Genomic DNA, 445,839 nt, shown 5'->3' on the forward strand with positions numbered 1-445,839 from the left:
GGCGGCACTTCACCAACGTGGTGCCCCCGATGGTCTCCAACAGCCCGTGCGTGCCGTTCAAGTGGCTGAAGCGGGCGCACTACCGCGACTTCCCGCGCGACGTCCGCCCGTCCGGGGTCGCGGGGTTCATGGCCCACGTCGGCGGCACCACCGTGGAGGTCATCACCCCGCTGGTCCTGCTGTTCTCCACCAACCACTGGGTGACCCTGGCCGGGGTGGCGGTGATGGTCGTGTTCCACCTGTTCATCACCTCGACCTTCCCGCTGGCCGTGCCGCTGGAGTGGAACATCCTGTTCGGCTACCTGGCCGTGTTCCTGTTCCTCGGCTTCCCGGCCTCGGCGGGCTACGGCGTGACCGACATGAGCCCGGCCTGGCTCGCGATCGTCGTCGCCGCGGCGCTGCTGTTCTTCCCGGTGCTGGGCAACCTGCGCCCGGACCTGGTGTCGTTCCTGCCCTCGATGCGGCAGTACGCGGGCAACTGGGCGTCCGCGCTCTGGGCGTTCGCACCGGGCGCCGAGGAGAAGCTCAACGACCTTCCCCACCGGCCGACCCAGAACCAGGTCGACCAGCTGCAGGCCGTCGGCTACCCCGCCCAGGTCGCGGAGATCACCATGCAGCAGACCATCGCCTGGCGTTCCATGCACAGCCAGGGCCGCGGCTTGTTCTCCGTGCTGGCCACCCACCTGCCGGACCTGGAACAGCGCACGATCCGCGAAGCCGAGTTCGGCTGCAACTCCCTGATCGGCTTCAACTTCGGCGACGGCCATCTGCACGACGAGGACTTGATCGCCGCCGTGCAGAAGCGGGTCGGGTTCGCCCCCGGTGAATGGATCGTCGTCTGGGTCGAGTCCCAGGCCATCCATTCCCCGGTGCAGCACTACAAGGTCATCGACGCCGCCCTCGGCGTGGTCGAACGCGGCACCTGGAACGTCGCCGACGCCGTCCGCGAGCAGCCCTGGCTGCCCAACGGCCCGATCCCCCTGCGGGTCACCTGGCAGCGCTCCACTTCGGTCACCGAAACCGTCTGAGCCGAGAAGGAGTACGAGATGAGCACCGCGATCGTGGTCGGCAGCGGACCCAACGGGCTCGCCGCCGCGGTGAAACTGGCCAAGGCCGGCGTGCAGGTGACCGTGCTGGAAGCTGCCGACCAGATCGGCGGTGGCACCCGCTCCGGGGAGGCGATCGTCCCCGGCCTGCTGCACGACCACTGCTCGGCGGTGCACCCGATGGCCGTCGGCTCCCCGTTCCTGGGCGAACTCGGGCTCGAACGGTACGGCCTGCGCTGGCGGCTGCCCGAGATCGACTGCGTCCACCCGCTCGACGACGGCAGCGCCGGTGTCCTGCGCCGGTCGGTCGCCGAGACCGCCGCCGGGCTCGGCGCCGACGGCCGCCGCTGGGCCCGGCTGTTCGGCCGGCCCACCGAGGACTACGACCGGCTCACCGACGACATCCTGGGGCCGCTGCTGCGCTTCCCGCACCACCCGCTGCGCCTGGCCCGCTTCGGCCTGCCCGCCCTCGCTCCGGCGTCGCTGCTGGCCCGCGTGTTCGCCACCGAGCAGGCCAAGGCCCTCTTCGGCGGGGTCGCCGCGCACGCCTTCCAGCCCCTCGAAAACCTGCTCGGCTCCAGCATCGGGCTCGGCATCATCACCGCCGGGCACCGGCACGGCTGGGCCGTCGCCGAAGGCGGTTCGCAGCGCATCACGGACGCTCTCGCCGCTTTGCTGTCCGACCTCGGCGGCAAGATCGAGACCGGGGTGTGCGTCCGGTCGGCCGGTGACCTCCCGCCCGCCGACGTCACCCTCTACGACCTCACCCCGACCGCCGTCGCCGACATCCTCGGCGACCGGCTCCCGCCCCGGGTGGCGCGCGCGTACCGCCGGTTCGAGTACGGGCCGGGGGCGTTCAAGGTGGACTTCGCCGTCGAGGGCGGCGTCCCCTGGACCGCCGAAGCCGCGCGCCGGGCCGGCACCGTCCACTTGGGTGGGTCGTTCGCGGAAATCGCCGCCACCGAACGGGAAATCCAGCGCGGCCGGCTGCCGGAGCGGCCGTTCGTGCTGGTCGGTCAGCAGTACCTCGCCGACCCCGGCCGCTCGGCCGGCGACGTCCATCCCGTGTGGACCTACGCCCACGTCCCGAACGGCTACACCGGTGACGCCACCGAAGCGATCATCGCCCAGGTGGAACGGTTCGCCCCCGGCTTCCGCGACCGCGTCGTCGGCACCGCCACCCGCACCACGACGGGATTCGCCCAGTACAACCCGAACTACGTCGGCGGCAACATCCTGACCGGCGCCAAGACCGTTCCCCAGCTCGTCTTCGGCCCTCGCCCGACGCTGCACCCGTACGACGCCGGCCTGCCCGGCCACTTCATCTGCTCGGCGGCCACTCCGCCGGGCCCGGGCGCCCACGGCATGTGCGGCGCCAACTCGGCGGCTCGCGCCTTGCGGCACCTGCAACGCTGACCGCCCACGCCGTGAGCACCCGTCGGCCGGACCAGACCTCAGCCCAGCTTGATGGGCTGCGGCTGGGTGCGGACCACGATCACCGTCGGGCCGTCCGCCTCGGTCGCCAGCTTGAACTGGGTTCTGATGTCGTCCGGCGTGTCCGCGTGCACGGCCCGGCAGCCCAACCCCGTCGCGAGTGAGGCGATGTCGAGATCCGGGAGATCCATGCCCGGGACGCCGGGTGCGCCCTCGAGTTCGGCGAACGACTTGAGGATGGAGTACTCGCCGTTGCGCAGGACGACGAAGACGATGGGCAGCTTGTGCTGTGCCGCCGTCCAGATCGCCTGCACGGAGTACTGGAACGAGCCGTCACCGATGACCGCGATGACCGTGCGCCGGGTTCCCTTCGCACGGTCGCCGAGGGCGACGCCGACGGCGCCGGGCACGCCCCACCCGATCCCGCCGCTGCCGGTCGCGAAGAACGACCCGGAGCGCACGGTCGGCAGCCATTCCGCCTGTTCGACCAGGGTGGACGTGGACTCGTTGACGACGACCGCGTCCGCCGGCCGCACGTCGCGCAAGGCGGCGTAGGCCTCGGCCGGGGTCAGCGGACTGCTCGGGGTGCTCGGCGACTGGTGCGGCCACACCAGCGGCTTCGGCGCCGCCCGGTCCGGTCGCGGTTCCACCGCGTCGATCAGCAGGTCGATCGTGAGCCGGGCGTCGCCGAGCAGGCTGTCTCCCGCCGCGGCGTAGGCGGCCGTGTCGGGATCGCAGGTCACGTGCAGGAGTTCGGTTCCCTCCGGGAGGTACGGGCCGGGCACGTACGGGTAGTAGCGGAACACCGGCCCTCCGACGACCACGACCAGGTCGTGGCCGGCGAGCCGTTCGCTGACCCCGGCGATGGTCATCGGCAGGGTGCCCTGGTAGAGCGGGTGGTCCTCGGGGAAGGAAACGCGGTCGGTGAGCGGCGAGAACCCGTACACCGTCGCGGTCAGCTTCTCGGCCAGCGCGACCGCGGAGTCCCAGCCGCCGCTGCGATCGACCTCCGGTCCGAACACCAGCGCGGGGCGCGTGCCGGCGTTGATCCGCTCCGCGAACCGCGCGAGAGCCCCCACGTCGGGCGCGACCCGGTGGCTGAACTGACGCACCTTCGCCGGCCCGAGTGCCGGTTTCGCCCAGTCGTCGAGGGGAATGGACAGGAACACCGGGCCGGCCGGGGGTTGCAGCGCGATCGCGTAGGCCCGCATGAACGCGGCCGGCACGTCCTGCGCGCGCGCCGGTTGGTAGGCCCACTTCACCCACGGCCTGGGCAGCGTGGTCGCGTCCCGGTTGGTCAGGTACGGCTCGGTGATCACCATGTCCCGGTGCTGCTGCCCGGCGGTGACGACCAGGGGTGTCTTGGCGTCGTAGGCCGCGATCAGGCTGCCCATGGCGTTTCCCGTGCCGGCGGCGGTGTGCACGTTCACCAGGGCCGGCTTGCCGGTGATCTGCGCGTACGCGTCGGCCATCGCCATGACGGACGCTTCCTGGAGCGCCAGGACGTAGGTGAAATCGTCCGGGAAGTCGCTCAGGAATGTTTGTTCCGTCGAGCCCGGATTTCCGAATACCGTGGTCATGCCGAGCTTGCGGAGCAGTTCGTAGGTCGCATCGTGCACGTTCATCTGCTCTCCTTCGACGGAAATGCGGTGATTTCGACCCTAGGAACGCCGAAACGAACCGCCCTCGTGCTCCGGAGACGAAAACGCCGGGATCTCTGGGCCCTGAGCCGTCGTAGGCTGAGCGGATGCAGCCCAGCATCGACGCGGTGGACCGCGCGCTGTCGTCCGTGGGCGCGGCCGCCGGTCAACGCCTGCGTGAGCTGACGCAGGAGATCTGGCGGTTGCTCACCGAGGACATCCCCGAATTGCGCGACGACGACGTGCTCGCGCACCTCCTCGACGCGAGCATCGAAGAGAACGTGATGACTCTGCTGCACGCGTTCGAGCACGGGATCGCGCCCGACCGGGTCGACCCGCCGGCCGCCGCCGTGGAGTACGCGCGCCGCCTTGCGCAGCGCGGGTGCCGATCGTCGCGTTGATCCGGTCCTACCGCATGGGCCACGGCCGGTTCCTGGCGCAATGCGTGCAGGAGCTCACCGGCCGGTACCAGGACACGGAGCTGGTCAACGCGATCATGGCGCGGGTGATCGAGGTGAGCTTCCGGTACATCGACCGCGTCTCCGAGCACGTGATCGCCGTCTACCAGCAGGAGCGGGACCGCTGGCTGCTCAGCTGGACCACCGTCCGCTCGGCGCGGGTGCGGGCCGTGCTGCGTGACGAACCGGTCGACGTCGGAGCCACGGAGGCGGCACTCGGGTACCACCTGCGCCAGCACCACCTCGGCGTGGTCGCCTGGGTGGCCGGACGGCGCGATCCCGGCGAGGGACTGGCCCGCCTCGACCGGCTGACCGGGGCCGCCGCCGGCTTGCTCGGCTGCCCGGCCCGTCCGCTGTTCGTGCCCCAGGACGAGACCCTGGCCTGGATCTGGCTGCCCCTCGGCGCCCGCGTCTCCCCGGAAATGCCGGCCGAGGCATTCGACGACGGCGACACCCGCGTCGCGGTCGGCGAACCGGCGCACGGCCTGCCGGGATTCCGCGGCACGCTCCGGCAGGCACTGCGCACCCGGGACGTCGCCTTGGCCGCCGATCCCGGGACCCGGGTGACGACCTTCGCCGACGTCGGCTCGCTCGCGCTGATGTGCGCGGACCTGACGGCCACCCGCGAGTGGGTGCGGGACACGCTGGGCGACCTGGCCGTCGACGACGAGCCGCAGGCCCGGCTGCGGGAAACCCTGTGGATCTTCCTGTCCACCGGCGCCAGCTACACGGCCACCGCCGAACGCATGATCCTGCACAAGAACTCCGTGCAGTACCGCGTCCGCAAGGCGGAGGAAGCGCTGCCGGCGTCGATCCAGGACCGGCGCGCGGAGCTCGAGCTGGCGCTGCGTGCCTGCCGGTACCTCGGCCGTACGGTGCTGCGCGAGCCCTGATCGTCGTGCTCCGGCACCAAAGCCCGGCGCGGGAGTTGGTCCGCTGACCGTCGCTTCGTCACGACACGGGGTACGACGATTGCGCTATGTCATTCTCATCGGCTTTGTTGTGGCGCGGATTGTCGGCGATCGTGATCGGGATCGTCTCGGTGGCCTGGCCGGACGTCACGGTCGGCGCGCTGGCGCTGGTGTTCGCCGTCTACGCCTTCATCGCGGCGGCCGCGGACACGATGCGGGCGTTCGGCAGCGACCGCGCCGGCCCGGTCGTGGGCTCCCTGCTGCTGGCGGTGCTCTCAGTCGTCGCCGGGGTCATGGCCATCGCGTGGCCCGGCATCACGGCGCTGGTCCTGACGATCTGGATCGCCGCATGGGCGCTCATCACCGGCGGCGCCGAGGTCGCCATGGCTTTCCGGCACCACGAAACCGCCGGCCAACGCGCGATGTGGGGCCTGACCGGCCTGGTGTCGCTCGCCCTCGGCGTGGCGTTGTTCGTCCGCTCCGACATCGGCGCACTTTCGCTGGCCACCGTTTTCGGGCTCTTCAGCCTGTTCTACGGCATCTCGGCACTGGTCCTGTACGTCCAGCTCCGCCAGGCCACGACACCTACCTCGAGCCCGTCATCCAGCGGTGCCGGAGTCGGCGGCTGAGCAGGTCGAGTATCAGACCCTGGTGGGAGCCAATGCGAGGCGCCGCTTCCGGAGGTGAGCTCAGGCCGGGTTCCGCTGGGCGTTCCCGCTGATCGCCTTCGCCGGTCTCCCGGCCTTGACCACCCGAGGCGACTGCGACGACCCTCACGTCGTCGTCGCCGCACGGTCGGTGCTCGGCTTCGGCTGCGTCGTGAGCAGGCTCGTCCCGGCGCGGCGAGGAGCATCGGGCACCGCGTCCGGGATGCTCAACGTGAACGTCGCTCCGGCACCGGGGGAGCTGACGACGGACACCTTTCCGCCGCGGGCTTCGACGGCGGCACGGACGATCGCCAGCCCGAGTCCGGTGCCGCCGTGGGCGTCTCCGTGCCGGGTCGACCAGGATTGCTCGAAGATGTGCGCCAGGTCGTCCTCGGCGATGCCCCGGCCGGTGTCGGCGACCTCGATGTGGAATCCGGGTGGTGCGGTCCACGCCCGCACCGCGATCCGGTCGCCGTTCTGGGTGAAGGCGATCGCGTTTTCGAGCAGGCTGTCCATCGCGGCCTGCAGCCGTTCCGGGTTGGCGAGCACCGTCCCCACCCCGCTTTCGCACGACCACTGCCGGTCGGCCACGGGTATCCAGCGGCGGACCAGCCGCTCGAGGAAGGCGTCGAAGTCGAGCGGGACCGTGCTGACCGGGGAGTCGAGTCGCATCAGGGTGGTCAGGCCGCCGGTGAGGCGGTCGAGCTTGCCCAGCTCGTCGAGCACGATGCCGGCGTCCTCGTCGGTCTGCTGGTCCTCGTGTGCCGAGCGGATCAGCTCGACGTAACCACGGGCGACGGTGATCGAGGTCCGCAGCTCGTGTGAGCCCAAGCGCACGAACAGGTCCTGGGTCTCGGCGCGTTGCCGCTCGAGGGCGGCCACCCGGCGCAGCTCGTCCAGAGCGCGCTGGCGTCCTCGCACGTGCCACACCATCACGAGGAACACCGCGGCCATCAGCGGTACCTCGGTCGTCTCCTCGAACCGGATCTCCCCGCGGGTGGCCTGGTCGAGCATCAGGAAACCGGTCGTCGCCGTGACCGCACCCAGCGCGGTGAGCATCCCGGCCAGCGGCCACGAGTTGACGCCGAACACCAGCGCGATGCTGATCCACACGAAGTGGAACGGGATCGTCTCGGCCTCGGGGAACCGCCACATCGCGACGAGGTTCACCACGGCGAAGGCGATCCAGCAGAAAAGGACTGTCCGCTTAGCCCGCGGAGAGGCAGTAACCCACATTGCGCACCGTTTCGATCCGGCGGAGCCCGTCGAGCTTCGAACGCAACCGCCGGACGTAGACGTCGACGACGTTGCTCCCGGGGTCGAACTGGTAGCCCCAGACGTCGGCGAGCAGCTCCTCGCGGCTGCACACCTGGTCGGCCCGGTGCATGAGGTGGCTCAGCAGGACGAATTCACGCTGCGACAACGCGGTCTGTTGGTTGCCGACGGAAACGATCCGGCGCTGCGTGTCGAGCCGCAGATCGCCGACCTGGAGGAACCGCGAACCCGCGGTGTTCCCCGGTTGCTGTTCGCGGAGCCGGACCCGGACGCGGGCCAGGAGTTCCGCGGTGACGAAGGGTTTCGGGAGGAAGTCGAGCGCGCCGGCGTCGAGCACGTGGACGCGCGTTCCGATCTCGGGCACCGCCGACAGCACGACCACCCGCGACCCCGGGAGCCGGTCGAGGAGTTCGGCGAGCACGGTGGCGCCCGAGACGTCGGGGAGCATGAGGTCCAGCACGATCAGGTCGTAGCTGCGTTCGGTAGCGGCGGTGAGCCCTTCGGCGCCCGTCGCGGCCAAGTCCACCGCGTAGCCCTCGGCTTGCAGCACGCGCTGCAGCAGACGCCGGATCCGTTCTTCGTCATCGACAACGAGCAGGCGGCTCAACGACTTCACCTCACTCACCGGTGGAGTGGGAGCGGCCGACGTCCGCTTCCGGATGTCTTGTCGTCCCTGCACGTTGTCGACCGGCCCGCCCGGTTCGTTACATCGGGTCATAACGATTGGAACACCGTGACAACCAGATGACGGACCTTTCATCTTCGGCTGCGCGGCTCGCCGGGCGTCCGACGATCGGGTCATCCGCAGCGCCCCACTGGAGGCTGGCCATGGCTCGTCCGACCTTCCGCTCCGCGGCCATCGTCGTGGCCGTGCTCACCGGAATCGCGCTCGCGCTGCCGGTGGTGCTGCAGCACGGCACCCCGCAAGCCCGTGCCGCGCAACCGGGTTCGATCACCCTGCACGCGGAAAGCGCGCGCACCGTGGGAACCGCACCGGGGCAGGTCCGCAAAGGGGACGCGATCACCGGGTACAAGTGGCTGATCGCCGCCGAAGACGTCGGGAATCCCCGTGACAGCCTGCAGAACTGCCTCCCCACCCGCGCCGGGGGTTCCGCGGACTTCGCCACGAAGTGCCAGTGGCCGTCCGTCCGCTACACGCCGGGCAGCGTGCCGATCGTCGCGCAGGGCGACCAGAACGACCTCAACGACACCAAGGCGCTCGACGCCCTGCCACCCGGGAAGTACCTGATTTCCCTCACCGCCGACGGCTACAAGATCGACGGCGCGCACTTCACCGTGGACGGCGGCACCCAGCGGGTGACCGTCGCCATGCAGCCGTACCCGCTGCCTCTGGGCAACGTCCGGATCCGCGTGTTCAACGACTCCGTGCCGGTCGACGCGACCTACGAGGTCGGTGCCGAGTCCGGCCTCGCGGGGTTCACCGCGCACCTGTCCGATGTGCTCGGTGAGGTTTCCACCGACTACTACGGAAACCCGTTGTGCACCAAGTACGTCCACGACGGCGCCGGCCAGATCGTCTTCACCGGCGGCAAGCCGCAGATCGATCCGGCCTCGACCGGCAAGTGCGTCAGCGACGCGCAGGGCGACATCCTCATCCCCAACATGGGACCGGACCGCTACGCCGCCACCGTCATCCCGCCGGTCGGCACCGACTGGGCCCAGACCACGACCCTGGAAGGCGCGCACGACTGGGACATCTGGACGCAGGAAGGCGACACCGGGTTCGACACCGAACAGACCATCGGCGCCGAGCCGGTGCCCGCGGTCGACTTCGGGTTCGTCCGGCCCAAGGCGCTGCCCGCCGGGCCGACCGGGGAGATCAAGGGCGTCGCGGTGCAGATCGACACCTACGTCGGCGGCACCGGGGGAGTGGGCGTGCCCAACGCCGGTATCGCCGGGGCCAGCGTCCGCGGTCCGGTCGACCGGCCGTTCGTCGCGCTGTCCGCGCTGGGCAACAACGACCAGGTGGCCTACATGGCTCGCGCGGGCAGTGACGGGAAGTTCGACATCAAGAACGTCCCCAACGGCGATTACCAGCTGACGCTGTGGGACTACCCGCAAGAAGTGATCCTCGACAGCTTCAACGTCACGGTCAACAACGGCGGCGTGGTCGACGTCGGGCAGAAAGGGCTCGTCGGCTGGCACGCGGCCATCGAAGGCACGATCTTCGTCGACACCAACGGAAACGGCAAGCGCGACCCTGGGGAGGCGGGCGTGCCGCAGTTCCCGGTGTCGGTGAAGGAACGCGACAACTCCACGATGGACCAGGGCATCGCCGGTGTCACGACCGACGCCACCGGGCACTACTCCATCCCCGAGGTCTACCCGCTGAGCAAGTTCCTGGTGCTGGAGGCGTTCAACACCCGGTACAAGACCACCGGGATCACCTACCAGGCCGACAACCAGCCGACGCCGACGACGATGCTCGGTGCCGCCGTGGACGTGTCCATCCTGCCGATCATCGGGCTCAAGGGCCGGGTCGACTGGGGCGTGCAGCCCTACACCGGCGCGGAGAACGGCGGGATCGTCGGCACCGTCACCTACGACACCACCCGCAACGAACTCGACCCGCGCTACGCGGTGACCGAGTCCTACCAGCCGGGTATCCCGAACGTCCCGGTGCACCTCTACGCCGTGCAACGCGACGCGAACGGCGATCCCGTCCGCAACCCGGACGGCTCGACCGCCCGTGGGCCCGAGCTGGCGGACACCTACACGTCGGAAACCTGGCAGCAGCCGACCGGCTGCACGCCCCGGCTGTACGACGGGAACGTCCTGACCGGGCAGCAGGCGGTCGGGATCCCGGGGCAGGATCCGCCGTCCTGTGTGGAGTCCCCGATGAGCGGGATCCAGGTGCAGCCGAGCGACCCCACCCCGGGCAACTTCGGCCAGACCGTGAACGGCAACTACGGCTTCGGCACCTCGAAGCTCAACCTGTACCCGCCGGGTGACGAGAACAACCCGGCGCCGGGCAAGGATCTGCCGCTCTACGCGAACCTGGCCGACAACCACTACGACGACCAGCCCCTGGTCCCCGACGACTACCTCGTGTCGGTCGACGTCCCGCAGAACCCGGTCGGCGGCAAGCCGATGTACCAGGTGACGAAGGAAGAAGACGTCAACATCTTCAACGGCGACGGATACCTGCCGCAGGAGAACTTCCCGCCGGCGCCCGAGCTGTCGAGCGACCCGCCGAACCCGGCGCAGCCGCAGCCGGATCCCGGGGCACCGCCGTCGGGCGGCGCGGGCATCGTGGCGCCCTGCGCGGGCGCGAACCACACCGTGCACGTCGCGAACCAGGCGTTCGTCGACGGCGGCGGCAGCCCGTTCGAGGGCCAGGCGAAGCCGCTGTGCGACCAGAAGCTCGTGACCGTCCGAGGTGGACAGTCGACCGCACCGAACTTCACCCTCTTCACCGACGTGCCGCTGCCGACCCACTTCTACGGCCTGACCATCAACGACCTCGGCCTGTCCAACGACCAGCGGTCCATCCAGTACGGCGAGGCCCAGCCGCTGCCGAACGTCCCGATGGGCGTCTACGACTGGAGCGGCCGGCTCGTCGACACCGTCACCACCGACTTCAACGGCTACTACGAAGCCCTGGAGCCCTCGACGTCGACGTACAACTGCCCGCTCCCGGCCGGGCCGTGTCCCGGGATGTACCGGTTCGTCGGCAACGACCCCGGCCAGCCCGGTCACGTCAACCGCGACTACAACCCCCGGTTCCGCACCATCGCGACGAACTTCCAGGCCTGGCCCGGGCTTTACACGGTGACCGACACCGCACCGACCCAGGTGGGCGTCGTGGCCGTGGCCCCAGGCTCGACCCAGGTCAACCCGGTGGACTGCACCCCACCGGCGTCCGCGCCGCAGATCTTCGCGCTCGACCGGCCGGTCCTGCGGCTGACCGACGTGCTGAACCGCACGGTCACCCTCGACGGCGCCGGGTTCGGAGCCACGAAGGGCACCGGGCAGGTCGTCCTCACCCGCGCCGACGGCTCGACGGTGAACCTGGGGACCACGGCCTGGAGCGACACGCAGATCAAGTTCACCGTCCCGCTCACCCTGGCTGGGGGACCGGTGAAGATCTCCGTCCGCAAGTCCGACGGGCAGACGACCGTCAACGGCGTCGGGCTGCAGGTCCTCGGTCTCGCCTACAACCCGCGGATCCTGCAGGTCGACCCGCCGACACCGGCGCCGGCCGGTACGGGATTCACGACTGTCCAGGCCGCGCTCGAGGCGGCGGCCCGGGGAACCGGGCAGCAGGTCGTCGTCGTGTGGCCGGGCCCGCAGGGCCAGGACAACCCGCAGGGCGCGTACTTCGAGAACGTCGTGGTCCACTCGCAGGTGCGCCTGCAGGGCGTCGGTCCGGGCGGCTTCCGGCCGGACGGCAGCTACGTGCGCGGGTCCGTCCTCAACGGACTGGGCTTCAACCCGGACAACCCTTCGGGCACGGCGTGGTTCGCCCTCGTCGGCGGCCTGGCCCACCAGGGGCCCGCGAACGTCCCCGACTCCGCGGTCGTCACCGTGCTCGCCCCGCCCGCCGGCAACACCGGCTCCGCCATCGACGGGTTCACCATCACCGGCGGCGCGCAGGCGGACTTCGCCACCAACCTCAACGACGTCTACGGCGGCACCAAGACGCCCGCCGGGGCACCGGGCGCGGCGATCACCCAGGGCGGTGGCGTGTACGTCCACGCCGGAGTCACCGGCCTCGGGCTGTCGGACAACGTCATCGTCGGCAACGGCGGCTCGTACGGCGGTGGCGTGCGCGTCGGGACGCCGTACGACCCGACGATCCACAACCGGAACCTGACCATCGACCACAACCAGATCCGCGACAACGGCGGCACCAACCTGGCCGGCGGGATCGGGCTGTTCGACGGCACCGACAACTACTCCGTGCACCACAACGACCTGTGCGGCAACTTCTCCGCCGAGTACGGCGGCGGCATCAGCCACTACGGCCGCGGCACGGGCGGCGACATCGGCAGCAACCGGCTGTGGTTCAACCAGTCCTACGACGAGGCGGGCGGCATCATGATCGCCGGCGAGCTGAACGCCAACCTGAACCAGCCGTCCGCGGGCTCGGGACCGGTGACCGTGCACGAGAACCTCGTGCAGGACAACCTCGCCAACGACGACGGCGGCGGCATCCGGCTGCTGCAGGCCGGGACCTTCCCGATCTCGATCGTCAACAACATGATCACCGACAACATCTCCACCCACGAAGGCGGCGGCCTGGCGCTCGACGACGCGACGAACGTCCGGATCGTCAACAACACGGTGATGAAGAACGTCACCACCGCCACCGCGATCACCAGCACCGGCGAAGCGGCCCCGGCCGGCCTGTCCACCGCGCTGAACAGCGCGCAACTGCAGGCGACCCTGCCCGCGACCGCGCCGAAGTACAGCAAGCCCCTGCTGTTCAACAACATCTTCTACGACAACCGGGCCGGCAACTGGAACGGGCTCTACGTCTCCGGCATCGCCTCGCCGCAGGCCCCGGCGGGTGACCCGGTCCGGCACTGGGACCTGGGTTCGGTGGACGCGGGCGTCACGCTGACCCCGACGTACTCGGTGCTGCAGCAGTACGACCCCGGCGTGACGCCGAGCGCGACGAACAAGATCGGCGCCGACCCGCAGGTGCGGAGCCCGTTCGACGTCTCGGCCACGATCCTCACGTCCCGGACCTTCCCGTCCTTCCGGGAAGCGGTGATCGTCGCCAAGGACGTGCCGCCGCAGCTGCAGGGTGACTACCACCTGAGCGGCCCGGTGCCACCGGCCAACGGCGGCGGCACGGGCTCGCAGCCCAACCCGGGCGGCGCGGTCCTGGCCCCCGCGATCGACTACGACGGGCAGCGCCGGGCGACCCCGCCGGACATCGGCGCCGACGAAGCGTTCTGACCCACCTCGGATTCCGGTCCGGCCGCACTCACCCCCCCGGGGTGCGGCCGGATCGGTTCCACCCCCACCAGCATCGGCAACCGGCTCGCCGGGAGGACACCGTGACCAGCGACAACCAGCAGCGGCCGCCGAGGCCGATGAGCCGCCGGACCCTGCTCTACGGCGGCGCCGCGACCGTGGCGGCCGTCGCGGGCGGGCGGCTGCTCGGCTCCCGCCTCGACGCGCCGGCGCCGACCACCGTGCGCCCGGCCGCCGCGGTCGTCCCGCCGGTGACCGAAGTGCACTTCGCGGCAACCGACGGCTGGGTCTCGATGCCGGCCGGGGCTCGCCAGAACCCGCCGTTCTGGCCGGACTCCCTGGCGCCGAGCCCGTTCGACCTCTACGTGTTCGGCTTCCGCGACGTGACCGGGCTGGACGACGCGACGGTGAAGGCCCAGCGCGGCAAGGCGCAGATCTCCGCGCCGCTGCTGGCGTTCGACCAGGGCACCGACATCAAGCTCACGCTGACCAACCTCGGCCTGTCCCAGCGTCCCGACCTCGTCGACGGCCACACCGTGCACTGGCACGGGTTCCAGAACGCCATCCCGCTGTTCGACGGCGTGCCGGAGCTGTCGATCTCGGTGCCGATCGGCCGGGACTTCACCTACTTCTACCGCCCGCGCGAGGCCGGGACGTACATGTACCACTGCCACTTCGAAGACGTCGAACACGTGCAGATGGGCATGACCGGCGTGGTGTTCGTCCGCCCCGCGCAGAACCGGGCCCCGGTCGGCGGCGACCCGCTCGGCACCAAGTACGCCTACAACGACGGCGACGGCTCCACCCGCTACCAGCGCGAGTTCGCCTTCATGCTGACCGAGATCTGGGCCGAGGCGCACTACCGCGACGCGCACATCCAGACCACCGACTGGACCGACTTCTCGCCCAGCTTCTGGACGATGAACGGCCGCTGCTACCCGGACACCCTGGTCCCGAACGGCAACCCGATGAGCGCCGCCGCGGGCCGGTTGCAGTACCAGCCGAACAGCTCGCTGATCACCGCCAACGAAGGTGACCGCGTCCTGCTGCGGCTGGCCAACTTGGGCTACCAGAACCACTCGCTGACCGCCGACGGGATCACGCTGACCACCGTCGCCAAGGACGCCGCCCCGCTCGTCGGCCGCGACGGCACCCAGCACTACCTGACCGGCAACAGCGTCGAGATCGGCCCGGGGGAGAGCCGGGACGTGCTGTTCACTGCACCGGCGCCGGGCACGTACCTGCTCTACGACCGCGACTACGGCTACCTGAACAACGGCGGGGGCGGCGGGTACGGCGGCCAGCTGACCGAGATCCGGGTCAGCCCCGCCGGCACGCTCGGCCCGCAGACCACCCCCAACACCTGAGCAGGACACGCCATGAACCCGACGCGCTCGCCCCGCTTCACCACCGCGGCCCCGGTCGTCCTGGCCGTCGCCATCGTCGTCGCGCTCACCATGCCGATGCCCTCGGCGGCCGCGGCGACCACCGACGGACTGCCCTGCGAAGCCAACTCCGCCAACACGTTCTCCCTCGACGCCAAGGCGGGGTACGTCTCCACTCCGGACGGCAACTCGATCTACATGTGGAGCTACTCGTCGAGCACCAAGGCGTTCCAGCTGCCCGGTCCGATGCTCTGCGTGGACTCCGGGGTGACCGTCACCGTCGTCCTGCACAACACGCTGCCGGAGGCCACCTCGATCCTCTTCCCCGGCCAGCATCACCAACGGGCCGACGGCCACCCCGCGCAGCCGCAGGCCGACCCCACCGGCCTGACTTCGCTGACCGATGCGGCCGCGCCGCTCACGGGCTCGGTGACCTACACCTTCACGGCGGGCTCGCCGGGCACCTACCTCTACGAGAGCGGCACCGACGTCGCCAAGCAGCGCGAGATGGGGTTGTCCGGCGCGCTCGTCGTCCGGCCGCCGGGCCGGCCGGACCACGCCAACGGCCGCGCCGACTCGGCGTTCGACCTCAACCGGGAGTACGTCTACCTGCTGTCCGAAGTGGACCCCGACCTGCACCTCGCGGTGGAGCGCAAGCGGGCCTTCGACGTCACGAAGACCAAGGCGCGGTACTTCTTCATCAACGGCCGCAGCATGCCCGACACGATCGCGCCCACCGGCGCGGCCTGGCTGCCCAACCAGCCCTACGGCTCGCTGGTGCACCTCCAGCCGTTCGTGCCCGGTGATCCGAACAGCAGGCCGGCGCTCGTGCGCTACCTCAACGCCGGCTCGGTGAACTACCCGTTCCACCCGCACGGCAACGACCAGCGCGTGATCACCGAGGACGGTCAGCCGGTGCAGGGCGCCGGGGGCAGTGACGCCTCCTACGACAAGTTCCTCATCGACATCGGGCCCGGCCAGAGCGCCGACACCCTCGACCAGTGGGTCGACGCCGAGCACTGGAACGGCGAGACCAACCCGATCCCGGTCCCGCTGCCGCAGCTGCAGGACCAGATCGTCGGGCCGGGCACCGAGACCTGGTTCAGCGAGAACCCCTACCTGGGCGGCCAGCCCGGCGAGGTGCCCGCGGGCGTCGTCCGCAACAACCAGTGCGGCGAGTACTACATGGTCGCCCACAGCCACGCACTCGAGCAGGCCACCAACTACGGCGCGAGCTTCGGCGGGATGATGACGCTCGTCCGCATCGACCCGGCCGCCGGGTGCCCGTCATGACGACCCCGGGCCGAGAGGACAGGACCATGCGCAGCAGCACACGCCGCACGGCCGGGAGAACGGCGCTCGCCTTCGCGGTCGCCGGACTCACCGTCGTCGTCCCGCACCCCGCCGCGGCGGCGGTCGCCGCTCCGGCGGCGATCCCCCTCGCCCACGCGGCGACTCCGCAGGGCACGCTGCCCGCGACCGGCTGCACGACCGTCGGCGTCGCGGCGACGTGCGAACTGTACGCCAAGCCCGGCACGCTCACGGTGTCCAGCATCGCCATCCCCATCTGGGGACTGTCCTCGACGGACACCGGCGTACCCGGCACGCCGGGGCCGGTGCTCGTGGTCACCGAAGGCAGTACTGTGACGGTCAACGTCCACAACGGACTGCCGGGCGCGCTGAGCCTGGCCGTACCGGGCCTCCTGGGCGGCGCGGACGACCGGATCGGTGCCGCGCCCGGCGCCACCAAGTCGTACACCTTCACGGCGAACCGTGCCGGTACCTATCTGTACGAGGCGGGGCACGCGCCCGATGGCGCCCGGCAGGCCGCGATGGGCGCCGTCGGCGCGATGATCGTGCGTCCCGCCGCCGGCCCGGGCACCGCGTACGGAGCCGCGTTCGACGACGAGACCGCGCTCGTGCTGTCCGAAGTGGACCCCGCGTTCAACGCCGACCCGGCGGGCTACGACCTGCGGAAGTTCCAGCCGGTCTACCGGCTGATCAACGGCCGGGCCTACCCGGAGACGGACCCGATCGCGACCGCCGCCGGGCGCCGCGTCCTGCTCCGCTACGTCAACGCCGGGCTGTCCACCCACGCGATGGGCACCCTGGGCACCGAACAGTCGGTGCTGGCCAAGGACGCCCGGCCGAGCGAGGCGCCGTACCTCAAGGTCTCCGACAGCATCGCGGCCGGGAGCACCGAGGACACCCTGGTCACCGTGCCCCCGGCCGAGGATGGCCCGAAGTTCGCGGTGTACGAAACGGCCGGTCGGCTGGACACCGCCGGCCACCGCGTCGGCACCACCAACACCGTGGCCTTCGGCGGCATGATGACCTTCCTGGACACCGGCGCCGCGCCGTCCGGCACCGACACGGCCGGCCCGGTGACGCAGAAGCTCGCCGCCGCGCCCGCGACGGCGACCGCGCTCCAGACCGTGACATTTACCGCCGACTTCACCGACGTGCCCAACGGCGGCTCGAACGTCACCCGCGCCGAGTACGTGGTCGACGACCCGGCGATCGCGGTCGGCACCGGAACGCCGTTCACCGGCAGCTTCGGCGGCCCCACGGTCACCGGCGCGCAGGCGACGCTGAACCTGGCCACCCTGGCGCCCGCGCTCGCGGCGGGCAAGCACGTTGTCTACGTCCGCGCCCTCGACTCGCAGGGCAACTGGGGCGTGGTGAACTCCGTGGTCCTGACGGTCAGCAGTTCGGGCCCGGTCACCACCGGCGGGTCCCTGACGCCGGCCACCGGGAACGGCTCGGCCGCGGTCGTCCTGTCCGCCACCGGCGACGACTCCCTGCTCGGCGGCACCGTCGACCAGGCCGAATACTTCGTCGGCACCCAGGGCGCCAACGGCTCCGGCACTCCGATGACGCTGACCCCCGGGACAGTCGTCGCGGAGTCGGCGACCATCCCGGCGCTGAGCTTCTCGGCGCTACCCGAAGGCCCGGTCACGGTGTACGCGCACAGCCACGACTCCTTCGGGCTGTGGGGACCCGCCCAGACGCTGCAGTTCACCCTCGACCGGACCCCGCCCGCGATGACCAGCGGCATCGTCGAACCGAGCCCGAACAACGGCACCGCCGGGTCGCCGGTCGACCCGACGTCGATCAAGGTCACCGCCGCGTTCGCCGACCCGGTCACCAACGGCGTCGCCACGCCGATCACCGCCGCCGAGGGCTTCCTCGACAACCCGAACGGCGTCCTGGGCACCGGGCTCACGTTCGTCGCGTCGGACGGCTCCTTCAACGCCACGGCGGAAAGCGCGTACGGTCTCATTCCGCTCAGCCAGCTGACCGGGATGACCGAAGGCCCGCACCAGGTCTACGTCCATGCCAAGGACGCGGCCGGGAACTGGGGCCCGTACGCCCCGCTCACTCTGGTGGTCGACCGCAGTGGTCCGCTCCTCAGCGCCGCGAGCGCGACCCCGAACACGGTCAACCGGACCACCACGGGCGTCACCCTGGCCGCGACCGCGACCGACAACCTGACCGCGGTCGCCGGGGCCGAGTGGTTCGACGGCGCCGACCCGGGCAAGGGCCTCGGCCACCCGATGACGGTCACGGCCACCGGCCCGAAGACCGCGAACGTCGGGGTGGTCGCCGGACCGGGCGGGTTCGGCGTCGGTACGCACGTCCTGTCGCTCCGCGCCCGCGATGCTGCCGGCAACTGGGGCGCTCCGGTGACCGTGACCCTCACCGTCACGGCCCTGAGCAACCTCGTGTTCTCCGACGGCTTCGAGTCCGGGAACACGGGCGCCTGGGCCGCGGCCACCGGCCCGGTCGCCGTGCTCCCCGGGTCCGCGCTCAGCGGCACCCAGGGCCTGCAGGTCACGGCCGGGGGAGCGGCGCCGGCGTACCTCACCGACCCCACCCCGCTGAACGAGTCCGCCTACCACCTCCAGTTCCAGTTCCGGCCCGACACCCTGGCCACCGGGACCGGCACGGTGAACCTGGCGGCCGGGCTGTCCGCGACCGGCCAGCAGCTGTTCGTGGTGCAGTACCGCAAGTCCACCGGCGCGGCCCAGGTGCGGCTCGGCGTGCGGCGCAGCACCGGCGTCGTGGCCTACACGCCCTACCTGACGCTGGGCACCGGGGTCCAGACCATCCGGGTCGACTGGGCGGCCGGGACGTCGACGACGCACAAGCTGACCGTCGGCACCGCGAGCCAGCAGCTCACCGGCGTCAACACCGGCACCGTCCGGCTGGACGCGCTCTGGCTCGGCCTGTCCGGCGGCGGTACCGCCACCACCGGGGCGGCGTCGTTCGACGCGGTCCTCTCCACCCGGTTCACGCTGCCCTGACCCGCCCGACGCGAGGAGAACGACGATGTTGCAGAGGAAACTGGGCGAGTGGTGGCGGCGCGGCGCGGTCCGGATCGCGGTCCTCGTGGTGCTGGTGCTGACCTTCGCGGCGGTGCTGACCTGGCGGGTCCAGTCGACCGCCGGCGCCGGGAAGCCCTACCAGGTGCCGCAGGACCGGCAGCTGGAGAGCAGCCTCGGGATCCGGATCGCCCAGGCGGCGGTGGTCGCCGACGGCGGCATCGTCGAGCTGCGCTACACCGTGCTCGACGGCCAGAAGGCGTCGAAGTTCCAGAACGACGTCCACCACCCGCCGGTCCTGCACAGTGAGCGGCGCAAGGGCGACGTCTACCGGGCCGCGCTGATGAAGCAGGGCCACGAGCTGCGGCCCGGCCAGACCTACTACATCCTCTACCTCAACAACGGCAACGCGATCCGCAGCGGCGAGACCCTCGAGGTCGAAGCCGGCGGCGCCAAGCTGCAGCACGTCCCGGTGCGGTGACCCGGTGGCCGGACGGATGCGGGTGCGGGCGGCGGTGCTCGCCGGGTCGGTGGTCGCGGCGGCGGGGTTCGCCCTCTTGTCGGCGGCACCGGCCTGGGCGCACGCCGAGCCGCTCGGCACGGTGCCCGCCGACGGCTCCACTGTGGACAGTTCGCCGTCGTCGATCGAGATCCGGTTGAGCGAGCCGGTGGAGACCGCGGCGACGAAGGTGTCCCTCGTGGACGGTGGCGGGCGCACGCTGCCCACCTCACCCGCCACTCTGCTGCGTACCGCCGGGGCCGGCCCGGAGGAACCGGTCACCCTGCGGATCCCGCTGCCGGTGCTGGCCCCGGACGCCTACCGGCTGTCCTGGACGACGGTGTCGAGCGACGACCTCCACACGACCGCCGGGACCATGGTCTTCGGCGTGCAGCGCGCGGTGGCACCGGCCACGGCAGGGCCGCCCGCCGACCCGCTCCCGGCCCTCGGTGAGGTGCTCGCCCAGGCGGCGATCTACCTCGGGTTCGGCGGCTGGATCGGCTCGATGGTCCTGCTGTTCTTGCGCAGGCCGCAGGATGGCCCTGCTCGTCCCGTGCGGGCGCGGTTGCTGCGGACCGGAGCGATCGCGGCCGTCGTCGGGTTCCTCGGTGGCATCGCCCTGATGCTGGTGCGGGCGGCCGCGTTCGGGCCCGACGTCGTGCCGGTGGCGTGGCAGCTGGTCAGCGGAACCACCGCCGGACCGCCATGGGTGATCCGCGAAGCCGTCGCGCTGGGCATGGCGGCCCTGTCGGTCAGCGCATTGCGCCGCGGCTCGCTGCCGAGACGGCCGGTGGCCGCCGTGGCGCTGGGGCTCGCCGTGGCCGGCGCGGCCACCACAGCACTGCTCGGGCACCTCGCCCGGTCGGGACCGCTGCTGCTGGTCACCGACATCCTGCACATCCTCGCGACCATGACGTGGGCCGGAACCGTGATCGTCGCCGGCGTCGTCCTGGTCGGCCTGCGGGGGCACCGCGAGCAAGCCAGAGCGGTTCTCCGCCGCTTCGGCCTCGTCGCGACCGGCGCGCTGGCCGTGCTGGTGGCGACCGGCTTGCTGCTGGCCGGCGACCGGGTGGCTTCGCTGGACGCCCTCCTGCTGTCCACCTACGGCAGGATCCTGGTGGTCAAGGCGGCCCTCGTCGCGGTTGCCGCGCTGACCGGTCTCGCGACCACCCGGAGCCTGCACGGGCGCAAGCAGGATCCCGCGCGGACCGGCCCCGCCGTGCGGACCGAGATGGCGGTGCTCGCCGGAGTGCTCGTCGTGACCGCGGGACTGGTGTCGACCCACCAGGCGACCGGGCCCCAGTGGCATCCCCCGGACGCCGTGGCCACGCAGACCTCACTGGCGGCCGACGACCTCGTCGGCACGGTCGACGTGCGGCCCAACCTGCCCGGGCGCAACTTCGTCACGGTGAACCTGTTCGACACCCGCCGTCCGGCACCCGCGCCGATCCAGGCCGTCGACGTGCTCCTGCGCGGACCGGGCGGCGCGGCGGTGACCCGCACGGCAAGCCCGGCCGGTCCCGGCTCCTACCTCCTGGCCACCGACGACCTGGCCGACAGCGGGCCCTGGACGATCACCGTCATCGCCCACCGGCCCGACCTGGCACCGGCTTCGGCCAGTCTGCAGTGGACGGTGCCACCGGCGACGGCTTTCACGCGGCCGACCGTCTTTTCCGATGCGCCGTTGACCGCCTACACCCAGTGGGCGGCCGCGCTGGCGCTGCTGGCCGGCGTCGCGGCGGCGCGGCTGCTGCCGGGCCGGCGACCGCGCCGCATCCGCGACACCGAACAGGCATCGGTGTCATGACGAGGGCTGACACCGGCTTCTCGATCTCGGTGACCGAGGGCGACGACCGGGTGCTGGTGCGCCTCGCCGGCGACCTGGACGAAAACGGCAGCGGCCTGGTCGCCCTGTGGCTTACGCCGTACGTGATCCTGACGCCGGGGCGTCCGGTGGTGCTCGACCTGACGGAGCTGACCGCCGTGCACCACACCGGATGGGAGACCCTCGCCGATCTGGTCGAGCTCGCCGCGTACCGCCGCTGCTCCCTCGAGCTCGTCGCGGACGAGTCAGGCGACGGACGGCCGTCGCACCTCGACGGTTTCGCGTCGCTCATTCCGTTACCGGCTGGTCGGCGTGCGCGTGGGTGATGGCCGCGAACCGCAGCGAGTTGCGGCCGGCGGCGGCTGTGGCGCGAGGAGGACGTCACCTGGAAGGGCAAGTTCCGCGGACCCCTGCACGGGGTGACCAGCCTGCCGCGCCCGTTCGCCGGCGCGCCCCGGATCTGGCACGGCTCGGCGACCACCGTGACTTCGGCCGAGCTGGCCGCGAAGTGGGGTGACCCGCTGTTCTCGGCCAACGCGATCCAGCCACGGGACAACTACACCGTCCTGATCGAGCACTACCGGAAGGAGCACGCCGAACACGGTCACGACCCGCGGTTCGCCTTCGTCGGCGCCGGAGCGGGGATTCCTGTACCTGGCCGACACGACGCAGGAGGCGCGTGAGGCCTTCGGCCCGGCCCACGAGAAGATCGTGGCGTTCTTCAACCAGCCGGGGAACCACACCCAGGGCAACGCGATGGAGTTCCCGACCATCGACGACGCGATCGCACGCGGGCCGGTCCTGGTCGGCAGCCCGCGGCAGATCGCCGAGAAGATCCTGTGGTGGCACGAGGCGTTCGGGCACGACCTGCAGTCCTTCAGCCTGCCCACGATGATCCCGCACGAGCAGCAGCTGGCCATGCTCGAACGCTTCGCCGCCGAAGTCGTGCCCGTGGTGCGCGCGGCGGCGCCGACGGCACTGTGGACCGAGCACGACCCCTACGGCGGCCGTCCCGCCGTCCACGGCCGCACCGCCACCGATGCGGCCGGCGCCATCGAAGGAGCGACCACGCGGTCGAGCCCACGGCCTGCCGGACCGCGAACCGTGGCCCGACAACTGCGCTAAGGCAGCTCCAGGTGCTCGCGCAACGTCGTGCCTTCGTACTCGGTGCGGTAGACACCGCGGTCCTGCAGCTCGGGCACCAGCCGGTCGACGATGTCGTCGAGCGCCGCCGGGACCAGGTGTGGGCTGACGTTGAACCCGTCCACCGCGCGGGTGTGGACATAGCGCGCCCACTCGTCGGCGACCTGCCCCGGCGTGCCGACGAAACCGTGCTGGCGCGGCTGGACCTCCAGCACGAGCTGGTGGATGGACAGCTTCTTCGCCTCCGCCAGCTGCCGCCACTGCCGGATCCGGTCGAGCTTCCCGGTCCGGTCGGCGATCGAGATCGTTCCGCGCGACGGGTCGAGTTCGCCTTCCACCGGTTCGACGTCCGGTAGCGGGCCGTGCGGGTCGTAGGCCGACAGGTCCTGGCCCCAGTACTGTTCGAGGAACGCCAGCGCGCGCTGCGGCGTGATCTGGCGCCGCCGGATGTCCTGCGCGCGCTCGGCCGCGTCGGCGGGGGTGTCGCCGAGCACGACGGTCGCACCGGGCAGGATCCGGACGGCGTCGGCGGGCCGGCCGTGGCGGGCGAGGCGGGCGCGCAGGTCTTCGGCGTAGGCGAGAGCCTGGTCGTAGGCGGTGTTGGCCGAGAAGGCGACGTCCGCGTACTTCGCCGCCAGTTCGCGGCCACCGGGGGAGTCGCCGGCCTGGAACAGCACCGGCCGGCCCTGCGGGCTGGGCGGCACGGTCGGGGCCGCCCGCACGTTGACCAGATCGGTGTGCCGATCGACCAGCCCGCCGCCGGACCAGAGCGCGAGGGCCGCTTCGACGAACTGCTCGGCGCGTTCGTACCGGCGTTCGTGGGCCAGCCAGCCGCCGTGGCGGAAGTTGGCGCCGGTCCAGGCGTTGTCGGTGGTGACGATGTTCCAGCCCGCCCGGCCGCCGGACAGGAAGTCCAAAGAGGACAGTCGGCGGGCGAGGTCGGCGGGGAAGTTGTAGGTGGTGTTCTGGGTGGCGACCAGCCCGATGCGCGTGGTGGCGGCGGCCAGTGCGCTCAGCTGGGTGATCACGTCCGGGCGGCCGGCGACGTCGAGGGCGTGCACGCGGCCGCGGTTCTCCCGCACCCGCAGCCCTTCGCCCAGGAAGAACGCGTCGAACAGCCCGCGCTCGAGGGTCCGCGCCACCGACACGTAGGTCTCGATCTCGGTGTGCGGCGCGTTCGACGGGTCGTCCCACAGGAACTGCGGGCCGACGCCGGTGTAGAACACGCCGAGGTGCAGCCGCGCGGTCATGCCGCACCCCCGACCGCGAACAGGCTCACCGGGCGGGCGAGGCCGAGCGACTCGCGCAGGGTGGCGCCCGGGGCCGGCGAGTGAGCAGACCTTCGGTGCGCAGCGCCGGCAGGACTTCACCGGCCAGCACCGGCAGGTCGGTCGCCGCGGCGGGGTGCAGCCGGACGCCGTCGACTGAAGTCGACGTGGTGCACCTTGCCGGGGTCGAGGTACCGCCCGTTGGCGACGTCTTTGACGACGGCGTCGTCGTCCCAGGAGTCCCACAGCCTGCGCACGACTTCGACGACGTCGGCGACTTCGTGGTGCAGCGCGTCTGGGTCGAGCCGGGAGCCGCCGGCGGTGGCGACGACACCGGCCACCGCGCCGGGGGACAGCCGATCGGGCGAGGCGCCGTCCAGCTCCACGGCGACGTGCAGACTGCGAAAAGTCATGCTTTCACAGCTATCCGGTGCACGGCCTCGGCGCACGCACGTTCAGGATGTGGACCGCGCCGCCGGATGCCTCGTCCAGGATCTGGAATCGGCCGGTGGCTCGTTGACCGGGCTCGACGCGCTTCCTAAGGTTCGTCAGTGTCAGCGGAAAGCGCCCGCGCTTTTCTTCCCTTTCCTTTCCGGAACAGGTACCCCCATGCCCGAATCCGTCTGGGTCGCCCAGTCTGATCCGCGGGTGCGGCCCTTGCTCGCCGACCTGGCCCGCGAGTATTCGTCCCGCTACCACCGCGTGCTCAACGACGTCCACTTCGAACTCCGTGAGTACCCGCCCGAGCGGTTCGCTCCGCCGCACGGTGGATTGCTGCTGCTCCTCACGGACGGTGTCGCGGTCGCGGGTGGGGCGTTCCAGCGCTACGACGCAGAAACCGCCGAACTCAAGCGCATCTGGACTCATCGCGCGCACCGCGGCCACGGACTCGGCCGCCGGGTCGTCGCCGAACTGGAGGCCGAAGCCGTCCGCCGCTACTCCCGGCTCCACCTGACCACCGGCCCGAACCAGCCCGAGGCACGCGGGCTCTACCTGGCGACCGGCTACACACCGCACTTCGACGTCGAGGCCGTCCCCGCCACGCGGTTGCGGTTCTCGAAAGCGCTTCCGGTCGTGGTGGCCGCGCGATGACCAGCGACCTTGGAACCCGGCCCGCGTCCGCCGCGGCGCCGGATGAAGCACTGAAGATCGTTCCCGCGCGGCACCCGTGGACCTGGATCGCGGCCGCCGTGGTGGCGGTCCTCGTCGCGATGGCCGGGCACGCCCTGGTGACCAACACCGCGTTCGACTGGCCGACGTTCTCGCGGTTCGTCTTCCAGAAATCGATCTTGGAAGCGGTCGCGCTGACGCTCGAACTGACGTTGTTCGGCGTCGTCGCGGGATTCCTGCTCGGCACCGTCCTGGCGGTGCTGCGCATTTCCCGCAATCCGTTGCTGCGGGCGGTCAGCTGAACCTACACGTGGATCTTCCGGTCCGTGCCGCTCATCCTGCAACTGCTGTTCTGGTACAACCTCGCGATCCTCTACAACGAGATCTCCTTCGGCGTCCCGTTCGGCCCGTCGTTCGTGTCGGTGGGGACGATGAGCCTGATCCCGCCGTTCCTCGCCGCCGGCCTCGGGCTGGCCCTGCACCAGGGCGCTTACGCCGCCGAAATCGTGCGCGCCGGGTTCCTCTCCGTGGACGCCGGGCAACGCGAGGCCGCCGCCGCGCTGGGCATCCCGGCCGGGCGCCAGTTCCGCCGGATCGTGCTGCCGCAGGCGATGCGCACCATCGTGCCGACCGCCGCGAACGAAATCGTGGGCCTGCTGAAGGCGACGTCCCAGGTGTACGTCATGGCCCTGCCGGAGTTGTTCTACCAGGTCCAGGTGATCTACACGCGCAGCGGCCGGGTGATCCCGCTGCTGCTGGTGGCCACCGCCTGGTACCTCGCGCTGACCACCGTGCTGTCGGTCGCGCAGTACTACGTCGAGCGCCACTTCGGCCGCGGTGCCCAGCGCACCTTGCCGCCGACGCCCCTGCAGCGCCTGCGCACGGCCTGGAGGCGGGCATGACCGCGGACTTCATGGTGGACGTCCGGGGCGTCCACAAGAGCTTCGGGGCGCTGACCGTGCTGGACGGCGTCGATCTCCAGGTGCGCCAGGGTGAGGTGACTGTGCTCCTGGGACCGTCCGGGTCCGGGAAGTCGACGCTGCTGCGGCTGATCAACCACCTCGAACGTGCCGACCGCGGCTTCATCAGCGTCGGCGGGGAGCTGATGGGCTACCGGCGGTCCGGCGACCGCCTGCACGAACTGAAGGAGCGCGAGATCCTCAAGCAGCGCACCAGGATCGGGTTCGTGTTCCAGAACTTCAACCTGTTCGGGCACCTGACGGTGCTGGAGAACGTCGTCGAGGCGCCGGTTTCCGCGCAACGCCGTCCGCGCGCCGAAGCCGAGGCGAAGGCGCGAGAGCTGCTCGTCCGCGTCGGGCTCGCGGAGAAGACAGCCGAGTACCCGCGGCGGTTGTCCGGCGGGCAGCAGCAGCGGGTCGCGATCGCGCGGGCGCTGGCGCTCGAACCGGACGTCCTGCTGTTCGACGAACCCACCTCGGCGCTCGATCCGGAGTTGGTCGGCGAGGTCCTGGAAGTCATCCGCGACCTGGCGAAGGCGGGCACGACCATGGTCGTCGTCACCCACGAGCTGGGCTTCGCGCGCGAAGTCGCCGACACCGTCGTGTTCCTCGACGAGGGCCGCGTGGTCGAACACGGCCCGCCTGCTCAGGTGCTCGACCACCCCCGTCACGCCCGGACCCGGGCCTTCGTCGACAAAGTCCTTTGAGGAGAGTCATGAAGCTGAGAACCCTGTTGCTCGCATCGGTGTTCGCGCTCACCGCGTGCGGCAGCCCCGAAGCGGCGACCGCTCCGGCGGCCGGCCGGCCCGGTGGCGTCAACGTCACCGCCGACCAGAACCGCGTCCGGGCGCAGAAGGTCGACGCGATCGCCGCGCTCGTCCCGGCCGACATCCGGAACCGCGGCACCCTGGTCGTCGGGACCACCGGCAACGGCACTCCGCCGCTGTCCTTCCGTGCCGACGACGACAAGACGGTCATCGGCGTCGAACCCGACCTCGCGCAGCTGGTCGCCGACGTCCTCGGGCTCAAGCTCGACCTGCAGGCGTCGTCGTGGGAGAACCTGTTCCTGTCGGTGGAGAACCGCCAGTTCGACGCCGGGTTCTCGAACATCACGGTGACCGAGGAGCGCAAGGACAAGTACGACTTCGCCACTTACCGCAAGGACACGATCGCGTTCGAGGTCAAGAACGAGAAGAACATCTCGGTACGCGAGCCGAAGGACATCGCCGGACTCACCGTGGGCGTCGGCGCCGGGACGAACCAGGAGCAGATCCTGCTGCGCTGGGACCAGCAGAACAAGGCCGCCGGGCTGGCGCCGGTGAAGTTCCAGTACTACCAGGCGACCTCGGACTACTACCTCGCGCTGCAGTCCGGCCGCATCGACGCCTACGTCGGCCCGAACCCGACCTCGGCCTACCACGTGGCCGTCGACGGGAAGACCAAGATCGTCGGCACGGTTTCCGGTGGCGGGGCGATCCCCGCGGACATCGCGGCGATGACCAAGAAGGACGACGGCCTGGTGAAGGCGCTGCAGCAGGCTCTGGACACGGTCATCAAGAACGGCCAGTACGCGGCGGTCCTCAAGCGCTGGAACCTCGCTTCCGAGGCGTTGCCCGCGTCGGAGGTCAACCCGCAGGGCCTGCCCCGCACGTGACGCGACCGCGGCGACGAACCGGCTCGCCAGGCTTGGGGGAGCAGCTGCGGTAGTGTCCGCCGAGTGCGTGGTGGCGGCTTCGACGACTTGGACCGCGCTCTGCTGCACGCGTTGCAGGTGGACGGCCGTGCGCCGTTCCGGCTGCTGGGGTCGGTGCTGGGCGTGTCGGACCAGACGGTGGCCCGCCGGTACGCCCGGCTGCGCGGCGCGGGGTCGCTGCGGGTGGTGGGGCTCAGCGATCCCGCTGTGGTGGGCGACGCGCAGTGGGTGGTGCGGGTACGGGCGACACCGGAGGCGGCCGGGCAGGTCGCCGACGCACTGGCGCGGCGTGCGGACACGAGCTGGATCAGCGTGTGCTCGGGTGGGACGGAGATCGTCGCCGCTGCCTACGGCGTCACCGCGGGACCGCTGCTGCTGGACACGCTTCCGCGCACGCCGCAGGTCGTCGACGTCGAAGCGCACCAGGTGCTGAAGGTCTTCTACGGCGGTGCCGGCAAGCCGTTCACCAAACACGGTCCGCTCGACGAAGCCCAGCTCGCCCGGCTGACGGCGGAGCTTCCGGTCGTGGGCACGGCGTCGCCGTCGGTCGACGAGGTCGATCGGCGGTTGCTGGACGTCCTGCGCGTCGATGGCCGGACCTCGGTGGAGGAGCTGGCGGTCGCGGCGTCGGTTTCGGCCGCGACGGCCCGGCGTCGGCTGCACGACTTGCGTGCCGGCGGGGTGCTCCGCCTGGATGTCGACGCCGATCTGGCGTTGTTCGGGCTGCCGGTCCGCACGGTGCTGTGGCTGACCGTCGCCGCGGCGCAGCTCGATGTCGCCGGTCAGGCGCTGGCCGCACACCGCGAGGTCGCCTACGCCGCGGCGACGACCGGTGAAGCGAACGTTTTCGCCACGGTGTCCACCCGCGACACCGCGGCGCTCTACCGGTATCTGACGTCGGAGATCGGGGAACTGCCGGGTGTCGGGCCGGTGCGGTCGGCGCCGGTGCTGCGCCACGTCAAGGCGGCGACCGTCCACTACGGACCCGGCTGAGGTCGTGTCGAGATCCGTCGGCGGAGGGCGGCCGAACGTCGATTGTGCGCGGACAACCCCCGGATCCGGGCGTTCCGCGAGGCCCGGTAGTTGTCTCGTGGCTCAGCAGCAGTCGTGGGTTGGGGAGGGCTGAGATGACGGACATCGTGCTGGTGCACGGAGCATGGAGTGACTCGTCGGTCTGGGAGGGAGTGGGAGAAGCCTTGAAGCGCGAGGGCCATCGCGTGCTGGCGGTGTCGCTTCCGCTCACCTCGCTCGCCGACGACGTCGTCGCGACCCGGAGGTCCGTCGAGGCGTGTGACGGCGGCGTGGTGCTGGTCGGCCATTCGTACGGCGGCGCCGTGATCTCCGAGGCCGCGAGAGGCGAAGGCCGGGTGCGGGCGTTGGTGTTCGTGGCGGCTTACGCGCCTGATGAGGGTGAGTCGATCGCCGAGCTGAGCGGTCGAGGTGCGACGACGCCCGGCCGCGACGCAATCCGGTTCGGTTCGGACGGGTGGACCAGTCTCGACCCGGCGCGGTTCCGCGACGCGCTCGCGGCCGACGTCCCGCCGGAGCGGGTGCGTGAGCTGGCGCGGACGCAGAAGGCGACGCACAGCGCGTGCCTGGGAGCACCCGCCGGGCGCGGTGCGTGGCACGACCTTCCCAGCAGCTACGTCCTGTCGGCCGAGGACCGGATCCTCGATCCGGGACTGCAGCGCTGGTTCGCCCAGCGGGCCGGTGCCACCGTCGTCGAGCTGGCGGCGAGTCACCTCTCACCCGTTTCCCGTCCCGAACCCGTCGCTGCGGCGATCAGCGCCGCTGCGCGGGGTTCCGGACTAGGCTGAACGGGTGGACGAGCCGACCGCCCCGCGCATCCTCGTGATCGAGGACGCCGAAGCGATCCGCGTGGCCGTGGAGGCCGCGCTGACCACCGCCGGGTTCTCGGTACGGGCGTGCGCGGACGGCACCGGGCTCGAGGCCGAATTCGCCCGCGCCCGGCCGGACCTCGTCGTGCTGGACGTCATGCTGCCCGGTCGCGACGGCTTCGAGCTGCTGCGCCTCATCCGGCGGCACTCGGCCGCCGGGGTGGTCATGCTGACCGCCCGCGACGGCGTCGAGGACCGCCTGCGCGGCCTGGGCGAAGGCGCCGACGACTACGTGGTGAAGCCGTTCGTGCTGGCCGAGCTGGTCGCGCGGGTGACAGCCGTGCTGCGCCGGACCGGCCGCACCCGGCCCACCGTCGAGATCGGCGACCTGGTGGTCGACGTCGAGGGCGGGCGGGTCCGCTACGGCGCCGCCGACGTCGAGCTGACCACGACCGAGTGGAAGCTGCTCGTGCACCTCGCCGAGCACCGCGACCGGGTCGTGTCCAAGACGCAGGTCCTCACCGCGGTGTGGGGCTACGGCGACTACGCGGAAAACCTCGTCGAGGTCAACGTGAGCACGTTGCGCCGCAAGCTCGAAGCGTACGGCCCGCGCGTGGTGCACACGGTCCGCGGCCAGGGGTACGTCCTGCGCGGCGACCCGTGACCGGCCTGCGGACGACGTCGCTGCGCCGCCGGGTCACCGTCACCGTGCTGGTGGTCCTGGCGGTGGTGCTGGTCGCCGTCGGGCTCGTCGTCGACACGGTGTTCCGCGCGCAGGCCGAGCGGGACGTCAACGCCGTGCTGACCGCGCGGGTCCAGCTGGCCCAGCAGCTGGCGAAGCAGAACGTGGCCCCGCAGAACCTGCTGCGGCGCCTGGAAACGCGCGGCGTGCGGGCGTCGCTGGCGCTGCCCGACGGGACGTTCTTCGGCGCGGCGGATCCGCCGGCGGACGACCGGATCCGCCAGGTGCGGGCGACCCTGTCCGGTCCCGCGCGGATCGACGGCGCGAAGCTGACCCTGACCGCCGACGAGTCGCTGGTGGCGACGGCCGAGCAGAACCTGCGCTGGGTGCTGCTCGGCACCGGCCTGGTGGCCCTGCTCGTCGCCGCGGTCGCGTTGCTGCTGGCCGTCCGGTTCGCGCTGGCGCCGCTCGACGCGATGACGCGGCTGGCGCGCACGATCGTCTCCGGCGGGCGCGGCGGCCGGCTGGCACCCGAGCGCACCGGCACCGAGCTGGGGCGGGCGGCAGCCGCGTTCGACTCCGCGCTCGACGCCCTCGAAGGCGCGGAGCGGGCGGCGCGGGCGTCGGAAGCGCGCACGCGCCAGTTCGTCGCGGATGCGGCCCACGAGCTGCGCACCCCGCTGGCCGGGGTCCAGGCGGCGGCCGAGGCGTTGCTGCAGCAGCCGTCCGACGCACCCGCCGAGCAGCGGGAGCGGTTGCAGCTGCTGGTGGTCCGCGAGTCGCGGCGGGCCGGGCAGCTCGTGGCGGACCTGCTCGACCTCGCCCGGCTCGACGCGGGCGCGCAGCTGGACCGGGTGCCGGTTCCGTTGCTCGAAATCGTGCGGGCCCAGGCCGAGCAGGTGCGGCTGACCGCGCCGGACGTCGTGGTCGAGGTGTCCGGGCCGGACACCCGCGTGCTCGGCGACCGCGCGCGGCTCACGCAGATCGTGGCGAACCTGACCGGCAACGCGGTGCGCGCGATGGACGGCCGCGGGACGCTGTCGCTCGAGGTCACCGGAGACGGGATCACGGTGACCGACACCGGACCCGGCGTGCCGGGACCGGACCGTGAGCGGATCTTCGACCGCTTGGTGCGTCTCGACGCGGCTCGCGGCGGCGAAGGCGGATCCGGCCTGGGGCTGCCGATCGCCCGCGGGTTCGCCCGCGCCCACGGCGGCGACCTGTGGTGCGAGGCGGCCCCGGGCGGCGGCGCGCGGTTCCGGCTGGCCGGCCTCCCGCAGCTCGACGGTCGTGAGTGAGAAACAGTGTTAGAACACTGTTTCTCACTCACGACCGTCAGGCGAAGAGGCCGTCCATCCGTCCACTGTGGCCGGGGAGGATCTGGCCCGCGTCCGTGCCCAGCACGTCCTCGACCAGGCTCGCGTAGACGTCGCGGAAGTCCGTGGTCAGCTTGAGGTCGCCGTCGTCCAGGTCGGTCAGGCTCGGCTCCGCGCCGTGGAAGCCGCCCTTCACCTTGGAGCCCAGGACGAACACCGGGCCCGCCGTGCCGTGGTCGGTGCCCTGGCTCGCGTTGGCCGTCACCCGCCTGCCGAACTCCGAGTACACCAGCACCGTCGCCTGCTTGCCGCGGTCGGACTTCGCCAGGCGCTGGGCGAACGGCGTCAACGCGCCGTCCAGTTCGGTCAGCAGGCGCTGCTGGGTGCCGCGTTCGTCGGCGTGCGTGTCGAATCCGCCCAGCGACACCGAATACACCCGCGACGGCACGCCCGCTTCGACCAGCCCGGCCACGACGTCCAGCTGCGCGGCCAGCTCTCCCTTGCGGGGCTGGGTCTTCCCTTTGTCCGTTGTGGACGGTCCGAGCGTCCGGACGGCCCGGTGCAGGTCGTTCACCGAACGTGCCGCCCGTGCCTGCCAGAACCCCTCGCCGGCCTGCGCGGTGCCCAGGCCCTCGAACGCCTTGCCCAGCGCGCCGTCCGGCAGCTTCAGCCCGCCGACCGGCAGGGACGCGGCGGCCGTCCGCTCGCCGGCCAGCATCGGCGGCAGCACCGGGTCGACGGACACCGCGCGCAGCGGGTCGTCGCCCGTGGCGTCCAGCCAGCGGCCGAGCCAGCCGGTCGGCACCGCTGTCTCCGGCGACGCCGTCTGCCAGATCGCCATCGACCGGAAGTGGCTGTGGTCGGGCTTCGGGTAGCCCACGCCGCGCAGCACGGCGAGCTGCCCGCCGTCCCAGAGGCTCTTGAAACCCTTCATGCCCGGGTTGAGTCCGAGGCCTTCGCCGAGGTCGAGCACTTCTTCGGGCTGGTACGCGAGTTCGGAGCGCGCGTTCCGGTACGCCGGGTCGCCCGCCGGGACGACCGTGTTGAGCCCGTCGTTGCCGCCGTAGAGCGTGACGACGACGAGGACGCCGGCGCCCGGGTCGAGCGGGTTCTCGCCGGCGGCCGTCATGAGGTGGCCCCAGTCGACCTGGGTGGCGCCGGCGGCGAGCGCCGCCGCGGCCGTCACGCCGGTCGCGGTCAGGAACCGGCGTCGGTTCACCTGCTGCACGATCGTCACCCGCTCACTGCGTATTCGGGGGCACAAGCGGCCACTGTGGACAGTTGACGCACGGTGCCGGCGACACCGGCGAGCGCGGCGCGGGTCCGGTCGGACCAGGCGTCGACGCCGAGGAGGTCGCCGATCGCGGCGACCTTGTCCCGCGCCTTCGTCACCGCGCCGAGGTCGGCGTGCGTGGCGACGAGCTGCGCCACGTGCAGCCGCGCGACGCCCGCGGATGTCGTCAGCCAGGCGCCGCCGGCCGCCCAGCCGCCGACGCTGGGTGGTTCGAACGGCACCTGGCCCATCCCGCGCAGCCCGGCCAGCAGCTGCGCACGGGTCTTGTCGTCGAGCTTCGCCGGCCGGACGCCGAGCGCGCGCAGCAGCCCGGCCAGCCATTCGACCGGCTGCTTGACCAGCGACGTCGCGCTGTCGCGGAACGCCGGTTCGTCGGTGACCGCGCGCAGCAGCGCCCGGACATCGCGGCGGCTCCCGTAGGCGGCGACCAGCCGGGCGAGCGCGTCGGCGGGCGGCGGGGTCGCGGAGACGAGCCGGAACCACACGCGCCCGGCCACGAACGCCGCCGATTCGGGCCGGCCGAGGACGAGATCGGTGAAGGACTGCGCGTCGAAGTCGCCGCTCGCGCCGAGGATCTTCTTGACGCCGTCGTCGTGCCGCTTGGGGACCATCTGCGCGCCGTCGGTGTCGCGCTTCGCGGACCAGCCGGTGAGCGCCCGCGCGGCTTCGCGGACGTCGTCCTCGGTGTAGTGCCCGACGCCGAGGGTGAACAACTCCATGAACTCGCGGGCGAGGTTCTCGTTGGGCTTGCCCGCCTTGTTGCCGGTGCCGTCGAGCCACAGGAGCATCGCCGGGTCGACGACCATCGCGTGGGCCAGGTCGGTGAAGCTGCCGAGGGCGTGGTCGCGCTGGGTCCGGTTCTGCGCGAGCATCAACCGCGGGCTGCGGACCTTCTGCTCACTGGTCGCGAAGTGCCCGTGCCAGAACCAGGTGAGCCGCTCCACCGACGCGACGTCGGCGGCGGCCATCCGGTCCAGCCACCAGCCGACGGCTTGGGCCGCCTGGGCCTGTACCTGCTTGTTCGCCTGCTGTTTCGCGGCCTGGTCGGCGTTCTTGCCGGGCTTGTCCGGCGGCGGGCCGAGGTCGGGCATCGGCGTCGCGGCCGCCCCGGCGTCCGGGCCGGTGCCGAGCAGCCGGTCGCGGGTCTCGGCGAAGCCCCGGTCGAGATCGCCGGGCCGGGGCCCGAAGCCGAGCCGGTCGTGCAGCCGCCGGACGGCCGCGCGTTCGGAGAGGACCACCATGCCGCCGATCCTGCGGCGCGCGACCGCGTCGCGGCGAGCGGCAGACGGGTTTCTTAAGCCGATCCACAGCCGCGCCGGGCGGTAAGGTCGGCGACGTGACGACGCCCCCGGACCCGCCGCTCGCGGCCGGGTTCGCGCTCGACGGCACCACCGGCTTCGCCGGGTGACTTCCAGGGGGAGCGCGAGTGCGGATCAGTGACGAGGACTACCTGTGGTTCACCGGGCGCGCCCTCGACGGGATGGCCGCGATCCTCGCGGAGCTGGGCGACGACCGGGCCAACCGGCGGCCGCCGCTGCCCGCGGCGAACACGCCCTACGCGATCGTCACGCACTGCCTCGGCGTGCTCGAATTCTGGGTGGGCTCACTGGTCGCCGGCCGCACGGTGGTCCGCGACCGGGCCGCCGAGTTCACCGCGTCCGGCCCGGTGGGCGCGCTGGTCGAGCGGGTCGCCGCGGCCAAGGAGCGGCTGCGCGCGGACCTGGCGGTGGCCGATCCCGCCGCACCGCTGCGCGCCCCGGTGCCCGTCAAGTACGCGGACACGCCGGCCGGGCGGTCCCAGGGCGGCGCGCTGCAGCACGTGTACGAGGAGCTGGCGCAGCACCACGGCCAGCTCGAGCTGACCCGCGACCTCCTGCGTTAGAGCCGGTCGGCGAGCATCCGCGCCAGCGCGGTGTAGACCTCGGCGCGGTGCTTGCGCAGGTAGATGTTCGTGGTCCGGTTCTGGCCGTGGCTCCGCTTGCCGGTCATGACCAGCTCTTCGTCGTCGGCCACGTCGCAGAAGAAAGCACCGTCACCGAGCCCGGGCAGCGACGTCACGGGTCCGGTGCAGTCCTTCCGGTCGTTCCCCATCGCCTTGGCCGGGCGGTAGGCCGTGGCCGAGGCGACGATCCACAAGTCGAGCACCCACGGGGTCACGTACTTGCCCTCGTAGCGGCACTCGAACTGGGTGCCGGGCACGAACGTCGGGTCCGGCGGGCGCTCGGCCGCGACGAGGCCCTCGCTCGTCCCGAGGACCTGTTGCAGCTCTCCGGTGCCCAGGAACGGGCAGGCCCCGGTGACCTTCGCGGGCGACACCGCGGGCGTGAACGGCTTGGTGGTGGTCGGCACCGCGGTCGTGGCCGGGCGGGCGGTCGTGGCCGCGGTCGTGGCTGTGGCTGGGGCGGACGGCGGTGCCGGAGTCGTGCAGGCGGTGCACACCAGTGCGAGCACGGCCGCGAAGGCGGCCCTGGATCTCCCCATTTCGCCACGATAGCCCGAAAACGCGCGTCACTGAGCGCCGGACCGCAGCGGGACCTCCCGGATGCGCCACGCCGCGACGGCCGCCAGGCCGGCGGCGAGCGCCGCGACGGTGAAGATGTGCGACGTCCCCGTCACCAGCGGGCCGGTGGCCAGCAACGCGCCGAACACCGAGGTGCCGATCGCGCCGCCGATCGTGCGGAACATCGTCGTGTTCGCCGTCGCCACGCCGATTTCCGCGGCCGGGACCGTGTTCTGGGCGATCAGCGTCATCAGCTGCGTGCTCAGGCCGAGCCCGGCGCCGACGAGCACGAGCGCGCCGCTGGTCAGCCAGACCGGGGTGCCGGCGTGGGCGGTGGCGAGCACCGCGCACCCCGCCGACATCGCGAGCGTGCCGATGATCGGGAAGATCCGGTACCGGCCGGTCCGGCTGCTCACCCGCCCGGCCACCTGCGACGCCACGACGACGGCCAGGGTCATCGGCAGCAGGAGCGTTCCGGAGCCGGACGCCGACGCGCCCTGCACGGTCTGCTGGAACAGCGGGACGAACGTGATCGTGCCGAAGCTGACCACGCCGACGACGAAGATGACCGCGGTCGTCAGCCGGATGTTGCGCTCGGCGAACAAGCTCAGCGGCAGGACCGGTTCGCTGCTTCGCCGTTCCACCACCACGAAAGCGCCGAAGGCGACGACGGTGACGGGCAGCAGCACCACCAGCGGTCCGGTGCCGGTGGTCAGCAGGAGCAGGCCGGTGACGGCGGTCGTGAGCAGGAGCGCGCCCGCGACGTCCAGGTGGACCCGGCGCCGGGGTGCCGGCGGCACCACGAGGACGAACGCCGTGGCCGCGAGCACCACCAGGCCGAGCGGGAGGTTGAGGTAGAAGTTCCAGCGCCAGCCCAGGAAGCTCGTCACCAGGCCGCCGAAGAGCGGGCCCCCGATCTGGCCCGCGGCCATCACGCTCGCCGTCAGGCCCTGGTAGCGGCCGCGCTCGCGCGGCGGGACCAGGACGCCGATCAGGGACAGCGCGCCGACGGCCAGCCCGCCGCCGCCCAGGCCCTGCACCGCGCGGAACGCGATCAGCTGCGTCATGTCCTGGGCGAACCCGCACGCGACCGACGCGACCGTGAACAGCGCGATCGCGCTCAGGTGGACGCCTTTGCGCCCGTAGAGGTCACCGAGCTTGCCCCAGATCGGGGTGGAGGCGGCCGTCGTCAGGGTGTAGGCGGTGACCACCCACGACAGCTGGTCGAGGCCGCCGAGCTGGGCGACGATCGTGGGCATCGCGGTGCCGACGACGGTGGTGTCGAGCATCGCGAGCAGCATGCCGAGCAGCAGGACGGCGAACGCCGCGCGCAGCCGCGCCGGGCTCATCGGCGGCGCGGCGCCGGGCAGCGGTGGGGCGACGACCATGACGGTTCCCTAAGGTTGTCGTGTCTGGGGTTGACGCCCTGGATGCCCAGAGCGGTGGGGTGTAGCTGATGACGGTTTGCCTCTGTTGAGGCTCGAAAGGACTGGCTGCCCCACCGCGGCGGGACGCTCCGGCCGCTGATTGAGAGCTTGTTGCGGGTAGTCGCTGTTTAGGGATCTGTCGGCGGGGTGGTCCACGGGCGCAACGACTTCGACGGTCAGGAGCAGGTGAGTGAAGACTCGCCCGGTGGTTTGGGTCGGGATCGACGTCGGCAAGGCCACGCATCACGCGTGCGCCGTCGACGAGACCGGCAAGACGGTGTTCAGCCAGAAACTCGGCAACGACCAGGCCGCGATCGAGGCGTTGATCGCTCGCGCCGGCCAAGCCGGCGAACGGGTGCAGTGGGCGGTCGATCTGACCAGTCCGCTGGCGTTGCTGCTGATCACCGTTCTGCTGGCCGCCGAACAGGCCGTGACCTATGTGCCGGGCCGGGTGGTCAACACGATGACTCATGGATTCCGGGGCGAAGCCAAGACCGACGCCAAGGATGCGAAGGTGATCGCCGAAACCGCCCGCATGCGCCGTGACCTGACCCAGATCACGATGCCAGACGAACTGGTGGCCGGCCTGACCCAGCTGACCCGCTACCGCGCCGACCTGATGTCGGACCGGGTGGCCGGGATCAATCGGTTGCGCGACCTGCTCGGATCGATCTTCCCCGTGTTGGAAGCCGCGTTCGACTACTCGAGCCGGACCCCGTTGATCCTGGTCGCCGGGATGTGCACTCCCGGCGAGATCCGCAAGGCCGGAATCGATGGTGTTGCAACGCATTTGACCGAGAACGGGGCGTGGAAGCCGGGCATTGCCAAGACCGCGGCCGCGGCGATCGGCGCCGCTGAACGTCAAAGCCTGGCTCTGCCCGGCGAAGCTGACACTGCGATGCTGGTCAAGCGCATCGCGGCCAAGCTGCTCGACCTCGATCGCGAGATCAAGGACACTGACAAACTCATCACCTCCCGATTCCGGCAACACCCGTGGGCGGCCATCATCGAGTCCCTGCCCGGCATGGGCCCCGGCCTGGGCGCGGAGTTCCTCGTCGAAACCGGCGGTGACCTGTCTGGTTTCGCCAGCTCGGGCCGGTTGGCGTCCTATGCCGGCTTGGTTCCCGTTCCGCGTGACTCCGGCCGGGTCTCGGGCAACCTGCATCGACCTCGGCGCTACAACCGGCGCCTGCGCAGGGTGTTCTACATGGCCGCACTCTCGAGCCTCAGCTATTCCGAGGGGCCTTCGCGACGCTTCTATGACCGAAAACGCAGCGAACGCCAAGTCCATGCCCAGGCCTTGTTGGCCCTGGCCAGGCGGCTGGTCGACGTGCTGTGGGCTCTGCTGCGAGACGGACGCACATTCACCCCCACGCCGGTGCCGACGGCCGCCGCGGCTTGACACGGTCATTGAGAGTCCCTTCAGGCGTTCAGGACGAGGTCGGCGACGCGGTCCGGCTGCTCGAGCTGCGGCTGGTGGCCCGCTTCGCGCACGACGGTGAACTCGGCGCCTTCGTCGTTCTCGCCGGCGAAAGCCGCCGCGTAGGCGCGTCCGTAGGACAGGTCGGCGATGCCGTCGCTTTCCCCCCAGACGACCCGCACCGGCAGCCGCACCGATTCGAGCCGGTCCCGCAGCGCCGGGTCGTGCATGTACGGGTCGCCGGCGTAGCGGGTCAAGGCGGCGGCGTTGCCCTGCATCGCCGCGAGGCGCTCCGGCGGCAGCAGCGACGGGTCGAGCCGGAAGCGGTCGGGGGTGTGGAAGACGAAGTCGGCGAGCTTGTCCGGCGGGATCGTCGACAGGTCGGTGATCGGGTGCCCTTCCACGGTGATCCCGACGGCGTCCAGCAACACCAGCCGCTCGACGAGGGGCGCGTCCCCGGCGTCGCGGGCGGCCTGCTCGTCGACGCCCAGCTGCGCCGCGATCCAGCCGCCGACCGAGTTGCCCGCCACGACTACGCCGCTCAGGCCGAGTTCGCCCAGCAGCCGCCGGAAGACCCGGGCGAGCGCGGGAACGCCGTCGACCGCGTCCGCGGCCAGGGTGCCGTCGAAGCCGGGGATGACCGGCGTCAGCACCCGCGCGCCGCGCGCCGCGAGCAGGGCCGCCAGGCCGGCCACCGAAGCCGGGCCGGCACCGCCGTGCAGCAGCAGGACCGGGCGGCCGGCACCGCGCTCCTCGACCCGGACGACCAGGTCGTCGTCGAGCCGGACGTCGGTGGTCACCGGCGACTCGCTCGCGTACGTCGTCGCCGGTTCCGTGTGGTAGCGCGCCATGATCTCGGTGATCTCGTGGCCCTGCGCGGGCCGGCCGGCCTCGGCGGCGAACGCACGCAGGTCGCGGAAGTACTGGACGTAGAGGTCCGGGGTGAACGTGTTGAGGATGACGGCAGGCTCGTCGCCCGGGTTCGCGAAGGTGTGCGGCGCGCCCGGCGGCACCATGACGAGGGTCCCGGCGGGGGCGTCGTGGGTCTCTTCGCCCACGGTGAAGCGGACTGTGCCGCGGACGACGTAGAAGCCTTCGTCGTGCTGGGCGTGCCGGTGCTGCGGCGGGCCGTCGGTGTGCGGGGCGACGACGATCTCGCCCAGGCCCAGCCGGTGGCCGGTGGTGCTGCCGTCCTCCAGGATCCGCAACTGGATCGGGCCGGTCAGGGTGGTCTCGCCGGCTTCGGGCCCGACGATCGCGATGCGCGTCATACCGCTCCTCGTGAGAGTTGACTTCCATGAAGAAGGTAAGCCCTCACCTAGCATTCGTGCAAGTGAACTCTTACGATGAGAGCCGGCTCGAGTACGAAAGGCGGCGGCGATGGACGGCGGACGGGTCAACCAGAAGCGGCGGACGCGCAACGCGATCTTGGCGGCGGCGACCGAGCTCGTCCGGGGCGGCCGCACGGTGACGATGCCCGAGGTCGCCAAGGCGGCGGAGGTGTCCGAGGCGACGGCCTACCGTTACTTCCCGGATCTGGCGAGCCTCCTGCGGGAAGCCGTCGCGGGCACGCTGTTCGACCCGGCCGAGGCACTCGCGCCGCTGGCGGGCTGCGCGGACCCGGTCGCCCGCGTCGCCGCCGCGACCGAGCACCTGCTGCGGCACATCCTGACCCACGAGAGCGCGGTCCGCGCCATGATCGCGGCGACGATCACCCGCCCCGCGGACACCGCCGCCCGGCCCGGGCTGCGCTTCGGGCTCATCGACTCGGCGCTGGCGCCGCCGGCCGACCTGGGCGGGCTCGGCGCGCCGGCGCTGGCTCAGCTGAAGCGGGATCTCGCGGTCGTCATGAGTGCCGAGGCGCTCTTCGGGCTCACCGATCTGCACGGACTGCCCGCCGGAGAAGCCGTGGAGAGCATCGTCCACACCGCGAGCGCGCTGACGCGGTTCGCGCTCGAAGGGTGAGGGCAGAGGGATACCATCGGCCCGTCGCGGGAGTGGGGGAAACGATGCGCCGCAAGAAGCTGTGGTGGTCGGCCGGGATACTCGGCCTGGCCACCGTGTTCTGGTTCACCGGGGACCGGCAGCTCGCCGTCTTCGGCTGGAGCACGGGCCTGCTCGGCCTGGGTGTCGCGTACTGGGAAACGAAGGAGAAGACGCCGCCGCCCGAGCCGGTGCCCGGCGGCCCCGGGACGCCGGCGCTCCCGCCGGACCAGGACCCCGTGGTCGTCGCGGCCGCCGCCCGCCGGGTGCGGGACGCCCGGCGGATCGCCGTCTTCGCGACCGCCTTCGCCGTCGCGTCGGCCGGGGTGGCCCTGCTGCCGCTCGGGCCGTGGCGGAATCCGTTCATCGGCTGGGCGATCCTGGGCGCGGTCGGTGCGGTGACCGCGGTGACCGACTCGGTGCGGTTCCGGAAGCGGCTGCCGTCCACCTGGACGGAGCTGGAGGTCCTCGGCCCGGCCGCGGCCGGGCCGTGGCGCCTCGCCCGGACCCCGGACGGCGGTGAGCTCGCGTTCAAGCTGAGCGACACCGACGACGTGCTCCAACGCCACATCGAGGAGACCGGAGTGCTGCGGGTCCTCGGCGAGCCCCGCGTCGGCGGCCCGGTCCGGATCGCCATCCCCGGGGAGCGACGGCTCGGGCTCGCGACCTTCAGCCTGCCGTGACCGCAGCCGCGTCGGGTTGATCCCGGGCCACAGCACAGCGGCGTATTCTCCGACCGTGCTGCCGTCGGCGGCCCGGCGGGCGGTCCTGGACGTCGCCAAGACCGACCTGCCCGCCGCCGAGATCGACGACCTCGTGCTGGCGGTCAGCGAGCTCGTCGACAACGCGCTGCGCCACGGCCGCCCGCCGGTCGGCCTGAAGATCTGGGCGGACGTCGACCACGTGGTCGTGACGGTGCACGACACCGGCGACGGCCCCGGCGACCCGTTCGCCGGGCTGCTGCCCGCCGACCGCCACATCGGCGGCCGCGGGCTGTGGATCGCGCACCAGATCTGCAGCCAGGTGACGCTGCACCGCGACGAGACGGGTTTCACCGCCCGCCTCACCGCGGGGAACGTCCCGCCGGGCCGCTGAACGCACGCCGCGGCATCGTTCTTCGGGAGCGTCTTCGGCTAGTCCCGTGAAGCGCCGCCGGCACTGTCCGGGGTCTTGAGCAACGGCGCGTCCCGGGACAGCTCCCGGAAGCCGACGCCGTAGTACAGCCCTCGCGCATGGGGGTGCCCCGGCGCGCCCAGGCAGGCGACGGTCGCGTGCCGCGCGCCCGCGTCGCGGGCGCGGTGCAGTCCGTGCAGCAGCATCGCGTGGCCCAGGCCGAGGCGCCGGTAGCCCGGGTGCGTGCCGACCGGCTCGAACTCGACGCTCTCGTTCACCTCGTCGAGCCAGAGGATCGCCGAGGCCGCCATCGTGCCGTCCGGCGCCTCGACCAGCAGGTGCAGGTCGCCGCGATACGCCGGGGTCTGCCGGACGCCCTCGTAGCTCGACGCCGTGTACGACGTCGGAGCCCATGCGGCCACGTGGGCCTCGACCGCGGCCTCCGGCCCGGCTTCGGCCGCGGTCCGGAACCGGAATCCCTTCGGCAGCACCGGCTCTTCCACGTCGACGAGGTCGCGTTCGTTGAGCTGCGTCCAGGAGCCCTGGTCGCCGAGGGCGGCCGGGTCGGTCTGGTAACCGTGGGCCGCCCAGCGCTTCAGCGCGAACTCGTCGCCCGCGCACGGCAGGACCGTGCGCTCGATGTCGCCCGCTGCCGCGTCGAACCAGGCGATCACCTCGTCGACCAGGCCGGCGTGCTCCGGGTGGACTTGGTGAGCCAGGTACGCGCTGGTGATGTCCTTGACCGACCCGTCGGTGCGCCGCACCCGGCGGGGGAGCTGCGCCCAGCCCCACGCGACGAGTTCGCCGCCGGAGAACCACAGGCGACGCGGCCAGGTCGCGCCGTCCTCGGCGTGCCCGCGGCCCCAGTTCCAGGCGAGTTCGCCGTAGGACGCGTCGCTGTTCACCAGGTCGGGCCGGGTGGCGGTGATCCGCTGCGCCAGGCCCTGCATGAGTCCGACGTCCTCGGCGGTCAGCAACTCGGCGGTCCCCATGGTCCGCCACTGTGTCAGGACCGCGGGAAGCCGTCGAACGGATTTCCCGGTCGGGTCAAGGGCGTTCGGGGATGCCCGCGAGGACGGCGGTCAGGCTCGGCAGCCACCGCTCCCGCGGGTCGGGCGCCGAGAGCCATTCCGTCGCCACGTCCACCCGGCGCGTCCCGACCGGGAGGGGGAGCAGCGTGCCCCACGCGAGCACTTCGACGGTGCGGGGCAGCGCCGAGCGCGGCGGGATCAGGCCGTCGGTCTCCGCGAGGAGGGCCACTCGCGGGCCGTGCTGGGTGGGCAGGTGCAGGGCCGGGCCGCCGCAGCCCCTCGCCGCCAGGCGCGTCAGGACCGGGCCCGCGCTGAGCTTGGGCAGCGTCACCGCGCAGATCCCGTTCTCCAGCGCCAGGAAGGGGTGGGCGCCGCGCCATTTCACCGGCCAGCCGAACAGGCGGCCGTAAAAGGCGTCGACCCGGTCGCCCGCCGGGTCGCGGGGCGCGGGGTTGCTCGTCGGCACCTGCTGGTCGAGCGACATCGGCGGCGCCTTTCCACGGTGGGGTGAGGTCCGTCAGCCTAACGGCACTCAGTGCCGTTAGCAAGTGCGGCTGCTACCGTCCGGGCCATGACGGATTCGCCGCGCCGCGCGCCGGCCACCCGGGCCGGGGCGACCCCCGCCGGCCGGCGGCAGCTGCGCCGCGCGCTCGCCGCTGCGGCCGTGGACCTGTTCGCGGCCAACGGCTACGAGGCCACCACCGTGGACGACATCGCGGCCGCCGCCGGCATCGGGCGCCGCACGTTCTTCCGGTACTTCGACGCCAAGGACGACGTCCTCTTCGCCAACCACGACGAGATCGTGGCGGAGATGGAAGAAGCCTTCGCCGCCGCCGACCCGGGCCGCGACCCGGTCGAGGTGGCGTGCGGCGCGGTCGGCCTGGTGCTCGACTCCTACGCCGCCGACCTCGACGTCTCGCTCAAGCGGTTCGCACTGACCCGCGCGGTCCCGTCGGTGCGGGACAAGGAGGTCGCGACCGTCGACCGCTACCAGCGCGTGCTCGCCCGCTACCTGCAGGGGCGCTACGAAGCGCAGGGCGACGAGACGGCGAGCCTGCGCGCGGCCGTCGCCGCCGCGGCGATCGCGGCCGCCAACAACCACGTCCTGCGGCGCTGGCTGCGCACCGGCGGCACCGGGGACATCAAGGCCAGCGCGGCCGCGGCGTTCGCGCTGGTCGTCGACGCGTTCCGGACCCCGGCCGGCGAGCAGGCCACGGTGGTCGCGGTGCTGACCACGGCCACCCCGCTGCACGAGGTCGTCGCCCGCGTGGGCGAAGTGCTGCGCGGCTGAGCTGGCACTGAGTGCCATCCTGCTTTCAGCTCGGTTCGCCGGGCCGGTGGGCGGCCGTGATGCCGGCGAGGATGAGGTCCACCCCGGCGAGGAACTGCTCGCGGTCGTCGTGCCCGCGCAGCTCGGCCGCCATCGACCGGGTGACCGGGTACTCCTCCGGGTCGAGGTCCTCCCAGGCGCTCGCCACCGCGTCGAGGAACTCGGTGCGGTTCGCGTGCGGTATCGCGATCCGGGCGTTCGCCGCGTTTTGCCCGGCCGCCCCGAGGATGTAGCTGACGAGGGCCGACGTCGTCGTGAAGCGGTGGCCTTCGGGCACGCCCAGCGCGTGGACCGGACGGCCGACGGCTTCGAAGATCCGCGGGGTCACCGATCCGCGCGAGAGCTGCAGCGCCAGCTGCGTGGCCAGCCACGGGTGGTGGTCGATCGCGTCGAACAGCCCGAGCGCGACCGCGCGGACTTCGTCGCGCGGGGAATCGGCCGAGCCGACCGTCAGCGCGGCGGCCAGTACGCCGTCGGTGGCGGCGTTGAGCAGCTCGCCCTTGTTCGCCACGTGCCAGTAGATCGCCCCCGCCCCGGTGGCGAGGTGCTCGGTCAGCGTCCGGAACGTCAGCCCGGCCTCGCCGCTCGTGTCGAGCAGCTCGATCGCCGCTTCGATGATGCGTTCGCGGCTGAGGGCTTCGGTGCGGCGGCGGGTGCGGGGCGGCATGCCTCATCTTGACATGCCTGGAACGCTGTTCCAACATGGAATGACATTCCACAACGCGAAGGAGCCATCATGAACGTCACGATCATCGGCGCCGGGCTCGGCGGCCTCGTCCTCGCTCGCGTCCTGCACGGCCACGGCGTCCCGGTCACGGTGTACGAAGCCGAACCGTCCCCGGCCGCCCGCAAGCAGGGGGGCCTGCTCGACATCCACACCCACACCGGCCAGGTCGCCATCGAGGCGGCCGGCCTGACGGACGAGTTCCGGGCGCTCGTCCTGGAGGGGCACCAGGCCACCCGGGTCCTCGACCGCGACGGTTCGGTCATCCACGACGAACCCGACGACGGCACCGGAGGCCGTCCCGAAGTGCCACGCGGCGAGTTGCGCCAGCTCCTGCTCGACTCGCTTCCCGACGACATCGTCCACTGGGGACACCAGGTCACCGGCGTCCGCACGCCGGCCGGCGGCCGCCACGAGGTGACCTTCGCCGACGGCACGACCGTCACCACCAGCCTGCTGGTCGGGGCGGACGGCGCCTGGTCGAAGGTCCGGCCGCTGCTCTCCGACGCCGTCCCCGAGTACCTCGGCCGCTCGTACGTCGAGACCTTCCTGTACGACGGCGACACCCGGCACCCGGCCGCCGCGAAGGCGGTCGGCGACGGGGCCCTGCTGGCGCTCGCGCCGGGCAAGGGGATCCAGGCCCACCGCGAAAAGGCCGGCACCCTGCACACCTACGTCGCGCTGACCGAGCCGGTGGAGTGGTTCGGCGACTTCACCGACGCCGCCGCCGCGATCGAGCGGACCGCGCGGGAGTTCGAGGGCTGGGCCCCGGAACTCACCGCGCTGATCACCGAGGGCGACACCCCGCCGGTGCTCCGGCCGCTTTACACGCTGCCGGTCACGCACCGGTGGGACCGCGTGCCGGGGGTGACGCTCGTCGGCGACGCCGTCCACCTGGCGGCCCCGAACGGCGAAGGCGCGAACCTGGCCATGCTCGACGGCGCCGAACTCGGCCGGGCCCTCACCACGGACGACGACGTCGAGGCCGCCTTGGCCGAGTTCGAGCAGGCGATGTTCACCCGGGGCGCCGAGGCGGCCGCCGACGGCAACGAACTCCACGAACTGCTCTTCGGCGACGACGCACCGCACGGCCTGGTCGCCCTGTTCCAGGGGCGGTGACGGGGTCCGAAGTCAGGCGCCGTCGTGGGCGTCGGTCATCAGGTCGGCCAGGTCCTCCGGCGCGAGGAACGACGGCGGGGGCGGCGGGCCCCACGCGTAGAGGCTCTTCTCGCCGGCGACGACGCGGGGTTCCCAGAGCTGGTCCTCGAGGATGCAGTCGATGTCGGAGTAGTACTCGGAGAAGTTGCCGGCGGGGTCGCGCAGGTACCAGAAGAAGTTCGAGCCGATGTAGTGCCGGCCCAGGCCCCAGGTGTGGCGCTCCGGGTGGCCTTCGAGCATGGCGGTGGCGCCGCGGCCGACCTCGTCGACGTCGTCGACCTCCCACGACGTGTGGTGCAGGAAGGTGACCGGCGCCTGCTGCACCAGCACGTTGTGGTGGTCGGTGGAGCAGCGCATGAAGGCGGCCAGGCCCGGCGCCTCGTCGCTGACCTTGAACCCGAGGCCCTCGGTGAAGAACCGCTGGGTCGCGGCCTGGTCGGTCGAGCCGAACACGACGTGCCCGAGCTTGCGCGGCCGCACCGGCGGCTCGCGGTCGATGCCGGGCGCGCGGGTGTTCGCGCGCGTGATCGAGCCGGGACCGTTGTAGGCCACCGGTTCCGGCGGTTCCTGCCGCAACCGCGGCGCGACCGAGACGACGACGTCCAGCCCGGTCACCGGGTCCTGGGTGTACAGCGAATCGCCGTCGATGCGGCTTTCGACGTCGAGCCGGGCCAGCGACGCGGTGATGCGGCCGAGGTCGTCCGGGTCGTCGGCGCCGACGCCGAGGGTGAGCAACCGGCGCTGCGCGGCCTGCCGGAGCTCGAGCTGCTCGCCACCGTCGGCGGTGGCGAAGCCGGACGCGGTCGGCGTCAGGCCGAACTCGGTGTAGTACTTGGCGGTCTCGTCGACGTCCGGGACGCCGATGGCGATCTTGGTGAGGCGGTGCAGGCTCATGACGGGTGCCTCCGGGTCAGATGAGCGGGGTGATCTGGTCGTCGCGCCCGAGCAGCGCCTTGCCGTAGATCTCGTAGTTGACCGCAGGCAGCACGATCGCGTGCCGGGCGGCCACCGCGGAATCGCGCCAGATCCGTTGCAGCGGGTTGACCTCGGCGAAGCTGCCCGCGCCGTGCGCCGAGAGCAGGATGTCGATCGCGCGGGTGATGTTCTCGACGGCCCAGCCGGTGTCGGCGCGGGTGCGCGCGCGGGCTTCGACGCCGGGATACGTGCCTGACGCCGACGCCGCGTCGATGTCGTCGGCCGCGCGGTAGGCGTGCAGGTGGGCGGTGTCGACGCGCATCGCGGCTTCGGCGAGCTGGAGCTGGAAGGCGACGGAGTCCGCCTGCGTCGCGTAGCTCGTGTAGGAGATCGGCTTGCGGGCGGCCTTCTCCTTGACCAGCTTGAGGGCCTTGCGGCCGAGACCGAGCTGCGGGCCGGCCAGGACCAGCGTCAGCACCGGGACGAGCGCGGCGCGGAAGAGGTCTTCCTCGGGGTCGCCGTTCGCGTACTGGCCGCCGATCGCCGGCGGCACGGACAGCACGCGGTGTTCCGGCACGAAGACGTCGTCGGCGATCAGGCAGTTCGAGCCCGACGAGCGCATCCCGGCGACGAACCACGTGTCCTCGAAGCCGAGGTCGGTGCGGGGGAGCAGGGCCATGCCCTGGTCGACGACCTCGCCGCGCTCGTCGGTCAGCGGGATGCCCAGACCGGCCCAGTCGGCGTGCCACGAGCCGGAGTTGTAGTACCAGCGCCCGGTGACGCGCCTGCCACCGTCCACTTTGGTCGTCTCGGCGGTCGGGGCGAGCACGCCGGACACCTTCGCGTCCGGGTTCGTGCCCCAGATGTCGTCCTGGGCCTCGACGCTGAAGAGCCCCGCGAGCCACGCGCAGACGTTGCTCAGCGCGACGACCCACGCGGTGCCGCCGTCCGCTTCGCCGACCGCGGCCGAGACGTCGAGCATCGCGCGGACCGGCAGGCCGTAGCCGCCGTACCGGCGCGGCTGGGCGATCTTGAACGCGCCGGCCTCGGTCAGCGCGGCGATGCTCTCTTCGGCGACCCGCCGGTCGGCCTCGCCCTGGGCGGCGTTGCGCTCCAGCAGCGGCTGGACGTCGGCGATGCGGGTGAGGATCTGCTCGAGGGTGGGGGCGGGTTGTGCGGTCGCGAGGGTCATGACGTCGTTGTCCTTCCGGGCGGGTCAGCGGGCGCAGGCGGCGATCTGGTCGGCGATGAGCGGGCGCGGCCGCTCGGCGAAGCGGGAGTGGGTGCCGAACGTGCGGTGGGCGTAGACGAGCGGGGGCAGGTCGGTGCGGCCCAGGTCGGTGACCAGGCCGAACAGCAGGAGGTGGTCGCCGGCCTCGACGACGCGGTCCAGGTCGCAGGCCACCCAGCCGGCGGCGTCGCGCAGCCGGGGCAGCCCGCGGTCGGCGAACCACGCCGTCTCGCCGCCGAACCGGTCGGCGCCGCGGGTGGCGAACCGGACGGCGAGGTCGTCCTGGCCGTGGCCGAGCAGGTTCACGCCGAACTTCCGCGCGTCGAGCACCTCGGCCAGCAGCGTCGATCGCCGGTCGAACGCGACGCTCACCAGCGGCGGGTCGAGCGAGAGCGAGGTGAACGAGCTGACGGTCGCTCCTCGCGGCGCACCCCCGGCGCGGGTCGTGGTGACGACCGTGACCGGCGCGCAGACCGCCGCCAGCACCGCGCGGAGCCGGTCCCCGTCCACTGTGGTCATGACGGCTCCGTGAACCGGTGGCGCAGCACGCCGATGCCCTCGATCGTGGTGACCAGCTCGTCCCCGGCGGTCAGGAACCGCTGCGGGCTCCGGGCCATGCCGACGCCGGCGGGGGTGCCGGTGAAGATCAGGTCGCCGGGCCAAAGCGGCAGGATCGCCGACAGCCGCGCGACGAGCTGGGGCACGGAGAAGATCAGGTCGCTGGTGCGGCCCTTCTGCACCGACTCGCCGTTGACCGCACAGCTCAGCTCGAGGTTGTCGCGGTCGGCGAACTCGTCCGGGGTGACCAGCCACGGGCCGGTGGGCCCGAACCCGGGTGCCGACTTGCCGAGGCTGAACTGCGGGGCGGGGCCGGCCAGCTGGACGCTCCGGTCGGAGAGGTCCTGGCCCGCGGTCAGCCCCGCGACGTGGTCCCAGCCGTGCTCGGCGGAGACGTTCCGCGCCTCCCGGCCGATCACGGCGACCAGCTCGACCTCCCAGTCCACTGTGGACCCGGTGAGCGCGATGTCGCCGGACGGCCCGGTGAGGCAGCTGGGGAACTTGGTGAACACGGCGGGGGAGTCCGGCAGGCCGAGCCCGGCCTCCGCGGCGTGGTCGCGGTAGTTCAGGCCGACGCCGAAGACCTGGGCCGGGGTGGGCGAGGGGGCCCGGAGGCCGGCCTCGTCGAACGCTTCGGCTTCGGTGACCGGCACGCCGGCCGCCCAGGTCGTGAACTCCTCCCAGCGGGCGTAGACGGCGTGGGGGTCGGCGGAGAAGCGCTGCCCGCTGGCGCGCTCGACGTCGACGGCGCCGGCTCCGGTGAGGAGGACGAGCCGGCCGGCGAGGTTGGCGATCCGCATCGAGATGCCTTTCGGTGGGTGAGCCCCGGCGCCGTGATCCCACTCGGTCGCGCCCCCGGCCGAGCCGGGGCGGCGAGGTGCGCCGGTCCGCTCATACTCTGCCCTCGGTATCCGACTGTCAAGACAAGAATCGATTCTGGAGTGAAGAGTGTGTTATCGTCTCGGCATGGTGAAGAGAGCGGGTGGCGAGAGCCTGGCCGTGTCGGTGTACCACCGGCTGCGCTTGGCGATCCTCAACGGTGAACTGGCCCCGGGCGAGCGCGTCAAGCCCGCGGAGCTGAGCGCGGAGTTCGAGGTCAGCCTCAGTGTCGTGCGGGAGGCTCTCGGGTTGCTCGCCGCCAAGGATCTCGTCCAGGTCGACCGCAACCGCGGCTTCCGGGTGACGCCGTTGTCCATGCAGGCGCTGACGGACCTGACCGAAGCCCGCGTCGTCAACGAGGGCTCGGCGCTGCGGCTGTCGGTGCAACGTGGCGGCGTCACGTGGGAGTCGGAGGTGCTGGCCGCGCACCACCGGCTCGCCGGGCAGCCGATGATCCTCCCCGGGCCGCCGATGCGGCGCAACGAGGAGTGGGCCCGCGCGCACCTGGAGTTCCACCACACGCTGATCAAGGCGTGCGGCAACGTCGTGCTGCTCGACATCTGCACCCGCCTGTCCGACGCGGCCGAGCTCTACCGCGCCTGGTCCGGCCCCAGCGGCGAAAAGCACCACCGCGACGTCGCGGGCGAGCACCAGGGCCTGGTGGACGCCGCGCTGGCGCACGACGCCGACCTGGCCGCGGCGCGGTTCGAGGCGCACGTCAACCGCACCAAGGAGATCCTGATGGAGGCCAGCTTCAGCGCCGAGCCCGCGTCGTGACCCCGGCCGAACCGGTCCAGCGCGAGCGGCAGGGCCGCGACCGCCCCACCGAGGTCGCCGACCTCTGCGACTTCCTCTTCACCTGGCTCCCCGGAAAGGCATCATGACCAAGACCGTCCTCACCGGCGTCCGCGTCTTCGACGGCGCCGCGCTGACCGGACCCACGACCGTGGTCGTCGACGGCCCGCTGATCGGCGCCGACGCGACCGGCGCGGAGATCGTCGACGCCGCCGGCGCCACGCTGCTGCCGGGACTCTTCGACGCCCACGTCCACCTGCTCACCCCGGACGACCTGCGCGCGCTCTACGTCCACGGCGTCACCACCGCGCTGGACATGGCGTGCTGGCCGCGTGAGCGCGTCGACTCCTTCCGCGGGCAGGTGCCGGACGTCCGCAGCGCGGGCCTGCCGGCCATCGGGCCCGGCGGCAACCACGCGAAGATGCCCGGCATGCCCGGGGAGGCGATCCTCACCGCGCCCGGTCAGGCCGCCGAGTTCGTCGCCCGCCGGGTGGCCGAGGGGTCGGACTACGTCAAGGTCGTCGTCGAAGGCGATCTGCTCGACCAGGCCACGATCGACGCGGTCGTCGCTTCGGGCAAGGCGCACGGCAAGCTGACGGTCGCGCACGCGTCGTCCGTCGATGCCTATCAGCGGGCGGTGCGGGCGGGGGCGGACGTGATCACGCACGTACCGCGCGACGGCGTTCTCGACGCCTCGACGGTGGCGAACATGGCCGAGCGGGGGCAGCTCGCCGTGCCCACGCTGACGATGATGGCGGCGCTGACGACCAAGATCGGGGCGGCGGGCTACGCGTTCAGCCGGGACTCGGTCGCGGCGCTGCACGCGGCCGGTGTGCCGATCCTCGCGGGCACCGACGCGTTCTCCGCACCGATGCTGCCCGTGCCCGTCGTCCAGGGCGCGAGCCTGCACGAGGAACTGGTGTTGCTGGTCGAAGCGGGACTGTCCGAATCGGACGCTCTGCGGGCGGCGACCGCCCTGCCCGCCCGGTACTTCGGCTTCGCCGACCGCGGCGCGGTGCGCGAAGGGCTGCGGGCGGACCTGGTGCTCGTCGACGGTGACCCGACCGTCGACATCGCGGCGACCGCCAAGATCCGCCGCGTCTGGGCGGCCGGGGAGGTGGTCGTGTGAGCGGGCTCGTCGACGTCCACGCGCACTTCCTCACCCCGGAGTACGTCGAGGCCGCGATCGCGGCCGGGCACGGCTCGCCGGACGGCATGCCGGGTTGGCCGACCTGGGACGCGGCACGGCATCTGTCCTTGATGGACCGCTGGGGTGTTGCGGTCTCCCTGCTGTCGATTTCGTCGCCGGGCGTCCACTTCGGTGACGACGCCGCCGCGCGACGGCTCGCCCGGCACGTCAACGAGGCCGGTGCCGACGCCCGCCGGGCGCACCCGGACCGGTTCGGGCACTTCGCGTCGCTGCCACTGCCCGATGTGGACGGTGCGCTCGCCGAGTTGGCGTATGCGGTCGACGAACTGGGCTGCGACGGCGTGACGATCGAGACCAACGCCGGTGGCCGCTACCTCGGCGATCCGGCGTTCGCTCCCTTGTGGACGGAGCTGGCCCGCCGCCGGACCCCGGTGTTCGTCCACCCGACGTCGCCACCGCACGCCGAGGCGATCGCGCTCGGCAGGCCGCGGCCGATGCTGGAGTTGCTGTTCGACACCGGCCGGGCGGTGAGCGACCTGGTCTTCGCCGGGGTGCTGTCCCGGTACCCGGGCATCCCGTGGATCTTCACCCACGGCGGGGGAGTGCTGCCGCTGCTGGCCGAGCGCATGGAACTGTTCCGCACCGCGTTCGGCGGGGAGCGCGGCGGCGCGACGGTTCCCGACCAGGTCGGCGAGCTGTGGTTCGACCTGGCGGGAACGCCGTTCCCGCACCAGGTCCCGGCGGTCGAGCGCGCGTTCGGCACCGAACGCCTCCTGTACGGAAGCGACTTCTGCTGGACCCCGCCGCCCGCGGTCGACGCCCAGCTGGCGACCATCGACGCGGCCACCCAGCCGGCGGGCACGACGTGGCGCGAGCTGACGACGCACAACTGCGCCCGGCTGTTCCCCCGCCTGGCGGCGCACGACGGAACGGCCGCCGCGCCCGAACGGTGACCGGTGGCGGGGGTGTTTCGAGCTGAACGGGGTCACCGGCTCAGCCCAGGAGGTCGCGGCCGGTGCGGAAGAACGCCGTCACCGCTCCGCCGAGTTCGCGCAGCGGGCGCGCGGCCCCGAACGGCGCGTTCCAGAACTCGCCCTCCCGCGGCTCGAACGGACCGACGTACGCGTACGGCTCGCCCAGGTAGCCGTCGCCGGGGGAGACGCCGTAATTGACCTCGCCGTGGACGATCGCGACGTCGAAGTGCTCGGGCCACAGCACCGGCGTGGCGTCCGGGACGAACTCGCGCAGCGCGCGGTCCCCGTCGGCGAACGCCGCCAGCAGGGCCTTCAGCGCGTCCGCGGCGAAGGTGATCGTCTCGCCGGGACGGACGCCGGGACCGCCGGCGTAGACGCCCGCGGGCTCGCCGGCCTCGAGCCCGGCTTCGGCCGCGACGTCGGCGTAGGTGCGCCCGGCCAGCGGCACGCGCGCGGAGCCCGTCAGGAGTTCGTCACCTTCGACCCGCAGCGCGGGCTCGGCGACGGTCGCGAAACCGCCCTCGGCCACCCGGAGGTCGATGCGCCCGGTCGCGCGGTGCTGCGGGCCCGCCAGCAGCAGCTCCGCGACGCCGTGCAGCGACCGTCTCGTCGGTTCCCAGTCCATCCGAACTCCTCGTGTAACGCCCGGGAGGGTTCCGGGCACTGAGCCTGCCGTCGGGAGCAGTGTCCCCGAACCAGGGAGGCGTTACATGGCGGAGGACGGCTGGCACCGGGTCGACCCGGCCGACGTGCCCGCGGACGGCCGGGTCCGCAGCGTCACCGTGGACGGGCGCAGCGTCGCGCTGTCGCGCTGCGGCGCGCGGCTCGGCGCGCTGGAGAACCACTGCCCGCACCAGGGCGGCCCGCTCGGCGAAGGCTCGATCGAGAAGGGCTGGCTGCGCTGCCCGTGGCACGGCTACGACTACGACCCGGTCACCGGCGAATCACCAGGGGGGTTCGGCGACGCCGTCACGACCTATCCGGTCGAAGAGCGTGCGGACGGCGTCTTCGTCCGGCTGCCGGAGCCGGCGCCGCCGGTGCGGACGGTCGCTGACGTCCTGGTCGAGACGCTCGTCGCGTGGGGCGTGCGGCACGTGTTCGGCATGGTCGGGCACTCGAACCTCGGGTTCGCCGAGGCACTGCGGCGAGCCGAGGACCGCGGCGAGCTGACCTGCTTCGGGATCCGGCACGAGGGTGCGGCGGCGTTCGCGGCGAGCGCGTACGGCAAGCTCACCGGACGCCCGGCGGCGTGCTTCGCGATCGCGGGGCCGGGTTCGACGAACCTGCTCACCGGGCTCTACGACGCGAAGCTCGACGAGGCGCCGGTGCTCGCGATCTCCGGGCAGGTGCCGTCGAAGGTGCTCGGTCGGGGCGCGTTCCAGGACGTCGACCTCTCGGCGGTCTTCCGCGACGTCGCCGTGTCGACCACGACCGTCCACAGTGGAAGCGACCACGGCGAGCTGGCCGCACTCGCCGTCAAGCACGCCCTCGACCGGCGGGGCGTCGCCCACCTGGTGCTGCCCGACGAGGTGCAGGTGCAGCCGAGCGACGCGCCACCGTCCACTCCGGACGGCCGGCGCGCGGGCCGGGCCGGGCGCCCGGACGCCGCCGCCGTCACCGCGGCGGCCGCCCTCGTGCGCGGCGCGCGGCGGCCGGTGTTCGTGGTGGGCCACGGCGCCCGGGGTGCCGCCGCCGAGGTCACCGCGCTCGCCGACCGCCTCGGCGCCCCGGTCCTCACCACGTTCAAGGCCAAGGGCCTGGTGCCCGACACGCACCCGCTGGGCGCGGGCGTGCTCGGCCGCAGCGGGACGCCGGTGGCCAGCTGGCTGATGAACGAGGCCGACGTGCTGGTCGCCGTCGGCGCGTCCTTCAGCAACCACACCGGCATCGCGGCCTCCAAGCCGATCCTGCAGATCGACGACGACCCGGCCGCGATCGGCCGGTTCGACGCGGTCACCACGGCGCTGCTCGGCGACGCCCGGCTCGCCCTCGCCGCGCTCACCGCCGAGCTGGGGGAGCCGAAGGCCGAGGACCAACGCCCCGACGTCGCCGCCCGCTGGGCGATCTGGCGCGCCGAGAAGGCCCGCCGGGTCGCCGACGACCGCGGCCGCGGCGTGTCGGCCGCCGCGGTGTTCGACGCGCTGTCCCGGCACCTGCCCGAAGACGCGGTGGTCACCGTCGACGTCGGCAACCACGCCTACTCGCTGGGCCGCTACCTGGAGTCGAAGGGCCAGCCGGTGCTGATGTCGGGCTACCTCGGCTCGATCGGGTTCGGCTACCCGGCGGCGCTCGGCGCGTGGGCGGCCGCCCCGGACCGCCCGATCGTGGCGGTCACCGGCGACGGCGGGTTCGGGCAGTACGCGACCGAGCTGACCACCGCCGTCAAGTACGGCATCCCGGTCAAGCACGTGCTGCTGAACAACAACGCGCTGGGCAAGATCAGCAAGGAGCAGCTCGCCGTCGACTACCCGGTGTGGCAGACGTCCCTGGTCAACCCGGACTGGGCGGCCTACGCGGAGCTCTGCGGCGCCACCGGGATCGCCGTCACCGCGCGCGACCAGCTGGACGAGGCGATGACCGCGCTCTTCGCCGCTGACGGACCCACCCTGCTCTGCGTCGACCAGGACGCCGAACTCCTCTGAAAGGGCAAGACCATGCCGAGCTACGACGACCTGCGTGCCCTGTTCGTGAACTGCACGCTGAAGCGCTCACCCGAACGCAGCAACACCGGCGGCCTGATCGACGTCAGCCGCCGGATCATGGAGAAGAACGGCGTCGAGGTCGAGGTCCTGCGGGCCATCGACCACGACATCGCCACCGGCGTCTGGCCGGACATGACCGAGCACGGCTGGGCGAGCGACGCGTGGCCGTCGATCTACGAAAAGGTGCTGGCGGCGGACATCCTGGTGATCGCCGGGCCGATCTGGCTGGGGGACAACAGCTCCGTCACCAAGCTGGTCATCGAGCGGCTCTACGCCTGCTCGCACCTGCTCAACGACGCCGGCCAGTACGCCTACTACGGCCGGGTCGGCGGCTGCCTGATCACCGGCAACGAGGACGGCGTCAAGCACTGCGCGATGAACGTCCTCTACAGCCTCCAGCACCTCGGCTACGCGATCCCGCCGCAGGCGGACTCGGGCTGGATCGGCGAGGCGGGCCCGGGACCGTCCTACCTGGACCCGGGCTCCGGCGGCCCGGAGAACGACTTCACCAACCGCAACACCACGTTCATGACGTGGAACCTGCTGCACCTGGCGCGGATGCTCAAGGATGCGGGCGGCATGCCGGCGCACGGCAACCAGCGCAGCGAATGGGACGCGGGCTGCCGGTTCGACTTCGCCAACCCCGAGTACCGCTGAGCCCGCGCCCGGCGCCGGGCCGTAAGGTCGCCGTCATCCTTTTGCGCCTCCGCAACGGATACGCTCGGGCCGTGACCAAGCTGCCCCCGGACGACGAGCTCGTCGCGGCCCTGCGATCCGGCGACGGCGCGGCGTTCGCGGATGTGCTCGACGCGTGGTCGTCGTCGATGCTGCGGCTGGCCCGTTCCTTCGTTTCGACGCACGCCACCGCCGAAGAGGTCGTGCAGGACACCTGGCTCGCCGTCGTGAAGGGCCTGGCCGCCTTCGAAGGGCGGTCGTCGTTCAAGACGTGGGTGTACCGGATCCTGGTCAACACGGCGAAGAAGCGCGGCGTGCACGAGAAGCGCAGCGTCCCCTGGGCGAGCCTGCTGCCCGGCGACGGGGACCACGGCCCGCACGGGGACGTCGGCCGCGGCGTCCACTCCGGACCGTGGCGGGAGGTCCCCGAACCGTGGGCTTCGCCGGAGAAAACCGCACTGGCGCTGGAGATCCGCGAGGTGATCACCGGCGTGCTCGGCGAGCTGCCCGCGCGGCAGCGCGCGGTGATCAGCCTGCGCGACGTCGCCGACCACACCGCCGAGGAGGTCTGCGAGATCCTGCAGATCACGGCGGCGAACCAGCGGGTGCTGCTGCACCGCGCCCGCGCGGTCGTCCGGGAACGCCTGGCCTGCTACCTGGGTGCGGCGAGCTGACCTGCGAGCAGTTCGCCGGCGGTCACCCGCGGTGCGCGCGGACCTCGGGCACGCCTTCCGCGACCGGCACCGCGGGCGAGCCCGGCAGGGTCGGGCGGAGCGCGAGGACGACCGCCGTCGTGACCATCAGGTGCATCAGCATCAGCCCGATGACGTTGGCGGCGGTGGCGCCCGCGGCCAGGAGCAGCAGATCCGGGACCCAGGTCAGGACGAGGACGGCCGGGACGACGATGCGCAGCGCCTTCGGGTTCCGCCGGGCGATCAGCAGCCAGCCGAGCGAGCCGGCGAGCAGCCCGAGGACCGTCGCGGGCAGGAAGGACGCGGCGTTGAGGCCCATCCCGATCCCGCCGTCGTCGAGGGAGGACGCCGCGAGGGCGAGGACGGTGTTCACGGCGGCGGCCGCCACGACGGCGACCCCCAGGCGCAGAGCCGTGCCGGACGTCCGGGTGGCGGTGGGGGTCATCGCTCCTCCTTGGGTTGCGTGTTCAACTCAAACGGTAGGTTGAGTTGCGTGTTAAAGTCAAGCGTGGGCGAGCAGGAAGCGGAGGAGCCGGTGCGCTGGCTCGGCGAAGACGAACGGCACGTGTGGATCAACCTGGCGAAGGTGCTGCTCACGCTGCCGGGGGCGCTGGAGAGCCAGCTGCTGCGGGACGCCGACCTGACGCTGCTGGGGTACATGATCCTGGCGCGGCTTTCGGTGGTGCCGCAGGAAAGCCTGCGGATGAGCGAGATCGCGGAGATGGCCAACGGCTCGCTGCCGCGGATCTCGCACGCGGTGGCGCGCCTGGAGGACCGCGGGTGGGTGACGCGGAAGGTGTGCACCGGCCAGGGCCGGCGCTTCACGATCGCCACCCTGACCGACGCCGGCCGCGCGCACCTGGCGGCCGCGGCCCCCGCGCACGTCGCGAACGTGCGGCGCCTGGTCGTCGACCCGCTGGGCGACGACTTCGTGCGGCTCGGCGGCGCCGTCGAGCGGATCGTCGAGACCCTCGGGCTGCCCACCGAAGTCCTCGACGAGCCGCGGGAACCCTGACCGGCGGCCGGTCCGGCCGTCGGTCACCATGGAGCCGTGTCCCAGCCTGTTCCCGCCTCCGGTGCCGCCGGGCCCGGCCTGCTGTACCTGGTGAAGCAGCTCGAGCTCGCCGTGCGGGCCCGGCTCGACGACGTCCTGCGCCCGGTCGCGCTCACGCCGTTGCAGTACACCGCGCTCACCGTGCTGGAGCGGCGGTCCGGGCTCACCACCGCGGAGCTGGCGCGCAACTCGTTCGTCACCGACCAGGCGATGGCCGACATGGTGGTCGCGCTCGAACGGCGGGGCTTCATCGCGCGCGACGGCGACCCGCGGGACCGGCGGCGGCGCGTGATCAGCCTGACCGGACCCGGTGAGGCGGTCCTCGACCGGGTCCGTGACGACGTCTTCGCGCTCGAGCAGCGGATGGTTTCCCTGCTGAACCCGCCGGACGCGGCGCGGTTCCGCGAGTACGTCGTGGCGTGCCACGCGGCGCTTGCGGACCGGCCGTCACACTGACGTCCGGGCGAATAAAGAGCAGGAAACCTGTACATCGCCGTGGGTGCGTGGCACTCTGCTCGCCAGCGGTTGCACGGCGAGCCGGGCGAAACGACCCGGGGTGAGGGGCACGAGCATGCGCGTCCTGGCGCTGATCGGCACGATCCTGCTGGCCCTCGGCCTGACCTCGGGGGTCGCGGCCGGGGCCGCGAGCGGGCACCACACGGGCCTGCTGCCGGACGGGGCCACCTGGGTGGCGGACGTGCCGGCGTCCTGGAACGGCACGACCATCCTGTACAGCCACGGCTTCGGCCCGCTCGCCGCCCAGGACGCGCCGGACGACGAGACCCGGACGGCGCTGCTCGGCAGCGGGTACGCCCTGGTCGGCTCGTCCTACAGCGGACCGTCGTGGTGGGCGCTCGCCTCCGCCGTCGACGACCAGTTCGGTGCCCTGGCCGCGGCCGGGCGGCTGACCGGGCGGCCGCGCCGCACGATCGCGTGGGGCACGTCGATGGGCGGGCTGGTCAGCGCCCGCGAAGCCGAAGACGCCGGCCACCGGCTCGACGGCGTGCTGAGCACCTGCGGACTCGTCGCGGGCGCCCTGAACCTGAACAACTACCAGCTGGACGGCGAATACGCGCTCGCCCACCTGCTCGCACCCGGGCAGGACGTCAAGCTGGTCCGGTTCGCGAGCCCGGACGAAGCGAGCGCGTCGGCCGCGGCGTTGACGAAGATCGCCACCGACGCGCAGGGCACCCCGGCCGGCCGGGCGCGCATCGCGCTCGCCGCCGCGCTGATGAACGAGCCCGGCTGGTTCACCGGCCCGACACCCCCGGCCGACTACGCGGGCCAGGAAGTCCAGCAGCAGCAAGAGCTTTCCCAGTTCGTGCTCGGGTTCGTCGTCACCGGCCGGTACCAGGTGGAGCTGGCGGCGGGCGGCAACAGCGCGTTCACGGCGGGCGTCGACTACCGCGCGCTGCTGACCGGCAGCAGCCACGCCCGCCAGGTCCGGTCGCTCTACCGGAGCGCCGGCCTCGACCTCGACGCCGACCTCGCGACCCTCACCCGCGACGCCGGCATCCGGCCGGACCCCCAGGCGGTGCGCACCCTGGCGCGCACGTCGACGGCGACCGGCCGGCTGCGCGTCCCGGCGCTGGACGTCCACACCACGGCCGACCAGCTCGTGCCGGTGGAGCAGGAGGACTGGTACGGCGAGCAGGTGCGCCGGGCAGGCGCCGGCGCGTTGCTGCGCCAGGCGTACGTCGGCGCGACCGGGCACTGCGCCTTCCACCCGGCCGAGACGATCGCGGCGCTGCACGCGCTGGAGTCCCGGATCGGGACCGGGCGGTGGGGTGACGCCGCCGAGCCGGGGCGCCTGAACGAAGCCGCCGGGGGCACCGGCCGGTTCGTGCGGTTCGACCCGCCGTCGCTGACCGGTGCCCGTCGCTGACGCGTCAGGCCCGCAGGACGAAGGCGGCGACGTCGAGGCCGAGCTGCCGCCCGGCGTCGTGGTCGAGCCGGGTGTGGACACCCGCGACGATGCGGCTCGACCCCGCTTCGTCGGCCACGTCCTGGAACGTGGCGAACCGGCGCGTCACCCCCGGCAGCGCTTCGGAAGTGACGGCGAGAGACCACCGCGGCCCGTACTCCTGGCGCAGCACCAGGGCGCCCGCCTGCGAGACGACGCTGTGCGCGCCCGGGTACGCCGGGTCGGCCGGGGTGGTCGCGAGGCTCGACCAGTCCGGGACGCCGTCCGTCGCCGGGTTGCCGTCGTCACCGGCGAGGCGGATCGCGGTGATCGGCCGCCAGATCCGGTAGTGGTACTTCGCTTCGTAGAACGCGATCACCGCGTCGGCGAAGGGTCAGGTTCAGCCGCGCGAACACCCGGGCCGCGACCAGCAGGCCGCTCCGGGAGCCACCGACCACGGACTGCGCGATTTCGTTCCAGTAGTTCCAGATCGGCGCCGCCCAGAACCGCGCCTGCAGCGTCTCGTCGGCCGTGCGGGTGGTGCTCGTGTCCCGTCCCGCCGCGGCGACTTCACGCAGCGCCTTCGCATACCGGGCACTGCCCAGCGCGGGGTAGGCGCCGGGCCGGAACTGGTTCGCGCGGTCGAGCACGAACGGCGTCACGGCGGCCCAGTGGGTGAACGCGGCGGGCGCGAACGCGGGCGGCGCCGGCCGGTACTGCCCGGGGGCGGTGCCTGGCGGCAGCACCGGCGGAACCGCTGCCGAGCCGTCGTTCGCGCGCAGGCCGAGCAGCAGCCGCGCGAGCAGCCGCCCGGCCCGCACGCCGGCGTCGCGCCCGGCCGGGGGCAGCCCGGCCAGCTGCCCGGCCAGCAGGCTCCCGAACTCGCCGGCCCGGGTGGGGTAGAGCGCGGCCAGGACGTCGTGGGCGGCCTGCGCGGCCGCCGCTTCCGGGTCCGCCGCGCCCGGGACGTCGACGGTGAACAGGGAGGGCCGTCCGGTCCCGGCCGTCGCGACGACGGCGTCGTGCATCGCCGCGTGCAGCAGGGCGAAGCCGCGGGTCGGGTGCACGGTCGCGGGCTGCAGGCCGGGCGTGCGGACGGTGGCCAGCAGCTCGCGGTTCCAGGCGAGGACGACGTCCGCGCCACCCCGCCGGACCGGAGCGGGCGCCGCGGTGGCGGGTGCGGGCAGGCCGGTGGCTAGCACGGCGGCGGCCGCCCCGCCGGTGACGAGCAGGCGCCGGCGCGACATCGATGTGGTCATTTCTCTCCCCGGGTCGTCGGAAGCTCCCCTGCCGATACGGTCACCGGTTACGCGTAACCCGGTCCCGTATCCCTCAGGTGGTGGGAAGAATCGGCAGGGGAGAAGGCGGGCGGTGCCGGTGGCACAGCGGTTCCGGCGCAGGCGCGCCGAAGAGGACGACGCGGGCGCGGCGCCGCCCGCGCGGCTGCACGCGGTCGGCAAGGACGTCTACCCGGACTGGGAGGCGGTGTACCGCGACAACGTCGACCGCCTCTACCGGCTGATGTTCTCGAAGGTGGGCAACCGGCCCGACGCCGAGGACCTCACCACCGAGGTCTTCCTGACCGCGTTGCGGCCGCTGCGCGTCTCGGCGAGCGTCGGCGAGGTCCGGGCGTACCTGCTCGCCACCGCGCGGACCGTGCTGGCCGGGCACTGGCGGCGCACGCTCGGCCGGGAGATCACCACCCTGGACGAGGAGCGGGACATCGCGGCCTTCGAAGCCGACACGATCGACCCGCGGACGCCGGCGCGGGCCGAAGCGATCCTCGGGCAGCTGCCCGAACGGTACGGCCGCATCCTGCGGCTGCGGTTCCTGCAGGCGTGCTCGCTCAAGGAGGCGGCGGCGGAGCTGGGCATCACCGTCGGCAACGCGAAGGTGCTGCAGCACCGCGCGCTGCGGCAGGCGGCCCAGCTGGCGGAAGGGATGGAGACGTGACCACTCGAGGCGTCCGCCGGTTCGTCAAGGACCTCCTGCACCGGCGCCGGCCGCGCCCGTTCTCGGCCGGTCCCGGCGACGAGGCCGAGCTGCGGACCGCGGTGCTGCTGCGCGCCGCCCGGCCGGGAGCCGGGGCGGCGAGCGAGGAGTTCGTCGCCGGGCTGCACCGGCGGCTGGCCCAGGAGCTGGATGAGCAAGAACCCCCTGAGCGGGGCGGCAACCGACGGCGGTTCATCCAGGTGTCCTCGGCCGCCGCGGTGGCGGCCGCGGGGGGCGCGGGCGTCGAGTACCTGGTGACGGCGGGCGGCGAGCAGGCCGCCGCGCCACCACCGCCATCGCCGGAGGACACACTGCGGCCCGACAACGGTGAGTGGCGGGCCGTCGTCGCCGCGCACGACCTGCCCGAGGGCGGCGTGCTGCCGTTCGACTTCGGGGCGGTGGCGGGGTTCGTGCAGCGCACCGGCGGGCAGGTGCGGGCGGTCTCGGCGACCTGCACGCACCTGGGCTGCCGGCTGAACCTGGACGCCCCGGCGCGGCGGCTGAATTGCCCGTGCCACCGGACGTCGTTCGCCGTCGACGGCGTGGTCCTGACCCACCAGCTGCCGGTGACCCCGCCGCCGCTGCCGCACCTGGTGGTGCGCGAAGCCGGGGGAGTGGTCGAGGTACTGGTGCCGCCGGCGCGGGCGTAACCCCCGCGCATATTCCTGAGCATGAGGAATTCCGTTGGGGTGAAACACTTTCTGCTCGTGACGGCGGCGGCGCTGGCACTCTCCGCCTGTGCCGCGTCGCCGCCCGCCGCACCCGCCGCGCCCCCGTCGTCGATGCCCGGCATGACCGGCACGGCCCCGCCGAGCGCGGCCGCGAACTCCACGGCGAACGCCGTCGCCATCAAGGACTTCGCGTTCGCGCCCGCGGCGACGACCGTGAAGAAGGGCACCACCGTCACCTGGACCAACCAGGACCAGGACGCGCACACCGTCACCAGTACCGGATCCGGCGGCCCGCTGCGATCCCCGACCCTCCAAACCGGACAGTCCTACCGGTACACGTTCACGACGGCGGGCACCTTCGAGTACCTGTGCACGATCCACCCGTTCATGACCGCCACCGTGACGGTGACGCCGTGACCGAAGAAGACCCCGGTCCCGGGGGCATGACCCGGCGCCAGCTGCTGCGCCACACCGCGTGGTTCGGCGCGGCGGTGGTGCTGACGGTCAGCGGCGGCGAGGTGCTCAGCCGGATCGCCGCACCGGGTGCAGCCGTCGCCGGCGACGACCCGAACGCGCTGCGGTTCGTCCAGGTCAGCGACAGCCACCTCGGGTTCACCGGACCCGCCAACACCGCCGTCGAGTCGTCGTTCTCCGAGGCGCTGACGCAGATCAACGGCCTCGGGTACCGCCCGGACTTCGTCATGCACACCGGCGACCTGACCCACCTCGCCACCCCGGCCCAGTTCGACCAGGTCAAGCAGATGCTGGGCACGCTCGACACCGGGCACGTCTCCACGGTGCCCGGCGAGCACGACTCGATCGACGACGCGGGGCAGAAGTACCGCCGGGCGTTCGGCGCCGGCACGGCCGGCGACGGCTGGTACAGCTTCGACGTCAAGGGCGTCCACTTCATCGCGCTGGTGAACACGCTCAGCCTGGAGAAGCTCGGGCACCTGGGGCCGGACCAGCTGGACTTCGTGCGCAAGGACGTCGCGAACCTCGGTTCGGACACGCCGATCGTGGTGTTCAGCCACATCCCGCTCTTCGCGATGTACCCGGCGTGGGGCTGGGGCACCGACGACGCGGTCCAGGCGCTGTCCTACCTGCGCCGGTTCTCGTCGGTGACGTGCCTCAACGGGCACGTCCACCAGCTGTTCACCAAGACCGAGGGGAACATCACCTTCCACAGCGCGACGACGACGGCCTATCCCTTGCCGCAGCCGGGATCCCGGCCGGCACCGACCCCGGTGACGCTGCCCGCGGGCAAGCTCAAGGACGCGCTCGGCATCCGCGAAGTGGCGTACCGGCCCGGACAGCCGGGCCTGGCCGTGAAGGACGTGAAGCTGGCATGAACGCCTTCCTGCGGATCGCGACGGCGGTGTGCCTCGCGGCGAGTGGCTACCTCCACGCCGAACTGTACGTCGGCGGGTACCGGGTGATCCCGGTGATCGGGCCGTCGTTCCTGGCCCAGGCTTCGGCGGCGTTCGCGGTGGCGGTGCTGGTCGCCGCGGGCGGCCCGCTCCTGCTGCGGCCGGCGGCCGCCGCGCTGGCGGCGGGTGCCTTGGCGGGCTTCGTGCTGTCGCGGACGACCGGGTTGTTCGGCTTCTCCGAACGGGGTTTCGAGCCCGCGCCGGAAGCCTTGCTGAGCGTCCTGGCCGAGGTGGCGGTGCTGGTCCTGGTCGCGGTCACGCTCGTGCGCGCCCGCGGCTCAGCGCAGGTACGAGGCGCCGTTGACGTCGAGGACGGCGCCGGAGCTCCAGGCCGCCTCGGGTGAGGCGAGGTGGACGATCGCCGCGGCCACCTCCTCGGCGGTGCCCACCCGGCCGAACGGGCTCTGCTCTCGCAGCGCTTCACCGCGCGGGCCGGCCAGGGCGGACTCCTGGCGCTCGGTCGCGACGAACCCCGGCGCCACCGACGTCACCGAAATCCCGTGTGGTGCCAGGGCGATCGCCATCGACTGGCCGAACGCCTGCAGGGCCGCCTTGCTCGCGCCGTACGCCGGGTGCTCGGGTTCGCCGCGGAACGCGCCGCGCGAGCCGACGTTGACGACGCTGCCCGGGCGGCCGTGCTCGATCAGGTGCCGCGCGACCGCCCACGTGACGTTCGCGGCACCGAGCAGGTTGACCTCGACCGTGCGCCGCCAGACCGCCACCCACTGGTCGTAGCCGACTTCGGCGACGGCGTGGCGGGACCGGTCGGTCGGGGCCTGGGCGGCGTTGTTGACCAGGACGTCGACCCGGCCGAGCGCTGCGACGGCCTCGTCGACGACCTGGCGTGCCACGGCCGGGTCACCGAGGTCGCCCCCGATGCAGGTGTGCCCGGACCCGGTCAGCTCGCGCATCGTCGTCTCGGCGTCGTCGCGCCGGGTCGCGTAGTGGACGGCCACGCGGTACCCGCGGGCCGCGAACGCCGCGGCGGTCGCCCGGCCGATGCCGCGCGAACCGCCCGTGACCAGGACGCCTTTGGTCATCGCTCGTCTCCTGGAGGTGCGGACAGGGCCCGCAGGTCGTCGAACGCCCGGGAGAGGTGGACGTCCAGGCTCCGCGCCGGGTCGTCGAGCCAGGCCTGGGCCGCGTGGTGGAAGGTGGCCCAGCCGGTGTGCGCGGCCAGGGCCGCCGGCCCGGCTGGGACGCCGCGTCGTCGCAGCGCCTCGGCGAGCGCGTCGGTGAGCGAGGCGTGCTTGGCCAGCTCGCGTTCCCGCAGCGCCGGGGTCGCGGCGATGATCGCCAGCCGGGGCTCGGAGAACGGGCGGTGGGCTTCGAGGATCCGTGCGGCTTTCCGGAAGGCGCGCAGCAGGACTTCGTACGGCGTCAGGCCGTCGGGTGCTTCGGCGACTTCGTGCGTCATCGTGTCGCGCAGGTCGGCTTCGCCGTCGAAGAGGACTTCGCGCTTGTCCGGGAAGTGCCGGAAGTACGTGCGCTCGTTGAGTCCGGCCCGCGCGGCGATCTCGGCGGTGGTCGTCCGGTCGAACCCGTGTTCTGCGTACAGCTCGAGCGCCGCCTGCTGAAGGCGGCGCCGCGCGTCCGCTCCGCTCCGTGGCACCGGCCGAGGCTACCGCATTCCGCCAGTGACTGGCGTCACCTTGTGCTCGCGGGTGGCGCGCAGCGTAAGGTCAGCGACTGGCGCTAAGTAGTGCCAGTCACTGGCGTTAAGCAGGAGAACCCATGCATGTCTTCGTCACCGGTGGCTCCGGCCAGACCGGGCCCGCCGTCGTCGCCGAACTCCTTTCCGCGGGTCACACCGTCACCGGCCTCGCGCGGTCGGACGCCGCTGCCGCCCGGCTGGAGTCGCTCGGCGCCACCGCACACCCCGGCTCCCTCGAGGACCTCGACGCCCTGCGTCGCGGAGCCGAGGCCGCCGACGGCGTCCTGCACATGGCGTTCGGCGGCGACTTCGCCGACCCGGACGCCATGACCCGGCGCGACACGGCCGCGATCGACGCGCTCGGCCGGGCGCTGGCGGGCAAGCCGTTCGTCAGCACGTCGGGCACGCTGGTCCTGCCCGCCGGGCGGGAGACCACCGAGCGGGACGAACCCGACCACGACGGGATGGCCGCCTTCCGCATCCCGGGCGAACGGGCCTGCCTGGACTTCGGCGGTAGCGTGGTCCGGCTCGCGCCGACCGTCCACGGCCCGCGCGACCACGGCTTCGTCCCGATGCTGATCGCCACGGCGCGCCGGACGGGCCGGTCGGCTCACGTCGGCGACGGCGGCAACCGCTGGCCCGCGGTGCACCGGCGCGACGCGGCGGTCCTGTTCCGCCTGGCCCTCGAGCAGGCCCCCACCGGCAGCGTGCTGCACGGCGTGGCCGAGACCGTGACGCTGAAGAGCGTCGCGGAGACGATCGCCCGGAAGCTCGGCGTGCCCACGGTGTCGCTCACGCCGGAGGCGGCGGCGACGCACTTTCCCAGCCCGTTCATGGCCCGGGTGTTCGGCTTCGACGGGCCGGTTTCCGGCGCCGGAACGCGGCGGCTGCTCGGCTGGGAGCCCACGCACCCGGGTCTGCTCGAAGACCTGGAAACCGGCGACTACTTCACCGTGCCGGCTTAGCTGTCGAGCGGGTCGATACGCGGGGTTTCGTCCGGCCCCACCGGGAAGTGGGCGATGAACGTGACGCCGTCCTCCTGCGCGTCGAAGCGCGCGATCCGCACCGCTTCCGGCTCGTAGAACACGTCGCCGGGGCGCAGCAGCGACTCGGGTTCGCCCTCGATCTGGTAGACCGCCGAACCGGTCTCGACGCTGCCGAACACCGGTCCATTGTGGACGTGCAGGCCGGAGCCGTGGCCGGGCGCGATGGTGATGCGGCGGATCTCGACGTGGTCGACCACGCGGGGGGCCGGAAGGTGCTGCGCCAGCACCAAAGTCCGGGTCACCGGAGCTTCGGGGACGGCCGCGGGTTCGCCGCCCGCGACCGGGTCGCCGATCTCCGTGACAGCGCCGTCGTCCGGGATCTCTTCGATGGCCAGGTGCGTCATCGGCGAGGTGTCCGTCGCGCCGTGCCAGTGCCACTCGCCGGCGGCGACGCGGACCGTGTCGCCGGGCCGGACCAGCTGGGCCGGCCCGCCGCGCCGCTGCACGTACCCCGTGCCCTCGGTGACGACGAGGACCTGGCCGAGCGGGTGCCGGTGCCAGCGCGTGCGGGCGCCGGGCGCGAACTGCACGCGGTCGACCTGGGTCCGCGACGGGCCTTCGGGGACGGCGAGCGACGTGACCCAGGCGCTGCCGGTGATCGCGTCGGCGGGCGCGGCGATGCCGGCCGCGGGAACGGGACGGACGTGCACGAAAGACTCCCTCAGTAGGCGGAAAGCAAGGCCAGGACGCCGGAAACGGCCTGGTCGAACGGTTCGGGCGCGTTCGCGGCACGCGCCAGCACGTAGCCGCCCTGCAGGACGGCGACGACGGTGGCGGCCAGGGCGGCGGTGTCCAGCTCGGCGGGCAGTTCACCCGCGGCGCGGCCTTCGTCGAGGACTTCGGCCAGCCGCGCCCGCAGGCGCGTCAGGGTCCGGTCGACCGGGGCACGCAGCTCCGGGTCGGCGACGATCTCGGGGTCCTGCGTCAGCCGTCCGATCGGGCACCCCTTGAGCACTTCGCGCTCACGACGCAGGTAAGCCGTGATCCGCTCGACGGCCGTCCCGGGCGCGCGCAGCTGCGCCTCGGCGGCGGCCAGCAGCTCGTCCGCGCTGCGGCGCACGGCTTCCAGCGCCAGCTCCCGCTTGCCGGAAAAGTGGTGGTACATGCTGCCCTGGCCGGCGCCGGCGTGCTGCTGGATGGCCTTGGGGCTGGTGCCCACGTAGCCGCGTTCCCACAGCAGCGCCCGCGTGCTGTCGATGAGCTGGTCCCTGGTGTCCACGCCGAGCACTGTACATACTAGTAGGTACAGCCGCCAGGGACTTTCGCCTGTGACGGCTCCGCGTACGGGCGGTCGCTCAGGCGTCGAGCAGGGGGACGAGGTAGCGGCGGGCCAGCGCGGCCAGCTGCGCCTCGTCGTCGAGGTCGATGACGTGGCTGGGGATGGCGAGGAAGGAGCCGGACACCCGGACCATCAGCTCGGCCACGACGTCGGCGTCCAGCTCGGCGCGCACGTTCCCCGCGTGCTGCTCGTGCCGGAGCTGGCCGGCCACGAACTCCCGCACGGTGGCCAGCGTCCGCCCGTCGTCGGTGATCATCGACGACGCGAGCAGCCCCGGCTCGGCGGCAATCAGGCCGCCGATCAGCGGGTTGGCCCGGATGGCGCGCAGCGAGCTGACGAAGCCGAGCACGACCCGGTCGGCGACCGTCTCGGCCTGCTTGATCTCGATCAGGAAGCGGTCGAAGTAGCGGCGGTACTCGCGGCGCACGACGTGCTCGACGAGCGTGTCCTTCGTCGCGAACCGCCGGTAGACCGTGATGCGCGAGAGCCCGGCGCGCTTGGCGACGTCCTCCATCGTGGACCGCTGGATGCCCATCCGGCAGAACTGCTCGTAGGCCGCGTCGAGGAGGCGGACGCGGATTTCGTCGGCGTCGCCGACCTGCTCGACGGCGTCGACGTACGCGCGCTCCAGCAACGACTCCGCGCCCGGCGCGGCGGTGAACGGCGACGCCACGGGTTCCACAGGCATCTTCTGATCCTTCCAGCCCAGGTCTTGCGGGGGTCAGCACATCATGCTCTGATACAAAGAGGCAAGTCGCGTATCACCGTATCCACATTGTCAGAGCATCAGTGTTGATCTCGGCTCCGGAGGAGAAGCGATGGCCAAGGACGAAGTCAGCCGGCGGCTCGCGTTGAAGCGCGGCGGGGCGCTGGGCGCGCTGGGCGCGGTGACCGTGGCGTCGCCGGCGTTGTGGACGTGGCCGGCGGCGGCGTCGGTCGCCCGCACCGGGGCCGGCGCGGATCCCCGGTGGGTGTGGGACCCGGAGGCCGACGCGCTGCTCGCGTCGGTCATCGACCGCGGGGACGTGCCCACGGTGAACGCGCTGCTGCGGACGTGGCAGAAGAACGGCCAGGCCCTGCCGGACGGCCTGCCCGCCGACGTGCGGGACTTCGTCGAGCGGGCGCGGCAGCTGCCGTCCTGGATGGACCGGGGCAAGCTCGCGTCGTCGTTCGCGTTCACCGAGAAGCGCGGGCTCTACCTCGGCGTGCTGTACGGCCTGGCCAGCGGGATGATGAGCACGGTCATCCCGCACGAGGCGCGCGCGGTGTACTGGTCCAAGGGCGGCGCAGCCATGAAGGACCGCATCTCCAAGACCGCCAAGCTCGGCTACGACGTCATGACGCGCACCGCCTTCGAACCCGACGGCGAGATGATCGTGACGTGCGTGAAGACCCGGCTGGTGCACGCCGCCGTCCGCCACCTCCTGCCGCGGTCGCCGCAGTGGACCGGCACCGCCGACCAGACGGCGCCGATCAGCCAGCGCGACCTGCTCGTCACGTGGCACAGCCTGCCGACGACGGTGCTGGGGAAGCTGACCTCGTGGGAGGTGCCGATCCCGGCGGCGGAGTCCGCCGGGTTCCTGCACTCCTGGCAGCTGACCGCGCACCTGCTCGGCATCATGGACGAGTACATCCCGGCGTCGTGGGCGGAAGCGAACGTCCAGGCCGAGCAGATCCTGACGCCGGTGCTGGCGCCGACGGACGAGGGCATCGCCCTGGCCGACATCCTGCTCAACCTGGGGTCCACTGTGGACGGTGGCGTGCTCAGCACCCACGTCCTGGGCGCGTTCACCCGGTTCATGCTGGGCGACCGGGTCGCGGACTGGCTGCGCATCCCCCGCGAGCCGGTCTGGGACCCGCTGCTGGACGCAGGGTGGGGCCCGTTCATCGCCGTCCGCGAGGGGCTGCTGCCGTTCCCGCTGGCCCCGGCGGCGTACTGGACCTTCGACGAGCTCCTCCGCCAGGCGGCGTTGCTGTTCCTGTCCGAGGGCAAGCCGATCAGCATCGAGATCCCCGAGGCGAACCGCCCGTCCTGAGTCCCGGGGCCGCCGGTCCGGCGGCCCCGGGTTCGTCAGTCCAGCATCGAGTTCTTCGTCTCCGGGGCCCACTTCACCGACACCACGAGCCCCACGACGAGGACGAGCGTCAGGATCAGCATCGTCGGGGAAAACCCGATCCCGTCCAACGCGAGTGGCAGCAGGAACGTGCCGATTGCCGAGCCGATGCGGCTCAACCCGTTCAGCAGCCCCACGCCCGAGCTGCGCAGGTCCGTGGGGAACAGCTCCGGCGGGTACACCTGGTCGAGGTTGACCGCCGCCGACATGGTGAACGTGAAGACCAGGAACAGCGGGAACAACAGGGCCGTCGGGGCGTCCGGCCAGACCGCCATCGGGGCCATCGACGCGATCAGCACCGCGAACGACCAGATCGTCAGGCCGCGGCGGGTCATCTTCGCCACCAGCCACAGGCCGCCGAGGCTGCCCAGCAGCAGGAACAGGTTCAGCAGGCCGTCGCTGGTGGTGTCCTCCTCGCCGATGCCGATCTTGAGCAGCACCAGCGGCAGGAACGTGTAGATCGCGAAGTAGGGGATGACCTGGGCGTTGTAGAAGATGGCGCCGAACGCCGTGGCGCGGCGGTACTGCTTGCCGAACAGCTCGCGGTACCTCGCGCGCCGCTCCGGGCGGTGAGTGGCCACCAGCTGGTCGAACGCCGCTTCGTCGCCGCGCAGCCGGCGCACCACCGCGCGGGCCTGGTCGAGGCGGCCCTGCGTGAGCAGCCAGCGCGGGGACTCCGGGACGCCGATGCGCAGCAGCACCACGGCGATCGCCGGGACGCAGCTCGTCGCCAGCAGCCAGCGCCACGAGTCGCCACCCAGCGAAACCAGGTAGTTGCCGAGGAAGAACGCCGCGACGTACCCGACGGTCCACAACACGGTCAGCGAAGCCAGCAACCCGCCGCGGTACTTGCGGGGCACGAACTCCGCGACGAGCGTCGGCCCGAGCGCGTAGTCGGCGCCGATGCCGATGCCGATCAAGAGCCGCAAGACGAACAACTGCACGGGATCCTGGACGAAGAACTCGGCGGCCGACGCGACGGCGATCAGCAGGAAGTCCACAGTGTACAGTCGCTGCCGGCCGATCTTGTCCGCCGCCCAGCCGACCAGCACGCTGCCGAGGAAGATCCCGATCAGCGCCGACGCGCCGAGCAGGCCCTCCCACACCGCGCCGAAACCCAGCGAGGAGGCGATCACCGGCAGGGCGATGCTGATGATGCCCAGCTCGTAGCCGTCGGAGTAGTTGGCGCAGAACGTCAGCGCCGTGATGCGCAGGTGGAACCGGTTGAGGGGGACGTCGTCGAACGCGGTGTTTTCCGAAGAAGAGACCGCCTCTTGGTCACTCGGGGAGGAAGAGGTCTTGCTCTGCGGCATAGTCTTCGAAGCCTTCCAGTCGTTGCCGGGCCGTGGCGCCGGCCGCGTCGGCCATCGCCTCGACCAGCGCCACGGTCAGCGAGACGACCGCGGCGTGGGAGTCGAACACGAACTCCGACGCGACACCCGCGCTCAGCACGTCGTCGGCGAGCGGGGTGAGCGCCGTGACGGGCCGGTCCGTGATCAGGAGGGTGCGCAGGCCCAGCGCGCGGGCCTGCGCGAGCGCGGCGGCGCTTTCCCGCGGGTAGCGGGGGAGCGCGACCAGGACCAGCGTCCGCGCGCCACACCGGTGGGCGTGGCGCAGGGAATCGCCGAAGACGCTGCCGGAGTCGGTCAGCAGCCGGACGTCCGGGTGGATCTTCGTGGCCAGGTAGGCGAAAGCGGCGGCCTGGGCCGCGGAGACGCGGTAGCCCGTCACGACGAGCGGGACGGACTCCATCAGGCCCGCCGCGAGCGTCCGCAGCCGGGTGTCGTCGGCCAGCTGCGTCCGCAACGCCGTGAGGTTCCGGACGTCCGCGTCGATGGCGTCCTGGAACTTGTTGCCGCCGCGGTCGGGCTCCGGCTCGGCCGCGGCCTCGCGCAGGTAGCGTCGGAACCCGGCGTAGCCGTCGAACCCGAGCAAGGCGACGAACCGGGTGACCGACGGCTGGCTGGCCTGCGCGTACTCGGCGAGCTCGGCGCTGGTGAGCGCCACGGCCTCGGCCGCGTGGTCGGCGAGGTAGCTGGCGATGCGCCGCTGTGCTGGGGTCAGCCGGTGCGCGGTGAGCAGCTCGTGCAGCGACCGGGACACGCTGTCTCCGTCCTTGTGCGAATGAATAGTTTCATGTCACCTTAGGAATGAATGAAAACTTGTCAAGAGGGGTGGCGATGACCGACACCAACCGCATCGAGATCAGCGGGACCGGCCTCCGCTGCGCCGACGTGGTGCGCGTGGCCCGGCGCAGCGCCTGGACGGAGCTGGCTCCCGACGCCGTGACCAGGGCGGAGGCGAGCTACCGGCTGGCCGTCGAGCTGGGCGCCAAGCGCGCGGTCTACGGCCGCACGACCGGGGTCGGCGCGAACCGGCACACCGTCGTCGACCCGGAGTCGGCCGACCACCACGGCCTGCGCCTGCTGCGCAGCCACGCGGGCGGCACCGGCGAGCCGCTGCCCGACGACGCCGTGCGCGCCGTGATGGCCATCCGCCTCAACCAGCTCGCCGCCGGCGGCAGCGGCGTGCACCCGCGGCTGCTGGACGCGCTGCAGACGGCGTTGCGCGTCGGCGCGCTCCCGCACGTCCACTCGCGCGGCGCCATCGGCACCGGCGACCTCGCCCAGCTCGCGGAGATCGCACTGACGCTCGCGGGGGAGCTGCCGTGGGCGGCCGGCGACCTCGACCCGGTCGCGATCAGCCCGGGCGACGCGCTCGCGTTCATCTCCAGCAACGCCGCCACGCTCGGCGAGGCCGTGCTGGCCTGGCACGACCTGAGCCGGCTGCTCGCCGCGAGTCACGTCGTCACGGCGCTGACGTTCTGCGCGCTCGGCGGCTCGGCCGAGGCGTACTCGGAACGCGTCCACGCCGCGCGTCCGCACCCGGGTGCCGTCCGGTGCGCCGCCGAGATGCGGCGCCTGCTCACCGCGGCCGACGACCTGCCCGAGGGGCGCCGGCTGCAGGACCCGTTCGGGTTGCGCGCGTTCCCGCAGGTGCAGGGCCCGGCGCTGGACGCCGCGGCCGCCGTCGAACGCGTGCTGGCCATCGACCTCAACGCCGCGGCGGAGAACCCGCTGATCGACGTCGAGACCGAGCAGGCCTACCACCACGGCCAGTTCTCCACCGCGCACGTCGCGCTGGCGTTCGACCACCTGCGCGCGGCGCTGCACCACGTCGCCGAGCTGTCGACCGCGCGGCTGGGCGACCTGGTGGAGCCGGACCTGAGCGGCCTGCCGCCGTTCCTCGCCGAGGGGCCGGCGGGCAGCTCGGGGATCATGATCCTGGAGTACGTCGCCCACGATGCGCTGGGCACGCTGCGGCACGCGGCGTCGCCGGTCACGCTCGGGACCGCCGTGATCTCCCGCGGGCTGGAGGACCACGCGAGCTTCTCGACGCACGCCGTCCGCAGCACGGTCGCCGCGACCGCCGCGTACCGGACGGTGCTGGCGTGCGAGCTGCTCGGCGCGGTCCGCGCGCTGCGGCTGTCGGGGATGCGGCTGCCGGAAACGCCGCTGCGGGAAGCGTTCCGCCTCGCCGACGGCGGCCTCCCGCACATCCCGGAAGATCACCCGCTCAGCGCCGAGATCAAGCAGGCGGAGCGCCTGCTGGACCGGCTGGCGGTGCTCTGAGACCTGTTACGAGGAGCGGACGGCGGTGCGCGTCCGCAGCAGGCTGGCGACGACCGAAGTCGCGAGGACCAGGCCGGCCACGCCCAGGGACAGGCCCGTCGGGATCTTCCAGATCTCCAGCAGCAGCATCTTCACACCGACCCAGACGAGGACCAGCGCCAGGCCGAGCTTTCCGGCCGCGTCCACAAGAGACAGTCGCTTCGGTACTGGCCGGCTACCGCGTGGCCGTTGCCGAAGCGAACGAGGTCATCGACGCGTGCACCGACCTGACCGAGCCGGTGGCCCGCCCGGACGGCACGCCGCCGTTGATGCGCTGGGCGCTGGTCCACCTGATCGAGGAGACCGGACGCCGGCCACGCCGACATCCTGCGCGAGCTGATCGACGGCAGCACGGGCCGGTAGGAAACGCCGGGCGCGGGGTATGCCGCCGGTATGACGATCCGGGCCCTGATCACGAACGACGACGGCATCGGCTCCCCGGGGCTGGCGGCGCTCGCCCGCGGCGTGGTCGCGCACGGCTGGACGGTCGTCGTCGCCGCGCCCGCCGAGGAGGCCAGCGGGACGAGCGCGGGCCTGTCGGCGGCCGGAAGCGACGGCCGGGTGGCGGTCGAGCGGCGGGAGCTGCCGGGCCTGCGCGGCGTGCCCGGGTACGCCGTCGCCGCGCACCCCGCGCTCATCGTGCTGGCCGCCGCGCAGGGAGCGTTCGGCGAGCCGCCGGACGTCGTGCTGTCCGGGGTGAACCTCGGGGCGAACGTCGGGCGCGCGGTGCTGCATTCGGGCACCGTCGGAGCGGCGTTGACCGCGTCACTCCACGGCGTTCGCGCGCTCGCCGTGTCGCTCGACGTCGGGCTGCAGGCGCGGCCGGAGCCGCACTGGGACACGGCGGTCGCGGTCGCGGCGACGGTGTTCGACCGGCTCGCCGCGCTGCCCGCCGGGACGGTGCTGAACCTGAACGTCCCCGACCGGGCCGACGCCGGACCGCCACGCCGCGCCGGCCTGGCCGAGTTCGGCGCGGTCCGCACCCGCGTCGAGGACGACGGCGACGGCGCGATCACCCTCGCCGCCGCCGTCGTCGAGGGCGAGCTTCCCCCGGGCAGTGACGCGCGCCTGCTCGCCGAGGGGTACTCGACGGTGACGGCGCTGCGCTCGGTGGCCGAGGACTCCGGTGTCGAGTTGTGACGTCCCGGCTCCGGCGGCCCCGCCGTGCGACAGTGACGGCATGAACGTCCGGAACGGGAGCGGGGCGAGTTCGGTCGCGGAGCTCGCCCGGATGTCGGCGTGGACGGTGACCGGCTCGCGCGGGCGGTGGATCACCGCCGAACGCGCTCTCACGCTCGGCGGCCGGCGGTGGGTGGTCGGGCTGACCCCGACCGCCGCCGACGCCACGGCGTTGATGCTCTGGTGCGACGACGACATGGTCGCCCACCGGCGCGGCGCCGAGGCGGCGCTCTGCGGGATCGCGCTGCGCTGGGTGGCCAACTTGCTGGCCGGCCGGCCGTGGGACACCCGCTGAGCCGAAGGGCACCGGGCCGTCTTCCCCGAAGAAAGCGGAAGACGACCCGGGCCCGCCGGTGGTGAGGCGGGCCCGGGTTCGGTGCTAGCGGATGCCCTTGGCCGCTGCGAAGTAGGCGTTCGACGGCGCCAGGAACGACATCACCACGCCGGCGATGGCGGCCAGCACGCCGACGTAGCCGACGATCGTGCTCTGCCCGATCAGCAGCGACAGCAGCTGCAGGGCGGTGAGCACCGTGAGCACGATGCGCGCCCAGTTCCGGCCGGCGCGCAGCTTGAACGCGAACAGCAGGTACAGCGCGGCGATGACCACGGCGATCACGACCGCGGTGATCATCGCGATGGTCACCGCCTGGTCGATTTGCGCGTCGGTCAGGCCGCCGCCGTTTTGTCTGTTCGAATTGCGCAGCGCGTCGGTGATCGAGCCGCGGTTTCCGAAGATCAGCAAGCCGCCGACGAGCCCGATGACGGTCGAAGCGATGAACGCCCAGAAAGCGCCTTCAACGGTGCTGGGCCGTGCCGGAGCGGCGGCAGGGTGGCCCGTGGCCGCGGAGTCGGGATAGTTCGGGTAGTTCGGTGATTCGGTCATGGAGACCGAATAGCACGTTTCCGCGTCATCCGCCGATCAAGTCGCCATTTCCGGCGCCCAACCGTGATGTCACCTCCGGCTGATCGCCTCCCGCTTGACGAATCCGATCACGGCGGTCGCGACGAACAGCACCGCGCCGACGATGATCAGCCAGAACAGGCCCTTGATGACGATGCCGAGCACGGCGAGGACAGCCCAGATCACCAGCAGGCCGATGAGCAGACCCATGACAGCTCCCTCCGACGATGTTGGCGGGAGAGATACCCGGTGCACGCCCCGGCTACACCTGGCGGGTGCGGCGCCAGTACGCCCAGGTCACCGCCGGCGCCACGGCTCCGGCGCCCGCCGGGACGATCGCCGCGGTGTCAGCCGTCCCCGCCCGACGGGGGAGTGCGCGCGTGCAGGGTCGCCTCCAGCTTGGCGAGCAGGCCGGTGAGCGTCGTGCGCTCGTCTCCCGTCAGCCCGCCGATCAGGTCCGCTTCGTGCTCGAGCAGCCGGCGCACGGTCGCCTCGATCAGCGCGTGCCCGGCGTCGGTCAGCTTGACCGCGACCGCGCGGCGCGACACCCGAGACGGCGACCGCGCGACCAGCCCGGCCTGCTCGGCGCGGGCGATCCGCTGGGAGACCGCGCCCGCGGTGACCAGGGTCCGGCGCGTGATTTCGCGGGTCGTCAGCTCGTACGGCGGCCCTGCCCGCCGGAGCACGCTGAGCAGGTCCAGTGTGGACGGGTCGATCCCCAGCTCCGCCAGCGTCCGGCGCCGGTCGTCGGCGAGGAGCTTGGCGATGCGCCAGGCGGGCGTGATGACCTGGATGGACTCCGTGCGCACGCCGGGGAGCTCGCGCTGCCACGCCTCGGCGATGTCCGCGGCGGGCCAGCGCAGGATCGCTTCCAGCGGATAGCTGTCGTTGGACACCCTCGACCCCTCGTTGCTACGTTTAGAGCTAAACATAGCAGAGGAGGACCTTCTCGTGAGTCGCATCGTGCTGGTCACCGGCGGGGGGAGCGGGCTCGGCAAGGCGGTCGCCGCGCGGTTCCGCGCGAGCGGGGACACCGTGGTCGTCACCGGCCGGAACGCCGACCGGCTCGCGCGCACGGCCGGCGAGCTCGACGTCCGGCCGATCCCGTGCGACGCCACCGATCCCGCGCAGGTCGCCCGGCTGGCCGACGAGCTGGGCCCGGACCTCGACGTCGTCGTCAACACCGCGGGCGGCAACACCGACTTCGGCGCGGACCGGGAGCCGGGACTCGAGGGCGTGCTCGCGGCGTGGCGCGCGAACCTGGACGCCAACCTGCTCAGCGCGGTGCTGACGACGACCGCGGTGCTCGGCAAGCTGCGGCCCGGCGGCACGATCGTCACCGTCGGGTCCATCGGCGCCGAATACGCGTCCTCGTCCTACGGTGCGGCGAAGGCGGCACTGGCGGCGTGGACCGCCGGGCTGTCCGCGGAAGCCGGCCCGAAAGGGCTTACCGCGAACCTGATTTCGCCGGGCTACATCGCCGAGACGGAGTTTTTCCGCGGCAGGCTCACCGAACGGCGGCGGGAAGCGTTGATCGCCGCGACCCACAACGGCCGGGCCGGGCACCCCCGCGACGTCGCGGAGACCGCTTTCTTCCTCGCTTCCGAGGGGGCGCGGCACATCACCGGCCAGACGCTGCACGTCAACGGCGGTGCGCACACCACCCGCTGACCGTCCACTGTGGAGTAACCGGGTACGCCTGTGCATCCGCACCTGCAGATGACGCGGAGATGAACTTCGCGCATCCGTCAGGTGACCGATGTCTGACGTCCGCGTGACGCGGAGCATTGCTCCCGGAGCCCAGGGGCTCCGGAGCCTCGAGTCCGAGGAGGAGCGATGTCCCGTGGTACCGCCGTTTCCGCGATCGTGGTGTTCGCGCTGGCCCTGAACCTGCGGCCGGCCGTGACGAGCCTGGGGGCCGCCCTGCCGGACGTCTCGGTCGCCCGCGGCCTGACCGCCGCCGTGCTCGTCGCGCTGCCGCTCTGGGCGATCGGGGTCGGCGGCTGGGCGGCGCCGTGGCTGTACGGCCGCGTCGGCACGCACCGGACCGTCACCGTGTCGCTGGTCGGGCTGGCGTCGTCACTGGCCGGGCGGGTGCTGGGCGGTTCGGCGCTCCTGCTGGTCGGGACGGTGCTGGCGTGCCTGTCCCTCGCGGTGCTCGGCACCGTGCTGCCGCTGCTGGCCCGGGGCTCCGCCGCCTACCCCCTCGGGCTCGGGCTGGGCAGCACGGTGGGCGCCTTGGTGACCCCGGCCGCGGTGACGTCGTCGTCGTGGCGGGTCGGCCTGGGCCTGTGGGCGGTCGCGGCGGTGCTCGCCCAGCAGCTGTGGCGGCGCACCCCGGGCGAGCTGCGGCCGCCGCGCGCGGCGGCCGTGAAGGTCCGCCCGTACGCGCTGACTGTCTACTTCGGACTCGTCTCGACGGTGACGTTCCTGGTCATGGGCCGGTTACCCGGGATCCTCCGCGACGCCGGCGTCCCCCCGGCGACCGCGGGCGCGTGCCTCGCGCTGTCGATGGCGCTCGGCCTCCCGATGATGTGGCTGGTCCCGGGCTGGACGCGGCGCTGGCGGGAGCAGACCCTGCTCGTCGTCGTCCTGGCCGTGCCCAACGTCGTCGGGGTGGCCGGCCTGCTGCTGGCCCCCGCGGCCGCGCCCTGGGTGTGGTCCGGGGCCACCGGGCTGGGCATGGGGTCGCTCGCGTTCGCCCTGACGACGATCTCGGTCCGCAGCGCGGACGACTCGCCCGCGTTGTCCGCCGTCGTCCAGGGCGCGGGCTACCTGGTCGCCGGCTTCGGCGTGCTGACCTGCGGCTGGCTCTACACGCGCACCGGTTCGTGGGAGGTGCCGCTGCTGCTGGTCCTGGCGATCCTGGTCGGCCAGGTCGTCAGCGGGCACGTCACGGTGGCGCACCGGAGCACGCCACCGCTCGCCGTGGCCGCCGCGCTACCGAGTCCCCGGCTGCCGGGCGACGCGGGCGACCTGGCCGAGGCCGGCGATCCGGCTCATCGCGGTGGCGAAGCCGGCACCGGTGCTGCGGACAGCCGTCGGGAACCCGATCAGTGCCGGCGCGGCGGCGGTCATGAGCAGCTTCCGGCGCTCGAACCGCTCGAGCAGGCAGCCGGTGGCGACGCCGAGCACCGCGAAGCCGTCGCCGGCCGGCGAACCCAGTGCGTTGTCGCCGAGGCGCAGCGCGGCGCGGACCTGCGGCGAGAACGTGCCGGCGAAGACCGTGCGCAGGCCGCGGTTCTCGGTGTCGGCCAGCTCGACGTCGAGGTCGTCGCGCCCGATCGGCTCGTCGGCTTCGGCGCGGCGGCCCTTGCTCAGCAGCCGGCGGGCGGACTCCGGGACCCCGCCGCGTAACCGGTCCGGCGCTCAGGTGAGCCGGGCAGTGGTCGGCGGTTTCGGCCGCGTTTCCCAGCCGAGGTGCGCCGAGACCTGCGCGGCGGCCTCGGCGGTGACGCGGCCGGCGGCGTCGAGGCGCTCGCCGAGCCGGAGGGCGGGCGCGGAGACGTTCAGCGCGGCGACGACCCGGCCCCGGAAGTCCCGGATCGGCGCGGAGACCCCGACGAGGCCCTCTTCGAACTCTTCGCGGACGCGGGCGTAGCCGTCGCGACGGGCTTGCTGGATCTTCGCCCACAGCTCGGGCAACGTGTGCACTTCGGACAGTGGATGGCTCGAGGCGAGCGCGGGGAACCGGACGTACAGGTCGTCCGGGGAGGCGTCGAGCAGCAGGACGCGCCCGGCCGACGTGCAGTGGGCAGGCACGCCGCGGCCTTCCCAGCCGTGCACGCGGAAGGAGTGCCCGGACACCGAGAGCAGGGTGAGGACCTCCTGGTCGCGCAGGACGCAGAGGTGGTTGGTCTCTTCCAGCTCGGCGGACAGCGCCCGCATCACGGGCTCGGCGGCCCGGACGAGCCGGTCTTCGACCGTCCGGGCGACGAGCGAGAACAGCCGCCACCCGAGCCGGTAGCCGAGCGTGTCCGGATCCCGTTCGACGACGCCTTCTTCGGCGAGCGCCTTGAGCGCCCGCGAGACCTGGCTCTTCTCCCGCCCGGTGAGCTGAGCGAGCCGCACGACGCCGAGTTCGCCGGCCCGCTGTGCTTCCGGCGAGGCGAGCGCTTCCAGCAGGTCCAGGTCGCGGCGGAGGCCGTGCCCCGGATGCCTGCTGTCGTCCGGGAGTGCCATGGCGCCGAAGTTAACAGCCGGTGTCTCGGCCCGGCGAGACCGAGTTCGGTGGCGGTGGCGGCCCGGGTCCGGCCCGGCGCTGGGAGATCGCCGCTGCCTGGGCCCGTGCCCGCGCCGCCTGCCCAGGTGGTTGCGTCGCCCGATCCGGTGAGGTGGCCCGATCGCCAGGGCCGCCCCGCGAGGCCGCGCCGATCGCACCACCGCTCCCCAGCCTCGCGCGACCCGCCCGGCCGGGGAATCTCCGGAGCGCACCTCGAGGACCGCGTGTGGTTGGCGCGAGCGCAACCCGCGTTGCAATGTCCCGCCGGGCCTTGCCCGTCATTTCCGGCCGCTCCTACCGTCGATGCCGCCGCACCTCCCACCGACCTGGAGCACCCATGACTTTCGCGTCCACCACGCTCATCGGCGAGGCCTTCGTCGGCGAGGGTGCCAACGCCGCCCACACCAACGTCGTGCTGGGGCGGCGGGGTGGACCGGTGGAAGCCGCCTGGGCCACCGCGCTCGCCACGCCCAGTGCGGGGCACGTGCCGTTCGTGACGGTGCTGCGGCCGTCCGTGCCCGTGCAGCCGCCGACGCTGTTCGTGCCCAAGGCCGCCGCGCACACCGAGGTGCACCGGCGGGCCACCTGGGGCGCCGCGCAGGCCGGGCTCGCCCAGGGCGTCACCGATGCCGTCGAGGCGGGGGACCTGCCCGCCGACGAGACCGGTGCCCTCCTGCTCATCGCCGCCATCTGGGTCGACGCGGGCGTCGACGACCTCGACGAGGCCTTCGCCAACCAGCGCGCAGCCGCCGCCCGGGCGATCCGCGCCGCCGTCGAAGGCACCCCCACCGCCGCCGACGTGCTCGAAGCCGCGCGTCAAGGCGCCGCCAACCCCTTCTACACGCCGCCTCCCGAGGCGGTCGCCCGATGAAGATCACCGCCATCACCCTCGACCGGCTCCGGCTCGAGCTGGACCCGCCGCTGCGCGCCGCCTGGGACCCGGACCCGCGCCGGCACTTCGACGCCACGATCGTGCGCGTCCGCACCGACGACGGCCTCGTCGGCATCGGCTCCGGCGACACCATGGCCGGCTTCGAGGCCGTCGAGCACCTGTTCCTCGGCGAAAACCCGCTCGACATCGTCCGGCACGTCAAGGCCATCGAGACGGCCAACTTCCACGGCGGCTGCTTCTGGCCCCTCGAAGTCGCCCTCTGGGACATCATCGGGCAGGTCGCGGGCCTGCCGGTCGCCACGCTGTTCGGCAACGCCACCCGCTCGCTGCCCGCGTACGCCTCGTCGGCCGAGCTGAAGTCCCCCGAGGAGCGCGTCGAGACGGCGTTGCGGGCCCGCGAAGCCGGGTTCCGCGCCATGAAGATCCGCATCGACCGCGACCACGTGCACCGGGGTATCGCCGCGGTGACCGCCGTCCGCGACGCGCTCGGCCCGGACTTCGAGATCATGGTCGACCTCAACCAGTCCTGGCGGATGGCGGGCGACACGAGCGCCGCGTCGGACCTCGCGAAGACCCGCAAGCTGGTGCGCCGGCTCGCCGAGCTGGACGTCTTCTGGGTCGAGGAACCCCTGCCGTACCACGACCTCGACGGCTTCAAGGCGCTCCGCGCGGAGAACCCGGGCGTCCGGATCGCGGCGGGGGAGATGCACCACTCGGTGCCGGAACTGCTGCGGTACCTCGAGCACGACGTCCTCGACGTCTACCAGATGGACGTCGTGCTCGCGGTCGGCATGCACCGCGCGCGGACGCTGGCCGAGCTCGCGCAGCTCAAGCACCGCGCGTTCACCCCGCACAGCTGGACCAACGGCATCGGCGTGCTGGCCAACCTGCACGTCTCGGCCGGCGTCGGCGGCGGCCCGTACTTCGAGTTCCCCTGGGACCCGCCCGGCTGGACGCCCGAACGCCGCGACTTCATGCTGGGCGAACCCCTGATGATCACCGCGGCGGGCGAGCTGGAAGTCCCCCAACGCCCCGGCCTGGGCATCGAACTGGACGAGGAGGCGGTGGACCGGTGGCGGATCTGACCCACCAGGACTGGCTGGCGGCGGCCGGGCGGCTGACGCCCGAGACGAGGCCGTTCATCGGCGGCCGGCACGTGGAGTCCACTTCGGACACGACGTTCCCGAGCGTGTCGCCCCGCGACGGCCGGGAGATCGCCCGCATTCCCGCGGGCAGTGAACAGGACGTCGACCGCGCGGTGCACGCGGCCCGCGAGTCCTTCGAGGACGGACGCTGGCGTGACCTGCCGCCCCGCGAGCGCAAGCGGATCCTGCTGCGCTGGGCCGAACTCGTCACGGAACACGCCCGAGAACTGGCCCTGCTCGACACGCTCGAGATGGGCAAGCCGATCAGCGAGTCGCAGCGCGTCGACGTCGCCAAGACGGCCGAGACGATCGCCTGGTACGCCGAGACGATCGACAAGACCTACGACGAGGTCGCGCCCACCCCCGGTGCCGCACTCGCCTGGATCACCCGCGAACCGCTCGGCGTCGTCGGCGCGGTCGTGCCGTGGAACTACGCCCTGCTCATCGCGTCGTGGAAGCTCGGCCCGGCCCTGGCCACCGGCAACTCCGTCGTGCTCAAGCCCGCCGAGCAGACGTCGCTGGCCACGCTGCTGCTGGCGCGGCTGGCGACCGAAGCCGGGCTGCCGGACGGCGTGCTCAACGTGGTGCCCGGGCGCGGCGAGGTCGTCGGGCAGGCGCTCGGGCGCCACCGGGACGTGGACAAGATCGCCTTCACCGGCTCCGCCGAGGTCGCGCGGCTGTTCCAGGTCTACGCGGGGGAGTCCAACGGCAAGCAGGTCGCCGTGGAGGCGGGCGGCAAGTCGCCGCAGCTGATCCTGCCCGACGCCGACCTGCCGGCCGCGGCGTCCGCGGTGGCGTGGGGCATCTTCTACAACGCCGGCCAGACGTGCAACGCCGGTTCCCGGGTGATCGTGCCCGCCGCGCTGAAGGACGAACTCCTCGCCGAGGTCGTCAAGATCACCGAAGAGACGTTCCGGTCCGGCGACCCGCTCGACCCGGCGACGGTGTTCGGCCCGCTCGTCGACCACGGCCAGCTCGAGCGCGTCCTCGGCTACCTCGACGCCGCGCGGGCCGAAGGCGCGACGATCGTGCACGGCGGCGGCCACGACGGGCTGTGGCTGGAACCGACCATTGTGGACGGTGTCCGGCCCGGCACGACGATCGAGCGCGAAGAGGTCTTCGGGCCGGTGCTGTCGGTGCTCACCTACGACGGCTCGCCCGAAGAAGGCCTCCGCTTGGCGAACGACACCGACTACGGCCTGGTCGCCTCGGTCTGGACCCGCGACGTCACGACCGCCCACCGCGTCGCGAAACGGCTGCGCGCCGGCACGGTCTGGATCAACACCTTCGACGCCAGCGACGTCATCACTCCCTTCGGCGGCTTCAAGGCCACCGGCGCGGGTCGTGACAAGTCGCTGCACGCCCTCGACGCCTACACCGCCCTCAAGACCACCTGGCTCAACCTTCCGGAGATCTAGCATGAAGATCGGTTTCATCGGCCTGGGCAACATGGGCCGCCCGATGGCCCGGCACCTGATCCTCGCCGGCCACGACGTCACCGTCCACGACGCCCGCTCCGAAGCGGCGCTGGAGCACCTCGGCCTCGGCGCCCGCTGGGTCGACGACCCCGCCACCTGCGCCGACGGTGCCGACGTGCTCATCACCATGCTGCCGACGCCTCGCGTGGTCGAGGACGTCCTCCTGTGCGGCGGCGCGGCCGAAGCGCTGCAGCCGGGCGCGCTCTGGATCGACATGTCCACTTCGACGCCCGCGGTCGCCCGCCGCGTCGCCGGAGAGGTCCTCGACGGCCGCGGGGTCCGGCGGCTCGACGCCCCGGTCAGCGGCATGGCACGCGGCGCCGAAGCGGGCACGCTGCAGATCTTCGCCGGCGGCGACGCGGACGACTTCCGCGAGGCGCTGCCGCTGCTGGAAGTGCTCGGCGACCCCGAGAAGATCCTGCACGTCGGCGCGGCGGGGCACGGCTACACCGTCAAGCTGATGATCAACCTGCTCTGGTTCTGCCACGTCGTCGCCACCTCCGAGGTCCTCGCGATGGGCGTCAAGGCGGGCGTCGACCTCGGGGTGCTGCGCTCGGCGCTGCTGGCCGGCCCGGCCGCGTCGCACTTCCTCGAACACGACGTGCTCTCGATCCTGGTGGACGGCGACTACGACGACTCGTTCGCGCTGGTGCTGGCGTGCAAGGACCTCGGGCTCGCCGTCGACCTCGGCCGGGACGTCGGGGTGCCGGCCGAGCTGTCGGCGCTGGTCGAGCAGATCTTCCGCCGCGCGAAGGCGGCCTACGGCGACCTAGCCGGGGAGATGAGCCCGGTCCGGCTGTACGAAACGTGGGCGGCCCAGGACTTCCGGCTGCCGTTCCCCGCCGTCCGGGCCGTCTGAAGGAGGCCGGCATGCGCCTGTCCGTCGAACCGGCCGGCCGCACCGAATACGGTCCCGGCGTGGTGGCCGAGCTGCCCGCATTCGTCTCGTTTCTGGGGCACGCCAGGGTCTTCGTGGTCACCGACCGCGGCCTGCGGGCCACCGGGATCGTCGAGCGCGTCGAGAAGATCCTGACCGCGGCCGGGATCGAGCACGCCGTCCACGAGGACGTCGGCCCGAACCCGTCGACGGCCGAGCTGGACCGTGGCGCCGCCCGCCTGCGTGAGTTCGGCGCCGCGGCCGTGGTCGCGCTCGGCGGCGGGTCGGCCCTGGACGCGGCGAAGGGCATCTCGCTGCTCGCCGGGAACCCGGGATCGGCCGCCGCGGACGCGGACTTGCTGTGGGACGCGGGCGACGGGCTGCCCCTGATCGCCGTGCCCACCACGGCCGGTACGGGTGCCGAGACCAACGGCTTCGGCGTCACCGAGGACACCTGCGCCCGCCGGAAGGTCTACATCGGACACTCGTCGGTGAAGCCGCGGATCGCCGTCCTGGACCCGGAACTGACACTCGGCCTGCCCGCCCGCGGCACCGCCGCGACCGGCTTGGACGCGCTGGTCCACGGCATCGAGTCCCTGGCCGCACGCGGGGCGACGCCGTTTTCCGCGGCGTACGCGACGCAGGCGGTGAGCCTGGTCGGCCGCTGGCTCCCGGCGGCGTACCGCGACGGCGGCGACCTGGAGGCGCGCTCCGGGCTGATGCTCGGCGCGCACCTGGCCGGGCACGCGCTGACGTTGTCCGGCCTCGGGCTGGTCCACGGCATCGGCCACGCGCTGACCGCGCACACGGGCACCCCGCACGGCGTCGCGCTGGCCGCGGTGCTGGAGGAGGTGATGGCATTCAGCGCCGACGCAGCCACTCCGGCCTACGAGACGGCGGCCCGCGCGCTGCGCCTGCCACCGACAGAAGACTGGGCGGGCGCGGCGATCGAGGCGGTGCGCGAGATTTCGGGAGCGATCGAGATCAAGCGGCCCCTGCGCGAGCTCGGCGTCCTCCGGGCGGACATCCCGGCGATCGCGGCGGACGCGGTCGCCGACGCCGTCACCAAGAACGCGCCGCGGCTGCCGTCGGAAGCGGAGGTGGTGGAGCTGCTACAGGGGGTCTACTGACCCGGAGCTACGCGGCGAGGTCGGCCGCCACGGCCAGCACGTGGGGCGCCAGGGCGTCGGCGATCACCGCGTACCCCGCCGACGACGGGTGGAACCGGTCGGCCGAGAACAGCGCGGCGTCGGCGGCGAAGCGGGCCGTGAGCTGGGGCCCGGCGGTCGCGACGGCGCCGCCGGCCCGGATGGCCGCTTCGGCCTGGGCCTGCGCGTACTGGCCGCTCGCCGCCGAGACCAGGTGCCGGTACGCCGACGGCACGCGCGAGACGATCCCCAGGTCGGGGGCGGGAACCACGATGACGCGGGCGCCGGCGCGGACCAGCCGGGCCACGGCGTCGTGCAGCTGCCCGGCGGCGACCGCGGGCGGGACGAACCGCGCGAGGTCGTTCGCGCCGATCACGATCAGCGCCAGGTCGACGCCGGTGCGCAGCGCGGCGCCGGCTTGGCGTGCCAGGTCGTCGGAGCGGGCACCGGGCACCCCGAAGCCGTGCAGGTCCACGCCGTGGCCCGCGGCCCGCAGCCGCCGGGAGAGCCGCTGCCCCAGCGTGTCCTCCTGGCGGGTGCTGCCCACGCCGGCCGCCAGCGAGTCGCCGAGGACGCAGAATCGGAGAGTGGTCATCGAGCGGTACAACGTCCGGGCTGGCGGCGTTGTTTCCCGTCACGGGTTCGCGGTCACCCAGGTCGCGATCCGGGCACGGTTCGTGAAGCCGAGCTTCGTGAGGATGTGCTGGACGTGGCTTTCCGCCGTCCGCTCGGAAATGTGCAGCAGCGCGGCGATCTGCTTGTTCGTCAGGCCGTCGGCCACGTGCGCGGCGACCTCCCGTTCGCGGCGGGTCAGCGGGCCCGGTGTGTCCCCGTGCAAGGTGGCCGCCAGCGCTTCGGTGTCGCGCCGCAGCGGAGCCATGCCGAGCCGCTCCGCCGTCGCCGACACCGATGCGGCCATCCCGAGCGCCTCGGCCACGTCACCCGGGCGGCCGCGCCGGGCCAGGACCTTGGCCAGCTCGAAGCGCGCCAGCGCGGCGTAGGGCGGGGTGCCGGCTTCGTCGTTGGCCGCGATCGCGAGCCTGAACTCCCGGACCGCTTCGTCGAGCCGGCCGGCCGATGCGGCCGCGAGGCCGAGGTACCGGTGGACCGAACCGGTGACGAGGACCGCGCCCGCGCCGCCGGTGACGAACAGGCCGGCGTGCGGGCGCAGGAGCGCCGCCGCCTCCTCGAGCGTCTCGGGTGGCCCGAACTCCGCGCTCAGCTCCACGGTCACGGCGGCGACGGGCAGCGTCGCGGGCACCGGCGCCGGCTCGCCGGCCGAAGCCCGCCGGTAGAGCTCGGCCGCCCCGGCCCGGTCGCCGGTCTGCAGCAGCCACCCGGCGTGCAGCAGCGCCACGAACGGCGGGGCGTTCTCGGTGAAGATGCGCTCCATCGCGGGCGTCACCAGGTCGGTCCGGCCGGTGAGCCCGGCGACGTTGGCCAGCACGGAGATCGGCACGCCCCGCAGGGACAGGTGCGCTTCGTCGGCGACGAGCGCAAAACTGCACCGCAGCACCTCGACGGCTTCGTCGAACCGGCCGCGGGCGATCGCGATCGTGGCGGTGCTGCGCAGGTGGTGCCACCGCGCGAGCGGACGGCGGAGCCGCTCGGCCAGCACCCCGATCAAGGCGAGCTCGTGCTCGGCCTCGCCGAGCCTGCCGAGCATGAGCAGCGCGTCCAGCCGCCACAACCGGCCCCACTGCAGCGCATCGGCGTCGGCGCGGTCCTCGCCGAGCGCGATCATGCGGTGCGCGAGGGCGAGCCGCTCGTGCACCCCCTCGGGTGCCGAGCGCACCATCTGCCGGGCCCGCACGGCCGAGCGGAGCACGTCCGGGTCGCCGAGCCGGTCGGCGATCGCCAGCGCTTCGGCGGACTCCGCTTCGGCCTCCTCGCCCCCGAGGAACCCGGCTTCGCCCGCGTGCAGGGCGAGCAGCCGGGCCCGCAGCGAATCGTTCCCGGGCGGCAGGCCCGCGAGCGCCTCCCGGGCGACCTTGGCGCCGTTGAAGCTGCCCCACGGGTCGGACAGGCCTTCCATCGCCAGCGCCACCTCGCCCAGCGCCGCCGGGTCCCCGGCCTCCCGCGCCGCGTCGGCGGCCGCGGTCAGGGCCCGGGAACCGCGCTCGATCCCACCGCCGCGCAGGTGCGCGATCCCTTCCCGGAGCCGTAGCCGTGCGCGGTCGGCGGCGGGAGCGGGTGCCGCGTCGAGCGCCCGCCGGTAGAGCTCGGCCGCCCGTTCCCAGGCGAGCTGGCCCAGCGCCTGGTCCCCGGCCCGTTCGGCCCACAGCGCGGCGCGCGCCGCGTCGCCGACGGGCAGCGACTCCAGCCAGTGGTGGGCGATCTCCGACCTCCGGGCCGGGTCCCGCCGCTCGAGCCACGCCGCCAGCCGGGCGTGCGCGGCCAGCCGCGCCGCTGTCGGCAGCCCGGCCGCCGCGGACTCGCGGATCAGGTCGTGCTGGAAGCTGCCCGCGGTCACGATGCCGGCGTCCGCGGCCTCGTCGAGGTCGGTCAGGACGTCGGCGGCCGGCCGATCGAGGACGTCGGCGAGCGCGGCCGCGTCGACGTCCCGGCCGAGCACGGCCGCGGTCGCGACGAGCCGGCGGCACGATGCGCCCAGCCGGGCCAGCCGCGCCCGGACGGTGTCCACGACGCCGTCCGGCAGCGCGTCCCCGGCGGAGCCGACCAGCTGGGCCAGCTCGGCGACGAAGAACGGGTTGCCGCCCGAGCGGCGGCTGACCAGCGTCGCGATCTGAGGCGGGACCCCGCCGCGGCCGAGCTGCTCGGCGACCTCGGCCTCGGTCAGCCCGGTCAGGCGCACCCGAGTCAGCACCGGCTCGCGCGCCAGCGCCGCCAAGGCCGCGGTGAGGGCCGCCCGGCCGGTCGTCTCGGTGTCGCGGTAGGTCACCACGAGCAGCACGGGCGCCCGCTCGAGGTCGCGGGCGAGGTGGACGAGCAGGGCGAGCGACGCCGCGTCGGCCCACTGCAGGTCGTCGAGCACCGCGAGCAGCCCGTGCGGTGCGGCCGCCTCCCGCAGGCCGTCGGCGAAGGCTTCGAACGCGGCGAACCGCGCCTCGGCCGAGCCGCCGGTGTCCCCGGTCGGGAACGGACGGTCCAGCGAGCGGGCCAGCTGCCGGAAGACCCAGTAGGGCGGGCTGCCCTCGTCGTCGCTCGCGCGTCCCCAGCCGACCGGCACGCCCTCCCGCTCGGCGTGCCGGGCCAGCTCGCGGGCCAGGCTGGTCTTGCCGATGCCCGGCTCGCCGACGACCAGCACCAGCCGGCCGCGCCCGGCCCGCGCTTCGGCGAGGCCGGCGCGCAGCAGGTCCAGCTCGCCGGCCCGGCCGACGAAGCCGCGGCCGAGCTCCATGCGCCCGTACGATACGGCGCGCGAGCCGGATCAGCGCGGTTCGCCGGGCCAGCGGAACTTCGGCCCGGCCGGCCAGATCGGCGCCGGGAACCACGCGGCCCGCGCCAGGCCGGCGACCAGGGCCTTCAGGAACTTCCTCATGCGATCCACGTCCCTCGCGCGCACACCGCGCGGACCCGGAGCAGGGCTCGCGGGTCGGCCAGCGGATCGCCGTCGACGGCCAGCAGGTCGGCGTCGAACCCCGGCGCGACGCGGCCCTTGCGGTGCGCGAGCCCGCACACGCCGGCCGCGACCGACGTGATCGCCCGCAGCGTCTCGGCCGGCGAGAGGCCGACCTGGCGCAGCATCAGCGGCGCCCACGGCAGCACGCCGTGCGGCTTCACCGGCGCGATGCCGGCGTCGGTGCCCGCGACCACCCGCGCGCCGAGTTCGTGGAGGCGTCGGTAGTTCGCGACGACGCCGGGCATGCGCTGGGCGATTTCCGCGGGCGGGGCCAGGCCCTCGACCGGCACCATGCCGACCGTCGCCCCGACGGCCACCCCCTGGTCGACGACGGCGCGCAGCAGCTCTTCGGAGTGGTCGACGCCGGTGGCCGACCAGAACGTCAGGTGTTCCATGCCGTCGACGCCCGCGGCGAGCGCGTCGGCGATGGCCGAGGTGCCGTGCGCGTGCGCGGTGACCGGCAGCCCGTGCCGATGCGCTTCGTCGACGGCGGCACGCAGGACGTCGCGGTCGAACTGCGCGCACTCCTGCCGCGTCCCCGGCGTCATCGTCCCGCCGCTGGCCATGATCTTGACGACGTCGGCACCGCGTTCGACGTGCTCGCGCACCGCCGCCCGCACCCCGGCCTCGGTCGCGTCCGCGACGCCGCCGAGGAAGTGGCAGTGCCCGCCCGGACTGGTGATCGGCGGCCCGGCGGCGACGAGCGTCGGCTGGTCGGCGCGGTCCCGCAGGGCGAACGAGAGGTAGCCGCGGTCCCCGAGGTCCCGCACGGTGGTGACCCCGGCCCGCAGCGACGCCCGCCCGGCCGCGGCCATCGCGGCGATCGCCTGGTCGTCGTCGCGCGCGGCGAGCCGGGCGACGGGCTCGGAACTGGCGTCGAAGGCGAGGTGGACGTGCGTGTCGACCAGCCCGGGCAGCAGCGTCGCCCCGCCAAGGTCGACGACGTCGGCCCCGTCGGGCGCGGCCCCGCCGGACTCGACGCCGAGGATCGTGGTGCCGTCGAGCACCACCAGCGGGTCGGCGACCAGCGCCGAGCTCACACCGTCGAACAACCGAGCCGCCCGGATGGCGGTGAGCCTGCGCCGCTCGGTCACCACAAGCTGTTTCGTCATGCGGGCCACGATGACCCGGCTTCGCGGCGGGCGCGTCGGGGCAACTACGGAGACGCGGTACGGAGATGCTGCCGATCGGGCGAACCCGTGACCACCGGGGCGCACTCCTGCTCGGTCACTCGCTGAGCATACGTCCGGTGACGTAGTCGCGAAGCCGCTTCCGCGCCGACGCGGACATGGGTGCTCCTGCGGGAAGGTCGGGCGGTCATCCGTCCGACCCTCAGGAGCACCCGTGTCCACCTCTCGCACCCCGCCGATCGCCGGGGCCGCCGTCTTCCTGGGCGCCTTCCTCGCAGCGAGCTTCGCCGGCGGCGCGCTCGGCGACCGCGGCCTGCCGCTGCCCGACGCCCCGGCCGCCGACGTCGCGGCTTACTACGGCGCCAACCCCGCCGCCGCGCTCGTCGTCGCCGGCCTCCAGGTCGTGTCCGTCCTCGGCTTCGCCGCCTTCGCCCGTGCCGTCTCCCGAAGGCCGGTGACGGCGGTCGCCGCGATCTCCGTGCTGGCCATGCTGGTTTCGAGCGCGCTCACCGTCGTCCTCACGATCGTCGCCGGCTCGGCGTCCCTGGCGACCGTCCAGGCGTTGCGGCTCGGCAGCTTCTACTCCGGCGGGGTCGGCGCCGTCGTCACCTTGGGCGTCTTCGTGATCATCACCGCGAAGGGGCTGCCCGCCCGCTGGTTCGGCTACGTCGCGGGCAGCCTGGCGATACTTTCCGTGCTGTCCCTGGCTTTCCCTGTCGTGAGCGTCCTGCTGCCGGTGGGCCGGGTGCTGTCGATGGCGTGGACGGTCGTCGCCGCGATCCTGCTCGCCCGGGACCGGCGGACCGGCCTACCCTCGGGCCATGGGGGAAATCGGGCTCCGGTCACCGGCCGGTGACGCCACGGGTCCGGAGGTGACGGCGCCGGGGCTGCGCCGCCTCCGCGCCGGCCGCCGCCGCTGGACGTTCGCGCTGATCGCCGCCGCCGTACTGCTGGGCGGGGCATCGCGGTCACGGTCTTCCTGGACCGGGCCGCGGACCAGCTCCTGCACACCGCTGCCGATCACGGTCCTCCGCCGGATCCGGTGGGTGCGCCGGCTGCGTGCCGCCCGCCGCACCGGGTGGCGCCCCGCCGTGGTCACCGTCGCCCCGCACCGGGCCCTCGCCGCGAAGGACCACCACGCGCCGGACCTCGAGATCGGCTACCGGGACGGCACCACCGCCACCGCCCGGAGCGCCCACGCCTTCCGCGTGGCGGCACTGAGCGACCGGCCGCGCCGGCCCGCGTGGGTCGCCGGGACCGGCAAGGACCTCAGCGTCCTGTTCCGCGACGGTCCCGGCGGCGGGCCCTTCCTGGTCCCGGCGGCCGAGCGCGTCAGCGGTCGCGGTTCAGGGCGCTGACCTCGTCGCGGAGCCGCGTGCGCGACGCCATCGCGTCGGACAGTCGCGTTTGGACGGACGGCGCCGCGCTCCGCACCGGCCCGGCGACCGGGTACACCCGGTCCTCGCCGGGCAGCGGGACACCCGGGCACGTCGTGGCGGCGGGCCGGGAGTTCTTGGTGAGGAAGACGTTCACGAGACCGTCGACGCACGGGTTGCCCGCCAGCGCGTACTGGCCGTGGAACGGCGAGTCGTCCACCGACACCAGCGGGACCCGCGCCGACCGCGCCGCGGCGGAGGCCTGCTCGTAGCCGGTCTGCGGGTCGAATTCGCCTTGCACCACCAGGATGTTCGCCGCCACCGAGGCGGGCACGTCCGGCAGGTCGTGCTGCGGCCGGTCGGACCAGAAGCCGCAGGTCTCACCGAGGCCGTACGCCCAGCCGAACAACGGGTACCGCGGGCCCTGCCGGTCGCTGAGCCGCCGGTACCAGGCCGCCGAGCGGGTCGGCTGGTCGCCGCACGCGACGGCGAACCGGGTGCCCGGCCGCTGCGTGTAGTCCGGCGCCGCCGCGGCCACCCGGTCCGGCGTCAGCGACGCGGCGGGAACGCCGAACGCCTTGCGCGACACCGCATCCAGCGAGTCGGCGAACTTGGCCGGGGGAGCCGCGGAAGTCCCGTCGAGCGCGGCGGCGCCCTGGAGGAAGACCAGAGCGCCGATGAGCCACTGGATCTCGCTGCCGTTGCCGACGAAGATGCTGTCGAACGCGTCGGGGGAGACGCCGTGGCTGCCGTAGTAGGCGCGGACGCGTTCCCACTTCGCCTTGACCTCGGCGGCTGTCCCGCCGAGCTGCGCGGCGAAGTTCCGGGCCAGCCACGGCAGGTAGACGTCGTCGAACTGCCGCTGGTCGATCACCGGGAACGCCTCGAAGTCGGCCTGCAGCCGCCCTTCGAAGTTCACGCTGGAGTCCAGCACCGTCTTGCCGGTGTGCTCCGGGAACAGCGACGCGTACTTCGCGCCCAGCCACGTGCCGTAGGAGTAGCCGAGGTAGTTCAGCTTCTCGTCGCCCAGGAGCGTGCGCACCAGGTCCATGTCGTGCGCGGTCTGCCACGTCGTGACGTACGGCGCGACGGCGTCGCTCTGGCACGCCTCGGCGGTGGCCCGCGGGAGCTGCTGGTGCGCTGCGACGCTCGCCGCCGACCGGTCGCGCGCGTCGAGGGGGCCCTGCGGCAGGCGGCCGACCGGGACCTGGCACTGGAAGCCCTTGTCGTCGGTGCCCGCGTGGCCGGTGCCGCGCGGGTCCATGCCGACGAAGTCGTAGAGCCGGTGCACCGACGGCTCGAGCGCGGCGAGCGCGCCCGCCAGCGGCGTGCCTTGGCCGCCCGGGCCGCCGGGGTTCACCAGGATCGCGCCCTTGCGCTCGCCGGTCGCGGCGGCGCGGCTGACCGACACCTGGAGATCGGTGCCCGCAGCCGGGGCGGCCCAGTCCCGCGGCACGGTGACGAGCGCGCACTGCACGGGCGCGTCGCCCGCGGCGGGCTTGAACGGGCAGTCGCCCCACTGGAGCTGCTGCGTCGTGTACGGCGTGAGCGGGTCCGCGGCCGCGGCGGGCACCGCCGCCGCGAAGAGGGCGGCCGTGGCGGCCGCCAGTCCAGTCCGGGAGATGCGCACCGGGGGGTCCTTCCGTCGCCGGGTGGGGTGCGCCCGAGCCTGGCCCGGCCGCTGCCGCCGGTGATCAGCCCGGAGGACGAAGTCCCGGCCGGCGGCTCGGTCCCGGGTATGAGACGGCTCAGCGCGCGCGGCGGCGCCGGGACCGAGATCATGGGCTCATGACCCGTCCGGGACTCGGCGTCGTCGGCCGCCGCCTGGTGCAGTTCCTGCTGGACGAGATGCTCGTCTTCGTGCCCATGCTGCTGCTCGCGATCGCGGTGGTCTGGCTCTTCCACCCGCACGGCCTGGCGCTGCTGACGTTCCTCAAAGTCGTGCTGTACACGATGCTGGCGCTGGATTTCGTCGGCCTGGTGTTCGTGATGGTGTGGTGGCCGTACAAGCACGGCGGCCAGACGCCGGCGATGCGCTGGCTGCGCCTGCGCGTCCAGACGCTCGAAGGCGGCCACCCGTCGCTGGGCGCGTTCGTCGTCCGCGACCTGCTGATGCTGGTCGACGGGTTCGCGTGGGGACTCGCGGGCATCGTCGTGATGCTGGTGACGCGCCGCCGTCAGCGGTTCGGCGACGTCGTGGCGCGCACGGTCGTCGTGCGCGTCCCGCGGCGCCGCAACGGCGTCGGCGACTCAGCGGACCAGGCCGCTTTCCCAGGCCCAGATGGCGATCTCGGTGCGGTTGCGGGCGCTCAGCTTGCGCTTGACCGCGCCGATGTGGGTCTTGACCGTCGGCAGCGAAACCACCAGTGAGCGGCAGATCTCGTCGTTCGTCTCGCCGCGGGCCACGGCCTTCACGACGTCCAGCTCGCGGGGGGTGAGCGGGTTCGCGGGCTCCGTCGCGTTCGGGGAACCGCCGCGCGTGAAGTGCTCCAGCAGCCGCGTCGTGATCGCGGGGGAGACCAGGGCCTCGCCGTGGGCGGCCGCGTGGACGGCCTCGATGAGCAGGTTCGGCCCGGCGTCCTTGAGCAGGAACCCGCACGCGCCGGCGCGCAGGGCGGCGTGCACGTTCTCGTCCAGCCCGAACGTCGTGACCATCACGACGTGCAGCGGCTCCGGGACGTCCGGGCCGGCCAGCAGCTCGGTGGCCCGCAGCCCGTCGACGCCGGGCATCCGGATGTCCATCAGCGTGACGTCCGGACGCAGCTCACGCGCCAGCCGCACGGCCTGGTCGCCGTCGGCGGCCTCGCCGACGACCTCGATGTCCGGCTCGCCTTCGAGGATCAGCCGGAACCCCGCGCGGACCATCGCCTGGTCGTCGGCGATCAGCACTCGCGTCGGCAACCCCGGTCTCCCCTCGCCTCGCCTCAGCCGGGTTCGAGCGGCAGCCGCGCGACGACGCGCCAGCGCCGGCCTTCCGCCGGTCCCGCGTGCACCGTACCGCCCACCGCCGCGACCCGCTCCGCCATCCCGAGCAGGCCGTAGCCGCCGCGGCGGGCGGGCCGGGCGGCGCCGTCGTTGACCACCTCGACCCGCAGCTCGCCGGGGGGTTCGTGGTGGACGAGCACCCGGACCTCGGCGGCGTCGGGCGCGTGCCGGCGGACGTTGGTGAGCGACTCGGTGAGGAGGCGATGCGCGGTCGTCACGACTTCCGGCGCGACGGCGAGGGTGGCGAGATCGGGGCTGACGTCGAGGTGGATGCGGTCGTCGTCGGGCACCGCGCGGTCCACGGCGGTGGCGAGGTCCGCGGGCGGCACGAAGAGGTCCTCGTCGCCGGTCCGCAGCGCGCCGACGAGCCGGCGCATCGCGGAAAGCGCTGTCGCGCCCGCGGTTTCGAGCTCGGCGAAGGTCGCGGTGTCGCCGCCGGTGCGTTCGGCGACGCGGTGCGCGGCCTGCACGCGCACGACGATGCCGGTGATCTGGTGGGCGACGAGATCGTGCAGTTCGCGGGCCAGCCGAAGCCGTTCCGCGGAGCGGAGTTCGAGGACGTCGACGCGGTGGCGGACCTCGGCGTCGCGCAGGACCAGGCCGCCGGCCAGCGCGCCGCCCCAGACGACCGCGGCCCCGGCGGCGTAGAGCGCGGCGGGGGAGCCGGTGCCGTAGCGCAGGATCGGCGCGAGCGTCGCGGCGGCGCCCCCGAGCACCGCCTGGATCGTGGCCGCCCGGGGCGGCAGCCGGTGGCAGCAGGCGCCGACCAGCAGCGCGATCGCGAGGGCTTCGGCCGCGCCGGGCTGCGGCGGCAGCCGCGTCCCGGCCGCCGCGAGGAGAGCCGCGATCGTCGAGCCCAGCAGCGAAAGCCCCGACACGGCGGTGGCCAGGCCGCCGATGTGGTCGGGGAACCGGCGGCGCAGCACGGCCAGCAGCGCCAGGACCGGGCCGACACCCGGCGCGAACTCGACGGCGATGGTGACGAGCTGGCCCTGGCCCGGGAAGACCCGGGCGGCGAAGACCATGTCGAGCACCACCAGCAGCCCGAGGACGACCGCTTCGGCCACCAGCGGGCCGCGGCGGCCGGTCCACGGGATCCCCGGCCGGCTGGCGAAGGTCATCTGCCGATGGTGCCCCACATCGCGTCCCGGTGCTTCGCTCCCGTCGAGAGTTCGTACCTGGGTAGGAGCCGGCGGCGGAATCTCGTACCGCCGGTTGATCGCTCCCGCCGTCGCTCCCGGAAGGCTGGGCGCATGAACCGATTCCTGATGCGAGAGGCCGAAGTGGAGACCGGAAGCCGGCGCGGGAAGATCGAAGGCCTGCCGGGCTGGTACTTCGTGCTCGTCGGGCTGCTGGTGGCGAGCAACGACCTCAGCCTGCAGTTCAGCGACCGGTACGAGTGGGTGGCGTTCCTGCCGCTCGTGCTCGTGGCGGTGCACCTGACGCTGTGGTTCACGCTGCTGTCGCGGCGCCGCAAGTACCTGCGCGCGGTGTGGCGCAGCAAGCAGGCGCTCGGGCTCGTCGCCGTGCTCTTCGCGCTGCGGTTGGGGCTGCAGGTCGGGCTGACCAAGCTGACCGACAGCGCGGCGCCGTTGCACAGCTACACCCACCTGATCCTCGGCCTCGTCATGCTGGTCGTCACGACGGCCGGCGCCTGGTTCGACCAGTGGCTGATCCTGCGCGTGGTGAACCGGGACGCCTGAGCGTCAGCTGGTCCCGCGCACCACGAGCCGGTGCGGCGCGACGATCGACCGCGGTGGCCCCGGTTCGGCGGCCAGGCAGTCGAGGGCCAGCTCGGCGATGCGGTCCTTGTCCGGGGACACGGTCGTCAGGGCCGGGACGCTGAACCGGCCGTCCTCGATGTCGTCGAACCCCACCAGCGCCAGGTCGTCCGGCACGGCCACGCCACGGTCGGCCGCGGCCCGCAGCGCGCCCAGGGCGAGTTCGTCGGTGAAGCAGAAGACGGCGTCCGGCGGTTCGGCGCGGTCCAGCAGCGCCAGCATCGCGCGGTGGCCGTCGGCCCGGTGCAGGCGCCGGACCGGGATCTCCAGCCAGGGCCGGTCCGCCTGGGCTTCGCGGTAGCCGGCGAGCCGCTGGCGGGCGGTCGCGTTGAGCGACTCCGGCTGGATGCCCAGCGCGGCGATGCGCCGGCGGCCGGTCGCCAGCAGGTGTTCGGTGGCCTCGCGCGCGGCGGCGACGTTGTCGATCGCGACGTGGTCCACCCCGGTCGTGCCGTCGTGCTCGCCGAGCAGCACCAGCGGGACGGTGTCCGTGCGCGCGGCCAGCTCCGCGGGGGCCACCGCCCACGGGCTGAACAGGACGCCGTCGACGAGCTGGCTGCGCCGGCCGTGCAGCAGCTCCTTCTCCCGTTCGGCGTCGCCGTCGGTCTGGTCGATGAGCACGGTCAGGCCGCGGCGTTCGGCGATCCGGACGGTCCGCGCGGCGAGTTCGGCGAAGTACGGCGAATCGATCTCCGGGACGACCAGGGCCACCAGCCCGGTCCGGCCGCGCCGCAGCGTCCGGGCGGCCAGGTTCGGCCGGTAGCCGAGCGCGTCGATGCTCGCCTGCACCCGCTCCCGGGTCGCCGGCGCGACGTAGCGGAAGCCGTTGACCACGTTGGACACCGTCCGCACCGACACCCCGGCGTGCTCGGCCACGTCCCGCAGTTTCGGGTTCACGTCGGCCAGCCTACCTCTTGCAACGTGGCATGCCACGTTGCAAACTGAGGTGGCACGCCGTCTCATCGCCTCGGAGGTTCCGGATGACCGCGCTCTTCCCGCTGAGTCCCGTCGACGTCGAGTCCCTGACCGGCCGGCTGTACGAGGACGGCATCATCGGCCTGCCCCAGGCGTTCCCGCGCGAGTGGGTGGCCCGCCTCGGCGAGGACATCGACGCGGCGTTCGCCGAGGCCCGAGCCCGGCCGGACGGCGCCGTCGGCCGCGGTCCGAACCGCTACTACGTCGAGATCCACCCGGAACAGCTGCGCGGGTTCGCCGACCTGGCCGGGCACCCGTGGATCACCGCGGTCGCCGAAGCCGTGCTGGGGCCGGAGTACCGGATCGTCGAGGTCGGGTTCGACGTCCCGCTCGCCGGCGCGGTCGACCAGCCGTGGCACCGCGACTTCCCGATGCCCGAGGAGACGGCCCGCCACCGCAGGCTGAACTCACTCGCCGTCAACGTGACCGCCGTCGACACCGAGCCGGACATGGGCCCGTTCGAGATCGCCCCCGGCACCCACTGGGACGACGGCAGCGCGTTCGACCACGGCATGTTCCCGCCGCGCTCGGCCTACCCGCGCTACCACTCGCTCGCGGTGCGCAAGTTCCCGCGGAGGGGCGACATCTCGATCCGCTCGGCGCTGACCGTGCACCGCGGCACGGCGAACCAGTCGGCGAAGTCCCGGCCGGTGCTGGTGCTGGGCCTCGACGCGCCGGGCGCGGGCAACGACGAGCGGCACGACACCGCCGTGACGCACGGCTTCTGGGCGTCCCTGCCGGACTCGGTGCGCGCCCACCTGCACTGCCCGATCGTCGACACCCTGGAGCCGATCACCCAGAAGCACACCATCGAGGGGCTGGTGATGGGCGAGGAGGAACCCGGTTCCTGATCCGGAGGTTTGCCCGCCCGGCTCGGGGGCACCTCAGTGTCATGGTTGAAGCAGGGATCACCGAGGTGTCGGGGCGGGCCGGGGTCGTCGCGGGGTTGCGCCGGGTACTGCTGGCGTTCGGCGTCGGAGGTGCGCTGGCGTGCCTCGCCTGGATGGCGTTGTGGCTGGCGATGCACCTGTAGCAGCTAGAACTCGTCCGAATCCGTCAGTTCGTGCTCGAGCGAGTCCGCCCGGGCGACGACCGCCTTGAGCGGACGCTCGAACTCGTGGCCGATGCTGAGGTCCTCCAGCGGCACGGTGTGCTTGAGCAGCGCGACCCCGTCGACCACCGCGGCACCGCCGACGGCCGACGTGCCGGCCAGCTCGAGCAGGCGGCGCAGGTCGAGCTTGTCGGCCCAGCCGACCGGTGAGGAGATCTCCACCCACGCGCCGCCGTGCAACTCCTCCACGTGGTGCACGGTCACCTGCTGCGTCCGGCCGTCGGGGCCCTGCAAGCGGAACCGGAGCCAGCCGTCGGTGTCCTCCAGGACCTCGAACCGCGTCCGGACAAAGTTGATCACATCGGTCCAGGTGGTCACCCGCTCCGCCTCTCCCTCGGGCCTGTTGCGCGACCGCAGCATCTCAGATGATTCCGGCTTCGATCAGCTGGGGCCAGATTTCACTCTGGTCCGCGACGGTGACGCCGTGCTTCTCCGCCTTCGTCAGCTTCGCGGCGCCGACGTCGGCGCCGGTGATGAGCAGGTCCGTGCTCGCCGACACCGACGACGCGATGGTGGCGCCGGCCTTCTCGCAGAGCCGCTGGAACGTCGGCCGGGGAACCTTTTCGCCCGAGCGCGGGTCGTTGATCGAGCCGGTGACCACGACGGTCTTGCCGGCCAGGGGAGCGCCGGCCGCGACGACCGGCGGCAGGTCTTCTTCACGCACGTCCAGCGAAACGCCACGTTCGCGAAGCCGCTCGAGTTCGGGTCGTAGCCGAGTGAGGTGCTCGATCAGTGACGCGGCGACCTTCGGCCCGATGTCCTCGACGGCGACGAGCCCGTCCACTCCGGCCTCGGCGACGTCCTCCAGGGACGCGAAACCCGCCCGGCACAGGCGGGCGGCCGTGCCTTCGGAGGCCATCGGGATGGCGAGCCCGATCAGCGCCCGCCGCAGCCCGACCGACCGGCTCCCGTCGATCGACTCGATCATCCGCGTGGCCGAGACCTCGCCGATCCGGTCGAACTCCAGCAGCCGTTCCTTGGTCAGCCGGTAGAAGTCGGAGGGGTGCTCGAGGTCGCCGGACTCGGCCAGCCGTTCGATCCAGACGCCGCCGATGGCGTCGATGTCCGCCGCGGCCCGCGACGCCCAGTGGATCAGCCGCCGCACGGTCTGGGCCGGGCAGGAGACGTTGGTGCAGAACAGCTCCCGGCTGTTGCCCTGCTCGGTCAGCGGCTGCCCGCACGACGGGCACGCGGAGGGCGGAACGATCTCCCGCTCCGCACCGGTGCGCTGGGACGCGTCGAGCACGCCGGCCACGAACGGGATGACGTCGCCGGCGCGGCGCACCAGGACGGTGTCGCCGATCTTGATGCCGCGGGCCTTGATCACCTCCTGGTTGGCCAGCGTGGCGCGGGTGACGGTGGTGCCGCCGACGAAGACGGGTTCCAGCCAGGCGACCGGGGCGATCTTGCCGGTCTTGCCGACGTCCCAGACGACGTCGGCCAGGATGGTGGTCTTCTCCTCGGCGGCGAACTTGAAGGCGAGCGCCCCGCGCGGCGAGCTGGACCGCGTGCCGGCGGCGGCGTAGGCGTCCCGGTCGGCGAGCCGCAGGACGGCGCCGTCGAGGTCGTAGTCGAGGTCGTTGCGCTGCTGTTCGATCTCGCCGATGACCTGTTGCGCGCTGCTCGCGTCCCCGCAGCGGCGCATGTCGGCGGCGGTGAAGCCGAGGGTCTGCAGCGCGCTGCCGAGGTCGGTCTCGGCGCTGTCGGGGTCGGTGTCGAGGTCGAAGGCGAAGAACCGCAGCCGCCGTTCGGCGACGGTGGCGGGGTCCTTGGCCCGCAACGTGCCGGCGGCCGCGTTGCGCGGGTTGATCAGCGGCTTGTCCGGGTGCGCGACGTTGTAGGCGGCGAAGGTGGAGCGCAGCATCACCGCCTCGCCCCGGACCTCGACGCGGCCGGGGGCGGCCAGCCGGTCCGGGATCCCGTCGGTGAGCGCCCGGACCAGCGGGGTGACGTCGTCCCCGGTGGTCCCGTCGCCGCGGGTGACGGCTCTCTTCAGGCGCCCGTCTTCGTAGACGACGGCCAGCGAGAGGCCGTCCAGCTTGGGCATGACCACGACCGGCTGGCCCGGGAAGCGGTCGAAGAAGGCCTCGACCTGTTCGGGTTTGGTGGCTTTTTCCAGGGAGAGCATGGGCCGCGAGTGCCGGATCGGAGCGTGCAGGACCGCCGGCGCGCCGACCTGGTCGAGAGGGTTCGGATCCGGGGTCAGCTCCGGGTTCGCGTCGACGAGCTGCCGCAGCTCGTCCTCGATCGCGTCGTACTCCGCGTCCGCCACCACCGGCGAACCCCGGTAGTAGGCGTCGCGGAGGACCATGATGCGGTCGGCCAGTTCCGGTATGCGCTCCCGTGCTTCCACGGGGAAGAACTTACCGGGCGGGTCCGACAGTTCCGGTGTCTGCGGGGCACGTCGGGCATTCCGCGAGGTGCGGCCGCGGGCGGGGTTCCGCGTGTTCACCCGTCCGGGAACCGCGCGCCGACCTCCTCGACCTCCGGCAATCCCACCAGCTCCGCGAAATCCCTCAACCCCGGCAGCTCGCGAACCGCCTCGGCCGGCGTCCCGTCGCGCGCGATCCGGCCCAGCACCTTCCGCATCGCCTCGGTCGCCGCGAGCAGTGTCGAGATCGGACAGATCACCAGCCGGAACCCGAGCTCGCGCAGGCGGTCCCGGCCGAGCGGCGGGGTCTTGCCGCCCTCGGCCCAGTTGAACAGCAACGGCACGTCGGCGAACGTCGAGGCCACTCGTTCGATCTCGGCTTCGGACTGCAGGGCCTCCACGAACAGCAGGTCCGCCCCGGCGTCGCGGTAGCGGCGGGCACGGTCGATCGCCGCGTCGAGACCCTCCACCGCCCGGGCGTCCGTGCGGGCGATCAGCAGGAAGTCGGGGTCGCTCCGGGCGGCCACCGCGGCGCGGAGCCGGTCGGCCATCGTCGCGGCCGGGACGACGCGCTTGCCTTCGAGGTGGCCGCAGCGCTTCGGGGCCACCTGGTCCTCCAGGTGGATCGCCGCGACGCCGGCCGCCTCGTACTCGCGGACCGTGCGGATCACGTTCAGCGCGTTGCCGTAGCCGGTGTCCGCGTCGGCGATCACCGGGACCTCCACCACCGAGCGGATGCGGGCCGCCGCCTGGACCATCTCGGTCATCGTCAGGAGGCCGACGTCCGGGCGGCCGAGCAGCGCCGCCGTCGTGCCGAAGCCCGTCATGTAGACCGCCGGGAAGCCGGCCGCTTCGACCAGGCGGGCGCTCAACGCGTCGTACGCGCCCGGCGCGACCACGAGGTCGTCGCCGGCCAGCAGCACGCGCAACCGCGCCGGTCCCGGGACCCGCGGACCCAGCAGGTCGGCCACGGCGATCACCTCCTCGCGGGGGCGTTCCCGAGCTGTCCCGGCGCCAAACCCACCCGCTGGAACACGATCTTCTCGTACGGACCGGCCGTGCCCGTCTCGTACAGGATCCCGGCCGTCGCCGGGTCGGCCTGCACCAGGTCGGAGTAGGCCGCCGGCCCGCTCGTCAGCGTGGGTCCCGCGCGCCACGTGCGCCCGCGGTCGCCGCTCAGCCGCAGCTGCATCACCGCGCGCGTGGCCGGGTCGGCCGGCCCCGAGTACAGCAGCAGCCACGGCACCGTCGTCTGCAGCACGCTGCCCTCGACCTTCGTCCCGGACAGCGACGGCTGCACCTGGTACGGCCGGACCAGCGTCTGCCCGCCGTCCACGCTGTAGCCGTCGACGCGGTGCCCGGCGGCCGAGCCCTGGTTGCGGCTGGAGAAGTAGAGGGTGCCGTCGGGCAGCTCGGTCGCCGACGTCTCGTTCGCGGCGACGACGCCGTCGGTGCGGTCGTCGGTGAAGCCGATGTGCCAGGTGCGGCCGTCGTCGTCGCTGTAGAGATCGTGGCCGCCGTAGTACTTCGGTTCGGTGCCGACGTCGGGTGAGCCGGCCGGCGGGGAGCTGGAGTGGTTGGCGGGCACCACGATCCGGCCTGCGTGCGGGCCGTGCCGCAGCAGCGTCGCGTGCCCGGGACCGGTGGCGTACCACCGCCAGTCCGGCCGCTTCGCGTCGGCGGTGATGTCGCGCGCGGGAGACCAGGTGCGGCCGTTGTCGCGGCTGCGCAGCACGAAGACGCGCCGGGTGTCCTGATCGGCGGCCTGCCCGGACATGATCTGCTTCTCCGAGACGAGTCCGTTGTGGACGGTCAGCAGCACGAGCTCGCCGTCGCGCGCGAGCACCGGCGTCGGGTTGCCGGCGGTGGCGTCGCCGTTGCTGTCGACCACGGACAACGGGCCCCAGGTGCAGCCGCCGTCGCGCGAGGTGCGGGACACCGTCCGGATGGCCCCGGAGTCCCCGGCCGAGTCGCGCCGTCCCTCGGCGAACGCGACGAGCGCGCCGTTCGCGGCCCGGACCACCGCGGGGATGCGGAAGGTGTCGTAGCCCTCGGTGCCGGAGGTGAAGGGCACGGACGACCCGCACCCGTGCACCGGGCCGGCCGTGGCCGCCGGGGCCGCCGGCAGTCCCAAAGCGGTCGCTGCCAGGAGAATCGTGCTGAACCTGCGAATCGGGGACACCGGTTCGACCTCCTCGTCGAGGTAGGACATGGGATGTCTGACGTCCTATGTCCCGACAACCTAAGGAGGCAAGCGGCGTCCGTCAAGGAGAACGCTGGGTCACCGGCCGGGCACAGAACCCAGGCGCCGGTCGATCAGCGACCGCGGGTCCGATTGGCCGCACACGGCCCGAAGTACCGGCACTCCACCAGCGCGCGGACGTCGTGGGCCCGCGCCCGCGGCTCCAGCTCGTCCAGCACCGCCGTCAGCGTGCCGAGGTCGACCCGGCCGTCCCCGGTGAGCGGGAACTGGCGTTCGGCGGTGTCGTGCTCCGCGCACCCGCTGCCGCGCAGGTTGCCCGCCGGGACGACCGCGAACACCACCTCGCCCTCGTCGCCGAAGGTGAAGTAGCACTGCAGGACGACCGGGGCCGTGTCGCCGACCGGGTTCGTCCGCTCGCCGCCGAAGCTGGCCGGGTACGACCAGCCCGCCGTGCAGTCGTCGAGGAACTTGACGTCCGCCGGGCCGGTGTCGCCGTCGAGCCGCCAGCCGCGGCTCAGCACGTGGTCGTGCACCTCCAACTGGCGGGCGATGAGCTGCGGCGCGGTCATGCTCCCAGTGTGGCCCAGCCCGTCCGCCACGATCGGGTGACCTACCGAAGGGGGTGGCCCGCGGACGCGAAGCCTGATAAGCCTCTGCGCGTGACGATGGACCTGCACAGCATCAACCCGTGGGAAGTGTCCTTTCTCCGCGAAGAGGTCGGCGGGTACTTCGCCCACGGCGTCGAGCTCGCGCCCGGCGCGACCGTGCTCGACGTCGGCGCGAACGTCGGCGTCTTTTCGGCGGCGGTGTACGAACGGCTCGGCGGCGACGTGCGGATCTACGCGTTCGAGCCGTTGCCGCCGCTCTACGAGAAGCTGGACCGCAACGGCCGGGACTTCTTCGCGGGCCGCCTGAAAGCGCTGCCCTTCGGGCTCGCGGCCGGCGAGGACGAGCTCGACTTCAGCTACTTCCCGGGCGCGACGATCTTCTCGTCGTCGTGGCGGGACGAGGGCAACGTCGAGGCCGAGCGGCGGCGGGTCACCGCCAGCATCGTCGAGATGATCCGCCAGGGTGGGCTCGGTCCGGCGGCGCGCCGCGTGCCGGCGCCCGTCCTGCGTGGCCTCGTCGGCCGCAAGCTGCGGGTGCTGCGGCAGCTCGAGACGCACCGCGTCCGCGTGCGGCCGCTGTCCCCGGTGCTCGACGAGGAGGGGATCGACCGCGTCGACCTGCTCAAGGTCGACGTCGAAGGTGCGGAGCTCGAGGTGCTCCGGGGGATCGAAGACCGGCACTGGCCGCTGGTCCGGCAGGCCGTCGTCGAGGTCGAGCGGTGGACGGAGAACCGCGACCGCGTCCGCGAAGTCTTCGCCACGCGCGGGTTCACGGTCGAGGCGGTGCAGGACCCGGTCCAGCGGGCGGCCGACATCGGGATGGTTTTCGCGCTGCGGTGACGCCGGGACCCGGATGCCTTGCCGGGCAAGGGGTTCCGCCTCACGCGTCGACCAGGTGGTCCCGCAGCAGTTCCCGACGCCGGCGGTCCTTGGCCCACCACCTGCGGGCGCCGGGCTTGCGGGCCTCGTACGCCAGCTGCTTGACGGTGCCGCGGCAGATCAGCTCCTTGACCTTCGCTCCGAGGCGGCCGCCCAGGTGGAGCCGGATCGCCGTGTCGTCGCGGCGGGAGAACTGGAAGATCCCGGTGCGGCGCCCGAGGCTCAGGCACAGGCCGGCGAACCCGACGTCCGCCGCGGCCGGCCGGTTCCCCGCGAGCCGGCTGAGCACCGTCTCGGCCGCCTGCGGGCCCAGCTGGACCGCCGACTGGCAGCCCATCCGGTACGGCAGGTCCGACGGCGCCGCCGCGTCGCCGGCCGCGACGATCCGGTCGTCGTCCACGCTCGTGAGCGTCTCGTCCGTGCGCAGGCGGCCCAGGGCGTCGGTGCTCAACCCGCTGCGCGCGGCCAGGTCCGGCACGCCGAACCCGGCGGTCCAGACGGTGAGCGCGCTCGGCAGCTCGCGGCCGTCGGCGAGCCGCACGGCATCGCGGGTCACCTCGGCCACCACCGCGTCGGCGAGCACGGTCACGCCCAGCTTCGCCAGCCGCCCGGCCACCGCGCGCCGGCCACGGGGGTGCAGGGACGGCCCGAGCTCGCCGCCGCAGGCCAGCGTCACCACGTGGCCCGCTTCCGCGAGCTCGGCCGCGGTCTCGATCCCGGCCGGCCCGCCGCCGACCACGGTCACCGTGGACGCCGTTCCGGCGACCGCTCGCAGTCGCCGAGCCTCCTCGAAAGTCGTGACGGGGTAAGCGAAATCGGGTGCCTGCGCGCCGGCGCTGCCGACCGCGTAGATCAGATAGCCGTAGCCGAGCTTGCCGCCGTCCGCCAGCGTCACGGTGCGCGCGGCCGCGTCGATCCGGGTCACGCTGTCCACGACCAGCCGGACGTGCGCGGCCAGGACGTCGCGGTAGGCCACGACCGCGTCGCCGGAGCCGCCGGCCAGCTGGTGCAGCCGGATCCGTTCGACGAAGTGCGGGCGCGGGTTGACCAGGGTGACGGTGACGTCTTCGCGCCGGGTGAGGCGGTTGGCGGCCATGACGCCGGCGTAACCGCCGCCGATCACGACGACCTCGGTGGGCTCGCTCATGGTGTCTCCTTCTGTGCCGGGTTCGGCATGGAGACACCGCTTTCGAGCGTGGTGTGACAGGTGTGGGCCAGCTCACGCGCCGGTGGCGGACTTCGTCCACTGCAGCGCCGCGTGCCAGGCCGCGATCAGCGCTTCGTCGTCGGCGTAGCTGGGGCACGTCCCGATCGGGATCCACGCGTGCTCGACGGGGTCGCCGTCCTCGACGCGCAGGACGCTCACCCCGGCGTACTCGACGACTTCCCGGCCGTGCCCGGCGGGGATCGAGACCGCACGGGTCCCCAGCCGCAGCCGCACCTGTCGTTCGCCCGTCATCGACCCCGCTCTCCCCGTGATGCTCGACGGTGGTGTCGCGCACCGGCCGTGATCTGTAACAGCCCGGCGGCCCCGGCTGCGGTGAGCGGCAGGTATGGCCCGGTCAATGGCACGCGGGTGCCGAGCGGGTGCGTCCGTTCGTGCTAATCCACGTGTGAAGGGACCCCCGGCCGGTCATCCGGGGTGCGGGAAGACCTTTCCGGGGGAGGTGCCGAAGACGTGACGCGGGAGAGTTTCGAGTTCGAGGCGGAGCCGGCGCAGATCAGGCTGGTGCGGTCGTGGGTGCGTGCACAGCTGGCCGCCGGGGACGTGCCGGAGCAGGTGACGGCGGACGCCGTGCTGATCACCGGCGAGCTGGCGACGAACGCCGTCCGGCACGCCGCCGGGCCGCTGCGCGCCCGGCTGATCTGCGCCGACGCCGCGATCTGGATCGGCGTCGAGGACGCCGGCGGGTCCGCGTGGTTCGACCCGGTCGTGCCCGGCACGGCCCCGGCGGGCACCGGGCTCACCCTGGTCGCCGCCGCTTCCGGCCGGCGCGGGCACTTCCACCGCGACGACGGCGGCAAGACCGTGTGGGCGGAGATTCCGCTCGTCTCGTGACGTTTCCGCCGCTCAGGTGCGGCGGAGGACGATGAGCTCGGCCCGCACGGCGAGCACTACGGCGACCGCGAGCCGACGCGACGCCGCCGTGACGGTGCGCCGTGCGGTGCGGGCTGCGGTCAGCCGGTCTGCGCGCGGATCCAGGCCGCGACGACGTCGACCCTGGCGATCGTCTCCGGCCCCGCCTGCGGGCACGGCGGCCCGGTGTTCACGATGGCCACCAGGCGGCCGGTGTGGTCGTCGTCGTCCGAGACGAAGAACGGGCCGCCCGAGTCCTCCGGGCACGGGCCGTTGTCCACCGTCCGCGTGCCGATCGGCAGCGCCTCGAGGGTCGACCCGGCGATCGCCGAAACCCGGAAGTGGCCGCGTTTGAGGTGGTCGGACGGGCCGAGCACGGTCGCCGAGTGCGAGCCCCAGCCCGCGAACTGCAGCTCCTCGCCGACCGACGGGCGCGTCGAGGCCAGCTGCACCGGGGCGATGTCGTCGACCGGTGCGCTGAGCTTCGCCACCGCCAGGTCGTTGACCGGCGACTGGCGGACGTCGACGACGACCGCGGTGTGCCCGCCGGGGTCGCTGTCCTTGAGCCGTCCGATCGTCACGGTCATCGTGTACGGCGGCCGGCCGCCGATCCGGTTCTCGTTCAGGTCGTGGAAGCAGTGCCCGGCCGTGACGACCCACTGCCGCGCCACGAGCGAGCCGCTGCAGGCGCCGTCGCGCACGCCGCCGCCCGGGACCGGGATGTCGTCCGACGTCAGCTTCGCGTTGAACGGCAGGATCGGCGCCGGCGCGGGCGTCGAGGGTGCGGGTGGCGGCGGTGCGGGTGCCGGGTCGCGGCCCAGGGCACTGGTGTCGGGCAGGCTGTGCCCGGCGAGAGCCGCGGCCAGGGCGGGTCCCGCGGGCGCGCCGGTGGCGGCGTTGGCGAACGCGATACCGGCCCCCACCAGCACCGCGACGGCCACGGCCCGCGCGCGGAAGCGGCGCCGTCGATCCGAAATCGTCCTCACACCCTTAATGCACGGATGAAAGCGCGGAATGGTTGCGCGAGGATCTCAGTTGCGCCCGCGGGACGCCGTCGACGCGCGAGCCGGTCTCGGCGTTCGTGACCTTCCACGACCGCCGAGACCCGGCCTGAGCAGCGGCTCAGGGACGCTGCCCCGCTTCGTCCACGAAGGTCTTCACCGTCACCGCGCTGTCTTCCGTACCGAGGAACTGGTGCGTCTTGGCGTCGAAGACCAGCACGATCCCCTTGAAGCCGGGCGGGTCGGCGGGGTTCGTCCAGGTGATCCCGACGCCCGGGCGCCCGGCGCCGTCGGTGACGTGGTCGAGCGCCTCGAGCCCGGGCACCTTCGCGGCCGCCTGGAACAACGCCGCGTAGGTCTCGGGCGGGAGAGCCTGCTCGTCGGCCAGCACGAGGACGTCCTTGCCCATCGCGTTGGTGTCGCCCTTTTCGCCGCTGTGGTGGGTGTTCAGGTAGGCCAGCATCGCGTCGGCGGTCGTCGGCAGGTCCGTCCGGTAGGCGGGCGAAGGCGTGCAGTCCTCCAGGCTGCCTTCCTTCTTCGGGTCGTTCGTGCCGTACATCGCCGCCTTGCCGTCGCGGCAGCCGGGGAACTTGGTGTCCTTGCCCAGCAGGCCGTCGCGGGTGCCGTCGACCGACAGCCAGATCTCGCGCGTGTGGTGGCCGGGGTACTCCGTCTTCACGTAGAGGAACTGGTCCGGCCGCGGGGCCTTGGCCGGTACCTGGAGCGCCGCGCTCGCCGCTTCGGTCAGCACGCGCACCGGGTCGGCGTTCGCGACGCCGACGCCGAGGCCCACCTGCTCGGCCGGGGCGAGCGCCACGACCGCGGTGATCGCCGCGGCAAGGCCGATCGAGGCGCCGGCGGCCCAGAACCAGCGGCGGGACCGCTGCGGTCGTTCGCCGCGCGCCGCGGCGAGCAGGCGTTCCCTGGCCGGGGCGAGCCGCTCCGGCGGCGCGAAGCCGACGGTTCCCGCGCGGTCGCGGATCAGGTCGAGGTCATCCATGACGGGAGGTCTCCTTCACGAGGTCGAGGGGGCCGAGTTCGGCGCGGAGGCGGCCGCGGGCGCGGTTGAGCCGGGATTTCACGGTGCCGACGGGGATGGCGAGGGCTTCGGCGACTTCCTGGTAGCCGAGCCCTTCCGCGGCGACGAGCAGCAGGACGTCCCGCTCGCGGGGGCGCAGCGTGGCCAGGGCCCGGTCGAGGTCCGCGCCCAGCGCCTGCGCGCTGACCTGGTCGGCGACCCGGTCGGCGTGGCCGTCGTCCACGGCGGGCGGCCCGACGGCCAGGCGGAGCTTCAGCTCGCGCACCTCCGCCCGCCACTGCCGCGAGACGAGGTTCGTGGCGATGCCGTAGAGCCACGGCCGGGCGTCCGGCCGGGACAGGTCGAACTTCGCCCGCTTGGCGAACGCGATGAGGAACGTGTCCGCGAGGACGTCGTCGGCCGCGCCCTGGCCCAGGCGCCGGACCAGGTAGCGGTGGATGTGCCGGGCGTGGCGGTCGAAGATGACCGCGAACAGGCTCGGCTCCGCCCGCGACCGCGCGATCACGCTCGCGTCGTCGTCGGCTTCGGTGTCTTCCGGGGTCATCGCCCGCCTTTCTGCGCACAGTGTCAGCTGTTGTTCTCCCCGGCCGCGGAACGGGTTCCCGGATCGGCCGGGGCAAGTGACCCACGTCACGGCCGGACGGCGGTACGGTCGGGGAAGATCACGAAGGGGGCGGTGACCGTGGTGCCGAAGATCGCGCTGGAAGAGGCGTACGAGCACCCTGAGCGCGTCGCCCGGCTCCTGGCCGACGGGGAAGCGCTCGCCGACGCGTCCGACCGCGGCGGGGTGACACCGGAGTTCTACCGGCCGGTGATGGAAAAGCTGCGGGAGTTCGACGACGTCCGGCTGGGCAGCATGGACCGGGCGGGGATCGCGCACACGATCCTGTCGCTCACCGCACCCGGCATCCAGAGCATCGTCGACCCGGTGGCCGCGACCGCGGAAGCCCGCCGGCAGAACGACTTCCTCGCCGAGCAGGTCGCCCGGCACCCCGACCGCTACTCCGGCTTCGCCGCGGTCGCGCTGCAGGAGCCGGAGAACGCGGCGGCCGAACTGCGCCGCGCGGTCACCGAGCTGGGCTTCAAGGGCGTGCTCGTCAACGGCTACACGAACGTCGGCGACCCCGAGCACGGCAGCTACCTCGACGAACCGCGCTACCACGGGTTCTGGGAGACCCTCGCCGAGCTCGACGTGCCGCTGTACCTGCACCCGCGGCCGTCACTGCCGGGTGGGCAGGCGCTCTACGCCGGGCACCCGGAGATGAAGGGCGCGACCTGGGGCTTCGGCACCGAGACGGCGTCGCACGCCGTGCGGCTGCTGCTGAGCGGGCACTTCGACCGGTTCCCGACGGCGAAGCTGATTCTCGGGCACTTGGGCGAGGCGCTGCCCGCGCTGCTGTGGCGCACGCAGAACATGTTCGAGGCCAACCCGTTCGGGCAGCGGCCGCGCAAGACGCTGCCCGAGTACGTCGCCGACAACGTCTGGATCACCACCAGCGGTGGCTTCTCCGACCACGCGCTGATCAACGCCGTGCTGACCGTCGGCGCCGACCACATCATGTTCTCCGTCGACTACCCGTACTCGGAGAACGCCGGGGCCGCCGAGTGGATCGAGCGCGCGCCGATCAGCGAGCTGGACCGCCGCAAGATCGCGTACGGCAACGCCGCCGCGCTGTTCGGGATCGAGGTCGCGCGCTAGCGGACGCTCCGTGTTGGGAAGGTTACTTTACTATCGGTCGCCCGGGTTGTATGTTCGTCGCACCGCCGCCTTCAAGCAGTCCTGGTGCAGACCAGTCAGCTACGGAGGACCTTTGACCAGACAGGCGAGCGCCTCGGGCACCGCCGCCGGGACGCGCACTTCCCCGGCGCCGCAGCGCATCCCCGCATCCACGGCCCTCGCTCGGCCGTAACTTCCCCGGACGGGGTCGGGCCGGCGGTCCGCCGCACCCGCCGGCCACCCGTCCCGGACGAACTCCCGCACGCCGTAGCCGAGCGCGCCCGGCGTGTCCGCCACGGGTCTCGTCGACCTGTTTTCGGAGGTTTCCTTGTCACGCAAGACAACCGTCCGCGCAACGTGTTCTTCCTCAACACGATGACCAAGCAGGTCACCGCCGGCGCCGCGGACACGCCGTACTACGCCGACCACACGAAGACCAGCACCGCGAAGTCCCTGTTCCTCGAGAATCTCGGCTGAAAGGACCGGACCGATGCTCAAAGCACTCGCGGCGCTGTCCCTGATCGGGCAGCTCGTGCACCCCGCGGCGACGACGATCGACGTCGCCACCGCCGCCCAGCTCTCGGCGGCGCTGTCCGCGGCGAAGGCGGGCGACACGATCAAGCTGGCCGACGGCGACTACAGCGGCCAGTTCGTGGCGACCAGGCCCGGCACCGCGTCGGCGCCGATCACCCTCGTCGGCAGCGCGAAGGCCGTGCTGCACGACCCGCTGGTCAACCCCGGTGACACCGACTGCCCGTCCGGCCAGACCGGCTACGGCCTGTGGCTGCAGGGCGCGAGCTACTGGAACCTCACCGGCTTCACCGTCACCTCCTCGAAGAAGGGCATCGTCCTCGACGGCGCCACGCACGTCACCATCGACGGCGTGAACGTGCACGACATCGGCTACGAAGGAGTGCACTTCCGCAAGGGCAGCGCGTACGGCGTGATCAAGAACTCGACCGTCACCGACACCGGCAAGGAGGAGCCCGGCTACGGCGAGGGCGTGTACCTCGGCTCGGCCACCAGCAACTGGGAGTGCTACGGCGCGAACGGCGGCAAGGACCCCGACGCGAGCGACTACGTCCAGGTGCTCGACAACAAGATCGGCCCGAACGTGGCGGCCGAGGGCGTCGACATCAAGGAAGGCACCCACGACGGCGTCGTGTCCGGCAACACCCTTGACGGGACGGGGGAGAAGAACCAGAACTCCGGCGACTCGACCATCGACGTCAAGGGCGACAAGTACCTCATCACGGGAAACAAGGTGACCCACCCGTACCTCGACGGCTTCCAGACGCACAACGTGTGGGGCCAGACCGGCTGCGGGAACACCTTCACCAAGAACACGTTCACGCTGACGAACGCGCAGGGCTACGGGATCAACTCGACGAACCAGAGCAGCTGCGTCTCGCGGAAGTCGCCGAACGTCATCGGCGCGTCCAACACGGCCACCGGCGGGAAGGGCGTGTCGAAGACGCCCGTCACCCCGGGCAGCTGACCCGCTGCACCGCGAGGCGTTCAGCAGGTGGGACGCGGGAATAGCCTCGCGGCCGTCCGGTTGACCAGGGACGGACCCCACGCCGCCGCCGACGCGGGCACCATCGAAGGAGCCGTGCTGTGACCGCAGACTCTCTGCACTTCAACGCCTTCATCTGGCCGAACGGCTACCACGAGTCCGCGTGGCGGGTCGTCGACGACGACGTCCGCGGGGTGCTCGGGCTGCCGTACTACGCCGGGATCGCGCGGACCGCCGAGCGTGGCCTGATGGACTCGATCTTCCTGGCCGACAACATCGCGATCGCCGAGTACCGCGTCACGCACCTGCCGCAGACGCAGTTCGACCCGATCTCGGTGCTGTCGGCGCTGGCCGCGGTCACCGAGCGGATCGGCCTGATCGGGACGGGCTCGACGACCTACAACAAGCCGTGGGAGCTGGCTCGCCGGTTCGCCACGCTGGACCACCTCAGCGGCGGCCGCGCGGGCTGGAACATCGTCACGACCATCACCCCGCTGGCCGCGGCCAACTTCGGCGAAAAGGCGCACCCCGACCACGCCGACCGGTACGAGCGGGCCCACGAGTTCGTCGACGTCGTCACCCGCGCGTGGGACAGCTGGGCCGAGGACGCGATCGTCGGCGACCGCGAAAACGGCGTCTGGGCCGACCGCGCCAAGCTGCACGCGCCGCGCTTCCACGGCAGGTTCTACGACGTCGAAGGCGTGCTGCCGTTCCCGCGGTCGCCGCAGGGGCGGCCGGTGCTGGTCCAGGCGGGACAGTCCGCCGCCGGGATCGGGCTCGCCGCCCGGTACGCGGAGCTGGTGTTCTCCGGGCCGCCGTCGCTGGAAGCCGCCGTGAAGTTCCGCGCCGAGCTGGACGCGCAGGTCGTCGCGGCGGGCCGGGATCCCTCGCACGTGCGGGTCCTGCCCGCGCTGATGGTGACCCTCGGCGGCACCGAGGCCGAGGCGAAGGCCCGTGCGGCGCGGCTCGAAGAGCTGGCCAGCCCGGAGTTCCGCTGGCAGAACGCGTTGTACACCGCGGGCCTCGACCCGGACGCGTTCGACCCGGACGCCCCGCTGCCCGCCGAGCTGCGGGCCGAGGGCGGCTCTTCTCGTCTGCAGCAACTCGCGGCGGCGGCGCGGGAGCGTCCGGACGCCCCGCTGCGCGAGATCGCGGGCAAGATCACCGGGGGAGCGGGGCAGGTCCACTTCGTCGGCACGCCCGAGCAACTCGCCGACCATGTGCTCACCTGGCAGGACGCCGGCGCCGTCGACGGGTTCACCATCATGGGATCGACGCTGCCCTACGAGCTGGCCGCGTTCGTCGACCACGTCGTGCCGATCCTGCAGCGCAAGGGCCGGTACCGCACCGAGTACCGCGGCTCGACGCTGCGTGAGCACCTCGCCGGGTGATTCCCACTATGTGGTTTCTGTCGGTGGGGCTGGTTAGGGTCCTGACCGTCCGATCTTGACGACAGGAGTGTGGGACGTGGGCTGGACCCGGAACATCCGAGTGGCCGCGCTGGTGGCGGTGGCCGCTCTGGGCCTGACGGCGTGCGGCGGCGGGGACAACAAGCCCGCCGCGGCGGGCAAGGGCGGGACGCCGATCGTCGTCGCGTCCTTCAACTTCACCGACAGCCAGATCCTGGCGGAGATCTACGCGCAGGCGCTGGAGGGCAAGGGCTACCCGGTGACGCGCAAGCTGAACCTGGGGTCGCGGGAGCTGATCTACCCGTCGCTCAAGTCCGGTGAGCTGCAGTTCATCCCGGAGTACCAGGGCTCGGCGATCGCCGCCGGGTTCGGCAAGGACCCGGTGAAGGACGCCAAGGGCGAACACGATCAGCTGGCCAAGCTGCTCGAGCCGAGCGGCGTCTCGCTGCTGAACTACGCGGCGGCCGAGGACAAGAACACCTACATCGTCAAGTCGGACCTGGCGAAGTCGAAGGGCCTCGCGTCGATCAGCGACCTGAAGAAGCTCGACAAGGTCGTGCTGGCCGGCGGCCCGGAGTGCGAGAAGCGGCTGACGTGCTTCAAGGGCTTCACGGACGTCTACAAGCTGACGAACGCGACGTTCCAGACCGTCCAGGAGCTCGGGCCGCGGGTGCAGCAGCTCGACTCCGGCGGCGTCACGGTCATCCCGGTCGACTCGGTGAGCCCGCAGGCCGGTGACCCGAAGTACGTCGCGCTGAAGGACGACCTGGGCATGGTACCGACCGAGAACGTGGTCCCGGCGGTGACCAAGAAGGTGCTCGAGGAGCGCGGCGCGGACTTCGCGGCCGCGGTGAACGCGGTGAGCGCCAAGCTGACGACGGAGGGGATGCGCGACCTGAACAAGCGCGTCGACTCCGACGGCGAGAAGGCCGCGGACGTGGCGAAGGACTGGCTGTCGCAGCAGGGCCTCGTCTGACGCAGTGCCGGGGCCCGCAGCCGGACGCCCGGCGGCTGAGGGCGCCGGCCCGGCTCAGGCGGTCCGGTAGCGGCTCGCGAGTTCCGGGCGCTGGCCCCCGAAAGCCGCCAGCTCGGCCCGGAACACCGTCTCCAGCAGGCTCGCGTCCTCGACGCCGGGCGCGCAGACGACCTCGCCGAGGTCCAGGCCGCGCAGGGACGCGGACACGACGTCGGCCGCGCTCATCCGCGGGACCGCGCTCAGGTCCAGGCCCTGGCGCTCGTGGAACTCCGTCGCGACCACCCCGGGGCACACGACCTGGACGCGGACGCCGGTGCCTTCGAGCTCGGCGCTCAACGTCTGGGACAGCGTGACCAGGTGGGCGAGGGTGCCCGCGTAGACCGCGCGCCGGGGCAGCTGCGAGTGGGGCGCCGGTCCGCTGAAGGCGATCATGCCGGCCACGTTGACGATGGCGCCGCGGCCGCGGTCCTGCATGCCCGCCACGGCGGCGCGGGCGAGCATCGTCGGGGCCAGCACCTTGACCTTGACCAGTTCGCGCGCCTTGCCGGCGGGCAGCTCGGCCAGCGGCATGTAGTGCGCGACGCCCGCGTTGTTCACCAGCAGGTCGAGGGGCTCGGCGGCGGCGATCTCCGCGACGGTGTCGATGCCTTCGTCGGTGGCCAGGTCGGCCGCCACGGTCCGGACCTTGACGTCGGTGTGAGTGGCGGCGAACTCGTCGAGGCGGTCCTGGCGACGTCCGACGACCACCAGGTCGTGGCCGTCGGCGGCGAGGCGGTCGGCGAACGCCCGGCCGATGCCGGACGTGGCGCCGGTGACGAGGGCGAGCTTGCTCATGCGTGGTTGTCCTGTTCGGTCGTCGTGCGGGTGGTGGCCGGAGGCAGGGCCGCGGAGCCCAGGAGGGCGAGCTTGTCCGCGGCATCCGTGCCGGGACCGGGGTGGTAGACGGCGAGCGCGAGGCCCGGGGTCTCGCTGAGGAGGAGCTTTTCCCGGTTCAGCACCAGTTCTCCGACGAGCGGGTGGTCGAACCGCACGGTCGCGCCGCGCCGGTTCGCGACGTCGTGGCGGGCCCACAGCTCCCGGAACCGGGGACTGGCCAGGGAAAGCTCGCCGACCAGCTCGATGAACCGGGGGTCGTCGGTCTCGGTGCCGACGGACTGGCGGAAGCCGGCGACCAGGTCGCGGGTGGCGAGCTCCCAGTCGGGGAAGAGCTCTCGCTCGGCCGGGTCGAGGAAGACGTCCCGCAGCCGGTTGGCGCCCGCGACCAGCCGCGGCGACAGGGCCGCGGCGAGCGGGTTGGCCGCCAGCACGTCGAAGTAGCGGCCCTCGACGAACGCCGGCAGCGACAGCGCGGCCAGGAACTTGACCGTGCTCGGCGGGACGGTCTCCTTGCGCCGCCGTCGCGGGCGGCGCGGCTTCGGGTCGGCGAGGCCGATCAGGTACGTCGTCGTGTCCTCGTCGAGCTGCAGCACGCGGGCCAGGGATTCGAGGACCGGCCTCGACGGGTTGCGGTCGCGGCCCTGTTCGAGGCGCAGGTAGTAGTCGGCACTGATGCCGGCCAGCATCGCGACCTCTTCCCGGCGCAGGCCCGGCACCCGCCGGACGCCGGTGACGGGGATCCCCGCCTGCGCGGGGGTGAGCAGCTCACGACGGGCGCGGAGGTGATCGCCCAGCAGGTTCGGCTCGTCGGTCATACCCCCGACTGTAGGTCGCGCCGCGCGCCCGTGCCTGGTCCTGTCACTCCCAGGAGCGCGAGGGCCGCCGTGTCCTCGCGCGATGCGCGCCGCACCCGGGATCGCCGCCGCCTTCCTGCAGCGGGCGGGGGCTCCGGTCCACTGTGTACGAACAGGCGCGGGAGCAGGGATCGTCGCCGGACTGTCCACACTGGACGCTGAGCTGTTCGTCGTCGTCGAGCAGGATCGCTGCCCCTGCGCCGCGGAGATGCTGCTGCCGATCGCGGTGCGCTGACCCGCGCCGCGAATCAGCCGTCCTCGGCCGCCTGCATGCGGCGGTTCGCCTCGCCGAGCCCGTCGGCGAGGGCACGCAGCTGCTCCGGAGTCAGGACGTCCATCAGCAGCTCACGCACCAAGGCGACCTGCCCCGGCGCCGCCGCCGCCAAGCGGGCCGCGCCCGACTCCGTGAGCACCGCGTAGACCGCCCGGACGTCACTCTCGCACCTGCGCCGGCCGACCAGGCCCGCCTGCGCCAGCCGGCCGACCTGGTACGTCAGCCCGCTCTTGGAATTGGCCACCGCGCACGCCAGCTCGGCCATCCGCAGCTCGCGCCCGGGAGCCGCAGCCAGCCGGGCCAGGATCTCGTACTGCAGGTGGGACAGGCCGGCGTCCCGCTTGAGCTGGTGGTCCATGCGCTGGTGCAGGAGGGCGTACGTCGTGCGCAGCGCTGTCCACGCCCGCTGCTCCTCGGTGCTCAGCCCCCGCGCGCGACCCATGTCGGCCAGCCTACCGACGGTTCAAATTCGAACAAGCTCGCCGGCGGCTGTTAGGGTCGATCCGTGTCCGAGGCGTTGACGTTCGATCCGGGGACCGCTGCCCGCGTGCGGCTGTGCAGCCGCCGCGACAACGGCTGGTCCGCCCTGCTCGTGCGGCTGCTGGACAACGCCGAAGAAGCCGAGCGCGTCCTGCCGCCCGTCGACGGCCAGACGATCGTGGTGATGAGCGAGGGCACCAAGACCATCGAGTCGCGGCACGGCGCGCACTGGCGGCGCGCCGAGTACCGGCCGGGCTCGATCGGGATGACCGCGCCCGGGCAGCCGACGCGGATCCGCTGGCGCGGCACGGATCGGACCCTCACGACGCATCTGCACCTTCCAGGCGCGCTGATCGACCGCACCGCGCTCGATCTCTGGGGCCGGGATGCCACGCGGCTCGGGCGGCCCGACGCGCTTTCCGTGGAAGATCCCGTGCTGGCTTCCGTTGCCGAGGCCCTCAAAGCGGCCGCGCTCGCCGGGGCCGACGAGCTCTACGCCGAGTCCGCGGCCACGTTCCTCGCCGTCCACCTGCTGACCCGCCACGCCGAAGCGCCGAGACCGCGTGAGCTGGGCCGCGAAGAGCTGCGGACGCGCCGGGCCGTGCAGTTCATCCGGGAGAACCACCACCTTCCGCTCTCGCTCGCGGACATGGCGGCTGCGGCGGAGCTGAGCCCGTTTCACTTCCTGCGCGTCTTCAAGACGGCGACCGGGCAGACGCCGTACCGGTTCCTGACCCGGATCCGGGTCGAACGGGCCTGTCGCCACCTCGAGCGCGGCGGGCTTTCCGTCACCGAAATCGCGCAGGCGTGCGGATTCGCGACGCCGTCCCGGTTCGCTTCGGCGTTTCGCGCCCAAATCGGGCTTTCGCCCTCCGCGTACCGGGCCGCGGTGCGGCACCAGCAATAAACGGCGGCTCCGCAGCAATCACGGGACGGCGGCCGCCCCGGCGCGCGAGCTAGCGTCGCGGAGTATCCACAACGGAAATCACCGTCAACGGCGAAAGCGTCCGGCTCGAGCTGGATCCCCGCGAGTCGCTGCTCGACGTGCTGCGGGAACGGCTCGGCCTGACCGGCACCAAGAAGGGCTGCGACCAGGGCCACTGCGGTGCCTGCACCGTGCACCTCGGCGGCCGGCGCGTGGTCTCCTGCCTGACGCCTGCCGTGCAGGCCGCCGGGCAGGACGTCACGACCATCGAAGGCGTCGCCGGCCCCGGCGGGGCGCTGCACCCGCTGCAGCAGGCCTTCGTCGACCACGACGCGCTGCAGTGCGGCTACTGCACCCCCGGCCAGATCATGTCCGGACTCGCCTGCATCGCCGAGGGCCACACGGCCGACGACGACCAGATCCGCGAGTACCTCAGCGGCAACCTCTGCCGCTGCGGCGCCTACGTCGGCATCGTCGCCGCCGTCCGCCAGGCCGCCGACGCGACCAAGGAAAGCTGATGCGTCCCTTCGCCTACGTCGCGCCCGGCAGCCTCGGCGAGGCCGTCGACGTCCTCCGTGACGCCGTGCCCGGCACGAAGGTCCTCGCCGGCGGCACGACGCTCTACGACCTGATGAAGCTCGGCATCGAGACCCCGCCCGTCGTCGTCGACGTGCACCGGCTGCCCGAGCTGACCGTCATCGAGGCCGGACCGGCCGAGCTGTCCTTCGGCGCTGGTGCCCGGATGGCCGACGTCGCCGACCACCCGGTCGTCCGCGACGAGTACCCCGCCCTGTCCGAGTCGCTCTGGCGCGCGGCGTCCCAGCAGCTGCGCACCATGGCCACCGTCGGCGGGAACCTGTTGCAGCGCACGAGGTGTGGCTACTTCCGCGGCGGCCCGGAGTTCCCCTGCAACAAGCGCGAACCCGGCAGCGGCTGCGCGGCGCTCGAAGGCCACGACCGGACCCACGCGCTGCTCGGCGCGAGTGACGCGTGCATCGCGACCTACCCCGGTGACTGGGCCGTCGCGCTGCTCGCCTTCGACGCGGTCGTCGACGTCGCCGGCCCACGCGGCGAACGCCCGGTTCCCCTCGAGGACCTGCACGTCGAACCCGGTGCCGACCCGGCCCGCGAGCACACCCTGGACGCCGACGAGCTGATCGTGCGCATCCGCGTCCCGGCGACGCCCGCCGGCCGCGGCTCCACCTACCTCAAGATCCGCGACCGCGAGTCCTACGCCTTCGCGCTCGCCTCCGCCGCGGTCGCACTGACCGTCGAGGACGGCGTGATCGGGGACTGCCGGATCGCACTCGGCGGCGTCGCCACCCGGCCATGGCGGGCCGAGGAGGCCGAACACGTTCTCCGCGGCGCCCCGCTGACGGCCGGGAACGCCCGGCACGCCGGGGAAATCGCCTTCGCCGGCGCGCGTCCCGGCATCCACAACGGATTCCGGGTCGAGCTGGGCATCCGCACCGTTGCCGACGCGGTGCGCATCGCCGCGGAGAGGGCCACCCGATGACCGACACGCGCCGTGTGGACGCCTACGAGAAGGTCACCGGCCGGGCCGCATATGGCACCGACCGCGTTCCCGAGGGCGTCGCCTACGCGACGCTCGCCCTGGCCAGGATCGGCCGCGGCCGGGTGTCCCGGGTGGACACCGCCGCGGCGGAAGCGGTGCCGGGCGTCCTGCTCGCCGTCACCCGCTTCGACGCCGGCGAGCTGCGCGGCCCCGGGTTCATCATGGGCGGCGGGTTCTCCTTCCAGAGCCTGCAGCCGCTGCTGGACGACCACATCGCCTACCGCGGCCAGCCGATCGCGCTGGTCGTCGCGGAGACCCTGGTCGCCGCGACCGAGGCGGCCGAGCTCGTCACCGCCGAGTACGACACCGAGCCCTTCGCCGTCCACCTCGACGCCGAGGGCGCGACCACCCTGGTCCAGGAGGAGGCGATCCCGCTGCCCTTGCTCGCCGACATCAAGGTCGGCGACGCGGACGCGGCGATCGACGCGAGCCCGGTCCGGATCGACCGCACCTACGAGTACGCGGCGCAGCACGCGGTGCCGATGGAGCTCAACGGCGCCGTCGTCGAGTGGCGGGACGGCACGCTCATCGTGCACGAGGGCACGCAGAACGCGGCCGCGCTCCGGCACGGGCTCGCCGAGCAGCTCGGCCTCGACCCCGCGGACATCGAGGTGCGCTCGCCGTACGTCGGCGGCGGCTTCGGCCAGAAGAACTCGCTGCAGCCGCACCTCGGCCCGCTCGCCCTGGTGGCGCGGCGGCTCGGCCGGCCGGTCAAGCTCGTGCTCGCCCGCAGCCAGACCTTCCACAACGGCAGCTTCCGCCCGGCGACCCGCCACCGCGTCCGCCTCGGCGCGGACGCGGCCGGCAAGATCCTCGCCGCCGTGCACGAGGTCGACCAGCAGACGTCCCGGCACGACCTGTTCCCGGCGATGCACACGGAGATCACGTCGCGGCTGTACGGCTTCCCGGCGTTCCGCGGCCGGCACCGCCTCGTCCAGACCGACGTGCAGACCCCGGGCTACATGCGGGCGCCGTTCGAGAGTTCGGCGACGTTCGCCTTCGAGTCGGCCGTCGACGAGCTGGCCTACGCCACCGGCCAGGACCCGGTCGCGCTGCGGCTGGCCAACGACACGATGACCGACCCGGTGACCGGACGGCCGTTCTCCACCCGCTTCCTCGCCGAGTGCCTGCGCCGCGGCGCCGAGCGGTTCGGCTGGGCGCACCGGAACCCGGAGCCCGGCTCGATGCGCGCCGACGACGGCTCGCTCGTCGGCTGGGGGGTCGCCGCGGGCACCTACCCGGGCAGCATCGTGCCCGCCGTCGCCCACCTGACCGCCGGGGCCGACGGCCGCGTGACGGTCGGCGTCGACGGCCACGAGATGGGCCAGGGCATCCGCTCGGCGGTCGCGCTGCTCGTGTCCGGGGACCTCGGTATCCCGGCGAGCGACGTCGAAGTCCGGGTCGGCGACACCCGGTTCGCGGCGCAGCACCTCACCGCGGGTTCGTGGGGGACGGCGTCCGCGTTGCCGGCCGTCCACTCCGGACTGCGGGAGCTGCGCAAGCACCTGAACGCGGCCGACACCGGCGAGGTCGACGTCGCCGCGGCGGTCGAGCGCGCCGGGCACCCGGTCGAGGTCGAGGCGAGCACGCTCGGCCCCGGGCAGGCTCCGGAGGCGCTCGACCAGGCGAAGGCCGGTCATCTGGCGATCTCCGGGCCGGTGTTCCCCGAGTTCTGCACGTTCAGCTGGGTCGCCCACTTCGTCGAGGTCCGGGTGGAGCCGACGACGTGCCGGATCCGCGTGCCGCGCGTGGTCAGCGTCGTCGACTGCGGCCGGGTGGCCAGCCCGGTGACCGCGGCGAGCCAGGTGCGCGGCGGCGTGGTGTGGGGCATCGGCGGGGCGCTGCGCGAGGAGAGCCTGGCCGACGCCCGGTTCGGGGGCTTCCTCAACGCGACGCTCGAGGAGTACCCGATCATGGTCAACGCCGACGTCCACCGCATCGACGTCGACTTCGTGGACGAGCCGGACCTGCTGTTCAACCCGGTCGGGGTGAAGGGGCTCGGCGAGGTCGCGATGGTCGGCGTCGCGGCGGCCGTGGCGAACGCCGTCCACCACGCGACGGGCAAGCGGCACCACCGCCTGCCGATCCGGCTCGACAGTGTTCTTCCCACCCCCCTGCCCTTCGGGCCCACCCCCCGTGTCATCTAGGCAGCGGGAAGGCGATCGTCCGGCGCTCGCCAAGCCGGACGCGCTCACCTCGGAGGCACTGGCCGGCGCGCGGCGAAACCAGCCCCGGCGCGGACTGCTCGGGCTGGCCGTCGTCCTGCCGGTGACCGTTCTGCTCGCGGCGGGCGCGGGCGGCCCGGCGAACACCCTCGAGGTGCTCGGGCCGCCGGTGACGTTCGCGCTGCCGATCGTCGCGATGATCGCGTTCTGGTGGGCGGACTGGCCGGGCACCCTGCTGCGCGGCGGCTGGTCCGGCCTGTCCGACACGGCGCTCGTGGTGGCCGGGGGAGCGGCGCTGACGCTGCTCGGCCGGGCCGTCACCGGGACGCCGTCGGTGCCGCTCGCGGCGGGCATCTTCACGCTGATGCTGCAGCTGACGTTGGTCGGCGAAGGCTGGCCGCTGCGAGGCCGTGGCACGCGCTGGCCAGGCGTCGCGGCGTTGGCGGTGTGCTGGGCCGCCGGGCTGGCGGTGTACCTCGGCCTGGTGCGCACCGGGGCGGTGCCGGCCGAGGACTACGGCGCGTGGTTCGCCGGGCTCGGCGCGTGGCAGATGGTCTGGTACGTAGCATTGCGCGGCTGGCCGTTCGCGCGGGTCCGGCGGCGCGCGGTCCGGCTGGTGACGGCCCACGCCACGGTCTTCGCCTGCGCCTGGGGCACGTACGCGGTGGTGCCGCCGGACCGGCTCGTGCCGGTCGCGGGCGCGGCCATCGCGTCGGTGCTCGTGGTCGCGATGCTGTTCGAGGCGTGGCCGGCGATCCGGCTCACGCCGCTACCCGGCCGCGGCCTGGTGCTGGTGCTGGTGGCGTTGCTGACGGCCGGGCTGTCGTGGGTGTTGCCGCGGATCGCGCACGGCGTCGGGGTACCGGACCGGCTGGTCGCCGCCTGGACGGCCCACGTGACGCTCAACGCGCTGAGCCTCGCGGTGATCCTGCACGTGGCGGTCTGGCGCCGCTGGCCCGCGTCAGCGTCGTGACGCCGCGGTCGCCAGCTCCTCGGTGATCTGCCGGAGCAGCTCGGTTGCCGCGTCGCCGAGTGCTTCCAGCTCCGCCAGCGTCGTCTCTTGGGTCGTCACAGCTGGTCCTCGAAGGCTTCGTGGCGGGCGATGAGAGATTCGGCGAAGGCGGCGTGCACGCGGAGGTACTCGTCGAGACCGACCGCGGTCTCCGCCCACGCGTGCCACCGGACGTGCGCCTGGGCGACATCGATGTTCGCCGCGGCAGCCACCGTCGCGGGGCCGGTGCCGGCGAGGATCGCGTGGTGCATCAGCGACGGCGACGAGGTCCGGGCGAGCTCCGCCAGCGCGGCCAGCCGGGTGAGTTCGGCGAGCGCGTCCGGGGCGACCGGCCGGCGGCGCGGGACGGGCACGGGGTGGGCGTTCTCGAGAACGCTGGTCATCAAACGACTCCTGCACGGAAGAAGCTGAAGATCCTGAACGGCGGTCGGTTACCCCGCTTCACCATGGGTAAACGCGCGCGGTCGTGATCTCCATCTCGACGTTCGGGTGGCAGGATTGTGAGCCTGATGACAGAAGACGCCCTCGCGGCCCATGCCCGCGCCCTGATCTCGGCGAACGCGTACCTGACCCTGGGCACCACCGACGACGACGGCGGCCCGTGGACGTGCCCGGTCTACTTCGCCCCGGCCGGCGACGACACGTTCGTCTGGGTTTCGGAGGCCGACGCCCGCCACTCGCGCAACCTCGCCCGGCGCCCGCGGGTGAGCCTGGTCGTCTTCGACTCGACGGTCGCGCCGTATCACGGGCGAGCCGTGTATGCGGTTGGCGAGGCGTGGGAGCTGGCGGGCGAAGCGCTCGACCGCGCGCTGGAGAGCTATCCCCGTGGCACCGGCGACGGTGCTACGCCGCTGACTCTCGAGGACGTGTCCGGAGCGTCGCCGTACCGGCTCTACTCGGCGGTCGCGGCGGAGATGTGGGTGCTGTGCCCGCGCGATCCCGGGCAGCCGTGTCCGGTGCACGGCGTTGCCCGGGACCACCGGGTTCAGTTGTAGCGGACCTTCCCCCGGCACTGCGGGACGCGCTCCGGCCGCACGCTCTCCAGCGTCGGCGTCACCGGGACGATCGTGCCGTCACGGCGGAAGGTCAGCTTGTCGATCGTCGTCTCGCGGTGGGTGCCGTCGCCGCCCGGGATGCCGAAGCGGTGGTAGGCCAGGTACCAGTCGTCGGTGCCCGGGACCTGCAGCATCGAGCTGTGGCCGGTGCCGAGGATGCCGAGGTGCGCGTCCTTGCTCAGGATCACGCCGTGGTTGGTGAACGGCCCGGCCGGGGACGGCGCCGTCGCGTAGCCGACGCGGTAGTCCTCGCTGCGGGTGTCGTCGATCGACCAGCTCAGGTAGTACGTGCCCTTCCGCTCCACCATGAACAGGCCCTCGCGGAAGTCGTCGAGCCCGGTCAGGCGGGTGATCTTCGCCGGGTCGTAGGACACCATGTCGTCGTTCAGCGGGACGACGTAGGCGTTGCCGTTGCCCCAGTACAGGTACGGCTGCCCGGAGGAGTCGACGAACACCGCGGGGTCGATCGCCTGGCCGCCGTCGGGGTTCGCCGCGATCAACGGCTTGCCCGAGTCGACGAACGGGCCGGTCGGCGAGTCGCTCACCGCCACGCCGATCTTGGCCTCGGCACAGAAGTAGAAGTAGTACTTCCCGTTGCGCTGCGCGATCGTCGGCGCCCAGGCGTTCTTGTCCGCCCAGCTCACGTCCGGTCCGAGGTCCAGGATGACGCCGTCGTCCGTCCAGTTCACCAGGTCCTTCGAGGACCACGCGGAGAACTTGGTGCCGCTCCAGCCGTCGAATCCGTCGGTCGTCGGGTACAGGTAGTACGTGTCGCCGAACGCGACGATGTTCGGGTCGGCGTGGTAGCCCGGTAGCACCGGGCTGCGCGTCTCGTGCGCCTCGACCGTCCACACGCGACGGTCACCGCCCGCGCCGGTCACCGTGAACTGCCGGGGCCGGCTCAGGTCCACCGTGCGGGTGTCCGGCTTGATCGTCGCGCCGGGCGCGAGGCCGAACTTCGGCGACAGCCGGTGCAGGTCCGTGCCGGGCTTGACCGGCAGCACGACGGTCGAAGCACCCGAATCGATGACGGCGGGCGTCTTGAGCGAGGCCAGTTCCACCGATCGGATCGTGGTGCTGTTCGACGGCAGCGACGCCACCTCGAGGCCGGACAGCGCCCGGTCGTAGAGCCGGACGTCCTTCATCTTGCCCTTGAAGTACTTGTCGCCCGCGTACACCGACCGGCCGAGGTAGTTCGCCGCCGTGACGCCACCGCCGAGGTCCGAGGGCTTGATCGTGGCGTTCGCGTTGCGGCCCACCTCGACGCCGTCGAGGTACAGCACCGCCACGCCGTCGCCGACGGTCAGCGTCAGGTTCTTCCAGACCCCGCGTGGCAGCCCGCCGGTGGCGGCCACCTGCTGCTCGGTCGTCCAGTTGCCGGTCGCGATCGCGCCGCGCAGGCCACCGCTCGCGGTGCCGCCGGTGGTGAACAGGTAGCCGTCGCCGGTCCCGTCCTTCGCGGTGTTGCCCAGGCCCCACAGGAAGTACGGCGTCTGCTGGGCCGGGTCGACCAGGACATCGGCCGACACGGTCGCCGCGTCCGCGCCGGTCAGCAGGTTGTTCGGCAGCTGGACGTGCCCGTTCGCGCCGCCGAACGCCAGCGAGCCGTCGGCCCAGGAGACGTCACCCGCGAGGGCGCCGTCGTAGCCGTGGCCGGTGGTGTCGGCCGCGACCTGCCCGGACTTCGCGTTCAGCGGCCAGTGCGCGACGAGGCCGTTCGCGTCGGCCCGCACCGGCGCCGGAGGAGCGCTCAGCCGGTTCATCTCGGCCTGCGTGACCGGCAGGACGGTGCCGTGCCGCGGTGACGCGGGCAGGTGCGCGCCGGCGGACATCGTCCACTGGCCGGAGTTCAGGTCGGTGCTCTCGAACGGGACGTAGCCGCGGCCGCCGAACTCGTCGATGAACAGGTACCACTTGTTCTCGGTGTTCGACTTGAAGCCGGTGGGCCCTTCGCCCGCCGAGAGGCCGGGGCTGGTCGCCGTCGCCTTGCCGATGCAGTCGGCGACGAAGCCGTAGTGCGGGTCGAGCAGGTCGGTGGACTTCTCCTCGGTGATGAACTTGCTGCACGGCGTCGAGGACGTGTTGTTGCGTTCGTCCTTGGTGAAGCGGTAGTAGGTGCCCTGGTCCTTGACGACCGTCGAGTCGATCACCGAGTAGCCGGGGTCGTTCCAGACCTGCGGCGCGCTGAAGGTGACGAAGTCGCGCGTGGTCGCGTACATCATCCGGTTGTAGCTGTCGCCGGTGTGGTTCGGGTCGTTCTCCGCGTACAGCTTCGAAGCCCAGTACACGACGTACGTCCCGCGCTGGGCGTCCCACGAAGCCTCGGGCGCCCACGTGTTGCCCGCGGTCGGCGGGGACACCTGGACGCTGCGCTGGCGCGACCAGTGCGCGAGATCGGTGGACTCCCAGACCATGATCGACCGGCTGCCGGTGCGCTGGGCGGCGTCCCAGCCGCGTCCGGCGTAGATCCGCAGGTCGGTGGCGAGCAGGTAGAACTTGTCGCCGTCGGGCGAGCGCAGGATGAACGGGTCGCGCACGCCCAGTTCGCCCAGGCTGGACTTGAGCACCGGCCGCCCGTGGTTCAGCTCGGTCCAGTTCAGCGGATCGTTGCCCTTGCTCAGCGCCGAGTAGATCTGCTCGCCGTCGGAGGTGCCTTCGCCGGTGAAGTAGAAGAAGCTGTAGCCCGCCAAGGGTTCCTGGGCCGGCTTCGGCACGACGGTGGCGGTGAACCGCCGCGTGGTGCTCTCCCGGCCGAGGCTGACCTTCGCGGTCAGCACGACCTTCGCGGGCTGGGCGCCGGTCGGCGGCCGGGTGACCTCGCCGGTCGGGGTGATGACGGCCGGAGCGGACGACGTCCAGGCGACGCTGGTCCCGCCCGCGCCGGCGGTCGGCAGCGTGAGGTTTCCGCGGACGTCGTCGATGCCGGGCACCGCCAGGGTGCTCGCGGCTTCTCGTACGGGCGACGAGGTGCCGGCCGGGGGAGCGGCACCGGCACCGGCGGTGCCCAGGGGGACGAGTGCGGCCACGACGGCCAGCACGACGCCGAAACGGCGCGGGGAGAACAACTTCATCGTTGTCGGTTCCTTCGGGGCGCGTCGGGACCAGGTGATGTTAACGTTAACATCGAGCGGGGCACGCTGACCTTAGAGTCCGGCGTGTCCGGTGGTCAAGGGCCGGCCGGGTGCCGGCGCCCGTCAGCCGAGGCCGTCGAACGCCGGGGCCAGCTCCGCCAGCACCGCGACGTCGGCGCCGAAGTCGTCCGTCGTCGGGGGCATGAGCAGGACGTGGTCCGCGCCCGCGGCCAGGTGCTCGCGGACCTTGGTCGCGAGGGCGTCCGGGCCGCCGTGGGCCACGACCGCGTCGGCGATCCCGGCCACGTCGTCGAGGTCGAAACCCAGGCGGCGCAAGGCGTTCGAGAACGTCGGGCGGTTCAGCGTCTGCGCCACCCGTTCGACCGCCGCCGCCTTCGCCCGGTCGGCGTCGGAGCCGGGAACCACGGCCACGCCGACGACCAGCAGCTTGTCCGGGCCGAGCGTCGACCGCGCCTCGGCGGTGAAGGACGGCGGCAGGTTGGCCGGCAGCGCGCCGTCCGCGATCTCCCCCGCCAGGGCGAGCATCTTCGGCCCGTTCGCGCCGAGGATCCGCGGGTACTCCGCCTGCGGTGCCGGCGGCCAGGTCTCCGCGTCCATCCGCCCGACGTAGTCGCGCATCGTGGCCAGCGGGCTGCCGAAGTCCCGGCCGGTGCCCTCGGCCTGCTGCGGGTAGCCGACGCCCACGCCGAGCACCAGCCGGTCCGGGTAGGCGTCGGCGAGCTGGGCCGCCCCGGCGTGCAGGGTCTGCGGTTCGCGGGCCCAGACGTTCGCGATGCCGGTGCCGAACGTCAGCCGTTCGGTCGCGGCCAGCAGCACGGCCAGCTGGACGAGCGCGTCCTTGCCGCCGACGACCTCGTTCGTCCAGACGGTCCGGTACCCGGCGCGCTCCAGCCGTCGGACGGCCTCGCGCTGGCTCTCGGCCGGGGGCGTGCGGGTGAACGAAATCGGCAGGTAGACGCCGACGGGCCCCAAGGTCGCCATGGAACTCCCTCTCGAACGGTGTGGTCCTTCCACCGTGGCTCCGCCGGGCGCGCCGAGTCCAATGATCGTTTCGGGAAGCGCACCGCGGTTTGCGCATCACCGCAGTTCAGCGCGCTAGGCTGGGAGCATGGCCGACCTCGATCTGCGCCTGGTGCGCGGCTTCGCCGCCGTCGCGGAGCACCGGCACTTCGGCCGCGCGGCCGCCGGACTGCACCTCACGCAGTCGTCCCTGAGCCGCCAGATCGTCCGGCTGGAGCAGCAGGTCGGCGCCCGCCTGCTGGACCGCACGCCGCAGGGCACCCGGCTCACCGAGGCCGGCGAGGCGTTCCTCCCGCTCGCCGTGGACCTGCTGCGGGCGGCGGCGCACGCGACGGCCCACGCGCGGGCCGTCGCGCGGCCCAGCCGGATCACCGTCGGCTACACCGGGAACCTGATCGTCACGCCGGCGGTGCGCGACCTGCGCCGCCGCCACCCCGACGCCGAGGTGCGCACGCAGCACCTCGCCTGGGACGACGCCCGCGCGGCGCTGCTGGAGCACCGCGTCGACGTGGCGGTCGTCCGGCTGCCGCTGCGGGCGGCCGGGCTGCACGTGACGGTCCTCTACGACGAGCCCCGCGTCCTCCTGCTGCCCGTCGATCACCGGCTGGCGGGCAAGGAATCCGTGACGCTCGGCGACATCGCCGACGAGCCGCTGCCGCGCGCGCTCGACCCGGAGTGGGACGCGTTCTGGCGCGTCGACCCGCGCCCGGACGGCCGCCCGGCACCCGGCGGTCCGCTCATCGACGCGATCGAGGACAAGATCGAGCTCGTGGCGAGCGGCCAGGCGGTGGCGATCATCCCGGCGGCGCCGGGGAACGTCACCGGCCTCCGCCCGGACCTGACGACGGTGCCGCTGACGGACGTCGAGCCGAGCCAGGTGGCGGTGGCGACCCGCGCGGGCGAGCGCAACCGGCTCGTCGCGGCGTTCCGCAGGTGCGCGGAAGCATTGCCGGCCCCACCGGAATGACGAATGCCGCGGCGCCCGGCCCGGGGCACCGCGGCATCCTTTGTGGACGGTCGGATCAGCGGGGCGCGGCGGACGTCCCGGCCGGCGTTCGCGAGGCCTGTTGCGCCCGCTTGCGCTGGATCGCTTCCTGTTCGCGCTGCAGTTTGGCGTGCCATGCTCCTGAGTCGTTGGTCATGGTGCTCTCCGGTGGACGAAAATGTGCGTGTGTCGGTGCCGTGCCGCGGGCGAACCCGGTCACGGGCGGAGGGTGCGCCCCGGTGCGAGGAGGACCTGGGATCCGGGTGCCGGTGCCGTATCGCCGAAGTACCCAGGCGTTCCGGCGGTCAATCGGATTTCTGGGGTCCGACCTGCGGATCTTCGGCCCGGGGAAGCGTATTCACACGTTCGGAGCAAGCCAGGCCGTCGAGGAACACCCGCACCAGATCCGGGGTTCCAGATCGGCGCGCACGCTGCCGTCCCGTTGCGCCTCCTCGAAAGCGGGGCGCAGCAACGAAACCAGCGCGTGAGTGCACTGGCGCCGGCTGCGCTCGGGCAGCTCGCGGCACAGCCGGACGAGCGGACGCCGCCGGGCCTGCATCGCCGGCACCGCCCGCAGCAGCTCGCGGAAGGACTCGTTGCCGCGCACCCGGTTCTTGAACGCCGCCAGGCGGTGGGCCGCGACGGCGAGCGCCAGTGCCGTGCGGTCCGGGAAGTGCCGGCAGATCGTCGCCCGCCCCAGGCCGGCGCGCCGGGGCACGGCCGCGGACGGTCGTACGGCGCGCATGGCCGGGAACGCTACTCATGAGTAGTGAGACCGGCAATCCGGTCCATCTCTAGGTTCGGGTCCCTACCTGGCCGGCCGGTTCGCGGGCAAGCCGGCGCGCTCCAGCTGCTGAGCGATTTCCCCGGCGGGGTAGGGCGTCCGGCGGTCTTCGGCGTGCAACGCGTAGTAGAAGTCGTTGACGACCGCGGCGAGCGGGGCGTACCGGCGGAGGAGCGGGGCCGGGTGCTCCGCTGCGCGTTCGCGGACGAAGTCGTTGCGAGTGCGGGCATCCGGCCACGCGCGCAGGCCCCGGACGACCCGGTTGACCAGCTGGGTCAGGACGTAGGCCCGGTCGTGGTCGGCGTGGCGGGCGAGGAACTCCGCCTCCGCGTCCGACAGCTCGAACCGCGAGGACACCGTGAGGCCGAAGTCCGTGAGGTAGAGCCGTTCGCCGTCGGTGACGATGTTGGCGAAGTGGGCGTCGAAGTGCTGGAGACCTTGCCCGGCCAGGAACTCCGTGATGTGCCGCAGGTCCCGCTCGAGCGGCAGGTCGTCGTCGTCCCACTCGGCGAGGCTGTGCGGCAGGTGCTCGAGGAACAGCACGAGGTCGGTGGTGGACGCGGCGAGGGCTTCGAGGCGCCGCCGGACGCCCGGGTCGCCGTGCCAGAACGCGACGTCCCGCTCGATGTCGGCGCGGGGCCGGGGGAGCCCGTCGTGGATCCGCCAGTGGTGCAGGAGCGGGAAGTTCCCGCACTCGCCGCCGCGGACCCACGCGGTCGTCATGAGGTGCGCTTCCAGCTCGCGCCAGGCCCCGCCGCCCGCGGAACCGACCCCGTAGTGCGACCACGGCGGCAGCCCGTACAGGTCGGCGGTGGAGCGGGGGTTCGCCAGTTCGACGTCCGTCAGGGCGACCCGCTTGACGAAGACGGGCTCGCCCGCCACCCGCAGCAGCCAGGTCGACCCGCCGATCCCGGCGCCGAGCGGGCGCGCTCCGGCGAGCACGTCGCCGGGCGCGCCGGCCAGGGCCGCGGCGATCTTCTCGTGGCGGTCGAGTCGGGTCATGCTTCGAAGTTACTCAAGGGCGGATCACCGTGAGGGCGAATCGTGTCCGGCCGCTCGCCGCGTGGGCGACGGCGTCGGCGACGTCGTCGAGGCGGAACTCGGTGACGCTGAACCGGTCCAGGTCGAGCAGCCCGGCGCGGGCGAGCGCGATCAGGCTCGCGTTCGCCTTCCGCGGGCAGAGCCACTGGCCGCGCACGGTGATGTTGTTGCGCATGAGCCACGGGTACGGCAGGGCGAGGTCGTCGCCGCCGAGCATGCCGACGCCGCCCATCAGCACCACCCGGCCGTGCTCGCGGACCGTCATCGCGGCCGCGCGCACGGGCGCGGTGCCCGCCGACGGCGGCAGCAGGTCGAGGACGACGTCGATCGGGCCGGGCGCCGCGCGGCGCAGGCGGTCCGTGTCGCCGTCGCCGGTCAGCCGGACCGTGCGGACGCGGGCGCCGAACCGGCGTTCCAGGTCCGCCAGCGCGGCTTCGTCGCGGCCCGGGGCCACCACGCACGCCGCGCCCATGGCCAGCGCGACGGCGACCCCGGCGCTCCCGAAGTTCCCGGTGGCCCCGCTGACCAGCACGGTCTCGCCCGGCCGCAGATCCGCCGCGAGCAGCCCGCCGTAGGGCACGAGGCAGAGGCTGAGCGCGGTCCACCGCCCGGCTTCGGCGGGGTCCACCCGGCCGAGCGGGATCGCGTTCTCGGTCGGCACGAGAAGCTGCTCGGCGTACGAACCGTGGCCGAAGTGGCGCTGGAGGACCACGCCGCCTTCGCCGCGGGCGCTGAGGCCCTGGAGCGTGATGTCCGGGGTGAGCGCGTCGTCGCGGGAGCGGATCACCGGGTCGCACAGCACCCAGTCGCCCGCGGCCAGGCGGGTCGCGTCCGGGCCGGTCGCGCGGACCCGGCCGACCGCGCCGGCACCGGGCACGACCGGCAGCGTCAGCAGGTAGTTCCGCTCGCCGCGGAACACCTCGGCCGCGTAGGGCAGCACGGGTGCCGCGACGACGTCGACGAGCACTTCGCCGGTGCCGAGCACCGGTGCGGGAACGTCGCGCACAGCCAGCGGTTTGCCGAATTCTTCGAGGACAGCAGCCTTCATGCCTTGATCGTCGATCGCGGCGGAGCGGCTATCCAGGCCTGGTATCATCCTGGGACTGTCGAATCCCAGGCGGAGGTCGTCATGCCGGACGCGGCCCGGGCCGGGCTGGGGGAGTTCCTGCGGTCCCGGCGCGAGCGGCTGAGCCCGGCCGCGCTCGGGCTGCCGGACCGCCGTCGGCGCCGCACGCCCGGGCTGCGCCGCGAAGAGGTCGCGGAGCTGGCCGGCATCGGCGTCGACTGGTACATCCGGCTCGAGCAGGGCCGCACGGTCAGCCCGTCGTCCGCGACCGTCGAGGCGCTCGCCCGCGCCTTGAGGCTGGACGACGGCGAGCGCGCCCACCTGCGGGCCCTGGCCCGGAACCCGGCTCGGACGCCGTTCACCCGCGAGCGGGTGCCCGAGGCCACCCGGCGGCTGGTCGAGGGCCTGAGCGAACCCGCGTACGTGACGGGCCGCCGCTGGGACCTGCTGGCCTGGAACCGCGCGGCGGCCGGGTTGTTCACCGACTTCGGGGCACTGCCGGAGGCGGACCGGAACGTCCTGGTCTTCCTGCTGCTCGACGAGCGGGCGCGACGGTTGTTCGGCGACGGCTGGGCCGCGCAGGCCGAGCACACGGTGGCGCAGTTCCACGCCGCGCACGACCTGTGGGCGCCGGATCCGGCGTTCACCGGGCTGGCCGACCGGCTGCGCGCGGGCTGCCCGGAGTTCGCGACGTGGTGGGGCCGCCACGACGTCGGCCGGAGCGGACCCGGCCGGAAGACGCTGTACCGGCCGGAAGCGGCGGACTACGACTACGCGACGTTCCAGGCCGACGGCGACCTGCGGCTGACGATCTACGCGCCCGCCGGTGGCCGGTAGACGCCGTCGAGCACGGCGTCCACTGTGGTCGGTGCGCTACGCCTGAGCCAGGAAATTCACCATCGCGGCCGTGAGTTCCGGGCTCGACATCGCCGTGAAGTGGTTGCCCGGCACCCGCTCGAAGCGGCCGTTCGGCAACGCGGCGGCCAGCGCGTCCGCCGTCGTGTGGCCGTCGTCCTCGGTGCCGATCAGCACCAAGGTCGGCGTCGTGATCCGGTCCAGATCGGGAGTCGGGACGTGTGTTCCCAGCACGTGCCGCAATGCGACCGGATCGCCGCCCGCCTGCCGGATCCAGTGCGACGGCGAGCCCGGCTCGACGGGCTCGCCGTCGATCAGCGCGGTCAGCGCGCGGTGGTAGACGCCCGTGCGGGACGTCGCGCGCTGCACGGCGTCGAGGCCCTGGCCTGCGACGACCGCGCGGCCCGGACGCGCGCCGCGGGCCAGGAGACGCAGCACGACCCGGCCGCCGTAGGAATAGCCGCCGAGGTCGTAGTCGTCGTGGCCGAGGTGGGCGAGCAGGGCGAGCCCGTCGTCGGCGACGACGTCGGGCGGGTACGCCGCCGGGTCGTGGGGAGCGGCGCTCGCCCCGTGGCCGCGCAGGTCCGGCAGGATCACCCGGTGCCCGTGGCCGGCGAGCGCCTCGGCCGTGCCGAGCCAGTCGCGGCCGGAGCCGGTGAAGCCGTGGAACAGCACCAGCGGCCGGCCCGCGCCGACGTCGCGATAGGCGAGCTCCAGGCCGTCGTGACTTCGGAAGTGTGGCATCGGGCCAGCCTATCCATCAGATGAATCGTCGACCAATCAGCCGGGCAACTCGCGAACCGTTGACAGAATGCCCGGCCCCTTCTAACTTCATAGCGCCAGACATCGGATGTCCAGCCCGGTTCGCCGGGTCCGTCCGCCGACCGATGTGCACCCCTGCCGAACTGTCGTCAGGAAGGACACACCGACGATGCCCGAATTCTCCCGCAGGACCGCCCTCGCCGTCGCCGCCCTCACCGTCCCGATCGTCCTGGGCACGGCCGCGCCCGCCCTGGCGGCGCCGCTGTGGCACCCCGACCCCGCCACCGACGGCCTCAAGGCCTTCGAGGGCATCGAGGCCGACCGCGGCAACCAGCACCCCGACCGCAAGTACGTCGTGGTCGAAGGCGATCACTACCGCTTCAACATCTGGAAGGACGACCGCGACACCACCGGCGGCGGCGACCGCCAGCGCACCGAGTCCAAGGGCATGGTCCAGAGCGGCACCACGCTCAAGATGCACGACGGCGAGACCTGGACGCTCTCCTACGAGATGTACATCCCCGGCACCCTGCACGGCACCAGCAAGTTCACCCACATCTTCCAGACCAAGACGCCCGCCACCAACGCCGGCCCGTGGGTGACGCTGGACCTGACCCGCAGCGGCAGCAAGGAAATGCTCAACGCGCGCGCCTACGCCAACTCGGGTTCGCCCAGCATCGCGGCCACCGACCTCGCGCCGCTGCGGAACAAGTGGATCACCATCGAATGGACGTTCACGCCGGGTTCGAAGGGCAAGGCGTCCTGCGTCATCCGCAACGGCACCGGCTCCGGCGCGCCGGTCGCCGCACAGGGCAGCATGTCGAGCGTGAACATCCCCGACCAGGGTGACTACGTGCGCCCGAAGTGGGGGATCTACCGCTCGGTCGCAAGCGCGTCGTCCGACATCCTGGACACCTACCTGCTGTTCCGGAACTACTCGGCCTCGCGCAAGTAGCCGGAGCGTCCTGGCGCACGCCGCGATCCACGCCCCGGTCGAGGTGCGTCCGCTCGCCGGGTTCGCCTGATCCGTGGCGGCGGACCCGGCACCGGGGTGACACTGGCGCTATGGAGGTCGTCGACGGGTACCCCGGCACACGCCGCCCGTCGGCGACCGCGCGGTACGCGGCGCCGCCGCCGCTGCGACGTGGTCCGGTGCTGGTCACGGCCGCTTTCGCCGCCCTCGGCGGTGCCCTGATCCCGGCCGCTTCGCTGCCCGCGCTCTGGCGGATCTGGCAGTTCTACGCGATGTTGTTCGGCCTGTTCGCCGCGGTCGAGATCGTCGCCTTCTTCGTGGTGCTCGGGTGGCCGACCCGCAAGACGGCCCGGGCAGGCGCGCTCGTCGCGACCGCGAGCCTCGCGCTGTGGGTGGCGAGCCGGCCGCTCGGGCTGCTGACGCGGTTCGACCCCTGGCAGCCCGCGGACACCGTCGTCGGCTTCACCGACTACGTCGCGGCCGCGTTGCAGGTCATCGCCGTCTTCGGCTTCCTCGTCGTGGCTCGGCGGCGGGCGCACCCGAGGCCGTCGACGCTGCGGCGCGTGTCGGCGTGGATCGTGCTGTTTCCCGTGCTGCTGCTGGTACTCGCGGCCGGCGCCGCGGGGACGGTCGCGGCCGGCGACGGCATCACCGGCACGGCCGCCTCGACGCTGCTCGACACCGGCACGGTCGAATACTGCCGTCCGGACGGCATCCCGCTGGCCATGGACATCGCCCGCCCGCGCCCGGACGGCCGGGCCGCCCCGGTGGCGCTCTTCCTCCACGGCGGTGGCCTCGTCTTCGGCAACCGCAAGCCGTCCGGCCCGGGCGCGCTCCTGGCCGGGTCGCGGCTGGTCCCGCTGCGCGACGCCCTGACGGCCCGCGGGTTCGCCGTCGCCTCGATCGACTACCGCCTGGCGCCCGCGGCGCGCTGGCCGGCGCCGCTGACCGACGTGCGGTGCGCGGTGCGGTTCCTCAAGGCCAACGCGGCGGAGCTGAACCTCGACCCGGCGCGGATCACGGCCGTGGGCACCGGAACGGGCGGCACGCTGGCGTCCCTGCTCGGCGTGGCCAGGGATCCGGACAGCGCGGTCCGCGCGGTGGTGGCCCTGGACGCCCCGGCCGACTTCGACCTGACGGGCCTGGACCCGCTCACCAGGGCATCGATCCTGACGGCGCTGGGCCGTTCCCCGGCGACCCTGCGCGAGGCGAGCCCGCTGGCCTATCCGGGCGCGGGCGCACCGCCGTTCCTGATCGGGCCGGGCGGCCGGAAGTCCGCCGAGTTCGCGGACCACCTGCGCGCGGCCGGTGTCCCGGTGACGACCGGCGGCGCCGAACCGGCCGCGGTGGCGGACTTCCTCGCCGCGGCCGCCGGCGGACCGGGGGCGTGACGGCGTCGCGGCCCTCGTGGCGCGGCTTGACCTGGAGCGCGCTCCAGGGCCTAGCGTGAGAACCACGCCGACCGCACGTCAGGAGAACGCTTCATGGAGCTCGGTTTCCACCTTCCCATCTTCGACATCGACGGCGGGACCACCGCCATCGCCGGCGAGCTCGCCCGGGTGGGCAGCGCGGCGGAGGAGGCCGGGGCGACCTGGCTGTCCTTCATGGACCACTACTTCCAGATCGAGCCGACCGGCCGGCCCGCCGAGTCGAACATGCTGGAGGGCTACACCACCCTCGGCTTCCTCGCCGCGCACACGTCCCGGATCGAGCTCGGCCTGCTCGTCACCGGCGTGACGTACCGGCACCCCGGCCTGCTCGCGAAGATCGTCACCACCCTCGACGTCCTCTCGGGCGGCCGGGCGGTGCTCGGCGCGGGGGCCGCCTGGTTCGAGCGCGAGCACCGGGGGATGGGCGTGCCGTTCCCGCCGATCGCCGAGCGGTTCGAGCGGCTCGAGGAGACGCTGCGCATCTGCGGGCAGATGTGGGACCCGGAGAACAACGGCCCGTTCGAGGGCAAGCACTACCAGCTGGCCGAGACGCTCTGTTCGCCCCAGCCGATCCACCGGCCGAAGGTGCTGATCGGCGGCGGGGGAGAGCGCAAGACGCTCCGGCTCGTCGCGCAGTACGGCGACGCGTGCAACCTGTTCGCGTCCTCGCCCGAGGACGTCGCGCACAAGCTGGACGTGCTGCGCGGCCACTGCGACGACGTCGGCCGCGACTACGACGAGATCCGCAAGACGGTCCTGGCCAACAACCCCCGCCCGACACCCGAAACCCGCGACGACTTCGTCCGGGCCATGGCGGACTACGCGAAGCTCGGCATCCGCACGGCGATCGTCACGCCGACGACGGGCTCGCCCGCCGCGTGGATCGAGGGCATGGCGCCGGCCGTGCCGCAGCTGGCCGACCTCGGCTAACCGCACAGGCCGGCGGTCAGGATCCGCGCGGTGACCAGGTCCGGGCGCTGCAGCGGCAGCGCGTGGATCACGCTGCGTCCGGCGAGCAGCAGCCGGACCGGGACGGTCACCGCGCGCACGTCGGCCCGGACCTGGACGCGGTGCTGGAGGCCGACGCCCTCGCCACGATGGCCGCCGGTCTCGTCACCGGGATCCTCGTCGGAGAGAGTACACGGCCGAGCAGGCTTTCGCTCTCGTCGAATACCGCCTCGGCCACCTGTTCGCGGCTTGTTTCGGTGTCCATAGTGGACGTTCCGGTGATTTCGTTCCGGTGATCGGTGAACCGTTCACGGCGTGGCGCCGTGTGCCGGGGTGAGGTGGCGACCAGAGAGGAGGGGCTGATGCCCCACGGACGCAGTACCGGACGACACCGCAAACAGGCCACGATCGGGCTGGCGGCGCTGCTGGGAGTCGCGGGGGCGACAGCGACGGCGATCGCCCTCAGCAGCCCGGCGAGCAACGCGGCGACCGAAAGCTGCGGCGGCCTGGACACGGCGCTGCAGAACAACCTCACGTTCATCGCGGGCCAGCAGGCGGCCCCCAACGCCCAGTCGGCGGCCCGGATCGCCAACCGCCAGGCGGTGGTCGACCAGATCCAGCAGCGCCGCGCGGCGGCGGGCTGCGGCGGAGCCGTGGCGGCGAACGCGGTCGCCACCCAGTGCGCGGCCATCGCCGGCGCGGCCCAGAAGGACGCGGCCGCCGCGAAGGACGCCCAGGCCGGCGCCAACGGCATGGCCAAGGGCAAGGCCAAGAACGGCAAGGCCGCGAAGCAGGGCAAGGCCGAAGCCGACGGCGCGGCCGACCAGAACGGCATGGCCGGGCAGGGCGCCGGAGCCGCGGACCAGAACGGCATGGCCGCGGCCGGCAAGGCGAAGCAGAAGGGCAAGGCGGCCGAGAAGAGCAAGGCGGCCGACGAGAACGCCGCGGCGGGCCAGCAGGACGCGGCCGCCCAGGACGACGCGGCCGCCCAGGCCTGCGACGTGGTCCAGAAGTGCGTGGCCCAGGCCGCCGGAGCCGACGCCAACGGCATGGCCGCCCAGAACGGCGCGGCCGCCGAGAACGGCATGGCAGGCGGCAACGGCATGGCGAACCAGAACGGCATGGCCAGCGGGAACGGTGCCGCTGACAGCAACGGCATGGCCAACCAGAACGGTATGGCCAACGGTATGGCTGACCAGAACGGCATGGCGAACCAGAACGGCGCCGCCGACAGCAACGGCATGGCCAACGGCAACAGCGCGGCCAGCCAGAACGGCATGGCCGACCAGAACAGCATGGCCAACGGCAACGGCATGGCCGACCAGCAAGGCATGGCAGCCCAGAACAACGCGGCCCAGAACAACGCGGCCCAGAACAACGCGGCCCAGAACAACGCGGCCCAGAACAACGCGGCCCAGAACAACGCGGCCCAGAACAACGCGGCCCAGAACAACGCGGCCCAGAACAACGCGGCCCAGAACAACGCGGCCCAGAACAACGCGGCCCAGAACAACGCGGCCCAGAACAACGCGGCCCAGAACAACGCGGCCCAGAACAACGCGGCCAACCAGGACTGCACCGCCATCCTCGACTGCGTTTCCCAAGCGACCGCCGACTCCGGCGCGGCCGCGGATCAGCAGGGCATGGCCGCCGACCAGCAGGGCACGGCCACCGCCCAGAACGGCAACGGCCAGCAGAAAGCCAAGGCCAAGGCCAAGAACAAGGCAGCGGGCAACGCGGCCGAGCAGGCGGCCGCGGCCGCCGTCGCGGAGAAGTGCGTAGCCGACAGCGCGGCCGCGACCGACACCACCGCGACCGACACCACCGGCAACACCGCGACCGACACGACGGGCAACACCGCGACCGACACGACGGGCAACTCCGCAGCCGCAACCGCGAAACAGGGCAACTGAGACCAGGAGGGTGTGCACCGGCGGCGGGCCGGTGCGCACCCTCCGCTGCGGCACGTGGCCCCGAGAAGCACCCGATCCGGTGACCGGCGGGAACTCCGGCCCGCCGGTGCTCGTTGACCGGAGGGAGCGCAGTAACCTGGTGCGCGCCCTTGACCGACGACAGCACGAGGCTTCAGTGACCACCGATCCGGCGGCCGAGGACCTGCGGGAGGCGGCCGACGAGCTCGCCGTCGCCGGGCAGCTCCCGCGATTCCTGCTGATGTACAAGTTCGCCATCGAAGAGCTGATGACGAAGCTGCGGATCCTCAGCGAGGAGTTCGACTTCGTCCACCGCCACGACCCGATCGAGCACATCACGAGCCGGGTCAAGCGGCCGGAGGCGATCAAGGAAAAGGTCCGCCGCCGCGGTCTGGGCGATGACTGGGTCGCCGCCGCGCACGTCCTCGACGACATCGCCGGCATCCGCGTGGTCTGCCCGTTCGTCTCCGACGTCCACGAAGTCGCCCGGATGCTCACCGCACAGGACGACGTCGAACTGTTGCGCACCAAGGACTACATCGCGCGCCCGAAGGCGAACGGCTACCGCAGCCTGCACCTGATCGTGCGGATCCCGGTGTTCCTGTCCGACCGGGTCGAGAAGGTCAAGGTCGAGGTGCAGCTGCGCACCATCGCGATGGACTTCTGGGCCGCTGTCGAGCACAAGCTGTCCTACAAGTACGCCGATCGCGTCCCGGACGACTTCGCGGGCGAACTCGCCGCCGCGGCCCGGACGGCCGCCGACCTCGACGCCCGGATGGCCGCCCTGCACGAACGGATCCGCTGAGTCACGGCGCGAGCGCGTCGAGCAGGATGCCGAGTCCGAACTCGAACTCCGCTTCGTGGTCGCACACCGCGAGGTACGGCGCTGCCGCCGAGACGGCCGGCAGCCCGGACGCCGAGAGGTCCGCGAGCCGGCCCCGATCGCCCGTATCGCTGAACGTCGGCGCCGCGTCGACCTCGCGCATCAACGTCCCGATCAGGAACGCCAGCACCGCGCGCAGCCCGTGCACCGCGCGGTCCGGCGGGTAGCCCGCCGCGAGCAGCGGGCCGAGCACGGCCTCCACCGGGGCGAGCGCCGTCATCGACGCGAGCTGCCGGGTCAGCACGAGCGGCGCCGCGCGCGGGTGATCGAGCATCGCGGCCCGGAACCCGTGCGCCAGCGCGGACATCGTCTCCCGCAGGCCCGTTCCCGGTGCGGGTGCGGGAATCGCGGCCAGCAGGACCTCGGCGACGCCGTCCAGCAGGGCGTCCTTGCCGTCGACGTGGTTGTACAGGCTCATCGGGTCGACGCCGAGCCGCCGCGCGAGCTTGCGCATGCTCACCGCCGCCAGGCCTTCTTCGTCGACGAGCGCGAGTGCTTCCTTCAGGATCCGCGCGCGCGACAGGACGTCCGCGTCCCGGGGCGGACGGCCGCGCCGGCCCGTCACGCGGCGAGCACCGCGGGCAGGCTTTCGTAGCCGCGCAGGATCCGCGTCTCCCGGCGGCGGCCCCCGGGCAGCACGCGCAGGCCGGGGAACCGGTCGAAGATCGTGCGCAGGCCGATCTCGCCCTCCATGCGCGCCAGCGAAGCGCCCAGGCAGTGGTGCCGCCCGGCGCCGAACGCCACGTGGTCGCGCGCCCCGGCCCGGGTGACGTCGAAGACCGCCGGGTCGGCGAACACCGCGGGGTCGCGGTTCGCGCCGGCCAGCACCGTCGTCACCAGCGCCCCGCGCGGCAGGGAAACCCCGGCCACTTCCGTGGCGCGCGTCGCGAGCCGGCCGGTCAGCAGGACCGGCGGGTCGTAGCGCAGCACCTCCTCGACGGCGTTGCCCCACAGCTCCGGCCGCTCGCGCAGCACGGCGAGCTGCCCGGGATCGCCGGCCAGCAGGGCGATCCCGCTGCCGAGGAGGTTGACGGTCGTCTCGAACCCGGCCGCCAGCACCAGGCCCGCGGTGGACTTCAGCTCCGTCTCGGTGAGGCCGACGCCGCCGTCGCGGGCCGCGACGAGCTTGCTGAACAGGTCGGTGCCGGGGCGCCGGCGCAGGTGCTCGAGGTGCTCGCCGAGCCAGGCGTCGAACTCGCCCAGCGCGGTCTCGACGTGGCGGAACGTGCGCCAGCCCAGGCCGAGGTCGAGGCTGGGCGCGGCGGCCGCGCCCAGCGACAGCACCTTGCCGAGGTCGGACGGCGGCACGCCGAGGATCTCGCTGATGACCGTCACCGGGAGCAGGCCGCAGTAGGACTCTACGAGGTCGAGCGGCCGGCCCGGCTCGAGCTTGTCGAGCAGCCCGTCGGCGATCTCCTGGACGCGGCCGCGCAGCTGCTCGACCGCACGCGCGGTGAACACGCCGGTGACCAGCTTGCGGTAGCGCGTGTGCTTGGGCGGGTTGACGGCGAGCAGCGACGGCGGCCGCACCGGGTGCAGGTGCTCGCCTGCCGACCACTCGACGAGCCGGCCGAGCGGCGAGCCGTCGGACCCGACGACGCCGACGCGGAAGTCGTCGCCGGCCAGCACTTCCCGGACCGCGGCGTGCGTGGTGGTCATCCAGCCGAAGCGGGTGCGGGCGAGCGGCCCGGCGGCGCGGATCTCCTCGAACAGTCCGGTCAGGTCACGCCCGTCGGCGGCCGCCACGACCATCCGCCCCTGGAGGTCCCCGCGCCGGGCTTCGCGGCGCAGCACGGCCCGGGGGAGCGCGTGGCCGAGGCCCCACCGGATGGCGGGCTTGGCCCGGGCCAGAGCTGAGTCGAGCACCGTCACGGCGTCCCCTTCCCTCGGCGTGCCTACAATGTAGGTTATCGGGCATTACCTACGGCGTAGATCAAGGAGCGCCGATGAGCGAGTTCGACATCCCCGGCCCGGAGGTCCTCGCGGCCCGGCAGAAGCTGGTGCTCGACCACTTCCGCGACGAGGTCGCCCAGGACTGGGACGCCACGCTCGCGACGTTCCCGCACCCGCACTACGAGGTCGTCGCGACGATGACCGTCCACGACGGCGACGGCGCCGTCCGCGGCTACTACCGCGACACCCGCACCGCGTTCCCCGACCAGCACCACGAGCTGATCGCGCTGCGGCACAGCGCCGACGCGGTCGTCGTCGAGTTCTGGCTGCTGGGCACGCACCTCGGCCCGCTCGGCCCGATCCCGGCGACCGGGTCCCGCTTCCGCGTCCGCATGACGGCGTACTTCGTGTTCGACGCCGGGGAAAAGCTGGTGTGCGAGCGCATCTACTTCGACACGCTCTCGCTGCTCAAGCAGCTGATCGGCGGGGTGGCCAAGAAGAACCCGAAGAACTGGCCGTTGCTGCTCCGGGTGGCACGGGGCTTCCTGGCGATGTCGGGGGAGCGGCCGGACCCGCGGCTGACGGAGACGACGGAACCGGTGCTGCGGCCGGTCTGACCCGCCACATCGCGTCGAGGCGCCGGCCGAGGACCACCCAGCCGACCTTGCCGCCAGGACCGGGTTCACATGACGTGGACCGGGTGGCGGTCCGGCCGATCTGGCGCCACCGCGACGCGCGCCCGGCGACGCACCTCGCCGCCGCCCTGCTGACGGAGCCCTACCGCGGCTGACTTCGCGCCGGAGCGAGCAGGACGCCCAGCGCCACCAGCTCTGTCAGCGCCATCCCGCGTTCGACGAGGCCGAGCGGGATGAGCGTCCACCAGCGGCCGCCGTCGACGGCGGCGACCACCACCGCCCCGAGGATCACCGCGAACCAGCCCAGCGACGCGATCGCGAGCACCTGGGCGAGCCACCGGCGTGCGGGCGAGTCCGGGAGCGCCGCGTGCGCCGCGATCAGCACCGCCAGCGGGAGCGCCACGAAGGCCACCACGCTCGCGACGCGGTGCAGCGTGCCGCCGAAGTCCGAGCGCGAGACCGTCGCCCAGTCCGGCTTCGGGAAGGCCACGATGACCAGCAGCCCGACCGTCCACAGTGCACCCAGTACGGCCGCGGCCGCGGGCAGCCGCCGCTGGCTGTGCAGGACGGCGAAGCCCGCCGCCGAGCCGAGCGCCACCAGGACCACCGCGAGGTCGAACAGCCCCTTGTGCTCCGACAGCCCGTATTCGCTGATCGTGCGGCGCGTCGCGCTGATCTCGTCGGTCGGCGGGATGACCTGCAGCAGCAGCACCAGCGCGGCACCGAGCGCGAGCGCGGCGACCCCGCTCAGCGAGATCGCGAACGACGTGCGTCGCGCAGGGACCGTGACCATGAACCGACCGTAGCCGATGGGCGGTGGCACTCCGGTGAAACGTCCTTTTGGGCGGCCATCGGTGTGAAAGCAAGGTGAAGACTCTACGACTTACGGCGGTTACCGTAGCCGGTTTTCGTCCATTACGGTCACTCCCTACCGGTACGTCCGTGCTGTGCCGGCCTCGGTCAAGGAGGGCTTTGCCTGTGGGGAATTCACCAAGAAGACTGGTGCTGATGGCTTCGGCCGTGGCGTTGGCGGGGGCGTTCCTGGCGTTACCGGCCGGTACCGCCGGCGCCGCTCAGAACATCCTGCGTGCCGACAAGTCGGTCGCGCGCTCGTGCTTCGCGAAAGTGCTGCCCAAGGGCACGTCGGGCACCGATCGCCGCGAGCTCACGTCCACTGTGGACGGACTCGTCCAGGCCCGGCTGAAGCCGACCTCGGGTGCCGAGGGCGACTGGGACATCGCCGTGTTCGACAAGGCGACGGGCGCGATCGTCGCCGCTTCGGCGGCGTTGCGCACCCACGAACTCGCCGAAAGCTTCGTGAAGAAGGGCCAGGAGCTCGTCGTCCAGGGCTGCCGCTACGGCGGCTCGGCCGGCCAGGCCCAGCTCGGCGTCGACTTCCTCGCGCTGACGCCGCAGGGCACGCCGACGACCGCGCAGAAGGCGCAGCTGGTCCGCGTCCAGACGCCGACCCGCGCCGACAAGACCGAGCTGACCTCCCTCGGCCTCGACGTCACGGAGAAGGGCGACGCGACCGGGGTCGAGGTCGTCCTCGCCAACGACGCCGACCGCCAGACGCTCAAGAACAGCGGCTTCAAGTCCCAGGTGATCGAGGCCGACCTCTCGGCCAAGTCGGTCGCCGACGCGAAGACCGACCGCCAGTACGCCGCGACGACCGCCGCCTCGGCGCTGCCGTCCGGGCGCACGAGCTACCGGCACCTCTACGACTACAACTACGAGATGAAGGAGCTGGCCCGCAAGAACCCCGGCCTCGTCTCGGCGTTCACCATGCCGGAGTCGACCTGGGAAGGCCGGGACGTCGTCGGCATCGAAATCGCCTCGGACGTCAAGAACGTCACGGACGGCAAGCCGGTGAACTTCACCATGGGGGTGCACCACGCCCGGGAGTGGCCGGCGGGCGAGCACGTCATGGAGTGGGCCTACGAGCTGGTCAACGGCTATGCCCACGACGCGGCGATCCGTGCCATGGTCGGCAAGACCCGCAACATCGTCGTGCCGATCATCAACCCGGACGGGTTCGAGATCTCCCGCGAGGCCGAACCCAAGGGCGACTTCACGCGCTTCGACTACGAGATGAAGCGCAAGAACTGCAACGTCAACGACTCGCCGCCGCAGTACGCCACCGGCGTCTGCAAAGCGAACCCGGGCGGCCGTGTCCGCGGCACCGACCCCAACCGCAACTACGCGGGCTTCTGGGGCGGCAACGGCGCCGAACTGGCTTGGAGCGGCGACACCTTCCGCGGGTCCGGGCCGTTCAGCGAGCCCGAGGTCCGCAACGTGCGCTCGATCGTGTCCTCGCGCCAGGTGACCAACCTGCTGACGATGCACACCGTCGCCGCGCTGGTGCTGCGCCCGCCGGGCGTGGCCGACGTCCGGGCGCCGTTGGAGGAGCCGGCCTACAAGGCCCTCGGTGACAAGCTGGCCTCGCGCAACGGCTACACCAGCGAGCCGAGCTGGGCGCTCTACGACACCACCGGCACCACCGAGGACTGGTCGTACTGGGCCACGGGTGGCTGGGGCTTCACCATCGAGGTCGGCGGCAACGGCTTCCACGGGCCCTTCGCCGACAGCGTCGTGGCGGAGTACGAAGGCCTGGCCCCGGCGGCCGGTGCCGGCAAGGGCGGCAACCGGCAGGCGTTCCTGGACATGCTGGGCAACGCGGCCGACCCGCAGCAGCACTCGACGCTGATCGGCTCGGCGCCGAAGGGCTACCAGCTCAAGCTGCACAAGACGTTCCAGACGCCGACGTCGCCGGTGATCCAGCCCGACGGCTCCACCAAGCCGCCGATCTACGTCACCGACGACCTGAACTCGAGTTTCACGACGACCGGTGGGCGGTTCGCCTGGTCGGTCAACCCGTCGACCCGGCCGTACGTGGCGGGCCGCTACGGGCGCGACCCGCAGGGCCCGGCGCAGCAGGGCTTCGCGGTGACCAACCCGGCCGGCGTGCCGCCGATCAACCAGAACTACCCGGTCGACCCCTCGGGTGACTCGTTCACCTTCCACGTGAACGGCCTGCCCCAGGTCGACAACGGGAAGTTCAGCGTGAACATCAACTGGAAGAGCTCGGTCACCGACTGGGACCTGTTCATCTACGACGCGGCGGGCAACCTGGTCAGCTCGTCGGCCAACGGCGGCACGACGTCCGAGCACGCCGTGCTGTTCGACCCGCCGGCCGGCGACTACAAGGCGGTGGTGGTCAACTACGACCAGGCCGACCCCAACGCCGTCGACGACTGGACCGGAGACGTCTCGTTCGCGTCGCCGATCCCGCCGACGTACGGGCCGAAGGAGGCCTACCAGCTGACGTGCACGTCGCCGAAGGGCCAGCTCGTGGGCGTGGCGGACGTGTACGCCGACCGCGGCCAGACGGTCGACGTCGGCGAGGTCTGCACCCGGTCCGCGCACGCCCAGAAGCAGCGCGCTTCGGGTGGAGTCCGGTAGTCCGTTTCTCGTTCGTGAAGGCCTCTTCGCTGCGGCGGGGAGGCCTTCACGGCGTTACGGCGAGGGTCATGCCCAGGGCCACGAGGATCGTGCCGACGACGCGGTTGAGGGTGGGTTCCGCGTGGGCGTACCAGCGTCGGGTGGCGGGCGCGGAGAAGAGCAGAGCGACGGACAGGTGCCAGGCGGTCGAGGTCGCGAGGATCAGCACGACCGCCGCCGCCTTGACAGCGGTGGGCTGGGTCGGGGGAAGGGTGGCGGTGAGGACGCTGCCGAAGAACGCGGCGGCTTTCGGGTTGGTGAGGTTGCTGACCACGCCCTGGCGGAAGTGGTGGGGGTTGCCGCCGCGACCCGGCGGCTGGGTGTCGGGCTCGGCCTGGCTTGGCTGTGGTGCGGGCTCCTCGCCGCAGCTCGGCGGGGGCACGACTTCTCCGTCCCGGCTTGGCGGCGATGGAGCCTCAGCGCGGTTCACCGGCGCTTTCGGCGCACCGGCACGCACCCACAGGCGCACGCCGAGCCAGGCCAGGTAGCCGCCGCAGACCACGCGCAGCCCGGTGGCCAGCCACGGCGCTCTGGCCAGCACGCTCCCCAGCCCGAAGACGGCGACGGCGGCCAGCACCCCACCCGCGGCGACGACACCGAGCGCCACCGCCACCGCGGCCCGCCGGCTGCCGGCCGCGGCGGTGTGCGCGATGAGCACGAAGTTCGGGCCGGGCGAGACGGCCGCCGGGAGGTAGGCCAGCAGCACGGTCCCCAGCGTGGCGGCGGGATTCACACGGCTCAGCCTGACATGCCGGCGGGCGCGTGGGCCGCCGGGATCAGCTCTCGCCGCGCGGCCACGCGGTTTCGCGGCGGGCTCACCCTGCACAAGCAGGCGGACCTCACGCCGCCCGTCCACCCCCGCCGACCACCTGGTCACGCATCGTCCGCAGCGCCTGGTGGTCCACAGTGGACGGATCGGCCGCGAGCCATTCGCCGATCTCGTGCAGGAACTCCTCCGGCGTCATCGGGGCGGCGGGCAGGTCGCCCGGGTCGGCCGTGGTCAGGTCGCCGCTGCGGCTCGGGTACACGATCATCGCGCCGCGCAGCGCCACTCCCGGCAGCAGGTCGCGGTACGCCGCCAGACTCTCCGCCAGCCTGCTGCCGCCGCCGCGGAACGGCCGTCCGTTGCGCAGCAGCCTGCCGTCCTCCGCCGTCTCGTAGTGGCCGGGCAGCCACAGCTTCGACTCGATGAGCACCAGGCGCTTCCCGCACAGCACCGCGTGGTCGACGTCGGCGAACACCGAGCCCGGCCACGCGAGCCCGTGGAAGATCCGGGCGCCGGGCAGCCGGGTCAGGTACGCCTCGAGCAGGTCGGCGGTGAGCCGCTCGGCCAGCTCGTCGCGCTCGGTGCCGGGCGCGCCGAACACGGTGCGGCCGCCGAACTCCTCGGCGTACGCCTCGCGCGCCCGGCTCGCCCGCAGGTAGCCGCGGGCCAGGCGCTGGACGAGCAGCGCGGTGCCGGCGGTCAGCAGCAGCCAGACGATGAGCACCGGTGTGCTGAACCCGACCCCGGTGACCAGCGGCAGCAGCACCAGCACCATCCCGCCCACCGCGGCGACCACCGGCGCGTGCCCGGGCCCGCGGCGGCGGCCGTGGCGCGTCCGGGTGTCCTGCCCGGCGAAGTGCCACCAGCTCAGGTCCTCGGCGTCCAGCTCGGGCAGGTCGGGGACGAACCCGGGCTCGTCCCCGAAGCGCCGCCGGGGCCGCGGCCGGACCGGGACGGGCACCACGGTCGCGACGCCCGAGTCGTACCGCGCGCGGGCGACGGGGTCGCCGAGGACGTCGTAGGCCTCGCGGAGCAGGCGGAACGTGCCGACCGTGCCGCCGCCGTCGGGGTGCATGGTCTTCGCCAGCCGGCGGTAGGCCGTCTTGACGTCGGCCGCCGTGGCGTCCCGGCGGACGCCGAGCACCTCGTAGTAGTCGACCTCGGGCACGCGGGCGTTCACCTCCGGATGGCTGCGCGAAGACTTTATGGGGTCGGGCCGACGGGTTCTCCACCGCCTCCGCGGCGCGTCGGGGTGATGGTCCTCCGGCGCAGGTCAGTGCGTGTCAGGAGTTTTACCGCTGAGGGCGCGGGGTTCGGGCCCGTGGCCCGCCGGCGCCGGAGGATTGCGTGACGGCGCCCCGCGCGGGGTGTCCGGCGCGTTTACCGTGGTCCGTGAATGTCCATTGAGGACTCGCTGTCACTCGGAAGTGTTGTCGCGGCGCGAATCGTCGGCACGCTGGTGACGTTTCGTAGCCGGAAATCACCCGAAGGGACGGGAACAGGTGTTCGAATCCGCGGTTAGGATAGAGGCATGTCCACGGCACTCCACAGACGTGACGGGCCCACCGCCACCCCACCTCGGCAGCGGGCCCGTCACCCCCGTCAGCGCTCGCGCAGCAGGAAGCGCTGGAGCTTTCCGCTCGCGTTGCGCGGCAGCGCGTCGATGAACCGCACCCGGCGCGGGTACTTGTACGGCGCGGCAACGGCTTTGGCGTGCTCCTGCAGGGCTTGCACGAGGTCCGGGCCGGGGGTGACGCCGGGGCGGAGCACGACGAAGGCGGTCACGAGCGCGCCCCGGTCCGGGTCCGGCGTGCCGACGACAGCGCATTCGCCGACGTCCGGGTGGCTGAGCAGCACCTCTTCGACCTCGGGAGCGGCGATGTTGTAACCGGAGGAGACGATCATGTCGTCGCTGCGCGCCACGAACCGGAAGTAGCCATCGGGTTCGCGGACGTAGGTGTCGCCGGTGATGTTCCAGCCGTCGCGGACGTAGTCGGCCTGTCGCGGGTCCTCGAGGTAGCGGCAGCCGGTGGGGCCCCGCACGGCGAGCAGTCCCGGCGTGCCGTCGGGCACCGGCGTGCCGTCGATGTCCAGGACGGCGGCGCGGAACCCGGGCACCACGGTGCCGGTCGTGCCGGGCCGGGCGGCTTCATCGGCGGCGGAGATGAAGACGTGCAGCATCTCCGTGCTGCCGATGCCGTCGATGAGCGGGTGACCGACGACGTCGCGGTACTGCTCGGCCACGGCTGCGGGGAGGGCTTCGCCGGCGGAGACGGCGCGGCGCACGCCTTTGAGGAGCGGGCCGTCCCCGGAGCCGAGGATCGCGCGGTAGGCGGTCGGCGCGGTGAACAGCACGGTCACCGACCGCTCGGCGACGGTCGAGGCCAGCTCCTGGGGAGTGGCGCGCTCCAGGAGGAGCACGGACGCGCCGGCGTGCAGCGGGAAGATCAGCAGGCCGCCGAGGCCGAAGGTGAACGCGAGGGGAGGGGTGCCGCAGAAGAGGTCGTCCGCGGTGGGCTTCAGGACGTGCCGGGAGAAGGTGTCGGCGATGGCGAGCAGGTCGCGGTGGAAGTGCATGGTGGCCTTGGGTGTCCCGGTGGTACCGGAGGTGAAGGCGAGCAGCGCGACGTCGTCGGCGGCGGTCGGCACGTCGGCGAACGTCGCCGGGTGCTTCGCGCAACGTTCGGCGAGTTCGGCGCCGTAGGAGACAACAGGCAGTCCGGGCGGCAGCTCGTCGAGCAGGCGCTCGTCGCACAGCGCGACGGACGGCCGCGCTCGGTCGACGATCTTGTCGAGCTCGTGCCGGCGCAGCATGGGCATCGTCGAAACGGCGACAGCGCCGGCCTTGAGGACGCCCAGCCAGCAGGCGGCCAGCCACGGCGTGTTGGTGCCGCGCAGCAGCACGCGGTTCCCGAGGACGACCCCGAGCTCGGCGGTGAGGACGTGCGCGATCCGGTTGGCGCGCGCGAGAACCTCGCCGTACGTCCACGTTTCGCCGAGCGAGCGCAGGCAGGGCCGGTCCGCGCCGAGACGGCCGATGGTGCCGTCGAGCAGTGTCGTGGCGGCGTTGAGCCGATCGGGGTAGTGCAGCTCGGGCAGATCGAAGACGAGCCGGGGCCACTGGTCCGCGGGCGGCAGCCGGTCGCGGCAGAACGAGTCGGCGTGCGCGCTGGGAGTAAGCCTCATGGCAGCTCCTCGGGTCGACCTGGACCTCGAGAAACCTAGCACTCGTTGCGACCGTCGAGAAGACGCAATGCTGCACGCTTGACGGCGGCGACGGACAGGCAATACCGCTCCGTCGACCGGGGGCAGCGCACAGTGACGGCCCGCGCGGGTGGAGAGCGCGTCCGTGGGTTTACCGCTGGACCGTCCTTAAAGGACAAAGGTCACTCCGCGGCGGGCGCGACCGTGGCGTCGGCCTGGCCGGCTCGGCGCAGGGAGTCCGCTACGAACCCGCTGCCTTTCAGCTCCTCGACGAGGTCGTGCAGGAAGGCGATCGTGACAGGTCGGCGGGTCGGCGTGGTCCCGACGGCCTGCTGGATCTGCATGAACCGCTCGGGAATCACCCGCGTCCCCGGATGCGAAGCGACGTAGGCGGTCATCGGCTGCCGGATCCCGGCCGCCACCTCCAGGCCCTGCTCCTCGAACACGGCAACGCCGTCTGCGCCGCGGACGATCGTCGCGTGCTCCAGCATCCGCGTGAGGAACAGGTCGTACGCCGACCCCTGCTTCACGCCGATCCGGACGCCCGCCCGGTCGACGTCGGCGGGCGAGCCGAACGGCGAGTCCGCAGGCACCACGTACACGCCTTCGATGACGACGTACGGCGCGGTGAAGGCGACCGAAGCCGCGCGCGCCGGCTCGATCGCCAGGAAGCACAGGTCGGCCGCCCCCGAGGTCAGCGCCTGGAACGACTTCCGGGCCGCGTCGAAGCACGCGAACTCCACGGGCACGTCCAACCGCGCCGCCACCTCGCGCGCGAGGTCGACCGTGACGCCCCCGGGTGCGTCCGGCGTCCCGTGGGCGAGCACCGGATTGCCGAGGTTGATGGCCGCGCGCAGAACACCGGTGGGCGCGAGGTCGGCGGAAAGATCTCCCATGACCGCCGAGAGTAACCGCGACGACAGCCCCGGGCGGCCCGAATGTTGCTCACACCACCGGCGGCCGGTCCCGCTCACTCCACCGGCATCCGGTCCGCGGTTGTCAGCTCGAAGACCGTCTCCTGCTCGTAGACCTCGCCCGGCCGCAGGACCGTGCTCGGGAAGTCCGGCCGGTTCGGCGAGTCCGGGAAGTGCTGGGCCTCCAGCGCGAACCCCGCGCCCGGACTGCCGAGGTGGTTACCCGAATAGAACTGCACGCCCGGTTCGGTCGTCCACATCGTCAACAGCCGCCCGGACGTCGGGTCCCAGGCTCGGGCGGCGAACGGCGATCCCTTGTCGAGGACCCAGTTGTGGTCGTAGCCGCCGCCGATTGCCAGCTGGGGGTCCGGGTCGGCGAGGCGGGCGCCGATCGGGGCCGGGTGGCGGAAGTCGAACGGTGTGCCGAAGACCGGTGCCGGGGCGCCGACCGGGATCAGGTCCTCGTCGACCGGGCAGTACGCGCGCGCGGCGATCGCCAGCGAATGGTCGTACACGGAACCGGCGCCGGCCAGGTTCCAGTACGTGTGGTTGGTCAGGTTGACGACCGTCGGCGCGTCCGTGGTCGCGCGGTAGCCGATGCGCAGCCGGGAGCCGAGGCGGTAGGTCACCTCGACCGCGAGGCGGCCGGGGTAGCCCTGGTCGCCGTCCGGGCTGACCAGCGTGAGCCGCACGCCGTCCGGGACCGGGGTTGCCGACCACACCCGCGTGTCGAACCCCGCCGGGCCGCCGTGCAGGCTGTTCTTCCCGTCGTTGACCGGCACCCGGTGCAGGACGCCGTCGAGGGCGAACGCGCCGCCCGCGATGCGGTTGGCGAACCGGCCGATCACCGCGCCGAGGAACACCCGCGGGGCGCCGGGCCGGTTGTTCGCGACGTAGCCGTCGAGGTCGGGGTGGCCCAGGACGACGTCGGCCGGCCGGCCGGAACGGTCCGGCGCCGACACGGACTGGATGACCCCGCCGTAGTCGAGCACGCGCACGGTGAGCCCGCCGGGCCGGGACAGCGTGAACCGGTGGACGTCGGTGCCGTCGACGCGCCCGAACACCTCCCGGGTGACTTCGGTAAGCGTCATCGGCGAACCCTCCGCAAGCGCTGTTAGCGCTAACAGCATGCGTGAGGCGGCGCCGTGCGGTCAAGGGTCCGTACCGGCGGCATCATCCGCCGCGGCGCCAAGCTGATCTACCCCTACGCCGAAGCCACCGTGCCGAAGGTGACCGTGGTCGTCCGCAAGGCCTATGGCGGCGGCTACGCGGTGATGGGCTCGAAGCACCTCGGCGCAGACGTCACCCTCGCCTGGCCCACCGCGGAGATCGCGGCGATGGGCGCAGAAGGCGCGGTGCAGGTGCTCTACCGGCGCGAGCTGGCCGAGCTGCCGCCGGAGCGCCGGGCCACGGCTCGAAGACGGCGGAAGCGCTGCACCGGGCCTACTGCGCGGCGGGTGTTCGCGAGCAGTGGCAGACGTACGTTGCGGATCACGCCACCGGAATCCTCGCCGGAAACGCCGACGCGCACCAGTGGATCGTCAAGCGCTTCACCGGAGAGCAGGCGCCGTCCAACTGCTGAGCACGGTGGACCGGCCCGGTCCCCGGCGTCAGACCTTGCTCGCGGCGAAGGCGGCAGCGTCGGAGGCGTCGCCGCCGTAGCTCAGGTGGGCCAGGAAGTTGGCGCCGCCCGGCTGGCAGACCGGATCGCCGTTGGCGCAGTAGTCCATGGTGCGGCTCTGGTAGGTCCCGGTCACCTGACGGCCGACCGCGCGGATCGGGTTGCCGAACAGCAGCACCGCCGCGATCCGCGGGGCCAGCTCGGGCGGGATGGTCGCGACGATCGGGCCGCCGACGACCGCGCCGTCGCTGCTGACGCCGAGCGAGTTGTCGACGACGTTGGCGCCCTGGGAGTAGCCGACCAGGACGAACCGCTGCTGCGGACAGGCGGCGGCCTGCGCCCTGACGTGGTTCACCAGGTCGGTGTTGCCCTTCTGCACCGACGCGGGCTCACCCAGGTCGGCCGGGTAGTTCACGGGGTAGCTGCTCAGCGAGCGCGGCCGCAGCGAACTCTGCACGGCCTGGTAGACGGGGTCGCCGACGACGAGGCCGAGCGTGCCCGGCTCGAACGTGCCGCGGGCGACCGGCACGTCGACGTCGGTGCAGGACGCGGCCGAGGCGGCCGGGGCGGTGGCGATGGCGAGGCCGGCGGCGGCGAGGCCGGCCGTGGTGACGGCGGAGAGCAGGACACGACTCATGGATGATCACACCTCTGGTGGCCGGAAACCGAATTCCCGCAAGCGCTTTCCCGAAAGGGATTCGTGCGGGTCACGGCAGCGTCGCAGTGACCGCCGATCGGAGGCAAGAAAAGATTTCCGGCCGCACCGGGAATTGTCTGGCGGGTGACAATCGGTCCGCTGTGGACGCTCAGGTGGCGTGCTGCCCGGCGTCGACGTGGTCCAGCAGAGCGGGGTCGAGACCGCGCAGGGCGGCCATCACGAACCCGGTGGCCAGTTCGCCCGCCGCGATCGGGTCGACGCCGGGGGAGTGGGAGACGTGCATCGCGGCCTGGCCGACCAAGCCGACCATCATCGCGGCGAGGAGGTCCGCACCGGGGCCGGGCGTGCGGCCGTGGGCGCGCAGGTGCGCCCGGACCCGGTCGACGACGTGGGTGGTGACGGTGTCGGCCAGCGCGCGGCGCTCGTTCGACATCTCGTCGACGGCGGAGTCGAACACCATGCGGAAGCTGTCCGGGTGGGCGCTCGCGTAGCTGAACATGGCCATCACGGCGAGCCGGACGCGTTCTTCGAGCGGAGTCGCGGCCGCCGTTTCGTAGGCGGTGAGCACCCAATTCCGCACCGCGGCGACCTCGCGCGTCACGGTGGCGCGGAAAAGCGCCGCCTTGTCGCCGAAATGCGCGTACAGGGTCGGCTTGGTGGTGTCGGCGCGTTCGGCGATCAGGCCCATGGTCGCCTGCGCGTAGCCGCGTTCGGCGAACACCGCGCGGGCGGCGTCGAGCAGTTCGCCGTCGGTCGGCCGGGCGGCCGTGCTCCGGCGGGTGCTGGATCGATCAGGGGAACTCGGCCGGCTCATGGCGGTGTACTGTACGGTCTCGCTGCTTTACCGCTCGGTAAAGCACACCCGCCCCCGTGGAGGGAACCTGGTGTCCGGCGACGGTGCTCGGCAGCAAGTCCCGGTGACGCAAGAGGTGTTCGGGCGCACGGAGCTGGCCGCGCTGATGCGGCCGGCGGTCCCGGCGCTGGTGGACTGGATCGTCCGGGAGGTGTGGCAGGCCGTCCCGGTGTACGCCCGCCACGGCCAGGTGACCCGGCACGGCGTCGAGTGCGCCGTGGTCCTCTTCGTCGACCTGGTCGAGGATCCGTTCGCGCCGCGGGACCGGCTGTACGAGACGTGCCGCCGCCTCGGCGCGGGCGAGGCCTACGAAGGCCGGACCCTCGACGACCTCCAGGCGGCGTACCGCCTCGGCACGCGCGCGGGCTGGCGCTGGATCATGCGCCTGGGCCGCCGGCACCGGCTGTCGTCGGCGGTGATGGCGCGCCTGGCGGAGATGTTGTTCGGCTACGCGGACGAGCTGGCCCGGATGTCGATCCGCGGGCACCGCGAGGCGCAGGCCGAGCTCGACGGCACGCAGGCGGGCCTGCGCCGCCGCCTGCTGCGGCTGGTGACCGGCCCGGTGGCGGTGACGGACGCGGTCCTCGCCGAGCTCGCGGCGGCGGCCGGGTGGCCGCTCCCGTCCGAAGTGGCGGCGGTGGCCCTGAAGTCCACAGTGGACCCGTCGTGGGGTCCCGAGGTGCTGGCCGACCTCGAGCCGCCGCAGCCGTACCTGCTGGTGCCGGCCCCGGTGGACGCACGGTTCTGCGCGTCCCTCGGCGTCCGGGCCGTGGTGGGGCCGCCGGTGTCCCCGGCGGCGTCGGCGCATTCCCTGCGCTGGGCGCGGGCGACGCTGCGGCTGGTGGGCGACGGCGCGCTGCCGGACGCCCCGGTGACGTGGTGCGCGGAGCACCTGACGACGCTGTGGCTGCTCGGTGACGCGCCGCTGGCGGACCAGGTGGCCCGCCAGGAGCTGGCGCCGCTGGCCCAGTTCCCGGAGCGCAGCCGGCGGCGGCTCGGCGAGACTTTGCTGTCGTGGCTGGAGAACGGCGGCAACTCGGAGAAGATCGCGGTGGATCTCTCGGTGCACCCGCAGACGGTCCGCTACCGCGTCCGGCAGCTGAAGCAGGCTTTCGGCGAGCGGCTGGAGGACCCGGAGGCGCGGTTCGCGATGCAGGCGGCGCTACGGGCGTCGGCGTTGCGGTCCCGGGGCGCGTGAAGGCCCTCCCGGCCGGGGACGCCGGCGAGGAGGGCCGTCACTTCAGTTCTTCACCAGCGCGGTCACGGCTTCGGCGAGCGGGGTGGTCGGGCGGCCGATGAGGCGGCGCAGGTCGCCGGACGCCGTCGCCAGCTCGCCCTCGGCGATCCCGCGGTCGGCGTCGGCCAGCATCGCCGCGACCGGGTCGGGCAGGCCGGCGTCGACGAGTGCCTGCCGGTACTGCTCGACCGGCAGGTTCTCGTACGTGACCGGAGTGCCCGCGGCGGCCGTCACCGCGGCGGCGAGGTCGGCGTAGCTCCACAGGTCGTCGCCCGCCAGCTCGTACACCTGGCCCTCGTGGCCTTCGCCGGTCAGGACCTCGACGGCTGCTTCCGCGAAGTCGATCCGCGGGACGCCGCCGAGCCTGCCTTCGCCCGCGGTTCCGGCGAAGGACCCGGATGCCAGCGCTTGGGCGACCGTCTGCGCGTAGTTCTCGGTGTACCAGCCGTTGCGCAGGAACGTGAACGGCACGCCCGACGCCCGGATGGCCTCTTCGGTGGCCTTGTGGTCCGGCGCGAGCGACAGCTTCGTCGTGTCGGCGGCCAGAATGCTCGTGTACGCGAGGTGGCCGACGCCGGCCTCGCGGGCGGCCGCGACGACGGCTTCGTGCTGGGCCAGCCGTCCGCCGGGGGTGCTGCTCGAGATCAGCAGCACCTTGTCCGCTCCGGCGAACGCCGTGGCGAGGCTCGCCGGATCGTCGTAGTCGGCGCGGCGCACCTGCACGCCGCGCGCGGCGAACTCGGCGGCCTTCTCCGGGTCGCGCACGGCCGCGACGACGTCGGCGGCCGGGACCTTCTTCAGCAGGCCTTCCACGACCAGGCGGCCGAGCTGGCCGGTGGCTCCGGTGACCACGATCATCTGCTTCTCCTCGCTCCTGGGTTGCTTACCGACAGAGTGTACTAACTCTGAGAAAGTGCAAACTGTTGGTGAGCATCCTCACCTGGGCGTCCCCGTTCGGCGAGGTACCGTTGACGGCATGACCGAGGCGCCGGAGTGGCTGGACGAGCACGGACAGGTGGTGTTCGACGTGTTCGCGCAGGCGTGCACGTCCCGGGCGACGCTCGAGCACATCACCGGCCGCTGGGGGATCCTGGCGATGGCCGCGCTCCACGACGGCACCCTCCGGTTCAACGCCCTGCGCCGCCGCGTGTCGGGCGTCAGCGAGAAGATGCTCGCCCAGACGCTGCAGGCCCTCGAGCGCGACGGCTTCGTGCACCGCGAGGCCCAGCCGACGATCCCGCCGAAGGTCGAGTACAGCCTGACCCCGCGCGGCCGCCGGACCGCGGCGCTGCTGCTGGCGCTCATCCAGGACGTCGAGGGTCAGATGCCCGAGGTCATGGAGTCCAACGCGACGTACGACGCGGCGAAGCGCGACTCGTAACCGGTTCTGGCCGTTCCACCCGGGCTCAGGCTCGCACACCTTGCCCAAAGTTGGAACGTGTTCTAGTTTTGTGACGTGCAGACCGATCTGGGCTTGTCCGGCGCCGTCGTGCTCGTCACCGGCGGCGTCCGCGGCGTGGGCCGGGGCATCAGCGACGTGTTCCTCGCCCACGGCGCCCACGTCGTCACCTGCGCCCGCCGCGAAACCGCCACGAACGCGGAGTTCCACGCCTGCGATGTCCGGGACGAATCGCAGGTCGAAGCCTTGATCAAGCGGATCGTCGCCGATCACGGCCGCTTGGACGTCGTAGTGAACAACGCGGGCGGCGCCCCCTACGCTCCGGCAGCCACCGCGTCGCCGCGGCTGCACGAGAAGATCGTCCAGCTGAACCTGCTGGCCCCGCTGCTGGTCTCGCAGCACGCCAACGCCGTCATGCAGCGCCAGGACAGCGGCGGCGCCATCGTGATGATCTCCAGCGTCAGCGGCACCCGCGCGTCACCCGGGACCGCCGCCTACGGCGCCGCGAAGGCCGGGCTCGACAACCTCACCGCCAGCCTCGCCGTCGAGTGGGCGCCGAAGGTGCGCGTCAACGCGCTCGACGTCGGCATGGTGCGCACCGAGCAGGCCCACCTGCACTACGGCAGCGAGGCCGCGATCGAGGCCGTCGGCAAGACCGTGCCGCTCGGACGGCTCGCCGAGCCCGAGGAGGTCGGCGCGTGCGCCGCGTTCCTCGCCTCCGGCCTGGCTTCCTACGTCTCCGGCGCGACCCTGCGCGTCCACGGCGGCGGTGAGGTCCCGGCGTTCCTCGCCGCGGCCGACGTCAACCAACGGGAGGATTCGTGAGCGGGTTGTGCCAGGACCGGGTGGTCGTGGTGACCGGCGCCGGCCGCGGCATCGGACGGGCCCACGCGCTCGCCTTCGCCGCCGAGGGCGCGCCGGTGGTGGTGAACGACGTGGACGGCGACGCGACCGCCGGAGTCGTCGCCGAGATCGAGGCCCTGGGCGGGCAGGCGGTGGCGAACACCTCCGACGTCGCCGACTGGGCCGGGGCGAGGGACCTGATCGGGACGGCGCTGGCGCACTTCGGCCGCCTGGACGTGCTGGTCAACAACGCGGGGTTCGTGCGGGACCGGATGCTGGTCAATCTCGGCGAGGACGAGTGGGACGCGGTGGTCCGCGTGCACCTGAAGGGACATTTCGCGCCCTTGCGCCACGCCGCGGACCATTGGCGGGCCGAGGCGAAGGCCGGGCGGGTGCCGAGTGCCCGGGTGATCAACACGAGTTCGGGTGCCGGGCTGCTCGGCAGCGTCGGCCAGGGCAACTATTCGGCGGCGAAGGCAGGGATCGCCGGCCTGACCGTCGTGGCGGCGGCCGAGCTGGCGCGCTACGGGGTGACGGTGAACGCGATCGCGCCGGCCGCGCGGACCCGGATGACCGAGGCGGTGTTCGCGTCGATGGCGCGTCCGGACGCCGGCTTCGACGCGATGGCGCCGGAAAACGTGTCGCCGCTGGTGGTCTGGCTGGGCAGCGAGGAGTCCTCGCAGGTGACCGGGCGGGTGTTCGAGGTCGAGGGCGGCAAGGTCTCCGTGGCGCAGGCCTGGCGGCACGGCCCGGCCGTGGACAAGGGCGACCGGTGGGATCCGGCCGAACTCGGCCCGGTGGTGAAGGACCTGCTCGAGCGCGCGCCCGAGCCCGAACCCGTCTACGGAGCGAGCTGATGGGCATCCTCACCCAACGCGACGCGCACATCGAGACCGTCACGGTCGACTTCCCGCCGGTGAACGCGCTGCCCGTGCGGGGCTGGTTCGACCTGGCCGACGCGATCACGCAGGCGGGCCGTGACCCCGACGTGCACGTCGTGATCCTTCGCGCGGAAGGCCGCGGGTTCAACGCGGGCGTGGACATCAAGGAGATCCAGCGCAGCGCGGGCTACGACGCGCTGGTCGGCGCGAATCGCGGCTGCTACGCAGCTTTCGGGGCCGTCTACGACTGTGAGGTCCCGGTCGTCGTCGCGGTGCACGGGTTCTGTCTCGGTGGCGGGATCGGGTTGGCCGGCAATGCGGACGTGATCGTGGCGTCCGAAGACGCGACCTTCGGTGTCCCCGAAGTGGAACGCGGCGCCCTCGGCGCGGCGACCCACCTCGCCCGGCTCGTGCCGCAGCACCTCATGCGCACCCTCTACTTCACCGCCCGCACCATCACCGCCGCCGAGCTGCACGCGCACGGCTCGGTCTACCAGGTCGTGCCGCGCGCGGAGCTGGACGAGGCCGCGCTGGCCGTCGCCCGCGACATCGCGAAGAAGGACCCGCGGGTCATCCGGGCGGCGAAGGAAGCGCTGAACGGCATCGACACCCAGCAGGTGCACCGCAGCTACCGGTTCGAGCAGGGCTTCACCTTCGAGCTGAACCTGCTCGGCGCGTCCGACGAAGCCCGCGAGGAGTTCTTGAATGGCCGATAAGCGCACGACCGCCGACGACGTCGCGGCGGAAATCCGCGACGGCATGACGCTCGGCATCGGCGGGTGGGGCTCCCGGCGCAAGCCGATGGCGCTGGTCCGCGCGATCCTCCGCACGCCCGTACGCGAGTTGACCGTGGTGTCCTACGGCGGCCCGGACGTCGGCCTGCTCTGCGCGGCGGGCAAGGTGAAGCGAGTCGTGTTCGGGTTCGTCACGCTCGACTCGATCCCGTTCGACCCGTGGTTCGGCCGGGCTCGCGAGACCGGCGCGATCGCCGTCACCGAGTACGACGAGGGCATGTTCGGCGCGGCGCTTTCGGCGGCGGCGCAACGGCTTCCGTTCCTGCCGACGCGCGCCGGGCTCGGTTCGGAGGTGATGCGCGCCAACCCGGACCTGCGGACCGTGCGCTCGCCCTACGCCGACGGCGAGGAGCTGGTTGCGGTGCCCGCGCAGCACCTGGACGTCGCGCTCGTGCACCTCAACCGCGCCGACGCCCGCGGCAACGCCCAGTACCTCGGCCCGGACCCCTACTTCGACGACCTGTTCTGCCTGGCCGCGGACAGGCGGTTCGTGTCGGTCGAGAAGGTCGTCGACACGCCCGAGCTGATGGCGGGCGGGCCGGTGCAGTCGCTGCTGCTCAACCGGGGCGCGGTCGACGGCGTCGTCGAGGCGCCGCGGGGTGCGCACTTCACGACGGCGGTGCCGGACTACGGGCGCGACGAACGGTTCCAGCGGCACTACGCCGCCTGCGCGAAGGATCCCGACGCGTGGCCGGGGTTCGTGGACCGGTTCCTGTCCGGCGACGAGCGCAGCTATCTGTCCGAAGTGGACAAATTCGAGGCGGAGGCGGCATGAACGTGACCCGGGCCGAGATCGCCGTGGTGGCGGTGGCCGAGCTGTTCCGCGGCGATGGCGAGATCGTGGTCAGCCCGATGGGCCTGATTCCGCAGCTCGGCGCGAAGCTCGCACGGCTGACGTTCGAACCGGACCTGCTGATGTCGGACGGCGAGGCGTACCTCGTCACCACCGACGGCGTCGTCGAGGGCTGGCAACCGTTCCGCAAGATGCTCGACACGATCGTTCCGCACGGGCGGCGGCACGTCGTCATGGGCGCCAACCAGATCGACCGGTACGGCAACCAGAACATCTCCGCCATCGGCGACCACGCCCGTCCGGCGAAGCAGCTGCTGGGCGTGCGGGGTGCGCCGGGCAACACGGTCAACCACCGCACCAGCTACTGGGTGCCGCGGCACGGCAAGCGGATCTTCGTGGACACGGTGGACGTCGTTTCCGGGGTCGGCTACGACAACGCGGCGAAAGCCGGGCCGTCGGCGGAGAAGTACCACGACGTCCACCGGGTCGTCACCAACCTCGGCGTGTTCGACTTCGCCACCCCCGACCACTCGATGCGGGCGGTGTCACTCCATCCCGGCGTCACTCGCGACGAGGTCGCGGCGGCCACGACGTTCGAGATCGACTTCTCGAGCGCCGAGACCAGCCGCGAGCCGACCGACGAAGAGCTGCGGCTCATTCGTGCGGTCGTCGACCCGAAGAGCTTGCGCGACAAGGAAGTCCCGGCGTGAAGACGGCGCTCACCGAGTTGGTCGGAGTCGAGCACCCGGTCGTGCAGACCGGGATGGGCTGGGTCGCCGGCCCGCGGCTCGTCTCGGCGACCGCCGACGCGGGCGCGCTCGGCATCCTCGCCTCGGCCACGATGACCTTCGGCGAGCTGGAAGCGGCCATCGCCGAAGTGAAGAAGCGCACGGGCAAACCGTTCGGCGTGAACCTCCGCGCGGACGCGGCCGACGCCGCCGACCGCGTCGACCTGCTGATCCGCGAAGGCGTCAAGGTGGCGTCGTTCGCGCTCGCGCCGCGCAAGGAGATGATCGCGAAGCTGCGGGACCACGGGATCGTCGTGATCCCGTCGATCGGTGCCGCGCGGCACGCCGAGAAAGTCGCCGCCTGGGGCGCCGACGCCGTCATCGTCCAAGGTGGCGAGGGCGGCGGGCACACCGGGGGAGTGGCGACCACGCTGCTGCTGCCGTCAGTGCTGGACGCCGTCGACATCCCGGTCGTCGCCGCCGGTGGCTTCTTCGACGGCCGCGGGCTCGCCGCGGCCCTCGCGTACGGCGCGGCGGGCGTGGCGATGGGCACCCGGTTCCTGCTGAGCAAGGAGAGCACGGTCCCCGACGAGGTCAAGCGCGTCTACCTCGAGCAGGGGCTCACCGGGACGGTCGTCACCCGGCGCGTCGACGGCCTGCCGCACCGCGTGCTGCGGACCGACCTCGTCGAGAAACTCGAGCACACCGGCCGGCTGCGCAGCCTGGCGCAGGCCGCGCGCAACGCCCTCCGGTTCCGGAATATCACCGGACTGTCCCCGGTTGCGATGGTCAGGGAAGGCCTCGCGATGAAACACGGCCAGGACCTGACGTGGAGTCAGCTGGTCATGGCGGCCAACACTCCCATGCTGTTGCGCGCCGGGCTCGTCGACGGCCGCACGGACGCGGGAGTGCTAGCGTCGGGGCAGGTGGTGGGCATGATCCACGACCTGCCCACGGTGGCCGAGATCGTCGGGGGCACAGTGGTCGAGGCGGGTGAGATCCTGCGCCGTCTCGGCCGGCCAACGGGAGGATGAGTAAGCGTGGCGCTGAAGGTCGGTTACAAGGCGTCGGCGGAGCAGTTCGGACCGCGGGACCTGGTCGAGTACGCGGTGCGTGCCGAAGAGGTCGGCCTCGACTCGGTGTGGGTGTCGGACCACTTCCTGCCGTGGCGGCACGAAGGCGGGCACGCCCCCTGGGCGCTGGCGTGGATGCCGGCGGTGGCCGAGCGCACGAAGCGGGTGCAGATCGGCACGAGCGTGCTGACCCCGACGTTCCGGTACAACCCGGCGGTGATCGCGCAGGCGTTCGCGACGATGTCGCTGCTGTCGAACGGTCGCGTGATCCTCGGCGTCGGGTCCGGCGAGGCGCTGAACGAGATCGCCGTCTCGGGGCGCGAGTGGCCGGAGTTCAAGGAGCGCTTCGCGCGGCTGCGTGAGTCGATCAAGCTGATCCGCGAGCTGTGGACCAGCGACAACGTGAACTTCAAGGGCGAGTACTACGAGCTGGTGGACGCCAAGATCTACGACCGGCCGGAGCAGCCGGTCCCGGTGTACATCGCCGCCGGCGGCCCGGTGGTGGCCAAGTACGCGGGCCGGTCCGGGGACGGGTTCATCTGCACCTCGGGCAAGGGCATGGACCTCTACACCGAGAAGCTGATGCCCGCGGTCAAGGAGGGCGCCGAGGCGGCCGGGAAGACCGTCGAGGACGTCGACCGGACGATCGAGATCAAGCTGTCCTACGACCGCGACCACGAGAAGGCGCTGGAGAACACGCGGTTCTGGGCGCCGCTGTCGCTGTCGGCGGAGCAGAAGCACAGCGTGTCCTCGGCGGAGGAGATGGAGCGGCTGGCCGACGAGCTGCCGATCGAGCAGGTCGCCAAGCGGTGGATCGTGGCGTCGGACCCGGACGAAGCCGTCGCGCAGATCAAGCCGTACCTGGACGCGGGCCTCAACCACCTCGTCTTCCACGGCCCGGGTCACGACCAGGAGCGCTTCCTGGCCCAGTTCTCCGAGGACGTGCTGCCAAAGCTGCGCGCCCTCGCCTGATCCCGGCGCCGCCGGTCGTGAGTGAGAAACAGGGTTAGAACACTGTTTCTCACTCACGACCGGCCGCGGCAGACTGCTTACAGGCGTTCGATGATGGTGACGTTGGCGGTGCCGCCGCCTTCGCACATCGTCTGCAGCCCGTAGCGGCCGCCGCGGCGCTCCAGCTCGTGCAGGAGCGTTGCGAGGAGCTTCGTCCCGGTTGCCCCGATGGGGTGACCGAGGGCGATGCCGCCGCCGTTCACGTTGACCCGCGCCGGGTCCGCGCCCGTTTCGTCCAGCCACGCCAGGACGACGCTCGCGAACGCCTCGTTGACCTCGAACAGGTCGATGTCCTCGATCGCGAGCCCGGTCTTGCGGAGCGCCTGCGCCGTCGCCGGAATCGGGCCGGTCAGCATCCACACCGGGTCCGCCGCGCGGACCGTCAGGTGGTGTATGCGGGCGCGCGGCGTCAGGCCGTTTTCCCGCACGAACGCTTCCGACGCCACCAGCGCCGCGCTCGCGCCGTCGGAGATCTGGCTGGCCACCGCCGCTGTCAGGCGCGAGCCTTCGCTCAACGGCTTGAGGCCGCGCATCCGCTCCAACGACGTGTCCCGACGCGGGCCTTCGTCCTGCTTGAACCCGTCGACCGGCGCGATCTCGGCGTCGAACCGCCCGGAATCGATGGCGGCGAGCGCCCGCTGGTGACTGCGGAAGGCGTACTCCTCCATGGCTTCCCGGCTGATGTCCCAGTGCTCGGCGATCATGTCGGCGCTGCGGAACTGCGACACCTCGGCACTGCCGTAGCGCTCCTGCCAGCCCTTCGAACCGGAGAAGGGGTCGTCGAAGCCGTACTCGCGCCCGGCCAGCATCGCCGCGCTGATCGGGATGCGGCTCATGTTCTGCACGCCGCCGGCCAGCACGAGGTCCTGCATGCCCGACATGACCGCCTGCGCGGCGAAGTGCACGGCCTGCTGGCTCGACCCGCACTGCCGGTCGATCGTCACGCCGGGCACGTGGTCCGGGAACCCCGTGGCCAGCCACGCCGTGCGCGCGATGTTGCCCGACTGCGGGCCAAGCGTGTCGGTGCAGCCGAGGATGACGTCGTCGACGAGGTCCGGGTCGACGCCCGCGCGCTCGACGACCGCCCGGATGACGTGCGCGCCGAGGTCGGCGGAGTGCCACCCGGACAGCGCGCCGCCGCGCCGCCCGACCGGCGTGCGGACCGCGTCGAGGAGGAAGGCTTCGGGCACGGGAGCTCCTAGGGGTGCTGGCTGCTGACGGAGACGACTTCGCCGGTGAGGTAGCTCGCGTAGTCGCTGGCGAGGAAGACCATGACGTTGGCGACCTCCCACGGCTCGGCGGCGCGGCCGAACGCCTCCCGCTTCGTGAGGTCGTCGAGGAGTTCGTCGCTGGTCACCTTGGCGAGGAAGGGATGCATGGCCAGGCTCGGCGCGACGGCGTTGATCCGGACGCCGTGCTCGGCGGCGTCGAGGGCCGAACACCGGGTCAGCGCCATCACGCCGGCTTTCGCGGCCGCATAGTGCGCCTGGCCGGCTTGGGCGCGCCAGCCGATCACCGACGCGTTGTTGACGATCGCCCCGCCGCCGCCCTGGGCGACGAACTGCCGCAACGCCGCTCGCGTGCAGCGGAAAGTGCCGGTGAGCGTGATGTCGAGGACGCGTGACCACTCGTCGTCGGCCATGTCCAGCACGGACTTCGTGCCGCCCAGCCCGGCGTTGTTGACCAGGACGTCGAGGCGTCCGAAGTGGTCGACCGCGCCGTCGATCAGCGCCTGGACCTGGTCTTCCTTCGTGACGTCGCAGGGGAGCGCGTGCACCTTCCCCAGTTCGGCCAGCTCCGCCGCCTTCTCGCCGAGCCGCCGTTCGTGCCAGTCGGAGATCACGACGCTCGCGCCTTCCTCCAGGCACCGGCGAGCGACGGCCGAGCCGATGCCGGTGCCGGCCGCGGCGGTGACCACGACGACCTTCCCGGAGAGCAGGTCGTGGCCGGGTGGGTAGGGCGGGATCTTGGCCGGCATCACGGGCGTGCCTCCCTCGGCAGGCCGAGCACGCGCTCGGCGATGATGTTCCGCTCGATCTCGTCCGAACCGCCGTAGATCGTGTCCGCGCGGGTGAACAGGTACAGCCGCTGGGCGTCGTCCAGCTCCGCACCGGCGGCGACCAGCGACCGCGCGCCGCGGGCACGCATCGCCAGCTCGCCGAGCCCGCGGTGCCACTGCGCCCACAGCAGCTTCCCGACGGCGACCTCCGGCCCGGCCGGCCGCCCGAGCGTCCGCAACGCGTGCGCGCGCAAGACGCGCAGCCCGATCCGGGCGCGGGTGAGGTCGGCGCGCAGCAGTGGGTCGTCGTAGGTACCGGTGCGCTTCGCCTCGGCGACGATGTCGTCGAGTTCGCGGCGGAAGCCGATCTGCTGGCCGAGGGTGGAGACGCCGCGTTCGAAGCCGAGGGTGGCCATCGCGATCTGCCAGCCGTCGCCGGGTTCGCCGACGACGAGCTCGGCGGGCGTGCGGGCGTCGTCGAAGAAGACTTCGTTGAACTCCGAGGTGCCGGTGAGCTGCTGGATCGGCCGCACGGTGACGCCGTCCTGGCGCAGCGGCACGAGCAGGTAGGACAGGCCGTGGTGGCGTTGGGAGCCGGGTTCGGTGCGGGCCACGACGAAGCACCAGTCGGCCACGTGCGCCAGCGACGTCCAGATCTTCTGGCCGTTGATCACCCAGTCGCCGTCGCGCCGGACCGCCGACGTCGAGACGGCGGCCAGGTCGGAGCCGGCGCCGGGCTCGGAGTAGCCCTGGCACCAGAGTTCTTCGACGGCGACGATCTTCGGCAGGAACCGTTTTCGCTGCTCGGGCGTGCCGAAGGCGATGAGGGTCGGGCCGAGCAGCTGCTCGCCGATGTGGTTGACGCGCGCGGGTGCACCGGACGCGGCGTACTCCTCGTGGAAGGCGACCTGCTCGTCGAGCGACAGGCCGCGGCCGCCGTGTTCGACGGGCCAGCCGACGCAGGTCCAGCCCGCCGCGGCCAGGTGCCGTTCCCAGGCCAGGCGCAGGTCGAACGCCTCGTGCTCGCGGCCGGGTCCGCCCAGGCCGCGTAGTTGAGCGAACTCGCCGGTCAGGTGGTCCGCGAGCCAGCCCGCGACCTCGCGGCGGAATCGCGTCGGTTCCACGCTCGCCTCCTTGCTGCCGGGCCGGTCCGGGACCTAGGGTAATGAGAACACGTTCTAGTTTGCCGGTCCAGAGGAGGGTGCGGTGGGACAGACCACGATCCCGGCCGTCGTGCGCGCTGCCGCCGCGAAGTTCGGCTCGGCGGAGGCGCTGGTCGACGGCGGCGTCCGGCTCGGTTTCGACGATCTTCTGGAACGTGTTCAGTCGGTCGCACGGGCGTTCCTCGCCCGCGGGGTCCGGCCCGGCGACCGCGTCGCGATCACCCTCCCGAACACCCACCACTGGGTGCTCACGGCGCTGGGCGCGCTCTACGCGGGCGCGTCGCTGGTGCCGGTCAACACCCGGTTCACCGCCTCCGAGACCGTCGACCTGCTGGTCCGCAGCCGGGCGCGGGCGCTCGTCGTGGCCGCGGACTTCCTCGGCACCGACCGCCACGCCGCGATCCTCGCGACCGGCGCGGACCTGCCCGACCTCGGCACCGTCGTCCGGGTCCCGCTCGACCAGCCGCACCGGCCGGTCGGGGACGCGCTCGGCTGGGACGAGTTCCTCTCGCTGGCCGACGAGGTCCCGGCGGCCGACGCCGAAGCGCGCGCCGACGCGGTCCAGCCGGACGACGTGAGCGACATCCTGTTCACCTCGGGCACCACCGGCCGTTCGAAGGGCGTGCTGTCCGCGCACCGCCAGGTCGTCGGGGTCGCCGCGGCCTGGGCGGAGTGCGGCCGGGTCACCGCCGACGACCGGTACCTGGTGATCAACCCGTTCTTCCACAGCTTCGGCTACAAGGCCGGGATCGTCGTGGGCCTGCTGACCGGGGCGACGCTCGTCCCGCAGGCGGTGTTCGACGTGCGCGGCGCGCTGGACGTGATCGAGCGCGAGCGGATCTCGGTGCTGCCGGGCGCGCCGACGATCTTCCAGTCCCTGCTGCACGAGTCCGACCGCGGCGACCTGTCGTCGCTGCGGCTGGCGGTCACCGGCGCCGCCGACGTCCCGGCGTCGCTCGTCCGGCGCATGCGCTCCGAGCTGGGCTTCGACACCGTCCTCACCGCCTACGGCCTGACCGAAGCCGTGGTCGTCACGATGTGCCGCCCGGGCGACGACGCGGAGCTGGTCGCGAAGACGTCCGGCCGGGCGACCGCCGGGTTCGAGGTCGCGATCCAGGGCTCGCCCGGCGAGGTCGTCGTGCGCGGGCCGAACGTGATGCTCGGTTACCTCGACGACCCCGAGGCCACCGCGAAGGCCGTCGACGAGCAGGGCTGGCTGCACACCGGCGACGTCGGCGAGCTGGACGCCGACGGCAACCTCACGCTGACCGGGCGCCTGAAGGACATGTACATCTGCGGCGGCTTCAACGTCTACCCGGCCGAGGTCGAGCACGCACTGACCGAGCTGGCCGGCGTCCGCGACGTCGCCGTGATCGGCGTCCCGGACGAGCGGCTCGGCGAGGTCGGCAAGGCCTTCGTCGTCGGCACCGGCCTGACCGAGGCCGACGTGCTCGCGTTCTGCCGCGGACGGCTCGCCAACTACAAGACCCCGCGGTCGGTCGCGTTCCTGGACGCGCTGCCCCGCAACGCTTCCGGCAAGGTGCTGAAGCGGCTGCTCAGTGAGGAGAAGGCATGAGCGACGTCGTTCGCTACGAACGCCGCGGGCCGGTCGCGGTGGTCACGATGAACCGCCCGGACTACCGCAACGCCCAGAACTCGGCGATGACGTACGCACTCGACGACGCCTTCACGAAGGCGGTGAACGACGCCGACGTCAAGGTGATCGTGCTGGCCGGAGAAGGCAAGCACTTCTCCGCCGGGCACGACATCGGCACCCCGGGCCGCGATGTGGACGTCACCTTCGACCGGCGGGCGGTGCTGTGGTGGGACCACACCGACCGCGCGGGTGGTGACCAGCGGTTCGCCCGCGAGTCCGAGGTCTACCTCGGGATGTGCCGCCGGTGGCGGGAGATCCCGAAGCCGATGATCGCGAGTGTCCAGGGCGCGTGCATCGCCGGTGGGCTGATGCTCGCGTGGGTGTGCGACCTGATCGTGGCCTCCGACGACGCGTTCTTCGCCGATCCGGTGGTACGCATGGGAATCCCGGGTGTCGAGTACTTCGCGCACCCGTGGGTGCTGGGTCCGCGCGCGGCGAAGGAAGTCCTGTTCACCGGCGAACGCTTCACCGTCCAGCAGGCGAAGGAGTGGGGCATGATCAACCGGATCGTGCCGCGCGCGGAGCTGGCACAGCACACGCTGGAGCTGGCGGAAAAGATCAGCGGGATGCCGCCGTTCGGGCTGGCGCTGGCGAAGAAGGCTGTCAACCAGGCCGAAGACCTGATGGGGCTGCGGTCCGGAATGGACTCGGTGTTCGGGCTGCATCACCTGGCGCACGCGCACAATGCGGAGACCTCGGACGACTCGCTCGGCGGGCAGTCCGCACGGTCGATGCGCGACGCGAACAAGGGGGCGTGATGGACCTCGACATCGACGAGGCGTCCGCGGCCTTCCGCGACGAAGCCCGGGAATGGCTCGCCACGCACGTCCGCTCGTTGCCGTCGATGGACACCGCCGAAGGGTTCGCGGCCCACCGCGAGTGGGAAGCCGAACTCGCCGAGGCGCGGTGGTCGGTCGTCTCGTGGCCGCGCGAGTACCACGGCCGGGACGCGTCGATGCTGCAGTGGCTGCTGTTCGAGGAGGAGTACTACGCGTCGGGCGCGCCGCGGCGGGTGAGCCAGAACGGCATCTTCATGCTGGGCCCGACGCTCTTCGCGCACGGGACCCAGGAACAGCGTGACCGGATCCTCCCGCCGATGGCGCGGGGCGAGCAGGTGTGGGCGCAGGCGTGGTCGGAACCCGAAGCGGGCAGCGACATCGCCGCGTTGCGCAGCGCCGCCGTCCGCACCGACGGTGGCTGGCTGCTGTCGGGGCAGAAGACGTGGAGTTCCCGGGCGGCGTTCGCGGACCGTGCGTTCGGCCTGTTCCGCACCGACCCGGAAGCTCAGCGCCACCACGGCCTGACGTACTTCATGGCCGACCTGCGCGCCGACGGCGTCACGGTCCGGCCGATCCCGCAGCTGGACGGCGAACCCGGATTCGCGGAGATCTTCTTCGACGAGGTGTTCGTGCCCGACGAAGACGTGATCGGGGAAGTGGGACAAGGCTGGCGCGTCGCGATGACGACCGCGAACAACGAGCGCGGCCTGTCGTTGCGCAGCCCCGGCCGGTTCCTCGCCGCGGCCGACCGGCTGGTCGACCTGTGGCGTTCACGGGGCGCGAAAGAGTCCACAAAGGACCGCGTCGCCGACGCGTGGATCGGGGCCCGCGCCTACCAGCTCTACACGTTCGGCACCGTGAGCCGCCTCGCCGACGGCGGTGAGCTGGGTCCGGAATCCAGCGTGAACAAGCTGTTCTGGTCCCACCTCGACGTGGAACTCCACGAAACCGCTCTCGACGTGCTCGGCCCCGACGCGGAGACCGACCGGGCGTGGGTGAACGGCTACCTGTTCTCCCTCGCCGGGCCGATCTACGGCGGCACCGACCAGATCCAGCGCAACACGATCGCCGAACGGCTGCTCGAGCTGCCCCGGGAGGCCCGCCGATGAGGTTCCAGCTGTCCTCGGAGCAACGCCAGTTCTCCGCGTCCCTGCACGACCTCCTGGCGGGGGCCGACACCGCCGCGGCCGCGCGAGCGTGGGCGGCGGGCGAGCACGACCGCGGCCTCAAGCTCTGGCGCACGCTCGCCGACCTGGGGGTCTTCGCCCTGCTCGTGGCCGAGGACCACGGCGGCCTCGGCGGTTCCGCGGTCGACCTGGTGGTCGCCTTCGAAGCGCTCGGCTACCACGCCGTGCCGGGCCCGCTCGTCGAATCGGCGGCGGTCGCCCCGGCCCTGCTGACCGGCGACCGGCTCGCCGCCCTCGCCGGCGGGGACCTGCTGGCCACCGTCGTCGCGCCGCCGGAAGTCCCCTTGGCGCTGGACGCCGACGTCGCGGGAGTCGTGCTGGACCTCACCGGTGCGGAGATCACCGTCGCCGAAAGCGAGGTGGTCCGCTCGATCGATCCGGCCCGGCGGCTGTTCCGGGCTTCCGGCGCACCGAAGGCCGGCGCGGCCGCGTTCGACCGGGGTGTCCTGGCGGTGTCCGCGCAGCTGCTCGGGGCGGGCCAATGGCTCCTCGACGCCTCCGTCGCGTACGCGAAGCAACGCAGCCAGTACGGCCGGGCCATCGGCGAGTACCAGGCGGTCAAGCACCTGCTGGCCGACGTCGTCACGCAGCTCGAACTCGCCCGCCCGCTGCTCTATGGCGCGGCCGTCGCCGGGGACACCTTCGCCCGCGACGTCTCGGCGGCGAAGGTCATGGCGGGCGACGCCGCTTACCTGGCCGCGCGCACGGCCCTGCAGGTGCACGGCGCCATCGGCTACACCGCCGAACACGACCTCGGCCTGCGGCTGACGAAGGTCCGTGCCCTGGCCGGCGCTTGGGGGACCGGGTCGTTCCACCGTTCGCGGGTGCTCCGATGACCGATCCGCTCGAAACCGAGGAAGCCCAGGCCCTGCGAGACGCGGTCCGGTCGCTGCTGGCCCGCAGGTCGGGACCGGAGGCGGTGCGGGCCGCGATGGCGTCTCCGCTCGGCTACGACGACAAGCTGTGGTCGACGCTGTGCGAGCAGATCGGCGTCGCCGCCCTGGCGATCCCCGAGCACTACGGCGGTGTGGGCGCCGGCCTGGCCGAGGCGTGCGTGGTCCTCGGAGAACTCGGCCGCACGCTCACCCCCGCCCCGATGCTCGGCTCCGCGGTACTGTGCAGCGAAGCCCTGCTGCGCACCGGAAACGACGAAGCGTGCGAACGGCTGCTGCCCAGGATCGCCGCGGGCACGACCATCGCCGCGCTGGCGTGGTCCGATGTGGACGGTCAGTGGACACCGGCGCTGATCGCGTCCGGCACCGGACTCGACGGGCAGGTCCACTACGTCCTCGACGGCGACGTCGCGGACGTCCTCCTGGCCGTGGCCCGCACCGCGGACGGCGTCGGCCTGTTCGAGGTGCCGCTCGACGGCGTCCGCCGGGATCGCGTGACCACCCTCGATCCGACCCGCAGGCTGGCCGTCGTGACGTGCGAAGGAACTCCGGCCCGGCGCCTGGATGCCGACGGCTTCGAGCAGCACCTGCGGAAGCTGCGCGACACGGCGGTGGTCGCGGTCGCGGCCGAGCAGGTCGGCGCGGCGGCCCGCGCGCTGGAACGCACGGTGGAGTACACGAAGCAACGCCGTCAGTTCGGCCGGGCCATCGGGTCGTTCCAGGCGGTGAAGCACCGGCTGGCCGACGTGCACGTCCACGTCGAAGCGGCCCGCTCGGCGCTGTACGCGGCCCTGGTGGACGGCGACGCCGAAGCCGTGACGACCGCGAAAGCCGTGTGCGGCGAAGCCTTTTCCCACGCGGCGGCGGAGATGATCCAGCTCCACGGCGGCATCGCGATCACCTGGGAGCACGACGCCCACCTGTACTTCAAGCGCGCCCACGGCACGGCCCTGCTGTTCGGCCCGTAACCGCCCCGCCTATCCCCGGTTGTCCTCGAGTCTCCGACGAGAAGGAGTTCGAACGTGGCAACGAGAATCCCCCGGGTGCTGGGCCTGACGACGGTCGCGCTGGCCTTCGCGGTCACACCTCCGGCGCAGGCGGCTACCCCCGTGCACTACACCGTCACCTTCATCGGCGCGAAGAGCCTGCCCTTCGGCAACGAGCCCTTCGCCCTCAACGCGGCCGGCCACACCGCCGGCCTGGGGACGTTCCGCGGCAGCAGCGGCGAAACGGGCTACCTCGCCACCGGCCCCACCCAGCTCGCCGGCCTGCCCGGCCTGGTCACCAGCGACCCCGGCCTGGCCACCGCGACCGAGGCCTTCGGCATCAACGACAACGACACCGTCGTCGGCGCCGCCCAGCTGAACTTCCCCATCCGGCAGGACGCCGTCGTGTGGCGGGACGGCAAGCCGGCCGACCTGGCCATCCCGCTGCCCGGCGACGAAGAAGTGCGCGCCGTGGCGATCAACGACGCGGGCCAGATCGCCGGGAGCGGCCTGGACACCGGCAAGGCGTGGCTGTACCAGAACGGCACCACCACGATCCTGCCCGCCCTGCCCGGCGGCCAGGTCGCCGAAGCGTTCGGCATCACGCAGGACGGCCAGGTGCTGGGCGTCGCGTCCGCGACGGCCGACACCAGCCACGCCGAGGCCGTCGCGTGGCGGGGCGGCGCCGTCGTCCCGCTGGGCAGCCTGCCCGGCAGCACCTGGTCGGAAGCGCACGCCATGAACCAGGCGGGCGTCGCCGTCGGTGCCGCCGGCTTCAACGGCGACGAGTTCGCTCCCCACCACCCGGTGCTGTTCGCGCACGGCCAGGTCACCGACCTGTGGCCGGACCTGGGCGGCAGCACCTCCGGCACGGCGTTCGCCGTCAACGCCACCGGCACGGTCGTCGGCGACGGCCGCGACGGCTGGGTCTACCGCGACGGCGTCCGGACGGACCTGGACCGGCTGATCCCGGCGGACGCCGGCGTCACCATCACCGCGGCCTGGGCGATCAACGACGCCGGCCAGATCGCCGCCACGGCGCACCTGAAGAACGGCACCACGACCCAGCGGACCCCGGACTACGCGGTCCTGCTGACGCCGGTCACCGGCTGACGGGCGGGTGCCGTCCGCCCGGACGGCACCCCTTCCGGTCAGCTCAGGTGGTGCCGTTCCTGCAGGCCGTACACCGGCGTCGGGATGCCCTCCGCGCGGGCTTTCAGCTGCAGCGCAAGGTAAAGCGAATAGTGCCGGGACTGGTGCAGGTTCCCGCCGTGGAACCACAGGCCGTCCTGCTGGGTGGGCTTCCACATGTTGCGCTGCTCGCCCTCCCACGGACCGGGGTCCTTCGTCGTGCCGGAGCCGAGGCCCCACACCTTGCCGACCTTGTCCGCGACCTCCTGGCTGATCAGGTCCGCCGCCCAGCCGTTCATCGAGCCGTACCCGGTGGCGTAGACGACCAGGTCGGCCTCGAGTTCCGTGCCGTCGTCGAGCTTCACGGACGTCTCGGTCAGCTCGGTGACCTGGCCGTGCGCGAGCTTGACGTCCCCGTTGGCCACCAGGTCCGCGGCGCCGACGTCGATGTAGTAGCCCGACCCGCGCCGCAGGTACTTCATGAAGAGGCCGGAGTCGTCGTCACCCCAGTCGTGCCGGAAGCCCGCGGCTTCGAGACGGTCGTAGAACTCCTGGTCGCGGTCCTTGATCGCCGCGTACACCGGCTGCTGGAACGTGTGCATGATCCGGTAGGGGAGCGACGCGAACGTCAGGTCGGCTTTCTGCGTCGTCATCCCGGCGGCCAGCGCGCGTTCCGAATAGAGGTCGCCCAGGCCGAGGTCCATCAGCGAGTCGGACTTCACGATGTGCGTCGAGCTTCGCTGGACCATGGTGACGTCGGCGCCGGCTTCCCACAGCGCGCCGCAGATGTCGAACGCGGAGTTGTTGGACCCGACGATCACCGCCTTCTTGCCGCGGTAGGCGTCCGGGCCGGGGTGCTGTGAGCTGTGGTGCTGCTCGCCGCGGAACCGGTCCTGCCCGGGCAGCACGGGAACGTTCGGCTTGCCCGACATGCCGGTCGCGAGGACCAGCTGCTTCGGCTTGAGCACGACCTCTTCGCCGTCCCGGTCGAGGACGACCGTCCACTCCTGCGCTTCTTCGTCGTAGGAGGCGTTCTTGCAGGTCGTCGACGACCAGTAGGTGACCTCCATGACCTTCGTGTACATCTCCAGCCAGTCGGCGATCTTGTCCTTCGGCGCGAAGACCGGCCAGGTGCGCGGGAAGTCGAGGTAGGGGAGGTGGTCGTACCAGACGGGGTCGTGCAGGCACAGCGACTTGTACCGGCCGCGCCACTGGTCGCCGGGCCGCGCGTACCGGTCGACGACCACGTGCGGCACGCCGAGCTGACGCAGCCGGGCCCCGAGCGCGATCCCGCCCTGGCCGCCACCGATGACGACGACGTACGGCTGGCGCGTGGTGCCCAGTTCGTCGGCTTCCGCCTGCCGCGCTTCGGACCACGTGACGCGCTCGCGGTTGACGCCGTGCTCGGCGCCCTTCGGCCGGGTGGTGCCGAGCGGCTCTTCGTGCCCCTTCAGTTCGTAGAGCGTGGTGAGGAACGTGAACGCGCCTTCGTCGTTCAGCCGCAGGTGTCCGCGGCCGCGTCCGGCTGCCGTCTCGAAGCCGATCCACGCTTCGACGATCCCGTTCGCCTCGGTCGGCTCCTCGGCGGCGTGGAAGCCGGTCGCGTCGGCGGTGTCCATGGTCGCGAGCAGCAGATCCTTGACGCCGTCGCGGTTTTCGACGGTCTTGAGGTTCCAGGTGAACGCGATCAGGTCGCGCCAGAACGACGTCGTGGCGAAGAGGCCGGCGGCCCGGTCGGCGTCACGGGCCGCGAGCGCGGCCTCGAAGTCGGCGAGCCAGCCTTCGACGCGCTGCCGGGCATCGAGGGCCGCGGCCGGTTCGAGGGTCTGGGTCATGAGCGGACCTCCCCGTCTCGGGCACCGTCTTCGTCGGCGGCGCGTTCAGGGCAGCCAACCTCGCCGGGGCCGGTCCGCGTAAGGGTTGCCCTGAGGTTGCATCAGCACGATTTCGACACCGGGCGCGAACCGGTACGGGCGGGCGAGCAGCAGGCCGCCGACCAGCTTGCGCAGCCGGGACAGCTCCGCGCGGACGGTCACCAGGTGCGTGCGGTCGCCGTAGAGCGTCTCCGACAGCTGCGCAGCGGACACCCCGGCCGGCCCCGCGGTCGCGATCAGCCGCAGCAGGTCCGCCTGCCTTCTGCCCAACGGGTGCGTCCACCGCGCCGAGCCTTCGACGATCGCGCGTGGCGGGTCGAGCTCGAGGGTGAGCTTCAGGGTTTCGCGGTGGCTCGGCCGCAGCAGCCAGCCGCCGGGCACCGGCTCGGGCTCGCACGCCCCGACGCCGCGGACCGCGACCGGGACGCCGTGCCGGGGCGCGGCGACGCGGTCGATCCCGAAGACGCCGCTCTGGGCGGCGACCCAGCCGTGCTCGTCGACGACGAGCCCGGGGCGGCCGCCGAGTGCGTGCCCCGACAGCCGCCGGAGTGCTTCGAGCCGGGCCTCGTGCCGCTCGCGCAGGACGGCCTCGGCGAGCCGCACCGACGTCCCGACCAGGGCGACGGTCATCGGGTGGACGGTCTCGGCCGGCCCGCTGACGTCGACGATCCCGAGCAGCTCGCCGGTCCGCGGGTCGTGCACGGGGTAGGCGGTGCAGGCCCACGAGTGGTGCGAGCGCACGAAGTGCTCGGCGGCGAACATCTGCACGGGCGCGGCCTCGGCCAGCGCCGTCCCGATCGCGTTGCTGCCGATGGCGGGCTCCGACCAGGTGGCGCCCTCGGTGAAGCCGAGCGAGTCCGCGCGGTGCCGCACCCGGCGCGCGCCTTCGCGCCAGAGGACGACGCCGTCGGCGTCGGTGACGACCATCAGGTGGTGCGCGTCCTCCGCGACGGACGTCAGCGCGCCGCGGAGTTCGGGGAGGACTTCACGCAGCCGGCTGCCGGTCCGCCGCCGTTCGACCTCGGCGGGACCGACGGGATCGGGCGCGGGCGGCCGGTCGGGATCGACCCCCTGCGCGGCAACCCGCCGCCACGACCGTTCGACGAGCCGGCGCGGCGCGGTCCGCGGCGGCCGCCCGGCGAGGACGGCGTCGTGGATGCCCGCGAGCAGCCGAGCGTGCCCGGCGACGTCGATGCCGGGCCGGACCGCGCAGACTTCGTCGTCCACCGCCACCTCCAGGGCCGGCCTTCACGGTAACCCGGGGAAGCGGAGGCGGGGCAACCTTCACGCAACCCCGGGAGGACCACACCAGACGACACGCGTACCCGCCAACTCGGCTGGACGACTCGCGTCCCTGGGCGGACGGCTCTCGAACTCGCACTGGCCGACTCTGCAGCTACGCAAGCCGACCCTGCGGGTACGGAACTCGACCGGGGCTAGCCGGTGAGGCGGGCGGCCGAGCCGGGGAGTTCGCGGTTCGCCTCGTCCAGGCCCGTCGCCACCGTCCGGCACGCCCGGCAGCCCGCGACGTGGTCGGCGACGACGCTCGCCCGGCGCGGAGACAGCGCGCCCCGGACCCACGCGCCCATCCGGCGGCGCGGTTCGCGGCAGACCGGCTCCGCGGCGTCGGGTACCTGGACCTGCAGGTACGCCTGGCGCAATCCCTCGCGCGCCCGCATCGCCAGCGCCGACACGCTGTTCGGCGTCAAGCCCAGCAGCGGCGCCGCTTCCGTCGGCGAGTCGCCTTCGGCCTCGGTGCGCCAGAGGACCGTCCGCCAGCGGCCCGGCAGCGTGCAGTACGCCGACCACACGAGCTTCTCGTTCGACCGGTGCAGGGCCAGCTCCTCGGCGCCGCTCGACGTCGTCTCGGGGACCGTTTCGCACAGCTCGACCCGGCTGCGCTGCCGGCCCCACCGCGACACGAGGTTCCGCAGCGTCACGACGAGGTACGGCCGCAGGTCGCCGTCCGGGCCGCCGCCCGCGCGCACGACCGCCAGCACCCTGGCGAACGTCTCGGCCACCAGGTCGTCGCGCTCGGCGGGCTGCTTCGCCCACGCCGCCGCGGTCCGGCGCAGCGGCTCGGCGTGCCGGCGGAACAGGGCGCCGCCGGCGTCGAGGTCACCCGCGCGGAGGGCGGCGAGCAGCACGGCGTCCGGCGGCTCCTCGTCGGCGTTCCTCATCGGCACTCTCCGTGGCCAGGTGGTACCGCAAGTAAGTGGTACGGCAGTGTATGTCATACCACTACAATCCGGCCGATGACGCCGACGGACACCCCGCGCCCGCCCGACGGCCGGGCCGCCCGGTGGGCCGGCCAGCGCGACCGCCGCCGCCGCGAGTTCGTCGAGGCGGGCCTGCGCGCGATCGCCCGGCACGGGCCCGACGTGTCCACCGAGCAGATCGCCGACGAAGCCGGCGTCGCCCGCACGCGCCTCTACCGGCACTTCGACGGCGCCGCCGACCTGCAGCACGCGATCGCCGGCCGGGTCGCGGAGCTGATCACCGCGGAGTTCGCGCCACTGTGGAACCCGAGCGGCACGCCGATGGAGCTGATCCGCACGGCGATCGGCGCGCACACCCGCTGGCTGGCCGAGCACGGCTCGCTCTACCGCTACCTGACCCGGCACGCGGTGGACGGCGCCCCGGACGTCTTCGCCGACGGCAAGACCGCCATCGCGCGGCAGCTGACCGTGGTGTTCGAGCACTACCTCCGACTGTTCGGAGTGGACACTCGCGTCTGCGAAGCGGTCGCCTTCGGGCTCGTCGGCCTGGTGGAGTCGAGCACCTCGCGCTGGCTGGAGAACCCGCGCGGCGTCGCCCGCGCCGAGCTGGCCGCGCTGCTGGCCCGCTGGGTCTGGGGGATCGTCGACGACACCCTGCGCGCCGGCGGCTTCGAGCTGGACCCGCACACCGAGCTGGCGGCCCTCGCGTGAACCGTCCACAGTGGCGAAGGCGCACCGGGATTCCCGCGCAGGTGTCAGACCGCGAACACCTGTGAGTCGTCGGCGAAGGCCTTGAACTCCAGGGCGTTCCCGGCCGGGTCGAGCAGGAACATCGTCCACTGCTCACCCGCCTGGCCCTCGAAGCGGACGTAGGGCTCGATCACGAACTCCGTCCCCGCCGCCCGCAGCCGCTCGGCGAGCGCCTTGAACGCCTCGACCTCGAGGATCAGGCCGAAGTGCGGCACCGGGACGTCGTGGCCGTCGACGGGGTTGTGGACGCGCTGGCGCCGTTCCGGCGCCAGGTGCGTCACGAACTGGTGGCCGTGCAGGTTCCAGTCGACCCACGTGTCGGCGCTGCGGCCCTGGTCGAGGCCGAGGACGTCACCGTAGAAGCGGCGGGCGGCGGCCAGGTCGTCGACCGGCATGGCGAGGTGGAAGCGGGGCATCGTCATGTCTTGATGTTAACATTGCGACATGAGTGCTCGAGTGGCTCCCGCGCGCCGCCGCGGTCTCGCGGACGAGGTCGCCGACCGCCTCCGGGACGCGATCTTCGACGGGGCGTACGCGCCCGGCAGCTCGCTGCGCGAAGTGGAGCTGGCGGAGGTGCTCGGCGTGAGCCGCGGGCCGGTGCGGGAGGCGCTGCTCAAGCTGGAACGCGAGGGCCTCGTCCGCGGGGAGTGGCACCGGGGCACGACCGTGACGTCACTGTCCGAAGTGGACATCGCCGAGCTGGACAGCCTGCGCGCGGCCCTCGAACGGCTCGCCGTCGAGCTGGTGATCGACCGCGCGGCCGACTTGACCGAGGTCGACGCGGTCGTGACGCGCATGGAGCGGGCGGCGGGCGAGCACGAGATGGTCCGCTGCGACCTCGACTTCCACGACGCGGTCTACCGGGCCGCGGGGCACCGGCGTCTCGCGGAGGCCTGGCGGGCGATCCGCTCGCAGGTCCACCTGTTCCTGCTGACCCGCATCGGCGTCGAGACCGACGGCTACCTGACCGGCATCCCCGCCGAACACCGGCAGCTCGCCGGCGCATTGCGGGCGGGCGACCGCGAAGCGGCCCTTGAGCTGTTCGCGACGCACCGGCGGCACGCGTTCGACGTCCTCACGCGGCGGCCCTGACCACGACGGCAGGGGAAAGCTGCCGGTGTTGACGGCAGCGACCGCCCGGGCGGATGGTGGACCGATGGCGACACGCATGGGCGCGCGGTTCACCGGTGACCTGGCCGAGCTGCGGTACGAACCGGTGGCCAAGCGGGTGCGGGCGGTCGCGAGTGGACGGACGTTCGCCGACTCGCGGCGGGCGGTGCTGGTCTGGGAACCGAAGCGCGTGGTGCCGTCGTACGCGTTTCCCGTGGCGGAGCTGCGCGCGATGCTGACCCCGTCGGACAGCGTGTCGGCGCCGGAGCACGCGGTGCGGCTCGCCGAGGGTGGCCCGCCGGTCCTCGACCCGCGGACCGCGTTCGCCGTGCACACCTGCCCGGGCCGGCCGCTGACCCTGGCCGGGGCCGGCGTGACCCTTCCGGGTGCCGGCTTCCAGCCCGCCGACGCCGACCTCGGCGAGCACGTCATCCTCGACTTCGCCGCCTTCGACGAGTGGCTCGAGGAGGCCGAGCCGATCGTCGGCCACCCGCGGGACCCGTTCTCGCGCATCGACATCCGGCGCAGCGACAGCCGGGTCCGGATCGAGGTCGACGGCGTCGTGGTGGCCGACTCGGGCGCGCCGCGCCTGCTGTTCGAAACCGGCATCACGGCTCGCTACTACCTGCCGCGCGAGGACGTCCGGATGGAGCTGCTCACGCCGTCGGACACGCGCACCACCTGTGCCTACAAGGGCCACGCGACCTACTGGTCGGTGGGCGCGCACCGCGACCTCGCGTGGACCTACGAGGAGCCGCTGTCCGACGCGCGGGAGGTCGCCGGGTACATCGCCTTCCTGACCGAGCGCGTCGACGTCGTCCTGGACGGCGAGCGGCTGCCGCGGCCGGTCACGCCGTGGTCCTAGCGGGCCCGGCCGAGTTCGGTGGTGGTGAACGCCCGCCCGCCCAGGTGGGCCGAAACCGAGGTGTCGGGCGGCATCGAGGCCGCGAACCGCTCGGAGTCGTCGACCGGGTGGTAGCCCAGCCGTTCGCCCTCCCGCAGGGAACACCGGCCCCGGGTGTTGGCCGACACGCCCCAGACGATCCGGAAACCGGGCGACCCGGCGGTCAGGCACGCCTCGAACAGCCGGCCCGCGTCGCCGGGGGACAGCCACAGGCCCAGCGCGTGGCGGTCGACCGGCCGGGCGAAGCACGACCCGATCCGCACGCAGATCACGTCCGTCCCGAACCGGGAGTGGCAGAGGCTGCCCAGTGCCTCGGTCATCACTTTGCTGACCCCGTAGAACGTGTCCGGCCGCGGCGGGCAGTCCGCGGGCGCCTCCCGACCGGCGGGCCGGAACCCGGCAGCGTGCACGCTCGACGCCAGGATCACCCGGGGGACGCCGGCGGCCCGGGCGGCGTCCAGGACCGTGCGCGTGCCGCCGACGTTGACGGTCATCAGCCGGTCCCAGGTGTCCTCACCGGCGATACCGGCGAGGTGGATCACCGCGTCCATCCCTTGGCACGCTTCGATCATCGCGGCGGCGTCGGTCACCGAGCCGGTCACCCACTCGCCCGCGATCTCGTCGGACCGCGTGAGATCCAGCAGACGCAGGTCCCCGGCCGGGCGCAGGCGCGGGACGACGATGCGGCCCACGCGCCCGGCCGCGCCGGTCACCAGTACCCGCCGCACCCGGGCCTCCTCAGGAGCGGACCGGGAGCACGACCGCCGACGCGTGCGCCGGGTCGTGGTGGACCTCCTGGTCCGCGGCCCGGAGGGCGGTCGCGGTGGCGTGCGGCTCGCCGGTGCCGGGATTGCGGGCGTAGCGCGGGAACGCGCCGCTCGACACCTGGACGCGGATGCGGTGCCCGCGCCGGAACCGGTGCGCCGTCGGCCACAGCCGGACCGTGACGGCGGCCAGCTCGTCCGCCGCGGTGAGGCTGGTGAGGCCGTCGCAGACGTTGTGCGAACGGCCGTCCGGGCCGACGTCGCAGAGCCGGACGAAGACGTCGGCGAAGGGCAGGCTGCTGCGGAACCAGATCTCGGCGCTGACCTCGCCGACGACTTCGACGTCGTCGTCGAGCGCGGCCGTGGTGTAGGCGAGGACGTCGGCGCGGGCTTCCAGGGCCGTGTTGTCGACCCGCCCGGCGTCCGGGGCCATCCGCACGCCGCCGGCCGCGGGCGTCGGGTCGGCCGGGTCGTAGCGGTAGCGGTCGGGGGCCGACTCGGCCGGCGCGGCCGCGGCCAGCGCGCTGCCGGGCTGGAGGTGGAACCGGTGCGGCGCATAGCCTTCCGGCGGCCAGGACGCGAAGTCGCGCCAGGCTTCCTCGCCCATGACGAACAGCCGGACCGGCGCGCGGTCCGGCGGTTCTTCGCCGTGGGCGTGCGCGAGCCCGAATTCGAGGGCTTCCCGGATCATGAGGCCCGTGCCGGCGAGCAGGTCGGGCCGGCCGGCGTGGGTCCACGGCCCGACCGTGAGCCGGGGCCGTCGTCCGGCGTCCTGCAGCGTGCGGAAGTCGCGCAGCTGGCCGGGCAGGAAGATGTCGTACCAGCCGCCGATCGAGCTCACCGGGACGGTGACGTCCGCGACGCGCGGCCGGTGGTCGACGGCCGCCCACCGCGGGTGGGTCTCGGGGTGGGCCAGGACGTCCTGGATGTAGTCCGAGCGGTGGCCGATCGCGACGACGTCCGCCTGGGCGAGCGGGAGCGTGGTGAGCGCGCGTTCCAGCTTCTTCGCCTGGCCGCGTCGCCGCAGCAGCGCGAACCGCCGTTCCTGGACGGCGACCTGGACGCCCCAGCCGAACGGCGTTTCGAGCGAAAGCCCGTCCTCCCGCAGGAACTCCAGCGTCAGGCCGGACTCGGTGACCTGCGGGATCATCGCCTTGACCTGCGGTGGCAGGCGATCGGCGACCGCCCACTGGACGTAGCCGAGGTAGCTCGGGCCGAGGAGCACCATGGCGTCGCCGAACCACGGCTGCCGCACGACCCAGTCCAGCGTCGCCAGGCCGTCTTCGCGCTCCTGCCGCAGCGGGTCGAAGCCGCCGCCGGAGCCGAAGCCGCCGCGGGTGCTCTGGATCAGCACCTGGAAGCCGCGTTCGGCCAGCGGCCGGGCGAGCAGCGCCCCGAGCGCGCTCTTCCGGCCGTACGGACTGCGGACCAGCGCGGTGGGCAGGCCGTCCCCGCCCGCGCGGGGCGCCCACCGGTCGGCGAGCAGCTCGGCGTCGTCGGGCATCGGGACCCGCAGGTCGCGCTGGACGGCCAGCTTCCGCGTCGCCGGGGCGGGCAGCGTCAGCAAGCGTTCGAGGACACGGCTGATCACCGGCCGGCCTCCTTCGTGATGGTCGCGGTGACGACCGACCGGATCCGCATGAGCCGGTCGGTGAAGCCGTCGGGGTCGAGCGGGTCCGGCCCGTCGACGACCCAGGCGTTGACGACCGCGCCGGCCCCGCCGGTCAGGAACGTGGCCAGGTCTTCGATCTCCGGCGCGCCGAGCCGGTCGCCGAGCGCGTGGCCGAGGTGGCGCCGGTTGAGGGGCAGGAACACGCTGGTCAGCGCCTCGGTGAAGGCGTACGCGGACGCCCCGGTCAGCAGTGCGCGGTAGAAGCGACGGCGCGCGGCGAAGTGCCCGGCCAGTGCCAGGAGCGCCGCCCGTTCGTCCTCGGGGAGCTCGCCGAGCAGCTCGCGCCGGACCAGGTCCTGCGCGGCTGCCAGGAGGAGCGAGTCGCGGTCGCCGAACTGCTGGTAGAGCACCTGGCGGCTGACGTCCGCCGCCTCGGCGATCTCGGAGACGGCGACGGCCGTCGAGTCCCGTGCGGACACGAGGTCGACGGCGGCCGCCATCAGCGCGGCGCGCGACCGGCGCACCCGCCGGTCCTTGACGGGGGCTTCGGTCAACCAGTCGGCTCGCATGCCTCCGATAATGGACAGTTGTCAAGAAAATGGCAAGTGTTCGGGAACGGCCTCCGGAAGTCCGAACAGCGGGAAGAGCGCCGGGTCGAGGAACGTGTGCAGGGCGGTGATCCGGCCGGCCGCGGTCGTCAGGGCGTGGATCGCGAAGGCGTGGTGACCTCGCGCGCCGCGCCGGTACTGCGCCAGCCCCGCACCGCCGTTGACGTCCACGGGCACGAGGAGCGCGCCCTCGCACGCGGCGCGCCGCGAGTGGAACCAGGCCGCGATCGCCGCGGTCCCGCGCAGGGTGATGTCGTACGGCGGCATCGACAGCGTCGCTTCCGAGTGCAGCAACGCGACGAGGGCGTCGATGTCGAATCGCTCGAACGCGTCGAGGTAGCGGGCGAGCAGGGCCCGGTCGTCGCCGGACAGCGGCGCCGGATCCGGCGCAGGCAGCGCCGCGCGGGCGCGCTTGAGCACCGCGTTGACGGCGTCCTCCGTCGTGCCGAGGAGCTTCGCGACCTCCTTCGCCCGCCACCGCAGCACGTCCCGCAGCAGCAGGACCGCGCGCTGGCGCGGCGAAAGCACCTGCAGGGCGGCGACGAACGCGAGCCGGACCGATTCGCGCTCCACCGCGACGAGCGCGGGGTCGAGGACCCAGCGGTCCGGGACCGGCTCGACCCAGGTCTCGCGGGGGAGCGCCGGCCCCAGCTCGTCCGTGACGGCGGTGGGCAGCACCCGGCGTCGCGCGTCCTTCAGCGCGTCGAGGCAGACGTGCGTGGCGATGGTGAACAGCCACGTCCGGAGCGCGGCCCGGCCGTCGAACCGGTCGAGCCCGCGCCAGGCGCGGACCAGGGTCTCCTGCACCGCGTCGTCGGCGTCGAAGGCCGACCCGAGCATCCGGTAGCAGTACCCGGCCAGCTCCCGGCGCAGCGGGCCGAGCTGCTCCTCGAACGCGGCCCGGTCCGGCATGGTCGTCAGCATGTCAGGCCGGCTGCCAGCCGGAGGCCCACCGGTGTGACGGCGGTACCTCGCCGCGGAACACCGCCGCGTTCCGGCGCGCGAACTCGGCGAAGGTCGTCGGCCGCACGCCGAACTTCTCATGCGTGCCGAGGTCCACTCGGGACTCTTCGGCACCTGCGCGCCGCTCGGCGAACAGCTCGTCCATCGCGTCGGCGAAGAACGCGGGGATTCCGGCGGCGAGCAGGCGCTCGCGCTGGGCGGCCGGGTCGGCGTCGACGTAGCGGACCGGCCGCCCGACAGCATCGGCGAGCCGCGCGGCGACCTCGGTCATCGTCAGCGCTTCGGGCCCGGTCAGCTCGTACCGCCCGCCGTCCTCGCCCTCGCCGCGCAGGAGCGCGACCGCGACGCGCGCGATGTCGCCGACGTCGACGGGCGCCAGCTTCGCCTCACCCATCGGCAGGCTCAGGACGCCGTCGCGGATCGACGGCACCTCGCGGAAGTACACCGGCATGAACTGGCTCGGCCGCAGCACCGACCACGCGAGCCCGGAGCCGGCGAGGTACCGCTCGACGTCCGCGTGCATCCGCGCGAACCGGAACCCCGAATCGCTCCGGCACCCCCGGCCGGACAGCTTCACGACGTGACCGACCCCGGCGCGCTTCGCGGCGTCGATGAACGTCTGCTGCGTCTCGACCAGCCGCCGGTCGGCCGAGGAGATCAGCAGGGCCCGGTCGACGCCGTCGAGCGCGGGTTCCGGCGCGAGCAGGTCTCCGGTCACCACCTCGACGCCGTCCGGGAAGCCTGCCGCCTTCGCGCGGTCCCGGACCAGTGCGCGCACCGGCAGTCCCTCGGCCACGCACGCGCGGATCACGGCGGATCCGGTCAGCCCGGTCGCCCCTGTCACCAAGATCATGTGCTTTCCTCTCGTGTCGCGTACTTGGACTCCGGGGCCGCGCGAAACTGGTCGTGCGAGCATGAGCCATGTCTTCGACGATGCGGGCCTTCGTGCTCACCGGGCCGCGGCAAGGAGCCGTGCACGAGGTTCCGGCCCCGGTCGCGGGCCCCGGTGAAGTCGTCGTCGACGTCGAACGGGCCGGGGTCTGCGGCACCGACGTCGAGTTCTTCACCGGCGAGATGGCCTACCTGCACCAGGGCCACTCCGCCTACCCGATGCGGCTGGGGCACGAGTGGGCCGGCACGGTCTCGGCCGTCGGGGCGGGCGTCGACGCCGCTTGGCTCGGGCGGCGGGTCATGGGCGACACGATGCTCGGCGACCGGACGTGCCGCCGCTGCCGCCGGGGTCACCAGCACACGTGCGAGAACCGCCAGGAAGTCGGTATCCGCGGCGGACGGCCCGGCGCGCTGGCCGAGCGGCTCGCCGTCCCCGCGTGGTCGCTGCACGCTCTGCCCGACGAGGTCGACGCGGTGCTCGGCGCGCTCGTTGAGCCGGGCGGCAACGCGTTGCGCGCGGCGCGGGCCACCGGCGCGGGCGACCGGGTTCTCGTGTCGGGCCCGGGCACGATCGGGCTGCTGACGGGAATGTTCCTGCGGGCCGGGGGCGCGGAGGTGCACGTCATGGGCGTGGACGACGGCGCTTTCGCGCGCAGTCTCGGCTTCGAGCACGTCTGGACCCGACGCTCGCTGCCGGACTTGCCGTTCGACGCGGTGGTGGACGCGACGGGCGCCGCGGACCTGCCCGCGCTGGCGGTGGACCTGGTCGAACCGGCCGGCCGGGTCGTCTACATCGGACTGTCCGGCCGGCCGAGCCGGCTCGACACCCGCGCACTGGTGCTGAAGGACGTCACGGCGGTCGGCGTCCTGTCGGCGTCCCCGGGGCTGGCCGACACGATCGCGGCGTACGCCGCCGGAGCCGTCGACCCGCGCCCCCTGGTCGCGGCGACGGTCGGGCTCGGCGAGGTGGGCGCGGTGCTGGCGGGGGAGTACCGGCCGGGCCCGGGTCCGAAGATCCACATCGACCCACGCCGCTAGCCCGGCGGCTGCCTCGGCACCCGAGGGTCCATCGGCCCCGGCACCTCTAGCGCGGCGCAGCCAGCGTCGTCGGGCGGCTTCGGCCGCGCAGGGTGACGTCCTCGGTCGCCTTCCAGAGTGCCGCTTCCTCCTCCGCCGCCGATTCGACCGCCGTCCACGACGCCAGCAAACGGCCTGGAGCGTTCTTCGCCAGTTCCGTCAGCCGGGCCGCTTCGTTGACCGGATCGCCGATCACCGTGTACTCGAAGCGGCGCGGGTCGCCGACGTTGCCCGCCACCGCGTCGCCGGTCGCCACGCCGATGCCCGCCGGGCCGTCCGGGACCTCGAGCGCCAACCGCCGCGCGATCGCCCGGCCGGCCGCCAGTGCGCACGTCGCGTGGTCGCCGAGCGGGGCCGGTGCCCCGAAGACCGCCAACGCCGCGTCGCCGACGAACTTGTTGACCAGGCCGTGGTGCCGGTCGACCTCGTCGACCACCACCGCGAAGAACCGGTTCAGCAGGCCGACGACCTCCTCGGGCGGGCGGCTCGCGGCCAGCGCCGTCGAGCCGACCAGGTCCACGAACAGCACCGACACCGTGCGCACCGACCCGCCGAGCCCCGCCGACGTGCGCATCGCCTCGACCGCCACCTCGTGGCCGACGTGCCTGCCGAACAGGTCGCGCAGCCGCTCCCGCTCGGCCAGCCCGGCCGCCATGTCGTTGAACCCGGCCTGCAGCAGGCCCAGCTCGGTGCCGTCGTAGACCGGGATGGCCACGTCGAACTCGCCCGCCCGGACCCGGCCCAGCGCGTCGCGCACCGACGAGATCGGGTTCACCACCGCACGGGCGGTGAACACCGTGACCAGCAGGCCGAAGCACAGCACGACCAGGCCGAGCGCGATCACCGACACCGCGAGCTTCGTCGTCGAGACGTCGCCGCGGACCCAGGCCAGCACCGCCGTGACGACCAGCCCGGCCACCGGCACCCCGGTGCCCAGACACCAGAACAGCAGCATCCGCAGGTTGACGCCGCCGCTGAGCGGGCGCGGCGGCGCCGTCCCGTCGAGGGCTCGCGCCGCGTACGGCCGCAGGGCGAACTCGCCGAAGAGGTACGCGATCGCGCACACCACGACGCTCGCGAACGCGACGACGAGGAACACCGTCAACGCGACCGCGGGCTGCCTGAGCACGGCCAGTGCAGCGAACACGACCGTCGCGACGCCCCACAGGACGGCCTGCATGAGCGTGAGACGCAGGGGGACGCGCAGGCTCGCGACGCGCTCGGCGTCGGTCGGCCGGCGTCCTTCGGCGGCCCAGTGCAGCGTCCGCAGCGCCCCGCGGGTGCCCCACAGCGTGCCGACGACGACCGCCGACACGACGTAGGCCGGCACCGCGATCGCCATCGTCCGCAGCAGGCCGCCGGACATGCCCGGGGCCGGCATGAGCAGCGCCGCGAGCCCGACGACCACCAGCGCGCCGATGACGTTCGTGGCGATCAGGGTGGCGGTCAGCAGGCGCTGGACGCGCCGGCGCAATACCGTGACGTCCTGGTCGAGGGGGCCGAGCAGCCCGGAGCCGAACGGCCCGGTCCGGGTGGGGGTGTCGCGGGGTGAGGGCACCGGTTCCTGCCGTTCGACGCAGTTGAGTGAACGAATGTACACCGAAGCGCCGACGCCTCGCGAGCCGGTTCACGCCGACGAGTGGCTCCAGTCGGGACGGGTGACGAGCGCCGCGCCCAGCAGGTCCGCCGACCCCAAGGTCGATGGCCGCCGGGCCCGGCGCGTTCACGACGATGGTCCACCGCCTCCTCGGCGTCCCGCCCGGCGAGTTCCACGGCCACCGGGCCGACGGGTGTGCACTGGACCTAGTATGTGTTACGGTTGGTAACAGTGAACTCCGGTAACACCTGACGAGGAGGTCGGCGATGACCAGCATCAGCGAACGCGAAGCGGGGACTGCAGCGTCTTCGGACCGCGAGACGACCGCGCGCCGGCTGCTGGACTCGTCGGAGCAGCTGTCCTACGACCCCGTCGAGGAGGTCGACTGGGAGACGCCGCTGGACACGGACTACCACGGCGCGAGCCCCGAGTGGAGCTCGCTCTACGGCACGTCCTACTGGGCCGAGATGACGCCGGAGCAGCAGCGCGAGCTGACCCGCCAGGAGGCGGCCTCGGTGGCCAGCACCGGCATCTGGTTCGAGATGATCCTGCAGCAGATGATCCTGCGGGACTTCTACGCCAAGGACCCGACCGACCCCGCGTTCCAGTGGGCGCTGACCGAGATCGCCGACGAATGCCGGCACTCGATCATGTTCGCCCGCGGCGCCGCGAAACTGCGCGCGCCCGCCTACCGCCCGCGGCGGTTCGTCGTCGAGGCCGGCCGGATCTTCAAGGCGACCGCGACCGGCGAAGCGGCCTACGCGGCGATCCTCGTGGCCGAAGAGGTCCTCGACGTGATGCAGCGCGACTGGATGCGTGACGAGCGCGTCGTCCCGTTCGTGCGGGCCATCAACAACATCCACGTCGTCGAAGAGTCGCGGCACATGAAGTTCGCGCGCGAGGAGACCCGCCGTCGGCTCGAGGGCGCCGGCTGGGTGCGGCGGCAGGTCAACGCGCTGGTCGTCGCGATCGCGTCCTACGTCATCGTCGGCAGCATGGTCAACGGCAAGGTCTACGAAAACGCCGGGCTCGACGGGAAGCGCGGACGGCGTGAGGCGAAGGCCAACGAGCACCACAAGTCGATGCTGCGCTCGAGCTGCTCCGGGCTGATGGAGTTCCTGCATTCCGCGGGGCTGCTCACCAAGCCGTCGCTGTGGTTCTACAAGCGCGCGAACCTGATCTGAAGTCATGGCGTTCGCGATCACCCAGACCTGCTGCGCCGACGCGTCCTGCGTGTCGGTGTGCCCGGTCAACTGCATCCACCCGACGCCGGACGAGCCGGACTTCGGGACGACCGAGATGCTCTACGTCGACCCGGCGGCCTGCATCGACTGCGGTGCCTGCGCCGACGCCTGCCCGGTCGACGCGATCTTCCCGGCCGGCGACCTGACCGGGCCGCTGCGGGCCTACGAGGAGATCAACGCGGAGTACTACGCGGGCCGGGACGTCCTCGCCGAGGCCACCGCCGCGCCGAACTTCCACCGCTGGTCCCCGCCTTCGTTCGCGCGGGTCTTGCCGAGCGACTTCGCGCCGCTGGACGTCGCGGTCGTCGGCACCGGCCCGGCGGGCATGTACGCCGTCGAAGACCTGTTGCTGCACACCAACTCCCGGGTCACCCTGATCGACCGGCTCCCGGCGGCCGGCGGCCTGATCCGCTACGGCGTCGCGCCCGACCACCCGTCGACGAAGAAGATCGGCGAGAAGTTCGCGCGCTTCCACGACCACCCCCGGCTGCGGCTGCGGCTCGGTACCGAAGCCGGTCCCGAGCTGGCCGAGCGACACGACGCGGTGATCTACGCGGTCGGCGCCACGCAGGCCCGCCGCCTCGGCGTCCCTGGGGAGGACCTGCCCGGCAGCCTGCCCGCGGCCACGGTGGTGAACTGGTACAACGGCCACCCCGGCGTGCGGCCGGCCGCCGTCGACCTCTCGGCCGAGCGGGTGGTCGTCGTGGGCACCGGCAACGTCGCCCTCGACATCGCCCGGATCCTGACCGCCGCCCCGGAGTCCCTGGCGGCCACGTCCCTGGCTCCGGCGGCGTTGACCCGGCTGCGGGCGAGCAAGGTGCGCGAGGTCGTGCTGCTGGCCCGGCGCGGTCCCGACGACGCCGCGTACACGCGGTCGGAGCTGCTGGCGCTGGCGGCCCGCGGTGAACTCGTGGTGGACGCGCACGACCCGCGGATCGCCGCGGCGATCGACGCCGGCGACGGCAAGGCCGCGTGGCTGAGGGGCCTGCCGCGCGAGCCGGTGGACTGGTCCGCGCCGCCCCCGGACGGGCGGCGGGTCGTGCTCCGGTTCCACTCCGCCCCGGTCGCCTTCACCGGCGACACCGAGGTTCGCGGCGTCGCCGCCTCCGGTCCGGCGGGCGAGATCGAGATCCTCGCGGGCCGGGTCGTGCGGGCCGCCGGGTTCCGCGGCGCGCCCGTGGCCGGGCTGCCGTTCGACGAGGAGACCGGGACGGTCCCGAACGTCTCGGGCCGGGTCGCGCCCGGGACCTACGTGGCCGGCTGGATCAAGCGCGGCCCGTCGGGCGGCATCGGCGCGAACAAGGCGTGCGCCCGCGAGACGGTCGGCGCACTGCTGGAGGACGCGGTCGCCGGCCGGCTGCGGACCCGGCGGCGCGGGCTGCTCCGCCGCTGAACCGGTCCGCTCATGGCCGGTGGCTGGTGTGCGTGAACTCCACAGTGGACAGCATCGAGGTGTCCGTGTGCCTCGTCCGCTTCCGGCCGAAGGCCAGCACGCGGGCCGGTTCGACCGCGAACACGAAGGCGTCGTGGCCGCCCTGCCGGAAGCCGTCCTCGGTCGCTTCGTAGCGCCAGCTGCCGTCCCACTTGGCCAGCCACGCCTCGCCGAGGCGGTCCAGCTTCGCCTTTCCGGTGACGCGCCGGGCAACGCCTTCGACCATCACGTCCAGGGCGTCGTCCCACGAGCCGCGGCCCGTGGTGAGCACGACGTTCGGGTTCGCGGTCAGGTTGAGGTACTTCTGCTCGGTCTCGCCGGTGCCGAAGTGCAGGGCGCCGTCGAGCCAGATCGCGACCAGCGGCGTCACGTGCGGCCGTCCGTCGGCGCGCACCGTCGTGAGCCAGCTGATCTGCGCGGATTCGAGGGCTTGCACCGTCTCGGCCCAGCCGGTGGCCTCGGTGCCGGGGTCGCTGAACCGTTCGTCGAGCCGGGTTTCCATCGTCACTCCGTTCGTCGGTCGCGGACGGCGGCCGCGTAGGCGGCGTCGAGGCGCTCGGCGACGGTCGGGCCGTCCGGCGCCTTCCCGCGACGGGTGCCGAGGTGGGTTTCGCGCAGTTCGTCCATGAAGGCCTCCCACAGCGGGGGACCGCCGGCGGTCAGCACGGCGGCGCGAGCGGCGTACTCGTCGGCGACGGGCAGGTGCCGCACGCCCCAGGCGCTGAGCTGCACGAGCACCGGGACGAGGTCGATCGCCCGCTCGGTCAGGCTGTAGGTGACCTTCTGCTTGTGCGACGCATCGCCGGCCCGCGTGAGCAGCCCGTGGTCGACGAGCACGGCCAGCCGGTCGGCCAGCACGTTCGACGAGATCCGCTCTTCGCCGCCGAGCAGCTCACGGAAGTGCCGGGCCCCGCCGAAGACGACGTCACGCAGCACGAGCAGGGTCCACCGGTCGCCGAAGATCTCGAGCGACAGGGTGATCGGACACCTCGACCGCGCGTCCCGCACTGCTCCCACCTCACAACTGGTTGCATTACGAGAGCAGTATTACCCGCGAACGACCGGGGGTAAACCGACGTTCTCCGGGGTCGCGTACCCGGCCCAGTCGACCCGTTCGACAGTGTCCACGGTGGTCATGACCGCTCCTCGAGGACGTGGTCGACGATCCGCGCGTGCGTGGCGAACCAGACGCCGTCGTGGCCCGAGATGTGGTCGAGGAGCTCGGCCAGGATCGCGATCCGCGAGCGGTGGCCGATGATGTGCGGGTGCATCGTGAGCTGGAAGATGCCGCCGTCGGCGTAGGCGGCGTCGAACTCGTCGCGCCAGATCGACAGCACGCCGCGCGGCGGGGTGTAGGGCCGCAGGGAGGCGAACCGGTCCATCATGAAGTACGGCGCGTCGTCGCGGATCCACTCCACCGGCAGCTCGACGACGCCGGTGGGCTCGCCGTTCTCGAGCAGCTCGTAGCAGTCGTCGTCGGCCATCAGCGACGAGTCGTACTGCAGGCCCAGCTCACGCGTGATGGCGAGCGTGTGCGCGGAGAAGTCCCAGGACGGCGTCCGGATGCCGACGGGCCGGGTGCCCGCCAAGCGTTCGAGGACGTCGGCGGCGCGGAAGGCGAGGTCGCGCTCCTCGGTCCCGGTGAGCGCGGTGTTGCGTTCGTGGATCCAGCCGTGCAGCGCCACTTCGTGCCCGGCGTCCACATAGGACTGGACTTCGCCGTCGTGCAGCAGCGCCGACACGGCGGGCACGAAGAAGGACGCCGGCGCGTTGTGCTGCCGGAGGAGGTTCAGGATGCGCGGGACGCCGACCCGGGCGCCGTACTCGCCCTGCGCCATCTTGCCGGGCAGGACGTCGCCGTCGCGCAGGGCGGGCGTCTCGTGGTCGGAGTCGAACGACAGCGCCACGGCGACCTTCGCGCCGCCGGGCCACGAGGCCGGGCGCAGCGCGCGCCCGGCGCGCACGTGCTCGACGTGTCCTCGCCACGTCTTTTCGTCCCACTGCCACGGCTGTTCGGTCACGCGTCCTCCAAGCCGGCGGCGCGCGTCGGTGGTCTTGCCTTCACTCTGCACAGGACGCATCCTCGAGGCAGGAAAAACGGCAAGTCAAGGCGTGGTGCGGGAAAGCCGCACATCGGTGGATCAGGTGATCGCAAGCACCGGGGTCGCCGCGGCGAAGGCGTCCGCCGTCGCGAGGTCGAACTCCCGGTGGTCGGAGCCCAGGCCCTGCGCGACCAGCCCCGCCGCCGCGCAGCCGAGCACCGCGGCCGCCCGCAGCGGACGACCCAGGCCCACGCTCCGCAGGAACCCGGCCGAGAACGCGTCGCCGCAGCCGGTCGTGTCCACCACCGGGACGTCGAACGCGGGCACCGCGACCGTCGCATCCGCCGTCACCACCAACGCCCCGCGGGCGCCCCGGGTCACCGCCACGCAGCCGGCACCGTGCCCGAGCAGCGCCCGAGCGCCGTCCTCCAGCGAAGCCGCGCCCGTCAGGCCCAGCACCTGCTCCTCGTTCGGCAGCAGGTAGTCCACAGAGGACAGAGCGGGGGCGATCCACGCCAGCACCCCCGGATCGCCCGGCGCCAGGAGATCGGCCGAGGTCACGACGCCGGCCGCCCGGGCCGGCGCCAGGATCGAAGCGGCCGCGGCGCCACCCATCAGCTCCGGCCCGCCCAGGTGCAGGTGGGTCGCGCGGGCGATCTCGAGGGCGGGAGCGTCCGAAGGTCCGTAGCCCAGGTTCGCGCCCGGCACGTGGAACGCGGGCCGGCTCCCGTCGGCGCGGATCGGCAGCACCGACGCCGCCGTCTGCACGCCCGGCCGCCGCAGCACCAGCGACGTGTCGACGCCGTGCCGGGTCAGCATCGACAGCAGCAGGTCACCGATGGGGTCGTCGCCGACCGCGCCGGCCGAGCGGACCGCGGCGCCGAGCTTGGCCAGCGTCACCGCCGTGCCCGCCGCCGTCCCCGCCGGGCCGAACCGGATCTGCTCCACCAGTGCCGCGCCCTGGCCGTCCGGGATCGCCTCGACCGGCCGGACCTGCACGTCGAACACGTGCGCGCCCAGCGTGACGACGGTCTGCGTCATCGGCCGTCGATCCGCCGGGGCCGGCCGTAGCCGCGCTGCGCGGCGGCGGTCACGACGGCTTCCTGCTGCACGTCGTCCAGCGCCCGTGGTGCGCCGAGCGCCGCCGCCCGGACGTACAGGCCGCACGCCCACTCGAGCAGCAGCGCGTTGTCCATCGCCGCCTCGAGCGTGGGGCCGTGGACGATCGCGCCGTGGTTGGCCAGCAGTGCCGCCGCCCGGCCGTCGAGCGCCGCGAGGGTGCCCGCCGCCAGCTCCGCCGACCCGAACACGGCGAAGGGCGCGACGCGGACCGAGCCGCCCAGCGCGAGCTGCTGGTAGTGCACGCAGGGCAGCTCGTCGAGCACCAGCGACACGGCCGTGGCCTGCGGGGAGTGCGTGTGGACCACCGCGCCCGCGTCGTAGCGCCGGTAGATCCCCAGGTGCAGCTCCAGTTCCGAGGTCGGCGCCAGCTCGCCGGCGACGACCGTGCCGTCGAGGTCGACGACCGTCACGTCGTCCGGGGTGGCCGCGCCCAGCACGACGCCCGTCGCCGTCACCGCGACGTGCTCACCGGCCCGGACGCTCACGTTGCCCGCGGTGCCGATCAGCAGGCCTTCGCCGGCGAGGCCATTACCGGCGCGAGCCACCGCCCGCCGCGCGTCGTCGAGTACGGAACTTCCCACTGCCATGGCCCGAGGCTAGGATAAATACGAAACAAAGTCACGTTCAGGTTCGGAGGCGCATGCTGCGGCGGGTACCGCGTCAGGCCCGGGCCCGGGAGAAGCTGGCCCGGGTGCTCGAGGCCGCCGACCGGCTGCTCGCCGAGGAGGGCGTCGAGGCACTGACGACGACCCGGGTCGCCGCCGCGGCGGGCGTCTCCGTCGGGACGCTCTACCAGTACCTGCCGGACCGCGACGCCATCACCGAAGCACTGGCCGACGGCTACCTCGCCCGCCTGGAGGACCTCATGGCGTCCTTCACCGACCAGGCGACCCAGGAGACCTGGGCCGATCCCGTCGGCCTGCTCGTCGACGCGTTCGCCGCGCTCTACCGCGCCGAACCCGGGTTCCGTGCCCTCTGGCTGGGGCGCGGGCTCACCGAAGCGGCGCGGGAAGCCGATGGCGCCCACAAGCGCGTGATGGCCACCGGCGTGCACCGCGTCCTCGTGGCACAGGGCCTGCTTCGCGACGACGACGAGGCCGCGACGGCGTGCCGCACCGCGTTCCTCGCCGCCGACGCCGTCATCCAGGAGGCGTTCCGCGCCGATCCCGAAGGTGCCGCGGGACTCCTCGTCCAGCTGAAGGCGATGCTGCGGGCCTACCTGGAGCGGCTCGTCTAGGCTCCCGGCATGCCCGACACGCAGTACGAAGACCTCCTCCGCCACGTCCTCGACACGGGAGCCCGCAAGGCGGACCGCACCGGCACGGGCACGCGGTCGATCTTCGGGCACCAGCTCCGCTATCGCCTGGCCGACGGCTTCCCGCTGGTCACGACCAAGAAGGTCCACTTCCGCTCGGTCGCCTACGAACTCCTGTGGTTCCTCCGCGGCGACGGCAACGTCGAGTGGCTCCAGGAGCACGGCGTCACGATCTGGGACGAGTGGGCCGCGCCGGACGGCGACCTCGGCCCGGTCTACGGCGTCCAGTGGCGGTCGTGGCCGACTCCGGACGGCGGGCACGTCGACCAGATCGCCGAGGTGCTGCGGACGCTGCGCGAGAACCCGGACTCGCGGCGGATCATCGTCTCGGCGTGGAACGTCGCCGACATCCCGCGCATGGCGCTGCCGCCGTGCCACGCGTTCTTCCAGTTCTACGTCGCCGACGGCGAGCTGTCGTGCCAGCTGTACCAGCGCAGCGCCGACCTGTTCCTCGGCGTGCCGTTCAACATCGCGAGCTACGCGCTGCTGACGCACATGATCGCCGAGCAGGTGGGGCTCGGGGTCGGCGACTTCGTGTGGACCGGCGGCGACTGCCACATCTACGACAACCACGAAGAGCAGGTCCGCACGCAACTCGCCCGCGACGCCCGGCCGTTCCCGACGCTGAGCCTGAAGGAGGCGGACAGCCTCTTCGACTACACCTACGACGACATCGCGCTCGACGGCTACGACCCGCACCCCGGCATCAAGGCGCCGGTGGCGGTGTGATCGGGCTGGTCTGGGCGCAGTCGGCGAACGGCGTCATCGGCCGCGACGGCACGCTGCCGTGGCACCTGCCGGAGGACCTGAAGCACTTCCGGTCGCTGACCGGGGGCGCGACCGTCCTCATGGGACGCCGGACGTGGGAGTCACTGCCGCCGCGCTTCCGCCCGCTGCCGGGCCGGCGCAACGTCGTGCTGTCGGCCACGCCGCAGGAGGGCGTGGAGACGTTCCCGGACCTGGCACCGGCGCTGGACGCGGTGTCCGGCGACGGCTGGGTGATCGGGGGCGCGGCCGTCTACCGGGCGGCGCTGCCGTTCGCGGACCGGATCGTCGTGACGGAGATCCGCGAGAGCTTCGAAGGGGACACGCGGGCGCCGGACGTCGGCCGCGCGCCGGATGCGACGGGGGAGTGGCTGGAGTCGTCGACCGGGCTGCACTACCGGTTCTTGGTATGGGGCTGATCGTGGTCCTCGGGGCGCTCGGCCTCGTGCGACCGGCCACCCCGGCGAGCGGCGCCGCGCACCCGGCCCGAGAATGATCTCCGTGACCACGCCCGCGCGCAGTTCCGAGCACCTGGCCGCCGTGCTGCGGGAACGGGTCTACGGCGGCATCACCTGCCTCAGCACCCTGCTCGTGCTCGCCGGGCGGCTGGAGGAGCCGCTCGACCCGTGGGGCGCCGTGCTCGACCTGGTGATCGCCACCGGCGGGATCTGGGCCGCGAGCCTGTTCGCCGAGTACGTCTCGCACCTCGCCCTCCACGACGCCGACGGCGAGCGCGCCGACGTCCGGCTGCTGCTGCGCGCGAGCGGCCAGATCCTCGAAGCGGCCGTGCTGCCCGGTGTCCTGCTCGTGGCCGGGGCGCTCGACGTGATCGGGTTCCGGACCGCGGTCCGGGCGAGCGTCTGGCTGCTCGTCGCCGAAATGGGCCTGTTCGCGCTCCTCGCCGTGCGCCGCACCCGGCTGCCGTGGTGGAAGCAGCTGCTCCTGGTCGCCGTGCTCGTTGCGCTCGGGCTGGTCGTCATCGGCCTGAAGACCGCCCACTGAGCGACCTTCCGCCATCCGCCGGTTGACGCGGAAACCGCCGGAGGTCAACAATTCACCGGTAAGCCGGAATGTTAACGCTAACACCGCGACGACGAAGTCGGAGCCACGCCATGAAGCTGCGCCACGCGCTGTCCGCGCTCCTGCTGCTCGCCGGGATGCTCCTGGGGACTGGCACCGCGAACGCCGCGGAATCACCGGTTCCGCCACCCGTCATGGGCTGGGCGTCGTGGAACTCCTTCGCCGCGAAGATCGACTACGACGTCATCAAAGCGCAGGCCGACGCGCTGGTGTCGGCCGGGCTCAAGGACGTCGGCTACCGCTACGTCAACATCGACGAAGGCTGGTGGCAGGGCACGCGTAACTCCGCGGGCGACATCGTCGTCGACGAGACCGAGTGGCCCGGCGGGATGCGGGCGATCGCGGACTACCTGCACGGCAAGGGGTTGAAGGCCGGGATCTACACCGACGCCGGACGGGACGGCTGCGGCTACTACTTCCCGACCGGCCGCCCCGCGGCGCCCGGCTCCGGCAGTGAAGGCCACTACCTGCAGGACATGCTGCAGTTCCAGCGCTGGGGCTTCGACTTCGTCAAGGTCGACTGGTGCGGCGGCGACGCCGAGGGCCTCGACCCGGCGAGCACGTACCGGGCGATCAGCGACGCCAACCGCGCCGCGACCGCACAGACCGGCCGCACGCTCACCCTGTCCATCTGCGACTGGGGCAAGAAGAACCCGTGGAACTGGGGCGCCGGCACGGCCCCGATGTGGCGCACCAGCACGGACATCATCTACTACGGCCAGACCGCGACCCTCCCGCAGGTGCTCACCAACTTCGACCAAGCGCAGCACCCCGTGTCGCAGCACACCGGGTACGTCAACGATCCCGACATGCTCACCGTCGGCCTGCCGGGGCTGACCGCCGCGCAGGGCCGGACCGAACTGGGCATGTGGGCGGTCTCCGGCGCGCCGCTGCTCGCAGGCAACGACCTCACGACGATGAGCGCGGAAACGGCGTCGATCCTGAAGAACCGGGAAGTCATCGCCGTCGACCAGGACCCGCGCGGCTTGCAGGGGGTGAAGGTCGCCGAGGACGCCGCCGGTCTCCAGGTGTACGGCAAAGTCCTGAGCGGCACCGGAAAACGCGCGGTGCTGCTGCTCAACCGGACGTCGTCGGCCGCGACGATGACCGCGCGCTGGGCCGACCTCGGGCTGACCCCGGCCGCGGCGAAGGTCCGGAACCTCTGGGCGGCCGGTGACCAGGGCAGCTACGCCACCGGATACAGCGTGAGCGTCCCGGCGAACGACTCGGTGCTGCTGACCGTCCAGGGCACCGACGCCGCGGCCACGCACGGCACGTCGATCACCGCGGCCGCAACCGGTCTGGCCGTCGCGACCTTCACCTACAGCGCGACCACCACGCGAACCCCGACCCTCGCCGTGAACGGTCAGCAGCCGACCGTCCTCGCCTTCCCCGCGACCGGCGGAGCGGCCAAGACCGTCTCCGCGGTGGTTTCCCTGGGCAAGGGCACGAACACCCTGACGCTTTCGGGTACGCCACCACAGCTCACCGACGTCGCGGTCCTGCCCCTGCCGGGAAGCGGCGGCGTCCAGGTAGTCGGCACGCAGTCGAGCCGGTGCCTCGACGTCGACGACAACAGCATCGCCAACGGCGTCCAGGCCCAGCTGTGGGACTGCGCGGCGGGCCCCAACCAGACGTGGACGCCGACGCGCGGCCAGCTCGTCGTCAACGGCACCAAATGCCTGGACGCCTACGACAACGGGACCACCAACGGGACCGCGGTGGTCATCTGGGACTGCAACGGCCAGCGCAACCAGCAGTGGACCCTGAACGCCGACGGCACCATCACGAACGCGCTCTCCGGGCTCTGCCTGGACGCGAGCGGCGCCGGCACGGCCAACGCCACGAAGATCATCCTCTGGGCCTGCGGCGGCGGGGCCAACCAGCAGTGGACCCGGCGGTGACCCACGCGGTCGAGTCGCGGATCACCAGCCGCCACGGCCGCGTGTGCCTGCCGGGGGAGGGCTCGCCGTTGATCGCCGCCGGCGGCAGGTCGGCGGCGGTCCGCCCGAGCGCTTCCGGCTCCACGTCGACGGCCGGGCCTGGGCCCGGCCGCCGCTGACGATGATGCCCTCGACGCGCGCGAGAGCAGCGTGCGCGGGGACGGAAATCTGCCGGATTTGCCCGCGCCGTCGAGGAGTTACCGGCTGTTCACCATCGCGGGAGCCGACTTCCGCAGGGCCGTGGTCGTGGTGATTCACCAATACCGGCCACGGGTTGACAAACCCGGTTCGCGCGCCGCGGAGAGCTCTTCGGCGAGGATGAGGTTCACGTGCACCGCGGCGTGTCCCAGGACGCGGCGCGTGGCGGCGAGCGCGGTCAGGGTCACCAGGACGCCGGTCCCGGCGAGCAGGCCACCGACGGTGTCCCCGGGGATCACCGCGGCGACGGAGCCGGCCAGGAGGACGGGCGGCCACCAGCGGGCGGGGAGGGCGTGCCGCGGCCGCCGGACCCCGGCTCGCGTGCGCTGCCGATGCAGGGCCATTTCGCCTCCGATCCGCCGTCGGGTGGTCCTGCATCACGACTGACCGGGTCATCCGGGTTACCGGGTCTTCGCGTTCCGTACCCGAACGCCCGAAATCTCCGTCGAACGGCTCAATCGTGCCTGCTGTGGGTTGTCCGCGGCTGTGTGCACATCACCACATCGGGGCTCGAAGTCTGTTCGATCAAGTGTTAGCCCGAGGTGCTTAGGATGGTGGGAGGAGGTGGACATGACGTCGGAGGAGCTGATCGTCGAGTTCGCCCTGACGCGCCTGGACCATCCCGACCTGGACCTCGAGGACCTGGCCGCGCTGGTCGTCCGCCGGGGCGGCCCGGAGCGGGTGCTGGAGTTCGCGTCGGAGAACCTGGCGGAGCGAGGGGAGCTGCGAGCAGCCCAGTTCCCGGCGGCGGTCGAGCACGTGCTGCGGGTGGTCCTCACGCTGCGCGGCCCTTCGGACTGACGCCGCGGAGCAGGGGAGCAGGGCCGCGCTGAGGGGCATGCCCTTCGCGAGGACCGTGGCGCCGACGAAGTGCGCAGCTCACTCGCCACGCAGCGCAAGCTGCCCAACGGACGCGCGGCCCGGGCCTCACCACGCCGCGCGGGCGAGTCCGCTTGATCGATCGGCACGGCAGACCGACCTCGCCGCCCGCTAAGCCTCGCCGGCCGCGCGGCGCAGTCCGCGCCGGTCGAACACCAGCTCCCGGGCCGTCCCCAGGGCGGTCGCGATCGCGCCCGCCAGCACCGCGTCCTCACCCAGCTGCCCCGCGACGATCTCCGGGACGACCGGCACCGTCGCCGCCAGTGCGTTCCGCATCGGTGCCGCCAGCAGGTCCGTGTTCCCGCCGATCCCGCCGCCGAGCACGATCAGCCGCGGGTCCAGCACCGCCGTCACCGCCGCGACCACGTACGCCAGCTTCTCCGCTTCCTCCGCGACCACTTGCAACGCCCGGGAATCCCCGGCTCGCGCCAGGCGGAACACGTCCTTCGCCGACCGCGCGGTCAGTCCCCGCGCACGGGCCGCCTCGACCACCGCCTGGCCCGCCGCCGCCGTCTCCACCGGGCCCGGGCGGCGGGCGCCGGCCGCCGCCGGGAGGGGGCCGAACGGGAGGTCCGCGATCTCGCCCGCCGCGCCGTGGGCGCCGCGGAACAGCCTGCCGTCCACCAGCAGGCCCATGCCGATGCCCGTGCCGACCGTCAGGCACACCAGGACGTCGACGCCCAGCGCCGCCCCGAGCGCGCGCTCGCCCACCGCGCACAGGTTCGCGTCGTTCTCCACCACGACGTCCGAGCCCGCGCCCGCCAGCGCGGCGACGAGCTCGTGCAGCAGCCCGCGCCGCTCCCAGCCCGGCAGGTTCGGCGCGCGGTGGACCGTCCCGGTCGCCGGGTCGGGGACGCCCGGGGTGCCGACCACCGTCGAGACGACGTCGTGCGGGGCGAGCCCGGCCGAGGCCACCGCGTGTTCGACGGATTCGCTTACGGTGCGCACCAAAGCGCTCGCGGAGCGGCACCGGTTGGGCTCGTCGAGCCGCGCGACGATGCTGCCTTCCAGGTCGGCCACGGCGATCCGGATCGCCCGGCGTCCGATGTCGACGCCGACGACGTGCCCCGCGTCCGGCGCCGCCTGGTAGACGACCGCCGCGCGCCCCGGACCGGCCAGGCTCCGCCCGGTGGTCCGGACCAGACCGTGCTGCTCGAGATCGAGAAGCGCCTGTCCCACCGTGGGTTTCGACAGTCCCGTGGCGGCCGCGATCTGCGGTCGCGTCGCCTCGCCCTGCCCGCGCAGCCGCTCCAGGACGAGACGCTGGTTCAGCGCCCGCATGCTCGCCGGGGTACCCACCTGCGGCCCGATTCGCCCCACGACGTCCCCATCTCCGATCTGCGTTGCCGCAAGTTTATCCACGGAACCCTTTCGGCTCCGCACGTTCTATGTTAAGAAACTTTACTAACTACTGGACGGAGGCACGTCGTGAGTTCACCCACTCGTTCGGGGGAGCCGGGGACCGCACAGCCCGCCCTCGAGCGCAAGATCGGCCCACTGCAGGCCACCGCGATCAACATGACCCAGATGTGCGGTATCGGCCCGTTCGTCACGATTCCGGCCATGGTCGCCACCATGGGCGGCCCGCAGGCGATGTTCGGCTGGATCATCGGGGCGATCGTCGCGCTGGCCGACGGGCTCATCTGGGCCGAGCTCGGCGCCGCGATGCCGGGCGCCGGCGGCACCTACCTGTACCTGCGCGAAGCGTTCCAGTACCGCACCGGGCGGCTGATGCCGTTCCTGTTCGTCTGGAGCGCGGTGCTGTTCATCCCGCTGATCATGTCGACCGGCATCATCGGCCTCGTCCAGTACCTCGGCTACCTCATCCCGGGCGTCACCGACGACGCGGGTACCACGCCACTGGGCAAGATCATCGGCGTCGGCATCACGCTCCTGATCATCGTGGCGCTGTTCCGCAAGATCGGCCAGATCTCGAAGCTCACCACCGTGCTGTTCGTCGTCATGCTGGCCGCGGTGCTCGCGACGATCGTCGCGGCGTTCTCGCACTTCAGCGCCACGCAGGCGTTCGCCTTCACGCCGGGGGCGTTCAGCTCCGCCGGCGACGGCACGTTCTGGGGCGGCCTCGGCGCCGGCCTGATCATCGCCATCTACGACTACCTCGGCTACAACACCTCCGCCTACCTCGGCGGTGAGGTGCGGAACCCGGGCCGGACGCTCCCGCGGTCGATCATCTTTTCCATCATCGGCATCATGGGCCTGTACTTCCTGCTTCAGGTCGGCGTGCTCGGCTCGATCCCGCTGGCGCAGCTCAAGGACGCGAAGTCGGTCGCATCGTCGGTGCTCGAACAGGTGTGGGGCAGCGGCGCGGCCAAGTCGATCACCGTGCTGATCGTGATCGCCGCCATCGGGTCGGTCTTCGCCGGGCTGCTCGGCGGCTCGCGCGTGCCGTTCGAAGCCGCGCGCGACAAGGTGTTCCTGCCCGTGTTCGGAAAGCTGCACCCGAAGCTGCACCTGCCCACCGCGGGCGTGCTCACCATGGGCGTCATCACGATCCTCGGCTCGCTGTTCACCCTGACCACGGTGATCAACGCGGCGGTCGCGACGCTGGTCATCATCCAGTCGCTGGCCCAGGTCGCCGCGATCGTGGTGCTGCGCCGTCGGCAGCCGGGACTCCGGCGGCCGTACCGGCAGTGGCTCTACCCGGTGCCGACCATCATCGCGCTGGTCGGCTGGGTCTACATCTACATCTCGGCCGACTGGCTCTCGATCGGGCTGTCGCTGGGCTGGATCGCCGTGGGCGCGCTCGCGTACCTGGCCTACGCCAAGGCCGAGAACACGTGGCCCTTCGGGCCCAAGGAGATCAAAGAGGCGTTCGCCGCCACCGACACCGAAGGGGCACCGGCATGACGAAGAAGCTCGCCGCCCTCGCCGCGCTGCTGCTCGTGCCCGGCGTGCTCAGCGTGGCGGGACCCGCCGCCGCGCAGGACGCCCAGGCCGAGGTGGCGAAGCCGCACGGCCTCAGCACGATCGGCCTGCAGGGCTGGCAGGTCCGCACCACCGCGGACGTCAAGGACGGCGGTGACCAGGTCTCCACGCCCGGGTACGCCACCCGCGGCTGGCTGCCCGTGAAGCCGGACGACGCGGGCGCGCCCGGCACCGAGATCAACGCCCTGGTGCAGAACGGCAAGTGCCCGGACGTCTTCTACTCCGACAACATGCGCAAGTGCTTCGGGTACGTCGACAAGGTCGGCCCCGTCGCCACCTTGCCGTTCTCCGACCCGTGGTGGTACCGCACCGACTTCACCCCGGACATCAAGGCGGGCCAGCACGCCAAGCTGACCATCCCGGGCATCGTCGGCGAGGGCGACGTCTGGGTGAACGGCAAGCTCGTCGCCACCAAGGACATCGTGAGCGGCGCGTTCGCCGGGCACACGTTCGACGTCTCGCAGCTGGTCAAGCCGGGCAAGAACACCCTGGCGATCAAGGTGTACCCGAACAACCCGCTGAAGATGTACACGCTCGACCAGGTCGACTGGAGCCAGATCCCGCCCGACAACGACACCGGCATCCAGTTCGCGCCGACGCTGCAGGTCGGCGACGCGCTCACCGGCGACAACGCGCACGTCGTGCAGGACAACGCCCCCGACCTGTCCAGCTCGAAGCTGACCGTGAAGCTCGACGTCACCAACAACGCGGCGACCCCGCAGACCGGTGACGTCGCCGCGACGGTCACCCCGCCCTCGGGCGCGCCGGTCGTCGTCCACCAGCGGGTGACGATCCCGGCGAACACCAAGCAGACCGTGACGTTCGCACCGGTGAAGATCCAGCAGCCGCGGGTGTGGTGGCCGTACTCGATGGGTGACCAGCCGCTGTACACGCTGAGCACCGCGGTCTCGCAGGACGGCGTGCTCTCGACGTCGTCGAAGAGCACCTTCGGCATCCGCGCGGTCACCTCGCGGCTGGTCGGGAAGTCCGCGCCGCTGCCCGACGGCGCGCGCCAGTTCACGATCAACGGCAAGGACTTCGTGTTCCGCGGCGGCGGCTTCGCGCCGGACCTGTTCCTGCGCTACGACTCCGCCGACACCGCGCACCAGATCGCGCTGATCAAGAACATGGGCCTCTCCGGCGTCCGCCTCGAAGGCCACGACATGCCGCAGGACTTCTACGACCAGGCCGACCGCGCCGGCCTGCTGGTCATCGGCGGGTTCATCTGCTGTGACGCCTGGCAGCCGGACACCGCCGAGCAGCTGGGCGAGCGGGACCTGCGGATCATCCACGACTCGTCGGTGAGCATCGCGCAACGCGAGCGCAACCACCCCAGCGTCTTCAACTACGGCTGGAGCGACAACGAGCCGTTCCCGAACCAGGAGAACGCCGTCCTCACCGCCTTCAAGCAGGAGGACTTCCAGGTTCCGGTGATCGCTTCGGCGGAGTACAAGAGCACGCCGACGCTGGGCAACTCGGGGGAGAAGGAAGGCCCGTACGACTGGGTCCCGCCGTCGTACTGGTACGACACCTCGCACTTCGACGCGTCCGACGACAGCCGGACCAACGCGGGCGGTTCCTGGGGCTTCGCGAGCGAGCAGAGCGCCGGGCACACCGTGCCCACGCTCGACTCGATCAAGCGGTTCCTCTCGCCCACCGAACAGGCGAAGCTGTGGCAGGACCCGGCGTACAACCAATACCACGCGAACTTCGAGCCCGACCACGGCGGCTACGCGTTCGGCACGCTGTACACGCTGGACCAGTCGATCACCCAGCGGTACGGCAAGTGGAACTCGCTGAAGTCCTATGTGGACCTGGCGAACATCGCGAACTACGAGAACACCCGTTCGCAGTTCGAGGCGTTCCTGCACCACTCGACGGACAAGGACAACCCGTCGACCGGCGTCGTCTACTGGCAGCTCAACAAGGGCTGGCCGACGCTGCTGTGGTCGCTCTACAACGACGACGGCGACCAGCCGGGCGCGTTCTTCGGCGCCAAGAAGGCGAACAAGCCGCTGCACGCGATCTACGGCTACGACAACGGTTCCGTGACCATGGACAACCTCGGCGCGGGCCCGCAGTCCGGGCTTTCGGTGCAGGCCCGCGTGCTCGACACCGCGGGCAAGGTGCTGGACGACCAGACGGCTTCCGGCATCTCGCTGGGTTCGCAGGGCGTGCGCACCGGGGTCCTGAAGCCGAAGGTGCCGGCCGAGACGAAGGCGCCGGCGCCCGCGCAGGTCTACTTCGTCGAGCTGCAGGTGAAGCAGGGCGGGAAGGTCGTCGACCGGAACGTCTACTGGCTTTCGACGCAGAAGGACGTCGTCGACTGGGGCAAGACGCTGGGCAACCCGCAGGCGACGCTGTCGCAGTACAGCAACCTGCAGGCCCTGCAGAACCTGCCGAAGTCGCAGGTCAGCGCGGTCGCGTCGACGCGATCGAACGGCGGCGACCTCGTCTCCACGGTGACCGTGACCAACACGTCGAAGACCCCGGGCGCGGCGTTCTTCCTCCGGGCCGACGTCCGGCGGGGGACCGCGGACGGGCGCGAGGCGGGCGGTGACAACCAGCTCGCGAACGCGACCTGGGACGACAACGACATCACGCTGTGGCCGGGCCAGTCGCAGACGCTGACCGCCACCTACAAGGCGTCCGACCTGCGGGGCGCGGTGCCGGTGATCAGCGTCGACGGGTTCAACACCGGCCGGATCGTGGTGCCGGCGGCCGGTGGGTACGGCCACCACGGGGACGCGGCCGTCGCGCCGCAGATCGAGGGGTTCAGGGAGTGAGCGGGGACCGGATTCTCGGGATCGACTTCGGCGGCACGAAAGTGGCGCTGGGGCTCGCCGACCGCGACGGGAATCTGCTGGCCACGCGCCGGCTGGACACCGACGCGCAGGCGGGGGCCGAGCAGGTGGTGGTGCGGGCACTCGCCGGGGCTCGTGCGCTCCTGGCCGAGTCGGGCGCGGTGCCCGCCGCCGTCGGTGTCGTCAGCCCGGGGATCGTGCTGCCGGAGGAGATCCTGCTCGCGCCGAACGTCCCGGGCTGGGAGGAACTGCACCTGGCCGAGCTGGTGGCGGCCGAGTTCCCGGCCGCGCCGATCTCGGTGGGGACCGACGCGAAGGCGGCGGCACTGGCGGAGTGGCGGTGGGGGGCACTGGCCGGGGCCGACCCGGCGGTGTTCCTCTCGCTGGGCACCGGCATCGCGGCGGCGGTGCTGGTCGGCGGCCGGTTGCTGACCGGCGCCAACGGAGCTGCGGGCGAGATCGGGTACAACCTGCTCTCGCCGCAGGACACCGAGGGCTTCGCAAGCGGAGCGGCGCCGCTCGAGGAAGCCGTCGGTGGGCGTGGGCTGGGCGGCCGGGCGAGCAGCCTGCTCGGCCGCCCGGTCACCGCGGGCGAGCTGTTCGCGCTGGCCAAGGAGAACGTCGAGGCCAAGGAACTGGTGACGGCGGCGCTCGACGAGCTGTCGATGCACGTGGCCAACCTGGCGATCGCCCTGGACCCCCAGCGCATCGCGGTCGGCGGCGGCCTGGTCCGGTCGGCGGACGTGCTGCTACCGGCGCTGGCGGACCGGCTGGCCCACGCCGTGCCGTTCCCGCCGGAGCTGGTCTCGGCGAGGTTCGACCAGGACGCGGCGCTGCTGGGCGCGGTGGCGCTGGCCCTGGGCGGGTAGGCGTCCGGGCGGCGCGCCGGTGCCCCGACCCGGCGCGCCACCCGGTGTCAGTTCGGGAGGCCGGAGGGCGCGGGTCGCCCTCCGGCTTTCTCATGCCGCGGCCGTCGCCAGCTCGGTGCGGCGGAAGGCGGCGGGGGAGAGCGTGAACCACACCAGCACCGCGCTGACCGCCTGGATCGCCGCGCCCAGCACCCACACCGCGCGCAGGCCCCAGTGCGCCGCGACCAGGCCGCCGGTCAGCGCGCCCAGCGGCCTCAGGCCCCAGGCCAGGGCCCGGTGGCTGGTGAGGACCCGGCCGAGCAGCGGCGCCGGCGTGAAGCGCTGGCGGCTGGACTGCGAGCAGACGTTCCACAGCAGCACCGTCGCCGTCAGGGAGATCAGCACCAGCCCGATCAGCGGCGGCCACGGCGGCAGGACGGCGATCAGCAGCTGCGCCACCACGCCGAAGCTCTGCCCGATCCGCATCGACCACGAGTACCCGAGCCGGTCCACCACCTTCTGCACCACGAACGACGACGCCACCCAGCCGAAGGCGAGGCAGGCGAGCAGCAGCCCGTAGCCGACCGAGCCGACGTGCAGGACCTGCGTCGCGTAGAGCACGAGCATGGAGTTCCCGGCACTCGCGGCGAACGAGCCGAGCGCGACGTTGAGCGTGATCGAACGCAGCAGCGGCGTCTTCACCAGGTGCCGCAGCCCGGCGGAGAGGTCACGCAGCGGGTGCGTCCGCGCGATCGTCCTCGACTCGGACGGGATGCGCCGCGCCAGCAGCAGCGCAGTGAGCGCGCAGCCGGCGGCCAGCCACGCAGACGCCCCGGCGCTGACGGCGATGAGGAACCCGGTCAGCGGCGGCACGACGAACTGCACGGCCCCCCGGTCGATCACCTGCAGCCGCGCGTTGGCGTGGGCCAGCCGGTCCGCAGCGACGATCTCGGGCACGAGCGCACCGCTGGCGCCGTCCCCGAGCACCTGCGCGGAAGTGACGACGAAGGCGACGACGAGCAGCACGGGCAGGCTGAGCAGTCCGGCCGACGCGACGGCGGCGAGCACGAGCGCGGCTGCGACCTGCACGGCGTAGGCCCAGGCCAGCACGGTGGTCCGCCGCGCCCGGTCGATCAGCACGCCGGCGAAGAGCGACAGCAGCAGCCACGGCGCCTGCCCGGCGATGCCGATCAGCGAGATCTCCCGCGGATCGGTGGTGATGGACACGGCGAGCAGCGGGAGCGCGGCGAGCATCAGCCCTTCGGCGGAGGAACCCGACACCGCGACGGCCTGCAGCCGCACCCACCTGTTCGTCACGCGCGCAGCCCCATGATCGGCAGTCTGCCGAAGCGGCGCGTGAATTCCAACCGGATTACCGGGCGAACGCGCGAGCGAGGCGAAGAGAATCAGCGCGTCCGCGATCGCACAACGATTTGATTGCTGCCGTAGCATCTCCGGCATTGCCGTCGACTCCCTCCCACACACAGGATGGTGTGGAGGTGTCCATGCAGCGAGTGAACTGGCCGACCGCGTTCGTCGTACTCGGCTTCCTCGGCCTCATCGGAGTGATGTTCTGGCGCGCCAGCGCCGATTTGGCGCACTTCGACGCCGTCTGGAGCGCGGCAGGCCCGATCGTCGGAATCGTCGTCGGCGCGATTCCCGGTGCCGTTTTCGGGGTTTCGGCCCACAGCGCGCAGCGGCGAGCCCAGTCGCGGGCGGAGCTCTACGCCACGCGCCTGCCGCCCGGCCAGGCGGGCGACGTCGAGGACAAGCTCCTCGATCTCAGTTAGGGAGGGCGAGGGTGACTTCTCTGCTGATCGGGATAGCCGGGGCGGTGGCCACCGCGCTGATGACGGGCCTGTTGACGTACTTCGTCACCGCGTGGAAGGTCCGCCGCGACCTGCACGTCGAGTACGACCGCGGTCTGCGAACCAACCGGCTCGGCGCCTACGCGCAACTGTGGTCATGGACGCAGTCGTTCTCCCGCTACCGGCCGGAGGTGATGACCGGCAGCGGGGCGACCGAACTGCTCACGCGGCTCACCTTCTGGTATTACCAGCTGGGCGGGATGTACCTGTCGGCGGCGGCGCGCCGGAAATACTTCGCGTTCATGGACCTGCTGAAGTTCTCCGCCGAATCCGCCGACGAAAGCGCGCCGCTCCCGAACGTGCAATTCACGAGGCTGCAGAAGTGCGCGAGCGAGCTGCGCTCGCAGATCACCGACGACGTCGGCACGCGGGAGCCGCCGCTCTATCCGCGACGGGCCGGGTGAACGAGGACTGATCAGCGACGCACACGGGTCGACTCGCGGACCACCAGCTCCGGGGTGAACACCACCGCCTGGTGCTCCGCCGTCGTGTCCGCCGTTTCCGTCAGGAGGAGCTCCGCCGCCGTGCGGCCGAGGCGCTGGGCGGGCTGGCGGACCGACGTCAGCGGGACCGCCGCCGCTCCCGCGAACTCGATGTCGTCGTAGCCGACGATCGCCATCTCCTCCGGGATGCGCACGCCCGCGCCGACCATCGCCTGCAGGACGCCCAGCGCCAGCAGGTCGTTCGCGCAGAACACCGCCGTCGGGCGGGGGCTCGTGCCCAGCAGGCGGGCACCCGCGTCGCGCCCCGAAGAGACGTCGAGGCCGATCGCCTCCAGGATCGTCAGCTCCGCCGTCGAGCCGGAAAGCGCCGTGCGGAGGCCCTGCTCGCGGTCGCGGCACTGGGCGAGGATCGCCGGGCCGTTGACGAACGCGATGCGCCGGTGGCCGGTCTCCAGCAGGTGGCGGCCCGCGAGCGCGCCGCCCGCGATGTCGTCCACCGCGACCGAGCTCGCCTCCGTCGTCGGCGCCTTGCGGTCGACGAACACGTACGGCGTGCCGCTGCGGCGGAACGCGCGCAGCGCCTCGCCGGACGTCGCCACCGGGCTCAGCAGGACGCCGCGGACCCGCTGCTCGGCGAACATCGCGAGGTAGGACGCCTCGAGGTCGGACCGCTGGCCGCTGTTGCAGGTGATGATGTTGAGGCCCTCGGCGTGCGCGGCCTGCTCGGCGCCGCGGGCGACGTCGACGAAGAACGGGTTGCCGAGGTCGAGCACGAGCAGCCCCATGATCCGGCTGCGGCCGGCGCGCAGTTGCCGCGCCGACTCGTCGCGGACGTAGCCGAGCTCCTCGATCACTGACAGCACCCGGTTCCGGGTGGCCGTGGCGACCACGTGCGGCCGGTTGACCACATTGGACACCGTGCCGATCGAGACGCCGGCCCGCTTGGCGACGTCCTTGATGCCGACCACCGCACCCCCTCGCTGAGAAGGGCGTGAGCCTATCACGGTCTGAAACGTTTCAGGAGCCGATTTCCCGCCCTTCGTCGGATGATCGCGGCACTAGGCTTCGCGTCGGTGTGGCTGCCACTGGGAGGAGTCCGGGTGCGGATCTTCACGATCGTCCTGTCGCTGGTGCTGACGTGGGTGCTCTCCGGGGCGGTCGCCTCGGCCGGCCCCGTCCTCGAACACGACACCGACGACCCGGTGACGGCCGCGCCCGCGGTCACCCGGCCCGGCACGCCGCACTGCAGCGTCACCCTCGCCGACGCCTTCCGCTCCAACGCCGCCGACGGCACGCCGCAGTTCTACGAGGGCACGCTCGCGCCGCCGAAGGCGTGCCCCGGCCCGTGGGCGAAGGTCGTCATGGACCAGACCGTCACCGTCAGCGGACGGCAGTACGACCGGATCGGCGACCTCGCGATCGGCGGCGCCGAGGTCTGGTGGGGCACGACCGAGGAGCCCAGCGGCGAGGGCAATCGCCCGATCACCTACCACTTCGACAAGGACCTCACGCCCTACAGTGCGCTGCTGCGCACGCCGCAGCCTTACCGCGGCGGGATCGAGAACTACAACTCGCCCGTCTACACCGGCGTGTACGCCCAGACCGTGACGCTCACCTATTACCAGGCCGACCGGAAGCACCCCGCGCCCGAAACGCCCGACCACGTCACCGGGTTCGGCCACAGCGACGCGACCCCCCCGGCGCCGACCGTGCACTTCTCCGCGAAAGACCTGCCGCGCAACATCACGCGCGCCTACCTCGAGGTGACGCTCGAAGGGCACGCCTGCGACGAGCAGTGGTTCGACGACGTCCCGGACGCGGTGTCGGCGAAGTACCCGGCGGCCGGGCTCTGCGGCAAGGGCCCTTACCGCGAAGCGAACTTCGCGCTCGACGGGACGCCCGCGGGCAGCGCGTTCACCTTCCCGCACATCTACTCCGGCGGGATCGTGCCGCAGCTGTGGCGGCCGATCGTCGCGATCGACACCTTCAGCCTGCACGCCGAAACCTACGACATCACGCCGTTCGCGGGCCGGCTCGTGGACGGCGCTGCGCATGACCTTTCCTTCTCCTTCCCGGACATCGGCGGCGAATTCACCGTCGTGCCGACCCTACTGCTCTACACCGACAAAAAAGCCGCGCAGACGTCCGGTGCCCTGACCCAGCACGACGTCGCCGCCGCGCCGGTGCGGCAGACAGCGGTGAAGGACATCGAGGACGGCGTCAACGTGACGGTGACGGCCAAGCGCGACGACGTCACCGCGGGCTACGTCGACACCTCCGCCGGCCGCGTCTACACCCGCGTCGAGCGCACCCGCGACTACCGCAACAGCGACGACGTCACCGGCGGCGGCTTCACCCAGCACGTCGTGCAGGGCGACTCGGGACAGCAGACATCGACGTCCACTGTGGACGGCCGGGTGCGCTCGGCCGCGCGGCACACCTGGTCCTACCCGCTGACCACCGACGCCACCGCGGACATCACCGACGACCAGAACCTGCGGATCTCCGGCTCGGCCGAGATGACGCAGACCCTCGGCGACCTCACCGGCGACGGCCGGGGGTGGCGGCCGGTCCGCGCGTCGAGCGAGTGGCTGAGCTCGTCCGGCGTGCTGGCTCGCACGAACGGGGTCAACACGGAGGCGGACGGACGTTCGCGCAGCTCGTTCGCCGGTTCCGACGACCTCGGCCGGCCGTACTTCCACTACGTCGCGAGCGAGCACGGGCTGATCACCGAGAACCGGGAGCTCCCGCCGCGGAGGTGAGACCCGTCTCGCGGCTCCTCACCCGATCGGGCTAGTGCGGTACTGTCGGGTCCATGGGGAGTCTCCGCTCACGGGTCCTGGGCTGGGTCGGGCGACGGTATCTCGCGCGGCAGTCGAAAAAGGGCTTCGACCTCGAGAAGATGTCCGCGATCCTGCCCGACTCGGCGCTGCTGCCGCTCAAGCGGGACGGCCTCGACCCGGTCGCGGAGATCAGCGCGATCCGGGCCGAGGCGCCGATCAGCAAGCTCGACCTGCCGTTCGGGATGAACGCCTGGCTGGTCACGGGTTACGACGAGGCGAAGGCCGTGCTCGGCAAGGTGACGGAGTTCTCCACCGACTTCGCCAACCTGGTGGGCAACGCCGGCGTGACCGCCGACCAGAACCCGGGCGGGCTCGGTTTCGCCGACCCGCCGGTGCACACCCGGCTGCGCAAGCTGCTCACCCCGGAATTCACCATGCGCCGGCTCAACCGGCTCACCCCGCGCATCGACGAGATCGTCACCGAGCAGCTCGACGCGATGGCCAAGGCCGACGGCCCGGTCGACCTGTGGCAGGCGTTCGCGCTGCCGATCCCGTCGCTGACCATCTGCGAGCTGCTGGGCGTGTCCTACGAGGACCGCGCAGACTTCCAGCGGCTGGGCACCGCGCGCTTCGACCTCTTCGGCGGCGCGGGCGCGTCGCTCGGCGCGATGTCGGAGTCGCTGACGTACCTGCTCGACATCGTCAAGAAGCAGCGCGAGGAGCCCGGCGACGGCCTGCTGGGCATGCTGATCAAGGAACACGGCGACGAGATCGACGACCGCGAGCTGGCCGGCCTCGCCGACGGCGTGCTCACGGGCGGCCTGGAGACGACGGCCAGCATGCTCGCGCTCGGCGCGCTGGTGCTGCTGCGCGACGAAAAGGCGTTCGAAGCGGTCCGCGGCGACGACGAGTCCGTGCACCGGTTCGTCGAGGAACTGCTGCGCTACCTGACGGTGGTGCAGATGGCGTTCCCGCGGTTCGCCAAGGAGGACATGGAGATCGGCGGCGCGAAGATCACCGAGGGCGACATCGTGCTGGTGTCCCTCTCGGCCGCGGACCGCGACCCGAAGCTGGGCCCGGACATGGAGAAGTTCGACGCCACCCGCGAGCCGACGTCGCACCTGGCGTTCAGCTACGGAATCCACCGCTGCATCGGCGCGGAGCTGGCCCGCATGGAGCTGCGCACGGCGTACCCGGCGCTGGTCCGGAGGTTCCCGAACCTGCGGCTCGCGGTGCCGGCGGACGAGCTGTCGTTCCGCAACGTGTCCATTGTGTACGGTCTGGACGAGCTGCCGGTGCTGGTGGACTGAGTCACGCGGTTCCGGAGGGTCCTTTGCGGACTCGAAGATCCGGTTCGCTCACGCGCTCGACCGCAGAGCGGGATTCGCGTGATCGATGCCGAAACTCGAGTGACGGGGGGCCGGGATCGGCGTGATCGAGACCGGAACTGCCGTGATCGAAACCGGAACTAGCGTGATTGAAGCCGGAACTGGCGTGATTGGGCCCGAGACTCGCCAGTGCGGCCACATCCGCCCCCGTGCACGCGAGTTCCGCCCTCAAACACGCGAGTTCCGGCGCTGGTCACGCCAGATCGGCCTCCGATCACGCGAGGGTTGACCCAGCCGCGCCGGATCCGGCCTTAACCTCATCCCCGGCCCCCGGCCCCCGGCCCCCGGCCCCCGGCCCGGCTGGTCCGCTCAGTTCACCCCGCGGGGCCGGAACTGGATGCTGATCCGCGGCCCGACTGGCTTGGCCGTCTTCGGCACCGAATGCTCCCAAGTCCGCTGGCAGCTCCCACCCATCACGAGCAGATCCCCGTGTCCCAACGGCCGAGCCAGTGTCTTGCCCCCACCGCCGCGAGGCCGCAGGGCCAGGGTGCGGGCCGCGCCGACCGAGAGGATCGCGATCATCGTGTCCTCGCGGGCTCCGCGGCCGATGCGGTCGCCGTGCCAGGCCACGCTGTCGCGGCCGTCGCGGTAGTAGCACAGGCCCGCCGTGCGGAACGGCTCGCGCAGCTCTCGCAGGTAGTGCTTGCTCAGCGCCTCCCGCGCCGCGGCCAGCGCCGGGTGGGGGAGCGGCACGCTCTCGCGGTAGTAGCTGAGCAGCCGCGGCACGGCGACGACGCGGTCGTACATCTTCCGCTTCTCCGCCTGCCACGGCACGCCCTCGACCAGCGTCGCGAACAGCTCGTCGGCACCCTCGAGCCAGCCCGGCTGGATGTCGACCCACGCGCCCGAGCCGAGGTCGGTCCGCTCGGGCGCGAGCGGGCGCAGCGAGATGGAGCCCTGGGTGGCGAACAGCGAAGACTGGAGACCCGGGTTCATGGTCTCCAGTCTACACCAAGATCGAACACCTGTTCTAGTGAATCACGTCGTAGACGAGCTTCTGGATCCCGTTGCCGTAGGACTCGCTGTCGACGAGCTTCAGGGCCTGCTTGTCCTTGTCCGTCTCGCTGAACAGCCGCTTTCCCGCGCCGAGCAGGACCGGGAACACCAGCAGGTGGTAGCGGTCGACGAGGCCGGCGTCGGCCAGCGCGCGGTTGAGCGCGGCGCTGCCGTTGACGATGATCGGGCCGCCGTCGGTTTCCTTCAGCGCGGCGACGTCGTCCAGGGAGCGGAGGATCGTGGTCTCGCCCCAGTTCGTCACCAGGTCGGACTCCTGCAGCGTCGTCGAGACGACGTACTTCGGCATCGCGTTGTAGCCGGCGAACTCGATCGTCATGCCCGGCCAGACCGGCGCGAACGCCTGGTAGCTGACCCGGCCCAGCAGCAGTGCCGTGGCTTCTTCCTGCTCGGAGCCCTTGATGGCGTAGGCGGCGGGGTCGAACTCGATGTCCTTGAAGGTCCAGCCCGAGTTGCGGTAGCCCGCCTCTCCGCCGGGTCCTTCGACGACGCCGTCGAGCGAGACGAACGAAGTGGAGATCAGGGTGCGCATGGTTTCTCCTGGGTCGATCTTGGGTGCGTTCACCAGTGTGTCGAACGGCGTCGGCCGGATTCGACAGCGTCGCGCGGAAAACTTCCGACGCGCTGCGGGGCGGGAAAGTGGGTCTTGTCCGTGGTCGCCCGGGCTCGTACAGTCACTTCCACGCCGGACAAAGGTCTGAACCTGTGTCCCGCTACCGCCGCCTCGAGTGACACAGGAGGTTGACGGTGCGCAGACTTCGCGGCGCGGGCGTGCTCGCGGCGGTCGTGACCGGGCTCGTGGTCCTGGCCCCGGACGCGGGCGCCCAGGTCGGCGGCGGGTCCTGGATCTCGGACTCGCCGAGCTACAAGACGCAGGAAAAAGGGTGTGGCAGCGTTTCCGGCCTCACCTTCAAGCTCACCTGCTCGACGGGCAGCGGTGAGCAGCGGGCCGAACGCCGCTACGCCACCTACACCGGCGGCACCCACCAGTTCGAGGGCTCCTTCAAGATCACCAGCATGGGCGGCAGCCGGATCAGCCTGAAGCAGACGTTCCGGGACGGCTCCAGCGCCGGGCCGTTCTTCTTGCTGGCGGTCGAGAAGGGTGGCCGGCTCTACGCGGTGCACGGCGGGGAGACGATCGCCACCGGCGCGACCGTGGGCACCAGCGTCCGGGTGAACACGATCAACCAGGTCGGCAGCACGCACAAGGTGTACATCAACGGCTCCCAGAAGGACTCGGTCTCGAGCCCGAGCGGCAGCTACTACGACAAGTTCGGCAGCTACCGCACCGCGAGCGGCGCCGGACCGATCACGGTGCAGTGGAGTGACATCAAGTTCTGGCACCGGTGACGCGCGCGGCGTCCCCGGTGTCACGCCGGGGGCGCCGCCCACGTGTCGAGGTCGTCCCAGGCCGCCAGTCGCAGCCCGCTCGTGAACCGGCGGTGTGCTCCGGTCACCGGGTCGTCGAAGTCGAGGACCTTCGCCAGCAACTGCAGGGGTTTCGTGAAGTCGCCGAGGGGTTTCTCCCGCAGTTCCGGGTAGAAGTCGTCGCCGAGGATGGGGATGCCGAGGCCGCTCAGGTGCACGCGCAGCTGGTGGGTCCGGCCCGTCGACGGTGCCAGCCGGTACCGGCCCAGGCCGGCGCGGTGCTCGGTCAGCTCGACGTACGTCTCGGCGTTCGGCTCGCCCGGCACCTCCTGCGCGGCCAGCACCCCGCGTTCCTTGACGATCCGGCTGCGCACGGTCCGCGGCAGCTCCAGCCCCGGGTCGTACGGCGCGATGGCCTCGTACTCCTTGTGGACCTTCCGGTCGCGGAAGAGCGTCTGGTATTTGCCGCGCAGCTCCGGCGTGATCACGAACATCACCAGCCCGGCGGTGACGCGGTCGAGGCGGTGCGCGGGGGAGAGGTGTGGGAGGTCGAGGTCCCGGCGCAGCCGCACGAGCGCCGTCTCGAGGATGTGCTGCCCGCGCGGGATGGTCGCGAGGAAGTGCGGCTTGTCGACGACCAGCAGGTGCTCGTCGCGGTGCACGACGCGGATCGCGAACGGCACCGGCACCTCGTCCGGCAGGTCGCGGTGGAACCAGATGAACGAGCCGGGCGCGTACGGCTCGTCGACGGCGAGCGGGCCGCCGGTGCCGTGGATGCGCTCCTCGCGCAGCATCTGCTCGATGCGGTCCGGCGCCACCCTCGGCAGCCGGTCGACGAGGTGCGCCAGCAGCGTCGGCCACTCGCCGTCGGGCAGCTTCAGCCGGGCGGGCTCGAGCCCGTGGCGGGGCGGGATCGGGGGCCGGAGCTTGCGTCTCATCGTCCCCCGACTGTAGCTAACCCTCGGACGGCGTCCGGTAGCGCGCGATGTAGCGCGCGGTCGCCTCGGCGTTCTTCGCCTCGGCCGCTTCCGCGCGGAGGCGGCGTCCGGTGTGGTGCGGGAAGCCCTGCCGGCCGAGCCGGTGCTCGACGCTCTCCTCCATGTACGCGCAGGAGTAGAAGTACGCGACGAGCGCGGCCATGAGGACCAGCGAGAGACGCAGCCAGATCGACCCGGGGAGCAGCAGCCACACCGCGCAGAGCGGCACGATGCCGACCGAGCGCTGGAGCACGTACCGGGCTCGCCAGTGCTGGGACGTCGCGTCGTACAGGGCCCAGTCCTTGTAGCGGTCGGGAAGCCGGACGCCGACCGAGTAGGCGAACCAGCGGAGTGCACCAGGTCGTTCCATGACATCGAGAGTACCCTAATAGTTAGTGTGCTAATCATTAGTGTCTCGCAGGCCACGTTAGGATCGCGCCATGATCGACCTGGGTGAGGACCCGCTGAAGCTGGACCGGCAGGTGTGTTTCGCGCTGTCGGTGGCTTCGCGCAGCGTGATCGCGATCTACCGGCCGCTGCTCGAGCCGTACGGGCTGACCCATCCGCAGTACCTGGTGATGCTGGCGCTGTGGGAGCGGTCGCCTCGGTCGGTGAAGGACCTGGGCGCGTCGTTGCGGCACGAGCCGGCGACGCTGTCCCCGCTGCTCAAGCGGCTCGAGGCGCTCGGGTACGTCACGCGCAGCCGGAGCCGGTCGGACGAGCGTCAGCTGACGGTCGAGCTGACCGAGAAGGGCCGCGCGTTGCGGGCCGAGGCCGAGAAGATCCCGTACAAGGTCGTCGAGAAGCTGGGGATGGAGGTCTCCGAGCTGGAGGCGCTCCACGGCGTGCTGTCCCGGGTCATCGCCGCGACCGCCTGAGGAATGCCCCGGCGCCAAGCAGGGTTGAGCACGGTGTGCTGAAGATCAGGCTGGGCGTCGCGCCGGCGGCGGGGACCGGGCCGGCGGAGTTCGCCGGGCTGGCGCGGCGGCTGGAGGACGCGGGCGTCGATTCGCTGTGGCTGTCCGAGTTGGTGTACTCGCCCGAGGTCGACCCGATGATCGGGATGACGCACGCGCTGGCGCGGACGTCGAAGCTCAAGGTCGGCACCGGCGTCGCGATCCTGCCGGGCCGTCACCCGGTGCTGGTGGCGAAGCAGTTGCTCACGTTGGCCGGCCTGGCACCGAAGCGGGTCCTGCCGGTGTTCGGGCTGCGGCCGGCGCGCGCGGCGGAGCACGACCTGTTCCCGGTGCCGCCGGGCCGCCGGGCGGCGGTGTTCGACGAGTCGCTCGTCCTGCTGCGGCGGCTGCTGGAGGAGGACAACGTCACCTTTGCCGGTGAGTTCTTCCAGGTGTCCGATGTTTCGCTGGGACCGCGGCCGGCGAAGCGCCTGGACATCTGGCTGGGCGGATCGGCACCGGCGGCCCTGCGCCGCACGGGCCGGCTGGCGGACGGGTGGCTGGGGAGCTTCCACACGCCGTCCCAGGCGCGGGAGGCCGTTGCCGCGATCCGGGCAGCTGCGGCCGACGCGGGGCGGGAGATCGAGGAGGACCACTTCGGGCTGAGCCTGGCGGTGGCGGACCGCGGCATCCCGGCCGAGCTGGCGGCGGTGGCGGCGCGCAGGAGTCCGGGGGTGCGCGTCGAGGACTTGGTGGCGACGAGCTGGCCCGAGGCCCGGCGGCTGGTGGAGGAGTACATCGAGGCGGGGCTGTCGAAGTTCGTGATCCGGCCCGGGCACGGGGACTTCGAGGACTTCCTGGAGAAGTTCCAGGCCGAGCTGGTGCCGTTGCAGAACTAGAACTCCAGTTGCTCGGCCTTCCTCGGCATCAGCAGCAGCGCCACCACGGAAACCGCCGCCACGATCAGCAGCCCGACGAACACGTAGTGCGTCGCCTCGGCCAGCGCCCCGCGCACGAACGTCGCCACCGGTGAGTCCGAATGCCCACCCAGGACCAGGCTCGTCGCGTCCACCGAAGGTGGCAGCTTGCCCGCCACTTCCGGCGGGGGTGAAGCGAACCGCGATGCCAGCGTCGCGTTGGCGATCGCGCCGAAGACCGCCGCGCCCACCGCGCTGCCCAGGGACCGGCTGAACAGGTTCGTCGCCGTCACCACGCCGCGGCGGTCCCAGCCCACCACCGACTGGATCGCCACCAGCGTCGGGCTCGACGTCAGGCCCAGGCCCAGGCCCAGGACGAACGCCGCCAGCGCCGCCGCCCAGATCGACGACGTCGCGTCCAGCATCGCCACCAGGACGCCGCCGCCGACGACGAACACCGTGCCGATCAACGCCGTGTCGCGGAAGCCGATGCGCAGGTAGATCTTGCCCGCCAGGGACGCCGAGATCGGCCAGCCGACGGTCAGCGCGGCCACCGCGAACCCCGCGACCAGCGCGCCCGCGCCGAGCACGCCCTGCGCGTACGTCGGCAGGTACGACGTCAGCCCCATCAGGACTGCGCCGACGACCACGGCCAGCAGGTTGCCGCCCACCAGGATCCGGCGGGTGAACACCCACAGCGGCAGCACCGGCTCGGCCGCGCGCTTCTCCACCAGCACGAACGCCACGAGCAGCGCCGCGCCCGTCACGAAGATCGCGACGCTCGGCACCGATCCCCACGCCCACGCGACGCCGCCTTCGAGCAGGCCCAGGATCACCAGCGAGCAGCCGATCGTGAGCAGCGCCGCGCCGGTGTAGTCGACCTTGTGGGTCTTCCGTTCCACCTTTTCGGCGAAGTTGCGGTGCAGCATCAGCGCGGCGATCGCGCCCAGCGGCAGGTTGATGAAGAAGATCCAGCGCCAGTCGAGGTACTCCGCGAACACGCCGCCGAGCGTCGGGCCGACCACCGACGCCATGCCCCAGACGCTCGCGACGTAGCCCTGCACGCGGGCGCGTTCCTCGACCGTGTAGAGGTCGCCGATCACCGTCATCGACATCGGCTGGATCGCGCCCGCGCCGATGCCCTGCACCGCGCGCGCCGCGATCAGCACCGGCATGCTCCACGCGGCGCCGCACAGCACCGAGCCGACGAGGAAGGCCGCGATCCCGAAGAACATCACCGGACGGCGGCCGAGCACGTCGGCGAACTTGCCGTACAGCGGAACCGTGACGGCCTGGGTCAGCAGGTAGATCGAGAACAGCCACGGGAACTGCGAAAACCCGCCGAGGTCGCGCACCACCGAGGGGACGGCGGTGGCGATGATCGTGCTGTCCAGGGCGACCAGGGCGGTGCTCAGCATGACCGCGAGCAGCACCGGGCCGCGCTCCGACCGGAAACCGACCCCCTTCGCGCTGGCGGCGGCGGTGGTCGTCATCGGGGGGCTGCTCCTCGGGGCGGTCATGACCGGGGTCAACTACTTTGCTGTCCTAAGCATTCCATCCGGGGCCGCCGCACCCCAGCGAATTTCCGTCACAGTGCTCTTCGCGGAAGATGGGCAGGATGAGTAACTGGATCCGGCCGATCGGGCAGGGGTGGGTGGTCCGCGACGCGGTGCCCGGGCCTGACGTCGACGAGTTCGCCGAGCCCGAACGCGTCGTCGCGGCGCTGGCCGCGCCGGGAGCCGCGGAGAGCCTGCTGGCCGTGCAGCACCCGGCCCGCACGCCGGCCGCGCTGGCGCGGGGACTCGGCTTGGCCGAGGCGGTCCCGGTGGCGCGCGCGGTGCTCGAACGCCTCCGCAAGCGGTTCTACCGGCCGGTGCGCGAGATCGTCGCGCCCTACCGGATCGAGGGGCCGGACGGCGTGGCGCTGGGCCTGCTCTGCCTGGTCGACCCGGCGGCCGTCACCGACGACGGCGCCGCGCGGGTCCGGCACACCGAGGACGTCTACGCCGACGTCGTGGCCGAGCGTGCCGCGGTGCTGGCCGGCCTCGGCTGCGCGACGAGCGCGGCGATGCTCGTCCCGGCGTCCGGCGGCGACCTGCTGACCGAGCAGGTCGAACGCGCCTGCGCCGGCCTCGGCCTGCCCGATCTGTCCACTTCGGACGCGGCCGGGCGGCGGCACGAGCTGTGGGTGGTCCCGGCGGGCCCGCTGCAGAACCGGCTGCTGGCCACGGTCGCCGCCGCCGACCTGCTGGTCGCCGACGGCAACCACCGCGTCGCGGCGGCCACGGCGGCCGGCCACGACGCGCTGCTGGCCCTGGTCACGGCGGGCCCGCAGCTGCGGATCGGCGCGATCAACCGGGTACTGACGGGCACCGGCCTCGGCCCGGAGGACCTGGTGTCGCGCTGGTGCGCGGCGGGGCTGGACGTCCGCTACGACGAGCACGCGGTGCCCGTGACGGGCGAGGCGGTGGTCCGCGCGGGCTCGGCGGTGCTGCGGATCCCGCTCCCCGCGCTGCCGGGTCCGGCGCCGGTGATCGACCACGAGGTCGTCGAGCGGGTCCTGTTCGCCGACGCGCTCGGGGTCGACCCGGACGGGCCGTGCGTGCTGCCGCTGCCCGCGGGCCGCCCGGCACCGGCCGACGCGGACGCCGTGGTCCTGCTGGCACCGGTCCGGTACGCCGACGTCCTCGCGGTGCACGCGGCCGGGCGCCGGATGCCGCGGAAGGCCACGTACTTCACGCCGAAGCCGCGCAGCGGGCTGGTGCTGGCGGAGCTGCCGCCGGGTCGTGAGTGAGAAACAGTGTTCCAGCCCTGTTTCTCACTCACGACCGTCCCACCAGTTCAGCACCCGGGTCGCGAACAGCGTCAGCCACTTCGACGGCTCGCCCGGTGCGACGTCCACGGCGAACCACACCCGGCCGGTGTGCCGCTCGGTCTGGAGCCACGTGCCGTCCGGCTGCCGGGCCGAGCGGATCACCTCGATCGCCTCCGCCAGCCGCGGGTCGGGCCGGTCCGCGTCGCGGAAGTACGAGGCCGCGTTGAGCACGTCGTAGTGCCAGCGGATCGGGGACGAGAACTCGGCCGTCCACGGCGCGATCGGCTCGCCCGTCGAAAGCCGCCGGAACAGCCCGCGTTCCAGCAGGTATTCCTCACCGGCGAGGCGGGCCTCGCGGGAAGCGGCCGTGCCGCCCGTCGCGGTCTCGAACGCGAGCAGGCCCTTGAGCGAGTTCAGCGTCGAGTGGACCGACGAGCGCGTCGCCCCTTCGACCCACTCGCAGTTCCAGCCGCCGTCCGGCAGCCGGTGGGAGACGAACCAGTGGGCGATGCCCGCGACGTCCGCGCCGAGCCAGACGCCGTTCGCCAGCGTCCACGCGTTGATGCAGCAGTCGACCTCGCCGCCCCAGTACGGCAGGTTTTCGTACTCCCACCGGCTGTTCTCGGCCAGCTTCGACGCCGTTCCGCGCAGCGCCGAAGCGTCGAGGCCCCACTCGCGCAACGTGTTCAGCGTCCACGTCGTCGCCGTCCAGGGCTGGGCTTCGCCGCCCTGGAAACCGGCCGGGAAGAACGCGCCGCCCGCCCACTGGCCGTCGGGGTCCTGCAGTGCCAGCAAGCGGGCGCCGAAGCCTTCGGTGGCGACGCGCGCCCGCGTGGCCTCCCAAACGGACGGTGGCTCGCCCGCCAGGTCGCGCTCGACCTGCCAGCGCAGGGCCGGATCGGAGTCGCGCAGCCAGGCGAGCACGTCCACTAGGCCCCCGTGACGCCGTCGATGGCTTCGCGCAGGAAGTCGGCGTGGCCGTTGTGCCGGGCGTACTCGTGGATCATGTGCAGCATCACCAGCCGGAGCGAGACGTCTTCGCCCCAGCGTGCCTGGTACCCGGTGACGTCCAGGGACTCGGCCGCTTCTTCGATCTTGCGCGATTGCTCCACTTCGGCCTGCCAGGCCTCGAACGCTTCCGCGCGCGTCGAGGTGCTCGCGTCGTAGGCCGCCTGGAAGTCGCCCTCGGCCGACCACCGCAGCGGGACGTCCTCGGCGTTGATCACCCGCCGGAACCAGGTGCGCTCGACCTCGGCCAGGTGCCGGACCAGGCCGAGCAGCGACAGCGTCGACGGCGGGCTCGACGCGCGGCGGAGGTCCTCGTCGGACAGTCCGTCGCACTTCATGGCGAGGGTGGCGCGGTGGAAGTCGAGGAACGTGCGCAGCATTTCGCGCTCGCCCCCGACCAGCGGCGGTTCGGGACGTTCGGTGGTCACCGGCAGTGTCTATCACGCCGGAAATGTCGGTGGGGTCAATTAGGATCGCCGGCGTGGACCTGCCCGTGATGCCGCCCGTGCGGCCGATGCTCGCGAAAGCCGTGCACGAGGTGCCTCGTGACCCGGGGCTGCTGTACGAACCCAAGTGGGACGGCTTCCGCTGCGTCGTGTTCCGCGACGGCGACGAGATCGAGCTCGGTTCCCGCAACGACCGCCCGCTGACCCGCTACTTCCCGGAGCTGGTGGAGCTGCTGGCCGCCGCGTTGCCGCCGCGCTGCGTCGTGGACGGCGAGATCGTGCTGGTCACGCCCCAGGGGCTCGACTTCGAGGTGCTGCAGCTGCGGCTGCACCCGGCGGCCTCGCGGGTGCGCAAGCTCGCCGAAGAGACCCCGGCCAGCTTCATCGCCTTCGACCTGCTCGCCCTCGGCGACACCGACCTCACCGGCGAGCCGTTCCGCGAGCGGCGCCGGCAGCTGGAGAGCGTCTTGGCGACCGAAGCCGAAGGCCTGCAGCGCGTCCACCTGACCCCGCTGAGCGAGGACCCGGACCAGGCCGAGGACTGGTTCACGCGGTTCGAGGGCGCGGGGTTCGACGGCGTCATGGCCAAGCCCGGCGACCTGCCGTACGAGCAGGACAAGCGCGTCATGCTGAAGGTCAAGCACGAGCGCACGGCCGACTGCGTCGTCACCGGGTTCCGCTGGCACAAGGACGGCGTCGGCGTCGGCTCGCTGCTGCTGGGGCTGTTCGACGACGAGGGCGTGCTGCACCACGTCGGCGTGGCGAGCAGCTTCACGAAGGCGCGGCGCGCCGAACTGGTCGAGGAGCTGGCGCCGCTGCGCGAGAACGCGCTCGAGAACCACCCGTGGCGGTCCTGGGCCGAATCTCATGCCGCCTCCGCTGGGAAGAGCACGTCGGCGGAGTACGAACCGGAGCCCGGGCGCCGGCCCGGCGCGATGAGCCGCTGGGCGCCGCAGAAGGAGCTGTCCTGGGAGCCGCTGCGGCCCGAGTGGGTCGCGGAGGTCCGCTACGAGCACCTGCAGGGCGGTCGGCTCCGCCACGGCGGGCGGCTGGTCCGGTTCCGGCCCGACCGCACGCCGGAGTCGTGCACGTTCGCCCAGCTCGACGAGGCGCCGCCCGCCGAGCTGGCGAAGCTGTTCGGGGAGGCGAGATGAGCGAGGCGGTGCTGCTCGACGTCGACGGCGTCGAGGTCAAGATCAGCAGCCCGGACAAGGTCTACTTCCCGGAGCACGGGCAGACGAAGCTCGATCTCGTCGAGTACTACCGGGCGGTCTCCGGGCCGCTGCTGGCCCGGCTCGGCGGCCGTCCGCTGCTGCTGGAGCGCTACCCGGACGGCGCCGGCGGCAAGAACTGGTTCCAGAAGCGCGTGCCGAAGGGCACGCCGCCGTGGCTGAGCACCACGGTCGTCTCGACGCCGAACGGCACGACGAGCGACGCGCTGGTCGCGAAGGACCTGGCCCACATCCTCTGGGCGGTGAACCTCGGGTGCCTCGGTTTCCACGTCTGGCCGTACCTCGCCGACACGCCCGAGGTGACCGACGAGCTGCGCGTCGACCTCGACCCGTCGCCCGGGATCGGGTTCGACGAGCTGCGCGAGGCCGCCTTGCTGACGCGGGAGTTCCTGGCCGAGCACGGCATCGAAGGCCACGTGAAGACGTCCGGTTCACGGGGACTGCACCTGTACGTGCTGCTCGAGCCGCGGTGGGACAGCTTCCAGGTGCGGGCGGCGGCGGTCGCGCTGGCGCGGGCCCTGGAGCGGCGGCACCCGGAGAAGATCACCGCGCAGTGGTGGAAGGAGGAACGCGGCTCGCGCGTGTTCGTCGACTTCAACCAGAACGCACCGCACAAGACCGTGTTCGGCACGTGGTGCGTGCGGCCGCGGGTGGGCGGCCAGGTGTCCACGCCGATCGGGTGGGACGAGCTGGACGGCGTCGAGCCCGACGCGTTCACCCTGAGCACGGTGCCGGCCCGAGTCGCCGAGCGCGGCGACCCGTGGGCCGGGGCGGGCGAGCGGCCGCAGTCGATCGAGCCGCTGCTGGAGCTGTCCGAAGTGGACATGAAGAGCGGCCTGATGGACGCGCCGTGGCCGCCGGTGTACCCGAAGATGCCGAACGAGCCGCCCCGGGTCGCGCCGAGCCGGGCGAAGAAGGCGTGAGGTGGCGACGGTCGCCGAGTGCCCGGCCGACGACGGGTTCCTGCTGGCGCTGATGACGGCGATGACGGCCGAGCTGGTGGTGGTCCACGACTTCCCGCCGGACGCCCGCCCCCGGCCGCTGGCACCAGCCAGCCGCTACCTCCTCGCCCGCGACGGCCCGCGGGCGATCGGGTGCTGCGCGGTGGAGCCGGTCTCGCCGGGTGTGTATGAGCTGAAGCGGATGTTCGTCGCCCCGGACGTGCGGGGGACCGGGGTGTCCAGTGCGCTGGTGGCGGAGTCCGAGCGCATTGCCCGCAGCGGGGGCGGGACGCGGTTGAGGTTGGAGACGGGAACCCGCCGGCCGGCGGCGATGCGGCGGTACGAGCGGGCGGGATACCGGCGGGTGCCGAACTTCCCGCCGCACGAGAACGATCCGGAGTCGGTCTGCTACGAGAAGGAACTCGGTTAGGCCGGCGAGGGCCGGGTCGCGGCGTGGCTGTCGGGCCGGGGCGGCACGGAAGACGCCGGGGGTTGGTTCCCGGGATCAGCGCCAAGGGCCACTCGGGCAGCGCGAGCGGCAGAGGCCACGGGCAAGAAGCCCCCAAACCGGCTTAGTCTCGCGATGCACGCGGTGCGAGCCGGGGCGTGAGCTGGCTCCACGCGGCGAGGGCGACCAGCCCGGTCAACCCGAACACCGCCGCCGAACCGAGGCCGGACGCCGCCGCGCCCGCCAAGGGCGCCGCCGCTGTCTGGCCGGCTCCCAGGCCGGCGAACGACCAGGTCACTCCGCGGGCCGGCCGTGCGGGGGACAGCCGCGCGGCCCAGAGGATGCACAGCCCGGTCAGTGCCATGTACGTGAGGCCGAACAGCGCGCTGGAGACCAGGGCGCCGGGCAGCCCCGGGCGGGGCAGGGCGAGCAGGGCGATGCCCGCCGCCGCCAGGGTCCACGCCGTGAGGTTGGCCGTGCGCAGGCTCGTGCGCTCGGCCAGCCGTCCGGCCAGGCCGCCGAGCAGCCCGGCCACGCCGATCGTGAACCAGCACACCGTGACGGCCACCGGGCTCAGGCCCGCTTCGGCCAGCCGTGAGCTGGAAAACGTCCAGTACGGCGCGCTCGTCACGCCGATGAGGACGGAGTTGACCACCAGCGGGGCCATCCCGCGGGCCGAGCCGGCGTCCGGCGCCGCCGCCCGGGGCAGCACCCGCCAGGCGAGCACGGTCACCGCGACGCCGAGGGCCGCGAACGTCCACCAGATCGCGGGCCAGCCGAACGCCAGCAGCGGCGTGAACGCCGACGCCGCCAGCCCCAGTCCCGTTCCGGTGTTGGCCCAGGTCTGCGCCCGGTCCCGGACGCGCGAGCCGACCGTCCGGCCGATCAGCTGGGCGACTCCCGGCGAGACGAGGCCCGCACCGGTCCCCGCGACGAAGATCCCGGCCCCGAACAGCACGACCCCCGGGGCCGCCGCCATGAGCGCGAGACCGAGCGTGGCCGACGCGCCGGCCAGGACGACGGTGCCGTGCGCCGACCGGCGGGACGTCCGCGGGGACACCAGCAGCCCGAGGCCGTACCCCGCGGTGGACAGACCACCGAGGACGCCGGCGCCGACGGTCGTGAGCCCGAACGTCTCGCTGAACCGGGGCACGAACAATCCGTACGCGTAGCGCGCGAAGCCGTAGCAGAGGGCGATCACGCTCGCCCCGGCGGCGGCCGTGGACCACCACGCGGTCGTGGGCTTCCCTTCCGTTTCGAGCACCATGAGGTCCACTCAACAGACAGGTCTGTCTGCTGTCAACCGATGATACGATCAGTCCTGGATAGAGCGCTACCGACCTGTCTGGAGGACTGCTGTGGGCCGCACCCGTCCCGGCGACGCACGAGCCAAGGTGCTCACGGCCGCGTCGACGCTCTTCTACCGCGACGGCATCCACGCCGTGGGCGTCGACACGGTGGTGGCCGAGGCCGGGGTGACGAAGGCCGCGCTCTACGGCAACTTCGGCTCCAAGACCCAGCTCGTCGTCGCGTACCTGCGGGAACGCGACCGGCTGTGGCAGGAGGAGATCGACCGGATCACGGCCGGGCACCCCGAACCGCGGGACCGGGTCCTGGCGGTGTTCGACGCCTACGAAGCCTGGCTGGCCCGCGACGACTACCGCGGCTGCGCCTTCCTCAACGCGGCGTCGGAGTTCCCCGACGCCGACGGCCCGGTCCGCGAGGTCGTCCGCCACCACAAGACCGCGCTGCACAGCTTCCTGCGGGCCCAGTTCGAACGCGGCGGACGCGACCACGCCGAGACCCTCGCGGACGAAGTGATGCTGCTGCTCGAAGGCGCCGCCGTCACGGCGGTGGTCGCCCGGAACCCGCGGCCGTTCCACACGGCGAAGCGGCTCGCGGAAAGCTTGACCGCCTAGATCCGCAGGTCGAGCGAAAGCTGTCCCACGTCCTCGCCGGCCGACGCCACCCTGACGCCTGCGGGCGGCGCGGGCAGCGTCGCCACGCAGGCCGGGCAGGGCGCGACCTCCGAGGCCGTCAGGTCCACCGGCTTCCAGCTGCGGGACTCCCGCTCACCGCACGCCGAACGCCGGTAGCGCAAGTCGCCGGAGCGGGTCATCAGGTGCGCCAACGGCACTTCTTCGGGCAGCACGCCGACCAGGTACCAGCGTGGTGCGCTCACCGCGGTGGTCGTCATGGCCGTCAGTCTCCGTCGGCGCCCGCGCGGCCCGGGTGCATTTGCCGATCTTCGGCGTGGCGGCCGCCGGTCAGGCCTGGTCCGGCAGGTACCGGAGGATGTGCAGCAAGCCGCGCTCGTCGACCGCCGCCGGGTCCGGGGCCACGCAACCGCGCAGGTCGGCCAGCACCGCGTCGGCGTCGAGGCCCGCGCCGATCAGCACGAGCTCCGTGCGCCGCGGCGCGCCGGACGGCCACGCCGACCGCTCGAGCTGCACGAACCCGCCGACCGTGTGCAGGTGGAAGCGCGCGCCGGCGTTGAAGTCCGCCTGGCCCTTCATCCGGTACAGCCCGGCCGGCCGGCGCTCGAGGAACTCGACGAACGCGCGCGGGGCCAGCGGCGTCTCGGCGGTGAACGTGACCGTCTCGTACCGCGCGTGCAGGTGCTGCGAGTGGTCGTCGGCTTCGCGCAGGTCGTCGAAGGACAGCTGGCCGACGCGCTCGCCGCGGGGTTCGGGGTCGAAGAACAGCCGCGGGTCGACGCGCCCGTGCGCGGTGACCAGCAGCGGCCGGCCGGGCGCCAGTTCCTCGACCGTCGCGGTGACCTTGGCCAGCGCCTCGGCGGACACGCGGTCGGCCTTGTTCAGCACCACCAGGTCGGCCAGGCGCAGGTGGTCGGCCAGCTCGGGGTGACGCTCGCGCGCGGCTTCGAACTCGGCCGCGTCCACCACCTCGGCGAGCCCGCCGTAGCGGATGTCCGGGTGCTCGCTGGCGATCATCAGCCGGATCAGGTCGCGGGGCTCGGCGATGCCGCTGGCCTCGACGACGATGACGTCGATCCCCGCCTCGGCCGAGGAAAGCCGCCCCAGCATGGCATCGAGCCCGCTCGTGTCGACCGCGCAGCACAGGCAGCCGTTGCCGAGCGAGACCATCGTGTCGACCTGGCCGGCGACGGCGAGCGCGTCGACGTTCACGCTGCCGAAGTCGTTGACCACGACGCCGACCCGGGCGCCCTCGCGGTTGGCGAGCAGGTGGTTGAGCAGCGTCGTCTTGCCCGCGCCGAGGAACCCGGCGACGAGGACCACGGGGATCTTGCGCACGAAACGACTCTAACGCCGCGGGCGGTACCGCCCATACACGGGTGAGCGTCGCCGGAGTAGGCCGTTCGCCGAATACCCTCGAAAAGACGCAGGTGGTCCGCCGGGAAAGGATCACAGCGCTGCCACTGTCCACAGTGATCGATTGACGGAAAATGCGCTTCGGCATGTCCGGATAACGCTTGGTAGCAGTTATTTTCCCGGTGTTTTCGCAGGCGGCGACGGAATTTGGGGATTCCGCGGTACGTCGTTCACGTCCGGTGGATTGCGTCCGGGAGAACGTGGGGTACTCTCCCCGGCCTGGCCGGAGGTGCTGCTGTGGCAGGAACTTCCGGCCTGCCCCGTTGTCGGCGACCATCGGAGGAACGGTGAACCTTTCCGTCGGGCTGCAGATCACGATTTCGGAGAGTGGGGTGGCGTCGTGACGGTTACCCCCGAGCGGGTGACGTCCTCGCTGCCGATCTACCAGCGCGTCTCGGGGGAGCAGGGCGTCAATTCCACGGCAGCGGAGGAATTCCTGGAACGGATGTTCGCCGAAGGCGCCGCCGAAGAAGGCGACCGCTTCGAGACGCGGCTGGCGGAGGTCCGCGCGGAAATCGCCGAAACGGGCACCTACCGGCACACCGCGGCCGAGCTGGCCTACGGCGCGCGCGTCGCGTGGCGCAACTCCGCCCGCTGCATCGGCCGGCTGTACTGGAACAGCCTGCGGATCCGCGACCGGCGCCGGGTCACCGACCCCGCCGCGATCGCCGGCGAGTGCGTCGCCCACCTCCGGCAAGCCACCCGGGGCGGCCGGATCCGGCCGACGATCACGGTGTTCGCCCCGGAGACGCCCGCCGAGCCCGGGCCGCGTATCCACAACGAGCAGCTGATCCGCTACGCGGGGTACCGCCTCGACGACGGTTCGGTCCTCGGCGACCCGCGCTACGCGGAGTTCACCGAGCGGGTGCGAAGACTCGGGTGGCGGCCGCCGGAGCGAAGGGGGTCCTTCGACGTCCTCCCGCTGCTGATCGAGGCGGTCCCCGGCGATCCACGGCTGTTCACGCTGCCCGCGGACGCCGTCCTGGAGGTCCCGCTGACCCACCCCGACCACCGCTGGTTCGCCGGGCTCGGGCTGCGCTGGCACGCCGTGCCGGCGATCAGCACCATGCCGCTGGAGATCGGCGGCGTCACCTACCCCGCCGCGCCGTTCAACGGCTGGTACGTCGGCTCCGAGATCGGCGCCCGGAACCTGGCCGACGAGCAGCGCTACGACCTGCTGCCGGTCATCGCCGAGCTGATGGGCCTGGACACCGCGTCCGAGCGGACGCTGTGGCGCGACCGGGCGCTGGTCGAGCTGACCCTCGCCGTGCAGCACTCGTTCGACGCGGCCGGCGTGACGATGGCCGACCACCACACCGAGTCGCGGCGGTTCCTGACCCACCTCGACCGCGAGGAGCGGGCCGGCCGCCGGTGCCCGGCCGACTGGAGCTGGATCGTCCCGCCGCTGTCCGGCGGCCAGACCCCGGTCTTCCACCGGTACTACGACCCACCCGATCCCGGGCAGCGGCCGGCGTTCCTCTCACCGGACTGAGTCACGCCGGGAGGGCGGGGCACCACGGAGAGCGACGTGGCAGCGCCTGGATGGCGGATCGTGACCGGCCCGTGGAGCAGTACCGCGCGGCAAGGCCGACAATGGACGCATGACCGCAGTCCTCGTCGCCTACGCCGGGCGTCACGGCGGAACCCGGCAGATCGCCGAGGTCATCGCCGCCGAGCTCGGCGAAGCCGGCCTGAGCGTGGACGTGCGCGACGCCGCCGACGTCGCCACGGTCGGCCACTACGCCGCGGTCGTCGTCGGCAGCGCCCTGTACTACCACCGCTGGCGGCCCGAGGCCGTCCGGCTGCTGGAGCGCAACGCCCGGGCCCTCTCCGAGCGTCCGGTGTGGTTGTTCCACAGCGGACCGTGCGGCCCGGGCGCGGCCACCCACCAGGTCAGCCTGCCGGCGAACGTCGCGCTGCTCGCCGCGCGGATCGACGCGGAGCGCACCGCGACCTTCGGCGGCCGGCTGGACCCGGCGACCGTGCGCGGCCTGGTCCCGCGGCTGATGGCGTCCGGGCAGCGCGCGGGCGACTTCCGCGACTGGGACCGGATCAAGGCGTGGGCCCGCGACGTCGGCCGCCGCGTCCGCACCCGGGTCGCGCTCTGACCCTTGCCCGCGCGGGGCGGTGGGTGCTACACCAGCCCTGAAGTCTTCCGGTGGACAACCGACGGGACGGGGCAAAGGTGACGGATCGGCCAGCGGGACCGGCAGCGGGCAAGAAAGCGCTTACATCCGACCAGCGCAACGCGTTCCTCGCGGCGCTGCTCGGCTGGAGCATGGACTCCTTCGACTACTTCCTCGTCGTGTTCGTCCTGGCGGACATCGCGAAGGACAAGTCGTTCGGCGCGACCGCCACGCAGCTGGCGTTCATCACCACGGCGACCCTGGTGATGCGCCCGGTCGGCGCGCTGCTGTTCGGCCTCTGGGCCGACCGGGTCGGCCGGCGGATCCCGCTGATCGCCGACGTCCTGCTGTACTCGGCGGCCGGCCTGCTCTGTGCGTTCGCCCCGAACTTCACCGTGCTGCTGATCCTGCGGTTCGTCTACGGCGTCGGCATGGGCGGCGAATGGGGGCTCGGCGCGGCGCTGGCGATGGAGAAGATCCCGGTCGCGCGCCGCGGGTTCTTCTCCGGTCTGCTGCAGGTCGGCTACTCGATCGGCTACCTGCTGGCCGCCCTCGCGTACCTGCTGTTCCACTCGGCCCTCGGCCTCGAATGGCGCTGGATCTTCGTGCTGAGCATCTTCCCGGCGCTGATCACGCTGCTGATCCGCGCGCGGGTGCGCGAGTCCGAGGTCTGGGAGGCCGCGCAGGAGAAGCTGCGCGTGACGCGGACGTCGGTGAAGGACATCCTGCTGAACCCGAAGGTGATCCGCCGCTTCTTCTACCTGATCCTGCTGATGACGGCGTTCAACTGGATGAGCCACGGCACCCAGGACGTCTACCCGAGCTTCCTCAAGGCCCACGACAACGGCGGCGCCGGGCTCAGCGCGACGACGAGCACGTGGATCGCGGTGCTCTACAACGTCGGCGCGATCATCGGCGGCCTGACGTTCGGCACGCTGTCGGAACGGCTCGGCCGCCGCCGGACCATCGTCACGGCCGCGGTGCTCGGCTTGCCGGTGATCCCGATCTTCGCGTTCGACCACGGTGCCGGGATGCTGGCGCTCGGCTCGTTCCTGATGCAGATCATGGTGCAGGGCGCGTGGGGCGTGATCCCGGCGCACCTGACGGAGATGTCGCCGGACGCGATCCGCGGCTTCTACCCGGGCGTGACCTACCAGCTGGGCAACCTGCTCGCGGCGCTGAACCTCCCGATCCAGCAGGCGATCGCGGAGGCGCACGGGTACACCTCCGCTCTCTTGTGGACGGTCGTGCCCGGGTTGGTCGCGGTCGCCGTGCTGACCGCGCTCGGCAAGGAGGCCAAGGGGATCCGGTTCGGCGAGTCGGCGGTGGCGACGGCACCGGCCGGGTCCCCGTAGCTCACCGGACCCGGGCGGCGACGGCCTTCGCGCACGTCGCCGGATCGGTGTCCGACGTGTCGGCTTCGACGTCGTAGCGGACGCCGTCGTGCACGAGGTTCGCTTGGCGCGCGGCCATCCCGGCGATCCGGTCGCCGCGCGCGAGCTCTCGCGCCGTGGCGACTTCGACGGCGCAGTGAACACCGACCCACAGCACGTCGAGGCCGTCGAACGCGGCGAGCCACCGTCGCTGGGACGCGCCGCCGCCGAGGAAGACCTCGTCCACGACGATCCGCGCGCCCGCGTGCACCATGGCGGCGATCCCCGCGATCCAAGCGGCCTCCAGCGCGCGGAAGGCGTCGCCGACGGTCACCTCGCCGTCCGGGGTGATGTCGATCCCCGCGCCGGACAAGGGCATTCCGGTGAGCAGGGTGTCGACGCCGAAGGTCAGCCACGGGTCGGGCAGCACCGCCTGCAGGGCGCGGGCGAGCGTGGTCTTCCCGGAGCTGGAGGCACCGTTGAGGACGATCACCCGGGTCGTCACCGAAGGGTCTTCAGCCGTTCCAGGAGGTCGAGCCACTCGATCGCCTCGGCTGTCGTCGCGTGCAGCGGCAGCGTCGCGGCCAGCCCCAGCGCGTCGATCGCCCGGCGCACCATCGGTGCGCAGCCCGTGATCGCGAACGGGACGCCGGCCACGCGCGCGTCGTCGGTCGTTTCGAGAAGCACCGCCAAGCCGCGCGCCGAGCAGTGGGCCGCGCCGGTCAGGTCGAGGACCAGGAGCCGCGGCGCCAGGCCGAGCTCCTCGGTGAGCCGGGACCGCAGCCGCCGGCTGCCGGCCAGGTCGACCTCACCGCTGACCGCCAGGACGCTGGCCTCGGCGGTCGTGGTCACCAGCAGCGCCATCTCCGGCTCTTCGCGCAGGCTCTCGTAGTGGCGGGCCATCAGCGCGTCGATGTCGAGGCCGGGCGGGTAGGGCACGGCGGCGACGTCTTCGGCCCACGCGCGCAGCGCCGCCAGCACCTCGCGGTGCCGTGCGTCGTCCTCGGGCCAGACCATGTTCGTTACATCGCTCGCGGGGCCCCGAGCGCAACAGGACGCTGGTCACGGCGTGACGAGGCCCGCCTCGTAGGCGAAGATCGTCAGCTGCACGCGGTTGCTCACGTCGAGCTTCGCGAACGTCCGGGTGATGTGCGTCTTGACCGTCGCCTCGCTCAGGAACAGCTCCGCCGCGATGTCCGCGTTCGGCTTGCCCCGCGCGACGGCCGTCACGATTTCCCGTTCGCGCGTGCTGAGCAGCTCGAGCCGGGTCTGTGCCCGGGCGCGCCGGGGATTGGCCCGCGCCGCCACGAACTGGCCGATCAGCTGCTTCGTCGTGCGCGGCGACAGCATCGCGTCGCCGTTCGCCACGACCCGCACGGCCTCGATGATCTCCTGCGGCGAGCCCTCCTTGAGCAGGAAACCGCTGGCACCGGCCGCGAGGGCTTCGAAGACGTACTCGTCGAGGTCGAACGTCGTCAGGATCAGCACCTTCGGCGCGCGGGGCTGGGCGAGCACCGCCGCCGTCGCGGTGAGGCCGTTCATCCGGCGCATCCGGATGTCCATGATCACGACGTCGGGCGCGTGCCGGGCGACCTGCTGGACGGCTTCGTCGCCGTCGCCCGCCTGCGCGACCACTTCCAGGTCGGGCGTGCTGCCGAGGATCATGGACAGCCCGGTGCGGACCAGCGGGTCGTCGTCGACGAGCAGTACGCGCACGCTCACCCGCCCATGCTATTGCGCGGCCGGCACCCACGGCAGCGAGGCCCGCAGCACGAACGTCCGCTCGTCGACCGGCCCCGCGGCGAGGGTGCCGCCGAGCAGCGAGATCCGCTCGTTGACGCCGGTGAGGCCGGTACCCGAGCCGGGCGAAGGCACCGGCTGCGGCGCCAGCGGGTTGACGACTTCGATCAGCAGCCCGGCACCGGGCGCGCCGCGCACCGACACGTCCGCGGGTGCTCCCGGCGCGTGCCGGAGGACGTTGGTCAGCGCCTCCTGCAGGATCCGGTAGGCGGCCGTGCCGAGCGTGGCCGGGGCCGCGGCGGCCTGGTCGAGCAGGATGGTGACGTTGACGGCGAGGCCGGCCTGCCGGGCCCCGCCGACCAGGTCCGGGATGTCGGCGAGCGTCGGCTGCGGCGGTTCCGCCGGGCCGCCCGGCGGCCGGTCGGCGAAGCCGGGCCCGCGCAGCACGCCGATCACCTGGCGCAGGTCGTCGAGCGACTGCCGGGCGGTGGTCCGCACGGTCTTGGCCGCCTCCGCCGCGTCCGGCGTGGCGCCGCCGGCGACCTCGAGCGCACCCGCCTGCAGGGACAGCAGCGACAGCCGGTGCCCGAGGACGTCGTGCATCTCGCGGGCGATCCGCGCCTGCTCCTCCCGGCGCGCCACCTGGTCGCGCAGGGCCGCCTCCTCGGCGCCCCGGCGCCGCGTCTCGGCCAGGCTGCGCCGGACGATCCCGAGCGTCAGCGGGATCGCGGTGTAGAGCGCGGCGGTGAGGAGGATGCCGGCCAGCTCGATGCCGGCCGTGTCGGTCGAAATCCAGGTCCCGGAAAGGGACAGGTCGCCGCCCCGGCCGACGTCGCGCCACACCGCGAGCGCGGTCGCGGCGAACACGAGCGCCGCCGCGCTCCAGCGCCACCAGCCGGCGAAGCGGGTGGTGAGCGCGGCCAAGGCGATCAGCGCGGCCAGCGAGTCCGCTCGCAGCAGCAGCGGCGGCACGATCGCGATCCCGGTGACGACCAGGGGCCAGCGGTGGCGCCAGACGAGCATGACCGACGCGCCGACCCCGAGCACCCAGCCGAGGAGCGCCCCGAGGGTCGGGTGGAGGTCGTCGCTGCCGGCCACGCTGATCTCCAGCGAGACGTTGCCGATCCCGCTCACCAGGCTCGCGGTGACCGCGAGCACGGTGCACACCACCCCCAGCACGGACCGTCCCATGGGAAGAGGGTACGGGCGGGCCCCTCCGCCGTTCCGCTGGTTCCCGCGAGCGGCGGTGACGACTTTCGTCGTACGACGCCGAGGCCCGCGGACGACGCGCGCCCGGCCGCGCCCCTGATTTCCTGCTCGCCGTCAGCAGAGGCGAAAGGAAACTCCGATGACCGACCACACCCCGCTCCAGCAGCCGGTGGCCCCACCGGCGGCGCCGCCGCGCAACGGCCTCGGCACGGCCGGCTTCGTCGTCGGCCTCGTCGGGCTGGTGCTCTCGCCGATCCCGATCGCCGGGGTCGGCGCCTGGCCGCTCGTGGTGCTCGGCCTGATGCTGTCCGCGGTCGGCGTCGCACGGGCCCGGGCCGGAAAGGCCACGAACAGGGGACTGGCGATCGCCGGCGTCGTCGTATCGGTGCTCGGCCTGGTGGTGAGCGTCGTGTGGGCGGTGGTGATCGGCAAGATCGTCAGTGACGTGAACGACCAGGCCACCCAGCACCACACCATCACCTACGAAGTGACCGGGGACGCGAAGGTCGCCGACATCGACTACAGCACCTTCGACGAGCACACGATCCTGGTCACCACCGAGACGTCGGCGCCGGTCCCGTGGACGAAGACCGTCGAGGCGAAGGGGTTCCTCGAAGGCGCCCAGTTCGCCGCGACCGCGGGCCCCGACGGCGGCTCGATCACCTGCCGGGTCGTCTTCACCTGCTTCTGAACCCCCCGCGCCGCCCGGACGAGGGGGCCGGGCGGCGCGGGCGGTGCGGGGGGGACCCGGCCAGGGGGCGGGTCCCCCCGCGGGATCAGCCGCAGTGCTCGAAGCCGCTGTCGTAGGCCTGGCCGTCGGCCGCGCCGCCCCACTTGACGCACTTGCCCGCCGCGGCCGCCGACACGGGGCCGGCGAAGTAGGAGAACGAGCCGGAGTCGGTGGTCCGAGCCGACCCCTGGACCTCCAGGTAGGCCGACGTCTGGGTGGCCGTCCCGGCGGACGTGCTCTTCATCGCCGCGACGCAGTTCTTGCCGCTGGCAGCGTCGTACGACAAGTACACCGTGCCCGCCGTGCCGAGCGGCGCCGAGTCGATGACGCTGTAGCCGCCGCCGCACGCCGGGGCGCCGAGGGCGTCGTCGGTGACCGCGGCGTAGCGGATCGTGTCGTTGGCGTGGAGTTCCGGCCCGGCTTCGAACAGCACGCCGACCGAGGACTGCGACAGCTGCACCATGTCCGAGTAGGCCGCGTCCTGCCCCCACACGAGCACGCTGCCCGCGGTGCCGGTCCAGTTGGCGCCTTCGTCGAAGGACGAGTGGATCCGCAGCTCCTTGCGACGGTCGCAAGTGGACGGTGCGGCGAACACGATCCGGTTGTACCTGCCGCCGGTGTCGGTGGCGCTCATCCGCGCCGTCGAGCCTTCGACCGTCGGGGTGACGAGGTCGGTCGCGAAGGCGAACTTCGAGCTGAAGGTCGCACCGCCGTCGGAGCTGATCGCGAAGGCGCGGTTGTGGGTGCCGTCGGCGAGGCACTTGTTGTCGCTGTTGGCGTCGTTGCGCGCGGCCGCGTAGACCTGGCCGTCCTTCAGCTCGGTGACGCTGATCTCCTGCGGGTTCATCAGATCCGACGTCGAGGTGTCGGTCGCGCCGCGGTGCCAGGTGCTGCCCTGGTCGTCGCTGTAGACCAGCGAGCCCGTGTTCTTGCCGCTGATCGTGTAGCTCATCCCGGCGACGAGGCGGCCGGCGTGCGCGCCGCGGGTCAGCACGATCCCGTGCGACGGCCCGGTGGCGAGCCAGCCCGGGGCGGCGGCGAAGCCGAGTTCCGTGGTCAGCACCTTCGGCGCGCCCCACGTCTTCCCGTTGTCCTCGCTGACGGACACGCGCGGGATCCGGCCGCACGCGGGGTTCGTGTAGCACTGCATGGTCGACAGCAGCACGATCCGGTCGCTGCCGGGGATGACGATCGGCGCCGGGTTGCCCTTGGTGTCGCCGTTGGCCTTGATGACGGTCTGCAGCGCGCTCCACGTCTTGCCGCCGTCGGTCGAGCGCTTCAGCACGAGGTCGATCTCGCCGAGGTCGGCACAGGTGGCGGCGCCGCCGTTGCGGCCCTCGGCGAAGGCGAGCAGCGCGCCGTCGTTGGCCTTGACGATGGTGGGGATGCGGTAGGCGTGCTGGCGACATCGGCGTGCGCGGCGGCAGCGCCGACCGCGGCCGGCACGGCGACGGCGGCACACCCCAGCAGCCCGGCCAGCAGGCCTTTCGCGATTCGGGTGATCTTCACGGTTCTCCCTGCGGATTCGTTCTACGTCCTACGTCTCGGCGGTAGCCTCGACGCGGCCCGTACAAGACCCGTACAACCCGGCGTATAACGTCCTATTCATGGCCGGGAGGGAAACCTCAGGTGAACGCGACCAGGGTCGCGAACCCGGTCCCCAGCACCAGAAGCGTGGACAGGAGACCCAGGAGCAGGGCCCGGCCGCCGCGGCGCAGCAGCGGGCCGAGCCGGACCGCGCAGCCGAGGCCGAAGAGCGCGCCGGCGAGCAGGAGCGTCGAGGCCGTCTTCGCGATGTCGAGCGCGAACGCCGGGACGAGCCCCGTGCTGCGGACGGCGACCATCGCGAGGAACCCGAGGACGAACAGCGGCACGATCGGCGCGTGGCCGCCGCGGCGAGTGCGTTCGGTGGCGCCGACGATCGCGACCACCGGCGCCAGCAGCACGACCCGGCTCAGCTTGACCACGATCGCGACCGCCACCGCGGCGGCGCCCGCCGGTCCGGCCGCCGCGACGACCTGCGCGACCTCGTGCACCGAAATCCCGGCCCAGCTGCCGGTCCGGGTCGCGTCCAGGCCGATGGCGTGCGCCAGCAGCGGGAGGACGCCGATGGCGAGGCTGCCGTAGCAGGTGACGAGCGCGACGGCCGTCGCGACGTCTTCGTCGTCGCGCTCGACCACGCCTTCCATCGCCGCGATCGCCGAGGCGCCGCAGATCGAGAACCCGGTGGCGACCAGCAGGGCGAGGCCGCGCGGCACGCGGACCAGCCGGCCGAGGCCGAGCGTGCCGAGGAACGTGACGGTGACCGTCAGCACCACCGCGGCGAGCGTGCCGGGGCCGAGTGCGAGCACGGTGGGAACGGCGAGCTGCAGTCCCAGCAGGACGACACCCGCGCGCAACAGGCGTTTCGTGAGCCGGGCCACGGCCTTCCGGTGCTCTTCGGTGAGCGCCGGGGTGCTCCCGGCGACGATGCCCAGCACGACGGCGACGGTGAGCGCGCTCGCCACCGGCCAGACCGAGCTCAGCGCGTAGGCCGCGGCGACGCCGAGCCCGATGATCGCGAGGCCGGAGATTTTCGTCGATGTCAGTGTCATGCTCCCCAGCTTCGCCGCGCTGGGCGGTGCGCGGTAGCCGTCGGTGCGAGGGGAGGTCATAGACTGGAGCTATGACCGGACCGGACCTGGACTCGCTGCGCCTGCTGGTGCTCGTCGACGACCTCGGCAGCATCGGCCAAGCGGCGGGGGCACTCGGCATCGCCCAGCCGTCGGCGAGCAAGCGACTGTCCACTTTGGAGAGACAATTGGGACTGTCGCTGGTGGACCGGACGCGGCGCGGCTCGGCACTGACCCCGGACGGCCGCGTGATCGCGGGCTGGGCGCACCGGGTCCTGACCGAAGTGGATGGTCTGCGGACCGGCGCGGAGGCGTTGCGCACCCAGCGCGGCGCGAAGCTGCGGGTCGCGGCGAGCATGACGCTGGCGGAGCACTTCGTGCCCGCGTGGATCGGTGAGGTGAAGCGGACCGGGCCGGACACCTACGTCGGGCTGGAGGTGGTGAACTCCGAGCACGTCGCCGACCTGGTCGCCCGCGGCCGCGTGGACCTCGGGTTCGTCGAGTCGCCGGGGCCGTGGCGGGGCCTGTCGACGCGGCGGGTCGCGACGGACCGGCTCGTCGTGGTGGTCCCGGCGGGGCACGCCTGGGCGCGTCGCCGCCGTCCGCTGACGGCTTTCGAGTTGGCGGCGACCTCCCTGGTGGTGCGCGAGCCGGGGTCGGGGACCCGCGAGACGGTGGAGGCGGCGCTGCGGCGGGCGGGGGCGGGGCCGGTGAAGCCGTTGCTGGAGCTGGGTTCGGCGTCGGCGGTGCGGAACGCGGTGATCGCCGGCGCCGGGCCCGCGGTGATCAGCGAGCTGGACGTGGTGCGCGAGGTCGCGGGCCGCCGGCTGGTCCCGGTGGCGGTGGCGGGGGTCGAGCTGGGCCGGGTGCTGCGGGCGGTGTGGCCGGCGGGGCGTCGACTGGCGGGCCCGGCGGCGGAGCTGCTGGCGTTGGCGGTCAAGTCCGGAACGGCGTGAGGTCTGGTGCTCCGGCTTGGCGGGTTGCCGTCGATCCAACGGCGATATATCGTCGTAGTGTCGGCGATACGGCGAGTGGAGGAGGAAGACGTGGAGATGAGCGCGGGAGCAGGACGCATGTTCGGCGGCTTCGGGGGCGGGTTCGGTGGCCACGGGCCCGGTGATCACCACGGGCACGGTGGCTTCGGTTTCGAGCATTTGGGGCACGGCCGTCCGGGGCACTTCGGGCCGCCGGGTCACGGAGGTGCGCGGCACGCGGATCATGGGCATGGCCGGCCAGGGCACTCCGGGCCTCCGGACCATGGTGGTCCCGGGCCCTCGGATCTCGGGCATGGCGTGCCAGGGCATTTCGGGCCGCCGGATCACGGGGGTGCGGGGCACGCGGATCACGGGCATGGCCGTCCGGGGCACTTCGGGCCGCCGGATCACGGTGGCTTCGGGCATCCCGGCCACGGCGACCACCCTGGGCACGACATCCCCGGTCACGAGGACTGGGACGGCGGACCCGAGCTGGCGCGCGGCGGGTTCCCGCCCCCGCCGCCGCATCCGCCCCAGCCGCCGGGTGTGCCGGGTGGGCCCGGGTTCCCCGGCTTCCCCGGTGGTCCGGGCTCGTTCGGCGGCCCGGGCGGCTGGATGGGCGGGGCGTTCCAGCGGGTGCGGGAGTTCCGGGGCGGCGGGCGCGGGCCGAGCCGTCCGGTGCGGCCGGCCGTGCTGGCACTGCTCGCCGAGGAGCCGATGCACGGCTACCAGCTGATGCAGGAGATCCGGCGCCGCACGAACGAGCGGTGGCGGCCCAGCCCCGGTTCCGTCTACCCGATCCTGCAGCAGCTGGAAGACGAGGGCCTGGTCCACACGGCCGAGACGGGCGGCCGCCGCGTCGCCGAGCTGACCGACGCCGGCCGGGAGCACGTCGCCGGGCGGGAGGCGGAGTTCGCCGCCCTCTGGGACGACGGCGCACCCGAGGACGAGCCCGGCGCCGACCGCTTCGCAGCGCTCTGGCACGCACTCGGCGAGCTGTCCGGCGCAGCGGCCCAGGTCGGCTACAGCGGAACGGAAGCCCAGGTGGCCGAGGTGAAGAAGATCCTCGCCGACGCGCGCCGCCGGGTCTACGCGGTCCTCGCCGACGCCGGCCTGGAGGACGAAGACTGATCCTGGTCGGTGCCCGCGTGGAGCGGAGGCTGCCGCACCGGTCACGCCGAGCGGAGGGTGTCGGGCCCGGCCGGGACCGGGTTGGTGGGTGTCCGCTCCGGGCGAGCGGCGGGTGCTGGGTTCGTTTTGGCTGGTGCCGCCAGTCGGGTCGGTCCGGCGGCCTGCTCGGCTGGTGGCTGCCCAGGGGAGCCGGGCGTGCTGCAGTCGGTCGCGCCGAGCCGGTGGCTCGTCGGCCCGAGCCGGCCGGTCGAAGGCCGGCCGCGCGCCCGTGATGGGGGCCGGGCCCGGCGTCGGGCGGATCGTCCACATCGGACGGTCTGCCCGGCCGGGTAAGCTCACGCCGCATGGAGGAAAAGGACTTCGCCGCGTACCTCACCGCCACCATGACCGGCAGCGCGCTCACCATGCTCATCGGCGTCGGGCACCGGACCGGGCTCTTCGCGGCGGCCGCGCGAGGGCCCGCCACCAGTGCCGGGCTTGCCGACCGTGCCGGGCTTCAGGAGCGGTACGTCCGGGAATGGCTCGGCGCCATGGTCACCGGCCGCATCTTCACCTTCGAGGGCGGCGAGTACACCTTGCCGCCCGAGCACGCGAAGTTCCTGCTCGGCGAGACCGCGGCGAACCTCATGCCGTCGCTGCTGACGCTGAGTGCCTTCACCGGGATCCTGCCCGACCTCGAACGCAGCTTCGCCGACGGCGGCGGCGTCCCGCGGTCGGCGTACGGGCCCTACCTCGAATCCCTCGGCGCGAAGACCGGTGACAGCTGGAAGCACGTCTACCGCGAACACCTCGTGGACGGCTTCTTCGGCGCGGTCCCCGGCCTGACCGACCGGCTCACGGTCGGCGCTCGCGTGCTCGACCTGGGCTGCGGTACCGGGAACGCCATCGCCGTCGCCGCTCGCGCCTTTCCCGCCTCGCGGTTCACCGGGCTCGACATCAACGCGAACGTCGTCGCGCAGGCCGAAGCGGCCACGGACGGGCTGCCGAACGTCGCATTCGCCGTCGGGGACGCCGCCGAGCTGGTCGCCGATCCGCCCTACGACGTGATCACCGCCTTCGACGCCGTCCACGACCAGGACCGTCCCGACGTCGTGCTGCGCCGGATCCGCGGCGCGCTGGCACCCGACGGCCTGTTCTTCATGGTGGACACGAACTTCTCCAGCCACGTCGAGAACAACATCGGCAACCCGCTGGCCGCCCTCTGCTACTCGATCAGCCTGATGTACTGCACGACGACGTCACTGGCCGAGGGCGGCGCCGCGCTGGGTGCCATGTGGGGCACCGAAAAGGCGTTGGACATGCTCGCGGACGCGGGGTTCCGGCACGTGAGCGTGCTCGATTCCCCGCGTCCGCAGAACTGCATCTACGCCTGTCGGCCCTGACTCACTGCTGGTACGGCGCCGCTGCGGCCTTCGCGGCGGTGATGAACGCGCCCTTGTTCTTCGGCCAGAACGTGCTGTCGACACAGGTGTAGCGCGGCAGGAACCCGCCACACGTGCCGCTCGAGCCGCCGACCTCGAACGTCACGCTCGCGACGCCCAGTTCGCCGTAGGTGAAGTCGTCGGTGGTGCCGGTCGTGTCGTAGCCGACGGTCTCCTCGTTGGTGCCGACGAGGTAGCCGTTCGACGCCGCGTACTTCGCGCCGAGCTTGCGGTACTGCGCGTCGTTCGGCGAAGTTGCCTGCGTGAAGCCCCACGGGATGATGATGTCGTTGCCGTAGCTGTGCAACGTGATCATCGTGCCCTTGGCCGTCGACGGCGCCGGGTCGTTGTTCCCGGTGCCGCGCTGGTCCGGGAAGATCGAGCGGGCCAGCTTCTCCAGCGCCTGCGTCTCGGGCTCGGAGCCGGCGCTCGGACCCTGGTAGGTCTCGGCGCAGGGGGAGTTGGAGTCGCCGCCCCACTTGAAGGTGGAGTTGCGGTTGAGGTCGACGCCGACGTTGGTGCCGGTGCAGCCGCCGCTGGTGTTGTCGGCGTTCTTGCGCTGCAGCTTCGGCGAGTTGCCGCCCGAAGCGACGATGTCGACGCCGTCCGGGTTCGCGATCGGCACCACCCACACCTCGGTGGTGTCCAAAATGGACTTCGCGGTCGCGTCGGTCGCGTAGCCGTCGGCGAGGTAGTCGATCCAGCGCCAGGCGAGCTCGCCGGTCGACAGCTCGCGGGCGTGGATCTGGGCCATCAGGAAGAACTTCGGCTTCGGCGACGTCGTCGAGAGCGTGCAGTCGCCGGCCTGCTTCTTGGTCAGGCAGATGGCCTGGACGTCGTGGCCGCCCTGGCCCTTGGCCTTCTTCCACGACTGCCCGATCGTGTACTTCGTGGCCAGGTCGGGGTGCGCGGAAGCGACGGCGGTGAGGTGGTTCTCCTGCGCGGTGACGGTGCGGTATCCGCCGTAGAAGGTGTCCGCCGCCAGGGAGTTCGCCTGCGCGGGGAGTTCCTTGTAGACGGTGTCGAAGAACGACGGCCGGTAGCCCAGCGCCCGCAGCTGGTTCGCCACGGCCTGGCCACCGACGACGAGGGCGGCGCCCGCATCGCCTTCCTCGACGTCGAACCCGGCTTTCACCAGCGCCTGGGCCTGGGCGGCGGTGGCCGGGATGCGCCAGAAGACCGGGGTGTCCGCCGGCTGCGCGGTGGCCGTGCCCCCGAGCAGGGTGGTGAGCAGGACTCCGGTCGCCGCGAGGGCGAGCCGGGACAGGGACCTTGACGCCATCGGGGGGATCTCCTCACGGCCGCGCGGATGGACGCTCCGGTCCGAAACCAGCGGTCACCGAACCGGCACGCACAGTGTGTCGGTCCGGGACAAACCCGCCATACCCCCGAAAGTCGCGAAACCGCCCCGGGCCGGTGCCCTCACTATGCTCGGAAGGAGCCAGGTCCGATCTCGAACGGAGTGCGCATGCCGATCCACGACCTCGTCTTCCGGGGAAGACGCCTCGCCAGCGACCACGCGCTGGTGATGGCGATCGTCAACCGGACCCCCGACTCGTTCTACGACAACGGGGTGACGTACCTGGAGGAGCGCGCGCAGGCGGCCATCGGCCAGGCGATCGAGGACGGCGCGGCGGTGATCGACATCGGCGGCGTGCCGGCCAGCCCGGGCCCGGAGGTCACCGTCAAGGAGGAGATCGCCCGGGTGCTGCCGACCGTGGACTGGGCCCGTGCGCACTTCCCGGACGTCGTGATCAGCGTCGACACCTACCGCGCCGAGGTCGCCGACGCGGTGTGCCGGGCCGGCGCCGACCTGATCAACGACAACTGGGCCGCCTACGAGCCGGAGATCCTCGACGTCGCCGCGCAGTACGGCGCGGGGTATGTCTGCGCGCACGTCGACGGCATCGACCCGCGCACCGACCCGGTCAAGCCGCAGTACGACGACGTCGTCGCCTCGGTCGTCAAGGACACCACCGAGCTCGCCGAACGGGCGGTGGCGAAGGGCGTCCCGCGCGAGGGGATCATGATCGACCCCTGCATCGACTTCTCGAAGAACACCTACCAGTCTCTGACCATCCTGCGGAACGTCGACAAGCTGGTCGCCACCGGCTGGCCGGTGCTGATGGCGCTGTCCAACAAGGGCGTGGTCGGCGAGACGCTCGACGTCGGCATGGACGACCGCGTCACCGGCACCCTGGCCGCCACCGCGCACGCGGCCGCGCAGGGCGCCGCGATGTTCCGGGCGCACCAGGTCCGCGAGACGCGGCACGTGACCGAGATGATCGCGAGCATCGTGGGCACCCGTCCGCCGAAGAACGCCGTGCGGTGGCTGTGATCCGGCAGATCTGGCCACCGGAACGCACCCGGGAGATCGGGCCGGACGACCTGGAAACCCTCTACCGCTTCCCCGACGTCGCGAAGTGGCTGGTCGTCAACTTCGTGTCGAGCACCGACGGCGCGATCACGGTCGGCGGCCGGTCCCGGCCGCTCTCGACCGATCCTGACCGGGTCGTCTTCAAGCTGGGCAGCGACCTGGCCGACGTCGTCCTGCTCGGGGCGGGGACCGCGGTGATCGAGGAGTTCGACGGCGTCCATCCGGACGCCGCGACCGCCGAGCGCCGCCGCCGCAACAACCTCGAGCCGGTCCCGCCGATCGCCGTCGTGACCACGGGCCGCAGCCTGCCGCCGGACGCGCCGGTGATCACCCGGGCCGCGGTGCCGACGATCGTTGTCACCTGCGAGCGAGCACCGGCGGACCTGCGCGACGCCTGGACGGCCTCGGGTGCCGAAGTGCTCGTCGCGGGCGAGGACGCGGTGGCGCTCGACGTCGCCGTGGCGGCCCTGGCCGAGCGCGGCCTCCGGCGGGTCGACTGCGAAGGCGGGCCGAAGCTGTTCGCGTCGCTGGCCGAGGCGGGCCTGGTCGACGAGTTCCGGCTGACGGTCGCGCCGTACCTCGTGGCGGGCACCGCCGGCCGGGCCGCCGTCGGCGGCGTCTTCGGCCCGATCACGCTTGACCTGGCCACCGTCCTGACCGACGGCGCGAGCCTGCTGACCCGGTACCTGGTGCCGTAGTCTGCCGCGGCCGGTCGTGAGTGAGAAACAGTGTTCTAGCACTGTTTCTCACTCACGACCGGGCTGGCCTACTTCTTCAGGCCGTGCTCGATCGCCTCGATGATCCGGGGCCGGAGTTCGGCGGTGCTGATGATCGCGTCCACCGAGCCGACCTCCACCGCTCGCTGGATGCTGTGCACCCGGTCGAACTCCGCCGCGATCTCGCTGACCTTCTCCGCGCGGACCGACGACTGGACCTCGGCCAGCTGGGTGCTCAAAGCCGCCCGGGAAGGTGCGTCGGCCGCCGCGACCTGGGTCTGCAGCTCGGTCACCCGCGGGTCGTTCGCGGTGCGCTTGGCCACCTCGCCGGCGAACACCACCGCGGCCGCCGGGGCGCCGCCCAGCACGGAGGCGAACGAGCCTTCGAGGGCCAGCACCGTCATGTTCGGGTTGAGCGCCTTGGAGAACACCACGAACGCGCCGCCGTGGTACCGCGAAATCACGGTGAACACGATCGGGCCTTCGAAGTTGACGATCGCGCGGCCGATCTCCGCGCCGTACTCGAGCTGCAGCTTGCGCAGCGACTCCGGCGAGCCGTCGAACCCGGAAAGGTTCGCCAGCACGACCAGCGGCCGGTTGCCCGACGCCGCGTTGATCGCCCGCGCCGTCTTCTTCGACGACCGCGGGAACAGCGTGCCCGCGGTGTAGGTGTCCGGGCCGTCGGTCGGCGGGAAGCCGCGGCGCGGCACCGAACGCGATTCGATGCCGACCAGGCAGACCGGGCGCCCGCCGATGTGCACGTCCTGCACGGCGGCCGTGTCGGCGTCGGCCATCCCCGCCCAGCGCTCGAGCACCGGGTGGTCCTGGTCGGACAGCGCACGCATCACCGTGCGGATGTCGAAGGGCTTCTTGCGGTCCGGGTTGTGCTCGGCCGAGAAGATCTCACCGACGGTCGTGAAGTCGCTGCCGACGATCGCGTGCGGGAACGGCGAGACGTCGCGGTCGACCGGGTCGTTCGTGCCGACCTTCCGCGGCCCGGCCTCGCCCGGGACGACGTAGGTGTGGTCGTAGTGCGACATCAGCACTTCGCGGGCGGCCGGCAGGTTCGGCGCCCAGTACTGCGCCTGGCCGTTCGGGCCCATGACGCGGTCGTAGCCGCCGATGCCGAAGTTGTCCTCGGCCGACACGCCACCGGAGAAGTCGAGGGCCTGCTTGCCGGTGAGCACCATCGCCGAGTCCGGCGTCATCACGAGGATGCCCTTGGTGTGCATGAGCATCGTGGCCTCGGCGTTCCAGTACGGCTGGGCGCCGACGTTGATCCCGTTGACCACGATGTTGATCTCGCCGCCGTCCTGGGTGAACGTGACGATCCGCTTCAGCGCCGCGGCGACCCAGTCCATGTTCTCGGTGCCCGACGACATCGAGATCCGCGCCCCCGACGACAGCGCGAACCACTCCAGCGGCACCCGCATCCGCTCGGCCAGGTCGAGGGCCGCGATGACGCGCGAGCACTCCGGCTCGGACAACGCGCCGAGCGACTTCGTCGGGTCGCCGAGCAGCACGACGCGGGTGACACCCTCCGGGTGCCGCTCGGTCGGCGTCGTGACGACGCCCGCGATGATCGCCGCGGTGTTCTTGCCCTTCGGCCGGTCGACCGGCACCAGGGCACCGGCCTCGAGGTCGTGCTCGGCGAACGTGCCGTCCGGCCCGGCGAGCAGCCCGGTCAGCTCGTACGGGTAGACCGTGCCGCGGCGCGCCGCGCGCAGCACCTTCAGGCGGTAGTCGTCCAACGGCTGCACCGGCTCGGTCGACGGCGGCCCGACGTGCAGCCGCGCGCCCTGCCCGCCGAAGGTGATCCGGACCGCGATCTCGGTCAGCTTGCCCGCGTCGGTGCGCCGGCGGGCCAGGAACTGGACCTCCTCCAGCCCGGCGCCGACCGACGTCGGCAGGATGCGCTGGACGAGCGTGTTCAGCTCTTCGGTGGTCAGCTCCGTCTGCGGCCAGACGTACATCATGATCCGGTTGGTGTCGAACCGCTTGTTCGGCGGCCGCTGCGCCTGGATGTTGCGGATCGCGTCGAGGCACGCGGTGACCGCGTCCTCGAGCGCGGGCAGCGCGACCAGCCGGCCGTCGGCCTCGCGCAACGGCGTCAGGTCGCGGACCTGGCCCATCGCGACCAGCCGCTCGTCGGCCGGATTGCTCTTCGCGACGGCCTTGAAGAGGTAGATCTCCTCGTCCGCCGACGGCAGCCGGGTGAGGTCGAACTCGTGCAGGCGCTGCAGCTGCAACCGCTGCGCGATCTGCGGGTGCAGGCCGCGGATCAGCCGGTCTTCGGTGAAGCCCGCGCCGTCGCGCCGGAACGTGAAGTGGTGGTGCATCACCGCGCCACCGGTGCCGGCGACGGTGACCACGACCCGCTGCACGCTCGCCGGCAGCGGGTGCTCGGCCAGGAGCGCGCCGAGCCGCTCCGCGGTCGCGTCGACGTCCGGCTGGTCCTCCCAGCGCAGGTACAGATCGGCGACCACGCCTTCGGTGGCCACTTCGCCGAGCGCGCGGACGGCGTCGGGCAGTTCGGCGAAGTCGACGGCGGTGGTGACCAGCGGCAGCACGCCGTCCGGGGTGTTCAGCTCGGCGGTCAGCAGCCGGCAGCCGGCGACGTCGCGCACGGTGACCCCGGAGAGCCTGCGGTTGCCGTAGTAGCGGCGGGTCAGCACCTCCAGCAGCGGCGCGTGGTCGCGGCCGGCCCGGCCGATCCGCTGCCCGATCAGCCGGACGAGCGGCTGCGAGCCGGTGATCATGGCCTGGATCCGCTCGGCGCGGTCCGGTGCGTCCGGGTGCTGGTCGAGGTAGCGCAGCTCGGTGCGGACGGCGGCGTACACCTCGGCGCGGTGGCGGCGCAGCAGCGGCTGGGCGAACCAGCGGAACACGACGCCGCGGGCGAGGTCGGACACCGCGGGGAAGCGCACCTGCGTCGCCTCGACCAGGTGCTCGAGGGTGAGCCCGGCGCGCTCGCTCAGCGACTCCGCCGGCTGGGCCCCGGCGAGCCACAGCCGCAGGAGCTCCGAGACGACGGCGACGTCGGCGGAAATCCGTTGCTGCGCCAGGAAGATCCGGAAGACCGCGCCCTCCAGCTCCGGCGTGCGCTCCAGGTCGGTGACGCCGTAGTGCGCGAGCACCCGGCCCAGCTTGGCCTGGAAGCCTTCGGTGACGCCGGCGCGCTCGACGTCGAGGCTCTGCAGGTAGCTGTGGAAGAACTCGCGCGGGCTGTGCACCGCGCCGTTCGGCACGGTGTCCTCGCCGCCCGGGGTGTTGCGGCTCAGCTCCGAGAGATCGGCGAAGACGGTGAGCAGGTCCAGCTCGCCCTCGACCGGACGGCCGCCCAGCTCGGTCCGGGCGGCGACGTAGGCCGACAGGACGCGCTTGCGTTCCGCCGGGTCGACGTCGAAGCCGAGCAGCAGGCTGCGCAGGTCCTGCAGGCCCTGCTCGACGCGGTCGGCCGCGGACACGTCCGCCGGCGCGGCGGGCAGGTCGATCTCGACGGTTTCGGTCTCCTCGGCGACCTCGTCCTCGGCGCCGTCGGCCAGCGGCTCCAGGCGCATCAGCGGCGCGCCGGTCTCGACCTGGCTTCCTACCGACACCGGGCACTCGCGGACGCGGGCGCGGAACGGCGCGCGCAGCACCGTCTCCATCTTCATGCTCTCCAGCACGAGGATCGGTGCGTTCGCCTCGACCTCGTCACCGACGGACAGCGGCGTCGCGACCACGAGCGCGGGTGCGGGGGAGCGGACGACACCGCCTTCGTCGCGGCTGACGCGGTGGGTGACGCCGTCGACCTCGACGAGGTGGATCGGGCCGTGCGTGGCCGCCACCAGGCGGAAGCGCTGCCCGTTGACCCGGATCTGGCCGCTGTGGGCGTCGAAGCGATCGATCTCGACGTCGGCGTGGTGCACCTCCGACGTCCCGGCCGCGATGCCGACGCGGAAGCGCTTCTGGCCGGCGCGGGCCACGCTGACGCGGTAGCCGACGCCGCGGAGCTTCAGGTCGAGCGGGCGGCCGCTCTCGTGCTGGACCTGCGGGCGGCCGCCGTGCGCGGTCGACAGCAGGCGCTGGACGGAGACCTCCTCCTCGTCCTGGTAGGCCTCGATGGCGGCCGCGGCGAGCGCGATGGCCGAGTGCCGGTGGGTGACCAGGCGGCCCTCGGCGCGGACGCGGTCGATCCAGCCGGTGTCGGCGCTCGCGTCGATCACCTCGGGCTGGTCGAGCAGGTCGAGCACGAAGCTCTTGTTGGTCGCGCCGCCCTCGATGATCACGGTGGTCTCGGCCATCGCGCGGCGCAGGCGGGCGAGCGCTTCGTCGCGGTCGCGGCCGTAGGCGATGATCTTCGCGATCATCGAGTCGAAGTCGGCCGGGATCGTGTCGCCCTCGCTGACGCCGGTGTCGACGCGGATGCCGGGGCCGGCGGGCAGCGCCAGCCGCGTGATGCGGCCGGGGGAGGGCGCGAAGTCGCGATCCGGGTCTTCGGCGTTCAGGCGCGCTTCGACGGCGTGGCCGCTCTCGGCGGGCTGGTCGCCTTCGAGCTTGCCGCCGCCGGCGACGTGCAGTTGCAGCTTGACCAGGTCGGTGCCGGTGGTGATCTCGGTGATCGGGTGCTCGACCTGCAGCCGGGTGTTGACCTCGAGGAACGCGAACAGCTTCTCGCCGGGGTGGTAGAGGAACTCGACGGTGCACGCGCCGCGGTAGCCGACGGCCACCGCGAGCCGCTCGGCCGACGCCTTCAGCTCGGCCGTCTGTGCCGGCGCGAGGACGGGCGAGGCCGACTCTTCGATGATCTTCTGGTTGCGCCGCTGCACCGAGCAGTCGCGGACGCCGAGCGCCCACGCCGTCACGCCGTCGGAGATCACCTGGACCTCGACGTGCCGGGCGCCGGTGACCAGGCGCTCGAGGAACACGACGCCGGAGCCGAACGCGCGCAGGGCTTCCTGGCTGGTGCGCTCGTAGGCGTCGGCGAGGTCTTCGCCGGAGGCCACCATGCGGATGCCGCGCCCGCCGCCGCCCGCGGTGGCCTTGAGCATCAGCGGGTAGCCGATCCGGTCGCCGGCCGCCAGCGCGTCCTCGAGGGTCGCGACCTCCCCGCGGCTCCACGGCGCGACGGGCACGCCGACCTCTTCGGCGATCAGCTTCGCGCCGATCTTGTCGCCGAGCTTGCGCATCGCGTCGGCGCTCGGGCCGACGAACGTGATGCCGATCTTCTCGCACAGCTCGGCGAAGGCCGGGTCCTCGGCGACGAAGCCCCAGCCGACCCACGCGGCGTCGGCCTTCGTCTCGACGAGGGCTCGTTCGAGCTTGGCGAGGTCGAGGTAGGGGCGGGCCGAAGCGGGGCCGAGGTCGTAGGCCAGGTCGGCCTCACGGACGAAGGTGGCCGTGCGGTCCGCGTCGGTGTAGAGGGCGACCGTCTCGATCCGCGTCCCGGTTTCCGCCGACAGATCCCGGACGGCGTGGATGAGCCGCATCGCGGCCTCTCCGCGGTTGACGATGGCGACACGATTGAACACCGGCTGAGCCTCCCAAGTACCCACGCACAGAAGGCGACGCACCTGTCCCGGGGCGTCGCCTGCACCTGTCTACACCCTGCTGGATTACCGCCGGGTAGACCAATGTCCGCCATGGCGCATGCCGAGGCGGCTGCGTTGTGGGAACCCCACAAAAAGCGACCGGGGCCACACCGCCACGGACACGTTTCTCGCGAGGACTGCCACAAAGCACGGTGCGCAGCTTACGGCGCGAACCAGTAGGGAAACATCCGGTGGCGCGGAGATGAGGGGTGGGTTAGGAGGCCAGCAGGACGTCCGACTCCAGCACCTGGCCCAGCTCGCGCCGTTCGGCTTCCGACAGCGGCACGGCGGCGACCTCGCACCGGCCGTCCGCGCCGGGGGCCGTCGTGATCGCCAGCACCGGCCGTCCGTCGATCTCGCGCAGGGTGACGCGGCCGCCGCAGGAGAGGTCGACCGTGATGCCGGGGCGGTCGCGATGCCTGCCCAGCCAGCGGCCGACGAAGTCGAAGGTCATCGCGGTCTCCCCTCGGAAGCGGTCACTCCCCGTGAAACACAGGTGTCGTTCACTGATGCCCCGGATACCCCGGGTTTACACCCGATCGGGGCGAAAAGTCAGCGGGGACCGGCCGCGGCCATCACGGATTTCGCGGCGTCGGGCCAGTTTCCGCCGGTCACGACGGTCGTGTCGCTGATGACGACGTTCGTGCCGAGGTTCTTCACCACCGTGTTGTCGGTGAAGTTCCCGTGGATCCGGATGTCGTGGATGGTCGGGGTCCACTCGCCGGTCCAGCGCCCGGTCGCGTTGCTCACGACGTTGCCGTAGGTGTCCCAGTACGAGCTGCCTTCGTCGTGGTAGAGCATGTTGTTGTTGTGCGGCGCGGTGTGCAGCCAGTTGCCCGCGGTGACCGATGCGGCGGTGCCGTCCTGTCCGCCGAGGGTGTAGATCGGGCCGCCGTCGAGCAGCGTGCGCATCACGTCGTGGATGTCGTTGCCGAGGATCCGGTTGCCGCCGGAGTAGATCGTGCCGCGGCGGCACGCCGTCAACCCCTGCTTGGCCTGCAGCTCGCACGGGGACGCCCAGCCCCAGCCCCAGCCGAGCGAGATGCCCGAATACGGCGTTTCGGCGATTTCGTTGTGCTCGACGGTGGTCCGCCTGCCGTGCCCGGCCCAGATGCCGACGGCGTCGTGGTAGTCCTGGCCCGGCGTCGTGATCGTGTTGTCGGCGATCGTCGTGTCGAGGGTCATCCGCGCCGGGTCGGTGAGGTAGTAGTCGTCGACCTCGCCGGAGGCGATCGCGCCCGCGCTGGTGTCGGTGAAGCGGTTGCGGGTGACGCGGGCGTCCTGGGTGCCGTCGGCGAGCGCCAGCCCGACCCCGCCGAGCTGCCGGAAGGTGCTGCCGCTGACGGAAATCCCGCGGCCGCGGTGGATCTCCAGTGCCGCGGGCGGGCGGATCGGCGCGTGCGGCGCGGCGGCCGCCCACTGGACGCCGGCCTGGTTGTCGACGTAGCCGTCGCGCGACGGCAGCGTCCACGTCGTGCCGGTGAACGTGAGCCCGCTGAAGCTCAGGTCCCGGACCGGCCGCACCACGTCCGGCGTGACGACGAAGGCGTCGACCAGGAAGGACCGGTCGCTCGCGCTGGTCAGCGTCACCGTGTGCCTGCCCTTCGGCAGGTCCTTGACCGAATAGACGACCTGCTGCGCGAGCCGGACGTCACCGGCTTCGGTGTGCGGCCGGGGATCCGGGCGGCCGTCGACGGTCGCGGTGAACGCGCCCAGGTCGGTGTTCGTCTCGGCCAGCACGTCCAGCCCGGTGCCGGTGAACGCGTAGCCGACCGACGCGCCCGGGCCGGTCGTGACGTGGACGCCGTCCTGGTAGTCGCCGACCTGGCGGCCCGCCGACGTCGTCCAGGCGCCGCGGTAGGTCGCGGTGTCGTCGTCGGCCGGCGCGAGATGACCAGGGGTGCCCGACGCCTTCACGAGCGTCTCGAGCAGCGGCAGCTCGACGTCGGCCTTCGTCAGGTCCTGGCCCGGCAACGGGATGTACGACAGCCGCCCGGCCGCCTTGTCGAGGTACCACTGGCCCGGCTTGGTCAGCAGTTCGTAGGCGTTTTCGACCCAGCTGACGCCGTCGAGCTTGGGGAGACCGTTGCCGTTGAAGGGGAACTGCCGGTTGACGACGGCGGTGTTGTTGTTCCGCCAGCACTCCGGCTGCACGGTGAGCGCGGACCCGGCGCCGTCGCGGGCGATCGAAGCCAGCGGACAGCGCAGCTGCTTCCACTTGTTCTCCTGGACGACCTCGACGTCCGCCTGGTTCGTCAAGGCGGCGAAGGACGGGTCCGGCGTGCTGAACCCGGTCGCGGTGGCGGTGAACGCCGCGGGGCCGAGCGCGGTGCGGGCGCGTTCGGCGCGGACGCCGTCGACGAACAACTGCCGGGTGTCGGTGCCCTGCGGGACGCGCGCGGTGTAGATGTCGCGTGCCGCGTCGGTTTTCGTGAACCCGGTGACGCGGCGGGCACCAGTCAGCACCGGCGTCTCGCCGGGAGCGGCCCGGAACGCGACCTTCGCCGCGGTCGGCGGCAGCTCGAGCGTCCGGACCAGGCGGTAGGTGCCGCCGCGCAGCAGGACCGTGACGTCGCCGCGTTCGCGCGCGAGCTGCCGGGAAGCGCTTTCCAGGGCGCACGGCCGGTGCCACTCGCAGGCGCTGCCGTGCCCGTCCGGGGCGACGACCAGGGTTCGCACGGGCACCGCGTCCGCCGGTGCCGCGAGCGTGACGGCCGCCAGGAGCGCGGCGGCCAGAGCTGTGCCCAGTCGTCCGATCTGCATGGCTTGAGACGCTGACACCTCATACATCAGATGTCAACGCGGCCGAAAGCAGGAGAACACGAGCTACGTGCATGAATCAGCGGTAGACATCGGACCAATGTGTCGGTGAGCGGTACGGACCGGACGGCGATTCCGCCACGCGCAGGGTGTGCCGGACCCGCGTCCGCGGCCATGATGGCCGGATGAAATTCGGGCAGCTGACCTCGACCGCGCGGGACCTGTTCACCGCGAAGCTGGTCTACGGCGATCCGGTCGAGCGCGACGGGACCGTCGTGATCCCGGCCGCGGCCGTCTTCGGCGGCGGGGGCGGCGGTGCGGGGGAGACCGGTGCGCTGCCGGTGCGGGAGGGAGCCGGCTTCGGGGTGCTCGCCCGGCCGGCCGGGGCGTTCGTCGTCCGGGCCGGCACCGTGACCTGGGTGCCCGCCGTCGACGTGACGCGGCTCGGGCTGGCCGCCGCGGCCACCGTCGTCGCCCTGGCCAAGATCCTCGCCCGGCGCGCCAGGTCCTGACCGGATGCCGCGGCCGCGCGCCGAAAGTTCACCGCCGGTTCTTGTCGGCGTTCGCGTTGCTCCCCTAGCGTCGGGGCGTCTTTCGATGCGGAGGTACGCATGAGCTCTGGGGACTTCAGCCGGCGCACGCTGCTGCGCGCGGGCGGCGTGGCCGCCGCCGGGGCGACGGTGGGGATGCTGCCCGGCGTCGCGTTCGCCGACCAGCCGGGCGGCACCGGCACGCAGGCCAAGACCGTCACCGGCACGTTCGAGCCGGACATCCCGGACTGGTACTACCTCCCGGTCGACGTCCCGCGCGGCGTAAAGCAGATCGACGTCGTCTACTCCTACGACCGGCCGTCGGTACCCGCCGGCACCCGCGGGAACGCCTGCGACATCGGCATGTTCGGGCCGGAGGGGCACGAACTGGGCAACGCCCGCGGCTTCCGCGGCTGGTCCGGCGGCTTCCGCGACCGGTTCTCGATCAGCGCGTCCGAGGCGACGCCCGGCTACCTCGCCGGCCCGATCAAGCCCGGTCGCTGGCACGTCATCCTCGGCCCGTACACCGTCGCGCCGCAGGGGCTGAACTACCGGGTCGACGTCACGCTCACCTTCGGACCGGACGACGTGCCGTTCGTGCCGGCCCCGGCGCCGGAGAGCGCGCCCGCCCGCGAGCGCGGCCGTGCCTGGTACCGCGGCGACGGCCACCTCCACACCGTGTACTCCGACGGCCGCCGCACCCCGGACCAGCTGGTGGCCGACGCGCGTGCCGCCGGTCTCGACTTCATCGTCTCGACCGACCACAACACGTCCAGCTCGCAGCTCGTCTGGGGCCGGTACGCCACCGACGACCTGCTGATCCTCAACGGCGAAGAGGTGACGACGCGGTCCGGGCACTGGCCGGCGATCGGCCTGCCCGCCGGCACCTGGATCGACTGGCGCTACCGCGCGGCCGACCCCCAGGACTTCCGCCGCTTCACCGACCAGGTGCACCGCGCGGGTGGCCTGGTCACCGCGGCGCACCCGTTCGCCAACTGCTTCGGCTGCACCTACGAATTCGCGTACGAGATCGCCGACCTCGTCGAGGTCTGGAACGGCCCGTGGACCCAGGACGACGAGGCGAGCGTCATCCACTGGGACGGCCTCCTGCGTGGCGGCCGGTTCATCCCGGCGATCGGCGACTCCGACGCGCACAACCCGGACCAGCGGGTCGCGCTGCCGCACACCGTCGTGCTCGCGGACCGGCTGCGGCGCAAGGAACTCCTCGACGGGCTGAAGGCCGGGCGGTCGTGGCTCGCCGAGTCGTCGGCGGTCCAGCTGGACTTCACGGTGTCCGGCGGGGGCGCCGCGGCGGGCATCGGCGAGCGGCTCGCCGCGGGCACCGGGACGCCGGTGACGGTCAAGGCGGTCGTCGGCGGCGTGCCGGGGACGACGGTGACGTTCCTCGACCAGCTCGGCCCGGAACACACCGAGACGATCGGCGACTCGGGAGCGGCCACGGTGACGTGGACCACCTACCCGCGGTACTCGCGGTGGGTGCGCGTCGAGGTCCGTCGCCCGTCCGGGGGCCCGAACACCACCCAGCCGAACGCGATGGTCGCGATGACGAACCCGATCTTCCTCGGCGCCGCCCACTGAACCTCCGCCCGGTGCGCCGCGTCCTGCCTTTGGCAGACTGGGGCGAACGGGTGAAGGCGAGGCAGGGTGCGCGGGTGTGGCCTGAAGGTGGCCCTGTTCTTGGGGGCGGTCGTGGTGCTGACCGCCGGGATCGTCGTGGCGGTGGTGCTGACGCGCAGCCCGGTCCGGACGCCGGGCTGCACGGTGACGCCGCCGGGGCAGGACGTGACCGCGTACACGTTCACCCCGGAGCAGATGGACAGCGCCGCGACGATCGCGGCCGTGGGGACCAAGCTGGGGCTGCCGCCGCACGCGGCGACGATCGCGCTGGCCACGGCGTTGCAGGAGTCGAAGCTGCAGAACCTCGCGGGCGGTGACCGCGACTCGGTCGGGCTGTTCCAGCAGCGGCCCAGCCAGGGCTGGGGCACGGTCGCGCAGCTGCGCGACCCGGTCTACGCGTCGACGGCGTTCTACCAGAAGCTCGAGAAGCTGTCGGGCTGGGAGACGATGCCGATCACGGAGGCGGCCCAGTCGATCCAGCGCTCGGGCGCCCCGGACGCGTACGCGCAGTGGGAGCCGCAGTCCCGCGCGCTGGCTGCCGCGTTCACCGGCCAGTTCCCGGCCGCGCTGACCTGCCGGAACCTGACCCTGGCGGCACCCGGCGACCTCGCGACGACGGCAACGGACGAGCTGGGCACGGCCAAGCTGAGCGGCGCCCACCCGGCGGCGCAGGGGTGGACATACGCGAGCTGGCTGGTGGGCCGCGCGGAGGCGCTCGGCGTCGACAAGGTGAGCTTCGCCGGCCAGACGTGGACCGCGGAGTCCGGTGCCTGGGCCCAGGACTCCGCCGCCGGGCCGGATCTTTCGCTGCACCAGGCTCCGGCGGCCCAGCAGAGCCAGTGACGTCCGGTGCGAGGTCAGCACACGGCCGCTGACACCATCGCGGGCCGACGCGCTGGCCCACCCGGACCGGATCTTCTGGCTGTAGCAGGTCCAGCCGAGCCAGTAACGCCCGCTACGAAATCAGCACACGGCCGCGGAAGCCGTCCCGGCCGACGTGCGGGCCCACCGGACCGCCGGGCCCATCGCCCAGCCCGCCGCGAGGAAGATCGCGCCCAGCAGCAGCCAGCCGGGCAGGCCCCAGCCGATCACGACCGTGCTGAGCAGCACCGGCCCGACCGCGCGCGCCACCGACACCCCGGTGCCGAAGAACCCCTGGTACTGGCCCTGCTGATCGGCCGGCGCCAGCGCGAAGCCGATCTCCCACGTGCCCGCCGACTGCAGCATCTCGCCGAACACCTGCACCACCGCGCCCACGACCAGCACCGCGAACGCGGTCCACGGCGACGTCCCGAACGCCGACAGCGCGAAAGCCACGCAGGACGCGAAGAGCAGCACGCCCGCGCGGCGCACCATCTTCGCCGCCGAGCCGATGCTCGCCAGCCGTCCGGCCACGCGGACCTGCAGCAGCACCACCACGACCGTGTTGAGCACGAACAGCGCGGACACCGTCCAGCCCGGCGCGGCGGTCCGCTCGACGATCCACAGCGGGATCGCGACGCTCAGCAGCGGCATCCGCAGCAGCAGGACCGCGTTGAGCAGCGTCACCAGCGCGTACGGCCGGTCGCGCAACACGGCGAGCTTCGGCTCGCCGGTGCGCGGGGCCGACGTCGTGACGGCGGGAAGCGCGAGCACGAGCGCCGCGGTGACCAGGAAACTCAGCGCGTCGAGCACGAAGACCGTCAGGTACGCCGGCGCCGTGTCGGCCGAGAGCGCGAGTCCGCCCAGCCCGGCGCCGACGGCCAGCCCCGCGTTGCCCGCCGACTGCAGCTGGGCCCGGATGCGCGTGCGGCGGTCCGGGTCGGCCAGCGCCGCCAGCAGCGCCTGGCGCACCGCGGCCAGGCCGGTCTGGCAGCTGCCGTAGAGGCACGCGGCGACGGCGAACAGCAGCGGCGTGCGGACCAGCGGGAACACCAGGATCGACGCGCTCGTCGCCAGCGCGAGCAGCACCGCGGCGCCGCGCGCGCCGTGGCGGTCGGCGAGGTGGCCGAGCGGCATGCCCGCGACCGAGCCCACCGCCCAGCCGAGCGTGAGACCGAGCCCGACCTGCGCCGGGGTCAGCCCGGCGATCCGGGTGAAGAACAGCACCGAGCAGGTGAGGAACGCGCCGTCGCCGAGCGAGCCGGCCAGCTGGGCGGCGGCGAGCAGCCTGCCGGTGCGCGCGGGACGGTCCGAGGTCAGCGTCATACCGATCACGCTAGAGCGAAACTTGGCCTGATCCCAGGTCCAATTTCCCCGAATCGGATTGGGCCAATGTAGGCTCGCCGGATGGACTTCCACGTCAGCCTGGCCGGGCGCGGTGACCTGTCCGCCCGGATCTACCGGCAGCTGCGCGACGCCGTCCTGGACGGCAGGCTGCGCGCGGGGGAGCGGCTGCCGCCGACGCGGGAACTGGCGCGGCGCCTGGCGGTTTCGCGCAACACCGTCGCGGTCGCCTACGACCGGCTGACCGCCGACGGGTTCCTGACCGGCCGCGTCGGCGCCGGGACGTACGTCAGCGGTTCGCTGCCCGCGCCGAAGCCGCGCCGGACACCTTCGGCGCACGGGCCGCGGCCGAAGGCGATCTGGCGGTCGCTGCCGACGCCGGTCGCCGCGGTCGCGGAGACGCCGGACTACGACTTCCGCGTCGGCATCCCGGACGCCGCGCTGTTCCCGCTCGAAACCTGGCGGCGGCTGCTCGCGCGCGAATTGCGCGCCGCGGCGGGCTTCGTGCACTACGTCGACCCGAGCGGGCACCCGGGCTTGCGCGCGGCGATCGCCCGGCACGTCGGCGTCTCGCGCTCGGTGCGCGCCGGCGCGGACGACGTCCTCGTCACGCAGGGGGCGCAGCAGGCGCTCGACCTGCTGTGCCGGGTCTTGCTGTCGCCCGGTGACCGCGTGGCCGTCGAAGAACCCGGCTACCGGCAGGCGAAGCTGCTCTTCGCCTCCCACGGCGCCGAAGTCGTCGGAGTGCCGGTGGACGGCGAAGGCCTGGACGTCGCGGCACTACCGTCGCGGACGAAGCTGGTGTACGTCACGCCGTCGCACCAGTTCCCGCTCGGCACGCCGATGTCCCTGGCCCGCCGCACGGCGTTGCTGGCGTGGGCCGAGCGCGCGGACGCCCTCGTCGTCGAGGACGACTACGACAGCGAGTTCCGGTTCTCCGACCGGCCCCTCGAACCGTTGCAGAGCCTGGACCGCGGCGGGCGAGTCGCGTACGTCGGGTCGTTCTCGAAGACGCTGCTTCCCATGCTGCGCCTGGGTTTCCTGGTCGCACCGCCGTCGCTGCAGGACGCCTTGCGGCACGCGCGTCAGCTGTCGGACTGGCACGGCGACGTCCCGGCCCAGGCGGCGCTGGCCCGGTTCGTCGACGAAGGACTGTTCGCGCGCCACATCCGCCGCGCGACGAAGGTGTACGCGGAGCGCCACGAGCGTCTCGTGTCCACTGTGGACCGCGTGTTCGCCGGGCGGCTCCGGGTGGTTCCGTCGGCGGCGGGGCTGCACTTGTGCGCGCTCGCCGACGCCGACCTGGAGCCGATCGCCGCACGGGCCGCGGCCGCGGGCGTGGCGGTCCAGACGCTTTCCGATCTGTGCGGCGGATTCCCGGCGCCGGGGCTGGTGCTCGGCTACGGCTCGATCCCGGTGGAGAGGATCGACGACGGGCTCGCGGCGCTCGACCGGGCCTGGGGCGCCACGTAGTGGTCCACCCGCCGGCGGGCGGCGATGAGCAGCCCACCCGCCGACGTCGCCGCGGCGGTGCCCAGGACCAGGAGCCAGCCGTGGCGGAAGTCCGTCAGGTCCGGCGTTCCCGCGAAGATCGCTATCAGCACCGCCGTTCCCAGTACCGTGCCGATCTGGCGGGTGGTGTTGACCATCGACGAGCCCGCGCCCCACCTGGCCGGCGGCAGGACCGTGCCGACCACGCCCGACAGGCTCGGCAGGATCAGCCCGACGCCGATGCCCGTCAGGAGCTGGCCGGGCAGCATCGCCGTCGCGTAGGCGGGCGTCGATCCCATGCGCAGCACCCAGATCAGCGCGCCCGCGCCGAACGAGACGCCGCCGAGCGCGACCACCGGGCCCGGCCCGAAACGGTGCACGAACCGGCCGCCGAGGATCGACACCGGTACCACCATCAGCGGCCCCGGGGCCAGCGACAGCCCGGCCAGCAGGATCGAGTCGTGCCAGAGCGACGTCAGGAACAGCACGTTGCCGAACAGCATCGCGGCGAACCCGGCGGCGAACACGCCGGTGGTGACGCACGCGAGCCACAGCGTCGGCACGCGCAGCGCCGGCAGGTCCAGCACCGGCACGGCGTGGCGCGCCGACCGCAGCGGCACCCACGCGAGCGCGACGGCGGCGACCGCGAACGCGAGCAGCACCGGCCCGGCGGTCCAGCCGTGGCCGGGCGCTTCGACCAGCGCATAGGCGAGCGCTCCGACGCCGATCAGGAGCCCGGCCGCGCCGAGCAGGTCCGGGACGCCGGTGGCCGTGTCCCGCGACTCGCGCAGCACCCGCGGCCCGGCCAGCAGCGTCAGCGCGCAGATCGGCAGGTTCACCAGGAACACCCAGCGCCACGACGCCTCGACGAGCAGCCCGCCGACGGGCGGCCCGAGCGCGGCGGCGGCGGCACCGACGGACGCCCACACGCCGACCGCCATCGGCCGCCGATGCGCCGGGAACGCGGTCAGCAGCAGGGCGAGCGACGTCGGCATGACGAGCGCGGCGCCGATCGCCTGCACCGCGCGGAAGGCGACGAGGACCGGGATCGACGGCGCGGCGGCACACGCGGCCGAGGCGAGCGTGAAGACGGCGACGCCGAGGAGGAACAGGCGCTTCCGGCCGTAGCGGTCGGCCAGCCGCCCGGCCGGGGCGAGGCAGGCGGCGAACAGGACGGTGTAGCCGTTGAGCACCCAGGACAGCGTGGCGAGGTCGGCGCCGGGGAACGCGGCGCGGATGCCGGGGAACGCGATCGTGACGATGAACGTGTCGAGGCTGGCGAGGAACGCCGCGGTCGAGACGACCAGCAGCACGAGGCCGGGCTTCGGCGCGGTGTCGGTCATGGCTCTCCTAGGTTTGAAAAGGCAACCTAGCGGGAGAAGGTGGGTTTCAACAAGAGACTGACGAGTTCAACGCGATGTAGGTCACTCGACGGCCGAGTGCGGTTCGGGACTCGGCCGCGGACCCTCGCCGGTTGCCACGGCAGGCGCGGAACGGCTGCGCGGCGCCGTCCGGCCGGTCGCGCGAGTGCCGGCCGGACCGCAGGATCTCGCCGTGGTGGAGCGAGCGCGGAGCCACCGCTCCGTGAGCGCCCTGCCGACGCCGGCTCGACGCCGCGAGCCCGAAGCGGCTCAAGCGGCCGCGGCCCGCGCCTCCGCCCGGGCCTTCAGCGCGGCCAGCGTGTGCTCGATCGACCGCGCGTTGTACCCCGGCCGATCCACCCGCCCGGTCACCCGCGGCCCCATGAACCTGCGCACCACCCAAGCCCCGCTGCGGTACCAGTTCTCCGTCACCAGGCACCCCGAGGCGCTCGGTGCCAGCACGTACTCCCACCGCGACACCCGCGAGCCGAGCGGCGTCCGGACGTCGAACGCGAACCGGCGGTCCTCCTCGAACTTCACCACCCGGACCCGCGTCCACCACTGCAGCTCGCCGTTGCGGTTGCGGCCGCGGAAACGGGCGCCGAGGCCGGGCGGGTCGAGCCAGCGGCCGCCGATGTTCTCCGGGCTCAGCTCGCCCATCCGGGGCAGGTCGGTGACCCACGACCACACCACGGCCGGGTCGGCCGGGACGTCGATGCTGCGGGAAATCGTCGGTTCCACGCCCCCGACGGTGACAGCGCCGCCCCGCCCCGGGCAAGGAATCCGGGCCTGGTCCGCAGCCGAGGAGAGCCCGGTGAAAAACCGGGCAGGCGAACCGCGTTGCAAACCGGGCCATTCTGGGTACCTGGCGCGCGGAGGAGTACCTACACGGAGGGTGCGGTGGTCAGCGTGATCCCGATCGAGGTCGTGGGGATGGCCGTTCCGGTGCCGGGGGAGGCGCCCCTGATGCTGCTCCGGGAGCCGGACGGCGCGCGCCGCTGGCTGGCCATCATGATCGGCTACGGCGAGGCCGAAGCCCTCGTCCGTGCGCGCGAGCAGATCGCGCAGCCGCGGCCGGGCACCATCGAGCTGCTCGGCGACGTCCTCGCGGCGTTCGGCCAGGGCGTCGCCGCCGTCGAGCTGACCGAGGTCCGGGACGGGATCTTCTACGCCGACCTCGTGCTCGTCTCCGGCACCCGCGTGTCGGCCCGCCCGAGCGACGCCGTCGCGCTCGGCCTGCGCCAGGGCGCGCCGATCCGGGTCGCCGAAGAGGTGCTCGACGTCGCGTCCGTGCAGCTGGAGGTCGAGCAGGAAGCCGAAGGCCCCGCCGACGTGCTGGACACCGAAACCGAGGTCGCCCGCTTCCGAGCCGAGCTCGACGGCCTGCGACCCGAGGACTTCGACGACCAGTGAGGCTCGCGCGGCGATGAGCGGCCGCCCTCCCGCCGGTACATTCACCGACGGGAGGGACGACGATGCAGGACTTCGCGGCCCGCACCGAGCCACACCGGCGTGAGCTCCTGGTGCACTGCTACCGCATGCTGGGCTCGGTGCACGAGGCCGAGGACCTGGTGCAGGACACGCTGGTCCGCGCCTGGAAGGCGTGGGACGGCTACGACCCGGCCCGCGCGTCGGTGCGCACCTGGCTGTACCGGATCGCGACCAACGCCTGCCTCACCGCGCTGGAAGGCCGGGCGCGGCGGCCACTGCCGTCGGGCCTCGGGCGCCCCGGCGAAGACCCGGGCGCGCCGCTGACGCCGTCGTTCGAAATCCCGTGGCTGCACCCGTTCCCGGACGCGCGCCTCGACGACCCCGGCCTGCGCCTGGCCCGCCGGGGCACGCTGCGGCTGGCGCTGCTCGCGGCGATGCAGACGCTGCCGCCCAAGCAGCGCGCGGTGCTGATCCTGCGTGACGTCCTGGAGTTCAGCGCGGCGGAGGTGGCCGGCTTCCTGGAGACGACGCCGGCCGCCGTCAACAGCGCCCTGCAGCGCGCCCGCGCGGGCCTCGGCGGCCTGACGGCGGACGAAGTTCCCGAGCCGGACGACTCGGCGGTCGAGGCGGTCCTCGACCGGTACGTCCGCGCGTTCGAGTCCGCCGACGTCGCGGGCCTGGTCGAGCTGCTGACCGACGACGTCGTGCTGGAGATGCCGCCGGTGCCGCTGTGGTTCCTCGGCCGCGACGGCTACGGCCGGTTCCTCGAGCGGCTGTTCGCGATGCGGGGCCCGGACTGGCGGATGACGCGCGCGGCCGCCAACGGCCAGCCCGCCTTGGCGGCTTACTGCCGCGACGACACCGGCGCGTACCGGCTGCACACCCTGCAGGTGTTCACCGTCGACGAAGGGCGCGTGGCGCACAACGTCGTGTTCGCCGACCCCGCCGTGCTGGCGCTGTTCGACCTGCCCGCGACTCAGCCGGCGGCGCGGGCCTCCGACGGGCGGCCGTAGGCGCCGCCGTCGTTGCTGCGCTGCAGCAGGCCTTCGTCGACGAGGTAGCGGCGCAGGGTCGCGTGGTCGTCGTGGACCATCACGAGCTTTTCGCGGACGTCCTGCTCGGTGTAGAGGCGGCCGGGCTCGAACCGCTCGGCGAGGTAGGCCAGCAGCGCCTGCCTCCGCTTGCCGGAGTGCGGGATCGCGACGAGCCGGCCGCGGTCGAACAGCGCGTCGAGCGGATCGGCCGGGGCCTTCGCGAGCGCCGCGCGGAACACCTCGGGCACCGCGCGGTAGCGGTCGCCGTCGACGGTGACGAGTCCCGCGTCGACCAGCCGCGGCACCAGCTTGGCGCTGCCGGCCGGGAGGTCGCCGGGCGCGGCGCAGATCCGGGCGAACAGCTGCAGGCGGGCGGGGTCCGCGAGGGCGGAGACCAGCGCTTCCGGGGAGGCCATGGCCGGAACGTACCCGAAAAGCCGGGCTCTGTCCCGAAAAGTCGACAGGCTCAACTTATCAGCCTACCCTGTCGATATGGGCTCGAAGACGGTTCCCGCCTCGGCGGTCGCGGCGGCGCAGACGCTGCGCGTGCTCGTCGGCAGGCTGCGGCGGAAGATGATGGACGCGACGGCGGTCGGCGACCTGACCTCCGCACAGGCCTCGGCGCTCGCGCGGCTCGCGATCAACGAGCCGGCGACGGCGAGCGTGCTGGCCGGCGCGGAGCGGGTGCGCCCGCAGTCGATGGCGGCGACCGTGGCGGCGCTGGAGAAGCTCGGCCTGATCCGCCGCGAGGACGACCCGGCCGACGGCCGCCGCCAGCTGCTGTTCCTCACCCCGGAGGGCCGGGCGTACGGCCACGGCGCCCGCGCGTCCCGGCACGAGTGGCTGGCGCGGACCCTCGCGCAGCGGCTGACCGAGGACGAGCTGGCCGTCGTCAACGAGGCGCTGGCCCTGCTCGGCCGCGTCGTCGAACCATGACGACGCGCGGAAGCACCCGGGACGGCTTCGACCGCAAGCTGCTCGCCCCGCTGATCTCGGGCGCGGTGCTCAACCCGGTCAACTCCACGGTCATCGCGGTCGCGCTGGTGCCGATCGGGGTGGCGTTCGGGCAGCCCGCGTCGGCGACCGCGTGGCTGATCTCCGCGCTGTACCTGGCCACCGCGGTCGGGCAGCCGGTGGCCGGGCGGCTGATCGACCGGTACGGCCCGCGGCGGCTCTTCCTGCCGGCGACGGCGCTGGTCGGGGTGGCGGGCGTGCTCGGCACGTTCGCGCCGAACCTCGTCGTGCTGATCGTCGCGCGGGTCGTCCTCGGCTTCGGCACGTGTGCCGGCTACCCGGCGGCGATGCGGCTCATCCGCGACGAGAGCGACCGCACCGGCCGGGACAGTCCCGCGTTCGTGCTCACCCTGCTGGCGATCTCGACGCAGACGATCGCCGTGATCGGCCCGGCGCTGGGCGGCCTGCTGATCGCCGTCGGCGGCTGGCAGGCGACCTTCGCCCTCAACATCCCCATCGCGGTCGCCGCCTTCGTCCTCGGCGCCCGCCGGTTCCCGAAGGCGGCGAAGCCCGCGTCGGCGGCCTCGTTCGACCTCGACGTCCCCGGCATGACGTTGTTCGCCGGCGGGCTCGTCACGCTGCTGCTGTTCCTGATGCACCCGCAGGCGGGGACCTGGTACCTGGCCGTCATCGCCGCGGCCGCCGCCGCGGGCTTCGCCGCGCGCGAGCTGACCCACGCCCACCCGTTCATCGATCTGCGGCTGCTCGGCCGCAACGGCCCGCTGCTGCGCACCTACGGCCGCGCGCTGCTGGCCTACGTCGTGTCGTACAGCTTCATCTACGGCTACACGCAGTGGCTCGAGCACAGCCGTGGCCTCTCGGCGGCCGAGGCCGGTCTCGCCACACTGCCGCTGTTCGCGACCGGGATCGTCGTGTCGCTCGTGAGCGGCCGCCGCGAAGCCGTGCGGGGCAAGCTGGTGGTCGCCGCGATCGGGCAGCTCGCCGGCTGCGCGCTGCTGCTGACCCTGGACTCGTCGGCCGCGATCTGGCTGCTCGTGGTCATCGCCGTCGTGACCGGGGTCCCGCAGGGGCTGAACAGCCTGGCGCTGCAGAACTCCGTGTACCGCCAGGCGAATCCCGCCGACATCGCCGCGTCGGCCGGGCTGCTGCGCACCTTCGGCTACCTCGGCGCGATCGTCTCCTCCGCGCTGCAGGGCGCCCTGTTCGGGCCCGCCGCCGACACCGGTGGCCTGCACCACCTCGCGCTGCTGCTGCTCGGCATCGGCGCGATCTTCCTGATCGTCACCGTGTTCGACCGATCCCTGAACCGAAGCACCACCCGCAACGAGAATGACGAGGACCATGACTGACCGGCACCCCACCCTCGACCCGGACCGCACGGCGCTGCTCGTGCTGGACTACCAGAACGGAATCGTCGGGCAGCTACCCGACACCGCTTCGCTGCTCGACCGCGTCACCACCGCGATCGACGACGTCCGCGGGCGCGGCGCCCACGTCGGCTGGGTGCGCGTCGCGTTCGAAGACGCCGAGTTCGAAGCCGTTCCCGAGACGAGCGTGTTCGCGCCGTTCGCGGCCTCGGCCGAACTCCGGGACGGCATGCGCGCCGACGCGCCGGGAACGCAGATCGCGGCCCCGCTCGCGCCGCGGCCCGAAGACGTCCAGGTCCGCAAGATCCGCGTCGGCGCGTTCACGACCACCGACCTCGGGCCGCAGCTGGAGAAGCGCGGGATCACGACGCTCGTCCTCGCCGGGATCAGCACCAGCGGCGTCGTGCTGAGCACGGTCCGCGAGGCGATGGACCGCGACTACCGGATCGTCGTGCTGCGCGACGCCTGCGCCGACCGCGACCAGGCGACGCACGACTTCCTGACCGGCACGCTGTTCCCCCGCACCGCCGCCGTCGTGGACGTGGCCGGGCTCGAGGACTTCTGGGCCGTCCAGTAGGTTTCGCTGCGTGCCCCGTCCGCCCGCGACCGTGCCCGGCGAGGTGCTGCGCACCTCGATCGTGGACCGGCTGTTCGCCCGCGCGGACGACGACCGCCCCCTGTTCACCCACCAGGACCACTCGCACGCCGCCGAGCACACGCTGACGTGGGCGGAGTTCGCCGCCCGCGTCCGCGTGGTCGCGGGTGGCCTGCGCCGGGTCGCCGAACCGGGGGAGCGGGTCGCGCTCCTCGCGGGGCAGGAACTGGCCTACCCGCTGGCGTTCTTCGGTGCGCTGGCCGCGGGGATGATCGCCGTCCCGCTGATGCCGCCGGGCAATCGCGCGCAGGCCGAGCGGCTCGGCGGCGTCCTGGCCGACTCCGGCGCGCGCGTGTGGCTGACGTCGTCGGCCGCGGCGCCGCGCGTCCGCGAGTTCGGGGCGCCCGCCGACCTGCTGGTGGTCGACGAGCTGACCGGCCCGGGTGCCGATCCGGTGCCGGCTGCCCCGGAGAGCCCGGCGTACCTGCAGTACACGTCGGGCTCGACGCGCGAGCCGGCCGGCGCGGTGATCCCGCACCGGGCGATCGTCGCGGCGTGCTGGCAGGGCAGCCGGGCCTACGCCGTGGACGAGGGCACGACCTGCGTGGGCTGGATCCCGTTCTTCCACGACATGGGCCTGATCCAGCTGCTGTGCCTGCCGGTCTTCGCCGGCGGGCGCTCGGTGTTCATGGCCCCGGCCGAGTTCGTGCACCGGCCGCGGCGGTGGCTGCGGCAGCTCGCCGACTACCCCGCGGTGTTCACCGCCGCGCCGAACTTCGCCTACGACCTCGCGGCCGACGCCGGTCCCGGGGACGACCTCGACCTCTCGGACGTGCGCGTCGCGCTCAACGGCGCCGAACCCGTCCGCCCGCGCACGGTCGAACGCTTCCTCGAGGTCTTCGGCCCGCACGGCTTCCGGCGCGAGGCGTACCGGCCGTCGTACGGGCTCGCCGAAGCCACCGTCTACGTGGCGAGCGCGGGGGAAGAAGGGCCCCGCGGCGCGGTGTTCGACCGGGAAGCCCTTGCGCAGGGCCGAGCTGTCGAAACCGTCGACGGACCGGAGCTCGTGTCCGTCGGCCGCCCGGTCGGGCAGCTCGTCCGGATCGTCCACGACGGACACGAGCAGCCCGACGGGCACGTCGGCGAGATCTGGATCCACGGCCCGAACGTGGCGAGCGGCTACTGGGGCCGGGGCGACGCGGCCGCGTTCGGCGCCACGCTCGACGGCCTCGGCGGCTGGCTGCGCACCGGCGACCTCGGCGTCGTGCACCGCGGTGACCTGTACGTCACCGGACGGCTCAAGGACCTCATCGTCATCGACGGCCGCAACTTCCACCCGCAGGACATCGAGGCGGCGGCGGGCGAGGCCCACCCGGCGGTCCGCCGCGACCGCGTCGCCGCGTTCGGCGTCGTCGACGAGGACGGCGAAGGCGCGATGGTGGTCGCGGAGTGGGCGCGCGACGCCGACGCGGACCTCAAAGAGGTGACCCGGGCGGTGCTGCGCGCGGTGGCGCGCGAACACGATCTCACCCTCCGTGCGGTACGTCTGGTCCCTCCCGGCGGACTTCCGCGCACATCGAGTGGCAAGGTCGCCCGGTCGGCCGCCAAGGCACGTTATGGTGGCGGCCGTGGGTGATCACCGCGCCGAGGTCACGAAGGTCGTCAGCGACACCTTCCGGCTCGACCCGGCTCTCGTCGAGCCCGGCGCGCCCCTGGAGGAGCTGGGCATCGACTCGAAGGGCCGGATCAAGCTCCTCGCGGCGCTGGAGATCTATTACGGCGTGACGATCGACCTGGACCAGCTCGACCGGTTCACCGACGTGGGATCCGTGGCGGACGTGCTCGCGGAAGCCCTGCGAACTGAAGGATCTGAGGAGAGGCGCTGAAATGAGCGGCGGGGGGTACACCGCGACGACGGAAGCGTTGTCGACGGCGTCCAAGACCATCGGGGACCTGGCGGAGCACCTGCTGGACGACAACCCGGACCTGCAGACCCCCCAGGTGACGGCGGAGGGCTTCGGCCGGGCGCACAACGCCCACGCCGCGAAGTACACCGCCGGCGCGCAGGCGCTGTGGGCAGCGGTCTCCGGCTACAGCAGCGCGCTCGGCTCGTTCGGCACCAACCTCGGCACCGCCGGGTCGACCTACGGCAGCAACGAGGAGAACCAGGCGGGCGCGATCACCGACGCCGGAGGCACGCTCTGATGGCCGAAAAGAAGAAGTGGTCCGACGTCAAGGCGATCCTCGACGACCCGAGCGTCCCCGCCGCGCAGAAGAGCGCCCTGATCAGCAGCTGGCTGCGCGAGAACCCGCCACCGCCGCCGTTCCTGGCCGACCAGGAACCCGACGACATCAAGCAGAAGCGGCAGGAAGCCGACAAGTACGCGACCGCGTACAACGCCAACCCGCTCTTCGCCGGGCAGTCGGTCGACGACGCCTACGACAAGGCGAAGGCGAGCGGCGACCAGAACTCCTACAACGAAGACCAGGAGAAGAAGGCCGTCGACGACGGCAAGGCCAAGCTGAACGACACGAAGCCGCCCGCCTCCGGTGAGAACGGCGGTGACGCCAGTGGCACCAAGACGTCCGACGAGATCTTCGACGCCGCCGCGCCCGCGCTGAAGCTGTTCGAGACCTTCGGGTCGCTGCTGGCCAAGATCCCGGACGACTGCCGCGGCAACACCCGCGCGCTCGACCTCGACAAGGACATCCGCGCGCCGTTCGACGAGCAGCGCGGGATCAGCTTCGAGCACTTCGTCCAGGACGCCGCGCACTTCAAGACCGGGGCGGAGACGGTCGACCGGACGGTGCAGGACACCGGTTCGCAGCTGAGCACCCTCTACCAGACGTGGAGCGGCGCCGGCGCGGACGCGGCGTCCGACACCTACAACGACAAGATCCAGCCGAAGGCGTCGAAGCTCTCCCAGACGCTCGGCAACGCCGGCGAAGCGACGCTGACCACCGCGACCACGGTGTTCCAGCTGTGCAAGGGCAAGGCCGACGCCGTCATCGGCATGTACACCGACCTGGTCGGCAAGGCCGACTACACGATGGCGCAGAAGGTCATCGCGGTCGCCAACGGCGAGCACGGCAACGAGCAGGACCTGGCCCAGATCGCGGGCTGGATGGACCTCAACTTCGGCACCAACCTGGTCAAGACGCTCAACGACCAGGGCTGCTGCGACGGCGACGAAATCAAGAAGCACGGCCAGGACCTGGCCAAGCAGTGGATCCAGAACCAGTTCAACCCCGACATGTGGGACCGGCTGTACCAGGGCTTCGCGAAGACCTGCAAGGACACGAAGGACCTCGTCGACCAGGCTTACGACGCGCTCGACAAGGTCATGGGCGCGGTGAAGAACGAGTTCGAGGGCGTCACCATGCCGGGCGGCTCGGGCTCGGGCGTTCCCGGAAGCGGTGGCCCCGGCGCCACCGGCGGCTCGGGCGGTGGCCCCGGCGCCGGTTCGGGCAGTGGAGCGGGGACGGGCGGGTCCGGTCCGGGTACCGGTGGTTCGGGTTCGGGTGGGTCGGGTTCGGGTTCGGGTGGTTCGGGTGGTTCGGGTTCGGGTTCGGGTGGTTCGGGGGCCGGTGGGGGTGGCGGCCAGGTGCCGCCGATTCCCGACGGTGGCTCCGGTTCCGGCGTGCCCGGCGGGGGAGCGGGCACCGGGGGCTCGGGTACCGACCTGCCCAGCGGTGCGGACGGCGGCTCCGGCGGCGGTTCCGGGACCGGTGGCGGCGGTGGTCCGGTGCCGTCGATCCCCGACGTCTCCGGTGGCGGGTCCGGTTCGGGCGGCGGCTCGGGTTCCGGGTCCGGGTCGGGATCCGGTGGTGGGGGCTCGATGCCGTCGATCCCCGATCTGTCCACGCCTTCCGGCGACGGCGGGGGTGCCGCCCTCGGGGCGGGCGGCGGGTCCGGCTCGGGGTCCGGCTCCGGCGCGGGTTCGGACGACACGTCGCCGTCGTCGGTGCCGTCGCCGTCCTCGAGCGGCCAGGACGCGGCGGCCGCGGCCGCCGAAGCGGCCAAGAAGAAGGCCGCGGACGCGCTCGCCCAGTTCAGCGGCCCCGGGATCCCGACCGAGTCCGGCGGCGGGTCCGGTTCGGGCTCCGGCGGCAGCGGCCTCGGCGGCGGCGAAGGTCTCGGCGGTGGTTCCGCTTCGGGCGGCGGGTCCGGCTCGGGTGGTTCCGACTCCGGTTCGGGGTCGGGTTCCGGCGACGACGGCAAGGCCGCGGCCGAGCAGGCCGCGGACGACGCGAAGAAGAAGGCGGCCGACGCGCTGAAGGAGTTCAGCGGCGACGGCATCAAGACGGACACGGGCGAGGGAGCCGGGCTCGGCGGCACGGACACCGGCGGCGACGGCAAGCCGGACAGCCCGCTGGGTGCCGACAAGGACGGCGACGGCAAGCCCGACGGCCTGCTGGGTGGCAAGGCCGACGACACCCCCGACACGCTGAAGGTCAAGCAGGGCGACAAGACCTTCGAGATGACCGAACCCGACCACGACGGGAAGATGGACATCAAGGTCGGCGACGGGACCGGCGCCGCCAAGGACTTCAAGCTCGACTGGTCCAAGGACGACGGCGGTCCACAAGGGACGGACGACGTCCACCACCCGGACGCGGACGGCAAGATCCACCTCGAGGACGGCGGCGTCAAGATCACCGCCGAGCGGCCCGACGGCCCGGAGGGCCCGACCGTCGTCACCGTCGACGACGGCCACGGCACCCCGACGACCTACACCCTCGGCGAGGACGACAAGGCTCCGGACGCCCTCGGCGACACCCCCGAGAAGAAGCTCGACGACCTGCCCACCCACCGCGGCACCCTCGACGACCTGTCGCCCGACGGCGGCATCGGCGCTGCCGGGCACGGCGGCATCGGCGCTGCCGGGCACGGCGGCATCGGCGCTGCCGGGCACGGCGGCGGCGGCCTGTCGGCGGCGGGTCTCGACCCGGTCGGCGCGGGGCACGGCGGCGGTGGGCCTGGCATCGGCGGTGGCTCGCACGGCGCCGGCCTCTCGGCGGCGGGTCTCGACCCGGTCGGCGCGGGGCACGGCGGCGGGCTCGGCGACACGCCGACGTCCGGCGGTGTCCACAGCGGCGTCGGCGCCACGCAGGCCCAGCCCGCGGCCGCGTTCGCCCCGGCGGGCGCGTCGGCCGGGACCGGCGGCCAGTCGATGTCCGGGATGCCGGGCATGGGCGCCATGGGCGGTGCCCACGGCGGCGGCGGGGGCGGCGACACCGAACGGCGCTCGCCCGCCTACCGGATCGAAGGTGCCATCTTCGACAACCTCGGTGAGCCCGGCCGCCGGATCATCGGCTCCCTCAACGACGACGAAGACCCGCCGTCCGCCCGGACCCGGTAGGAGGACGCATGAGTGACATCGACGCGATGAAGGCCGAGCTGGACGGCCTCGTCCGGGAGCAGTCCGAGCGGCGGGCCCTGCGCGAGCAGCGGGGCGAGGAGATCAAGGCCCGGTCGCAGGAGTACATGACCAAGCAGGTCCAGGCGGCCGAACGGTACGTGCAGCACGTGCGCGAAATGGCGCAGCGCAAGACGAAGTCCGGCTGGAGCACCGACCGGTCGCAGGCGGAGCCACCCTCGGCCTTCGCCGCGGACGCCTTCGGCGACGAGCCCGGTGCGGCGTCCCCGTTCGCGCCGGGGACGCAGGCGCGGCCCGCGCCGAGGGAAGAGCCGCGCCGCGGGCATCGTTCGCGCGCGCTGGACGACGACGAAGGCTACGACAACAACCCCTGGTGAGGACCGTCCACAGTGGACGTCACTGCCAGAGGTCGACGGCGATTCCGCGCAGCCGCGCGGCGGTCGCCGAACAGGTGCGGCGCCGCGCTGGACAGCGAGAAGACGCCGGCGACGACCTCGTCTGCGGTGCGCGTGACGACCCGGCCCGGGACCTCGAACCGCCGCGGCCCGTAGAACCCCGCGGCGCGGTAGATCTCCGTCTCGCCGCCGGCCGTGCCGCCGGGCAGGGACCCTTGTCCGGCGCGCCGCGTCGAGCCGAGGTACGCGCGCACCAGCTGCGTGATCTCCGCGCGCGGCACGGAGCTTTCGACGCCCTCGTGCGTCGTCGCGTGTACATGGGCACAGGCGCCGCCGGGCGCCAGCATCGCGCGCACCGCGGCGGCCACCCGCGCCCGGTCGAACCAGTGGAACGACTGCGCGAAGGTCACCAGCCGGAACCGGCCGAGCCCGGCGGGCAGCTCTTCCGCGCGCCTCTGCACCCAGCGGCAGTTCCCGATCCCCGCCACGCCCGCGAGCCGAGCCGCTTCGGCGAGCATGTCCGCGTCGGCGTCCAGCCCGACCGCCTCCTCGAACGAGCCGGCCAGCAGCAGGGTCAGCGAGCCCGGGCCGCAGCCGACGTCGAGCAGGCGGCCCGGCCCGGCCAGGCCCAGCTCCGTCACGAACGCTTCGGCCAGCTCCGGGGGATAGGCGGAGCGGCCCCGCGCGTAGTACGCCGCACTTCCCGAATAGAGGGACGGATCCCACTTCCACACCTCGGTCACGCCGTCAGCGTAGATACTCGGGTGTCATGGACTCCGCGAACTGGTGGCGCGACGCCGTCGTCTACGAGGTCTACGTACGCAGCTTCGCCGACGCGGACGGGGACGGCACCGGCGATCTCGCGGGCCTGCGCTCGCGCCTGGGCCGGCTGGCCGACCTCGGCGTCGACGCAGTCTGGACGACGCCGTGGTATCGCTCGCCGATGGTCGACGGCGGCTACGACGTCGAGGACCACCGGACCCCCGACCCGCTGTTCGGCACGGATGCCGACGTGCTCGACCTGGTCGCCGAGGCGCACCGCGTCGGACTGCGGCTGCTGATCGACGTCGTGCCGAACCACACCTCCGACCGCCACCCGTGGTTCCGGGCCGCGCTCGCCGGCGGGCCCGAGCGTGCCCGCTACCACTTCCGGCCGGGCCGCGGCGCGGACGGCGAGCTGCCGCCGACCGACTGGCGCAGCGTCTTCGGCGGCCCGGCGTGGACCCGGGCGGCCGACGGCGAGTGGTACCTGCACCTGTTCGCTCCCGAACAGCCGGACCTGAACTGGGACGACGGCGAGGTGCGGGCGGAGTTCGAGGACCTGCTGCGGTTCTGGTTCGCCCGCGGCGTCGACGGCGTCCGCATCGACGTCGCCCACGGCCTGCTCAAGGACCCCGGGTTCCCGGACCTCGGTGCCGAGGACGAAGAGATCGCGCGGCCGCCGGATCGTGCTGCGCACCCGCACTGGGACCTCGACGGCGTGCACGAGATCTACCGTTCGTGGCGCAAGATCGCGGCCGAGTTCGGCCCGGACCGGGTGTTCGTCGCCGAGGCCTGGGTCGACCGGCCGGACCGGCTCGCGCGGTACGTCCGCCCGGACGAGCTGCACACGGCGTTCAACTTCGACTTCCTGCGCTGCGACTGGGACGCGGCCGCGCTGCGCGAGGTGATCGACCGGACGCTCGAGGCACTCGGCACGGTCGGCGCGCCCGCGACGTGGGTGCTGTCCAACCACGACGTCGTCCGGCACGTGACGCGGTTCGCGCCCGGCGGCGACCTCGCGCTGGGCCGGTGGCGCGCCCGGGCGGCGCTGCTGCTGATGCTCGCGCTGCCCGGTGGCGCGTACCTGTACCAGGGCGAGGAGCTGGGCCTGGCGGAGGTCGAGGACCTGCCCGAGGCGGTGCTCGCCGACCCGACGTGGGAACGCTCCGGGCACACCCGCCGCGGCCGCGACGGCTGCCGGGTGCCGCTCCCGTGGTCGGGGACGGTGCCGCCGTTCGGGTTCTCGCCCGACGGCGTGCGGACGTGGCTGCCGCAACCGGATCACTGGCGCACGGCGACGGCGGAGGCACAGGCCGCCGATCCCGGGTCGATGCTCGGCCTCTACCGCGCGGCGCTCGCCGAGCGGCGGGCGAACCCGGCGCTGGGGGACGGGACGATGACGTGGTTGCCGTCGTCTCCCGGTGTGCTGTCGTTCGCGCGCGAGCCGGGGTTCGGGTGCGTGGTGAACCTGTCGGCGGAGCCGGTCGAGCTGCCGGCCGATCGGGTGCTGCTGTCGAGCGTGCCCTTGGCCGACGGCCTGCTGCCGCCCGACGCCGCGGTGTGGCTCGACGGGAGGTGAACGGATCGCCGGCGGGGCCGGAGTCGGTGGTGTGAAACCGGGAGCGCCGGGGTACCCGGTCGCGTTCGCTGCCGCCGTCCGAGCCGGAGGTCGTCCGATGCCCGTCCGATCCGCCGCCCCGCCCGCCACCGACGTCGTCGGCCTGGCGCTGGAAGTCCTGGTGGCCCAAGGCATGAGCCGGCCCGCCGCGCGGACGGCCCTGAAGGCGATGGCCCAGGAGAGAGGCCTGCCGGTCACGCGGTGCGCGGCGCTGGTCGTGGCCGCCGTCGACGGGAGGATGGGCTGATGGCCGTCGCCGGCGGGTTTTCGCGCTCGGGCAACGACGACACCGCCTCCGTCGGCGGGGGCGTGCTGCTCGCCGTCGGCCTCGTCGTCGCGTTCTTCACGTGGTGGTCCTGGTGGACGGTCGCGGGCATCGCGCTGGCCGCCGCCGGCGTGCTGTGGCTCACGGTGGCCAACCGGCACGAGTAACCCGCACCCGACGGGGAAAGCCTCCCCCAAACCACCGACGAGGAGGCTTTCCGTGCCGGACCACGACGAAGACATCATCGAGCTGCTGCAGCGGCAGCACCGCGAAATCCGGGAACTGTTCGCCGCGCTGGAAACCGCCGAGGGCGACCGGCGGCGGGAGGTGTTCGCCGACCTCGTGCGGCTGCTGGCCGTGCACGAGACGGCGGAAGAACTGGTGGTGCACCCGGAAATCCGGGATCTCGAGCCCGCCGCCGAGCCGGTCGTCGACGCGCGGCTCGGCGAGGAGCACCGGGCCAAGGAACTGCTGACCACCCTGCAGAAGATGGGACCGGAGGCCGACGGGTTCGACACGCTGCTCGTCCAGCTGCGCGACGACGTGCTCGCGCACGCCGGCCACGAGGAGCGCGAGGAGTTCCCGCTGCTGCGCGCCCACCGGCCGCCGGAGCGGCTGCGTGCCATGGCCGCCACCGCCAAGCTGGCCGAAGCCGTCGGGCCGACCCGGCCGCACCCCGGCGTCGAGAGCGCGACGGCGAACCTGGTGCTGGGCCCGCCCGCGGCGATCATGGACCGGGCGCGCGACCTCATCCGCGGCGCGCTGGGGCGGTGAGGGCGGTGACGTCCGAGGAACCCCAGGATCCGGAGGAGTTCGCGGAGGAAGCCGGGCTCGACCCGACCCCGCAGGAGGTCGAGGAGTACCAGGAGCTGGCGAAGAAGAACCCGCCCTGGTCGTCGCCGGAGTGAGTGGGTACCCCGTCGGCATGGCAGCCGGCTCGGCCCGCAAACTGCGGCGCTACCAGGAGATGCGTGACTTCGGCCGGACCGCCGAGCCGGCCGGCGGGGCCGCGGGCGGGCCGGCCGGTCACCGGTTCGTGGTGCAGCGGCACCGGGCCCGCCGACTGCACTACGACTTCCGCCTGGAGCTCGACGGCGTCCTGGTCAGCTGGGCGGTGCCGAAGGGCCCGACGCTGGACCCGAAGGCCCGCCGGCTGGCCGTGCACGTCGAAGATCACCCGATCGAGTACGCCGACTTCGAAGGCGTGATCCCGCGCGGCGAATACGGCGGCGGGGACGTCATCGTCTGGGACAGCGGCGTGTGGCGGCCGGTCGACGCCGACCCGGCCCGCGCGATCGAGGACGGCACCCTGCACTTCGACCTCGACGGCGAGAAGCTGGCCGGGCGGTTCGTCCTCGTCCGCACGAACCGCGGCGAGAAGGACCAGTGGTTCCTCCTGCACAAGCAGGACGAGCACGCCGAGGCCGGCTGGGACGCCGAAGACCACCCGCGCTCGGTCAAGAGCGGCCGCACGAACGACGAGGTGGCGGCCGCGCCCGGCGCGCTGTGGCACGGCGACCGGCCGGCCGCGGAGGCGGAGGAGCCGGTGGGCTTCGCGGCCGCCACCGCCGACGAGCTGGCGGCCCTCGACGACCTCGGCGCGAAGGGCAAGTGGTCGGTCGCGGGACGCGAGCTTTCCCTGACCAACCTGGACAAAGTGCTCTTCCCGGCGGCCGGCGCCGGCAAGCCGGTGACGAAGCGGGACCTGATCCGGTACTACGTCACCGTCGGGCCGGTCATGCTGCCCTACCTGGCGTGCCGGCCGCTCAACACGCACCGCTTCCCGCAGGGCGTCACCGAACCGGGTTTCTGGCAGAAGGAAGTCCCGAAGCACGCGCCCGAATGGCTGACGACGTGGCGCAACGAACGCGCCGAGGCGGGGGAGAGTCAGCGGTACGTCGTGGCCGACAGCGTCGCCACGCTGGCGTGGCTGGCGAACTACGGCGCGCTGGAGCTGCACGCCTGGACCTCGTGCGCCGCCGACGTCGACCACCCGACGTGGGTGCTGTTCGACATCGACCCGGGCCCGGAGACGTCGTTCGCGGAGGTCCTGGAACTGGCCCGGCTGCACCGCACGGCGCTCGAGCACCTCGGCCTGACCGGGCGGCCGAAGGTGACCGGGCAGCGCGGGATCCAGGTCTGGGTGCCGATCACGCCGCACTGCACCTTCGAGCAGACCCGGGCGTGGGCGGAGACGGTGTCGAAGACGATCGGGCGGGTCCTGCCGGACCTGGTCAGCTGGGCCTGGTCCAAGGACAAGCGCGGGGGCCGGGCTCGGCTCGACTACACGCAGAACGTGCTCAAGAAGACGCTGGTCGCGCCGTACAGCGTGCGGCCGCGCCCGGGTGCGCCGGTGTCGGTGCCGCTGGAGTGGGACGAGCTCGACGACGACGGCCTCGCTCCGGACCGGTGGACGATCCGGGACGTCCCCGCCCGGCTGGCCGAGCGCGGTGACCCGTTCGCGAAGCTGCTCGGGGTCAAGCAGCAGCTGCCGGGCCTGTAGGCGACCGGCTCGGCCGGAGACCTTGCCGTGGGAAGTCGGTTCGGGCCCCGGCGGGTGTCAGGCGTGGACGGTTTCGAGGTGCCGCGGCTGCAGCCGGTCGAGCACGGGACGGGACAGGTGCGGTCGGCCACCCGCGTGCTCGGTCGTGGCCGCGGCCGCCGCGACCGCCAGGCACGCGGCCGTCTCCAGCGGGCGGCGGCGGGTCAGCGCCGCGGTCAGCGTCGCGACCAGCGCGTCCCCGGCCCCGGTCGGGTCGACCACCTCGGTCTCCACGTGCGGTACGAACCACGACTCGGCCGGCCCGGCGAACAGGTTGCCCTGTCCGGCCACCTCGAGCACGACCAGCGACGGTCCGCGCCGACGCAGGTCCGCGGCGGCGCGGGCCGCGGCGGCGACGTCGTCCACCTGCTGTCCGGTGAGCAACTCGGCTTCGTGGCCGTCGGCGCGGACGACGTCGGCGAGGGCGAGCAGGTCCGTCGCGAAGGCGTCGTCTTCGGGTGCGCCGTCCAGGACGACCCGCGTGCCCGCGGTGTGCGCGAGCCGGGCCGCCAGCAACGCCGCCGGGGCGGGCTGCTGCAGCTGGACGATGACGGAGCCGGCGGCCGAAATCGGCGCGGACGCGGCGAAGACGTCGGTCTCGGTCACCAGCGTCGCGTCCGGGACGTGCTCGAGGTAGCGGCGGCGGCCCTCCTCGTCGACCACGTCCACGAGAAGCGCCGTCTCGGTGCCCGGCCGGCGGACCACGTGCGTGGTGCCGATCCGGTCGGCCCGGGCGCGGGCACACAGCGCGTCGCCGACGGCGTCCTGCCCGACGACGCCGACCAGCGACACCGCCACCCCGAGCTGGCTCAGCGCCACGGCCTGGTTGGCACCCTTCCCGCCGAGCAGCTCCTGCCGGTGGGTCACCGGCGCCGACGCGTCCGCTGGCGGCGTGTCCGGGACCTCGAGCACCAGGTCACGGGCGATCTGCCCGACCACCACGACTTCGCTGAACATCACCGGTACCGCCGGTCCATGGCGCCTCCTCGGCTGTCGAAGATCGGTTACCCCGGCTCACGGCGTGGTCAAACCGCTCGTTCGGGGCGGGCGGCGGCGTCACCGGGTGATTCCCCGTTGCGCCGGACGGCCGCGCCGGTTCGTCCGCTCCCGGGATGTGGATCACCCCGGAATCGGGTAATTGAGAAGACGAAGACGAGGTGGAAGCGAGGTTCGGGTGACCGAGACGTTGATGAACGCCGCCGACCGGTGGAGACCGCTGACCGAGCTGCTGCAGGCGCTGCTCGAGCAGATCACCGGGGAGCTGCCGGGCTGCCTCGGCGCGGGCCTCACCGTCGGGCACGCCGGCGGCCCGCCGCGGGTGCTGGCCGCCACGGGCGTCGCCACCGAGCTGCTGCCCGCCCAGCTGGCGCACGGCGGCCCGGTCGCCGTCGCGGCCGGTTCCGGTGCGCCGGTGACGACGGACGACCTCTTCGCCGACGAGCGCTGGCCCGGCCTCACCCGCGACGTCGTGCTCGACGGCCACCCGGAGCTCCCGCGCGTGCGTGGTGCCGCCGCGGTGCCCGGGCTCTGGGACGACACCAGCGCGTTCGTGCTGTCGGCCTCCTTCGACCGCCCGCCCGGCGCGGGGATCCTGGCCCACCTGCGGCGCTACGAAAAGCTCACCGAGACGACCCTGCTCGTCGCCGAGACCGCCACTGCGGGCGACCCGGATCAGACGCTCGACCTGCTGGCCTCCCGTGCCGCGATCGAGCAGGCGAAGGGCGCGATCATCGCGGTCCGGCGGTGTTCCCCGGACGAGGCCTGGCAGACGTTGCGCCGGGCCAGCCAGGAGTTCAACGTGAAGGTCCGCGAGCTGGCCGTTGCGCTCGTGGAGCACCTCGGCGGGCCGCTCGGGCCCCAGCCGCACGGCGTGCCGGAGATCCGGCCCGGTGCCCCGGCCCACCACGCCGCCGGCCGGCTCTGGTCGGCTTTCACCGCGGAATAGAGCGTTTGCCCGCCGGCGGTTTGGGTATCAAGACCCCGACCTTGATCACCCCGCTGCGACGCCGGCCTCCGCCGGCGCGGAAGGCCTCTCGAACCCGTGTCCCCGACCTGCCCGGTCCCGGCCCGGTCCGCGCCGCTCACGGCGCGCCGGACGGCGTACCGCCCCGGTCTGCTGGTGCTGACCTTCACCGGCGAGATCGACGCCCTGACCCTGCCGATCCTGGAACGCGAGCTGGCGGCGTCCCCGCCGGGAACGACGGTGGTGGACCTGACCCAGGTGGCGTTCCTCGGCCTCGCCGGCGCCCGCGCCCTCGCGGCGGCCGCGAACCGCGCGGGGCGGGACGGCGGGCGGTTCGGGGTGGTGGCGAACAGCCGAACCCTGGCCCGCCTGTTCCGGATCACCGGCCTGGCCGCGGTGGTCCCGATGTTCGCATCGCTGTCGGACGCGCTGCGCGAGCTGCTGTCGGCAGAAATGCAGGACGCGGCCAGCTGACGGCGGCGGTGGTCGCTCGACGGCGGATCCCCTGCGGCGGCGAGCACTCCGCCGCGGTGCTCGGCGAGCGATGAGAACCCTGCGTTATGCGGCGGCGCATCCCGGTGCGCGGCGGTGGCCTGCCGGGTTGTTCTCGGTGTTGTGTCGGGCGGGCGATGAGAATCGTTGCGTCGTGCGGCGGCGCATCGCCGCCGGCAGCGGAGGCCTGTCGGGTTGTTCTCAGCGTGGTGCCTGGCGGGCGATGAGAAGTGCTCCGGGCCGTCCTCAGCGCGGTGCCCAGCTGGCCACGAGCACCCCCGCGTCGAACTCCAGCTCACCCTCGGCGTGCGCGACGACCGCCCTGGTCAGCAGGCGCGCGGTCTCCGGCGGCAGGGTCTCGTCCGCGAGGTACCCGGCCACCCGGTCCCGGCCGAACGGCGTTCCGTCCCCGCCGGTCGTCTCGGCGAGGCCGCGGGAGTACAGCGCGAGCACGTCGCCCGGCTGCAGCCGCACTTCGTTCGCCCGCGGCGGACCCTCGCCCGCGGCGAAGCGGGCCGCGGCGGGACGCGGGTCCGGCAGCGCCGCGCCGTCGCGGACGACCAGCGGGACCGGGTTCCCGGCGTCCAGCCAGCGCAGCGCGCCCGTGCGCAGGTCCAGCTCCGCGACCACGCCGGTGACGACCGCGTCCGAACCCGCCAGCGCGCGGCCGACCGCGGTGTACTGCTCGCCGAGCGAAGCGCCGTCGCGCCGGGCGGCGCGGTACGCGGCCAGCGCGTTCACCACCGCGTAGCTCGCCGCGCCCGTGCGCGGGCCCGCGTCGAACATCGCCAGCCGGGCCCGTCGCTCCGAGAGCGCGTAGTCGAACGCGACCCCGCACAGGTCGTACGCCGGCTGGACGCTCCCGCCGACGACGACGCTCTCGGTCGCGCCGGTGAGCGGCGGCAGGCTCTGCCACAGCAGCTCGGCGGGCGACCCGCGGTGGCGACGCCGGCGCCGCACGTCGAGCCCGTCGCCGTACTGGGTCGTGATCGTCACCAGGTGGCCGAGCAGCGTCGCCAGCCACCGGCACTGCTCCCGCAGCACGGGGTCGTCCGGGTCGGCGCCGTCGGTGGGCACGATCTCCAGCACCCCGAGCCGTTCGACGCCGTCCAGCAGCACCGTCCACAGCGTCGGGTCGGGCCCGTCCCGCGTCACGGCCGTGCCGGCGCGGCGGAACACGTCCCCGGCGACGGTCGTCTCGATGTCCTGCTCCGCGGCGGCCTCCGCGCGCAGCGGCACGAGCGTCCGCTGGTCGTAGTCGGCCAGGTAGATGCCGATCCTCAGGTCGAGGGCGCGGCCGGCTTCGGCGGCGACGGCGGGCAGCCGCTCCGGCGGCGCGCGGTGGGCGCCCTCCAGCAGGTCGACGAGCGCCTTCAGCGGGCCGTGCAACGGCTTGCCGTCACGGAACGAATGGCTGTAGGGCGCGCGAGGCGGCGCGGCCAGCTCGTCGAGCCGCTCGTTGACGGCGTGGGCCATCATGTCGCGGTCGACCCGGGGCAGCGTGGTCAGCCCGTTGAGGTAGGCGTCCAGCTCCACGAGGCCCTGGCTGCCGCCGAGCGCGAAGTAGCGCATCCACAGCTGTTCCGGTGTCAGCTCGCTCCGCGCGAAACAGACGGCGAGCTGTCGCTGCTGCTCGTCTTCGGGCAGGAAGCGCATCGGCGGCTCACGCTCCCCGGCGCGCGGGGGAGAGCAGGTCCGCGGCGGCCTCGGCCGGGCTGCGGGCGCCGGCGCGCGCCAGCGACAGCAGGCGGTCGAACGCGGTGTCCTCGTCGACGCCGTCGCGGCCCATCAGGAACCCCTTGGCCATGGTGACCGTGTCACGTTCGCGGAGGGTGGCCTTGAACTGCTCGCTGAGGCGGCTGGCCCGCTCGTACGCGCGGGCGTTGGCGACGAGGACCGCGGCGCGGTCGGCGAACGTCGCGAGCGTCTCCTCGTCGGCGTGGCTGAATGCCCCAGCAGTCGTCGCGTAGATCTTGATGGCGCCCTGGCAGCCTTCTTCGGTGACGAGCGGCGTGGTGAGCACCGCGCGCAGCCCCGCTTCGCCCGCCGCGGCGCACCACCGCGGCCAGCGCCGTTCGGTGGTGACGTCGTCGATCCGCTTCGCCGTGCACTCCGCGAGAGCGGACACGCAGGGGCCTTCGCCGAGCCGGTACTGCAGGGAGTCGGCGTCGCGCACCAGCGGACTGGACGCGCTGGTCGTGGTGAGGCGGCCCTCGTCGTCGAACAACGTCACCCCGGCGCCCGCCGCGGCGGTGATCGTCGTCCCCGCGAGCGAGATGATCAGCTCGAGGACCGAATCAACGGTCTCCCGCGAGAGCAGCAGCCCCGACATCCGCGCCGCGACCCCCGCCAGCTCGCCGTCCAGCGGCAGGCCGCCCGCCTTCTCCGTCGCCATGGCGGCTGATTACCAAGCCGGGGCCGTCGTCAAACCTGCGCTGACCCGGGATGGGCCGACGCGAAGCTGGGTACCCGGGGCGCTGAGCGTCCCAGCGGAAGGAGCGGACATGGATCTGCCGGAGCCCACTGCGACGGCTTCCCCGTTGCTCGACGACATCACCGGGGCGCTCGAGGCCCTGACCGCCGTCCTGCGGCAGGAGGACGACTTCCGGATCCTGCTGCGGCACGTGTGCCTGCAGGTGTGCGAGGCCGTCCCCGGCGTGGCCGAAGCGTCCATCACGCTGGTGAGCGGCGAGCAGCCGCACACGGCGTCGGCGACCGCCACGGTCGTCGGCGAGCTGGACGGCGACCAGTACCGCCTCGGCGACGGCCCGTGCCTGGAAGCGGTCCGCAGCGGCAAGATCGTCCGCACGTCGGTGCCCGACGCGGTCGAGCGCTGGCCTTCGTTCGCCGACGGCGCGCGGGAAGCGGGCTTCGGGAGCTTCCTCGCCGCGCCGCTGGTGGCGGACGAGGAGTACTCGGGCGCGGTGAACTGCTACGGCCGCCAGGACGACGGCTTCGAGGAGATCGAGGCGCAGCTGCTCGAGCTCTACACGGCCGCGGTGGAGGCGGTGTTCCGCGTGTACCACCGTTACGTGAAGGCCCGCGAAACGGCCGAGCACCTCCGCACGGCCTTGGCGTCCCGCGCGGTCATCGACCAGGCCAAGGGCATGCTGATGGCGATCCGCCAGATCGGCGCCGACGACGCGTTCGCTCTTCTCGTCGAGCAGTCCCAGCGCGAGAACGTGAAGCTGCGCGAAGTCGCCGAGCGGTTCGTGGAGCGCGTGGTTTCCAGCGGCGCCGGGTGAACCGGGCAGTCGACGGCGATGTTCAGGCGGGCAGGGTGAGCCGCTCGAGGAGGGCGACCATCTCGTCGTGGCCGTGGTACCGCGCGGCGCCGAGAGCGGTGGCGTGGAAGCTCGGCTCGGTGGCTCGCAGATCCGGCGCCTTGGTGAGCAAGAACTCGGCCACCGCACGGCGATCGTGCGCGGCCGCCCAGATCAGCGCGTATTCGACGACCAGCTCGGAGGCCGGCACCGGACCGCGATCACCGATCCGCTGGGGGAGCGCGACTCCTGCCCGCAGGCTGCCGTCGGTGCCGAAGTAGCCGCGGACCGCGTCGAGATCGCCGAGCGCCGCCGCGAAACAGAGGTTGTCGACGCGGGCGCCGCAGCGGGCCAGCGCCTCCACCGCGGAGGTGTAGCCGTAGGTGACGGCGGTCCACAGCGGCAGGCCGTCGTCGTCGACCCCGTCGACGCGGGCCCCGCTTCGGGACAGTTCGTCCACAAAGGACGTTTCCGCCCGCTCTTCCGGGCCGGCAGCGGCTTGCCGCCCTACGTCGCGGTCATCACGCCGGTCACCGCGCAGCGGCTCGGGTCCCGCCCCGAGAAGTCCTCGACGGGGTGAGCCTCGCCGGACAACGCGCCCAGGGTCGTCGCCGAAGGGCTCGGCGGCGATCCTGGGCGTTCGTGCGGCCTCCGGTGCGTCATCGACTACAGCGCGGCGAAGGCCGCGCTGGTCAACTTCGCGAAGTCGGTCTCGAAGGAGTTCGGCCCCCGTGGCGTCCGCGCCAACGCGATCAACCCGGCCCGGTCGCGACGGACGTCTGGCTCGGGGCCGGCGGCGTGGCCGAGACGATCGCGGCCATCCCCGTCCCGTTGCTAATACGAACGTATCATAACCATGGGTGATAGCGTGACGGCGTGGCGGGGAGCCGGATCACGGTGCGCGTGGGCGAGCGGCAGCTGACGCTCTCGAACCTCGAGAAGGTGCTCTACCCGCGCCACGGCTTCACCAAGGGCGAGGTGCTCGACTACTACACGCGCGTCGCGCCGCTGCTGCTGCCGCACATCCGCGACCGCGCCATGACGTTCGTGCGGTTCCCCGACGGTGTCGCCGGCGGCTCGTTCTTCGAGAAGGACGTCTCGCGCCACGCGCCCGACTGGGTCCGCACCGCCCGCCTGACCGTCGGCGGCCGGGGCAAGGACCCCGAGATCATCGCCTACCCGCTGATCAACGACCTGCCCGAGCTCGTCTGGGCGGCCAACCTCGCCGCGCTGGAACTGCACGTCCACCAGTGGACCGTCGACGCCGACGACGAGCGGAGCACGCCCGACCGGCTCGTGTTCGACCTGGACCCCGGCCCCGGCGCCACGGTCGTCGACTGCTGCCGCGTCGCCGAGCGCCTGCACGACGTGCTCACCGCCGACGGCCTCACCCCGGTGGCGAAGACCAGTGGCTCCAAGGGGATGCAGCTCTACGCCGGGGTCGTGACGACGGACGGCGGCGAGACGTCGCAGTACGCGAAGGCGCTCGCCGAGCGGCTCGCCGCCGAGACGCCGGACCTCGTCGTCGCGCGGATGACGAAGACGCTGCGGCCCGGCAAGGTCTTCATCGACTGGAGCCAGAACAACCCGTTCAAGACGACGGTGGCGCCGTACTCGCTGCGCGGGCGTGACGAGCCGACCGTCTCGACCCCGGTCACGTGGGACGAGGTGCGTGCGTGCCGGCACGTCTCGCACCTCCGGTTCACCGCCGGAGAGGTCCTCGACCGCGTCGGCGAGCTCGGTGACCTCTTCGCCGACTTGGACCGGACGCGGGTCCCGATTCCTGCTTTCGGCTGAATTTCGGAATTCGCAATTCTGGCGCGAAACCGCGCCGGTTTCGGAGGCGATGGCCGCCGCGGCGGACGGAATTGAAGAATCGTGAGCCCGAACTGGCGATTTCGATCGTCCCGGTGGACCGCTGCACGTGCAGACGGCCGTGTCGGTGCACGGCAGCGTCCGCCCGGGGGATTCGGTTGTGCACCAGGCTGGACGACCTGGGTACGGTCTACGCGTAAACCGCCATCTTGAGCCGCCGGAGCCGGTCATGAGGATCCAGAAACCGCCGCGGCTTTCGCGAGCCTTCGGCCGTTCTTCGCCGGGTGCGCTGTGCGAGCCGTTCTCGGTGACGACGTCGTTCCCCGGTGATCGGAGCACGCTTCTCGTGGTGGTGGGCGACATTGATCTCGCGACCGTCGCCATTCTTGTCGAATGCGCGGAAACGGCGATGCGCCGCGATGGCGCGCTCGTCGTCGACCTCGCCCGCGTGACGTTCTGCTCCGGCGTCGGCCTCCGGGCCCTGCGCCGGATCCAGCGCCGTGCGGGTGAACTGGCCGTCCCGCTGGCGTGGGTGGTGCGCACGCCCGCGATATGGCGGCTGCCGCGGGGGACCGGCGTCGCCGGCTTCTCCTGCTACCGGGATCGGGCCGACGCGCTGGCGGCGTCGGCCGATCTGCTTGGCCCGGCCGCGCAGGGTGCGCGGCCGGGATCCGGGAAGAAGGGAAACGGGTGTCCGTCCTGATCGACACCGATCTCGAGTTCTGGTTCCAGCGCGGCCTGCGCGCGTACCTCGGCGAGGTGGCCGGGGCGCTCGGCTTCGGCCTCGAGTCCTGCACCGTGGACGTGGACGTCCCGGTGTCGGCCTACGTCGCGGTGGACTGGCGGCTGCGCCGGTTCCCCGACCGCGACGTGGCACTGCTGTGGGACGAGGTGCACGGCTGGGCCGTCGCGGTCGAGGCGGCGTGCGGGGAGGAGATGATCGTGCTGGCCTACCTCGGCGGGGCCGACATCCTGCCGCCGCCGCGGGTCATCGTGCGGTTCCTGGCCGCGCTGCGCGCCGGGGACCTGGCGCCGGACGGGCCGGGCTCGCCGGTGCTGCGCCGCGCGGGGAGACACCAGGAGCTCCTGCCGTTGTTGCCGGCGGGGTGACGCGCCCGCCGCCGATCCTCCACACTGGAGCGATGGGGACGGTGCCGGACGCGGTGGCGCCGATGCTGGCCGTCGACGGGCTCCTCCCGGACGACGACCACCACGGCTACGAGTGGAAGTGGGACGGCTTTCGCGGCTGTGCCCGGGTCGCCGCCACCGGCGAGGCCCGGATCACCAGCCGCAGCGGCAGCGACCACACCCACCGCTACCCCGAGCTGCAGGACGTCTTCGCGCCCGCGCTCGGCGGGCACGCGGCGGTGCTCGACGGCGAGGTCGTCGCGCTGAACGCGGCCGGCCGCCCGGAGTTCGAGCTGATGCAGCGCCGCGCGATGCACGAGCCGACGCCGAAGCTGCGCGCCGAGGTCCCGGTTGTCTACTTCGCCTTCGACCTGCTGCGGATCGGGACCGAGTCGCTGCTGGACCGGCCGTACGAGCAGCGCCGCGAGCTGCTCGCCGAGCTGGTCCGGCCCGCCGACGGCCGGCTCGTCGTGCCGCCCTGGTACACCCGCGCCGACATCGCGCCGGACCAGCTGCTGGCGACCGCGGCCCAGCACGGCATCGAGGGCGTCGTCGCGAAGCGGCTGGACGCGCCGTACCTGCCCGGCGCCCGTTCGCCGTCGTGGACGAAGCGCGCGCTGACCCAGACGCGCGAAGTGGTCGTCGGCGGCTGGCGGACCGGCGCCGGCCGCCGCGCGGGCACGCTCGGCGCGCTGCTGCTCGGCGGGTACGACGACGACGGCGCGCTCGTCTACATCGGCGACGTCGGCACCGGCTTCACCGACGACGCGCTCGACCACCTCCGCGACGTCCTCACACCGCTGTCCCGCGTGGACTGCCCGTTCGCGACGGAAGTCCCGCGCGACCGCGCCCGCGGCGCGCACTGGGTGGAGCCGGACCTGGTCGGCGAGGTCGTCCACCGCCGCGTCACGCCGGATCTGCGGCTGCGCCACACGTCGTGGCGCGGCCTGCGTCCCGACCGGACGCCCGGTGAGGTGCGGGTGCCGGAACCGACGGGGGTGTCGTGACGACAGCGGTGCGCTTGGCCGAGATCACCGACGAGAACCGGGCCGCGGTCTGCGCTTTGCGCGTACGGCCCGGTCAGGAGCGCTTCGTCGCGTCGGTCGCGAAGTCCCTCGAGGACGCCGCGACGACGCCCGACGGCGAGCCCTGGTACCGGGCCGTCTACGCGGGCGACGAGCCGGTCGGGTTCGTGATGCTCAGCTGGAACGTCCCACCCGGCCGACCCGGCATCCTCGGGCCGTACTACCTGTGGCGGCTGCTCGTCGACGGCCGGCACCAGGGCCGCGGCATCGGCCGCGCGGTGCTGGACGAAGTCGTCTCGCCGGCGCGGGCCGACGGCGCGACGGAGCTGCTCACGAGCCACCAGCCGGGCGACGACGGCCCGGGCGCGTTCTACCGGAAGTCCGGGTTCGTCCCGACCGGGGAGATCGACGACGGGGAGATCGTGCTGCGGCTCGCCCGTTGACTCACCCGGCGAGCCGCAGCGCGACGTACACGCCGCCGCCCGCGGCCAGCGCCCCGAGGAGGAAGCCGGCCCAACGCGGGATGTCGTAGTCCTCGAGCAGGGACTCGCGGACGAACGCGACGAGCAGGCCGAGCCCGCCGAACACGATCATCCCGACGTCGTCGCCGATCGTCGCGCGCAGGTCGACCACCGTGCCACCCTTGCGCACCAGGACGATCTCGTCGGTCCCCTTCGCGACCTTGACCACCACCGGCGTGCCCGGCGCGGTGTCGAGCGCCTGCTGGCCGTCGCCGAACTCGAAGTCCTCGTTGCCCGCGTCGCGGACGGTGATGAAGTAGGTGGTGGACGAGGTCGTGTCCGGCCCGGAGGCCGGGTGGTACACCTGCCGGTGGGGGACGACCGTGCCCTCGATGTCGTAGGTCGGCGCGTCCCGCACGCCCAGCTCGTGGATCGCGTAGGTGAGCAGCCCGGCCGGAACGGCGAACCACAGCACGGTCCCGATGAGCCGCAGGACGATCATCGACCCAGCCGACCACGGCCGCGGACCCGGCGGGACGGGACAACCGCCCTCACCCGCTCGCCGTGACCGCGGTCACGGCTTGTCACATCGGCCCGGCGAGCGGAGTCGAGGGGGTGACGGACCCGGAGCCCCGGCGTCCGCGATCCTCTCGAGGAGTCCCGATGTCCACCGCGTACGTGCTCGTCACCCTCTTCGCCGCCGCCTTCGTCGGCTTCTCGGCCGTCTCGGTCTTCGCCAGGGCGAAGTGGGTGGTCGAGCCGATCACCTCCTACGGCGTGCCGGAGGCGTGGTGGCCGTGGCTGGGCGCGGCCAAGGCCGCCGGCGCGCTGGGGCTGGTCGCCGGCCTGGTCTGGCCGCCGATCGGCGTCGCGGCCGCGATCGGGCTGGTGCTGTACTTCCTCGGCGCCGTCGCGACCGTGGCTCGCGCGCGGTCGTACGGGCACCTGGCGTTCCCGGTGCTCTACCTGGCGCCGGTGGTTGCGTCCCTGGCGCTGCTGTCCTGAGCGGCGAGCCAGGTGAGGGCGTCGGCCGCGTGGTTCAGGACGGAGATATGGCCGTCGCCGGGCGCGAGCCGGAGTTCGGCGCCGGGGATCCGCTTCGCCAGCCACCGGCTGTGCGTGGCGGGGATCATCCGGTCGTCGGCGCCGTGCAGCAGGAGAGCGGGCGCGGTGACGGCCGCGAGGTCGCAGCCCCACGGCGTGACGTAGGCGAGGTCGTCGTCGATGAGCCCGACGGCGCCGAGGGCCGGCTGGACGACCTCGTCGAGCCAGGACCACGACCCGGCGAGCGCGGCGAAGTCGGTCTCGGTGAAGACGTCGGGGTCGAACTCGGCGGCGGCCTCGTACTTTTCCTTGGCACCCCGCCCTTCGGCGGCGGCGCGCAGGGAGGCGGCACTGGCGGCCGCCATGCCGTCGAACCAGCCCTCGGCCCCGAAGGGCGCGACAGCGGCGAGGCTCGCGACGGCCCGGACGCGCCCGGTCAGCAGCGCGGCGGTGGCGAGGGCGTGCGAGCTGCCCCCGGAGTGCCCCATGACGGCGAAGTCCTCGATCCCGAGCGCGTCGGCGACGGCGGTCGCGCAGTCGGCGGCGTTCCCGACGGTCCGGTCCGGCAGGGGACTGGAGCGGCCGTAACCCGGCCGGTCGTAGGAAACGAACCGGACGCCCAGGCTTTCGGCGAGCGGCAGCAGCGGTCCGGGCGGCGCGCCGAGGTTGGGGGTGCCGTGGTGCCAGAGGACGGTGAGCCGCGCGGGACCGCCGGTGTCGTAGACGTGCAGGGTGCGCCCGTCCGGCAGCGCGAGATCCGTCTCGGTGACCATGGGGCCGAGCCTAGCCACCCTTCCGCGGGGTCAGCGGGCCAGCCTTTCGGCCAGCCAGGCCAGGGAAAGCGGGTACCGGTTGTCGATCGCGGCGTGGCCGGCTTCGAACAGCTCGAAGTGGATCCGGTCCTCCGGCAGCCCCGCCTTGACGACCTCCGCCCGGAACGCCTCCGCGCCGACGTCGAGGTAGTACTCGTCGCTCGTGCCCGCGTCGATCCACACCGCCCGCCACGAGGTGACCGCCGAGGTGCGTGCCGGCACCATGCGGACCGAGTCCCAGTCCAGCCAGCGCTGCCAGACCTCCGGGCGCAGCACGCCCGTCGACGGCTCGAACGGCAGCTCCGGCGTCCCGTCCGGGCGGGCCGAGAAGCACGCCGACACCCCGAGCAGCTGGAGCAGCGTGGCGTCGACGGGGTCGGTGAACGCCGGGCGGGACCGGAAGTCCGCCCACCACGCCTGGATGTCCTGGTCGTAGCCGCGCAGGGCGCGGACCGCCTTGCCGAAGTCCGGGACGTAGGACAGCTCGTACAGCGCGTCGCCCGCGTGCGTGGCCAGGGCGCCGAACAGGTCCGGGCGCAGCATCGGCGTGATCATCGCGCCGAACCCGCCCGACGACTTGCCGGCGATCGCGCGGGACTCGCGGTCCGGGATCGTCCGGTAGTGCGCGTCGACCCACGGCACGATCTCGTCGCACAGGTACGAGTGGTAGCGGCCCGTTCCCGGCGAGTCGACGAACTGCGAGCCGCCGTACGCGGTCCACGCGTCGACGTACACCACGACGCAGCCCGGTGCGCCGCCCGCGAACACCGCGTCGGCCGTTTCCACGAACGGCTGCCGGAACGGCGTCCGGTTGGCCCACATCGACAGGTGCCCGGTGTAGCCCTGGATGACGTACACGACCGGGTACCGTTCGGCGCCGTCGTCGTAGTCCGGCGGGACGTACACCCACAGCGGCCGCTCGTGCGGGTCGCCGAGCGGGTTGTCCCGCAGCAGCGCGGATTCCACGGTGTGCCGGTCGAGCCGGCCGGCGAGGTCGCCGTCCCAGGGCAGCATGCCGCCAGTCAACCACGGACCAACCGGTTGCCGGGGCTAAGCGATACCTCTTTTCCGCGCGTAGCGTTGAGCCGCTTCGGCTCGACGTCCGTGTCATGGGCACGGTGGTGGGTTAGGGGAATGCGGGGAAGACCATGAAACATCCGGGGCCGTTGTTCACAGTGCTCGCCGGCGTCGTGCTCGCCGGCGGGATCGGGATCGCCAACCTGGCGACGGGAACCGGTGCCACGCCGGTCGCCGGGTCCGCCGGCGCGGCGAGCGCCACGAGTTCGCAGGCGCCGGCCGCGACGTCGGCCGCGCCGAAATCCGAAGCACCGAAAGCGGATGCGCCCGCGCGGGCGGACTACGCGGGGCACGTCACCGGCGGTGGCGCGTCCGTCGCGGTGTCGGTGCGCGACGGCCACGCCATCGCGTACCTCTGCGACGGCAAGAAGGTCGAAGCCTGGCTGCAGGGCGGCACGGCCGGCGGGAAGCTGGCTCTCAAAGGCGCGAAGAACGCCAGCCTGACGGGCAGTTTCGACGCCGCGTCGGTCGCCGGGACGGTGACGGCGGCGGGCAAGACCTGGCAGTTCAGCGTGCCCACGGCGAAGAAGCCCGCCGGGCTCTACCGCGCGACGCCGAAGGTGAAGGGCACGGCGGCGAAGGTCGGCTGGATCGTGCAGCCCGACGGCAGCCAGGTCGGCATCCTCACGACCGGCGACGACTCGGCGGCCGCGCCGGCGCTCGACCCGGCCGCCGGCACCGCGACCGTCGACGGCGCGCCCGTGACCGCCGAGCCGGTCAGCGGCCTGGCCGGAAGCGGTGACTTCTGATGACCACGGCGAGCAAGCGCACCGCGGCCGCGCTCCTCGTGCCGCTCGTCGTCGGCGCCGTCGTCTCGGTGGTGCTCGGCGTCTACGGCAACCTGCACACGCCGACCGGCGTCGCGGTGAACGTCGCGGGCTTCTCCAGCCCGCAGTCGGTGAAGGCGTGGCTCGCGACGGTCGTCGTCGTGCTCGCCGTCGTCCAGGTGCTCTCGGCGCTGGCGATGTACGGGAAGCTGGGCCGGACCGTCCCGGCGTGGGTGTCGCCGGTGCACCGCTGGTCGGGGCGGCTGGCGTTCCTCGTGTCGATCCCGGTGGCGCTGCACTGCCTGTACGCGCTCGGGTTCCAGTCGTTCGACACGCGCGTGCTCCTGCATTCGCTGCTGGGCTGCTTCTTCTACGGCGCGTTCGTCGCGAAGATGCTGCTGCTGCGCAAGGACGGCGCGCCCGGCTGGTCGCTCCCGGTCTTCGGCGGGCTCGTGTTCACCGCGCTGGTCGGGCTCTGGCTGAGCGCGTCGCTGTGGTTCTTCACCCACTCGGGCTTGACCTTCTAGGGGGACGATCATGGGCAACGACGGAACGGAGCCGGTGGTCGCCCGCCGGACGGCGCTCGCGGTGGCGGGCGCGGGGCTGGTGGCGGGCTGCAGCACCTACGGCGGCGGTTCGGGCTCGTCTTCCGCCGCGGCGTCGGCCCCGGCCGCCGGGACGGAGCTGGGCGCGACCGGCGACGTCCCGGTCGGCGGCGGCAAGGTGTTCGCGGACAAGCAGGTGGTGGTGACCCAGCCGGCGGCGGGGACGTTCGCGGCCTTCTCGGCGATCTGCACGCACCAGGGCTGCACAGTCGACACCGTCGCCGGCGGCACCATCAACTGCCCCTGCCACGGCAGCAAGTTCAAGATCGCCGACGGCTCGGTCGTGAACGGCCCGGCGTCCCAGCCGCTGGCAAAGAAGAACGTGACCGTCGCGAACGGCAAGATCACGCTGGCTTAGGCCGCTCCTGGCGACGGCCGAGCAGGCCGGCGCCCAGCTCCGTCAGCCGGTGGACGACGGTCGTGCCGACACGCTTGCTGGCGACCAGCCCGGACGAGCGGAGGATGGCAGCGTGGTAGCTCGCCGACGACACGGTGATCCCGACCCGGTGCCCCAGCTCGGTCGTCGTGCAGCCGTCGGCGATCGAGCGCAGGGCGGTGGCGCGGGTGGCGCCGAGCAGGTCCGCCAGCGCGGCCGGGTCGCCCGGTGTCGCGGAATCGCCGGCCGGCCCCGGCGGACGGGCTTCGGCCGGGTAGACGAGGACGGGCGGCAGGCCCGGATCGGCCAGGAGCGTCGGGGCCTGCCGGCAGAAGTAGGCCGGCACGAGCCGGAGCCCCCGGCCGTCGAGTTCCAGCTCGCCGGCGACGTGGTCGCCGGCCACGTGGAGGACCTGGTCGCGCCAGGTGACCTGGGGGTGCAGTGAGTTCAGCAGCGCGTCGACGCCCTGGGCCGCGAGGACGCGGGTGCGGGCGGTGAGCTCGTCGTCGACGGCTTTCTCGATCCGCGCCCAGTGCGGGAGCAGCGCGCGCCGGTGGTACTCGCTCAGGCCACGGCCGAGATCGTTGAGTTCGCGCCGGTCGCCGCGAGCCAGCCGGGCACCCCACCGCGGGGGTGCCGGCCGGTTCGCCAGCAGGGCCAGCTCCGCCGCGATCCGGCGCGCCGGCGTGCGAAGCACCCCGGCAAGGCCGGCTTCGAAGCCCGTCGACGCTTCCTCGGGCGTGAGGAAGTCGGGGGAGTAGCCACGCGGGGGTGCGAGGCGCAGCAGTGACCGGGTACCGCTGTCGATCGTCACGCTCGCCCGCCACCGGTCCAGGCGCGGGTCGGTGGCGCGGGTCTGCAAGGTGTGGAGGCTGAGCAGGAGTTCCCACAGCGGGTCGGGCCGGGTGGCGAAGGTGAGCCGGGTCAGGTCCGCGGTGGAGAAGCGGATGAGCAGCGGCATGGCGGGGTGCACCTTTCCGGAGCAGGCCGTGCGGGCTGATGCCCGGATGACCTTGTCCGAACCGGCTTCGGGAAACCTGCGGACGATCTCAGGAACACCCGGGCCGGTTCCTCAATGCACATAAAAGCCGAGGTCGGCCGCGGGATGCGGTTCGGTTGCCTCGCGGCTCCCGTGCCGGCGGAAGATCGCCAGCGCTTCGGACCACGTGGCGGAGGCGTCGGCGGTGTCGCCCCGCGCGGCGAGGGTCGTGACGAGGTCGCGCAGGCTGCGAGCACGCCACAGCGGGAGGCCGAGCGCGTCCCACCAGCGCACGGACAGGCGCAGGTAGTCCTCGGCGTCGGTCAGGCGCCCTTCGGCGAGGGCGAGTTCGCCGAGGGTGCGCAGCTGCAGTGCCTGGCCGAAGCCGTCTTCGTGGCTGCGGCGATCGTCCAGGGTGTCGCGCAGGATCGCCGCCACTCCCGCGGTCCGCTGCCGGCGGATGCGCACCTTCATCAACGCCTGGACGGCGTTGCTCAGGAGCATCGGGTTCCCGAACGCCTCCAGTCCGCTGATCGCCCGTTCGCAGTGGAGCGCGGCCTCGGTCAGCCGGCCGGCGGCGCGGTGGGCGATGCCGGCGGTCATCTCGACGAGGGCGACCCCGCACCGGTCCGCCGCCTCGCGGTACAGCCCGATCGCGGTCCGGTGGTCCGCGAGCCCGCGCTCGAGGTCGCCGCGTTCGACGTGGACCATGCCGCGGTTGTGGTGGATCCGCGCGCGGGTCAGCGGGGTCACCGCCGACGTCAGCGGCACCTCGGCGAGCACGTGCAGGGCACCGGACAGGTCGCCGCGTTCGCGGTGCACGACGCTCAGCCCCATCGCGCTCGCCGCCGTGCCCTCGACGTCGTTCCCGGCGCGGTGCCGGTCCAGGGATCGCCGGTAGTACGCGGCAGATTCGTCGAACCGAGTCTGATCGCCCGGGTAGCTGTCCGGTGGCTCGGACAGCACCCGGGCGGAACGCTCCGGACCCCGGCGTCGCGCCTCCAGCACCGCCGCGTGCCGGAACCACCACTGCGGGAACCGCGCCCGCGACGCCAGCTTCGACGTGGCCAACGCGGCGACCAGCCAGGACACCCGGGTGGCGAGCCCGAGCTCACCCGCCCGCTGGACGACGTGCACCAGCACGGCCTGCTCCGCTTCGACCCAGGCGACCGGGGCCGCGATCAGCTCGGCCGCCGCCACCTCACCGACCCGGTGGTAGGCGTGCGACGGCTGGGACGTGCGCAGCCGCAGCACGTCGGTGGGGGCCTGGTCGGTCGCGTGCGACAGCAGCGCCAGCCACCAGTCGATCGCCCGCTCGACCGCGCGCAAGGCCTCGGCCGGTGTCTCTTCGGCCTCCGCCCGCTCGTGGGCGAACACCTGGATCAGCGCGTGCAGCCGGTAGCGTTCCAAGCCGGCGGCGTTGATCCCGAGCGGGTCCAGGACCCGCGCGTCGACCAGCCGGTCCACCACGTCCTCGGCCTCTTCGACCGAGACGTCGAGCAAGGGCGCCACCAGCCACGGCGAAAACTCCGGTACCCCCAGCCAGCCCAGCCGGCGCAGTGCCGTGCACTCCCGATCGGCCAGGCCCGCGTAACTCAGCTCGAGGCTGTTCCGGACCGCCAGGTCCCCGGCCGCCAGCTCGTCCAGCACCCGCCGAGGCTCGCGCAGCCGGCCGGCCAGATACGCCGCCGGCCGGTCCGGCCGGGCCGCCAGCCGCGCCCCCGCGATCCGCACGGCCAGGGGAAGGCACCCGACCAGCCGCACGATCAGCCGTGCTTGCTCCGGCTCGGCGCCCAGCCGTGCCGCACCTGCGACCCGCCCCAGCAACGTCACGGCATCGGGTTCACCGAGCACCCGCAGTTCGATCGGCGCGGCACCCTCCAGCGCCGAGAGCCGGCGACGGCTGGTGACCACGGCCGCGGTGCCGGGGCCCGAGGGCAGCAACGGCCGGACCTGGCTCTCGTCCGCCGCGTCGTCCAGCACGACCAGGACGTTCCTGCGGGCGGTCAGGGTGCGGAACAACCGCGACCGGTCGTCGAGCCCGGCCGGCATCGCGAGGTCGGCGACTCCGAGTCCACGGAGCAAGGCCGCCAGTGCCTCGTTCGCGCCGACCGGCTCCGGGCGGGTCCCCTGGAGGGTGACGAACAGCAACCCGTCACCGAACCGCGCGGCCACCCGGTGCGCCACGTGCGTGGCGAACGCGCTCTTGCCCACCCCGGGCGGCCCGGACACCGCGCACACGCGGGTCTGCCCGGTGCCGGTCAGGAACTTCACGGCGGCATCCGTCTCCGCCGAGCGTCCGGTGAAGTCCGCGATGTCCGGCGGGATCTGCCACGGGACCGGGAGCACCGCGGGCTCGAGCGAGACGGCCGCGCTCGGCGTCTCGCCGCGCAAGAGCCGCTCGAACACTTCGCGGAGCCGTGGCCCCGGCTCGACGCCCAGATCCTGCACCAGCCGCTGCCGGCAGTCCCGGTACACCGCCAGCGCCTCGGCCTGCCGGCCCACCCGGCCGAGCGCGAGCATCAGCTGGCCATGCACCTGTTCCCGCAGGGGATTCTCAGCCGCCAAGGAGCGCAGCTCGTCGACCAGCGCCGCGCCCTCGCCCAACGCCAGCTCGGCGTCGATCCGCTCTTCGAGCACCGCCAGCCGCGCCGCGGCGAGCCGGGCCCGCTCCTCCTCGGCCCACGCACCGGACGCGCCGCCCAGCGCCGTGCCCCGCCACAGCTCCAACGCCGTCTTCAGCGACCGCGCCCCGGCTTCCAGCCGCCCGCCGGCCAGCTCTTTCCGGGCCTGTGCCACCCGTTGCTCGAACACGTGCGCGTCCACCGAAGCCGGCGGTACGTCCAGCACGTACCCGCCGGCGTGGCGCTGCAGGACGTCCCGATCGACGCCGGCCGACACCAGGCTCCGCCGCACCACGGACACGCAGGTGTAGACCGCGCCCCTGCTCGTCGGCGGCCGGTCACCCCACACCGCGTCCACGATGCGCTCGATCGACACGATCCGGCCGGCCTCGAGCGCCAGCAACGCCAGCAACGTGCGCGGCCTCGGCTCGCCCGCGGGCGAAACCCGGCCGCCGGCCGCCACGGAAACCGGGCCCAGCACACGAAACATCACCAGGTGCCTCCCCTGCGCCCTGTGGTGACGCACCCCCTGAGTCAGACGGCCGCCGACCGCGATCATAGGCTCGCGCGAGGACTGGTGAACATCGTTCCGGCGCCGTACTAGGCGTAGGCCTTCGCGACGGTCCGGCCATCGACCGTCCACAGGGGACTCGACTGATCCGGTGGCCCGCGCAGGACGGCGCCGTCGGCGCAGGCGAACCGCGGGGCCGGGTCGTCCGCGACGGCGGCGCACTGCGAGCCGTCTTCCAGCGTCAGCAGGAACGGGTCGGCCGTCCCGCCGGGCTGCGGTGGGGCCGGCAGGGCACCGGTGTAGGTCAGCAGGACGGCCTTCGCCGTCGACGTCGGGCAGACGACGCGCGCTCCGGTCGCGAAGCACGGGTCGTACGTGGTGGTGCCGGCCGTGCAGCGGTAGGCGTCGTGGCGGCCGGACACGGCGGACACCGAGCCGCAGGTGCCCGTCGCCCGCGACGTCGTGGCGCCGGTCCGCGGCCGGTAGTCGACGGTCTGCGTGAACCGCTGCGCGCGGCTGGTGGTCAGGGCTACTGCGAAGGCGGGATTCGCTGTCGTGAGGGCGCTCGTCACCGGCGCGATCCCGGCGTCGAGGAACCGGCGCACGACGTCGCCGCCGTCGAGGTGGCACGGTCCGAGCCCGGCCCACACGGTCGCCGGCCGGTCTTCGGCGTGCTGCGCGGCGCAGGTCAGCGTGCCGGGGGACGGCTCGGGGGCGTCGGTCAGCCCGAACAGCGAGGCGAGGCGGTGCGCGGCCGTGGCGAGGGCGACCCCGAGTCCGGGGCCGGGTTCGGCCCGTCCCGTGAGGGTCGCCGGGAGCCGGCCGAAGGGGACGTCGTAGGTCACGCTCGAACCGGGCCACAGCAGGTCGCGCTGACGCGGGCGCCCGAACAACTGCACGGCGGACGTGCTCGCCGCGGTGGTCCGGGCGGTGGGGTCGGGCCAGCCGGGCGGAAGGGCGAGCCGGTAGGGGACCCGGGCGTTCGACGTCAGGGTGACGCTCGCGCGGCCGTCACCGGCGGTCACGCAGGGGGAGACGGGCGCCGCCGGATCGGGCTCGCCGAGCGCGACGGTGACGCCGCCGGAGCTGGCCGCGCGCCCGGCGCAGTCCGGCCGCGGCGCGGGGTCCGGCGTGACTTCGCGGCCCAGTGCGGCGAAGTCGAGCAGCCCGCCCCAGAACGCGCCTTGCCGGGTCAAGTCCGCGACGATGCCACGGGTCGCGGCGTCGTAGGCCGCCGGAACCAGCTTGGTGCCGGTGATGACGACGGGCGCGAACCCGGCCGGCGGCGGCGCGGGAACCGTGATCCGCACGCGCACCGGCCGGCCACCGTCGAATGCGAGGTCGGCGCCCCCGCCGATCCGCCGGGTCACCGGCACCGCGACACCGGGTTCGGGCGCGGGCCGAACGGAAACCCGAGTGCCGGCGGGCGCGTCGACCTCGATCCCGGCAACCGTGACCGTCCCACCCGGACTGGTCGAGAACCGTTGCTGCACAAGGAATCCCGCGGCTCCCATCAGGAGCACGACAACGGCCGCGACGAGCGCGAGCCGGGCCGGCCGGTCGTTCGTGGCCATCGGCGCCTCCCAGGACCCTTACTCTTCGCGAGTCACCGGACGTGCCATGGTCGTTAGCCGCCGTGGCCCAACCGTGACCGCATTGGGCTTACCGTGGTGCGCCGCGCTTCCGGCCCTGGTTGGTGCCGCTTGTGCGACCGGCGCCGTCGGGGTCCGGGCAGCGCTGGGTCCTCTGGTGCGCCGCGCTTCCGGCGACCTGGTTGGCGCCGCGCGCGACGGGACTGGGCCGCGCGATCAGCGCCACTGGAATGCGGGCCGTGCCGGGTCCTGCCGTGATGCGCCGCGCTCCGGGCACCCTGCTGGCGCCGCGCCCGACAGGGATGCACCGCGCGCCGGGCTTAGGCTGGCGCTGTGGCCGAGCTTGCCCAGGTGAATGTCGCGGTGCCGCGCGCGCCGCTCGACGATCCCGCCATGGCCGGCTTCGCGAACGCCTTCGAAGGCGTCGCACGGCTGGCCGCGGCCGCTCCCGGGTTAGTCTGGCGGCTCGGCGCGGACGGCCATGCCGCACTCGCCACCGCCGCCGGGGTCGAGGTCGTCGTCAACGTCTCCGTGTGGCGCGACTACCGCAGCCTCCACGAGTTCGTCTACCGCAGCGCGCACGGGCGGTTCCTCCTGCGCCGCCGCGAGTGGTTCGCGCCGACACCGCAGCCCGCCACCGCCCTGTGGTGGGTGGCCGACGGCCGGCGCCCCACCGTCGGCCAGGCCCTGGCGCGGCTGGGCTTCCTCCGGGACCACGGGCCGACACCCCAGGCGTTCTCGCTGCTCCGCCGGTTCACCGTGGACGGACGCCGCGTCCGGTAATCGGTCGCCGGTGGGCCCTTGGTCTGGCACCATCGTCAGCCGTGTGCCCGGACGAGATCGCCTGCGACGAGTCGGGCTCGGAGGGTGAAAACCTCGTCGGCGGCGAAACCGACGTCTTCGCCCACGCCGGTGTCCGGCTGACGCCCGAAGCCGCGGCCGCCTGCGTGCGCGAGATCCGGGCCCGCATCGGCTCGCCCGCCGAGGAGTACAAGGCCAACCACCTGCTGCGCGGCAAGCACCGCCCGGTGCTCGAATGGCTGCTCGACCCCGCCGGCCCGCTCGCCGGCCGCGGGCACGTGCACCTCACCGACAAGACGTTCTTCGCCGTGCGCGCCGCCGTCACGCTGCTGGCCGAGCACGGCACTGACACGATGGCGCGCACCCTCCACCGCGCCGGCCCCGCCGCCTTCGGGCCCGACCGCTGGGCGTACTTCCTCGCCGCCTTCACCAGCGTCCTGCGCCTGAAGCCGCGACGCGGGGTGACGACGTCGCCGGACGAGTTCTTCGCCCTGGCCGGCGAACTCGCCGACCGGAGCGAAGCCGGGGAAATCCTGCGGCTGCTGGGCGGCGGCGCCGACCGCGTGGCCCGCTACCGCGCCCGGCTGGCGAGCGACCCGGGGTTCGTCCCGGTGCTCGATCCGCTCGTGCCCGCGGTGATCCGGACCGTCCGGCACTTCAGCGACGGCGGCACCCCGGTCGCTCTCGTCCACGACGAACAGCTCGCCCTGACCGGCGAACGCGTGCTGCAGCTCGAGGCGACGCTCGGGCACCGGCTGGCCGGCGTCCGGTTCGTCGACTCGCGGTCCGACGCCCGCGTGCAGGTCGCCGACTTCCTCGCCGGCGTCGCCCGCCGGATCGCCTCCGACGCGCTCAACGGACGCGGCGACGCCCGGCTGACCGCCCTGCTGGAGTCCTTTGTGGACGTCGACTCCGTCTGGGACGGGGGCTTGGCGGTCTGCGATTTCGCTGACTAAGGTCAGAGAATGGACCCTGACCTGGTCGACGGCGTCCGGCGGTTCAACCGGACGGTCACCCAGCGGATCGGTGCGCTCGACGACGCCTTCCTCGCCCGGTCCCGTCCGCTGGGCGAGGCGCGGGTGCTGTGGGAGATCGGCGCCGGGCGCGACGTCCGTGCGCTGCGGGAACGGCTCGACCTCGACTCCGGCTACCTGAGCAGGCTGCTGCGCGGGCTGGAGCGGGACGGCCTGGTGCGGGTCGAGCCGAGCGCCGCCGACGGCCGCGTCCGCACCGCCCGGCTCACCGAGGCCGGGCAGGCCGAACGCGCGGCCCTCGACCGGCTCTCCGACGACGCGGCCGCCGCGCTCCTCGCGCCGCTGTCCGGCGGGCAGCGCACCCGGCTCGTGACCGCGATGGCCGAGGTCGAGCGGCTCCTGACGGCCTCGGCGGTCGCCGTCGCGCCGTGCCCGCCCGGGCACCCGCACGCCCGGTTCTGCCTGCACGCCTACTTCGAGGAACTGGCCCGGCGGTTCGACGAGGGGTTCGATCCCGGGCGCAGCAGCTCCGCGGCCGACGCCGAGATGACCCCGCCGGCCGGGGTCCTGCTGGTGGCCACGCTGCACGGCGAACCGGTCGGCTGCGGCGCGCTGAAGTTCCACGGCGGCGCGCCCGCCGAGGCCAAGCGGATGTGGGTGGCGCCGTCGGCACGCGGGCTCGGGCTGGGCCGCCGCCTGCTGGCCGAGCTGGAGGCGCACGCGGCCGCCGAAGGCGTGCGGACCGTGCGGCTGGAGACGAACCGCGCGCTCGCCGAAGCAATCGGCCTGTACCGCGCCGCGGGGTATCGCGAAGTCGCGCCGTTCAACGACGAGCACTACGCCCATCACTGGTTCGAGAAGCAGCTACCCCGCCCACGTACGCTGGCGTAGTGCGGACCCGCCCGACCCTGACCTGGACGTCCCCCGACGCGCCGCTGCCCCGGACCTCGAGCCTCGACGAGCTCGCCGACGTCGTCGCGCGGCGGCGGGTCGCCGTGCTCAGCGGGGCCGGCCTGTCGACCGAGTCCGGGATCCCCGACTACCGCGGCGAAACCGGCAGCCTGCGCCGGCACACGCCGATGACCTACGACGAGTTCGTCACCAGCGCCGCGGGCCGGCAGCGGTACTGGGCGCGCAGCCACCTCGGCTGGCGCACCATCGCCCGCGCCGACCCGAACGACGGCCACCGCGCGGTCGCGGCGCTGCGTGACGGCGGGTTCTTCGGCGGCGTCATCACGCAGAACGTCGACGGCCTGCACCAGGCGGCCGGCACCGCGGACGCCGTCGAGCTGCACGGCAGCCTCGACCGCGTGCTCTGCCTGGACTGCCGCCGCACCAGCCCGCGCGCCGAGCTGGACCGGCGGCTGCGGGCGGCGAACCCGGCCTTCGAAGGCGCGGCCACCCGGATCAACCCGGACGGCGACGTCGAGCTGCCCGAGGACGTGGTCCGCCGGTTCACGCCGGTGCCGTGCGCGGACTGCGACGGCGTGCTGAAGCCGGACGTGGTGTTCTTCGGCGAGAACGTGCCACGGCCGCGCGTCGAGCGGTGCTACCGCCTGGTCGACGAGGCCGGCGCGCTGCTGGTGCTGGGCTCTTCGCTGACGGTGATGTCGGGCCTGCGCTTCGTCCGCCACGCGGCGGCCGCGGGCAAGCCGGTGGTGATCGTCAACCACGGCGAGACCCGCGGCGACCGCTACGCCTCGGTCCGGGTCGACCTGCCGCTGGGGCGGGCGCTGACGGACCTGGCCGAGCGCCTGGGCTGCGCCGTCGGCGAAGACCGCGGCCGAACCGCGTGAGCAGCCGGTCCTGCCGCGGTGCGGCCGGCCGGACTCGGCGCCGGTCCGTACCGAGGCGGTGAACGTGGTCGGCGCCCAGCGGGTGGCGCCGCGCGTGAGGCCGACGTAGTCGAGGTTGCCGCGGGTCGGCCCGTCCCGCTCGGCGCGGGAATGCCGCGCGCGGGTTTCGGACGTCGTGAACGAGCCGGCCCGGGCGGGTTGGGGGGAAACGCGCCCGAGCCGGCTCTGCGACGGACCTCCACAGCCGGTCGTTGCTCACAAGACGCGGCGGCCGCCCCGGGCGTTACACCGGCTGCAACCCGTGCCACGACCAGTGCGGCATCGCGAGCCCCGCGGGCACGTCGTCGGCCGGGCCCGGGTACTCGAGCACCTCGGCGACCGCCCACTCCATGTAGGACCGCAGCGCGGCGCGGAACTCCGGGTCGGCGGGCAGGCCGGCGTCGTCGGCGGCCCGCACGAAGCACTCGACGAACCGGCGGCCGAGATCGCTCATGTCGCCGTTGCCGGCGTGCATGCGCAGCATCGCCGAGTGGTCGCTGCAGTCTTCGGAAAACCGCGGCGGGCCGCCCATGACCTCGGCCCAGTACCGGGCCAGCCGTTCGACGTGCTGCGGGTGCTGCCCCGGGTGCGAGAACGGGTGGTTCAGCTCGGGGTCGGCCAGGCAGCGCTCGTGGTGGGCGGCGGCGAGGGCGAGGAACGCGGGGTCGCCGCCGGCGAATTCGTACAGCGTTGGACGCACCCGCCGAGCCTGGCACGTGCCGCCGCCGAACGCCAGGACGTCAGCGCGCCGCCGCGGCCGCGCGCTCGGCTTCGGGAGTGAAGCCGCCGAACGCGTCGACCGCCCGCCGGACGTCCTCGGTCACGAGGTCGTGGTTCAGCGCGCCCGCGGCGGCCGCGCCCTGGGCCGCGGCGATGATGACGGTCGCCCGCGCGTCGATGACGTTCCCGGCCGCCCACACGCCCGGCACGTTCGTCTTCCCGGACGGGTCGACGGCACCCTCTTCGAAGCCGAGCCCGCGCAGCAGCTCGTCGTGCGCCACGGTCCGGGTGCGGACGAACAGCGCCACCCGCGCCACGATCCGCGCGCCCACCTCGATCCCGGTCAGGTGGCCGCCTTCGCGCCGCAGGGCGGTGACGGTCCCGTCGACGACGCGGACCCCCCGCGCGTCGAGCCGTTCACGGTCCTCTTCGGACGGTGGTGCGGTGTGCGCGAAGTAGACGACGTCCGGCGACCACTGCCGCACGAGCAGCGCGTGCTCGACGCTCGCCGGCTCGGTGCCGAGCACGCCGAGCGGCTGGTCGCGGACCTCGTAGCCGTGGCAGTACGGGCAGGTCACCGCGTCGGTGCCCCAGCTTTCGCGCAGGCCCGGGATGTCCGGCAGGTCGTCGTGGACGCCGGTCGCGACCAGGACGCGCCGGGCGGTCAGCTCCCGGCCGCTCGCGAGCCGCGCCGTGAAGCCCGGTTCGAGCCCGTGCACCTGGTCTTCGAGGACCTCGACGCCGTAGCCGGCCAGCTCCTCGCGGCCGATCTTGAGCAGTTCGGACGGCGGCAGGCCGTCGCGGGACAGGAAGCCGTGCATGTGGGACGCCGGGGCGTTGCGGGGCGCGCCGCCGTCGACGACCACGACGCGCCGCCGCGCGCGGCCGAGCATCAGGGCGGCGCTCAGGCCCGCCGCGCCGCCACCCACCACCACGACGTCATAGCTGTTTTCGGTCATGCCGCCACCCTGAACCCGGCTTCGCGGTTCCGACAACAAATGTTGCCGTTTCCGGGACAACGGCGTTTCCTGGGAGCATGACGGACGCCATCACCCAGGCCCTCGCCGACGTCGGCCCCCGGCTCAAGCGGGTCCGCACGCAGCGGCGGGTCACGCTGGCCGACCTATCGGCCGCGACGGGCATCTCGAAGAGCACGCTGTCCCGGCTCGAGTCCGGCCAGCGCAAGCCGAGCCTGGAGCTGCTGCTGCCGATCGCCCAGGCCCACCAGGTGCCGCTGGACGAACTGGTCGGCGCGCCGGAGGTCGGCGACCCCCGCGTCCGCCTGACGGCGCGCCGCTTCCCGCGCGCCAACGGCGCGACGATGACGGTCCTGCCGCTGACCCGCCAGCCCGGCGCGCCCCAGGCTTTCAAGATGATCCTGGAACCGGAGACGGGCGAGCCGGACCCGCAGGTCCACGAGGGCTACGAGTGGCTGTACGTCCTGTCGGGCCGGCTCCGGCTGATCCTGGCCGACCGGGACCTGACCCTGGGCCCCGGCGAGGCGGCGGAGTTCGACACCCGCCTGCCGCACTGGTTCGGCGCGGTCGGGCGGCCCGCGGAAATCCTCAGCCTGTTCGGGAAACAGGGGGAGCGGCTGCACCTGCGGGCCAAGTCCCGTTGACCGCCAGGTGTTGGGTGGTCGGTGAGCCCGGTCCCGGCCGAGAGAAGGTTCAGCCGAGTTCGCGCTGCATCAGCAGGGTGTCGAGCCACCGGCCGTGCTTGAACCCGACGCGCCGCAGCACGCCGGCGTCGGCGAACCCGGCGGCGCGGTGCAGGTTCCACGACGCGGGGCTGCCGGAGTCGACGACTACGGCGATCGCCTGCTTGGCGCCCGCTTCGGCACACTGCTTCAGCAACTCGTCCAGCAGCCGTCGGCCATGGCCGCGGCCGGTGGCTTCGGGGGCGAGGTAGATGGTCGTCTCGACGGAGTGCCGGTAGGCGGGCTTCGGCCGCCACGGCGCGGCGAGCGCGTACCCCTCGACGCTTGTCCCGGCCAGGACGAGGAAGGGCAGCTTGCTCTCGCGGATCTTCGCGCGCCACTGGGCGGCGGTCGGCGGGGTGGTCTCGAAGGTGACGACCGAGCCGGTGACGTACGGCGCGAAGACGGCCGCGATGCCTTCGGCGTCGAACTCGGTGGCCGGCCGGATTTCCGCTATAGTGGACACGATGGTTATTATAGAGGAATGATCGATCCGGTGGTGCTGGGCCGTCGCCTGCACGCCCTGCGGACCGACCGCGGCTCGGCGTTGAGCGCGCTGGCCCGGGAAGCCGGGGTGAGCGTCAGCATGCTGTCGGCCATCGAGCGCGGCGAGAAGACCCCGACGGTGGTCGTGCTGTCCCGCATCGCCGACGGCCTCGGCCTTTCGCTGTCCCGGTTGCTGGCCGACCTGGAGACCGACCGGGTGGTCGTCCGCCGCGCGGCCGAGCAGGACCACGTCGCCGAGCCGGGCGGCTGGCACCGGACGGTGCTGACGCCGGTCGTGCCGGGCGTCAACTTCGAGTGGATCCGCACGACTCTGCCGCCGCGGTGCGACGCGGGAGCTTTCCCGGCCTACGCACCGGGTTCGCACGAGTTCGTCGCGGTGGAGTCGGGCACGTTGTGGCTGGGCGTCGGATCGGCGGGGTACGTGCTGACCGCGGGGGACTCGGTCTACTTTCCCGCGGACGTCACGCATTCGTACGCGAACCGGGGCGACGAGCCGTGCGAGTACCACGTCGCGGCGCTCGTGATGCGGTCGCGCACCGGCGGGGTTCAGTAGCCTCGCGGCCGGCCGAGGACGGCACCGAGTGTCGTCTCGGGAGAAATCCCGCACGCGTAGTCGACCGAGAACCGCATGAGGGGGTTGCCCGCGTCTTGGTTGTGCAGATCCAGTCCGATGCGAAGAACGGCTTCCGCCCGATCCTGAACCGGCAGCCGCAGGTAGTCGTCGCACGTCGAGTCCGCCGAGACCGGCGCGCTCAGAATCCGCGCCACGAAGTACACCCCGATGATCAGGCCGACGACCAGCAGGCCGGCGCCGAGCCGGATGAGCGTGCGGTCGACGTCGCGCTCCGGCGTCGGGGAGAGGCGGCGGGCTCGGGCGATCGAAAGGGCGTCCTGCGCCTGGATTCGCACGAGTGGTGCGTCGTCGAGGTCATTCCGGCTCAGTGCGCTCGAAAGTGCCGGGGCAACGCGCTCGTCGTCGTGGAGCGTGCGCTTCAGCAACGCAGCCGCGTGGTCACGGACGTCGCTGTCGTCGGGATCCCGCCGCAGGGCCCCGATGATCGGCGTATCGATGCCACATGCCGACCTGACCACCGCGACGATCTCGGCCACTGTCTGCGACGCCCGCTCCGAAACCCCGGCTCCCGAGCGGACCGCGCCGAAATGGTCGGCGATGGCGACGACGGTCGCGGTCGCGAGTTCGCTGTGGTCCATGCTGTCGCTCCAAAATCGGCCGGATGACAGCGCCCAGAGTCGGCTGCGGTGCCGCAGGTGTTACGGCAGCCCGGAAAACCGGGTGACACCCCACCTTTCCCGTGACACCCTGCGGATCATGTTCCCCGTGTCCGATAGCGCGACGCTCGCAGGCGTGTCCCTGCCGAGCGCCCTTTCGGCACGGCCGCTTCCGCACGTGACCAGCGGCGCCCGAAGCTGACCCTTCCCCGATTCCGGTCACGGCGCGGAACCGCCGGGGGAGGGTCGGCGCCTTCACCCGGTTTCGCGCGCAGTCCGTTTCCAGCACAGGGAAGAACCATGACCAAGCAGCAGTACGTGCGCACCAAGCCGCACGTCAACATCGGCACGATGGGGCACGTCGACCACGGGAAGACCACCCTCACCGCCGCCATCACCAAGGTCCTCGCCGAGCGCGGCGGACCCAACCGCTACGTCGCCTTCGACCGCATCGACCGCGCGCCGGAGGAGATCGAGCGCGGCATCACCATCACCATCGCGCACGTCGAATACGAGACGCCCACCCGGCACTACGCGCACGTCGACATGCCGGGCCACGCCGACTACGTCAAGAACATGATCACCGGCGCGGCTCAGCTCGACGGTGCCGTGCTGGTCGTCTCGGCCCAGGACGGCGCGATGCCGCAGACGCGCGAGCACGTCGTGCTGGCGCGCCGGATCGGCGTCGAGCACCTCGTGGTGGCGCTCAACAAGGCCGACCTCGCCGACGACGAGGACCTGCTCGACCTGGTCGAGCTCGAAGTCCGCGAGCTGCTGACCCGCTACGGGTTCGACGGCGACGCGGTGCCGGTCGTGCGCGTGTCCGGGCTGCGCGCGCTCGAGGGCGACCCGCTGTGGACGCAGCGGATCCTCGACCTGCTCGCGGCCGTCGACGAGCACGTGCCGATCCCGCCGCGCCGGCTGGACCTGCCGTTCCTGATGCCGATCGAGAACGTCCTGACCATCACCGGCCGCGGCACCGTCGTGACCGGCGCGGTGGAGCAGGGCACCCTCGCGGTCGGCGACGCGGTCGAGGTGATCGGGCTCGGGCCGGCCGTCGCGAGCGTGGCCACCGGGCTCGAGACGTTCGGCAAGCCGATGGAGCGCGCCGAGGCGGGCGACAACGCCGCGGTGCTGCTGCGCGGGGTGAAGCGCGGCGAGGTCCGGCGCGGGCAGGTCGTCTGCCTGCCGGGCAGCGTCCGGCCGCACACGCGGTTCCGCGCGGACGTCCACGTGCTGTCGGCCGCCGAGGGTGGCAGGCGGACGCCGTTCGCGGCGAACTACCGGCCGCAGTTCCACTTCCGCACCAGCGACGTCGTCGGGGTGGTGACCCTCGCCGAGGGCGTCGAGGCGGTCCGGCCGGGTGAGGCGGCGTCGCTGACCGTGGAGCTCGGCCAGCCGGTCGCGCTGAGCCCGGGCCTCGGGTTCGCCATGCGCGAAGGCCGGCTCACGGTGGCGGCGGGCACCGTCCGCGAGGTGCTGGACTGACGAGCGCGGCCCCCACTCTGGTGGGGGCCGCGCTTGACTCATCCGATGAATTGCTCCTAGCCTGATCGTCATCCCGATCCGCCGTCGGGAGCGCCGCGAGGCGCTCCTGCCGTGGCGAGTTAGGGAGCTTGAGTGGACAGAGCGTTGAGCCGCCGTCGTGTCGTCACCTGGGGAGCCGCGGGCGCCGCGCTGCCTTTGATCGGATCTCAGCCCGCCGGGGCGCAGGAACTGTCTCCGGACTACGCGCCGGGCCGGTTCTTCGACGTCACGAAGTTCGGCGCGAAGGGCGACGGGCGCACGATCGACACCGCGGCGATCAACCACGCGATCGACGCCGCCGCGGTCCACGGCGGAACCGTGTACTTCCCGGCCGGGACGTACGCGAGCTATTCGATCCACCTCAAGAGCAACGTCGCGCTCTACCTGGCGGCGAACGCGACGATCCTCGCGGCCGCGCCGGCCGGCGGCCAGGGCTACGACCCAGCCGAGCCGGGCGCGGGCAACCCGTACCAGGACTTCGGGCACAGCCACTGGCACAACAGCCTGATCTGGGGCGAGAACCTGGAGAACGTCACCATCGAGGGCCCGGGCAAGATCGACGGCAAGGGGCTCGTCGCCGGCGGCAGCACGGAGTCCGCGCCGCTCAACGGCAACAAGGCGATCGCGCTCAAGCTGTGCCGCAACGTCGCGCTCCGCGACCTCACGATCGTCAACGGCGGGCACTTCGCGATCCTGCCGACCGGCGTCGACAACTTCCGCATCGACGGCCTCGTCATCGACACCAACCGCGACGGCATCGACATCGACTGCTGCAAGAACGTCCGCATCGCCAACACCACGGTGAACTCGCCGAACGACGACGCGATCGTGCTCAAGAGCTCGTACGCGCTCAACCGGGTGCGGGACACGGAAAACGTGACCATCGACAACTGTTTCGTCAGCGGTTACGACCTCGGCACCCTGCTCGACGGCACGTTCAAGACGTCGTCGTACGGACGCACCGGCCGCGTCAAGTTCGGTACCGAGGCCAACGGCGGGTTCCGCAACATCGCGATCTCGAACGTGGTCTTCGAGTACTGCCGCGGCCTGGCGCTCGAGACGGTCGACGGCGGGTGGCTGGAGGACGTGACGATCACCAACCTGACGATGCGCAAGGTCCAGATGCCGCTGTTCTTGAGGCTGGGCGCGCGGATGCGCGGTCCGGCGGGCATCCCGGTCGGCTTCCTGCGCCGGGTCAGCATCAGCGACGTGACGACGGTCGACGCCGATCCGCGGTACCCGTCGTGCCTCGCGGGCATCCCGGGCCACCCGATCGAGGACGTGAAGCTGAGCAACATCCGCCACCACCTGGCGGGCGGCCTCACCCCGGGCGACGCGGTCCAGAACCCGCCGGAGCTGGAAACCGCTTACCCGGAGCCGTCGATGTTCGGCACGCTGCCGGCGTACGGCTTCTTCATCCGCCACGCGCGCGGAATCAGCCTGGACAATGTGGACGTCCGGTTCGGAGCGTCCGACACGCGCCCGGCGTTCGTCGTCCGCGACGTCGCGGATCTGGACGTGCACCACTGCCGCGCGGACAAGGTGGCCGGCACCCCGACGTTCGTCCTGGACGCCGTGGACGACTTCCGGGTGACCGACGGGCGCCCGGTGGGGGAGGCCACGGTGGCGCACGCGGACCACCAGGAGCTGTGAGGTTCGCCCGTGCTGCGCCGCCTCGCGTCTCGCCGCGGCGCGGTTCAGCAGGTGGCCGCCGGAGAATTCGACCAGTCTCGACGTTCCGCTGACCGGAACGCAAGGCTGTCCTGGCCCGGCGCGGCGGTGCGACGGTCGCAGGCATGGCTCCCGTGAAGGCGGCGATCGTCGGCCCCGGCAACATCGGCACCGATTTGCTGGCGAAGCTGCGACGCAGTGAAGTGATCGAAGTCGGATACATGGTCGGCGTGGTGGAGTCCGACGGGCTCCAGCGCGCCCGCGCGCAGGGGATCGAAGCGTCCGCCGAGGGCGTCGACTGGCTGTTGCGGCAGGATCCCCTGCCGGAGCTGGTGTTCGAGGCGACGTCGGCGAAGGCGCACGCGGCCAACGCCCCGCGGTACGAGGCGGCCGGCATCCACGCGATCGACCTGACCCCGGCGCACCTCGGCCCGATGGTGTGCCCGCCGGTGAACCTCGGCGCGCACCTCGACGCGCCGAACGTCTCGATGATCACCTGCGGCGGGCAGGCCACGATCCCCATGGTGCACGCGGTTTCCCGGGTGACGCCGGTGCCGTACGCGGAGATCGTCGCTTCGGTCGCCTCGCGCGGCGCGGGGCCCGGCACCCGCGCGAACATCGACGAGTTCACGCGCACGACGTCCAGCGCGGTCGCCGAGATCGGCGGCGCCGGGCGGGGCAAGGCGATCATCATCCTCAACCCGGTCGAGCCGCCGATGATCATGCGGGACACCGTGTTCTGCGCGATCGGGCTCGACGCCGACCGCGACGCGATCACCGCGTCGATCCACGAGATGGTCGACGAGGTCCGCGAGTACGTCCCGGGTTACTCGCTGCGTGCCGATCCGCAGTTCGACGACGCGCGGGAGGAGTGGGACGGCAACGCGCGGGTCGGGATCTTCCTCGAGGTCCGCGGCAACGGCGACTACCTGCCGGAGTACGCCGGAAACCTCGACATCATGACCGCCGCGGCCGCCCGGGTGGGCGAGTTGATGGCGCGCGCTATGCAGGAGGTGCCGGCGTGACTCGCCCCAAGTTGAAGCACGACGTCCGGATCGTCGACACGACGTTGCGCGACGGCAGTCACGCGATGGCGCACCGCTTCACCGAGCAGCAGGTGCGCGATACGGTGCGCGCGCTGGACCGCGCCGGCGTCGAGGTGATCGAGGTGACCCACGGCGACGGTCTCGGCGGTTCGTCGTTCACCTACGGCTTTTCCGCCGTCGACGAACTGCAGCTGATCGCCGCGGCGCGCGAAGAGGCGAAGCAGGCGAAGATCGCCGTGCTGCTCGTGCCGGGCATCGGCACGGCGGAGGACCTGCAGCGCGCGTTCGACGCGGGCGCGGAGATGGTGCGGGTGGCGACGCACTGCACCGAAGCCGACGTCTCGCCGCAGCACTTCGGCTTGGCGCGCGAGCTCGGCATGGAGACGGCCGGGTTCCTGATGATGGCGCACCGGACGCCGCCGGAGGACCTCGCGAAGCAGGCGCGGATCATGGTCGACGCGGGCTGCCAGGCGGCCTACGTGACGGACTCGGCGGGCGCGTTGCTGATGCACGAGGCCCGCGCGCGGTTCGAGGCGCTGGTCGCCGAGGTCGGCGACGAAGCCTGGGTCGGCTACCACGGCCACCAGAACCTTTCGCTCGGCGTCGCGAACTCCGTCCTGGCGTACGAGGCCGGGGTCCGCTACGTCGACGGATCGCTGTGCGCGCTCGGCGCGGGTGCGGGCAACTCGCCGACGGAGGTCCTGGCGGCGGTCTTCGATCGGCTGGAGATCGACACGGGCCTGGACGTCGGCGGCCTGCTGGACGCGGCCGAAGAGGTCGTGCGGCCGTACCTGAACCGCTGGCCGAAGATGGACCGCAACGCGATCGTGCAGGGCTGGGCCGGGGTGTACTCGAGCTTCCTGCTGCACGCGGAGCGCGCGGCGGAGCGCTACGGCGTCCCGGCGCAGGCGATCCTGCGCCGCTGCGGCGAACTCGCGCTGGTGGGCGGCCAGGAGGACATGATCATCGACGTCGCGGTGACGCTGGCGGCGGAGGGCTAGGAGCTAACCCGCGAACCGGTCCAGCGCGGCGAGCTTCCAGCCGCGCTTGACGTCGCTCGCGCGGTGGCCGGAGTGGTCGTCGACGAGCAGCTGCGCGCCCGGCCACGCCTCGGCCAGCTCCCACGCCGTCGTCACCGGGCAGCTGAGGTCGAGGCGGCCGTGGATCAGCACGCCCGGGATGCCGGCGAGCCGCCCGGCAGCCCGGATCACCGCGCCTTCATCCAGCCAGCCGGCGTTCGCGTAGTAGTGCGTCGTGAGGCGGACGAACGCGAGCGTGGCCGCGTCGACCGGTTCGTCGCGGACCGGCGGAGCGCCGGGCTCGAGGGACAGCACGACGTTCTCCCACCGCCACCACGCCGCCGCGGCCCGGTCGCGGACCGCCGGGTCGGGGTCGGCCATCAGCCGCGCGTACGCGGCGACGTCGTCCTCGGCGCCCAAGCTGAAGCGCGCCCATTCTTCGGGGAAGAAGCGGCCCACGCCGCGGTAGAGCCAGTCGATCTCCGAGCGGCGCGTCGTGCTGATCGCGCTGACCACGATCTCGGTGACGCGCTCGGGGAAGCGTTCGGCGTACACGAGCGCGAGCGTTGTGCCCCACGAGCCGCCGGTCACCAGCCAGCGGTCGATCCCGAGGTGGTCGCGCAGCTTCTCCAGGTCGGCCACCAGGTGGTCGGTCGTGTTGTCGCGCAACGACGTCGTCGCGTGCGGCAGGCTCCGGCCGCAGCCGCGCTGGTCGAGCAGGACGACCCGGTAGCGGGCGGGGTCGAACATCCGCCGCATGCCCGGCGCGCTGCCCTGGCCCGGCCCGCCGTGCAGGACGACCGCGGGCTTGCCGCCGGGATTCCCGCTGGTCTCCCAGTGGATCCGGTGCCCGTCGCCGACGTCGAGGAGCCCGGGGTCGTAGGGCTCGTTCAGCGGGTACATCTCGGGCATCGCGGGTGGCCGCCTTCGGTCAATGTCCGGAACCGACCGGTCCGGACGCGCCGGACCGCCGTCAGAATCGGTCCGGCCGGTGATCATGCCGGATCGCACCCACATCTTCCGAGGGGATTTCGATGAAACGCAGGATCTTCGCCGCGGCCGTGGCCTGCGCGGCCACGTTCGCGGGGCTGCTCGGCGCCGCTCCGGCGGCGCAGGCGGTGACGTCGGTGACGTTCACGCCGCGCACGGTGACCTCGCCGCACGACACCCAGTACGTCGCGTCGCTGGGCTCGGTGCAGCTGGCCATGACGGCGGGCCAGACCGCGTACGTCTACTCGACGCTGCGGGCGAACAACGCGTCGAACACGACGTTGATCGACAACGAGGTCCGCTGCTCGAGCACCAGCGGCTGGACGAAGAACGAAGTGCTCGGGCAGAACGTCCTGATCGCGAGCGCGAACGCCCCGGCGTCGCTGCGGGACATCGGCGTCACGACCCGCTTCCTGGTGCACCCGGGCGCGGCCGGCACCGTCACCTGCACGACCTACCTGCGCAGCGCGAACCTCGGGCTGGGGAACTCGACCGTGCGGCTGGTGAGCGGCGAGCTGAAGTTCGCGGACACCAGCGTCGCGAACACGACGGCGGGCACGCCGCCGCAGGCCGACGACGGGGACACGCCGCCCGGCCGCGTCCTCGGCCTCGACTCGTCGGCGAAGACGGTCCGCGAGCCGGCGACCGAGATCTTCGAGACGGCGCCGGTGACCGGGCTCAGCGTGTTCGGCGATCTGGAACTGATGGCGTGCTACCCGGAACCGGCGGGCTACGACTGCCCGGTCAACGAGATGACGGCGCGGGTGACCCTGTTCGTCAACCAGTGGAAGGCCGACGGCACGCTCTGCAAGTCGGACTCGTCGGCGAGCGTGACGGCGGTCGTCCGCCGCGACGTCCACCACCTGGTCGTCCCGCTCAACACGCACTTCGCGGCGGCGACCGGCAACGGCTGCGTGCCCAAGTTCAACTTCTACGTGAAGACGGACTGGGTGAGCGGGTCGACGGGCGCGGTGCAGCTGGCGGCGAGCGGCCTGCCCGACGCGGCCGGATCGACGTCGACGCACAACGACGCGATGAGCCACGCCTTCGCGGTCGCCTACTGAGGTCCCCCGGGGGTGCGCCGGTGTGGCGCGCCCCCACGCCGGTGTCAGGCGGGTGCGCCGAACCACTGGCGCAGCGCGGCTTCCATACCGGTCGTCGCGCCGTCCTCACGGGCCCACGCGACGTAGCTGTCCGGCCGGATCAGGACGCTCGTCAGGGACGGCTCGCTGACGCACTTCGCGGTCAGCACGTTCACGCGGCCGGCCCAGCCGCTCGCCGTCGCGCGCAGGCCGGGGTTCTCGGCGAGGTCGAGCAGGAGCGCCTTGCCGTCCTGGAGGTGCTCGCCGAGACGGGTGCCGTCGGCGAACGCGAAGTCCGGCGCGCCGCGGCCGGTGAGGTCGTGCTCGCCCTCGATCGGGTACCGGTGCAGGACGCCCGAGAGTTTCTTGGCCAGGTACGTCGCGCCGTCGTCGGTGCGCAGCAGGTCGGTGACGACCTGGCGCAGCGCCTTCGTGCGGACGTCGCTGCGCATCAGCGCGACCTGCGCGCGGGTCCACTCGAGGACCCACTCGCCGATCGGGTGCCGTTCGGTCGTGTAGGTGTCGAGCAGGCCGTCGGGTGCCCAGCCGTGGATGGTCGCGGCGAGCTTCCAGCCGAGGTTGACGGCGTCGCCGATGCCGAGGTTGAGCCCCTGCCCGCCGAAGGGGGAGTGGACGTGCGCGGCGTCGCCCGCGAGGAGCACGCGGCCCTGGCGGTAGGTGGTCGCCTGCCGCGCGTTGTCGGTGAAGCGCGTCGCGCTGTGGACCTCGGTCACCCGGACGTCCGCGCCGGAGACCCGGCGGAAGCTGTCCTCGAGTTCCTGCGCGGTGACCGGTGTGTCGCGGTCCGCGGGCGGCCCGTCGAACTCGACGGTGAGCATCCGGCCGGGCATCGGCCCGTGGACGTAGAGGCCGCCGTTGCCGTGCTGCCAGCCGCTGGGGAGTGCGTCGGTGCCGGTGAGCTCGGCGAGCGCCTGCCGCCCGGTCACGGCGGGATCGGTGCCGGGGAAGGCGAACCGGGCGTGCTTGCGGACGAAGCTGCGGCCGCCGTCCGCCCCGACGAGCCACCCGGCCCTCAGTGCGGTCCGGTCGTCGAGTCGCACGGTGACGCCGTCGTCGTCGGCGTCGAACCCGATCACCTCGACGCCCCGCCGGATCTCCACCCCGAGTTCGGCGGCGCGTGCGGCGAGGACCGCCTCGACGGCCTGCTGCTGGATCACGACGACGTTGGCGGCGGGCCCGACGTCGCGGAAGGCGGGATCACCGAAGTCGACCCCGTTCGAAGCGACCATGATCCCGGCGAAGTGCCCGACGGGAATCGCAGGCTTCGGGCCGTCCCCACCACCGCCGCGCGACTTCAGGAACGCTTCGATCTGCTTGGCGTTCTGCTGCACGATTTCGTCCACCGCGGGCAGCAGGCCACGGCGGTAGAAGGCCTCGGCGGTCGTCAGGTTGACCGACCCGGCCTTGATCGTCAGGTCCGGTTCGGCCAGCCGCTCGACGACCAGCACGGCCACGTTCTCGAGCCGGAGTTCGCAGGCCAGCATCAACCCGACCGGTCCGCCCCCGGAGATCACCACATCCCAGTTCATGGCTCCGATGATGCCGCGAAACTTGTACCGAGTCAAACTTTGGGCTCGGTCTATACTCGGGCGCATGGCGGATCCCGGACTGCGCGAGCGCAAGAAGCAGGCGACGCGCCTGCTGATCTCGAACGTCGCGACCGGCCTCTTCATCGAGCGCGGCTTCGAGGAGGTGACGGTGGCCGAGATCGCCGAGGCGGCGGGAGTGTCGAAGATGACGGTCTTCAACTACTTCCCGCGCAAGGAGGATCTCTTCCTGGACCGCCACGCGGATCGGCTCGCCGAGCTGACTTCGGTGGTCCGCGACCGCACCGCCGGGCAGTCGGCTGGTGCCGCGCTGCGTGCGCATCAGCACTCGCTGCTGGCTTCCGGCCATCCTCTGTCGGGGGCCATCGCGGGTGGGCCCGGGTTCTGGTGGGTGCTGACGTCGAGCCCGGCGCTGACGGCGCGGTGGTACGAGCAGGAGCGGGAGATCGCGGAGGCGTTCACGGAGGTGTTCGTCGCCGAGACGGGCGACGCGTTCCGCTCCCGCATGGTGGCGGGCCTGCTGACGACCGCGATCACGACGGTGTTCTCCCACGCGATGGGCCGCATCATGGCGGGTGACGACGTCGAGCTGGTCCGGCGGGAGCAGGCCGCGGTGATCGATCAGGCGTTTGACCTGGTGGAACAAGGAGTGGGCGACTTCCCGGCGCCGCCCGGCTGAGTTCTCAGCGGAGGGCGTCCTTCGCGCCCGCGGCCACTGCTTCCGCCACGGCCGCCAAAGCCGGGGAGTCCAGCTTCCACTGCTGCCAATGCAGCGGTACGTCCAGGGGGCGATCGGGAGCCAGGTCCACCAGGGCGTCGCCTCGGGACGCCGCTTGGATTTCCGGGACCATGCCCCAGCCGAGGCCTGCCGCCACCGCGTCGACGAACGACTCCGATGCCGGAATGTGGTGGCGGACCAGCGTGAAGTTCCGGCGGCGCGTCAGTGCTCGCAGGAAGCGGTCCTGGAGATCGTCCTTGCGGTCGAACATGATCACCGGTGCGTTCGGAAGTGACGCAGACAGGGGAGAAGCCAGCCGTTGGGCGAGGAACGCCGGGGACGCCATCGCTCGGTAGCGCATGCGGCCCAGGCGGACCGACGTGCAGCCCTGGACCGGTTGCGGTGAAGCTGTCACCGCGGCCATCACCAGGCCCTCGCGCAGGAGCGCTGCCGTGTGGTCCTGGTCTTCTCGTTGCAGGTCGAAGCAGATCGAGAGGGACGACGGCAGGCGCGCCAGGGACCGGAGGAACCAGGTCGCCAGGGAGTCCGCGTTGACCGCGATCGAGACGGTGCGTGTCGGCGAGTCCAGGCCCAGCTCGGCGAGGGCGTCCTGCTCCAGCTGCGCCAGCGAGCGCGCGAACCGGATCAGGACCTGGCCGGAGGCGGTCAGGGAGATCGGCTTGGTGCGCAGGAGCAACACGCGGCCGGTGCGCTGCTCCAGGGCCTTGATCCGCTGGCTGACCGCCGACGGCGTCACGTGCAGGACTGCCGCCGCCGCGTCGAAGCTTTGCTCGTCCACTACGGCCAGCAGGGTCCTGATCTGGTCGAGTGGGAGATCGGACATCACGAGCGCTAATGTTACGTAAGAATCTTTAGCTGGATTGATCCGGCCGGGCGGCCATACCGTCGACGGCGTGCTTGCGCTGCTCCTCGCCGGGTTCGGGACCGGCCTCTCGCTCATCATCGCCATCGGGTCACAAAACGCCTTCCTGCTGCAGCAGGGGCTGCGCGGGGGCGCGGTCGCGCCGCTGGTCGTGATCTGCGCGGTGTCCGACTTGGTGCTTATCGGGCTGGGGGTCAGCGGGATCGGCGCCGTGCTCGAGCGGTGGCCGACGGCGATCGGGGTGATCGCCGTCGGGGGCGGGATCTTCCTGCTCGGCTACGGCGCGCTCGCCGCGCGGCGGGTGTTCCGGCCCTCGGTGATGACCATCGGCGAAGGACGGACGCCGCTGCGCAAGGCCGTGCTGGCCTGCGTCGCCTTCACCTGGCTCAACCCGCACGTCTACCTCGACACCGTGCTGCTGCTCGGCTCGGTCGCGGTCGCTCACGGCGACGGGCGCTGGCTGTTCGGGCTCGGGGCCGGCATCGCCAGCGCCGTCTGGTTCAGCGCACTGGGGTTCGGGGCGCGGCGGCTCGCCGGGGTGTTCGCGAAACCCGTCGCCTGGCGGGTGCTCGACGTTCTCATCGCCGTCACGATGACCGGCCTCGGCGCCACCATGCTCCTGAGCCACCGGTGATTCACCAGAGCTGCCCGCGCTCCGACGCCGGCGGGCGCTCCAGCTCCAGCAGGAACTGCTTGCGCTTCACCCCGCCCGCGTACCCCGTCAGTTTCCCGTTCTTGCCGACGACCCGGTGGCACGCCACCAGGATGCTCACCGGGTTCCGCCCGACCGCCGCGCCGACCTCGTGCGGCAGACCGCCGACCGCCTTCGCGAGGTCGCCGTACGTCGCTGTCGAGCCGTAGGGGATCTTCGCGATCTCCGCCCAGACTGCCCGATCGAACTCCGGGCCGTCGGCCCGCGTCGGCACGTCGAACTCCGTGCGCTGTCCGGCGAAGTACTCCTTCACCTGGCGAACGGCTTCCGGGAACGCCGAGTCGTCGCGCGGGCCGAACGTGGCCCGGTCCGGCCGGGTCCAGTGGTGCGGGAAGTACAAGCCGGTCACCACGTCGCCGGTGCCGACCAGGGTGAGCTCGCCGATCGGCGAGTCGGTGATCGTGTGCTTCATCGGTCCTCCCAGGTGCTGCCGTCCGGCCGCGCGCCGCGCAGGCCGGGCAGCGGGAATGCTTCGAGTGCCGCTGTGCCGACCGTCCGATGTGGACGCCACGACGTCGACGTCCGCAGCCGCCGCGCCATGCCGGCCCAGCCGGCCGGGGTGGCGCTGACGACCCAGACGTCCGGGTCCGGCGCCGCAAACCGCCGGGCTGGGCGCAGCCACGACGCCGCCGTCTCCGGCCACGTCACCGTCGCCAGCACGAGGCCGCCCCACGCCGCGGCGATCCGCTCGCCGTCGGCTCGCGATACTGGGTCGGCTGCGGTGCCGAGCACGATGTGCCGTGCCCCGCCGATCAAGCCGACGAGTGCTTCGAGCTCCGCGTCGGTCATGCCGCGTCGTGGAAGACCAGGCCCAGGGTGTGCCGGCGGCCCGAACGGACCGCCGAAACGCCGTGGCGCACCGGCGCCGCCGACCAGCCGCGGGCCGAGCGGACCGGGCGGTCGCGGGTGGTGAACACCAGGCCGCGGCCCTGCGGGACGAGTGTCGCGGTGCCACGGGACTGCGCTCGTGGCCGCTGCTCGACCAGCAGGAACTCGCCGCCGGTGTGGTCGGTGCCCGGGTCGTTGAGATTGATCACGACCTGCAGCGGGAACACCTTGTCGCCGTAGAGGTCGCGGTGCAGGGCGTTCCACCCGCCGGTTTCGTAGCGCAGCAGGATCGGGGTCGGCCGCCGCTGCCCGGCGTCGTGGCAGACGGCCAGCCATTCGTCCAAAGTGGACGGCCAGGCCGCCTCACGGCCGAGACGGGCGGACCAGTCCCGCGCGATCGGCAGCAGCCGCGGGTAGAGCGCTTGCCGCAGGCGCTCCACGGGTTCCGGGAACGGTGCCGCGAAGTAGTGGTAGTCGCCGTTGTCCCCGAAGCGGTGGCGCCGCAGGTTGACTGTCGCGCGGAAGTGCTCCGGCTGGTCCCACAGCGCGATGAGCTTCGCGCACTCGGCAGGGGTCAGCAGCGGCGGCAGGAGTGCGCAGCCGTAGTCGTCGACCTCGGCGGCCACCGCTTCCCAGTCGGCCGCGGCAACGCGCTTTTCGAAAGTGCTCATACCCGGTAGACGTCCTGGTGGGACCAAACGTGAGATCGATCCGGCGAGAAGATTTCGCCGGGGTCTCCCCGGAAGCTCAGGCCGCTTCCATCGTCAGCAGGATCCGCTTGGCTTCCTCGCCGCCCGCGTACTGGCCGAACGAACCGTCCGACCGGACCACTCGGTGGCACGGCACCACCACCGGCAGCGGGTTGAGCGCGCACGCCGTGCCGACCGCGCGGACCGCCTTGGGGCTGCCCGCGGCCGCCGCGACCTGGGCGTAGCTTTCCGTGTGGCCGTAGCCGATCTCGGGCAGGTGCTCCAGGACCGACAGGCGGAACCCCCGGGCCAGGCGGAAGTCGAGCGGGACGTCGAACGCCCGCCGTCCGCCGGTGAAGTACTCGTCGAGCTGGCGGGTGACCTGGTCGAGGCGGGACGGCGCGCGGAGGATGCGCGGGCTGATCGCGGCCGCGAGCTCGGCCAGCACCGCGTCGTGGTCCTGGCGGGCGAAGGCCACCTTGACCAGCCCCTGCGCGGTCGCGGCCAGGAGCAGGGAGCCGATCGGGGTGTCGAGCGTGCGGTAGGCGACGTCCAGCAGGCCCTCGCGCTCGGCGGCGGCGGTGAGGCGCTCGTGCATGCGGTCCGGCAGGACCTCGTAGGCCACCGGGAACGACGAGATGACGTCGATCATGAGTGCGCTCCTTCCAGGGGGTAGACGGCTCGCAGGGCCTTGACGCCGTCGGCGGCCGCGCGGCGGGCGGCGTCCGCGGTGCCTCCGGTGATCTCCGCGATCTCGCGGTAGGGCAGCCCGGCCAGGTAGTGATAGGCGACCGCGGCACGCTGCTTGTCCGGCAGCTTCGCCAGCGCGTCCCACAGGTCGCCGTTCCACGGGTCGGCGCGGCCGGGCCGGTCCGGGATCTCGCCGACCGGCACCGGGCGGCGTGCCTGCGCGCGGGTGACGTCGACGGCCTTGCGGTGCGCGATCGTGACGAGCCACGCCTGGACGTTCGCCCCGGCGGGCAGCTCCGGGTACGCCTTGAGGGCGGCGAGAAAGGTCTCCGACCAGGCGTCTTCGGCGTCGGCCGGGCCGAGCACGGCCCGGCAGACCCGGAGGACCATCGGCCCGTGCTCGGCCACGATCTGCTCGAACGGTTTCACGGTCACACCCTGTAGACGCGCGGCGGCACCGGAACGTGAGGTCACGTCCGGGTGGTGCCCGTGACGACGGTGGCGCCCAGCTCGTCGGCATCGTGCACGCGCGGGATCAGCCCGGCCGCGGTGAAGATCCCGGCCAGGACCGGCGCCTGCCGGTCACTCGATTCCACCAGCAGGGTCCCGCCCGGCGCGAGCCAGTGCGGCGCGCCCGCGGCGACGCGCCGGGCGAGGTCGAGGCCGTCCGGGCCGCCGTCGAGCGCGACGCGGGGTTCGTGCAGGCGTGCCTCCGGCGGCATGGTCGCAACGGCGTCCGAAGGGACGTACGGAACGTTGGCCATGAGGACGTCGACCCGGCCGCGCAGCGACGACGGCAGCGCGTCGTAGAGGTCGCCCTGGTGGACGTGGGCGTCCGGGAGGTTAACGCGGGCGCAGGCGACGGACGCGGCGTCGACGTCGGCCGCGTGCAGCTCACGCGGGCGCAGCGCGGCGGCGAACGCCGCACCCAGCGCGCCCGAGCCGCAGCACAGGTCGAGCACCACCGGATCGGGCGGGGCGAGCGAGACGGCGACGTCGACCAGGAACTCGGTGCGGTGCCGCGGCACGAACACGCCGGGCCGCACGGAGATCCGCAGGCCGTGGAACTCCGCCCAGCCGAGCAGCTGCTCCAGCGGCAACCCGGCGACGCGCCGGTCCACCAGTGCGTCGAGTTCGGCGGGGGTCGCGGCGGCGGCGACCAGCAGGTCCGCCTCGTCCTCGGCGAAGACGCAGCCCGCCGCGCGCAGGCGCGAGACGACCGGTGAAATGTCCACTGGGGAATCAGGTTACCTGCACCGCATCCCCGACGTTCAGGCCGTCGAAGAAGGCCGCCGAGTCGGCCTCGGTGAGGTGGACGCAGCCGTGCGACGGCGCGTCGAGCGGCCCGGCGTGGAAGGCGATGCCGCCGGCGGCGAAGAACACCGAGTTGGGCATGTCGGTGCCGTAGACGCTGCTGGTGTGCTCGCGGTCCTTCCAAACGACGTGGAACGACCCGGCCGGGGTCGCCTGGTCCGGCGGCCCGAACCCGGCCGGGACCGGGCCGCGCACGACCTTGCCGTCCCGCAGCAGCCAGGCCATCCGGTCCGCCAGGCTCACGCACGCGCCGGTCGTGACGGCGCACGGCGGGGCCGGTGGTGGCGGTGGCGGCGGTGTCGTCGTCGTGGTCGGCGGGGTGGTGCGGACGAGCGGCGCCGGTTCCGCGATCAGGCTCGGCGTCGTGGTGCGCGGTGCCGCGCACGACGCCGTGACCAGCGTCAACGCCAGTAGGGCCAGCACTCCGAAGCCGCGCATCCCGCTTCCCCTCGCCGAAGGTTCTCCCGGTGAGCAGTACGGGTGAGCGGCCCCGGAGGTTGCGCCGGTCGTGCAAGGTCGAGGACGTCGGCACGCACGCCGCCGGTGGCCACGAAGACGGCACGGGCGGATAGGGCAGGATGTCCGGATGACCCCGCGTCGTGCGCTCGGAGCCGTTCTCGCCGCCCTCACCGGGCTCGTCGTCCTCGCCGGGCCGGCTTCGGCCCACACCGAGCTGACCTCCAGCTCGCCCGCCGAAGGCGCCGCCCTCGCCGCCGCGCCGACCGAGGTCCGGCTCACCTTCGCAGAGCCCGTCACGCTGCCGCCGGAGGCCGTCAAGGTCACCGGCCGCGACGGCACCGCCTGGACGGTCGGCACGCCCACCGTGGCCGGGGCGGTCGTGACCGCGCCGGTGACGCCGTCCGGACCGGCCCAGGCCTACACGCTGACCTGGAAGGTGATCGCGAAGGACGGCGACAACGTCACCGGCACCCTGCACTTCACCCTCGCGGCCGCGGCGTCGAGCCCGGCGGCCACCGCGCGCGAGCAGGCCCCCACCGCCCCGACCGCGGTGGACACCACCGGCATCCCCGGCTGGATCTGGCTCGTCGTCACGGTCGTCGGCCTGCTCGCGGTGATCGTCGTCGGCCTGCGGCAGCTGCGGGGCCGCGGGAAGGACTGAGCTACTCCTGCGGGACCGTCACGACCCACCGCTCGGGCCGGCGCCGCAGGTAGCCCCACCAGTACAGCGCCGACACCAGCAGCACCCCGGCGGTGATGCCGAGGTCGAGCGCGCTCTGCTCGACCAGGACGTAGGCCAGCGCCGCGACGGCGAGCACCGGCACCACCGGCCAGGCCGGCATCCGCCAGACGTGCGGCTTCCGGTGCGCCGCCCGGCGCCCCCGCAGCGCGGCGGCCGCGACGCTCAGGTAAAGCGCGACGACGGCGACCCCGGTGACGCCGCTGAGCGTGTCCACCGGCACGAAGCAGAGGACGGCTTCGGACAGCCCGACCACGAGCGTCGCGACCCACGGCGCGCCGAACCGCTCGCTCACCACGCTCATCGCGCGGTTCACCGGCGTCGGCCACGCCTGGTCGCGCGCGGACGCGTAGAGCACGCGCGAGTTCTGGATGACCATGACGATCACCGCGTTCACGATCGCCGCGGCGATGCACAGGCTGATCGCGACGCCGACCGCGGAATTGCTCCAGCCGGTCACCAGCTCGGTGAGGTCGACGCCGGCGAGCGCGGCCGCGTCCGGCACCGCGAGGGTGATCGCGACGACCGGGACGAGGATGACCAGTGCGCTGATCCCGAGCGTCCAGAACACCGTGCGGGCGACGGTCTTGCGCGGCTCGCGCATCTCCTCGGCGAGGTAGACGGCGGTGCTGAACCCCTGCACGACGAACAGCGCGACGGCGAGCCCGGCGACGACCGCGATCAGGCCGATCCCGCTGGTGCCCAGGCTCGGCTTGAGCAGCACGGCCGGGTTCTGCGTGGTGTGGGTGAACCCGAGCAGCGACACGACGAAGATCGCGACGACCTCGATGACCAGGAAGATCCCGGTGATCCAGGCGTTGGAGCGCAGGTTCAGCAGGCCCATCACGGTGGACGCGAGCATCACGAGCGCTCCGGCGACCGACGGGTCGACGTCGGCGACGGCGGCCACGTAGTCGGCGACGCCGATCGCGATGATCGGCGGGACCACGAGGATCACGATGAACGACAGCATGAACGTCAGCCAGCCGGCGAACCGGTTCGCCACCGTCGTCACCATCGCGTACTCGCCGCCCGCGCTCGGCACCAGCGTGCCGAGTTCGGAGTAGCAGAACGCGATCCCGACGCAGAGCAGCACCGCGAGGGCGATGGCGAGCGCGGTGCCGGTGCCGAGGTCGGCGAACAACGGGGGCACGAGAACGAACAGCGACGACGCGGGCGTCACGCAACTGAGCGTGAGCAGGGTGCCGCCGCCGACGCCGATGGACCGGGTCAGCGCGCGGGTCTGCTTCGCGCCGGTGGTCGCGGCGACGTCGGGCGGGGCGGGAGTGCGGGGCATGGGCGTTCCTCCGGCCTGGGGCAAGGTGCGACGGATGGAACAGCACCGATTCGGTGTTGTCAACGTCACGAAGACGACTGAAATCGTTGCCCTGGACGATCGCAGCCTTCGGATTCAGTCACTCTGCGTGAACAGGGTGCCGCGTTTGCCCCAGGTCGCCCGGGTCGGGGATGATCCGGGGCGTGAGCAGCCAGGACACCCCGAACCGGCCCGCGCCGCCGGTGCTCGACGACATCTCCCGGCAGATCATCGCGCAGCTGCAGGAGGACGGCCGGCGCGCCTACGCGACGATCGGCAAGGCGGTCGGCCTGTCCGAGGCGGCCGTCCGGCAGCGGGTGCAGCGGCTGTCCGACTCCGGCGTCATCCAGATCGTCGCCGTGTCGGATCCCTTGCAGGTCGGGCTGTTCCGGCAGGCGATGATCGCGATCACCGTCGAAGGTCCCCTGGAACCGGTGGGCGACGCGCTGGCCGAGATGGACGAGATCGCGTACGTGATCCTCTGCGCCGGGCGCTACGACCTGCTCTGCGAGGCCGTCTGCGCCGACGACGAGGCACTGCTCCAGCTGATCTCGACGCGGATCCGCGCGCTGCCGGGCGTCCGGCACGCGGAGGCGATGGTGTACCTCAAGCTGCGGAAACAGACCTATCAGTGGGGCTCTCGCTGAGGGTGACGACTAAATCCGAAGGTTCACCGGACAAACTGACCATGGATTAGTTGTCACGATTCGTCTGGACGACTGAATCGCTTGCGCAGCGGGTCCGGCGCATGCGATAACCGAGACATGACCACACCCGCCGACCTCGCCCAGGCCGCCCGCGACAACCTCTGGATGCACTTCACCCGCCACTCCGCCTTCGACGAGTCCGAAGTCCCGGTGATCGTGCGCGGCGAAGGCGCGTACATCTGGGACTCCCGCGGGAAGCGCTACCTCGACGGGCTCGCCGGCCTGTTCGCCGTGCAGGTCGGCCACGGCCGCGAGGAGCTCGCCGAAGCCGCCGCCCGGCAGACGAAGCAGCTCGCGTACTTCCCGCTCTGGGGCCACGCGCACCCGACGGCGATCGAACTGGCCGCACGGCTCGCTTCCGCGGCTCCCGGCGACCTAAACCGCGTGTTCTTCACGGTCAGCGGCGGCGAGTCCGTCGAGACGGCCTGGAAGCTCGCCAAGCAGTACTTCAAGCTCGTCGGGAAACCCACCAAGCACAAGGTGATCAGCCGCGCGCTGGCCTACCACGGCACGTCCCAGGGCGCGCTGTCCATCACCGGCATCCCCGGCGCGAAGGCCGACTTCGAGCCGCTGGTGCCGAGCACCCTGCGCGTGCCGAACACGAACTTCTACCGCGCGCCCGAGCACGCCGACGACTACGAGGCCTACGGGCGCTGGGCCGCCGACCAGATCGAGCAGGCCATCGAGTTCGAGGGCGCCGACACGGTCGCCGCGGTGTTCCTCGAGCCGGTGCAGAACACGGGTGGCTGCTTCGTGCCGCCGCCGGGCTACTTCGCGCGGGTGCGGGAGATCTGCGACCAGCACGACGTGCTGCTGGTGTCCGACGAGGTGATCTGCGCCTTCGGCCGCGTCGGGTACGACTTCGCCGCCAAGCGCTACGGCTACCAGCCGGACATCATCACCACGGCGAAGGGCCTGACGTCCGGGTACGCGCCGCTGGGCGCGGTGCTGGCTTCGGAGCGGTTGATGGAGCCGTTCACGCGGGGCGAGACGACGTTCATGCACGGGTCGACCTACGGCGGGCACCCGGTGTCGTGCGCGGTGGCGCTGGCCAACCTCGACGTGGTCGAGCGTGAGGGGCTGTACGACCACGTGCTCTCCCGGGAGGACGCGTTCCGGTCCACTTTGGACAAGCTGACCGACCTGCCGATCGTCGGCGACGTCCGGGGCGCGGGATTCTTCTACGGCATCGAGCTGGTGAAGGACAAGACGACCAAGGAGACGTTCAGCGCCGCGGAATCCGAGCGGGTGCTGCGCGGGTTCCTGTCGGACGCCTTGTTCGAGGCCGGGCTGTACTGCCGCGCCGACGACCGGGCCGAGCCCGTCGTGCAGCTGTCGCCGCCGCTGATCTGCGACCAGGCGCAGTTCGACGAGATGGAGCAGATCCTGCGGGACACGCTCACTCAGGCCTGGAAACTGCTGTAGGGCGCGCCTCCGGCCCCCGGTGTCCAGGCTAGCGGAGGGCACCGACAGTTCCGGGCGTTGGCCCGAAAGGGCGGGGAATCCCGGGTTCCCCGCCCTGGCGCGGGTTTCTGGGTACCGTGGACCGCGGGGGACCGGGGGAGCGGCCGGTGACCGGGCCGCCCGTGTCCGCGCCGACCGGCCGCGCACCCGGGAGGAGAACCCGATGACCGCGACCACGGGCACCCCGCGCCTGCCGTTCGAGCGGCCGACCGTCCTGGAGATCGCCCCGCTCTTCGAGGTGCTGCGCCGGCAGGGACCGGTCGTGGCGGTGACCACGCCGACCGGCGACCCGGCCTGGCTGGTCACCGGGTTCGAGGAGGTCCGCGCGGTCTTCACCGACCCGCGCTTCGGCCGCTCGCACCCGGCGCCGGAAACCGCGTCCGCGCTGTCGGACGCGGCGATCCTCAGCCGGCCGCAGGGCGACCACGAAACCGAGCACGTCGAGCACGCGCGGATGCGGAAGCTGCTCGTGCCCGCCTTCTCCGCCAACCGGATCCGGCGGCTCGCCGGCTACGTCCAGGAGCTGGCCGACGGCTGCTACGACGCCATGGCGCGCGCCCGGCGCGCGGACGAGCCGGTCGACCTGCACGAGCTGCTCTCGTTCCCGTTGCCGGTGCTGGTGATCTGCGAGCTGCTCGGCGTCCCCTACGAAGACCGCGCCACGTTCCGGGTGCTGTCCGAGCGGATGGGCCGGATGGACATCGGCACCGGCGCGGACGCCGCGCTCGACGAGTTCGCCGCCTACATGGGCGCCCTCGCGGCGGCCAAACGGCGCGACCCCGGCCACGACGTCGTCTCGGACCTGGTCCGGGCGCAGGCCGACGACCCGGCGTTCACCGACGACGACCTCGCCCGCCTCGCCGCCGGCCTGCTGTTCGCCGGCCACGAGACGACGTCCAACCGGATCGACCTCGGCGTCCTGTACCTGCTCACCGACCTCGCGCGCCGCGACGCGCTGGCCGCCGACCCCGAGGGCCGGACGCACGGCGTCGTCGAGGAGATCCTGCGGCTGTCCGCCCCGGGCGGCCTCGGTATCCTGCGGTACGCGCACGACGACGTCGAGCTCGGCGGGGTTCAGGTCGCCCGCGGGGACGCGGTCGTCCTGTCGCTGGCGGCGGCGAACCGGGACTCGTCGGTGTTTCCCGCCGCCGCCGAGTTCGACCCCGAGCGCAAGCCGAATTCGCACGTGGCGTTCGCTTACGGCGGCTGGTTCTGCATCGGCGCGAGCCTCGCCCGCACGGAACTGCGCGTCGTGTTCGGCTCGCTTTTCCGCCGGTTCCCGGGGCTGCGGCTGGCGGTGCCGGCCGGGGAGCTGGCGATCCGGACGAACCGGGTCACCGGGGGAGTGGACCGCGTGCCGGTCCTCTGGTAGACCTGCGGCGGCCACGACGGGAGGAAAACGTGACCCTGTGGGACAGGCTGGCGATGGACGACAAGCTCGTCAAGGTGCTGAAGGAGATCCCGCCGGGGCCGGACGCGCCGGAGTTCGGCCCGGCGTACGTCACGATCCACCAGCTGGCCGTCGAGCTCGACCAGCGGTTCCCCGAGGTCCGCAAGCAGCTGGACGTACCCCTCGGCGGCGGCTCGACCCGGCACGCGGGGCTGGTGGAGCTGCTGGGCAAGGAGCTGGTCGACAAGATCAAGCGCTACGGCGACGTGTACCCGATCGAAGCGGCGCAGCTGTCCTCGGTGCGGTTCCGCGAGCTGCGCCTGCGCGGCCCGGGCGGGCGTGACCTGGTGGGCGCGTCACGCACCGACCTGCCGCTGATCCGCCTGCGGCCCCAGGACTGAGCGTGCTGCCGCCCCCGCCGGTCCGGGTCCTGGTGGCCGAACGCGACCCGGCGGTGCGGGCCCGCCTGGGTGCCCTGCTGGCCGAAGCCGACGGCATCGAGCTGATCGGCACCGCCCCGGACGCGGCGGCGGCCCGCGCGACCCTGCGCCGCCACCTGCCGGACGTGGTGCTGCTGGACCTGCGGCTCGGTCCGCTGGGCCCGGTGTTCCGCCGCCCGGCCGTGGTGGCCCTGGTGACGTTCGATTCCGACGCGGGCATCCTGCGGGCGTTGCGCGACGGGGCTTCGGGGTACCTGCTGCGCTCGGCGCGGCGCAACGAGCTGATCAAGGTGGTCCGGCTGGCGGCCGACGGGCACGTGGTGCTGTCGCCGGACGCCACGCGCCGTTTGGTGTCGGCGGCCACGCGGTTGTCCGGGCCGCGTGACGAGCGGCTGGCCGGGGTGGACCGGCTGTCCGTGCGTGAGCGGGAGGTGCTGGTCCTCGTCGGCGAGGCGTTGACGAACGCCGAGATCGCCGCACGCCTGGAGCTGACCGAGCCGGTGGTGCGGAGCGTGGTGGCCCAGGTGGTGCGGAAGCTGGAGTGCGCGCACCGGACGGAGGCGGGAGTGCTGGCCTATGAGCGCGGACTCTGCCGCCCCGGGACCGAAACGACGTGAAAGGCCTCCTCACCGCCGGGCAGTGAGGAGGCCTTCACCAACCGTCAGAAGCCGGTCAGGCCGATGGGCACCCCCAGTCCCGTCGGGGCGTCGTAGCCCGGGGCCGCGACGCACAGGTAGTCGTTGCCGCACTTCTTCCCGGCGCCCGCCCAGTCGTTGGTGCCGGCCGTGATGTCCGCGAACTGCGCCGCGTGCGCGTAGAGGGTCGGCGGCTGGGCCGTGCCCGCATGCCCCGAGCGGCCGATCAGCCCGGCGATGTACGGCGCCGACGCGCTGGTGCCGCTCGCCGGGAGCCAGCCGCCCGCGTCCGTGTAGTGGATCGCGATGTCCTCCGCCGCCGACGCGATGTCCGCGACCGTGCGCTTGCCGCAGTGGGTGTCCTTTTGCCACGACGGCTTCGCGATGTAGGCCGAGCAGCCGCTGCCGCCGTACTGCCAGGCCGACTCCGTCCAGCCGCGGGGCGAGGACTGATCGCGGGCCAGCGACGTCCCGCCGACCGCGACCGTCGTGGGCAGCACCGCCGGGTAGTTCGCCGCCGTGAAGCCCGCGTCGCCCGAGGAAGCGACCACCGTGACCCCGGGGTGCTGGTAGTGGCTCGCGAACGCCAGCGGCGCGCCGCTTTCCCGGGCGCCGTAGCTGTTCGACACCACCGAGGCGCCCAGGCGGACCGCCGTGTCCGCCGTCTCCGCCAAGTCGGCGAACCCGGGCGTGTTGCTCTCCACGACCACGATCCGGCACGACGGGCACGCCGCCGACACCATCGACACGTCCAAAGTGGACTCCATGCCCCAGCCGAAGTTCGCGGCGGGCAGCGGGGCCGGCAGGCCCTGCTGGTTCACCTTGCGGAAGCAGCCGTTCGCCGTCGTGCACGGCGGTAGGCCGTACTGCGCCCGGTAGGCGGCCAGGTCGGCCTCCAGGTTCGGGGCGTCGTAGGCGATCGAGATGCCGACGAGCGTGTCCGGCCCCGGCTCGGCAGGCAGCCGGTAGGCCGACGCCAGGTCGTCGGCACCCCAGCCGACCGGGCCGTCGGCCAGCGCGCGTACCGGGGTGTACGCGGTGAAGCAGTGCAGCAGGCCCGGACCCGGGTCGGGGCACGCCGCCCGCGGTCCCGGTGCGGCGGACGCGGCCGGGGCGAAGCCGCCCACGGCGATCACCGCGGCGCTCAGCACGCCGATGATTCGTCTGTACACAGTGGACCTTCCCATCAGGACGCGAAGACGTGGTAGGCGGCGGTGGTCGTCTCGGCCACGGTCGCCCCGGCCGCGTCGGAAGCCGTGACGCGCAAGGAGACGTCGATGCCGCGGAACGTGTCCGTGGTCGCGGCGAAGTCCGCGTGGAAGACGCCGTCGCCGCGAGGCGTCACCGTCGCGTCCTGCCAGGTCGTGCCGTCGGTCGAGTACTGCACCGTCGCGCCCGTCACCGGCGAACCCGCGCTCTGCTGCAGGTGCCCGATCGTGAGGTCCAGGCCCTGCGGACCCGACGGCGTCGAGCCGTCCGGCCGCAGGCCGCCGACCGCGTACCCCAGGGTCAGCAGCGGCTCGACCGCGCAGGCCCGATCGGGCCCGTCGTCCCCGCGCGCGCAGTACAACGCCGGCGGCAGCGTCACGCCCTCGACGTGCTGGGACGGCCACGTCCACTCGGTGTGGGTCGCCGTGCTCTGGTGGTACATCGGCCCGGTGCGGCCCGCGTCGATCGTCAGCCCGAGGGTGGCCGGTCCGGGGGCGACCTCGTGGTCGAAGCCGACCGCGAAGGCGTCCGACGGGCTCCCCTCGGCCAGGGTCGTGCCGTCCTGGGTGAACCGGTAGTGCCCGGTGATGGTGTCCCGCGCCTCGCCGTAGAAGCCGAAGCCGGTGTGGCCGGGCTGGTTGTCGCTGAACGGCGTGATCGCGACCCGCACCAGGTCACCGGCACGGGTCGCGCCCGGCTGCGTGAACATCGTGGCGTCGGACAGCGGCAGCAGCGCCACCGCGCCCGCCGGGTGCAGCGGGAACCGGTTCCAGTCCTCGGTCACCGTGGAGCCGCCCCGGTAGATGTGGAACGCCTCGTACTGCCCGCCGGCCCAGCCGGGGAACGGCCCGGGCAGCACGTACTTCGAGAAGCCGCCGAACCAGCTCAGGTCCGGCGCGGCCGAGACGTACTCGGTCTGCTTCCGCGGCAGCTGGATCGGGTGCGACACGCGACCGCTGGTGTCCTCGAAGGAGAACATCCCGCTGCGCTGCCGCAGGCCCAGCGACGAGTACTCGCTGAAGTAGGTCGCGTCCACCGCGGCGACGTCCTTCGCCGTGATCACGTACCGCTGGTGCGGAATCGTGCCGACGCTCGCCTTCTGCAGCACGTATTCGTACGGCGTGCCCGGCCCCGGCGGGGACACCAGCCTGCTGTACGGGTACGTCTGCAGCGCCCCGGTCCGGACCGGGACCGCCGTCGGTGACACCGAGATCGGCACGCCGGGCCCGGCGTCGAAGTCGACGAGCAGCGCCGGCCCGGTCTTGGCGGCCCGGCGGAAGAGGAACCCGGTGTCGTCGAGCAGCGCCGGCCGTGGCGTCACCCAGGTCACCTTGCTGGAGGCGCGGGAAGCGTCCACCCGGACGGTCGTGTCCGCCTTGACCGCGAACTCGGGCTGTGCGCTGAACCGCACCTCGGTCGGGTTGCCGTCGGCGTCGGCCGTCCAGAACAGGCCGAGCGCGCTGTAGTTCCCGTCCGGCGCGCTGAACTTGGCCGTGCCGCCCGAGAAGTAGTTGAGGTTCTCGTTCGGGTCGAGCAGGTTCCCGTCGTCGGTGTTGTACAGGAACGCGACGCCGGCGTCGGCGGGCTTGCCGGCGATGTCCGCGGCGTCGACCGACACCGTGCGCATGACCGAGCGGGGCTGCACGGCCCGCCGCGTCGGTGCCCCCGAGAGCGCGAAAGTCCTGCCCCCGGCGAAGAGCCCCTGACCCCCGTAGTGGCCCCTCGCGTTGTCTTCCTTGAACTGCTTCGCCAAGGCCGTCCCGAACGTCGCCGGGTCGACCGCGGCCGAAGCCCCGGCCAGGAGTGCCTGGACGTCGAACAGGCTCAGGTCCAGCCCGCGCCCCAGGTAGGGAAGCGCGGTGCCGGGGACTTCGTAGTCGCGTTCGCCGAGCCGCAGGTGCACCAGCGCCCGCGCCATGCCCTTCCCGGCGGCGGGCAGGATGTCGTACAGGGGACGGCCGTCCGCGGTCGTCCGGACGCCGACCCGGTCACCCGTGGGCAGGGTGACGGTCGTCGCTGTCACCGCGGCGACCGCGGCCGGCGGGGCGAGCCCGGCCAGCCCCGCCGATCCGGCGAGCAGAACCGCGAACACCGAAAAACTTCTTCGCACTGGCGCCTCCGTAGGGTGGTTGATCTCCACTACGACGAACCAGTTGCCCCGTGCGTTGAGAGCGTTCGCGATCTTCCCGGAATTACCCCGATCGGCTCAACGACGGACAGTCAGGAATGCGCCACCGGAACCGGCCGGGCGACGCCGAAACCGCCGTACGGACCGGCTTTCGCGCGCTTGCGGACCTCGTCGAAGTGCCGGTGCACGGCTTCGGCGGCGGCGTCCGCGTCGCGCAGCAGGAGCGCGTCGACGATGGCCTGGTGGCGTTTCGCCGTGGCCGTCGGGGACGACGCAGGGCCGCCCAGCTCGCTTTCGGCGATCCGGTAGACGTCCCAGAAGAGCCCGGTGAGCTCGCGCGCGAGGTCGAACCCGGCCTCGGCGCAGATGAGGTCGTGGAACTCGCGGTCGGCCTCCGCCGCGTCCGGGCCCTTGCGCTTCATCCGCGCGACGCACGCCTGCAGCTCCTCGACCAGGCCGGGCCGGTGGTCGGTGGCGACGCGGCGGGTCAGCTCGGTCTCGAGCATCTCCCGCACCTCCAGGAGGTCGCGCAGCCGCCCGACGTCGGTGGCGCCGCGGGCGCGGGTGCGGAAGAGCAGCCACGTCTGCAGCGACTCGGACCCGGCGGAGCCGACGAACGTGCCGTAGCCGTGGCGGATCTCGACGATGCCGAGGGCCTGCAGGGCCTTGATCGCCTCCCGGATGGAGTTGCGGCTGACGCCGATGTCCTCCATCAGGCTCAGCTCGGTGGGCATGGGGGCGCCCGGCGGGAGCTCCCGCTCGACGATCAGGTCGATGATGCGCTTGGTGATCTCTTCGCTGCGCTGCGGACGGGCCACTGCTGTCCTCCCCGGATGCGTCGTGAGAGGACATCCTACGTCATACGTCCACAAGGCTGTGACATCCGAGGCTTCGCCCCGGGCCGGGGGCTTCGCCACCCGGAACCCCCGAAAGCTGTTCTTGACCGGCACGCGAACGCCTCCTAGGCTCACGCCGGTCATAGGACGTCCCATGTCCTACCGTTCGAGGCCCGCAGGAGACAGCGATGTCCCAGAGCCCGTCGCTCAGCCGCCGCCAGTTGCTGCGCTACACCACCTTCGCCGGGGCGGCTTTGGCGTTCCCGACCGTGCTCGCCGCGTGCGGTGGGCCGGCGTCGACCAACAAGACCGGCAGCTCGGCGGGCTCGCTGACCGCCGTCATCGGCTACGGCAACAACCAGACGTGGGACCCGCTGCAGACGGCGTCCGCGTTTTCGATGGCCGCGATCCTGCACTGCTACGAGTCCCTGGTGGAGGGTGACCCGATCACCCGCGCTCCCTTCCCGGGCCTGGCGAAGGCGCTGCCCGCCGACGTCAGCGGAACGAGCCTGAAGTTCGAACTCCGCGACGGCGCGAAGTGGCACGACGGGCAGCCGGTGACCGCGGACGACGTCGTCTTCACCTACGCCCGCGCGCTCGACGAGAAGGAGAACGTGCTGATCCACAGCTTCTTCTCGCACTGGCTCCAGGAAGTCCGCAAGACCGGTGACCGGGCGGTCGAGTTCGTCCTCAAGTTCCCCTTCCCCTACGCGCTGCAGCGGATCCAGTGCTGCAAGATCGTCCCCAAGCACGTCTTCGACGGCAAGTGGGACGACGCCAAGGGCGGCAAGGTCGTCGGCTCCGGCCCCTACAAGGTCGTCGAGCAGGCGCCGCTGTCCCACACCAGCTTCGAGAAGTTCGCCGACTACAACGGCCCGCGCCCGGCCGCCTACGACAAGATGCTGTGGAAGTCCATCGTGGACTCCGCGCCGCGCGTCGCCGCCATCTCCGGCGCCAAGCCGGACGCGCAGATCGCCGAGAACATCCCGGCCGCCAACGCCGACCAGCTCCGCAAGGCCGGCCGCACCGTCGAGTTCGCCGACGGCGGCAACAACCTCTTCCTGCTCTTCAACACCGCGCACAAGCCGTTCGACAGCAACCTGGTCCGCCAAGCCCTGCACTACGCCATCGACAAGCAGAAGATGATCGACATCGGCCTCAAGGGCGCGGGCTCGCCCGGGACGTCGTTCATCAACCCGAAGCTCCCGTCGTCGCAGCCCGCGTCGCAGGACTTCGTGTACAACCCCGCGAAGGCGAAGCAGCTGCTGCAGCAGGCGGGCGCCACCGGGCTGAAGGTGACGCTGTCCACGACGAACACCTCGCTGGTCGCCGACTGCGTCAAGGTGATCAAGGAGGGCTGGGACGCGATCGGCGTCCAGACCACTTTGGACTCCCAGGACACCAAGGCGCTGTTCTCCAAGCTGGACGCCGGGGCCGACTTCCAGGTCGTCGCGACGACCAACAACCCGCTGCAGTTCGGCAACGACCCGGACCTGATGATCCGGTACTACTACGACGCCAAGTCCATCCTCACGAGCAAGTACGCCCGCTTCACCGGCCCCGACGCGCAGTCCCTGCTGGCCCTGCAGGACCAGGCCGCGGCGGAGACCGACGAGGCCAAGCGAACTGCCCTCAACAAGCAGCTGCTGGACCGGATCTCCGAGCAGGCCGTCATCTACCCGGTCGTGTTCACCCAGCTCGGCACGGCCTGGGACCCGAAGGCGATCTCCGGCGTGCGCGCCCAGGGCTACCCGGGCATCTACCTGAACCAGGCGAAGCCGGTCTAAGAGGAGACATTCGTGGCCGTCGTCGTGCGGATGCTGCTCAGCCGCATCCTCGCCCTGATCCCGCTGCTGCTCGGCGTGATCCTGTTCGTGTTCATCGTGATGCGGTTCGCGCCGGTCGACCCGGCGCTGGCCGCGTTCGACGGCGCGAACGCCACCGCCGAGCAGCTGCAGCAGTTCCGGCTCGAGAACGGGCTGCTGGACCCGCTGCCGCTGCAGTACGTCCACTTCGTCTGGCACCTGGTGCAGGGCGACTTCGGCACGAGCGTGATCACCAAGCAGCCGGTCGGCGACACGATCGCGACCGCGCTGCCGCTGACCGTCCAGCTGACCCTGCTCGGCCTGGTCATCGCGCTCCTGACGTCGCTGGTGCTGGGCGTGACGTCGGCGCTGTTCCGCGACCGCTGGCCGGACAAGGTGATCCGCGTGGTCACCCTGGCCGGGGTCGCCGCGCCGGCGTTCTGGGTGGCGCTGCTGCTGGTGCAGTGGCTCGCCGTCGGCCAGGGCTTGTTCCCGACCAGCGGGTACGTCAGCCCGGCGGACTCTTTCGGTGGCTGGCTGAACTCGCTGACGCTGCCCGCGGTGTCCCTCGCGCTGCCGGTGGCCGCGCAGCTGACCCGGGTGATCCGGACGTCGATGGTCGAAGAGCTGGACAAGGACTACGTCCGCACCGCGCGCGGCGGCGGGCTGCCGCCGGTGGTCGTCGTCGGGCGCAACGTGCTGCGCAACGCGCTCGTCACGCCGCTGACCGTGCTCGGCCTGCGGGTCGGCTACCTGCTGGGCGGCGCCGTCGTCATCGAGACGATGTTCGCGCTGCCGGGGATGGGGCAGAACATGATCCAGGCCGTCACCGACGGCGACACCGCCAAGGTGCAGGGCTTCGTCATCACCATCGCGATCGGGTTCGTCCTGGTCAACCTGGTCGTCGACGTCCTGTACCTGATCGCGAACCCGCGCCTGCGGAGCCACGCGTGAAGCGCCTGCGCGGGGCTTGGCCCGCGCTCGCGATCCTCGGCGTCCTGCTCCTGGTCGCCGTGCTCGGCACGCTCGTCGCGACGCACAACCCGGACGCGCTCAGCACCGACACCGGCGGCCCCAGCGGGGCGCACTGGTTCGGCACGGACACGTCGGGCCGCGACATCTTCTCCCGGCTCGTCGCCGGCACGCGCTGGTCGCTCGCCATCGGCCTGGGGGCAGTGGCACTCGCGCTCGTGTCGGGGGCGGTGATCGGGGCGTTCGCCGCCACGTCGCACCGCCGGGTGGACGCCGTGGTCATGCGCGTGCTGGACGTCGTCATGGCGTTCCCCGGCATCGCGCTGGCCGCGGTGCTGGTCGCGGTGTTCGGCCACGGCATCCTCGTGCTGATCCTGGCCATCGGGTTCCTCAACACGCCCCCGGTGGCCCGGGTGATCCGGGCGAACGTCCTGGCCCAGTACGGCGAGGACTACGTCGCGGCCGAGCGCGTCATCGGGGCCCGGCGGTTCTTCGTGCTGACCCGGCACGTCGCGATCAACTGCGCCGCCCCGGTGCTCGTCTACTGCACGGTCACGGTGGCCGACGCGATCGTGTTCGAGGCGTCGCTGTCGTTCATCGGCGCCGGCATCCAGCCGCCGGACCCGTCGTGGGGCTCGGTGCTCGCCGACGGCAAGGACCTGGTCCTGACCGGTGGCTGGTGGGCGACGCTGTTCCCGGGCCTGCTGATCCTCGTCACGGTGCTCGCACTCAACATCCTGTCCGAGCGGATCTCGGACGCCTGGGCCGCACCGTCGGCCCGCGCGGTCAAGGCGGCCGAAGTCGCGAAGGCCGTCGCGAAGCGGGAAGACGCCGACACCGCGCCCGTCCTGCCGATCGCCGGCCTGCGGGAGGCGGGGGAGCGGCTGGCCCGCACCGCCCGGTCCCTCGACCACCGCGACACGGTTCTCGAAGTCGACCGGCTCCGGATCGCGTTCCCGGGCCGCCACGAAGGCGTCGACGTCGTCGACGGCGTGTCCTTCAGCGTCCGCGCCGGGGAAGTCCTCGGCCTGATCGGCGAGTCCGGCTGCGGCAAGACGCTCACCGCGCTGTCGATCCTCGGCCTGCAGCCCGCGGCCGCCCGCGTGTCCGGGCAGATCCGGTTCGCCCAGCGCGACCTGCTGAACCTGCGACCTGGCGAACGCCGTCGTCATCTCGGCCACGACATCGCGATGATCTACCAGGACGCGCTCAGCTCCCTCAACCCGGCGATGACCATTCGCGCCCAGCTCAAGCAGTTCACCCGCCGCGGCGGCACCCGCACCCCGGCGGAGCTGCTCGAGCTGGTCAACCTCGACCCGGACCGGACGCTGCGCGCCTACCCGCACGAGCTGTCCGGCGGCCAGCGTCAGCGCGTGCTGATCGCGATGGCGCTCTCGCGGGACCCGAAGCTGATCGTCGCCGACGAGCCGACGACGGCGCTCGACGTCACCGTGCAGGCCCAGATCATGGCGCTGCTGCTGCGGTTGCAGGAGGAACTCGGCTTCGCGCTCATCCTCGTCTCGCACGATCTCGCGCTGGTGTCCGAGATCGCCGACCGCGTCGTCGTCATGTACGGCGGGCAGGTCGCCGAGCTGGGCAGCACCGCCGAGGTCGTCGGCTCGCCCCGGCACCACTACACGCGCGGCCTGCTCAGCGCCGTCCTGTCGCTGGAGGCCAGCGAGGCCCGGCTGACGCAGATCAAGGGCGTCGTCCCGGCCCCGGCCGAATTCCCGGCCGGCTGCCGCTTCGCCGACCGCTGCCCGGCCGCCCGCGCCACGTGCCACGACGAAACCCCGGTCCGCTTCGGCGAGCCCGTCGACCACCTGGTCGCCTGCCACTTCCCGGCGGTCGACATCGCTCGGGAGAAGGAGGCGACGGCGTGAACCTCCTGGAGGTCGACGGCGTCCACGTCGTCCACAAGATCCGCGGTCGCGGCCTGTTCGGCCACGACCACGTCTACGCCCTCACCGACGCCCACCTCGTGGTGAACCCCGGCGAGACGATCGGCGTCGTCGGGGAATCCGGCTGCGGCAAGTCCACTCTCGCGAAGGTGATCGTCGGCCTGCAACGGCCGACCGCGGGCACGGTCCGCTTCCGCGGGAAGCCCCTCGATCCCGGCTCCGGGCGCGAGGTCGGCATGGTCTTCCAGGACCCGTCGACCGCGCTCAACCGGCGGCTCGCCGTCGCCAAGATCGTCCGCGATCCGCTGGACGTGCACCGCGTCGGAACGCCGGCCGAACGCGACGACCGGGTCCGCGAGCTGATGTCGCTGGTCGGCCTGCCCGCCAGCGTCGCCGACGCGGTACCGGGGCAGCTGTCCGGCGGGCAGCGCCAGCGGGTCGCGATCGCCCGCGCGCTGGCCCTGCGGCCCGCGCTGCTGGTCGCCGACGAGCCGACGTCCGCCCTCGACGTCTCCGTCCGCGCCCAGATCCTCAACCTGCTGCTCGACCTGCGCGAACAGCTGGACCTGGCGATGGTGTTCGTCTCCCACGACATCCAGACCGTGTCGAAGATGAGCGACCGGATCGTGACGATGTACCTGGGCCGGATCGTCGAGGAGGCGCCGGTCGGGGCCGAGGCCCGGCACCCGTACACCCGCGCGCTCTTCTCGGCGACGCCCAGCCTGCTGCACGCGGTCGAGCCGATCGTGCTCACCGGCCCGGTGCCGTCGGCGACGAACCCGCCGAGCGGCTGCCCCTTTCGCACCCGCTGCCCGAAGGCCACCGACGAGTGCGCGGCCGAGCTGCCGCCGCTCGCCGCGGCCGACGGGGGCCACACCTACCGCTGCATCCACCCAGAGATCCCGACCGGAGTGAGCGCCTGATGCCGAAGTTCGCCGGAATCGTCCCGCCGCTGTGCACGCCGTTCCACGACGACTTCAGCGTGGACACCGACTCGCTTCGGCGCCACGTCGAGGTCCAGCTCGACGCCGGCGTCCACGGCGTGTTCGTCCTCGGCTCCTCCAGCGAGGTCGCCTTCCTCCCCGATGCGCAGCGCCGCGTCGTCGTCGAGACGACGGTCGACCAGGTCGCCGGCCGCGTCCCGGTGCTCGTCGGCTGTATCGACATGACGACATTGCGCGTCGCCGAGCACATCAAGGCCGCCGAAGCCGCCGGGGCCGACGCCGTCGTCGTCACCGCGCCCTACTACACGCGCACGCACGTCGCCGAGGTCGACCGGCACTTCCGTCTGCTGCACGAGCGCACGGCGCTGCCGATCGTCGCCTACGACATCCCGGTCGCGGTGCACACGAAGCTCGACGGCGGGATGGTCCTCGACCTGGCCGCCGACGGCGTCCTCGCCGGGCTCAAGGACTCCAGCGGCGACGAGGCCGGGTTCCGAGCCGTGCTGCTCGGCAAGCGCGACCGCGGCCTCGACGCCTTCGCCGTGTTCACCGGGTCCGAGCTGGTCGTGGACGCCGCACTGGCGATGGGTGCCGACGGCGCCGTCCCGGGCCTCGGCAACGTCGACCCGGTCGGGTACGTGCTGATCCACGACCACTTCAAGTCGGGCAACCTCGCCGCCGCGCGCCGCGAGCAGGAACGGCTGCTGAAGCTGTTCTCGATCACGTCCGTGGCGCCGCCGAGCCGGATGGGCCGCGGCTCGGCCGGGCTCGGCGCGTTCAAGGCCGCGATGAAGATGCGCGGGTTCGTCGACAACGCTGTCCTGGCCCCGCCCCAGCTGCCGCTGGACGACGACGAACTGTTGCGGATCAAGGAGAAGCTCGCCGAAGCGGGTCTGCTCTGATGATCCGCTACGGCGCCGACTACAACCCGGAGCACTGGCCCGAGGAGGTCCGCCGGGAAGACCTGAAGCTGATGGCCGAAGCGGGCGTCACGATGGTGACGGCCGGGATCTACTCGTGGGCCGGCGTCGAACCGCGACCGGGGGAGTACGACTTCGGCTGGTTCGACGACGTCATGGACGGCCTCGCCGGCGCGGGCATCGAGGTGTGCCTGGCGACGATGACCGCGTCGCCGCCGCCGTGGTTGTCCCACGCGCATCCCGAGATCCTGCCCGTGCGGGCCGACGGCGTCCGGCTTTCTCCCGGTGCCCGGCAGCAGTTCTGCCCGTCGAGCCCGGTCTACCTCTCGCACGCCGCCCGGTTGGTCACGGAGCTGGCGACGCGCTACGCCGGCCATCCTGCCTTGGCGATGTGGCACGTCGGCAACGAGTTCGGCTGCCACGTCCGGGCCTGCTACTGCGACGAGTCCGCTTCGGACTTCCGCGTCTGGCTGCAGGAGCGTTACCGCACGATCGAGGCGCTCAACGCGGCGTGGACGACCACCTTCTGGGCCCAGCGGTACGACGACTGGGCCGAGATCCTGCCACCCCGGGTGGCGCCCACGTTCCCGAACCCCGCGCAGCAGCTGGACTTCCACCGGTTCTCCTCCGACGCCGCGCTCGGCTGTTTCCGCACCGAACAGCGGGTCTTGCGCCGCGTCACGCCGGATGTCCCGATCACGACCAACTTCGTCGGCCTGGTCCAGAAAGCTCTCGACTGGCACACGTGGACGCCGCACGAGGACGTCGTCAGCCTCGACTCCTACCCCGATCCCTCCGACCCGCGCGCTCACGTCGAAGCCGCGTTCGCGTACGACCTGGTGCGGTCCACCAAGGACCAGCCGTGGCTGCTGCTCGAACAGGCGCCGAGCGCGGTGAACTGGCGGCCGCGGAACGGTCCCAAGCCACCCGGGGCGATGCGGCTCGGCAGCTGGCAGGCCATCGCCCAGGGGGCCGACGCCGTCCTGTTCTTCCAGTGGCGCCAGACCAGCGGCGGCGCCGAGAAGTTTCACTCGGCGATGGTTCCGCACGGCGGCCGCGACACCCGCACGTTTCGCGAGACGGCCGCGCTCGGGCAGGAGCTGGCCCGGGTGCCGGAGCTGGCCGGGACGCGCGTGCGCGCCGACGTCGCCCTCCTGCACGACTGGCCGAGCAGGTGGGGTCTGGAACTGGACTCGCACCCGGCTCAGCTGGATTACCTCGAGACGCACCTCGCGCACTACGCGCCGCTGTTCGATGCCAACGTCACCTGCGACGTGGTCCATCCGTTGCGGGATCTCACTTCCTACAAGCTAGTGGTCGTCCCGAATCTGTACCTCCTGGAGCAGGCGGCCGCCGACAACCTGCGTGCGTATGTCGCGGGCGGCGGGCACCTCGTGGTGTCGTACTTCTCCGGCATCGTCGACGAATGCGACCGCGCCTACCTGGGTGGGCATCCCGCGCCGCTGCGGGACGTCCTCGGCCTGCGGGTCGACGAGTTCTGGCCCCTGGACGCGCCGGTCGCGCTCGACTTCGCCGACGGGACAACGGATTCCGGGAAGATCTGGTCCGAATGGATCGAACTCGAAGGTGCCGAGGTCGTCGCGTCGTTCGGCTCCGGAGAACTGGCCGGGCGGCCGGCGATCACGCGGCACGCGTGCGGTGCCGGCGTCGCCTGGTACGTCGGCACCCGGCCGGACCTGGGTTCGCTGCTCGGACGGATCACCGCCGAGGCCGGGGTGACGCCGGTACTGGACGCTCCGCCCGGCGTCCAGGCCGTCGTCCGGCACGGCGAGGAAAGCGCTTACCTGATCCTGCTCAACCACGGCACCGAGCCGGTCACCGTCGACCTGCCGCATGCCGCGCCGGACCTGCTGACCGACCCGTCGCGGCCGGTCGGCGAGGTCCGGCTCGCCCCGCGAGGTGTCGCCGTCCTGAAGGGATGAGAATGAGAACACTGGGGAAATGGGCCGCGTTGGTGGCCCTGGCGGCGAGCACGCTGCTCGCCGTGAGCCCGGCGCAGGCCGCGCCGCAGTTCGACCAGCAGGTGCTGTTCAAGGCGTCGCAGGATCCCGGCTACCGCTGCTTCCGGATCCCGGCGATCGTCAAGTCCGCCCACGGCACGCTCCTGGCGTTCGCCGAAGGCCGCATCGGCAACTGCGGCGACACCGGCGACATCGACCTCGTCCTCAAGCGCTCGACCGACGGCGGGAAGACGTGGTCGCCGTTGCAGGTCGTCAACCGCGGCGGCGGCGACACCCACGGCAACCCGGTGCCCATCGTGGACCGCCGCACCGGCCGGATCGTGCTCGTCACGACGTACAACAAGGGCCGCACCGACGACAAGGCGTGCGACGTCCCGTGCCCGCGCACCCCGCACTCGCAGTACAGCGACGACGACGGCCTGACCTGGTCCGCGCCGGTCGACATCAGCGCGCAGGCGAAGCTGCCGAACTGGGACTCCTGGTACGCGTCCGGTCCGGTGCACGGGATCCAGCTGACTCGCGGAAAGCACGCCGGGCGGCTCGTCTTCGGCGTCAACGCGGAAACCAGCGACGGCACGAACTCGATCGAGAACCACGCCGGGCTCGTCTACAGCGACGACGGCGGCCGCAGCTGGCACGTCGGCGCGGTGAACAGCTACCCGCACCCGGTCGGCGGCACGTACTCGCAGAAGCCGTCGGAAGTGACCGTGGTCGAGCTGGCCGACGGCTCGATCTACGCCGGCGGCCGCGAGCAGGGCGGCACCGACATCGGCAACCGCGACTTCGCCATCAGCCGCGACGGCGGCGAGACGTTCTCCAGGTCCTTTGCCACCATCCCCGACCTGGTGACGCCGATGGTGCAGGGAGCGGCGCTGCGCCTGGACCGGGCCGGGCGCGGCGACCGCATCCTGTTCTCCTCGCCGTCGGACACCGACCGGCGCCGCTGGATGATGATCCGGTCGTCCTATGACGGCGGCCGGACGTGGGAGAACGCGGAGCAGGGCACGCGGATCACCACCGACTGGTCCGGCTACTCGGACCTGGTGCAGATCAGCGACCCACGCGCGCGCTCGGCGGAGATCGGGCTGATGTACGAAGGCGGCGCGGTCGACGCGCGTGACGAGATCCGCTTCGCGCGCTTCAACGAGGAGTACCTGGGCTGGAAGAACTCGGCCGGACCGTCCACACCGGACGTCTCGGGGCACGCGGACGCCCGGGTACTCGGCGGGGCTTCGCCGGCCGCGGGCCGCTTCGGTGGCGCGCTGACCTTGGACGGCATCGACGACTACGTCCGGGTGCCCTACGACCCGGCGCAGCCTCCGGGCGACGGCGACCTGACGTGGACGGGCTGGTTCCGTTATGGCGCCACCAAGGGCAACCAGGTGGTGTTCTGGCTGGGCGGGATGGGGACGACGGCCCCGCAGCTGTGGTTGCGTGGCGAGCCGGCGAACCACCGGCTGATCGCGATGATGACCACGGCGGCCGGGAGCGCGTCGATCACGACGTCGCAGGCGTATGACGACCAGGCCTGGCACCACGTGGCTCTCGAGCGCACCGGCGGGAAGCTGCTGCTGTGGGTGGACGGCGTCCAGGTCGCTTCCGGGGCCGCGGCCGCGGGTTCGGTCAGCCAGACCGTGTCGTTCCAGCTGCAGCTCGGGCAGCGGCTGGACAACCAGTTCCGCTGGAACGGCTCGTTCGACGAGGTCCGCTTCTACCGCCGGGCACTCACGGCGACGGAACTCGACGCGATCCGGCTGCGCAACGCGCCGGTTCCCGCCGGCCAGGTCCTGCGGCTGCCCTTCGACCGCGTGCACTGAGGTCGTGAGTGGGAAGCAGTGTTCCAACGCTGTTTCCCACTCACGACAGCGGCCGGTCAGACCGTCCGGCAGGTCAGCTGCGGTCGTGCGGTGGCGTCGCCGGTTCCGGTCACCGCGTTGAAGCCGAACGTCGTCGAGCCGCCCGGGTCGAGTTTCCCGTTCCAGTCCGCACTGTCCACGGTCACCGTCGAGCCCTCGACCGTGAACGTGCCGTTCCACAGGCCGGTGATGTGGTGGCCGTCGGGGAGGGACCAGCGGACGGTCCAGCCGCGCAGGCCGTCGTCGTGGTCGTTGCGGACCGTCACCTGGACCTGGTAGCCGCCCGGCCACGACGTCGTCACCGCGTAGCTGGCCGCGCAGCCCAGGTCGGCGGGGGTCGGGGTGGTCGTCGGTGGCGGGATGGCCGGGGGAGTCGTGGACACCGGCGCGGCGACCGGCGTGCTGCCGTCGGGCACGAGCGCCGTCCCGATCACCACGCCCAGGGCCAGCAGGACGGCTCCGGCCGCGGACGCCAGCACCACCCGCCGGCGCGGGCGGGGGAGGCGCAGCACGCGGGTTTCGGTGCGCGGGCGGGGACGCGGCGGCGGCAGCGGACGGCCGTCGGTCACGGCTTCGAGCAACTCCTGGACTTCCGCCATCGCCGGACGCTGGGACGGGTCGCGCTGCAGGAGCCGGCCGAGCACTTCGGCGAGCGGGCCGCTGTGCTTCGGCGGGATCGGGTCCTCCCGCGCGACCCGCAGCAGCAATGCGATGGGGTTGTCGTCGTTGCCGAAGGGCGGCAGGCCCTCCAGCGCGCGGTAGAGCGTCGCGCCGAGGGAGAACACGTCGGCCGGGAAGCCGGCTTCGCCGCCGCCGGCGACCTCGGGGGAGAGGTAGGCCGGCGTGCCCGCGATGAAGCCGCCGCCGGTCACGGTGCCTTCGCCGGTGGCGCGGGAAATGCCGAAGTCGGCGATCTTGGCGACGCCGCCGCCCGCGATGAGGACGTTGGCCGGCGTGACGTCCCGGTGCACGATGCCTTCGGCGTGCGCGGCGGCCAGCGCGGAGGCGACCTGCACGCCGATGCGCGCGACCTCGTCGGCGGGCACGCGCTCCCGGTCGAGCAGGACGTCGGCCAGGCTCCGCGACGGCAGGTACTCCATCACGAGGTACGGTTCGCCGGCTTCTTCGACGACGTCGTGCACGGTGATCGCGTGCGGGTGCCGCAGTCGCGCGGTCAGCCGGGCCTCCCGCAGCGCGCGCAGGGCGGCCTGGTCGCCGGCGGCCTGCCCGATGGCCGGGTCGTAACCCAGCTGCTTGACGGCGACGACGCGATCGAGCCGCTCGTCGCGGGCTCGCCAGACGACGCCCATGGCACCCTGGCCGACCCGCTCGGCCAGCCGGTAGCGCCCGGCGATCAGCTGTCCTGCGTCGGTCACGACGACCTCCCGGCCTTCCCCGGAACACACGGATGCGGGCGACGATCGGTTCGAGCTTAACGACCCGCGGTCCGAGGCGCCGACGAATGCCGGGGCCGGACGGCTCCCGCGAACCCTGGACTCGGCCTGCCCACCCGCCACCCGGGCGGGCAGACCGCGACCTCAAGCGCTGAGCGCGTGCAGCTGGTCCCACGTCGGCACGTACGGCGTGAACCGCAGCGTCATCCCGGCCTCGGCCGGCAGCTTGTCCGCCTTCCGCGCGTTGCAGCTGCGGGACGTGCCTCCGCACGCCGCGACCGTGTTGAGCCACGACGTCCGCGCACCCCCGCGGCTCAGCGGCGTCACGTGGTCGATCGTCGTCGCGCGGCGGCCGCAGTACGCGCAGCGGTGGCCGTCGCGGGTCAGCACCCCGCGGCGGGACCAGCGCGGCGGCTGCGTATATCGCCACTTCATCACGACGTACCTGAGCAACCGCACGATCTTCGGGCGCGGGAACAGCCCGTACGCGAGACCGTCTTCGGCCTCGTGGATCTCGGCGACGTGCCGCACCAGCATCCGGATGGCGTGCGGGACGGACACGGTCTGCAGCGGCTCGTAGCCGGCGTTGAGCACCAGGACGCGCATGGTGAACCCCTTTCGATGACGGCAAAAGCCGCCCGTCGGCGGGTCCGGCGGGCGGCTGCTGCCTGGTGCGGTTCATCGTCGCCGAGGGGCGTGACGGGCGTCAATCGTGTTTCACCGCAGCGGATGCGCGCGGAAGAACCGCCAGATGACCGGCGTCGCGTCGATGACCGTCGGGGTCGCCGAGTCGTTGTTCGGCTTCGTGCTCGGCCAGACGTGCCCGGCACCCTCGACGCGGTAGTGCTCCACGGTGCTCCACCGGTCGCAGCCGAGCCACTTCTGCGCGACCACCCCGGAAACCGGCGTCCACGAGACGGGCTTCGGGAAGCAACCGTCCCTTGTGGACCATGCCGCCAGCCAGTCCGGGATCGCCGGCAGGCCCTTCGCCGGGTTGCCGGAGTAGGGGATGGTCGTGTCGGCGGTGCCGTGGAAGTCGAGGATCGGCGCCGGCCGGCTCGGGTCGCACGCGCCACCCTGGGGGTAGAAGGCGCCCGACACCGGGGCGAACGCCGCGATCCGGCCGGCCAGGCGGCACGCCAGCACGCCGACGAACCCGCCGCCGTTGGACTTGCCGGCCGCGAAGATCCGGTCGCCGGCGACGCACAGCTCGCGCTGCAGCGAGTTCAGCAGGTCGCTGGTGAACAGGACGTCGTCGGCGGACGCGGAGTACGGCGCGCCGGTCCAGGCGGTCTCGCCGTCGGTGCCGACCAGGCCCTGCGGGTAGACCGAGATCGCGTCGAGCGCCGAGAAGCCGGACAGCTCCTCCTGGTACTGCGACGTGCGCTTGTGCCCGTGGAACGACAGGACGAGCGGGTGGGCCCGGCGCGGGTCGTAGTGCGCCGGCAGGTGGACGGTGTACTCCCGGTCGAGGCCGCCGGAGACGACGTGCCGGGTGGTCGTCACCCCGGACGGCACGGGCGCGGCGCGCCCGCAGCCGGTGGTGCGGACGGGGTGGTCGACGACCGTCGAAGCGGCGGCGGGAGCGGCGAACGCGGTGGTCAGGGCACAGGCCGCGGCGATGGCGGCCGCCCACCGGGGCAGGGGTCCGGGCACTCGATCCTCCTTGATCGGCAGCGGAGTGTGGCCAGCATCACCCCACGCCGCGGCACCTCCTACATTGCGTTCATAAAGTGCGCGGCCCGGATCGTCGGACCGCCTCGGTAGGATCGGCGCACCGTCGGCCGAGACCCCGAAAGGACCGGAAGTGACCACCCCGATCGAGACGCTGGAGTTCCAGTCGGAAGCTCGTCAGCTGCTCCAGCTGATGATCCATTCGATCTATTCGAACAAGGACACGTTCCTGCGGGAGCTCGTGTCCAACGCGTCCGACGCGCTCGACAAGCTGCGGCTGGAGTCGTACCGCGACAAGGACCTCGGCGCGGACACCTCCGACCTGCACATCACGCTCGAGACGGACCCGGCCGAGCGGACCCTGACGGTGCGGGACAACGGCATCGGCATGACCCGCGACGAGGTGGTCGCGCTGATCGGCACCATCGCCAAGTCCGGCACCGCCGACTTCCTCACCAAGCTGAAGGAAGCCAAGGACGCGGCGGCGTCGCAGGACCTCATCGGCCAGTTCGGCGTCGGGTTCTACGCGAGCTTCATGGTCGCGGACAAGGTCACGCTGGTGACGCGCAAGGCCGGCACCACCGAAGGTGTCCGCTGGGAGTCGTCCGGCGAAGGCACGTACACGATCGAGCCGGTCGAAGACGCGCCCCAGGGCACCGCGGTCACCCTGCACCTCAAGCCCGAAGACGCCGAGGACCACCTCTACGACTACACGTCCCCGGCGAAGATCCGGGAGATCGTGAAGAAGTACTCCGACTTCATCACCTGGCCGATCCGGATGAAGGGCGACGGCGAAGGCGCGGAGGCCGAGACCGTCAACTCGATGAAGGCGCTGTGGGCGCGCTCGTCGAGCGAAGTCACCGAGGCCGAGTACCACGAGTTCTACAAGCACGTCAGCCACGACTGGCAGGACCCCCTGGAGACCATCCGGCTGCAGGCCGAGGGGACGTTCGAGTACCAGGCGCTGCTGTTCCTGCCGTCGCGGGCGCCGATGGACCTGTTCCTGCGGGAGCGCAAGCGCGGTGTCCAGCTGTACGTGAAGCGTGTCTTCATCATGGACGACTGCGAGTCGCTGGTGCCCGAGTACCTGCGGTTCGTCAAGGGCGTCGTCGACGCGCAGGACCTCTCGCTGAACGTTTCGCGGGAGATCCTGCAGCAGGACCGGCAGATCCAGCTGATCCGCCGTCGCCTGGTGAAGAAGGTCCTCTCGACGGTCAAGACGATGATGACCGCCGACGCCGAGAAGTACGCGACGTTCTGGCGCGAGTTCGGCCGCGCGGTCAAGGAGGGCCTGCTCGACGACTTCGAGAACCGCGAGGCCATCCTCGAGATCTCGTCGTTCGCGTCGACGCACGACGCGGAGAAGCCGACTTCGCTGCGCGACTACGTCTCGCGGATGAAGGAAGGCCAGGAGCACATCTACTTCATGACCGGCGAGTCGCGCTCCGCGATCGAGAACTCGCCGCACATGGAGGCGTTCCGGGCGAAGGGCTACGAGGTGCTGGTCCTGACCGACCCGATCGACGAGATGTGGGTCGACGCCGTGCCGGGCTTCGACGGCAAGCAGTTCCAGTCGATCGCCAAGGGCCAGGTCGACCTCGAGTCGGACGACGACAAGAAGGCCACCGAGGTCGCGCGCGAGCAGCAGAACAAGGACTTCGAAGGCCTGCTGACCTGGATGGGCGGCGCCCTGGGCGACTCGGTCAAGGAGGTCCGGCTCTCGTCGCGCCTGACGACGTCGCCGGCGTGCATCGTCGGGGACACCCACGACCTGACGCCGACGCTCGAGAAGATGTACCGCGCGATGGGGCAGGAGCTGCCGCCGATCAAGCGGATCCTGGAACTGAACCCGGACCACGCCCTGGTGACGGGCCTGCGCGAGGCGCACACGGCCCGCCCGGAGGACGAAGGCCTGGCCGAGACGGCGGAGCTGCTCTACGGGATGGCCCTGCTGGCCGAAGGTGGCGAGCTGGGCGACCCGGCCCGGTTCATCAAGCTGCTCGCGAGCCGCCTGGAGAAGACGCTCTGACACGTAACTCGCGTGATTGACGCCGTGACCCGCGTGATTGAAGCCGGAACTCACGAGTTCCGGCTTCAATCACGCGAGATCCGGGTTCGAGCACGCCAGTCACGGCTCGGATCACGCGTCAGGGTGCCGCGTTCATCAGGTCGAGGGCCGTCTGCTGCCGGGCGGCGTCGGCCTGGTCGAACGGGCCTGCCCACAGCAGTCCGTACGCGTCTGCGCTGTTCCGGTCGTTCGCGTACGCCGAGTTCGCCTGGCGCTGCAGGTAGCCCGGGTACGGGTGGTCTGAAAGCGCCGCGTTCAGCGCCGCCAGGTCGCGGACGTACACGCCCTTGAACGTCGGACCGTCGGCGCCGCCGCCTCCGGCCGTCTCGCCCGGGTCGCGCAGGATGCCGCCCGGGTTCAGGGATCCGTTGGTCGTCGACGCGTTCGCCATCGCGCGGGCCTTCGTGAGCAGGCTCGCGTCACCCGTCGCGCGGTTCAGCTCGGTCAGCGCCGCCAGCGGCACGCCCTGGTTGTACGTCCAGACCGCCTGGCCGTTGTTGGCGCACGTCGACGTGGTCAGGCCGTCGTTGACCAGGTTCGAGCCGTTGATCATGCCGCTGCCCGCGAACCAGGTCCAGCCCGCCCGCGCCCGCGCCAGGTACGCCGTGTCGCCCGCGATCCGGTTGTGCAGGGCCGCGTTCAGCTGGATGTACAGCGAGTTCGGGATGGCGTTCTTGTAGGTGCGGCTCGTGCTCCACCACACCCCGCCGCCGCAGACGCCGTCCCAGTAGGCGTACATGTGGTCGGCGTCGGCGCGCGCCGTGCTCAGGTAGCGGCTGTCGCCCGTCAGGTCGTACGCGTCCACCCACACGAGGCCCCACCAGCCGGTGTCGTCGAGGTAGTCGTTGCGGAACTGGCCGCCCTGGGCCGCGAGATTCTTCGTGTACGTCGTGTCGATCGCGTAGCGGTAGCTGGCCATGCCGCTGACCCGGACGTTGTCGATGATCGCCGTCAGGGCGTTGGCCGAGTTCCACCAGCCGGTCGTGTCGAAGAGGCCGGTGCCGAGGTTGTAGCGCTCCATCAGCGCGGTCGCGGCCGCGGTACGCCGGTCCCACGCGTTCCACGTCGGGCGGGCCCAGCCGGTGCAGGCGATGGTGCCCGAACCCGTGGGCTGCCCGCAGGCGCGCAGCAGGCCGACACCCTTGTTCGCCCAGTCGTCCACGTTGTACATCAGGGTCCGCCAGCCGGTCGCGCCCGACGGGGTCGCCGTGTCGCCCAGCTTGCTGCCCGACGCCCACGTGCGCCCGGCGTCGAACGAGCGGTCCAGCCAGACGTGGTCGCCCGGCGCGCCGCCGGTGACCGCCGCCCAGCCCATGTCGTCGCCGTCGTCGAGGTGCAGGGAGATCCGGCGTCCGCTCACGCTCGCCGAAGCGCCTTCGCGGTCGCCAGGGGAGAGGGCGGGATCCCTTGCGTCGCAGTACTTGTCGCAGATCGCCGCGAGCGGTGCGGCGGGTGCCGGGGACGGAAGCGGCGTGGGGGTGGCCGCCAGGACCAGGGTCAGCAGGGGAACCAGGATGGGCATCGGTCACCTTCCGCGTTGAAGGGCGATGCTTCCCATTGTGGAGAATTCACCAGATTGGTCCAGTCCTTTTGTGGACAGGTTTCGGACAGGAATTCGCGCGGTAACCCCCGCTCATGACGAATCTCGACGACACCCCGGCCGCGAAGCTCGACGAGTTCGTGCTCGCGCGGCTCGCGGAGGACGAAGAGCGGGTCCGCGCCGGCGAGCTGCCGCTGCTCGACGAGGCCGAGCGGCGCGGCAGGCTGCGGATCATGTACGCCGACGACGGCGACGGGCTCCTCCTCGCCGGCGGCCCGGTCGAGGCGATGGAGGACCGGCACCCGGTGCCGTTCGCCGAAAAGGCGGAGTTCCTCCGCCGCGAGATCCGGGACGCCCACGACGACGTGTCCGTCAAGCTCGTCGCCTCGGTGTACGAGGCGCACCCGGACTGGCAGGACGGCTGGCGCCCCTGAGGGTTTCGCGGTCCGCCGGAACGGGAAGCCGCGAAGCATGTCCGGAACCCTGCTCGACGACGCGAAGGCGATCCGCGAAGCAGCCACGACGCTGCGCAGCCCGCAGGACCTCGACCCGCTCGTGCGCCGGATCGGCCGGGCCCGGATCGTGCTGCTCGGCGAGGCGACCCACGGGACCGCCGAGTTCTCCCGCTGGCGGGCCGAACTGACCCAGCGGCTGCTGGCCGAGCGGGACTTTTCGTTCGTGGCCGTCGAAGGGGACTGGCCGGAGTGCCACCGGGTGCATTCCTGCGTCGCCGGGGCGCCCGGCGCGCCGAACGACCCCGGCCAGGCGCTGTGGGGGTTCCGCCGGTGGCCGACCTGGCGGTGGGCCAACGAGGAGGTCGCCGAGTTCGCCCGCTGGCTGCGTTCGTTCAACGCCACCGGTGACGGGATGCCGTGCGGCTTCCACGGCCTCGACGTCTACCGCCTCTGGGACTCCCTGCGCGGCGTCCTGGACTACCTCCGCGAGCACGCGCCCGATCAGATCGACGCGGCACTGCGGGCCTTCCAGTGCTTCGAGCCGTACGGCGAAGACGGTTCCGGCGGACTGGTCCCGGAGGACTGCCGCGAAGAGGTCGTCCGCCTGCTGACCGCGATGCGCTCGGCGGCGCGTGTCGAGAGCGTGCCGGGCCTCGCTCCGGCGTTCGCCACCGAGCAGCACGCCGAGGTCGCCGCCGGTGCCGAGCGCTACTACCGCGAGCTGCTGCGCGGCGGCGCGCGGGCCTGGAACGCCCGCGACACCCACCTGGCCGACACGCTCGACCGGCTGCTGCACGCCTACGGTCCGCACTCGAAAGCCGTGGTGTGGGCGCACAACGCGCACGTCGGGGACGCCCGCGCGACCGACTTGGCCACGGCCGGCATGGTCAACCTCGGACAGCTGACGCGGAAACGGCACGCGGCCGACGGCGTCGTCGCCGTCGGGTTCGGCACCTTCCGCGGATCCGTGATCGCCGCGGGCCGGTGGGGCGGGTCGGCCCGCCGGATGACCGTCGAGGAGGCACGCCCGGACAGCCTCGAAGGCCTCCTGCACGACGCCGTGGGTGGCGAAGACAGCCTGCACGTCTTCGGCGACGACGTCCGCTGGGCGCAGGAACCGCGGGGGCATCGCGCGATCGGCGTCGTCCACCGCGGCGGCGGGTACGTCCCGACCGTTCCCGCGGCCCGCTACGACGCGTTCGTGCACTGCGACGAGACCACCGCGATCACCCCGTTGCACCGCTGGGAGCCGGAGGAGGCACCGTTCGTCCCGGCACAGGGGTCGTCCCTGGGCGGGGAGTGACGGGGAGGCAGCGGACATGGCCGGTCAACGGGTCTTCGCCGATCGTGAGGACGGCGGACGGCGGCTCGCCGAAGAGCTGAACCGCCGCACCTGGGTCGACCCGCTCGTGCTCGGCCTCGCCCGCGGCGGGGTGCCGGTGGCGGCCGTGGTCGCCCGCAGGCTCGGCGCCGAGCTGGACGTCGCGGTCGCCCGCAAGATCGGCGCGCCCGGGCGGCGGGAGTTCGGCGTCGGCGCGGTGACCCCGGACGGCCCCGTGATCTACGACGAAACCATCCTGCGCGGGCTGAAGCTCACCGAGGCCCGGATGGCCCCGGCGGCGGAGCGGGAACGCGCGGAGGCGCGCCGCCGGCTCGAGCGCTACCGGGACGGCCGGCCGGCGCCGGTTCTCGCGGACCGCGACGTCATCCTCGTCGACGACGGCCTCGCGACCGGCGTCACCGCTACGGCGGCCCTGCGTGACGTGCGAACCGGGAACCCGCGGACCGTCGTGTTGGCGGCACCGGTCGGCGCTCCGGGTGCCACGGCGGGACTACTGCACGAAGCCGACGATGTTGTCTGCGTCGCCGAGCCGCCGGACTTTCGCGCCGTCGGTCAGTGGTACGCCGATTTCCGCCAGACGAGTGATAAAGATGTTCTTGACGTGCTGCGCCACCTGGGCGAACGCCAGGATTGACCGGGTGAACGGTGGGGTATCACCCGGCTGGGGTACCGACCGGATGGGGCAGGCGCGTGATGATCGAACGGGACGGACTCGGCGCCGCGGCGCGCGGGCTGAGAAAGTACTTCTTGGCCGTCGCGGCCGCGCTGGACGCGCCCGCGTGGTTCTGCGAGGTGGACGCGCCGGCCACGGCGTACCTCGCGCTGGAGCGGCGGCTCGACCGGTTCCCGGATCACGAAACGGCGCTGCTGTGGGACGAGCGCGACGGCTGGGCCGCCGCGGTCGAGTCGGCGGCCGGCGACGACGTGGTCGTGCTCGCCTACCTCGGCGAAGACGTGTTGGCGGCGCCGGAAGCGGTGTTGGCGTTCGTGCGTGGTCTCTACGGCGCCAGCTATCCCGGGCAGCCGGATCCGCCGGACTTCCGGAGTCCGGGGGCATCGGACGGCTTCGACGAACGGCTCGCCGCCTACGCGGGTGATGCCGTGCGCCTGCCCGAGGGCCAGGCCTGACTCACCGGGGCGGGAGGACGCAGAACTCGTTGCCCTCGGGGTCCGCGAGCACGATCCACGGGTCGTCGGGCGGGTCGTCGAGGACCTTCGCACCCAGCGTCACGAGCCGTTCGACCTCCGCGCGCTGGTCACCGGACGCCGGGGCCAGGTCGAGGTGCAGCCGGTTCTTGACGGTCTTTTCCTCCTGCAGTTGTCATAGAGGCGCAACCGGCGCACGATCAAGCCTATGACCAGGTACGTTGCCATTGTATGCAGGCTGAGCCCCCGGCCGGACGGGTCGTATGAGGGCGTTGACCTGCAAGAACGCTGGGGCCGTGAGTACGCCGCGAACAAGTGGCCCGGCCTGCCGGTCGAGGTGTTCGCCGACGCGGGTATCTCGGCGGCCAACGGGGACAACCGGCCGCAGTTCGAGCGGTTCCGGGAGTGGTTGAACGCGGGCAAGGTGGCCCACGTGTGGGCGGTGGAGCAGTCGCGTCTTGAGCGCCGCGAAGTCGAGTGGTTCCGGCTCGCCGCCGAGATGGAAGCCGCAGGCGTGGACGAACTCGACACCAACCGGGACGGTGTGGTGCGCGTCCGCGACGCCGTCGCCGGAATCAAAGCGGTCTTGAATGCCGATGAAGTCCGGAAGCTGAAAAAGCGACTGAATGACAGGCTTGCCGAGAACGCCGCTAACGGCGTGCCGCCCGGCAGCCACGCGTTCGGCTACCGGCACGCCGTAGTCACGGGCGCGGACGGCAAGAAAGTCAAAACCTATGCGATTGATGAAAAGGAAGCGGAAGTGATCCGGCAAGCTGCGGAATGGATTCTCTCCGGATGGTCGCTGGCGAATATTGCTGTGGAGTTGAATGCGCGCGGGTTGCGTGGTGCCTATGGTGGGAAGTTGCGGCCGCAGTCGGTGCGCAAAATGGTCACCATGCCCACGGTGGCAGGAAAAAGGGTGCATCAGGGGCGCATTGTCGGGCGTGGCAACTGGGAACCAATCTTGGACGAACGGACCTGGAAGGCCTGTAAAACGAAGTTGTCGGAGCCTCGCCGTGTCGTACGCAAAGATGGTCGCGAGTACCCGATCAATAACGCGCATCGCGGGAACTCCACGGGACGTCGTTATTTGCTGACGGGCGGGGTGGCGGTTTGTGGTGTGTGCGAAGCACCGTTGATCGCGTCGATGAAACAGCTTCGCGGTCGTGAGCCGAAGCCGTACTACTTGTGTCATCCGAAGAAGTGCCGACCCAATGGCGAGCCCGCAGGCGGATGCGTCGGAATCCTAGGTTTGGAATTCGAGAAGCACGTGATAAGTAAGTTGTGGGAAGAACTGGACAAGCCGGAGTTTCTCAACGCCGTGGCGACTGATGCGCATGCGGACCGCCGAGCAAAGATCGAGTCCGATTTGGAGGAGTTGGACCGTCAGCGCGGCGAATTGGCCCGGATGTGGGCGCGACCCGGCGGGCTGAAAGACACCGAGTGGGAGAACGCGCGTCAGGGTATCGCGGAGAATGAGAGCAGTCTTCGCGCCGAGTTGGCGGAACTGCCGCCGCCCCGGGTCGGTATCGATATTGCGCAGGCACGGGCGGCGTGGCCGGACATGACGTTGGATGAGCAACGCGAATTTCTGCGCATGTTCATCCGAGCAGCGACGGTGAAACGGGCGCGCCCGGGTCTGATGGCTTTTGATGAGAACCGAGTGGAAATTTCCTGGCAAGCAGTGTAGGTATCGCTGAATCTGCGCGCGTCACACAGCGGCGGGGGCGTCGGCCTGTAAGGGCTGATGCCCCCGCCGTTTGTATGTGTTCAGTGCGGTGTCGTTGTCGCAGGTGAGGGTGCACGCCGGGGGGTATGGGCGGAGGATCGTTTCTCGACTTGTTGGCCGCAGCGGGGGACAGGGCGGCGGCGCGTGATCAGGCCCGGAATCAGCGCCGGGCGGCGATTGAACGCGCGGTGCGGTGGCCGTTCCTGATTGGTGCGGTGGTGCTGGCGCTGGGTGGCGTGGTGGCTATCGGGGTGGAAATGTGGCCGTGGCTTTCCCTCCGCTTCCCCGTCTGGGAGCAGTCGAGCCAATATCGCAGTCCCCGACGGGTTCCAATGCCTGGCGTGAGAAAGCAAAGCTTGGGCTTCAGTTCACCGCGACAGCTTGGCGTACGCGCCGGAAGGCGAGCAGAGCGACGAACGCAGCGAGAATGCTACACGCAGCTATCTCAATAATTTGGACAGGCAGAACGTGGCTTCCCGGCTGGTAGCTTGTCACTAGCTTCTCGACACCATGACTGCGGATGCACTGTTCCCATTCGGGGGCCGAGGGGGCGTCTCGACATTCCAGGTTCGGAAATTGCACGGGCGTGCCAGTCGAATTCGCGTAGTGAACATCAAGCTGGATCGAATTGTCGCCAGGAAGGGAAACTTTCGCATACTCGCCGTTGACAGTAAAAGGTGTTACCTGCGTCGATGCCGGAAGCCATTTAAGGCGCATAATGACGAGCGCGACGCGAAAGACAAGGAAAGCAAATAGCGCCGCACCGATGGCAGGAACCACGCGTCGAATATAAGAACCTGCCGCGAAGCCAAGAAATAAAGCAAGAAGGTAGTATGCTATTTGAACGCCGACAGCGGACTCGAATAGCGACGGAGTGAACATCGACTTTGTCGTTGCCTTGTGAATACCTTCGGCAAGAGCACTTGAGCTCAGCCCTGATACTACCGCGAGACAAATCGAAAAGAACGCCAATACGCCAAGGCGTTGAGTGGTCCAGCGCAAGGGGCTGACGTCTTGCGTCCAAGCAAACAGGTATGTATGGCTTTCGTATTCGCGCGCCACGAGCGGTGCGCCCCAAAATACGCCCACGAGGACCGGGACTACCATCTGGCCGATCAGTATCCAGTTGGCTGAATCAATATTTGAAGAAAGACTCTCGGCGGCGGTCGGAGAGGAGCACTGTCCGGGCGCCGGGCTCGCGCAAGCATCTGCCTGACGTGCAATGTCAGTCGACGCCATCAGTGCAAATGCCTGAAGGGCGGCCCAGGTGGCGATCAGAAATACGGTAACGAGTCGGCTCGACCGCCACAGTTGCCAACTGATTTCCAGGGGCTTCAGCTTGCTCACTTCACACCGGCCAGTGGGTTTGATCCTTCTCGTACTCCTGGATCCTTTGAAGAGAGGTAGGCTAAAACTATCTCTTCCAGGCTAACGGAGCGCGCGCTACTTTCGTTCAACATCTGCTTCATAACGCTATCATCGGCCACTCTGACGATCGACGTGTTATCTCGCTCGAAATGGTAAATCTGATGGATCGAGGTGGTATCGACTTTTGGCGTTGACGTCATCAGTCGAGCATGTGAGTTGCAAATATCATCGGCGTTGCCCTGTAGAACCAGTTCGCCGGACTTCAGGACGATCAAGTCACTTACGAGGTTCGCAAGCTCCGAAACGACATGACTGGACACCAAGATCGTCGTGCCGTGTTCCTCGGATTCAGCCACAAGTTGTGAAGTGACTTCGCTACGTGCAATTGGGTCCAGACTCGCGACCGGCTCGTCGAGCAAGAGAACAGCAGGGGCTGTCGCGACAGCTAACGCCAGCGAGACTTGCGCCTGTTGGCCACCTGAGAGTTGCCCGCATTTCCGATCAAGCGGAATGTTGAAACGCTCCAGCCATGCGTTGGCTCGTACCGGATGCCAGTGGAAGTTCAAAGCTTTGGCAACGCGCAGCATTTCGCCAACGGACAGATGGCGATACAGGGGACGTTCTTGCGCTACCAGCGAGACCTTGCGCCCCACGCGACGACTGGCTGCGTCATGCAAATCCAAGCCGTCTACGGCCACTTGGCCGGCATCGGGACGCAGGATGGTTGCAAGGATCTTGATCAGAGTAGATTTTCCTGCACCGTTAGCGCCGACCAAGCCGGTGATTGATCCACGCTGGAGCGAGAAGCTGCAGTTGCGAAGAGCAGCGCGACTAGCTCGTTTCGAGTAGCTAAACGCGAGATCTTTAGCCACCAGAACATCCTCGTTGTCACTGCGAGATTTCTGTGACATTAGAATTTCCTGATTCCTTGCCTGGTAGGCTAGCGATCGCTAGGGCTTGACAATATCCGAACCTTGTATGATGACGAGCGGCAAACTAGTTCTTCGGCATCAACGATTTTGTCGATGGAAATTAGAACTCCGATTGCTTCCGCCGTGTCCGACTGAATTTGGTCGATGATCCGATTTTTGGCATCTGGGCTTTCAAACGAAGAAGCTTCGATCTTTTCTATAGCTTTTCGTTTGATCGCATCCTCGTCGATCGCGATCGCAGCAACCTTCACCTCGATTTCAAACCGCGCACCGTGTTTGAGGGCTTCATACAGCTTTAACTCCTCTTCAGGAGTGGACGGCTCGAAATTCATACACGTATCCTAGCATGTGATAACTGTCTGTTGCTACCCTGACAAGTCCCCTAAGGGTTGGCCCTGGGGCCCCAGGGCCAACCCTAGGCAATCCGAACTATTGGGCTACTTCGTCTCGGTTGTCACAGATTCCACGGGTGACAAACAGTGTCCGATCAGCCCGTCAGCGGAACCTGCCCGACGGCCCGGCCCGATGTAGATCCAGTCTCCAGTGACATTCGGATCCCACCATGCGCTACAAACTACCTGGATTCGCGCAGAGCCACCGTAAAGGCCGCCCCAACAGGACGCCTTGCCATATGTATTCTCGATCCAGCTGTCGCAGGTTACGGAGCTGGTCTTCGGGCTGATCGGGCGGGACGTGGCGTTCGCAACGCCTATTGCGCCCAACAGTGTGGCACCCAGAATGCACACCAACACGGCCAGGCTACCCGAGTGTCGCCGAATGAATCTGCCGGCCTCTTTTGCACCCGTCAAAGTAGTCACCTCGTGTTCGCCGTAACCCAGTCGACGGAAGACCAGCACTGTCCTTGCATTTCGATGGTAGACCCGTTCACGATCTGAGCAGACCGGTCAACGTTCGGGTCCCAGACTGCGTTGCATTCAACATGCAGATCCATCGCAACCGTTCGACCGGAGTTGTTGGTACACTTTCCGTGACCCCACTCGCCATCGATCCACGTATTGCAGTAAGTCCCGGGAACAGTCCTGGGAGCTTTGGGTGCAGCGGATGCTGAACCTGCCAACGCCAACCCGGCCACCGCGACGGCGGCTGGGACAAAAATCCCCATTCGCAGCTTGCCGAACCTTTGTCTCACTACGAATCCCCATTCTTTTGTTGTGGCGGGGAAGGAGACGCAGAAACGCCCTCCCCGCTGTAGAAATCTAGTAGCGTGATCGGGACAGAACAAGCCACTGACCATCCGATGTGATTTGGATCACCTTTGCTGGTTTTGGAAGACCGGTTATGCGGTCACCTGAAATGCGGCCATTCAGACTACGCGTTACAGTCGCCCGCTGCTCTTTTGAGGTGATCTTCCAATATTGAGCTAGCCCAATTGGATGCGCGCCGTTCGTGTGGCAGATCCCATGCGGCATTGCTGACAAATATTGTCTCGTTGATCTGTTTCGTAAATGAAGGCTGCACGTACTCCGTTTTTCGTAGCTTTGGCACGTAGGGTAGTGATGCCTGACGCACGGTCTCCGAGCATGCGAACTCCCTTCACGTGCTCCCACATGCAACGCGACGGGGCACCCGGCGCATGGCGGGCTGGCCATCCCGCCACGCATGTGCGTAGTCGATCAGGGGTTCGATTCGGTGGCGTTGTCGCAGGTGAAGGCGCATCCTTGTGGTATGGGTGGCGGATCGTTCCTGGACCGTTTGGCCGCTGCTGGTGAGCAAGCAGTGGCCCGGGACCAAGCCCGGAAGTGGCGACGCGCGGCGATTGAACGAGCCGTACGAACACCCGCGCTGATCGGTGCGGGGATTCTCGCGCTGGTGGCGTGGTGGCTGTCCGGCTGGGAAATGTGGCCGTGGCTGTTCGGCGGGGCCGGTGGTCTCGTGGCCGTGCTGGTGCTGGCCCGTCGGATGCCGCCGGCGTGGCGGCTGACGGTGCCGCTGCTGGTGGTCGGGGTGTGGCTGCTGACGTATGTGGACCCGTGGTGGTGGGTGCTGCTGGCGGGGGTCGCGGTGACCGGCGCCGGGGTGGCCGCGCTGGTGATGTTGCGGCTACGGGTGCGGCGCTGGCAGACGCTCGGGGCACTGGCGCTGGGTGTGGTGATGGTCGCGGCGGGATGGGTGATGCTGACGGTGGATTCCGCCTGGCAGGCACGCCAGACGCAACAGGAACTGAATCAGGCCCACGATGAAGCGGTGGCCCGGATCTTGCCTCGGAGCCCGGCGAGCATGGTCGACTTTCTGGCGGAACGGATCGCCCACGCGACGCCGGACGCGGTCGCCGACGCGTGTTTCGTGTTCGCACCTGCCGCGCAACGCCAGTTCGCCGACGCCTGGCAAGCCCCGGACTGCCCGACCGCTATCCGCGTCATGGCGAGCAAGGTCACCGCAGCGGCGGACTACGTGAACAACCTGTATTTACCGGGGCAGGCGGCCCAGTCCAATCCGGACGGCACCCTGTCGGTGGACGCATGCCACTTGGATTTCAGCGGGCTGACTGACGATACTCCGCATGTGAATCCCGGCCCGCAGATCGGCATGCTGACCCTGGCACAGCAACACGGGCAAGGGCACCGCATCGTCGGCTATCAGGGCTGTCCGCCGGGGTGATCGTGTCGGGTGTCGAGCCCCATCCGTGGCAGACTGCTCCCATGTATGCGTTCGATGTTTCGCCGACAGGCTGGCTTGCTGAGTTCCAGGAAGAGCGGGACGGAACACGACGTTCCTGGCGACTTCCGGTCGAGTGTTTCTCGCCCGCAGGCGAAGGAATGGTTGTAGATGGCCGTTCGAGCCGTTTGGTAGCGGCAGAGAAGGCAGAGAATTTCGTCGCGCTGACGGAGTGCAATCTGGGGGTTCATTTCATCCCGGCGCATCCGGGATGGTCGGTCGAGGGGGAAAGGTGGGCAGGGGAAAGAGTGGTGGGCTGGATGGTCAATGACTCCGGGTACGGGGTCCCGTTGGTGGCCCTGCCGAAGTCGGGTGGACTCGTGCCCGCAGGCGCTGACGGGACGCCGTACACCTTGACCGCGCCAGACACCCCGCGTGCCGACACGCACACTGACGACTGACGTGGCCCGCGACGCGGAGAGCCCCGGCAACCGTGGTTGCCGGGGCTCTCTCGTGTTCAGGGCCGTTCTGTGGTTGTCGCTGCCTCGGGTGGGTGGTGAGCACGGGGGCGTCCGTTCTGGCGGGCCAACGCGGCCCGCACGATGCGTGCTGCTCGTCCTAGCGTGAGTGGGTCGTCAACGGCGCGGGTCGGCGCGGGTGGGTGATGAGTCCGCCGGGGCGGACTCGCCGCCTCAGCGGGGCTCTCAGGACCTGCCAGAGTCATCACCTCCCCGCGTGCTCTCGCCCGGTCGGCGGGGAGGCAGGGAGGGACCTTCCCCGGTCCCCGCGTCACCCGGGTTTCGGCCCGGTTCGGGGTTTGGCCGGCGGTGGGTCCCTGGGGTCCCTGAGCCGTGTTTGTGCTGGTCAGGGCAGGGACTTTCGGTCAGGGACCCGTCAGGGAGAAGTCCCTGAGTCCCTGCCGGGTCCCTGCCGGAGTCCCTGCCGTCCCCGTCCGCGTCGTCGGCCCCGTTGCCGTCGTCGTCGCGGTCGTGGCGCGCGAGTGCGGCGGCCACGTCCTCGGCGCGGATGACCTTCTTTCCGTCCGACTTGACCGGGGCGACCCCGTACGGCGCGAGTGCGGCTGTCAGGTCCCGGAACGTCCACTCCCCGTACTCGCCGGGATCGTGGCGGGCCAGCCGGGTCAGGATGACCTGAGTCCGAACGCGCCTCTCCCCGTCCAACACCGCCGCGACGTCGGCCAGGTGGTCGACGGCCACCGGTGCCGCCGCTTCGAGCTGCGGGCGCGCGCTGGACTCGACCGCCCGGCCCATCTCCTCAATCAGCGCCACCGCGCGGCCGATGACCGGGGTCACATCGTCGGCCCCGTCCTCGAACGGCACGTAGAACGTCCGGACCAGCTCGAACGTCTCGTCCGTGATGCCGACCGCGACGCAGGTTCCCCGGTCGGTGTTGATCCGTAGTTCGGTCGCGCGGATACCGGCCGCGTACTTGCCCGACCCCAATAGCCCGTCATTGGCCACCTGATCGGCCACCGAGAACGCGACACCGCAGGACACGTTGCGGGTGACCTCCCTCGGGATGCTGTCCTTCGTCGGCGACTGGGTGGCCAGTAGCAGCACGATGCCGTACTTACGTCCTCGCTTGATCAACCGCACGGCCAACTCAGCGGCTTTCTTCCCGAACTTGGGGTGCTGGAACAACTCGTGGCACTCGTCGATCCCGCACACCAACGGGTGCAACCCAAGATCCCGCTTGTCGGCGAGTTTGCGCGAGACCTTCGGCGGGCGGCCCGGCTGCTCTCCGAGGATCTTGCCGCGTCGCTCCATTTCGGTCAGCAAGTCCGCCAACGCTTGCGTTGCCGCTTCGGCCACGCTGTCATCCATCCCCATCCGGTAGCGCGACAGCCGGGGCCGGAACGGGTCGAAGTCGGGTGACTCGCCCATCACGAACACCCACAGTTCGGCCGTGGGGTCCAGTGCCGCACCGAGCAGCAGCGTCCGCAACGCGGCCGACTTCCCTTGCCCCGGGCGGCCACCGATCAGCCAGTTCACCCCGACCAACGGCGCGTTGATGACCAACCCGCGTTGCGACAGTCCGAACGGGACACCCTCGAATACGTCGACCTGTCCATCGTGGACCAACGGCCATTGGCCGGCCCCGCCCCGCAGGACGCCCTTGTCGGCGACCCACAGGTCGAGGATGCCGTCCTCATCTCCCTTGGTAGGCCACGTTTCCAGCGACGCACGCCCGAGGTTCGCGGCCAGCTTCGACCGACGCGCGGCCACCATGTCGGCGGTCACGCCGAGCGGCAACCGGACCTGAGCAAAGGTGCCCTCACCGTCCTTACGCGCGGCCACGGTGTAGACTAGTTCCCCGCCGTCGCGGTAGAACCGGTCCAACGGCGTGATACCGAGATGCGCCAACGCCTTGGAGATCATCCGTTCGTCAATCCAGGAATCGGCGTCGTCGCGGTCCGGCCGTACCAGCCAGCCCGCACCGGGGGTGCGGTCGCGTCCCTCGAACGCCGCTGCAATCGCCCACGTCACCGGTGCCACGATCAGCAGCAGCGGCACCACCACCGTGAGCGCCGACCACACGGCGGACACTCCCGTGTAGACGTCGGCCAGCCACGGCCACATGTCCGCCCGATCCATCACCGAGTCCACCAGCCACAGCACCGCCGCCACCGGAGCCGCGACCCGCAACGTGATCACCAACCGGCGGACCACGATCCCGAGCCTGGCCCACCGTGCCGTGGCATCCGACCGGATCAGCTCCTGCGCGGCACGCCGCGCGTCGGCGTCCCCGGCCAGCCGCGCCCGGCGAGCGTCGGCCCGAAGATCGGCGTAGGTGGCCCAGTTCCAGAACTTGACCAGCCACCGCCAGTTCCCGCGCAGCACGAACCACACCAGCCGCACCACGTCTTGCGGGATCTTCCGCGCCCGGTAGGCGGCTACCGACCGCGCCCGGATCATCGGCCCGGACCGCCACATCCGCCCGGCCGCGTCGGCAACGCGCTGCCACACCGACACCCTGCGCGGAACCGCGCGGTTCCGCGGCTGGGGCAACGTGTCGTCGATCAACTCACCGTCGAGTACCGGGCCGACGTGTTCGACGTCCCGGCCGTGAGCGCGGGCCACCTCGGCGTGTTCGTGCTTCTCCTCGTTCGGTTCGGTCATCGGCTCGCACCCCCCTTGCCGGTCTCGGCGGTCAAGGTGGCGGCGAGCCGGGAGGACAGACCACGGGAACACCCCGTGGTCTCCCGCACCCACGCCGGAGTGATCTCCACCCCGGGCGTCCACGCGGTACGGGCGTCGGTGAGGTAGTCGGCGAACAGCTTCCGCCGAGCCGGTCGCAATGCCGCCGGTTCCGGTGCCGCCGGTTCACGATCCGGCGCGCTCGGCTCCCGTACCTGTTCGGTCGGTTCGTGAGCCGCCGTGTTCGGTTCGTGGACTGGGGCGGCCGGTTGCTGAACCGGTGCCGACTCAGCAACGCTCGCCCGGTCGGTGGCGTTCATGAACGCCACCGTCACCGCGTCGGTGAGCTTGTCCCGCAAGTCGGTGACCGCCTCGGCGGCGACGAACACCACCAGCGGCGGAACCGAGTGCAGGACCACTCCGGCCGGCGAGCCGGAAACCCACGATGACCAGGTGTTCATCACGTACGTTGCGGCCAGCGTGAGCCACTTCGCGGCCCGTACCCACGCTCCCGTGTGGACCTGGTACCGGGCGGTGATCTGCTCCGCTCGCAGGATGGCCAGCAGGACCAGGCACACGGTCGGGTCCAGCAGCCACGCCGTGAGCCAGGGCAGCGACCCGAACGCGGCTCCGGCGGCGGCGAACCACTGCACGTTGGCCGTGGTGAATGCCAGCCCGAGGACGATCCCGGACCAGCACAGCCGGTCCACTTGAGCCCGGACCCGTTCCACCCGCAGCGCCACCACGTCGGGGTGGGTCTGCCAGCGGCGGACGTCGGCCGCTTCGGCCGCGTCGGCGGCCAGCCGCCGCGCCCGGCCCGCCATCGTCGCCGTCTCGTTCTGGTTGGTCGTGGTCATCGGCGACCACCACCCCGGCGACGCGTGCTGGTGGTGTCCATGGACGTGACCGTCAGGGCACGCGTCAGGACGTAGGCCGCGATCAGGTCCGGCACTCCAAGGACCACCAGGACCAACGTCGGGTTGTGCACATGCGTGATCACCAGCCACTGAACGCCCGTGAACGCCGCGCCCGTGAACAGCACCCGCCCGGCCAGCGACACCACCCGCGAACTCGCCCGCGCCGTGTCAGCAGCCCGGCGAGCCTTGCGGGCGCTGTAGCGCCACACCATGAACAGCGCCAGCAGCACCCCGACCCCGGCGAGGATCTGTGTCGGCGTGAAGTTGACCGTCATCGCGCCTCACCACCCCGGCGACGCAGCCACACCGGGTGCAGCGCACGCCGATCGGTGTCCGGCAACGCACCCCACACCCCGACCGTGTCCAGCCCGGCCGTCCGCAACTCCAGCTCGCGGCACTCGTCGATCACCGGGCACCCGGCGCACATCCCGGCGGCCAACTCCCGGTCCGGCGAGTCCTCGCCGGACAGTTCGGGCATGTCGGCCCGGTCGAATGCCCAGAAACACAGACCGTCCCCGGTCACCACTCGGTTCAGCACGTCGTCCGGCACGTCGGCGTACCGATCGAGCTGGGCAGCCATCTCCTCGTAGTTGGGTTCGGTCATCGCGCACCCCCGCCGAGCACCCGGCGCAGTTCGGCGGCGGGGATGACGAGCCGGGAGCGGCGGCGCTCCGCGCGGAGCGTGCCGACCCGGATGGCGCGATGGATCTCGTTGCGGTCGACGCCGAGAATCCACGCGGCGTCGGCCAGTGAGTAGAACGCCGGTCGACCGGCGTCAGGAAGTTTCTTCGTCATTGGGTTGAGGCCTTTCGAGTCAAGAACGATGATTTGAGCTGAAAAAGAGAGCTGATTTAGTCGCGTGAAGGCGCGAGAATGGTCCGAATGCGCGACGCGGTGTCGATCTAGGCGCCGCGGAATCCGTCAAGCGCTAATGTCGGCGCTGAGGCGGACCACGGAGGAATGGGTGTCGGAAGACTGGGCGGCGGTCGCGAAGACCATCAACGAGCGCGTACACGCGCTCGGATGGAAGCAACGCGAGCTGGCCGAACGCTCGCAGGTCTCGCAGGCGATCGTCCGCGAAATCCAGAACCACACCGTGGAGCGCAAGCGCAGCGACCGGACGCTTGAAGCGCTGGCGGTGGCACTCGGCCTGCATCCGCAACACCTGCTCGCCGTGCTGCATGGGCGCATCCCGCCGGCTCTGGGCCAGCCGCGCGAGGACATGGAAGACGCCGTGTCGGCGCGACTTGCCGTCATTGAGCGTCGGCTCTCCGACATCACCGAGCAACTCGCTGCACTGCGCGCCGACCTTGCCGACGTCCTGAGTCGGCCGGACAGGCAATAGGCGTCCGATGCTCGGCAGTGTCGAATGTCCTTGCGGCCTGATCGTCAGGTGGTTTCGTTCTGCGTTCATGCCTCAAGAAAACGGCAGCGAGGCACCTTTGCGCAGGTGGCTGAGGTTAACCGCAGCCTCGTTAACTGCAATTAACTGTGCAGGTCAGCGCGGTTATTGCCAGGGTGAGCCCCATGGCTGAAACAAGGCTTCAGGCGGTTCGCAGGCAGCTCGGCTACAAGGCCGATGACGTCATCAGGATGCTTCTTCGTCGCGCCGAGACGCTCGCCGTTCCTGTCATGTCGGCAACGAGTCTCAAGACGAAGCTGTCACGGTGGGAGAACGGACGCGAAGCGGTCAGCCAGCCGTACCGCCGTCTCTTTCGTGACGTCTATGGCCGCACGAACGAGGAACTGGGCTTCCCAGGGGAGGAGGCGAACGACGAAGCAGACGAACTGATCTCCCGGCTCGCGCTTGCTCGTTCGGTCGATGCCGAAACCGTCGAGATCTTCAAGCGACAGGTAGATCAGGCACGACACGTTGACCGGCGGTTCGGTGGCATGGGGGTGCTTGATCAGCTGCGCAGCAACATCGAACAGCTTCAAGGCTTGCTCGGGTTCAGCACGACGAACGGCCAACGTCAGGCGCTGGCCACAGTGCTCACCGAAGCATCGGCGCTGGCCGGTTGGGAAGCGCTGGACCGTAACGCCATCCGACAGGCATGGGAGCATCACGAGACAGCCAAGGCAGCCGCACGTGAAGCAGGGTCACCGATTCTGCTCGCGCATTCGACCGCGCAACAGGCTTTCATCTTGATTGATCTTGGCGAAGTCCAGGCAGCCGTTGGACAACTCGCTGAAGCGCGTGCGCTTGCGGAACGCACGGCACCGCCATTGCTGCGCGCGTGGATGGCGGCAGCGCTTGGAGAAGGACTGGCGGCGGCAGGTCAGCGGGACGACGCGCTGAGGGTGTTCGACACAGCGGACGAACTTTTGCCCACGGACCCTGTCGATCCGGCGTTGCCGTTTCTGTTTCTGGGCGGGGCACACCTTGACCGATGGCGCGGCAACGCGCTGAGCAAACTCGGTGAGCCGGATGCGATCCAGCGACTCACCGCCGCGTTGCCGCGCCTGCCGCCGGACTTCATGCGTGCCCGGACAGGCATGTTGGTTGATCTGGCATTCGCCTACGCGGCAGCAGGCGACCGAGATGCTTCGCTGGACCACGCACGACAGGCGCGGCGGCTCGCAGCACAGATCAAGTCGGATCGACAGTTACGCCGTCTCGGTGGGCTGATCTTGCCCGGAACTGCTTCCGGTGTTGCGTGAGGCGATGTAGTAGAGCAGGGGAACCAGGGCGCCAGCGCCGAGAATTTCCTTACGTAGGGCCAATTCTGGAATCCGGCTGAGCGGAACCCACTCAAGACGCCCGACTTCTTCCGTGTCGGTCGGCTCGCCCACTTTCTCGGCGCCGCGCCACAGATAGACGTCGGTCAGCGCTGTCACTTGCCCTGGCAACGGCTCGAAGCTGATCAGGTGTTCGACCTCGCCGACCGGCTGATAGCCGCTTTCCTCCCGGATCTCGCGAGCCGCCGTCGCGGCAGGCTCCTCGCCTTCCTCGACCAGCCCGCCAAGCAGTTCGTAGCCCCACTGGTCGGTTGCGAACCGGTAGCGCCACAGCATGAGCACCCGATCCTGATCGTCGATGATCAGGCCGATTGCGATGCGAGCCAGGTGCACGACGTGGTATTCCCATCGTTCACCGTTCGGCGCTTGCACGTCGGTCAGGCCGAGGCGCACCCACTTGTTGTCATAGACGGTCCGTTCACCGAAGGTCTTCCAGGACCCAACGTCTTCAGTCACGCACGGAGCCTAGCGCGACTCGACACGAGCCTTAAGCCGTTCGAGGCGTCGTTGCTGACGCGTCGAGCCGATGTCGGCGGCGAGGGCTTGAGCACGGTCGATGTGCAGGTGGGCTTGATCACGCTCGCGTATCGCCGCGAACGCCGTGGCAAGGTCGACTCGCAGGGCCGTCTCAGCGCGGACGAAGGTCGGATCGAGACGGTCAAGCGCGTCAGTGAGCACGTCGATCGCTTCCGGCTCGCCGACTCTCGCGAGCGCGTGGCCTCGCCAGCGGTCAAGGTGGACGGAGTCGAGCGCGAGATACGGCCCGTCCTGCGCCGTGTCATCCGGGAGTAAGGCGGTGGCGTGGTCGAACGCGCGGAGGCTCGCCGAACGCTGTCCATCGGCGGCGAGTGTTTCGCCGTGTGCGGCGGCCAGCCACGAGCGGACCAGTCGGTCCGTCTTCCTCTCCGCGCTCCGGCGGATGGACGCCATCAAGTCGACCGCCGCCGTTGAATCGCCGATGTCCAGCAACACGAACGCTTGGCCCGCGCTGGTGTGCGCCTCGAAAGCGGGGTTCGTCGGTTCCTTGGCGGCCAACTTGCCTTGCTCGTAGTGCTGCCAGGACTGCGAGACGTTGCCCAGATCTAGAGCCTGCCATCCGGCGAGAGTGCGAAGTTCCGAGAGCAACGCGGCCAGCTCCTCGCGGGTAGTCGGCATGACGCTGTGGCCCATCAGCCTGCCAACCTGCCCGATCTTGGTCACCACCTCGTCGTGCGCGAGGATCGCGCCCAACTGCCGATCGAGTCGGCGCGTCGCGTTCAACTGATCGCGTAACAGTTGGAGTACCGTGCCGTCGATCCGAGCTGACGTACGAAGCAGAGCCCGGAACTCGCGTTCGTCGTTGGCGAACTCGCGGCGTTCCAGGGGTGGGCCGAGCAGTTCCTCAATCTTGACGCCGAAGATGCGCTCAAGAAGCCTGACGGTGGCCTGCTGAGGTCGCCCGAGAGGTTTGCCGCCATCACCGCGACCAGAGGCGAGCCGCTTCACATGTCGGCCGCTGAGCGTGCCAGGCTCGCCGCACTCTCTTGCGAAGTTCGTCGCGAACTCGGCGAACTCCTCGAACGTCTGCCGCCGTTCCCGGATCAGCAGTTCAAGAACAGTGCGCGAGCGATGTGGTTCCTGCTCATCACCCATGCCGGCACTCCTCCTGGCCCTGGTCCCGTGGCCCGCGCATGGCACCACCGTGGCCCGTCCGCGACCTTCCGATGAAATCAGTGTATACGTCAAGCTGATCTCGGCGTAACCGGCCGTTATGGCTGGTCAAGATGGACAGTTAAGCGGAGTGAATCATGAGCGACACGGGGTCAGTGGCGGTTCTCGACCGCCCGGCGACGGCGCCGCGCGCCTACGGCTACATGCGCGTTCCTTGCGATGTACCGGACGACAAAGTTCGACAACTGGAAAAGCAGTTAATCGCATATGCTGAAAATTGCGGCTTAAGCTTTGTTGGCTTCTTCTTCGAATTCAATTGCGGATCGCGTGAAGCCTTCGACGACCTGGTAGCGGAACTTGTTCGCGCTGACGTGCACCATGTAATAGTTCCAAGTCTTCGTCATCTTGCCCATAATCGTCTCTTGCAAGACCAAATGTTGAGTCATCTGAGCTTTACGGCCCGCGCGCAGGTTCTGGCAATGCGACTTAAGACTGCAATTGAATGAAGGGATTTCTAAAAGCTCGTGGGAACTGATCGAAAGCCAACTAAGCAGGAGTTGCAGGCCGCCGCAGCGGCCCTTCAGTCCTTGAATGAAGGAAATACGGAACAGGCCGTACTGTTCAATAACCTACTAAAGATGACGCAAGAAGATAACGACAAGAAGGCCGAAGGGCAACAGGGGTCCGAGTGATGCGAGAAGACACCAAGGCGATCATTGAATCACTCCGGGCGGTAAGTGGTCATGCGGAAACTATCGCGCAGGCATTGATGCTCGGTAAGATGACTGCAAAGAAGCAGCGCGAGTACGCCGATATGCTGAAAGAACTGTCGGAACTTCTGCACGAGCACGCCGATATCGAGGAGAAAGACACCTCGAATGAGTGACTCACAGGCTGGCCTAGCTGGGCTTATGGGCAAGGCTGGCGACAAGTTGAGCGTTGTATCTAATCGCCTCAAGTCCGGCGTCGCCTCGGCCGAGGAGCTCATGGAATGCAGCAAGCTAGTATTCGCACTTGCGGAAGCCATGGAACTATATGCCGGGAAGATGCCTAAAGTGGAGCCTGGTGCCCGTCATTCACTCCGACAACGGCCACCGTCGACATAATGGACGGCTGGGCGCTATTTTGTTCGGCGGTAGTGGCAGTTCCAATTGCCGCCGCATCGATCTGGATGCTAAGTGAACGGGCGGCAAATCGCCGACGGCGGAAGTTCCTTCAACGTTACAAGCAGCGGTCTGTATCTGGTATTCGCAAACGTATCGAGCGAGAACTTGCCAACGAGGACACTCATGTAATGCCCGTCGTCCAACGTGGCACATTGGGTCCTGATCTGCTCCAAGATGGCAAAATCTCCGGCCGTCTTCCGCTCTCAAAGCATACGCGGCGTTACGCGCGCCAGTGCAGTAGAGGGACACGAACAAAGCGGCCTGAGCCGTCGCGGTGACATGCTTCCTCATGTTGTCGTGAAAGTCACCGCACCGGGGTTTCAAGTAGATGGCCCGGGATATGTGCGGAATCCAAGGTGGGGAGCGGGTTTCTTGTGGAACTTTCCCCGCAATGATCCACCTGCGACCAGCATGAATGACCAGAGTTGAGCCGTTCGACCCTCGCTGCGGCAGGGGGTCGGACGGCTCCTCGCTACGCCGCAGATGTGACGGTGAGAGGTCTTGGGGCGGTTACTTGTTCATAACGCTTGTCCTCGGGTACCGGCTGGAACAGCAGCGCCGGCCCGTCGTCGAAGTCCAGTTGCCGGTACGTCAGACCGTGGGAATCCGTCCAGCTGCGGGCTTTCCCGCGACCCAGCGCCTGTTCCCAGAACTCGGCCAGCAGGTCCGGCTGCCGGCAGTCCACCGCCACGGCCAGGATGCGCAACGCGGTCACGCCTTCACCACCCGGTTGATCGCCTCGGCGACCAGTTCCGGTTCGGACACCGTCACCGTCAGCCCCGGGTGGCGGAGCAGGCCCCACGGGTCGATGCCGGGCACCGGTTCGTGGAACCGCAGGCACACGCCGCCTTCGGTGGTGGTGCCGAACGTCAGGCCGCGGTCGGCGAGCGACAGCCGGACGCCGAGACCGCGAAGCGGGCTGAACGGGCCGCTGACCTCGGCGCCGGCGACGTTGCTCAGCGGGGTCGAGACGAGCCACGGCCCGAGCCGGACGCGCAGGCCGTCGGCGTCCAGCTCGAGGCCGCTGCGAGATCCCAGCAGGCGGCGCAGCCAGGGGAACCGCACGGCGAACTCGGCACGCAGGCGGTAGTGCACGACCACGGCCGGCCGTTCCACCGCCGTCGCTTCACCGGTCGTCATGCGCCGCCGCCCATCGGCGGGACGTCCGGGTCGTCGTCGGCCGGCCCCTCGGGGTCCCGCCACTCCTCGGCGCGGGACGGGCCGTTGCCCTGCCGCGTTCCGCGCAGCTCCGCCTTCAGCTCGTCGTCCTCCCGCGGCGAATGCCGGTCGCTTTCCCGGTGCATGGGAACCTCCTTCACGCGGTTTCTTCCCCGGCTACCCGGCGGCCACGGGCCGAAACCGCGCGGCCCGCGCGGGCCGCGGCGATCCCGAGCACCAGGCCCGCGACCGCGGTCAGCCCGTGCAGCCAGTTGTCGGCCCAGTTGAGGTTGATCGGGTCCTCCGGCGTGCTGAACGCCGTGGCGAGCACGCCGTAGGCGGTCATGCCCAGGAAACCGACGAAGAGGACCCAGCAGTAGATGAGCGCGCCGGCGTGCCGGGTCGCGGCGAGCAGCCCGAGCACCCCGACCACGGTGTGGACGAGGTTGAGGACGACGCTCGCGCTGAAGAGCCCGATCACCTGGCCGGTCGTCACGTGGCCGACCGTCGCCGTTCCCGGCGTCAGCCACCCGGCGATCCCGAGCGCGAGGTAGAGCAGCCCGAGCACGGCGACGGCCGGGCGGAGCCAGACCGGGCCCGGTTTGGTGCGGGTGTCGGCGGACGACATGGGCGCCTCCTTCCTTCCGGGCGCGGATACCCGGGGTGCCGGACGGGAAACGGGGGACCGAAGAGGGGCCGGACGGCGGGCTGGGGGATCCGCCGTCCGGCCCGGGGCGGGGGCCCGCGCCGGTCCCTGCAGCCCGGGCGCGGGCCCCTGGTCTCAGGGGGAACGCCAGTCGTGGCCGGCGTGTGCCGTGCCGTGCTGGGCGCCCATCAGGAGCAGGCCGCCGTCGACGACGAGCGACGTGCCGGTGATGTACCCGGCGGCGGGCGTCGCGAGGAAGGCGACGGCGGCCGCCACCTCGGCGGCGTGACCGGTGCGGCCGAGCGGGATGCCGGGCCGCTGCTGCTCGCGCGGATCGGCGTCGGCCTGGCCCGTCATCGGCGTCGAGATTTCGCCAGGAGCCACCGAGTTCACCGTGATGGCGTGTTCGGCCAGTTCCAAGGCGAGCACCTGGGTCAGCGCGCCCGCCCCGGCCTTGGCGGCGCAGTAGGGCGCGGCGCCGACACGCGGGACGTGCTCGTGCACACTCGTGATCGTGATGATGCGGCCGCCGTGGCCGGCGTCGATCATGTGCCGCGCCGCGCGCTGGGCGAGGAGGAAGACGCCGTCCAGGTCGACGTCGAGGACTTCACGCCACTTCTCGTAGCCGAGGTCGAGGACGCGCTGGCTGCTGCCGGTGCCCGAGCAGTTGACGAGGACGTCAATCCCGCCGAGGTCTCCGGCGAACGCGTCGACGACGTCGGCGGCTTCGGGCAGCCGGGTCAGGTCGAGCTGCCGGACGTGGGCCGCGACGCCACGCGAACGGACTTCGGACGCGGTTTCCTCGGCACCGTCGGCGTCGGAGTGGTAGGTGATGCCGACGTCCAGGCCGCCGCCGGCGAGGGCGACGGCCACCGCGCGACCGATGCCGGAGTCGGCACCGGTCACGACGGCACGCCGCGGCGACGCGGCTTCGGTGGGCAGTGGCGCCGGAAGGGACACGGGCCTCTCCTCTCGTTCGTCGGCGGCTACCACGTCGTCGCATGCCTAAACGCGCGCGGGTCGATGGAGCTGGTCCTCGGCCGCGACGAGGAACCCGAGCTGGCGATTTCGCTCCCGTTGGGCGCGGGCCGGCTCACCCGCGAGTTCCTGACGGCCAACCCGCCGACGCGCAAGCAACTGAAGACCGTGCGCCGGCACGTGCGCGACACCCTGTCCGAAGTGCTGGACCGGCTGCGCTGGGAGGGCCCGCCGCGGCGGGTCGTGGCGACGTCGAAGACGTTCAAGCAGCTGTCCCGGCTGCCCGGCGCGGCACCGCAGCGCAAGGGGCCTTTCGTGACGCGCGAGCTGGTGGTCGCGGACCTGCGGGAGTGGCTCCCGCGGCCGGCCCGGACTCCGGCGGCCGAGCGAGCCGCGCTCCGGGGCATCTCGCGGCCGCGGGCCCCGCAGGTCGAGGCCGGAGCGCTCGCGGCCGAGGTGACGTTGACGGCGCTCGACGTGCCGAGCGTCGAGATCTGCCCGTGGGCGTTGCGGGAAGGGATCCTGTTGCGGCACTTGGAGCGTGAGGCCGCTACGCCGGCGTTGCCGGTGCAGCCGCTGACGCGGCATCCGGACGCGAAGGTGCGGCAGCTCCACCCCGCCGAGGAACAACCGGTGCCGAGCTGAGCGTGTGTCCGGCGGTCGACGGGGTAACCGGGCCGTTCCCCGAACGGAAGGAGACTCCCGTGAGCAAGCCGAACCCGATCGAGCTGCAGAAGTACCTCTCCGGTGTCGACTACCCGGCCCAGCGTGACGACCTCGTCAGCGCCGCCGAGCGCAACGGCGCCGACAAGGACACCCTCGAGGTCGTGCGGGGCCTGCCCGACCGCACCTACGAAGGGCCCAGCGGCGTGAGCAAGGAGATCGGCGGCTGATCAGGTGCGGGCCCGGGCGGGCTGCCGCTCGCTCGGGCCGTCACAGCCACGGGCGCAGGAGCCGGGTCACCGCCGGCATCACCACGTACGTCATCGTCGTCAGCAGGACCACCGGGAACAGCGCCGCCCGCAGCGGGAGCGGCCAGGACGCCGTCAGCGGGACCACCCACGCCTGGAAGCCCAGGACCAGCGGGTAGACCGCGACCAGCGAGATCAGCCACATCTTCCAGCGCGGCGGCGGTTTCATCGTCGCGATCGCCTCGGACGGGACGTGGAACCACGTCTCCAGGCCCGTGCGGTGCTGCTGGGCCGTCTTGGTCGCCGCCAACGTCCGGGCGTGGCGCAGCCACTTCCGCCGCTCCGGGGAGTCGAGCCAGTTCTGCAGTTGGCGCCGGGTCGCGAACTGGTGGACGACGTGGAAGTCGCGGCTGTCCTCGTTGTGCACGACCGTCGCCGCGAGGTTGCCCGGGTAGCGGGCGGCCTCGGCCGTCGCGCCGCGGGCCCACTCCGCGAACTCGTCGACCCGGTCGGGCTTGGCACGCCAGCTGTACACCGCGGTGACCGGTTCTTCCGACCGGTCGCGCCGTCCCCTGTCCGAAGTGGACATTGCTACAACGCGGACGTGATCGCCGTGCCGGCCGAGGTGACCGCGCCGAGGTCGGTCACCGCGCGGCAGACGTCGGCCGGGTCGATCGCGTCCAGGCAGGGGTGACCCGGCACCGGGCAGACGCGGGCCCGGCTGTCGCGACACGGCGCGCGCTGGTCGCCGAGCACCACGACCGGCACCCCGTACGGCGCCCACCGCGCCGCCGGCACGACCGGGGCGAACAGCGACACCACCGGCGTGCCCGCCGCCGCGGCGAGGTGCGCCGGACCCGTGTTGGGCGCGACCACGACCTGCGCTCCCGACAGCACCGCCGCCAGCTCGGCCGGCGACGTCCGGCCGCCGAGGTTCACCGCCGAGGTGCCCGCCACCCGCTGGGTCAGGAGCCGTTCGGACGGCGCGCCCGTCACGACCACGCGATGGCCCTGGACGACCAGTGCCCGCACGATCCGGTGGCTGCACGCCGGGGACGGCTGGCGGGCCGGGACCGAGGCCCCGGGGTGCACGACGACGTACGGCCCGCCGCCGGTCAGACGGGCCACGTTCGGCAGCGGGCGCCGCAGCGCCGGGGCGCCGTGGTCGTCCGGCGGCAGCGCGTACCCGGCGGCCTCGGCGAGCGACAGCATGCGGACCGCCTCGGGCGGGTCGCCGTCGACGCGGTGGCGAAGATCGAGCAGGCTGCCCGGGTAGTCCTCGGAGATCGCGCCGATCCACGGCACGCCGGCCTGCCGCAGCAGCAAGGCCAGTGGCAGCGGCGACTGGTGGAACGAGGTCAGGATCAGCGCCCGGTCGAACTTCCGGGAGCGCACCAGCGCGACGAACGCCTCGACATCCGACGCGGTCACCGGTGGCGGCTCGGGGTCGATCCACGGCGCGGTCCACGTGATCAGCTCGTCGACGCCGGGCAGCAGCTCGCCCGCGGCCCGGCCGTGGGGACCGGTCAGCAGGGTCACGTGCGACGACCGCGCGGCGACCGCGCGGACGCAGGGCCCGGCGAGCAGGACGTCGCCGAGGTTGTCCTGCCGGGCGACGAGCACCCGGCTCATCCGGCCACCCCGGCGACGCGCAGTGCCTCGGACAGGTCGCGGGCGACGGCGGCGTGCCGGCGGGCCCGGGCGATCTCGGGTCCGAGCGTGCGCGCGGTCGGGACCAGCACGGCGCGGGCCCCGGCGGCGAGGGCGGCGTCGACGTCGGCGCCGGTGTCGCCGATGACCACGCAGGACGCGGGATCGACGCCCAGCTCGCCGGCCGCGCGGAAGACCATGCCGGGCGCGGGCTTGCGGCAGTCGCAGCCGTCGCCGTCGTCGTGGACGCAGACCTGCCACGTGCCGAACGGCCCGAACAGCTCCTTGACGCGGGCGTTCACCGCCGCGAGCTGCTCCGGGGTGATCAGTCCCTTCGCGACGCCCGACTGGTTGCTCACCACGCCGACCGGCACGCCGCGGTCGCGCAGCCCGCGCACCAGGTCGACGGCGCCGGGCATCGGCCGGACCCGGTCCGGATCGGACAGGTAGGGAACGTCGACGATCAGGGTGTCGTCCCGGTCGAACAGCACCGCGACCGGCGGCTTCGGGCGCCGGGCCGCGATCTCCCCGCGGACCCGGTGGTAGCACGCGGCCGGCGGGATGAGCGCGCTGGTGACGACCATCCGGGCCACCTCGCCCGGGGTCCGCGGACCCGGCAGGATCCGGTGGGCGGCGAACTCCGCCGTGAGCCCGGCCCAGACCCCGGCGGCGAGCACGGCTTTCCCGCGCTGCCCCGCCACCCTCAGGCCGAGCGCGGCCAGACCGGCCACTGTGGACAGTGCGTGCAGTCCCAGCCGCCCTTGGCCGGCGCCCGTGCGCTGCCGCCAGAGGACACCGTGCTTGGCGCGCATCAGGGCGTTGTCCGCGTTCCCGCGCTGGGCTTTCAGGCTGTAGAAGAACCCGGCGCGGCGGGCCGGGTGCGTCGTCAGCCGCGCGCCCCGGTCGATCCGGTGCCCGGCTTCGGCGACGCGCAGCGCGAGGTCGGAGTCCTCCCGGAACGCGCGCGGGAACCGCTCGTCGAAGCCGCCGGCCTCGACGAGCGCGTCGCGGCGGTAGGCCATGTCCGCGGTGATCCACCGGGCGTGCTCGAGGCCGGCCGTACTCCGCTCGTCGTCGGTGGGGCGCCGGTCCGCGGGCAACGGCACCGTGATCCGGCCCTGGGACGCGGCCACGTCGGCCGGCAGGGACAGCAGGTCCTCGCCCAGCTGCCGGGGCCAGTCGGGGGCGAGCACGACGTCGTCGTCGACGAAGGCGATCCACTCGCTCTTCGCCGTGCGCCAGCCGAGGTTCCGCGCCGCCGCCGGGCCGCGTCCCCCGGACCGTAGTACGCGGACACCGGCGGGAACGTCCAGATCGGACCCGCCGGGGCGGTCGTCGACGACGAGGATCTCCGCCGGGCGCGGACCGTCCCCGAGGAGCAGGGTTTCCAGCAATGGCCGAAGCGTCTCCCGGCCCGTCGTGGGGATCACCACGGTGTAGTCGAGCGAAGCAGTCACCGCGGTGGGCTACCCGCGACGGACGCGGTCAAACGGCGTGTCGATCGCGGACGTGCGGGTAACCGGGCAAGGACACGAAGGAGGTGCGGATGACCGCGGGCACCATCGAAATCCGGAACCCGGCCGACGGCAGCGTGGTGGGCAGCGTGCCGACCGCCGGCGAAGACGAGATCGACGCCGCCCTGGCGCTGGCGAACGAGACCCGGGCCGCGTGGGCGCGGACCCCGGCCGCCGAACGGGGCGCACTGCTGCACACCGCCGCCGACCGGCTGCGGGCCCAAGCCGGCGAACTGGCCGCGGCCAACGAGTCCGAGACCGGACGTCCACGCGACGAAGCCCGCGAAGGGATCATGGCGGGCGCGGGAACGCTGGACCAGTACGCCGAGCTCGGCCCGGTCCACCGCGGGCGCAGCCTGCTCGGCGACCCGGGCGCGACGGACCTCATGGTGCCCGAGCCGCGGGGCGTCGTCGTCGCGCTGACCCCGTGGAACGACCCGGTCGCGGTGGCCTGCGGGCTGCTCGGCGCGGCCCTGGCCACCGGCAACACCGTGGTGCACAAGCCAAGTGAGCGCGCGCCGCACACGGGGCAACTGCTCGGTGAAATCCTGTCCGGTGTGCTGCCCGGCGGCGTGCTGCAGACCCTGCACGGCGACGGCGGCGTCGGCGCGATCCTGGCGATGCGTGACGACGTCGACGTCCTCGCGCACGTCGGCAGCACCGCGACCGGCCGGTCGATCGCCGCGAGCGCGGCCGCCACCGGTGCGAAGACGCTGCTCGAGAACGGCGGCAACGACCCCCTCGTCGTCGACGCGGACGTCGACCCGGCGTGGGCCGCGGGCCAGGCGGCGCTGGGCGCGTTCGCCAACTCGGGCCAGATCTGCGTGGCCGTCGAACGGATCTACGTCTGTGCAGCCGTCGCCGAGCCGTTCCTGGCGGCGCTGGTCAAGGAAGCCGAGGCGCGGACCCTCGCCCCGCTGGTGGACCGGCGGCACCGCGACCACGTGCACTCGCACGTCGAGGACGCCGTCGAGCGCGGCGCCCGGCTGCTGACCGGGGGAGCGGTGCCGGACGGTCCCGGCGCGCACTACCCGGCCACCGTGCTCACCGGCTGCGCGTCCGGCCTGCGGGTGATGACCGAAGAGACGTTCGGCCCGGTGGCCCCGGTGCAGGTCGTCGCCAACTTCGACGAAGGTCTCGCCGAAGCCGCGAAGGGCGACTACGGCCTCGCGGCGACCGTGCTCACCGCGTCGATGGCCCACGCCCAGCGTGCCTGGCGGGAGCTGCCGGCCGGGACGGTCAAGGTCAACAACGTGTTCGGGGGCGCGCCCGGCGGGGCGGCGCACCCGCGGGGGCGCAGCGGCAACGGCTACGGCTACGGGCCCGAGCTGCTCGACGAGCTGACGCAGACGAAGCTCGTGCACCTCGCCCCGCCGGCATGACCGGACGGCGTGCCCGCGCCCTCCGGCTGACAGCGGGGGACGACGTCAAGCGCGGCCTCGCCGCCGCGTTCGCTCCGGTGGACACCGAACGGCACGACCGGACGCCGGTGGGCTGGTTCGCCCGCGCGCTGCGGGTGCCCGGCCGTGAACGCCGGATCGTCGTCCAGGCGGCGAAGGCCACGCTGGCGGCGACCGCGGCGTGGCTCCTGGCGACGCTGGTGCTCAAGCTGCCGCAGCCGTTCCTCGCCCCGTACGCGGCCATCTTCCTGGTGGAAGCGACCGTGTACCGGTCGGTGCGCGGGTGGGTCCAGCAGGTCGGCTCGGTTGCGACGGGCGTCCTGCTCGCGGCCGTGGCCGGCCAGCTGATCCCGGGGCAGGCGGTCGCGCTGGCCGTCGTCGTCTTCGCCGGCCTGCTGGCGGGCAGCTGGCGGCGCTTCGGGGACGCGGGAGTCTGGGTCGGTGTCACCGGGATGCTGCTGGTCTCCTACGGCACTGCCCGGGACCTGGCGCTGATGGGCGACCGGCTCCTGGAGACGGCGCTGGGCGCGACGATCGGCGTCGCGGTGAACACGCTGATCTTCCCGCCGCTCTACGGCGAACGCCTGGCCACGGCGACCGACCGGCTCGCGACGGCACTGGCGGGCCTGCTCGAGTCGCTGTCCGACCTGGTGCGCCGCGACGAGCCGGGTGACCTCGACGATCTGCTGTCGCAGGCTCAGGACGCGCGAAGCCAGGTGCAGGTGGCCGAGGAAGCGGTCGGCCTGACGCGGGAAGGGCGCGTGCTGAACCTGCGCCGCGGCCACCCGAAGGCCGGGACACACCGGGAGCGTCCACTTCGGACACTGATTGCCCTGTGGCCGGCGGTGTCCCAGCTGATCGCCGCGGTGCGCACCACGACGGCCCGGGCGGACCGGCACCCGTTCGAGTACCCCTGGCCGGACGCGCGGGACTCGCTGGCGGACCTGGCGCACCGGCTGGCCGGTGCCGTGCAGGCGGTGGCGGTGGCCGGCCGGCCGGTCGACCTGGAGGAGTGCCGCGCGCTGCTCGAGAAGCTGGAGGAGCGGCTGGTGACGGCCGAGGGCGACGGGGTGCCGGCCCGGCTGGGCCTGGGCACGCTGACCCTCCCGGCGCGACTGCTGGTGGAGAAGCTGGAAAACCGCTGACCGCGAGCGGCCGGGCAGGCCGTCCCGGACCGGGCCCAGCCGTCACACCGGGAGAAGCAGCCGCGCCCGGGAACGCGCTACCGCACCGCCGTCGCGTGCGCGTCCGCCCGGTGCTGACGGCAGGTGGTGCACACCATCGTCTGGCCCAGCAGGGCGCCGTCGCCCGACACGAGGCGGGCGACGTAGAGGGTCGGCAGACCGCACTCCTCGCAGGGGATGGGCGTGCTGTCTTGGTTGATCATCACTCGGTTCGGCATGGTGCCCCCTGTCGGGTCGAAGGTTCCCGCCGGCTTACCCCCGTGACCGGGACCACACTCGTCCGGCGCAAGCACGTCACTCGAACGGAGTCGTCAGGAGGCCGGGTACTGCTGGGCGCCGAGCAGGTTCGCCAGGTGGACGGCGTTGCGGACGAGCGTCGCGTTCGTCGAGGCCACGGCCTTCGGCGTCTCGTCGAGGTCCTGGTAGTCGCCGCCCTGCATGGCTTCGCCGTTCCAGTACGTGGCGCCCTGGGCGGGCACGGTGAAGCCGGTGTCGTTCAGCGCCTGGAACAGGTCCGCGATGATCTTGTGGGCGCCGTCCTCGTTGCCGACCACCGCCGCGACCGCGACCTTGCCGAACATCGACGGACGGCCCTCGTCGTCGGTTTCGGACAGTTCCGCGTCCAGCCGTTCGAGCACCCGCTGGGCGACGCTCGACATGTGCCCGACCCACGTCGGGGTGGCGATCAGCAGGATGTCCGCGGCGGCGATCTTGCGGCGGATCTCCGGCCATTCGTCGCCCGATCCCATGTCGGCTTCGACGCCCGGGCGGACGTCGTGGTCAACCACGCGGACCACCTCGCCGGGCACGCCGCGTTCGGCGAAGAGGTCGAGCAGCTGGCGCGCGATGAGGTCGCTGCTCGACTTCGCCGGCGACGGCTTGAGCGTGCAGGTCAGTGCGAGGACGCGCAGGGTCATGACTGCCTCCGTGGGTGGGTGCCGACACCGATGTGCGTGAAGCCGGCCTCGGCGAGGGTGCCGGGGTCGAGCAGGTTGCGGCTGTCGACCACGACCGCCTGCGCGGCCGACGCGGCCAGCCGGGCCCAGTCGAGATCGCGGAACTCCGGCCACTCGGTGAGCACGACCAGCGCGGCGGCGTCCTTGGCCACCAGGTAGGGGTCGTCGACGACCTGGACGGCGTCCAGGCCGGGCACCGCGCCGACCGCCGGGTCGTGGGCGGCCAGTTCCGCGCCCGCCCGGGCCAGGTCGGCCGCCACCGCCAGGGCGGGCGAGTCACGCAAATCACCCGTGCCTGCCTTGAACGCCAGGCCCAGCAGGCCGATCCGGGCGCCGGCGAGGGAGCCTGCCGCGGAGCCGGTGACGGCCTGCCGCACCGCTCGGACGACGCGCGCCCGCTGCCGGGCGTTGACGCGGACCGCGTCGCGCAGGATGCCGAACTCGACCCCCGCCGACTCGGCCGCGTGCAGCAGCGCCGAGGTGTCCTTCGGCAGGCACGAACCGCCCCAGCCGGGGCCGGGGGCGAGGAACTCCGGGCCGATCCGCGCGTCCAGGCCCATGGTGCGGGCGACCTCCCGGACGTCGGCGCCGAACCGCTCGCACAGTTCGGCGAGGACGTTCACATAGGACAGCTTCACCGCGAGGAACGCGTTGCTGGCGTACTTCGCGAGCTCGGCGCTGGCCGAATCGGTGGCCACGACCGGGGCTCGGGTCGGCTCGTACAGCCGGGCGATCCGCTGCGCCGGAGCCGAATTCGGCGGGTCGGTGCCCACCACGACCCGGTCCGGGTGCAGGAAGTCCTCGACGGCGTGCCCTTCGCGCAGGAACTCCGGGTTGGCCACGACCGGCAGGTCGTCCCGGCCCAGCAACCCGGGCAGCCGGGCCGCGGTGCCGACCGGGACCGTCGACTTCGTGACCACCACGCAGCCGGGCCGCAGCAGGCGCCCCAGCTGCGGCACGACCTGCTCGAGCACGCCGAGGTCGGGCCGGCCGTCCTCGGCGGGCGGCGTCGGCAAGCACAGGAAGACGAGGTCGGCGCCGTACAGCTCGGCCTGGGCGTCGGTGAAGGTGAGCGTGCCGTCGCCGAGGCCCTGGGTGACCAGCTCGGGCAGGCCGGGCTCGGCGATGGCCACCTCGGCCCGACGCAGAGCGTCCACTTTGGACTCGTCGGCATCCACGCAGGTCACTCGGTGCCCGAGCCGCGCGAAGCAGGCGGCGCTGGTCAGACCGACGTAGCCCGCGCCGACGATCCCGATGTGCTCAGCCATGCGCCACCCGCGCTTCCAGCGCCGAGCGGGCCGCGGCGAGCACCCGTTCCTCGCCGAGGAGCAGCAATCCGCCGTCGGGCTCCTGCCCGTGTGGGTCGCCGACGTTCCCGGCCCAGAGCACGACGTGCTGCCGCGCGGACGGCGGCGGGCCCCACAGCCGCGGCGGCGTCGGGCCGAACAGCAGCACCGACGGCGTGCCGAAGGCGGTCGCGAGGTGCCCGACGCCGGTGTCGCCGCAGACGACCAGCGCGGCCCCGGCCACCAGTGCGGCCAGTTCCGCCAAGTCCGTCCGCCCGGCCAGCACGGCGTCGTCGCCGAGCCCGGCGCGGTCGGCGATCGACGACGCCAGCTCGCGTTCGGCGGCGCCGCCGGTGAGCACCACCCGGTGCCCGGCCGCGGCGAGCGCCCGCACCACGCCGGCGAACCGCTCCGGCGGCCAGTGACGGGCGGGGAACGCGGCGCCGGGGTGCACCACGACGGCGTCCGGCGCGGGGCTCGGGCCCGGCGGCACCGGCAGCCGCAGCGCCGTGCGGTCGGCCTCCAGGTGGGCGTACTCGACGAGCCGGCACCAGCGGTCGACCTCGTGGACGTCGTCGCGCCAGGCGAGGCCGGGGACGTCGGGGAAGTCGGGGTGGTGGTGGGTCAGCAGTTCGCCGGGATCGGTGGCCAGCAGGTCGTGGAGGCTTTCGGGGCCGCTGCCGTGCAGGTTGACGGCCAGCCTCGGCGGCGGTCCGGGCCACGCCAGGTCGCCGAGGCCCGCGGTCGGCAGCAGCTCGTCGACCGCGTCGATCAGCTCCACGAGGTCGCGCAGCCCCTCCGGCGCGGCCAGGACCAGGCGGTCGTCCGGGTACGCGGCCCGCAGCGCCCGCAGCGCGGGGACCCCGGTCAGCAGATCGCCGAGCCCGAGCGCGCGCAGCACGAGGACCGCGGAGCTCACGGCCACGACCCCTCCTCCGACGCGCACACGACGAGTTCGCGCACCTCCGAGCCCGGTGGCTGCTGGAGCGCGAAGACCACGGTGTTCGCCACGTTCTCGGGCTGGTTGAGCTTCGCGTCCGGCGGCGGCTTGTACTGGTCGGTGCGGCCGTCGAAGAAGTGCGTCCACATCCCGCCCGGGATCAGCAGCGTGACGCCGACGCGCCCGGCCAGCTCCGCGGCCAGCGCGCGGGTGAACCCGACGACGCCGAACTTCGAGGCGCAGTAGGCGGTCGCGTCGCTCACGGCCTTGATGCCCAACGTGGACGCCACCGTGACGACCGTGCCGCGCGACCGCTCCAGGAAGGGGAGCGCGGCGCGGACGACGGCGGCGGTGCCGAGCAGGTTCACCTTCACGACCCGCTCCCAGTCCGCTGTGGACACTTCGCCGAGCGGCCCGCAGGCATCGGTGCCGGCGGCGGTGAAGACGCCGTCGAGACCGCCCGCGCGTTCGGCCAGCTCACGCACCGCGGCCTCGGTCGCGGCGGTGTCGGTCAGGTCGGCTTCGACGTATTCGGCCGGGTCCTCGGGGCGGACGCGGTCGAGGACGTACGGGGTGCCGCCCGCCTTGCGGACGGCGTCGACGGTGGCGGCACCGAGGCCGGACGCGCCACCGGTGATCAGGACGTTGCCGAGGGGTCGCATCGCACTCCTTCGGAAATCGGGGGAATCAGGCACTGGCCGCGGCGGCGACCAGCCGGGACGTCGAGTAGCCGGGCACGGTCGGGACGAGCACGACCTCACCGCCGTGCCGCTCGACGACGTCGCGTTCGGGCAGGTCGGCCGCCGCGTAGTCGCCGCCCTTGACCCACACGTGCGGGCGCAGCCGCTCCAGCACGGCGGCCGGCGACGACTCGTCGAAGACCGCGACAGCGTCCACAAAGGACAAGGCGGTGAGGAGCCGGGCCCGGTCGCGGTCCCGGACCAGCGGGCGGCCGGGTCCCTTGAGGGCCCGCACCGACGCGTCGGAGTTCAGGCAGACGACGAGCGCGTCACCGAGGGCGCGCGCCTGCCGCAGGAGGCTCACGTGCCCCGGGTGCAGCAGGTCGAAGCAGCCGCCGGTGGCGACCAGGCGGCCGCCGCGGTCCCGGACGCGCTCGGCGAGGCCGAAGGCGTCGGTGGCCGGCTGCGGGTCCGCCACCGGACCGTCGTTCGTGGACAGTGCGGTGGCCCCGCCCGCGGCGACGAACCGGGCGGCCGCCTCGACCGCCGTCGTGACGGCCTCGGTCGTGTCCGCGCCGTCGAGCAGGGCCGCCGTGGCGGCCGCGGCGAACCGGTCGCCCGCGCCGCACGTGTCCGGCGCGGAGTGGCCCGGCGCCCGCGCCGCGGCCGGGACCGGCACGGCCGTTTCGCCGAGGCCGTCGGCGAGCACGGCACCGCGCGCGCCGACGGTGACGGCGACCGTGTCGGCGAGCCAGTGCCCGCGCAGGAGCTTGGCCAGCTCGGCCGGCTCCTCGTGCCCGGCGAGCACGGTGCGCGCTTCGGCGAGGTTCGGGGTGACCAGCCGGGTGCCCGGCACCGGCTGGGCGCCGCGCGGGTGCGGGTCCCAGACCACCGGGATCCGGTCGGACAGTTCGCGCAGGAGCCGCCGCAGGTGCGGGTTGCGCGTCACGCCGCGGCCGTAGTCGGCGACGAGGACGGCGCCGGCGTCCGCCAGGACCTCGCGCACCCGGTCCGGCGGTGGGTCGGCGGTGGCCGTGCCGTCGCCGGAATCCAGGCGCACCAACGACTGCCCGCCGGCGCGGACCCGGGTCTTGCACACCGTGGTGCCGCGCAGCGGCAGCGGCGCGACGGTGACGTCCGGTTCGAGCAGCCCGGTGAGCGCGTGCCCGCCTTCGTCGTCGCCCAGCGGCGTGACCAGCACGACCTCGGCCGCGGACCGCGCGGCCAGCAGGGCCGCGAGGCCGGCGCCGCCCGGGCGGCGGCGCCGCGCGGTCAGGTCGACCACCGGCACCGGCGCCTCCGGGCACAGCCGCTCGGCGGTGCCCTCGGCGTCGACGTCGAGGAGCGTGTCGCCGAGGATGACCAGCGGCTTCACGCGGTCACTCCGAGCGCGTCGTCGAGCGCCGCGCAGAGACCGTGGACCAGGGCCAGGTGCATCTCCTGGACGGTCGCGACGGTCGGCGCCTCGACCGTGACCGCGTCGTCGCACAACGCGGCGAGGGGGTTCGGGGCGGGGCCGGTCAGCGCCCAGGTCGTGACGCCCAGTTCGTGCGCGGCCTTCGCCGCGGCGACCACGTTCTGGCTGGTGCCGCTGGTGGACAGGCAGACCAGGACGTCGCCCGGCCGCCCGTGCGCGCGCACCTGGCGCGCGAAGACTTCGTGGTCGCCGTAGTCGTTGACGATGGCCGTGGTCGCGGAGGTGTCCGCGTGCAGCGCGATCGCCGAAAGCGGCTGCCGTTCGTGGCGGAACCGGCCGACGAGCTCGCCGGTCAGGTGCTGGGCTTCGGCCGCGCTGCCGCCGTTGCCGCACGCCAGGAGCCGGCCGCCGGACTCGAACACGCCGGCGAGGTGGCGTCCCCACGCGGTTATCGTGGGAGCGGATTCCCGGGTCCGCCGGGCGGCTTCGGCCAACGCGGCAAGATGGTCTTCCATCACGGCACCTCCTTCTCCTCCGGCGACGCCGCGCCGGTTCGGGTCGGACGGGGACGCCGGAGCACGAACGGCCCCAGCGCGAGCAGGTCGATCGGCGCCGAGCCGAAGCACTCGAGCGCGTCGCGGGGCGAGTCGACCATCGGCCGGCCCGCGGTGTTGAGGCTCGTGTTGATCACGGCCGGCAGGTCGGTCCGCCGCTCGAACGCGGCCAGCATCCGCGCCGGCACGGGGTTTTCGCGCTCTTCGACGGTTTGCACGCGGGCGGTGCCGTCGACGTGCGTGACGGCCGGGATGCGGTCGCGCCACTCCTCGGCGACGTCGTGCACGAACAGCATGTACGGGCTGGGCAGCGGGCCGCGGGTGAAGATCTCGGCCGCCCGCTCGGCTCGCACCATCGGCGCCACCGGGCGGAACTGCTCCCGTCCCTTGACGTCGTTGAGGCGTTCCAGGTTCTCCTTGCGGCCCGGGTGCGCCAGCAGCGACCGGTGCCCGAGTGCACGCGGGCCGAATTCGGCGCGGCCTTGGAACCAGGCCACGACCTCGTCGTTCGCCAGCGCTTCGGCCACGGTCTCGGCGAGGTCGCCGGGACGTTCGTACGGCAGCTTCGCCTTGAGGAGGATCTCTTCGAGCTGCTCGTCGGTCCATTCGCGACCGAGGCCGGCGTCGCCCATCGGCGCGCCGCGTTCCCCGGCGTCGGCGGCGAGCTGCAGGGCCGCGCCGAGCGCCGTGCCCGCGTCACCCGCCGCGGGTTGCACCCAGATCCGGTCGAACGGGCCTTCGGCGTGCAGGCGGCTGTTGGCGACGCAGTTGAGCGCGATGCCCCCGGCCAGCGCCAGGTCGCGCTGGCCCGTGCGGTCGTGCAGCCAGTCCGCCAGCTCCAGCAGGATGTCCTCGAGGACTTTCTGGACACTGGCGGCGAGGTCGGCGTGGCGCCGGGTGAGCTCCTCGCCGGCTTCGCGGCGCGGGGCCAGCGCGGCGAGGTCGACGCCGTGGGCGTGGAAGCCGCCGTCGCCGGTGACGTGCACGTGCTCGCAGAGTTGGTCCAGGTACTCGGGTTTCCCGTAGGAAGCGAGCGCCATGACCTTGTACTCGTCGCTGGAGCGGGCGAAGCCGAGGTGTTCGGTGAGGTCTTCGTAGAGCAGGCCGAGCGAGTGCGGGAGGCGCTGCGCCGCCAGCTCCTTGAAGCGGCCGTCGCGGTATTCCCCGGCCAGGTAGGAGGTGCTCTCGCCGCGGCCGTCGGCCACGAGCACGGCGCAGTCGCCGAACGGCGCGGCCAGCGCGGCCGACGCGGCGTGCGCGACGTGGTGCCGGACGAACTTGACGATTCCCGGGTCCAGCCCGGGCAAAGCGGATTTCAGGAACAGCGGCGCCCGCTTCGCGAATTCGGTCCGCAGCTCTTCGCCGCTCGGGTCGTGGCCCGGCAGGCCGGGTTCGACCAGCGCGGGGTCGTACGAGTACCCGACGGCGTCGAGGTCCTTCGCGGACAGTCCGGCCTGCTCGAGGCACCAGGCCGCGGCCTGGGCGGGCTGCTCCCAGGTGGAGAACGGGACGGCCTGCTTGCCGTGCTTGCGGCGGCTGAAGCGTTCTTCTTCGGCCGCGGCGACGATCTCCCCGTCCACGATCAGTGCGGCGGCCGGGTCGTGGAAGACGGCGTTGATCCCGAGTATGCGCATCGACCTGCCTCTGGCGTTCCGGTGCGGACTCTTCCCGTCCGCTCTCGTCCCTAGCGCTACCCGGCGAAGTCGTTGATAAACGATCGAGGGCAAAAGCCCTGGGCGTCGCTACTCAGAGCGACGGTGCCCGGCGGAACCACGCCGCTGTGCGACGGAGGCCGTCGTCCGCGTCGACCTTCGGTTCCCACCCCAGGACGTCCCGGGCGAGGGCGATGTCGGGGCAGCGCCGCTGCGGGTCGTCGACGACGGCGTCGATGTACTCCACGGGGGACTCCGAGCCGGTGATTTCCTTGATCCGCTCGGCCACTTGACGCACGGTCAGCTCGTGCGGGTTGCCGATGTTCATCGGCCCGGGGTGGTCCGACCGCGCGAGCGCGAGCAGGCCGCGGACCGTGTCTTCGACGTAGCAGATGGACCGGGTCTGCTCGCCGGTGCCGGTGACGGTGACCGGCACGCCTTTCAGCGCCTGGTCGAGGAAAGCCGGGATCATCCGGCCGTCGTGGGCGCGCATGCCGGGGCCGTAGGTGTTGAAGATCCGGGCGATGCCCGTGTCGACGCCGTGTTCGCGGCGGTAGGCCGACGTCAAGGCTTCGGCGTAACGCTTCGCTTCGTCGTAGACGCTTCGCGGGCCGACGGGATTGACGTTGCCCCAATACCCTTCCCGCTGGGGGTGTTCGAGCGGGTCGCCGTAGACCTCGCTCGTGGACGCGAGCACGAACCGGGCGCCGTCGCGGCGGGCCAGGTCGAGGGCGTTCTCGGTGCCGTGCGAACCGGCGCGCAGCGTCTCGATCGGCAGCGCGAGGTAGTCGCGGGGCGACGCGGCCGACGCCAGGTGGAACACGACGTCGGCCCGGCAGGTCAGCGGCATCGGCTGCGTGACGTCGTGGCGCACGAACCGGAACCGTTCGTGGCGGCGCAGCGCGTCGAGGGTGTCCGCCGAGGACGTCGCCAGGTTGTCCACGGCGATCACTTCGATGTCCTCTTCGAGCAGCAGCTCGCACAGGTGAGCGCCGACGAAGCCGGCCCCACCGGTCACCACCGCACGCTCGAACCGCCTGGTCGTCCCGGGAATCGTCATGCCGATCCGGCTACCCGGCCGCGGTGGGGGCAAACCCGTTTAGCCACCGGCAGGTGGGTACCCCGCCGGGCATGCGAGTTCTGCTCACCGGCTGGGCCTCCTTCCTGCACGGCGAAGCGACCGCGGGGGACGTCCTCAGCCTGCGCGCGGCCGGCGCCGCGCTCACCGAGGCCGGGATCGACCACGACGTCGCGTGGAGCCCGGGTTTCCGGCCCGGCACCCGGCACCTGCCCGACGCGCCGCCCGAGGACTACACGCACGTGGTGTTCACCTGCGGCCCGGTGCACGGGCCGCAGGTGCGTTCGCTGCACGAGCGCTACGCGTCCTGCCGCCGAATCGCCGCCGGCGTGTCGGTGCCCGATCCCGCCGACCCGGCGGTGACCGGGTTCCACCGGGTCTTCCCCCGCGACGACGGCGCCACGGCGGACCTTTCCCTGGCCGCGTCCGTCTCACGGACGTCGGTGCTCGGTGTGGTCCTCGCGCCGCGCCAGCGTGAATACGGCGGCGCGGGGCGGCACGCCGAGGTCCACGACGCGCTGACCCGCTGGGTCGCGAGCCTGGACTGCGCGCGGGTGTCGCTGGACACGAGGCTGGCGCACGAGGACTGGCAGCGGTGTGCCACGCCCGACCAGTTCGTTTCCCTGGTGTCCAGAATGGACGCCCTCGTCACCACGCGGCTGCACGGGCTCGTGCTCGGCCTGAAGGCGGGGGTGCCGGTGGTCGCCGTCGATCCCGTGGCCGGCGGTGGAAAGCTGACCGCGCAGGCGAAGGCGCTCGGCTGGCCGGTCGCGGCCGCCGAGGACGCGGGGGACACCGCTCTGCTCGACGCCCGGCTCGAGCGGTGCCTGTCCGCCGCGGTCCCGCCACCGCCGGTGCCGTCCCTGGCCGCGCTGGTGGCCGAACTGGCGGGCTCGCGGTGAGCGCGCGCACGACCGTCGTCATCGCCACCCACAACCGCGCCGCGGAGTTGGCGCGCACCCTCGCGCAACTGTCCTCATTGGACCCCCGGCCACCGGTCGTGGTGCTGGACAACGCTTCCGAGGACGACACGGCCGACGTCGCCGCGCGCTACCCCGGCGTCCGGCTGATCCGGCTGCCGCACAACCTCGGTGCCGCCGCCCGCACGCTCGGCGTCATCGTCGCCGAGACACCCTACGTGGCGTTCAGCGACGACGACTCGTGGTGGGCGCCCGGCGCCCTGCCCGAAGCCGAGCGGATCTTCGACGAGCACCCGCGGACCGGCCTGCTCGCCGCGCGCACGCTCGTCGGCCCCGAGAACCGGGACGACCCGGTGACGCCCGAGATGGAGCGCAGCCCGCTGGGGCACCCCGACGGCGCGCCCGGGCCGCTGGTGCTGGGCTTCCTCGCCTGCTCCGCGATCGTCCGCCGCACGGCGTACCTGCAGGTCGGCGGCTTTAGCCCGCTGCTGCACTTCGGCGCGGAGGAACAGCTGCTCGCCTACGACCTGGCCGCGCACGGCTGGGACATCTGCTACGTCGGCCGGCTGCGCGCGCACCACCACCCGTCGCGGTCGCGGCCGCCGTCGTCCTGGCGGCGCCGTGCCGAACTGCGCAACCGGCTGCTCATCGCCGTGCTGCGCCGGCCACCGCAGGTCTGCCGCCGGGAGGTGGCGCGGACGCTCGTGGCGGCGCCGGGTGCCGTGCTCGGCGCGGTGCCCCGGCTGGCGCGGGCGCTGAGTTCCCGGCGCGTCCTGCCCGACCACGTCGAACACCAGGCCCGGACTCTGGAAAGGACCGCCGAATGGCGCGAATCTCGGTCGTGATCATCACCTGCAACCGGCGCGAGCAGTTGCGGGAGACCCTGGCGCACATGACTTCGCTGCCGGACGACCCGCCGATCTTCGTGGCGGACAACGGGTCCGCGGACGGCACGGCCGACATGGTGGCCCGCGAGTTCCCCGGCGTCCGGCTGTTCCGGCTGGCGGAGAACCTCGGCGCGGTCGCGCGGAACATCGCCGTCGAAGAGGTGACGACGCCGTACGTCGCGTTCTGCGACGACGACACCACCTGGCAGCCGGGCGCGCTGACCCGGGCGGCGGATCTCCTGGACGCGCACCCGGGTCTCGGCTCGGTGACCGGGCGCTGCCTGGTCGAGCCCGGGCTGGCCGAGGACCCGATCACCCCGGAGCTGCGCGAGTCGCCGGTGCCGGGCCCGGACTGGCTGCCGGGACCGGCGCTGCTCGGCATCATGGCCGGGCTGACGGCGGTCCGCGTCAGCGCGTTCCGCGAAGTCGGCGGCTTTTCGACGCGGATGTGGCTCGGCGGCGAGGAGGAGCTGTTCGCACTGGACCTCGCCGCGCGCGGCTGGTGGATGTGCTGGGCCGAGGACGTCGTGATCCACCACGCGCCGTCGAAGCTGCGCGACCCGCGGCACCGCCGCCGCCTGGGCATCCGCAACACCCTGTGGACGCTCCTGCTCCGCCGCCCGTGGCCGGCGGTCGTCCGCCGCGGCCGCGAAGTCCTGCGCACGGCGCCGCTGGACGGCGCCACGGCGGCGGCCCTGCTCGACGTGCTGCGCGGCCTGCCCTGGGTCCTCCGCGACCGCAAGGTGGTCCCGCCGCACGTCGAACACGGCCTGCGCCTGCTGGAAGAGCCCCAGCGCACCTCGAAGGCCCGCCGCTACGTGGGGTGAATGAGCCGGTCCTCAGCAGCGGATCAGCGGGCCTCGGCGGTGGCGGCGGTTTGGGGCACCAGCTTGTGGTACGACCGCAGCGTGTCGGCGGCGACGCGGTCCCACGAGTAGCGGGCCACCGCGCGGTCGTGGCCCGCGGTGCCGTAGGCGTGGCAGAGCGACGGGTCGTCGAGCAGCCGCCGGACCCGGGACGCCAGTTCCTTCGGCTGCTGCGGCCGGACCAGCAGGCCGGTGACGCCGTCGACGACGGTGTCGGTCAGGCCGCCCACCGCGGCCGCCACGACGGGGACGCCGCAGGCCATCGCTTCGAGCGGCACGATCCCGAACGGCTCGTACCACGGCGTGCAGACCACCGCGTCGGCCGAGCGCAGGAGCGCGGGCATGTCCTCGCGCGACACCTGGCCCGGCCACCGGACGCGGTCGCCGACGCCCAGCCGGTCGGCGAGCTCCCGCAGCCGCTTCGCCTCGGGATCCTGCGACAACCGGCCCTGCTCGGGACCGCCCGCGATCACCAGCTCGGTCTCCGGGAGCTGGGCGAGCGCGGTGATCGCGATGTCGAACCCCTTGCGCGGCACCAGCCGGCCCACGGTGACGAGGCGGTGGCGCAGCCGGCGGCGGGCCACCGGCCCGTCGGGGGTGAACCGCCCGAGATCGACGCCGCAGGGCACGATCGAGATCCGCGACCGCGGCACGCCGAGGCGGGACAGCTCGAAGACCTCGTCGGAGCAGGTGGCGATCACGCGCCCGGCCTGCCGCCCGATGATCCGCTCCAGCCGGATCCGGTCGGCGGGGCTGGTGTCGCGGTCGCCCTGGTAGCGCTTCTTGACCACGCCGAGCGCGTGGAACGTCTGCGCCACCGGCGTCCCGGTCGCGCTCGCCGCGAGCGCCGTCGCGAGGCCGGACATCCAGAAGTGCGCGTGCGCCACGTCCGGCCGGTCCCCGGCCCACCGGTCGCGCAGGAAGCTGCCGAACTCGCCCATGTAGGGCAGGAGGTGGTCCTTCGGCTCCTTCCGCGGCGGCCCAGCCGGCACGTGCACGACCCGGTACCCCTGCGGGGTCTCGACTTCGGCCGGCTCGTCGCGGCTTTCCCGGCGCGTGTAGACGGTGACGTCGTGGCCGGCGCGGGTCATGGCCGCCGACAGCTCGGCGACGTGGACGTTCTGCCCGCCGGCGTCGGCTTCGCCCAGCGCGGCAAGGGGGTTGGCGTGCTCGGACACCATCGCGATCTTCATCGGTGAGGTGGTCCCTTCGAGGTCAGCGGGCCGTCTCGGCGAGGAGGTGGTCCCAAGCGGTCAGGAAGGCGTCCAGCCCGTGCTTTTTCAGGGCGTGTTCGCGGGCGTTCTTGCCGGCGAGCGCGGCGAAGTCGGGTTCGTGCACGAGCTCGCGGAAACCGCGGGCCAGCACGGAAACGTCGGTGGAGAGCACCCCCGCGTCGGGCGGGACCGCCGCGATGGCCTCGGTGGCAGCGAAGACGACCACCGGCAGCCCCAGGTGCATCGCCTCCAGAAGGGACAGTCCCAGCGACGTCCAGCGGGCGGTGTGCAGGTAGACGCGGCGGCGCGCGATCTCGTCGTGCAGGGCGGGTGCCGGGACGTCTCCCCGGCCGCGCACCGGCCCGCGCAGCTGCTCGGTGCCCATGCCGAACAGGTCGACGGGCGCGGCCTCGGCGAGCGTGTCCAGCAGGTCGGCGCCGGTGACGCGGCGGCGGCGCACCGGCTCGTTGATCATCGACACGCCGGCGGCCAGCTCACCGGTGTAGCGCGCGCCCGGGTCGGGGATCCCGTGGGGCACGACGGTCGTGGGCGCCCGGCCGCAGTCCCACATCGCCTCGTTGAAGTGGGTCACGTGCGCGACCGTGATGTCGGACCGCCCGGCCAGCGGGTGCTCGCTCGAGGCGGCGTACGGCCGGGGCGCGTTGTGTTCCACGTAGACGGCCGGCACGCCCAAGCGGGCTACCAGGTCCAGCTCCTCGGGACGCTGCAGGACGACGACGTCGGGCTCGGCCTCGGCGAGCCGGCCCAGCGGCACCTCGGTCACCGACGGCCAGTCCCGGCCGGCCTTGCCGAGCCCCCACGGCGGGCCGTCGGAGGAGACGGGCAGGAGGTAGCGGTGACGGCCGCGGACGAAGGCGTCGGTCCACGAGCCGTGCACGTGCCAGAGCAGTACTCTCAGGCGCCGGGAGCCGGGATCGGTCATGGCTTTCTGGTTTCCCCGAGATCGCCTGTTAAACCCGCCCCTCCGCGGGGTACCCGGCCGACACTTCTTGCGTCGGCGAAGGGACGGCCATTCATGCGGTTCACCCCTCGGGGCACCCGGTTCTTCGACCTGCTCACCGACGCGGCCGGAAACCTGGTGAGCGCGACGGCGCTGCTCCGGGACTTCGTGGCCGCCGCTCCCGCCGAGCGGGAACCCCTGGCGAAGCGCCTGCACGAGGTGGAGCACCAGGGCGACGAGCTGATGCACACGATCATGGTGGAGCTGAACAGCTCGTTCGTGACGCCGTTCGACCGCGAGGACATCCAGGCGCTGGCCGCGAAGATCGACGACGTGCTGGACTTCATGGACACCGCGGCGGACCTGGCCGTGCTGTACCGCGTCGAGACGTTCCCGCCGGGCACCGACCTGCTGGTCCGGGTGCTGTGCCGCGCGTCCGAGCTGACCGCGTCGTCGATGCCGGGCCTGGCCAAGGTCGGGGAGCTCGAGCCGTTCTGGATCGAGATCAACGAGCTGGAGAACGAGGCCGACCGGATCTACCGCCGGATCCTGGCCCACCTGTTCGAGCCGGGCGGCGACGCCCTCGAGGTGCTCAAGACCAAGGAGGTCGTCGAGCAGTTCGAGCTGGCCGCCGACGCGTTCGAGCACGTCGCCGACGTGGTGCAGACCATCGCGGTCAAGGAGTCCTGAGTGACGGGCCCGGCCGCTCTGGTCGTGGTGATCGTCCTCACGCTGTTCTTCGACTACACCAACGGCTTCCACGACGCGGCGAACGCGATCGCCAGCGCGGTGTCGACGCGGGCGCTGACCCTGCGCGCGGCGCTGGTGCTGGCGGCGGTGATGAACCTGGCGGGCGCGCTGCTGTCCACGGGGATCGCCGCGACGGTGGCGAAGGGCATCATCGACGTCCCGGCCGGCCCGGACGCGCTCACGGTCGTGTTCGCCGCGCTGGCCGGCGCGATCACCTGGAACCTGATCACCTGGTACTTCGGGCTCCCGTCGTCGTCCTCGCACTCGCTGATCGGCGGGATGGTGGGTGCCGCACTGGCCGCCGCGAGCACCGTGCACTGGGCCGGGATCGCCGAGAAGGTGCTGATCCCGATGGTGGCTTCGCCGCTGCTCGGGCTCGCATTGGGCTACGCCGCGATGGTCGGCGCGCTGTGGCTGCTGCGCCGCGCCAACCCGCACCGCGGCGGCCGGGTGTTCCGGCGGTGCCAGATCCTCTCGGCGTCGGCGCTCGCGCTCGGCCACGGCCTGCAGGACGCGCAGAAGGGGATGGGCGTGATCGTCCTGGCGCTCGTGGCGGCGGGGGAGCAGAAGACGTTCGCAGTGCCGTTGTGGGTGACCCTGCTGTGCGCCGCGGCCTTGTCCTTGGGCACCTGGTCGGGTGGGCTCCGGATCATGCGGACGCTCGGCCGGCGGGTCTTCCCGCTCGACCCGCCGCACGGCTTCGTCGCGGAATCGGTGGCTTCGTCGGTGTTGTACGTGACGGCCTTCGCCGTGAAGGCCCCGATTTCGACGACGCACGTGATCACGGCGGCGATCATGGGCGTCGGCGCGACCCGGCGGCTGTCGGCGGTCCGGTGGGGGATCGCGCGGGACATCGTCCTGGGCTGGGTCCTGACGTTCCCGGCCGCGGCGGCGGTCGCGGCGGCGGTGTACCTGGTGGCCGACGCGCTGACCTGAGCCGCGTTTGCCCGTCACCGGTCGTGGGAAGCCGGGCGGGGACATCCGCACGCGGAAAGGGAGAGCCATGAAGGCAGTGACCTGGCACGGCAAACGCGACGTCCGCGTCGACGAGGTGCCGGACCCGAAGATCGAGGAGTCCACCGACGCGGTCGTCCGCGTCACCTCGACCGGGATCTGCGGCTCCGACCTGCACCTGTACGAAGTGCTCGGTGCGTTCATGACCGAGGGCGACATCCTCGGCCACGAGCCGATGGGCGTCGTCGAAGAAGTCGGGGACGCCGTCACCGGGATCAAGCCCGGCGACCGCGTCGTGATCCCCTTCAACATCTCGTGCGGGCACTGCTGGATGTGCGAACGCGGCCTGCAGTCGCAGTGCGAGACGACGCAGGTCAAGGAGCACGGCAAGGGCGCTTCGCTGCTCGGCTACACCAAGCTCTACGGCCAGGTCCCCGGCGGCCAGGCCGAGTACCTGCGCGTCCCGCAGGCGCAGTACGGCCCGATCAAGGTCCCGGACGGCCCGCCCGACGAGCGGTTCGTCTACCTCTCCGACGTCGTGCCCACCGCGTGGCAGGCCGTCGAGTACGCGAACGTCCCGGAGGACGGCACGGTCGTCGTCTTCGGGCTCGGGCCGATCGGGCAGATGAGCTGCCGGATCGCGCGGCACCGCGGCGCCGCCCAGGTGATCGGCGTCGACCTCGTGCCCGAGCGGCTCGCCCGGGCCCGCGAGCACGGCGCCACCACCCTCGACACCCGCGACCACAAGGACATCGGTGACGCCATCCGCCAGCTGACGAACGGCCGCGGCGCCGACTCGGTGATCGACGCCGTCGGCATGGAGGCCCACGGCGCCCCGGTCGGCAAGCTCGCGCACACGCTCGTCGGGCTGCTGCCGCAGCCGCTCGGCGAGAAGATCACCGAGAAGGCCGGCATCGACCGCCTGAGCGTGCTGTACGCGGCGATCGACAGCGTCCGCCGCGGCGGCACGATCTCGCTCTCCGGCGTGTACGGCGGCATGGTCGACCCGATGCCGATGATGGAGCTGTTCGACAAGCAGATTCAGCTGCGGATGGGCCAGGCCAACGTCCGGCACTGGCTCGACGACATCATGCCGGTGCTCACCGGCGACGGCGACCCGCTCGGCGTCGAAGGCTTCGCCACGCACAAGCTGCCCCTGGCCGACGCGCCGCGCGCGTACGAGATCTTCCAGAAGAAGCTCGACGGCGCGCAGAAGATCCTGTTGCAGCCCCACGCGTAACCCCGGGAGGGAACTGACTCTTGCGAGCCGTCACCTCGCTGCCGTACGAAATCACCGTCACCGACCACGTCCGCATCCCGGTGTCCGACGGGACCGTGCTCTCCGCCCGCATCTGGCGGCCGGTCTCCTCGGACACCGAGCCGGTGCCGGCGATCCTCGAGTACATCCCGTACCGCAAGCGGGATCTCACCTCGGTCCGCGACTCGATCCACCACCCCTACCTCGCCGGGCACGGGTACGCCTGCGTGCGCGTGGACATCCGCGGCACCGGCGAGTCCGAGGGCGTCCTGGCCGACGAATACCTGGAGCGCGAGCAACTCGACGCCGAGGACGTCCTGGAGTGGATCGCCGCGCAGCCGTGGTGCACCGGCGACACGGGGATGATGGGCATCTCCTGGGGCGCGTTCGCCGCGCTGCAGGTCGCGGCGCGGAAACCGCCGAGCCTGCGGGCGATCGTGATCTCGTCGTTCACCGACGACCGGTTCGCCGACGACATGCACTACATGGGCGGCTGCCTGCTGTCGGACAACGTCGCCGAGTCGGGCACGATGTTCTCCTACGCGACCCTGCCGCCCGACCCCGCGGTCGTCGGCGAGCGGTGGCGCGAGATGTGGCTGGAGCGGCTGGAGAACTGCAGCCTGTGGATCGAGAACTGGCTGGGTCACCAGCGGCGCGACGACTACTGGCGGCACGCTTCGGTGTCGGAGAACTACAGCGACGTGCAGGTCCCGGTGCTCGCGTCCAGCGGCTGGGCCGACGGCTACTCGAACGCCGTCATCCGGCTGCTCGCGCACCTGGACGTGCCCCGGCGCGGGCTGATCGGGCCGTGGTCGCACAAGTATCCGCACCTGGGCCGGCCCGGTCCGGCGATCGGCTACCTGCAGGAAGTCGTGACGTGGTGGGACCACTGGCTCCGCGGCGTCGAGAACGAGGCCATGGACGGGCCGATGCTGCGGACCTGGATGCAGGAGAGCGTCCCGCCGTCGACGTCGTACGAGGACCGGCCCGGCCGCTGGGTCGGGGAGGCCACCTGGCCGTCCCCGCACGTGAAGCCGCAGGAGCTGCCGCTGGCCCGGCACCGCCTCGCCCGGCCCGGCGAGACCGTCGAAGACGAGGCGCTGACGGTGTCCTCGCCGCTGTCGGTCGGGCAGTTCTCCGGCAAGTGGGCGTCCTACAGCGCGCCGCCGGACCTGCCCTACGACCAGCGCGAAGAGGACGGTGGGTCGCTGGTGTTCGACACCGGCGTGCTCACCGAGCGGTGCGAAATCCTCGGCTCGCCGAAGGTGCGGCTGGAGGTCTCGGCCGACCAGCCGGTCGCGATGATCGCCGCGCGCCTCTCCGACGTCGCCCCGGACGGGCGCGCCACGCGCGTCACCTACGGGCTGCTCAACCTGACCCACCGCGACGGCCACGACCAGCCGGCGCCGATGGAGCCCGGCGAGCGCTGCGCCGTCGAGATCGAGCTGAACGCCGTCGCGCAGGCCTTCCCGGCCGGGCACCGGATCCGGCTGTCACTGTCCACTTCGTACTGGCCGCTGGCCTGGCCGCCGCCGAAGCCGGTCCTGTTGTCCGTCCACACCGGACACAGCGGGCTCGAGCTGCCGGTCCGCCCGGTCGCCGAACCGGACGAGCTGCCGGCCCGGCCGTTCGGTGAACCCGAAGGCGCGCCGCCGATCCCGGTGACCGCGCTGACGCCGGGCGAGCAGCGCTGGACCGTGTCGCGGGACCTCGTCGGCTACCACTCCGCGCTGGACGTGGTGAAGAACGAGGGCACCGTCCGGTTCGACGACCTGGACCTGGAGGTCACCCGCGACGTCCGTGAACGCTACCGCTGGACGGCCGACGACTTCTGCTCGCCGGTCGCGGAAACCGAGTGGGCGGTCACCTTCACCCGGGGCGAGTGGCTGGCGCGCAGCGAAACCCGCACCCGGGTGTCGTGCACGGACACCGAGTTCGTCATCGACGCGCAGCTCGACGGCTACGAGGGCGCCCGCCGGGTCGTCTCGCGCAACTGGCACCGCCGGATCCCGCGCGATCTGGTCTGAGTTTCACCGTGGCGTGACGGGGTACGCACCCGGGGTGCGGATCGTGATCACCGGGGCCACCGGCAACGTCGGGACCGCGCTGCTGGCCGCCCTCGACCCCGGGCACGACGTCGTCGGCCTGGCGCGCCGGCTGCCCGACACCACGGCCGAGCCGTTCCGCCGGGCCGGCTGGCGCGCCGTCGACGTCGGCGCCCCGGGTGCCGGGCACGAGCTGACGCAGCTGTTCGAGGGCGCCGACGCCGTCGTGCACCTCGCGTGGGCCATCTCGCCGGTCCGCGGTGACCCGCCGATGTGGCGGACCAACGACCACGGCACCCGGCACGTGCTGGGTGCCGCCGCGGCGGCCGGGGTGCCGCACGTGGTCGTCGCGTCGTCCGTGGCCGCCTACGGGCCGGCGCCGCGCTGGGAGAAGGTGCCCGAGTCGCGGCCCTGCACCGGCATCCCGCACAGCGCCTACAGCCGCGGCAAGGCCGCGCTGGAAACCTTGCTGGACCGGTTCGAGGAGCGCCACCCCGAAGTCGCGCTGGCGCGCATCCGGCCGTGTGCGATCCTGCACCGGCGGGCGGCGGGGGAGTTCGCGCGCTGGCTGCTCGGCCCGGCGGTGCCCGCCCGGCTCGTCGGCGGCCGGCACCTGCCGGTTCCGCTGTGGACGGAGCTGCGGGCCCAGGTCGTGCACACCGCCGACGTCGCCGAGGCGATCCGGCTGATCCTCGGCACCCGCTTCACCGGCCCGGTCAACCTGGCCGCACCGGAGGTGCTCGACGCGGACGCGCTCGCCGAAGTCCTCGGTGGCGTCCGCGTGCCCGTGCCGAAGCCGTTGGCGCAGGTCGCGGTCCGGGCAGCCTGGTGGACCGGCGCGCTGCCGGTCCACCCGGGCTGGCTGGAGCTCGCCGATCGCGCGGCGCTCGCGGACACGACACTGGCGGAGACCGCGCTGGGCTGGCAACCTCGGTACGACGCCGCGTCCGCCCTCGCCGAGCTGGTCGCCGGGCTCCGGTCGGGTGCGGGGGCGGCGAGCACGCCCCTGGCCCCGCCGCGCCGCGACGGGGTCGTGGCCCGGCTTCGCTCGCTCGCCCGGTTCGGGCCGAGCCACCAGTCGCAAGACTGAAACCCGAACGGGAGGCCCTCAGTGAGTACCGAAGCCGTCGACGCGGTGGTGATCGGGGCCGGTCACAACGGACTCGTGGCGGCGAACCTGCTGGCCGACGCGGGCTGGTCGGTGCTCGTGCTGGAGGCGACCGAGCACCCGGGCGGCGCGGTGCGGACCGCCGAGGTCACCGAACCGGGCTTCCGCAACGACCTGTTCAGCTCCTTCTACCCGATGAGCGCGGTCTCGCCGGTGATGCGCGGGCTGCGGCTGGAGGAGCACGGCCTGCGCTGGCGGCACGCGCCCGACGTCCTCGCGCACGTGCTCCCCGACGACCGGTGCGTGGTGCTGTCGCGTGACCTCGACCGCACCGCGGCGTCGGTCGAGGAGTTCGCCCCGGGCGACGGCGACGCGTGGCGGCGGTTGTTCCGGCAGTGGACGGAGATCCGCGAGCCGCTCGTCGACGCGTTGTTCGCGCCGTTCCCGCCGGTCCGCGGCGCGCTGAAGCTGCTGCGCCGCACCGGAACCCCGGACGCGCTGCGCCTGGCGCGCATGCTGACCCTGCCGGCGCGCCGGTTCGGCGACGAGGTGTTCACCGGCGAAGGCGCGAAACTGCTGGTGGCCGGGAACGCCGCGCACAGCGACCTCTCCGTGGACAACGCCGGAAGCGCGGTGTTCGGCTGGCTGCTCGCGATGATCGGGCAGGACGAAGGGTTCCCGGTTCCCGCCGGCGGCGCGGGCGAACTGACCGCGGCCCTGGTGCGGCGCCTGGAGTCCCGTGGCGGTGAAGTCCAGTGTGGACGGCCGGTGCGCGAGGTGCTCGTCGCCGGCGGCCGGGCGCTCGGCGTCCGCGACGGTGCCGGCGACCCGATCCGGGCCCGCCAGGCCGTGCTCGCCGACGTGCCCGCGCCGATCCTGTACCGCGACCTGGTCGGGACCGAGTTCCTGCCGGCGCGGCTGGCCGAGGACCTCGGCCGGTTCGAGTGGGACAGCGGGACGCTCAAGGTGGACTGGGCGCTGTCCGCCCCGATCCCGTGGACGGCCGAAGGGGCGCGCGGCGCCGGCACGATCCACCTCGGCGCGGACCTGGACGGCTTGTCGGCGTTCGGCGGCGAGCTGTCCCGCGGCCGGATGCCGCGGAAGCCGTTCCTGCTGCTCGGCCAGATGACGACGGCGGACCCGGACCGTTCACCGGCGGGCACGGAGGCAGCGTGGGCGTACACGCACGTACCGCGCGGCACGCTGGAGAGCCGCGCGGCCCTCGAACGACGGGCCAAGCGCCTCGAAGAGGTGGTGGAGGCGAACGCGCCGGGGTTCACCGGCCTGATCAAGGCCCGCTACGTCCAGGGACCCCTGGAGCTGGCCGACCACGACCCGAACCTGGTCGGCGGCGCGATCAACGCGGGCACGACCGCGCTCCACCAGCAGCTGATCTTCCGCCCGGTGCCCGGCACGGGCCGCGCCGACACCCCCGTGGACCGGCTGTTCCTGGCGGGCGCGTCGGCCCACCCGGGAGGCGCGGTCCACGGCGGCCCAGGATCGAACGCGGCCCGCGCGGCTTTGGCCCGCGCGGGGAAGCTCGGCGCGGGGTATGCCGCGGTGATCCGGGCGGCCCACCGCGCGATCTACGGTTGAGGCCGCGTTACGGATCGGGCTTGCGGCTGCGGTTTGCCGGCCCTGGCTCGAACGCGGCCCGCGCGGGGATGGGCCGCGGAGCTGCGCGGCGGTGATCCGGGCGACCCACCCCGCGATCTACGGCTGACGGCGCACTTCGGGCCGGTCGGCGAGGCTCCGGCCCGGGCCCGAACACCGCTCGCGTGCGCCGGCGTGACAGGCTCGGCGGCGGGGCCGCGGCAGCGACCCGGGCGCCCCTAGGGATGGGGATCGCTGCTGCCGGCGCGGGCATGCCGGCCCGTCGCCAGGTCCGCAAGGCGGGCCAGTGACTCCGCGTTCCGCGGCTTCACCACCAGCGCTTGCAAGGGGGCCGGCAGGAACTTGCCGGGGCCGCCGACGATGTGCTCGGTCATCCGCACCAGCGTCTTCCCGTCGCCGTGGGGGACGAGCGTGAGGGCGACCGCCGCCGCGCCCAGCGGCCAGCCGTGGGCCTCCAGGGACAGCGACAGGCCCGGCTCCACCGCCGTGACGACGGTTTCGTCCTGGATGTGGATCGGCCACGGGCCCACGCTGTGGTGGATCCGTGAGCCGACCGCGGGCCAGTCCCGGTCGACGTCGCGGATGTGCGAGCTGCCGACCACCCAGCCGGCGTAGAGCCAGCCGTCGGCCAAGACCTCGAAAACGGCCTCGGGCGGTACGTCGATGACACGGCTGACCTCGGTCACGGCTCCTCCTGCTTGTCGGGACGAAGGAGGCATACCCAGTCGCCGACCGGGTATGCCCGCGCGGACCGAGCAGGAGGTGGCGGTGGTGAAAGAACCCGACGGGCCGGGGGAACTGACCAAGCGGACGTGGGCCGCGGTGCTGAAACGGACCTTCAAGCAGTTCACCCGGGACAACCTGACCGACTGGGCGGCCGCGCTCACCTACTACGGCGTGCTGTCGCTGTTCCCGGGCATCCTCGTGCTCACCGCGATTCTCGGGCTGCTCGGCCCGGACACGATCCGGACCGTGATCGACAACATCAACCAGATCGTTCCCGGCCAGGGCAAGGACATCCTCGTCGGCGCGGTCAAGGAGCTGGCCGGCTCCCGCAGCCTCGCCGGGCCGCTGGCGATCATCGGCCTGCTCGGCGCGCTGTGGTCGGCGTCCGGCTACGTCGGCGCGGTCATGCGGGCGTCGAACGCGATCTACGGCATGCCCGAAGGGCGCCCCCTCTGGAAGACGATCCCGCTGCGGATCGCCCTGACCGTCGGCGTCGTCGTGCTGCTGGCGGCGTGCGCGCTGGGCGTGGTGGCGACGGGGACGATCGCCCGGCGGATCGGCGACGCGGTCGGGCTCGGCTCGACCGGGATCCTGGTGTGGGAGATCGCCAAGTGGCCGGTGATCGCGCTGCTCGTCAGCCTGGCGTTCGCGTTGCTGTACTGGCTGGGGCCGAACGTGCGGCAGCCGGGGTTCAAGTGGCTGACGCCGGGCGGGCTGCTGGCCGTGGTCGTCTGGGCGCTGGCGTCGGGCGGGTTCGCGCTGTACGTGGCGAACTTCGGTTCGTACAACAAGACCTACGGTTCGCTGGCGGGCGTGATCGCGTTCCTTGTATGGTTGTGGATCTCGAACCTCGCGGTGCTGCTGGGGGCGGAGCTGGACGCGGAGATCGCCCGCGGCCGGACGATCGAAGCGGGGCGCGAGGAAGACCAGGAAGAACCGTTCCTGCCGCCGCGGGACACCAAGGCGATGGACGCGGACCAGGTCGCGGAAGTGACGAGGGAAACCGAACGGAGCTGAGGAATGGCCTGCCGGATCACCGGGCTGGTGCTGGACTGCCGGGACCCCGACCGGCTCGCGGAGTTCTGGTGCGCGGTGCTCGGCTACGAGGTCATCGGCCACGAGCCGGACGGTCTCGAGCTGGGCCCGCCCGGCGCCCGCCTCGGCGACGGGCCGCCGACGCTGGTGCTGGCCCGGACGGAAGACCCGCGCCCCGCCAAGCTGCCGTTGCACATCGACGTGAACCCGGCGGGTTCGGACCAGGAGACGGAGCTGGCGCGGCTGCTCGCGCTGGGTGCCCGGCGAGCCGACATCGGCCAGGACGGCAGCGAGTCGTGGGAAGTCCTGCAGGACCCGGAGGGAAACGAGTTCTGCCTGCTGCGCAAGGACATCGGCGCGAGCTGACGTCCATGACGCCGGTGCGCCGGTCGACGGACTTGCCCGTCGCGGTGAACGGCCCCGGCGGCTGGTCAGCTCTCGGTGCTTTCCGCCGCGCAGCGGCGCCACTGCACGTGGTCGCCGGCCCGGTCGGCGTGCCAGAAGGCCGTGCCCTCGGACTCCCACGTCGGCACCAGCCGGCCGGTGACCACCCGGCCGCGGGCGACCCGGCCGAACAACTCGACTCCGTCCGCCCGGCGGGCCGCCGGGATCCACGCCGGGAACCGCGTGCGGGGCAGCTTCCGTTCGATCCACTCGCGGGCCGAGCCCTCGCTGCCGTGCTCGGACTCGACGATGCTCGACACCGGACCGCCGCCGCCGACGGCCAGGCCGATCGACGCGCGCCAGCGCACGGGAGAAGGGTCGGGATTCACCGTTCCCAGGTTCCCGGACATCCGGGTCCGCGGACCAGTACACGTCCGGGTGGATCGACGCTCACTCACCGTGCCTCCTCCTGCGAGCGGACCGCTTGCACTCCGGTCGACCTCCCCGGTCGGGTGACGTCCACTCACGCGCGGCTGAGCAGCCGCGCGCAGGCCTTCTCCAGCACCGCTCGCGCGTCGTCGCCGTCCAGGCGGCCCGCCCGCTTCACCGCCCGCTCGATCGTCCGCTCGTCGCGGTAGGCCTCCACGAGCCGGGGGTCCACATAGGACGACCGGCACACCGCCGGGGTGTTGCCGAGAGCCCGGGAAACCTCCTTCATCACCTGCGCTTCCGCGCGCTTGCGGGCGGTCTCCGACGTCGGCGGGCCGGCCACGGCGAACGCCGCCGCGGCCAGGACCGTGGCGTTCCAGGTGCGCATGTCCTTCGCCGTGCAGTCTTCGCCGGCCAGCTCCTTGAACCGCTCGTTGATGTCGGCCGCGTGCACCTCGTGCCAGGTGCCGCCCTCGCGGTAGACGAGCAGCCGGTCGCTGCCCGACCGGCTGCGCAGCAGCGCCTTCACCACCGAAGCCAGTGCGGCGTCCCGGATCGCCACCTCGCGGTCGAGACCACCCTTGGCGACGTAGCAGAACCGGCACTCGTCCCCGCGCACCGCGGCGTGCTCCCGCAGCAGCGTCGCGACGCCGTGGGTGCCGTTCTCCTCCGCGTACTCCTCGCCGCCCGTCCGGAAGATCCCCCGGTCGAGCATCCGCAGTGCCGCCGCGAGCACCCGCTTCCGCGTCAGCCCGGACCCGGCCAGATCGGCTTCGACGGACGCTCGCCACGCGGGCAGCCGGCGGGCCATCGCCAGCACTCGGTCGTGCTTCTCCTCGTCGCGGTCCCGGCGCCACTGCTCGTGGTAGAGGTACTGGCGCCGCCCCGCGTCGTCGGTCCCCACGGCCTGGACGTGCCCGTTCGGGTACGGGCAGATCCACACGTTCCGCCAGGCCGGCGGGATGACGAGGCCCTTGATCCGCTCGAGCAGCTCGGGGTCGGTGACCGGCGAGCCGTCGGGCATGGCGTAGGAGAAGCCCCGGCCGCGGCGGATCCGCCGGATGCCGGGGCCGCGCAGGTCGCTGCGCCGGAGTCGGGTGCGTCCCATCGCCGCGAGATACCCGCCCCGCGTACCGGGAAACCATGATTGCCGGCCGCCCGGCCGGGTACGTGGGGGGGAAAAGCCACCAGAAGGGAGCGATGCGCATGACCACCGCCACCAAGCCACTGGCCGTCGTCACCGGCGCGTCCAGCGGCATCGGGCTCGAGCTGGCGAAGCAGTTCGCGAGGCACGACTTCGACGTCGTGCTGGCCGCCGAGGACGCCGAGCTGGCCACGGCAGCCGACGAGGTCCGCGCCTGCGGTGCGCAGGTCGAGGCCGTCCGGACCGACCTCGCCGCCGCCGAAGGGGTGGAACAGCTGGTCCGGCACCTCGCGGACCGCCCGGTCGAAGCACTGGCCGTCAACGCCGGCGTCGGCAGCACCGGCGAGTTCGCCGGGGACACCCTGCTGGAAGACCAGCTCACCGTCGTCGACCTCAATGTCCGCTCGGCCGTCCACCTGACCAAGCGGGTGGTACCCGGCATGGTCGGCCGTGGCCACGGCCGGGTGCTGTTCACCTCCTCGATCGCCGGCACGTCGCCGGGTCCGTACCAGGCGGTCTACGCCGCTTCGAAGGCGTTCCTGACGTCGTTCGCCGAGGGCTTGCGAGGCGAGGTGAAGGACACGGGCGTGACCGTGACGGCGATGCTGCCCGGCCCCGTGGACACCGAGTTCTTCGAGCGCGCCGACATGGAGGACACCAAGATCGCCGCCGGCGACAAGGACTCCCCGGCCGAGATCGCCGAGGCCGGGTACGAGGCGCTGATGGCCGGCAAGGACAAGATCGTGCCCGGCGCCGCGAAGAACAAGCTCCAATCGGCCGCGTCGCGGGTGCTGCCGGACGAGGCCAAGGCGAAGCAGCAGGGCAAGATGATGAAGCCCGGATCGGCGGACGAATGAGCGTGGTCGACGAAGTCGCGGCGAAGGCGAAGCGGATCCAGCGCGAGTACGCCGGGGACGCCGACCGGCCGCTGGCCGGGTACCTCGGCGTGATGGGGGCCTACAGCACCTTCGTCGGCGGGCTGACCGCGCTCGGCCGCGTGCTCGGGAAACGGCTGCCGAGCCGGTTCGGCGTCGGCGACACGGTGCTGCTGGGCACGGCGACGTTCAAGGCCAGCCGGCTCCTCGCCAAGGACGCGGTGACCAGCCCGGTGCGCGCGCCGTTCACCCGGTACGAAGAACCGGCCGGTGACGACGAGCTGAACGAGTCCGTCCCCGGTGAGGGCCACGTCGAGCACGCGCTGGGCGAGTTGCTGTCCTGCCCGTTCTGCCTGAACGTGTGGATCGGCACCGGACTGGCCGCGGGCCTGGTCATCGCGCCCAAGCCGACCCGGCTGGCGGCCACGGTCCTGACCGCCGTGGGCGTCGCCGACGCCCTGCACCTGCTCTACGACGCGGGCAAGAAGCTCGCGTCGGGTTAGCTTCGGCGCGCCGGACGAGATGAACGGCCGTTCAGCCCGGCCAGGCGCCCGGCGGGTGCGGCGGGAGGGTCAGCTCGGCGAAGACGCCGTAGTGGTCGCTCGCCTGGACGCCGTCGATGGCGTCGACCAGCACCCGCCGGCACCCGGCGACGGCGAGGGGCGGGCCCCACGGGCCGCCGCGGACCAGGACGTAGTCGATCCGCCGTCCGGTCTCGAGGGGCATGTCCCCGGCGCGGACCAGCGCGTTGGCCGGGGTGAACGTGTGCCCGGGCTCCTCGGGGTAGACGCTCGCCCAGGCGTCGGTGTAGCAGACGCTCGTACCGCTGATGGCCTGCTTGCCGGTGAGGAACCGGATGCTCGCCGAGTCCGGCGGCGCGTCGAGGTCGCCGAGCAGCACGACGTGCTCTTCGGGGCGCGGGAGCAGCTCGTCGACGAACCGGGCCGCCCGCAGTGCCTGCGCTTCGCGCTCGACCTCGTAGCCGTACGGCCAGCTCGGCTTGTGGTGCACGATCCACAGCGGGCCCCACGGCGGGGGCGCCAGCACCTCGGCCACGACGGTGGCGCACCAGGCCGGCCGGATCGGCCGTCCGGCGGGCCGCTGGTCGATCTCGTGGATCTCGCCGACCGGCCACCGGCTCGCCAGTGCGGCGCCCACCCCGCCGTCGGTGCCGGAGTGCGGCACGACGTGCCAGCCGTCGCCGAGCAGGTCCGCCACCCCGTCGGGTGCCACCTCCTGCAGGGCCACGACGTCCGGCTCCAGCGCCCGCAGCCGGCCGGCCAGCAGCCGGCGCCGGTCTGCCCAGCACGCGTAGTCCGGGGCGAGCACGTTCATGGTGAGCACGCGCAAGCGGCTCATGCCGGCCCGCGCCGCAGCGGCCGGACCGCCGGTCCCTGCACCACTTCGCCGTCCACGCCGAACCGCGAGCCGTGGCAGGGGCAGTCCCAGGTCTTTTCCGCGTCGTTGAACGAAACCAGGCAGCCGAGGTGGGTGCAGTGCGCGCCGACGGTGTGCAGCTGCCCGGCTTCGTCGCGGTGGGCGGCGACGAGTTCGCCGCCGACGCGGACGACCTCGGCGTCGCCGGGCTCGAGATCGTCGAGCTTCTCGGACCGCCGGAGCGCGGCCACGTGGTCGCCGATCAGGTACTTCGCGACGGTGAGGTTGTCCTCGGCCACGCCGAGCACCGAGCGGGCGTCGAAGCGGTTGGGGTCGAACAGGTCCGCGGCCGGGTGCGGCTCGCCGAGGATCCGCGCGGCGAGGACGTGGCCGGCCGCCGTCCCGCCGGTCATGCCCCACTGGCCGAAGCCGGTCGCCACCCACAGGTTCTTCGCCCCCGGCAGGTACCGGCCGACGTACGGCAGCAGGTCCACAGTGGACATGTCGTGCGCGGACCAGCGGTGGGTCACGCGGTGCAGGCCCGCGTGCTCGTCCGCCCAGTCCCGCAGGCGCCGGTACCGGCGCTCCACGTTGACGTGCGCGCCGACGCGGTAGTGTTCGCCGCCGGCGAGCACCATCGGCGTGCCGGCTTCGGTGTACCCGCGCACGGAGTGGTGCGTGTCGGCGTCGAGGAACATGCCCGCGGGCGGGGCGTTCCCGGCCGCCGGGCCGGCCACGACGAGGTCGCGGACCGGGTCGAGCCGGGCGAAGTACAGCCCGCGGTCGAGCACCGGGTAGTGGGTCGCGACGACGACCTCGGCCGCCGCGACGTCGCCGCGGGAGGTGCGGACGGTCTGGCCGTTCAGCGCGGTCGCGCGGGCGTTTTCGACGACCGTCCCGCCCGCGCGCTCGATCTCGGCGGCCAGGCCCAGCAGCCACCGGCGCGGGTGGAAGTGCGCCTGCCCGGTGGTCCGGACCGCCCCGCGGGCGGGCACGTCCAGCGCGACCTCCTCGACGAACGACGCGTCCAGGCCCGCCGCCGCGGCCGCGTCCGCTTCCCGCTTCAGCGAGTCCACGGTGGACTCCCGCGTCGTGTACACGTAGCTGTCGGCGCGCGTGAAGCCGCAGTCGATCCCGAGCTCGGCCGACGTGGCGGCGATCCATTCGAGGGCGGCCGTCTGCGCCCCGGCGTAGGTCTTCGCGGCTTCGGCGCCGTGCCGGGACGTCAGGTCGGCGTACTTCGCCCCGTGCTGGGCGCTGACCTTCGCCGTCGTGTGGCCGGACACGCCGGCGGCCACCCGCTCGGCCTCCAGCACGACGACCGAGCGGCCGCCGCGGGCGAGCAGCAAGGCGGTGGTGAGTCCCGCGATGCCCGCGCCGAGGACCGCGACGTCGGCCTCCGGCGGCACCGGGACGCCGGTGCGGTCGGGTGCGGGCGCGGTGTCGACCCAGAGCGAAAGCGGTTCGGGCAGCGCAGTCATGGCGGCGGGATTCCCGTTCGCGGCCCGGGCAAACGGGCCGTCCGGACCGTTTCGGCCGGCCACGCGGCCGGGTAGGCCTTGCGGCATGAGTACCGACATCTTCGTGATCGGCCTGGACGAGGAGAACCGGCGCGTACTGGACCGCCTGCCGTGGGCCGGGAGCTACGAGTTCCACGGCCTGCTCACCCCCGAAGAGCTGCAGCACGGCGAAATCGACTTCGAGGCGCTCCTGAAGACGGCGCAGCACCAGCTCGACGCGTTCGACGGCGACGTCGGCGCGATCGTCAGCTACTGGGACTTCCCGGCCGCCTCGCTCGTCCCGATCCTGTGCGCCCGGTACGGGCTCCCGAGCGTCTCGCTCGAGGCCGTGCTGAAGTGCGAGCACAAGTACTGGAGCCGGCTCGAGCAGAGAAAGGTGATCGACGAGCTGCCGAACTTCGGCATCGTCGATCTCGACGACGAAAAGCCCGGGCCGCCCGCGGGCGTCGGCTACCCGATGTGGCTCAAGCCGGTGAAGTCGTTCTCCTCGGAGCTCGCCTTCAAGGCCGAGGACGACGCGGAGTTCGCCGACGCCGTCGCCGAGATCCGGGCCGGTGTCGGGCGGGTGGGCGAGCCGTTCGGCTTCGTGCTCGACCAGGTTCGGCTGCCGCCGGAGATCGCCCGCGTCGGCGGTGCCGCCTGCCTGGCCGAGGAGGCCCTCCACGGCGTCCAGGCGGCGGTCGAGGGCTACGTCCACCACGGCGAGGTCGTCGTCTACGGCGCCCTCGACTCGATCAACTACCCCGGCAGCTCGTCGTTCCTGCGCCACCAGTACCCGTCCCAGCTGCCGGAGGAGCCCGTGCGGCGGATGCGGGACGTGGCCCGGCGGGTGATGAAGCAGATCGGCTTCGACAACGGCACCTTCAGCATCGAGTTCTTCTGCGACCCGGAGTCCGGCCAGGTGGCCCTGCTGGAGATCAACCCGCGGCATTCGCAGTCGCACGCCGAGCTGTTCGAGTTCGTCGACGGCGTCGCCAACCACGAGATCATGGTGCGGCTCGGCCTGGGCCAGGATCCCGGCCGGCGGCCCCGCGCGGGGAAGTACCAGATCGCGGGGAAGTGGTACCTGCGCCGGTTCGAAGACGGCGTCGTGACGCGCGTGCCGGCCCGCGAGGAGATCGCCGCGATCCAGGACCGCATCGACGGCACCCAGATCGAAATCGTCCCGGAGGTGGGGCAGCGGCTCTCCGACCTGCCGGAGCAGGACAGCTACAGCTTCGAGCTCGCGCAGCTGTTCGTCGCCGCCCACACCGAGCAGGAGATGGTGCAGAAATACCACGCGTGCGTGGACGCGCTGCCGTTCGAGTTCGCCGAAGCGTGACCGCCGGGTTTCGATCCGTCTGCCCCGGTTACCCCGGACGAAGGAGTGGACTACCGTCATCGAGGTGAGGAGGTGGTCGCCGTGCCCTTCCACCGGGATGTGGTGGTGGTCGGCGCCTCCGCGGGCGGGGTCGAGTCGCTCCGCGGTCTCGCCCGGGCCCTGCCGGAGGATTTTCCGGCCGCCGTCCTCGTCGCGATGCACCTCGCGCCCGGTTCGTCGAGCGCCCTGCCGCAGATCCTGGGCCGCGCCGGCCCCCTGCCGGCCACCCACGCGGTGCACGGTGGTCCGGTGACGAAGGGCATGATCCACGTGGCCCCGCCCGACCGGCACCTGCTCCTCGGCGACGGCACCCTGGTCCTCAGCCGGGGGCCGACCGAGAGCGGGCACCGGCCGGCGGTCAACGCCACCTTCCGCTCCGCCGCGATCCACGCCGGGCCGGCGGCGGTCGGTGTCGTGCTTTCGGGCGCGCTCGACGACGGCTCCGCCGGGCTGGCCGCGCTCGTGGAGCGGGGCGGGGTGGCGATGGTGCAGGACCCGGCCGAGGCGCTCTACCCCGGGATGCCCCGCAACGCGCTGGCCCGGACCTCGACCGAGCACGTCTACCCGGTCGACGTGCTGGGCACCGTGCTGGACAAGCTGGTGCGCACCCCGGGGGAGCCGGGCCCGGTTCCCCCACCCTCACCGGCCCTCCTGCTGGAGGACCGGATCGCGCGGGACGGAGTCCGGATGGACGCGGTCACCCCGGGTGAATCGAATCCCCCCTCCGGCTACAGCTGCCCGGACTGCGGCGGCGCGCTCCTGGAGCTCGGGGAACCGCCGGACCAGTACCGCTGCCGGATCGGGCACGCGTGGTCGACCGAAGCCCTGCTGCGCACGCACGACCTGGAGTTCGAGCGGGCGCTGGGGACGGCGCTGCGCTCCCTCGACGAAAAGGCGGCACTGGCGCGGCGCATGCAGCGCGACGCGAAGCTCCACGGCACGACCGGGCTGACCGGCCGGTACGAGAACACCGCCCGCGAATGCCTGGAGGCGGCGGAAACCCTTCGCCGCTTCCTGCTGGCGCAGTACCCCGAGACCGGATCGGCGTCGTGAGCCGCGAAGGCGCCGGCGTGCGCCTGCTGCCGGACGACCGGATCGCCTCGACCGTGGTTTCCGTGACCGGGACGCTCGACCTGGCCGGCTACCCGCACCTGCGGGACGACCTGCTCAAGATCGCCACCGACGCCCCCGAAAGCGTGATCGCCGACATCGACGGCCTCGTCATCGCCGACGCCGCCTTGGCCAGCGTGTTCTCGGTGGTCGCCGCGCGGATGAGCGACTGGCCCGGTATCCCGTTCACCCTGGTCACCAGCCGGCCGGAACAGCTGGCGCTGCTGGCCGGCCAGTCGATCGACCGCTTCGTCGGCGTCCACGCCGACGTCCGCACGGCGGAGCGGGAGCGGGACCACCCGCCGCGGCGCCGGGCGGTGCAGCTGCTGGCCGCCACGGACTCGGCCTCGGCGCTGGCGCGCCAGTTCATCACCCGCGTCTGCGCGGAGTGGGGCATCCCCGAACACACCGACGACGCGTTGCTCATCGGGACGGAACTGGTCGAGAACGCGATCCGGCACACCGTCTCCAGCCCGCGGCTGCGGCTGGAGCTGCGCCGCGGCGTCTTCACCGTCGCGGTGGGCGACGAAGACCCGCGCCCGGCCGTGCTGCGGGAGTGGCCCCGCGGCGGCGACTCCGGTCTCGGGCTGATGCTGGTCGCGCAGGTCGCCCGTGTGTGGGGGTGCAGCCGGTCGTGGTCGGGCGGCAAGGTCGTCTGGGCCGTGCTGACCGGGAGGACCCGGTTGCGGGCGTTCCCGGGCGCGTAGCGTATCCGGGGTGACAGACGACCGGCCGGAAGCCGACGACGAGTTCGAAGCCGTGCTCGCTTACCTCAAGGAGTCCCGGGGATTCGACTTCACCGGGTACAAGCGAACCAGCCTGATGCGGCGGGTCCAGCGGCGGATGAGCCAGGTCGGTGCCGAGGGCTACGCCGACTACATCGACCAGCTCCAGGTCAACGCCGACGAGTTCGTCGCCTTGTTCAACACGATCCTCATCAACGTCACCGGGTTCTTCCGTGATCCCGACGCCTGGGAGTACCTGCGGGAGCAGGTGATCCCGGCCCTGCTGGCCGAACGCAGCCCCGAAGAACCGATCCGGGTGTGGAGCGCGGGGTGCGCGGCCGGCCAGGAGGCCTACAGCCTCGCCATCGCGTTCGCCGACGCGATCGGCGTCGACGCCTTCCGCCAGCGGGTGAAGATCTACGCCACCGACGTCGACGACGAAGCGCTCAGCCAGGCGCGCCACGCGGCCTACACCCCGGCGGAGCTGGTCGGGGTGCCCGAGGACAAGGTGGAGGCGTACTTCGAGCAGCAGGGCAGCCGGTACCTCTTCCGGAAGGACCTGCGGCGGTCGGTGATCTTCGGCCGCAACGACCTCGTGCAGGACGCGCCCATCTCGCGGATCGACCTGCTGGTGTGCCGCAACACGCTGATGTACTTCAACGCCGACACCCAGACCAAGATCCTCGAGCGGTTCCACTTCGCGCTGGCGCCGCGGGGCATGATGTTCCTCGGCAAGGCCGAGATGCTGCTCAGCCACACCCGCATCTTCGAACCTCTCGACCTGAAGCGGCGGGTGTTCCGCAAGGTGGCCAATTCACCGGTGGGCTACCAGCACTTCGCTTCCCACGGCTACCCGGTCCGCCGGGCGGGTGATGTCTCGGGCCTCGACGAGCTGCGCGAGCACGCCTTCTCGGCGAGCCCGGTCGCCCAGATCGTGGTGACCGGCGAAGAGGTGACGGCGCTGATCAACCGGCAGGCCGAGATCGCGTTCGGACTGTCCGAACGCGACATCGGGCGGAAGCTGTGGGACCTCGACGTCTCCTACCGCCCGGTCGCGCTGCGGCCGTACGTCGAACAGGCCCGGCTGGAGCGCCGGTCGCTGCGGATCAAGGACGTCGAGTGGCGCCGCGCCGGGGACACCGTCTGGTACGAGGTGCACGTGAACCCGTTGCTGGGCAAGGAGAAGAGCCTGCTCGGCGTGTCGGTGGTCTTCCACGACGTCAGCTGGGCGCGGTTGCTGCTCACCGAGCTCGAGCACGCGAATCGGAAGCTGGAATCGGCCTACGAGGAACTGCAGTCGACCAACGAGGAGCTGGAGACCACGAACGAGGAGCTCCAGTCCACGGTGGAGGAGCTGGAGACGACCAACGAAGAGCTCCAGTCCACCAACGAAGAGCTCGAAACGATGAACGAGGAACTGCACTCCACCAACGACGAGCTGCAGACGATCAACGACGTCCTGCGCGACCGCAGCGTCGAACTCGACGAGCTGAACGACTTCCTGGAGTCGGTGCTCACCTCGATCCAGGCCGGGATCGTGGTGATCGACACCGAAATGCGGATCAAGGCCTGGAACCGCGGTGCCGAAGACCTGTGGGGTGTCCGGCGTGAAGAGGCCGAAGGAACCCACCTGCTCAACCTCGACATCGGCCTGCCGCTCGGCGAGCTGCGGCCGATGGTCCGGGACGCGCTCGGCGACGCCGACTCGCGGGCGGAGCTGGTCCTGGACGCGATCAACCGCCGGGGCCGGGCGGTCGTCGTCCGGCTGGTGTGCAGCGCGCTGCGCGGACCCAGCGGGAACAGCGGGGGAGCGTTGCTGATGATGGAGGAGACGCGGGCGGAGTCCTGACCGCGCGGCACCGTGCCCGCGTCCCCGGTCTCCCTCAGCCCTGCTGCGGGTCCGTGTCGTCGTGGGGGTCGCCGCTCGAGGTGCCCTGCTCGCCGCGGATCGTTTCGCGCTGCGCCTGCGGGGTGTCGCCGTGCGGGTCGTCGCCGCGGGGGCCCTCCGCCGGGTCCGTCGGGTGCTGGGTGCGGTCTTGGGACGTCATCGAGATCCTCCATCCGGTCCTTTCCCGGCCGGATACCCCCGCGCCGCCCGCTCAACCACCGCACGGCTGATCCGTTTGCGCCGATCTTCGCCGGGTAGCCAGGGGCGACGCGGTTGTCCGCCGGCGAGTGCGCCGGGCCGCGGCGAGGTGAAGGAGACCGAGATGACCACGTCGGCGGAACCCGTCCGCCCGGGCCCCTTGGCCGCCCGGCCCGTCGTCCACCGGCCCGTCCCGGAGGCCCCGCGACTGCTGCGCCTGCCCGGCGTCTACCGCCCGCAGGAAGACACCGCCCTGCTCGCGGCCGCGATCGGCGATCTCACGATCCCGGCCGGTGCGCGCGCTCTCGACTTGTGCACCGGGACCGGCGCGCAGGCGATCACGCTGGCCCGCCGCGGCGCGGCGACCGTGCTGGCGCTCGACCTCTCCCGGCGCGCGCTGGCTTCGGTGCGGCTCAATGCCTTCACCCAGCGCTTGCGCGTCCGCCCCCGCCGCGGCAGCCTCGCCACCGCCCTGGAAGAGGGCCCCTTCGACGTCGTCGTGGCCAACCCGCCGTACGTGCCGTCCCCGGCACCGGCGGTCCGCTCGACCCGCGGCTGGGACGCGGGCGCGGACGGCCGCGCGGTCCTGGACCCGCTCTGCTCCCTGGCGGGCACGCTGCTGCGGCCCGGCGGGACGATGCTGATCGTCCAATCCGCACTGTCCGATGTGGATAGATCGCTGGAAGTGCTCACGGTGCAGGGGCTCCGCGTCGGCGTGGCCCGCCGGGCCCGGATCCCGTTCGGCCCGGTCCTTTCCGGACGGACGGCGTTCCTGGAGACCGCCGGGCTGATCGAGCCGGGGCAGCGGATCGAGGAGCTGGTGGTGCTGCGTGCCGACCGCTGACCGGCCCCGCCGGGTGACGGTCGTGCCGGGTGGGCCGGTCCTCGTGGAGGGGCCGGTGGAGCTGTGCACCCCGGACGGCGAAGTCGTGAAATCCGACCGGTTCGTCGTCGCGGTCTGTGCGTGCCGGCGCAGCAAGCGGTTCCCGTTCTGCGACACCAGCCACCGGAAGCGCGTGCGCACCCAGGACAAGTGACGACGGCGGCGACCTCATCGGAAGTCGCCGCCGCCCGCGTCAGGCCGGCGGAAGCGGCTGTCGCAGCGACGACTGCCCGGCGCGCCAGCTCCGCAGCAGCTGCGCGCCGAACCGCCCCTCCAGGAACTCGGTCGCCTGGATCCCGAACACGATGTCGGCGGCCAGGCCGGGTTCCTGCTCGAGCAGGTCCCCGAGGACGTCGTTGCGCATCACCTGTTCGTGGACCGCGTCGGCCTCGATGTGCTCGGTGTAGAAGAACCGGCACGGTGCGGGCGCCGCCAGCCGCCGCAACGCCTGGTCGAGCCGCTGCGCGGAGGGCGCCGTGGTGATCTCCGCGGCCGCGAAGTGGCCGCACAGCGCGCCCCGCAGCGACCGGTGCAGGCCGAACAGCGACATCATGTTGACCACGGCCAGCATCGAGCCCGGCACGTGGTCGATCAGCTCCAGGTACCCCGCCGGCAACCCGGCCGCCTGCAGCAGGTCCGCGTACAGGCGGGCGTGCACGCGCTCCGCGCGGCCGCCGCCGAACTCGTCGAACTCCACGGCCACCAGTGCCGCCTTGGCCCGGCCGCGCAGCCGCGGGATCACCCACGCGTGCGGGTCGGCTTCCTTGTGGTGGTAGATCGACCGGTGCGTGAAGTACTCCCGCATCCGGTCCCAGTCGCCGTGGTCGCGCAGGAAGTGCGACACGCCCTCGGCGTCCAGCGGTTCGACGAGCAGGGTGTCGAGCTCGGCGGGGACGTCGTCGCCGCCCGGGACGTTCTCCCGCAGCGCGGTCTCGAAACGCGCTTCGAGCGCCCCGCGAAGACGCAGCAGCTCCGGGTCCCACTCCCAGTCGGCCGGCACGCCCGGCAGGCCCTGGTAGTGCAGTTCGTAGCACAGGTGCAGGGCGAGCTGGAGGTCGTCGCCCAGCGAGTCGGCGTCGGCCAGGCCGTCGAAGTCGAGGCCGTCCCCGGGCTGGCCGCGGAGCAGGGTGTGCAGTACCGACTCCGAGAGCGGTCCCCGCGCGGCCGGCAGCGTGGCCGCCGCCGCAGTGAAGGTCGTCATGGGCCGGGATTACCCGGTCAGCCGCGTTCCATGCCCGGCAGGCACGGTCCGGGCGGTGAGCCAGCGGACCGCCGCCGCCGTACCCCGCCCGGCCACCGCGCGCTGCTGGACGGATCCCGTGCCGTCGGCGTGCAGGGCCGCGACGAGCGCCTGCACCTCGGTCAGGTCGCCGCTCTCCTCGAGGGCCGTCCGGACGTGCTCGAGCAGTGCCTCCACGAGCGACCACGCCGGCCGTCGCGTCTCCTCCAGAGCGTCGACGAGCAGGCCGGTCAGCCCGTGCCGCGCCGCGGCCCACACGGCGGCCGCGCAGACCTGCGACGACAGCGGCGTCGCTTCCCGTCCGCGGGAGAGGTCGGCCAGGGCCTGGTGAACGAGCGCCCGGCTCAGCAAGGCCTGCAGCACCGCGTGGTCGACGGTCAGCGCGGTGTCGGCGACGCGGAGCTCGACCGTGGGGAACTTGCCGGACGGGCGGGCGAGCCAGAACGTCTGGTCCGGGTCCACGAGCGCGCCGCAGTCGACGAGTGTGTCGATCGCCCGCCGGTGTTCGGCGTGGTTTCGCAGGTAGGGCGCGACGCCGGAGCCGGGGAACCGGGACTGCAGGACCATCCGCCAGCTGTGGTAGCCGGTGTCGCGCCCGTGGTCGAACGGCGCGTTGGCCGAAAGCGCGAGCAGCGTGGGCAGCCAGCGGCCGAGGTGGTTGACGACGGCGACCGCGGTGTCGGGATCGGCGACCCCGACGTGGACGTGGCAGCCGCAGGCCTCGTAGTCGGCCACGACGGCGCCGTAGGCCGCGTCGATGTCGGCGTAGCGGCCGGTGGCCGCGGGCGGCGGCGTGGCGGGCCCGGGTCCGATCGGCGTGCCCGTGGCGAGCAGCGCGCAGTCTTCGGCCGCGGCGGCTCCGGCCAGCACCCGGCGGGCCGCCGTCAGCTGATGGCGGAGTTCCTGGGCGGTCGTGCAGACGCCGGTAGCGGCCTCGATCTGGGTCAGCCGGAGCTCGCGGTGCACCCGGACGCCGCCGGGCAGCGGGCCGTGGTGGCGGTGCCGCGCCAGCACTTGCTCCGCACACGGCGACGCGTGGCCGGTGCGGGGATTCACCAGGAGGAACTCCTCTTCGACGCCCAACGTGGGCGGGCCGTCGGACATGGGCGGGCTCCTTCCGCGCGAGCGCTCGACGCGGGATACCCGCTCCGCGCCCCGAAATGCGCCGGGGCCCCGGCTTGTTTGACCCGGATGGCGGCGCGGGTACTTCGAAGCCATGGCAACTCACGAGCGTCCGCGCGTGCTCGGGGCCGATCCGCCGTTGACGCACCGGCTACCGGCGCCCCGCGCCCCGTCCGACGGCGACCTGCGAAGCAACATCCGGTGGAAGTCGCCCGACGCGATCGTCGTGCAGGTGGCCGGCGAGATCGATCTCTGCACCGCCACCGAACTCGAAGCGACCTTGGCCGAGCACGTGCGGGCCCGGCCCAGCGTCCTGCGGGTGGACCTCGGCGAAGTCCGGTTCCTCGGCGCCGCGTGCCTGCGGGTGCTCGTGCGGGCGCACCGGCACGCCGAAGCCGCCGGGGTGCACCTCGTCGTCGACCCCGGCCGCTCCCGCGCGGCCGTCCGCGCGCTGGAACTGCTCGACGAACTCCAGGCGGCCTGGCTCTAGTCGCTGCCGGTGAGCAGGTCGACGACGTCTTCGCCACGCCGGCGTTCGGCGAAGACCCGCCGCTGCCGGTCCGCGCCGCCGCCTTCGGCCGCCAGCCGCGCCGTGCCTTCCCGGGCGAACTCCAGGTCTCCCGCCGCTTCCAGTGCGGGAGCCGTCAGTTCGACCAGCTCGTCGAGCACTGCCTTCGCCGGTTCCAGGTCCCCGGTCCGCGGGTGTGGGCAGCAGCCGGTGGCGCCTTCCCGCGATGCCCGCCAGAGCTGGGCGCGCAGGACTTCGTTCGACAGCTCCGGCGGCGGCGCGTCGTCGGCCAGCGCCGTCGCGACGAGACCGCGCGCCAGCACCCCCAGCAGCACCGCTTCCTCCGGCGTGGCGGCGACGTCGGCGATGCGGAACTCGAGGGTCGGCTGCTTCTCCGACAGCCGGACGTCCCAGTAGATCATCCCGCGGTCGAGGATCGAGCCGGCGCGCAGCCACCCGTCGACGATGCTCTCGTACTCGTCGAGCGAGGCGAACCGCGGCGGGGGACCGGCCGAGGGCCACCGGCTCCACTGCTGGTAGCGCCAGCTGCTGTAGCCGGTGTCGTAGCCGTCGGCGATCGCCGAGTTCGCGGTCAGGGTGAGCAGCGCCGGCAGCCACGGCCGGACCCAGCCCAGCACCCGGATGCCCTGCTCCTTGCCGGGGATGGCCACGTGCACGTGGCAGCCGCAGGTGAGCGAAGTCCGCGCGGTGGCGCCGAAGTGCTCGGCCATCCGTTCGTAGCGCGGGTTCGGCGTGATGCTCGGCGGGTCCACTTCGGACAGCAGCGGGGCGCCGGCCGGCAGCAGCCGGCACCCGCGCCGGCGCGCGGCCGCGGCCAGGCCGCCCCGGAGGTCGCGCAGCTGACGCAGCGCCTCGCCGTGGGTCCGGCAGACGTCGGTGGCGGCCTCGGCCTGGGACCGGGTGAGTTCGTGCTGCAGCGCGCCGTGGTCGTCCGCGGCGGCCTCGGCCGCGTCGACGACGTCGTCGCCGGCCTGCGACAGGTGACCGTGGCGGTCGACGACGAAGAACTCCTCTTCGATGCCGAACGTCAGCACGTCTGGGTTCACCGGTGTTCTCCTGGAGGTCGGGAGCCGGTCGAATACCCGAACGGCCGCCACGGCAAACGGCGTTTTCCCGGGCGGCGAAGGGGTAGTCCGCCGGGTATGAACCCGAGTGCAGCCTCTTCGCCGTCGTTGCTGGCGGCCGACGCCGGGGCCACCGTGCGCCGGCTCGCCCGCTGCGTTGGCGACGGCGAGCTCGACTCCCCGGCCGAGATGTACCGCGTCCTCGGCGCCCTGCGACTACTGGCCGGCGACCTCACCCAGCTGCTCCCGGCCCTGCAGGGCCGGCTGGAGGAGGACCTGCTGTCCGGCCGGGTGGCCGGGCCCGGCGGCGGCGACGCGGTCGCGGCGACGTGGGACGCGGTCGGGGAGGTCGGCCGGGCACTGGCGCACGCCAGGACCGTGGCCCTGCTGATGACGAAGGAACTGGAAAACTCCCAGGTCGCCCTGCGGGACCTGGCCGCACCGTGAGGACAGTGGATGTCGACCGACGCGATCGTGCTGCTCAAGAACGACCACAAGACCGTGGAGAAGCTCTTCAAGGAGTTCGAGAAGGCGGATGACGAGGCGTACGGCGACAAGCGCCGGATCGTCGACTCGATCATCGAAGAGCTGACCGTGCACGCCTACATCGAGGAGGAGATCTTCTACCCGGCCGCGCGGGAGGCCGTGCCGGAGACGAAGGACCACGTCCTGGAGAGCGTGGAGGAGCACCACGTCGTCGTGTGGATGCTCTCGGAGCTGCTCGGCCTGGACCCGGAGGACGAGACCTTCGACGCGAAGGTGACGGTGCTGACCGAAAACGTCCGCCACCACGTCGAGGAGGAAGAGGACGAGTGGTTCCCGGAGGTCCGCTCGGCCATGGGCCGCAAGCGGCTGCAGGAACTCGGACAGCGGATGCTCGACGCGCGTCCTGACGCGCCGAAGAATCCCCTCGAGCTGAAGAGCGCCAAGGCCTGACCGTCCTGGACGCGCGCGAAGGCGGCACTTTCCCTGAAAGTGCCGCCTTCGCTTGTCAGTGCTTCGCGACGACCCGGACGGACTTCAGCTCGGAGTCGGCGGGGTCAGGCAGCTCCATGCCGGCTTCGAGCCCGCTGCGCACGTAGTCGAGGATCGGCTTGGTGATCACCTCGCCCGGCAGGACGGCGGGCGCGCCCGGCGGGTACGGCGTGATCATCTCCGCCGCGATGCGGCCGGGTGCTTCGTCCAGCGACACCTGCTCGGCGGGGCCGAAGAACGCGTCACGCGGCAGCATCGCCGTCTCCAGCTCCATTTCCCGCGGCGACGGGAGGTCGACCGCCGGCGGCCGGGAAAACGACGGTGCCGCCCGCAGCAAGGCCTCGAGGGCGGCCACGAGCACCCCCGCGGTCTCGTCGTCGTCCGAATGGTTCATCTGGGCGACGATCCGGCGGTGGTCGGAAAGCCCCACCGTGACGCGCTGCTCCGCGCGCAGCCAGTCGGCGGCCTGATATCCGCTGATGCCCAGCGGAGCCAGGTCGAGCACGATCTTCAGCACGTCCACCGAGTCCGCCAGATCGGGGCCGAGGAACTCGTCGTGCAGCACCGTGAGCCCGAGGTCCGCCAGCCGGGCGCGCACCGACCGCACGCGGCCGAGCGCGCTCTCGAGCAGTTCCTTGCCCTGCTCGGCCATCTGCCGCCGCCAGCCGTCGAGCGCCGCGTACACCAGCGAGCTCGGGCTCGTCGTGCCCAGCAGGTCTTCGCGCGACTTCAGCACGTTCGGGTCGACGCGGTCGCCCTGCAGGTGGAAGACCGAGCTCTGCTCGACCGCCGCGCCCATCTTGTGCACGCTCGTCACGCACACGTCGGCGCCGGCGTCCATCCCCCAGGGCGGCAGTCCGTCGTGGAACGGCAGGTGCGCACCCCACGCCTCGTCCACGACCAGCGGGATCCCGCGTTCGTGGCACCAGTCGGCCACCGCCCGGATGTCCCCGCACGTGCCGTAGTCGGTCGGGGTCACCAGCAGGGCGCCCTTGGCCTCGGGTTCGCGCTCGCAGGCCTCCGCGAACTCCCGCACGCCGGGCGGGTGGGTCAGCTGCTGCTCGGCGTCCCAGTGCGGCCGCACCCACACCGGCTGGACGCCACTCACGATCAGGCCGGCGATGACCGACTTGTGGACGTGCCGCGGCACCAGCAGCTTCTCGTGCGGGCCGGCGACCGCGAGCATCGCGCTCTTGACCGAGAGCGAACTGCCGCAAGTGGAGAAGAACGTGTGCTCGGCGCCGACCGCGTCGGCCATCAGCTCCTGCGCTTCGGCGAGCACGCCGCCGCGCATCAGCCGGTCGTCGAGGCCGTTGAGGGCGATGACGTCGGCCTTGAAGACGTCGGCGCCGACGACGTCCAGCACCCGCGGGTCGATGCCCCGGCCCTGCTTGTGACCGGGCGCGTTGAAGGGGACGTAGCCCGTGCGGTGGTAGTCGCGCAGCGCTTCGAGCACCGGCGCCTTGCTGTGGTCCATGCGCGCGGGTAGCCCGCGGCCGGCCGTGTGAAACACTGCCGGTGGTGTGACCGTGCGGGGTGGGGGTATTCCGATGGGCATGGAATGGCACGAAGAGCTGCACGATCGCGCCGACGAACGGATCGAGTACCTGGCCGAGCGGCTGTGGGCCGTCGCCACCGCGCTGCACGAGCGGCCGGAACTGTCCTATGAGGAGCACGCGGCCGCCGAGCGCCTGACCGGTGAGCTGGCCGCGGACGGCTTCGAGGTGGAAACCGGGGTCGCCGGGCTGCCCACGGCGTTCCTCGCGCGGGCCGGGACCGGCCGCCCGTGCGTCGCGCTGCTGCTCGAATACGACGCGCTGCCCGGCCTCGGGCACGCCTGCGGGCACAACCTGATCGCCGCGGCCGGCCTCGGCGCCGCGCTGGCGGCGCGGGAGCTGCTGGCCGACAGCCCGGGCTCGCTGCTCGTGGTGGGGTGTCCCGCCGAGGAACGCGGTGGCGGCAAGGTGGCGCTGGCCGAGGCCGGCGTCTTCGACGACGTCGACGCGGCCCTGATGGTCCACCCCGGAGTGCACTCGTGGTCCTGGGCGCCGCTGACCGCGCAGGTGGAGCTGAAGGTGACGTTCCACGGCCGCGCCGCCCACCCGACCGGCGACCCCGAAGCGGGCATCGACGCGCTCGCCGCGCTGATCCAGGCGTTCGGCGCGGTGTCGGCGCTGCGGCAGCGGCTGCCCGCGGGCGCGCATGTCCAGGGCATCATCACCCACGGTGGCGAGGCGACGAACATCGTCCCCGACCACGCCGAAGGCCGTTTCGGCCTGCGCGCGCTGACGACCGACGCGCTGGACCGCCTGGCCGAGGACGTCGCGACGTGCGCACAAGGCGCGGCGCTCGCCACGGGCGCGAAGGTGACCGTCGAACGCCTCGGCCGCGGCTACGCGCACTTCCGCGACAACCCGGTGCTGTCCGAGCGGTTCACCGAGCACCTGGCGGCGTGCGGCATCCACGCGACCCCGCCGGCGCCCGGGGTGTACCTGGGCTCGTCCGACATCGGCGACGTCAGCGTCCGCGTCCCGGCGATCCACCCGTTCGTGGCGATCACGGCGGAGGAGTACTCGGACCACACGCCGGAGTTCGCCGCGGCCGCGGCGAGCCCGCGCGGGCGATCGGCGATGCTCGCCTCGGCGGCGGCACTGGCCCGGACGGCGATCGACCTGCGCACGCACCCGGCGCTGGTCAGCCGGGCCTGGGACTGCTTCCGCGACTCGGAACGCAACGGCCGCTGACCCTGCTCGGCACTCACGACCGGCCGCGGCGGCTCAACCCGTGGCCGCGCTCACCGGCCGTCGCCGGAGGAGACGCTCCACGTGGTTCATCGCTTCCACGCCTTCCGGGATCGCCTGCATGAGCCAGTTGTGGAACATCCCGGTGTACTCGCGGTAGTCGATCTCCGTCCCCGCCTCCTCGGCGCGACGGCGGAACCGGCGGGCGTCCGGCAGCAGGACGTCCCGCGTCCCGATGAACAGCGTGATCGGGGCGAGCCCGCTCAGGTCCGCGTGGATCGGGCTGACCAGCGGGTCGTGGGGGTCCGTGCCCTCGGCGTACATCCGGCCCGCCTCGCGCAGCCCCGCGATGCCCAGCATCGGGTCGGTCTCGTCGAGCAGTTCCGAAACCGGGTCCGCCAGCAGGACGTCCAGCCACGGCGAGTAGAGGATCAGCCGTTCGGGCTGCGGCCGCCCGGCCGCGCGGAGGTTCTGGGCGATCGCCAGCGCCAGCGCGCCGCCCGCCGAGTCGCCGGAGACCACCACGCGCCCGGCCGTGATCCCGTCGTAGGCGGCCTGCACCATCGGGATCGTCGCCGTGTGGTCGTGGTGCGGCACCAGCGGGTACACCGGGAGGGTCACCGTGCAGCCGAGCCGCGTGACCAGATCGGCCGCGTACTTCCAATGGTGCTTCTCGACCTGCTCGACGTACCCGCCGCCGTGCAGGTGCAGCACGTGGAGGCCGTCCGAGGCGCCCGAGCGCGGCCGGAACGTGTAGCAGGGGAAGCCGTGCACCTCGCGCCGTTCGACGTCGCACCGCCGCCGCACCTTGCGCGGCGGCCGGGCCATCGACGGCTTCTGGTGCCGCGGGAGCCGGTGGTGCAGTGCGGAAGCGTTGTCGTAGAACCGTTTCTGCCCCGACGCCCGGAGCAACGCCATCTTGACCTTCGCCTGGACACTGACCACGCCGGACTCCTTCCCGTCCGCACCCGGGTACCCGGGTGCGGACGGGACCTAACTAGGCGACGGAGGTGTAGTGCGAGGCGTCACCCTCGAGGGATTCGCTCCACCGGCCGTCGATGCCCACCGGGACGTCCCCGGCCACCGTGACGCGGTTCAGCCGCCGCGGCAGGCCGTCGTAGTTGTCGATCGCGTAGTGCTGGGTGATCCGGTTGTCGAACAGCACCAGCTGGTTCGGCTCCCACGCGACGCGCACGACGTTCTCCGGCCGCGTCACGTAGGACTGCAGCAGCCGCAACAGGTCCCGCGACTCGCTCACCGACAGGCCCTCGATCCGCTGCGCGAACCCGCCGATGAACAGGCCGCGCTCGCCGGTCACCGGGTGCACCCGCACCACCGGGTGCACGGTCCGGTACTTGCGCGAGACGAACTGGGCCCGCCGTGCCTGCTCCTGGTCGTCCACCGTTTCCGGCGGCTGGACGTAGTCGTAGTCGTTGGTGTGCACCGCCCGCAGCGTGTCGGCGAACGCCCGCAGCGGCTCGGGCAGGTCCCGGTAGGCCGCCGCGGCGTTCGCGATCAGGGTCTCCCCGCCGTAGGGCGGCACCACGAGGCTGCGCAGCGTGCTGGCCTTCGGCGGGTTGAGCACGAACGTGACGTCGGTGTGCCAGTGGTTGGCCCGGCCCAGCTCGCTGTCCACCGGCAGGATCGTCGGCGCGCCGTCGACGGCGGGCACCGTCGGGTGGGCTTTCGTCAGCTCGCCGAAGCGCGCGGCGAAGCGCTGCTGGCCTTCGTCGTCGAGTTCGGTGTTCCGGAACACCAGGGCCTTGTGCTCGTGCAGGGCGTCGGCGAGGAACGCCACCTGGGCGGCGTCGAGGTCGCCTGCCGGGTCGAGGCCGATGATCTCGGCGCCGATCCTCCCGGTGATCTTGCGGACGTCGGTGCTGATCGCGGTCATGCGGGCTCCTTCACTCGGGTGCGGTTGACGGGTCGCGCGAGGCCGTAGTGCTCGCGCAGGGTGGTGCCGGAGTACTCGGTGCGGAAGAGCCCGCGCCGCTGCAGTTCCGGGACGACGAGGTCGACGAAGTCGTCGAGCCCGCCGGGCAGGGTGGGCGGCATGACGTTGAAGCCGTCGGCGGCGCCGCCGGTGAACCAGGCCTCCAGCTCGTCGGCGACCTGGACCGGCGTCCCGGCGAAGACGCGGTGCCCGCGGCCGCCGGCCAGCCGTTCCAGCAACTGCCGGATGGTCAGGTCCTCGCGCCGGGCCAGGCCGACGACCAGCTCGAACCGGCTCTGGCCGCCTTCGGTGAAGCTGCCGACGTCCGGCAGCGGGCCGTCGAGGGGATAGCCGGTGACGTCGTGGTCGAGCATCTTCGACAGCTGCCGCAGCCCGTAGTCCGGCGTGATCAGCGCGTTCAGCTCGGCCTCGCGCTCGCGGGCCTCGGCCTCGGTGCGGCCGAGGATCGGCGAGATGCCGGGCAGGATCTTGATCTCGTCGGGTGTCCGGCCGTACTTCGCGAGCCGTCCCTTGACGTCGTCGTAGAACGCCTTGCCCTCGGGATAAGTCTGCTGCGCGGTGAACACGGCTTCGGCGTGGCGCGCCGCGTACTCCTTGCCGGTCTCGGACGAGCCCGCCTGCACCAGCAACGGGTGACCCTGGGGTGGCCGTTCGATGTTGAGCGGCCCGTGGACCTGGAAGTGCGCCCCGTCGTGGGCGATCGGCCGGATCCGGTCGGTGTCGGCGTAGACGCCGGACGCGCGGTCGACGAGCGCGGCATCGTCGTCCCAGCTGTCCCGCAGCTTCTTGACGACCTCGACGAACTCCTCGGCCCGGTCGTACCGTGCCGCGTGCGCGGGCCGCTTGGCGAGGTTGAAGTTCCGGGCTTCGTCGATCCCCGCCGACGTGACGATGTTCCAGCCCGCGCGGCCGCCGGAGAGGTGGTCGAGCGAGGCGAACTTCCGCGCCAGGTGGTACGGCTCGTTGTACGTCGTCGACGCCGTCGCGATCAGTCCGATGTGGACTGTCGACGCGGCGAGCGCGGACAGCAGCGTCAGCGGCTCGAAGTGGCTGTGGGAGTTGTGCTTCACGTTGCCCCACAACGCCACGCCGTCGGCGAGGAACAGCGAGTCGAGCTTGCCGCGTTCGGCGGTCCGCGCGATGTCCACGTAGTGCTGCAGTGTCCGGGCCCGGTGCGGGTCGGTCGACGGGTGCCGCCACGCGGCTTCGTGGTGGCCGTTCGGCATCACGAACGCGTTGAGGTGCATCATGGCTTCTCCTTGGGACGCCAGGTGGAAAACCGCCGTTCGAGGACGACGAAGCCCTGGTTGACGATGACTCCGAGGACCGAGACCGCGATGATCCCGGCGTACATCTGCTGGATCTGGAAGTTCACCTGGCTGGTGTTGATCAGGTAGCCGAGCCCGGCCTTCGCGCCGACCATCTCGGCCGCCACCAGCACCAGGATCGAATAGGACGCCGCCATCCGGATGCCGGTGAACACCGTCGGCACGGCCGAGGGCAGGATCACCTTCCGGAACAGCCGCGGGCTGGACAGCCCGAGCGAGCGCGCCGCCTTCACCAGCAGCGGATCGACCGTGTTGACCCCGGCGATGGTGTTGAGCAGCACCGGCCAGACGCACGCGTACACGACCAGGGTGACCTTCGACAGCTCGCCGATGCCCAGCAGCAGCGTGAACACCGGGAGCAGCGCCAGCGCGGCGGTGTTGCGGGCCAGTTCCAGCAGCGGCTGCAGGAACCGGGCGACCGGCCGGTACCAGCCGATCAGCAAGCCGATCGGCACCGCGACGCCGACGGCGATCGCGAACCCGGCGGCCGACCGGCCGATGCTGGCCAGCAGGTGGTCCTCGAGTTCGCCGTCGAGCGCGAGATCCACCAGCGCTCGCAGGTCTTCCGAGAGCGGTGGCAGGAACGTTCGCGTGCTCTCGTCGAGGACGAACCGGGGGACCAGCTCCCAGAGGGCCACGAACAGGACGACCGCGGCCGAGCCGTGCACGGCGCGGGTGAACCGCTTGCGCCACCGGCGGTTCGCCGGGGCCGCCGGCGCGGGTCCGGTGTGGACCGCCGGGGCTTCGAGGGTGGTGGTCATCCGACGGCACTCCGTTCGTGTTCGGCCGCCTTGCGGACCTCGTCGTGCAGCAGTTCCCAGAGCCGGTGCCGCTGCCGCCCGAACGCCGGGTCGGACCGGACGTCACCGGCGCGGTCGCCGAGGTCGACGTCGACGACGGCCTTGAGCCGCCCGGGCCGCGAGGTCAGCACGGCCACCCGCTGTCCCAGGTAGACGGCCTCGTCGATGCCGTGGGTGATGAACACGATCGTCTTGCCGGTGCGGCGCCAGATCCGCAGCAGCTCGTCCTGCAGCTGCTCGCGGGTCTGCGCGTCGAGGGCGGCGAACGGCTCGTCCATCAGCAGCACGGCCGGGTCGTAGGCGAGGCTGCGGGCGATCGCGACGCGCTGCTTCATCCCGCCGGACAGCTCGTGCGGGTAGCGGTCTTCGAAGCCGGAAAGCCCGACCAGGGAAAGGTATTCCCGGGCTCGCTCGGCCCGCTGCCGCTTCCCGAGCGAGCCGCCTTCGAGGCCGAACTCGACGTTGGCACGGGCGGTCCGCCACGGGAACAGCGCGTACTGCTGGAAGACGACCCCGCGGTCGAGACCGGGGCCGCGCACCGGCTCGCCGTCGATCAGCACCTCGCCCGACGTCGGGGTGGTGAGCCCGCCGAGCAGGTCGAGCAGCGTCGACTTGCCCGACCCGCTCGGCCCGACGAGGGAGAGGAACGTGCCGTCGGCGACGTCGAGGGAGACGTCGTCCAGCGCGGTGAGCGCGCCGAAGGTCTTGGTGACCGACCGGATGCTGATCACTTCGTCACCGCCGGGGCGTCGGCGCGGTAGGGGTTGAATTCGTTGGTGTAGAGCTTCGAGGTGTCGATCCGGTCGCCCTTGATGTAGCCCTGCTTCAGCCACGGCTCCCAGAGCGTGTAGTCCCGGTCCGAAATGAGGCCGCCGCGGGTGATGCCGACGCTCTTCCAGTACTTGAGCGTGTCGGTGTTCTCGTTGCGGCCCCGGGCCTGGATGATCTTGGTGAAGCGGGCGATCACCTGCTCGCGCGGGGTGGTGCGTTCCCACTCGATCGCCTTCGCGACGCCGGAGACGAAGATCTTCGTCGTCTCCGGGTACTTCTTGATGAAGTCGGTGCGCAGCACGTACGGCCCGCCGTTGTAGGGCCCGAACGCCTGGACGTCGCTGAACAGCGAGCGGACGCCGCCGGCCGCGACGGCGTGGTCCTGCAGGATGCCCTGCAGCGCGACGACGTCGAGCTGGCCGTTGCGCAGCGCCTGTTCGGCGTTGATCGGCGGGATGACGACGAGCTGCACCTGCTTGATCTCGTCGTCGGAGAGGCCCTGCTTCTTCAGCCAGGTGTCGAGCGCGGCTTCGAGGTTCGCGCCCGCGGTGTTGACGCCGACCTTCTTGCCGATCAGGTCGCGGGCGGTCCGGATCGGACTGTCCTCTTTGGTGTAGTAGCCGATGAACGCCTTGTCGTCGGAGCCGTAGTAGTTGACGACCGCCTTGACCGGTGCGCCCGCTTCGACGAGCTTGACGACCGCCCCGGTGAAGGCGCCGCCGAAGTCGGTCTGGTCGGTGGCCGCGGACTGGATGTCCTGCGGGCCGCTGATCGTGTTGCCGACCCACTTCAGCTTGACCGGGCCGAAGTAGCCCAAGTCCTCGGCGAGCTCGGGCAGGGTCACGGAGTTCGCGCTGCCCTGGTAGCGCAGTTCCAGCTTTTCCGGCTGCCCGGGCGCGCCGGTCGCCGTGGCCGACGTGCACCCGGCGAGCAGCACCGCGGCGGCGGCCAAGAGGGGCAAGGTTTTCTTCACGGTGGTTTCGTCCGTTCGGGAGTCGGCGGGGTTGTCTCGATTGTTCGGGGCCGCCGACCGGACGGTCAATTTTGCGAGTTCGTGAAATAACTCCGGCGATTCACGAGGCGCGCGACAACCGGGTGAGCAGCGGACCGAGCGGGTCGTCGTAGAGGACGTCGAGCAGCACCGCGCCACCGGCCGTCGCCAGCTCGGTGCCCGGGAAGCTCGTCGGCACAACGGTTTCCGCCGGATCGGTGCACCCGCGGGACCGCTCGCGGACTTCGTCCCGGATGGCGGGAAGGCAGCCGGAGACCTGGGCTACACTCCGGTCGACCACCACGAGCACCGCCGGGTTCAGCACGTCGAGCAGCAACGCCGCGGCCTGCCCGATGAGCCGGGCGCGGTCGTGGAACATCCGCACCGCCGCGGAATCGCCCGCGTTGGCGAGCGCCAGCAGTTCTGGGAAATCCGGGCGCGTGAGCATTCCGCTTTCCGCCGCTTTGCGCGCGAGCGTCGCTTCCGAAACGGTGGCTTCGAGACAGCCGGTGCGCCCGCAGCGGCACGGTTCGGCGCTGTCGTCGACGGGCAGGTGCGCGACGGCGCCCGCGGCCGAGCGCGGACCGTGGTGCACGAGGGCGCCGGTGGCGAACGCGGCGTCGACGACGTTGCCGGTGAACAACTGCACGACGCTCTCGCGCGCCTTCGGGTGGCCGAAGAGGCGCTCGGCGTGGACGAGGGCCCGCGCGTGCCCGTCGACCTCGACGGCCAGCCCGGTGCTCTCGGCGAGCAGGTCGCGCACCGGCACGTTCTTCCAGTCCAGCAGGGGATGGTCGACCACGGTGCCGGATTCGCGGTCGACCCAGCCGCCGGTGGCGACGCCGAGGCCGAGCGGCTCGCGGTCCGGGGCGTGCCCGAGCAGCAGGTCGTCGAGGATCTCGGCGGCCCGGGCGAGCAGGTCTTCGGCGGCCAGGCCGTCGTGCGGTTCTTCGTGCTGCACCAGGACCTTCCCGCGCACGTCGAGCAGCGCGACGGTGGCGTGGTGCACGGCGAGGTGCAGCGCGCCGGCGACGTGCCGCCCGGTGTCGAGGTCGACCGGCACGTGCGGCCGCCCGACGCTCCGGCGCGGCTCGGCTTCGGGGAGTTCGCGCAGGAGTCCTCGCCCCACGAGGTCGGCAGTGTGCCCGGTGACGGCCGCCGCGGAGAGCCCGGTCCGCCGCGCGATGGTGCTGCGCGCGATCGGGCCGTCGTCGAGGATCGCCCGCAGGACGGCGCTCGCGCTGGCACTCCGCCGGGCGCCGCGTGCGTCCGTCCGGTGTGGACCGTCGACCCGGGAGGTCATCGCCCGATCGTGACAGACGGCCGCGCGGGAGCCCAGCGTGCCCAGGATGTGGGTCTTGACGCATACCCATATCGGCATATGATGGCCGGGTGGCACGAGCAGCGACAACGGCCGACACCTTCAACGCCGTCGCCGAACCCCGGCGGCGGCAGATCCTCGACGTCCTGATGGCCGGCGAACGGTCCGTCGGCGACCTCGTCGACCAGCTCGGCCTCGCGCAGCCGCAGGTGTCCAAGCACCTGCGCGTCCTGCGGGAGGTCGGGGCCGTCGACGTCCGCGGGGACGGACGGCAGCGGCTCTACCGGCTCAACGGCCCGGCGCTGAAGCCCATCCACGACTGGGTCAAGCGCTACGAACGGACGTGGTCGGAACGCTTCGAGGTGCTGGACGGCGTCCTCGGAGAACTCAAGGAACAGGAGCATTGACGTGGAGATCACGACCCCGGCCGACGACCGGATCCTCATCACGCGCGAGTTCGACGCGCCTCGGCATCTGGTCTACCGCGCGTGGACCACGCCGGAGCTGGTGAAGCGCTGGTGGGCCGGCCACCGCGGGACGACCACGAAGGTCGAGATGGACCTGCGGCCCGGCGGCCGCTGGCGCTACGTGCTGGAGACGAACGACGGGGCCGAGGTCGGCTTCCACGGCGAGTACCGGGAGATCGTGCCGGAGGAGAAGATCGTCTACACCGAGGTCTTCGAGATGCCGGGCGTCGACCTCGATTCGGTGGACGGGCCGCTCACCACCGCCACCTTCACCGCGCTCGGGGACCGGACGCGCCTCGAGCTGCTGACCGAGACCGGCAGCAGGGAACTGCGGGACACGATCCTCGAGTCCGGCATGGAGGTCGGCGTCCGGGAGCAGCTGGCCCTCATCGAGGAGCTGGCGAACTCCCTGCGTTAGCCGCGCGCAGAAACCGTTCGCCCGTCTTGGCCAGCTCGGCGGCCAGCTCCGGCGCGTCGAGCACTTCGAAGTCGGCTTCGAGGAATCCGAGGTAGAGCGAGAGCATGGCCGCGCTGTCCGAGCCCACTTCCGTGATGCAGCGGTCCGGGCCTTCGGGCGTCACCTCGACCGCGATCGGCAGCCGGGCCCGGACGTACTCGGCGGACGCGTGCAGGCGCACCTTCGCGTGGTAGCGCCAGGTCGCCGCGCCGACGCTGCGCTGGACGAACTGCGCGACGTCACCCTCCGGGGGCTCGCGCGGGGCGAAGCGCGGCCCGTTCGGCACCTTCGGTGTCATCCGGTCGACGCGGAAGGTACGCCAGTCGTCCCGCGCGGGGTCCCACGCGACGAGATACCAGCGGCGGCTCAGGCTGACCAGCCGGTGCGGCTCGACGTCGCGGCGGCTCGGCGTGCGGTCGTGGCCGGTGTAGTCGAACCGCAGCCGCTCGCCGGCCCGGATGGCTGAGGCGATCGCCGTCAGGACGTCGGCGTCGACCGTCGGGCCGGTGGCCGGCACGGCGACCGTCGCGGCCTGCAGCGCGTGCACCCGATGCCGCAGCCGCGACGGGAGCACCTGCTCCAGCTTCGCGAGCGCGCGCACCGACGTCTCGCCGATCCCGGCGACGCCGGTGGCCGTCCGCAGCCCGACCGCGACGGCCACCGCCTCGTCGTCGTCCAGCAGCAGCGGGGGCAGCTGCGCGCCCGCGCCGAGCCGGTAGCCGCCCTGGACGCCGGGGGCGGCCTCGACCGGGTAGCCGAGGTCGCGCAGCTTGCCGACGTCGGCGCGGACGGTGCGCGCGGTGACCCCGAGCCGCTCGGCGAGGTCGGCGCCGGTCCAGTCGCGCCGCGTTTCGAGCAGCGAGAGCAGCCGGAGCAGGCGGGCGGAGGTCTGCAACATTTTCCGAGCGTCCCACGAATCGCGGAAGGAAGTCTTCCGCAATGGTTCCTAGCGTCCCTGCCATGACGAACTCCTTCCGCATCGAGATCCCGCAGTCCGACCTCGACGACCTGCACCGGCGCCTCGCCGGCGCCCGCTTCGCCGATCCCGTGCCCGGCGACGAGCCCGGCTGGTCCCGCGGCATCCCCACCGCCGCCGTGCGCGAGCTGGCCGAGTACTGGCGTGACGGCTTCGACTGGCGCGCGCAGGAAGCCGCGCTCAACGCGTTCCCGCAGTGCACGACCGAGATCGACGGCCAGCCGATCCACTTCCTGCACGTCCGGTCGGCCGACCCGGACGCGGTCCCGCTGCTGCTCACCCACGGCTACCCGAGCTCCTTCGCCGAGTTCCTCGACGTCATCGGGCCGCTGACCGAGCCGGGCCCGGACGCGTTCCACGTCGTCGTCCCGTCGCTGCCCGGCTTCGGGTTCTCGACGCCGCTGAGCGGGCCCGGCTGGGAGCTCGCCCGGACGACGGACGCGTTCGCCGAACTGATGACCCGGCTCGGCTACGACCGCTTCGCCGCGCAGGGCGGCGACATCGGCGCGGGCGTCACCGGACGGCTCGCCGCGCTGTACCCGGACCGCGTGCTCGGCACGCACGTGAACAGCGACCGCGGCACGATCGCGCTGGCGGGTGAGCAGCTTCCGTTGCCGGACAACCTGTCCGAGGCCGAACAGTCCGAACTGGACGCCGCCCGCGAGGCGTGGAAGGCGGGCCGCGGCTACCTCGACCTGCAATCCCACAAGCCGGAGACGATCGCGGCGGCCCTCACGGACTCACCGGTCGGACAGCTGGCGTGGATCGCCGAGAAGTTCCAGGCGTGGGCGAACCAGGGCGTCTCCCGTGACCGGCTCCTGACCACGGTCAGCTTGTACTGGTTCACCCGCAGCGGCGCGACGGCGGCCCGCTTCCTGTACGAGGCAGCGCACTCCGGCCACGGCTGGCTGGCGCCGTCGGCCGTGCCGGCGGGCTGGGCGGTGTTCAACACTTCGCCGATGGTGCGGCGGATCATGGACCCGGAGGAGAAGGTCGAGCACTGGTCGGAGTTCGCCGCGGGCGGCCACTTCGCGGCGATGGAGGAGCCGGAGCTGCTGGTGGGCGATATCCGGGCGTTCTTCCGCACGCTGCGGTAGGCCTAGCGAGCCAGGTTCCGTTCCGCCCATTCCGCGAACGACGTCAGCGGGATGCCGAGCGCCCGGGCGAACTCCGGGCGCGCCGGGTGGCCGACCTCGTTCTGCCACTCGTGCCGGACGGCGAAAGCGGGCGCCCCGGCGGCGATCGCTTCCGCGGCGGTCATGTCCGGCGCGGTCAGCTCGACGCCGAGTGCGCGCGACAGGACCTCGGCGACCCGCGTCATGGTCATCAGCTCGCCGGCGAGCTCCAGCTCGACGCCGTGGAAGCGCGCCGGGGCCGCGAACGCCGCCGCGGCCGCGGCGCCGATGTCGTCGACCGCGACCAGGGCCAGTTCGGTGCCGGGCTTGATGGTCGTGACGAGCCTGCCGTGGGGAAGCAGGAACGACGGCGGCAGGAAGTTCTCCATGAAGAATCCCGGCTTGACCAGCGTCCAGTGCGCGAACCCGGCGTCGCGGACGCGGTCCTGGATCGCGGTCTTGGTCTCCAGGTAGTGCTCCATCGACGCCCACCGGCCGTCGGCCCAGCCGGGCACCGACCGGTGCTGCCCGGCGCCGGAGACGGAGGTGTGCACGAACTGCGGCACGCCGGCTTCCGCGGCGGCGTCGACCAGGTTGCGGCCCTGGACCCACTCGGAGTCGCCGTCCAGGTTCGCCATCTCGGGCATCTGGACGGAGAAGACGCCTCGCACGCCCTTCATGGCGGGAACGAGGGACGCCGGGTCGTAGAGGTCGCCTTGCACCACCTCGACGCCGAGATCGTGCAGTGCCCGGGCGCGGTCGGGGTTCCGCACCAGCGCGCGGACGGGGAGGCCGGCCTTCAGCAGGGCACGGGCGGTGGCGCCGCCCTGCTTGCCGGTGGCGCCGGTGACCAAAACTGGGGACATGGGAAACTCCTCGCGGCGATAAGTGGCGGGGCCCGCCATTTCGTGCTCGCTACACTAGCCACTAAGTGGCGACCCCCGCCACTTCCCGTTCCGGAGGTGGCCCGTGCCGCGGTCCGACGCCCGCCGCAACTACACGCGCATCCTCGCCGTCGCCGAGGAGGAGGTCGCCGCGCACGGCGCCGAAGCCTCCCTGGAACAGATCGCCCGGACGGCCGGCGTCGGTTCGGCGACGGTGCGCCGCCACTTCCCGAGCCGCCAGGCGTTGCTGGAGGCGGTGTTCCGGCAGCAGGTCGACGCGCTGGCCCGGCAAGCTCACGAGCTGGCGGAGGCACCGGACCCCCGCGCGGCGCTGCTCGACTGGCTGAGCGCCTTGACGACGTACGCGGCGACGGCCCGCGGCTTGGCAACGGCGCTGGTCCGCGACGACCGGTCCGCGGCCCACGCGTGTTCGGCGACGATGACCGAAGCGGGCGCCCCGTTGGTACGGCGGGCGGCGGAGGCGGGCGCGGTCGGTCCGGAGGTGACGGTCGAGGACCTGATCGCGGTGGTGACGGGCATCGTGCTGGCGACCGAGCACCACCGCGACCCGCCAGGAGAAGCGCGACGGCTGCTCGCGTTGGCGGTGCGGGGGATCAGCCCGGCGCGGTGAGCGGGGATCGGCAGGCGATCTGCCGGATGCGGGGCCGTTCGCCGGAGGCCTTGGCGCGGCGGCGTGGTGTGGCCGGTCGAAGACTGAGCGGCATCCGTTCATCGGGCGTCGCGGCTGCATGCCGTGGCGAAGAAACCAGTCCGGCGCAGCGAGCAGGTCCCGCCGGACCCAGAGGCTGCCTGCCCGTCCGGGAATCAGCCCGGCGTGGCGAGCCAGCGGTGCAGCGCCCACCACGACCGCACCGCGTCGAGTACCCGTCCGCCGGTGTTTTCGCCCAGTACCAACGGGGTCAGCTCCGCCAGCCGGTCCAGGCGGTACCGGACCGTGTTCGGGTGCAGGTGCAGCGCTTCCGCCGTGGACCGCAACCGCTGTCCGTGGTCGAGGTAGGCCAACGCCGTCGCCGCCAGCTCGCGGTGGAAGGGGTTCGCCGCGTCCAGGGAACCGAGCAGCGCCGTCGTGAGCAGGCCGCCCAGGACCGGCTGGGCCGTCAGGGCCACCTCGGCCGCCAGGGACGTCAAGTCGTGGTAGCCGGGGCCGGCCAGGCGCGCCGCCGCCGTGCACAGGCGGTGGACCTCTTGCAGTGTCGGCAAAGCGGCCGCCGGCGCGACGACCAGCAGGACGTCGCCGGCGAGCGCCACGCCGGCGGGCGACCGGGCCGCCAAGCCCGTGAGCCGACCCTCGACCAGGCCGTAGATCCCGCCGAACTCGAGCAGCGCCTGCTCCAGCGTGCGTGCCTGCGCCGGGTCGCTGACGTCGGACACGACGCAGAAGTACCGGACGTCGGGATGCAGTCCCGCCCGCCGGAGCTCTTCGGGCGTGGGTGGGTGCCCGGCGAGCAGCAGGGTCCGCAGCAGCTGGGTCCGCGCGTCGCGCACCGTGCGGGAAAGCTGGAGCTCGGCGGCGTGGTAGCCCTTGACGACGTGGTGCTCCAGCGCCCCGGTGTAGCGGTCGGCGTCGAGGACCGTTTCGAGGATGACGTCGTCGGGCACGCCCGCCGCCCGGGCGCGTTCGACGGCGACGCGCGCCGCGTGCGTGCGACCCGCCTGGACCCCGCGCAGGAGTTCGGTGAGCGGGACACCCTGCGCGGCGCGGTCGGCGCCCAGCGCCTCCGCGGTGGAGTAGTCCGCCTCGCCGGGGCTCGCCGTCGCCCGCAACGCGGCCGAGAGCAGGAGCTGGATGTGCCGCCGGTTCTCGGCCTCCGGGAGCCGCGCGACCTCGGCCGACTGGCTGCGCGCCACCTTGACCAGCTCGTCCAGCACGGCCTCGTCCGCGGCCATGTCGTCGAGGATCCGCCGGAGCAGCGGCTTCACCGGCACCTCCCGGACGCGTTGTGGCACGGCCACAACCCACCGCCCCCGACGTTGGGCGATCGGCCCTACCGGAGGAGCTCCGGGGCCGGTCATCGTGGCAATACCGGACAGTAACCGCTGGTCCGCGCAAAAACCACCGCCGCACCTGTTCAGCGTCGAAAGGTGTCTTCCGTGCGCACTTCCCCGAGCACCCGCCGACGGCGGTCCTACCTCTCGTGCCTGGCCGCGGCCGTGGTCCTGCTGGCGACCGGCGCGGCGGTGCCGGCGGCCGGCGCACCCGCGGCCCTGCGGGAGGTGATGTTCGTCGGCAACAACTGGGACGGGACGGCGGACGTCATCCAGTCCAGCGGCTCCTTCGCGCACATCGGGCGCGTGAACATCATCCCGGACAAGGACGACCGGCTGCGGGAGATCTACCTGAACCCGGTCAAGCTGGCGTTCTTCCTCGGCATCCGCAACGGGCCCGGCGAAGGGCACGACCAGTTCGTCGACGACATGTACACCACGCCGGACGGGTCGTCGGTCGTGGCTTCGCGGCCGAGCTTCGCCGACGTCGTCTCGATCAGCCTCGCCACCGGCCGGATCAACTGGCGCTTCCCGGTCTCGGGCTTCCGCGCCGACCACATGGCGGTCTCGCCGGACGGCCGCCGCGTCGCCGTTTCCGCGTCGACGTCGAACACCGTGCACGTGCTGGACATCGTGACCGGGCAGCAGGTCGGCTCGTTCGCGACCGGCGACAAGCCGCACGAGAACGTGTTCACCGACGGCGGCCGGTACCTGTGGAACATGTCGATCGGCAACGTGGACACGAACCTCGACGACCCGGGCTGGGACTTCACCAAGGGGGACCGGCACATCACGATCGTCGACGCCACGACGTTCCGCCAGGTCAAGGTGATCGACATGCGCCAGCGGCTCGACGCCTTCGGGCGCCACGACCTCTCGAACGCCGTGCGGCCGGTCGCGTTCACCCCGGACGGGTCCACGTTGTACTTCCAGGTGTCGTTCTTCAACGGCTTCCTGGAGTACGACGTCGCGAGTGACCGGATCACCCGGCTCAAGGAGCTGCCGAAGAACCCGGCCACGAGCGACGACCGCACCACGTTCGTCAACGACTCCCGCCACCACGGCCTGTCGATGAACCCGGCCGGCACGAAGCTGTGCGTCGCCGGGACGATGGACGACTACGCGACGGTCGTCGACCGCGCGACCCTGCAGCAGGGCACGCTGGTGCCGGCGGTGAAGCCGTACTGGGCGACGGTCAGCGGCGACGGCGCGGCGTGCGTGATCTCCGAGGCCGGCGCGGACCGCGTCACGGCGATCGACTTCGCGACGGGCCAGAAGCTCGTCTCGGTACCGGTCGGCGACCACCCGCAGCGGGTCCGGATCGGCCACGTGCCCGAGGGCTGGACCGGCCCGGCTTCCTGACGCCGTCGTGAGTGAGAAACAGCGTTAGAACCCTGTTTCTCACTCACGACAGACTCAGGAAGTTTCGTAGGCGAGCGTCAGCCACTCGCGGACTTCGTCGTCCACATCGGACACTTCACGCAGCTTCAGCTGGTGCCCCACCCGGGGCCCGGCCGCCGACGCCCACCGCGCCGGGGCGATCCGCGCCGTCTCGATCGGGTGCGGCAGGAACAGGTACACCAGGACGTCCCGCGAGCGGGGCCGGAGCTCGGCCAGCTTCCGGTCCCGCTTGAGGAACACCCCGACCTTGACGGCGTCCTCGTGGACGTCGCCCAGCGTCCGCAGGTGCTCGATCACCGCGTCGTAGATCGCGCGGAACTTCGGGTCGCGGCCGGCGAACGTCTCGTCGACGGTGCAGCCCGGGACGCACGTGTGGCCCTGGCCGGCGCGCGCGAACTCGCGGTCGCAGCGCGGGCACGTCCAGCGGGTCGCCATGCCGTCCAGCATGGCACTCACAGCGTGGCCGGGCCGAGCGTCGGCATGGTGTGGCGGCCGCGTTGACCAGCCGTCGCGGCCGCGGTCTTCCGCCGCGCCGCCGGCAGCCGGTCCAGCAGCGCGGCCGGCGCACCGTGGCGCCGGTCGACGATCCGGGCGGCCGGCGCGCGGCCGGGTCACCCCGCCAACCTAGCGGGTCGGCGGGACGATCCCGTACTCGTGGATCTTGCGGTAGATCGTCGCCCGGGAGATGCCGAGCAGCTTCGCCGCCCGGACCTTGTTGCCGTCGGCGTCCTCGAGGCAGCGCACGATGGCGTCCCGCTCGATCGACTCGAAGCGGTTCAGCGGCCGCCGCGCGACGGTGTGGAACTCGGCCGGGAGGTCGCCCGGGCGGATGGTCCCGGCGCGGCGGCGCTGGGCCACCTTGCGCAGCACCTCGTAGAGCTGGCCGGTGTTGCCCGGCCACTCCGCCCGCATCAGCAGGTGCAGCGCCGCCGCCGAGCAGGTGAGCCGGCCGCCGTAGCCGAGCTTGCTCAGCACCAGCGGGACCAGCTCCGCGAGGTCCTCGACGTGGTGGCGCAGCGGCGGCACGCGCACCGTCCGCGGGAACGACTTCAGCAGCTCGGCCAGCGCCGGCTTCGTCTCGGCTTCGGGCACGAGCGTGACGACGACCCAGGGCGCGTCGGCCTGCTCGCGCAGCTCCCGCAACGCCGTCGCCAGCGCGTCGGCCGCCGCGGCGGGCAGGCGGTCGGCGTGGCGGATCACCAGGGTGCGGATCGGGGCGTCGGCGTGTTCGCGCAGCAGCTCGGGCGCCCAGTCGGTGCCGCCGGCGACCGCCGCGTCGACGGTCAGCAGCCGCGCCGCCGGGTGGTGGCGCTGGTGCAGGCCCTTCGCCAGGGTCAGCTTGCCGGTCCCGGCCTCGCCTTCCAGCGCGACCCACTCGCCGCGCTGGTGGCCGGTGTCCAGCTCGTGCCCGCAGCGCAGCCACAGCGGCGCCGAGCCGACCACGCCCGGCAGGTACATCGGCAGCATCGGCGTCGACGGCACCGCGAAGGCTTCCTCCGCCTCGATCAGCTTCACCGACAGCACGCCGCCCGCGGTGTCGGTCTCCCGCTGGCCCGGGACGCGGCGGCAGAACACGCGCACGCGCAGCCCGCTGGACAGCGCGAGCGTCGCCGACGTCCGGCGCCCGTCGGCCAGCGCTTCGGTGGCGTGGCTCAGCAGCACCGACTGGTCGACCGGGTCGAGCAGCTGCCGCGCCCGGTCGTTCATCATCACGATGTCGTCGTTGAACGCCAGCACGATGCCGGTCCACCGGCGGCAAGTCTGCAGGTACGCCTGGAAGAGGATCATCTCCCGCACGTCACTGTGCCGCAGCAGCGCCTGGCGGACCTGCTCGGCCGTCGAGCGGGCCAGCGCGATGAGCAGCCCGCCCGCGTCCTTGTACCAGCAGGTCAGGTCGACCGCGCCGATCTTCTTGCCGGAGATCGGGTGGTGGATCGGCACGCCCGCGCAGGCCAGGTTCTCCAGGTGCTCGGCGTAGTGCTCGTGGCCGAACACCGTGGTCGCGCGGCCGTCCTCGAGCGCGGTGCCGATGCCGTTGGTCCCGACGGACTGCTCGCCGTAGCTGAACCCGGGCACCAGCTCGACCCGCTCGAGGTGCCGCTTGAGGTCCGCGTCGCCGGTTCGCTGGGTGAGCACGACGCCGCTCGCGTCGGTGAGGATCAGGCTGATCGGCTGGCCGTCGAACTGCTCACCGAGCTTGTGCAACACCGGCTCCGCGCCGCGGATCAGCGGGCTGTCGGGGTTGTGGTCGCCCTGGTAGAGGGGGTCGATCCGGTCGGCCTCGACCTGGAACTCCTGCGAGCGCCGCCAGGAGGCCAGGATCGTCTGCCGGACCGTGCCGGGCGGCACCGGTTCGGCCGTCAGGAAACGGACCCGGGTGCGCGCGAGCTCGTCGTCGGCGAGCACGGTTCCGGGCACCATCTCGTCCACGTGACCTCCCGCTTCCCCGCGGCCCACGTGGGTGCGGGCACACCCGTTGTGCCGCCCGTTCAGCGTAGATCCGGCACGCGCCGCGCGGTGTCTCAAATTGAGACGCCCGGGCCGCGCGGGCGGCGGTCCGATGGAGCGGTAACCCACCGCTGACCAGGAGGAGTGCCCATGGCCGCCGAGGACGCGGAGACCTACAACCCGTGGACGATCGTCAACCTGGTTTTCACGCATTTGGCCGAACAGGGACTGCACCCGACGTTCGGCGGGGACGGCCATCCCGGTGACCCGGCCGCGGCGCTGCTGCGCGCGCTCGGGATCACCCCGACGGTCGAAGGAGACGCGCGCGTGCGGACGGGCGTCCACAGCGAGCTGGCCGAGCTGCGCGCCCGGATGCTCGGCGGGGACGAAACGTCCTGAGCAGCGGTTCTGTCTCAGATTGAGACCCGCGTCACGCGCGAGCGCCCCTTGAATGGTCAACGCAGGACGTCCGCCCCGACGGCGAGCGACGGACAAGGAGCCTCCATGAGTCGCCAGAGTGTGGCGAAAGCCCACCAGAAGATCCAGGAACTGTCGTGGGAGCCGGCGTACCACACCCCGGTTTCGCACTACGGGACCGACTACACCTTCCAGAAGGCCAAGAAGAAGGACCCGTTGAAGCAGGTCCTCCGCTCGTACTTCCCGATGCAGGAGGAGAAGGACCACCGGGTCTACGGCGCCGAAGACGGCGCGATCCGCGGCAACATGTTCCGCCAGGTGCAGGAACGCTGGCTGGAGTGGCAGAAGCTGTTCCTCTCGATCATCCCGCTGCCGGAGATCTCCGCCGCACGGGCCATGCCGCTGCTGTTCCGCACGGTGCCCAACCCGGAGCTGCACAACGGCCAGGCGATCCAGATGATCGACGAGGTCCGGCACTCGACGATCCAGCAGAACCTCAAGCGCCTGTACATGCAGAACTACATCGACCCGGCGGGCTTCAACTCGAGCCTGCGCAACTTCCAGAACGACTACTGCGGCACCATCGGCCGCCAGTTCGCCGAAGGCTTCATCACCGGTGACGCCATCACCGCGGCGAGCATCTACCTCACCATCGTGGCGGAGACGGCGTTCACGAACACCCTCTTCGTCGCCATGCCGGCGGAAGCCGCCGCCAACGGCGACTACCTGCTGCCCACGGTGTTCCACTCGGTGCAGTCCGACGAGTCCCGCCACATCAGCAACGGCTACGCGACGCTGCTGATGGCGCTGTCGGACGAGAGCAACCACCAGCTGCTCGAACGCGACCTGCGGTACGCGTGGTGGAACAACCACGCCGTGGTCGACGCCGCGATCGGCACGTTCATCGAGTACGGCACCAAGGACCGCCGCAAGGACCGCGAGAGCTACGCGGAGATGTGGCGCCGCTGGATCTACGACGACTACTACCGCAGCTACCTCGTCCCGCTCGAGAAGTACGGCCTCGTGATCCCGCACGACCTCATCGAAGAGGCGTGGAACCGGATCTGGAACAAGGGCTACGTCCACGAGGTCGCGCAGTTCTTCGCCACCGGGTGGCTCGCCAACTACTGGCGCATCGACCCGATGACCGACGAGGACTTCGAGTGGTTCGAGTACAAGTACCCGGGCTGGTACGACAAGTACGGCAAGTGGTGGGAGAACTACGCCCGCCTCGCGACGCCGAACGGACACCACCCGATCGTCGCCGAGGACGTCGACTACGTGTACCCGCACCGCTGCTGGACCTGCATGGTGCCGTGCCTCATCCGCGAGGACATGGTGGTCGACGAGGTGGACGGCCAGCACCGCACGTACTGCTCGGAGACGTGCCGCTGGACCGACGCCGAGGCGTTCCGGCCCACCTACCAGGGCCGCAACACCCCGAACATGGGCCAGCTGGTCGGCGCCCGCGAGTGGGAGACGCTCTACCACGGCTGGAACTGGGCCGACGTCGTCTCCGACATGGGCTTCGTGCGCGACGACGGCAAGACCATGGTCGCGCAGCCGCACCTGAACCTCGACCCGAAGAAGATGTGGACGCTCGACCACCTGCGCCGGATGCCCGAGGTGCAGTCGCCGAACGTGCTGCTGAACCAGATGTCCGCCGAGGAACGCGCCGCGTTCGTGGCCGACTACAACCGCCAGGGCCCGGCCGGCCGGCCGGCGCCGCAGCAGGCCTGAGGGCGAGGAGAGGCCCGGCATGGCTGAGAAGCACCGCGTCCGGTTCGAGCCGGTCGGGATCGAGATCGACGTCGCCGAGGAGCAGACGATCCTGCGCGCCGCCGCCGAGCAGGGCGTCATGCTCATGCACGGCTGCAAAGAAGGACAGTGCGCGGCCTGCAAGTCGTTCATCCTCGACGGCGAAGACGTCGAACACGACCGCTATTCGACCTTCGCGCTCCCCGACTACGAAAAGGAGGAAGGCTTCACGCTGCTGTGCCGGGCCCACGCCTACGAGGACCTCACGATCGAGCTGCTCAACTACGACGAGGAGATGATCCACTCCGGCCTGCCGATCCAGGAGGCCGAGGTCGAGGTCGTGTCGAACGACCACGTCACCCACGACCTGCGCCACCTCGTCGTCAAGCTCACGGACCCGGACCAGTCGCTGAAGTTCTTCCCCGGGCAGTACCTCGACTTCGCGATCCCGGACACCGAGGAGTCCCGGTCGTTCTCGATGGCCAACACCTCGGCGCGCGACGGGCTGCTCGAGTTCGTCATCAAGATCTACCCCGACGGACTGTTCTCCCGGTTCCTCGACACCGACGTCGCGGTCGGCGACCGGCTCCGGGTGAGCGGTCCGTTCGGGGTGTTCACCCTCCGGGACAACCCGGGCAAGGACCTGGTCTTCGTCGGCGGCGGGGCCGGGATGGCGCCGATCCTGTCGCTGCTGCGGTCCATGGCCGAGCGCGGCATCGACCGGACGGCGACCTACTACTACGGCGCCCGCCGCGAGGCGGATCTCTGCTTCCACGCCGAACTGCGGGAGCTCGAGGAGAAACTGCCGAACTTCCGTTACGTCCCAGCGCTTTCCGAACCCGGCGACGACGCCTGGGACGGCGAGACCGGCCTGATCACCGACGTCCTGCGCCGGGCCGGCCTCGACCTGACCGGCGCCGACGCCTACGTCTGCGGCCCGCCGCCGATGGTCGAGGCCGCGCTGGAACTGCTGCCCGCGCTCGGCGTCGCCGACAAGCGCGTCTTCTACGACAAGTTCACCACCACGGGCGAAGGGTAAAAACCCATGACAGCCACCCAAGAACGCAGCGTGCCGAAGCCGACGTTCACCGACGCCGAGGCGGGCGCGAAGGTCTTCCCCGACTCCGACGCCCGGCGGTTCAACTACTTCAGCGCCGCCAAGCGCAAGCAGAGCCACTACGAAGACGTCACCGTCGAGGTCCAGCCCGACCCGCGCCATTACCTGTCCCAGGGCTGGCTCTACGCCTTCGCCGACGGCAAGGCCGGGTACCCGCTGGAGTGGACCGCGCTCAAGGCGTGGGGTTCGGACCGGCCGGTGCCCGAACGCAGCCCCGGTTCCGGCGGCAAGGGCTACGACTGGCCGGCCCTCGGCTGGCACGAGTTCCGCGACCCCAACGAGGAGTGGGAGCTCACCCTCTACCGGTACAACGCGAACGTCGTGCGCCAGCTCAACCAGAACGTCGACGCCGCGCGGCAGGCCAAGGCGTTCGAGCAGTGGAACCGCAACTGGATCGACTTCGTCGCCAAGCACGTCGGCGCGTGGATGCACGTCGACCACGGCCTCGGCCTCTACTTGTACGCCAACGCGAACCGGCGTGCGCCGACGAACATGCACAACAACGCGATCTCGGTGAACAGCATGCACCGCATCCGCGCGGCGCAGGACCTGGCGCTGTACAACCTGACGCTCACCGAAGAGGTCGAGGGCTTCGACGGCTCGGCGCACCTGACGACGTGGGCCGAGGACCCGGCCTGGCAGGGCGTGCGGGAGACCGCCGAACAGCTGACCGGCATCTGGGACTGGTGCGAGGCGATCTTCGCCGCGAACATCGTCTTCGAGCCCCTGGTCGGCGAGCTGTTCCGCAGCAACCTCGTCCAGCAGGCCGCGCCCGCGAACGGCGACTTCGTCACCCCGACGCTGATCGGCGCCGAGGAGTTCGACTTCTCCGAACGCGACCTCCGCTACACGAAGGCGATGTTCCACCTGCTGATCAACGACAAGGAGTTCGCCGGGCACAACCAGGCGCTGCTGCAGAAGTGGCTCGAGGACTGGGTGCCGAAGAGCATCGCCGCCGCCCGCGCGCTGCAGCCGCTGTGGTCGCAGCCCGACGCCAAGCCGATCCGGTTCGAGGACGGCCTCGACCGGGCGAAGAGCCGGTTCGCCGGAATCCTGTCCGAATTGGGCCTCAAGGCACCCGAGGAGCTGGGCCAGTGACTGTCTTCAAGACCGCGGAAAGCCCGTTCAAGACGAACAACACCGCGTCCAACATGTGCGGGTTCACCCTGATGAACAACCAGGTCGGCGCGATCGTCGCCGAGGTCATGTCCACCAAGGACAACGTGACCGTGACACCGCTGCCGTCGATGATCCGCGTCGACGCGAAGGGCCGGACGGACCTGGTGTACGCCGAGGTCGACGAGGCCGCCGGCGAGGAAGAGGGCTGGTTCAACGCGGCCGAGTTCGAGGAGAGCATGTCCACCCACTACGGGCGGATGATCCACGAAGACGACCGCACGATCATGTTCGCCAACCCGGAGGACGCGGCCGAATACCTCGACTTCGATCTCAAGGTCATCAAGTAACCCCAGCTGGAAGCACTCGATCCGCTCAGGAAGGATCACCCATGTACGAAAAAGACGGCGAAAAGTACTTCGTAGTCGACGCCCACACCCACTTCTGGGACGCGAGCCCGGACAACTGGGTCAAGGGCCAGGAGGAATACGCCAAGGGGTGGATCGAGTGCTTCCACGCCTACCAGGGCCTGGGCCCGAAGGAGACGCACTGGCCGATCGACCGGTTCCAGAAGTACTCCGAGGAACTGATGATGCACGACCTGTTCGAGGTCGGGCACGTCGACACGGCCATCTTCCAGCCGACGAACCTGCGGCAGTGGTACAAGAACGGCTTCAACACCACCGAAGCCGACGCGGCGCTGGCCGAGAAGCACCCCGGCAAGTTCCTCGTGAACACCACCTTCGACCCGCGTGAAGGCGACGAGGGCCTGAAGGCGTTCGAGGAGCGCGTCAAGCGCTATGGCTGCAAGGGCGTCAAGCTCTACACGGCCGAGTGGCGCGGCGACTCCCGCGGCTGGAGCCTCAAGGACCCGGAAGCGGCCCGGTATCTCGAGAAGTGCGAGGAACTGGGCGTCAAGAACGTCCACATCCACAAGGGCCCGACGATCTGGCCGCTCGACAAGGACGCCTTCGACGTGTCCGATGTGGACCACGTGGCGACCGACTTCCAGGGCCTGAACTTCATCGTCGAGCACGTCGGCCTGCCGCGCATCGAGGACTTCTGCTTCATGGCCACCCAGGAGCGGAACGTCTACGCGGGCCTGGCCGTGGTGGTCGGCGGCCTGATGCACGCCCGCCCGAAGTTCTTCGCGAAGGTCATGGGCGAGCTGATGTTCTGGCTCGGCGAGGACAAGCTGATCTTCGGCGCCGACTACGCGATCTGGGAGCCCAAGTGGCAGGTCGAGGGCTTCGTCGACTGGAACATGCCCGGTGACGACGAGCTGTCGGACTTCCCGCCGCTGACCGTCGACCAGAAGAAGAAGATCCTCGGGCTGAACGCCGCCCGCCTGTACGACATCGACGTTCCCTCGGAGCTGAAACTCGCGAACCCGAAGGACGTCGAGCCCGTCGGCGTGCCGAACCCGTGACGGCCCTCGACGACCGGATCGTCCGCGCCGACCACGCCGCGGTGTGGTCGGCGCTGGGCACCGTCCGGGATCCCGAACTGGACGAACCCCTCACCGACCTCGGGTTCGTGGCCCGCTGCGAGGTGAGCGCGGCGGGCCACGCCGTCATCCGCCTGCGGCTGCCGACGTACTTCTGCGCGCCCAACTTCGCGTTCCTGATGGTCGCGGACGCCTACGACGCCGTCGCCGGCGTGCCGGGCCTGACCGGGCTCGACATCCGGCTCGACGACCACTTCGCCGCCGACGTCATCAACCGCGGGGTGGCGGCGCGGCAGGGGTTCGTCGCGTCGTTCGAAGGCGAGGCCGTCGACGAGCTGGACAGCCTGCGCCACGACTTCGTGCGCAAGGCCGTGCTGGCCGGCACCGACCGCGTCTGCCGGTCCCTGGGTGGCCGCGACCCGCGGTCGCTGACCCTCGGCGACGTCCCGCCGAGCCCGGACCTCGAGCGGCTGCGGGCGCGCCGCCGCGAACTGGGCCTGCCCGCCGAGGACGGCGACCCGCTGCTGCTCGACCCGGCCACCGGGCGAGCGGTCGACCCCGCCGACGCGAAGCGCCACCTGGCCTTCGCCCGGCTGACCCGCACGAGCATGGAAGCCAACTCCGGGGTGTGCCGCGGCATGCTGCGCGCGCGGTATTCCCTGACCGCTGAAGAGGAGGGCACGGGATGAAGGCCGTGCGGCTGCAGAAGTACCACCAGCACCCGGTGATCGAAGAAGTGCCGGAGCCGCGCGCGACCGGGCCCTTCGACGTCGTGGTCAAGATCGGCGGCGCCGGCGTGTGCCGCACCGACCTGCACATCATCGAGGAGCAGTGGGCCGAGAAGTCCGGCGTCACGCTGCCGTACACGATCGGCCACGAGAACGCCGGCTGGGTGCACGAGGTCGGCCCGGCGGTGACGAACGTCGAGGTCGGCGACACGGTCATCCTGCACCCGACGCCGACGTGCGGGCTCTGCCACGCCTGCCGCGCGGGCGACGACATGCACTGCCCGAACGGGAGCTTCCCGGGCATCGACTCCGACGGCGGCATGGCGGAATTCCTGCTGACGTCGGCGCGGGCGTGCATCAAGCTCGACCCGGCGACCCAGCCCAGTGATGTCGCCGCGCTCGCCGACGCGGGCATCACCGCCTACCACGCGGTGCGCAAGGCCGTCCCGCTGCTGTACCCGGGCACCACCTGCGTCGTCAACGGCGCCGGTGGCCTCGGGCACATCGGCATCCAGTCGCTCAAGGCCCTCACCGCGACCCGCGTGATCGTGGTCGACCGCAACGCCGACGCGCTGGAGCTGGCCGCCACCCTGGGCGCCGACGAAACGGTGCTGGGCGACGGCAAGCAGGTCGACGCGGTGCTCGACCTGACCGGCGGCAACGGTGCCGAGGTCGTGCTCGACTTCGTCGCCGAGCAGGGTGCCCAGCAGGACGCGTTCGCGATGACCCGGCGCGCCGGGTCGCACTTCGTGATCGGCTACGGCAGCAACATCGACATCCCGACCATCGACATCATCTCCACCGAGCGCAACGTCATCGGCAACCTGGTCGGCACCTACAACGACCTGGTGGAGCTGATGGTGCTCGCCCAGGCCGGGCAGGTCACGCTCCACACGAAGAAGTACCCGCTGGACGCGGCTCTCGACGCACTGGCCGACCTCGACGCCGGTCGCGTGCGCGGTCGGGCCATCCTCACCCCCTAGGAGCAGGAAACATGGCGAAGGAACTGCGGTTCGGCTCGGACGCCCGCGACCTGCTGCTGGCGGGCGTCGACAAGCTGGCCGAAGCGGTCAAGTCCACGTTGGGTCCCAAGGGCCGCAACGTGATCATCGAGAAGATCACCGGCTCGCCGGTGGTCACCAACGACGGCGTCACCATCGCCCGCGAGATCCACCTGAAGAACCAGTTCGAGAACATGGGCGCGCAGCTGGTCAAGGAAGCGGCGATCAAGACCAACGACGTCGTCGGCGACGGCACCACCACGGCCACCGTGCTCGCCCAGGCCATCGTCCACGAAGGCATGCGGGCGATCGCGGGCGGCGGCAACCCGGTGCTCGTCAAGCGCGGCATCGACCACGCCGTCGGGCTGCTGGTGGCGCACCTGGAGAAGCAGGCGCACCCGGTGGTGTCCGAACAGGACTACGCGCGGGTCGCGGCGATCTCCGCCAACGACGACGACACGGTCGGCGCGGTCATCGCGAAGGCGCTGCACACCGTCGGCGACGGCGGGGTGGTGACGGTCGAGGAGTCGCCGTCGATCGGGATGAGCGTCGACTTCGTCGAGGGCTTCGAGTTCGACAACGGCTACCTCTCGCCGTACCTGGTCACCGACCCGGGCCGGCTCGAGGCGGTGCTCGACGACCCGTACATCCTCATGTGCGCCGAGAAGATCACCAAGGTCCAGCAGCTGATGCCGTTGCTGGACAAGGTGATGCGCGCGCCGCGGCCGCTCGTCGTCATCGCCGAGACGATCGAAGGCACCGCGCTGTCCATGCTGGTGCACAACCACCTGAACGGCACGTTCCAGTCGGTCGCGGTCCGCGCGCCCGGCTTCGGCGACCGGCGGCTGCACAAGCTGGAGGACCTCGCGGCCATCGTCGGCGGCGCGGTGCTCTCGCGGCAGTCCGGGTTCTCGATGGAGACGATGACGCTGGAGCACCTCGGCCGGGCCAAGCAGGTCCGGGTCACCGAGAACCGCACCACGATCGTCGGCGGCGCGGGCTCGTCCGACGCCGTCGAGTTCCGGGTCGGCCAGCTGCGCGCGGAGCTGGAGCGCGCGCAGTTCGGCGTCGACGAAGACGTCCTGACCGAGCGGATCGGCGCCCTGACCGGCAAGGTCGCGGTGGTCCGCGTCGGCGCGGCGACCCCGGCCGAGCTGAAGGAGCTGCAGCACCGGGTCGAGGACGCCCTGTCGGCGACCCGGGCGGCGATGGCCGAGGGCATCGTGGCCGGCGGGGGAGCGGCACTGCTCCACGCGGAGAAGGCGCTGGAGGAGCTGGGACTGGAAGGCGACCAGGCGATCGGCGTGGAGATCGTCCGGCGGGCGCTGGCCGAACCGGCGTTCCTCATCGCGCACAACGCGGGCCACCCGGCGCACGAGATCGTGGCGCGCACCCGGGAGCTCGGCGACGACGAGGGCTTCGACGCGCTGCACGACCGCTACGGCGACATGATCGCGATGGGCGTCGTCGACCCGCTGCGGGTGTGCCGCTCGGCGGTGCAGAACGGGGCGTCGGTGGCGGGCCTGCTGCTGACGACGAACTCGCTGATCGCCGAGGAGCAGACCCCGTGGGGTGGCAGCGCGGCGCTGATGACCGAGTTCGGCCCGCTGGACGAGGGCCTGCACCAGCCCTCGCCCGACGCGAGCACGCCGCAGTCCCTCGGGATGGGCCCCTCCGTCGGCTGAGCCTTCGTCCGCTCGAGCCCACGGAGAACGGAGGTCCCCTCGCCGGCGTCCTGAGCGCCGGTGAGGGGACCTTCCCGTGCTGCGCGCGGCCGGCCCCGGTGCCACCCTGGAGATCATGACGCACTACGCGATGGTCCAGGCGCTGGCCACGGTGAGCGAGTTCGAGGCCAAGGGCTTCCTGGGCACGGTGGGCAAGATCGCCGCGGCGACGGTGATCTTCTTCATCGCGGTCGGCCTGGTGGTGGGCTTGCTGCTGGGGTTCTTCGTCGGCCGCTCGGTCGGCCGCCGCCAGGGCCCGCGCTGACGCTCAGCCGACGAGGCCGTGGCGGGCCAGTTCGCGGCCGGCCAGCTTCTCGATGACGTCGCGGTCGCGCTGTCGCCAGCCGGTGGCGACCTCGCCCGCCGACGCCAGCCGCCGCACCGGCTGGGTCGTCAACGCCCGCAGCGCCAGCAGGTCCATCCCCTCGTCGCCGAGGGCGCGCAGGCGGGCCGCCGCCGTCGCGCGGCGGGTGAAGTTCCAGCGCAGCGGCAGCCACGTCACCACCAGCGTGAGCACCGGCAGCGCGATGACGATCGCCGCCATCCACCACGCCAGGCTCTCCACCGCGTCGATCTGCCAGTGCCCGGCGTTCACGAGCTTGGTGCCGGCGGCCGACCCGCCGTGCAGCGCCTTGGCCAGCGCGTCGCCGATCAGCGGGATCCCGCCCGCGGAGCCGGCCGCGTCGTCGAACGTCCCGCGCAGCCCCGTGCCCGCGTCGACCAGCCCGTCGCCGGGCGCCCGCAGCTTCATCACCTCGTCGTACACCGACGTCCCCAGCCAGACCGCGAGGATCACGAGCAGCAGGGCGAGCAGGTCGCTGACGAGCTGGGCGGTGCGGCGGATCGGCCGTTCGGCGTAGAGCTGCATCGGGACGCCTTTCGCGGTGGGGAGCGCGGGCGCCCGCAACGTACCCGCGCTCCCCACCGGCGAACCGTGCCTAGCGGCGGACGACCTCCGCGAGCCCGCTCAGCGCCGGCGGCAACGCGCCTTCGTGCAGCACACCGAGCCGCTGGGTGGCCCGGGTGAGCGCGACGTAGAGGTCGGCCGCGCTGGCGGCGAGGATCGCGCCCGGCTCCACCACCAGCACCGCGTCGAACTCCAGGCCCTTCGTGTCCGACGCGGGCACCGCGCCCGGCACGCCCGGCGGCCCGATCACGACGCTGGTGCCGGCGCGCCCGGCCTCCTCGCGGACGAACTCCTCGATCGCCGTGGCCCGTTCCTCCTCGGTCACCTGCCGGGACCACGGCGGGACCCCGCACGCGCGCACCGATTCCGGCGGCACGACGTCCGGGGCGAAGTCCGCCAGCACCGCCGCGGCGACCGCCATGATCTCCGCCGGGGTGCGGTAGTTGACCGTGAGCGACCGGTAGGCCCACCGGTCGGCGACGTACGGCGCCAGCATCGCGCCCCAGGACCGCGCCCCGGCCGCCGACCGGCGCTGGGCGAGGTCGCCCACCACCGTGAACGACCGGCCCGGGCAGCGGCGCATCAGCACCCGCCAGTCCATTTCGGACAGTTCCTGGGCCTCGTCGACGACGACGTGCCGGTAGGTCCAGTCCCGGTCCGCCGAGGCGCGTTCGACGAGCGTGCGCGTGTCGTGCTCGACGAACCGGTCCGCGAGATCCTCGGCGTAGAGCAGGTTCTCCGCGGACAGCATGACGTCCTCGTCCATCTCCTCCCGGTCCAGCTTCATCGTCTCGAAGACGCCGGCGGCGTACTCGGCCTCGGCCTTGCGCTCCCGCGCGGCCGCCGCGTCGGCCGCCTTCTCGGCCGTCTTGTCGCGGCCCAGCAGGTCGGTCAGCTCGTCGAGCAGCGGGACGTCCGACACGGTCCAGGCGTCACCCCGGGCCCGGAACAGCCCCGAATCCGCCGGGGCGGCCGTGTACAGCGACGACAGCAGGGCTTCCGGCGTCAGGATCGGCCACAGCTCGTCGAGCGCGGCGGTGAACTTCTCGTCCCCGGCGAGGTCTTCCAGCAGGCCCTTCCGCATGCTCTCCCACTCGTCGCGGTCGTCGCGGCTCAGCCAGCCCTGCCCGATCCGGCCGAGCGCGCGTTCGGTGAGCACGTAGGTGACGATCTCGGTGAACACCGCGCGCGCCTCGTTGTGCGGCAGCCCGCTGTCGCGGGCTTCCTGCCGGGCCCACTCGGCGGTCTCGGCGTCGATCCGCACGGTGACGTCCTTGAGCACGACCGGCACCGGTTCGGCCGGGAGCCGCTGCCGGTCGGCGACCGCGGCCTTCAGCACGTCGAGGATCTTCAGCGATCCCTTGAGCCGCGCGGTTTCCGGGGCGTCCTCGGCGGTGACGCGCAGGCCGGGGACGAGGCCGCCGGTGGTCGTGAACACGACGTCGGTCTCGCCCAGCGAGGGCAGGACGCGGCCGATGTGGTCCAGGAACGCCGGGTTGGGCCCAACCACCAGCGCGCCGTGGCGTTCCATCCGCTCCCGCTGGGTGTAGAGCAGGTACGCGACGCGGTGCAGCGCCACGACCGTCTTCCCGGTGCCCGGGCCGCCTTCGATCACCAGCACGCCCGGGTGGTCGAGCCGGATGATCTCGTCCTGCTCGGCCTGGATCGTCGCGACGATGTCGCGCATCCCCTCGCCGCGCGGCGCGTTGACGGCGGCGAGCAGCGCCGCGTCGCCCTGCGCGTCCCCGCCCGGACGGCCGAGGTCCTCGTCGGTGAACCCGAGCACCCGCCGCCCGCGCGTGTGGAACTGCCGCCGCCGGCGCATGTCCTCCGGGTGGGCGCCGGTGGCGGTGTAGAACGGGCGGGCCGCGGGTGCCCGCCAGTCGAGCAGCACCGGCCGGTACTCGTCCTCCTCGTCGAACAGCCCGATCCGGCCGATGTAGGACTGCTCGCCCGAGACGGCGTCCAGCCGCCCGAAGCACAGCCCGTTGTCGACGACGTCCAGCCGCTGCACCTGCC

The 445,839-nt window shown here is 72.3% G+C and carries 449 protein-coding genes and 4 pseudogenes (2 of these 453 cut by a window edge); 250 read left to right on the forward strand and 203 right to left on the reverse strand.

The features are described from left to right. Positions 1–1,028 carry the 3' portion of a DUF3556 domain-containing protein gene (locus OG738_RS30205; protein ID WP_329045903.1) on the forward strand. The gene continues 751 nt to the left of window position 1, outside the view, so 1,028 of the gene's 1,779 nt are visible here — the last part of the coding sequence; the start codon falls outside the window, past its left edge; it ends in the stop codon at positions 1,026–1,028. An 18-nt stretch (positions 1,029–1,046) separates the two neighbouring features. Further along, entirely contained in the window at positions 1,047–2,462 is a 1,416-nt protein-coding gene (locus OG738_RS30210; protein ID WP_329045905.1) for a phytoene desaturase family protein, read from the forward strand. 38 nt (positions 2,463–2,500) lie between these two features. Here OG738_RS30210 and mdlC read toward each other — a convergent pair whose 3' ends face one another. Further along, positions 2,501–4,105: a benzoylformate decarboxylase gene (gene mdlC / locus OG738_RS30215; protein ID WP_329045907.1), complete on the reverse strand. Its 1,605-nt coding sequence runs from the start codon at positions 4,103–4,105 to the stop codon at positions 2,501–2,503. A gap of 122 nt (positions 4,106–4,227) precedes the next feature. On the opposite strand from mdlC, the gene OG738_RS30220 reads away from it, so the two are divergent. The 3 genes from OG738_RS30220 to OG738_RS30230 all read left to right on the forward strand — a co-directional run bounded on the left by OG738_RS30220 (position 4,228) and on the right by OG738_RS30230 (position 6,118). Beyond that, entirely contained in the window at positions 4,228–4,521 is a 294-nt protein-coding gene (locus OG738_RS30220) for a hypothetical protein (protein ID WP_329045908.1), read from the forward strand. After that, positions 4,503–5,471: a PucR family transcriptional regulator gene (locus tag OG738_RS30225; protein WP_329045909.1), complete on the forward strand. Its 969-nt coding sequence runs from the start codon at positions 4,503–4,505 to the stop codon at positions 5,469–5,471. Before OG738_RS30220 ends, OG738_RS30225 begins: the two co-directional genes overlap by 19 nt. A gap of 86 nt (positions 5,472–5,557) precedes the next feature. Continuing rightward, complete coding sequence (locus tag OG738_RS30230) at positions 5,558–6,118, forward strand: HdeD family acid-resistance protein (RefSeq protein WP_329045911.1); 561 nt, start codon at positions 5,558–5,560, stop codon at positions 6,116–6,118. 144 nt (positions 6,119–6,262) lie between these two features. Here OG738_RS30230 and OG738_RS30235 read toward each other — a convergent pair whose 3' ends face one another. After that, positions 6,263–7,309, reverse strand: coding sequence for a sensor histidine kinase (locus OG738_RS30235; protein WP_329045913.1), 1,047 nt, complete (start codon positions 7,307–7,309; stop codon positions 6,263–6,265). A 34-nt stretch (positions 7,310–7,343) separates the two neighbouring features. Then, positions 7,344–8,036 carry a response regulator transcription factor gene (locus tag OG738_RS30240; protein WP_329045914.1) on the reverse strand — a complete coding sequence of 231 codons (693 nt, stop codon included), beginning with the start codon at positions 8,034–8,036 and terminating at the stop codon, positions 7,344–7,346. A gap of 203 nt (positions 8,037–8,239) precedes the next feature. Between OG738_RS30240 and OG738_RS30245 the strand changes: the two genes are divergently transcribed. From OG738_RS30245 to OG738_RS30285, 9 genes are all read left to right on the forward strand, one after another. Next, entirely contained in the window at positions 8,240–13,339 is a 5,100-nt protein-coding gene (locus OG738_RS30245; RefSeq protein WP_329045916.1) for a hypothetical protein, read from the forward strand. Positions 13,340–13,440: 101 nt separating this feature from the next. Then, positions 13,441–14,724: a multicopper oxidase domain-containing protein gene (locus tag OG738_RS30250; RefSeq protein ID WP_329045917.1), complete on the forward strand. Its 1,284-nt coding sequence runs from the start codon at positions 13,441–13,443 to the stop codon at positions 14,722–14,724. A 12-nt stretch (positions 14,725–14,736) separates the two neighbouring features. Further along, the gene (locus tag OG738_RS30255) at positions 14,737–16,035 is read left to right on the forward strand and encodes a multicopper oxidase domain-containing protein (protein ID WP_329045918.1); all 1,299 of its coding nucleotides are present in this window, start codon (positions 14,737–14,739) and stop codon (positions 16,033–16,035) included. A 26-nt stretch (positions 16,036–16,061) separates the two neighbouring features. Continuing rightward, on the forward strand, positions 16,062–19,049 hold the full coding sequence (locus tag OG738_RS30260; RefSeq protein WP_329045920.1) for a multicopper oxidase domain-containing protein: 2,988 nt from the start codon (positions 16,062–16,064) through the stop codon (positions 19,047–19,049). Positions 19,050–19,074: 25 nt separating this feature from the next. Beyond that, positions 19,075–19,548: a hypothetical protein gene (locus tag OG738_RS30265; RefSeq protein ID WP_329045922.1), complete on the forward strand. Its 474-nt coding sequence runs from the start codon at positions 19,075–19,077 to the stop codon at positions 19,546–19,548. A gap of 4 nt (positions 19,549–19,552) precedes the next feature. Beyond that, on the forward strand, positions 19,553–21,373 hold the full coding sequence (locus tag OG738_RS30270) for a copper resistance CopC/CopD family protein (RefSeq protein ID WP_329045923.1): 1,821 nt from the start codon (positions 19,553–19,555) through the stop codon (positions 21,371–21,373). Beyond that, positions 21,370–21,717, forward strand: coding sequence for an STAS domain-containing protein (locus OG738_RS30275; protein ID WP_329045924.1), 348 nt, complete (start codon positions 21,370–21,372; stop codon positions 21,715–21,717). The genes OG738_RS30270 and OG738_RS30275 overlap by 4 nt, the downstream gene beginning before the upstream one ends. Before the next feature lie 84 nt (positions 21,718–21,801). Further along, positions 21,802–22,074: an LLM class flavin-dependent oxidoreductase gene (locus OG738_RS30280; RefSeq protein ID WP_329056890.1), complete on the forward strand. Its 273-nt coding sequence runs from the start codon at positions 21,802–21,804 to the stop codon at positions 22,072–22,074. 28 nt (positions 22,075–22,102) lie between these two features. Continuing rightward, positions 22,103–22,516, forward strand: coding sequence for a hypothetical protein (locus OG738_RS30285; RefSeq protein ID WP_329045925.1), 414 nt, complete (start codon positions 22,103–22,105; stop codon positions 22,514–22,516). Here OG738_RS30285 and OG738_RS30290 read toward each other — a convergent pair. Together OG738_RS30290 and OG738_RS30295 are read right to left on the reverse strand one after the other, a co-directional pair. After that, a complete protein-coding gene (locus OG738_RS30290) occupies positions 22,513–23,784 on the reverse strand; it encodes an LLM class flavin-dependent oxidoreductase (protein WP_329045926.1) in 1,272 nt (423 codons plus the stop codon). The genes OG738_RS30285 and OG738_RS30290 overlap by 4 nt on opposite strands. A 116-nt stretch (positions 23,785–23,900) precedes the next feature. Then, the gene (locus OG738_RS30295) at positions 23,901–24,215 is read right to left on the reverse strand and encodes a hypothetical protein (protein WP_329045927.1); all 315 of its coding nucleotides are present in this window, start codon (positions 24,213–24,215) and stop codon (positions 23,901–23,903) included. Positions 24,216–24,411: 196 nt separating this feature from the next. On the opposite strand from OG738_RS30295, the gene OG738_RS30300 reads away from it, so the two are divergent. The 8 genes and pseudogenes from OG738_RS30300 (at position 24,412) to OG738_RS30340 (ending at position 31,382) form a co-directional block, all read left to right on the forward strand. After that, complete coding sequence (locus tag OG738_RS30300) at positions 24,412–24,894, forward strand: GNAT family N-acetyltransferase (RefSeq protein ID WP_329045928.1); 483 nt, start codon at positions 24,412–24,414, stop codon at positions 24,892–24,894. Continuing rightward, a pseudogene (locus OG738_RS44770) lies at positions 24,891–25,814 on the forward strand (amino acid ABC transporter permease). The gene OG738_RS30300 and the pseudogene OG738_RS44770 overlap by 4 nt, the downstream one beginning before the upstream one ends. Continuing rightward, positions 25,811–26,578, forward strand: coding sequence for an amino acid ABC transporter ATP-binding protein (locus OG738_RS30315; RefSeq protein ID WP_329045932.1), 768 nt, complete (start codon positions 25,811–25,813; stop codon positions 26,576–26,578). The pseudogene OG738_RS44770 and the gene OG738_RS30315 overlap by 4 nt, the downstream one beginning before the upstream one ends. Before the next feature lie 8 nt (positions 26,579–26,586). After that, positions 26,587–27,525, forward strand: coding sequence for an ABC transporter substrate-binding protein (locus OG738_RS30320; protein ID WP_329045934.1), 939 nt, complete (start codon positions 26,587–26,589; stop codon positions 27,523–27,525). Between the two features lie 63 nt (positions 27,526–27,588). Beyond that, the gene (locus tag OG738_RS30325) at positions 27,589–28,557 is read left to right on the forward strand and encodes an Lrp/AsnC family transcriptional regulator (protein WP_329045937.1); all 969 of its coding nucleotides are present in this window, start codon (positions 27,589–27,591) and stop codon (positions 28,555–28,557) included. Positions 28,558–28,691: 134 nt separating this feature from the next. Then, positions 28,692–29,381, forward strand: coding sequence for an alpha/beta fold hydrolase (locus OG738_RS30330; RefSeq protein WP_329045939.1), 690 nt, complete (start codon positions 28,692–28,694; stop codon positions 29,379–29,381). A gap of 4 nt (positions 29,382–29,385) precedes the next feature. Next, a complete protein-coding gene (locus tag OG738_RS30335) occupies positions 29,386–30,066 on the forward strand; it encodes a response regulator transcription factor (protein WP_329045941.1) in 681 nt (226 codons plus the stop codon). Then, positions 30,063–31,382, forward strand: a complete 1,320-nt coding sequence (locus tag OG738_RS30340) for a sensor histidine kinase (protein WP_329045943.1) — start codon at positions 30,063–30,065, stop codon at positions 31,380–31,382. Before OG738_RS30335 ends, OG738_RS30340 begins: the two co-directional genes overlap by 4 nt. Positions 31,383–31,419: 37 nt before the next feature. Here the strand turns inward: OG738_RS30340 and OG738_RS30345 are convergent, their stop codons facing one another. Together OG738_RS30345 and OG738_RS30350 are read right to left on the reverse strand one after the other, a co-directional pair. Further along, the gene (locus OG738_RS30345) at positions 31,420–32,637 is read right to left on the reverse strand and encodes a DUF1501 domain-containing protein (RefSeq protein WP_329045945.1); all 1,218 of its coding nucleotides are present in this window, start codon (positions 32,635–32,637) and stop codon (positions 31,420–31,422) included. Continuing rightward, the gene (locus OG738_RS30350) at positions 32,634–33,935 is read right to left on the reverse strand and encodes a DUF1800 domain-containing protein (protein ID WP_329045948.1); all 1,302 of its coding nucleotides are present in this window, start codon (positions 33,933–33,935) and stop codon (positions 32,634–32,636) included. Before OG738_RS30350 ends, OG738_RS30345 begins: the two co-directional genes overlap by 4 nt. Before the next feature lie 185 nt (positions 33,936–34,120). Between OG738_RS30350 and OG738_RS30355 the strand changes: the two genes are divergently transcribed. Beyond that, positions 34,121–34,576 carry a mycothiol transferase gene (locus tag OG738_RS30355; RefSeq protein WP_329045950.1) on the forward strand — a complete coding sequence of 152 codons (456 nt, stop codon included), beginning with the start codon at positions 34,121–34,123 and terminating at the stop codon, positions 34,574–34,576. On the opposite strand, the gene OG738_RS30360 is transcribed toward OG738_RS30355, so the two are convergent. After that, complete coding sequence (locus OG738_RS30360; RefSeq protein WP_329045953.1) at positions 34,573–35,175, reverse strand: hypothetical protein; 603 nt, start codon at positions 35,173–35,175, stop codon at positions 34,573–34,575. The genes OG738_RS30355 and OG738_RS30360 overlap by 4 nt on opposite strands. A 27-nt stretch (positions 35,176–35,202) precedes the next feature. Further along, positions 35,203–36,582, reverse strand: a complete 1,380-nt coding sequence (locus OG738_RS30365) for an MDR family MFS transporter (RefSeq protein WP_329045955.1) — start codon at positions 36,580–36,582, stop codon at positions 35,203–35,205. 229 nt (positions 36,583–36,811) lie between these two features. On the opposite strand from OG738_RS30365, the gene OG738_RS30370 reads away from it, so the two are divergent. Then, positions 36,812–38,023 (forward strand): IS110 family transposase, encoded by a 1,212-nt coding sequence (locus OG738_RS30370; RefSeq protein ID WP_329045958.1) that lies wholly within the window; start codon positions 36,812–36,814, stop codon positions 38,021–38,023. A gap of 20 nt (positions 38,024–38,043) precedes the next feature. Here the strand turns inward: OG738_RS30370 and OG738_RS30375 are convergent, their stop codons facing one another. Further along, positions 38,044–39,312, reverse strand: a complete 1,269-nt coding sequence (locus tag OG738_RS30375; protein WP_329045960.1) for an alpha/beta fold hydrolase — start codon at positions 39,310–39,312, stop codon at positions 38,044–38,046. A 109-nt stretch (positions 39,313–39,421) separates the two neighbouring features. On the opposite strand from OG738_RS30375, the gene OG738_RS30380 reads away from it, so the two are divergent. From OG738_RS30380 to OG738_RS30390, 3 genes are read left to right on the forward strand one after another with little or no spacing between them, the layout of a single operon-like run. Beyond that, a complete protein-coding gene (locus tag OG738_RS30380; RefSeq protein WP_329045963.1) occupies positions 39,422–40,006 on the forward strand; it encodes a TetR/AcrR family transcriptional regulator in 585 nt (194 codons plus the stop codon). 44 nt (positions 40,007–40,050) lie between these two features. Beyond that, positions 40,051–40,707, forward strand: coding sequence for a hypothetical protein (locus OG738_RS30385; protein WP_329045965.1), 657 nt, complete (start codon positions 40,051–40,053; stop codon positions 40,705–40,707). Positions 40,708–40,762: 55 nt separating this feature from the next. Then, positions 40,763–41,119 carry an ATP-binding protein gene (locus OG738_RS30390; RefSeq protein WP_329045967.1) on the forward strand — a complete coding sequence of 119 codons (357 nt, stop codon included), beginning with the start codon at positions 40,763–40,765 and terminating at the stop codon, positions 41,117–41,119. Between the two features lie 38 nt (positions 41,120–41,157). Here OG738_RS30390 and OG738_RS30395 read toward each other — a convergent pair whose 3' ends face one another. Both OG738_RS30395 and OG738_RS30400 read right to left on the reverse strand, forming a co-directional pair. Continuing rightward, complete coding sequence (locus OG738_RS30395; RefSeq protein ID WP_329045969.1) at positions 41,158–42,129, reverse strand: GNAT family N-acetyltransferase; 972 nt, start codon at positions 42,127–42,129, stop codon at positions 41,158–41,160. Between the two features lie 55 nt (positions 42,130–42,184). Further along, complete coding sequence (locus tag OG738_RS30400) at positions 42,185–42,652, reverse strand: glycogen operon protein GlgX (protein WP_329045972.1); 468 nt, start codon at positions 42,650–42,652, stop codon at positions 42,185–42,187. 87 nt (positions 42,653–42,739) lie between these two features. Here OG738_RS30400 and OG738_RS30405 point away from each other — a divergent pair, with 87 nt between their 5' ends. Next, entirely contained in the window at positions 42,740–43,459 is a 720-nt protein-coding gene (locus OG738_RS30405; RefSeq protein ID WP_329045974.1) for a TetR family transcriptional regulator, read from the forward strand. A gap of 25 nt (positions 43,460–43,484) precedes the next feature. Here the strand turns inward: OG738_RS30405 and OG738_RS30410 are convergent, their stop codons facing one another. After that, on the reverse strand, positions 43,485–44,165 hold the full coding sequence (locus OG738_RS30410; RefSeq protein WP_329045977.1) for a TetR/AcrR family transcriptional regulator: 681 nt from the start codon (positions 44,163–44,165) through the stop codon (positions 43,485–43,487). Positions 44,166–44,234: 69 nt separating this feature from the next. Between OG738_RS30410 and OG738_RS30415 the strand changes: the two genes are divergently transcribed. After that, a complete protein-coding gene (locus OG738_RS30415; protein WP_329045979.1) occupies positions 44,235–45,341 on the forward strand; it encodes an FAD-dependent oxidoreductase in 1,107 nt (368 codons plus the stop codon). A 12-nt stretch (positions 45,342–45,353) separates the two neighbouring features. Here the strand turns inward: OG738_RS30415 and OG738_RS30420 are convergent, their stop codons facing one another. From OG738_RS30420 to OG738_RS30435, 4 genes are read right to left on the reverse strand one after another with little or no spacing between them, the layout of a single operon-like run. After that, positions 45,354–46,274 carry a VOC family protein gene (locus OG738_RS30420; RefSeq protein WP_329045982.1) on the reverse strand — a complete coding sequence of 307 codons (921 nt, stop codon included), beginning with the start codon at positions 46,272–46,274 and terminating at the stop codon, positions 45,354–45,356. 16 nt (positions 46,275–46,290) lie between these two features. Then, positions 46,291–47,487 (reverse strand): acyl-CoA dehydrogenase family protein, encoded by a 1,197-nt coding sequence (locus OG738_RS30425; RefSeq protein ID WP_329045984.1) that lies wholly within the window; start codon positions 47,485–47,487, stop codon positions 46,291–46,293. Positions 47,488–47,511: 24 nt separating this feature from the next. Then, on the reverse strand, positions 47,512–48,045 hold the full coding sequence (locus OG738_RS30430) for a flavin reductase family protein (RefSeq protein WP_329045988.1): 534 nt from the start codon (positions 48,043–48,045) through the stop codon (positions 47,512–47,514). Then, entirely contained in the window at positions 48,042–48,884 is an 843-nt protein-coding gene (locus OG738_RS30435; RefSeq protein WP_329045990.1) for a fumarylacetoacetate hydrolase family protein, read from the reverse strand. The genes OG738_RS30430 and OG738_RS30435 overlap by 4 nt, the downstream gene beginning before the upstream one ends. Before the next feature lie 166 nt (positions 48,885–49,050). Between OG738_RS30435 and OG738_RS30440 the strand changes: the two genes are divergently transcribed. The 3 genes from OG738_RS30440 to OG738_RS30450 all read left to right on the forward strand — a co-directional run bounded on the left by OG738_RS30440 (position 49,051) and on the right by OG738_RS30450 (position 51,861). Next, positions 49,051–49,740 carry a GntR family transcriptional regulator gene (locus tag OG738_RS30440; protein ID WP_329045992.1) on the forward strand — a complete coding sequence of 230 codons (690 nt, stop codon included), beginning with the start codon at positions 49,051–49,053 and terminating at the stop codon, positions 49,738–49,740. Between the two features lie 103 nt (positions 49,741–49,843). Further along, on the forward strand, positions 49,844–50,887 hold the full coding sequence (locus OG738_RS30445; protein ID WP_329045993.1) for an amidohydrolase family protein: 1,044 nt from the start codon (positions 49,844–49,846) through the stop codon (positions 50,885–50,887). Further along, a complete protein-coding gene (locus OG738_RS30450) occupies positions 50,884–51,861 on the forward strand; it encodes an amidohydrolase family protein (RefSeq protein ID WP_329045995.1) in 978 nt (325 codons plus the stop codon). The genes OG738_RS30445 and OG738_RS30450 overlap by 4 nt, the downstream gene beginning before the upstream one ends. A 40-nt stretch (positions 51,862–51,901) precedes the next feature. On the opposite strand, the gene OG738_RS30455 is transcribed toward OG738_RS30450, so the two are convergent. Continuing rightward, on the reverse strand, positions 51,902–52,507 hold the full coding sequence (locus OG738_RS30455; RefSeq protein WP_329045997.1) for a hypothetical protein: 606 nt from the start codon (positions 52,505–52,507) through the stop codon (positions 51,902–51,904). 85 nt (positions 52,508–52,592) lie between these two features. Between OG738_RS30455 and OG738_RS30460 the strand changes: the two genes are divergently transcribed. From OG738_RS30460 to OG738_RS30470, 3 genes are all read left to right on the forward strand, one after another. After that, on the forward strand, positions 52,593–54,524 hold the full coding sequence (locus tag OG738_RS30460) for a thiamine pyrophosphate-binding protein (RefSeq protein WP_329046000.1): 1,932 nt from the start codon (positions 52,593–52,595) through the stop codon (positions 54,522–54,524). Positions 54,525–54,536: 12 nt separating this feature from the next. Beyond that, positions 54,537–55,241, forward strand: coding sequence for a flavodoxin family protein (locus OG738_RS30465; RefSeq protein WP_329046003.1), 705 nt, complete (start codon positions 54,537–54,539; stop codon positions 55,239–55,241). A gap of 71 nt (positions 55,242–55,312) precedes the next feature. Next, positions 55,313–55,933: an RNA polymerase sigma factor gene (locus OG738_RS30470; protein WP_329046006.1), complete on the forward strand. Its 621-nt coding sequence runs from the start codon at positions 55,313–55,315 to the stop codon at positions 55,931–55,933. 22 nt (positions 55,934–55,955) lie between these two features. Here OG738_RS30470 and OG738_RS30475 read toward each other — a convergent pair whose 3' ends face one another. Beyond that, the gene (locus tag OG738_RS30475; protein WP_329046008.1) at positions 55,956–56,396 is read right to left on the reverse strand and encodes a DUF6069 family protein; all 441 of its coding nucleotides are present in this window, start codon (positions 56,394–56,396) and stop codon (positions 55,956–55,958) included. A 48-nt stretch (positions 56,397–56,444) separates the two neighbouring features. Between OG738_RS30475 and OG738_RS30480 the strand changes: the two genes are divergently transcribed. From OG738_RS30480 to OG738_RS30490, 3 genes are all read left to right on the forward strand, one after another. Continuing rightward, entirely contained in the window at positions 56,445–56,966 is a 522-nt protein-coding gene (locus tag OG738_RS30480) for a MarR family winged helix-turn-helix transcriptional regulator (protein ID WP_329046010.1), read from the forward strand. Positions 56,967–57,002: 36 nt separating this feature from the next. Beyond that, on the forward strand, positions 57,003–57,461 hold the full coding sequence (locus OG738_RS30485; RefSeq protein ID WP_329046012.1) for a MarR family winged helix-turn-helix transcriptional regulator: 459 nt from the start codon (positions 57,003–57,005) through the stop codon (positions 57,459–57,461). Positions 57,462–57,576: 115 nt separating this feature from the next. Further along, on the forward strand, positions 57,577–58,890 hold the full coding sequence (locus tag OG738_RS30490) for an alpha/beta hydrolase (RefSeq protein WP_329046013.1): 1,314 nt from the start codon (positions 57,577–57,579) through the stop codon (positions 58,888–58,890). A gap of 4 nt (positions 58,891–58,894) precedes the next feature. Here the strand turns inward: OG738_RS30490 and OG738_RS30495 are convergent, their stop codons facing one another. Continuing rightward, on the reverse strand, positions 58,895–59,287 hold the full coding sequence (locus tag OG738_RS30495) for a vanadium-dependent haloperoxidase (RefSeq protein ID WP_329046015.1): 393 nt from the start codon (positions 59,285–59,287) through the stop codon (positions 58,895–58,897). After that, positions 59,214–60,167 (reverse strand): hypothetical protein, encoded by a 954-nt coding sequence (locus OG738_RS30500; RefSeq protein ID WP_329046017.1) that lies wholly within the window; start codon positions 60,165–60,167, stop codon positions 59,214–59,216. The genes OG738_RS30495 and OG738_RS30500 overlap by 74 nt, the downstream gene beginning before the upstream one ends. 112 nt (positions 60,168–60,279) lie before the next feature. Here OG738_RS30500 and OG738_RS30505 point away from each other — a divergent pair, with 112 nt between their 5' ends. Genes OG738_RS30505 through OG738_RS30525 form a run of 5 tightly spaced genes read left to right on the forward strand, consistent with a single transcriptional unit; the run spans position 60,280 to position 63,345 of the window. Continuing rightward, positions 60,280–60,861, forward strand: coding sequence for an RNA polymerase sigma factor (locus tag OG738_RS30505; RefSeq protein ID WP_329046021.1), 582 nt, complete (start codon positions 60,280–60,282; stop codon positions 60,859–60,861). Continuing rightward, positions 60,858–61,550: a QcrA and Rieske domain-containing protein gene (locus tag OG738_RS30510; RefSeq protein WP_329046023.1), complete on the forward strand. Its 693-nt coding sequence runs from the start codon at positions 60,858–60,860 to the stop codon at positions 61,548–61,550. Before OG738_RS30505 ends, OG738_RS30510 begins: the two co-directional genes overlap by 4 nt. Before the next feature lie 39 nt (positions 61,551–61,589). After that, positions 61,590–61,988 carry a cupredoxin domain-containing protein gene (locus OG738_RS30515; RefSeq protein ID WP_329046025.1) on the forward strand — a complete coding sequence of 133 codons (399 nt, stop codon included), beginning with the start codon at positions 61,590–61,592 and terminating at the stop codon, positions 61,986–61,988. Then, on the forward strand, positions 61,985–62,923 hold the full coding sequence (locus OG738_RS30520) for a metallophosphoesterase family protein (RefSeq protein ID WP_329046028.1): 939 nt from the start codon (positions 61,985–61,987) through the stop codon (positions 62,921–62,923). Before OG738_RS30515 ends, OG738_RS30520 begins: the two co-directional genes overlap by 4 nt. After that, positions 62,920–63,345 carry a hypothetical protein gene (locus OG738_RS30525; protein ID WP_329046030.1) on the forward strand — a complete coding sequence of 142 codons (426 nt, stop codon included), beginning with the start codon at positions 62,920–62,922 and terminating at the stop codon, positions 63,343–63,345. Before OG738_RS30520 ends, OG738_RS30525 begins: the two co-directional genes overlap by 4 nt. Here the strand turns inward: OG738_RS30525 and OG738_RS30530 are convergent. Both OG738_RS30530 and OG738_RS30535 read right to left on the reverse strand, forming a co-directional pair. Continuing rightward, a complete protein-coding gene (locus tag OG738_RS30530) occupies positions 63,280–64,041 on the reverse strand; it encodes an SDR family NAD(P)-dependent oxidoreductase (protein ID WP_329046033.1) in 762 nt (253 codons plus the stop codon). The genes OG738_RS30525 and OG738_RS30530 overlap by 66 nt on opposite strands. After that, positions 64,038–64,613: a TetR/AcrR family transcriptional regulator gene (locus tag OG738_RS30535; protein ID WP_329046035.1), complete on the reverse strand. Its 576-nt coding sequence runs from the start codon at positions 64,611–64,613 to the stop codon at positions 64,038–64,040. Before OG738_RS30535 ends, OG738_RS30530 begins: the two co-directional genes overlap by 4 nt. Positions 64,614–64,735: 122 nt before the next feature. Between OG738_RS30535 and OG738_RS30540 the strand changes: the two genes are divergently transcribed. Beyond that, positions 64,736–65,620: an SDR family oxidoreductase gene (locus OG738_RS30540; protein WP_329046037.1), complete on the forward strand. Its 885-nt coding sequence runs from the start codon at positions 64,736–64,738 to the stop codon at positions 65,618–65,620. On the opposite strand, the gene OG738_RS30545 is transcribed toward OG738_RS30540, so the two are convergent. The 3 genes from OG738_RS30545 to OG738_RS30555 all read right to left on the reverse strand — a co-directional run bounded on the left by OG738_RS30545 (position 65,617) and on the right by OG738_RS30555 (position 67,668). Beyond that, positions 65,617–66,351 carry a cupin domain-containing protein gene (locus tag OG738_RS30545; RefSeq protein WP_329046040.1) on the reverse strand — a complete coding sequence of 245 codons (735 nt, stop codon included), beginning with the start codon at positions 66,349–66,351 and terminating at the stop codon, positions 65,617–65,619. The two genes, OG738_RS30540 and OG738_RS30545, sit on opposite strands and share 4 nt — an antisense overlap. A gap of 11 nt (positions 66,352–66,362) precedes the next feature. Further along, positions 66,363–66,920: a TetR/AcrR family transcriptional regulator gene (locus OG738_RS30550; protein WP_329046042.1), complete on the reverse strand. Its 558-nt coding sequence runs from the start codon at positions 66,918–66,920 to the stop codon at positions 66,363–66,365. Positions 66,921–66,996: 76 nt separating this feature from the next. Beyond that, positions 66,997–67,668: a TetR/AcrR family transcriptional regulator gene (locus OG738_RS30555; RefSeq protein ID WP_329046044.1), complete on the reverse strand. Its 672-nt coding sequence runs from the start codon at positions 67,666–67,668 to the stop codon at positions 66,997–66,999. A gap of 130 nt (positions 67,669–67,798) precedes the next feature. Here OG738_RS30555 and OG738_RS30560 point away from each other — a divergent pair, with 130 nt between their 5' ends. Continuing rightward, on the forward strand, positions 67,799–69,016 hold the full coding sequence (locus OG738_RS30560; RefSeq protein ID WP_329046046.1) for an oxygenase MpaB family protein: 1,218 nt from the start codon (positions 67,799–67,801) through the stop codon (positions 69,014–69,016). Between the two features lie 35 nt (positions 69,017–69,051). Here the strand turns inward: OG738_RS30560 and OG738_RS30565 are convergent, their stop codons facing one another. Together OG738_RS30565 and OG738_RS30570 are read right to left on the reverse strand one after the other, a co-directional pair. Further along, the gene (locus OG738_RS30565; protein ID WP_329046049.1) at positions 69,052–70,407 is read right to left on the reverse strand and encodes an MFS transporter; all 1,356 of its coding nucleotides are present in this window, start codon (positions 70,405–70,407) and stop codon (positions 69,052–69,054) included. Next, a complete protein-coding gene (locus tag OG738_RS30570; RefSeq protein ID WP_329046051.1) occupies positions 70,373–71,197 on the reverse strand; it encodes a MurR/RpiR family transcriptional regulator in 825 nt (274 codons plus the stop codon). Before OG738_RS30570 ends, OG738_RS30565 begins: the two co-directional genes overlap by 35 nt. A gap of 77 nt (positions 71,198–71,274) precedes the next feature. Between OG738_RS30570 and OG738_RS30575 the strand changes: the two genes are divergently transcribed. From OG738_RS30575 to OG738_RS30595, 4 genes and pseudogenes are all read left to right on the forward strand, one after another. Further along, the gene (locus OG738_RS30575) at positions 71,275–72,726 is read left to right on the forward strand and encodes an aromatic amino acid ammonia-lyase (protein ID WP_329046053.1); all 1,452 of its coding nucleotides are present in this window, start codon (positions 71,275–71,277) and stop codon (positions 72,724–72,726) included. Further along, positions 72,723–73,128, forward strand: a pseudogene (locus tag OG738_RS44775) (mycothiol transferase). Before OG738_RS30575 ends, OG738_RS44775 begins: the two are co-directional and overlap by 4 nt. A gap of 30 nt (positions 73,129–73,158) precedes the next feature. Then, on the forward strand, positions 73,159–73,905 hold the full coding sequence (gene surE, locus OG738_RS30590) for a 5'/3'-nucleotidase SurE (RefSeq protein WP_329046058.1): 747 nt from the start codon (positions 73,159–73,161) through the stop codon (positions 73,903–73,905). 40 nt (positions 73,906–73,945) lie between these two features. Continuing rightward, positions 73,946–74,239 carry a hypothetical protein gene (locus OG738_RS30595; RefSeq protein ID WP_329046059.1) on the forward strand — a complete coding sequence of 98 codons (294 nt, stop codon included), beginning with the start codon at positions 73,946–73,948 and terminating at the stop codon, positions 74,237–74,239. Positions 74,240–74,323: 84 nt separating this feature from the next. Here the strand turns inward: OG738_RS30595 and OG738_RS30600 are convergent, their stop codons facing one another. The 3 genes from OG738_RS30600 to OG738_RS30610 form a co-directional block, all read right to left on the reverse strand. Continuing rightward, positions 74,324–74,827: a hypothetical protein gene (locus OG738_RS30600; protein WP_329046062.1), complete on the reverse strand. Its 504-nt coding sequence runs from the start codon at positions 74,825–74,827 to the stop codon at positions 74,324–74,326. Positions 74,828–74,896: 69 nt separating this feature from the next. Beyond that, positions 74,897–75,055 (reverse strand): hypothetical protein, encoded by a 159-nt coding sequence (locus OG738_RS30605; protein ID WP_329046065.1) that lies wholly within the window; start codon positions 75,053–75,055, stop codon positions 74,897–74,899. A gap of 137 nt (positions 75,056–75,192) precedes the next feature. Further along, entirely contained in the window at positions 75,193–75,741 is a 549-nt protein-coding gene (locus OG738_RS30610; protein ID WP_329046067.1) for a MarR family winged helix-turn-helix transcriptional regulator, read from the reverse strand. Positions 75,742–75,796: 55 nt separating this feature from the next. Between OG738_RS30610 and OG738_RS30615 the strand changes: the two genes are divergently transcribed. Further along, positions 75,797–76,516, forward strand: coding sequence for an SDR family NAD(P)-dependent oxidoreductase (locus tag OG738_RS30615; protein ID WP_329046070.1), 720 nt, complete (start codon positions 75,797–75,799; stop codon positions 76,514–76,516). Between the two features lie 165 nt (positions 76,517–76,681). After that, complete coding sequence (locus OG738_RS30620) at positions 76,682–78,202, forward strand: MFS transporter (RefSeq protein WP_329046072.1); 1,521 nt, start codon at positions 76,682–76,684, stop codon at positions 78,200–78,202. A 12-nt stretch (positions 78,203–78,214) separates the two neighbouring features. Here the strand turns inward: OG738_RS30620 and OG738_RS30625 are convergent, their stop codons facing one another. Continuing rightward, positions 78,215–79,027, reverse strand: coding sequence for an IclR family transcriptional regulator (locus OG738_RS30625; protein WP_329046075.1), 813 nt, complete (start codon positions 79,025–79,027; stop codon positions 78,215–78,217). A gap of 377 nt (positions 79,028–79,404) precedes the next feature. On the opposite strand from OG738_RS30625, the gene fae reads away from it, so the two are divergent. From fae to OG738_RS30650, 5 genes are read left to right on the forward strand one after another with little or no spacing between them, the layout of a single operon-like run. Next, a complete protein-coding gene (gene fae / locus OG738_RS30630; RefSeq protein ID WP_329046077.1) occupies positions 79,405–79,938 on the forward strand; it encodes a formaldehyde-activating enzyme in 534 nt (177 codons plus the stop codon). Then, positions 79,935–81,044, forward strand: coding sequence for a mandelate racemase/muconate lactonizing enzyme family protein (locus OG738_RS30635; protein ID WP_329046080.1), 1,110 nt, complete (start codon positions 79,935–79,937; stop codon positions 81,042–81,044). Before fae ends, OG738_RS30635 begins: the two co-directional genes overlap by 4 nt. Next, positions 81,032–82,522, forward strand: a complete 1,491-nt coding sequence (locus tag OG738_RS30640) for an aldehyde dehydrogenase (RefSeq protein WP_329046082.1) — start codon at positions 81,032–81,034, stop codon at positions 82,520–82,522. The genes OG738_RS30635 and OG738_RS30640 overlap by 13 nt, the downstream gene beginning before the upstream one ends. 1 nt (position 82,523) lies before the next feature. Next, positions 82,524–83,441 (forward strand): NAD(P)-dependent oxidoreductase, encoded by a 918-nt coding sequence (locus OG738_RS30645; protein WP_329046084.1) that lies wholly within the window; start codon positions 82,524–82,526, stop codon positions 83,439–83,441. Positions 83,442–83,452: 11 nt separating this feature from the next. Further along, the gene (locus OG738_RS30650; protein WP_329046086.1) at positions 83,453–84,589 is read left to right on the forward strand and encodes an iron-containing alcohol dehydrogenase family protein; all 1,137 of its coding nucleotides are present in this window, start codon (positions 83,453–83,455) and stop codon (positions 84,587–84,589) included. 7 nt (positions 84,590–84,596) lie between these two features. On the opposite strand, the gene OG738_RS30655 is transcribed toward OG738_RS30650, so the two are convergent. The 3 genes from OG738_RS30655 to OG738_RS30665 all read right to left on the reverse strand — a co-directional run bounded on the left by OG738_RS30655 (position 84,597) and on the right by OG738_RS30665 (position 89,302). Continuing rightward, entirely contained in the window at positions 84,597–85,202 is a 606-nt protein-coding gene (locus OG738_RS30655; protein WP_329046089.1) for an SGNH/GDSL hydrolase family protein, read from the reverse strand. A 39-nt stretch (positions 85,203–85,241) separates the two neighbouring features. Continuing rightward, positions 85,242–87,968: a helix-turn-helix transcriptional regulator gene (locus OG738_RS30660; protein WP_329046092.1), complete on the reverse strand. Its 2,727-nt coding sequence runs from the start codon at positions 87,966–87,968 to the stop codon at positions 85,242–85,244. Between the two features lie 137 nt (positions 87,969–88,105). Further along, a complete protein-coding gene (locus OG738_RS30665) occupies positions 88,106–89,302 on the reverse strand; it encodes an amidohydrolase family protein (RefSeq protein ID WP_329046093.1) in 1,197 nt (398 codons plus the stop codon). Between the two features lie 232 nt (positions 89,303–89,534). On the opposite strand from OG738_RS30665, the gene OG738_RS30670 reads away from it, so the two are divergent. Both OG738_RS30670 and OG738_RS30675 read left to right on the forward strand, forming a co-directional pair. Then, positions 89,535–90,176 carry a hypothetical protein gene (locus OG738_RS30670; RefSeq protein ID WP_329046094.1) on the forward strand — a complete coding sequence of 214 codons (642 nt, stop codon included), beginning with the start codon at positions 89,535–89,537 and terminating at the stop codon, positions 90,174–90,176. After that, entirely contained in the window at positions 90,142–90,678 is a 537-nt protein-coding gene (locus OG738_RS30675) for a hypothetical protein (protein ID WP_329046095.1), read from the forward strand. Before OG738_RS30670 ends, OG738_RS30675 begins: the two co-directional genes overlap by 35 nt. On the opposite strand, the gene OG738_RS30680 is transcribed toward OG738_RS30675, so the two are convergent. Next, positions 90,653–92,326 (reverse strand): alpha/beta fold hydrolase, encoded by a 1,674-nt coding sequence (locus tag OG738_RS30680; protein ID WP_329046096.1) that lies wholly within the window; start codon positions 92,324–92,326, stop codon positions 90,653–90,655. The genes OG738_RS30675 and OG738_RS30680 overlap by 26 nt on opposite strands. 27 nt (positions 92,327–92,353) lie before the next feature. On the opposite strand from OG738_RS30680, the gene OG738_RS30685 reads away from it, so the two are divergent. Both OG738_RS30685 and OG738_RS30690 read left to right on the forward strand, forming a co-directional pair. Then, the gene (locus tag OG738_RS30685) at positions 92,354–92,488 is read left to right on the forward strand and encodes a hypothetical protein (RefSeq protein WP_329046097.1); all 135 of its coding nucleotides are present in this window, start codon (positions 92,354–92,356) and stop codon (positions 92,486–92,488) included. Next, a complete protein-coding gene (locus tag OG738_RS30690; protein ID WP_329046098.1) occupies positions 92,485–93,066 on the forward strand; it encodes an RDD family protein in 582 nt (193 codons plus the stop codon). The genes OG738_RS30685 and OG738_RS30690 overlap by 4 nt, the downstream gene beginning before the upstream one ends. Here OG738_RS30690 and OG738_RS30695 read toward each other — a convergent pair. Both OG738_RS30695 and OG738_RS30700 read right to left on the reverse strand, forming a co-directional pair. Then, a complete protein-coding gene (locus OG738_RS30695) occupies positions 92,947–93,597 on the reverse strand; it encodes a response regulator transcription factor (protein ID WP_329046101.1) in 651 nt (216 codons plus the stop codon). The genes OG738_RS30690 and OG738_RS30695 overlap by 120 nt on opposite strands. 23 nt (positions 93,598–93,620) lie before the next feature. Beyond that, positions 93,621–94,802, reverse strand: a complete 1,182-nt coding sequence (locus tag OG738_RS30700) for a sensor histidine kinase (protein ID WP_329046103.1) — start codon at positions 94,800–94,802, stop codon at positions 93,621–93,623. Between the two features lie 132 nt (positions 94,803–94,934). On the opposite strand from OG738_RS30700, the gene OG738_RS30705 reads away from it, so the two are divergent. Beyond that, positions 94,935–95,384 carry a hypothetical protein gene (locus OG738_RS30705; protein ID WP_329046104.1) on the forward strand — a complete coding sequence of 150 codons (450 nt, stop codon included), beginning with the start codon at positions 94,935–94,937 and terminating at the stop codon, positions 95,382–95,384. Positions 95,385–95,387: 3 nt separating this feature from the next. On the opposite strand, the gene OG738_RS30710 is transcribed toward OG738_RS30705, so the two are convergent. Continuing rightward, the gene (locus OG738_RS30710) at positions 95,388–96,359 is read right to left on the reverse strand and encodes a LacI family DNA-binding transcriptional regulator (RefSeq protein WP_329046106.1); all 972 of its coding nucleotides are present in this window, start codon (positions 96,357–96,359) and stop codon (positions 95,388–95,390) included. Between the two features lie 83 nt (positions 96,360–96,442). Here OG738_RS30710 and OG738_RS30715 point away from each other — a divergent pair, with 83 nt between their 5' ends. Together OG738_RS30715 and OG738_RS30720 are read left to right on the forward strand one after the other, a co-directional pair. Beyond that, positions 96,443–97,288, forward strand: a complete 846-nt coding sequence (locus OG738_RS30715; protein WP_329046107.1) for a phytanoyl-CoA dioxygenase family protein — start codon at positions 96,443–96,445, stop codon at positions 97,286–97,288. Positions 97,289–97,329: 41 nt separating this feature from the next. After that, positions 97,330–97,470, forward strand: coding sequence for a hypothetical protein (locus tag OG738_RS30720; RefSeq protein WP_329046110.1), 141 nt, complete (start codon positions 97,330–97,332; stop codon positions 97,468–97,470). A 3-nt stretch (positions 97,471–97,473) separates the two neighbouring features. Here OG738_RS30720 and OG738_RS30725 read toward each other — a convergent pair whose 3' ends face one another. The 5 genes from OG738_RS30725 to OG738_RS30745 form a co-directional block, all read right to left on the reverse strand. Then, positions 97,474–97,866: a hypothetical protein gene (locus OG738_RS30725; RefSeq protein ID WP_329046111.1), complete on the reverse strand. Its 393-nt coding sequence runs from the start codon at positions 97,864–97,866 to the stop codon at positions 97,474–97,476. Between the two features lie 43 nt (positions 97,867–97,909). After that, positions 97,910–99,901, reverse strand: a complete 1,992-nt coding sequence (ligA, locus tag OG738_RS30730; RefSeq protein WP_329046113.1) for an NAD-dependent DNA ligase LigA — start codon at positions 99,899–99,901, stop codon at positions 97,910–97,912. 95 nt (positions 99,902–99,996) lie between these two features. Then, positions 99,997–100,890, reverse strand: coding sequence for an isocitrate lyase/PEP mutase family protein (locus OG738_RS30735; RefSeq protein WP_329046115.1), 894 nt, complete (start codon positions 100,888–100,890; stop codon positions 99,997–99,999). Between the two features lie 5 nt (positions 100,891–100,895). Next, complete coding sequence (locus OG738_RS30740; protein ID WP_329046117.1) at positions 100,896–101,993, reverse strand: sialidase family protein; 1,098 nt, start codon at positions 101,991–101,993, stop codon at positions 100,896–100,898. Between the two features lie 242 nt (positions 101,994–102,235). Next, positions 102,236–102,691, reverse strand: a complete 456-nt coding sequence (locus OG738_RS30745) for a hypothetical protein (protein WP_329046119.1) — start codon at positions 102,689–102,691, stop codon at positions 102,236–102,238. A gap of 96 nt (positions 102,692–102,787) precedes the next feature. On the opposite strand from OG738_RS30745, the gene OG738_RS30750 reads away from it, so the two are divergent. Continuing rightward, on the forward strand, positions 102,788–103,570 hold the full coding sequence (locus OG738_RS30750; RefSeq protein ID WP_329056892.1) for an FkbM family methyltransferase: 783 nt from the start codon (positions 102,788–102,790) through the stop codon (positions 103,568–103,570). A 40-nt stretch (positions 103,571–103,610) separates the two neighbouring features. Here OG738_RS30750 and OG738_RS30755 read toward each other — a convergent pair whose 3' ends face one another. Then, the gene (locus OG738_RS30755; protein WP_329046120.1) at positions 103,611–104,756 is read right to left on the reverse strand and encodes an NAD(P)/FAD-dependent oxidoreductase; all 1,146 of its coding nucleotides are present in this window, start codon (positions 104,754–104,756) and stop codon (positions 103,611–103,613) included. A gap of 72 nt (positions 104,757–104,828) precedes the next feature. Next, positions 104,829–105,068 (reverse strand): hypothetical protein, encoded by a 240-nt coding sequence (locus OG738_RS30760; RefSeq protein ID WP_329046122.1) that lies wholly within the window; start codon positions 105,066–105,068, stop codon positions 104,829–104,831. A 219-nt stretch (positions 105,069–105,287) separates the two neighbouring features. Between OG738_RS30760 and OG738_RS30765 the strand changes: the two genes are divergently transcribed. After that, positions 105,288–105,668, forward strand: a complete 381-nt coding sequence (locus tag OG738_RS30765; RefSeq protein WP_329046124.1) for an ATP-binding protein — start codon at positions 105,288–105,290, stop codon at positions 105,666–105,668. Positions 105,669–105,787: 119 nt separating this feature from the next. Here the strand turns inward: OG738_RS30765 and OG738_RS30770 are convergent, their stop codons facing one another. The 3 genes from OG738_RS30770 to OG738_RS30780 all read right to left on the reverse strand — a co-directional run bounded on the left by OG738_RS30770 (position 105,788) and on the right by OG738_RS30780 (position 108,270). Beyond that, positions 105,788–106,672, reverse strand: a complete 885-nt coding sequence (locus OG738_RS30770) for a S1 family peptidase (protein WP_329046127.1) — start codon at positions 106,670–106,672, stop codon at positions 105,788–105,790. Between the two features lie 136 nt (positions 106,673–106,808). Then, complete coding sequence (locus OG738_RS30775; protein ID WP_329046129.1) at positions 106,809–107,687, reverse strand: CU044_5270 family protein; 879 nt, start codon at positions 107,685–107,687, stop codon at positions 106,809–106,811. Continuing rightward, complete coding sequence (locus tag OG738_RS30780) at positions 107,680–108,270, reverse strand: RNA polymerase sigma factor (protein ID WP_329046131.1); 591 nt, start codon at positions 108,268–108,270, stop codon at positions 107,680–107,682. Before OG738_RS30780 ends, OG738_RS30775 begins: the two co-directional genes overlap by 8 nt. A 132-nt stretch (positions 108,271–108,402) precedes the next feature. Between OG738_RS30780 and OG738_RS30785 the strand changes: the two genes are divergently transcribed. The 4 genes from OG738_RS30785 (at position 108,403) to OG738_RS30800 (ending at position 113,344) form a co-directional block, all read left to right on the forward strand. Further along, entirely contained in the window at positions 108,403–109,425 is a 1,023-nt protein-coding gene (locus OG738_RS30785) for an amidohydrolase family protein (RefSeq protein ID WP_329046135.1), read from the forward strand. Positions 109,426–109,933: 508 nt separating this feature from the next. Then, complete coding sequence (locus OG738_RS30790; protein ID WP_329046137.1) at positions 109,934–110,941, forward strand: right-handed parallel beta-helix repeat-containing protein; 1,008 nt, start codon at positions 109,934–109,936, stop codon at positions 110,939–110,941. Between the two features lie 119 nt (positions 110,942–111,060). After that, the gene (locus OG738_RS30795; RefSeq protein ID WP_329046139.1) at positions 111,061–112,350 is read left to right on the forward strand and encodes an NtaA/DmoA family FMN-dependent monooxygenase; all 1,290 of its coding nucleotides are present in this window, start codon (positions 111,061–111,063) and stop codon (positions 112,348–112,350) included. Positions 112,351–112,426: 76 nt separating this feature from the next. After that, positions 112,427–113,344 carry an ABC transporter substrate-binding protein gene (locus OG738_RS30800; protein ID WP_329046141.1) on the forward strand — a complete coding sequence of 306 codons (918 nt, stop codon included), beginning with the start codon at positions 112,427–112,429 and terminating at the stop codon, positions 113,342–113,344. Between the two features lie 54 nt (positions 113,345–113,398). Here the strand turns inward: OG738_RS30800 and OG738_RS30805 are convergent, their stop codons facing one another. Both OG738_RS30805 and OG738_RS30810 read right to left on the reverse strand, forming a co-directional pair. Then, on the reverse strand, positions 113,399–114,178 hold the full coding sequence (locus OG738_RS30805; protein WP_329046143.1) for an SDR family NAD(P)-dependent oxidoreductase: 780 nt from the start codon (positions 114,176–114,178) through the stop codon (positions 113,399–113,401). Continuing rightward, positions 114,175–115,035: a helix-turn-helix domain-containing protein gene (locus tag OG738_RS30810; RefSeq protein WP_329046145.1), complete on the reverse strand. Its 861-nt coding sequence runs from the start codon at positions 115,033–115,035 to the stop codon at positions 114,175–114,177. Before OG738_RS30810 ends, OG738_RS30805 begins: the two co-directional genes overlap by 4 nt. 82 nt (positions 115,036–115,117) lie before the next feature. On the opposite strand from OG738_RS30810, the gene OG738_RS30815 reads away from it, so the two are divergent. Next, positions 115,118–115,309 (forward strand): hypothetical protein, encoded by a 192-nt coding sequence (locus tag OG738_RS30815; protein WP_329046147.1) that lies wholly within the window; start codon positions 115,118–115,120, stop codon positions 115,307–115,309. 13 nt (positions 115,310–115,322) lie between these two features. Here the strand turns inward: OG738_RS30815 and OG738_RS30820 are convergent, their stop codons facing one another. Continuing rightward, complete coding sequence (locus OG738_RS30820) at positions 115,323–115,790, reverse strand: MarR family winged helix-turn-helix transcriptional regulator (protein WP_329046149.1); 468 nt, start codon at positions 115,788–115,790, stop codon at positions 115,323–115,325. Positions 115,791–115,853: 63 nt separating this feature from the next. Here OG738_RS30820 and OG738_RS30825 point away from each other — a divergent pair, with 63 nt between their 5' ends. From OG738_RS30825 to OG738_RS30845, 5 genes are all read left to right on the forward strand, one after another. Then, a complete protein-coding gene (locus OG738_RS30825; RefSeq protein ID WP_329046151.1) occupies positions 115,854–116,735 on the forward strand; it encodes an AraC family transcriptional regulator in 882 nt (293 codons plus the stop codon). Positions 116,736–116,812: 77 nt separating this feature from the next. After that, positions 116,813–117,271 (forward strand): (2Fe-2S)-binding protein, encoded by a 459-nt coding sequence (locus OG738_RS30830; RefSeq protein ID WP_329056893.1) that lies wholly within the window; start codon positions 116,813–116,815, stop codon positions 117,269–117,271. Continuing rightward, positions 117,271–118,269 (forward strand): FAD binding domain-containing protein, encoded by a 999-nt coding sequence (locus OG738_RS30835; RefSeq protein ID WP_329046153.1) that lies wholly within the window; start codon positions 117,271–117,273, stop codon positions 118,267–118,269. The genes OG738_RS30830 and OG738_RS30835 overlap by 1 nt, the downstream gene beginning before the upstream one ends. Next, entirely contained in the window at positions 118,266–120,476 is a 2,211-nt protein-coding gene (locus OG738_RS30840; RefSeq protein ID WP_329046155.1) for a xanthine dehydrogenase family protein molybdopterin-binding subunit, read from the forward strand. Before OG738_RS30835 ends, OG738_RS30840 begins: the two co-directional genes overlap by 4 nt. Next, positions 120,466–121,467 carry a hypothetical protein gene (locus OG738_RS30845; RefSeq protein WP_329046157.1) on the forward strand — a complete coding sequence of 334 codons (1,002 nt, stop codon included), beginning with the start codon at positions 120,466–120,468 and terminating at the stop codon, positions 121,465–121,467. Before OG738_RS30840 ends, OG738_RS30845 begins: the two co-directional genes overlap by 11 nt. A gap of 95 nt (positions 121,468–121,562) precedes the next feature. Here OG738_RS30845 and OG738_RS30850 read toward each other — a convergent pair whose 3' ends face one another. Continuing rightward, positions 121,563–121,889 carry a hypothetical protein gene (locus OG738_RS30850; protein WP_329046159.1) on the reverse strand — a complete coding sequence of 109 codons (327 nt, stop codon included), beginning with the start codon at positions 121,887–121,889 and terminating at the stop codon, positions 121,563–121,565. Between the two features lie 126 nt (positions 121,890–122,015). Here OG738_RS30850 and OG738_RS30855 point away from each other — a divergent pair, with 126 nt between their 5' ends. Next, on the forward strand, positions 122,016–122,501 hold the full coding sequence (locus OG738_RS30855; RefSeq protein ID WP_329046161.1) for a pyridoxamine 5'-phosphate oxidase family protein: 486 nt from the start codon (positions 122,016–122,018) through the stop codon (positions 122,499–122,501). On the opposite strand, the gene OG738_RS30860 is transcribed toward OG738_RS30855, so the two are convergent. Continuing rightward, the gene (locus tag OG738_RS30860) at positions 122,492–125,632 is read right to left on the reverse strand and encodes a family 43 glycosylhydrolase (RefSeq protein WP_329046164.1); all 3,141 of its coding nucleotides are present in this window, start codon (positions 125,630–125,632) and stop codon (positions 122,492–122,494) included. The genes OG738_RS30855 and OG738_RS30860 overlap by 10 nt on opposite strands. Before the next feature lie 123 nt (positions 125,633–125,755). After that, entirely contained in the window at positions 125,756–126,634 is an 879-nt protein-coding gene (locus tag OG738_RS30865) for a TIGR03620 family F420-dependent LLM class oxidoreductase (RefSeq protein WP_329046166.1), read from the reverse strand. A gap of 127 nt (positions 126,635–126,761) precedes the next feature. Between OG738_RS30865 and OG738_RS30870 the strand changes: the two genes are divergently transcribed. Next, a complete protein-coding gene (locus OG738_RS30870) occupies positions 126,762–127,640 on the forward strand; it encodes a LysR family transcriptional regulator (protein WP_329046169.1) in 879 nt (292 codons plus the stop codon). A 376-nt stretch (positions 127,641–128,016) separates the two neighbouring features. On the opposite strand, the gene OG738_RS30875 is transcribed toward OG738_RS30870, so the two are convergent. The 3 genes from OG738_RS30875 to OG738_RS30885 all read right to left on the reverse strand — a co-directional run bounded on the left by OG738_RS30875 (position 128,017) and on the right by OG738_RS30885 (position 130,531). Next, positions 128,017–128,403 carry a hypothetical protein gene (locus OG738_RS30875; protein WP_329046172.1) on the reverse strand — a complete coding sequence of 129 codons (387 nt, stop codon included), beginning with the start codon at positions 128,401–128,403 and terminating at the stop codon, positions 128,017–128,019. Positions 128,404–128,466: 63 nt separating this feature from the next. Further along, entirely contained in the window at positions 128,467–129,444 is a 978-nt protein-coding gene (locus OG738_RS30880) for a hypothetical protein (RefSeq protein ID WP_329046175.1), read from the reverse strand. Positions 129,445–129,457: 13 nt separating this feature from the next. After that, positions 129,458–130,531: a zinc-binding alcohol dehydrogenase family protein gene (locus tag OG738_RS30885; protein ID WP_329046177.1), complete on the reverse strand. Its 1,074-nt coding sequence runs from the start codon at positions 130,529–130,531 to the stop codon at positions 129,458–129,460. Positions 130,532–130,612: 81 nt separating this feature from the next. Between OG738_RS30885 and OG738_RS30890 the strand changes: the two genes are divergently transcribed. After that, on the forward strand, positions 130,613–131,386 hold the full coding sequence (locus OG738_RS30890; protein WP_329046180.1) for a helix-turn-helix transcriptional regulator: 774 nt from the start codon (positions 130,613–130,615) through the stop codon (positions 131,384–131,386). A gap of 36 nt (positions 131,387–131,422) precedes the next feature. Here OG738_RS30890 and OG738_RS30895 read toward each other — a convergent pair whose 3' ends face one another. Next, positions 131,423–132,148 carry an alpha/beta fold hydrolase gene (locus OG738_RS30895; protein WP_329046183.1) on the reverse strand — a complete coding sequence of 242 codons (726 nt, stop codon included), beginning with the start codon at positions 132,146–132,148 and terminating at the stop codon, positions 131,423–131,425. Positions 132,149–132,335: 187 nt separating this feature from the next. Between OG738_RS30895 and OG738_RS30900 the strand changes: the two genes are divergently transcribed. From OG738_RS30900 to OG738_RS30920, 5 genes are all read left to right on the forward strand, one after another. Beyond that, positions 132,336–133,121 (forward strand): hypothetical protein, encoded by a 786-nt coding sequence (locus tag OG738_RS30900; RefSeq protein WP_329046185.1) that lies wholly within the window; start codon positions 132,336–132,338, stop codon positions 133,119–133,121. Between the two features lie 110 nt (positions 133,122–133,231). Further along, entirely contained in the window at positions 133,232–134,530 is a 1,299-nt protein-coding gene (locus OG738_RS30905; protein WP_329046188.1) for an alpha/beta hydrolase, read from the forward strand. Positions 134,531–134,623: 93 nt separating this feature from the next. Next, positions 134,624–135,499 (forward strand): LLM class F420-dependent oxidoreductase, encoded by an 876-nt coding sequence (locus OG738_RS30910; RefSeq protein ID WP_329046191.1) that lies wholly within the window; start codon positions 134,624–134,626, stop codon positions 135,497–135,499. Between the two features lie 380 nt (positions 135,500–135,879). Next, positions 135,880–137,430, forward strand: a complete 1,551-nt coding sequence (locus tag OG738_RS30915; RefSeq protein WP_329046194.1) for a hypothetical protein — start codon at positions 135,880–135,882, stop codon at positions 137,428–137,430. A gap of 175 nt (positions 137,431–137,605) precedes the next feature. Next, positions 137,606–138,253 carry a GTP pyrophosphokinase gene (locus tag OG738_RS30920; protein ID WP_329046197.1) on the forward strand — a complete coding sequence of 216 codons (648 nt, stop codon included), beginning with the start codon at positions 137,606–137,608 and terminating at the stop codon, positions 138,251–138,253. A 1-nt stretch (position 138,254) separates the two neighbouring features. Here the strand turns inward: OG738_RS30920 and OG738_RS30925 are convergent, their stop codons facing one another. Continuing rightward, positions 138,255–138,896, reverse strand: a complete 642-nt coding sequence (locus OG738_RS30925) for a TetR/AcrR family transcriptional regulator C-terminal domain-containing protein (protein WP_329046200.1) — start codon at positions 138,894–138,896, stop codon at positions 138,255–138,257. Continuing rightward, positions 138,893–140,197, reverse strand: coding sequence for a cytochrome P450 (locus tag OG738_RS30930; protein WP_329056894.1), 1,305 nt, complete (start codon positions 140,195–140,197; stop codon positions 138,893–138,895). The genes OG738_RS30925 and OG738_RS30930 overlap by 4 nt, the downstream gene beginning before the upstream one ends. A gap of 80 nt (positions 140,198–140,277) precedes the next feature. Here OG738_RS30930 and OG738_RS30935 point away from each other — a divergent pair, with 80 nt between their 5' ends. Continuing rightward, the gene (locus OG738_RS30935) at positions 140,278–140,841 is read left to right on the forward strand and encodes an ester cyclase (protein WP_329046202.1); all 564 of its coding nucleotides are present in this window, start codon (positions 140,278–140,280) and stop codon (positions 140,839–140,841) included. A 160-nt stretch (positions 140,842–141,001) separates the two neighbouring features. Here OG738_RS30935 and OG738_RS30940 read toward each other — a convergent pair whose 3' ends face one another. After that, positions 141,002–141,652, reverse strand: a complete 651-nt coding sequence (locus OG738_RS30940) for a DUF998 domain-containing protein (RefSeq protein WP_329046204.1) — start codon at positions 141,650–141,652, stop codon at positions 141,002–141,004. Positions 141,653–141,867: 215 nt separating this feature from the next. On the opposite strand from OG738_RS30940, the gene OG738_RS30945 reads away from it, so the two are divergent. Further along, positions 141,868–144,321: a M14 family zinc carboxypeptidase gene (locus tag OG738_RS30945; RefSeq protein ID WP_329046206.1), complete on the forward strand. Its 2,454-nt coding sequence runs from the start codon at positions 141,868–141,870 to the stop codon at positions 144,319–144,321. Positions 144,322–144,367: 46 nt separating this feature from the next. Here OG738_RS30945 and OG738_RS30950 read toward each other — a convergent pair whose 3' ends face one another. From OG738_RS30950 to OG738_RS30970, 5 genes are all read right to left on the reverse strand, one after another. Then, positions 144,368–145,093: a LysE family translocator gene (locus tag OG738_RS30950; protein WP_329046208.1), complete on the reverse strand. Its 726-nt coding sequence runs from the start codon at positions 145,091–145,093 to the stop codon at positions 144,368–144,370. 106 nt (positions 145,094–145,199) lie between these two features. Further along, positions 145,200–146,294, reverse strand: a complete 1,095-nt coding sequence (locus OG738_RS30955; RefSeq protein ID WP_329046211.1) for a J domain-containing protein — start codon at positions 146,292–146,294, stop codon at positions 145,200–145,202. A 434-nt stretch (positions 146,295–146,728) separates the two neighbouring features. Beyond that, positions 146,729–148,312 (reverse strand): AMP-binding protein, encoded by a 1,584-nt coding sequence (locus OG738_RS30960; RefSeq protein ID WP_329046213.1) that lies wholly within the window; start codon positions 148,310–148,312, stop codon positions 146,729–146,731. Positions 148,313–148,512: 200 nt separating this feature from the next. Further along, positions 148,513–149,226 carry a transporter substrate-binding domain-containing protein gene (locus OG738_RS30965; protein ID WP_329046215.1) on the reverse strand — a complete coding sequence of 238 codons (714 nt, stop codon included), beginning with the start codon at positions 149,224–149,226 and terminating at the stop codon, positions 148,513–148,515. Positions 149,227–149,300: 74 nt separating this feature from the next. Continuing rightward, positions 149,301–150,335, reverse strand: a complete 1,035-nt coding sequence (locus OG738_RS30970; protein WP_329046219.1) for an aldose epimerase family protein — start codon at positions 150,333–150,335, stop codon at positions 149,301–149,303. Between the two features lie 78 nt (positions 150,336–150,413). On the opposite strand from OG738_RS30970, the pseudogene OG738_RS30975 reads away from it, so the two are divergent. Further along, positions 150,414–150,632: pseudogene (locus OG738_RS30975) on the forward strand (carboxyl transferase domain-containing protein); the annotation flags it as partial. A 222-nt stretch (positions 150,633–150,854) separates the two neighbouring features. On the opposite strand, the gene OG738_RS30980 reads toward OG738_RS30975, so the two are convergent. Together OG738_RS30980 and OG738_RS30985 are read right to left on the reverse strand one after the other, a co-directional pair. Next, positions 150,855–151,502: a cutinase family protein gene (locus OG738_RS30980; protein ID WP_329046222.1), complete on the reverse strand. Its 648-nt coding sequence runs from the start codon at positions 151,500–151,502 to the stop codon at positions 150,855–150,857. 169 nt (positions 151,503–151,671) lie between these two features. Next, positions 151,672–152,337, reverse strand: coding sequence for a TetR/AcrR family transcriptional regulator (locus OG738_RS30985; protein ID WP_329046224.1), 666 nt, complete (start codon positions 152,335–152,337; stop codon positions 151,672–151,674). Between the two features lie 103 nt (positions 152,338–152,440). Here OG738_RS30985 and OG738_RS30990 point away from each other — a divergent pair, with 103 nt between their 5' ends. After that, complete coding sequence (locus OG738_RS30990; RefSeq protein WP_329046226.1) at positions 152,441–153,574, forward strand: helix-turn-helix domain-containing protein; 1,134 nt, start codon at positions 152,441–152,443, stop codon at positions 153,572–153,574. A gap of 42 nt (positions 153,575–153,616) precedes the next feature. On the opposite strand, the gene OG738_RS30995 is transcribed toward OG738_RS30990, so the two are convergent. Further along, on the reverse strand, positions 153,617–154,471 hold the full coding sequence (locus OG738_RS30995) for an SDR family oxidoreductase (RefSeq protein WP_329046229.1): 855 nt from the start codon (positions 154,469–154,471) through the stop codon (positions 153,617–153,619). Between the two features lie 118 nt (positions 154,472–154,589). On the opposite strand from OG738_RS30995, the gene OG738_RS31000 reads away from it, so the two are divergent. The 8 genes from OG738_RS31000 (at position 154,590) to fgd (ending at position 161,096) form a co-directional block, all read left to right on the forward strand. Then, positions 154,590–154,994, forward strand: a complete 405-nt coding sequence (locus tag OG738_RS31000; protein WP_329046232.1) for a winged helix-turn-helix transcriptional regulator — start codon at positions 154,590–154,592, stop codon at positions 154,992–154,994. A 75-nt stretch (positions 154,995–155,069) separates the two neighbouring features. Further along, positions 155,070–155,837: an SDR family oxidoreductase gene (locus OG738_RS31005; protein WP_329046233.1), complete on the forward strand. Its 768-nt coding sequence runs from the start codon at positions 155,070–155,072 to the stop codon at positions 155,835–155,837. After that, entirely contained in the window at positions 155,834–156,712 is an 879-nt protein-coding gene (locus OG738_RS31010) for an SDR family oxidoreductase (RefSeq protein ID WP_329046235.1), read from the forward strand. The genes OG738_RS31005 and OG738_RS31010 overlap by 4 nt, the downstream gene beginning before the upstream one ends. Beyond that, positions 156,712–157,452 carry an enoyl-CoA hydratase family protein gene (locus OG738_RS31015; protein WP_329046236.1) on the forward strand — a complete coding sequence of 247 codons (741 nt, stop codon included), beginning with the start codon at positions 156,712–156,714 and terminating at the stop codon, positions 157,450–157,452. Before OG738_RS31010 ends, OG738_RS31015 begins: the two co-directional genes overlap by 1 nt. Further along, the gene (locus OG738_RS31020) at positions 157,442–158,305 is read left to right on the forward strand and encodes a CoA transferase subunit A (RefSeq protein WP_329046237.1); all 864 of its coding nucleotides are present in this window, start codon (positions 157,442–157,444) and stop codon (positions 158,303–158,305) included. Before OG738_RS31015 ends, OG738_RS31020 begins: the two co-directional genes overlap by 11 nt. Then, positions 158,302–159,033: a CoA-transferase subunit beta gene (locus tag OG738_RS31025; protein ID WP_329046240.1), complete on the forward strand. Its 732-nt coding sequence runs from the start codon at positions 158,302–158,304 to the stop codon at positions 159,031–159,033. The genes OG738_RS31020 and OG738_RS31025 overlap by 4 nt, the downstream gene beginning before the upstream one ends. After that, a complete protein-coding gene (locus OG738_RS31030) occupies positions 159,030–160,085 on the forward strand; it encodes an NAD(P)H-dependent flavin oxidoreductase (protein WP_329046241.1) in 1,056 nt (351 codons plus the stop codon). Before OG738_RS31025 ends, OG738_RS31030 begins: the two co-directional genes overlap by 4 nt. A 6-nt stretch (positions 160,086–160,091) precedes the next feature. Beyond that, positions 160,092–161,096 (forward strand): glucose-6-phosphate dehydrogenase (coenzyme-F420), encoded by a 1,005-nt coding sequence (fgd, locus tag OG738_RS31035; RefSeq protein WP_329046242.1) that lies wholly within the window; start codon positions 160,092–160,094, stop codon positions 161,094–161,096. A 77-nt stretch (positions 161,097–161,173) separates the two neighbouring features. Here fgd and OG738_RS31040 read toward each other — a convergent pair whose 3' ends face one another. The 3 genes from OG738_RS31040 to OG738_RS31050 are packed head-to-tail and all read right to left on the reverse strand — an operon-like array spanning position 161,174 to position 164,258. Next, a complete protein-coding gene (locus OG738_RS31040) occupies positions 161,174–162,325 on the reverse strand; it encodes an acetyl-CoA C-acetyltransferase (RefSeq protein WP_329046244.1) in 1,152 nt (383 codons plus the stop codon). 8 nt (positions 162,326–162,333) lie between these two features. Next, entirely contained in the window at positions 162,334–163,113 is a 780-nt protein-coding gene (locus OG738_RS31045) for an SDR family oxidoreductase (RefSeq protein WP_329046245.1), read from the reverse strand. Continuing rightward, on the reverse strand, positions 163,113–164,258 hold the full coding sequence (locus tag OG738_RS31050) for an acyl-CoA dehydrogenase family protein (RefSeq protein WP_329046247.1): 1,146 nt from the start codon (positions 164,256–164,258) through the stop codon (positions 163,113–163,115). Before OG738_RS31050 ends, OG738_RS31045 begins: the two co-directional genes overlap by 1 nt. 82 nt (positions 164,259–164,340) lie before the next feature. Here OG738_RS31050 and OG738_RS31055 point away from each other — a divergent pair, with 82 nt between their 5' ends. The 6 genes from OG738_RS31055 to OG738_RS31080 are packed head-to-tail and all read left to right on the forward strand — an operon-like array spanning position 164,341 to position 170,912. Continuing rightward, positions 164,341–165,873: a FadD3 family acyl-CoA ligase gene (locus OG738_RS31055; RefSeq protein WP_329046249.1), complete on the forward strand. Its 1,533-nt coding sequence runs from the start codon at positions 164,341–164,343 to the stop codon at positions 165,871–165,873. Beyond that, positions 165,870–166,712 carry an enoyl-CoA hydratase gene (locus OG738_RS31060; RefSeq protein ID WP_329046252.1) on the forward strand — a complete coding sequence of 281 codons (843 nt, stop codon included), beginning with the start codon at positions 165,870–165,872 and terminating at the stop codon, positions 166,710–166,712. The genes OG738_RS31055 and OG738_RS31060 overlap by 4 nt, the downstream gene beginning before the upstream one ends. Then, positions 166,712–167,842, forward strand: coding sequence for an acyl-CoA dehydrogenase family protein (locus OG738_RS31065; RefSeq protein WP_329046254.1), 1,131 nt, complete (start codon positions 166,712–166,714; stop codon positions 167,840–167,842). Before OG738_RS31060 ends, OG738_RS31065 begins: the two co-directional genes overlap by 1 nt. Beyond that, positions 167,839–168,756, forward strand: coding sequence for an acyl-CoA dehydrogenase family protein (locus tag OG738_RS31070; protein WP_329046255.1), 918 nt, complete (start codon positions 167,839–167,841; stop codon positions 168,754–168,756). The genes OG738_RS31065 and OG738_RS31070 overlap by 4 nt, the downstream gene beginning before the upstream one ends. Next, a complete protein-coding gene (locus OG738_RS31075; protein ID WP_329046257.1) occupies positions 168,753–169,781 on the forward strand; it encodes an acyl-CoA dehydrogenase family protein in 1,029 nt (342 codons plus the stop codon). The genes OG738_RS31070 and OG738_RS31075 overlap by 4 nt, the downstream gene beginning before the upstream one ends. A 54-nt stretch (positions 169,782–169,835) precedes the next feature. Further along, positions 169,836–170,912, forward strand: a complete 1,077-nt coding sequence (locus OG738_RS31080; protein WP_329046259.1) for a hypothetical protein — start codon at positions 169,836–169,838, stop codon at positions 170,910–170,912. A gap of 38 nt (positions 170,913–170,950) precedes the next feature. On the opposite strand, the gene OG738_RS31085 is transcribed toward OG738_RS31080, so the two are convergent. From OG738_RS31085 to OG738_RS31095, 3 genes are all read right to left on the reverse strand, one after another. Continuing rightward, positions 170,951–172,765 carry a flavin-containing monooxygenase gene (locus OG738_RS31085; RefSeq protein ID WP_329046260.1) on the reverse strand — a complete coding sequence of 605 codons (1,815 nt, stop codon included), beginning with the start codon at positions 172,763–172,765 and terminating at the stop codon, positions 170,951–170,953. Between the two features lie 45 nt (positions 172,766–172,810). Beyond that, positions 172,811–174,031 carry a GAF domain-containing protein gene (locus OG738_RS31090; protein WP_329046261.1) on the reverse strand — a complete coding sequence of 407 codons (1,221 nt, stop codon included), beginning with the start codon at positions 174,029–174,031 and terminating at the stop codon, positions 172,811–172,813. 209 nt (positions 174,032–174,240) lie between these two features. Beyond that, positions 174,241–174,984 carry a sigma-70 family RNA polymerase sigma factor gene (locus tag OG738_RS31095; protein WP_329046263.1) on the reverse strand — a complete coding sequence of 248 codons (744 nt, stop codon included), beginning with the start codon at positions 174,982–174,984 and terminating at the stop codon, positions 174,241–174,243. Between the two features lie 75 nt (positions 174,985–175,059). Here OG738_RS31095 and OG738_RS31100 point away from each other — a divergent pair, with 75 nt between their 5' ends. Beyond that, positions 175,060–175,734 carry a TetR/AcrR family transcriptional regulator gene (locus tag OG738_RS31100; RefSeq protein WP_329046264.1) on the forward strand — a complete coding sequence of 225 codons (675 nt, stop codon included), beginning with the start codon at positions 175,060–175,062 and terminating at the stop codon, positions 175,732–175,734. Positions 175,735–175,778: 44 nt separating this feature from the next. Here the strand turns inward: OG738_RS31100 and OG738_RS31105 are convergent, their stop codons facing one another. Beyond that, positions 175,779–176,195, reverse strand: a complete 417-nt coding sequence (locus tag OG738_RS31105; RefSeq protein ID WP_329046265.1) for a VOC family protein — start codon at positions 176,193–176,195, stop codon at positions 175,779–175,781. 22 nt (positions 176,196–176,217) lie between these two features. On the opposite strand from OG738_RS31105, the gene OG738_RS31110 reads away from it, so the two are divergent. Together OG738_RS31110 and OG738_RS31115 are read left to right on the forward strand one after the other, a co-directional pair. Continuing rightward, positions 176,218–176,865, forward strand: a complete 648-nt coding sequence (locus OG738_RS31110) for a GntR family transcriptional regulator (RefSeq protein WP_329046266.1) — start codon at positions 176,218–176,220, stop codon at positions 176,863–176,865. A gap of 64 nt (positions 176,866–176,929) precedes the next feature. Further along, the gene (locus OG738_RS31115; protein ID WP_329046267.1) at positions 176,930–177,748 is read left to right on the forward strand and encodes a DUF427 domain-containing protein; all 819 of its coding nucleotides are present in this window, start codon (positions 176,930–176,932) and stop codon (positions 177,746–177,748) included. Here the strand turns inward: OG738_RS31115 and OG738_RS31120 are convergent. The 5 genes from OG738_RS31120 to OG738_RS31140 are packed head-to-tail and all read right to left on the reverse strand — an operon-like array spanning position 177,745 to position 182,587. Then, positions 177,745–178,515: an NAD-dependent epimerase/dehydratase family protein gene (locus OG738_RS31120; RefSeq protein WP_329046269.1), complete on the reverse strand. Its 771-nt coding sequence runs from the start codon at positions 178,513–178,515 to the stop codon at positions 177,745–177,747. The two genes, OG738_RS31115 and OG738_RS31120, sit on opposite strands and share 4 nt — an antisense overlap. A gap of 10 nt (positions 178,516–178,525) precedes the next feature. Then, positions 178,526–180,142, reverse strand: a complete 1,617-nt coding sequence (locus OG738_RS31125) for a CocE/NonD family hydrolase (RefSeq protein ID WP_329046270.1) — start codon at positions 180,140–180,142, stop codon at positions 178,526–178,528. Further along, positions 180,139–180,732 carry a TetR/AcrR family transcriptional regulator gene (locus tag OG738_RS31130; protein ID WP_329046271.1) on the reverse strand — a complete coding sequence of 198 codons (594 nt, stop codon included), beginning with the start codon at positions 180,730–180,732 and terminating at the stop codon, positions 180,139–180,141. The genes OG738_RS31125 and OG738_RS31130 overlap by 4 nt, the downstream gene beginning before the upstream one ends. A gap of 21 nt (positions 180,733–180,753) precedes the next feature. Beyond that, positions 180,754–181,695, reverse strand: coding sequence for an RNA polymerase subunit sigma-70 (locus OG738_RS31135; protein WP_329046273.1), 942 nt, complete (start codon positions 181,693–181,695; stop codon positions 180,754–180,756). Position 181,696: 1 nt separating this feature from the next. Then, positions 181,697–182,587 carry an SDR family oxidoreductase gene (locus OG738_RS31140; RefSeq protein ID WP_329046275.1) on the reverse strand — a complete coding sequence of 297 codons (891 nt, stop codon included), beginning with the start codon at positions 182,585–182,587 and terminating at the stop codon, positions 181,697–181,699. A gap of 68 nt (positions 182,588–182,655) precedes the next feature. Here OG738_RS31140 and OG738_RS31145 point away from each other — a divergent pair, with 68 nt between their 5' ends. Next, positions 182,656–183,663: a zinc-dependent alcohol dehydrogenase gene (locus tag OG738_RS31145; RefSeq protein WP_329046276.1), complete on the forward strand. Its 1,008-nt coding sequence runs from the start codon at positions 182,656–182,658 to the stop codon at positions 183,661–183,663. A 46-nt stretch (positions 183,664–183,709) separates the two neighbouring features. Here the strand turns inward: OG738_RS31145 and OG738_RS31150 are convergent, their stop codons facing one another. Further along, a complete protein-coding gene (locus OG738_RS31150; protein ID WP_329046278.1) occupies positions 183,710–185,260 on the reverse strand; it encodes an adenylate/guanylate cyclase domain-containing protein in 1,551 nt (516 codons plus the stop codon). A gap of 305 nt (positions 185,261–185,565) precedes the next feature. Between OG738_RS31150 and OG738_RS31155 the strand changes: the two genes are divergently transcribed. Beyond that, the gene (locus tag OG738_RS31155) at positions 185,566–186,483 is read left to right on the forward strand and encodes an AurF N-oxygenase family protein (RefSeq protein WP_329046279.1); all 918 of its coding nucleotides are present in this window, start codon (positions 185,566–185,568) and stop codon (positions 186,481–186,483) included. A 4-nt stretch (positions 186,484–186,487) separates the two neighbouring features. After that, positions 186,488–187,936, forward strand: a complete 1,449-nt coding sequence (locus OG738_RS31160; protein WP_329046281.1) for an FAD-dependent oxidoreductase — start codon at positions 186,488–186,490, stop codon at positions 187,934–187,936. 10 nt (positions 187,937–187,946) lie between these two features. On the opposite strand, the gene OG738_RS31165 is transcribed toward OG738_RS31160, so the two are convergent. The 5 genes from OG738_RS31165 to OG738_RS31185 all read right to left on the reverse strand — a co-directional run bounded on the left by OG738_RS31165 (position 187,947) and on the right by OG738_RS31185 (position 191,726). Next, entirely contained in the window at positions 187,947–188,477 is a 531-nt protein-coding gene (locus OG738_RS31165; protein ID WP_329046282.1) for a pyridoxamine 5'-phosphate oxidase family protein, read from the reverse strand. Positions 188,478–188,479: 2 nt separating this feature from the next. Continuing rightward, entirely contained in the window at positions 188,480–188,983 is a 504-nt protein-coding gene (locus tag OG738_RS31170; protein WP_329046284.1) for a winged helix-turn-helix transcriptional regulator, read from the reverse strand. 125 nt (positions 188,984–189,108) lie between these two features. Then, on the reverse strand, positions 189,109–189,996 hold the full coding sequence (locus OG738_RS31175; protein WP_329046285.1) for a polysaccharide deacetylase family protein: 888 nt from the start codon (positions 189,994–189,996) through the stop codon (positions 189,109–189,111). A gap of 120 nt (positions 189,997–190,116) precedes the next feature. Next, on the reverse strand, positions 190,117–191,058 hold the full coding sequence (locus OG738_RS31180; protein ID WP_329046287.1) for a carbohydrate kinase family protein: 942 nt from the start codon (positions 191,056–191,058) through the stop codon (positions 190,117–190,119). Beyond that, positions 191,055–191,726 carry a class II aldolase/adducin family protein gene (locus OG738_RS31185; RefSeq protein ID WP_329046289.1) on the reverse strand — a complete coding sequence of 224 codons (672 nt, stop codon included), beginning with the start codon at positions 191,724–191,726 and terminating at the stop codon, positions 191,055–191,057. Before OG738_RS31185 ends, OG738_RS31180 begins: the two co-directional genes overlap by 4 nt. Before the next feature lie 53 nt (positions 191,727–191,779). Between OG738_RS31185 and OG738_RS31190 the strand changes: the two genes are divergently transcribed. The 5 genes from OG738_RS31190 to OG738_RS31210 all read left to right on the forward strand — a co-directional run bounded on the left by OG738_RS31190 (position 191,780) and on the right by OG738_RS31210 (position 196,203). After that, a complete protein-coding gene (locus OG738_RS31190; RefSeq protein WP_329046290.1) occupies positions 191,780–192,376 on the forward strand; it encodes a TetR/AcrR family transcriptional regulator in 597 nt (198 codons plus the stop codon). A gap of 9 nt (positions 192,377–192,385) precedes the next feature. After that, positions 192,386–193,183 (forward strand): thymidylate synthase, encoded by a 798-nt coding sequence (locus OG738_RS31195; protein ID WP_329046291.1) that lies wholly within the window; start codon positions 192,386–192,388, stop codon positions 193,181–193,183. Continuing rightward, positions 193,180–193,638: a dihydrofolate reductase gene (locus OG738_RS31200; protein WP_329046292.1), complete on the forward strand. Its 459-nt coding sequence runs from the start codon at positions 193,180–193,182 to the stop codon at positions 193,636–193,638. The genes OG738_RS31195 and OG738_RS31200 overlap by 4 nt, the downstream gene beginning before the upstream one ends. An 82-nt stretch (positions 193,639–193,720) precedes the next feature. Then, a complete protein-coding gene (locus OG738_RS31205) occupies positions 193,721–194,221 on the forward strand; it encodes a hypothetical protein (RefSeq protein WP_329046295.1) in 501 nt (166 codons plus the stop codon). Positions 194,222–194,331: 110 nt separating this feature from the next. After that, entirely contained in the window at positions 194,332–196,203 is a 1,872-nt protein-coding gene (locus OG738_RS31210; protein WP_329046296.1) for a ricin-type beta-trefoil lectin domain protein, read from the forward strand. Between the two features lie 293 nt (positions 196,204–196,496). Here the strand turns inward: OG738_RS31210 and OG738_RS31215 are convergent, their stop codons facing one another. Then, a complete protein-coding gene (locus OG738_RS31215; RefSeq protein ID WP_329046297.1) occupies positions 196,497–196,784 on the reverse strand; it encodes a hypothetical protein in 288 nt (95 codons plus the stop codon). 226 nt (positions 196,785–197,010) lie between these two features. Here OG738_RS31215 and OG738_RS31220 point away from each other — a divergent pair, with 226 nt between their 5' ends. Next, positions 197,011–197,241 carry a hypothetical protein gene (locus tag OG738_RS31220; RefSeq protein ID WP_329046299.1) on the forward strand — a complete coding sequence of 77 codons (231 nt, stop codon included), beginning with the start codon at positions 197,011–197,013 and terminating at the stop codon, positions 197,239–197,241. 189 nt (positions 197,242–197,430) lie between these two features. On the opposite strand, the gene OG738_RS31225 is transcribed toward OG738_RS31220, so the two are convergent. Beyond that, positions 197,431–198,600: an ROK family transcriptional regulator gene (locus OG738_RS31225; protein WP_329046300.1), complete on the reverse strand. Its 1,170-nt coding sequence runs from the start codon at positions 198,598–198,600 to the stop codon at positions 197,431–197,433. Positions 198,601–198,747: 147 nt separating this feature from the next. On the opposite strand from OG738_RS31225, the gene OG738_RS31230 reads away from it, so the two are divergent. The 3 genes from OG738_RS31230 to OG738_RS31240 are packed head-to-tail and all read left to right on the forward strand — an operon-like array spanning position 198,748 to position 203,938. Further along, the gene (locus OG738_RS31230; protein WP_329046301.1) at positions 198,748–200,187 is read left to right on the forward strand and encodes an APC family permease; all 1,440 of its coding nucleotides are present in this window, start codon (positions 198,748–198,750) and stop codon (positions 200,185–200,187) included. Beyond that, positions 200,184–203,051, forward strand: coding sequence for a glycoside hydrolase family 2 protein (locus OG738_RS31235; RefSeq protein WP_329046302.1), 2,868 nt, complete (start codon positions 200,184–200,186; stop codon positions 203,049–203,051). Before OG738_RS31230 ends, OG738_RS31235 begins: the two co-directional genes overlap by 4 nt. Next, positions 203,048–203,938 (forward strand): ROK family protein, encoded by an 891-nt coding sequence (locus OG738_RS31240; RefSeq protein ID WP_329046303.1) that lies wholly within the window; start codon positions 203,048–203,050, stop codon positions 203,936–203,938. The genes OG738_RS31235 and OG738_RS31240 overlap by 4 nt, the downstream gene beginning before the upstream one ends. 90 nt (positions 203,939–204,028) lie before the next feature. Here OG738_RS31240 and OG738_RS31245 read toward each other — a convergent pair whose 3' ends face one another. Continuing rightward, positions 204,029–205,234 carry an MFS transporter gene (locus tag OG738_RS31245; RefSeq protein WP_329046304.1) on the reverse strand — a complete coding sequence of 402 codons (1,206 nt, stop codon included), beginning with the start codon at positions 205,232–205,234 and terminating at the stop codon, positions 204,029–204,031. 197 nt (positions 205,235–205,431) lie between these two features. On the opposite strand from OG738_RS31245, the gene OG738_RS31250 reads away from it, so the two are divergent. Continuing rightward, a complete protein-coding gene (locus OG738_RS31250; RefSeq protein ID WP_329046305.1) occupies positions 205,432–205,707 on the forward strand; it encodes a hypothetical protein in 276 nt (91 codons plus the stop codon). An 11-nt stretch (positions 205,708–205,718) separates the two neighbouring features. Beyond that, positions 205,719–206,189, forward strand: coding sequence for a hypothetical protein (locus OG738_RS31255; RefSeq protein WP_329046307.1), 471 nt, complete (start codon positions 205,719–205,721; stop codon positions 206,187–206,189). Between the two features lie 11 nt (positions 206,190–206,200). On the opposite strand, the gene OG738_RS31260 is transcribed toward OG738_RS31255, so the two are convergent. After that, positions 206,201–207,196: a LacI family DNA-binding transcriptional regulator gene (locus OG738_RS31260; RefSeq protein WP_329046309.1), complete on the reverse strand. Its 996-nt coding sequence runs from the start codon at positions 207,194–207,196 to the stop codon at positions 206,201–206,203. A 132-nt stretch (positions 207,197–207,328) separates the two neighbouring features. On the opposite strand from OG738_RS31260, the gene OG738_RS31265 reads away from it, so the two are divergent. Both OG738_RS31265 and OG738_RS31270 read left to right on the forward strand, forming a co-directional pair. Then, positions 207,329–208,990 carry a peptide-N4-asparagine amidase gene (locus tag OG738_RS31265; RefSeq protein ID WP_329046310.1) on the forward strand — a complete coding sequence of 554 codons (1,662 nt, stop codon included), beginning with the start codon at positions 207,329–207,331 and terminating at the stop codon, positions 208,988–208,990. A 53-nt stretch (positions 208,991–209,043) separates the two neighbouring features. Beyond that, positions 209,044–210,321 carry a cytochrome P450 gene (locus OG738_RS31270; RefSeq protein WP_329046313.1) on the forward strand — a complete coding sequence of 426 codons (1,278 nt, stop codon included), beginning with the start codon at positions 209,044–209,046 and terminating at the stop codon, positions 210,319–210,321. A 387-nt stretch (positions 210,322–210,708) separates the two neighbouring features. Here the strand turns inward: OG738_RS31270 and OG738_RS31275 are convergent, their stop codons facing one another. Beyond that, a complete protein-coding gene (locus OG738_RS31275) occupies positions 210,709–211,335 on the reverse strand; it encodes an alpha-ketoglutarate-dependent dioxygenase AlkB (protein ID WP_329046315.1) in 627 nt (208 codons plus the stop codon). Between the two features lie 34 nt (positions 211,336–211,369). Continuing rightward, on the reverse strand, positions 211,370–211,945 hold the full coding sequence (locus OG738_RS31280) for a dihydrofolate reductase family protein (RefSeq protein ID WP_329046317.1): 576 nt from the start codon (positions 211,943–211,945) through the stop codon (positions 211,370–211,372). A gap of 239 nt (positions 211,946–212,184) precedes the next feature. On the opposite strand from OG738_RS31280, the gene OG738_RS31285 reads away from it, so the two are divergent. Further along, complete coding sequence (locus OG738_RS31285; protein WP_329056895.1) at positions 212,185–212,763, forward strand: hypothetical protein; 579 nt, start codon at positions 212,185–212,187, stop codon at positions 212,761–212,763. 20 nt (positions 212,764–212,783) lie between these two features. Here the strand turns inward: OG738_RS31285 and OG738_RS31290 are convergent, their stop codons facing one another. Both OG738_RS31290 and OG738_RS31295 read right to left on the reverse strand, forming a co-directional pair. Further along, positions 212,784–213,719 carry an RluA family pseudouridine synthase gene (locus tag OG738_RS31290; protein WP_329046318.1) on the reverse strand — a complete coding sequence of 312 codons (936 nt, stop codon included), beginning with the start codon at positions 213,717–213,719 and terminating at the stop codon, positions 212,784–212,786. Between the two features lie 16 nt (positions 213,720–213,735). Next, positions 213,736–214,128: a DUF5313 domain-containing protein gene (locus tag OG738_RS31295; RefSeq protein WP_329046320.1), complete on the reverse strand. Its 393-nt coding sequence runs from the start codon at positions 214,126–214,128 to the stop codon at positions 213,736–213,738. A gap of 70 nt (positions 214,129–214,198) precedes the next feature. Between OG738_RS31295 and OG738_RS31300 the strand changes: the two genes are divergently transcribed. Further along, on the forward strand, positions 214,199–214,636 hold the full coding sequence (locus OG738_RS31300; protein ID WP_329046322.1) for a MarR family winged helix-turn-helix transcriptional regulator: 438 nt from the start codon (positions 214,199–214,201) through the stop codon (positions 214,634–214,636). A gap of 35 nt (positions 214,637–214,671) precedes the next feature. Continuing rightward, positions 214,672–215,553, forward strand: coding sequence for a TIGR03854 family LLM class F420-dependent oxidoreductase (locus OG738_RS31305; protein WP_329046324.1), 882 nt, complete (start codon positions 214,672–214,674; stop codon positions 215,551–215,553). Here the strand turns inward: OG738_RS31305 and OG738_RS31310 are convergent. Then, complete coding sequence (locus tag OG738_RS31310) at positions 215,550–217,064, reverse strand: MDR family MFS transporter (RefSeq protein ID WP_329046325.1); 1,515 nt, start codon at positions 217,062–217,064, stop codon at positions 215,550–215,552. The two genes, OG738_RS31305 and OG738_RS31310, sit on opposite strands and share 4 nt — an antisense overlap. A gap of 125 nt (positions 217,065–217,189) precedes the next feature. Between OG738_RS31310 and OG738_RS31315 the strand changes: the two genes are divergently transcribed. Further along, positions 217,190–218,365, forward strand: a complete 1,176-nt coding sequence (locus OG738_RS31315) for a DUF1015 family protein (RefSeq protein ID WP_329046328.1) — start codon at positions 217,190–217,192, stop codon at positions 218,363–218,365. 24 nt (positions 218,366–218,389) lie between these two features. On the opposite strand, the gene OG738_RS31320 is transcribed toward OG738_RS31315, so the two are convergent. Both OG738_RS31320 and OG738_RS31325 read right to left on the reverse strand, forming a co-directional pair. Further along, positions 218,390–219,316: a squalene cyclase gene (locus OG738_RS31320; protein ID WP_442875820.1), complete on the reverse strand. Its 927-nt coding sequence runs from the start codon at positions 219,314–219,316 to the stop codon at positions 218,390–218,392. Continuing rightward, on the reverse strand, positions 219,316–219,822 hold the full coding sequence (locus tag OG738_RS31325; protein WP_329046329.1) for a DinB family protein: 507 nt from the start codon (positions 219,820–219,822) through the stop codon (positions 219,316–219,318). The genes OG738_RS31320 and OG738_RS31325 overlap by 1 nt, the downstream gene beginning before the upstream one ends. A gap of 53 nt (positions 219,823–219,875) precedes the next feature. Here OG738_RS31325 and OG738_RS31330 point away from each other — a divergent pair, with 53 nt between their 5' ends. From OG738_RS31330 to OG738_RS31340, 3 genes are read left to right on the forward strand one after another with little or no spacing between them, the layout of a single operon-like run. Then, entirely contained in the window at positions 219,876–220,994 is a 1,119-nt protein-coding gene (locus tag OG738_RS31330; protein WP_329046331.1) for an ATP-dependent DNA ligase, read from the forward strand. Then, positions 220,991–221,995 (forward strand): non-homologous end-joining DNA ligase, encoded by a 1,005-nt coding sequence (gene ligD, locus OG738_RS31335; RefSeq protein WP_329046332.1) that lies wholly within the window; start codon positions 220,991–220,993, stop codon positions 221,993–221,995. The genes OG738_RS31330 and ligD (OG738_RS31335) overlap by 4 nt, the downstream gene beginning before the upstream one ends. A gap of 1 nt (position 221,996) precedes the next feature. Then, positions 221,997–222,443, forward strand: coding sequence for a GNAT family N-acetyltransferase (locus tag OG738_RS31340; protein ID WP_329046333.1), 447 nt, complete (start codon positions 221,997–221,999; stop codon positions 222,441–222,443). A gap of 142 nt (positions 222,444–222,585) precedes the next feature. Here the strand turns inward: OG738_RS31340 and OG738_RS31345 are convergent, their stop codons facing one another. Beyond that, entirely contained in the window at positions 222,586–223,728 is a 1,143-nt protein-coding gene (locus OG738_RS31345; RefSeq protein ID WP_329046335.1) for a YbfB/YjiJ family MFS transporter, read from the reverse strand. 91 nt (positions 223,729–223,819) lie between these two features. On the opposite strand from OG738_RS31345, the gene OG738_RS31350 reads away from it, so the two are divergent. Further along, a complete protein-coding gene (locus OG738_RS31350) occupies positions 223,820–224,380 on the forward strand; it encodes a TetR/AcrR family transcriptional regulator (protein ID WP_329046337.1) in 561 nt (186 codons plus the stop codon). On the opposite strand, the gene OG738_RS31355 is transcribed toward OG738_RS31350, so the two are convergent. Together OG738_RS31355 and OG738_RS31360 are read right to left on the reverse strand one after the other, a co-directional pair. After that, entirely contained in the window at positions 224,377–224,658 is a 282-nt protein-coding gene (locus OG738_RS31355; protein WP_329046338.1) for a hypothetical protein, read from the reverse strand. The two genes, OG738_RS31350 and OG738_RS31355, sit on opposite strands and share 4 nt — an antisense overlap. 70 nt (positions 224,659–224,728) lie before the next feature. Continuing rightward, complete coding sequence (locus OG738_RS31360) at positions 224,729–225,736, reverse strand: CobW family GTP-binding protein (protein WP_329046341.1); 1,008 nt, start codon at positions 225,734–225,736, stop codon at positions 224,729–224,731. A 439-nt stretch (positions 225,737–226,175) separates the two neighbouring features. Between OG738_RS31360 and OG738_RS31365 the strand changes: the two genes are divergently transcribed. The 3 genes from OG738_RS31365 (at position 226,176) to OG738_RS31375 (ending at position 229,295) form a co-directional block, all read left to right on the forward strand. Further along, positions 226,176–227,306: a nitric oxide synthase oxygenase gene (locus OG738_RS31365; protein WP_442875961.1), complete on the forward strand. Its 1,131-nt coding sequence runs from the start codon at positions 226,176–226,178 to the stop codon at positions 227,304–227,306. Positions 227,307–227,415: 109 nt separating this feature from the next. Further along, positions 227,416–227,922: a flavodoxin domain-containing protein gene (locus OG738_RS31370; protein ID WP_329046346.1), complete on the forward strand. Its 507-nt coding sequence runs from the start codon at positions 227,416–227,418 to the stop codon at positions 227,920–227,922. A 77-nt stretch (positions 227,923–227,999) separates the two neighbouring features. Further along, a complete protein-coding gene (locus tag OG738_RS31375; RefSeq protein WP_329046347.1) occupies positions 228,000–229,295 on the forward strand; it encodes an MFS transporter in 1,296 nt (431 codons plus the stop codon). Between the two features lies 1 nt (position 229,296). On the opposite strand, the gene cpt is transcribed toward OG738_RS31375, so the two are convergent. From cpt to OG738_RS31395, 4 genes are read right to left on the reverse strand one after another with little or no spacing between them, the layout of a single operon-like run. Then, positions 229,297–229,818 (reverse strand): chloramphenicol phosphotransferase CPT, encoded by a 522-nt coding sequence (gene cpt / locus OG738_RS31380; protein WP_329046349.1) that lies wholly within the window; start codon positions 229,816–229,818, stop codon positions 229,297–229,299. Next, positions 229,815–230,330 carry an STAS domain-containing protein gene (locus tag OG738_RS31385; protein WP_329046350.1) on the reverse strand — a complete coding sequence of 172 codons (516 nt, stop codon included), beginning with the start codon at positions 230,328–230,330 and terminating at the stop codon, positions 229,815–229,817. Before OG738_RS31385 ends, cpt begins: the two co-directional genes overlap by 4 nt. Before the next feature lie 45 nt (positions 230,331–230,375). Next, on the reverse strand, positions 230,376–231,035 hold the full coding sequence (locus tag OG738_RS31390; protein WP_329046351.1) for a response regulator transcription factor: 660 nt from the start codon (positions 231,033–231,035) through the stop codon (positions 230,376–230,378). A 9-nt stretch (positions 231,036–231,044) separates the two neighbouring features. After that, positions 231,045–232,244: a sensor histidine kinase gene (locus OG738_RS31395; protein ID WP_329046352.1), complete on the reverse strand. Its 1,200-nt coding sequence runs from the start codon at positions 232,242–232,244 to the stop codon at positions 231,045–231,047. Positions 232,245–232,401: 157 nt separating this feature from the next. Between OG738_RS31395 and OG738_RS31400 the strand changes: the two genes are divergently transcribed. After that, positions 232,402–232,953 (forward strand): DUF4190 domain-containing protein, encoded by a 552-nt coding sequence (locus OG738_RS31400; protein WP_329046354.1) that lies wholly within the window; start codon positions 232,402–232,404, stop codon positions 232,951–232,953. 85 nt (positions 232,954–233,038) lie between these two features. Here the strand turns inward: OG738_RS31400 and OG738_RS31405 are convergent, their stop codons facing one another. Together OG738_RS31405 and OG738_RS31410 are read right to left on the reverse strand one after the other, a co-directional pair. Further along, a complete protein-coding gene (locus OG738_RS31405; RefSeq protein ID WP_329046356.1) occupies positions 233,039–234,454 on the reverse strand; it encodes a sialidase family protein in 1,416 nt (471 codons plus the stop codon). Between the two features lie 163 nt (positions 234,455–234,617). After that, positions 234,618–235,586: a YeiH family protein gene (locus OG738_RS31410; protein ID WP_329046358.1), complete on the reverse strand. Its 969-nt coding sequence runs from the start codon at positions 235,584–235,586 to the stop codon at positions 234,618–234,620. 71 nt (positions 235,587–235,657) lie between these two features. Between OG738_RS31410 and OG738_RS31415 the strand changes: the two genes are divergently transcribed. From OG738_RS31415 to OG738_RS31425, 3 genes are all read left to right on the forward strand, one after another. Continuing rightward, positions 235,658–236,560 (forward strand): LysR family transcriptional regulator, encoded by a 903-nt coding sequence (locus OG738_RS31415; RefSeq protein ID WP_329046360.1) that lies wholly within the window; start codon positions 235,658–235,660, stop codon positions 236,558–236,560. Positions 236,561–237,124: 564 nt separating this feature from the next. Then, positions 237,125–237,709 (forward strand): PadR family transcriptional regulator, encoded by a 585-nt coding sequence (locus tag OG738_RS31420; RefSeq protein WP_329046361.1) that lies wholly within the window; start codon positions 237,125–237,127, stop codon positions 237,707–237,709. A gap of 344 nt (positions 237,710–238,053) precedes the next feature. Continuing rightward, positions 238,054–239,091, forward strand: coding sequence for a class I SAM-dependent methyltransferase (locus tag OG738_RS31425; RefSeq protein ID WP_329046363.1), 1,038 nt, complete (start codon positions 238,054–238,056; stop codon positions 239,089–239,091). A gap of 1 nt (position 239,092) precedes the next feature. On the opposite strand, the gene OG738_RS31430 is transcribed toward OG738_RS31425, so the two are convergent. Beyond that, the gene (locus tag OG738_RS31430; protein WP_329046364.1) at positions 239,093–240,412 is read right to left on the reverse strand and encodes a M14 family zinc carboxypeptidase; all 1,320 of its coding nucleotides are present in this window, start codon (positions 240,410–240,412) and stop codon (positions 239,093–239,095) included. A gap of 186 nt (positions 240,413–240,598) precedes the next feature. Between OG738_RS31430 and folP the strand changes: the two genes are divergently transcribed. Beyond that, positions 240,599–241,468, forward strand: coding sequence for a dihydropteroate synthase (folP, locus tag OG738_RS31435; protein ID WP_329046365.1), 870 nt, complete (start codon positions 240,599–240,601; stop codon positions 241,466–241,468). After that, positions 241,465–242,205 (forward strand): dihydrofolate reductase family protein, encoded by a 741-nt coding sequence (locus OG738_RS31440; RefSeq protein ID WP_329056898.1) that lies wholly within the window; start codon positions 241,465–241,467, stop codon positions 242,203–242,205. The genes folP and OG738_RS31440 overlap by 4 nt, the downstream gene beginning before the upstream one ends. 68 nt (positions 242,206–242,273) lie before the next feature. On the opposite strand, the gene OG738_RS31445 is transcribed toward OG738_RS31440, so the two are convergent. The 3 genes from OG738_RS31445 to OG738_RS31455 all read right to left on the reverse strand — a co-directional run bounded on the left by OG738_RS31445 (position 242,274) and on the right by OG738_RS31455 (position 250,559). Further along, positions 242,274–247,736: an ATP-binding protein gene (locus OG738_RS31445; protein ID WP_329046367.1), complete on the reverse strand. Its 5,463-nt coding sequence runs from the start codon at positions 247,734–247,736 to the stop codon at positions 242,274–242,276. Between the two features lie 274 nt (positions 247,737–248,010). Next, a complete protein-coding gene (locus OG738_RS31450; protein ID WP_329046368.1) occupies positions 248,011–248,250 on the reverse strand; it encodes a hypothetical protein in 240 nt (79 codons plus the stop codon). A gap of 98 nt (positions 248,251–248,348) precedes the next feature. Continuing rightward, positions 248,349–250,559, reverse strand: a complete 2,211-nt coding sequence (locus tag OG738_RS31455) for a hypothetical protein (protein WP_329046369.1) — start codon at positions 250,557–250,559, stop codon at positions 248,349–248,351. Between the two features lie 182 nt (positions 250,560–250,741). Here OG738_RS31455 and OG738_RS31460 point away from each other — a divergent pair, with 182 nt between their 5' ends. The 3 genes from OG738_RS31460 to OG738_RS31470 all read left to right on the forward strand — a co-directional run bounded on the left by OG738_RS31460 (position 250,742) and on the right by OG738_RS31470 (position 253,567). Beyond that, the gene (locus tag OG738_RS31460) at positions 250,742–251,068 is read left to right on the forward strand and encodes a hypothetical protein (RefSeq protein ID WP_329046370.1); all 327 of its coding nucleotides are present in this window, start codon (positions 250,742–250,744) and stop codon (positions 251,066–251,068) included. A 99-nt stretch (positions 251,069–251,167) separates the two neighbouring features. Then, positions 251,168–252,685 carry a CehA/McbA family metallohydrolase gene (locus OG738_RS31465; RefSeq protein WP_329046371.1) on the forward strand — a complete coding sequence of 506 codons (1,518 nt, stop codon included), beginning with the start codon at positions 251,168–251,170 and terminating at the stop codon, positions 252,683–252,685. A gap of 87 nt (positions 252,686–252,772) precedes the next feature. After that, on the forward strand, positions 252,773–253,567 hold the full coding sequence (locus OG738_RS31470) for a hypothetical protein (protein ID WP_442875821.1): 795 nt from the start codon (positions 252,773–252,775) through the stop codon (positions 253,565–253,567). A 120-nt stretch (positions 253,568–253,687) separates the two neighbouring features. Here the strand turns inward: OG738_RS31470 and OG738_RS31475 are convergent, their stop codons facing one another. Beyond that, the gene (locus OG738_RS31475; protein ID WP_329046372.1) at positions 253,688–254,911 is read right to left on the reverse strand and encodes an MFS transporter; all 1,224 of its coding nucleotides are present in this window, start codon (positions 254,909–254,911) and stop codon (positions 253,688–253,690) included. A gap of 81 nt (positions 254,912–254,992) precedes the next feature. Here OG738_RS31475 and pdxR point away from each other — a divergent pair, with 81 nt between their 5' ends. After that, positions 254,993–256,402: a MocR-like pyridoxine biosynthesis transcription factor PdxR gene (pdxR, locus tag OG738_RS31480; protein ID WP_329046373.1), complete on the forward strand. Its 1,410-nt coding sequence runs from the start codon at positions 254,993–254,995 to the stop codon at positions 256,400–256,402. Here pdxR and OG738_RS31485 read toward each other — a convergent pair. Both OG738_RS31485 and OG738_RS31490 read right to left on the reverse strand, forming a co-directional pair. After that, complete coding sequence (locus OG738_RS31485; protein WP_329046375.1) at positions 256,330–257,763, reverse strand: MFS transporter; 1,434 nt, start codon at positions 257,761–257,763, stop codon at positions 256,330–256,332. The genes pdxR and OG738_RS31485 overlap by 73 nt on opposite strands. Positions 257,764–258,051: 288 nt before the next feature. After that, positions 258,052–258,522: an SRPBCC family protein gene (locus OG738_RS31490; RefSeq protein ID WP_329046377.1), complete on the reverse strand. Its 471-nt coding sequence runs from the start codon at positions 258,520–258,522 to the stop codon at positions 258,052–258,054. Between the two features lie 159 nt (positions 258,523–258,681). On the opposite strand from OG738_RS31490, the gene OG738_RS31495 reads away from it, so the two are divergent. Together OG738_RS31495 and OG738_RS31500 are read left to right on the forward strand one after the other, a co-directional pair. Then, positions 258,682–259,194 (forward strand): bifunctional nuclease family protein, encoded by a 513-nt coding sequence (locus OG738_RS31495; protein ID WP_329046379.1) that lies wholly within the window; start codon positions 258,682–258,684, stop codon positions 259,192–259,194. 62 nt (positions 259,195–259,256) lie between these two features. Then, positions 259,257–260,225 carry a sigma-70 family RNA polymerase sigma factor gene (locus tag OG738_RS31500; RefSeq protein ID WP_329046380.1) on the forward strand — a complete coding sequence of 323 codons (969 nt, stop codon included), beginning with the start codon at positions 259,257–259,259 and terminating at the stop codon, positions 260,223–260,225. On the opposite strand, the gene OG738_RS31505 is transcribed toward OG738_RS31500, so the two are convergent. Next, on the reverse strand, positions 260,189–260,662 hold the full coding sequence (locus tag OG738_RS31505) for a DUF2087 domain-containing protein (protein ID WP_329046382.1): 474 nt from the start codon (positions 260,660–260,662) through the stop codon (positions 260,189–260,191). The genes OG738_RS31500 and OG738_RS31505 overlap by 37 nt on opposite strands. Before the next feature lie 76 nt (positions 260,663–260,738). Here OG738_RS31505 and OG738_RS31510 point away from each other — a divergent pair, with 76 nt between their 5' ends. From OG738_RS31510 to OG738_RS31545, 8 genes are read left to right on the forward strand one after another with little or no spacing between them, the layout of a single operon-like run. Beyond that, positions 260,739–261,182 (forward strand): MarR family winged helix-turn-helix transcriptional regulator, encoded by a 444-nt coding sequence (locus tag OG738_RS31510; RefSeq protein ID WP_329046384.1) that lies wholly within the window; start codon positions 260,739–260,741, stop codon positions 261,180–261,182. Beyond that, positions 261,179–262,570, forward strand: coding sequence for an MFS transporter (locus OG738_RS31515; protein ID WP_329046386.1), 1,392 nt, complete (start codon positions 261,179–261,181; stop codon positions 262,568–262,570). The genes OG738_RS31510 and OG738_RS31515 overlap by 4 nt, the downstream gene beginning before the upstream one ends. Further along, positions 262,563–263,165 carry a cysteine hydrolase family protein gene (locus tag OG738_RS31520; protein ID WP_329046388.1) on the forward strand — a complete coding sequence of 201 codons (603 nt, stop codon included), beginning with the start codon at positions 262,563–262,565 and terminating at the stop codon, positions 263,163–263,165. The genes OG738_RS31515 and OG738_RS31520 overlap by 8 nt, the downstream gene beginning before the upstream one ends. A gap of 10 nt (positions 263,166–263,175) precedes the next feature. Further along, positions 263,176–264,819 (forward strand): fatty acyl-AMP ligase, encoded by a 1,644-nt coding sequence (locus OG738_RS31525; RefSeq protein ID WP_329046390.1) that lies wholly within the window; start codon positions 263,176–263,178, stop codon positions 264,817–264,819. Beyond that, entirely contained in the window at positions 264,812–265,069 is a 258-nt protein-coding gene (locus OG738_RS31530; RefSeq protein WP_329046393.1) for an acyl carrier protein, read from the forward strand. The genes OG738_RS31525 and OG738_RS31530 overlap by 8 nt, the downstream gene beginning before the upstream one ends. A 1-nt stretch (position 265,070) precedes the next feature. Then, positions 265,071–265,388 (forward strand): hypothetical protein, encoded by a 318-nt coding sequence (locus OG738_RS31535; RefSeq protein WP_329046395.1) that lies wholly within the window; start codon positions 265,071–265,073, stop codon positions 265,386–265,388. Further along, a complete protein-coding gene (locus OG738_RS31540) occupies positions 265,388–268,546 on the forward strand; it encodes a WXG100 family type VII secretion target (RefSeq protein WP_329046396.1) in 3,159 nt (1,052 codons plus the stop codon). The genes OG738_RS31535 and OG738_RS31540 overlap by 1 nt, the downstream gene beginning before the upstream one ends. Positions 268,547–268,554: 8 nt before the next feature. Further along, the gene (locus tag OG738_RS31545) at positions 268,555–268,941 is read left to right on the forward strand and encodes a hypothetical protein (RefSeq protein WP_329046398.1); all 387 of its coding nucleotides are present in this window, start codon (positions 268,555–268,557) and stop codon (positions 268,939–268,941) included. Here the strand turns inward: OG738_RS31545 and OG738_RS31550 are convergent. Beyond that, complete coding sequence (locus OG738_RS31550) at positions 268,920–269,702, reverse strand: class I SAM-dependent methyltransferase (protein ID WP_329046400.1); 783 nt, start codon at positions 269,700–269,702, stop codon at positions 268,920–268,922. The genes OG738_RS31545 and OG738_RS31550 overlap by 22 nt on opposite strands. 26 nt (positions 269,703–269,728) lie before the next feature. On the opposite strand from OG738_RS31550, the gene OG738_RS31555 reads away from it, so the two are divergent. From OG738_RS31555 to ligD (OG738_RS31580), 6 genes are all read left to right on the forward strand, one after another. After that, positions 269,729–271,300: a glycoside hydrolase family 13 protein gene (locus OG738_RS31555; protein WP_329046402.1), complete on the forward strand. Its 1,572-nt coding sequence runs from the start codon at positions 269,729–269,731 to the stop codon at positions 271,298–271,300. A gap of 97 nt (positions 271,301–271,397) precedes the next feature. After that, on the forward strand, positions 271,398–271,586 hold the full coding sequence (locus OG738_RS31560; RefSeq protein ID WP_329046404.1) for a hypothetical protein: 189 nt from the start codon (positions 271,398–271,400) through the stop codon (positions 271,584–271,586). Next, positions 271,586–271,771 (forward strand): hypothetical protein, encoded by a 186-nt coding sequence (locus tag OG738_RS31565; protein ID WP_329046405.1) that lies wholly within the window; start codon positions 271,586–271,588, stop codon positions 271,769–271,771. Before OG738_RS31560 ends, OG738_RS31565 begins: the two co-directional genes overlap by 1 nt. Positions 271,772–271,823: 52 nt before the next feature. Continuing rightward, a complete protein-coding gene (locus OG738_RS31570) occupies positions 271,824–272,378 on the forward strand; it encodes a hemerythrin domain-containing protein (protein ID WP_329046408.1) in 555 nt (184 codons plus the stop codon). A gap of 5 nt (positions 272,379–272,383) precedes the next feature. Beyond that, positions 272,384–272,512: a hypothetical protein gene (locus OG738_RS31575; protein ID WP_329046409.1), complete on the forward strand. Its 129-nt coding sequence runs from the start codon at positions 272,384–272,386 to the stop codon at positions 272,510–272,512. Positions 272,513–272,529: 17 nt separating this feature from the next. Continuing rightward, positions 272,530–274,107, forward strand: a complete 1,578-nt coding sequence (ligD, locus tag OG738_RS31580) for a non-homologous end-joining DNA ligase (RefSeq protein ID WP_329046410.1) — start codon at positions 272,530–272,532, stop codon at positions 274,105–274,107. A 57-nt stretch (positions 274,108–274,164) separates the two neighbouring features. On the opposite strand, the gene OG738_RS31585 is transcribed toward ligD (OG738_RS31580), so the two are convergent. After that, positions 274,165–275,103, reverse strand: coding sequence for a PfkB family carbohydrate kinase (locus tag OG738_RS31585; RefSeq protein ID WP_329046412.1), 939 nt, complete (start codon positions 275,101–275,103; stop codon positions 274,165–274,167). Between the two features lie 217 nt (positions 275,104–275,320). On the opposite strand from OG738_RS31585, the gene OG738_RS31590 reads away from it, so the two are divergent. Next, positions 275,321–276,091 (forward strand): ANTAR domain-containing protein, encoded by a 771-nt coding sequence (locus OG738_RS31590; RefSeq protein ID WP_329046414.1) that lies wholly within the window; start codon positions 275,321–275,323, stop codon positions 276,089–276,091. A gap of 96 nt (positions 276,092–276,187) precedes the next feature. Then, positions 276,188–276,583: an STAS domain-containing protein gene (locus tag OG738_RS31595; RefSeq protein WP_329046416.1), complete on the forward strand. Its 396-nt coding sequence runs from the start codon at positions 276,188–276,190 to the stop codon at positions 276,581–276,583. Positions 276,584–276,847: 264 nt separating this feature from the next. On the opposite strand, the gene OG738_RS31600 is transcribed toward OG738_RS31595, so the two are convergent. Together OG738_RS31600 and OG738_RS31605 are read right to left on the reverse strand one after the other, a co-directional pair. Beyond that, positions 276,848–278,257, reverse strand: a complete 1,410-nt coding sequence (locus OG738_RS31600; protein ID WP_329046417.1) for a SpoIIE family protein phosphatase — start codon at positions 278,255–278,257, stop codon at positions 276,848–276,850. A gap of 7 nt (positions 278,258–278,264) precedes the next feature. Beyond that, on the reverse strand, positions 278,265–278,996 hold the full coding sequence (locus tag OG738_RS31605; protein ID WP_329046419.1) for a GAF and ANTAR domain-containing protein: 732 nt from the start codon (positions 278,994–278,996) through the stop codon (positions 278,265–278,267). A gap of 109 nt (positions 278,997–279,105) precedes the next feature. On the opposite strand from OG738_RS31605, the gene OG738_RS31610 reads away from it, so the two are divergent. Next, positions 279,106–279,846 carry a GAF and ANTAR domain-containing protein gene (locus OG738_RS31610; RefSeq protein WP_329046420.1) on the forward strand — a complete coding sequence of 247 codons (741 nt, stop codon included), beginning with the start codon at positions 279,106–279,108 and terminating at the stop codon, positions 279,844–279,846. A 22-nt stretch (positions 279,847–279,868) separates the two neighbouring features. Here OG738_RS31610 and OG738_RS31615 read toward each other — a convergent pair whose 3' ends face one another. After that, a complete protein-coding gene (locus OG738_RS31615; protein WP_329046421.1) occupies positions 279,869–280,324 on the reverse strand; it encodes a hypothetical protein in 456 nt (151 codons plus the stop codon). 228 nt (positions 280,325–280,552) lie between these two features. On the opposite strand from OG738_RS31615, the gene OG738_RS31620 reads away from it, so the two are divergent. The 6 genes from OG738_RS31620 to OG738_RS31645 all read left to right on the forward strand — a co-directional run bounded on the left by OG738_RS31620 (position 280,553) and on the right by OG738_RS31645 (position 284,275). Further along, entirely contained in the window at positions 280,553–280,702 is a 150-nt protein-coding gene (locus OG738_RS31620) for a hypothetical protein (protein WP_329056900.1), read from the forward strand. A 38-nt stretch (positions 280,703–280,740) separates the two neighbouring features. After that, the gene (gene ligD, locus OG738_RS31625; protein ID WP_329046423.1) at positions 280,741–281,661 is read left to right on the forward strand and encodes a non-homologous end-joining DNA ligase; all 921 of its coding nucleotides are present in this window, start codon (positions 280,741–280,743) and stop codon (positions 281,659–281,661) included. Positions 281,662–281,908: 247 nt separating this feature from the next. Next, positions 281,909–282,382: an STAS domain-containing protein gene (locus OG738_RS31630; RefSeq protein ID WP_329046424.1), complete on the forward strand. Its 474-nt coding sequence runs from the start codon at positions 281,909–281,911 to the stop codon at positions 282,380–282,382. Continuing rightward, complete coding sequence (locus OG738_RS31635) at positions 282,370–282,789, forward strand: DUF6292 family protein (RefSeq protein ID WP_329046426.1); 420 nt, start codon at positions 282,370–282,372, stop codon at positions 282,787–282,789. The genes OG738_RS31630 and OG738_RS31635 overlap by 13 nt, the downstream gene beginning before the upstream one ends. Positions 282,790–282,821: 32 nt before the next feature. Beyond that, positions 282,822–283,814: a non-homologous end-joining DNA ligase gene (gene ligD / locus OG738_RS31640; RefSeq protein WP_329046428.1), complete on the forward strand. Its 993-nt coding sequence runs from the start codon at positions 282,822–282,824 to the stop codon at positions 283,812–283,814. Further along, the gene (locus tag OG738_RS31645; RefSeq protein ID WP_329046430.1) at positions 283,811–284,275 is read left to right on the forward strand and encodes a GNAT family N-acetyltransferase; all 465 of its coding nucleotides are present in this window, start codon (positions 283,811–283,813) and stop codon (positions 284,273–284,275) included. The genes ligD (OG738_RS31640) and OG738_RS31645 overlap by 4 nt, the downstream gene beginning before the upstream one ends. 1 nt (position 284,276) lies before the next feature. Here OG738_RS31645 and OG738_RS31650 read toward each other — a convergent pair whose 3' ends face one another. Then, the gene (locus OG738_RS31650; RefSeq protein WP_329046431.1) at positions 284,277–284,795 is read right to left on the reverse strand and encodes a hypothetical protein; all 519 of its coding nucleotides are present in this window, start codon (positions 284,793–284,795) and stop codon (positions 284,277–284,279) included. Between the two features lie 161 nt (positions 284,796–284,956). Here OG738_RS31650 and OG738_RS31655 point away from each other — a divergent pair, with 161 nt between their 5' ends. Continuing rightward, a complete protein-coding gene (locus OG738_RS31655; RefSeq protein WP_329046432.1) occupies positions 284,957–285,298 on the forward strand; it encodes a DoxX family protein in 342 nt (113 codons plus the stop codon). Here the strand turns inward: OG738_RS31655 and OG738_RS31660 are convergent. Then, entirely contained in the window at positions 285,256–286,110 is an 855-nt protein-coding gene (locus tag OG738_RS31660; RefSeq protein WP_329046434.1) for an alpha/beta fold hydrolase, read from the reverse strand. The two genes, OG738_RS31655 and OG738_RS31660, sit on opposite strands and share 43 nt — an antisense overlap. Before the next feature lie 30 nt (positions 286,111–286,140). Continuing rightward, complete coding sequence (locus OG738_RS31665) at positions 286,141–287,163, reverse strand: alpha/beta hydrolase (RefSeq protein WP_329046435.1); 1,023 nt, start codon at positions 287,161–287,163, stop codon at positions 286,141–286,143. 134 nt (positions 287,164–287,297) lie between these two features. Between OG738_RS31665 and OG738_RS31670 the strand changes: the two genes are divergently transcribed. From OG738_RS31670 to OG738_RS31680, 3 genes are read left to right on the forward strand one after another with little or no spacing between them, the layout of a single operon-like run. Then, positions 287,298–287,975, forward strand: coding sequence for a hypothetical protein (locus OG738_RS31670; protein WP_329046437.1), 678 nt, complete (start codon positions 287,298–287,300; stop codon positions 287,973–287,975). Beyond that, a complete protein-coding gene (locus OG738_RS31675) occupies positions 287,975–288,520 on the forward strand; it encodes a DUF6529 family protein (RefSeq protein ID WP_329046439.1) in 546 nt (181 codons plus the stop codon). The genes OG738_RS31670 and OG738_RS31675 overlap by 1 nt, the downstream gene beginning before the upstream one ends. Before the next feature lie 10 nt (positions 288,521–288,530). Next, positions 288,531–288,956 carry a Rieske (2Fe-2S) protein gene (locus tag OG738_RS31680; RefSeq protein ID WP_329046441.1) on the forward strand — a complete coding sequence of 142 codons (426 nt, stop codon included), beginning with the start codon at positions 288,531–288,533 and terminating at the stop codon, positions 288,954–288,956. Here the strand turns inward: OG738_RS31680 and OG738_RS31685 are convergent. The 3 genes from OG738_RS31685 to OG738_RS31695 all read right to left on the reverse strand — a co-directional run bounded on the left by OG738_RS31685 (position 288,943) and on the right by OG738_RS31695 (position 294,662). Further along, the gene (locus OG738_RS31685; RefSeq protein ID WP_329046442.1) at positions 288,943–289,935 is read right to left on the reverse strand and encodes an ArsR/SmtB family transcription factor; all 993 of its coding nucleotides are present in this window, start codon (positions 289,933–289,935) and stop codon (positions 288,943–288,945) included. The genes OG738_RS31680 and OG738_RS31685 overlap by 14 nt on opposite strands. 111 nt (positions 289,936–290,046) lie before the next feature. Next, on the reverse strand, positions 290,047–293,067 hold the full coding sequence (locus OG738_RS31690) for an AfsR/SARP family transcriptional regulator (protein WP_329056902.1): 3,021 nt from the start codon (positions 293,065–293,067) through the stop codon (positions 290,047–290,049). Positions 293,068–293,177: 110 nt separating this feature from the next. Beyond that, positions 293,178–294,662 carry a hypothetical protein gene (locus OG738_RS31695; protein ID WP_329046443.1) on the reverse strand — a complete coding sequence of 495 codons (1,485 nt, stop codon included), beginning with the start codon at positions 294,660–294,662 and terminating at the stop codon, positions 293,178–293,180. 351 nt (positions 294,663–295,013) lie between these two features. On the opposite strand from OG738_RS31695, the gene OG738_RS31700 reads away from it, so the two are divergent. Genes OG738_RS31700 through OG738_RS31715 form a run of 4 tightly spaced genes read left to right on the forward strand, consistent with a single transcriptional unit; the run spans position 295,014 to position 298,251 of the window. Beyond that, complete coding sequence (locus tag OG738_RS31700) at positions 295,014–295,463, forward strand: DUF3291 domain-containing protein (protein ID WP_329046445.1); 450 nt, start codon at positions 295,014–295,016, stop codon at positions 295,461–295,463. A gap of 41 nt (positions 295,464–295,504) precedes the next feature. Next, the gene (locus OG738_RS31705; RefSeq protein ID WP_329046446.1) at positions 295,505–296,437 is read left to right on the forward strand and encodes a DUF3800 domain-containing protein; all 933 of its coding nucleotides are present in this window, start codon (positions 295,505–295,507) and stop codon (positions 296,435–296,437) included. Between the two features lie 9 nt (positions 296,438–296,446). Further along, entirely contained in the window at positions 296,447–297,346 is a 900-nt protein-coding gene (locus OG738_RS31710) for a MarR family winged helix-turn-helix transcriptional regulator (RefSeq protein ID WP_329046447.1), read from the forward strand. Beyond that, positions 297,346–298,251, forward strand: coding sequence for an NAD-dependent protein deacetylase (locus OG738_RS31715; protein WP_329046448.1), 906 nt, complete (start codon positions 297,346–297,348; stop codon positions 298,249–298,251). Before OG738_RS31710 ends, OG738_RS31715 begins: the two co-directional genes overlap by 1 nt. 283 nt (positions 298,252–298,534) lie before the next feature. Here the strand turns inward: OG738_RS31715 and OG738_RS31720 are convergent, their stop codons facing one another. Further along, positions 298,535–298,990 carry a group II truncated hemoglobin gene (locus OG738_RS31720; RefSeq protein WP_329046449.1) on the reverse strand — a complete coding sequence of 152 codons (456 nt, stop codon included), beginning with the start codon at positions 298,988–298,990 and terminating at the stop codon, positions 298,535–298,537. Between the two features lie 40 nt (positions 298,991–299,030). Beyond that, complete coding sequence (locus tag OG738_RS31725) at positions 299,031–299,969, reverse strand: NAD(P)/FAD-dependent oxidoreductase (RefSeq protein WP_329046450.1); 939 nt, start codon at positions 299,967–299,969, stop codon at positions 299,031–299,033. A 77-nt stretch (positions 299,970–300,046) separates the two neighbouring features. Here OG738_RS31725 and OG738_RS31730 point away from each other — a divergent pair, with 77 nt between their 5' ends. After that, on the forward strand, positions 300,047–300,631 hold the full coding sequence (locus OG738_RS31730; RefSeq protein WP_329046451.1) for a helix-turn-helix domain-containing protein: 585 nt from the start codon (positions 300,047–300,049) through the stop codon (positions 300,629–300,631). A gap of 49 nt (positions 300,632–300,680) precedes the next feature. Here OG738_RS31730 and OG738_RS31735 read toward each other — a convergent pair whose 3' ends face one another. Next, positions 300,681–301,175 (reverse strand): GNAT family N-acetyltransferase, encoded by a 495-nt coding sequence (locus OG738_RS31735; RefSeq protein ID WP_329046452.1) that lies wholly within the window; start codon positions 301,173–301,175, stop codon positions 300,681–300,683. Between the two features lie 18 nt (positions 301,176–301,193). On the opposite strand from OG738_RS31735, the gene OG738_RS31740 reads away from it, so the two are divergent. Continuing rightward, entirely contained in the window at positions 301,194–301,769 is a 576-nt protein-coding gene (locus OG738_RS31740; RefSeq protein ID WP_329046453.1) for a helix-turn-helix domain-containing protein, read from the forward strand. Here OG738_RS31740 and OG738_RS31745 read toward each other — a convergent pair. Next, a complete protein-coding gene (locus tag OG738_RS31745; protein WP_329046455.1) occupies positions 301,763–302,428 on the reverse strand; it encodes a hypothetical protein in 666 nt (221 codons plus the stop codon). The two genes, OG738_RS31740 and OG738_RS31745, sit on opposite strands and share 7 nt — an antisense overlap. 318 nt (positions 302,429–302,746) lie before the next feature. Between OG738_RS31745 and tuf the strand changes: the two genes are divergently transcribed. The 4 genes from tuf to dmpG all read left to right on the forward strand — a co-directional run bounded on the left by tuf (position 302,747) and on the right by dmpG (position 307,691). After that, positions 302,747–303,934: an elongation factor Tu gene (gene tuf / locus OG738_RS31750; protein ID WP_329046457.1), complete on the forward strand. Its 1,188-nt coding sequence runs from the start codon at positions 302,747–302,749 to the stop codon at positions 303,932–303,934. Positions 303,935–304,129: 195 nt separating this feature from the next. Then, positions 304,130–305,626 (forward strand): rhamnogalacturonidase, encoded by a 1,497-nt coding sequence (locus OG738_RS31755; protein ID WP_329056903.1) that lies wholly within the window; start codon positions 304,130–304,132, stop codon positions 305,624–305,626. Between the two features lie 143 nt (positions 305,627–305,769). After that, a complete protein-coding gene (locus tag OG738_RS31760) occupies positions 305,770–306,669 on the forward strand; it encodes an acetaldehyde dehydrogenase (acetylating) (protein WP_329046458.1) in 900 nt (299 codons plus the stop codon). Continuing rightward, on the forward strand, positions 306,666–307,691 hold the full coding sequence (gene dmpG / locus OG738_RS31765; protein ID WP_329046460.1) for a 4-hydroxy-2-oxovalerate aldolase: 1,026 nt from the start codon (positions 306,666–306,668) through the stop codon (positions 307,689–307,691). The genes OG738_RS31760 and dmpG overlap by 4 nt, the downstream gene beginning before the upstream one ends. Positions 307,692–307,694: 3 nt before the next feature. Here the strand turns inward: dmpG and pip are convergent, their stop codons facing one another. Beyond that, positions 307,695–308,621 carry a prolyl aminopeptidase gene (gene pip / locus OG738_RS31770; protein WP_329046463.1) on the reverse strand — a complete coding sequence of 309 codons (927 nt, stop codon included), beginning with the start codon at positions 308,619–308,621 and terminating at the stop codon, positions 307,695–307,697. Positions 308,622–308,743: 122 nt separating this feature from the next. Here pip and OG738_RS31775 point away from each other — a divergent pair, with 122 nt between their 5' ends. Beyond that, complete coding sequence (locus OG738_RS31775; RefSeq protein WP_329046464.1) at positions 308,744–309,763, forward strand: hypothetical protein; 1,020 nt, start codon at positions 308,744–308,746, stop codon at positions 309,761–309,763. Between the two features lie 44 nt (positions 309,764–309,807). On the opposite strand, the gene OG738_RS31780 is transcribed toward OG738_RS31775, so the two are convergent. Then, positions 309,808–311,331: an FAD-dependent monooxygenase gene (locus tag OG738_RS31780; protein ID WP_329046465.1), complete on the reverse strand. Its 1,524-nt coding sequence runs from the start codon at positions 311,329–311,331 to the stop codon at positions 309,808–309,810. Between the two features lie 64 nt (positions 311,332–311,395). On the opposite strand from OG738_RS31780, the gene OG738_RS31785 reads away from it, so the two are divergent. Next, a complete protein-coding gene (locus OG738_RS31785) occupies positions 311,396–312,028 on the forward strand; it encodes a TetR/AcrR family transcriptional regulator (protein WP_329046467.1) in 633 nt (210 codons plus the stop codon). Positions 312,029–312,032: 4 nt separating this feature from the next. On the opposite strand, the gene OG738_RS31790 is transcribed toward OG738_RS31785, so the two are convergent. Further along, complete coding sequence (locus OG738_RS31790) at positions 312,033–312,911, reverse strand: LysR family transcriptional regulator ArgP (protein WP_442875822.1); 879 nt, start codon at positions 312,909–312,911, stop codon at positions 312,033–312,035. A 70-nt stretch (positions 312,912–312,981) separates the two neighbouring features. Here OG738_RS31790 and OG738_RS31795 point away from each other — a divergent pair, with 70 nt between their 5' ends. Beyond that, entirely contained in the window at positions 312,982–313,584 is a 603-nt protein-coding gene (locus OG738_RS31795) for a LysE/ArgO family amino acid transporter (protein WP_329046471.1), read from the forward strand. A 1-nt stretch (position 313,585) separates the two neighbouring features. Here the strand turns inward: OG738_RS31795 and OG738_RS31800 are convergent, their stop codons facing one another. From OG738_RS31800 to OG738_RS31830, 7 genes are all read right to left on the reverse strand, one after another. Beyond that, positions 313,586–314,074: a methylated-DNA--[protein]-cysteine S-methyltransferase gene (locus OG738_RS31800; RefSeq protein ID WP_329046472.1), complete on the reverse strand. Its 489-nt coding sequence runs from the start codon at positions 314,072–314,074 to the stop codon at positions 313,586–313,588. Beyond that, positions 314,071–314,451: a hypothetical protein gene (locus tag OG738_RS31805; protein WP_329046473.1), complete on the reverse strand. Its 381-nt coding sequence runs from the start codon at positions 314,449–314,451 to the stop codon at positions 314,071–314,073. Before OG738_RS31805 ends, OG738_RS31800 begins: the two co-directional genes overlap by 4 nt. Beyond that, positions 314,448–315,161 (reverse strand): 2OG-Fe(II) oxygenase, encoded by a 714-nt coding sequence (locus OG738_RS31810; protein WP_329046474.1) that lies wholly within the window; start codon positions 315,159–315,161, stop codon positions 314,448–314,450. The genes OG738_RS31805 and OG738_RS31810 overlap by 4 nt, the downstream gene beginning before the upstream one ends. A 76-nt stretch (positions 315,162–315,237) precedes the next feature. Then, positions 315,238–315,831: a methylated-DNA--[protein]-cysteine S-methyltransferase gene (locus OG738_RS31815; protein ID WP_329046476.1), complete on the reverse strand. Its 594-nt coding sequence runs from the start codon at positions 315,829–315,831 to the stop codon at positions 315,238–315,240. Further along, entirely contained in the window at positions 315,828–316,304 is a 477-nt protein-coding gene (locus OG738_RS31820; RefSeq protein WP_329046479.1) for an RNA polymerase sigma factor, read from the reverse strand. Before OG738_RS31820 ends, OG738_RS31815 begins: the two co-directional genes overlap by 4 nt. Before the next feature lie 35 nt (positions 316,305–316,339). Beyond that, a complete protein-coding gene (locus tag OG738_RS31825) occupies positions 316,340–317,104 on the reverse strand; it encodes a putative protein N(5)-glutamine methyltransferase (RefSeq protein ID WP_329046480.1) in 765 nt (254 codons plus the stop codon). Positions 317,105–317,111: 7 nt separating this feature from the next. After that, on the reverse strand, positions 317,112–317,621 hold the full coding sequence (locus OG738_RS31830; protein ID WP_329046481.1) for a L,D-transpeptidase: 510 nt from the start codon (positions 317,619–317,621) through the stop codon (positions 317,112–317,114). A 148-nt stretch (positions 317,622–317,769) separates the two neighbouring features. Between OG738_RS31830 and OG738_RS31835 the strand changes: the two genes are divergently transcribed. Further along, positions 317,770–318,303 carry a copper resistance CopC family protein gene (locus OG738_RS31835; RefSeq protein WP_329046482.1) on the forward strand — a complete coding sequence of 178 codons (534 nt, stop codon included), beginning with the start codon at positions 317,770–317,772 and terminating at the stop codon, positions 318,301–318,303. Position 318,304: 1 nt separating this feature from the next. Here OG738_RS31835 and OG738_RS31840 read toward each other — a convergent pair whose 3' ends face one another. Continuing rightward, on the reverse strand, positions 318,305–319,678 hold the full coding sequence (locus OG738_RS31840) for an APC family permease (RefSeq protein WP_329046485.1): 1,374 nt from the start codon (positions 319,676–319,678) through the stop codon (positions 318,305–318,307). A gap of 170 nt (positions 319,679–319,848) precedes the next feature. Here OG738_RS31840 and OG738_RS31845 point away from each other — a divergent pair, with 170 nt between their 5' ends. The 5 genes from OG738_RS31845 (at position 319,849) to OG738_RS31865 (ending at position 324,314) form a co-directional block, all read left to right on the forward strand. Next, positions 319,849–320,343 carry an Lrp/AsnC family transcriptional regulator gene (locus OG738_RS31845; protein WP_442875823.1) on the forward strand — a complete coding sequence of 165 codons (495 nt, stop codon included), beginning with the start codon at positions 319,849–319,851 and terminating at the stop codon, positions 320,341–320,343. 117 nt (positions 320,344–320,460) lie between these two features. Then, positions 320,461–321,828, forward strand: coding sequence for an aspartate aminotransferase family protein (locus tag OG738_RS31850; protein ID WP_329046489.1), 1,368 nt, complete (start codon positions 320,461–320,463; stop codon positions 321,826–321,828). A 202-nt stretch (positions 321,829–322,030) separates the two neighbouring features. Beyond that, entirely contained in the window at positions 322,031–323,239 is a 1,209-nt protein-coding gene (locus OG738_RS31855) for a cytochrome P450 (protein ID WP_329046491.1), read from the forward strand. Positions 323,240–323,268: 29 nt separating this feature from the next. Next, a complete protein-coding gene (locus OG738_RS31860) occupies positions 323,269–323,658 on the forward strand; it encodes a hypothetical protein (protein ID WP_329046493.1) in 390 nt (129 codons plus the stop codon). Between the two features lie 2 nt (positions 323,659–323,660). Further along, positions 323,661–324,314 (forward strand): response regulator transcription factor, encoded by a 654-nt coding sequence (locus tag OG738_RS31865; RefSeq protein ID WP_329046495.1) that lies wholly within the window; start codon positions 323,661–323,663, stop codon positions 324,312–324,314. 44 nt (positions 324,315–324,358) lie between these two features. On the opposite strand, the gene OG738_RS31870 is transcribed toward OG738_RS31865, so the two are convergent. The 3 genes from OG738_RS31870 to OG738_RS31880 all read right to left on the reverse strand — a co-directional run bounded on the left by OG738_RS31870 (position 324,359) and on the right by OG738_RS31880 (position 328,487). Further along, the gene (locus OG738_RS31870) at positions 324,359–325,504 is read right to left on the reverse strand and encodes a S53 family peptidase (protein ID WP_329046496.1); all 1,146 of its coding nucleotides are present in this window, start codon (positions 325,502–325,504) and stop codon (positions 324,359–324,361) included. A 14-nt stretch (positions 325,505–325,518) separates the two neighbouring features. Further along, positions 325,519–327,633 (reverse strand): hypothetical protein, encoded by a 2,115-nt coding sequence (locus OG738_RS31875; protein WP_329046497.1) that lies wholly within the window; start codon positions 327,631–327,633, stop codon positions 325,519–325,521. Positions 327,634–327,761: 128 nt separating this feature from the next. After that, the gene (locus OG738_RS31880) at positions 327,762–328,487 is read right to left on the reverse strand and encodes a FadR/GntR family transcriptional regulator (RefSeq protein ID WP_329046499.1); all 726 of its coding nucleotides are present in this window, start codon (positions 328,485–328,487) and stop codon (positions 327,762–327,764) included. A gap of 206 nt (positions 328,488–328,693) precedes the next feature. Between OG738_RS31880 and OG738_RS31885 the strand changes: the two genes are divergently transcribed. The 7 genes from OG738_RS31885 to OG738_RS31915 are packed head-to-tail and all read left to right on the forward strand — an operon-like array spanning position 328,694 to position 338,846. Next, on the forward strand, positions 328,694–330,292 hold the full coding sequence (locus OG738_RS31885) for an ABC transporter substrate-binding protein (RefSeq protein ID WP_329046501.1): 1,599 nt from the start codon (positions 328,694–328,696) through the stop codon (positions 330,290–330,292). Positions 330,293–330,304: 12 nt separating this feature from the next. Then, positions 330,305–331,264: an ABC transporter permease gene (locus OG738_RS31890; protein ID WP_329046502.1), complete on the forward strand. Its 960-nt coding sequence runs from the start codon at positions 330,305–330,307 to the stop codon at positions 331,262–331,264. Beyond that, positions 331,261–333,165, forward strand: coding sequence for a dipeptide/oligopeptide/nickel ABC transporter permease/ATP-binding protein (locus OG738_RS31895; protein ID WP_329046503.1), 1,905 nt, complete (start codon positions 331,261–331,263; stop codon positions 333,163–333,165). The genes OG738_RS31890 and OG738_RS31895 overlap by 4 nt, the downstream gene beginning before the upstream one ends. Continuing rightward, positions 333,162–334,106 carry an ABC transporter ATP-binding protein gene (locus OG738_RS31900; RefSeq protein WP_329046505.1) on the forward strand — a complete coding sequence of 315 codons (945 nt, stop codon included), beginning with the start codon at positions 333,162–333,164 and terminating at the stop codon, positions 334,104–334,106. Before OG738_RS31895 ends, OG738_RS31900 begins: the two co-directional genes overlap by 4 nt. Next, a complete protein-coding gene (locus OG738_RS31905; protein WP_329046506.1) occupies positions 334,106–335,029 on the forward strand; it encodes a dihydrodipicolinate synthase family protein in 924 nt (307 codons plus the stop codon). Before OG738_RS31900 ends, OG738_RS31905 begins: the two co-directional genes overlap by 1 nt. Beyond that, a complete protein-coding gene (locus OG738_RS31910; RefSeq protein WP_329046508.1) occupies positions 335,029–336,990 on the forward strand; it encodes a beta-galactosidase in 1,962 nt (653 codons plus the stop codon). The genes OG738_RS31905 and OG738_RS31910 overlap by 1 nt, the downstream gene beginning before the upstream one ends. Positions 336,991–336,992: 2 nt before the next feature. Continuing rightward, positions 336,993–338,846, forward strand: a complete 1,854-nt coding sequence (locus tag OG738_RS31915; protein ID WP_329046511.1) for a sialidase family protein — start codon at positions 336,993–336,995, stop codon at positions 338,844–338,846. 56 nt (positions 338,847–338,902) lie between these two features. Here OG738_RS31915 and OG738_RS31920 read toward each other — a convergent pair whose 3' ends face one another. The 3 genes from OG738_RS31920 to OG738_RS31930 form a co-directional block, all read right to left on the reverse strand. After that, positions 338,903–340,261 (reverse strand): protein kinase domain-containing protein, encoded by a 1,359-nt coding sequence (locus OG738_RS31920; protein ID WP_329046514.1) that lies wholly within the window; start codon positions 340,259–340,261, stop codon positions 338,903–338,905. A gap of 162 nt (positions 340,262–340,423) precedes the next feature. Beyond that, positions 340,424–340,885, reverse strand: coding sequence for an HNH endonuclease (locus OG738_RS31925; RefSeq protein ID WP_329046515.1), 462 nt, complete (start codon positions 340,883–340,885; stop codon positions 340,424–340,426). 111 nt (positions 340,886–340,996) lie between these two features. Further along, complete coding sequence (locus OG738_RS31930) at positions 340,997–341,935, reverse strand: alpha/beta hydrolase family esterase (protein ID WP_329046517.1); 939 nt, start codon at positions 341,933–341,935, stop codon at positions 340,997–340,999. A 151-nt stretch (positions 341,936–342,086) separates the two neighbouring features. Here OG738_RS31930 and htpG point away from each other — a divergent pair, with 151 nt between their 5' ends. After that, a complete protein-coding gene (gene htpG, locus OG738_RS31935; protein WP_329046519.1) occupies positions 342,087–343,982 on the forward strand; it encodes a molecular chaperone HtpG in 1,896 nt (631 codons plus the stop codon). Positions 343,983–344,100: 118 nt separating this feature from the next. Here htpG and OG738_RS31940 read toward each other — a convergent pair whose 3' ends face one another. Beyond that, positions 344,101–345,543 carry a glycoside hydrolase family 76 protein gene (locus tag OG738_RS31940; RefSeq protein WP_329046520.1) on the reverse strand — a complete coding sequence of 481 codons (1,443 nt, stop codon included), beginning with the start codon at positions 345,541–345,543 and terminating at the stop codon, positions 344,101–344,103. Between the two features lie 113 nt (positions 345,544–345,656). On the opposite strand from OG738_RS31940, the gene OG738_RS31945 reads away from it, so the two are divergent. Genes OG738_RS31945 through OG738_RS31960 form a run of 4 tightly spaced genes read left to right on the forward strand, consistent with a single transcriptional unit; the run spans position 345,657 to position 348,486 of the window. After that, positions 345,657–345,995, forward strand: a complete 339-nt coding sequence (locus OG738_RS31945) for a hypothetical protein (protein ID WP_329046522.1) — start codon at positions 345,657–345,659, stop codon at positions 345,993–345,995. Positions 345,996–346,032: 37 nt separating this feature from the next. Further along, positions 346,033–347,319, forward strand: a complete 1,287-nt coding sequence (locus OG738_RS31950) for an erythromycin esterase family protein (RefSeq protein ID WP_329046524.1) — start codon at positions 346,033–346,035, stop codon at positions 347,317–347,319. Positions 347,320–347,335: 16 nt separating this feature from the next. Further along, positions 347,336–347,992, forward strand: coding sequence for a phosphoribosyltransferase (locus tag OG738_RS31955; protein ID WP_329046526.1), 657 nt, complete (start codon positions 347,336–347,338; stop codon positions 347,990–347,992). Positions 347,993–348,051: 59 nt separating this feature from the next. Next, positions 348,052–348,486: a DUF6292 family protein gene (locus OG738_RS31960; protein ID WP_329046528.1), complete on the forward strand. Its 435-nt coding sequence runs from the start codon at positions 348,052–348,054 to the stop codon at positions 348,484–348,486. 1 nt (position 348,487) lies between these two features. Here the strand turns inward: OG738_RS31960 and OG738_RS31965 are convergent. Further along, a pseudogene (locus tag OG738_RS31965) lies at positions 348,488–348,667 on the reverse strand (VOC family protein); the annotation flags it as partial. Positions 348,668–348,712: 45 nt separating this feature from the next. Here OG738_RS31965 and OG738_RS31970 point away from each other — a divergent pair. Further along, on the forward strand, positions 348,713–350,194 hold the full coding sequence (locus OG738_RS31970; protein ID WP_329046530.1) for a recombinase family protein: 1,482 nt from the start codon (positions 348,713–348,715) through the stop codon (positions 350,192–350,194). A 402-nt stretch (positions 350,195–350,596) separates the two neighbouring features. On the opposite strand, the gene OG738_RS31975 is transcribed toward OG738_RS31970, so the two are convergent. From OG738_RS31975 to OG738_RS31985, 3 genes are all read right to left on the reverse strand, one after another. After that, on the reverse strand, positions 350,597–351,580 hold the full coding sequence (locus OG738_RS31975; RefSeq protein WP_329046532.1) for a hypothetical protein: 984 nt from the start codon (positions 351,578–351,580) through the stop codon (positions 350,597–350,599). Next, on the reverse strand, positions 351,577–352,473 hold the full coding sequence (locus OG738_RS31980; RefSeq protein ID WP_329046536.1) for an ABC transporter ATP-binding protein: 897 nt from the start codon (positions 352,471–352,473) through the stop codon (positions 351,577–351,579). The genes OG738_RS31975 and OG738_RS31980 overlap by 4 nt, the downstream gene beginning before the upstream one ends. A 68-nt stretch (positions 352,474–352,541) precedes the next feature. Continuing rightward, the gene (locus tag OG738_RS31985; protein ID WP_329046538.1) at positions 352,542–352,865 is read right to left on the reverse strand and encodes a hypothetical protein; all 324 of its coding nucleotides are present in this window, start codon (positions 352,863–352,865) and stop codon (positions 352,542–352,544) included. A 1,288-nt stretch (positions 352,866–354,153) separates the two neighbouring features. Between OG738_RS31985 and OG738_RS31990 the strand changes: the two genes are divergently transcribed. Further along, the gene (locus OG738_RS31990) at positions 354,154–355,152 is read left to right on the forward strand and encodes a hypothetical protein (protein ID WP_329046540.1); all 999 of its coding nucleotides are present in this window, start codon (positions 354,154–354,156) and stop codon (positions 355,150–355,152) included. 41 nt (positions 355,153–355,193) lie between these two features. Continuing rightward, entirely contained in the window at positions 355,194–355,610 is a 417-nt protein-coding gene (locus OG738_RS31995) for a hypothetical protein (protein ID WP_329046542.1), read from the forward strand. Between the two features lie 243 nt (positions 355,611–355,853). On the opposite strand, the gene OG738_RS32000 is transcribed toward OG738_RS31995, so the two are convergent. The 5 genes from OG738_RS32000 to OG738_RS32020 are packed head-to-tail and all read right to left on the reverse strand — an operon-like array spanning position 355,854 to position 360,019. Next, the gene (locus OG738_RS32000) at positions 355,854–358,289 is read right to left on the reverse strand and encodes an FtsK/SpoIIIE domain-containing protein (RefSeq protein WP_329046544.1); all 2,436 of its coding nucleotides are present in this window, start codon (positions 358,287–358,289) and stop codon (positions 355,854–355,856) included. Further along, the gene (locus OG738_RS32005) at positions 358,286–359,164 is read right to left on the reverse strand and encodes a hypothetical protein (protein ID WP_329046545.1); all 879 of its coding nucleotides are present in this window, start codon (positions 359,162–359,164) and stop codon (positions 358,286–358,288) included. Before OG738_RS32005 ends, OG738_RS32000 begins: the two co-directional genes overlap by 4 nt. Further along, the gene (locus tag OG738_RS32010; protein ID WP_329046547.1) at positions 359,161–359,499 is read right to left on the reverse strand and encodes a hypothetical protein; all 339 of its coding nucleotides are present in this window, start codon (positions 359,497–359,499) and stop codon (positions 359,161–359,163) included. Before OG738_RS32010 ends, OG738_RS32005 begins: the two co-directional genes overlap by 4 nt. Continuing rightward, entirely contained in the window at positions 359,496–359,828 is a 333-nt protein-coding gene (locus OG738_RS32015) for a WhiB family transcriptional regulator (RefSeq protein WP_329046549.1), read from the reverse strand. The genes OG738_RS32010 and OG738_RS32015 overlap by 4 nt, the downstream gene beginning before the upstream one ends. Next, positions 359,825–360,019, reverse strand: a complete 195-nt coding sequence (locus OG738_RS32020) for a helix-turn-helix domain-containing protein (RefSeq protein ID WP_329046551.1) — start codon at positions 360,017–360,019, stop codon at positions 359,825–359,827. Before OG738_RS32020 ends, OG738_RS32015 begins: the two co-directional genes overlap by 4 nt. Positions 360,020–360,188: 169 nt before the next feature. Between OG738_RS32020 and OG738_RS32025 the strand changes: the two genes are divergently transcribed. Next, positions 360,189–360,569: a helix-turn-helix domain-containing protein gene (locus OG738_RS32025; protein WP_329046553.1), complete on the forward strand. Its 381-nt coding sequence runs from the start codon at positions 360,189–360,191 to the stop codon at positions 360,567–360,569. Between the two features lie 182 nt (positions 360,570–360,751). After that, complete coding sequence (locus tag OG738_RS32030; RefSeq protein WP_329046554.1) at positions 360,752–361,885, forward strand: tetratricopeptide repeat protein; 1,134 nt, start codon at positions 360,752–360,754, stop codon at positions 361,883–361,885. Here the strand turns inward: OG738_RS32030 and OG738_RS32035 are convergent. Then, on the reverse strand, positions 361,832–362,419 hold the full coding sequence (locus tag OG738_RS32035; protein WP_329046556.1) for an NUDIX hydrolase: 588 nt from the start codon (positions 362,417–362,419) through the stop codon (positions 361,832–361,834). The genes OG738_RS32030 and OG738_RS32035 overlap by 54 nt on opposite strands. Before the next feature lie 9 nt (positions 362,420–362,428). Next, entirely contained in the window at positions 362,429–363,595 is a 1,167-nt protein-coding gene (locus OG738_RS32040) for a hypothetical protein (protein ID WP_329046558.1), read from the reverse strand. Positions 363,596–363,750: 155 nt separating this feature from the next. On the opposite strand from OG738_RS32040, the gene OG738_RS32045 reads away from it, so the two are divergent. Both OG738_RS32045 and OG738_RS32050 read left to right on the forward strand, forming a co-directional pair. Beyond that, positions 363,751–364,119 carry a hypothetical protein gene (locus OG738_RS32045; protein WP_329046559.1) on the forward strand — a complete coding sequence of 123 codons (369 nt, stop codon included), beginning with the start codon at positions 363,751–363,753 and terminating at the stop codon, positions 364,117–364,119. 185 nt (positions 364,120–364,304) lie between these two features. After that, positions 364,305–364,499, forward strand: a complete 195-nt coding sequence (locus tag OG738_RS32050) for a hypothetical protein (protein ID WP_329046560.1) — start codon at positions 364,305–364,307, stop codon at positions 364,497–364,499. Positions 364,500–365,251: 752 nt separating this feature from the next. On the opposite strand, the gene OG738_RS32055 is transcribed toward OG738_RS32050, so the two are convergent. The 5 genes from OG738_RS32055 to OG738_RS32075 form a co-directional block, all read right to left on the reverse strand. Next, positions 365,252–365,494, reverse strand: a complete 243-nt coding sequence (locus OG738_RS32055) for a VOC family protein (protein ID WP_329046561.1) — start codon at positions 365,492–365,494, stop codon at positions 365,252–365,254. Then, positions 365,491–365,919 carry a hypothetical protein gene (locus OG738_RS32060; RefSeq protein WP_329046562.1) on the reverse strand — a complete coding sequence of 143 codons (429 nt, stop codon included), beginning with the start codon at positions 365,917–365,919 and terminating at the stop codon, positions 365,491–365,493. Before OG738_RS32060 ends, OG738_RS32055 begins: the two co-directional genes overlap by 4 nt. Continuing rightward, positions 365,916–366,083, reverse strand: a complete 168-nt coding sequence (locus tag OG738_RS32065) for a hypothetical protein (RefSeq protein ID WP_329046563.1) — start codon at positions 366,081–366,083, stop codon at positions 365,916–365,918. Before OG738_RS32065 ends, OG738_RS32060 begins: the two co-directional genes overlap by 4 nt. Positions 366,084–366,094: 11 nt before the next feature. Next, positions 366,095–366,565, reverse strand: a complete 471-nt coding sequence (locus OG738_RS32070) for a DUF4383 domain-containing protein (RefSeq protein WP_329046565.1) — start codon at positions 366,563–366,565, stop codon at positions 366,095–366,097. Positions 366,566–366,718: 153 nt separating this feature from the next. Beyond that, complete coding sequence (locus OG738_RS32075; RefSeq protein ID WP_329046566.1) at positions 366,719–367,543, reverse strand: SDR family oxidoreductase; 825 nt, start codon at positions 367,541–367,543, stop codon at positions 366,719–366,721. Between the two features lie 63 nt (positions 367,544–367,606). Here OG738_RS32075 and OG738_RS32080 point away from each other — a divergent pair, with 63 nt between their 5' ends. Beyond that, the gene (locus tag OG738_RS32080) at positions 367,607–368,206 is read left to right on the forward strand and encodes a Ppx/GppA phosphatase family protein (RefSeq protein WP_329046567.1); all 600 of its coding nucleotides are present in this window, start codon (positions 367,607–367,609) and stop codon (positions 368,204–368,206) included. Positions 368,207–368,265: 59 nt separating this feature from the next. Beyond that, positions 368,266–368,454 carry a DUF2795 domain-containing protein gene (locus tag OG738_RS32085; protein ID WP_329046569.1) on the forward strand — a complete coding sequence of 63 codons (189 nt, stop codon included), beginning with the start codon at positions 368,266–368,268 and terminating at the stop codon, positions 368,452–368,454. A 40-nt stretch (positions 368,455–368,494) separates the two neighbouring features. On the opposite strand, the gene OG738_RS32090 is transcribed toward OG738_RS32085, so the two are convergent. Genes OG738_RS32090 through OG738_RS32100 form a run of 3 tightly spaced genes read right to left on the reverse strand, consistent with a single transcriptional unit; the run spans position 368,495 to position 371,579 of the window. Beyond that, positions 368,495–369,061 (reverse strand): antibiotic biosynthesis monooxygenase, encoded by a 567-nt coding sequence (locus OG738_RS32090; RefSeq protein WP_329046571.1) that lies wholly within the window; start codon positions 369,059–369,061, stop codon positions 368,495–368,497. Between the two features lie 2 nt (positions 369,062–369,063). Then, entirely contained in the window at positions 369,064–370,104 is a 1,041-nt protein-coding gene (locus tag OG738_RS32095) for a glycosyltransferase family 9 protein (RefSeq protein ID WP_329046572.1), read from the reverse strand. Then, positions 370,101–371,579: an HAD-IIIA family hydrolase gene (locus OG738_RS32100; protein ID WP_329046573.1), complete on the reverse strand. Its 1,479-nt coding sequence runs from the start codon at positions 371,577–371,579 to the stop codon at positions 370,101–370,103. The genes OG738_RS32095 and OG738_RS32100 overlap by 4 nt, the downstream gene beginning before the upstream one ends. A gap of 89 nt (positions 371,580–371,668) precedes the next feature. On the opposite strand from OG738_RS32100, the gene OG738_RS32105 reads away from it, so the two are divergent. Both OG738_RS32105 and OG738_RS32110 read left to right on the forward strand, forming a co-directional pair. After that, on the forward strand, positions 371,669–373,018 hold the full coding sequence (locus OG738_RS32105; RefSeq protein WP_329046574.1) for an aldehyde dehydrogenase family protein: 1,350 nt from the start codon (positions 371,669–371,671) through the stop codon (positions 373,016–373,018). Beyond that, a complete protein-coding gene (locus tag OG738_RS32110) occupies positions 373,015–374,181 on the forward strand; it encodes an FUSC family protein (RefSeq protein WP_329046575.1) in 1,167 nt (388 codons plus the stop codon). Before OG738_RS32105 ends, OG738_RS32110 begins: the two co-directional genes overlap by 4 nt. Before the next feature lie 77 nt (positions 374,182–374,258). On the opposite strand, the gene OG738_RS32115 is transcribed toward OG738_RS32110, so the two are convergent. From OG738_RS32115 to OG738_RS32155, 9 genes are all read right to left on the reverse strand, one after another. Then, entirely contained in the window at positions 374,259–374,423 is a 165-nt protein-coding gene (locus OG738_RS32115) for a hypothetical protein (protein WP_329046576.1), read from the reverse strand. Between the two features lie 108 nt (positions 374,424–374,531). Beyond that, positions 374,532–375,137, reverse strand: coding sequence for a flavodoxin family protein (locus tag OG738_RS32120; RefSeq protein WP_329046577.1), 606 nt, complete (start codon positions 375,135–375,137; stop codon positions 374,532–374,534). After that, a complete protein-coding gene (locus OG738_RS32125; protein WP_329046578.1) occupies positions 375,134–376,444 on the reverse strand; it encodes a UDP-glucose dehydrogenase family protein in 1,311 nt (436 codons plus the stop codon). The genes OG738_RS32120 and OG738_RS32125 overlap by 4 nt, the downstream gene beginning before the upstream one ends. Beyond that, positions 376,437–377,387, reverse strand: a complete 951-nt coding sequence (locus OG738_RS32130) for a glycosyltransferase family 9 protein (protein WP_329046579.1) — start codon at positions 377,385–377,387, stop codon at positions 376,437–376,439. The genes OG738_RS32125 and OG738_RS32130 overlap by 8 nt, the downstream gene beginning before the upstream one ends. Further along, positions 377,378–378,064, reverse strand: a complete 687-nt coding sequence (locus tag OG738_RS32135; protein WP_329046580.1) for an SDR family oxidoreductase — start codon at positions 378,062–378,064, stop codon at positions 377,378–377,380. Before OG738_RS32135 ends, OG738_RS32130 begins: the two co-directional genes overlap by 10 nt. 25 nt (positions 378,065–378,089) lie before the next feature. After that, positions 378,090–379,457, reverse strand: a complete 1,368-nt coding sequence (locus OG738_RS32140; RefSeq protein ID WP_329046582.1) for a PfkB family carbohydrate kinase — start codon at positions 379,455–379,457, stop codon at positions 378,090–378,092. Beyond that, positions 379,454–380,014, reverse strand: a complete 561-nt coding sequence (locus OG738_RS32145) for a D-sedoheptulose-7-phosphate isomerase (RefSeq protein WP_329046584.1) — start codon at positions 380,012–380,014, stop codon at positions 379,454–379,456. The genes OG738_RS32140 and OG738_RS32145 overlap by 4 nt, the downstream gene beginning before the upstream one ends. After that, the gene (locus OG738_RS32150) at positions 380,014–381,687 is read right to left on the reverse strand and encodes a carbamoyltransferase family protein (RefSeq protein WP_329046585.1); all 1,674 of its coding nucleotides are present in this window, start codon (positions 381,685–381,687) and stop codon (positions 380,014–380,016) included. Before OG738_RS32150 ends, OG738_RS32145 begins: the two co-directional genes overlap by 1 nt. Positions 381,688–381,799: 112 nt before the next feature. Then, complete coding sequence (locus tag OG738_RS32155; RefSeq protein WP_329046587.1) at positions 381,800–382,765, reverse strand: NAD-dependent epimerase/dehydratase family protein; 966 nt, start codon at positions 382,763–382,765, stop codon at positions 381,800–381,802. A 71-nt stretch (positions 382,766–382,836) separates the two neighbouring features. On the opposite strand from OG738_RS32155, the gene OG738_RS32160 reads away from it, so the two are divergent. From OG738_RS32160 to OG738_RS32170, 3 genes are read left to right on the forward strand one after another with little or no spacing between them, the layout of a single operon-like run. Next, positions 382,837–383,685 carry a polysaccharide pyruvyl transferase family protein gene (locus OG738_RS32160; protein WP_329046588.1) on the forward strand — a complete coding sequence of 283 codons (849 nt, stop codon included), beginning with the start codon at positions 382,837–382,839 and terminating at the stop codon, positions 383,683–383,685. After that, positions 383,682–384,548 (forward strand): glycosyltransferase family 2 protein, encoded by an 867-nt coding sequence (locus OG738_RS32165; protein ID WP_329046590.1) that lies wholly within the window; start codon positions 383,682–383,684, stop codon positions 384,546–384,548. The genes OG738_RS32160 and OG738_RS32165 overlap by 4 nt, the downstream gene beginning before the upstream one ends. Beyond that, a complete protein-coding gene (locus tag OG738_RS32170) occupies positions 384,527–385,417 on the forward strand; it encodes a glycosyltransferase family 2 protein (protein ID WP_329046592.1) in 891 nt (296 codons plus the stop codon). The genes OG738_RS32165 and OG738_RS32170 overlap by 22 nt, the downstream gene beginning before the upstream one ends. Before the next feature lie 23 nt (positions 385,418–385,440). Here OG738_RS32170 and OG738_RS32175 read toward each other — a convergent pair whose 3' ends face one another. Both OG738_RS32175 and OG738_RS32180 read right to left on the reverse strand, forming a co-directional pair. Next, the gene (locus OG738_RS32175) at positions 385,441–386,649 is read right to left on the reverse strand and encodes a glycosyltransferase (RefSeq protein ID WP_329046594.1); all 1,209 of its coding nucleotides are present in this window, start codon (positions 386,647–386,649) and stop codon (positions 385,441–385,443) included. A gap of 22 nt (positions 386,650–386,671) precedes the next feature. Then, complete coding sequence (locus OG738_RS32180) at positions 386,672–387,613, reverse strand: glycosyltransferase (RefSeq protein ID WP_329046597.1); 942 nt, start codon at positions 387,611–387,613, stop codon at positions 386,672–386,674. A 93-nt stretch (positions 387,614–387,706) separates the two neighbouring features. Between OG738_RS32180 and OG738_RS32185 the strand changes: the two genes are divergently transcribed. The 6 genes from OG738_RS32185 to OG738_RS32210 all read left to right on the forward strand — a co-directional run bounded on the left by OG738_RS32185 (position 387,707) and on the right by OG738_RS32210 (position 395,342). Next, positions 387,707–388,321, forward strand: coding sequence for a DUF47 domain-containing protein (locus OG738_RS32185; protein ID WP_329046599.1), 615 nt, complete (start codon positions 387,707–387,709; stop codon positions 388,319–388,321). Beyond that, the gene (locus OG738_RS32190) at positions 388,322–389,317 is read left to right on the forward strand and encodes an inorganic phosphate transporter (RefSeq protein WP_329046601.1); all 996 of its coding nucleotides are present in this window, start codon (positions 388,322–388,324) and stop codon (positions 389,315–389,317) included. It begins immediately after the preceding gene. Positions 389,318–389,384: 67 nt separating this feature from the next. Continuing rightward, positions 389,385–390,575 carry a zinc-dependent alcohol dehydrogenase gene (locus OG738_RS32195; RefSeq protein ID WP_329046604.1) on the forward strand — a complete coding sequence of 397 codons (1,191 nt, stop codon included), beginning with the start codon at positions 389,385–389,387 and terminating at the stop codon, positions 390,573–390,575. 20 nt (positions 390,576–390,595) lie between these two features. Then, complete coding sequence (locus tag OG738_RS32200) at positions 390,596–392,620, forward strand: CocE/NonD family hydrolase (RefSeq protein ID WP_329046606.1); 2,025 nt, start codon at positions 390,596–390,598, stop codon at positions 392,618–392,620. A gap of 34 nt (positions 392,621–392,654) precedes the next feature. Further along, positions 392,655–393,728: an NAD-dependent epimerase/dehydratase family protein gene (locus tag OG738_RS32205; RefSeq protein WP_329046608.1), complete on the forward strand. Its 1,074-nt coding sequence runs from the start codon at positions 392,655–392,657 to the stop codon at positions 393,726–393,728. 21 nt (positions 393,729–393,749) lie between these two features. Beyond that, positions 393,750–395,342, forward strand: a complete 1,593-nt coding sequence (locus OG738_RS32210; protein ID WP_329046610.1) for a phytoene desaturase family protein — start codon at positions 393,750–393,752, stop codon at positions 395,340–395,342. 236 nt (positions 395,343–395,578) lie between these two features. Here the strand turns inward: OG738_RS32210 and OG738_RS32215 are convergent, their stop codons facing one another. Beyond that, positions 395,579–396,046 (reverse strand): SRPBCC family protein, encoded by a 468-nt coding sequence (locus OG738_RS32215; protein WP_329046611.1) that lies wholly within the window; start codon positions 396,044–396,046, stop codon positions 395,579–395,581. Between the two features lie 52 nt (positions 396,047–396,098). Between OG738_RS32215 and OG738_RS32220 the strand changes: the two genes are divergently transcribed. Together OG738_RS32220 and OG738_RS32225 are read left to right on the forward strand one after the other, a co-directional pair. Continuing rightward, entirely contained in the window at positions 396,099–397,103 is a 1,005-nt protein-coding gene (locus tag OG738_RS32220; RefSeq protein WP_329046612.1) for a YihY/virulence factor BrkB family protein, read from the forward strand. A gap of 3 nt (positions 397,104–397,106) precedes the next feature. Next, complete coding sequence (locus tag OG738_RS32225; protein ID WP_329046613.1) at positions 397,107–397,487, forward strand: VOC family protein; 381 nt, start codon at positions 397,107–397,109, stop codon at positions 397,485–397,487. A gap of 65 nt (positions 397,488–397,552) precedes the next feature. Here the strand turns inward: OG738_RS32225 and OG738_RS32230 are convergent, their stop codons facing one another. Further along, positions 397,553–397,873: a hypothetical protein gene (locus OG738_RS32230; RefSeq protein ID WP_329046614.1), complete on the reverse strand. Its 321-nt coding sequence runs from the start codon at positions 397,871–397,873 to the stop codon at positions 397,553–397,555. Positions 397,874–398,028: 155 nt separating this feature from the next. Next, entirely contained in the window at positions 398,029–399,042 is a 1,014-nt protein-coding gene (locus tag OG738_RS32235) for a DNA topoisomerase IB (protein ID WP_329046616.1), read from the reverse strand. A gap of 98 nt (positions 399,043–399,140) precedes the next feature. On the opposite strand from OG738_RS32235, the gene OG738_RS32240 reads away from it, so the two are divergent. Together OG738_RS32240 and OG738_RS32245 are read left to right on the forward strand one after the other, a co-directional pair. Next, positions 399,141–399,935 carry an SDR family NAD(P)-dependent oxidoreductase gene (locus OG738_RS32240; protein WP_329046618.1) on the forward strand — a complete coding sequence of 265 codons (795 nt, stop codon included), beginning with the start codon at positions 399,141–399,143 and terminating at the stop codon, positions 399,933–399,935. After that, a complete protein-coding gene (locus tag OG738_RS32245; protein WP_329046620.1) occupies positions 399,932–400,456 on the forward strand; it encodes a DUF1360 domain-containing protein in 525 nt (174 codons plus the stop codon). The genes OG738_RS32240 and OG738_RS32245 overlap by 4 nt, the downstream gene beginning before the upstream one ends. A 31-nt stretch (positions 400,457–400,487) precedes the next feature. Here OG738_RS32245 and OG738_RS32250 read toward each other — a convergent pair whose 3' ends face one another. Beyond that, the gene (locus tag OG738_RS32250; RefSeq protein WP_329046623.1) at positions 400,488–401,312 is read right to left on the reverse strand and encodes an endonuclease/exonuclease/phosphatase family protein; all 825 of its coding nucleotides are present in this window, start codon (positions 401,310–401,312) and stop codon (positions 400,488–400,490) included. Continuing rightward, the gene (locus OG738_RS32255) at positions 401,309–402,811 is read right to left on the reverse strand and encodes an FAD-dependent oxidoreductase (RefSeq protein ID WP_329046626.1); all 1,503 of its coding nucleotides are present in this window, start codon (positions 402,809–402,811) and stop codon (positions 401,309–401,311) included. The genes OG738_RS32250 and OG738_RS32255 overlap by 4 nt, the downstream gene beginning before the upstream one ends. Before the next feature lie 85 nt (positions 402,812–402,896). On the opposite strand from OG738_RS32255, the gene OG738_RS32260 reads away from it, so the two are divergent. The 4 genes from OG738_RS32260 (at position 402,897) to OG738_RS32275 (ending at position 407,894) form a co-directional block, all read left to right on the forward strand. After that, positions 402,897–404,171, forward strand: coding sequence for an ATP-grasp domain-containing protein (locus OG738_RS32260; protein WP_329046628.1), 1,275 nt, complete (start codon positions 402,897–402,899; stop codon positions 404,169–404,171). A gap of 72 nt (positions 404,172–404,243) precedes the next feature. Further along, the gene (locus OG738_RS32265; RefSeq protein ID WP_329046630.1) at positions 404,244–405,263 is read left to right on the forward strand and encodes a chemotaxis protein CheB; all 1,020 of its coding nucleotides are present in this window, start codon (positions 404,244–404,246) and stop codon (positions 405,261–405,263) included. Further along, complete coding sequence (locus OG738_RS32270; RefSeq protein WP_329046632.1) at positions 405,260–406,027, forward strand: ATP-binding protein; 768 nt, start codon at positions 405,260–405,262, stop codon at positions 406,025–406,027. Before OG738_RS32265 ends, OG738_RS32270 begins: the two co-directional genes overlap by 4 nt. A 10-nt stretch (positions 406,028–406,037) precedes the next feature. After that, positions 406,038–407,894: a CheR family methyltransferase gene (locus OG738_RS32275; RefSeq protein ID WP_329046634.1), complete on the forward strand. Its 1,857-nt coding sequence runs from the start codon at positions 406,038–406,040 to the stop codon at positions 407,892–407,894. 34 nt (positions 407,895–407,928) lie between these two features. On the opposite strand, the gene OG738_RS32280 is transcribed toward OG738_RS32275, so the two are convergent. Continuing rightward, positions 407,929–408,093 (reverse strand): hypothetical protein, encoded by a 165-nt coding sequence (locus OG738_RS32280; protein WP_329046636.1) that lies wholly within the window; start codon positions 408,091–408,093, stop codon positions 407,929–407,931. 162 nt (positions 408,094–408,255) lie between these two features. Here OG738_RS32280 and OG738_RS32285 point away from each other — a divergent pair, with 162 nt between their 5' ends. After that, positions 408,256–408,975: a methyltransferase gene (locus tag OG738_RS32285; RefSeq protein ID WP_329046639.1), complete on the forward strand. Its 720-nt coding sequence runs from the start codon at positions 408,256–408,258 to the stop codon at positions 408,973–408,975. Continuing rightward, positions 408,962–409,168, forward strand: a complete 207-nt coding sequence (locus OG738_RS32290; RefSeq protein ID WP_329046640.1) for a CDGSH iron-sulfur domain-containing protein — start codon at positions 408,962–408,964, stop codon at positions 409,166–409,168. The genes OG738_RS32285 and OG738_RS32290 overlap by 14 nt, the downstream gene beginning before the upstream one ends. 39 nt (positions 409,169–409,207) lie before the next feature. Here OG738_RS32290 and OG738_RS32295 read toward each other — a convergent pair whose 3' ends face one another. Further along, positions 409,208–410,215, reverse strand: coding sequence for an iron-containing redox enzyme family protein (locus OG738_RS32295; protein ID WP_329046642.1), 1,008 nt, complete (start codon positions 410,213–410,215; stop codon positions 409,208–409,210). Positions 410,216–410,224: 9 nt separating this feature from the next. Then, entirely contained in the window at positions 410,225–411,358 is a 1,134-nt protein-coding gene (locus OG738_RS32300; protein WP_329046644.1) for a carboxylate-amine ligase, read from the reverse strand. A 112-nt stretch (positions 411,359–411,470) separates the two neighbouring features. On the opposite strand from OG738_RS32300, the gene OG738_RS32305 reads away from it, so the two are divergent. Beyond that, complete coding sequence (locus tag OG738_RS32305) at positions 411,471–411,866, forward strand: STAS domain-containing protein (RefSeq protein ID WP_329046646.1); 396 nt, start codon at positions 411,471–411,473, stop codon at positions 411,864–411,866. Here OG738_RS32305 and OG738_RS32310 read toward each other — a convergent pair. Next, positions 411,863–412,951 carry a carboxylate-amine ligase gene (locus tag OG738_RS32310; RefSeq protein ID WP_329046648.1) on the reverse strand — a complete coding sequence of 363 codons (1,089 nt, stop codon included), beginning with the start codon at positions 412,949–412,951 and terminating at the stop codon, positions 411,863–411,865. The two genes, OG738_RS32305 and OG738_RS32310, sit on opposite strands and share 4 nt — an antisense overlap. A 96-nt stretch (positions 412,952–413,047) precedes the next feature. On the opposite strand from OG738_RS32310, the gene OG738_RS32315 reads away from it, so the two are divergent. Both OG738_RS32315 and OG738_RS32320 read left to right on the forward strand, forming a co-directional pair. Beyond that, the gene (locus OG738_RS32315) at positions 413,048–413,416 is read left to right on the forward strand and encodes a hypothetical protein (RefSeq protein WP_329046650.1); all 369 of its coding nucleotides are present in this window, start codon (positions 413,048–413,050) and stop codon (positions 413,414–413,416) included. 9 nt (positions 413,417–413,425) lie between these two features. Beyond that, the gene (locus OG738_RS32320; RefSeq protein ID WP_329046652.1) at positions 413,426–413,905 is read left to right on the forward strand and encodes a hemerythrin domain-containing protein; all 480 of its coding nucleotides are present in this window, start codon (positions 413,426–413,428) and stop codon (positions 413,903–413,905) included. Between the two features lie 55 nt (positions 413,906–413,960). On the opposite strand, the gene OG738_RS32325 is transcribed toward OG738_RS32320, so the two are convergent. Next, the gene (locus tag OG738_RS32325) at positions 413,961–415,421 is read right to left on the reverse strand and encodes an aminotransferase class I/II-fold pyridoxal phosphate-dependent enzyme (RefSeq protein ID WP_329046654.1); all 1,461 of its coding nucleotides are present in this window, start codon (positions 415,419–415,421) and stop codon (positions 413,961–413,963) included. A 79-nt stretch (positions 415,422–415,500) separates the two neighbouring features. On the opposite strand from OG738_RS32325, the gene OG738_RS32330 reads away from it, so the two are divergent. Next, positions 415,501–416,688: an amidohydrolase gene (locus tag OG738_RS32330; RefSeq protein ID WP_329046656.1), complete on the forward strand. Its 1,188-nt coding sequence runs from the start codon at positions 415,501–415,503 to the stop codon at positions 416,686–416,688. A 33-nt stretch (positions 416,689–416,721) separates the two neighbouring features. On the opposite strand, the gene OG738_RS32335 is transcribed toward OG738_RS32330, so the two are convergent. The 7 genes from OG738_RS32335 to OG738_RS32365 form a co-directional block, all read right to left on the reverse strand. Next, positions 416,722–417,630, reverse strand: a complete 909-nt coding sequence (locus OG738_RS32335; protein WP_329046659.1) for an alpha/beta hydrolase — start codon at positions 417,628–417,630, stop codon at positions 416,722–416,724. A 52-nt stretch (positions 417,631–417,682) separates the two neighbouring features. Further along, a complete protein-coding gene (locus tag OG738_RS32340; protein WP_329046661.1) occupies positions 417,683–418,579 on the reverse strand; it encodes a TauD/TfdA dioxygenase family protein in 897 nt (298 codons plus the stop codon). Continuing rightward, entirely contained in the window at positions 418,576–419,889 is a 1,314-nt protein-coding gene (locus tag OG738_RS32345) for an LLM class flavin-dependent oxidoreductase (protein WP_329046663.1), read from the reverse strand. Before OG738_RS32345 ends, OG738_RS32340 begins: the two co-directional genes overlap by 4 nt. Continuing rightward, positions 419,886–420,728, reverse strand: coding sequence for an ABC transporter permease (locus OG738_RS32350; protein WP_329046665.1), 843 nt, complete (start codon positions 420,726–420,728; stop codon positions 419,886–419,888). The genes OG738_RS32345 and OG738_RS32350 overlap by 4 nt, the downstream gene beginning before the upstream one ends. Then, positions 420,725–421,498: an ABC transporter ATP-binding protein gene (locus OG738_RS32355; protein WP_329046667.1), complete on the reverse strand. Its 774-nt coding sequence runs from the start codon at positions 421,496–421,498 to the stop codon at positions 420,725–420,727. Before OG738_RS32355 ends, OG738_RS32350 begins: the two co-directional genes overlap by 4 nt. Further along, positions 421,495–422,511, reverse strand: coding sequence for an ABC transporter substrate-binding protein (locus OG738_RS32360; protein ID WP_329046669.1), 1,017 nt, complete (start codon positions 422,509–422,511; stop codon positions 421,495–421,497). The genes OG738_RS32355 and OG738_RS32360 overlap by 4 nt, the downstream gene beginning before the upstream one ends. 100 nt (positions 422,512–422,611) lie before the next feature. Next, positions 422,612–423,832: an ROK family transcriptional regulator gene (locus OG738_RS32365; RefSeq protein ID WP_329046671.1), complete on the reverse strand. Its 1,221-nt coding sequence runs from the start codon at positions 423,830–423,832 to the stop codon at positions 422,612–422,614. Positions 423,833–423,921: 89 nt separating this feature from the next. Here OG738_RS32365 and OG738_RS32370 point away from each other — a divergent pair, with 89 nt between their 5' ends. Both OG738_RS32370 and OG738_RS32375 read left to right on the forward strand, forming a co-directional pair. Next, positions 423,922–424,257 (forward strand): ArsR/SmtB family transcription factor, encoded by a 336-nt coding sequence (locus tag OG738_RS32370; protein WP_329046673.1) that lies wholly within the window; start codon positions 423,922–423,924, stop codon positions 424,255–424,257. A gap of 1 nt (position 424,258) precedes the next feature. Beyond that, positions 424,259–424,735 (forward strand): SRPBCC family protein, encoded by a 477-nt coding sequence (locus OG738_RS32375; protein WP_329046675.1) that lies wholly within the window; start codon positions 424,259–424,261, stop codon positions 424,733–424,735. Here the strand turns inward: OG738_RS32375 and OG738_RS32380 are convergent. Further along, positions 424,704–425,672 carry a helix-turn-helix transcriptional regulator gene (locus OG738_RS32380; RefSeq protein WP_329046677.1) on the reverse strand — a complete coding sequence of 323 codons (969 nt, stop codon included), beginning with the start codon at positions 425,670–425,672 and terminating at the stop codon, positions 424,704–424,706. The genes OG738_RS32375 and OG738_RS32380 overlap by 32 nt on opposite strands. Positions 425,673–425,734: 62 nt before the next feature. Here OG738_RS32380 and OG738_RS32385 point away from each other — a divergent pair, with 62 nt between their 5' ends. Continuing rightward, the gene (locus tag OG738_RS32385; RefSeq protein WP_329046679.1) at positions 425,735–426,847 is read left to right on the forward strand and encodes an epoxide hydrolase family protein; all 1,113 of its coding nucleotides are present in this window, start codon (positions 425,735–425,737) and stop codon (positions 426,845–426,847) included. A 2-nt stretch (positions 426,848–426,849) separates the two neighbouring features. Here the strand turns inward: OG738_RS32385 and OG738_RS32390 are convergent, their stop codons facing one another. Continuing rightward, the gene (locus OG738_RS32390) at positions 426,850–427,731 is read right to left on the reverse strand and encodes an NmrA/HSCARG family protein (RefSeq protein WP_329046681.1); all 882 of its coding nucleotides are present in this window, start codon (positions 427,729–427,731) and stop codon (positions 426,850–426,852) included. Positions 427,732–427,834: 103 nt separating this feature from the next. Here OG738_RS32390 and OG738_RS32395 point away from each other — a divergent pair, with 103 nt between their 5' ends. After that, entirely contained in the window at positions 427,835–428,380 is a 546-nt protein-coding gene (locus tag OG738_RS32395; RefSeq protein ID WP_329046683.1) for a TetR/AcrR family transcriptional regulator, read from the forward strand. 194 nt (positions 428,381–428,574) lie between these two features. Here the strand turns inward: OG738_RS32395 and OG738_RS32400 are convergent, their stop codons facing one another. Next, on the reverse strand, positions 428,575–429,690 hold the full coding sequence (locus OG738_RS32400; protein ID WP_329046685.1) for a helix-turn-helix domain-containing protein: 1,116 nt from the start codon (positions 429,688–429,690) through the stop codon (positions 428,575–428,577). Positions 429,691–429,909: 219 nt separating this feature from the next. On the opposite strand from OG738_RS32400, the gene OG738_RS32405 reads away from it, so the two are divergent. Continuing rightward, positions 429,910–431,118: a YncE family protein gene (locus tag OG738_RS32405; RefSeq protein WP_442875962.1), complete on the forward strand. Its 1,209-nt coding sequence runs from the start codon at positions 429,910–429,912 to the stop codon at positions 431,116–431,118. A gap of 54 nt (positions 431,119–431,172) precedes the next feature. Here OG738_RS32405 and OG738_RS32410 read toward each other — a convergent pair whose 3' ends face one another. Next, on the reverse strand, positions 431,173–431,592 hold the full coding sequence (locus tag OG738_RS32410) for a DUF5655 domain-containing protein (protein WP_329046688.1): 420 nt from the start codon (positions 431,590–431,592) through the stop codon (positions 431,173–431,175). Positions 431,593–431,781: 189 nt separating this feature from the next. Continuing rightward, positions 431,782–433,578: a sigma-54-dependent Fis family transcriptional regulator gene (locus OG738_RS32415; RefSeq protein ID WP_442875963.1), complete on the reverse strand. Its 1,797-nt coding sequence runs from the start codon at positions 433,576–433,578 to the stop codon at positions 431,782–431,784. A 177-nt stretch (positions 433,579–433,755) separates the two neighbouring features. Between OG738_RS32415 and OG738_RS32420 the strand changes: the two genes are divergently transcribed. The 10 genes from OG738_RS32420 to OG738_RS32465 all read left to right on the forward strand — a co-directional run bounded on the left by OG738_RS32420 (position 433,756) and on the right by OG738_RS32465 (position 443,178). Beyond that, positions 433,756–434,004, forward strand: a complete 249-nt coding sequence (locus tag OG738_RS32420) for a hypothetical protein (RefSeq protein ID WP_329046691.1) — start codon at positions 433,756–433,758, stop codon at positions 434,002–434,004. 105 nt (positions 434,005–434,109) lie between these two features. Next, positions 434,110–435,762 (forward strand): methane monooxygenase, encoded by a 1,653-nt coding sequence (locus OG738_RS32425; RefSeq protein ID WP_329046693.1) that lies wholly within the window; start codon positions 434,110–434,112, stop codon positions 435,760–435,762. A 19-nt stretch (positions 435,763–435,781) separates the two neighbouring features. Continuing rightward, complete coding sequence (locus tag OG738_RS32430; protein ID WP_329046695.1) at positions 435,782–436,819, forward strand: NADH:ubiquinone reductase (Na(+)-transporting) subunit F; 1,038 nt, start codon at positions 435,782–435,784, stop codon at positions 436,817–436,819. 6 nt (positions 436,820–436,825) lie between these two features. Next, a complete protein-coding gene (locus OG738_RS32435; protein WP_329046698.1) occupies positions 436,826–437,995 on the forward strand; it encodes a toluene hydroxylase in 1,170 nt (389 codons plus the stop codon). Continuing rightward, complete coding sequence (gene mimD / locus OG738_RS32440) at positions 437,992–438,363, forward strand: propane 2-monooxygenase effector subunit MimD (RefSeq protein WP_329046700.1); 372 nt, start codon at positions 437,992–437,994, stop codon at positions 438,361–438,363. The genes OG738_RS32435 and mimD overlap by 4 nt, the downstream gene beginning before the upstream one ends. Before the next feature lie 41 nt (positions 438,364–438,404). Further along, positions 438,405–439,442 (forward strand): amidohydrolase family protein, encoded by a 1,038-nt coding sequence (locus OG738_RS32445; protein WP_329046702.1) that lies wholly within the window; start codon positions 438,405–438,407, stop codon positions 439,440–439,442. Continuing rightward, a complete protein-coding gene (locus tag OG738_RS32450; protein WP_329046704.1) occupies positions 439,439–440,149 on the forward strand; it encodes an iron-sulfur cluster assembly protein in 711 nt (236 codons plus the stop codon). Before OG738_RS32445 ends, OG738_RS32450 begins: the two co-directional genes overlap by 4 nt. After that, positions 440,146–441,171 carry an NAD(P)-dependent alcohol dehydrogenase gene (locus tag OG738_RS32455; RefSeq protein WP_329046706.1) on the forward strand — a complete coding sequence of 342 codons (1,026 nt, stop codon included), beginning with the start codon at positions 440,146–440,148 and terminating at the stop codon, positions 441,169–441,171. Before OG738_RS32450 ends, OG738_RS32455 begins: the two co-directional genes overlap by 4 nt. Before the next feature lie 11 nt (positions 441,172–441,182). Further along, a complete protein-coding gene (gene groL, locus OG738_RS32460; protein WP_329046708.1) occupies positions 441,183–442,874 on the forward strand; it encodes a chaperonin GroEL in 1,692 nt (563 codons plus the stop codon). A 76-nt stretch (positions 442,875–442,950) separates the two neighbouring features. Next, complete coding sequence (locus OG738_RS32465; protein ID WP_329046709.1) at positions 442,951–443,178, forward strand: hypothetical protein; 228 nt, start codon at positions 442,951–442,953, stop codon at positions 443,176–443,178. Positions 443,179–443,181: 3 nt separating this feature from the next. Here OG738_RS32465 and OG738_RS32470 read toward each other — a convergent pair whose 3' ends face one another. Together OG738_RS32470 and helR are read right to left on the reverse strand one after the other, a co-directional pair. Next, positions 443,182–443,838: a hypothetical protein gene (locus tag OG738_RS32470; RefSeq protein ID WP_329046711.1), complete on the reverse strand. Its 657-nt coding sequence runs from the start codon at positions 443,836–443,838 to the stop codon at positions 443,182–443,184. A gap of 13 nt (positions 443,839–443,851) precedes the next feature. Next, positions 443,852–445,839 carry the 3' portion of an RNA polymerase recycling motor ATPase HelR gene (gene helR, locus OG738_RS32475; RefSeq protein ID WP_329046714.1) on the reverse strand. The gene runs 169 nt beyond the window's last position, so only the last 1,988 of its 2,157 coding nucleotides appear in the window; its start codon lies beyond the right edge, outside the window; it ends in the stop codon at positions 443,852–443,854.

This window comes from Amycolatopsis sp. NBC_01488, from assembly GCF_036227105.1.
Lineage (GTDB): Bacteria > Actinomycetota > Actinomycetes > Mycobacteriales > Pseudonocardiaceae > Amycolatopsis.

Bases quoted from the DNA above. Each gene is read 5' to 3' on its own strand.
- OG738_RS30210 (WP_329045905.1), top strand. From the start codon at position 1,047: ATGAGCACCGCGATCGTGGTCGGCAGCGGACCCAACGGGCTCGCCGCC.
- mdlC (WP_329045907.1), bottom strand. From the start codon at position 4,105: ATGAACGTGCACGATGCGACCTACGAACTGCTCCGCAAGCTCGGCATG.
- OG738_RS30220 (WP_329045908.1), top strand. From the start codon at position 4,228: ATGCAGCCCAGCATCGACGCGGTGGACCGCGCGCTGTCGTCCGTGGGC.
- OG738_RS30230 (WP_329045911.1), top strand. From the start codon at position 5,558: ATGTCATTCTCATCGGCTTTGTTGTGGCGCGGATTGTCGGCGATCGTG.
- OG738_RS30245 (WP_329045916.1), top strand. From the start codon at position 8,240: ATGGCTCGTCCGACCTTCCGCTCCGCGGCCATCGTCGTGGCCGTGCTC.
- OG738_RS30255 (WP_329045918.1), top strand. From the start codon at position 14,737: ATGAACCCGACGCGCTCGCCCCGCTTCACCACCGCGGCCCCGGTCGTC.
- OG738_RS30260 (WP_329045920.1), top strand. From the start codon at position 16,062: ATGCGCAGCAGCACACGCCGCACGGCCGGGAGAACGGCGCTCGCCTTC.
- OG738_RS30265 (WP_329045922.1), top strand. From the start codon at position 19,075: ATGTTGCAGAGGAAACTGGGCGAGTGGTGGCGGCGCGGCGCGGTCCGG.
- OG738_RS30275 (WP_329045924.1), top strand. From the start codon at position 21,370: ATGACGAGGGCTGACACCGGCTTCTCGATCTCGGTGACCGAGGGCGAC.
- OG738_RS30290 (WP_329045926.1), bottom strand. From the start codon at position 23,784: ATGACCGCGCGGCTGCACCTCGGCGTGTTCTACACCGGCGTCGGCCCG.
- OG738_RS30295 (WP_329045927.1), bottom strand. From the start codon at position 24,215: ATGACTTTTCGCAGTCTGCACGTCGCCGTGGAGCTGGACGGCGCCTCG.
- OG738_RS30300 (WP_329045928.1), top strand. From the start codon at position 24,412: ATGCCCGAATCCGTCTGGGTCGCCCAGTCTGATCCGCGGGTGCGGCCC.
- OG738_RS30315 (WP_329045932.1), top strand. From the start codon at position 25,811: ATGACCGCGGACTTCATGGTGGACGTCCGGGGCGTCCACAAGAGCTTC.
- OG738_RS30320 (WP_329045934.1), top strand. From the start codon at position 26,587: ATGAAGCTGAGAACCCTGTTGCTCGCATCGGTGTTCGCGCTCACCGCG.
- OG738_RS30330 (WP_329045939.1), top strand. From the start codon at position 28,692: ATGACGGACATCGTGCTGGTGCACGGAGCATGGAGTGACTCGTCGGTC.
- OG738_RS30350 (WP_329045948.1), bottom strand. From the start codon at position 33,935: ATGGTGGTCCTCTCCGAACGCGCGGCCGTCCGGCGGCTGCACGACCGG.
- OG738_RS30360 (WP_329045953.1), bottom strand. From the start codon at position 35,175: ATGGGGAGATCCAGGGCCGCCTTCGCGGCCGTGCTCGCACTGGTGTGC.
- OG738_RS30365 (WP_329045955.1), bottom strand. From the start codon at position 36,582: ATGGTCGTCGCCCCACCGCTGCCCGGCGCCGCGCCGCCGATGAGCCCG.
- OG738_RS30375 (WP_329045960.1), bottom strand. From the start codon at position 39,312: ATGACGCGCATCGCGATCGTCGGGCCCGAAGCCGGCGAGACCACCCTG.
- OG738_RS30380 (WP_329045963.1), top strand. From the start codon at position 39,422: ATGGACGGCGGACGGGTCAACCAGAAGCGGCGGACGCGCAACGCGATC.
- OG738_RS30385 (WP_329045965.1), top strand. From the start codon at position 40,051: ATGCGCCGCAAGAAGCTGTGGTGGTCGGCCGGGATACTCGGCCTGGCC.
- OG738_RS30395 (WP_329045969.1), bottom strand. From the start codon at position 42,129: ATGGGGACCGCCGAGTTGCTGACCGCCGAGGACGTCGGACTCATGCAG.
- OG738_RS30400 (WP_329045972.1), bottom strand. From the start codon at position 42,652: ATGTCGCTCGACCAGCAGGTGCCGACGAGCAACCCCGCGCCCCGCGAC.
- OG738_RS30405 (WP_329045974.1), top strand. From the start codon at position 42,740: ATGACGGATTCGCCGCGCCGCGCGCCGGCCACCCGGGCCGGGGCGACC.
- OG738_RS30410 (WP_329045977.1), bottom strand. From the start codon at position 44,165: ATGCCGCCCCGCACCCGCCGCCGCACCGAAGCCCTCAGCCGCGAACGC.
- OG738_RS30415 (WP_329045979.1), top strand. From the start codon at position 44,235: ATGAACGTCACGATCATCGGCGCCGGGCTCGGCGGCCTCGTCCTCGCT.
- OG738_RS30420 (WP_329045982.1), bottom strand. From the start codon at position 46,274: ATGAGCCTGCACCGCCTCACCAAGATCGCCATCGGCGTCCCGGACGTC.
- OG738_RS30425 (WP_329045984.1), bottom strand. From the start codon at position 47,487: ATGACCCTCGCGACCGCACAACCCGCCCCCACCCTCGAGCAGATCCTC.
- OG738_RS30430 (WP_329045988.1), bottom strand. From the start codon at position 48,045: ATGACCACAGTGGACGGGGACCGGCTCCGCGCGGTGCTGGCGGCGGTC.
- OG738_RS30435 (WP_329045990.1), bottom strand. From the start codon at position 48,884: ATGCGGATCGCCAACCTCGCCGGCCGGCTCGTCCTCCTCACCGGAGCC.
- OG738_RS30440 (WP_329045992.1), top strand. From the start codon at position 49,051: ATGGTGAAGAGAGCGGGTGGCGAGAGCCTGGCCGTGTCGGTGTACCAC.
- OG738_RS30445 (WP_329045993.1), top strand. From the start codon at position 49,844: ATGACCAAGACCGTCCTCACCGGCGTCCGCGTCTTCGACGGCGCCGCG.
- OG738_RS30455 (WP_329045997.1), bottom strand. From the start codon at position 52,507: ATGGACTGGGAACCGACGAGACGGTCGCTGCACGGCGTCGCGGAGCTG.
- OG738_RS30460 (WP_329046000.1), top strand. From the start codon at position 52,593: ATGGCGGAGGACGGCTGGCACCGGGTCGACCCGGCCGACGTGCCCGCG.
- OG738_RS30465 (WP_329046003.1), top strand. From the start codon at position 54,537: ATGCCGAGCTACGACGACCTGCGTGCCCTGTTCGTGAACTGCACGCTG.
- OG738_RS30475 (WP_329046008.1), bottom strand. From the start codon at position 56,396: ATGACCCCCACCGCCACCCGGACGTCCGGCACGGCTCTGCGCCTGGGG.
- OG738_RS30490 (WP_329046013.1), top strand. From the start codon at position 57,577: ATGCGCGTCCTGGCGCTGATCGGCACGATCCTGCTGGCCCTCGGCCTG.
- OG738_RS30500 (WP_329046017.1), bottom strand. From the start codon at position 60,167: ATGACCACATCGATGTCGCGCCGGCGCCTGCTCGTCACCGGCGGGGCG.
- OG738_RS30525 (WP_329046030.1), top strand. From the start codon at position 62,920: ATGAACGCCTTCCTGCGGATCGCGACGGCGGTGTGCCTCGCGGCGAGT.
- OG738_RS30530 (WP_329046033.1), bottom strand. From the start codon at position 64,041: ATGACCAAAGGCGTCCTGGTCACGGGCGGTTCGCGCGGCATCGGCCGG.
- OG738_RS30540 (WP_329046037.1), top strand. From the start codon at position 64,736: ATGCATGTCTTCGTCACCGGTGGCTCCGGCCAGACCGGGCCCGCCGTC.
- OG738_RS30555 (WP_329046044.1), bottom strand. From the start codon at position 67,668: ATGCCTGTGGAACCCGTGGCGTCGCCGTTCACCGCCGCGCCGGGCGCG.
- OG738_RS30560 (WP_329046046.1), top strand. From the start codon at position 67,799: ATGGCCAAGGACGAAGTCAGCCGGCGGCTCGCGTTGAAGCGCGGCGGG.
- OG738_RS30565 (WP_329046049.1), bottom strand. From the start codon at position 70,407: ATGCCGCAGAGCAAGACCTCTTCCTCCCCGAGTGACCAAGAGGCGGTC.
- OG738_RS30575 (WP_329046053.1), top strand. From the start codon at position 71,275: ATGACCGACACCAACCGCATCGAGATCAGCGGGACCGGCCTCCGCTGC.
- surE (WP_329046058.1), top strand. From the start codon at position 73,159: ATGACGATCCGGGCCCTGATCACGAACGACGACGGCATCGGCTCCCCG.
- OG738_RS30595 (WP_329046059.1), top strand. From the start codon at position 73,946: ATGAACGTCCGGAACGGGAGCGGGGCGAGTTCGGTCGCGGAGCTCGCC.
- OG738_RS30600 (WP_329046062.1), bottom strand. From the start codon at position 74,827: ATGACCGAATCACCGAACTACCCGAACTATCCCGACTCCGCGGCCACG.
- OG738_RS30605 (WP_329046065.1), bottom strand. From the start codon at position 75,055: ATGGGTCTGCTCATCGGCCTGCTGGTGATCTGGGCTGTCCTCGCCGTG.
- OG738_RS30620 (WP_329046072.1), top strand. From the start codon at position 76,682: ATGTCCCGTGGTACCGCCGTTTCCGCGATCGTGGTGTTCGCGCTGGCC.
- OG738_RS30625 (WP_329046075.1), bottom strand. From the start codon at position 79,027: ATGGCACTCCCGGACGACAGCAGGCATCCGGGGCACGGCCTCCGCCGC.
- fae (WP_329046077.1), top strand. From the start codon at position 79,405: ATGACTTTCGCGTCCACCACGCTCATCGGCGAGGCCTTCGTCGGCGAG.
- OG738_RS30635 (WP_329046080.1), top strand. From the start codon at position 79,935: ATGAAGATCACCGCCATCACCCTCGACCGGCTCCGGCTCGAGCTGGAC.
- OG738_RS30645 (WP_329046084.1), top strand. From the start codon at position 82,524: ATGAAGATCGGTTTCATCGGCCTGGGCAACATGGGCCGCCCGATGGCC.
- OG738_RS30650 (WP_329046086.1), top strand. From the start codon at position 83,453: ATGCGCCTGTCCGTCGAACCGGCCGGCCGCACCGAATACGGTCCCGGC.
- OG738_RS30655 (WP_329046089.1), bottom strand. From the start codon at position 85,202: ATGACCACTCTCCGATTCTGCGTCCTCGGCGACTCGCTGGCGGCCGGC.
- OG738_RS30660 (WP_329046092.1), bottom strand. From the start codon at position 87,968: ATGGAGCTCGGCCGCGGCTTCGTCGGCCGGGCCGGCGAGCTGGACCTG.
- OG738_RS30665 (WP_329046093.1), bottom strand. From the start codon at position 89,302: ATGACGAAACAGCTTGTGGTGACCGAGCGGCGCAGGCTCACCGCCATC.
- OG738_RS30675 (WP_329046095.1), top strand. From the start codon at position 90,142: ATGGGGGAAATCGGGCTCCGGTCACCGGCCGGTGACGCCACGGGTCCG.
- OG738_RS30690 (WP_329046098.1), top strand. From the start codon at position 92,485: ATGACCCGTCCGGGACTCGGCGTCGTCGGCCGCCGCCTGGTGCAGTTC.
- OG738_RS30700 (WP_329046103.1), bottom strand. From the start codon at position 94,802: ATGACCTTCGCCAGCCGGCCGGGGATCCCGTGGACCGGCCGCCGCGGC.
- OG738_RS30705 (WP_329046104.1), top strand. From the start codon at position 94,935: ATGAACCGATTCCTGATGCGAGAGGCCGAAGTGGAGACCGGAAGCCGG.
- OG738_RS30715 (WP_329046107.1), top strand. From the start codon at position 96,443: ATGACCGCGCTCTTCCCGCTGAGTCCCGTCGACGTCGAGTCCCTGACC.
- OG738_RS30720 (WP_329046110.1), top strand. From the start codon at position 97,330: ATGGTTGAAGCAGGGATCACCGAGGTGTCGGGGCGGGCCGGGGTCGTC.
- OG738_RS30745 (WP_329046119.1), bottom strand. From the start codon at position 102,691: ATGACCGCGCCGCAGCTCATCGCCCGCCAGTTGGAGGTGCACGACCAC.
- OG738_RS30750 (WP_329056892.1), top strand. From the start codon at position 102,788: ATGGACCTGCACAGCATCAACCCGTGGGAAGTGTCCTTTCTCCGCGAA.
- OG738_RS30755 (WP_329046120.1), bottom strand. From the start codon at position 104,756: ATGAGCGAGCCCACCGAGGTCGTCGTGATCGGCGGCGGTTACGCCGGC.
- OG738_RS30760 (WP_329046122.1), bottom strand. From the start codon at position 105,068: ATGACGGGCGAACGACAGGTGCGGCTGCGGCTGGGGACCCGTGCGGTC.
- OG738_RS30775 (WP_329046129.1), bottom strand. From the start codon at position 107,687: ATGGATGACCTCGACCTGATCCGCGACCGCGCGGGAACCGTCGGCTTC.
- OG738_RS30780 (WP_329046131.1), bottom strand. From the start codon at position 108,270: ATGACCCCGGAAGACACCGAAGCCGACGACGACGCGAGCGTGATCGCG.
- OG738_RS30790 (WP_329046137.1), top strand. From the start codon at position 109,934: ATGCTCAAAGCACTCGCGGCGCTGTCCCTGATCGGGCAGCTCGTGCAC.
- OG738_RS30805 (WP_329046143.1), bottom strand. From the start codon at position 114,178: ATGAGCAAGCTCGCCCTCGTCACCGGCGCCACGTCCGGCATCGGCCGG.
- OG738_RS30810 (WP_329046145.1), bottom strand. From the start codon at position 115,035: ATGACCGACGAGCCGAACCTGCTGGGCGATCACCTCCGCGCCCGTCGT.
- OG738_RS30815 (WP_329046147.1), top strand. From the start codon at position 115,118: ATGCGCGCCGCACCCGGGATCGCCGCCGCCTTCCTGCAGCGGGCGGGG.
- OG738_RS30820 (WP_329046149.1), bottom strand. From the start codon at position 115,790: ATGGGTCGCGCGCGGGGGCTGAGCACCGAGGAGCAGCGGGCGTGGACA.
- OG738_RS30835 (WP_329046153.1), top strand. From the start codon at position 117,271: ATGCGTCCCTTCGCCTACGTCGCGCCCGGCAGCCTCGGCGAGGCCGTC.
- OG738_RS30840 (WP_329046155.1), top strand. From the start codon at position 118,266: ATGACCGACACGCGCCGTGTGGACGCCTACGAGAAGGTCACCGGCCGG.
- OG738_RS30850 (WP_329046159.1), bottom strand. From the start codon at position 121,889: ATGACCAGCGTTCTCGAGAACGCCCACCCCGTGCCCGTCCCGCGCCGC.
- OG738_RS30855 (WP_329046161.1), top strand. From the start codon at position 122,016: ATGACAGAAGACGCCCTCGCGGCCCATGCCCGCGCCCTGATCTCGGCG.
- OG738_RS30860 (WP_329046164.1), bottom strand. From the start codon at position 125,632: ATGAAGTTGTTCTCCCCGCGCCGTTTCGGCGTCGTGCTGGCCGTCGTG.
- OG738_RS30865 (WP_329046166.1), bottom strand. From the start codon at position 126,634: ATGGCGACCTTGGGGCCCGTCGGCGTCTACCTGCCGATTTCGTTCACC.
- OG738_RS30870 (WP_329046169.1), top strand. From the start codon at position 126,762: ATGGCCGACCTCGATCTGCGCCTGGTGCGCGGCTTCGCCGCCGTCGCG.
- OG738_RS30875 (WP_329046172.1), bottom strand. From the start codon at position 128,403: ATGCGCGCCGTACGACCGTCCGCGGCCGTGCCCCGGCGCGCCGGCCTG.
- OG738_RS30880 (WP_329046175.1), bottom strand. From the start codon at position 129,444: ATGACCCGACTCGACCGCCACGAGAAGATCGCCGCGGCCCTGGCCGGC.
- OG738_RS30885 (WP_329046177.1), bottom strand. From the start codon at position 130,531: ATGAAGGCTGCTGTCCTCGAAGAATTCGGCAAACCGCTGGCTGTGCGC.
- OG738_RS30890 (WP_329046180.1), top strand. From the start codon at position 130,613: ATGCCGGACGCGGCCCGGGCCGGGCTGGGGGAGTTCCTGCGGTCCCGG.
- OG738_RS30895 (WP_329046183.1), bottom strand. From the start codon at position 132,148: ATGCCACACTTCCGAAGTCACGACGGCCTGGAGCTCGCCTATCGCGAC.
- OG738_RS30900 (WP_329046185.1), top strand. From the start codon at position 132,336: ATGCCCGAATTCTCCCGCAGGACCGCCCTCGCCGTCGCCGCCCTCACC.
- OG738_RS30905 (WP_329046188.1), top strand. From the start codon at position 133,232: ATGGAGGTCGTCGACGGGTACCCCGGCACACGCCGCCCGTCGGCGACC.
- OG738_RS30910 (WP_329046191.1), top strand. From the start codon at position 134,624: ATGGAGCTCGGTTTCCACCTTCCCATCTTCGACATCGACGGCGGGACC.
- OG738_RS30915 (WP_329046194.1), top strand. From the start codon at position 135,880: ATGCCCCACGGACGCAGTACCGGACGACACCGCAAACAGGCCACGATC.
- OG738_RS30935 (WP_329046202.1), top strand. From the start codon at position 140,278: ATGAGCGAGTTCGACATCCCCGGCCCGGAGGTCCTCGCGGCCCGGCAG.
- OG738_RS30940 (WP_329046204.1), bottom strand. From the start codon at position 141,652: ATGGTCACGGTCCCTGCGCGACGCACGTCGTTCGCGATCTCGCTGAGC.
- OG738_RS30945 (WP_329046206.1), top strand. From the start codon at position 141,868: ATGGCTTCGGCCGTGGCGTTGGCGGGGGCGTTCCTGGCGTTACCGGCC.
- OG738_RS30960 (WP_329046213.1), bottom strand. From the start codon at position 148,312: ATGAGGCTTACTCCCAGCGCGCACGCCGACTCGTTCTGCCGCGACCGG.
- OG738_RS30965 (WP_329046215.1), bottom strand. From the start codon at position 149,226: ATGGGAGATCTTTCCGCCGACCTCGCGCCCACCGGTGTTCTGCGCGCG.
- OG738_RS30970 (WP_329046219.1), bottom strand. From the start codon at position 150,335: ATGACGCTTACCGAAGTCACCCGGGAGGTGTTCGGGCGCGTCGACGGC.
- OG738_RS30980 (WP_329046222.1), bottom strand. From the start codon at position 151,502: ATGAGTCGTGTCCTGCTCTCCGCCGTCACCACGGCCGGCCTCGCCGCC.
- OG738_RS30985 (WP_329046224.1), bottom strand. From the start codon at position 152,337: ATGAGCCGGCCGAGTTCCCCTGATCGATCCAGCACCCGCCGGAGCACG.
- OG738_RS30995 (WP_329046229.1), bottom strand. From the start codon at position 154,471: ATGATCGTGGTCACCGGAGCCACCGGCCAGCTCGGCCGCCTGGTCGTG.
- OG738_RS31000 (WP_329046232.1), top strand. From the start codon at position 154,590: ATGACCGAGGCGCCGGAGTGGCTGGACGAGCACGGACAGGTGGTGTTC.
- OG738_RS31015 (WP_329046236.1), top strand. From the start codon at position 156,712: ATGGGCATCCTCACCCAACGCGACGCGCACATCGAGACCGTCACGGTC.
- OG738_RS31020 (WP_329046237.1), top strand. From the start codon at position 157,442: ATGGCCGATAAGCGCACGACCGCCGACGACGTCGCGGCGGAAATCCGC.
- OG738_RS31025 (WP_329046240.1), top strand. From the start codon at position 158,302: ATGAACGTGACCCGGGCCGAGATCGCCGTGGTGGCGGTGGCCGAGCTG.
- OG738_RS31045 (WP_329046245.1), bottom strand. From the start codon at position 163,113: ATGCCGGCCAAGATCCCGCCCTACCCACCCGGCCACGACCTGCTCTCC.
- OG738_RS31060 (WP_329046252.1), top strand. From the start codon at position 165,870: ATGAGCGACGTCGTTCGCTACGAACGCCGCGGGCCGGTCGCGGTGGTC.
- OG738_RS31065 (WP_329046254.1), top strand. From the start codon at position 166,712: ATGGACCTCGACATCGACGAGGCGTCCGCGGCCTTCCGCGACGAAGCC.
- OG738_RS31070 (WP_329046255.1), top strand. From the start codon at position 167,839: ATGAGGTTCCAGCTGTCCTCGGAGCAACGCCAGTTCTCCGCGTCCCTG.
- OG738_RS31075 (WP_329046257.1), top strand. From the start codon at position 168,753: ATGACCGATCCGCTCGAAACCGAGGAAGCCCAGGCCCTGCGAGACGCG.
- OG738_RS31085 (WP_329046260.1), bottom strand. From the start codon at position 172,765: ATGACCCAGACCCTCGAACCGGCCGCGGCCCTCGATGCCCGGCAGCGC.
- OG738_RS31095 (WP_329046263.1), bottom strand. From the start codon at position 174,984: ATGAGGAACGCCGACGAGGAGCCGCCGGACGCCGTGCTGCTCGCCGCC.
- OG738_RS31100 (WP_329046264.1), top strand. From the start codon at position 175,060: ATGACGCCGACGGACACCCCGCGCCCGCCCGACGGCCGGGCCGCCCGG.
- OG738_RS31105 (WP_329046265.1), bottom strand. From the start codon at position 176,195: ATGACGATGCCCCGCTTCCACCTCGCCATGCCGGTCGACGACCTGGCC.
- OG738_RS31110 (WP_329046266.1), top strand. From the start codon at position 176,218: ATGAGTGCTCGAGTGGCTCCCGCGCGCCGCCGCGGTCTCGCGGACGAG.
- OG738_RS31115 (WP_329046267.1), top strand. From the start codon at position 176,930: ATGGCGACACGCATGGGCGCGCGGTTCACCGGTGACCTGGCCGAGCTG.
- OG738_RS31130 (WP_329046271.1), bottom strand. From the start codon at position 180,732: ATGCGAGCCGACTGGTTGACCGAAGCCCCCGTCAAGGACCGGCGGGTG.
- OG738_RS31135 (WP_329046273.1), bottom strand. From the start codon at position 181,695: ATGCTGACGACCATGCCGGACCGGGCCGCGTTCGAGGAGCAGCTCGGC.
- OG738_RS31140 (WP_329046275.1), bottom strand. From the start codon at position 182,587: ATGATCTTGGTGACAGGGGCGACCGGGCTGACCGGATCCGCCGTGATC.
- OG738_RS31145 (WP_329046276.1), top strand. From the start codon at position 182,656: ATGTCTTCGACGATGCGGGCCTTCGTGCTCACCGGGCCGCGGCAAGGA.
- OG738_RS31155 (WP_329046279.1), top strand. From the start codon at position 185,566: ATGACCAGCATCAGCGAACGCGAAGCGGGGACTGCAGCGTCTTCGGAC.
- OG738_RS31160 (WP_329046281.1), top strand. From the start codon at position 186,488: ATGGCGTTCGCGATCACCCAGACCTGCTGCGCCGACGCGTCCTGCGTG.
- OG738_RS31165 (WP_329046282.1), bottom strand. From the start codon at position 188,477: ATGGAAACCCGGCTCGACGAACGGTTCAGCGACCCCGGCACCGAGGCC.
- OG738_RS31180 (WP_329046287.1), bottom strand. From the start codon at position 191,058: ATGACGCAGACCGTCGTCACGCTGGGCGCGCACGTGTTCGACGTGCAG.
- OG738_RS31185 (WP_329046289.1), bottom strand. From the start codon at position 191,726: ATGGCAGTGGGAAGTTCCGTACTCGACGACGCGCGGCGGGCGGTGGCT.
- OG738_RS31190 (WP_329046290.1), top strand. From the start codon at position 191,780: ATGCTGCGGCGGGTACCGCGTCAGGCCCGGGCCCGGGAGAAGCTGGCC.
- OG738_RS31195 (WP_329046291.1), top strand. From the start codon at position 192,386: ATGCCCGACACGCAGTACGAAGACCTCCTCCGCCACGTCCTCGACACG.
- OG738_RS31210 (WP_329046296.1), top strand. From the start codon at position 194,332: ATGAAGCTGCGCCACGCGCTGTCCGCGCTCCTGCTGCTCGCCGGGATG.
- OG738_RS31215 (WP_329046297.1), bottom strand. From the start codon at position 196,784: ATGGCCCTGCATCGGCAGCGCACGCGAGCCGGGGTCCGGCGGCCGCGG.
- OG738_RS31220 (WP_329046299.1), top strand. From the start codon at position 197,011: ATGACGTCGGAGGAGCTGATCGTCGAGTTCGCCCTGACGCGCCTGGAC.
- OG738_RS31225 (WP_329046300.1), bottom strand. From the start codon at position 198,600: ATGCGGGCGCTGAACCAGCGTCTCGTCCTGGAGCGGCTGCGCGGGCAG.
- OG738_RS31235 (WP_329046302.1), top strand. From the start codon at position 200,184: ATGACGAAGAAGCTCGCCGCCCTCGCCGCGCTGCTGCTCGTGCCCGGC.
- OG738_RS31270 (WP_329046313.1), top strand. From the start codon at position 209,044: ATGGGGAGTCTCCGCTCACGGGTCCTGGGCTGGGTCGGGCGACGGTAT.
- OG738_RS31275 (WP_329046315.1), bottom strand. From the start codon at position 211,335: ATGAACCCGGGTCTCCAGTCTTCGCTGTTCGCCACCCAGGGCTCCATC.
- OG738_RS31280 (WP_329046317.1), bottom strand. From the start codon at position 211,945: ATGCGCACCCTGATCTCCACTTCGTTCGTCTCGCTCGACGGCGTCGTC.
- OG738_RS31290 (WP_329046318.1), bottom strand. From the start codon at position 213,719: ATGAGACGCAAGCTCCGGCCCCCGATCCCGCCCCGCCACGGGCTCGAG.
- OG738_RS31295 (WP_329046320.1), bottom strand. From the start codon at position 214,128: ATGGAACGACCTGGTGCACTCCGCTGGTTCGCCTACTCGGTCGGCGTC.
- OG738_RS31300 (WP_329046322.1), top strand. From the start codon at position 214,199: ATGATCGACCTGGGTGAGGACCCGCTGAAGCTGGACCGGCAGGTGTGT.
- OG738_RS31310 (WP_329046325.1), bottom strand. From the start codon at position 217,064: ATGACGACCACCGCCGCCGCCAGCGCGAAGGGGGTCGGTTTCCGGTCG.
- OG738_RS31315 (WP_329046328.1), top strand. From the start codon at position 217,190: ATGAGTAACTGGATCCGGCCGATCGGGCAGGGGTGGGTGGTCCGCGAC.
- ligD (WP_329046332.1), top strand. From the start codon at position 220,991: ATGAGCGAGGCGGTGCTGCTCGACGTCGACGGCGTCGAGGTCAAGATC.
- OG738_RS31345 (WP_329046335.1), bottom strand. From the start codon at position 223,728: ATGGTGCTCGAAACGGAAGGGAAGCCCACGACCGCGTGGTGGTCCACG.
- OG738_RS31355 (WP_329046338.1), bottom strand. From the start codon at position 224,658: ATGACGACCACCGCGGTGAGCGCACCACGCTGGTACCTGGTCGGCGTG.
- OG738_RS31370 (WP_329046346.1), top strand. From the start codon at position 227,416: ATGACCGCAGTCCTCGTCGCCTACGCCGGGCGTCACGGCGGAACCCGG.
- OG738_RS31385 (WP_329046350.1), bottom strand. From the start codon at position 230,330: ATGGTCTGGCCCGAGGACGACGCACGGCACCGCGAGGTGCTGGCGGCG.
- OG738_RS31395 (WP_329046352.1), bottom strand. From the start codon at position 232,244: ATGGGACGGTCCGTGCTGGGGGTGGTGTGCACCGTGCTCGCGGTCACC.
- OG738_RS31400 (WP_329046354.1), top strand. From the start codon at position 232,402: ATGACCGACCACACCCCGCTCCAGCAGCCGGTGGCCCCACCGGCGGCG.
- OG738_RS31410 (WP_329046358.1), bottom strand. From the start codon at position 235,586: ATGACACTGACATCGACGAAAATCTCCGGCCTCGCGATCATCGGGCTC.
- OG738_RS31415 (WP_329046360.1), top strand. From the start codon at position 235,658: ATGACCGGACCGGACCTGGACTCGCTGCGCCTGCTGGTGCTCGTCGAC.
- OG738_RS31425 (WP_329046363.1), top strand. From the start codon at position 238,054: ATGGAGGAAAAGGACTTCGCCGCGTACCTCACCGCCACCATGACCGGC.
- OG738_RS31430 (WP_329046364.1), bottom strand. From the start codon at position 240,412: ATGGCGTCAAGGTCCCTGTCCCGGCTCGCCCTCGCGGCGACCGGAGTC.
- folP (WP_329046365.1), top strand. From the start codon at position 240,599: ATGCCGATCCACGACCTCGTCTTCCGGGGAAGACGCCTCGCCAGCGAC.
- OG738_RS31450 (WP_329046368.1), bottom strand. From the start codon at position 248,250: ATGACCTTCGACTTCGTCGGCCGCTGGCTGGGCAGGCATCGCGACCGC.
- OG738_RS31455 (WP_329046369.1), bottom strand. From the start codon at position 250,559: ATGCAGATCGGACGACTGGGCACAGCTCTGGCCGCCGCGCTCCTGGCG.
- OG738_RS31460 (WP_329046370.1), top strand. From the start codon at position 250,742: ATGAAATTCGGGCAGCTGACCTCGACCGCGCGGGACCTGTTCACCGCG.
- OG738_RS31465 (WP_329046371.1), top strand. From the start codon at position 251,168: ATGAGCTCTGGGGACTTCAGCCGGCGCACGCTGCTGCGCGCGGGCGGC.
- OG738_RS31475 (WP_329046372.1), bottom strand. From the start codon at position 254,911: ATGACGCTGACCTCGGACCGTCCCGCGCGCACCGGCAGGCTGCTCGCC.
- pdxR (WP_329046373.1), top strand. From the start codon at position 254,993: ATGGACTTCCACGTCAGCCTGGCCGGGCGCGGTGACCTGTCCGCCCGG.
- OG738_RS31485 (WP_329046375.1), bottom strand. From the start codon at position 257,763: ATGACCGACACCGCGCCGAAGCCCGGCCTCGTGCTGCTGGTCGTCTCG.
- OG738_RS31500 (WP_329046380.1), top strand. From the start codon at position 259,257: ATGCAGGACTTCGCGGCCCGCACCGAGCCACACCGGCGTGAGCTCCTG.
- OG738_RS31505 (WP_329046382.1), bottom strand. From the start codon at position 260,662: ATGGCCTCCCCGGAAGCGCTGGTCTCCGCCCTCGCGGACCCCGCCCGC.
- OG738_RS31510 (WP_329046384.1), top strand. From the start codon at position 260,739: ATGGGCTCGAAGACGGTTCCCGCCTCGGCGGTCGCGGCGGCGCAGACG.
- OG738_RS31515 (WP_329046386.1), top strand. From the start codon at position 261,179: ATGACGACGCGCGGAAGCACCCGGGACGGCTTCGACCGCAAGCTGCTC.
- OG738_RS31520 (WP_329046388.1), top strand. From the start codon at position 262,563: ATGACTGACCGGCACCCCACCCTCGACCCGGACCGCACGGCGCTGCTC.
- OG738_RS31535 (WP_329046395.1), top strand. From the start codon at position 265,071: ATGAGCGGCGGGGGGTACACCGCGACGACGGAAGCGTTGTCGACGGCG.
- OG738_RS31540 (WP_329046396.1), top strand. From the start codon at position 265,388: ATGGCCGAAAAGAAGAAGTGGTCCGACGTCAAGGCGATCCTCGACGAC.
- OG738_RS31545 (WP_329046398.1), top strand. From the start codon at position 268,555: ATGAGTGACATCGACGCGATGAAGGCCGAGCTGGACGGCCTCGTCCGG.
- OG738_RS31555 (WP_329046402.1), top strand. From the start codon at position 269,729: ATGGACTCCGCGAACTGGTGGCGCGACGCCGTCGTCTACGAGGTCTAC.
- OG738_RS31560 (WP_329046404.1), top strand. From the start codon at position 271,398: ATGCCCGTCCGATCCGCCGCCCCGCCCGCCACCGACGTCGTCGGCCTG.
- OG738_RS31565 (WP_329046405.1), top strand. From the start codon at position 271,586: ATGGCCGTCGCCGGCGGGTTTTCGCGCTCGGGCAACGACGACACCGCC.
- ligD (WP_329046410.1), top strand. From the start codon at position 272,530: ATGGCAGCCGGCTCGGCCCGCAAACTGCGGCGCTACCAGGAGATGCGT.
- OG738_RS31585 (WP_329046412.1), bottom strand. From the start codon at position 275,103: ATGTTCAGCGAAGTCGTGGTGGTCGGGCAGATCGCCCGTGACCTGGTG.
- OG738_RS31600 (WP_329046417.1), bottom strand. From the start codon at position 278,257: ATGCGCTTCCTGCCCGAAGACGAGCAGCAGCGACAGCTCGCCGTCTGT.
- OG738_RS31605 (WP_329046419.1), bottom strand. From the start codon at position 278,996: ATGGCGACGGAGAAGGCGGGCGGCCTGCCGCTGGACGGCGAGCTGGCG.
- OG738_RS31610 (WP_329046420.1), top strand. From the start codon at position 279,106: ATGGATCTGCCGGAGCCCACTGCGACGGCTTCCCCGTTGCTCGACGAC.
- OG738_RS31630 (WP_329046424.1), top strand. From the start codon at position 281,909: ATGAGGATCCAGAAACCGCCGCGGCTTTCGCGAGCCTTCGGCCGTTCT.
- ligD (WP_329046428.1), top strand. From the start codon at position 282,822: ATGGGGACGGTGCCGGACGCGGTGGCGCCGATGCTGGCCGTCGACGGG.
- OG738_RS31650 (WP_329046431.1), bottom strand. From the start codon at position 284,795: ATGATCGTCCTGCGGCTCATCGGGACCGTGCTGTGGTTCGCCGTTCCG.
- OG738_RS31655 (WP_329046432.1), top strand. From the start codon at position 284,957: ATGTCCACCGCGTACGTGCTCGTCACCCTCTTCGCCGCCGCCTTCGTC.
- OG738_RS31660 (WP_329046434.1), bottom strand. From the start codon at position 286,110: ATGGTCACCGAGACGGATCTCGCGCTGCCGGACGGGCGCACCCTGCAC.
- OG738_RS31665 (WP_329046435.1), bottom strand. From the start codon at position 287,163: ATGCTGCCCTGGGACGGCGACCTCGCCGGCCGGCTCGACCGGCACACC.
- OG738_RS31670 (WP_329046437.1), top strand. From the start codon at position 287,298: ATGAAACATCCGGGGCCGTTGTTCACAGTGCTCGCCGGCGTCGTGCTC.
- OG738_RS31675 (WP_329046439.1), top strand. From the start codon at position 287,975: ATGACCACGGCGAGCAAGCGCACCGCGGCCGCGCTCCTCGTGCCGCTC.
- OG738_RS31680 (WP_329046441.1), top strand. From the start codon at position 288,531: ATGGGCAACGACGGAACGGAGCCGGTGGTCGCCCGCCGGACGGCGCTC.
- OG738_RS31685 (WP_329046442.1), bottom strand. From the start codon at position 289,935: ATGCCGCTGCTCATCCGCTTCTCCACCGCGGACCTGACCCGGCTCACC.
- OG738_RS31690 (WP_329056902.1), bottom strand. From the start codon at position 293,067: ATGTTTCGTGTGCTGGGCCCGGTTTCCGTGGCGGCCGGCGGCCGGGTT.
- OG738_RS31695 (WP_329046443.1), bottom strand. From the start codon at position 294,662: ATGGCCACGAACGACCGGCCGGCCCGGCTCGCGCTCGTCGCGGCCGTT.
- OG738_RS31710 (WP_329046447.1), top strand. From the start codon at position 296,447: ATGGACCCTGACCTGGTCGACGGCGTCCGGCGGTTCAACCGGACGGTC.
- OG738_RS31725 (WP_329046450.1), bottom strand. From the start codon at position 299,969: ATGACCGAAAACAGCTATGACGTCGTGGTGGTGGGTGGCGGCGCGGCG.
- OG738_RS31730 (WP_329046451.1), top strand. From the start codon at position 300,047: ATGACGGACGCCATCACCCAGGCCCTCGCCGACGTCGGCCCCCGGCTC.
- OG738_RS31740 (WP_329046453.1), top strand. From the start codon at position 301,194: ATGATCGATCCGGTGGTGCTGGGCCGTCGCCTGCACGCCCTGCGGACC.
- OG738_RS31745 (WP_329046455.1), bottom strand. From the start codon at position 302,428: ATGGACCACAGCGAACTCGCGACCGCGACCGTCGTCGCCATCGCCGAC.
- tuf (WP_329046457.1), top strand. From the start codon at position 302,747: ATGACCAAGCAGCAGTACGTGCGCACCAAGCCGCACGTCAACATCGGC.
- OG738_RS31760 (WP_329046458.1), top strand. From the start codon at position 305,770: ATGGCTCCCGTGAAGGCGGCGATCGTCGGCCCCGGCAACATCGGCACC.
- pip (WP_329046463.1), bottom strand. From the start codon at position 308,621: ATGCCCGAGATGTACCCGCTGAACGAGCCCTACGACCCCGGGCTCCTC.
- OG738_RS31775 (WP_329046464.1), top strand. From the start codon at position 308,744: ATGAAACGCAGGATCTTCGCCGCGGCCGTGGCCTGCGCGGCCACGTTC.
- OG738_RS31780 (WP_329046465.1), bottom strand. From the start codon at position 311,331: ATGAACTGGGATGTGGTGATCTCCGGGGGCGGACCGGTCGGGTTGATG.
- OG738_RS31785 (WP_329046467.1), top strand. From the start codon at position 311,396: ATGGCGGATCCCGGACTGCGCGAGCGCAAGAAGCAGGCGACGCGCCTG.
- OG738_RS31790 (WP_442875822.1), bottom strand. From the start codon at position 312,911: ATGTCCGATCTCCCACTCGACCAGATCAGGACCCTGCTGGCCGTAGTG.
- OG738_RS31800 (WP_329046472.1), bottom strand. From the start codon at position 314,074: ATGAAGCACACGATCACCGACTCGCCGATCGGCGAGCTCACCCTGGTC.
- OG738_RS31805 (WP_329046473.1), bottom strand. From the start codon at position 314,451: ATGACCGACGCGGAGCTCGAAGCACTCGTCGGCTTGATCGGCGGGGCA.
- OG738_RS31810 (WP_329046474.1), bottom strand. From the start codon at position 315,161: ATGAGCACTTTCGAAAAGCGCGTTGCCGCGGCCGACTGGGAAGCGGTG.
- OG738_RS31815 (WP_329046476.1), bottom strand. From the start codon at position 315,831: ATGATCGACGTCATCTCGTCGTTCCCGGTGGCCTACGAGGTCCTGCCG.
- OG738_RS31830 (WP_329046481.1), bottom strand. From the start codon at position 317,621: ATGCGCGGCTTCGGAGTGCTGGCCCTACTGGCGTTGACGCTGGTCACG.
- OG738_RS31835 (WP_329046482.1), top strand. From the start codon at position 317,770: ATGACCCCGCGTCGTGCGCTCGGAGCCGTTCTCGCCGCCCTCACCGGG.
- OG738_RS31840 (WP_329046485.1), bottom strand. From the start codon at position 319,678: ATGCCCCGCACTCCCGCCCCGCCCGACGTCGCCGCGACCACCGGCGCG.
- OG738_RS31845 (WP_442875823.1), top strand. From the start codon at position 319,849: ATGATCCGGGGCGTGAGCAGCCAGGACACCCCGAACCGGCCCGCGCCG.
- OG738_RS31850 (WP_329046489.1), top strand. From the start codon at position 320,461: ATGACCACACCCGCCGACCTCGCCCAGGCCGCCCGCGACAACCTCTGG.
- OG738_RS31855 (WP_329046491.1), top strand. From the start codon at position 322,031: ATGACCGCGACCACGGGCACCCCGCGCCTGCCGTTCGAGCGGCCGACC.
- OG738_RS31885 (WP_329046501.1), top strand. From the start codon at position 328,694: ATGTCCCAGAGCCCGTCGCTCAGCCGCCGCCAGTTGCTGCGCTACACC.
- OG738_RS31905 (WP_329046506.1), top strand. From the start codon at position 334,106: ATGCCGAAGTTCGCCGGAATCGTCCCGCCGCTGTGCACGCCGTTCCAC.
- OG738_RS31910 (WP_329046508.1), top strand. From the start codon at position 335,029: ATGATCCGCTACGGCGCCGACTACAACCCGGAGCACTGGCCCGAGGAG.
- OG738_RS31915 (WP_329046511.1), top strand. From the start codon at position 336,993: ATGAGAACACTGGGGAAATGGGCCGCGTTGGTGGCCCTGGCGGCGAGC.
- OG738_RS31925 (WP_329046515.1), bottom strand. From the start codon at position 340,885: ATGCGCGTCCTGGTGCTCAACGCCGGCTACGAGCCGCTGCAGACCGTG.
- OG738_RS31940 (WP_329046520.1), bottom strand. From the start codon at position 345,543: ATGCCCATCCTGGTTCCCCTGCTGACCCTGGTCCTGGCGGCCACCCCC.
- OG738_RS31945 (WP_329046522.1), top strand. From the start codon at position 345,657: ATGACGAATCTCGACGACACCCCGGCCGCGAAGCTCGACGAGTTCGTG.
- OG738_RS31950 (WP_329046524.1), top strand. From the start codon at position 346,033: ATGTCCGGAACCCTGCTCGACGACGCGAAGGCGATCCGCGAAGCAGCC.
- OG738_RS31955 (WP_329046526.1), top strand. From the start codon at position 347,336: ATGGCCGGTCAACGGGTCTTCGCCGATCGTGAGGACGGCGGACGGCGG.
- OG738_RS31960 (WP_329046528.1), top strand. From the start codon at position 348,052: ATGATCGAACGGGACGGACTCGGCGCCGCGGCGCGCGGGCTGAGAAAG.
- OG738_RS31970 (WP_329046530.1), top strand. From the start codon at position 348,713: ATGACCAGGTACGTTGCCATTGTATGCAGGCTGAGCCCCCGGCCGGAC.
- OG738_RS31985 (WP_329046538.1), bottom strand. From the start codon at position 352,865: ATGAATTTCGAGCCGTCCACTCCTGAAGAGGAGTTAAAGCTGTATGAA.
- OG738_RS31990 (WP_329046540.1), top strand. From the start codon at position 354,154: ATGTGCGTAGTCGATCAGGGGTTCGATTCGGTGGCGTTGTCGCAGGTG.
- OG738_RS31995 (WP_329046542.1), top strand. From the start codon at position 355,194: ATGTATGCGTTCGATGTTTCGCCGACAGGCTGGCTTGCTGAGTTCCAG.
- OG738_RS32000 (WP_329046544.1), bottom strand. From the start codon at position 358,289: ATGACCGAACCGAACGAGGAGAAGCACGAACACGCCGAGGTGGCCCGC.
- OG738_RS32005 (WP_329046545.1), bottom strand. From the start codon at position 359,164: ATGACCACGACCAACCAGAACGAGACGGCGACGATGGCGGGCCGGGCG.
- OG738_RS32010 (WP_329046547.1), bottom strand. From the start codon at position 359,499: ATGACGGTCAACTTCACGCCGACACAGATCCTCGCCGGGGTCGGGGTG.
- OG738_RS32015 (WP_329046549.1), bottom strand. From the start codon at position 359,828: ATGACCGAACCCAACTACGAGGAGATGGCTGCCCAGCTCGATCGGTAC.
- OG738_RS32020 (WP_329046551.1), bottom strand. From the start codon at position 360,019: ATGACGAAGAAACTTCCTGACGCCGGTCGACCGGCGTTCTACTCACTG.
- OG738_RS32030 (WP_329046554.1), top strand. From the start codon at position 360,752: ATGGCTGAAACAAGGCTTCAGGCGGTTCGCAGGCAGCTCGGCTACAAG.
- OG738_RS32040 (WP_329046558.1), bottom strand. From the start codon at position 363,595: ATGGGTGATGAGCAGGAACCACATCGCTCGCGCACTGTTCTTGAACTG.
- OG738_RS32045 (WP_329046559.1), top strand. From the start codon at position 363,751: ATGAGCGACACGGGGTCAGTGGCGGTTCTCGACCGCCCGGCGACGGCG.
- OG738_RS32050 (WP_329046560.1), top strand. From the start codon at position 364,305: ATGCGAGAAGACACCAAGGCGATCATTGAATCACTCCGGGCGGTAAGT.
- OG738_RS32060 (WP_329046562.1), bottom strand. From the start codon at position 365,919: ATGACGACCGGTGAAGCGACGGCGGTGGAACGGCCGGCCGTGGTCGTG.
- OG738_RS32065 (WP_329046563.1), bottom strand. From the start codon at position 366,083: ATGCACCGGGAAAGCGACCGGCATTCGCCGCGGGAGGACGACGAGCTG.
- OG738_RS32070 (WP_329046565.1), bottom strand. From the start codon at position 366,565: ATGTCGTCCGCCGACACCCGCACCAAACCGGGCCCGGTCTGGCTCCGC.
- OG738_RS32080 (WP_329046567.1), top strand. From the start codon at position 367,607: ATGGAGCTGGTCCTCGGCCGCGACGAGGAACCCGAGCTGGCGATTTCG.
- OG738_RS32090 (WP_329046571.1), bottom strand. From the start codon at position 369,061: ATGTCCACTTCGGACAGGGGACGGCGCGACCGGTCGGAAGAACCGGTC.
- OG738_RS32095 (WP_329046572.1), bottom strand. From the start codon at position 370,104: ATGAGCCGGGTGCTCGTCGCCCGGCAGGACAACCTCGGCGACGTCCTG.
- OG738_RS32105 (WP_329046574.1), top strand. From the start codon at position 371,669: ATGACCGCGGGCACCATCGAAATCCGGAACCCGGCCGACGGCAGCGTG.
- OG738_RS32110 (WP_329046575.1), top strand. From the start codon at position 373,015: ATGACCGGACGGCGTGCCCGCGCCCTCCGGCTGACAGCGGGGGACGAC.
- OG738_RS32115 (WP_329046576.1), bottom strand. From the start codon at position 374,423: ATGATCAACCAAGACAGCACGCCCATCCCCTGCGAGGAGTGCGGTCTG.
- OG738_RS32120 (WP_329046577.1), bottom strand. From the start codon at position 375,137: ATGACCCTGCGCGTCCTCGCACTGACCTGCACGCTCAAGCCGTCGCCG.
- OG738_RS32125 (WP_329046578.1), bottom strand. From the start codon at position 376,444: ATGGCTGAGCACATCGGGATCGTCGGCGCGGGCTACGTCGGTCTGACC.
- OG738_RS32135 (WP_329046580.1), bottom strand. From the start codon at position 378,064: ATGCGACCCCTCGGCAACGTCCTGATCACCGGTGGCGCGTCCGGCCTC.
- OG738_RS32145 (WP_329046584.1), bottom strand. From the start codon at position 380,014: ATGGAAGACCATCTTGCCGCGTTGGCCGAAGCCGCCCGGCGGACCCGG.
- OG738_RS32150 (WP_329046585.1), bottom strand. From the start codon at position 381,687: ATGCGCATACTCGGGATCAACGCCGTCTTCCACGACCCGGCCGCCGCA.
- OG738_RS32155 (WP_329046587.1), bottom strand. From the start codon at position 382,765: ATGACGATTCCCGGGACGACCAGGCGGTTCGAGCGTGCGGTGGTGACC.
- OG738_RS32160 (WP_329046588.1), top strand. From the start codon at position 382,837: ATGCGAGTTCTGCTCACCGGCTGGGCCTCCTTCCTGCACGGCGAAGCG.
- OG738_RS32170 (WP_329046592.1), top strand. From the start codon at position 384,527: ATGGCGCGAATCTCGGTCGTGATCATCACCTGCAACCGGCGCGAGCAG.
- OG738_RS32175 (WP_329046594.1), bottom strand. From the start codon at position 386,649: ATGAAGATCGCGATGGTGTCCGAGCACGCCAACCCCCTTGCCGCGCTG.
- OG738_RS32180 (WP_329046597.1), bottom strand. From the start codon at position 387,613: ATGACCGATCCCGGCTCCCGGCGCCTGAGAGTACTGCTCTGGCACGTG.
- OG738_RS32185 (WP_329046599.1), top strand. From the start codon at position 387,707: ATGCGGTTCACCCCTCGGGGCACCCGGTTCTTCGACCTGCTCACCGAC.
- OG738_RS32195 (WP_329046604.1), top strand. From the start codon at position 389,385: ATGAAGGCAGTGACCTGGCACGGCAAACGCGACGTCCGCGTCGACGAG.
- OG738_RS32220 (WP_329046612.1), top strand. From the start codon at position 396,099: ATGCCCGCGCGGACCGAGCAGGAGGTGGCGGTGGTGAAAGAACCCGAC.
- OG738_RS32225 (WP_329046613.1), top strand. From the start codon at position 397,107: ATGGCCTGCCGGATCACCGGGCTGGTGCTGGACTGCCGGGACCCCGAC.
- OG738_RS32235 (WP_329046616.1), bottom strand. From the start codon at position 399,042: ATGGGACGCACCCGACTCCGGCGCAGCGACCTGCGCGGCCCCGGCATC.
- OG738_RS32240 (WP_329046618.1), top strand. From the start codon at position 399,141: ATGACCACCGCCACCAAGCCACTGGCCGTCGTCACCGGCGCGTCCAGC.
- OG738_RS32245 (WP_329046620.1), top strand. From the start codon at position 399,932: ATGAGCGTGGTCGACGAAGTCGCGGCGAAGGCGAAGCGGATCCAGCGC.
- OG738_RS32250 (WP_329046623.1), bottom strand. From the start codon at position 401,312: ATGAGCCGCTTGCGCGTGCTCACCATGAACGTGCTCGCCCCGGACTAC.
- OG738_RS32255 (WP_329046626.1), bottom strand. From the start codon at position 402,811: ATGACTGCGCTGCCCGAACCGCTTTCGCTCTGGGTCGACACCGCGCCC.
- OG738_RS32260 (WP_329046628.1), top strand. From the start codon at position 402,897: ATGAGTACCGACATCTTCGTGATCGGCCTGGACGAGGAGAACCGGCGC.
- OG738_RS32280 (WP_329046636.1), bottom strand. From the start codon at position 408,093: ATGACGTCCCAAGACCGCACCCAGCACCCGACGGACCCGGCGGAGGGC.
- OG738_RS32285 (WP_329046639.1), top strand. From the start codon at position 408,256: ATGACCACGTCGGCGGAACCCGTCCGCCCGGGCCCCTTGGCCGCCCGG.
- OG738_RS32295 (WP_329046642.1), bottom strand. From the start codon at position 410,215: ATGACGACCTTCACTGCGGCGGCGGCCACGCTGCCGGCCGCGCGGGGA.
- OG738_RS32300 (WP_329046644.1), bottom strand. From the start codon at position 411,358: ATGTCCGACGGCCCGCCCACGTTGGGCGTCGAAGAGGAGTTCCTCCTG.
- OG738_RS32305 (WP_329046646.1), top strand. From the start codon at position 411,471: ATGGCAACTCACGAGCGTCCGCGCGTGCTCGGGGCCGATCCGCCGTTG.
- OG738_RS32315 (WP_329046650.1), top strand. From the start codon at position 413,048: ATGAACCCGAGTGCAGCCTCTTCGCCGTCGTTGCTGGCGGCCGACGCC.
- OG738_RS32320 (WP_329046652.1), top strand. From the start codon at position 413,426: ATGTCGACCGACGCGATCGTGCTGCTCAAGAACGACCACAAGACCGTG.
- OG738_RS32325 (WP_329046654.1), bottom strand. From the start codon at position 415,421: ATGGACCACAGCAAGGCGCCGGTGCTCGAAGCGCTGCGCGACTACCAC.
- OG738_RS32330 (WP_329046656.1), top strand. From the start codon at position 415,501: ATGGAATGGCACGAAGAGCTGCACGATCGCGCCGACGAACGGATCGAG.
- OG738_RS32340 (WP_329046661.1), bottom strand. From the start codon at position 418,579: ATGACCGCGATCAGCACCGACGTCCGCAAGATCACCGGGAGGATCGGC.
- OG738_RS32345 (WP_329046663.1), bottom strand. From the start codon at position 419,889: ATGATGCACCTCAACGCGTTCGTGATGCCGAACGGCCACCACGAAGCC.
- OG738_RS32350 (WP_329046665.1), bottom strand. From the start codon at position 420,728: ATGACCACCACCCTCGAAGCCCCGGCGGTCCACACCGGACCCGCGCCG.
- OG738_RS32365 (WP_329046671.1), bottom strand. From the start codon at position 423,832: ATGACCTCCCGGGTCGACGGTCCACACCGGACGGACGCACGCGGCGCC.
- OG738_RS32380 (WP_329046677.1), bottom strand. From the start codon at position 425,672: ATGTTGCAGACCTCCGCCCGCCTGCTCCGGCTGCTCTCGCTGCTCGAA.
- OG738_RS32385 (WP_329046679.1), top strand. From the start codon at position 425,735: ATGACGAACTCCTTCCGCATCGAGATCCCGCAGTCCGACCTCGACGAC.
- OG738_RS32390 (WP_329046681.1), bottom strand. From the start codon at position 427,731: ATGTCCCCAGTTTTGGTCACCGGCGCCACCGGCAAGCAGGGCGGCGCC.
- OG738_RS32410 (WP_329046688.1), bottom strand. From the start codon at position 431,592: ATGGCGACCCGCTGGACGTGCCCGCGCTGCGACCGCGAGTTCGCGCGC.
- OG738_RS32415 (WP_442875963.1), bottom strand. From the start codon at position 433,578: ATGGTGCCCGGAACCGTGCTCGCCGACGACGAGCTCGCGCGCACCCGG.
- OG738_RS32420 (WP_329046691.1), top strand. From the start codon at position 433,756: ATGGCCGCCGAGGACGCGGAGACCTACAACCCGTGGACGATCGTCAAC.
- OG738_RS32425 (WP_329046693.1), top strand. From the start codon at position 434,110: ATGAGTCGCCAGAGTGTGGCGAAAGCCCACCAGAAGATCCAGGAACTG.
- OG738_RS32430 (WP_329046695.1), top strand. From the start codon at position 435,782: ATGGCTGAGAAGCACCGCGTCCGGTTCGAGCCGGTCGGGATCGAGATC.
- OG738_RS32435 (WP_329046698.1), top strand. From the start codon at position 436,826: ATGACAGCCACCCAAGAACGCAGCGTGCCGAAGCCGACGTTCACCGAC.
- OG738_RS32445 (WP_329046702.1), top strand. From the start codon at position 438,405: ATGTACGAAAAAGACGGCGAAAAGTACTTCGTAGTCGACGCCCACACC.
- OG738_RS32455 (WP_329046706.1), top strand. From the start codon at position 440,146: ATGAAGGCCGTGCGGCTGCAGAAGTACCACCAGCACCCGGTGATCGAA.
- groL (WP_329046708.1), top strand. From the start codon at position 441,183: ATGGCGAAGGAACTGCGGTTCGGCTCGGACGCCCGCGACCTGCTGCTG.